Origin of the sequence: Sodalis sp. RH14 (assembly GCF_047324285.1) — a bacterium.
GTDB lineage: Bacteria > Pseudomonadota > Gammaproteobacteria > Enterobacterales > Enterobacteriaceae > Acerihabitans.
The window spans coordinates 863,860-1,325,232 of sequence record NZ_CP178739.1; the positions used below are offsets into that span (position 1 = coordinate 863,860).

General features: G+C 57.0%; 395 protein-coding genes, 15 tRNA genes, 3 rRNA genes, 1 other RNA gene, 5 pseudogenes, 1 riboswitch and 1 other annotated feature (1 of these 421 only partly in view). Of the genes and pseudogenes, 232 read left to right on the forward strand and 187 right to left on the reverse strand.

The window, feature by feature from the left end; all coding sequences use genetic code 11:
* Positions 1 to 153 precede the first annotated feature (153 nt).
* On the forward strand, positions 154 to 1,197 hold the full coding sequence (locus ACL2XQ_RS03805; protein ID WP_410016405.1) for a GMP reductase: 1,044 nt from the start codon (positions 154 to 156) through the stop codon (positions 1,195 to 1,197).
* 135 nt (positions 1,198 to 1,332) lie between these two features.
* On the opposite strand, the gene hofC is transcribed toward ACL2XQ_RS03805, so the two are convergent.
* The 4 genes from hofC to nadC all read right to left on the reverse strand — a co-directional run bounded on the left by hofC (position 1,333) and on the right by nadC (position 5,305).
* Complete coding sequence (hofC, locus tag ACL2XQ_RS03810) at positions 1,333 to 2,538, reverse strand: protein transport protein HofC (protein WP_410016404.1); 1,206 nt, start codon at positions 2,536 to 2,538, stop codon at positions 1,333 to 1,335.
* The gene (locus tag ACL2XQ_RS03815; RefSeq protein WP_413740072.1) at positions 2,535 to 3,758 is read right to left on the reverse strand and encodes a GspE/PulE family protein; all 1,224 of its coding nucleotides are present in this window, start codon (positions 3,756 to 3,758) and stop codon (positions 2,535 to 2,537) included. The genes hofC and ACL2XQ_RS03815 overlap by 4 nt, the downstream gene beginning before the upstream one ends.
* Before the next feature lie 3 nt (positions 3,759 to 3,761).
* The gene (gene ppdD, locus ACL2XQ_RS03820; RefSeq protein WP_410016402.1) at positions 3,762 to 4,202 is read right to left on the reverse strand and encodes a prepilin peptidase-dependent pilin; all 441 of its coding nucleotides are present in this window, start codon (positions 4,200 to 4,202) and stop codon (positions 3,762 to 3,764) included.
* A gap of 212 nt (positions 4,203 to 4,414) precedes the next feature.
* Positions 4,415 to 5,305, reverse strand: coding sequence for a carboxylating nicotinate-nucleotide diphosphorylase (nadC, locus tag ACL2XQ_RS03825; protein ID WP_413722145.1), 891 nt, complete (start codon positions 5,303 to 5,305; stop codon positions 4,415 to 4,417).
* 93 nt (positions 5,306 to 5,398) lie between these two features.
* On the opposite strand from nadC, the gene ampD reads away from it, so the two are divergent.
* Both ampD and ampE read left to right on the forward strand, forming a co-directional pair.
* Entirely contained in the window at positions 5,399 to 5,977 is a 579-nt protein-coding gene (gene ampD, locus ACL2XQ_RS03830; protein ID WP_413722146.1) for a 1,6-anhydro-N-acetylmuramyl-L-alanine amidase AmpD, read from the forward strand.
* Entirely contained in the window at positions 5,974 to 6,828 is an 855-nt protein-coding gene (gene ampE / locus ACL2XQ_RS03835; protein WP_410016399.1) for a beta-lactamase regulator AmpE, read from the forward strand. Before ampD ends, ampE begins: the two co-directional genes overlap by 4 nt.
* A 39-nt stretch (positions 6,829 to 6,867) precedes the next feature.
* Here the strand turns inward: ampE and ACL2XQ_RS03840 are convergent, their stop codons facing one another.
* The 3 genes from ACL2XQ_RS03840 to ACL2XQ_RS03850 all read right to left on the reverse strand — a co-directional run bounded on the left by ACL2XQ_RS03840 (position 6,868) and on the right by ACL2XQ_RS03850 (position 10,833).
* Positions 6,868 to 7,827, reverse strand: coding sequence for a family 43 glycosylhydrolase (locus ACL2XQ_RS03840; protein ID WP_410016398.1), 960 nt, complete (start codon positions 7,825 to 7,827; stop codon positions 6,868 to 6,870).
* Between the two features lie 27 nt (positions 7,828 to 7,854).
* Positions 7,855 to 9,258: a glycoside-pentoside-hexuronide (GPH):cation symporter gene (locus tag ACL2XQ_RS03845; protein WP_410016397.1), complete on the reverse strand. Its 1,404-nt coding sequence runs from the start codon at positions 9,256 to 9,258 to the stop codon at positions 7,855 to 7,857.
* A gap of 198 nt (positions 9,259 to 9,456) precedes the next feature.
* Positions 9,457 to 10,833, reverse strand: coding sequence for an amino acid permease (locus ACL2XQ_RS03850; protein WP_410016396.1), 1,377 nt, complete (start codon positions 10,831 to 10,833; stop codon positions 9,457 to 9,459).
* A gap of 580 nt (positions 10,834 to 11,413) precedes the next feature.
* Between ACL2XQ_RS03850 and pdhR the strand changes: the two genes are divergently transcribed.
* The 9 genes from pdhR (at position 11,414) to ACL2XQ_RS03895 (ending at position 29,588) form a co-directional block, all read left to right on the forward strand.
* The gene (gene pdhR / locus ACL2XQ_RS03855; RefSeq protein WP_162363949.1) at positions 11,414 to 12,178 is read left to right on the forward strand and encodes a pyruvate dehydrogenase complex transcriptional repressor PdhR; all 765 of its coding nucleotides are present in this window, start codon (positions 11,414 to 11,416) and stop codon (positions 12,176 to 12,178) included.
* 262 nt (positions 12,179 to 12,440) lie between these two features.
* Complete coding sequence (aceE, locus tag ACL2XQ_RS03860; protein WP_410016395.1) at positions 12,441 to 15,110, forward strand: pyruvate dehydrogenase (acetyl-transferring), homodimeric type; 2,670 nt, start codon at positions 12,441 to 12,443, stop codon at positions 15,108 to 15,110.
* Between the two features lie 15 nt (positions 15,111 to 15,125).
* Positions 15,126 to 17,042 (forward strand): pyruvate dehydrogenase complex dihydrolipoyllysine-residue acetyltransferase, encoded by a 1,917-nt coding sequence (gene aceF, locus ACL2XQ_RS03865; protein ID WP_413722147.1) that lies wholly within the window; start codon positions 15,126 to 15,128, stop codon positions 17,040 to 17,042.
* Between the two features lie 232 nt (positions 17,043 to 17,274).
* Positions 17,275 to 18,702: a dihydrolipoyl dehydrogenase gene (gene lpdA / locus ACL2XQ_RS03870; protein WP_413723545.1), complete on the forward strand. Its 1,428-nt coding sequence runs from the start codon at positions 17,275 to 17,277 to the stop codon at positions 18,700 to 18,702.
* Positions 18,703 to 19,422: 720 nt separating this feature from the next.
* A complete protein-coding gene (locus tag ACL2XQ_RS03875) occupies positions 19,423 to 22,293 on the forward strand; it encodes a M66 family metalloprotease (protein ID WP_413722148.1) in 2,871 nt (956 codons plus the stop codon).
* 375 nt (positions 22,294 to 22,668) lie between these two features.
* Positions 22,669 to 25,266: a bifunctional aconitate hydratase 2/2-methylisocitrate dehydratase gene (gene acnB / locus ACL2XQ_RS03880; RefSeq protein ID WP_410016392.1), complete on the forward strand. Its 2,598-nt coding sequence runs from the start codon at positions 22,669 to 22,671 to the stop codon at positions 25,264 to 25,266.
* Between the two features lie 451 nt (positions 25,267 to 25,717).
* Complete coding sequence (locus ACL2XQ_RS03885) at positions 25,718 to 27,019, forward strand: ankyrin repeat domain-containing protein (protein ID WP_413722149.1); 1,302 nt, start codon at positions 25,718 to 25,720, stop codon at positions 27,017 to 27,019.
* Between the two features lie 250 nt (positions 27,020 to 27,269).
* Positions 27,270 to 27,632, forward strand: a complete 363-nt coding sequence (locus ACL2XQ_RS03890; protein WP_410016390.1) for a YacL family protein — start codon at positions 27,270 to 27,272, stop codon at positions 27,630 to 27,632.
* A 171-nt stretch (positions 27,633 to 27,803) separates the two neighbouring features.
* Positions 27,804 to 29,588, forward strand: a complete 1,785-nt coding sequence (locus tag ACL2XQ_RS03895; RefSeq protein ID WP_413727141.1) for an ankyrin repeat domain-containing protein — start codon at positions 27,804 to 27,806, stop codon at positions 29,586 to 29,588.
* A gap of 25 nt (positions 29,589 to 29,613) precedes the next feature.
* Here ACL2XQ_RS03895 and speD read toward each other — a convergent pair whose 3' ends face one another.
* The 3 genes from speD to ACL2XQ_RS03910 form a co-directional block, all read right to left on the reverse strand.
* Positions 29,614 to 30,408, reverse strand: coding sequence for an adenosylmethionine decarboxylase (speD, locus tag ACL2XQ_RS03900; protein WP_413722151.1), 795 nt, complete (start codon positions 30,406 to 30,408; stop codon positions 29,614 to 29,616).
* Positions 30,409 to 30,436: 28 nt separating this feature from the next.
* Positions 30,437 to 31,300 carry a polyamine aminopropyltransferase gene (gene speE / locus ACL2XQ_RS03905; RefSeq protein ID WP_410016622.1) on the reverse strand — a complete coding sequence of 288 codons (864 nt, stop codon included), beginning with the start codon at positions 31,298 to 31,300 and terminating at the stop codon, positions 30,437 to 30,439.
* 124 nt (positions 31,301 to 31,424) lie between these two features.
* On the reverse strand, positions 31,425 to 31,772 hold the full coding sequence (locus tag ACL2XQ_RS03910; RefSeq protein WP_410016387.1) for a YacC family pilotin-like protein: 348 nt from the start codon (positions 31,770 to 31,772) through the stop codon (positions 31,425 to 31,427).
* Between the two features lie 300 nt (positions 31,773 to 32,072).
* On the opposite strand from ACL2XQ_RS03910, the gene hpt reads away from it, so the two are divergent.
* On the forward strand, positions 32,073 to 32,606 hold the full coding sequence (hpt, locus tag ACL2XQ_RS03915) for a hypoxanthine phosphoribosyltransferase (protein WP_410016386.1): 534 nt from the start codon (positions 32,073 to 32,075) through the stop codon (positions 32,604 to 32,606).
* Positions 32,607 to 32,657: 51 nt separating this feature from the next.
* Here the strand turns inward: hpt and can are convergent, their stop codons facing one another.
* On the reverse strand, positions 32,658 to 33,314 hold the full coding sequence (gene can / locus ACL2XQ_RS03920; protein WP_410016385.1) for a carbonate dehydratase: 657 nt from the start codon (positions 33,312 to 33,314) through the stop codon (positions 32,658 to 32,660).
* Positions 33,315 to 33,423: 109 nt separating this feature from the next.
* Here can and ACL2XQ_RS03925 point away from each other — a divergent pair, with 109 nt between their 5' ends.
* Both ACL2XQ_RS03925 and ACL2XQ_RS03930 read left to right on the forward strand, forming a co-directional pair.
* The gene (locus ACL2XQ_RS03925; protein WP_413722152.1) at positions 33,424 to 34,359 is read left to right on the forward strand and encodes an ABC transporter ATP-binding protein; all 936 of its coding nucleotides are present in this window, start codon (positions 33,424 to 33,426) and stop codon (positions 34,357 to 34,359) included.
* On the forward strand, positions 34,359 to 35,126 hold the full coding sequence (locus ACL2XQ_RS03930; RefSeq protein ID WP_410016621.1) for an ABC transporter permease: 768 nt from the start codon (positions 34,359 to 34,361) through the stop codon (positions 35,124 to 35,126). The genes ACL2XQ_RS03925 and ACL2XQ_RS03930 overlap by 1 nt, the downstream gene beginning before the upstream one ends.
* Before the next feature lie 49 nt (positions 35,127 to 35,175).
* On the opposite strand, the gene panD is transcribed toward ACL2XQ_RS03930, so the two are convergent.
* The 9 genes from panD to thpR form a co-directional block, all read right to left on the reverse strand.
* Complete coding sequence (gene panD / locus ACL2XQ_RS03935; RefSeq protein ID WP_410016383.1) at positions 35,176 to 35,556, reverse strand: aspartate 1-decarboxylase; 381 nt, start codon at positions 35,554 to 35,556, stop codon at positions 35,176 to 35,178.
* Between the two features lie 117 nt (positions 35,557 to 35,673).
* Entirely contained in the window at positions 35,674 to 36,528 is an 855-nt protein-coding gene (gene panC / locus ACL2XQ_RS03940; RefSeq protein WP_410016382.1) for a pantoate--beta-alanine ligase, read from the reverse strand.
* Between the two features lie 15 nt (positions 36,529 to 36,543).
* Positions 36,544 to 37,338, reverse strand: coding sequence for a 3-methyl-2-oxobutanoate hydroxymethyltransferase (gene panB / locus ACL2XQ_RS03945; protein WP_410016620.1), 795 nt, complete (start codon positions 37,336 to 37,338; stop codon positions 36,544 to 36,546).
* 132 nt (positions 37,339 to 37,470) lie between these two features.
* Positions 37,471 to 37,977 carry a 2-amino-4-hydroxy-6-hydroxymethyldihydropteridine diphosphokinase gene (gene folK, locus ACL2XQ_RS03950; RefSeq protein WP_410016619.1) on the reverse strand — a complete coding sequence of 169 codons (507 nt, stop codon included), beginning with the start codon at positions 37,975 to 37,977 and terminating at the stop codon, positions 37,471 to 37,473.
* A 35-nt stretch (positions 37,978 to 38,012) separates the two neighbouring features.
* A complete protein-coding gene (gene pcnB / locus ACL2XQ_RS03955) occupies positions 38,013 to 39,434 on the reverse strand; it encodes a polynucleotide adenylyltransferase PcnB (RefSeq protein WP_410016618.1) in 1,422 nt (473 codons plus the stop codon).
* A 48-nt stretch (positions 39,435 to 39,482) separates the two neighbouring features.
* Positions 39,483 to 40,403, reverse strand: coding sequence for a tRNA glutamyl-Q(34) synthetase GluQRS (gluQRS, locus tag ACL2XQ_RS03960; RefSeq protein WP_413740073.1), 921 nt, complete (start codon positions 40,401 to 40,403; stop codon positions 39,483 to 39,485).
* An 82-nt stretch (positions 40,404 to 40,485) separates the two neighbouring features.
* Positions 40,486 to 40,941 carry an RNA polymerase-binding protein DksA gene (gene dksA / locus ACL2XQ_RS03965; RefSeq protein ID WP_162363932.1) on the reverse strand — a complete coding sequence of 152 codons (456 nt, stop codon included), beginning with the start codon at positions 40,939 to 40,941 and terminating at the stop codon, positions 40,486 to 40,488.
* A 197-nt stretch (positions 40,942 to 41,138) separates the two neighbouring features.
* Positions 41,139 to 41,846 (reverse strand): DNA/RNA nuclease SfsA, encoded by a 708-nt coding sequence (sfsA, locus tag ACL2XQ_RS03970; protein ID WP_410016380.1) that lies wholly within the window; start codon positions 41,844 to 41,846, stop codon positions 41,139 to 41,141.
* A gap of 44 nt (positions 41,847 to 41,890) precedes the next feature.
* Positions 41,891 to 42,418 (reverse strand): RNA 2',3'-cyclic phosphodiesterase, encoded by a 528-nt coding sequence (gene thpR / locus ACL2XQ_RS03975; RefSeq protein WP_413730922.1) that lies wholly within the window; start codon positions 42,416 to 42,418, stop codon positions 41,891 to 41,893.
* 125 nt (positions 42,419 to 42,543) lie between these two features.
* Between thpR and hrpB the strand changes: the two genes are divergently transcribed.
* The 5 genes from hrpB (at position 42,544) to fhuB (ending at position 51,644) form a co-directional block, all read left to right on the forward strand.
* Positions 42,544 to 45,009 carry an ATP-dependent helicase HrpB gene (gene hrpB, locus ACL2XQ_RS03980; protein WP_413740074.1) on the forward strand — a complete coding sequence of 822 codons (2,466 nt, stop codon included), beginning with the start codon at positions 42,544 to 42,546 and terminating at the stop codon, positions 45,007 to 45,009.
* An 83-nt stretch (positions 45,010 to 45,092) separates the two neighbouring features.
* Positions 45,093 to 47,642 carry a bifunctional glycosyl transferase/transpeptidase gene (gene mrcB, locus ACL2XQ_RS03985; RefSeq protein ID WP_413740075.1) on the forward strand — a complete coding sequence of 850 codons (2,550 nt, stop codon included), beginning with the start codon at positions 45,093 to 45,095 and terminating at the stop codon, positions 47,640 to 47,642.
* A 186-nt stretch (positions 47,643 to 47,828) separates the two neighbouring features.
* Positions 47,829 to 48,647, forward strand: coding sequence for a Fe3+-hydroxamate ABC transporter ATP-binding protein FhuC (gene fhuC / locus ACL2XQ_RS03990; RefSeq protein ID WP_413730919.1), 819 nt, complete (start codon positions 47,829 to 47,831; stop codon positions 48,645 to 48,647).
* On the forward strand, positions 48,647 to 49,651 hold the full coding sequence (fhuD, locus tag ACL2XQ_RS03995) for a Fe(3+)-hydroxamate ABC transporter substrate-binding protein FhuD (RefSeq protein ID WP_413740076.1): 1,005 nt from the start codon (positions 48,647 to 48,649) through the stop codon (positions 49,649 to 49,651). Before fhuC ends, fhuD begins: the two co-directional genes overlap by 1 nt.
* A gap of 4 nt (positions 49,652 to 49,655) precedes the next feature.
* Complete coding sequence (fhuB, locus tag ACL2XQ_RS04000) at positions 49,656 to 51,644, forward strand: Fe(3+)-hydroxamate ABC transporter permease FhuB (protein ID WP_413740077.1); 1,989 nt, start codon at positions 49,656 to 49,658, stop codon at positions 51,642 to 51,644.
* Between the two features lie 11 nt (positions 51,645 to 51,655).
* Here fhuB and hemL read toward each other — a convergent pair whose 3' ends face one another.
* Positions 51,656 to 52,936, reverse strand: coding sequence for a glutamate-1-semialdehyde 2,1-aminomutase (gene hemL / locus ACL2XQ_RS04005; RefSeq protein WP_413740078.1), 1,281 nt, complete (start codon positions 52,934 to 52,936; stop codon positions 51,656 to 51,658).
* Between the two features lie 274 nt (positions 52,937 to 53,210).
* Here hemL and clcA point away from each other — a divergent pair, with 274 nt between their 5' ends.
* Together clcA and erpA are read left to right on the forward strand one after the other, a co-directional pair.
* Positions 53,211 to 54,575, forward strand: coding sequence for a H(+)/Cl(-) exchange transporter ClcA (clcA, locus tag ACL2XQ_RS04010; protein WP_413740499.1), 1,365 nt, complete (start codon positions 53,211 to 53,213; stop codon positions 54,573 to 54,575).
* A 107-nt stretch (positions 54,576 to 54,682) separates the two neighbouring features.
* Entirely contained in the window at positions 54,683 to 55,027 is a 345-nt protein-coding gene (gene erpA / locus ACL2XQ_RS04015; RefSeq protein ID WP_162363924.1) for an iron-sulfur cluster insertion protein ErpA, read from the forward strand.
* Positions 55,028 to 55,115: 88 nt separating this feature from the next.
* Here erpA and ACL2XQ_RS04020 read toward each other — a convergent pair whose 3' ends face one another.
* The 3 genes from ACL2XQ_RS04020 to mtnN are packed head-to-tail and all read right to left on the reverse strand — an operon-like array spanning position 55,116 to position 57,420.
* A complete protein-coding gene (locus ACL2XQ_RS04020) occupies positions 55,116 to 55,733 on the reverse strand; it encodes a TRIC cation channel family protein (RefSeq protein ID WP_410016372.1) in 618 nt (205 codons plus the stop codon).
* Positions 55,733 to 56,716 carry a vitamin B12 ABC transporter substrate-binding protein BtuF gene (btuF, locus tag ACL2XQ_RS04025; protein WP_413740079.1) on the reverse strand — a complete coding sequence of 328 codons (984 nt, stop codon included), beginning with the start codon at positions 56,714 to 56,716 and terminating at the stop codon, positions 55,733 to 55,735. Before btuF ends, ACL2XQ_RS04020 begins: the two co-directional genes overlap by 1 nt.
* Positions 56,716 to 57,420 carry a 5'-methylthioadenosine/S-adenosylhomocysteine nucleosidase gene (gene mtnN, locus ACL2XQ_RS04030; RefSeq protein ID WP_413740080.1) on the reverse strand — a complete coding sequence of 235 codons (705 nt, stop codon included), beginning with the start codon at positions 57,418 to 57,420 and terminating at the stop codon, positions 56,716 to 56,718. The genes btuF and mtnN overlap by 1 nt, the downstream gene beginning before the upstream one ends.
* A 173-nt stretch (positions 57,421 to 57,593) precedes the next feature.
* Here mtnN and dgt point away from each other — a divergent pair, with 173 nt between their 5' ends.
* The 3 genes from dgt to ACL2XQ_RS04045 all read left to right on the forward strand — a co-directional run bounded on the left by dgt (position 57,594) and on the right by ACL2XQ_RS04045 (position 62,052).
* The gene (gene dgt / locus ACL2XQ_RS04035; RefSeq protein ID WP_413723547.1) at positions 57,594 to 59,108 is read left to right on the forward strand and encodes a dGTPase; all 1,515 of its coding nucleotides are present in this window, start codon (positions 57,594 to 57,596) and stop codon (positions 59,106 to 59,108) included.
* A 157-nt stretch (positions 59,109 to 59,265) separates the two neighbouring features.
* Entirely contained in the window at positions 59,266 to 60,711 is a 1,446-nt protein-coding gene (degP, locus tag ACL2XQ_RS04040) for a serine endoprotease DegP (RefSeq protein ID WP_410016369.1), read from the forward strand.
* A gap of 183 nt (positions 60,712 to 60,894) precedes the next feature.
* On the forward strand, positions 60,895 to 62,052 hold the full coding sequence (locus ACL2XQ_RS04045; protein WP_410016368.1) for a CdaR family transcriptional regulator: 1,158 nt from the start codon (positions 60,895 to 60,897) through the stop codon (positions 62,050 to 62,052).
* A gap of 69 nt (positions 62,053 to 62,121) precedes the next feature.
* On the opposite strand, the gene ACL2XQ_RS04050 is transcribed toward ACL2XQ_RS04045, so the two are convergent.
* Positions 62,122 to 63,468 (reverse strand): enolase C-terminal domain-like protein, encoded by a 1,347-nt coding sequence (locus tag ACL2XQ_RS04050; RefSeq protein WP_410016367.1) that lies wholly within the window; start codon positions 63,466 to 63,468, stop codon positions 62,122 to 62,124.
* Between the two features lie 42 nt (positions 63,469 to 63,510).
* Positions 63,511 to 64,848 carry an MFS transporter gene (locus ACL2XQ_RS04055; protein WP_413740081.1) on the reverse strand — a complete coding sequence of 446 codons (1,338 nt, stop codon included), beginning with the start codon at positions 64,846 to 64,848 and terminating at the stop codon, positions 63,511 to 63,513.
* A 558-nt stretch (positions 64,849 to 65,406) separates the two neighbouring features.
* Between ACL2XQ_RS04055 and gudD the strand changes: the two genes are divergently transcribed.
* The gene (gene gudD, locus ACL2XQ_RS04060; RefSeq protein WP_410016365.1) at positions 65,407 to 66,732 is read left to right on the forward strand and encodes a glucarate dehydratase; all 1,326 of its coding nucleotides are present in this window, start codon (positions 65,407 to 65,409) and stop codon (positions 66,730 to 66,732) included.
* Positions 66,733 to 66,888: 156 nt separating this feature from the next.
* Here the strand turns inward: gudD and garD are convergent, their stop codons facing one another.
* Complete coding sequence (gene garD / locus ACL2XQ_RS04065; protein ID WP_410016364.1) at positions 66,889 to 68,463, reverse strand: galactarate dehydratase; 1,575 nt, start codon at positions 68,461 to 68,463, stop codon at positions 66,889 to 66,891.
* 487 nt (positions 68,464 to 68,950) lie between these two features.
* Between garD and ACL2XQ_RS04070 the strand changes: the two genes are divergently transcribed.
* From ACL2XQ_RS04070 to ACL2XQ_RS04085, 4 genes are all read left to right on the forward strand, one after another.
* The gene (locus ACL2XQ_RS04070; protein ID WP_410016363.1) at positions 68,951 to 70,282 is read left to right on the forward strand and encodes an MFS transporter; all 1,332 of its coding nucleotides are present in this window, start codon (positions 68,951 to 68,953) and stop codon (positions 70,280 to 70,282) included.
* Positions 70,283 to 70,342: 60 nt separating this feature from the next.
* A complete protein-coding gene (garL, locus tag ACL2XQ_RS04075) occupies positions 70,343 to 71,113 on the forward strand; it encodes a 2-dehydro-3-deoxyglucarate aldolase (protein WP_410016362.1) in 771 nt (256 codons plus the stop codon).
* Between the two features lie 55 nt (positions 71,114 to 71,168).
* Positions 71,169 to 72,062 (forward strand): 2-hydroxy-3-oxopropionate reductase, encoded by an 894-nt coding sequence (gene garR, locus ACL2XQ_RS04080; RefSeq protein ID WP_410016615.1) that lies wholly within the window; start codon positions 71,169 to 71,171, stop codon positions 72,060 to 72,062.
* An 83-nt stretch (positions 72,063 to 72,145) separates the two neighbouring features.
* On the forward strand, positions 72,146 to 73,288 hold the full coding sequence (locus tag ACL2XQ_RS04085) for a glycerate kinase (protein ID WP_410016361.1): 1,143 nt from the start codon (positions 72,146 to 72,148) through the stop codon (positions 73,286 to 73,288).
* Between the two features lie 90 nt (positions 73,289 to 73,378).
* Here ACL2XQ_RS04085 and barA read toward each other — a convergent pair whose 3' ends face one another.
* Positions 73,379 to 76,126: a two-component sensor histidine kinase BarA gene (gene barA / locus ACL2XQ_RS04090; protein ID WP_413740082.1), complete on the reverse strand. Its 2,748-nt coding sequence runs from the start codon at positions 76,124 to 76,126 to the stop codon at positions 73,379 to 73,381.
* Positions 76,127 to 76,185: 59 nt separating this feature from the next.
* On the opposite strand from barA, the gene rlmD reads away from it, so the two are divergent.
* The 5 genes from rlmD (at position 76,186) to eno (ending at position 83,831) form a co-directional block, all read left to right on the forward strand.
* The gene (rlmD, locus tag ACL2XQ_RS04095; protein ID WP_413740083.1) at positions 76,186 to 77,520 is read left to right on the forward strand and encodes a 23S rRNA (uracil(1939)-C(5))-methyltransferase RlmD; all 1,335 of its coding nucleotides are present in this window, start codon (positions 76,186 to 76,188) and stop codon (positions 77,518 to 77,520) included.
* 9 nt (positions 77,521 to 77,529) lie between these two features.
* Positions 77,530 to 79,764, forward strand: a complete 2,235-nt coding sequence (relA, locus tag ACL2XQ_RS04100; protein WP_410016358.1) for a GTP diphosphokinase — start codon at positions 77,530 to 77,532, stop codon at positions 79,762 to 79,764.
* Between the two features lies 1 nt (position 79,765).
* Positions 79,766 to 80,584 carry a nucleoside triphosphate pyrophosphohydrolase gene (gene mazG, locus ACL2XQ_RS04105; protein ID WP_410016357.1) on the forward strand — a complete coding sequence of 273 codons (819 nt, stop codon included), beginning with the start codon at positions 79,766 to 79,768 and terminating at the stop codon, positions 80,582 to 80,584.
* A gap of 221 nt (positions 80,585 to 80,805) precedes the next feature.
* On the forward strand, positions 80,806 to 82,443 hold the full coding sequence (pyrG, locus tag ACL2XQ_RS04110) for a glutamine hydrolyzing CTP synthase (RefSeq protein ID WP_410016356.1): 1,638 nt from the start codon (positions 80,806 to 80,808) through the stop codon (positions 82,441 to 82,443).
* 86 nt (positions 82,444 to 82,529) lie between these two features.
* Positions 82,530 to 83,831, forward strand: a complete 1,302-nt coding sequence (eno, locus tag ACL2XQ_RS04115; RefSeq protein ID WP_410016355.1) for a phosphopyruvate hydratase — start codon at positions 82,530 to 82,532, stop codon at positions 83,829 to 83,831.
* Positions 83,832 to 83,963: 132 nt separating this feature from the next.
* Here the strand turns inward: eno and ACL2XQ_RS04120 are convergent, their stop codons facing one another.
* From ACL2XQ_RS04120 to ACL2XQ_RS04140, 5 genes are all read right to left on the reverse strand, one after another.
* Positions 83,964 to 84,758 (reverse strand): lytic polysaccharide monooxygenase, encoded by a 795-nt coding sequence (locus ACL2XQ_RS04120; protein WP_410016354.1) that lies wholly within the window; start codon positions 84,756 to 84,758, stop codon positions 83,964 to 83,966.
* A gap of 190 nt (positions 84,759 to 84,948) precedes the next feature.
* Positions 84,949 to 85,764 (reverse strand): lytic polysaccharide monooxygenase, encoded by an 816-nt coding sequence (locus ACL2XQ_RS04125; protein ID WP_410016353.1) that lies wholly within the window; start codon positions 85,762 to 85,764, stop codon positions 84,949 to 84,951.
* 205 nt (positions 85,765 to 85,969) lie between these two features.
* Entirely contained in the window at positions 85,970 to 86,695 is a 726-nt protein-coding gene (locus tag ACL2XQ_RS04130; protein WP_413740084.1) for a lytic polysaccharide monooxygenase auxiliary activity family 9 protein, read from the reverse strand.
* A gap of 53 nt (positions 86,696 to 86,748) precedes the next feature.
* Complete coding sequence (locus tag ACL2XQ_RS04135; RefSeq protein ID WP_413722167.1) at positions 86,749 to 87,537, reverse strand: lytic polysaccharide monooxygenase auxiliary activity family 9 protein; 789 nt, start codon at positions 87,535 to 87,537, stop codon at positions 86,749 to 86,751.
* A 433-nt stretch (positions 87,538 to 87,970) separates the two neighbouring features.
* Positions 87,971 to 88,825, reverse strand: a complete 855-nt coding sequence (locus ACL2XQ_RS04140; RefSeq protein WP_413722168.1) for a lytic polysaccharide monooxygenase auxiliary activity family 9 protein — start codon at positions 88,823 to 88,825, stop codon at positions 87,971 to 87,973.
* 262 nt (positions 88,826 to 89,087) lie between these two features.
* Between ACL2XQ_RS04140 and queE the strand changes: the two genes are divergently transcribed.
* Positions 89,088 to 89,759: a 7-carboxy-7-deazaguanine synthase QueE gene (gene queE / locus ACL2XQ_RS04145; RefSeq protein WP_410016349.1), complete on the forward strand. Its 672-nt coding sequence runs from the start codon at positions 89,088 to 89,090 to the stop codon at positions 89,757 to 89,759.
* 100 nt (positions 89,760 to 89,859) lie between these two features.
* Here the strand turns inward: queE and queD are convergent, their stop codons facing one another.
* Complete coding sequence (gene queD / locus ACL2XQ_RS04150) at positions 89,860 to 90,228, reverse strand: 6-carboxytetrahydropterin synthase QueD (protein WP_410016614.1); 369 nt, start codon at positions 90,226 to 90,228, stop codon at positions 89,860 to 89,862.
* A gap of 108 nt (positions 90,229 to 90,336) precedes the next feature.
* Between queD and ACL2XQ_RS04155 the strand changes: the two genes are divergently transcribed.
* The 4 genes from ACL2XQ_RS04155 (at position 90,337) to ACL2XQ_RS04170 (ending at position 95,645) form a co-directional block, all read left to right on the forward strand.
* Positions 90,337 to 91,233 (forward strand): hypothetical protein, encoded by an 897-nt coding sequence (locus tag ACL2XQ_RS04155; protein WP_413722169.1) that lies wholly within the window; start codon positions 90,337 to 90,339, stop codon positions 91,231 to 91,233.
* Between the two features lie 156 nt (positions 91,234 to 91,389).
* Positions 91,390 to 93,195 (forward strand): NADPH-dependent assimilatory sulfite reductase flavoprotein subunit, encoded by a 1,806-nt coding sequence (gene cysJ / locus ACL2XQ_RS04160; RefSeq protein WP_413722170.1) that lies wholly within the window; start codon positions 91,390 to 91,392, stop codon positions 93,193 to 93,195.
* Entirely contained in the window at positions 93,195 to 94,895 is a 1,701-nt protein-coding gene (gene cysI / locus ACL2XQ_RS04165) for an assimilatory sulfite reductase (NADPH) hemoprotein subunit (RefSeq protein WP_410016346.1), read from the forward strand. Before cysJ ends, cysI begins: the two co-directional genes overlap by 1 nt.
* A 15-nt stretch (positions 94,896 to 94,910) precedes the next feature.
* On the forward strand, positions 94,911 to 95,645 hold the full coding sequence (locus ACL2XQ_RS04170; RefSeq protein ID WP_410016345.1) for a phosphoadenylyl-sulfate reductase: 735 nt from the start codon (positions 94,911 to 94,913) through the stop codon (positions 95,643 to 95,645).
* 60 nt (positions 95,646 to 95,705) lie between these two features.
* On the opposite strand, the gene agaR is transcribed toward ACL2XQ_RS04170, so the two are convergent.
* The gene (gene agaR / locus ACL2XQ_RS04175) at positions 95,706 to 96,503 is read right to left on the reverse strand and encodes a transcriptional repressor AgaR (protein WP_410016344.1); all 798 of its coding nucleotides are present in this window, start codon (positions 96,501 to 96,503) and stop codon (positions 95,706 to 95,708) included.
* Positions 96,504 to 96,886: 383 nt separating this feature from the next.
* Between agaR and kbaZ the strand changes: the two genes are divergently transcribed.
* From kbaZ to ACL2XQ_RS04200, 5 genes are all read left to right on the forward strand, one after another.
* Positions 96,887 to 98,173 carry a tagatose-bisphosphate aldolase subunit KbaZ gene (gene kbaZ, locus ACL2XQ_RS04180; RefSeq protein WP_413722171.1) on the forward strand — a complete coding sequence of 429 codons (1,287 nt, stop codon included), beginning with the start codon at positions 96,887 to 96,889 and terminating at the stop codon, positions 98,171 to 98,173.
* 16 nt (positions 98,174 to 98,189) lie between these two features.
* The gene (locus tag ACL2XQ_RS04185) at positions 98,190 to 99,347 is read left to right on the forward strand and encodes an SIS domain-containing protein (RefSeq protein ID WP_413722172.1); all 1,158 of its coding nucleotides are present in this window, start codon (positions 98,190 to 98,192) and stop codon (positions 99,345 to 99,347) included.
* Between the two features lie 71 nt (positions 99,348 to 99,418).
* Positions 99,419 to 100,291: a tagatose bisphosphate family class II aldolase gene (locus ACL2XQ_RS04190; RefSeq protein WP_410016341.1), complete on the forward strand. Its 873-nt coding sequence runs from the start codon at positions 99,419 to 99,421 to the stop codon at positions 100,289 to 100,291.
* Positions 100,288 to 101,256, forward strand: a complete 969-nt coding sequence (locus tag ACL2XQ_RS04195) for an N-acetylglucosamine kinase (RefSeq protein ID WP_410016340.1) — start codon at positions 100,288 to 100,290, stop codon at positions 101,254 to 101,256. The genes ACL2XQ_RS04190 and ACL2XQ_RS04195 overlap by 4 nt, the downstream gene beginning before the upstream one ends.
* A gap of 1 nt (position 101,257) precedes the next feature.
* Positions 101,258 to 102,163, forward strand: coding sequence for a DMT family transporter (locus ACL2XQ_RS04200; protein WP_410016339.1), 906 nt, complete (start codon positions 101,258 to 101,260; stop codon positions 102,161 to 102,163).
* A 306-nt stretch (positions 102,164 to 102,469) separates the two neighbouring features.
* On the opposite strand, the gene ACL2XQ_RS04205 is transcribed toward ACL2XQ_RS04200, so the two are convergent.
* Positions 102,470 to 103,495, reverse strand: coding sequence for an aminopeptidase (locus tag ACL2XQ_RS04205; RefSeq protein ID WP_413722174.1), 1,026 nt, complete (start codon positions 103,493 to 103,495; stop codon positions 102,470 to 102,472).
* A 271-nt stretch (positions 103,496 to 103,766) separates the two neighbouring features.
* Here ACL2XQ_RS04205 and cysG point away from each other — a divergent pair, with 271 nt between their 5' ends.
* The 13 genes from cysG (at position 103,767) to rpoS (ending at position 115,405) form a co-directional block, all read left to right on the forward strand.
* Positions 103,767 to 105,182, forward strand: a complete 1,416-nt coding sequence (cysG, locus tag ACL2XQ_RS04210; RefSeq protein ID WP_410016337.1) for a siroheme synthase CysG — start codon at positions 103,767 to 103,769, stop codon at positions 105,180 to 105,182.
* A gap of 10 nt (positions 105,183 to 105,192) precedes the next feature.
* Positions 105,193 to 106,101: a sulfate adenylyltransferase subunit CysD gene (gene cysD, locus ACL2XQ_RS04215; protein WP_410016336.1), complete on the forward strand. Its 909-nt coding sequence runs from the start codon at positions 105,193 to 105,195 to the stop codon at positions 106,099 to 106,101.
* A 12-nt stretch (positions 106,102 to 106,113) separates the two neighbouring features.
* Positions 106,114 to 107,541 carry a sulfate adenylyltransferase subunit CysN gene (cysN, locus tag ACL2XQ_RS04220; protein WP_410016335.1) on the forward strand — a complete coding sequence of 476 codons (1,428 nt, stop codon included), beginning with the start codon at positions 106,114 to 106,116 and terminating at the stop codon, positions 107,539 to 107,541.
* 2 nt (positions 107,542 to 107,543) lie between these two features.
* On the forward strand, positions 107,544 to 108,173 hold the full coding sequence (cysC, locus tag ACL2XQ_RS04225) for an adenylyl-sulfate kinase (protein WP_410016334.1): 630 nt from the start codon (positions 107,544 to 107,546) through the stop codon (positions 108,171 to 108,173).
* 91 nt (positions 108,174 to 108,264) lie between these two features.
* Complete coding sequence (locus ACL2XQ_RS04230) at positions 108,265 to 108,582, forward strand: DUF3561 family protein (protein WP_413740500.1); 318 nt, start codon at positions 108,265 to 108,267, stop codon at positions 108,580 to 108,582.
* Between the two features lie 159 nt (positions 108,583 to 108,741).
* Entirely contained in the window at positions 108,742 to 109,059 is a 318-nt protein-coding gene (gene ftsB, locus ACL2XQ_RS04235; protein WP_331122399.1) for a cell division protein FtsB, read from the forward strand.
* Entirely contained in the window at positions 109,059 to 109,784 is a 726-nt protein-coding gene (gene ispD / locus ACL2XQ_RS04240; RefSeq protein ID WP_410016333.1) for a 2-C-methyl-D-erythritol 4-phosphate cytidylyltransferase, read from the forward strand. Before ftsB ends, ispD begins: the two co-directional genes overlap by 1 nt.
* A 30-nt stretch (positions 109,785 to 109,814) precedes the next feature.
* Entirely contained in the window at positions 109,815 to 110,291 is a 477-nt protein-coding gene (gene ispF, locus ACL2XQ_RS04245; RefSeq protein WP_410016612.1) for a 2-C-methyl-D-erythritol 2,4-cyclodiphosphate synthase, read from the forward strand.
* Positions 110,288 to 111,337, forward strand: coding sequence for a tRNA pseudouridine(13) synthase TruD (truD, locus tag ACL2XQ_RS04250; RefSeq protein WP_413727116.1), 1,050 nt, complete (start codon positions 110,288 to 110,290; stop codon positions 111,335 to 111,337). Before ispF ends, truD begins: the two co-directional genes overlap by 4 nt.
* 205 nt (positions 111,338 to 111,542) lie before the next feature.
* Complete coding sequence (gene surE / locus ACL2XQ_RS04255; RefSeq protein WP_410016331.1) at positions 111,543 to 112,313, forward strand: 5'/3'-nucleotidase SurE; 771 nt, start codon at positions 111,543 to 111,545, stop codon at positions 112,311 to 112,313.
* Positions 112,307 to 112,933, forward strand: coding sequence for a protein-L-isoaspartate(D-aspartate) O-methyltransferase (locus ACL2XQ_RS04260; RefSeq protein ID WP_410016330.1), 627 nt, complete (start codon positions 112,307 to 112,309; stop codon positions 112,931 to 112,933). Before surE ends, ACL2XQ_RS04260 begins: the two co-directional genes overlap by 7 nt.
* Positions 112,934 to 113,176: 243 nt before the next feature.
* On the forward strand, positions 113,177 to 114,361 hold the full coding sequence (gene nlpD, locus ACL2XQ_RS04265) for a murein hydrolase activator NlpD (RefSeq protein WP_413730971.1): 1,185 nt from the start codon (positions 113,177 to 113,179) through the stop codon (positions 114,359 to 114,361).
* A gap of 54 nt (positions 114,362 to 114,415) precedes the next feature.
* Complete coding sequence (gene rpoS, locus ACL2XQ_RS04270; protein WP_410016329.1) at positions 114,416 to 115,405, forward strand: RNA polymerase sigma factor RpoS; 990 nt, start codon at positions 114,416 to 114,418, stop codon at positions 115,403 to 115,405.
* Between the two features lie 83 nt (positions 115,406 to 115,488).
* Here the strand turns inward: rpoS and mutS are convergent, their stop codons facing one another.
* Positions 115,489 to 118,053 (reverse strand): DNA mismatch repair protein MutS, encoded by a 2,565-nt coding sequence (gene mutS / locus ACL2XQ_RS04275; RefSeq protein WP_413740085.1) that lies wholly within the window; start codon positions 118,051 to 118,053, stop codon positions 115,489 to 115,491.
* 113 nt (positions 118,054 to 118,166) lie between these two features.
* Here mutS and ACL2XQ_RS04280 point away from each other — a divergent pair.
* The 4 genes and pseudogenes from ACL2XQ_RS04280 to ACL2XQ_RS04295 all read left to right on the forward strand — a co-directional run.
* Positions 118,167 to 118,328 (forward strand): annotated as a pseudogene (locus ACL2XQ_RS04280) (integrase); the annotation flags it as partial.
* A 2-nt stretch (positions 118,329 to 118,330) separates the two neighbouring features.
* A protein-coding gene (locus ACL2XQ_RS04285; RefSeq protein WP_413723549.1) for an IS3 family transposase occupies positions 118,331 to 119,502 on the forward strand; the annotation gives its coding sequence in 2 pieces (ribosomal slippage) (positions 118,331 to 118,610 and positions 118,610 to 119,502; 1,173 coding nt in all).
* Positions 119,503 to 119,577: 75 nt separating this feature from the next.
* Positions 119,578 to 119,937, forward strand: a complete 360-nt coding sequence (locus ACL2XQ_RS04290) for a hypothetical protein (protein ID WP_413722178.1) — start codon at positions 119,578 to 119,580, stop codon at positions 119,935 to 119,937.
* Between the two features lie 2 nt (positions 119,938 to 119,939).
* A complete protein-coding gene (locus ACL2XQ_RS04295; RefSeq protein WP_413722179.1) occupies positions 119,940 to 120,290 on the forward strand; it encodes a hypothetical protein in 351 nt (116 codons plus the stop codon).
* 66 nt (positions 120,291 to 120,356) lie between these two features.
* Here the strand turns inward: ACL2XQ_RS04295 and ACL2XQ_RS04300 are convergent.
* Positions 120,357 to 120,999: pseudogene (locus ACL2XQ_RS04300) on the reverse strand (transposase); the annotation flags it as partial.
* A 459-nt stretch (positions 121,000 to 121,458) separates the two neighbouring features.
* Positions 121,459 to 121,947, reverse strand: coding sequence for a MarR family winged helix-turn-helix transcriptional regulator (locus ACL2XQ_RS04305; protein WP_413722180.1), 489 nt, complete (start codon positions 121,945 to 121,947; stop codon positions 121,459 to 121,461).
* A gap of 147 nt (positions 121,948 to 122,094) precedes the next feature.
* On the opposite strand from ACL2XQ_RS04305, the gene ACL2XQ_RS04310 reads away from it, so the two are divergent.
* From ACL2XQ_RS04310 to ACL2XQ_RS04325, 4 genes are all read left to right on the forward strand, one after another.
* A complete protein-coding gene (locus ACL2XQ_RS04310; protein WP_413730899.1) occupies positions 122,095 to 122,853 on the forward strand; it encodes an alpha/beta hydrolase in 759 nt (252 codons plus the stop codon).
* 230 nt (positions 122,854 to 123,083) lie between these two features.
* Positions 123,084 to 123,425 carry a zinc ribbon domain-containing protein YjdM gene (locus tag ACL2XQ_RS04315; RefSeq protein ID WP_410016325.1) on the forward strand — a complete coding sequence of 114 codons (342 nt, stop codon included), beginning with the start codon at positions 123,084 to 123,086 and terminating at the stop codon, positions 123,423 to 123,425.
* 550 nt (positions 123,426 to 123,975) lie between these two features.
* A complete protein-coding gene (locus tag ACL2XQ_RS04320) occupies positions 123,976 to 125,352 on the forward strand; it encodes a hypothetical protein (protein ID WP_413740086.1) in 1,377 nt (458 codons plus the stop codon).
* Positions 125,353 to 126,172: 820 nt separating this feature from the next.
* On the forward strand, positions 126,173 to 127,186 hold the full coding sequence (locus tag ACL2XQ_RS04325) for a hypothetical protein (RefSeq protein WP_413722182.1): 1,014 nt from the start codon (positions 126,173 to 126,175) through the stop codon (positions 127,184 to 127,186).
* A gap of 70 nt (positions 127,187 to 127,256) precedes the next feature.
* Here ACL2XQ_RS04325 and ACL2XQ_RS04330 read toward each other — a convergent pair whose 3' ends face one another.
* Positions 127,257 to 127,916: an amino acid ABC transporter permease gene (locus tag ACL2XQ_RS04330; protein WP_410016322.1), complete on the reverse strand. Its 660-nt coding sequence runs from the start codon at positions 127,914 to 127,916 to the stop codon at positions 127,257 to 127,259.
* 26 nt (positions 127,917 to 127,942) lie between these two features.
* Complete coding sequence (locus tag ACL2XQ_RS04335; protein WP_410016321.1) at positions 127,943 to 128,713, reverse strand: amino acid ABC transporter substrate-binding protein; 771 nt, start codon at positions 128,711 to 128,713, stop codon at positions 127,943 to 127,945.
* Between the two features lie 288 nt (positions 128,714 to 129,001).
* Between ACL2XQ_RS04335 and pncC the strand changes: the two genes are divergently transcribed.
* The 12 genes from pncC (at position 129,002) to luxS (ending at position 138,473) form a co-directional block, all read left to right on the forward strand.
* Complete coding sequence (gene pncC / locus ACL2XQ_RS04340) at positions 129,002 to 129,490, forward strand: nicotinamide-nucleotide amidase (protein WP_413727112.1); 489 nt, start codon at positions 129,002 to 129,004, stop codon at positions 129,488 to 129,490.
* Between the two features lie 109 nt (positions 129,491 to 129,599).
* Complete coding sequence (gene recA, locus ACL2XQ_RS04345) at positions 129,600 to 130,670, forward strand: recombinase RecA (RefSeq protein WP_410016319.1); 1,071 nt, start codon at positions 129,600 to 129,602, stop codon at positions 130,668 to 130,670.
* Between the two features lie 51 nt (positions 130,671 to 130,721).
* Positions 130,722 to 131,213, forward strand: coding sequence for a regulatory protein RecX (locus ACL2XQ_RS04350; protein WP_410016318.1), 492 nt, complete (start codon positions 130,722 to 130,724; stop codon positions 131,211 to 131,213).
* Positions 131,214 to 131,355: 142 nt separating this feature from the next.
* Complete coding sequence (gene alaS, locus ACL2XQ_RS04355) at positions 131,356 to 133,983, forward strand: alanine--tRNA ligase (protein WP_413727111.1); 2,628 nt, start codon at positions 131,356 to 131,358, stop codon at positions 133,981 to 133,983.
* A gap of 250 nt (positions 133,984 to 134,233) precedes the next feature.
* Complete coding sequence (gene csrA, locus ACL2XQ_RS04360) at positions 134,234 to 134,419, forward strand: carbon storage regulator CsrA (protein WP_132926210.1); 186 nt, start codon at positions 134,234 to 134,236, stop codon at positions 134,417 to 134,419.
* A gap of 275 nt (positions 134,420 to 134,694) precedes the next feature.
* A tRNA-Ser gene (locus ACL2XQ_RS04365) sits at positions 134,695 to 134,787 on the forward strand.
* Between the two features lie 12 nt (positions 134,788 to 134,799).
* Positions 134,800 to 134,876, forward strand: a tRNA-Arg gene (locus ACL2XQ_RS04370).
* 49 nt (positions 134,877 to 134,925) lie between these two features.
* A tRNA-Arg gene (locus ACL2XQ_RS04375) sits at positions 134,926 to 135,002 on the forward strand.
* Between the two features lie 42 nt (positions 135,003 to 135,044).
* A tRNA-Arg gene (locus tag ACL2XQ_RS04380) sits at positions 135,045 to 135,121 on the forward strand.
* Between the two features lie 248 nt (positions 135,122 to 135,369).
* Positions 135,370 to 135,936, forward strand: coding sequence for a fructose-1-phosphate/6-phosphogluconate phosphatase (gene yqaB / locus ACL2XQ_RS04385; protein WP_410016316.1), 567 nt, complete (start codon positions 135,370 to 135,372; stop codon positions 135,934 to 135,936).
* Between the two features lie 299 nt (positions 135,937 to 136,235).
* A complete protein-coding gene (gshA, locus tag ACL2XQ_RS04390) occupies positions 136,236 to 137,798 on the forward strand; it encodes a glutamate--cysteine ligase (RefSeq protein WP_410016315.1) in 1,563 nt (520 codons plus the stop codon).
* Positions 137,799 to 137,957: 159 nt separating this feature from the next.
* Positions 137,958 to 138,473: an S-ribosylhomocysteine lyase gene (luxS, locus tag ACL2XQ_RS04395; protein WP_410016314.1), complete on the forward strand. Its 516-nt coding sequence runs from the start codon at positions 137,958 to 137,960 to the stop codon at positions 138,471 to 138,473.
* A gap of 94 nt (positions 138,474 to 138,567) precedes the next feature.
* On the opposite strand, the gene ACL2XQ_RS04400 is transcribed toward luxS, so the two are convergent.
* Positions 138,568 to 139,857, reverse strand: a complete 1,290-nt coding sequence (locus ACL2XQ_RS04400) for an HlyC/CorC family transporter (RefSeq protein WP_410016313.1) — start codon at positions 139,855 to 139,857, stop codon at positions 138,568 to 138,570.
* Between the two features lie 71 nt (positions 139,858 to 139,928).
* Positions 139,929 to 140,720 (reverse strand): inner membrane protein YpjD, encoded by a 792-nt coding sequence (locus ACL2XQ_RS04405; protein ID WP_410016312.1) that lies wholly within the window; start codon positions 140,718 to 140,720, stop codon positions 139,929 to 139,931.
* Positions 140,721 to 140,886: 166 nt separating this feature from the next.
* Between ACL2XQ_RS04405 and ffh the strand changes: the two genes are divergently transcribed.
* From ffh to tyrA, 7 genes are all read left to right on the forward strand, one after another.
* On the forward strand, positions 140,887 to 142,248 hold the full coding sequence (ffh, locus tag ACL2XQ_RS04410) for a signal recognition particle protein (protein ID WP_410016311.1): 1,362 nt from the start codon (positions 140,887 to 140,889) through the stop codon (positions 142,246 to 142,248).
* Between the two features lie 124 nt (positions 142,249 to 142,372).
* Complete coding sequence (rpsP, locus tag ACL2XQ_RS04415; protein ID WP_162363866.1) at positions 142,373 to 142,621, forward strand: 30S ribosomal protein S16; 249 nt, start codon at positions 142,373 to 142,375, stop codon at positions 142,619 to 142,621.
* Positions 142,622 to 142,639: 18 nt separating this feature from the next.
* Entirely contained in the window at positions 142,640 to 143,188 is a 549-nt protein-coding gene (rimM, locus tag ACL2XQ_RS04420; RefSeq protein WP_331123112.1) for a ribosome maturation factor RimM, read from the forward strand.
* Positions 143,189 to 143,228: 40 nt separating this feature from the next.
* The gene (trmD, locus tag ACL2XQ_RS04425) at positions 143,229 to 143,981 is read left to right on the forward strand and encodes a tRNA (guanosine(37)-N1)-methyltransferase TrmD (protein ID WP_410016309.1); all 753 of its coding nucleotides are present in this window, start codon (positions 143,229 to 143,231) and stop codon (positions 143,979 to 143,981) included.
* A gap of 66 nt (positions 143,982 to 144,047) precedes the next feature.
* Complete coding sequence (gene rplS / locus ACL2XQ_RS04430; RefSeq protein ID WP_331123114.1) at positions 144,048 to 144,398, forward strand: 50S ribosomal protein L19; 351 nt, start codon at positions 144,048 to 144,050, stop codon at positions 144,396 to 144,398.
* A gap of 690 nt (positions 144,399 to 145,088) precedes the next feature.
* A complete protein-coding gene (locus ACL2XQ_RS04435) occupies positions 145,089 to 146,165 on the forward strand; it encodes a 3-deoxy-7-phosphoheptulonate synthase (protein ID WP_413740087.1) in 1,077 nt (358 codons plus the stop codon).
* Positions 146,166 to 146,171: 6 nt separating this feature from the next.
* On the forward strand, positions 146,172 to 147,293 hold the full coding sequence (gene tyrA / locus ACL2XQ_RS04440; RefSeq protein WP_410016307.1) for a bifunctional chorismate mutase/prephenate dehydrogenase: 1,122 nt from the start codon (positions 146,172 to 146,174) through the stop codon (positions 147,291 to 147,293).
* 67 nt (positions 147,294 to 147,360) lie between these two features.
* Here tyrA and pheA read toward each other — a convergent pair whose 3' ends face one another.
* The 4 genes from pheA to bamD all read right to left on the reverse strand — a co-directional run bounded on the left by pheA (position 147,361) and on the right by bamD (position 150,204).
* The gene (pheA, locus tag ACL2XQ_RS04445) at positions 147,361 to 148,518 is read right to left on the reverse strand and encodes a bifunctional chorismate mutase/prephenate dehydratase (protein WP_413722188.1); all 1,158 of its coding nucleotides are present in this window, start codon (positions 148,516 to 148,518) and stop codon (positions 147,361 to 147,363) included.
* A 25-nt stretch (positions 148,519 to 148,543) separates the two neighbouring features.
* Positions 148,544 to 148,669: a sequence feature (Phe leader region), on the reverse strand.
* Positions 148,621 to 148,668, reverse strand: a complete 48-nt coding sequence (locus ACL2XQ_RS04450) for a hypothetical protein (RefSeq protein ID WP_218586196.1) — start codon at positions 148,666 to 148,668, stop codon at positions 148,621 to 148,623. Its footprint overlaps the feature before it by 48 nt.
* A 154-nt stretch (positions 148,670 to 148,823) precedes the next feature.
* Entirely contained in the window at positions 148,824 to 149,159 is a 336-nt protein-coding gene (raiA, locus tag ACL2XQ_RS04455) for a ribosome-associated translation inhibitor RaiA (protein WP_410016305.1), read from the reverse strand.
* Positions 149,160 to 149,472: 313 nt separating this feature from the next.
* Positions 149,473 to 150,204, reverse strand: coding sequence for an outer membrane protein assembly factor BamD (gene bamD, locus ACL2XQ_RS04460; RefSeq protein ID WP_410016304.1), 732 nt, complete (start codon positions 150,202 to 150,204; stop codon positions 149,473 to 149,475).
* A 130-nt stretch (positions 150,205 to 150,334) separates the two neighbouring features.
* On the opposite strand from bamD, the gene rluD reads away from it, so the two are divergent.
* From rluD to ACL2XQ_RS04485, 5 genes are all read left to right on the forward strand, one after another.
* On the forward strand, positions 150,335 to 151,309 hold the full coding sequence (gene rluD, locus ACL2XQ_RS04465; RefSeq protein ID WP_410016303.1) for a 23S rRNA pseudouridine(1911/1915/1917) synthase RluD: 975 nt from the start codon (positions 150,335 to 150,337) through the stop codon (positions 151,307 to 151,309).
* Between the two features lie 2 nt (positions 151,310 to 151,311).
* A complete protein-coding gene (gene yfiH / locus ACL2XQ_RS04470) occupies positions 151,312 to 152,043 on the forward strand; it encodes a purine nucleoside phosphorylase YfiH (RefSeq protein ID WP_413722189.1) in 732 nt (243 codons plus the stop codon).
* A 129-nt stretch (positions 152,044 to 152,172) separates the two neighbouring features.
* Positions 152,173 to 154,746, forward strand: coding sequence for an ATP-dependent chaperone ClpB (gene clpB, locus ACL2XQ_RS04475; RefSeq protein ID WP_413740088.1), 2,574 nt, complete (start codon positions 152,173 to 152,175; stop codon positions 154,744 to 154,746).
* Between the two features lie 561 nt (positions 154,747 to 155,307).
* Positions 155,308 to 156,850, forward strand: a 16S ribosomal RNA gene (locus ACL2XQ_RS04480).
* 114 nt (positions 156,851 to 156,964) lie between these two features.
* Positions 156,965 to 157,040: transfer RNA gene (locus tag ACL2XQ_RS04485), tRNA-Glu, on the forward strand.
* A gap of 29 nt (positions 157,041 to 157,069) precedes the next feature.
* Here ACL2XQ_RS04485 and ACL2XQ_RS04490 read toward each other — a convergent pair.
* The gene (locus ACL2XQ_RS04490) at positions 157,070 to 157,288 is read right to left on the reverse strand and encodes a hypothetical protein (protein WP_413740089.1); all 219 of its coding nucleotides are present in this window, start codon (positions 157,286 to 157,288) and stop codon (positions 157,070 to 157,072) included.
* Positions 157,289 to 157,354: 66 nt separating this feature from the next.
* Between ACL2XQ_RS04490 and ACL2XQ_RS04495 the strand changes: the two genes are divergently transcribed.
* The 4 genes from ACL2XQ_RS04495 (at position 157,355) to ACL2XQ_RS04510 (ending at position 162,434) form a co-directional block, all read left to right on the forward strand.
* Positions 157,355 to 160,268, forward strand: a 23S ribosomal RNA gene (locus ACL2XQ_RS04495).
* Between the two features lie 126 nt (positions 160,269 to 160,394).
* Positions 160,395 to 160,510: ribosomal RNA gene (gene rrf, locus ACL2XQ_RS04500) — 5S ribosomal RNA — on the forward strand.
* The 16S, 23S and 5S rRNA genes sit together here with 1 tRNA gene alongside, the layout of an rRNA operon.
* A 596-nt stretch (positions 160,511 to 161,106) precedes the next feature.
* Positions 161,107 to 161,183 (forward strand) — tRNA-Asp (locus tag ACL2XQ_RS04505).
* A gap of 405 nt (positions 161,184 to 161,588) precedes the next feature.
* Complete coding sequence (locus ACL2XQ_RS04510) at positions 161,589 to 162,434, forward strand: endonuclease/exonuclease/phosphatase family protein (protein WP_410016300.1); 846 nt, start codon at positions 161,589 to 161,591, stop codon at positions 162,432 to 162,434.
* A gap of 72 nt (positions 162,435 to 162,506) precedes the next feature.
* Here the strand turns inward: ACL2XQ_RS04510 and mltD are convergent, their stop codons facing one another.
* The gene (gene mltD / locus ACL2XQ_RS04515; RefSeq protein WP_410016299.1) at positions 162,507 to 163,910 is read right to left on the reverse strand and encodes a murein transglycosylase D; all 1,404 of its coding nucleotides are present in this window, start codon (positions 163,908 to 163,910) and stop codon (positions 162,507 to 162,509) included.
* A 71-nt stretch (positions 163,911 to 163,981) separates the two neighbouring features.
* Positions 163,982 to 164,734 (reverse strand): hydroxyacylglutathione hydrolase, encoded by a 753-nt coding sequence (gloB, locus tag ACL2XQ_RS04520; protein WP_410016298.1) that lies wholly within the window; start codon positions 164,732 to 164,734, stop codon positions 163,982 to 163,984.
* Positions 164,735 to 164,783: 49 nt separating this feature from the next.
* Here gloB and ACL2XQ_RS04525 point away from each other — a divergent pair, with 49 nt between their 5' ends.
* A complete protein-coding gene (locus tag ACL2XQ_RS04525; RefSeq protein ID WP_410016297.1) occupies positions 164,784 to 165,494 on the forward strand; it encodes a class I SAM-dependent methyltransferase in 711 nt (236 codons plus the stop codon).
* 8 nt (positions 165,495 to 165,502) lie between these two features.
* Here the strand turns inward: ACL2XQ_RS04525 and rnhA are convergent.
* Positions 165,503 to 166,071 (reverse strand): annotated as a pseudogene (gene rnhA, locus ACL2XQ_RS04530) (ribonuclease HI).
* Here rnhA and dnaQ point away from each other — a divergent pair.
* On the forward strand, positions 166,016 to 166,783 hold the full coding sequence (gene dnaQ / locus ACL2XQ_RS04535) for a DNA polymerase III subunit epsilon (RefSeq protein WP_410016296.1): 768 nt from the start codon (positions 166,016 to 166,018) through the stop codon (positions 166,781 to 166,783). The pseudogene rnhA and the gene dnaQ sit on opposite strands and share 56 nt — an antisense overlap.
* A 135-nt stretch (positions 166,784 to 166,918) precedes the next feature.
* Positions 166,919 to 166,995, forward strand: a tRNA-Asp gene (locus ACL2XQ_RS04540).
* Between the two features lie 155 nt (positions 166,996 to 167,150).
* Here the strand turns inward: ACL2XQ_RS04540 and ACL2XQ_RS04545 are convergent.
* The gene (locus ACL2XQ_RS04545; protein WP_410016295.1) at positions 167,151 to 167,534 is read right to left on the reverse strand and encodes a tautomerase family protein; all 384 of its coding nucleotides are present in this window, start codon (positions 167,532 to 167,534) and stop codon (positions 167,151 to 167,153) included.
* A gap of 238 nt (positions 167,535 to 167,772) precedes the next feature.
* Between ACL2XQ_RS04545 and puuE the strand changes: the two genes are divergently transcribed.
* Positions 167,773 to 168,759 carry an allantoinase PuuE gene (gene puuE, locus ACL2XQ_RS04550; protein ID WP_413722192.1) on the forward strand — a complete coding sequence of 329 codons (987 nt, stop codon included), beginning with the start codon at positions 167,773 to 167,775 and terminating at the stop codon, positions 168,757 to 168,759.
* 47 nt (positions 168,760 to 168,806) lie between these two features.
* Here puuE and hpxZ read toward each other — a convergent pair whose 3' ends face one another.
* Positions 168,807 to 169,190 (reverse strand): oxalurate catabolism protein HpxZ, encoded by a 384-nt coding sequence (gene hpxZ, locus ACL2XQ_RS04555; protein WP_410016293.1) that lies wholly within the window; start codon positions 169,188 to 169,190, stop codon positions 168,807 to 168,809.
* A 594-nt stretch (positions 169,191 to 169,784) separates the two neighbouring features.
* Here hpxZ and uraD point away from each other — a divergent pair.
* Both uraD and uraH read left to right on the forward strand, forming a co-directional pair.
* The gene (gene uraD / locus ACL2XQ_RS04560) at positions 169,785 to 170,285 is read left to right on the forward strand and encodes a 2-oxo-4-hydroxy-4-carboxy-5-ureidoimidazoline decarboxylase (RefSeq protein WP_413740090.1); all 501 of its coding nucleotides are present in this window, start codon (positions 169,785 to 169,787) and stop codon (positions 170,283 to 170,285) included.
* On the forward strand, positions 170,285 to 170,626 hold the full coding sequence (gene uraH / locus ACL2XQ_RS04565; RefSeq protein ID WP_413722194.1) for a hydroxyisourate hydrolase: 342 nt from the start codon (positions 170,285 to 170,287) through the stop codon (positions 170,624 to 170,626). The genes uraD and uraH overlap by 1 nt, the downstream gene beginning before the upstream one ends.
* Here the strand turns inward: uraH and ACL2XQ_RS04570 are convergent.
* A complete protein-coding gene (locus tag ACL2XQ_RS04570; protein WP_413730894.1) occupies positions 170,623 to 171,423 on the reverse strand; it encodes an amidohydrolase in 801 nt (266 codons plus the stop codon). The genes uraH and ACL2XQ_RS04570 overlap by 4 nt on opposite strands.
* Entirely contained in the window at positions 171,411 to 172,568 is a 1,158-nt protein-coding gene (locus ACL2XQ_RS04575; RefSeq protein WP_413727103.1) for a pyridoxal phosphate-dependent aminotransferase, read from the reverse strand. Before ACL2XQ_RS04575 ends, ACL2XQ_RS04570 begins: the two co-directional genes overlap by 13 nt.
* 294 nt (positions 172,569 to 172,862) lie before the next feature.
* Between ACL2XQ_RS04575 and ACL2XQ_RS04580 the strand changes: the two genes are divergently transcribed.
* From ACL2XQ_RS04580 to ACL2XQ_RS04590, 3 genes are all read left to right on the forward strand, one after another.
* Positions 172,863 to 173,447, forward strand: a complete 585-nt coding sequence (locus ACL2XQ_RS04580) for a YceI family protein (RefSeq protein WP_413722196.1) — start codon at positions 172,863 to 172,865, stop codon at positions 173,445 to 173,447.
* A gap of 270 nt (positions 173,448 to 173,717) precedes the next feature.
* Complete coding sequence (gene lpcA, locus ACL2XQ_RS04585) at positions 173,718 to 174,302, forward strand: D-sedoheptulose 7-phosphate isomerase (protein ID WP_413722197.1); 585 nt, start codon at positions 173,718 to 173,720, stop codon at positions 174,300 to 174,302.
* Positions 174,303 to 174,339: 37 nt separating this feature from the next.
* Positions 174,340 to 175,107, forward strand: coding sequence for a class II glutamine amidotransferase (locus ACL2XQ_RS04590; protein WP_410016286.1), 768 nt, complete (start codon positions 174,340 to 174,342; stop codon positions 175,105 to 175,107).
* Here the strand turns inward: ACL2XQ_RS04590 and dpaA are convergent.
* Complete coding sequence (dpaA, locus tag ACL2XQ_RS04595; protein ID WP_410016285.1) at positions 175,078 to 175,815, reverse strand: peptidoglycan meso-diaminopimelic acid protein amidase; 738 nt, start codon at positions 175,813 to 175,815, stop codon at positions 175,078 to 175,080. The two genes, ACL2XQ_RS04590 and dpaA, sit on opposite strands and share 30 nt — an antisense overlap.
* 185 nt (positions 175,816 to 176,000) lie before the next feature.
* On the opposite strand from dpaA, the gene dinB reads away from it, so the two are divergent.
* Complete coding sequence (gene dinB / locus ACL2XQ_RS04600) at positions 176,001 to 177,086, forward strand: DNA polymerase IV (RefSeq protein WP_413722198.1); 1,086 nt, start codon at positions 176,001 to 176,003, stop codon at positions 177,084 to 177,086.
* Between the two features lie 19 nt (positions 177,087 to 177,105).
* Here dinB and pepD read toward each other — a convergent pair whose 3' ends face one another.
* Complete coding sequence (gene pepD / locus ACL2XQ_RS04605) at positions 177,106 to 178,566, reverse strand: beta-Ala-His dipeptidase (protein WP_410016283.1); 1,461 nt, start codon at positions 178,564 to 178,566, stop codon at positions 177,106 to 177,108.
* Between the two features lie 233 nt (positions 178,567 to 178,799).
* On the opposite strand from pepD, the gene gpt reads away from it, so the two are divergent.
* The 5 genes from gpt to proA all read left to right on the forward strand — a co-directional run bounded on the left by gpt (position 178,800) and on the right by proA (position 183,645).
* Positions 178,800 to 179,258, forward strand: coding sequence for a xanthine phosphoribosyltransferase (gene gpt / locus ACL2XQ_RS04610; RefSeq protein ID WP_162367625.1), 459 nt, complete (start codon positions 178,800 to 178,802; stop codon positions 179,256 to 179,258).
* Between the two features lie 182 nt (positions 179,259 to 179,440).
* Positions 179,441 to 180,688, forward strand: a complete 1,248-nt coding sequence (frsA, locus tag ACL2XQ_RS04615; RefSeq protein WP_413722199.1) for an esterase FrsA — start codon at positions 179,441 to 179,443, stop codon at positions 180,686 to 180,688.
* A gap of 75 nt (positions 180,689 to 180,763) precedes the next feature.
* The gene (gene crl / locus ACL2XQ_RS04620; RefSeq protein ID WP_410016281.1) at positions 180,764 to 181,165 is read left to right on the forward strand and encodes a sigma factor-binding protein Crl; all 402 of its coding nucleotides are present in this window, start codon (positions 180,764 to 180,766) and stop codon (positions 181,163 to 181,165) included.
* Positions 181,166 to 181,278: 113 nt separating this feature from the next.
* Positions 181,279 to 182,382 (forward strand): glutamate 5-kinase, encoded by a 1,104-nt coding sequence (gene proB, locus ACL2XQ_RS04625; RefSeq protein WP_410016280.1) that lies wholly within the window; start codon positions 181,279 to 181,281, stop codon positions 182,380 to 182,382.
* Positions 182,383 to 182,391: 9 nt separating this feature from the next.
* Complete coding sequence (proA, locus tag ACL2XQ_RS04630; RefSeq protein ID WP_413722200.1) at positions 182,392 to 183,645, forward strand: glutamate-5-semialdehyde dehydrogenase; 1,254 nt, start codon at positions 182,392 to 182,394, stop codon at positions 183,643 to 183,645.
* Positions 183,646 to 183,885: 240 nt separating this feature from the next.
* On the opposite strand, the gene ACL2XQ_RS04635 is transcribed toward proA, so the two are convergent.
* The gene (locus ACL2XQ_RS04635) at positions 183,886 to 184,308 is read right to left on the reverse strand and encodes a VOC family protein (protein WP_413722201.1); all 423 of its coding nucleotides are present in this window, start codon (positions 184,306 to 184,308) and stop codon (positions 183,886 to 183,888) included.
* Between the two features lie 255 nt (positions 184,309 to 184,563).
* Here ACL2XQ_RS04635 and ACL2XQ_RS04640 point away from each other — a divergent pair.
* Both ACL2XQ_RS04640 and ACL2XQ_RS04645 read left to right on the forward strand, forming a co-directional pair.
* Positions 184,564 to 184,639: transfer RNA gene (locus tag ACL2XQ_RS04640), tRNA-Thr, on the forward strand.
* A gap of 176 nt (positions 184,640 to 184,815) precedes the next feature.
* A protein-coding gene (locus ACL2XQ_RS04645) for an IS3 family transposase (RefSeq protein ID WP_413740091.1) occupies positions 184,816 to 185,957 on the forward strand; the annotation gives its coding sequence in 2 pieces (ribosomal slippage) (positions 184,816 to 185,068 and positions 185,068 to 185,957; 1,143 coding nt in all).
* Positions 185,958 to 186,036: 79 nt separating this feature from the next.
* Here ACL2XQ_RS04645 and ACL2XQ_RS04650 read toward each other — a convergent pair.
* Positions 186,037 to 187,857 carry a DUF4365 domain-containing protein gene (locus ACL2XQ_RS04650; protein ID WP_413740092.1) on the reverse strand — a complete coding sequence of 607 codons (1,821 nt, stop codon included), beginning with the start codon at positions 187,855 to 187,857 and terminating at the stop codon, positions 186,037 to 186,039.
* Between the two features lie 1,005 nt (positions 187,858 to 188,862).
* Between ACL2XQ_RS04650 and ACL2XQ_RS04655 the strand changes: the two genes are divergently transcribed.
* A complete protein-coding gene (locus ACL2XQ_RS04655) occupies positions 188,863 to 190,524 on the forward strand; it encodes a methyl-accepting chemotaxis protein (protein WP_413730891.1) in 1,662 nt (553 codons plus the stop codon).
* A gap of 123 nt (positions 190,525 to 190,647) precedes the next feature.
* Here the strand turns inward: ACL2XQ_RS04655 and ACL2XQ_RS04660 are convergent, their stop codons facing one another.
* Positions 190,648 to 192,093: a DASS family sodium-coupled anion symporter gene (locus ACL2XQ_RS04660; RefSeq protein WP_413722204.1), complete on the reverse strand. Its 1,446-nt coding sequence runs from the start codon at positions 192,091 to 192,093 to the stop codon at positions 190,648 to 190,650.
* Between the two features lie 119 nt (positions 192,094 to 192,212).
* Positions 192,213 to 193,157: a 2-hydroxyacid dehydrogenase gene (locus ACL2XQ_RS04665; protein ID WP_410016274.1), complete on the reverse strand. Its 945-nt coding sequence runs from the start codon at positions 193,155 to 193,157 to the stop codon at positions 192,213 to 192,215.
* A gap of 1,093 nt (positions 193,158 to 194,250) precedes the next feature.
* On the opposite strand from ACL2XQ_RS04665, the gene ACL2XQ_RS04670 reads away from it, so the two are divergent.
* From ACL2XQ_RS04670 to ACL2XQ_RS04680, 3 genes are all read left to right on the forward strand, one after another.
* Positions 194,251 to 194,724, forward strand: coding sequence for a YhcH/YjgK/YiaL family protein (locus ACL2XQ_RS04670; RefSeq protein ID WP_410016273.1), 474 nt, complete (start codon positions 194,251 to 194,253; stop codon positions 194,722 to 194,724).
* A 30-nt stretch (positions 194,725 to 194,754) separates the two neighbouring features.
* Positions 194,755 to 195,531, forward strand: a complete 777-nt coding sequence (locus tag ACL2XQ_RS04675; protein ID WP_413722207.1) for an SDR family oxidoreductase — start codon at positions 194,755 to 194,757, stop codon at positions 195,529 to 195,531.
* A gap of 374 nt (positions 195,532 to 195,905) precedes the next feature.
* Positions 195,906 to 197,027: a JmjC domain-containing protein gene (locus ACL2XQ_RS04680; RefSeq protein WP_413722208.1), complete on the forward strand. Its 1,122-nt coding sequence runs from the start codon at positions 195,906 to 195,908 to the stop codon at positions 197,025 to 197,027.
* A gap of 188 nt (positions 197,028 to 197,215) precedes the next feature.
* On the opposite strand, the gene ACL2XQ_RS04685 is transcribed toward ACL2XQ_RS04680, so the two are convergent.
* Positions 197,216 to 197,509, reverse strand: coding sequence for a CsbD family protein (locus ACL2XQ_RS04685; RefSeq protein WP_410016270.1), 294 nt, complete (start codon positions 197,507 to 197,509; stop codon positions 197,216 to 197,218).
* Positions 197,510 to 198,422: 913 nt separating this feature from the next.
* Here ACL2XQ_RS04685 and ACL2XQ_RS04690 point away from each other — a divergent pair.
* On the forward strand, positions 198,423 to 202,247 hold the full coding sequence (locus ACL2XQ_RS04690; protein WP_413740093.1) for an NAD(P)-binding protein: 3,825 nt from the start codon (positions 198,423 to 198,425) through the stop codon (positions 202,245 to 202,247).
* Positions 202,248 to 202,365: 118 nt separating this feature from the next.
* A complete protein-coding gene (locus ACL2XQ_RS04695; protein ID WP_413722210.1) occupies positions 202,366 to 202,998 on the forward strand; it encodes an aspartate/glutamate racemase family protein in 633 nt (210 codons plus the stop codon).
* A gap of 128 nt (positions 202,999 to 203,126) precedes the next feature.
* On the opposite strand, the gene ACL2XQ_RS04700 is transcribed toward ACL2XQ_RS04695, so the two are convergent.
* The 5 genes from ACL2XQ_RS04700 to ACL2XQ_RS04720 form a co-directional block, all read right to left on the reverse strand.
* Positions 203,127 to 204,143, reverse strand: coding sequence for an ABC transporter permease (locus ACL2XQ_RS04700; protein WP_413727095.1), 1,017 nt, complete (start codon positions 204,141 to 204,143; stop codon positions 203,127 to 203,129).
* Positions 204,136 to 205,692 (reverse strand): sugar ABC transporter ATP-binding protein, encoded by a 1,557-nt coding sequence (locus ACL2XQ_RS04705; RefSeq protein WP_413722212.1) that lies wholly within the window; start codon positions 205,690 to 205,692, stop codon positions 204,136 to 204,138. The genes ACL2XQ_RS04700 and ACL2XQ_RS04705 overlap by 8 nt, the downstream gene beginning before the upstream one ends.
* 182 nt (positions 205,693 to 205,874) lie before the next feature.
* Positions 205,875 to 206,837, reverse strand: a complete 963-nt coding sequence (locus ACL2XQ_RS04710; protein WP_413722213.1) for a sugar ABC transporter substrate-binding protein — start codon at positions 206,835 to 206,837, stop codon at positions 205,875 to 205,877.
* Positions 206,838 to 206,990: 153 nt separating this feature from the next.
* On the reverse strand, positions 206,991 to 208,196 hold the full coding sequence (locus ACL2XQ_RS04715) for a PfkB family carbohydrate kinase (protein WP_413722214.1): 1,206 nt from the start codon (positions 208,194 to 208,196) through the stop codon (positions 206,991 to 206,993).
* A 360-nt stretch (positions 208,197 to 208,556) separates the two neighbouring features.
* Positions 208,557 to 209,033 (reverse strand): carboxymuconolactone decarboxylase family protein, encoded by a 477-nt coding sequence (locus ACL2XQ_RS04720; protein WP_410016263.1) that lies wholly within the window; start codon positions 209,031 to 209,033, stop codon positions 208,557 to 208,559.
* A gap of 134 nt (positions 209,034 to 209,167) precedes the next feature.
* Here ACL2XQ_RS04720 and ACL2XQ_RS04725 point away from each other — a divergent pair, with 134 nt between their 5' ends.
* Positions 209,168 to 210,067, forward strand: a complete 900-nt coding sequence (locus tag ACL2XQ_RS04725; RefSeq protein ID WP_413740094.1) for a LysR family transcriptional regulator — start codon at positions 209,168 to 209,170, stop codon at positions 210,065 to 210,067.
* A gap of 42 nt (positions 210,068 to 210,109) precedes the next feature.
* On the opposite strand, the gene ACL2XQ_RS04730 is transcribed toward ACL2XQ_RS04725, so the two are convergent.
* On the reverse strand, positions 210,110 to 210,598 hold the full coding sequence (locus ACL2XQ_RS04730) for an RrF2 family transcriptional regulator (RefSeq protein WP_410016261.1): 489 nt from the start codon (positions 210,596 to 210,598) through the stop codon (positions 210,110 to 210,112).
* Positions 210,599 to 210,750: 152 nt separating this feature from the next.
* Between ACL2XQ_RS04730 and ACL2XQ_RS04735 the strand changes: the two genes are divergently transcribed.
* Positions 210,751 to 211,248, forward strand: a complete 498-nt coding sequence (locus tag ACL2XQ_RS04735; RefSeq protein WP_413740095.1) for a cupin domain-containing protein — start codon at positions 210,751 to 210,753, stop codon at positions 211,246 to 211,248.
* Positions 211,249 to 211,374: 126 nt separating this feature from the next.
* Here the strand turns inward: ACL2XQ_RS04735 and ACL2XQ_RS04740 are convergent, their stop codons facing one another.
* Both ACL2XQ_RS04740 and ACL2XQ_RS04745 read right to left on the reverse strand, forming a co-directional pair.
* Positions 211,375 to 212,346, reverse strand: coding sequence for an alpha/beta hydrolase (locus ACL2XQ_RS04740; RefSeq protein ID WP_413740096.1), 972 nt, complete (start codon positions 212,344 to 212,346; stop codon positions 211,375 to 211,377).
* Positions 212,347 to 212,433: 87 nt separating this feature from the next.
* A pseudogene (locus tag ACL2XQ_RS04745) lies at positions 212,434 to 212,591 on the reverse strand (GMC oxidoreductase); the annotation flags it as partial.
* A 352-nt stretch (positions 212,592 to 212,943) separates the two neighbouring features.
* Between ACL2XQ_RS04745 and ACL2XQ_RS04750 the strand changes: the two are divergent.
* The 8 genes from ACL2XQ_RS04750 (at position 212,944) to ACL2XQ_RS04785 (ending at position 222,649) form a co-directional block, all read left to right on the forward strand.
* Positions 212,944 to 214,077, forward strand: coding sequence for a transporter substrate-binding protein (locus ACL2XQ_RS04750; RefSeq protein WP_413722218.1), 1,134 nt, complete (start codon positions 212,944 to 212,946; stop codon positions 214,075 to 214,077).
* Positions 214,074 to 214,667 (forward strand): ANTAR domain-containing response regulator, encoded by a 594-nt coding sequence (locus ACL2XQ_RS04755; protein ID WP_413727092.1) that lies wholly within the window; start codon positions 214,074 to 214,076, stop codon positions 214,665 to 214,667. Before ACL2XQ_RS04750 ends, ACL2XQ_RS04755 begins: the two co-directional genes overlap by 4 nt.
* A gap of 2 nt (positions 214,668 to 214,669) precedes the next feature.
* A complete protein-coding gene (locus ACL2XQ_RS04760; protein ID WP_413722220.1) occupies positions 214,670 to 215,512 on the forward strand; it encodes an ABC transporter permease in 843 nt (280 codons plus the stop codon).
* A complete protein-coding gene (locus tag ACL2XQ_RS04765; protein WP_413727090.1) occupies positions 215,512 to 216,447 on the forward strand; it encodes an ABC transporter permease in 936 nt (311 codons plus the stop codon). Before ACL2XQ_RS04760 ends, ACL2XQ_RS04765 begins: the two co-directional genes overlap by 1 nt.
* Positions 216,444 to 218,051: an ABC transporter substrate-binding protein gene (locus ACL2XQ_RS04770; RefSeq protein ID WP_413740097.1), complete on the forward strand. Its 1,608-nt coding sequence runs from the start codon at positions 216,444 to 216,446 to the stop codon at positions 218,049 to 218,051. The genes ACL2XQ_RS04765 and ACL2XQ_RS04770 overlap by 4 nt, the downstream gene beginning before the upstream one ends.
* 53 nt (positions 218,052 to 218,104) lie before the next feature.
* The gene (locus ACL2XQ_RS04775; RefSeq protein WP_413740098.1) at positions 218,105 to 219,052 is read left to right on the forward strand and encodes an acetamidase/formamidase family protein; all 948 of its coding nucleotides are present in this window, start codon (positions 218,105 to 218,107) and stop codon (positions 219,050 to 219,052) included.
* Positions 219,053 to 219,062: 10 nt separating this feature from the next.
* Positions 219,063 to 220,781 carry an ABC transporter ATP-binding protein gene (locus ACL2XQ_RS04780; RefSeq protein ID WP_413740099.1) on the forward strand — a complete coding sequence of 573 codons (1,719 nt, stop codon included), beginning with the start codon at positions 219,063 to 219,065 and terminating at the stop codon, positions 220,779 to 220,781.
* Between the two features lie 146 nt (positions 220,782 to 220,927).
* Positions 220,928 to 222,649 (forward strand): lysophospholipid acyltransferase family protein, encoded by a 1,722-nt coding sequence (locus ACL2XQ_RS04785; protein ID WP_413722225.1) that lies wholly within the window; start codon positions 220,928 to 220,930, stop codon positions 222,647 to 222,649.
* Here ACL2XQ_RS04785 and ACL2XQ_RS04790 read toward each other — a convergent pair.
* Positions 222,646 to 223,728: an MBL fold metallo-hydrolase gene (locus ACL2XQ_RS04790; RefSeq protein WP_410016255.1), complete on the reverse strand. Its 1,083-nt coding sequence runs from the start codon at positions 223,726 to 223,728 to the stop codon at positions 222,646 to 222,648. The genes ACL2XQ_RS04785 and ACL2XQ_RS04790 overlap by 4 nt on opposite strands.
* Positions 223,729 to 223,948: 220 nt before the next feature.
* Here ACL2XQ_RS04790 and ACL2XQ_RS04795 point away from each other — a divergent pair, with 220 nt between their 5' ends.
* Both ACL2XQ_RS04795 and ACL2XQ_RS04800 read left to right on the forward strand, forming a co-directional pair.
* Positions 223,949 to 224,524 (forward strand): TetR/AcrR family transcriptional regulator, encoded by a 576-nt coding sequence (locus ACL2XQ_RS04795; protein WP_413722227.1) that lies wholly within the window; start codon positions 223,949 to 223,951, stop codon positions 224,522 to 224,524.
* A gap of 635 nt (positions 224,525 to 225,159) precedes the next feature.
* Complete coding sequence (locus tag ACL2XQ_RS04800) at positions 225,160 to 225,924, forward strand: SDR family NAD(P)-dependent oxidoreductase (RefSeq protein WP_410016253.1); 765 nt, start codon at positions 225,160 to 225,162, stop codon at positions 225,922 to 225,924.
* Between the two features lie 96 nt (positions 225,925 to 226,020).
* Here the strand turns inward: ACL2XQ_RS04800 and ACL2XQ_RS04805 are convergent, their stop codons facing one another.
* Positions 226,021 to 226,677, reverse strand: coding sequence for a LexA family protein (locus ACL2XQ_RS04805; RefSeq protein WP_410016252.1), 657 nt, complete (start codon positions 226,675 to 226,677; stop codon positions 226,021 to 226,023).
* A 213-nt stretch (positions 226,678 to 226,890) separates the two neighbouring features.
* On the opposite strand from ACL2XQ_RS04805, the gene ACL2XQ_RS04810 reads away from it, so the two are divergent.
* On the forward strand, positions 226,891 to 227,115 hold the full coding sequence (locus ACL2XQ_RS04810) for a PerC family transcriptional regulator (RefSeq protein WP_410016251.1): 225 nt from the start codon (positions 226,891 to 226,893) through the stop codon (positions 227,113 to 227,115).
* A gap of 63 nt (positions 227,116 to 227,178) precedes the next feature.
* Positions 227,179 to 227,409 carry a phage holin gene (locus ACL2XQ_RS04815; RefSeq protein ID WP_413722228.1) on the forward strand — a complete coding sequence of 77 codons (231 nt, stop codon included), beginning with the start codon at positions 227,179 to 227,181 and terminating at the stop codon, positions 227,407 to 227,409.
* 157 nt (positions 227,410 to 227,566) lie between these two features.
* On the opposite strand, the gene ACL2XQ_RS04820 is transcribed toward ACL2XQ_RS04815, so the two are convergent.
* Complete coding sequence (locus tag ACL2XQ_RS04820; RefSeq protein ID WP_410016249.1) at positions 227,567 to 227,809, reverse strand: DinI-like family protein; 243 nt, start codon at positions 227,807 to 227,809, stop codon at positions 227,567 to 227,569.
* Positions 227,810 to 228,060: 251 nt separating this feature from the next.
* Here ACL2XQ_RS04820 and ACL2XQ_RS04825 point away from each other — a divergent pair, with 251 nt between their 5' ends.
* Together ACL2XQ_RS04825 and ACL2XQ_RS04830 are read left to right on the forward strand one after the other, a co-directional pair.
* The gene (locus ACL2XQ_RS04825) at positions 228,061 to 228,912 is read left to right on the forward strand and encodes a hypothetical protein (protein ID WP_413722229.1); all 852 of its coding nucleotides are present in this window, start codon (positions 228,061 to 228,063) and stop codon (positions 228,910 to 228,912) included.
* 217 nt (positions 228,913 to 229,129) lie between these two features.
* Positions 229,130 to 229,951 (forward strand): alpha/beta fold hydrolase, encoded by an 822-nt coding sequence (locus ACL2XQ_RS04830; RefSeq protein WP_413740100.1) that lies wholly within the window; start codon positions 229,130 to 229,132, stop codon positions 229,949 to 229,951.
* Positions 229,952 to 230,015: 64 nt separating this feature from the next.
* Here the strand turns inward: ACL2XQ_RS04830 and azuC are convergent, their stop codons facing one another.
* From azuC to ACL2XQ_RS04865, 7 genes are all read right to left on the reverse strand, one after another.
* Positions 230,016 to 230,099 carry a stress response protein AzuC gene (gene azuC / locus ACL2XQ_RS04835; RefSeq protein WP_162367771.1) on the reverse strand — a complete coding sequence of 28 codons (84 nt, stop codon included), beginning with the start codon at positions 230,097 to 230,099 and terminating at the stop codon, positions 230,016 to 230,018.
* Positions 230,100 to 230,272: 173 nt separating this feature from the next.
* Entirely contained in the window at positions 230,273 to 230,674 is a 402-nt protein-coding gene (locus tag ACL2XQ_RS04840; RefSeq protein WP_410016246.1) for an acyl-CoA thioesterase, read from the reverse strand.
* A gap of 100 nt (positions 230,675 to 230,774) precedes the next feature.
* Positions 230,775 to 231,569 (reverse strand): SDR family NAD(P)-dependent oxidoreductase, encoded by a 795-nt coding sequence (locus ACL2XQ_RS04845; protein WP_413730880.1) that lies wholly within the window; start codon positions 231,567 to 231,569, stop codon positions 230,775 to 230,777.
* A 244-nt stretch (positions 231,570 to 231,813) separates the two neighbouring features.
* Complete coding sequence (locus ACL2XQ_RS04850) at positions 231,814 to 232,701, reverse strand: LysR family transcriptional regulator (protein ID WP_413740101.1); 888 nt, start codon at positions 232,699 to 232,701, stop codon at positions 231,814 to 231,816.
* Between the two features lie 126 nt (positions 232,702 to 232,827).
* Complete coding sequence (locus tag ACL2XQ_RS04855) at positions 232,828 to 233,310, reverse strand: hypothetical protein (protein ID WP_413740102.1); 483 nt, start codon at positions 233,308 to 233,310, stop codon at positions 232,828 to 232,830.
* A gap of 21 nt (positions 233,311 to 233,331) precedes the next feature.
* Positions 233,332 to 234,165 (reverse strand): hypothetical protein, encoded by an 834-nt coding sequence (locus ACL2XQ_RS04860; RefSeq protein WP_410016242.1) that lies wholly within the window; start codon positions 234,163 to 234,165, stop codon positions 233,332 to 233,334.
* Positions 234,166 to 234,344: 179 nt separating this feature from the next.
* Positions 234,345 to 235,265 carry a hypothetical protein gene (locus tag ACL2XQ_RS04865; RefSeq protein ID WP_413740103.1) on the reverse strand — a complete coding sequence of 307 codons (921 nt, stop codon included), beginning with the start codon at positions 235,263 to 235,265 and terminating at the stop codon, positions 234,345 to 234,347.
* A 359-nt stretch (positions 235,266 to 235,624) separates the two neighbouring features.
* Between ACL2XQ_RS04865 and ACL2XQ_RS04870 the strand changes: the two genes are divergently transcribed.
* From ACL2XQ_RS04870 to fusA, 3 genes are all read left to right on the forward strand, one after another.
* Positions 235,625 to 236,698, forward strand: a complete 1,074-nt coding sequence (locus ACL2XQ_RS04870; protein ID WP_413740104.1) for a fatty acid desaturase — start codon at positions 235,625 to 235,627, stop codon at positions 236,696 to 236,698.
* Positions 236,699 to 237,252: 554 nt separating this feature from the next.
* On the forward strand, positions 237,253 to 237,951 hold the full coding sequence (locus ACL2XQ_RS04875; RefSeq protein ID WP_410016239.1) for an extensin family protein: 699 nt from the start codon (positions 237,253 to 237,255) through the stop codon (positions 237,949 to 237,951).
* A 262-nt stretch (positions 237,952 to 238,213) separates the two neighbouring features.
* Positions 238,214 to 240,313: an elongation factor G gene (fusA, locus tag ACL2XQ_RS04880; protein WP_410016238.1), complete on the forward strand. Its 2,100-nt coding sequence runs from the start codon at positions 238,214 to 238,216 to the stop codon at positions 240,311 to 240,313.
* 1,224 nt (positions 240,314 to 241,537) lie between these two features.
* Here fusA and ACL2XQ_RS04885 read toward each other — a convergent pair.
* Positions 241,538 to 243,436 carry an autotransporter outer membrane beta-barrel domain-containing protein gene (locus ACL2XQ_RS04885; RefSeq protein ID WP_413740105.1) on the reverse strand — a complete coding sequence of 633 codons (1,899 nt, stop codon included), beginning with the start codon at positions 243,434 to 243,436 and terminating at the stop codon, positions 241,538 to 241,540.
* 298 nt (positions 243,437 to 243,734) lie between these two features.
* Between ACL2XQ_RS04885 and ACL2XQ_RS04890 the strand changes: the two genes are divergently transcribed.
* A complete protein-coding gene (locus tag ACL2XQ_RS04890) occupies positions 243,735 to 244,136 on the forward strand; it encodes a hypothetical protein (protein ID WP_413740106.1) in 402 nt (133 codons plus the stop codon).
* A gap of 536 nt (positions 244,137 to 244,672) precedes the next feature.
* Here ACL2XQ_RS04890 and ACL2XQ_RS04895 read toward each other — a convergent pair.
* The gene (locus ACL2XQ_RS04895) at positions 244,673 to 245,497 is read right to left on the reverse strand and encodes a DUF2076 domain-containing protein (protein WP_410016235.1); all 825 of its coding nucleotides are present in this window, start codon (positions 245,495 to 245,497) and stop codon (positions 244,673 to 244,675) included.
* Between the two features lie 303 nt (positions 245,498 to 245,800).
* On the opposite strand from ACL2XQ_RS04895, the gene ACL2XQ_RS04900 reads away from it, so the two are divergent.
* The 7 genes from ACL2XQ_RS04900 (at position 245,801) to ppnP (ending at position 251,647) form a co-directional block, all read left to right on the forward strand.
* Positions 245,801 to 246,466, forward strand: coding sequence for an epoxyqueuosine reductase QueH (locus ACL2XQ_RS04900; protein WP_410016234.1), 666 nt, complete (start codon positions 245,801 to 245,803; stop codon positions 246,464 to 246,466).
* A gap of 364 nt (positions 246,467 to 246,830) precedes the next feature.
* Complete coding sequence (locus ACL2XQ_RS04905; RefSeq protein ID WP_413740107.1) at positions 246,831 to 248,039, forward strand: OFA family MFS transporter; 1,209 nt, start codon at positions 246,831 to 246,833, stop codon at positions 248,037 to 248,039.
* Between the two features lie 222 nt (positions 248,040 to 248,261).
* Positions 248,262 to 248,399, forward strand: a complete 138-nt coding sequence (locus ACL2XQ_RS04910) for a hypothetical protein (RefSeq protein ID WP_413727078.1) — start codon at positions 248,262 to 248,264, stop codon at positions 248,397 to 248,399.
* A 123-nt stretch (positions 248,400 to 248,522) separates the two neighbouring features.
* Positions 248,523 to 250,064, forward strand: a complete 1,542-nt coding sequence (locus ACL2XQ_RS04915) for an FAD-dependent oxidoreductase (protein WP_410016231.1) — start codon at positions 248,523 to 248,525, stop codon at positions 250,062 to 250,064.
* A gap of 287 nt (positions 250,065 to 250,351) precedes the next feature.
* Positions 250,352 to 250,876, forward strand: coding sequence for a shikimate kinase AroL (gene aroL, locus ACL2XQ_RS04920; protein ID WP_410016230.1), 525 nt, complete (start codon positions 250,352 to 250,354; stop codon positions 250,874 to 250,876).
* 71 nt (positions 250,877 to 250,947) lie between these two features.
* Entirely contained in the window at positions 250,948 to 251,139 is a 192-nt protein-coding gene (locus ACL2XQ_RS04925; RefSeq protein ID WP_410016229.1) for a hypothetical protein, read from the forward strand.
* Positions 251,140 to 251,356: 217 nt separating this feature from the next.
* Positions 251,357 to 251,647 carry a pyrimidine/purine nucleoside phosphorylase gene (gene ppnP / locus ACL2XQ_RS04930; protein ID WP_410016228.1) on the forward strand — a complete coding sequence of 97 codons (291 nt, stop codon included), beginning with the start codon at positions 251,357 to 251,359 and terminating at the stop codon, positions 251,645 to 251,647.
* 280 nt (positions 251,648 to 251,927) lie between these two features.
* Here the strand turns inward: ppnP and rdgC are convergent, their stop codons facing one another.
* Entirely contained in the window at positions 251,928 to 252,839 is a 912-nt protein-coding gene (gene rdgC / locus ACL2XQ_RS04935) for a recombination-associated protein RdgC (protein ID WP_413722239.1), read from the reverse strand.
* 113 nt (positions 252,840 to 252,952) lie between these two features.
* A complete protein-coding gene (locus ACL2XQ_RS04940) occupies positions 252,953 to 253,843 on the reverse strand; it encodes a LysR substrate-binding domain-containing protein (protein ID WP_413727077.1) in 891 nt (296 codons plus the stop codon).
* Between the two features lie 111 nt (positions 253,844 to 253,954).
* On the opposite strand from ACL2XQ_RS04940, the gene ACL2XQ_RS04945 reads away from it, so the two are divergent.
* Positions 253,955 to 255,037, forward strand: coding sequence for an SDR family oxidoreductase (locus ACL2XQ_RS04945; protein WP_413727076.1), 1,083 nt, complete (start codon positions 253,955 to 253,957; stop codon positions 255,035 to 255,037).
* Here the strand turns inward: ACL2XQ_RS04945 and ACL2XQ_RS04950 are convergent.
* The gene (locus ACL2XQ_RS04950; protein WP_413740108.1) at positions 254,997 to 258,671 is read right to left on the reverse strand and encodes an AAA family ATPase; all 3,675 of its coding nucleotides are present in this window, start codon (positions 258,669 to 258,671) and stop codon (positions 254,997 to 254,999) included. The genes ACL2XQ_RS04945 and ACL2XQ_RS04950 overlap by 41 nt on opposite strands.
* Positions 258,668 to 259,981 (reverse strand): exonuclease subunit SbcD, encoded by a 1,314-nt coding sequence (sbcD, locus tag ACL2XQ_RS04955; protein ID WP_413722243.1) that lies wholly within the window; start codon positions 259,979 to 259,981, stop codon positions 258,668 to 258,670. The genes ACL2XQ_RS04950 and sbcD overlap by 4 nt, the downstream gene beginning before the upstream one ends.
* Positions 259,982 to 260,192: 211 nt before the next feature.
* Here sbcD and phoB point away from each other — a divergent pair, with 211 nt between their 5' ends.
* The 6 genes from phoB to proY all read left to right on the forward strand — a co-directional run bounded on the left by phoB (position 260,193) and on the right by proY (position 267,735).
* Positions 260,193 to 260,882, forward strand: a complete 690-nt coding sequence (gene phoB / locus ACL2XQ_RS04960) for a phosphate response regulator transcription factor PhoB (protein WP_162367673.1) — start codon at positions 260,193 to 260,195, stop codon at positions 260,880 to 260,882.
* 24 nt (positions 260,883 to 260,906) lie between these two features.
* Complete coding sequence (gene phoR, locus ACL2XQ_RS04965; RefSeq protein WP_410016222.1) at positions 260,907 to 262,244, forward strand: phosphate regulon sensor histidine kinase PhoR; 1,338 nt, start codon at positions 260,907 to 260,909, stop codon at positions 262,242 to 262,244.
* Positions 262,241 to 263,179: a PstS family phosphate ABC transporter substrate-binding protein gene (locus tag ACL2XQ_RS04970; RefSeq protein ID WP_413722244.1), complete on the forward strand. Its 939-nt coding sequence runs from the start codon at positions 262,241 to 262,243 to the stop codon at positions 263,177 to 263,179. Before phoR ends, ACL2XQ_RS04970 begins: the two co-directional genes overlap by 4 nt.
* A gap of 250 nt (positions 263,180 to 263,429) precedes the next feature.
* Complete coding sequence (locus ACL2XQ_RS04975) at positions 263,430 to 264,533, forward strand: cobalamin-independent methionine synthase II family protein (RefSeq protein WP_413727075.1); 1,104 nt, start codon at positions 263,430 to 263,432, stop codon at positions 264,531 to 264,533.
* Between the two features lie 431 nt (positions 264,534 to 264,964).
* Entirely contained in the window at positions 264,965 to 266,284 is a 1,320-nt protein-coding gene (brnQ, locus tag ACL2XQ_RS04980; protein WP_413722246.1) for a branched-chain amino acid transport system II carrier protein, read from the forward strand.
* A 71-nt stretch (positions 266,285 to 266,355) separates the two neighbouring features.
* The gene (proY, locus tag ACL2XQ_RS04985; protein ID WP_413730866.1) at positions 266,356 to 267,735 is read left to right on the forward strand and encodes a proline-specific permease ProY; all 1,380 of its coding nucleotides are present in this window, start codon (positions 266,356 to 266,358) and stop codon (positions 267,733 to 267,735) included.
* 1,190 nt (positions 267,736 to 268,925) lie between these two features.
* Here proY and ACL2XQ_RS04990 read toward each other — a convergent pair.
* Together ACL2XQ_RS04990 and ACL2XQ_RS04995 are read right to left on the reverse strand one after the other, a co-directional pair.
* Positions 268,926 to 269,528, reverse strand: a complete 603-nt coding sequence (locus ACL2XQ_RS04990; protein WP_331122721.1) for a peroxiredoxin C — start codon at positions 269,526 to 269,528, stop codon at positions 268,926 to 268,928.
* Positions 269,529 to 269,741: 213 nt separating this feature from the next.
* Entirely contained in the window at positions 269,742 to 270,329 is a 588-nt protein-coding gene (locus ACL2XQ_RS04995; RefSeq protein WP_413730865.1) for an ACP phosphodiesterase, read from the reverse strand.
* Between the two features lie 104 nt (positions 270,330 to 270,433).
* On the opposite strand from ACL2XQ_RS04995, the gene queA reads away from it, so the two are divergent.
* The 5 genes from queA (at position 270,434) to secF (ending at position 275,939) form a co-directional block, all read left to right on the forward strand.
* A complete protein-coding gene (gene queA, locus ACL2XQ_RS05000) occupies positions 270,434 to 271,507 on the forward strand; it encodes a tRNA preQ1(34) S-adenosylmethionine ribosyltransferase-isomerase QueA (RefSeq protein ID WP_410016216.1) in 1,074 nt (357 codons plus the stop codon).
* A gap of 97 nt (positions 271,508 to 271,604) precedes the next feature.
* Positions 271,605 to 272,753, forward strand: a complete 1,149-nt coding sequence (tgt, locus tag ACL2XQ_RS05005) for a tRNA guanosine(34) transglycosylase Tgt (RefSeq protein ID WP_410016215.1) — start codon at positions 271,605 to 271,607, stop codon at positions 272,751 to 272,753.
* On the forward strand, positions 272,754 to 273,086 hold the full coding sequence (yajC, locus tag ACL2XQ_RS05010; RefSeq protein ID WP_162367683.1) for a preprotein translocase subunit YajC: 333 nt from the start codon (positions 272,754 to 272,756) through the stop codon (positions 273,084 to 273,086).
* 27 nt (positions 273,087 to 273,113) lie between these two features.
* Positions 273,114 to 274,961, forward strand: a complete 1,848-nt coding sequence (gene secD, locus ACL2XQ_RS05015; protein ID WP_410016214.1) for a protein translocase subunit SecD — start codon at positions 273,114 to 273,116, stop codon at positions 274,959 to 274,961.
* Positions 274,962 to 274,970: 9 nt separating this feature from the next.
* The gene (secF, locus tag ACL2XQ_RS05020; protein ID WP_410016213.1) at positions 274,971 to 275,939 is read left to right on the forward strand and encodes a protein translocase subunit SecF; all 969 of its coding nucleotides are present in this window, start codon (positions 274,971 to 274,973) and stop codon (positions 275,937 to 275,939) included.
* A gap of 79 nt (positions 275,940 to 276,018) precedes the next feature.
* Here secF and ACL2XQ_RS05025 read toward each other — a convergent pair whose 3' ends face one another.
* On the reverse strand, positions 276,019 to 276,609 hold the full coding sequence (locus ACL2XQ_RS05025) for a DUF3251 domain-containing protein (RefSeq protein WP_410016212.1): 591 nt from the start codon (positions 276,607 to 276,609) through the stop codon (positions 276,019 to 276,021).
* Between the two features lie 176 nt (positions 276,610 to 276,785).
* Between ACL2XQ_RS05025 and nrdR the strand changes: the two genes are divergently transcribed.
* The 6 genes from nrdR to pgpA all read left to right on the forward strand — a co-directional run bounded on the left by nrdR (position 276,786) and on the right by pgpA (position 280,928).
* Positions 276,786 to 277,235 carry a transcriptional regulator NrdR gene (gene nrdR, locus ACL2XQ_RS05030; RefSeq protein WP_410016211.1) on the forward strand — a complete coding sequence of 150 codons (450 nt, stop codon included), beginning with the start codon at positions 276,786 to 276,788 and terminating at the stop codon, positions 277,233 to 277,235.
* A gap of 10 nt (positions 277,236 to 277,245) precedes the next feature.
* Positions 277,246 to 278,379 carry a bifunctional diaminohydroxyphosphoribosylaminopyrimidine deaminase/5-amino-6-(5-phosphoribosylamino)uracil reductase RibD gene (ribD, locus tag ACL2XQ_RS05035; RefSeq protein WP_413731197.1) on the forward strand — a complete coding sequence of 378 codons (1,134 nt, stop codon included), beginning with the start codon at positions 277,246 to 277,248 and terminating at the stop codon, positions 278,377 to 278,379.
* Between the two features lie 84 nt (positions 278,380 to 278,463).
* Complete coding sequence (gene ribE / locus ACL2XQ_RS05040) at positions 278,464 to 278,934, forward strand: 6,7-dimethyl-8-ribityllumazine synthase (RefSeq protein WP_413730863.1); 471 nt, start codon at positions 278,464 to 278,466, stop codon at positions 278,932 to 278,934.
* 15 nt (positions 278,935 to 278,949) lie between these two features.
* Positions 278,950 to 279,369 carry a transcription antitermination factor NusB gene (nusB, locus tag ACL2XQ_RS05045; RefSeq protein WP_162367690.1) on the forward strand — a complete coding sequence of 140 codons (420 nt, stop codon included), beginning with the start codon at positions 278,950 to 278,952 and terminating at the stop codon, positions 279,367 to 279,369.
* 71 nt (positions 279,370 to 279,440) lie between these two features.
* On the forward strand, positions 279,441 to 280,418 hold the full coding sequence (gene thiL, locus ACL2XQ_RS05050; RefSeq protein ID WP_413722249.1) for a thiamine-phosphate kinase: 978 nt from the start codon (positions 279,441 to 279,443) through the stop codon (positions 280,416 to 280,418).
* A 15-nt stretch (positions 280,419 to 280,433) separates the two neighbouring features.
* Positions 280,434 to 280,928, forward strand: coding sequence for a phosphatidylglycerophosphatase A (gene pgpA, locus ACL2XQ_RS05055; protein ID WP_410016608.1), 495 nt, complete (start codon positions 280,434 to 280,436; stop codon positions 280,926 to 280,928).
* 145 nt (positions 280,929 to 281,073) lie between these two features.
* On the opposite strand, the gene ACL2XQ_RS05060 is transcribed toward pgpA, so the two are convergent.
* Positions 281,074 to 282,048 carry an aldo/keto reductase gene (locus tag ACL2XQ_RS05060; protein ID WP_413722250.1) on the reverse strand — a complete coding sequence of 325 codons (975 nt, stop codon included), beginning with the start codon at positions 282,046 to 282,048 and terminating at the stop codon, positions 281,074 to 281,076.
* Positions 282,049 to 282,264: 216 nt separating this feature from the next.
* Here ACL2XQ_RS05060 and ACL2XQ_RS05065 point away from each other — a divergent pair, with 216 nt between their 5' ends.
* On the forward strand, positions 282,265 to 283,521 hold the full coding sequence (locus tag ACL2XQ_RS05065; protein ID WP_413722251.1) for a dicarboxylate/amino acid:cation symporter: 1,257 nt from the start codon (positions 282,265 to 282,267) through the stop codon (positions 283,519 to 283,521).
* Positions 283,522 to 284,211: 690 nt separating this feature from the next.
* Here ACL2XQ_RS05065 and dxs read toward each other — a convergent pair.
* Genes dxs through xseB form a run of 3 tightly spaced genes read right to left on the reverse strand, consistent with a single transcriptional unit; the run spans position 284,212 to position 287,255 of the window.
* Positions 284,212 to 286,074 (reverse strand): 1-deoxy-D-xylulose-5-phosphate synthase, encoded by a 1,863-nt coding sequence (gene dxs / locus ACL2XQ_RS05070; protein ID WP_413740109.1) that lies wholly within the window; start codon positions 286,072 to 286,074, stop codon positions 284,212 to 284,214.
* Between the two features lie 38 nt (positions 286,075 to 286,112).
* Positions 286,113 to 287,009 (reverse strand): (2E,6E)-farnesyl diphosphate synthase, encoded by an 897-nt coding sequence (gene ispA, locus ACL2XQ_RS05075; RefSeq protein ID WP_413722252.1) that lies wholly within the window; start codon positions 287,007 to 287,009, stop codon positions 286,113 to 286,115.
* 3 nt (positions 287,010 to 287,012) lie between these two features.
* Complete coding sequence (gene xseB / locus ACL2XQ_RS05080) at positions 287,013 to 287,255, reverse strand: exodeoxyribonuclease VII small subunit (RefSeq protein ID WP_410016203.1); 243 nt, start codon at positions 287,253 to 287,255, stop codon at positions 287,013 to 287,015.
* 229 nt (positions 287,256 to 287,484) lie between these two features.
* On the opposite strand from xseB, the gene thiI reads away from it, so the two are divergent.
* Positions 287,485 to 288,933: a tRNA uracil 4-sulfurtransferase ThiI gene (thiI, locus tag ACL2XQ_RS05085; protein ID WP_413722254.1), complete on the forward strand. Its 1,449-nt coding sequence runs from the start codon at positions 287,485 to 287,487 to the stop codon at positions 288,931 to 288,933.
* Between the two features lie 84 nt (positions 288,934 to 289,017).
* On the opposite strand, the gene yajL is transcribed toward thiI, so the two are convergent.
* A complete protein-coding gene (gene yajL / locus ACL2XQ_RS05090; protein WP_413740110.1) occupies positions 289,018 to 289,605 on the reverse strand; it encodes a protein deglycase YajL in 588 nt (195 codons plus the stop codon).
* On the reverse strand, positions 289,565 to 290,482 hold the full coding sequence (panE, locus tag ACL2XQ_RS05095) for a 2-dehydropantoate 2-reductase (RefSeq protein WP_410016200.1): 918 nt from the start codon (positions 290,480 to 290,482) through the stop codon (positions 289,565 to 289,567). Before panE ends, yajL begins: the two co-directional genes overlap by 41 nt.
* A gap of 196 nt (positions 290,483 to 290,678) precedes the next feature.
* Between panE and ACL2XQ_RS05100 the strand changes: the two genes are divergently transcribed.
* Positions 290,679 to 291,170 carry a YajQ family cyclic di-GMP-binding protein gene (locus ACL2XQ_RS05100; RefSeq protein ID WP_331122703.1) on the forward strand — a complete coding sequence of 164 codons (492 nt, stop codon included), beginning with the start codon at positions 290,679 to 290,681 and terminating at the stop codon, positions 291,168 to 291,170.
* Between the two features lie 598 nt (positions 291,171 to 291,768).
* Positions 291,769 to 296,814, forward strand: coding sequence for an RHS repeat-associated core domain-containing protein (locus ACL2XQ_RS05105; protein ID WP_413740111.1), 5,046 nt, complete (start codon positions 291,769 to 291,771; stop codon positions 296,812 to 296,814).
* 79 nt (positions 296,815 to 296,893) lie between these two features.
* Here the strand turns inward: ACL2XQ_RS05105 and ACL2XQ_RS05110 are convergent, their stop codons facing one another.
* From ACL2XQ_RS05110 to ACL2XQ_RS05145, 8 genes are all read right to left on the reverse strand, one after another.
* Positions 296,894 to 298,258 (reverse strand): MFS transporter, encoded by a 1,365-nt coding sequence (locus tag ACL2XQ_RS05110; protein ID WP_413740112.1) that lies wholly within the window; start codon positions 298,256 to 298,258, stop codon positions 296,894 to 296,896.
* Between the two features lie 162 nt (positions 298,259 to 298,420).
* Complete coding sequence (gene cyoE, locus ACL2XQ_RS05115) at positions 298,421 to 299,311, reverse strand: heme o synthase (protein WP_410016197.1); 891 nt, start codon at positions 299,309 to 299,311, stop codon at positions 298,421 to 298,423.
* Between the two features lie 15 nt (positions 299,312 to 299,326).
* A complete protein-coding gene (locus ACL2XQ_RS05120) occupies positions 299,327 to 299,662 on the reverse strand; it encodes a cytochrome o ubiquinol oxidase subunit IV (protein WP_410016196.1) in 336 nt (111 codons plus the stop codon).
* Positions 299,662 to 300,282: a cytochrome o ubiquinol oxidase subunit III gene (locus tag ACL2XQ_RS05125; protein ID WP_410016195.1), complete on the reverse strand. Its 621-nt coding sequence runs from the start codon at positions 300,280 to 300,282 to the stop codon at positions 299,662 to 299,664. The genes ACL2XQ_RS05120 and ACL2XQ_RS05125 overlap by 1 nt, the downstream gene beginning before the upstream one ends.
* A complete protein-coding gene (gene cyoB, locus ACL2XQ_RS05130) occupies positions 300,272 to 302,266 on the reverse strand; it encodes a cytochrome o ubiquinol oxidase subunit I (RefSeq protein ID WP_410016194.1) in 1,995 nt (664 codons plus the stop codon). The genes ACL2XQ_RS05125 and cyoB overlap by 11 nt, the downstream gene beginning before the upstream one ends.
* A gap of 5 nt (positions 302,267 to 302,271) precedes the next feature.
* Positions 302,272 to 303,204 carry a cytochrome o ubiquinol oxidase subunit II gene (cyoA, locus tag ACL2XQ_RS05135; protein ID WP_410016192.1) on the reverse strand — a complete coding sequence of 311 codons (933 nt, stop codon included), beginning with the start codon at positions 303,202 to 303,204 and terminating at the stop codon, positions 302,272 to 302,274.
* Between the two features lie 450 nt (positions 303,205 to 303,654).
* Positions 303,655 to 305,142 carry a muropeptide MFS transporter AmpG gene (gene ampG / locus ACL2XQ_RS05140; protein ID WP_413740113.1) on the reverse strand — a complete coding sequence of 496 codons (1,488 nt, stop codon included), beginning with the start codon at positions 305,140 to 305,142 and terminating at the stop codon, positions 303,655 to 303,657.
* Between the two features lie 77 nt (positions 305,143 to 305,219).
* Positions 305,220 to 305,798 carry a lipoprotein gene (locus ACL2XQ_RS05145; protein ID WP_410016190.1) on the reverse strand — a complete coding sequence of 193 codons (579 nt, stop codon included), beginning with the start codon at positions 305,796 to 305,798 and terminating at the stop codon, positions 305,220 to 305,222.
* Positions 305,799 to 306,107: 309 nt separating this feature from the next.
* Here ACL2XQ_RS05145 and bolA point away from each other — a divergent pair, with 309 nt between their 5' ends.
* From bolA to ACL2XQ_RS05190, 9 genes are all read left to right on the forward strand, one after another.
* Positions 306,108 to 306,422 (forward strand): transcriptional regulator BolA, encoded by a 315-nt coding sequence (gene bolA, locus ACL2XQ_RS05150; RefSeq protein WP_413740114.1) that lies wholly within the window; start codon positions 306,108 to 306,110, stop codon positions 306,420 to 306,422.
* Positions 306,423 to 307,221: 799 nt separating this feature from the next.
* Positions 307,222 to 308,526, forward strand: coding sequence for a trigger factor (gene tig / locus ACL2XQ_RS05155; protein WP_410016188.1), 1,305 nt, complete (start codon positions 307,222 to 307,224; stop codon positions 308,524 to 308,526).
* A gap of 412 nt (positions 308,527 to 308,938) precedes the next feature.
* The gene (gene clpP / locus ACL2XQ_RS05160) at positions 308,939 to 309,571 is read left to right on the forward strand and encodes an ATP-dependent Clp endopeptidase proteolytic subunit ClpP (RefSeq protein ID WP_413722258.1); all 633 of its coding nucleotides are present in this window, start codon (positions 308,939 to 308,941) and stop codon (positions 309,569 to 309,571) included.
* 141 nt (positions 309,572 to 309,712) lie between these two features.
* Positions 309,713 to 310,987 (forward strand): ATP-dependent protease ATP-binding subunit ClpX, encoded by a 1,275-nt coding sequence (gene clpX, locus ACL2XQ_RS05165; RefSeq protein WP_410016186.1) that lies wholly within the window; start codon positions 309,713 to 309,715, stop codon positions 310,985 to 310,987.
* A 199-nt stretch (positions 310,988 to 311,186) separates the two neighbouring features.
* The gene (gene lon, locus ACL2XQ_RS05170; protein WP_410016185.1) at positions 311,187 to 313,547 is read left to right on the forward strand and encodes an endopeptidase La; all 2,361 of its coding nucleotides are present in this window, start codon (positions 311,187 to 311,189) and stop codon (positions 313,545 to 313,547) included.
* 212 nt (positions 313,548 to 313,759) lie between these two features.
* Entirely contained in the window at positions 313,760 to 314,032 is a 273-nt protein-coding gene (gene hupB, locus ACL2XQ_RS05175; RefSeq protein WP_162367713.1) for a nucleoid-associated protein HU-beta, read from the forward strand.
* Between the two features lie 242 nt (positions 314,033 to 314,274).
* Positions 314,275 to 316,155 (forward strand): peptidylprolyl isomerase, encoded by a 1,881-nt coding sequence (gene ppiD, locus ACL2XQ_RS05180; RefSeq protein ID WP_410016184.1) that lies wholly within the window; start codon positions 314,275 to 314,277, stop codon positions 316,153 to 316,155.
* 196 nt (positions 316,156 to 316,351) lie between these two features.
* Positions 316,352 to 316,942 (forward strand): ComEA family DNA-binding protein, encoded by a 591-nt coding sequence (locus ACL2XQ_RS05185; protein ID WP_413722259.1) that lies wholly within the window; start codon positions 316,352 to 316,354, stop codon positions 316,940 to 316,942.
* Between the two features lie 171 nt (positions 316,943 to 317,113).
* Positions 317,114 to 317,443 carry an Arc family DNA-binding protein gene (locus ACL2XQ_RS05190; RefSeq protein ID WP_413740115.1) on the forward strand — a complete coding sequence of 110 codons (330 nt, stop codon included), beginning with the start codon at positions 317,114 to 317,116 and terminating at the stop codon, positions 317,441 to 317,443.
* Positions 317,444 to 317,637: 194 nt separating this feature from the next.
* Here the strand turns inward: ACL2XQ_RS05190 and queC are convergent, their stop codons facing one another.
* Positions 317,638 to 318,339 (reverse strand): 7-cyano-7-deazaguanine synthase QueC, encoded by a 702-nt coding sequence (gene queC / locus ACL2XQ_RS05195; RefSeq protein WP_410016181.1) that lies wholly within the window; start codon positions 318,337 to 318,339, stop codon positions 317,638 to 317,640.
* A gap of 72 nt (positions 318,340 to 318,411) precedes the next feature.
* On the reverse strand, positions 318,412 to 319,452 hold the full coding sequence (locus tag ACL2XQ_RS05200) for a PLP-dependent cysteine synthase family protein (protein ID WP_413731189.1): 1,041 nt from the start codon (positions 319,450 to 319,452) through the stop codon (positions 318,412 to 318,414).
* A 120-nt stretch (positions 319,453 to 319,572) separates the two neighbouring features.
* On the opposite strand from ACL2XQ_RS05200, the gene ACL2XQ_RS05205 reads away from it, so the two are divergent.
* From ACL2XQ_RS05205 to amtB, 5 genes are all read left to right on the forward strand, one after another.
* Entirely contained in the window at positions 319,573 to 320,028 is a 456-nt protein-coding gene (locus tag ACL2XQ_RS05205) for an Lrp/AsnC family transcriptional regulator (RefSeq protein WP_413722261.1), read from the forward strand.
* A gap of 51 nt (positions 320,029 to 320,079) precedes the next feature.
* Positions 320,080 to 321,849, forward strand: coding sequence for a SmdA family multidrug ABC transporter permease/ATP-binding protein (locus ACL2XQ_RS05210; protein ID WP_413722262.1), 1,770 nt, complete (start codon positions 320,080 to 320,082; stop codon positions 321,847 to 321,849).
* Complete coding sequence (locus ACL2XQ_RS05215) at positions 321,842 to 323,623, forward strand: SmdB family multidrug efflux ABC transporter permease/ATP-binding protein (RefSeq protein ID WP_413730861.1); 1,782 nt, start codon at positions 321,842 to 321,844, stop codon at positions 323,621 to 323,623. The genes ACL2XQ_RS05210 and ACL2XQ_RS05215 overlap by 8 nt, the downstream gene beginning before the upstream one ends.
* Before the next feature lie 320 nt (positions 323,624 to 323,943).
* Positions 323,944 to 324,282, forward strand: a complete 339-nt coding sequence (glnK, locus tag ACL2XQ_RS05220) for a P-II family nitrogen regulator (protein ID WP_009639071.1) — start codon at positions 323,944 to 323,946, stop codon at positions 324,280 to 324,282.
* 41 nt (positions 324,283 to 324,323) lie between these two features.
* Positions 324,324 to 325,610: an ammonium transporter AmtB gene (gene amtB / locus ACL2XQ_RS05225; RefSeq protein ID WP_410016176.1), complete on the forward strand. Its 1,287-nt coding sequence runs from the start codon at positions 324,324 to 324,326 to the stop codon at positions 325,608 to 325,610.
* Between the two features lie 106 nt (positions 325,611 to 325,716).
* Here the strand turns inward: amtB and tesB are convergent, their stop codons facing one another.
* Positions 325,717 to 326,580: an acyl-CoA thioesterase II gene (gene tesB / locus ACL2XQ_RS05230; protein WP_410016175.1), complete on the reverse strand. Its 864-nt coding sequence runs from the start codon at positions 326,578 to 326,580 to the stop codon at positions 325,717 to 325,719.
* Between the two features lie 267 nt (positions 326,581 to 326,847).
* Between tesB and ACL2XQ_RS05235 the strand changes: the two genes are divergently transcribed.
* Positions 326,848 to 327,408, forward strand: coding sequence for a YbaY family lipoprotein (locus tag ACL2XQ_RS05235; protein WP_410016174.1), 561 nt, complete (start codon positions 326,848 to 326,850; stop codon positions 327,406 to 327,408).
* Positions 327,409 to 327,676: 268 nt separating this feature from the next.
* On the opposite strand, the gene ACL2XQ_RS05240 is transcribed toward ACL2XQ_RS05235, so the two are convergent.
* On the reverse strand, positions 327,677 to 327,991 hold the full coding sequence (locus tag ACL2XQ_RS05240; RefSeq protein WP_413722264.1) for an MGMT family protein: 315 nt from the start codon (positions 327,989 to 327,991) through the stop codon (positions 327,677 to 327,679).
* 203 nt (positions 327,992 to 328,194) lie between these two features.
* On the opposite strand from ACL2XQ_RS05240, the gene ffs reads away from it, so the two are divergent.
* Positions 328,195 to 328,291: signal recognition particle sRNA small type (ffs, locus tag ACL2XQ_RS05245), an RNA gene on the forward strand.
* A gap of 468 nt (positions 328,292 to 328,759) precedes the next feature.
* On the opposite strand, the gene ACL2XQ_RS05250 is transcribed toward ffs, so the two are convergent.
* Positions 328,760 to 328,963 carry an HHA domain-containing protein gene (locus ACL2XQ_RS05250; protein ID WP_162367725.1) on the reverse strand — a complete coding sequence of 68 codons (204 nt, stop codon included), beginning with the start codon at positions 328,961 to 328,963 and terminating at the stop codon, positions 328,760 to 328,762.
* 46 nt (positions 328,964 to 329,009) lie between these two features.
* Positions 329,010 to 329,369 (reverse strand): Hha toxicity modulator TomB, encoded by a 360-nt coding sequence (tomB, locus tag ACL2XQ_RS05255; RefSeq protein ID WP_162367726.1) that lies wholly within the window; start codon positions 329,367 to 329,369, stop codon positions 329,010 to 329,012.
* Positions 329,370 to 329,988: 619 nt separating this feature from the next.
* Between tomB and ACL2XQ_RS05260 the strand changes: the two genes are divergently transcribed.
* Together ACL2XQ_RS05260 and ACL2XQ_RS05265 are read left to right on the forward strand one after the other, a co-directional pair.
* Positions 329,989 to 330,705: a metal ABC transporter ATP-binding protein gene (locus ACL2XQ_RS05260; RefSeq protein WP_413722265.1), complete on the forward strand. Its 717-nt coding sequence runs from the start codon at positions 329,989 to 329,991 to the stop codon at positions 330,703 to 330,705.
* Positions 330,699 to 331,586, forward strand: a complete 888-nt coding sequence (locus ACL2XQ_RS05265) for a metal ABC transporter permease (RefSeq protein ID WP_410016607.1) — start codon at positions 330,699 to 330,701, stop codon at positions 331,584 to 331,586. Before ACL2XQ_RS05260 ends, ACL2XQ_RS05265 begins: the two co-directional genes overlap by 7 nt.
* Before the next feature lie 86 nt (positions 331,587 to 331,672).
* Here the strand turns inward: ACL2XQ_RS05265 and ykgO are convergent, their stop codons facing one another.
* From ykgO to ACL2XQ_RS05285, 4 genes are all read right to left on the reverse strand, one after another.
* Positions 331,673 to 331,813 carry a type B 50S ribosomal protein L36 gene (ykgO, locus tag ACL2XQ_RS05270; RefSeq protein ID WP_410016171.1) on the reverse strand — a complete coding sequence of 47 codons (141 nt, stop codon included), beginning with the start codon at positions 331,811 to 331,813 and terminating at the stop codon, positions 331,673 to 331,675.
* Between the two features lie 26 nt (positions 331,814 to 331,839).
* The gene (locus ACL2XQ_RS05275) at positions 331,840 to 332,091 is read right to left on the reverse strand and encodes a type B 50S ribosomal protein L31 (protein ID WP_410016170.1); all 252 of its coding nucleotides are present in this window, start codon (positions 332,089 to 332,091) and stop codon (positions 331,840 to 331,842) included.
* Between the two features lie 170 nt (positions 332,092 to 332,261).
* Positions 332,262 to 335,432, reverse strand: a complete 3,171-nt coding sequence (locus ACL2XQ_RS05280; protein WP_410016169.1) for an efflux RND transporter permease subunit — start codon at positions 335,430 to 335,432, stop codon at positions 332,262 to 332,264.
* 18 nt (positions 335,433 to 335,450) lie between these two features.
* Complete coding sequence (locus ACL2XQ_RS05285; RefSeq protein WP_410016168.1) at positions 335,451 to 336,638, reverse strand: efflux RND transporter periplasmic adaptor subunit; 1,188 nt, start codon at positions 336,636 to 336,638, stop codon at positions 335,451 to 335,453.
* A gap of 144 nt (positions 336,639 to 336,782) precedes the next feature.
* Here ACL2XQ_RS05285 and acrR point away from each other — a divergent pair, with 144 nt between their 5' ends.
* Complete coding sequence (gene acrR / locus ACL2XQ_RS05290; protein ID WP_410016167.1) at positions 336,783 to 337,436, forward strand: multidrug efflux transporter transcriptional repressor AcrR; 654 nt, start codon at positions 336,783 to 336,785, stop codon at positions 337,434 to 337,436.
* Between the two features lie 19 nt (positions 337,437 to 337,455).
* Here the strand turns inward: acrR and ACL2XQ_RS05295 are convergent, their stop codons facing one another.
* Complete coding sequence (locus tag ACL2XQ_RS05295; protein WP_410016166.1) at positions 337,456 to 337,608, reverse strand: DUF2496 domain-containing protein; 153 nt, start codon at positions 337,606 to 337,608, stop codon at positions 337,456 to 337,458.
* A 106-nt stretch (positions 337,609 to 337,714) separates the two neighbouring features.
* Complete coding sequence (priC, locus tag ACL2XQ_RS05300; RefSeq protein WP_410016165.1) at positions 337,715 to 338,257, reverse strand: primosomal replication protein PriC; 543 nt, start codon at positions 338,255 to 338,257, stop codon at positions 337,715 to 337,717.
* 380 nt (positions 338,258 to 338,637) lie between these two features.
* On the opposite strand from priC, the gene apt reads away from it, so the two are divergent.
* The 7 genes from apt (at position 338,638) to hemH (ending at position 347,405) form a co-directional block, all read left to right on the forward strand.
* The gene (apt, locus tag ACL2XQ_RS05305; RefSeq protein ID WP_410016164.1) at positions 338,638 to 339,189 is read left to right on the forward strand and encodes an adenine phosphoribosyltransferase; all 552 of its coding nucleotides are present in this window, start codon (positions 338,638 to 338,640) and stop codon (positions 339,187 to 339,189) included.
* Between the two features lie 74 nt (positions 339,190 to 339,263).
* Positions 339,264 to 341,651, forward strand: coding sequence for a DNA polymerase III subunit gamma/tau (gene dnaX, locus ACL2XQ_RS05310; RefSeq protein ID WP_413722266.1), 2,388 nt, complete (start codon positions 339,264 to 339,266; stop codon positions 341,649 to 341,651).
* 61 nt (positions 341,652 to 341,712) lie between these two features.
* Positions 341,713 to 342,042, forward strand: a complete 330-nt coding sequence (locus ACL2XQ_RS05315; RefSeq protein ID WP_410016162.1) for a YbaB/EbfC family nucleoid-associated protein — start codon at positions 341,713 to 341,715, stop codon at positions 342,040 to 342,042.
* Complete coding sequence (gene recR / locus ACL2XQ_RS05320; RefSeq protein WP_410016161.1) at positions 342,042 to 342,647, forward strand: recombination mediator RecR; 606 nt, start codon at positions 342,042 to 342,044, stop codon at positions 342,645 to 342,647. Before ACL2XQ_RS05315 ends, recR begins: the two co-directional genes overlap by 1 nt.
* A gap of 144 nt (positions 342,648 to 342,791) precedes the next feature.
* Positions 342,792 to 344,714 (forward strand): molecular chaperone HtpG, encoded by a 1,923-nt coding sequence (gene htpG, locus ACL2XQ_RS05325; protein ID WP_410016160.1) that lies wholly within the window; start codon positions 342,792 to 342,794, stop codon positions 344,712 to 344,714.
* An 840-nt stretch (positions 344,715 to 345,554) separates the two neighbouring features.
* Positions 345,555 to 346,199 carry an adenylate kinase gene (gene adk, locus ACL2XQ_RS05330; RefSeq protein WP_413722267.1) on the forward strand — a complete coding sequence of 215 codons (645 nt, stop codon included), beginning with the start codon at positions 345,555 to 345,557 and terminating at the stop codon, positions 346,197 to 346,199.
* Between the two features lie 240 nt (positions 346,200 to 346,439).
* The gene (gene hemH, locus ACL2XQ_RS05335; protein WP_410016158.1) at positions 346,440 to 347,405 is read left to right on the forward strand and encodes a ferrochelatase; all 966 of its coding nucleotides are present in this window, start codon (positions 346,440 to 346,442) and stop codon (positions 347,403 to 347,405) included.
* A gap of 3 nt (positions 347,406 to 347,408) precedes the next feature.
* Here hemH and ybaL read toward each other — a convergent pair whose 3' ends face one another.
* The 5 genes and pseudogenes from ybaL to copA all read right to left on the reverse strand — a co-directional run bounded on the left by ybaL (position 347,409) and on the right by copA (position 354,689).
* The gene (gene ybaL / locus ACL2XQ_RS05340) at positions 347,409 to 349,079 is read right to left on the reverse strand and encodes a YbaL family putative K(+) efflux transporter (protein ID WP_413722268.1); all 1,671 of its coding nucleotides are present in this window, start codon (positions 349,077 to 349,079) and stop codon (positions 347,409 to 347,411) included.
* Positions 349,080 to 349,303: 224 nt separating this feature from the next.
* A pseudogene (locus tag ACL2XQ_RS05345) lies at positions 349,304 to 350,449 on the reverse strand (MFS transporter); the annotation flags it as partial.
* Between the two features lie 53 nt (positions 350,450 to 350,502).
* Positions 350,503 to 351,009 carry a Cys-tRNA(Pro)/Cys-tRNA(Cys) deacylase YbaK gene (ybaK, locus tag ACL2XQ_RS05350; protein WP_410016156.1) on the reverse strand — a complete coding sequence of 169 codons (507 nt, stop codon included), beginning with the start codon at positions 351,007 to 351,009 and terminating at the stop codon, positions 350,503 to 350,505.
* Between the two features lie 97 nt (positions 351,010 to 351,106).
* Positions 351,107 to 351,907, reverse strand: a complete 801-nt coding sequence (locus ACL2XQ_RS05355) for a TraB/GumN family protein (protein WP_413730858.1) — start codon at positions 351,905 to 351,907, stop codon at positions 351,107 to 351,109.
* 61 nt (positions 351,908 to 351,968) lie between these two features.
* The gene (gene copA / locus ACL2XQ_RS05360) at positions 351,969 to 354,689 is read right to left on the reverse strand and encodes a copper-exporting P-type ATPase CopA (protein WP_413740116.1); all 2,721 of its coding nucleotides are present in this window, start codon (positions 354,687 to 354,689) and stop codon (positions 351,969 to 351,971) included.
* Between the two features lie 135 nt (positions 354,690 to 354,824).
* On the opposite strand from copA, the gene cueR reads away from it, so the two are divergent.
* Complete coding sequence (gene cueR, locus ACL2XQ_RS05365; RefSeq protein WP_410016153.1) at positions 354,825 to 355,238, forward strand: Cu(I)-responsive transcriptional regulator; 414 nt, start codon at positions 354,825 to 354,827, stop codon at positions 355,236 to 355,238.
* Between the two features lie 37 nt (positions 355,239 to 355,275).
* On the opposite strand, the gene ACL2XQ_RS05370 is transcribed toward cueR, so the two are convergent.
* The 5 genes from ACL2XQ_RS05370 to tesA all read right to left on the reverse strand — a co-directional run bounded on the left by ACL2XQ_RS05370 (position 355,276) and on the right by tesA (position 359,250).
* On the reverse strand, positions 355,276 to 355,734 hold the full coding sequence (locus ACL2XQ_RS05370; protein WP_410016152.1) for an NfeD family protein: 459 nt from the start codon (positions 355,732 to 355,734) through the stop codon (positions 355,276 to 355,278).
* A 2-nt stretch (positions 355,735 to 355,736) separates the two neighbouring features.
* Positions 355,737 to 356,651, reverse strand: coding sequence for an SPFH domain-containing protein (locus ACL2XQ_RS05375; RefSeq protein ID WP_410016606.1), 915 nt, complete (start codon positions 356,649 to 356,651; stop codon positions 355,737 to 355,739).
* Between the two features lie 248 nt (positions 356,652 to 356,899).
* A complete protein-coding gene (locus tag ACL2XQ_RS05380) occupies positions 356,900 to 357,757 on the reverse strand; it encodes a tetratricopeptide repeat protein (RefSeq protein WP_410016151.1) in 858 nt (285 codons plus the stop codon).
* Between the two features lie 49 nt (positions 357,758 to 357,806).
* On the reverse strand, positions 357,807 to 358,583 hold the full coding sequence (locus ACL2XQ_RS05385; protein ID WP_410016605.1) for an SDR family oxidoreductase: 777 nt from the start codon (positions 358,581 to 358,583) through the stop codon (positions 357,807 to 357,809).
* Between the two features lie 4 nt (positions 358,584 to 358,587).
* Positions 358,588 to 359,250 carry a multifunctional acyl-CoA thioesterase I/protease I/lysophospholipase L1 gene (gene tesA, locus ACL2XQ_RS05390; RefSeq protein ID WP_410016150.1) on the reverse strand — a complete coding sequence of 221 codons (663 nt, stop codon included), beginning with the start codon at positions 359,248 to 359,250 and terminating at the stop codon, positions 358,588 to 358,590.
* Between tesA and ybbA the strand changes: the two genes are divergently transcribed.
* From ybbA to ACL2XQ_RS05405, 3 genes are all read left to right on the forward strand, one after another.
* Entirely contained in the window at positions 359,218 to 359,904 is a 687-nt protein-coding gene (gene ybbA, locus ACL2XQ_RS05395) for a putative ABC transporter ATP-binding protein YbbA (RefSeq protein ID WP_410016149.1), read from the forward strand. The genes tesA and ybbA overlap by 33 nt on opposite strands.
* Positions 359,901 to 362,333 (forward strand): putative ABC transporter permease subunit YbbP, encoded by a 2,433-nt coding sequence (ybbP, locus tag ACL2XQ_RS05400; RefSeq protein WP_413740117.1) that lies wholly within the window; start codon positions 359,901 to 359,903, stop codon positions 362,331 to 362,333. The genes ybbA and ybbP overlap by 4 nt, the downstream gene beginning before the upstream one ends.
* 268 nt (positions 362,334 to 362,601) lie before the next feature.
* Positions 362,602 to 364,833, forward strand: coding sequence for an NADP-dependent isocitrate dehydrogenase (locus ACL2XQ_RS05405; RefSeq protein WP_410016147.1), 2,232 nt, complete (start codon positions 362,602 to 362,604; stop codon positions 364,831 to 364,833).
* Between the two features lie 220 nt (positions 364,834 to 365,053).
* Here ACL2XQ_RS05405 and purK read toward each other — a convergent pair whose 3' ends face one another.
* From purK to ppiB, 4 genes are all read right to left on the reverse strand, one after another.
* Positions 365,054 to 366,130: a 5-(carboxyamino)imidazole ribonucleotide synthase gene (purK, locus tag ACL2XQ_RS05410; protein WP_413740118.1), complete on the reverse strand. Its 1,077-nt coding sequence runs from the start codon at positions 366,128 to 366,130 to the stop codon at positions 365,054 to 365,056.
* A complete protein-coding gene (gene purE / locus ACL2XQ_RS05415) occupies positions 366,127 to 366,636 on the reverse strand; it encodes a 5-(carboxyamino)imidazole ribonucleotide mutase (protein ID WP_413722273.1) in 510 nt (169 codons plus the stop codon). The genes purK and purE overlap by 4 nt, the downstream gene beginning before the upstream one ends.
* Before the next feature lie 157 nt (positions 366,637 to 366,793).
* Complete coding sequence (locus ACL2XQ_RS05420; protein WP_413740119.1) at positions 366,794 to 367,519, reverse strand: UDP-2,3-diacylglucosamine diphosphatase; 726 nt, start codon at positions 367,517 to 367,519, stop codon at positions 366,794 to 366,796.
* A gap of 9 nt (positions 367,520 to 367,528) precedes the next feature.
* Positions 367,529 to 368,023: a peptidylprolyl isomerase B gene (ppiB, locus tag ACL2XQ_RS05425; protein ID WP_410016143.1), complete on the reverse strand. Its 495-nt coding sequence runs from the start codon at positions 368,021 to 368,023 to the stop codon at positions 367,529 to 367,531.
* Positions 368,024 to 368,313: 290 nt separating this feature from the next.
* On the opposite strand from ppiB, the gene cysS reads away from it, so the two are divergent.
* Positions 368,314 to 369,699, forward strand: a complete 1,386-nt coding sequence (cysS, locus tag ACL2XQ_RS05430; protein ID WP_413727066.1) for a cysteine--tRNA ligase — start codon at positions 368,314 to 368,316, stop codon at positions 369,697 to 369,699.
* Between the two features lie 174 nt (positions 369,700 to 369,873).
* Here the strand turns inward: cysS and ybcJ are convergent, their stop codons facing one another.
* Positions 369,874 to 370,086, reverse strand: a complete 213-nt coding sequence (ybcJ, locus tag ACL2XQ_RS05435; protein ID WP_410016141.1) for a ribosome-associated protein YbcJ — start codon at positions 370,084 to 370,086, stop codon at positions 369,874 to 369,876.
* A gap of 12 nt (positions 370,087 to 370,098) precedes the next feature.
* On the reverse strand, positions 370,099 to 370,962 hold the full coding sequence (gene folD, locus ACL2XQ_RS05440; protein WP_410016140.1) for a bifunctional methylenetetrahydrofolate dehydrogenase/methenyltetrahydrofolate cyclohydrolase FolD: 864 nt from the start codon (positions 370,960 to 370,962) through the stop codon (positions 370,099 to 370,101).
* Positions 370,963 to 371,147: 185 nt separating this feature from the next.
* On the opposite strand from folD, the gene ACL2XQ_RS05445 reads away from it, so the two are divergent.
* A tRNA-Arg gene (locus ACL2XQ_RS05445) sits at positions 371,148 to 371,224 on the forward strand.
* A gap of 272 nt (positions 371,225 to 371,496) precedes the next feature.
* Here ACL2XQ_RS05445 and ACL2XQ_RS05450 read toward each other — a convergent pair.
* A complete protein-coding gene (locus ACL2XQ_RS05450; protein WP_413740120.1) occupies positions 371,497 to 371,679 on the reverse strand; it encodes a hypothetical protein in 183 nt (60 codons plus the stop codon).
* 185 nt (positions 371,680 to 371,864) lie between these two features.
* Between ACL2XQ_RS05450 and ACL2XQ_RS05455 the strand changes: the two genes are divergently transcribed.
* Both ACL2XQ_RS05455 and ACL2XQ_RS05460 read left to right on the forward strand, forming a co-directional pair.
* Positions 371,865 to 372,386, forward strand: a complete 522-nt coding sequence (locus ACL2XQ_RS05455; RefSeq protein ID WP_413722275.1) for a hypothetical protein — start codon at positions 371,865 to 371,867, stop codon at positions 372,384 to 372,386.
* 747 nt (positions 372,387 to 373,133) lie between these two features.
* A complete protein-coding gene (locus ACL2XQ_RS05460) occupies positions 373,134 to 373,712 on the forward strand; it encodes a hypothetical protein (RefSeq protein ID WP_413722276.1) in 579 nt (192 codons plus the stop codon).
* 23 nt (positions 373,713 to 373,735) lie between these two features.
* Here ACL2XQ_RS05460 and ACL2XQ_RS05465 read toward each other — a convergent pair whose 3' ends face one another.
* The 4 genes from ACL2XQ_RS05465 to ACL2XQ_RS05480 form a co-directional block, all read right to left on the reverse strand.
* Positions 373,736 to 376,828, reverse strand: a complete 3,093-nt coding sequence (locus ACL2XQ_RS05465; protein WP_413722277.1) for an efflux RND transporter permease subunit — start codon at positions 376,826 to 376,828, stop codon at positions 373,736 to 373,738.
* 10 nt (positions 376,829 to 376,838) lie between these two features.
* Positions 376,839 to 377,915: an efflux RND transporter periplasmic adaptor subunit gene (locus ACL2XQ_RS05470; protein WP_413740501.1), complete on the reverse strand. Its 1,077-nt coding sequence runs from the start codon at positions 377,913 to 377,915 to the stop codon at positions 376,839 to 376,841.
* Between the two features lie 261 nt (positions 377,916 to 378,176).
* Entirely contained in the window at positions 378,177 to 379,610 is a 1,434-nt protein-coding gene (locus ACL2XQ_RS05475) for an alpha/beta hydrolase (RefSeq protein ID WP_413723407.1), read from the reverse strand.
* 80 nt (positions 379,611 to 379,690) lie between these two features.
* A complete protein-coding gene (locus tag ACL2XQ_RS05480) occupies positions 379,691 to 380,158 on the reverse strand; it encodes a glycine zipper 2TM domain-containing protein (RefSeq protein ID WP_413727064.1) in 468 nt (155 codons plus the stop codon).
* Between the two features lie 495 nt (positions 380,159 to 380,653).
* Here ACL2XQ_RS05480 and ACL2XQ_RS05485 point away from each other — a divergent pair, with 495 nt between their 5' ends.
* Positions 380,654 to 381,283: a TetR/AcrR family transcriptional regulator gene (locus tag ACL2XQ_RS05485; RefSeq protein ID WP_410016122.1), complete on the forward strand. Its 630-nt coding sequence runs from the start codon at positions 380,654 to 380,656 to the stop codon at positions 381,281 to 381,283.
* 781 nt (positions 381,284 to 382,064) lie between these two features.
* Here the strand turns inward: ACL2XQ_RS05485 and ACL2XQ_RS05490 are convergent.
* Positions 382,065 to 382,814, reverse strand: coding sequence for an SDR family oxidoreductase (locus ACL2XQ_RS05490; RefSeq protein ID WP_413722279.1), 750 nt, complete (start codon positions 382,812 to 382,814; stop codon positions 382,065 to 382,067).
* 282 nt (positions 382,815 to 383,096) lie between these two features.
* Positions 383,097 to 383,681, reverse strand: coding sequence for a trypsin-like peptidase domain-containing protein (locus ACL2XQ_RS05495; RefSeq protein ID WP_413722280.1), 585 nt, complete (start codon positions 383,679 to 383,681; stop codon positions 383,097 to 383,099).
* 737 nt (positions 383,682 to 384,418) lie between these two features.
* Between ACL2XQ_RS05495 and ACL2XQ_RS05500 the strand changes: the two genes are divergently transcribed.
* The 4 genes from ACL2XQ_RS05500 to ACL2XQ_RS05515 all read left to right on the forward strand — a co-directional run bounded on the left by ACL2XQ_RS05500 (position 384,419) and on the right by ACL2XQ_RS05515 (position 387,114).
* The gene (locus ACL2XQ_RS05500; RefSeq protein ID WP_413723408.1) at positions 384,419 to 385,213 is read left to right on the forward strand and encodes an N-acetylmuramoyl-L-alanine amidase; all 795 of its coding nucleotides are present in this window, start codon (positions 384,419 to 384,421) and stop codon (positions 385,211 to 385,213) included.
* A 228-nt stretch (positions 385,214 to 385,441) separates the two neighbouring features.
* Positions 385,442 to 385,741, forward strand: coding sequence for a hypothetical protein (locus ACL2XQ_RS05505; RefSeq protein ID WP_410016119.1), 300 nt, complete (start codon positions 385,442 to 385,444; stop codon positions 385,739 to 385,741).
* Positions 385,742 to 386,238: 497 nt separating this feature from the next.
* A complete protein-coding gene (gene cspA, locus ACL2XQ_RS05510; protein WP_131864725.1) occupies positions 386,239 to 386,451 on the forward strand; it encodes an RNA chaperone/antiterminator CspA in 213 nt (70 codons plus the stop codon).
* A gap of 174 nt (positions 386,452 to 386,625) precedes the next feature.
* Positions 386,626 to 387,114 carry a hypothetical protein gene (locus tag ACL2XQ_RS05515; protein WP_410016118.1) on the forward strand — a complete coding sequence of 163 codons (489 nt, stop codon included), beginning with the start codon at positions 386,626 to 386,628 and terminating at the stop codon, positions 387,112 to 387,114.
* Between the two features lie 166 nt (positions 387,115 to 387,280).
* Here ACL2XQ_RS05515 and ACL2XQ_RS05520 read toward each other — a convergent pair whose 3' ends face one another.
* Entirely contained in the window at positions 387,281 to 388,186 is a 906-nt protein-coding gene (locus ACL2XQ_RS05520) for an NADP-dependent oxidoreductase (protein WP_413722281.1), read from the reverse strand.
* A gap of 412 nt (positions 388,187 to 388,598) precedes the next feature.
* On the opposite strand from ACL2XQ_RS05520, the gene hpxO reads away from it, so the two are divergent.
* Together hpxO and lpxP are read left to right on the forward strand one after the other, a co-directional pair.
* On the forward strand, positions 388,599 to 389,753 hold the full coding sequence (gene hpxO / locus ACL2XQ_RS05525) for an FAD-dependent urate hydroxylase HpxO (protein WP_413722282.1): 1,155 nt from the start codon (positions 388,599 to 388,601) through the stop codon (positions 389,751 to 389,753).
* A gap of 437 nt (positions 389,754 to 390,190) precedes the next feature.
* Positions 390,191 to 391,114 carry a kdo(2)-lipid IV(A) palmitoleoyltransferase gene (lpxP, locus tag ACL2XQ_RS05530; RefSeq protein WP_410016115.1) on the forward strand — a complete coding sequence of 308 codons (924 nt, stop codon included), beginning with the start codon at positions 390,191 to 390,193 and terminating at the stop codon, positions 391,112 to 391,114.
* A gap of 211 nt (positions 391,115 to 391,325) precedes the next feature.
* Here the strand turns inward: lpxP and ACL2XQ_RS05535 are convergent, their stop codons facing one another.
* Entirely contained in the window at positions 391,326 to 391,493 is a 168-nt protein-coding gene (locus ACL2XQ_RS05535) for a hypothetical protein (protein ID WP_413731178.1), read from the reverse strand.
* A 253-nt stretch (positions 391,494 to 391,746) separates the two neighbouring features.
* Here ACL2XQ_RS05535 and ACL2XQ_RS05540 point away from each other — a divergent pair, with 253 nt between their 5' ends.
* A complete protein-coding gene (locus ACL2XQ_RS05540; protein ID WP_410016114.1) occupies positions 391,747 to 392,514 on the forward strand; it encodes a YdiY family protein in 768 nt (255 codons plus the stop codon).
* 141 nt (positions 392,515 to 392,655) lie between these two features.
* Entirely contained in the window at positions 392,656 to 392,865 is a 210-nt protein-coding gene (cspE, locus tag ACL2XQ_RS05545; RefSeq protein ID WP_331118480.1) for a transcription antiterminator/RNA stability regulator CspE, read from the forward strand.
* Positions 392,866 to 393,564: 699 nt separating this feature from the next.
* Here the strand turns inward: cspE and crcB are convergent.
* Positions 393,565 to 393,957: a fluoride efflux transporter CrcB gene (gene crcB, locus ACL2XQ_RS05550; protein WP_410016113.1), complete on the reverse strand. Its 393-nt coding sequence runs from the start codon at positions 393,955 to 393,957 to the stop codon at positions 393,565 to 393,567.
* Positions 393,958 to 394,035: 78 nt separating this feature from the next.
* Positions 394,036 to 394,099, reverse strand: a riboswitch (Fluoride riboswitch).
* Between the two features lie 16 nt (positions 394,100 to 394,115).
* A complete protein-coding gene (locus ACL2XQ_RS05555; protein WP_413740121.1) occupies positions 394,116 to 395,468 on the reverse strand; it encodes an aminotransferase class I/II-fold pyridoxal phosphate-dependent enzyme in 1,353 nt (450 codons plus the stop codon).
* Between the two features lie 143 nt (positions 395,469 to 395,611).
* Between ACL2XQ_RS05555 and ACL2XQ_RS05560 the strand changes: the two genes are divergently transcribed.
* The 6 genes from ACL2XQ_RS05560 (at position 395,612) to tatE (ending at position 400,389) form a co-directional block, all read left to right on the forward strand.
* Positions 395,612 to 396,568: a nitrate ABC transporter substrate-binding protein gene (locus tag ACL2XQ_RS05560; RefSeq protein ID WP_413740122.1), complete on the forward strand. Its 957-nt coding sequence runs from the start codon at positions 395,612 to 395,614 to the stop codon at positions 396,566 to 396,568.
* An 18-nt stretch (positions 396,569 to 396,586) separates the two neighbouring features.
* The gene (locus ACL2XQ_RS05565) at positions 396,587 to 397,381 is read left to right on the forward strand and encodes a deaminated glutathione amidase (RefSeq protein ID WP_413740123.1); all 795 of its coding nucleotides are present in this window, start codon (positions 396,587 to 396,589) and stop codon (positions 397,379 to 397,381) included.
* Between the two features lie 57 nt (positions 397,382 to 397,438).
* Positions 397,439 to 398,326, forward strand: coding sequence for an ABC transporter substrate-binding protein (locus ACL2XQ_RS05570; protein ID WP_413740502.1), 888 nt, complete (start codon positions 397,439 to 397,441; stop codon positions 398,324 to 398,326).
* The gene (locus ACL2XQ_RS05575) at positions 398,323 to 399,261 is read left to right on the forward strand and encodes an amino acid ABC transporter permease (RefSeq protein ID WP_410016109.1); all 939 of its coding nucleotides are present in this window, start codon (positions 398,323 to 398,325) and stop codon (positions 399,259 to 399,261) included. The genes ACL2XQ_RS05570 and ACL2XQ_RS05575 overlap by 4 nt, the downstream gene beginning before the upstream one ends.
* On the forward strand, positions 399,261 to 400,037 hold the full coding sequence (locus ACL2XQ_RS05580; RefSeq protein WP_413730765.1) for an amino acid ABC transporter ATP-binding protein: 777 nt from the start codon (positions 399,261 to 399,263) through the stop codon (positions 400,035 to 400,037). Before ACL2XQ_RS05575 ends, ACL2XQ_RS05580 begins: the two co-directional genes overlap by 1 nt.
* 145 nt (positions 400,038 to 400,182) lie before the next feature.
* Entirely contained in the window at positions 400,183 to 400,389 is a 207-nt protein-coding gene (tatE, locus tag ACL2XQ_RS05585) for a twin-arginine translocase subunit TatE (protein ID WP_413722288.1), read from the forward strand.
* An 80-nt stretch (positions 400,390 to 400,469) separates the two neighbouring features.
* Here the strand turns inward: tatE and lipA are convergent, their stop codons facing one another.
* The 13 genes from lipA to leuS form a co-directional block, all read right to left on the reverse strand.
* Positions 400,470 to 401,435: a lipoyl synthase gene (lipA, locus tag ACL2XQ_RS05590; protein WP_413722289.1), complete on the reverse strand. Its 966-nt coding sequence runs from the start codon at positions 401,433 to 401,435 to the stop codon at positions 400,470 to 400,472.
* Positions 401,436 to 401,571: 136 nt separating this feature from the next.
* On the reverse strand, positions 401,572 to 402,255 hold the full coding sequence (lipB, locus tag ACL2XQ_RS05595; protein WP_413722290.1) for a lipoyl(octanoyl) transferase LipB: 684 nt from the start codon (positions 402,253 to 402,255) through the stop codon (positions 401,572 to 401,574).
* Positions 402,256 to 402,269: 14 nt separating this feature from the next.
* Complete coding sequence (gene ybeD, locus ACL2XQ_RS05600) at positions 402,270 to 402,533, reverse strand: DUF493 family protein YbeD (protein ID WP_410016104.1); 264 nt, start codon at positions 402,531 to 402,533, stop codon at positions 402,270 to 402,272.
* 227 nt (positions 402,534 to 402,760) lie between these two features.
* Positions 402,761 to 403,972, reverse strand: coding sequence for a D-alanyl-D-alanine carboxypeptidase DacA (gene dacA, locus ACL2XQ_RS05605; protein WP_410016103.1), 1,212 nt, complete (start codon positions 403,970 to 403,972; stop codon positions 402,761 to 402,763).
* A gap of 136 nt (positions 403,973 to 404,108) precedes the next feature.
* On the reverse strand, positions 404,109 to 405,326 hold the full coding sequence (gene rlpA, locus ACL2XQ_RS05610; protein WP_413722291.1) for an endolytic peptidoglycan transglycosylase RlpA: 1,218 nt from the start codon (positions 405,324 to 405,326) through the stop codon (positions 404,109 to 404,111).
* Between the two features lie 9 nt (positions 405,327 to 405,335).
* Positions 405,336 to 406,448, reverse strand: a complete 1,113-nt coding sequence (gene mrdB, locus ACL2XQ_RS05615) for a peptidoglycan glycosyltransferase MrdB (RefSeq protein WP_410016101.1) — start codon at positions 406,446 to 406,448, stop codon at positions 405,336 to 405,338.
* 2 nt (positions 406,449 to 406,450) lie between these two features.
* Positions 406,451 to 408,355: a peptidoglycan DD-transpeptidase MrdA gene (gene mrdA, locus ACL2XQ_RS05620; protein ID WP_410016100.1), complete on the reverse strand. Its 1,905-nt coding sequence runs from the start codon at positions 408,353 to 408,355 to the stop codon at positions 406,451 to 406,453.
* 37 nt (positions 408,356 to 408,392) lie between these two features.
* Entirely contained in the window at positions 408,393 to 408,863 is a 471-nt protein-coding gene (rlmH, locus tag ACL2XQ_RS05625; protein WP_410016099.1) for a 23S rRNA (pseudouridine(1915)-N(3))-methyltransferase RlmH, read from the reverse strand.
* 3 nt (positions 408,864 to 408,866) lie between these two features.
* Positions 408,867 to 409,184 carry a ribosome silencing factor gene (gene rsfS / locus ACL2XQ_RS05630; protein WP_410016098.1) on the reverse strand — a complete coding sequence of 106 codons (318 nt, stop codon included), beginning with the start codon at positions 409,182 to 409,184 and terminating at the stop codon, positions 408,867 to 408,869.
* Between the two features lie 197 nt (positions 409,185 to 409,381).
* Positions 409,382 to 410,071, reverse strand: coding sequence for a nicotinate-nucleotide adenylyltransferase (nadD, locus tag ACL2XQ_RS05635; protein ID WP_410016097.1), 690 nt, complete (start codon positions 410,069 to 410,071; stop codon positions 409,382 to 409,384).
* Positions 410,064 to 411,095, reverse strand: a complete 1,032-nt coding sequence (gene holA, locus ACL2XQ_RS05640) for a DNA polymerase III subunit delta (RefSeq protein WP_410016096.1) — start codon at positions 411,093 to 411,095, stop codon at positions 410,064 to 410,066. Before holA ends, nadD begins: the two co-directional genes overlap by 8 nt.
* Positions 411,092 to 411,745, reverse strand: coding sequence for an LPS assembly lipoprotein LptE (lptE, locus tag ACL2XQ_RS05645; protein ID WP_413740124.1), 654 nt, complete (start codon positions 411,743 to 411,745; stop codon positions 411,092 to 411,094). The genes holA and lptE overlap by 4 nt, the downstream gene beginning before the upstream one ends.
* Positions 411,746 to 411,759: 14 nt before the next feature.
* On the reverse strand, positions 411,760 to 414,342 hold the full coding sequence (gene leuS / locus ACL2XQ_RS05650) for a leucine--tRNA ligase (protein ID WP_413740125.1): 2,583 nt from the start codon (positions 414,340 to 414,342) through the stop codon (positions 411,760 to 411,762).
* Between the two features lie 291 nt (positions 414,343 to 414,633).
* On the opposite strand from leuS, the gene ACL2XQ_RS05655 reads away from it, so the two are divergent.
* Positions 414,634 to 415,113 (forward strand): zinc ribbon-containing protein, encoded by a 480-nt coding sequence (locus ACL2XQ_RS05655; RefSeq protein ID WP_413722293.1) that lies wholly within the window; start codon positions 414,634 to 414,636, stop codon positions 415,111 to 415,113.
* A gap of 44 nt (positions 415,114 to 415,157) precedes the next feature.
* Here ACL2XQ_RS05655 and ACL2XQ_RS05660 read toward each other — a convergent pair whose 3' ends face one another.
* The 10 genes from ACL2XQ_RS05660 to miaB all read right to left on the reverse strand — a co-directional run bounded on the left by ACL2XQ_RS05660 (position 415,158) and on the right by miaB (position 426,360).
* Positions 415,158 to 415,883 carry an amino acid ABC transporter ATP-binding protein gene (locus ACL2XQ_RS05660; protein ID WP_410016092.1) on the reverse strand — a complete coding sequence of 242 codons (726 nt, stop codon included), beginning with the start codon at positions 415,881 to 415,883 and terminating at the stop codon, positions 415,158 to 415,160.
* On the reverse strand, positions 415,883 to 416,557 hold the full coding sequence (gene gltK, locus ACL2XQ_RS05665) for a glutamate/aspartate ABC transporter permease GltK (RefSeq protein ID WP_410016600.1): 675 nt from the start codon (positions 416,555 to 416,557) through the stop codon (positions 415,883 to 415,885). Before gltK ends, ACL2XQ_RS05660 begins: the two co-directional genes overlap by 1 nt.
* Positions 416,557 to 417,297 (reverse strand): amino acid ABC transporter permease, encoded by a 741-nt coding sequence (locus ACL2XQ_RS05670; protein ID WP_410016091.1) that lies wholly within the window; start codon positions 417,295 to 417,297, stop codon positions 416,557 to 416,559. The genes gltK and ACL2XQ_RS05670 overlap by 1 nt, the downstream gene beginning before the upstream one ends.
* Positions 417,298 to 417,448: 151 nt before the next feature.
* Positions 417,449 to 418,345 carry an amino acid ABC transporter substrate-binding protein gene (locus tag ACL2XQ_RS05675; protein WP_410016090.1) on the reverse strand — a complete coding sequence of 299 codons (897 nt, stop codon included), beginning with the start codon at positions 418,343 to 418,345 and terminating at the stop codon, positions 417,449 to 417,451.
* A gap of 354 nt (positions 418,346 to 418,699) precedes the next feature.
* Positions 418,700 to 419,290, reverse strand: coding sequence for an MSMEG_1061 family FMN-dependent PPOX-type flavoprotein (locus ACL2XQ_RS05680; protein WP_410016089.1), 591 nt, complete (start codon positions 419,288 to 419,290; stop codon positions 418,700 to 418,702).
* Positions 419,291 to 420,688: 1,398 nt separating this feature from the next.
* Positions 420,689 to 422,218: an apolipoprotein N-acyltransferase gene (gene lnt / locus ACL2XQ_RS05685; protein WP_413740126.1), complete on the reverse strand. Its 1,530-nt coding sequence runs from the start codon at positions 422,216 to 422,218 to the stop codon at positions 420,689 to 420,691.
* A gap of 7 nt (positions 422,219 to 422,225) precedes the next feature.
* Positions 422,226 to 423,104, reverse strand: coding sequence for a CNNM family magnesium/cobalt transport protein CorC (gene corC / locus ACL2XQ_RS05690; protein WP_410016087.1), 879 nt, complete (start codon positions 423,102 to 423,104; stop codon positions 422,226 to 422,228).
* A gap of 76 nt (positions 423,105 to 423,180) precedes the next feature.
* Positions 423,181 to 423,651, reverse strand: coding sequence for an rRNA maturation RNase YbeY (gene ybeY, locus ACL2XQ_RS05695; protein ID WP_410016086.1), 471 nt, complete (start codon positions 423,649 to 423,651; stop codon positions 423,181 to 423,183).
* Positions 423,648 to 424,736, reverse strand: coding sequence for a PhoH family protein (locus ACL2XQ_RS05700; RefSeq protein ID WP_413722295.1), 1,089 nt, complete (start codon positions 424,734 to 424,736; stop codon positions 423,648 to 423,650). Before ACL2XQ_RS05700 ends, ybeY begins: the two co-directional genes overlap by 4 nt.
* Before the next feature lie 199 nt (positions 424,737 to 424,935).
* Entirely contained in the window at positions 424,936 to 426,360 is a 1,425-nt protein-coding gene (miaB, locus tag ACL2XQ_RS05705; protein WP_410016084.1) for a tRNA (N6-isopentenyl adenosine(37)-C2)-methylthiotransferase MiaB, read from the reverse strand.
* Positions 426,361 to 426,542: 182 nt separating this feature from the next.
* On the opposite strand from miaB, the gene ubiF reads away from it, so the two are divergent.
* From ubiF to ACL2XQ_RS05720, 3 genes are all read left to right on the forward strand, one after another.
* Entirely contained in the window at positions 426,543 to 427,724 is a 1,182-nt protein-coding gene (gene ubiF / locus ACL2XQ_RS05710) for a 3-demethoxyubiquinol 3-hydroxylase (RefSeq protein ID WP_410016083.1), read from the forward strand.
* 144 nt (positions 427,725 to 427,868) lie between these two features.
* Positions 427,869 to 428,096 carry a hypothetical protein gene (locus ACL2XQ_RS05715; protein WP_413740127.1) on the forward strand — a complete coding sequence of 76 codons (228 nt, stop codon included), beginning with the start codon at positions 427,869 to 427,871 and terminating at the stop codon, positions 428,094 to 428,096.
* A gap of 40 nt (positions 428,097 to 428,136) precedes the next feature.
* The gene (locus tag ACL2XQ_RS05720) at positions 428,137 to 428,379 is read left to right on the forward strand and encodes a hypothetical protein (protein WP_413740128.1); all 243 of its coding nucleotides are present in this window, start codon (positions 428,137 to 428,139) and stop codon (positions 428,377 to 428,379) included.
* A 317-nt stretch (positions 428,380 to 428,696) separates the two neighbouring features.
* Here the strand turns inward: ACL2XQ_RS05720 and ACL2XQ_RS05725 are convergent, their stop codons facing one another.
* The 11 genes from ACL2XQ_RS05725 to nagB form a co-directional block, all read right to left on the reverse strand.
* Positions 428,697 to 429,260 carry a PH domain-containing protein gene (locus ACL2XQ_RS05725; RefSeq protein WP_410016080.1) on the reverse strand — a complete coding sequence of 188 codons (564 nt, stop codon included), beginning with the start codon at positions 429,258 to 429,260 and terminating at the stop codon, positions 428,697 to 428,699.
* A 400-nt stretch (positions 429,261 to 429,660) separates the two neighbouring features.
* Positions 429,661 to 429,734: transfer RNA gene (locus tag ACL2XQ_RS05730), tRNA-Gln, on the reverse strand.
* Between the two features lie 6 nt (positions 429,735 to 429,740).
* Positions 429,741 to 429,817: transfer RNA gene (locus ACL2XQ_RS05735), tRNA-Met, on the reverse strand.
* 60 nt (positions 429,818 to 429,877) lie between these two features.
* Positions 429,878 to 429,952: transfer RNA gene (locus tag ACL2XQ_RS05740), tRNA-Gln, on the reverse strand.
* Positions 429,953 to 430,009: 57 nt separating this feature from the next.
* Positions 430,010 to 430,084 (reverse strand) — tRNA-Gln (locus ACL2XQ_RS05745).
* A gap of 21 nt (positions 430,085 to 430,105) precedes the next feature.
* Positions 430,106 to 430,190, reverse strand: a tRNA-Leu gene (locus tag ACL2XQ_RS05750).
* 6 nt (positions 430,191 to 430,196) lie between these two features.
* Positions 430,197 to 430,273: transfer RNA gene (locus ACL2XQ_RS05755), tRNA-Met, on the reverse strand.
* Positions 430,274 to 431,345: 1,072 nt separating this feature from the next.
* A complete protein-coding gene (asnB, locus tag ACL2XQ_RS05760; RefSeq protein WP_410016079.1) occupies positions 431,346 to 433,007 on the reverse strand; it encodes an asparagine synthase B in 1,662 nt (553 codons plus the stop codon).
* Between the two features lie 220 nt (positions 433,008 to 433,227).
* Positions 433,228 to 434,451 (reverse strand): DNA-binding transcriptional regulator NagC, encoded by a 1,224-nt coding sequence (nagC, locus tag ACL2XQ_RS05765; protein WP_410016078.1) that lies wholly within the window; start codon positions 434,449 to 434,451, stop codon positions 433,228 to 433,230.
* Between the two features lie 18 nt (positions 434,452 to 434,469).
* The gene (gene nagA / locus ACL2XQ_RS05770; RefSeq protein ID WP_413740129.1) at positions 434,470 to 435,618 is read right to left on the reverse strand and encodes an N-acetylglucosamine-6-phosphate deacetylase; all 1,149 of its coding nucleotides are present in this window, start codon (positions 435,616 to 435,618) and stop codon (positions 434,470 to 434,472) included.
* Between the two features lie 20 nt (positions 435,619 to 435,638).
* Positions 435,639 to 436,448, reverse strand: coding sequence for a glucosamine-6-phosphate deaminase (gene nagB / locus ACL2XQ_RS05775; RefSeq protein ID WP_413722299.1), 810 nt, complete (start codon positions 436,446 to 436,448; stop codon positions 435,639 to 435,641).
* Positions 436,449 to 436,792: 344 nt separating this feature from the next.
* On the opposite strand from nagB, the gene nagE reads away from it, so the two are divergent.
* Together nagE and glnS are read left to right on the forward strand one after the other, a co-directional pair.
* A complete protein-coding gene (nagE, locus tag ACL2XQ_RS05780) occupies positions 436,793 to 438,835 on the forward strand; it encodes an N-acetylglucosamine-specific PTS transporter subunit IIBC (protein ID WP_413730759.1) in 2,043 nt (680 codons plus the stop codon).
* Positions 438,836 to 439,162: 327 nt separating this feature from the next.
* On the forward strand, positions 439,163 to 440,830 hold the full coding sequence (gene glnS, locus ACL2XQ_RS05785; protein ID WP_410016074.1) for a glutamine--tRNA ligase: 1,668 nt from the start codon (positions 439,163 to 439,165) through the stop codon (positions 440,828 to 440,830).
* 51 nt (positions 440,831 to 440,881) lie between these two features.
* Here glnS and alsK read toward each other — a convergent pair whose 3' ends face one another.
* The 10 genes from alsK to ACL2XQ_RS05835 all read right to left on the reverse strand — a co-directional run bounded on the left by alsK (position 440,882) and on the right by ACL2XQ_RS05835 (position 450,247).
* Positions 440,882 to 441,805, reverse strand: a complete 924-nt coding sequence (gene alsK, locus ACL2XQ_RS05790; RefSeq protein ID WP_413730758.1) for an allose kinase — start codon at positions 441,803 to 441,805, stop codon at positions 440,882 to 440,884.
* 1 nt (position 441,806) lies between these two features.
* Positions 441,807 to 442,484: a D-allulose 6-phosphate 3-epimerase gene (gene alsE / locus ACL2XQ_RS05795; protein ID WP_410016072.1), complete on the reverse strand. Its 678-nt coding sequence runs from the start codon at positions 442,482 to 442,484 to the stop codon at positions 441,807 to 441,809.
* Positions 442,485 to 442,493: 9 nt separating this feature from the next.
* Positions 442,494 to 443,474, reverse strand: a complete 981-nt coding sequence (gene alsC / locus ACL2XQ_RS05800) for a D-allose ABC transporter permease (RefSeq protein ID WP_413740130.1) — start codon at positions 443,472 to 443,474, stop codon at positions 442,494 to 442,496.
* The gene (gene alsA / locus ACL2XQ_RS05805) at positions 443,453 to 444,991 is read right to left on the reverse strand and encodes a D-allose ABC transporter ATP-binding protein AlsA (protein ID WP_413740131.1); all 1,539 of its coding nucleotides are present in this window, start codon (positions 444,989 to 444,991) and stop codon (positions 443,453 to 443,455) included. Before alsA ends, alsC begins: the two co-directional genes overlap by 22 nt.
* Before the next feature lie 57 nt (positions 444,992 to 445,048).
* Positions 445,049 to 445,984, reverse strand: a complete 936-nt coding sequence (gene alsB / locus ACL2XQ_RS05810) for a D-allose transporter substrate-binding protein (protein ID WP_410016069.1) — start codon at positions 445,982 to 445,984, stop codon at positions 445,049 to 445,051.
* A gap of 21 nt (positions 445,985 to 446,005) precedes the next feature.
* Positions 446,006 to 446,893: a transcriptional repressor AlsR gene (gene alsR, locus ACL2XQ_RS05815; RefSeq protein ID WP_413740132.1), complete on the reverse strand. Its 888-nt coding sequence runs from the start codon at positions 446,891 to 446,893 to the stop codon at positions 446,006 to 446,008.
* 562 nt (positions 446,894 to 447,455) lie between these two features.
* Positions 447,456 to 447,926, reverse strand: coding sequence for a ferric iron uptake transcriptional regulator (fur, locus tag ACL2XQ_RS05820; protein WP_410016067.1), 471 nt, complete (start codon positions 447,924 to 447,926; stop codon positions 447,456 to 447,458).
* 355 nt (positions 447,927 to 448,281) lie between these two features.
* The gene (gene fldA, locus ACL2XQ_RS05825) at positions 448,282 to 448,797 is read right to left on the reverse strand and encodes a flavodoxin FldA (protein WP_410016066.1); all 516 of its coding nucleotides are present in this window, start codon (positions 448,795 to 448,797) and stop codon (positions 448,282 to 448,284) included.
* 178 nt (positions 448,798 to 448,975) lie between these two features.
* Entirely contained in the window at positions 448,976 to 449,275 is a 300-nt protein-coding gene (ybfE, locus tag ACL2XQ_RS05830; protein WP_410016065.1) for a LexA regulated protein, read from the reverse strand.
* Positions 449,276 to 449,482: 207 nt separating this feature from the next.
* A complete protein-coding gene (locus ACL2XQ_RS05835; protein ID WP_410016064.1) occupies positions 449,483 to 450,247 on the reverse strand; it encodes an alpha/beta fold hydrolase in 765 nt (254 codons plus the stop codon).
* Positions 450,248 to 450,450: 203 nt separating this feature from the next.
* Here ACL2XQ_RS05835 and seqA point away from each other — a divergent pair, with 203 nt between their 5' ends.
* From seqA to ACL2XQ_RS05855, 4 genes are all read left to right on the forward strand, one after another.
* Positions 450,451 to 450,984, forward strand: coding sequence for a replication initiation negative regulator SeqA (gene seqA / locus ACL2XQ_RS05840; protein ID WP_410016063.1), 534 nt, complete (start codon positions 450,451 to 450,453; stop codon positions 450,982 to 450,984).
* Between the two features lie 27 nt (positions 450,985 to 451,011).
* Positions 451,012 to 452,655, forward strand: coding sequence for a phosphoglucomutase (alpha-D-glucose-1,6-bisphosphate-dependent) (gene pgm / locus ACL2XQ_RS05845; protein ID WP_413740133.1), 1,644 nt, complete (start codon positions 451,012 to 451,014; stop codon positions 452,653 to 452,655).
* A 230-nt stretch (positions 452,656 to 452,885) separates the two neighbouring features.
* Complete coding sequence (locus tag ACL2XQ_RS05850; protein WP_410016061.1) at positions 452,886 to 453,485, forward strand: PadR family transcriptional regulator; 600 nt, start codon at positions 452,886 to 452,888, stop codon at positions 453,483 to 453,485.
* On the forward strand, positions 453,472 to 453,777 hold the full coding sequence (locus ACL2XQ_RS05855) for a DUF3861 domain-containing protein (RefSeq protein WP_413740135.1): 306 nt from the start codon (positions 453,472 to 453,474) through the stop codon (positions 453,775 to 453,777). Before ACL2XQ_RS05850 ends, ACL2XQ_RS05855 begins: the two co-directional genes overlap by 14 nt.
* A gap of 20 nt (positions 453,778 to 453,797) precedes the next feature.
* Here the strand turns inward: ACL2XQ_RS05855 and kdpE are convergent, their stop codons facing one another.
* Positions 453,798 to 454,478: a two-component system response regulator KdpE gene (kdpE, locus tag ACL2XQ_RS05860; RefSeq protein WP_410016599.1), complete on the reverse strand. Its 681-nt coding sequence runs from the start codon at positions 454,476 to 454,478 to the stop codon at positions 453,798 to 453,800.
* 361 nt (positions 454,479 to 454,839) lie between these two features.
* Between kdpE and ACL2XQ_RS05865 the strand changes: the two genes are divergently transcribed.
* The 7 genes from ACL2XQ_RS05865 to ACL2XQ_RS05895 form a co-directional block, all read left to right on the forward strand.
* A complete protein-coding gene (locus ACL2XQ_RS05865) occupies positions 454,840 to 455,793 on the forward strand; it encodes a YbgA family protein (RefSeq protein WP_413740136.1) in 954 nt (317 codons plus the stop codon).
* 30 nt (positions 455,794 to 455,823) lie between these two features.
* Positions 455,824 to 457,269, forward strand: coding sequence for a deoxyribodipyrimidine photo-lyase (phrB, locus tag ACL2XQ_RS05870; protein WP_413740137.1), 1,446 nt, complete (start codon positions 455,824 to 455,826; stop codon positions 457,267 to 457,269).
* Between the two features lie 35 nt (positions 457,270 to 457,304).
* Positions 457,305 to 458,048, forward strand: a complete 744-nt coding sequence (locus ACL2XQ_RS05875) for a type 2 GTP cyclohydrolase I (protein WP_413740138.1) — start codon at positions 457,305 to 457,307, stop codon at positions 458,046 to 458,048.
* 137 nt (positions 458,049 to 458,185) lie between these two features.
* Complete coding sequence (pxpB, locus tag ACL2XQ_RS05880) at positions 458,186 to 458,842, forward strand: 5-oxoprolinase subunit PxpB (RefSeq protein ID WP_410016056.1); 657 nt, start codon at positions 458,186 to 458,188, stop codon at positions 458,840 to 458,842.
* Positions 458,836 to 459,819, forward strand: coding sequence for a 5-oxoprolinase subunit PxpC (gene pxpC / locus ACL2XQ_RS05885; RefSeq protein ID WP_413722307.1), 984 nt, complete (start codon positions 458,836 to 458,838; stop codon positions 459,817 to 459,819). The genes pxpB and pxpC overlap by 7 nt, the downstream gene beginning before the upstream one ends.
* Positions 459,819 to 460,550, forward strand: a complete 732-nt coding sequence (gene pxpA, locus ACL2XQ_RS05890; protein ID WP_413722308.1) for a 5-oxoprolinase subunit PxpA — start codon at positions 459,819 to 459,821, stop codon at positions 460,548 to 460,550. Before pxpC ends, pxpA begins: the two co-directional genes overlap by 1 nt.
* Positions 460,551 to 460,724: 174 nt before the next feature.
* On the forward strand, positions 460,725 to 461,373 hold the 5' portion of the coding sequence (locus tag ACL2XQ_RS05895) for a DUF969 domain-containing protein (protein ID WP_413731171.1). The gene runs 83 nt beyond the window's last position; 649 of the gene's 732 nt are visible here — the first part of the coding sequence; the start codon lies at positions 460,725 to 460,727; its stop codon lies off the right edge, out of view.

A 461,373-nucleotide genomic window follows, 5' to 3' on the forward strand; every position in this document is an offset into this window, starting at 1 on the left:
TTTGCAGGTAAATTGCTACGATTGTAGCGTATATCGGGCGGTTTTCGCAGTCTTGCCGTAAGAATAATCCGGCGTATGATACCGTCACTGGAATTGGCATTCTGTACCCGAAACTTATAAGCGACCCGTCGCCATTGACCAGGAAAAACCGTTATGCGTATTGAAGAAGATATCAAGTTAGGTTTTAAAGACGTCTTGATCCGCCCCAAGCGTTCTACCCTCAAGAGCCGCTCCGACGTCGAACTGCAGCGTGACTTTACCTTTAAGCACCCCGGGTGCTCCTGGTCGGGCGTGCCCATCATCGCCGCCAATATGGACACCGTCGGCACCTTTCGCATGGCGGAAGCCCTGGCATCCTTTGATGTCGTGACCGCGGTGCATAAACATTATAGCGTGGAGCAATGGCGCGCTTTTGTTGCGCGGGCCCCTGAATCGGTATTGCGGCATGTCATGGTCTCGACCGGCACCTCGGAAGCGGACTTCGTGAAAATGAAGCATATCCTGGCCCTGTCGCCGTTATTGACCTTTATCTGCATCGACGTGGCGAACGGCTATTCCGAGCATTTCGTTAATTTTGTGCAAAAAGCGCGCGCGGCCTGTCCCAATAATGTCATCTGCGCCGGCAACGTGGTCACCGGTGAAATGGTGGAGGAATTGATCCTGTCTGGCGCCGATATCGTCAAGGTGGGTATAGGACCGGGCTCGGTATGCACCACCCGCGTCAAGACCGGCGTAGGGTACCCGCAATTGTCGGCGGTGATTGAATGCGCGGACGCCGCCCATGGCTTAAGCGGCCAGATTGTCAGCGACGGCGGCTGCTCGGTGCCGGGCGACGTGGCGAAAGCCTTCGGCGGCGGGGCGGACTTTGTCATGCTGGGCGGCATGCTGGCCGGCCATGACGAATGCGAGGGCACGCTGGTGGAGGAAAACGGCGAAAAATTCATGCTGTTTTACGGCATGAGCTCCGAGTCGGCCATGAACCGCCATGTGGGCGGCGTGGCGCAGTACCGGGCGGCGGAAGGTAAAACCGTCAAGCTGCCGCTGCGCGGGCCGGTCGAACACTCCATACGCGATATCCTGGGCGGATTGCGCTCGGCCTGTACCTATGTCGGCGCGTCCCGCTTGAAAGAACTGACCAAACGCACCACCTTTATCCGCGTGGCCGAGCAGGAAAACCAGGTGTTTACCCAGCTGTAGCCTGTTGCGGTCCTATAGATGGCTATCATGCGAATGATAGCCATCCTGCGGCCCCACGCCTTAAGTCTGCATCCGCCTGCCTCAGATCCGGTCCGGCGTGTTCCTGCGTATTACCATCCCATCACCGGGACGGCGTCAGCCGTGGCCAAACAGATCGCCCATTTGCAGCAGCGGCAGATAAAGCGCCATCACCAGTGCGCACACCAGAGCGCCCATGATCAACAGCAGCAGGGGTTCGGCCAGCTGCGCCAGCGCGTCGGCGCGCCGTTGCGCCTGTTCCTCATGCATGCTGGCCAGCCGGCGGAATACCTCGTCCAGCGTGCCGGAAAACTCGCCGGTCTTGATAAGCTGGTGGCAATGGCGCGGGAACAGGCGATGGCGATAAAACGCCTGATGCAGCGCATATCCCCGCTGTATATGCCGCCGTAATTGCAGCGCCGCCTCGCGGTACAAGGGATGGCCGAGGGTGCGCGCGGCAATCTCCAGGCCATTATCCAGCGGCACGCCGGCAGGGTGGGTCATGGCCAATGTCTGGAACAACTGGTAGAGCGCGTGATGACGCAGCAGCGTCCCCACCGCGGGCAAATATAACACCCCCGCCTGGAGGCGCCGCCGCCATCGGTCATGGTAATGGCAGAACCGCCGGTAAACCAGGGACAGCAGCGCTACTCCGGTAAACAATGCCGGCGCATGCTCTTCCACGCCTGCCGCCGCGGCCAGCAGGCAGCGGGTCGGCCAGGGCAGGGGCAGATTGATGGCGGCATAGAGCCGGGAGAATTCCGGCAGAATCCATGCCAGGAGCAACCCCATGACCATCGTTGCCATCAGCAGGATAAACGCCGGATAGCGCAGCGCGCCCGTCACTTTTTTTGTTAACCTGCCGAGCCGTTCCTCATGGTCGGCGAGCGCCAGGCAGCAGCGATCCAGCCGGCCGGTCAGCTCGCCGAGCGCCATCATGGCGCAATAAACCGGTGGGAAGACCTGGGGAAAGTCGGCCAGGGCCTGGGACAGGGTGTGGCCCTGCTCGATCTTTTCGCCCAGCAGGCGCAGCAGGCACCGCCAGCCGGCGCGCGGGTGATCTTCCGCCAGCAGCTCCAGACTCTCGCGCAGCGGCAGCCCCGCGCCGAGCAGCGTCGCCAATTGGGCGGTGAGCGCGGCAAGCTGATGCCTGCGCCAATAGCCGGCCCCCAGATAGCCGGCGGTACGCAGGTGAAACGGTTGCAGATCCCGGCGGATCAACTGCCGGCGCGCCGAGGTTTTATCCCGCCCGAGGATCTGCCCGGCACAGGCTTCCCCGGCGGAGGTAACGCCGCGCCAGGAGTAAAGCCAGAAGCCGGTCATGCCGGTTCACCCAGTACCCGCGCCAGCTCATCAAGGGAGGTCACTCCCCGCGCCGCCAATACCAGGCCCGCGCGCCAAAGTCCCGAGGGACCTGGCCGGCCTTTGCGGTTGAACGCCGCGTCGTTCATGGCGCGCCCTGCCGCCTGTGCGGCATTGCATGGGCCGCTTTGGCGACTTTCCCCGGGGTACGCACCGTCATGGGGGGAGGGCTGCGCCGGCAACAAATGAAAAATGCCGCGCCGGCCGGCATAACCCTGGTGGCACTGTTCGCAACCCACGGCATGCCATTGACGGCGAGGCGCCCAGCCCGGCGGCAGCCGCAGCGCCGTTTGTTCCGGCGCGCCTGCCTCGCGGCGGCATAGCGGGCAGAGCTGCCTGACCAGCCGCTGCGCCATCACCAGTAGCAGGGCGGAGCGCACCAGCTCGGCGTCCAGCCCGAACTGGCTAAGACGGGCCACGGCATCCGCGGCGGAGCGGGTATGCAGGGTTGCCAGCACCAAATGACCGGTCTGGGCGGCGTTAACCGCCATGGCGGCGGTCGCGCGATCGCGGATTTCACCCACCATGACCACATCGGGATCCTGGCGGAGCAGGGCGCGCAGCAACGCCGGAAAATCCAGCCTGGCCTTGGCGTTGACCTGGCATTGGGTCATGCCCGGCAGCGACATTTCCACCGGATCCTCCACGCTGCAAATATTCAGCCTGTCGCGCGCCAGGGTATTCAGCGCGCTGTAAAGCGTCATGGTTTTACCGCTGCCGGTCGGCCCCGTGAGCAGAATCAATCCCTGGGGACGGTGCAGCAGGCGCAGGAACCTCCGGCGCAGGGCCGCCGGCATGCCCAGTCGCTCCAGGGCGAGATCTTCCGGCGCCCCGCGCAACAGACGCAGCACCAGCTTCTCGCCGCGCAGTGTCGGCAGTGTGGAGAGCCGGCACGAGCAGTGCCTGTCAGGCGGTCCGAAGACAAATTGCCCGTCCTGGGGCAGGCGCCGCTCGGCGATATCCAGCCGGGCCATCATCTTTAAGCACACCAGCAGGCGCGCAGCAAGTATTGGCATGCAATGGGCGCTTTCCCGCAGCAGGCCGTCTACGCGCAACCGGATGCGATACTCGGCCGCGCCCGTGGGTTCGATATGGATATCCGACGCCTTGAGCGCTTGTGCCTGGTTGAGCAGCGCGTCGATATAATCCCGCAGCGCCGTGTCATCGTAGGTTGCCGTCACCCGCTACTCCTCCGCGCCATCCATGTGAAACAGCGCCTGGCAAGGCCCGAGCAGATGCCGGGCGTTCTCCATGGCGCGGCAGTCGCTGCCCCAGCGCAGCCCGTCGCCGTGCCGTTTGGGCGTCAAGGCCAGGGTCAGGCCCTTCAGCGCCTGTCTGCCGGTCAGGCTGATGACGCCGTCCTGCACCGTGACCCGGTCGACATAACGCGAGGCCATGCCCTCGGGTATGCCGTCCTGGCCCGCCTGGCACTCCCGGACCTCGCCGCGCTGCAACGCGCACAGCTCCACCGCCGATTTATAGGGGGCCAGCATCTGCAGCATATCCGTCATGGCGGCTTTATCCAGATAGCGCTGGTAGCCGGGCAGGCCGATAGCGCTGAGCATGGCGATAATGGCGATTACCACCATTAATTCCACCAAGGTAAATCCCTGTTGATTAAACATGCGTTTCCCTCGCAGCCGATCCTGCCCCGACCTTACCGGCAACGCCTTCGGCCGGCCAGCGGCGGGTCGCCATACGGGATAATGGTTGGCAAAAAAAACGCGATGAGTGACCTGATGTTTAGGAATTTTGCGTAGGATGCCGCAAAATCAAGGATAAGGAGGGGGGAAAGGCCTTCGGAGATGACCGAAGGCCTGTGGTATGGGATGCCCGGCTACTGGAACCGCATCGACAAGTCCAGCGCGCGGATATGTTTGGTCAGCGCGCCCACGGAGATATAGTCCACCCCGGTTTGGGCAAATTCACGGAGCGTGTCCAGCGTGACATTGCCCGAGACTTCCAGCAGGGCGCGCTTTTGTGTGGCCGCCACCGCCCGCTGCATATCGGCCGGCGTAAAATTATCCAGCATGATGATATCGGCGCCGGCGTCCAGCGCCTGGCGCAACTCGTCCAGGGTTTCCACTTCCACCTCCACCGGCACATCGTCGCGCAGGGCCAGTGCGTTGGCCACCGCGTTGGCGATAGAGCCGGCGGCGATGATATGGTTTTCCTTGATCAGGAAGGCGTCCGCCAGCCCCAGGCGGTGATTGCCGCCGCCGCCGCACAGCACGGCGTATTTCAGCGCGGTGCGCAGGCCGGGCAGCGTCTTGCGGGTATCGAGCAGTTGGGTCCCGGTGCCGGCCAGAAGATCAACGTAACGTTTGACCTCGCTGGCCACCCCGGACAGCGTCTGCACAAAATTCAGCGCGGTGCGCTCGCCGGTGAGCAGCAGATGCGCGGGGCCGCTTAAACGGCACAGCGGCTGGTTGACGCGGATCGCATCGCCGTCCTGTACCTGCCACGCGACGGAAACACCGCCGCCGAGCTGGGCAAAGACTTCCTCCAACCAGCGCTGGCCGCAGAAAATACCGTTTTCCCGGGTGATGATAACCGCGCTGGCCTCGCTCTCCTGCCCAAGCAAACGGGCGGTGATATCGGCTTTGGCGTCGGTGGTGCCGCCCAGGTCTTCGCGCAGGGCCTGGGTGACGGATAAGGGGATATCATGCTGAATACGCTCAAGCAATTCGGCCCGGCGGCGTTCGACGTTATAACGGCGTGTCGGCATAAAAAACTCCGAAATAGCGGATAAAGGGAATCGGAGAAACATGCTACTCTGTTGCTGGGATAAGTACCACCGCCGGTCTGCGCGAGGTGAATAATGCGGTTGGAAAATGGCTGGGTGCCGGGGGTCAGGCACGTGTTGTCGCCGCATTGCGATGAGCGGCCCGCGCACGAGGCGCCATCGCTATTGGTCGTGCATAATATCAGCCTGCCGCCGGGCCGCTTCGGCGGCGGGGATATCGACCGGCTCTTTACCGGCACGCTCGATCCCGCGGCGCATCCCTTTTTCCGCCAGGTTTATCAGTTGCGGGTTTCCGCGCACTGCCTGATTCGCCGCGACGGCGAAATTGTCCAGTACGTGCCGTTTGATAAACGCGCCTGGCATGCGGGCGTATCGACGTTCGACGGCCGGGAACGCTGCAATGATTTTTCCATTGGTATCGAGCTTGAAGGCACCGATAATATCCCTTACACCGACGCGCAGTACCACCGGCTGGCCGCGCTGACCGCCTTGTTGATGCGGCATTATCCGATTACGCCGGCGCGCATTACCGGCCATAGCGCTATCGCGCCGGCGCGTAAAACCGATCCCGGGCCGTCGTTTCGGTGGCAACATTACCTGCGGCTGGTTGCTGCGCGCTGCGGGGACATAAAGAAGGAGAGTCAGGGTTCATGACGCTGTTTACGCTACTATTGGTTTTGGCCTGGGAACGCCTGTTCAAGCAGGGCGAGCACTGGCAGCTGGATCACCATCTGGAACGGGTGTTTGTCCGCATCCGTCATGCCTCCCTGGCCCTGACCGTTTTAATGGCCCTGGGCTGGATGATTATCGTGGCGCTGTGCCTGCGGCTGCTGGCTAACTGGTTTTTTGGCGTGCCGTTGCTGGTGCTGTGGATCATCATTTCCCTGTTATGCATCGGCGCCGGCGGCATCCGTAAGCACTATCGGGCCTATTTGCGGGCCGCGGCCGCCAGCGACGGCCACGCCTGCGACGCCATGAGCGAAGAACTGGCCCTGATCCACGGCCTGCCGGTGGATTGCGATAAAGAGGAGCGTCTGCGCGAACTGCAGAACGCCCTGTTGTGGATAAACTTCCGTTTTTACCTGGCGCCGCTGTTCTGGCTGGTGGTCGGCGGCCCGTACGGTCCGGTGGCGCTGGCCGGCTATGCTTTCCTGCGCGCGTACCAAACCTGGATGGCGCGCCGCTCCACGCCACTCAAGCGCGCGCGTTCCGGCATCGATATGCTGTTGCACTGGCTGGACTGGATTCCGGTGCGTCTGGCGGGGGTGGCCTACGCGCTGCTGGGACACGGTGAAAAAGCGCTGCCCGCATGGTTTGCGTCCCTGGCGGATGTGCATACCGGCCAATATCAGGTATTAACCCGGCTGGCACAGTTCTCGCTGGCGCGGGAACCGCATCTGGACGACGTGCTGACGCCGCGCGCGGCGGTATCGCTGGCGAAAAAAATCACCCAGGTGATTGTGGTGGTGGTGGCGCTGCTGACCATCTACGGCGCGCTGGTTTAACGCCGTCAGCGCCACCGCCCGGCGTGGTTATCCGCCCGGCTAACCCGCGGTGTCCGCCGGTGGTTCGCCAAAGCGGGGCATGCCGTCCTCATCCCAGTCAAAGGCTTTAACCCGGGTATGCCGGTTGGGGTCGTACAACGGATCGCCGGTAATTTCCGTATACGGGCGGGCGTGATAGACCAGCACATCCTCGCCCCGTTCCCCAATGGTAAAGCTGTTATGGCCCGGCCCGAACTGCCGGTGTCGCCTATGGGTGCGGAACACCGGCTGCGGCAGCTTATGCCACTGCGCCGGGTCGGTAATATCGGCGTCGGCGTCGGCCCACAGCAAACCGATACAATAATTCTCGTCGGTAGCGCTGGCCGAATAGGTAATAAACAGCCGTCGCCCGTGGCGGATAAACGCCGGCCCCTCGTTAACCCAAAAACCGATGGTTTCCCACGGCAGTTCAGGACGGCTAATCATCACCGGCGCGGTGTTAAGCGAGGTGGGCGTCGCCAGTTCGGCCAGGTAAAGATTGGAGTTGCCCCGAATAGCCGGATCTTTCTGCGCCCACAGGTAATAATGCTTGTCCCGGTGGACAAAATGCGTCGCATCCAGCGAAAAGGTATCGAGCGGCGTTATGATGCGGCCTTTTTCACGCCATCGCCCGGTTAATGGATTGTCATCGGCGCACTCCAGCGCAAACATACGATGCTGGAACAGCCCGTCGACAATGTCAGGCGTTTTGGCGGCGGCAAAATAAATAATCCATTTCCCGTCGATAACATGCAGTTCAGGCGCCCAGATCAGCGCGCTCATTTCGCCGGTGGCCGGCTTGCGCCATATCACCGCCGGCTCGGCCCGCGCCAGGCCGGCAAGCGTGGTCGCGCGGCGGATCTCCAGCCGGTCGTATTCCGGCACCGAGGCGATAAAATAGTAGTACCCGTCGTGATGGCGGTAGATAAAGGGGTCGGCGCGCTGCTCTATCAGTGGGTTCGGCCAATGTCCTTCGGTCATGATAGCGTCTCCTGTTTATTCCGCGGTTTACGGATGTTTGGTTTCCAGCAGGGAGTCCTCGCGCCAGGCGCCCAGTTCATGATAATTCTCCCGGCGTTTTTCCAGATCGTCCTGGATTTGCCGCATCAGTTGCCGATCCACTTTCAGCAGCCTGACCACGCCCGCGGTGATAAGATAACCGACGCCCGGGATCACGGTAAACAGCAGCACGATGCCCTGGACGGCGCCGGGACTTTGCGTGATGGCGTCACCGCGATAGCCATAGGCGGACAGGATAAAACCGACAAAGGCGCCGGCCACCGCCAGTCCGACCTTCAGGAAAAACAAATTGCCGGAAAAGCTGATGCCGGTAATGCGTTTGCCGGTTTTCCACTCGCCGTAGTCATCGACGTCCGCCATGAGCGACCAGTGCAACGGCGAGGGGATCTGGTGCAGGATATTGAGCAGGAAATACATCACCAGGATAAGCGTGGTCAGATGCGGATCAAGGAAATAGAAACCGCAGGAAAACAGCGCCAGGATAATATTGGTCCAGAAAAATACCTTCAGCTTGCAAAAGCGGTCGGTCAACGGTTTGGCCAGCCAACTGCCGATCATCATGCCCACGACCCCCAGGCTGATAAACATACTGGCGAACCCGGAGGTTTTATCCATGGCATAGGTCACGTAGTACATGGTGGCCGCCATGCGGATAAAACCGGGACAAACGTTAAAGAAGGTCAGCAGCAGAATGCGTACCCATTGGTCGTTTTTCCAGATATCGCGCAGATCGGCCTTCAGCGCGTCATGGGTCGGGATCGCCGGTTTAACGCGTTCGCGCACGGTGGCGAAGCAGAATAAAAACATCAGGCAACCGATAATCGATAACACCGTCATCGCCCATTGAAACCCCTTGGCCCGGTTGCCGCCGCCAAACCAATCCACCATCGGCAGCAGGGTGAGCGAAATAATCAACGTCGCCACGCCGACCAGGATAAAACGCCAGGACTGGCAGGAGACCCGCTCCTGCGGATCGCTGGAAATCACCCCCCCGAGTGAACAGTAGGGAATATTAATGGCGGTGTAAATCAGCGACATCAGGAAATAGGTGGCGAAGGCATACACCACTTTGGCGCCGTAGCTCCAGTCCGGCGTGGTGTACATTAAAATGCTGAACACCGCGAACGGCACCGACAGCCACAGCAGATAAGGCCGGAACCGGCCCCATTTGGAGCGCGTGCGATCGGCGATGGCGCCCATGATCGGGTCGGTGACCGCGTCGATAATGCGCACCGACAGCAGCAATACGCCCACCAGGGCCGGCGCCAGGCCGAAAACGTCGGTGTAAAAATAGGCCAGGAACATGGTAATGGAACCCCATACCATATTGCAGCCGGCATCTCCCATGCCGAAACCAATTTTTTCCGTTAATGACAAAGCCTGTGTTTTCATGGATCTACTCTCCGTTGTAAACAAGACATGAAGTACAACAGGCAGTATTGGCCTATTCGGCGTGAAAGGATCGGCAGGATCGGGTTGATGAAATGGACAAACGGGTCATAACGGGAAATTTGTGAAGGCGCCGGCATTTTGTCGCGCAGGCCGGCGGAAAGAACTTTGCGCGGCCAGCCAGGCCGCGCAGAAGGCGGCTTAACGGCTCAGTTCGCCGGACGCGCGCTGATTTTTCTGTTTAAAATAAAAGCCGATGCCGAGCAGGCAAAGCCACACCGGGATCAGGTAGACCGAAATTTCCATGCCGGGGGTCATCAGCATCACCACCAGGATCGCCGCCATAAACAGCAGGCACAGATAGTTGCCGAACGGGTACCACAGCGCCTGGAATTTCGTCACCCTGGCCTGGCGGGCCATGGCGCGGCGAAACTTCAGGTGCGCCAGGCTTATCATGCCCCAGTTGATGACCAGGGCGGAAACCACCAGCGCCATCAACAGGCCGAAGGCTTTTCCGGGCATCAGATAGTTGATCAGCACGCAAACGGCGGTCGCCAGGGCCGACACGCCGATCGCCATGACCGGTACGCCACGACGATCGACCGCCGCCAGCAGCCTTGGGCCGTTGCCCTGGCGCGCCAGGCCGTACAGCATACGGCTGTTGCTGTAGACGCAGCTGTTGTATACCGATAGCGCAGCGGTCAGCACCACCAGGTTAAGGATGGTCGCCACCCAGTCGCTGTTGAGCGCATGGAAAATCAGCACAAAGGGACTGCCGCCTTCCACCACTTTGCTCCAGGGATACAACGACAGCAGAATAGCCAGCGAGCCGATATAAAACAGCAGGATGCGATAGATGACCTGGTTGGTGGCTTTGGGTATGCTTTGCTCCGGGTTATCGGCTTCGGCGGCGGTAATGCCCACCAGCTCCAGGCCGCCGAACGAAAACATGATGACCGCCATCGCCATAATCAGGCCGCTGACGCCATTGGGGAAGAACCCGCCCTGGGCCCAGAGGTTGGTCACGCTGGCGTCCGGGCCGCCGTGGCCGCTTATCAGCAACCAGGCGCCAAACACAATCATCGCGATAATGGCGACGACTTTGATAATGGCAAACCAAAATTCCATCTCGCCGTACACCTTGACGTTGGCGAGGTTGATGACGTTAATGACGATAAAAAATAGTGCCGCTGAGATCCAGGTCGGCAGGCCCGGCCACCAGTAATTCATATAAATGCCCACGGCGGTCAGTTCCGCCATGGCGACCAGTACGTACAGCACCCAGTAATTCCAGCCGGAAGCAAAGCCGGCAAAATCGCCCCAGTATTTATAGGCAAAATGGCTGAACGAACCGGCTACCGGTTCCTCGACCACCATTTCCCCTAATTGACGCATAATGAGAAAGGCGATAAAGCCGCCGATGGCATAGCCCAGGATCACCGACGGACCGGCCATTTTAATCGTTTGGGCAATCCCCAGGAACAAGCCCGTGCCGATCGCGCCACCTAAGGCAATAAGCTGAATATGGCGGTTTTTTAGCCCGCGTTTCAGCGTCTCTCCGCGCTGTTTACCATCCATCGAAAATCCTCTTTTAGTACGGTCTGCGGACCATCCCAGTGTAAAATTGCGGTCTGTAATCCCTGCATTACGTTTTATGTACGTTATATTTTACGTTAGCCGTCGAGCTATTTTTTGTCGCGGGCTGTCGTTGGCACAAGAATAGTGGTATGCAAAAAAGTTTGCACCTGATTTATGGGGTCGGACGGGAAAATACAAAACCCGCATGATCTGACGCATTTTCCAGGAGAGGCGGTAAAAAAAGGATGTTGTAAAAAAAGATGTAGCAACAATGTTATTGTTACACTTTGCCAGGCAATATTTGCTTATTATTTAATCTAAAATATTGGCTCAAACGGTTCAGCTTGGAGGATTGAACGTTGCAAAATGGTTAAATATGTCATTTCTCAAATTCAGTGGATGGAACTGGATAGTTATCAAATTGCAGCACAAGCTTAGTGCAATTGTTTAAATGTGCGGTGTTTCATGATTTAGGTCAAAGCCGTCATGGACAGGAGGTGAATACTTTGTTACTTTAGCGTCACGTTTATGAAATTGGTATTACCAATTGACTCCGCGCCAATCGCAAAGATGATTATAAATGGCCTATAGTAAAATCCGCCAGGCAAAACTTTCGGATGTCATCGAGCAGCAACTGGAATATTTGATTCTGGAAGGGACGTTGCGTCCCGGTGAAAAGCTGCCGCCGGAGCGCGAACTCGCCAAACAGTTCGACGTTTCCCGTCCCTCCCTAAGGGAAGCCATCCAGCGTCTCGAAGGCAAAGGCCTGCTCCTGCGCCGCCAGGGCGGCGGGACATTTGTTCAAAGCAATCTTTGGCAAAGCTTCAGCGACCCACTGGCTGAACTGCTGGCCGAACACCCGGAATCACAATACGATCTGCTGGAAACGCGCCATGCCCTCGAGGGGATTGCCGCTTATTACGCCGCGCTGCGCGGTACGGAAGAGGACCTCGACCGCATTCGCGATTGCCACCAGATTATCCAGCAGGCCCAGGAAAACGGCGATCTCGACGCCGAAGCCGATGCCGTACTGCAGTATCAAATCGCCGTCACCGAAGCCGCCCATAATGCGGTTTTATTGCATTTGGTGCGCTGTATGGGGCCGATGCTGGAAAAAAACGTACGTCAGAATTTTGAATTGCTCTACTCGCGCCGGGAAATGCTGGCGCAGGTGAGCAGTCACCGCGCCGGGATCTTCGCGGCGATAGTGGCACGCGAGCCGGAAAAAGCGCGCGAAGCTTCTCACCGCCATCTGGCGTTTATTGAGGAAATTTTGCTGGACCTCAGTCGGGAACACAGCAGGCGCGAACGATCGCTGCGCCGGCTCCAGCAACGCAAGGACTAAGCCTCCGGCGACGGGAGCTATGCCCTAAATAATTCGAGTTGCAGGAAGGCGGCGACACAGCGAATCCCCGGGAGCTTACTCAAGTAAGCGACCGGGGTGAGTGAGGAATGCCAACGCACCTGCAACTTGAAGTATGACGGGGATAAAACGGCAACGAAATAATGAGCCTGTCTTCGTGTGTTCTAACGCATCGGCGCCAACGAGCACAGGAAGACAGGCTCCAACTAAATCAATTTAATAGCGATAGATAAGGAACACCACCATGTCAGAACGTTTATACAATGACGTGGATCCGATCGAAACACGCGACTGGCTACAGGCGATCGAATCGGTTATCCGTGAAGAGGGTATTGAGCGCGCACAGTTCCTGATTGATCAGGTACTTGATGGCGCGCGTAAAGGTGGCGTCAGCATCGCTGCCGGTGCCTCGGGCCGTAATTATATCAACAGCATTCCGGTTGAAGACGAGCCTGAGTATCCCGGCAATCTGGAATTGGAGCGCCGCATTCGCTCCGCTATCCGCTGGAACGCCGTTATGGCGGTACTGCACGCATCGAAGAAAGATTTGGATTTGGGCGGCCACATGGCGTCGTTCCAGTCGTCCGCCACCATTTATGAAGTCTGCTTCAACCACTTCTTCCGTGCGCGCAACGATCAGGACGGCGGCGATCTGGTGTACTTCCAGGGCCATATTTCCCCCGGGATCTACGCCCGCGCCTTTATCGAAGGCCGCCTGACCGAAGACCAGATGAATAATTTCCGCCAGGAAGTCCACGGCAAAGGCCTGCCTTCCTATCCGCATCCCAAGCTGCTGCCTGAGTTCTGGCAGTTCCCGACCGTTTCCATGGGCCTGGGGCCGATCAGCGCCATCTATCAGGCTAAATTCCTCAAATACCTCAACCACCGCGGCCTGAAAAACACCACCGCGCAGACGGTATACGCTTTCCTGGGCGACGGTGAAATGGACGAACCGGAATCCAAGGGCGCGATCACCATCGCCACCCGCGAAAAGCTGGACAACCTGGTCTTTATCATCAACTGTAACCTGCAGCGCCTGGACGGCCCGGTTACCGGCAACGGCAAAATCATCAACGAGCTGGAAGGTATCTTCGGCGGCGCCGGCTGGGAAGTCATTAAGGTCATCTGGGGCAGCCGTTGGGATGAACTGTTGCGCAAGGATACCAGCGGCAAGCTTATCCAACTGATGAACGAAACCGTCGACGGCGACTACCAGACCTTTAAATCGAAGAACGGCGCCTATGTGCGCGAGCATTTCTTTGGTAAGTATCCGGAAACCGCCGCGCTGGTCAAGGATATGAGCGACGACGAAGTCTGGGCATTGAACCGCGGCGGACACGATCCGAAAAAAGTTTTCGCCGCGCTGCAAAAAGCGCAGAAGACCACCGGCAAGCCTATCGTCATCCTGGCCCATACCATTAAAGGCTACGGCATGGGCGAGACCGCGGAAGGCATGAACATTGCCCACCAGGTCAAGAAAATGAACATCGACGGCGTGCGCTATTTCCGCGATCGTTTCAATCTGTCCCCGGTGGTGTCCGATGAGACCATCGAGCAACTGCCCTATATCACCTTCAAGGAAGGTTCGGAAGAGTATGAATACCTGCATGCCCGCCGCAAGGCGCTGCACGGTTACCTGCCGACCCGCCTGAAGAACTTTACCAAGCCGCTGGAGCTGCCGACCCTGGCGGACTTCGGCGCGCTGCTGGAAGAACAGAAAAAAGAAATCTCCACCACCATCGCTTTTGTCCGTGTACTGAACGTGATGCTGAAGAACCCGTCGATCAAGGATCGCCTGGTGCCGATTATCGCCGATGAAGCGCGTACCTTCGGTATGGAAGGGTTGTTCCGCCAGATCGGCATCTACAGCCCGAACGGCCAGCAGTACACCCCGCAGGACCGTGAGCAGGTCGCTTATTACCGTGAAGACGAGAAAGGCCAGATCCTGCAGGAAGGGATTAATGAACTGGGCGCGGCGTCGTCCTGGCTGGCGGCGGCAACGTCCTACAGCACCAACGACCTGCCGATGATCCCGTTTTATATCTACTACTCCATGTTCGGCTTCCAGCGTATCGGCGATTTGTGCTGGGCGGCGGGCGACCAGCAGGCGCGCGGCTTCCTGATCGGCGGCACGTCGGGGCGCACCACCCTGAACGGCGAAGGTCTGCAGCACGAGGACGGCCATAGCCATATCCAGTCGCTGACCATCCCGAACTGTATCTCCTACGATCCGGCGTACGCCTATGAAGTGGCGGTCATCATGCATGACGGCCTGACCCGTATGTACGGCGAGGCGCAGGAAAACGTCTATTACTACCTGACCACGCTGAACGAAAACTACCATATGCCGGCCATGCCCGAAGGCGCGGAAGAGGGGATCCGCAAGGGTATCTATAAACTGGAAACCCTTGACGGCGCCAAAGGCAAGGTTCAGCTGATGGGCTCCGGCGCCATCCTGCGCCACGTGCGCGAAGCCGCCGGGATCCTTTCCCGGGACTACGGCGTCGGCTCCGATGTCTATAGCGTGACCTCCTTTACCGAACTGGCGCGCGACGGGCAGGATTGTGAACGCTGGAACATGCTGCACCCGGCTGAAAAACCGCGTGTGCCTTATGTCGCCCAGATCATGAGCGATGCGCCGGCGGTGGCCTCCACCGACTATATGAAACTGTTTGCCGAACAAATCCGCAACTTTATCCCGGCCAGCGAATTCCGGGTATTGGGTACGGATGGCTTCGGTCGTTCCGACAGCCGCGAAAACCTGCGTCATCATTTTGAAGTGGATGCGTCTTACGTGGTCGTGGCGGCGCTGGGCGAACTGGCCAAGCGTGGCGAAATCGACGCCGATGTGGTCGCCAAGGCGATCGCCAAGTTCGGCATCGACGCGGACAAAGTTAACCCGCGTTTGGCATAAGAGGTAGAGAAATCAATGGCTATTGAAATTAACGTACCGGATATCGGTACCGATGAAGTTGAAGTCACCGAAGTGCTGGTCAGCGTGGGCGACAAGGTTGACGCCGAACAATCGCTTATCACCGTCGAAGGCGACAAGGCCTCTATGGAAGTACCCTCGCCGCAGGCGGGGGTGGTCAAAGAGCTGAAAGTGGCGGTGGGCGATAAAGTCACCACCGGCAAGCTTATCATGGTCTTTGAAGACCAGGGCGGCGCGACGGAAGACAGCGCGCCGGCCAAGGCCGAGGCGTCAAACGATGCCAAGCCCGCCGAGGCGAAACCGCAGTCGGGCGGCGCAGCGGAAAGTAAAAATGTCGAGGTGCCGGATATCGGCGGCGACGAAGTGGAAGTGACCGAAGTGCTGGTCAAGGTCGGCGATACCGTGGCGGCCGAACAGTCGCTGATCACTGTCGAAGGCGACAAAGCCTCGATGGAAGTCCCGGCGCCGTTTGCCGGTAAAGTCACTGAAATCAAGGTCAATACCGGCGATAAAGTCAGCACCGGTTCGTTGATTATGGTGTTTGAAGTGGCGGGCGCGGGTGGCGCATCCGCCGCGCCGGCCCAGGACAGCAAGCCGGCCGCTGCCGCGCCGGCTCAATCCGGCGGCACGAAAGACGTCAATGTGCCGGATATCGGCGGCGACGAAGTGGAAGTGACCGAAGTGATGGTTAAGGTCGGCGACAAGGTCAGCGCCGAGCAGTCGCTGATTACCGTTGAAGGCGATAAAGCCTCGATGGAAGTCCCGGCGCCGTTCGCCGGCACGGTTAAAGAGATCAAAATCAGCACCGGCGACAAGGTTAGCACCGGTACCCTGATCATGGTCTTTGAGGTGGAAGGCGCGGCTCCGGCCGCGGAGAAGACCGAGACCGCCGCCGCCGCGGCGCCGGCGCCCGCATCGCAGGCCAATAAAAACGCGGCGGCGGCGGCCCAGCCTAAAACCGAGGGCAAGAGCGAGTTTGCCGAAAACGACGCCTATGTGCACGCCACGCCGGTTATCCGTCGTTTGGCGCGTGAGTTCGGCGTTAATCTCGGCAAGGTGAAGGGGACCGGACGTAAAGGCCGTATCCTGCGCGAAGATATCCAGGCCTACGTCAAGGATGCGGTAAAACGCGCCGAGGCCGCTCCCGCAGCCGGCGCCGGCGGCTCTCTGCCGGGCCTGCTGCCGTGGCCGAAGGTGGATTTCAGCAAATTCGGCGATACGGAAGAAGTCGAACTGGGCCGCATCCAGAAAATTTCCGGCGCCAACCTGCATCGCAACTGGGTCATGATCCCGCACGTCACGCAATTCGACGAGGCGGATATCACTGAAGTGGAAAACTTCCGTAAACAGCAGAACGCCGAAGCGGAAAAGAAAAAGCTGGATGTGAAAATCACCCCGCTGGTGTTTATCATGAAGGCCGTGGCCAAGGCGCTGGAGGAACTGCCGCGCTTTAACAGCTCGCTGTCCGAGGATGCGCAGAAGCTGACGCTGAAGAAATACATCAATATCGGCGTGGCGGTGGATACGCCGAATGGCCTGGTGGTGCCGGTGTTCCGCGACGTGAATAAGAAGGGTATCTTTGAGCTGTCGCGCGAACTGGCGGAGATCTCGAAAAAGGCGCGTGACGGTAAACTGACGTCCTCCGATATGCAGGGCGGATGTTTCACCATCTCAAGCCTTGGCGGCATCGGCGGCACGGCGTTTACGCCTATCGTCAACGCGCCGGAAGTAGCGATCCTCGGCGTGTCCAAATCGGCGATGAAACCGGTATGGAACGGTAAGGAATTTACGCCGCGCCTGATGCTGCCGCTGTCCCTGTCCTATGACCATCGCGTCATCGACGGCGCGGCGGGTGCCCGGTTTATCAGTTTCATCAACAACGTAATGTCCGATATTCGTCGTCTGGTGATGTAAGCCCGAGGCCGGCCCCAGGGCCGGCCTGATTGTTTAATGTGACGCTGCCGGTTGGGCGCATTTTCCCCCGGCAGGGCAAACAGGTCACGCGCCGTCCGAACCCGCTTTGCAGATTATTAACATTTCTGTAAACTGGTTTTGATGGAGGCGTCCCGGTGGTATCGGCGCGTTATGCCTTTAATTCGTCAGAAAATTAACGCCTTACCGCTGGTCAAACAACTAAGAGGTCATGATGAGTACTGAAATCAAAACCCAGGTCGTGGTACTTGGGGCGGGCCCGGGGGGATATTCCGCCGCCTTCCGTTGCGCCGATTTAGGTCTGGAGACCGTGCTGGTCGAACGTTACGCGACACTGGGCGGTGTTTGCCTGAACGTGGGCTGTATTCCTTCCAAGGCGCTGCTGCATGTCGCCAAGGTGATTGAAGAAGCAAAAGCGCTAAGCGAAAACGGCATCACCTTTGGTGAACCGAAAACCGATATCGATAAAGTACGTACCTGGAAAGAACGGGTTGTCAACCAGTTGACCGGCGGACTGACCGGTATGGCCAAAGCCCGTAAAGTGAATGTCGTGCACGGAGTGGGTAAATTTACCGGCGCCAACACCCTGGTGGTGGAGGGCGAAAAAGGCACCACCACCATCAATTTCGACAATGCGATCATCGCCGCCGGCTCGCGGCCGATCACCTTGCCGTTTATTCCCCATGACGACCCGCGCGTATGGGATTCCACCGACGCGCTGGCGCTGCGCACCGTGCCGGAAAAGCTGCTGGTCATGGGCGGCGGCATTATCGGCCTGGAAATGGCCACGGTGTATTATGCGCTCGGCTCCAAAATCGACGTGGTCGAAATGTTCGATCAGGTGATCCCGGTGGCGGATAAGGATATCGTCAAGGTCTACACCAAACGCATCAGCAAGCAGTTCAACCTGATGCTGGAAACCAAGGTGACCACGGTGGAAGCCAAGGAAGACGGCATTTACGTCACCATGGAAGGCAAGAAGGCGCCCGCCGAGCCGCAGCGCTACGATGCGGTGCTGGTGGCTATCGGCCGCGTGCCGAACGGCAAGCTGCTTGACGCCGGCAAGGCCGGGGTGGAAGTGGACGATCGCGGTTTTATCCGCGTCGATAAACAGCTGCGCACCAATGTGCCGCATATCTATGCCATCGGCGATATCGTCGGCCAGCCGATGCTGGCGCACAAAGGCACTCACGAGGGCCACGTGGCGGCGGAAGTTATCGCCGGCAAGAAACATTACTTCGATCCCAAGGTCATCCCCTCGATTGCCTATACCGAGCCGGAAGTGGCCTGGGTCGGCGTGACCGAGAAAGAAGCGAAGGAAAAAGGCATCAGCTACGAAGTGGCCACCTTCCCCTGGGCGGCGTCCGGCCGCGCCATCGCTTCCGACTGCCAGGACGGCGTCACCAAGCTGATATTCGATAAAGAAAGCCATCGGGTGATCGGCGGCGCGGTGGTCGGCGTCAACGGCGGCGAGCTGCTGGGCGAAATCGGCCTGGCCATCGAGATGGGTTGCGACGCTGAGGATATTGCGCTGACCATCCATGCCCATCCGACGCTGCACGAATCGGTCGGCCTGGCGGCGGAAGTGTATGAAGGCAGCATTACCGACCTGCCGAACGCCAAGGCCAAGAAAAAGAAATAATCAAGTCTGATTAAGATTGGCTGATGGCTCCCTCAGCTCAGGAGCCGCGCCGGAAATCTAGAAAAATTTTTATACTGTGCAAAAATCCGGGAAAGTTTGCGTTCCTGGATTTTTTTACGCCTATTTTGCCTGGTCCTGCTCTTATCCCCCTTGGAAGCTACCCGAAATCCTCTCTTTGATTAAAGGTTTTCAAGATTATTAAAGATCGGGCAGCGGGCCTTGGAACATACATTTCAATAAACCAGGCATCCGTGGCATAACAGCACATCACGCCCGGCAAGCGTGGCCTGACATTGCATGACATAGCCATGCAGGTTTTACCACCACCCGACGCATCTGCAAATACTGTTATTTTTCAGTGGAATCGCAGCGCAGATATATTAAGAGAAGTCGAAATCCATAATCAGGCTGGATGCCGGTTATACTTGGCCTCCGGGTAATAAAGGTCCGAGCGCCACTAATTTAGCTAACGCATTCCGGAGAAGCGTCCAATCTGAATACAGAATAGTTTTGTCTCTGATCACAAATTTAAGCATGATCGTCTCGAATTGCATATATTAGCAGAGGATAACATAGAGATACTAAATTTTGAAATTGATTAGAATGCAACCAAATGCCATACTCACTGAATATAAACACTTAATATAGCCATGGAATATAAGCATTGTCATATGCCTTTATCCATCTATTTAATTAGAGATGTTATATGAGGTAAGCATAATGGAAATATTAAATAACTTTGCATTTGATGAATTACCGGCAACAAGTGATCTCACTGGTAATTTTGAAGCCAGAATATGTTATGCGCAAAATATTACGTTGTATCAAAGAGCAACCCCGCATGATATCCGTCCGCGTTTGGTGGCCCAACGAGATACCCTATTACTGGTACAGCCCCGAGTAACGCTTCCGCCATCGATTTCCGTAACTGGAACGCGTGCTGATGGCGTTAGACTCGGTGTTTTGGACCTGGTACCCCCTGCTCAGTTGCCGACGGTTGATTCACCTGCTATCACAAATATAATTTATGCTCGCAATATGTGGTCGGTTATATTACCCGCGACTTGGATAAACCCTGGTCTAAGGCTTTTATTTGAAGCCGGCAATCAATCTGGTAGTCTAAATAATATTGTTATTGGTGCTCCCAATGAAGTGATTATCCAAACAATCGATATCGGAATGTTGGTAACCCCCCGCGATCGTTTTGATTTTGCTAATCAGCCCAGTTTACATCGAGATTATTATCAAAAAATTCCCGTTAGCCGTCTTATTGTTGGAGAATACGAACCCATCCATCTTACACGTGTAGTCATGCCAAATGGTGTCATCTATACAAGCCAATCGGCGGACAATGGTAGTTGGCATACAGGGGATATGCGTGAATATATTGGTAAGTTTCTGATATCCCAAGGTATCAATTGCGCAAATTATGGTATTAATAGCTCTGATGGGTCTATTGAAATACCGGATAATTATGTTGCATTTCAAATTACTGCGCATAATTCACGTGGGCGCTATCAGAATGGAATTATAGTACATGGTGGAAGCGGTGGAAATGGAATGCTTACTATCGAAGATTCTTCAGGAGAAGAATGGAGTCATGAAGCAGGCCACGCATATAGCCTCGGTCATTATCCTGGACAATGGCGAGGTTCATCCCATCAACGCCCTAGTGTTAATGGTGTTAACGCCGCATGGGGTTGGGATCGCGATCTTAACCGATTTATCGCCAACTTTTTCTGGGATAAAGGAGGAAACCAAAATTGTTGCGGCGGTAGTATTCCCCCCTTCCAAGGCAACCGTTTTAATACTGATGTGATGGCATCAGGACATGCAAGTTCTCCTTTATCTTATTATGCGTTACATACGCCATATGTCCTTAATGTCATACAAAATTTTATTGAGCGGCACGCTGTTTTCTCAAGCAGTTCACCGACTGGTTTTAAAATTTGGGATCCACAAAGTCTGAGATATATTAATTACGTTAACTATGTCAGGCCACCTAGTGTTATTATTTCCCATCAAGCGCAGTTTAATGCTATAGCCAATGATACCAGTGGCAACTTTATCAGAACACAGCTTATACGCATGGGCATTGTGCAACTAATACCCAGTAACGGTAATTGGATTCGTAATGTTCATCTCCCTACGGCAGACGCACAACTCGAGGGTAGCATCGTTTGGGTAGATAGTGATGCACAATCAGATATGTTTATTATTATTGGTAATCAATCTCATCGAGTCTCATACAGGAATAGTAGTATTTTTATAGTAAGAAATAGGAATTGGATAATACTCGCTGACAATTTACCCTTTAACTCGAATACTCTTGAGATTATTTTACAACAAGAAGAAAAGAGAGCGTGCCCCCATCGTAATAAAAATAATTGTGAAGATAAATGCGATTGTGAACGTGGCTGCGGTTCAGTGTCAAATAAAAATGAAGGAGATTTTGAAAATGCCAATTGTGGCGTTAAAACTGTAAATGGCTTAATTGATCCAAATGTCATGTTGCCCTTTTATCCACCTATTTACACAGATGATACTATTTATCGCATCGACACTCAACAACAATTGACGCGGCTGGGGAATGATCCTTCTGGTGCTGAACTAAGCACTATTTTACAAAGATTTCAAGAAGTTGAAATTATAGTTCGTGATGGTGCATGGACCAGTAATATTAGCTTTCCTGCTGCAAGAGCGATTAGCCTTGGTCGGATTATTTCTTTCACTAACCGGGCAACATGGGACGTGACGGTGATGGTTAATAATACTCCCATTATCTATAGAACTGGGGATTCGACACGCTATGTGGCTGAAAATAATCTTTGGCACTCGCGTGAAAAAAATGATGCGTTAGGAACGCGGGTACCTCGCCAATTTGGCGTTCCGGTAACGACGGTAGTGGGTTATTATGACCCCGAGAGAATTCTACCTACAACTATTTATCCTGCATTGCATGGTGGTTATGGTTTTATTTATTCTTCCTCCCAAAATGTCAGTCCGCTTGAATGCTATTTGCGGGTGACTACGTCAACAGATATTATTCATTATCAATTAGCAAGAGGCCGTATTAACCCTGCTGGAATGAATAAATTCCATATCAATATCAGGCAGATAGACCGGGCCGCCAGAGCGGATATTATTATAAGAAATGTTATTGTTACCTCGTTAACGCTCAACCCTCCAACAACCAGATTGGGTTACACAGTCAATGGATTATCCTCTCGTTCAATGAAGTTTATAAATGGCAAGGCTAATATTAATGAATTAAATAATTTCCCGGAGAAATTATTTGGTTACTTAGCGGAAAATTTTACTGTCAATATTCAGCTCACTAAGACCGATCGGTTGGATATGTTGAAATTGCCTCCTTTCGCGTACAATGGTCAACGTGTGGAGATCGCAGGAAATTCGGGTTCTCCAACAAACGTGATTTTAGACGATAAACAGCAATATATTATTGCGCGTGGTGAAGTCGCAAAATTTATTTTTATAGAGGATGCCTGGCAAAAGGAGATAGATAGCCCAATGAGTTCTCAGGAAAACGCCGCTCTGAATACTGAAAATGATTTATCGTCAGATACCTAAAATCGGCACTCATAGCCGACAACTTCGGGTATATTGGCTGCGATGAGTGCATTTTAATTCAGGTCAAGACTTTTTAAAAACTAACTGAGGTAAATTTTGAATTAACGCACTTATCCATTTTTTGTGGCATCCAAAAATTCGATGCTGCCTATGTCGCTTTCGGGTAGGCGTCCACATCGTATTTTTGGCAACGGTCTGTAGTTGTAACTATAAAATAGTGTTAATTTAACACAGTAAAATCAGCGCCATAGCCTTAACGTTTCAGCTAAAAATTATGTTGCTTAGTTGTAAACAAATTAACAGTACGGTCAAATTCTGTTAGACTGCCGAGAGCAATAAAAGTGAGCAATGACTTATTAAAGCGAGGAGATCGTCGTGCTAGAAGACTACCGTAAGCACGTGGCCGAACGTGCTGCCCAGGGGATTGTGCCAAAACCTCTTGACGCTGCGCAAATGGCGGCGCTGGTGACACTGCTGAAAAATCCGCCGACCGGCGAAGAAAATTTTTTACTGGATCTGTTAACTAACCGTGTTCCCCCAGGCGTAGACGAAGCGGCCTATGTCAAGGCCGGTTTCCTGGCCGCCGTCGCCAAAGGCGACGCGCACTCTCCGCTGCTTACGCCCGCCCGGGCGGTTGAATTGCTCGGCACCATGCAGGGCGGATACAATATCCAGCCGTTGGTTGACGCGCTGGATAGCGAGACCCTGGCGCCGATTGCTGCCGATGCGTTGAAACACATGCTGCTGATGTTTGACAGCTTTTTTGATGTTGAAGCCAAGGCCAGGGCCGGCAATGTCCACGCTCAGCGGGTGATGCGGGCCTGGGCCGACGCCGAATGGTTCCTGTCGCGCCCTGCGCTCGCGGAAAAAATCACCGTGACGGTATTTAAAGTCACCGGTGAAACCAATACCGATGACCTGTCGCCGGCGCCCGATGCCTGGTCCCGGCCGGATATTCCGCTGCATGCCCTGGCGATGCTGAAAAATGCCCGCGACGGTATCGATCCCGATCAGCCCGGCAGCGTCGGACCTATCAAACAAATTGAAGCGCTGAACCAGAAAGGCTTCCCGCTGGCCTATGTGGGCGATGTGGTCGGCACCGGCTCCTCGCGCAAATCCGCCACCAACTCGGTGCTGTGGTATATGGGCGACGACCTGCCTTACGTGCCGAATAAGCGGGGCGGCGGCGTGGTGCTGGGCAGCAAGATTGCGCCGATTTTCTTTAATACCATGGAAGACTCGGGCGCGCTGCCCATCGAGGTTGATGTCTCCGAGCTGAATATGGGCGACGTGATTGATATCTATCCGTTCAAGGGGGAGATTCGCGCCCATGATACCGACCGGCTGCTGGCCACCTTCGCGCTCAATACCGAGGTGCTGGTGGACGAAGTGCGCGCCGGCGGCCGCATTCCGCTTATCATCGGCCGTGGATTGACCGCGCGCGCCCGTGAATCCCTGGGCCTGCCGCCCAGCGAAATATTCCGCCATGCCCGGGCCGTGGTCGCCAGCGACAAGGGATTTACCCTGGCGCAGAAAATGGTCGGCCGCGCCTGCGGCGTGGAGGGCATCCGCCCCGGCCAGTATTGCGAGCCTAAAATGACCTCCGTCGGCTCGCAGGATACCACCGGCCCGATGACCCGCGATGAGCTGAAGGATCTGGCCTGCCTGGGCTTCTCCGCCGATCTGGTTATGCAGTCGTTTTGCCATACCGCCGCCTATCCGAAACCGGTGGATGTGGAGACCCACCATACCCTGCCGGACTTTATCATGAACCGCGGCGGCGTTTCGCTGCGCCCCGGCGACGGTATTATCCACTCCTGGCTGAACCGTATGCTATTGCCCGACACCGTCGGCACCGGCGGCGATTCCCATACCCGCTTCCCCATCGGCATTTCGTTCCCGGCGGGTTCCGGCCTGGTGGCGTTTGCCGCCGCCACCGGCGTCATGCCGCTGGATATGCCGGAATCGGTCCTGGTGCGTTTCAAGGGGAAGATGCAGCCCGGCATCACGCTGCGCGATCTGGTGCACGCCATTCCGTATTATGCCATCCAGCAGGGACTGCTGACGGTGGAAAAGAAGGGTAAGAAGAACATCTTCTCCGGCCGTATTTTGGAAATCGAGGGCCTGCCGGAGCTGAAGGTGGAACAGGCGTTTGAACTGGCGGACGCCTCGGCGGAACGTTCGGCGGCGGGTTGTACCATCAAATTGGATCAGGCGCCGATCGTCGAATACCTCAGTTCCAATATTGTGCTGCTGAAGTGGATGATAACCGAAGGCTACGGCGATCGCCGCACCCTGGAGCGCCGCATCAAGGGCATGGAAAGCTGGCTGGCCGATCCTCATCTGCTGGCGGCGGATGCCGACGCGGAATATGCCGCCGTGATTGAAATCGATCTGGCGGATATCAACCAACCGATCCTGTGCGCGCCGAACGACCCGGACGATGCCCGTCTGCTTTCCGAGGTGGCCGGCAATAAAATCGACGAAGTGTTTATCGGCTCCTGCATGACCAACATCGGCCACTTCCGCGCGGCGGGTAAATTGCTTGACCAGCACAAAGGCCAGCTGCCGACCCGTCTGTGGGTGGCGCCGCCGACCAAAATGGATGCCGCCCAGTTAACGGAAGAAGGCTATTACAGCATCTTCGGTAAAAGCGGGGCGCGCGTCGAGATCCCCGGCTGCTCATTGTGCATGGGCAACCAGGCGCGTGTGGCCGAAGGCGCGACGGTGGTTTCCACCTCTACCCGCAACTTCCCCAACCGATTGGGCAACGGCGCGGATGTCTACCTGGCTTCGGCGGAACTGGCGGCGGTAACCGCGCTGCTGGGACGTTTACCAACGGTGGAGGAATATTTGCAGGCCATTGCTCTGGTGGATAAAACCGCTGCCGATACGTATCGCTACCTGAACTTTGACCGGTTGACGGAGTATACCGACAAAGCCGACGAGGTGATTTTCCAGACGGCGGTGTAACTGGGTAATGCCTGGGATACGCAAACGTAACCCCCGGCGCTTCGATCCCACGGCCAGCCATTGCGGCTGGCCGTTTTTTTAGGGTTGAAAAGCAAAAGCGACTTTAAATTTTCAACGTAAGCTATGTGAAACAACCACCGCAATTCTAAAGTGGGCAAATAGGGTTTATATTTTATGTCACTTTTGATTTACCCGATAAAGTGCAAGGCACGGAGGTCTCTCTATGAATGCAGGCGTTTATCCTTGTTTATTAGCGAACGGCGCAAATTGCGCGCCGGGCGATAATTCCGCACAAAGTTATACCGGCGTTAATCGAATAGGGAATATTTTGAAAAATGTTTCCCATTCTGCAATTTCCTTGCAAAACCTGCCGGTCTCTTTTCCTTTTACTCTGCCGGACGCGCCACCTTGCGCGACGCCCGGAAATGATCACCATGAAGCGACCTCCGCTATGCCGCTGGATCCTGACGCGATGGCGGAAATAGTATTAGCCCGCAAAGATAAAATTATGTATGCCGGGCATTATGCCGCAAGAGGGCGTAAGCAGAAAAGAGAAACCGAGTTGGAAGCAGCCCTGGCGCTCGCCAATAATAATCCGTACGGAGAAGTACCGTTAATTTATGCGGCCAGCGTGGGCATGGGCGAAGTGGTCAAAACGTTTATATCGCAAGGGGTAAGCGTTGAAATAGCCGCAATCAGATGGCCGCATAAAGGGATGTTGCCGATACATGTCGCCACGGTTAATAACCAAAGTGCAGTGGTGGAAATATTACTGGATGCCGGCGCTCAGATCAATGCATGCTGGGTGGGGATGACGGCGTTAATGCTTTCTGAAGAATTCGCCGAGAGTGATATTTCAGTCACCCGGCTGCTTCTGGACAGAGGCATCGATTATGACGCCAGGGATTTTAAGGGCAACACCGCCCTGATGTATGCCGCGCGCTTGAATCTTTATGATCATTTTATGGCGATATTCGCTGCAGGCGCGGACCTTTGGTTGCTGAATAACCGTGGCGAGAGCGTATTTTTGGTGGCTTCACGCGCCTGTGATATGCGCATTGCCGCTTTTTTGCTGGCGCAAGGCGCGGATGTCAATGAAACCGACAATACCGGTTCGACGGCCATGGATTCCGCAAGGGCCATGCATCAGCTGGATATGATTACGCTATTGACGCAAGCGTATCAGAGTAATGACGCGGCGCCGGCGACGGCCGCTGTCGAGACCACCCGTCGCAAGCCGCCGACCACCAGCGCGCCTGCGCCGCCGCAGACTATCCTGCGCCCGCGCGGACGCTCCCCCGGCATTGTACCGCAAACCGGGCTGCCCCATACCCCGGCCAGGCCCGGCATAAGCGACGATATTCCAGACCGGCCCGCGGAACCGCTGACCCCTTTTATGATGGCGGCGAAAAAAGACGATTTGAAATTGATCGATGCCCTGCTGGCAAACCGGACGGATATTAACGAAGTTAACGCCATTGGCCGTACGGCGCTGATGCAAAGCGCCGAACGCGGCGCCAAGGTGACGGTCAATGCGCTATTGCTACGCGGCGCGAACGCTACGCTCGTTGATAATAACGGCCGGGACGCACTATTTTACGCCGCGCGGCGCGGTCATACGCCGGTTATGGCGTTGCTGCAACATCATAGTGCCGCGACGTCCGGCGCCGCGGGTCCCTCCGGCATTAACGGCATAAGGTTTGCTAATTTAATCAATAAAATAAAGCGTTTGAGCCAGTTATTTTTCCAGTAGCTGTGGCTTTTTTCAGGGATAGGTTTTTGTTCGCGGCCAAACGGGTTATACCAATGGTTTATACCTGGCGATGTGGCTGAAGGGCGGGCCGGCGCGTCATTCTCCCCCCCTTTAACGCTCACGAGCGCGGTAAAACACAACATAGCTAACGATCTTATGCCGGTAAACGGGTAAAATAACCGTTACTGTACGGGCCTGCGCAGAAATTATCTGCCATCTCCCGCAATTGGCTGAGTATGGGCGGACGGCTATGGATTACGCGTTTCAACGGGATATCACCGGTCAGGTAAGAGTGACCTTTTCCATGGGGCATGAAGCCGTGGGACATTGGCTTAACGAAGAGGTCAAGGGCAATCTCGTGTTATTGGACGAGGTGGAGGGGCATATCAAGCGGTTGGCCGGCGGCCAGGACAGTTGGCAATGCGTCGGGCATGAGTACACTTTCTGGACCGATGGCGATGAGGTGATAATCCGCGCCAATGAACTTGCCTTTGTGAACGACGAACTGGAGGAAGGCATGAATTATTATGATGAAGAAAGCCTGTCGTTATGCGGGACCGATGATTTTTTGCAGGTTTTACGGCATTATCGCGATTTTAGTCTGTCCCGCTAACCCGCTGGGTATCATCCGATCCGGCTGCGACGTCGTTTGTTTTATTTCTAAATAAGAACGTAACGATAAAAGTTATTCCCAGATTATCCGCCATGGCAACGAGTAGTGAAATTCAAAAAATAGTGTGCCTATGACATGATGGCGATGAAAAAATGATCATCAGGTGTCGCTATGAATTCTAACTCAATTAATTCAGGTGAAATTAATCAAGCTCACTTGGAAGGAACATATCATTCTGCTGATGGCGAAAAGCCAGAAAAAGCATATTGGACAAAATTAAAGAAGCTTTCCGCCTGTGTTAATTTGTCTGTCAACGTACACACAGTAACAAACCCTCCTGCCGGTAATGATGGCGCACATCCGCTTAACCTTTGCCACGACGGCGGTCTAAAACGTCCCGCCGTCGTGGCGCCGGCGGCGCCCGCCGTTTCTTGCGCCGTGACGGCGCAAACGCCATGCGTGCCTGACCACTCGCCCGCCAAAAAAAACAGGCTTGGCCAACCCACGGCGCCGCCCGGTGTGCAGCACCGCGGCCAACAGGTCAATATTGCCCGCATAACGCCGTTGACCGGCCAACCCTCTCCCCTATTCCCGCCTGTGGAGGGGACCTTGCCGGCCTTGAGGGGGGAGCATCGCCAGGAAAAAAGCCTGAGTGTGCTCGTGGCGGCGGCCTATCTGGGCAGGGCGGATATTATCGCGGACATGGATAACCATGGCGTCAACCCCGAGATTTGGCATGGTCTGTTAAGGCGGGCGTTGTGTCATGCCTGCCTCTGCGGCGATGAGGCCTTGGTCCGCTTGTTCCTGAGTCATGCCGGTGCGGAAATCATCAATAGACCTGACTGCGAGGGTATAACGCCGCTGATGTATGCGATTTCTCACAATCAAATACCGGTGGTACGCCTGTTGCTGGCAAACGGGGCTAATCCAGATGCTAAAACCAAACAGGGGTTGACGGCCATGATGTTGGCCACCATGACCGGCAACGATAAGATAGTAGGTTATTTATTGGATTATCACGCCGACATCAACGCCGTTAATTTGATGGGCGCCTCGGCGCTGATGATATCTATTCAATATAATACTGAGCAACTTTTTTATTTATTACTGTCACAGGGTGCCGACCCTTTGCAAAGCGATTACCTGGGCCACGACGCTATGATATATGCCGCCATTTATGGTCGGCCAAGCATAATGATTCATTTGCTTAATAAAAATATCCGCCCTGACATGACGGATAGGAGGGGGTTTACACCTTTAATGCATGCCATTGGTCAGCATCAGGAAACAATAGTAAAAATATTGATAAGCAATGGCGCCAATGTGAATGCGCAGGATATTTTAGGCACCACGCCTTTGATGTTGGCGGCTCATGCCTCCTGTGAAGATATCATCAAAAGACTTATCGAACACCAGGCCGATGTTTCCCTGACGGATTGTCTAAATCGCACGGCGCTGATGTATGCCGCCGTCAATGTCAATGACGTCATTTTAGCTACCCTTTCGCGTCAACCCTGCAATATCAATGCCGGCGATATCTATGGTGACACGGCGCTGGCATTTGCTTTGCAGCGCGGCGATGCCGCGATCATTAATGTCTTGTTGGAACGCGGCGCCGACCCCTTTATCAAAAACGCTTTCGGCTATACCAGCCTGATGTATGCGGCGCGCTATGGTGATAGCGACATTGTCAGGTCACTGCTGGACCGGAATCTTAACGTCAATGATATCGGCTGTGATGGCAGGACGGCGCTTAGCATTGCCGCTGCGCGGGGACATGTCGATATTGTCCGGCTGCTGATTGCGCACGGCGCCAACGGCGCAATAGCCGATAGCCATTGCCAGACCGCCATGGATTATGCCCGCTGTTATGGCCATAGGGCGGTGATTAAATTGCTGGCGGCAGGGGCTCCGGAGAGCGCAGGAAGGGAGGAATATTCCGGCTACGAAGCCTGAGCCGGTCCGAACACCTACCGGCGGGTCATACCACCGGCAGGTTGCGTCCGTAATAAATTTCCCGCATTTCTTTATACAGCAGGTCCGTGATCTCCTTGCGTTCGCTGGGGCTCAGATCTTCCGGCCTGGCATTGAACAGATAATGCTTTAAATCAAAATCCTTCAGCATCATCTTGGTATGGAAAATATTTTCCTGATAGATATTGACGTCCATCATGTGATACTGCGCCTTCATATCTTTCGATAGAAAGTTCTGTATTGAATTGATTTCATGATCAATATAATGTTTTATGCCATTGATATCCCGGGTAAAGCCTCTCACCCGATAATCCATGGTAACGATATCCGATTCTAATTGATGTATCAGGTAATTGAGCGCCTTCAACGGCGAAATCACGCCACAGGTTGAAACTTCAATATCGGCGCGGAACGTGCAAAGGCCGCCTTCCGGATGGCTTTCCGGATAGGTATGCACGCAGATATGGCTTTTATCCAGGTGCGCCACCACCGATTCCGGCAACGGCCCCGGGTGCTCCGATTTATCGATGCTGAGCGGATCGATAGGATCTTCGCTGACCAAAATGGTGACGCTTGCGCCTTGGGGTTCATAGTCCTGCCGCGCGATGTGCAGGATGTTGGCGCCGATCATCGCGCAGGTATCGCTCAGGATCTCAGTCAGGCGATTGGCATTATATTGTTCGTCAATGTAAGCGATATATCCATCACGGTCGTCCGCCGTTTTGGCATAACAAATATCGTAAATACAAAAACCCAGGCTCTTGGTTAAATTATTAAAGCCGTGTAGTTTTAACTTCTGCAATTGAGTTCACCCCCTTATGGCTTGCGTCTCAGCGTGCTGACGACAAGGCATTGAGTAAATACTGCGGCAGGGCAAAGCTGCCGTGATGAATAGCTGCATTATAATAGCGGCATTCCAATTTCGCAGCGGAGAAGCGCGCCTTCAGCGTGGCGGCGTCCAGCTGGCGCAGCGCCGGGTCCTGACTGGCCCAGGCGAAGGTCATCAAACCGCCGTAGTAGGTCGGTATCGCCGCCTGGTAGAAGCTGACATCGCTGAAGTAATGGCTGAGTTTGCGGTGGCTGTGTACCGCCTCGTCCTGCTGTAAAAAACACACCCCGTTTTGGGCGACAAAAATGCCGCCTTCGTTCAGGCAGCGCGCGCAGCCCTGATAAAAATCAGACGTAAACAGGCTCGATCCCGGCCCGATAGGATCGGTGCAGTCGGAGATGATCACATCAAAGGTATCGTCGGTGGCGCCGACAAAATTCACGCCGTCGTCGATAACCAGATGAAAACGCGGATCGTCGAACGAGCCGGCGTTATGCCCCGGCAGATATTGCCGGCAGAAGGTGACGACGCCGGCGTCGATTTCCACCATGGTCACGCTTTCTACGCCGGGGTGCCGGCAGACTTCACGCAGCATGCCGCCGTCGCCGCCGCCAATAATCAGCACCTTGCGGGCGTTGCCGTGGGCGATAAGCGGTACGTGGGCCATCATTTCGTGATAGATAAATTCATCGCGTTCGGTGGTTTGCACCACGCCGTCCAGCGCCATAACGCGGCCAAACGCGGCGTTGGCGAAAATCACCAGATCCTGATGCGCGGTTTTTTCCCGGTACAGGATAGCGTCCACGTGAAAATACTGCCCGAAATTATCATGCAGCGTTTCGTACCAGATGTCGTGTTGTGGCATGTTGGGATGTGACATGTTGAGCTAACCCTCGGCGAAATCCGCCATGAGAAAACGGCGCAACATAATAGCTAACTCCGCCCCACCTTGCACGGATGATTTTCACACAAACAGGATTTAAAACTCTTTATTTTGCGTAGGCGAGCAAACTAAGGGAATTTGTCGCCAGGCTTTCGCATTTCTTCGGCGTGGGAATGGCGATGCCGCTAAGATCGCGATAGCTGTCTTCTCCCAGGGCGCGCATGTCGAAACTGGCATAGTTGCTGAGGTCCCAACGGTTTTGTTGGGCGAAAATCAAGATGGCACGCCGGATTTGTTCATTGGGCATGTCGGTATAACCACAGTTGTTCTTCAGATAAACAAACACGGCGGTTAAATCGGCCATGTCTTCGGCTTCGGGTTCGGATAAGGCTTGTGACGCGGTTGAAAAACCCAGCAGCCCGAGCAACAGCGTCACCAATAGGGTGTATTTCATGTGAAAACCTGAATCATTCGTTATAGGTTGACGTTATCATATTTAATGATTTTCGCCCTAAGTTTTATTCTGCAGCCGCATTTTTGGCGGTGAAAACCGCTTGATGAAAGTATGGAGCAAACCTGGCGGATTGTCCCGCGCGCGGTGGGTAAAACCGCTAAGATTGCTGATACGCGCGGTGGGCTTGAGCGGGTAGGGCGGGCACGAAGAGCCGTGCAAACCTTGTGTCCGCGCATCGCATGCGCCTGGCGGTTATGCTAAAATTCGCCTCTTTTCAACTTTCTGTAATGTGATCCCGCTATGAAACACACCGTGGACGTCATGATTTCCGCCGGGGAAATCGCTGACCGGGTCGCGCAGCTTGGCCATGATATCAGCCTGCATTACCGCGACAGCGGCAGTGAGATGGTCCTGGTCGGCCTGTTGCGCGGCTCTTTTATGTTTATGGCCGACCTTTGCCGCGCCGTGACGGTGCCGCATGAAGTGGATTTCATGACCGCCTCCAGCTATGGCAGCGGCATGAGCAGCACGCGCGACGTTAAGATTTTGAAGGATCTTGATGAGGATATCCGCGGCAAGGATGTGCTGATCGTGGAAGATATCATTGATTCCGGCAACACGCTAAGTAAAGTGCGCGAGATCCTGCAACTGCGCCAGCCGAAATCCCTGGCTATCTGCACCTTGCTTGATAAGCCGGATCGCCGCGAGGTGCAGGTGCCGGTGGAGTGGGTGGGCTTTGCCATCCCCGACGAGTTCGTGGTGGGATACGGTATCGATTACGCGCAGCGCTACCGGCATTTGCCTTTTGTCGGCAAGGTCGTGCGTCAGGATTGACCGCCAGGGGGCGGTCCTTGGCGGTCTCAGGGATGACGCACGGGTAGCCGGCTATTTGCCGTGCTGTTGCAAAAGCGTGGCGATGCCCTGGCGGTAGCGCTGTTCCAGCGTCTCCCGGCTGGTGGCGGAGACGTCCATATTACGCAGCAGGCCGTCGTGTATGCTGTATACCCAGCCGTGCAGCTGCACCTTCTGGCCGCGTTTCCAGGCCGAGCGCATAATGGTGGAGTGCCCCAGGTTGTAGACCTGCTCGATAACGTTGATTTCACATAAGGTGTTGAGGCGATCCTCGGGATGAAGCTCCCCCAGCATTGAGCTATGCTTGTACCACAAATCGCGGATATGCAGCAGCCAGTTGTCGATCAACCCCAGTTCCGGATTGTCGATGGCGGCCTGTACGCCGCCGCATCCGTAATGGCCGCAGATAATAATATGCTCGACTTCCAGTACGTCCACGGCGTACTGCACCACCGACAGGCAGTTGAGATCGGTATGGATAACCAGGTTGGCCACGTTGCGGTGCACAAACAGCTCCCCCGGCTCCAGGCCGGTCAGCCTCTCCGCCGGCACCCGGCTATCGGAACAGCCTATCCAAAGGAATCGCGGCTTCTGGGCCAGCGCCAGACGCTCGAAGAAACCCGGGTCTTCTTCTTTGAGATGCTTAGACCAGGTTTGGTTGTTGCTGATAAGGTCCGTGATGTCTTTCATTGTGGTTTTTAGCCCGTAACGACGTAGTGCGATGCGTTAATATAGGTCAACCGTGCGTTTTTTTAAATCAGTTCGTCACATCCATTGAGAATAAGGTAAGTCGTTATCTATGACATATGCATTGGAGTTGGAGAAGTTGACCAAGACCTACGCAGGAGGCGTACAGGCGCTAAAAGGGATAGACCTTAATGTGGAAGCGGGGGACTTTTATGCGTTGCTGGGACCCAATGGCGCGGGTAAGTCCACCACCATCGGCATCATCAGCGCGCTGGTCAATAAAACCTCCGGCAAGGCGCGCGTATTCGGCTACGACATCGATAAAGATATTGTGAATGCCAAACGCCAGCTGGGCCTGGTACCGCAGGAATTTAATTTTAATCCGTTTGAAACCGTCTGGCAGATTGTGGTTCACCAGGCCGGTTATTACGGCGTGGAACGCAAAGTGGCGGAGAAGCGCGCCGAGAAATACCTCAACCAGCTGGATTTATGGACCAAGCGCGACGAGCGCGCGCGCATGCTTTCCGGCGGGATGAAACGCCGCCTGATGATCGCCCGCGCCCTGATGCACGAGCCTAAGCTGCTCATCCTCGATGAACCCACCGCCGGCGTGGATATCGAGCTCAGGCGTTCGATGTGGGGTTTCCTGCGCGATTTGAACGGCAGCGGCACCACCATCATCCTGACCACCCATTATCTGGAAGAAGCGGAAATGCTGTGTCGCAATATCGGCATTATCCAAAGCGGCGAACTGGTGGAAAATACGTCTATGCGGCTGCTGCTGTCCAAGCTGAAATCAGAAACCTTTATTCTCGATCTGGCGGCCAAGAGCCCGTTGCCGCAATTACAGGGGTATCGCCATCAGCTGCTGGACACCAGCACCCTGGAAGTGGAGGTGATGCGGGAACAGGGGCTGAACAGTTTGTTCGGCCAGCTCAGCTCCCAGGGGGTGCAGGTGTTGAGTATGCGTAATAAAGCCAACCGGCTGGAAGAGCTGTTTGTCACGCTGGTAAAAGACGACCGGGCCAGCAGGAGGGCCAAATTATGATGCATCTTTATTGGATCGCCTTAAAGAGTATCTGGCGTAAGGAAATAAACCGCTTCGGCCGGATCTGGATCCAGACGCTGGTGCCGCCGGTGATTACCATGGCATTGTATTTTATTATTTTCGGCAATCTTATCGGATCGCGCATCGGCGAAATGCATGGCTTTTCGTATATGCAATTTATCGTGCCGGGCCTGATTATGATGGCGGTGATTACCAATGCCTATACCAATGTCGCCTCCTCGTTCTTCAGCGCCAAGTTCCAGCGCAATATCGAGGAACTGCTGGTGGCGCCGGTGCCCACCCATATCATCATCGCCGGCTATGTGGGCGGCGGGGTGGCGCGCGGTATTTGCGTCGGCATTTTGGTTACCGCGATTTCGTTGTTTTTCGTGCCTTTCCATGTGCATTCATGGTGGGTGGTGGCGGTGACGCTTATTTTGACGGCGGTGCTGTTCTCGCTGGCCGGCCTGCTGAACGCGGTGTTTGCCAAAAGCTTTGACGATATCAGCCTGATCCCGACCTTTGTGCTGACGCCGCTGACCTACCTGGGCGGGGTGTTTTATTCCCTGACGCTGTTGCCGCCCATATGGCAGGCCATATCCAAGCTCAACCCCGTCGTCTATATGATAAGCGGCTTTCGTTTCGGTTTTCTGGGCATCAGCGACGTGCCGCTGGCGTTTACGCTGTCGGTGCTGGTGGTGTTTATCGTGGTGTTTTATGCCTGGTGCTGGTATTTGATCCAGCGCGGCAGCGGGCTGCGGACATAGGTAAAGGACGGCGGCGCATTTTTGCCAGAGGATGCGCCGCCGGGCGGCGTCAGGCCACCTGTACCGGTACCGCCTTGGCGGTGCGTTTCAGCTGGTTCTGGTCGTCGAAATAGGCCACCAGAGGCCGATGGCCGCGCGCCTCTTCATCCGGCATCTGCACGTAGGCGCAAATGATCAGCAAATCGCCGACGCAGGCGCAGCGGGCGGCCGCGCCGTTGACGGAAATAATGCGCGAGCCGCGCTCGGCGGCGATGGCGTAGGTGGAAAACCGCTGGCCGTTGTCGACGTTGTAGATATCGATAGCCTCATACTCCAGGATACCCGCCGCTTCCAGAAAGTCCTGATCGATGGCGCAGGAGCCTTCATAGTGCAAATCCGCCTGGGTCACGTGGACCCGGTGCAGCTTACCTCTTAGCATGGTGCGTTGCATAACGTTAAACCTTTGTACTTTCCCCGCCGGGGAGTGAAAACGCAAAATCGCCTTGGGACATCCACGCCAGTATTGACGATAGCCTCCCGGCTGTCCACAGGCCTGAGTGCTGCCCCATTACAACGTTAAATCCACCTGGGCGTTGTCAATTAAACGCGCCTTGCCCAGCCAGGCGGAAAACAGCACCACCGCGCGCGCGCTGTCCACCGTGAGCGGCTGCAAGGTATCGGCGTCGCGAATATCCAGGGCATCCGGCTGCAGGCCGGCCTGGCGCAGCCGTTCCGCCGCCTGTTGCAGCAGGGTATCGGTTTGGCGTTCGCCGTTTTTCATCTGCCCGATAAGCTGTTCCAGCACGCTGTGCAACCGGGGCGCTATCTGGCGCTCCCCGGCGGTGAGATAGCCGTTGCGCGAGCTTAGCGCCAGGCCGTCGGCGGCGCGCACCGTCGGTACGCCGACTATCTCGATGTCATAGCCCATATCCTTCACCATTTGGCGTATCAGCGCCAGCTGCTGGTAATCCTTCTGGCCGAAACAGGCGATATCCGGCTGCACCAGGTTAAACAGCTTACTGACAATGGTGGCTACGCCGCGGAAATGGCCCGGGCGGATGGCGCCTTCCAGAATGGCGGAAAAACGCGGCACATCCACAAACGTCTGGCTGGCGAGTCCGTCCGGATATATAACCGCCGCCGCCGGCGCAAACACCGTATCAACGCCGCGCCGGGTCAGCTTTTCGCAATCTTCCTGCAGCGTGCGCGGGTACGCCGTGAGATCTTCGGGGCGATCGAATTGCATCGGGTTGACGAAGATACTGACGATAACAATATCGGCACGGGCGCGGGCTTCATCCACCAGGGACATATGCCCATCGTGCAGATTCCCCATGGTCGGCACCAACGCAATACGTTTACCTTCCTGCCGCCACTGCTTAACAGCCTGACGCAGTTTCGGCGGGGTTTCGATAATCAACACGCCTATCTCCTGTCGTTATTGAAAACTGTGTTCCAGGCCGGGGAAAATACCCTGCTCGACCTCTTCGATATATAAACGCACCGCCGGGCGGATATCACCTGCCTGGGCCAGGAAATTCTTGACGAATTTTGGCGTCCCTTGGCCGGTAATGCCCAACGCGTCCTGCATCACCAGGATTTGCCCGTCGGTGACATTGCCCGCGCCGATGCCGATCACCGGTATGGCCAGCGCCTCGGTGACCCGCTGCGCGAGCGCCACGGGCACGCATTCCAGCACCAGCAGCTGCGCGCCGGCCTGCTCAAGCGTCAGCGCGTCCTGTAATAACCGTTCCGCGCTGTCGCTGTCGCGGCCCTGCACTTTATACCCGCCGAAGATATTCACCGATTGCGGCGTCAATCCCAGGTGGCCGCACACCGGCACCGCCCGTTCGGTCAAACCGCGCACGGCGTCGGCCAGCCAGCCGCCGCCCTCCAGCTTGACCATATTGGCGCCGGCACGCATCAGCACGGCGGCGCTGTCAAAGGCCTGCGCCGCCGTCGCATAGGACATGAACGGCAAATCCGCGAGCAGCAGGCACTGGGGCGCGCCGCGGCGCACGCACCGGGTATGGTAGGCAATCTCTTCCACCGTCACCGGCAGCGTGGAAGTCTGGCCCTGCATGGTCATGCCCAGAGAGTCGCCCACCAGCATTACCTGAATGCCTTCTTGCTCAAACAGGCGGGCAAAGCTGGCGTCATAGGCGGTCAGGGTGGCGAACTTGCGTTGCTGCTGTTTCCAGGCGCGCAGATGCGAAATGGTGGTCGGTTTCATCATAACCTCGGTCAGGCCGGTAACGCATAATTGAAATGAAGTGGCGCGTTATTCTAAATGAAGGCGGGGACAGGAGATAGTATTGTCTGAGCAAAACGTGCGGCAATGGGGGGATGCGCGGAGAATGGGAGCTTACCAGCGGCGCGCCCGGTGTTCATTATCCCAGAATTCCAGGCCGTTGCGCCCGGTGCGCGCCAGCAGGTCCGCCAGCGCCTCGCCGTCGGGCAATACCAGGTCGGGGGCGAGCTCCGCCAGGGGATAAAGCACGAATTCACGGTGTTTCATATCATAGTGCGGCACCGTCAGCCGGGCGGTATGAAGCCGCAGGCCGCCGAACAGCAGGATATCGAGATCGAGCGTGCGCGGCCCCCAGCGGTCGGCTTTGCGCACCCGCCCCTGCCGCCGCTCGATGCGCTGGGTGTGATCGAGCAGCTGTTCCGGCGTGAGCGCGGTGTCAAGGGCGACGACGGCGTTGAGGTAATCGGGCTGGTCCTGCGGTCCCAGAGGCCGGCTGCGGTAAAAAGAGGAGCAGGCGTTCAGCCGGGTTTGCGGCAATTGGGCGAGGGCGTCCAGCGCGGCGTTAACCTGGTCAAGCGGATCCGCCAGGTTGCTGCCGATAGCCAGCCAGACTCGCGTCATCGGCACGCCGGACAGCGGCGCTGCGCCAGCCATGGTTAAGCCGGATCGCGATGCGGCGTGCGGCGGCGCGGACGGCGCGGACGCGGACGGGCGGTGGCGTCGTCGTCAAGGGTGGTGAGCAGGGACTTCTGCCGCGGCGGCGCGGCTTCCTGGAACTCGCGCCACCATTGGGTCAGCCGTTGCAATTCGGCGCTGTTTTCGACGTCGGCGCGCAGCGCCAGCAGATCGAAGGCCGCGCGGAATTTTGGATGCTCCATCAGCTTGAAGGCGCGTTTGCCCTGGCGGCGCGACAGGCGCAGCTGCAGCTGCCAGATATCGCGCATCAGCGTGGTCAGGCGTTTGGGAATGGCGAGCGAGCGGCACTGTTCGTCAAGAATATCGTTCAGCGCCAGCGAAAACGCGTCGAAATAGGCCAGGCCGCCTTCCTGCGTCAGCTTCTGCGCCTGTTCGAGCAGGGGATACCACAGCATGGCGGAGAACAGGAATGCCGGATTGACCCGCATGTCGTTCTGAATGCGATGATCGGTGTTTTTCAGTACCTGGGTGACCATCTGCTCCATAAAACTGTCACCCTGTTCGGTGAAGTTGCGGCTGATGAGCGGAAACATGGGCTGGAACAGCTGATATTCGCACAGCAGGCGGTAGGTCGGTTCGCCGTAACCGGCCTGCAGCAGTTTAAGCGATTCCTCGAACAGCCTGGCCGCCGGGATATCGCGCAGCAACGACGCCAGGCGCGGGATCGGCTCGGCGGTGGCCGCATCGACGGTCATGTTCAGCTTGGCGGCAAAACGCACCGCCCGCAGCATGCGCACCGGATCCTCGCGGTAGCGGGTTTCCGGATCGCCAATCAGGCGCACCACGCCTTCCTGCAAATCGCGCAGGCCGCCGGTATAGTCGCGCAGCGTAAAGTCGGCCACGCTGTAATAGAGGCTGTTGATGGTGAAATCGCGGCGCTGGGCGTCCTCCTCGATGGAGCCGAAGATATTGTCGCGCAGCAGCATGCCGTTTTGTCCTTGCAGCGCGGCGGCGGGGGCCTGCACCGCCGACCCGGCATCAACGTCATCGGGCACGTGGGTCAGATGATGGCCGCGAAAGGTCGCCACTTCGATGATTTCCGGTCCGAACATGACATGGGCGAGGCGAAAACGCCGGCCCACCAGACGGCAGTTGCGAAATAACTTGCGCATCTGCTCGGGGGTGGCATCGGTGGTAATGTCGAAATCCTTCGGTTTTCTACCCAACAGCAGGTCGCGCACGCCGCCGCCGACCAGATAGGCCTCGTATCCCGCTTTATTCAAGCGGTAAAGCACTTTCAGTGCATTTTCACTGATCTCTTTACGGGAGATGGTGTGCTGATCGCGCGGGATAATCGTCAAAGGGCGTCTATCCTCTGGTGCCGCCGCCACGGTTTCCCGGCTCAGCACCTTACGGCAGAAGTTGGCTACTCGGGTAAAAATAGTACACCTCAATAGTAACAAATAAACGGGAGCAACAAAAAACAGCGGCTAATCATAGCTCACCCCGGGTGTTTTGAGAACGTCTGGGGCGCATGTCGTGCCCGATGGCGAAATCGGTATGGATGCCAGGGACCAATGCATAATAGCCCAGTCTAACATACTCTCAAGGGTCAAATCCCGCCACCCTTGCGCTACCGGTTGATTTAAAAAAACTAATGCGTCGGCAAGCGTTGGCCGGGGGTCCCCCTGCGGCAACGGCGGCGCATGATTCTGCTTGGATAATTTGGCGCCCATGGGCGTCAACGCCAGCGGTAAATGAATATATTCCGGTTCTTTATAACCTAATTGACGGTAGAGTGCCAATTGCCGCACGGTAGGCTCGATTAAATCGGCCCCGCGCACGATTTCGGTCACGCCGAGCGCCGCGTCGTCCACCACGACCGCCAGATTGTAGGCAAACAGACCGTCGCGACGGCGGATAATAAAATCTTCCCGGGCCAGATCGGGGTCGGCGTAGATATCACCGCGCAAACGGTCATGGAAATGTGACACGGGGGCTATCTGGCGCAGGCGGATGGCGGCATTTTGCGCCGGCAGGCCGAGCGTGCGGCAATGACCGTCGTAAATGCCGCCCAGTTCCTGAATGCGGGCGCGGGTGCAGCGGCAATGATAGCTTAGCCCGCGCGCGCGCAAATCCGCCAGGACGTCAAGGTAAGCCGCGTGGCGTTGGGATTGGAAGCATACGTTTCCGTCCCAGTGCAGGCCGTAATGGGCCAACTGGCGTAAAATGGTATCGGCGGCGCCGGGGACTTCGCGGGGAGGATCGATATCTTCGATACGCACTCGCCACTGCCCATGCGAGGCGCGGGCCTGGAGAAAACTCCCCAGGGCCGCGACAAGCGAGCCAAAATGCAAGGCGCCTGAAGGCGAGGGGGCAAAACGCCCCATGTAGGTGCTGTGCGCAGCCATAACTCAGGAAAGGCGAATCCGTACAGTTACCGCGATGCCGTGGTCCGTTCCATGGGCGACATCGCGGCAATCTGGATTGATTTTACCCTGCCATCTGCTTTTCGCGGATTTCAGCCAAGGTCTTGCAATCAATGCATAAATCAGCGGTCGGCCGCGCTTCCAGGCGGCGAATGCCGATTTCCACGCCGCATGAGTCGCAGAAGCCGAAATCTTTGTCTTCTACTTTCTTCAGCGTTTTTTCGATCTTCTTGATCAATTTTCGTTCCCGATCGCGGTTACGCAGTTCAAGGCTGAATTCCTCTTCCTGCGCGGCGCGGTCCACGGGATCCGGGAAGTTGGCCGCTTCATCCTGCATATGCGAAACGGTACGACCCACTTCATCTCTGAGCTGGTTGCGCCATGCGTCGAGGATGCGCTTGAAATGCAGCAACTGGGCCGCATTCATATACTCCTCGCCCGGTTTCTGCTGGTACGGTTCCACCCCGGCGATGGCGAGAATGCTCAAGGAGGATGTCTTACGGTCTTGCCCTTCTTGCATGTTGCTTCTCCTTCATAACACGCACTATCGATCCCCAACGTGGGGAAAAAAACAGGCCGCTATAAATAACAGATGACGTTGAGGTTGGCAATTATTCCTGACGCCTACTTGACAAGAGTGTGAAGAAAGGCGTATCTGGCGGGCGGTTAAACTAAGGAAAAACGGGATGATTTATCCTTTTTTTCCAGAAAAGCCGCCTACGAAATAAATAACGGTAAAGCATTTTTCAGCACAATACCGTCCGGGGATAACTGCGCGCCATAGCAAAATACTTCCACGCCATGTTGCTGCGCCTGCAATACTAAATCGGCATAATGGGGGTCGATGTGCCGGGCGGGCGCCACCCGGGTGATTCCGGAGTGCAACACCGCAAAAAACAGTACGGCACGGTGACCCATTTCTGCCATTGCTTGTAGTTCTCGTAAATGTTTTTGTCCGCGTATCGTTACCGCATCGGGAAAATACCCCCACTCCTGTTGCAGTAATGTGACGGATTTCACCTCAATATAGCAGTTTGCGCGATTTTCCGCTGCTAATAACCAATCAATCCGACTATTTTCTACGCCATAACGCACTTCGGCAGTAAGTGTAGTATAGCCCGACAATTCGGGAACGGCGTCGGCGCGCACCGCCTCCGCCAGCAGGGCGTTGGCGCGCAGAGTATTCACTCCTATCCATTGACCACCGGCGGTTTCAGTTAGTTCCCAGCTATGCGGATATTGACGTTTACGGTTGTCCGAAGTCGAATACCACACTGTATCCCCGGGCACGGCGCAGCCGGTCATGGCGCCGGTGTTGGCGCAATGGATAGTCAGCTCCTCGCCCTCCGGGGTGACCACGTCCGCCAGGAAACGTTTATAGCGCCGCACCAGGCGGGCGGATTTTAATTCTGGACTGAATCGCATGACATTTCCGTATAAGAGTTTTGCCGTCTCCCCCTCTCGCCAGGTCAGGCGAGCGGCCAGCTATCGAGCAGCATATAGCGGGCGCGCCCGTTGTCAAATAGCGAGGCGTACAGGCCGAAACTCCCGACCGCCATTTCCCATCCCGGCGTGCCGGACGGCAGCGCCACCGCCTGATGGGCCTGGCGCAGCAGCGTGACATGGGGATGGTACGGCAGCGGGCTTTGATAGCAGCCGTTGCGGGCCGCCTGCGCGCGCAGCCACTGCGCCAACTGCAATAACCCGCGCGGCGCGCGCTTCATGCCGAGCCACACCACGCCGGAGCCGGGCCAATGTCCGCAATCGTCCAGGGTCAGGGTAAAGGGCTTTTGTTGCAATCTCATGGCGGCGGCGCGCAGGGCCTGTTCTTTGCCGGCGCCCACCTCGCCCAGGAACGCCAGGGTGATATGCAGGTTGGCCGCCGCCACCGGCCTGCCGGCCTCATAGGGAAAACGGGCGGCGCGCCAGTCGATAACCGCCTGGCGGACGCTATCGGGCAGGGCAATGGCAAAAAACAGGCGACGGGTGGAGGTCATGGCGGTCCCGGCTGGTGTCGTGGATGATTGACCGTTTCCCCTGGCCGGCCTCGGTCGCCGATACCAGGGAAACGCGGCGAAGATTCTGTTCTTCAATCAAGCGATGCTACAATGCCCGGCCCAGAATGTTAATCTTTAACGGAGATGTCGTGACGTTATTACCGGTCGCCGCCGTAGTCGATGAGTTGCTGCAAGCGTTGCAAGGCGCCGCGCAGGTTCTGCTGCACGCGCCCACCGGCGCCGGCAAATCCACCTGGCTGCCGCTGGAAATCCTGCGGCGCGCCGGCCTGCCGGGGCGTATCCTGATGCTGGAGCCCCGGCGGCTGGCCGCCAAAAACGTGGCGCTGCGCCTGGCCGAACAACTGGGCGAAACGCCCGGCCAGACCGTCGGCTACCGTATGCGCGCTGAAAGCCGCGTGGGGCCTCATACCCGGCTGGAGGTGGTGACCGAAGGCATCCTGACGCGCATGTTGCAGCAGGATCCGGAGCTGTCCGGCGTCGCCCTGGTTATCCTGGATGAATTCCATGAACGCAGCCTGCAGGCCGATCTGGCGCTGGCGCTGCTGCTGGATGTGCAGCAGGGACTGCGCGCCGATCTGCGGCTGCTTATCATGTCCGCCACCCTGGATGACCGGCGCCTGCTGGCGCTTCTGCCCGCCGCGCCGGTTATCCGTTCCGTCGGCCGCAGTTTTCCGGTGGAGCGGGTTTTTCATCCGCTGCCCTCACAGTCCGTCCCCGTCCAGGCGATTGCCGCGGCGGTCAGCGAGATGCTGTCATCCCATACCGGCTCGCTGCTGTTGTTTTTACCCGGCGTGGGGGAGATTAACCGCGTGCAGGCTTTGCTGTCTCCCCGGGTCGGGGCGGAGGTCGATCTTTGCCCGCTGTATGGCGCCCTGACCCTGGACGAACAGCAGCGGGCCATCCGGCCGGCCCCGGCGGGGCGGCGCAAGGTGGTGCTGGCCACCAATATCGCCGAGACCAGCCTGACGATCGAGGGCATTCGCCTGGTGGTGGACAGCGGGCTGGAGCGGGTCAGCGAATCCGATGCCAGAAACGGGCTCAGCCGCCTGGTCACCCAGCGCGTCAGCCAGGCATCCATGGTGCAGCGCGCCGGCCGTGCCGGCCGCCTGTCCCCCGGCGTGTGCTGGCACCTCTTTAGTCAATCGCAGGCGGAACGCGCGCCGGAACACGGCCGGCCGGAAATCCTGCAAAGCGATCTCAGCGGTTTTTATCTCGAATTACTGCAATGGGGCTGTACCGACCTGCTGACGCTCTACTGGCTCGACCTGCCGCCGGAACCCAGCCTGGCCGCGGCCCGCCGCACCCTGCGCCAGCTGGATGCCGTCGATGGGGCGGAACGCCTGACGTCCCTGGGGCGCAAAATGGCGCAAGCAGGCTGCGAACCGCGCCTGGCGGCCATGCTGTGCCATGCGCGCGACGATGACGATAGCCTGGCGACGGCCGCGCTGCTGGCGGCCATTATCGAGGAACCGCCGCGCGCGGGGTCGCCCGATATGCGCGATGCGCTCGCGCGCCCGCAGTCCCACTGGCTGCGACGCGCCAGGCAACTGGCCAAACGGCTGTCGCCCCGCTGGGGCCGGCCGGACGCGGCGCTGGCGCCCGCGCTGCTGGCCTGGGGATTTCGCGATCGCATCGCCCGCCGGCGCGACGCCACCGGCCGGTATCAACTGGCCAACGGCCTGGGGGCGGCGCTGGCTCCCGACGAGGCGCTGTCGGCGATTGAATGGCTGATCGTGCCGGGGCTGATGCAACTGGGGCAAAATGCCGACGCGGCCATCCGGCTGGCGCTGCCGGTGGATATCGCCGCGCTGGTGGCCGCCCGTCCCGACTGGCTGACGGTCACCACCGCCATGCGCTGGGATGAGGAAAAGGGCAGCCTGCGCGTGCTCAGGCGTGAACAGCTCGGACAATTGATGTTACGCGAGCAGCCGCAGGCCAGGCCTTCCGGCGAGGTGATGCAGCAGGCGCTGCTCAACTGGATTGGCGAGCAGGGCCTGCCGGTGCTCAACTGGGACGGCCCGGCGCAGCAGCTGCGCCAGCGCCTGCTGTGCGCCCGCGACTGGCTGCCGGAGGCGGACTGGCCTGTGGTGGACGACGACGCGCTGCTGGCGGCCCTGCCGCTATGGCTGCAGCCGTCCCTGGAGGGCGTGCATGACGTGCGCGCCCTGCGCCAGGTGAATCTCGGCGAGGCGTTATTGCGCCTGCTGGACTGGCGATTGCGTCAACGACTGGATACTGCGCTGCCCAGCCACTACACTGTGCCCACCGGCAGCCGGCTGCCGGTGCGTTACCAGCACGGCGAGCCGCCGGTGCTGGCCGTAAGGATGCAGGAAATGTTCGGCGAGCAGGCCAGTCCGCTGCTGGCCGAAGGCCGCGTGGCGCTGGTGCTGGAGTTGTTATCGCCCGCCGGGCATCCGTTGCAGATTACCCGCGATCTGGCGGCGTTCTGGCAGGGGGCCTACCGCGAGGTGCAAAAAGAAATGAAGGGGCGTTACCCCAAGCATGTCTGGCCGGATAATCCGGCCATTGCGGTACCCACCCGGCGCACCAAAAAGTATCAGCAGGGTTGATTTCAGAGGTTTCCTCTTCCGGATAAGATGGCGGAGGAACAGAGTAGGCGGGGAATCCGTCGGAAGTATGGAGAATCATAACGATGTCTGGGGATGATCGCGAACCTATTGGACGTCATGGAAGACCGTCCGGCCGTAAAGTGACAAATAAACCGCCAGTGCGACGTCACCGGGACGACGACTACGAAGAAAATGACGATGCTCAGGACGACTATGACGATCAAGAGGAATACGTAATGCCGCCGCGCAAGCCGCCGGCGAAAGGCAAAGCACGCCCGCCGCGCAAAAGCGGCAAGCGGCGCCTGCTGGGATTGCTTATCAAGATTTTCCTGGTGGTGGCGATTTTACTGGTGATCTACGGCGTCTACCTGGATGCGCAGATCCGCAGCCGCATCGACGGCAAGGTCTGGCAACTGCCGGCGGCGGTCTATGGCCGCATGGTGAACCTGGAGCCGGGCATGCCCTACAGCAAAAGCGAGATGGTCAACCTGCTGGAAGGGATGCAGTACCGCCAGGTGACCCGCATAACCCGCCCGGGCGAATTCAGCGTGCGCGCCAACAGCATCGATATGCTGCGCCGTCCCTTTGATTTCCCCGACAGCAAGGAAGGGCAGATCCATGCGGTGCTGACGTTTGATCGCGATCATCTGCTGCAAATTCAAAACCAGGATACGCAGCGGAACTTCGGCTTTTTCCGCCTCGATCCGCGCCTGATCACCATGCTGCAATCGCCCAACGGCGAGCAGCGGTTGTTTGTGCCCCGCGCCGGATTCCCCGATCTGCTGGTGGATACCCTGATAGCCACCGAAGACCGCCATTTTTACCAGCATGACGGCATCAGCATCAGCTCCATCGGCCGCGCCTTCCTGGCGAATATTACCGCCGGGCGCGCGGTGCAGGGGGGCAGTACGCTGACCCAGCAGTTGGTCAAGAATTTGTTCCTGACCAATGAGCGTTCCCTGTGGCGCAAGATCAACGAAGCCTATATGGCCGTGATCCTCGATTACCGCTACAGCAAGGATCGCATCCTTGAGCTGTATCTGAACGAAGTCTACCTCGGCCAGAGCGGCAGCGAACAGATCCGCGGATTCCCGTTGGCAAGCCTTTATTATTTCGGCCGGCCGGTGGATGAACTCAGCCTGGATCAGCAGGCCATGCTGGTGGGCATGGTCAAGGGCGCATCGCTGTACAATCCCTGGCGTAATCCGCAAATGGCGCTGGAGCGGCGTAACCTGGTGCTGAAGCTATTGCAAAACCAGCAGGTCATCGACGAGGATTTGTATAATATGCTGAGCGCGCGTCCGCTGGGGGTGCAGCCGCGCGGCGGGGTGATTACGCCGCAGCCGGCCTTTATGCAAATGGTGCGTCAGGAGCTGCAGGCGAAGCTGGGCGACAAGATTAACGATTTGTCCGGCGTGAAAATATTCACCACCCTGGATCCGATTTCGCAGGACGCGGCGGAAAGAGCGGTGGAGGCCGGTGTGCCGGCCCTGCGCGCCGGGCGCGGCGTCAGCGACCTTGAGAGCGCTATGGTGGTGGTGGACCGCTTTAGCGGCGAAGTGCGCGCCATGGTCGGCGGTTCCCAGCCGCAATTCGCCGGATTTAACCGCGCCATGCAGGCGCGGCGTCCGGTAGGGTCGCTGGCAAAACCGGCCACCTACCTGACCGCGCTGAGCCAGCCGGATAAGTACCGCCTGAACACCTGGATCGCCGATGAGCCCATTTCACTCAAGCAGCCGAACGGGCAGCTGTGGGCGCCGAAAAACTACGATCGCCAGTTTCGCGGCAAGGTGATGCTGGTAGACGCGCTGGCCAATTCGCTTAACGTGCCGACGGTCAACCTGGGGCTGGCGGTGGGCCTGCCGGATATCGTCGCCACCCTGCAAAAACTGGGCATCCCGAAAGAGGTGATTAACCCGGTGCCGGCCATGCTGCTGGGGGCCATCAGCCTCACGCCGATGGAAGTGGCGCAGGAATACCAGACCATTGCCAGCGGCGGCAATCGTGCGCCGCTGTCGGCGGTGCGCTCGGTGATAAGCGAGGACGGCAAGGTGCTTTACCAGAGCTTCCCGCAGGCGGAGCGCGTGGTGCCGGCCCAGGCGGCGTATCTGACGTTATACGGTATGCAGCAGGTGGTGGCGCGCGGCACGTCGCGTTCGCTGGCGGTGAAATTCCCCAATTTCCATCTGGCCGGGAAAACCGGTACCACCAACGATTTGCGCGATAGCTGGTTTGCCGGCGTGGACGGTAAAGAGGTGACCATCAGCTGGGTAGGGCGCGACAACAACGGCCCGGCCAAGCTGACCGGCGCCAACGGCGCGCTGACGATTTACCGCCGCTATCTGGAAAACCAGCCGCCGCTGACGCTTAACGTGATACCGCCCGAGGAGATCAACCAGATGTCCATCGACTATGCCGGCAATTTCGTCTGCAACAGCGACAGCAGCATGCGCGTGATCCCGGTCTGGACCGACAGTCCGCAGGCGCTGTGCCAGGCCAGCCAGGCGGTGGCCCAGCAGCCGGCGCAAACGCCGCCTGACCAGCAGCAGTCGGGCCAGCAGCCGCCGCAACAGGAGCAGCAGGAGGGCAGCGACGGCGTCGCCGGCTGGATCAAGGATATGTTCGGCAAATAGCTCGCCACCCCGGCTTGCCGGGGTGGGTTTGTTGACCAGGCGAAGGAACGCCGGCGATAGGTATTCTGTCGCCGCGCGATGCCTGGCGGCGACCTGCGAGGAAAAATCAGTTGCGATACTGCTAATTATTGAAGGAAACTGCTATTATTGCTTCTTTGAATAATTATCATTTGCTTTATTGGGCTTATGCAAGATATCGCCACACCTCTAGCCAACGCCGCCGCCGCCAGGAACGCTACTTTTGCCCTGGATCAGGTGAGTTTCTCGGTACCCGGACGGGTATTACTCCAGCCGCTGTCGTTCACTTTTCCCCAGGGCAAGGTCTGTGGCCTGATAGGTCATAACGGCTCCGGTAAATCCACCCTGCTGAAGATCCTGGGCCGTCATCATGAGGCCAGCGGCGGCGTGGCGCGCCTGAATGATAAACCGCTGGCGGACTGGGAAAGCAAGGCTTTCGCCCGGCAGGTGGCGTATCTGCCGCAGCAACTGCCGGCGGCGGAAGGCATGACGGTGCGCGAGCTGGTGGCCCTGGGGCGTTATCCCTGGCACGGCGCGCTCGGCCGCTTCGGCAGCGCCGATCGCCGGCATGTGGAGGACGCCATCGAGGTGGTCGGCCTGCCCTCGCTTGCCCACCGTCTGGTGGACAGCCTTTCCGGCGGCGAGCGTCAGCGCGCCTGGCTGGCGATGACCCTGGCGCAGGATAGCCGCTGCCTGCTGCTGGATGAACCCACCTCGGCCCTGGATATCGCCCATCAGGTGGACGTACTGGCCTTGATTAAGCGCATGAGCCAGGAGCGCGGCCTGACGGTTATCGCGGTATTGCATGATATCAATATGGCGGCGCGCTACTGCGATTACCTGACGGCGCTGCGCGGCGGCGCAATGATTGCCCAGGGATCGCCGCTGGAGCTGATGCGCGGCGACGTGCTGGAAACCATTTACGGTATTCCTATGGGCATCCTGCCACATCCGGGCGGCGGCGCGCCGGTGAGTTTCGTGTTTTAATGCGCCGGCGTGATCAGACCCTGGGACGTCTGCGCCCCCAGCGCGCGCCCGGCGCCATTGCGACGGATGAGAGTCCGGGTATTGACGGCGGCCGCCGACGGCTGCTGGCCGCCCTGCTGCTGTCGCCCTTGTGCTGCGGTCTCGCGTCCTGGGGGACCGCGGCCCGGGGTGCGACCGATCGGACGGCAACGGGCGGATCCGTCCCGTCGCTGCCCTATCAGCGCATTATCGCCCTTGAATGGCTGCCGGTGGAGCTGCTGTTCGCCCTCGGCGTTACGCCGCTGGCCGTCGCCGGCACCCGGGATTACCGCTTATGGGTACAGGAGCCGGTGCTTCCGGCCTCGATTGTCGATGTCGGCCAGCGCACCGAACCTAATTTCGAACTGATCACCGCCCTCAAGCCGGACTTGATCCTGTATTCCCAGGGCTACGGGCCGCGCCCGGAACAATTGCGCGCCATTGCCCCCGCCATGGGGTTTAGTTTCACCGACGGGCAGGGACGGCCGCTGACCACCGCGCGCGCCGGGCTGCTGGCCCTGGCGCAGCGCCTGGACAGGATGCCCGCCGCCCTGGCCCATCTGGCGTCCTTCGATCGCGAACTGGCCGAAGCCTGGCCGCGGCTGGCGTCATATCGCCGCCAGCCCCTGCTGATATTTTCCCTGATGGACGATCGTCACGCCCTGATCATCGGCGGCACCAGTTTATTCGGCCAGGTCATGGACCAACTGGCGCTGGCCAACGTCTGGCAGGGAGAGAATAATTTCTGGGGCACGGCAGTGGTGGGAATTGAACAACTGGCGACGCTGCCCCTGGCGCGGGCCATATGCCTGGATCACGGCGACGCCGCGCTGACGGCGCGCGTGGCCGCCACGCCGCTGTGGCAGGCCATGCCGTTTGTGCGCCGGAATATGTTGCGCACCGTGCCGGCCATCTGGATTTATGGCGCCACCCTTGCGGCCCTGCGTTTTTGCCGCATGCTGCAGCAGATGGAAAAACAATGGTGAGGCCATGAACCGTCGTAGCGCGCTTTTCCCGTTTTGTCTGCTGACGCTGCTGGCCCTGGGCGCGCTGGCGCTCAGCGCCTATAACGCCCAGCAGGTGCTGCCGGGCCAGCTATGGGCCGGGGCGCTGTGGCGGCCCGATATGCTGGATATCCGCCAGGTTATCTTCCACTACAGCACCTTGCCGCGCCTGGCGGTAGCGCCGCTGGTGGGCGCCGGCCTGGCGCTGGCCGGCGTGCTGTTCCAGCAGGTGCTGCGCAATCCGCTGGCCGAACCCTCGACCCTGGGCGTCGCCAGCGGCGCGCAATTGGGGGTCACCGTCACCACGCTGTGGCTGCTGCCCGGCGGAGCGCTGACCCAGCAGCTGGCGGCCCTGCTCGGCGCGCTGGTCATCGGCGCGTTGGTTTTCGGCGTGGCCTGGGGGAAACGCATGTCGCCGGTGACCCTGATCCTGGCGGGCCTGGTGCTGAGCCTGTACTGCAGCGCCGTTAACAGCCTGCTGGCCATCTTCCATTACCAGCAGCTGGAAAATCTGTTTTTATGGAGCAGCGGGGCGCTTAACCAGCAGGACTGGGGCCAGGTAAGGTTCCTGCTGCCGCGTCTGGGGCTGGGGCTGCTGCTGGCCCTGCTGCTGATTCGCCCCATGACCTTGCTGGGCGTGGACGACGCCGTGGCGCGCAATCTCGGCCTGGGGCTGTCAACCGCCCGGCTGGCGGCGCTGGTACTGGCTATTGTGCTCAGCGCGTTGTTGGTGAACGCGGTGGGCGTGGTGGGGTTTATCGGCCTGTTCGCGCCGCTGCTGGCGAAGCTGCTCGGCGCCCGGCGCCTGCTGCCGCGCCTGCTGCTGGCGCCGCTTATCGGCGCGCTGCTGCTGTGGTTTACCGATCAGGTCATGGTCTGGCTGGCGCGCGCGTGGCGTGACGTGCCCACCGGCGCGGCCACCGCGCTGATTGGCGCGCCGATCCTGCTCTGGCTGCTGCCCCGGCTGCGCCATGCCGTGGCGCCGGCGCAGCCGGGGCATGACGACGCGCCCCGCCCGGAGCGCGCCAATCCCGCGCTGTGGGCCGCGGGCGGATTGGCGTTGCTGCTGGCGCTGTTGTGCGTGGCGCTGATGCTGGGCCGTAACAGCCTGGGATGGAACTGGGCCGGCGGCGGCGAGCTGCTGCGCCTGCTGCCCTGGCGCTGGCCGCGTACGCTGGCGGCATTAAGCGCCGGTGTGATGCTGGCCGCCGCCGGCACCCTGATCCAGAAACTGACCGCCAATCCCATGGGCAGCCCGGAAGTACTGGGTATCAGCGCCGGCGCCGCGTCGGCGGTGGTGTTGATGATGTTTTGGCTGCCCGGCGATGTCTTTATTTGGTTATTGCCTGCGGGTAGCCTGGGCGCCGCGCTGACGTTGGCGGCCATTTTGCTGGTGGCGGGACGGCGGCATTTTTCCACCCAGCGCATGCTGCTGGCGGGCATAGCCCTGGGCACCGCGTTCACCACGCTGGTGACCCTGCTGCTGGCCAGCGGCGATCCCCGCCTCGGCGGCCTGCTGACCTGGATTTCCGGATCGACCTATGGCGTGCAGGCGCCGCAGGCGGTAACCAGCGCAGTGACGGCGCTGGTACTGTTGCTGCTGGCGCCCTGCTGCCGCCGCTGGCTTAACGTGCTGCCGCTGGGCAGCGCAACCGCCCGGGCCCTGGGCCTGCCGCTGGCGCGCGCCAGGCTGGCTATCCTGTTGCTGGCGGCGGTGCTGACCGCCGGCGCCACGCTGACCGTCGGTCCCTTGAGTTTTATCGGTTTGATGGCGCCGCATATGGCGCGGATGCTCGGCTTTCGCCGGGCGATGCCGCAGCTGGTTATGGCCGCGCTGCTGGGCGCGATGCTGATGCTGCTGGCCGACTGGGCCGGGCGCATGGCGATGTTTCCCGACCAGATCCCGGCGGGCCTGCTGGCGACCTTTATCGGCGCGCCGTATTTTATCTTTCTGCTGCGCCGCCAGGGTCGCTGATGGGAGGGGGCTTACAGCCGGGCAAAACTGCGGCGGGCGGCGCCGATGGTCTGCGTCAGATCCCCGTCGCTGTGCGCCAGCGACATAAAACCGGCTTCAAACGCCGACGGCGCCAGGTAAACCCCTTCCTCCAGCATCATATGGAAAAAGCGTTTAAACCGTTCCACATCGCAGGCCATGACATCCTGATAGCCGGTCACCGCGGGCGCGTCGGTAAAGAAGATACCGAACATGCCGCCGACGTGGTTTACCACCAGGGGAATGTTTTCCGCCCGCGCCGCCTCCAGCAATCCCCGCGCCAGGCGATCGGTCAGATCGGTCAGCGCCGGATAAATGCCGGGGCGTGAAATCTCGGTCAGGCAGGCATAGCCCGCGGCCATGGCAATCGGATTGCCCGACAGCGTGCCGGCCTGGTAAACCGGGCCGGTGGGCGCCAGCGCCTGCATCACCTCGCGCCGGCCGCCAAACGCCCCCACCGGCATGCCGCCGCCGATGATTTTACCCAGGCAGGTCAGGTCCGGCACCACGCCGTAATAGGACTGCGCGCCCGCCAGGGCCACCCGAAAACCGGTCATGACCTCGTCGATAATCAGCAGCGCGCCGAATTCATCGCACAGGGCGCGCAGGCCGGGCAGGAACGCCGGCAGCGGCGGTACGCAGTTCATATTGCCAGCCACCGGCTCGACGATAATGCAGGCGATCTCGCGCGGATAGAGTTCAAATACCTGCCGCACCGAATCCAGATCGTTAAAGGCGCAGGTGAGGGTGTGTTTGGCGAAATCCGCCGGCACGCCGGGAGAACTGGGCTGGCCGAGGGTCAGCGCGCCGGAGCCGGCCTTGACCAGCAGGCCGTCGGCATGGCCGTGATAACAGCCTTCGAATTTGATGATTTTATCGCGGCCGGTATAGCCGCGCGCCAGGCGAATGGCGCTCATGGTGGCCTCGGTGCCGGAGTTCACCATGCGCACCATATCCATGGACGGCACCAGTTCGGTCACCAGGGCGGCCATTTTGACCTCGATTTCGGTGGGCGCGCCGAAGCTCAGGCCGCGCCCGGCCGCCTCGATAACCGCCTCGCGTATCGCCGGATGGTTATGGCCCAATACCATCGGCCCCCAGGAACCGACATAATCGATATAGTCCTTTCCGTCCACATCATACAGCCTGGCGCCGTCCGCCCGCGCGATGAACAGCGGCGTGCCGCCGACGCCGTTAAACGCGCGCACCGGTGAATTAACCCCGCCGGGGATTAGCTTTTGCGCCTGGGCGTACAGATTTTCGGAATGGCTCATGAAACGGCTCCTGAAGAAAGAATAAAACGTTAACCCCGATAGTGTAATAAACTGGCCGGCAATAAGACATCTTTGTTGGGTGCAAAAACGCAAAACCGCCAGCGGCCTTGTCAGCACGGATTGACAAGCATTTTTGTAATACAATTATGCCTGACAGACAGTGTGATAGCGTAAAGTCCGTCGAATACTATGCCAAATAAGGTAGATTGCTCCGATGCCAGAACCCTTTCCTGCCGCGACCTCAGTGCCGGCCGGACGCCTTGCCCGCGTCCAGATGTTCAGCCGGCTCCTGTATCAAGATAAAACCCCGGTAACCGTACTCGCCATGGCCGCTCTCGTCGGTACCCTGGTGGGCGGGGTGGGCGTGGCATTTGAAAAAACGGTTGACTGGATGCTTGCCTGCCGTATCGCCGCCCTGGCCGACTTGCCGCAGCGCTGGCTGGTGCTGGTGCCGGCTGCGTTTTTTGCCTCAGGGGCGTTGGCCATGATCGGCTATTACCTGGTGCGTAAATATGCGCCCGAGGCGGGAGGCTCAGGTATTCCGGAAATTGAAGGCGCGCTGGAGGAACTGCGTCCGGTGCGGTGGTGGCGGGTGATCCCGGTTAAGTTTTTCGGCGGCATGGGTACGCTCGGCGCGGGCATGGTGCTGGGGCGCGAGGGACCGACGGTCCAATTGGGGGGAAATATCGGTCGCATGGTGCTGGATATGGTTGGCATGCGCAGCGCCGAGGCCCGGCATTCCCTGCTGGCAGCCGGCGCGGCGGCGGGATTAACGGCGGCGTTTAACGCGCCCCTGGCGGGGATCCTGTTTATCCTGGAAGAGATGCGGCCGCAGTTTCGCTATAACCTGATTTCAGTCAAGGCGGTATTTATCGGCGTTATCATGTCGAGCATCGTATTTCGCCTGTGCAACGGCGATCGTTCGGTCATCGACGTCGGCAGGCTGGCCGGCGCGCCGGTCGGTACTCTCTGGCTTTACCTGGTGCTGGGAATGCTGTTCGGCGTGGTGGGCGTGGTATTCAATACATTGATATTCCGCGCGCAAGATATGTTTTTACGCCTGCATGGCGGCAAATGCGTCAGATTTGTGATCATCGGCGGCATACTCGGCGGCCTGTGCGGTATTTTGGGTCTGATGCATCCCGAGGCCGCCGGCGGTGGTTTTGCCCTGATTCCCCTGGCAGCGGCGGGGCATTTTACCGCCGGCACCTTGTTGTTTATCTTTCTGGCCCGTATGTTGACGACCCTGTTGTGTTTCGGTTCCGGTGCGCCGGGCGGCATTTTTGCGCCCATGCTGGCGCTGGGAACCTTATTGGGCACGGCTTTCGGCATGATCGGCTGCCAATTATTTCCTGAGTATGCCTTGCAGCCCGGCACTTTTGCGATTGCGGGCATGGGAGCCTTATTTGCCGCCTCGGTGCGCGCGCCCTTGACCGGGATCGTGCTGGTGCTGGAAATGACCGACAATTATCAATTAATATTGCCGATGATTATCACCTGTCTGGGCGCAACGCTGCTGGCTCAGTTTTTAGGCGGCAAACCGCTCTATTCAGCAATCCTTGCCCGTACCTTGCAACGACAAACGCCCCCGCTGCCGGCGGATGCGCGATCGCACGCAGCGATAAACAAAATATCCTAAATGCGCAATACTTGAACGTAATTGACAGGTAGCGGATAATGAACATCCACATCGGGTTGTTATGCCTTCAGCCTGATGATTCTGGTTGGCGCGTTGGGAGTAGAGTAATGAGTGAAACTGCGGTACTGCCTTTACAATTTACCGATTCAGCGGCGAAAAAAGTGAAGCATCTGATAGCGGATGAAGAGAACCCGAACCTGAAATTGCGGGTTTATATCACCGGCGGTGGCTGTAGCGGCTTCCAGTATGGTTTTACTTTTGACGATAAAATCAACGAAGACGATTTGACCATTGAAAAACAAGGCGTTGCGCTGGTGGTAGACCCCATGAGCCTGCAATACCTGATCGGCGGTTCGGTGGATTATACCGAAGGGCTGGAAGGATCACGTTTTATCGTGACCAACCCGAACGCCAAGACCACCTGCGGCTGCGGATCGTCGTTCAGTATCTAAACCCCCGTCGGCACGCGTTCGATGATACCGGTACGGCGCGCCGCACCGGTTTTTTATGTCCGCGTTTCGAGCGCGCGGGTCGGGCCGTTTATTTCCGGTCCTCAAGCGCAAAGGTCGGCAGCTTGAGATGCCAGCGGATCGCCGCCAGCCGGATGCCGAGCGTTATCGCCATGCCCAATACCGACGCGTGCTGGGCGCTGAGGTGGAAAACATGGAAAGCGGTGGTGTGGGCGATGCCGCCGATAATGCAGGCGGTGGCGTAAACCTCGGTACGCAGTATCATCGGGATTTCCCGCGCCAGCACATCCCGGATAATGCCGCCGCCCACGCCGGTGATAACGCCCATGCATACCGCGATCAGCGGGCCGGTGCCGCTGGCGAACGCCTTGTTGACGCCGATGCCGACAAATACCGCCAGGCCGATGGCGTCCAGCACCGGCAGGATCCATGTCGGCAGTTGGCGGGGTTGCCTTATCACCAGTATGGCGACAAAACAGGTGACCATCGCCACCACCAGATCGGTGGGATCCCGCACCCAAAACACCGGGCCATTATTCAGCGCCATATCCCGGATGGTGCCGCCGCCCACCGCGGTGACCACCCCCAGCACCAGCACCCCGAACGGGTCCATGCGCAGTTTGCCGGCCAGCAGCACCCCGGACACGGCGAATACCGCCGTGCCGAGCACATCAAGAAAACCGAGCATCAGCGCGCTCCCGTGGCGGCGGCATCCGCCAGTTGCCGGCACAGCGCCTGCGCCGCCAGCAAAATGCGCGGCCCGCTGCGGTTAAACCAATCCTCGTTCAGCGCTATCACCGGCACGTCCAGCTGCGGCTGCCAAAAGTTCCTGATGGCGGTGACGCGCTCCTCGCCGCCGGCGACGACAATCACCTGCGGTTTACGGCCCAAGACCTGTTCGCGGCCCACCTGCGGCCAGGGAACCGGGCTGTCGGCAAAGATATTGCGCGCGCCGCACAGCGCCAGAATCTGGCTTTGCAGCGTCTGCTTGCCGGCGGTAAACAACGGCTGGGTGCCGAACTGCATGAACACCCGCGCCGGCGGATTGCCGGCGTAGCGGCGTTTCAGGTCCGCCGCCTGCTGGCGCACGGCGCGGGCGGCCTGGTGAGCCTGTTCGGGATGGGGGCTGTAGCGCGCCAGGCCATCAAGCGCGCGCGCCATATCTTCCACGCTCAGCGGATCGAGATAGACAATCGGGATACCGAAGGCGGCCAATTGATCCAGTTCACGCTGCGGATTGCCGCCGCGCCAGGCCAGGATAAGATCCGGCTTTAGCGCCAGCACCCGCTCCACGTTGATGCCCTGCCAGGAGGCGACCTGCTCGAGCTTTTGCGCGGCGGGAGGATAATCGGACCAACTGCTTACCGCCACCAGGACTTCTCCCATGCCGGCGGCATACGCCATTTCGGTGGCGTGGGGCGCCAGGCTGACGACCCGATGCGCCGCCCAGGCCGGCGGGGCGGCCAACAGCGCCAGCAGCAACGCGGCCAGGCCGCGCGCGCGGCTATCGCGCCGGGCCCGCGATCCCAGGGCCGATGCGTGCTTACGGATAGCAAACCAGGCCGGCAGCAGCATGGCCAGCGCATGCCTGTGGATAATAAACCAAGTCGGCGCCGGCATGGCCAGCGCGCGCGTAGGGATAGCCGGGCGCGTCACCCGGATGGGCGACATTACTGCCGCTGTCCGGCCAGGGTCTGCAGCATGGCCGCCACCAGGCGGCTGGACTGTTTGGCCGCCACCGCCAGGAATTCGTCAAAGCTCAGGTGGGACGCCTTGTCCGCCACATCGGAAATGGCGCGCACCACCACGAACGGCACCGCGAACTGGTGGCATACGTGGGCAATGGCCGTGGCTTCCATTTCCACCGCGATAGCCTGGGGAAAAGTGGCGCGGATACGGCTCAGGGGCTCGGCGCCGTTGATAAACGCGTCGCCGCTGACCACCAGGCCGCGCACGGCGTGCTGATCCAGCCGGGCGATGCAGCTCTCCGCCAGCGCGATCAGCGACGCGTCCGCGGCGAAGGCCGCCGGGCACTGCGCCATTTGCCCCGGTGCGTAACCAAAGGCGGTGACATCCACATCGTGGTAACGCACCTCGTCGGACACGACGATGTCCCCGACATTCAGGGATGGGTCCAGACCGCCGGCGGAGCCGGTGTTGATAACATAATCCGGCTGGAAATGATCCAGCAGCAGCGTGGTGCCGAGCGCGGCCGAGACCTTGCCGATACCGGATTTCACCAAGGCCACGTCGACGCCATGGAGCCGGCCGCTGTAAATATCGCATCCCGCCTGCTGCCAGGTGGTGCGGCCTTCTATCTGGTCGCGCAGCAGGGCCACTTCCTGTTCCATCGCGCCGATAATGCCTACTCTCATCTGGTTGTCCTTCTGGTTAAGAAACAGTGGATAATAAATAGTGAATAGTAACGTAGCCGTTTAATTGCCGCCGCCATTCTATCACGGCCGCGGCCGGGAAATAATTGTCGCCGCTGTTGCATTTAGCGGCGGGTATGGGTATCACGGTATAAGAAATCATCCCGGGGAACATGATGTCCGCAATCGACTTTAGCAAGAAACTCAGTTTTCAGCGCCCGTTCAGCCATCCCATCGTCGCCGAGGATGAATATAGCGTCATCCGCCAGTTTGAAAGCGATCGGGGGCGGATTATCAATTCCGCCGCCATTCGCCGCCTGCAGCAGAAAACCCAGGTCTTTCCCCTGGAACGCAACGCGGCGGTGCGCTCCCGGCTGACCCATTCCATGGAGGTGCAACAGGTCGGACGGCATATCGTCAAAGAAATCTTCCACCAGCTCAAACGCGAGCGGCGCATCGCGCCGCTGGGGCTGGAGCAGTTGGAGGCGCCGTTTGAAAGCATCGTGGAAATGGCGTGCCTGATGCATGATATCGGCAATCCCCCGTTCGGTCATTTCGGCGAGGCGGCCATCAACGACTGGTTCAGCCAGCGCCTGGACATCGCCGGCCTGGGCAACGAGGCCCAGGGTAACGATCGTTGCCGGGTCGAGGTATTGCGCCTGCGCGCCGGCGAGGATGACGACAACGCGCTGCGCAGCCGTATCCGGCTCGATTTGTGTCATTTCGAAGGCAATGCCCAGGCCATCCGCATGGTGCACAGCCTGCTGAAGCTGAACCTGACCTATGCCCAGGTGGGCTGTATTTTAAAATATACCCGTCCGGCCTATTGGCGCGGCGCGATACCGGCCGAATTCAGCTATCTGATGAAAAAACCGGGCTACTATCTTGCCGAGGAAGAGTATGTCAAAGCGTTGCGCGAACAGCTGGGGCTGGGGGAATTTCATCGCTTCCCGCTGACGTATATCATGGAAGCCGCCGACGATATTTCTTATTGCATCGCCGATCTCGAAGATGCGGTGGAAAAAAAGATCTTTACCGTCGAACAGCTTTATAACTACCTGCAACAAGAATGGGGCGGCGTGGAGAAAGGCGATTTATTTGAAAAGGTGGTCGGCCAGGCATTCGATAAGATAATGCGCAACCAGGGGCTGCGCAGCGGCGATCAGTTTTTTATGTATTTGCGGGTAAATACCGTGGCACGGCTGGTGCCCCATGCGGCAAAACGGTTTCTCGATAATCTGTCGCCGATATTCGACGGATGCTTTAACCAGGCGCTGCTGGAAGATTCCAGTCCGGCTTACCGCTTATTGAAAATATTCAAAGGCGTGGCCTTCAAACATGTGTTCAACCATCCGGAAGTAGAACAGCTGGAATTACAGGGCTACCGGGTTATCAGCGGCCTGCTGGAAATCTACAACCCCCTGCTGGATATGCCGCTGGCGGCGTTTCGCGAGCTGGCGGCGCAGGATGACCACCGGGACTACATGATCCCCACCCGCCTGTTTCATAAATTATCCACCAAACATCGTCTGGCTTATGGTGAAGCGGTAGCCGGGTTAAATCGCTACCCGTCGCGCCAGCAGCCCATGATGGAATTTTATTATCGGGCGCGTTTAATTCAGGACTATATTAGCGGCATGACCGATCTTTATGCCTGGGATGAATACCGCCGCTTAATGGCCGCGGAGTAAGTCAGGGTTAGCGCAGTATTTGTAAATACGCCCAATACTTTTTTACCATTATGGTTTTTTTGCTACTGAACTTCGGGTTATTTGATTAATCTCACAGATACGACCACAGCAATGGGTCCGCATCATTACCTGATACTTACAGTTGAGACAATGTTAAATGAAAAAAACTTCTTTGGTCCTGAGTGCGCTGGCATTGTGTCTGGGTGTGGCGCTGGCGCCTGTTTCATTGTATGCGGCGGAAACCGCCTCGACCAATCAGCAGCTCCCAAGCCTGGCGCCGATGCTGGAAAAAGTCATGCCATCGGTGGTCAGCATCAGCGTCGAAGGCAGCACCGCCGTCAGTTCGGCGCGCGTGCCCGAGCAGTTCCAGCAGTTCTTTGGCCAGGATTCCCCGCTGTGCCAGGAAGGGTCGCCTTTCCAGGCGTCGCCCCTGTGCCAGGGCGGCGATGAGGACGGCGGCGGCGACGGCGAGGGCAATACCCCGCCGGCCAAGGAAAAATTCATGGCGCTGGGCGCGGGTGTGATTATCGATGCCCAGAAAGGCTACGTGGTGACCAACAATCATGTGGTCAACGACGCCACTAAAATCCAGGTGCAGCTGTATGACGGCCGCCGGTTCGACGCCAAGATCATCGGCCGCGATCCCCGTTCCGATCTGGCGCTGGTGCAGCTGATCGACTTTAAAAACCTCACCGCCATCAAGATGGCCGATTCGGACCAACTGCGGGTCGGCGATTATACCGTGGCCATCGGCAACCCTTACGGCCTGGGGGAAACCGCCACCTCGGGTATTGTGTCCGCGCTGGGGCGCAGCGGGCTGAATATTGAAAACTATGAAAACTTTATCCAGACCGATGCCGCCATCAACCGGGGCAACTCGGGCGGGGCGCTGGTTAACCTCAACGGTGAGCTTATCGGCATCAATACCGCCATACTGGCGCCGGACGGCGGCAATATCGGTATCGGCTTCGCCATTCCCAGCAACATGGTGAAAAACCTGACGGCGCAGCTGGTGGCCTATGGCCAGGTCAGGCGCGGCGAAATCGGCATTCTCGGCACCGAGCTCAATCCGGAGCTGGCCAAGGCGATGAAAGTCGACGCCCAGCGCGGCGCGTTTGTCAGCCAGGTGATGCCTAAATCCGCCGCCGAAAAGGCCGGGGTGAAAGCCGGCGATGTCATCGTCACCATGAACGGCCGGCCCATCAACAGCTTTGCCGCGTTCCGGGCGGATGTCAGCTCGCAGCCGGTCGGCACCAAGGTCCAGCTCGGCCTGCTGCGCGACGGCAAGCCGGTAACCGTCGATGTGATCCTGGAGCAGAGCACCCAGCCGCAGCTTGATTCGGGCAATGTCTTTACCGGCATCGAAGGCGCGGAATTGAGCAACATGGATACCGGCGATCAGCAGGGCGTCAAGGTGGACAATGTCAAGGCGGGCAGCACCGCGGCGAAAGTCGGCCTGAAGAAGGGCGATATCATCCTGGGCGTCAACCAGCAGCCGGTGCAGAATATCGGCGAACTGCGTAAAATCCTGGATGCCAAGCCGCCGATACTGGCGTTAAACGTCAAACGCGGCGATACCACGCTTTACCTGCTGGCGCAGTAATTCCCCGCGTCCGGCTCTCGCCACCAAGACGGCGTCATCACGACGCCGTCTTTTTTTGCCCGAAAGAATGTGATATCCCGCACAAAATAAGCGAGCAAGATCACGCTTTGTGCTTCTGCACAATGTATGAGCGCCAACACCCGGGTATAATAGGGCAAAGGGCTTAACAGAACCGAGGCGGGGATGGCAACGTATCATCTTGATGCGAAATTGGCGCAAGAAATTGTGGCAAGAACGATGCAGATTATCGACAGCAATATCAACGTGATGGATGCGCGCGGCCGCATTATCGGCAGCGGCGATGAAGAGCGGGTCGGTGAACTGCACGAAGGCGCGTTATTGGCCCTGTCGCAGGCCCGGGTCGTGGATATCGACGACGGCGTGGCCCGGCATTTGCACGGGGTACGGCCCGGTATCAACCTCCCGCTGAAAATCGACGGCAATATCGTCGGCGTTATCGGCCTGACCGGCAATCCCAGTCAACTGCGGCAGTATGGCGAGCTGGTCTGCATGACGGCGGAAATGATGCTGGAGCAGGCGCGCTTGCTGCATATGCTGGCGCAGGACAGCCGGCTGCGCGAGGAACTGGTGCTGAATTTAATCCGCGCCGAGGAAGTCACGCCGGCGCTGATCGAATGGGCCCAGCGGCTGGGCATCGATATCAACCAGCCCAGGGTGGCGGCGGTGGTGGAGGTGGACAGCGGGCAGTTCGGCGTCGACAGCGCCATGGCGGAGCTGCAGCAGTTGCAAACGCTGCTCACCACGCCGGAGCGCGATAATTTGATCGCCATCGTATCGCTGACGGAAATGGTGGTGCTGAAACCCGCGCTGAACAGCCACGGGCGCTGGGATGCCGAAGAGCATCGCCGGCGGGTGGATACGCTGTTTTCGCGCATGACCGAAAGCAGCCGCCTGCGGGTACGTATCGCCCTGGGCAATTTTTTCCCCGGCGCCGGCGGTATTGCGCGCTCCTGGCGTACCGCGCGCACCACCATGTCGGTGGGCAAGCAGCGGCTGCCCGAGCAGCGCCGTTATTTTTATCCCGACCTGATGCTGCCGGTACTGCTCGACAGCCTGCGCGGCGGCTGGCAGGCCAGCGAGCTGGTGCGCCCGCTGGCAAAACTCAAGGCCATGGATAACAACGGCCTGCTGCGCCGCACGTTGATTGCCTGGTTCCGCCATAACGTTCAGCCCACGCCTACCTCCAAGGCGCTGTTTATCCACCGCAACACCCTGGAGTACCGCCTCAACCGCATTTCGGAAATGACCGGCCTGGATCTGGCCAATTTTGACGATCGGCTGCTGCTCTACGTGGCGCTGCAGCTGGATGACGAAGCCTGATCCCATCGTCCGCGGCCCACCCCATGTTGCCGGCAAACTCAGGGTACGGCCGGCCGTACCCTTGATGTGTTAACGCAGCATCGCCGGCCGTTTCCGGTCAAAGGTCCAGCCGGGAATCAGATACTGCATCGCCTGCGCGTCATTGCGCGCGCCGGACGGCATGCGCTTGTAAAGCTCATGCTGCCGTTCGATTTGCGCCATATCGATTTCCACGCCGAGCCCCGGTTTCCCGTTGAGTGTGATCGCGCCGTCGACGATTTGCAGCGGTTCTTTGGTCAGATGCTCGCCTTCCTGCCAAATCCAGTGGGTATCCAGCGCGGTGGGCTTACCGGGCGCGGCCGCGCCGACATGGATAAACATCGCCAGCGAAATATCAAAATGGTTATTGGAATGACAGCCCCAGGTCAGGCCCCATTCATCGCACAGCTGCGCCACGCGTATCGCGCCCTGCAGGGTCCAGAAATGCGGGTCGGCCAGCGGAATGTCGATGGCGTTAAGCTGTACCGCGTGGTTTAGCTCGCGCCAGTTGGTGGCAATCATATTGGTCGCCACCGGCAGCCCGGTGGCCCGTTTGAATTCCGCCATCACCTCGCGCCCGGAAAAGCCCTGCTCGGCGCCGCAGGGGTCCTCGGCATAGGCCAGCACGCCGCGCATATCCTGGCACAAATCGATGGCTTCCCTAAGCGACCAGGCGCCGTTGGGGTCGATGGTAATACGCGCGTCCGGAAACCGCCTGGCCAGCGCCGTCACGGTCTCTATTTCGCTGGCGCCGGCCAGCACGCCGCCCTTGAGTTTGAAATCCTTGAAGCCATAACGATCCTGCGCGGCTTCCGCCTGGCGCACCAGGGCGTCGGTGGTCATGGCCGTCTCGCGGCGCAGCCGGTACCAGTCATGGGACGGCCGGCTGGGCCCGGCCTGATAGGGCAGGTCGGTCAGGCTCCTGTCGCCGACATAAAACAAATACCCCAGCACAGGCACGCTGTCGCGCTGCTTACCAGGACCGAGCAGCTCCGCCACCGGCACGCCGAGATGTTGGCCCATTAGATCCAGCAGCGCGGCCTCGAGAGCGGCCACCGCGTTTACCCGCAGTTCAAAGGTCCAGGCGCCCTGGGCGAAAGAATCAAAATCGTTGCTGACATGCCCCTGGTGCACGTCGTGCACGATGCGGTTAAGCGTCGCCAGCGGCTGGCCCACCACCCGTTGCCGGGCGGCCAGCAGCGTGTTTAAAATCACCTCGCCGCCCGGGGCCTCGCCGACGCCGGTATGCCCGGCATTGTCGGTAAGGATGACAATATTGCGGGTAAAATAGGCGCCGTGGGCGCCGCCGATATTCATCAGCATGCTGTCATGGCCCGCGACCGGGATAACCTGCATGGCGGTCACCGTCGGCGCACCGTTAAAATCGCTGTGATCCATTCCCTACTCCTGCGGTTGCAAACTGCTATGTCAAAAAAAACCTTACGCCGTCAGCGGCTTAAGCACCAGGCGTTGAATCTTGCCCACGATAAACAGATAACTCAAAATCACCACCAGGCCGTTGGCGGCGACATAAATCAGGGCGCCGTCAAAGGATCCGGTTTTATTCAGGATATAACCGATGACAATCGGCGTGGTGATGGCGCCGATTTGCGTCACCAGGTTCAGTACGCCGCCGCTCAGGCCGACGATTTCTTTCGGCGCGGTGTCCGCGTTGACCGTCCAGCCCAGCGCGCCGATGCCTTTGCCGAAGAACGCCAGCGACATGGCCGCCACCACCACCACGTCGGAAGTGGTGTAGTTGCAAATCACCATACTGGTGCACATCAGCATGCCGATAATGATCGGCGTCTTGCGCGCCACCGACAGCGAAAATCCTTTGTTAAGCAGATAATCGGAGAAAATACCGCCGAGCACGCCGCCGATACAGCCGCAGATCGCCGGCAGCGCGGCGACAAAACCGGCCTGCAGGATGGACATGCCGCGTCCCTTCACCAGATAGATGGGGAACCAGGACAAGAAGAACCAGGTGATGGCGTTAACGCAATAGTTGGCCAGGTAAATACCCAGCAGCATCCGGCTGGAAAGCAGCTGCTTGATATACCCTATCTGCGGTCCGGCCTCGGTTTTCTGGTGGGCCGCCGCGTTATCCATATCCACCAGGCCGCCGCCGGCGCGGATATACTCCAGCTCCTGCTTGCTGACCTTCGGGTGGTCGAGCGGGCTGTACATGGTCTTGAACCAGACCAGGGACAGCACCACGCCCACCACGCCCATGACGATAAATACGTATTCCCAGCTTACTTCCTGGGTAATCCATCCCAACAGCGGATTGAAGATCACCAGCGCGGCATACTGGGAAATATTAAATATCGCCGAGGCGGTGCCGCGTTCCCTGACCGGGAACCAGGCGGAGACGATGCGGCTGTTGGCCGGCATCACCGGCGCCTCGGCGAACCCGACCATAAAGCGCAGGATAAACAGCATCATCGCCGCGGAGGCGAAGAAGTGCACAAACCCCTGCATAAAGGTAAATATCGACCAGATCAGAATGGCGGCGCCATAGATGATTTTTGAACCAAACCGATCCAGCAGCCAGCCGCCCGGCAGCTGCGCCAGGGTATAAGCCCAGCCGAACGCCGAGAAGATATAGCCCATTTGCAGCGGGTCGAGCCCCAGGTCGGCGGCGACGTGTGGACCGGCAATGGACAGGGTGGAACGGTCGGCGTAATTAACCGTACTGATGATAAACAGGATTGCCAGGATCCAAAACCTGGAGCGGGTTTTGTGGGTGGCGACGGAAATTGAGTTTTCGGCCATGATTCCTCTTCCCGGTAGGGGAATGTGATCGGGATATCGGGTACGTGGGTAGGGCGTCCCGCGTTGCTTTATAGCTATTATCGTCTTATGGTAGCGCTGACATTTTTGTGGCCGATAACTTCCGGCACGGGTAAGCAAGAGCTGAGTATAAGGGGAAGGGGTTGGCCGTACATTGTGCTGATGACTGAATGAAAAGTGGCAAAACAAGGGGTTTTAAGGCGAACGAACAGGGCGGTGTGACCTGGGTCGAAGATCCAGGGAAACTTGTGATCGGTATAACATATCAGTGCAATCGACTGTCGGCCATTTTTTAAAATGGTGTTTCATTTCAAGAAGTTATTATTTTTGCCGTTTCAGGATCGGGGTCACATAAAAGAATCCCGATTAGTGAGATGGCTCACGGCAGGTCATTAAAACGGCAATTTCAGTCCAGATTCTTCGTCAAGGCTTATGCATCTGCATAATGTCAGGGGCTTGCCATGACGTTATAGTCATGCCAGCGTTTCCGTTTGCGACGGTTTTCCGTCTCCGTATTGTGCCCTTTGCCAAGGAAAAAATATGACTCCTGTTATCACCACGATGCAAGTCATCCCGGTTGCCGGCCATGACAGCATGTTGCTTAACCTCAGCGGCGCCCATGGCCCGTTTTTCACCCGCAATATCGTTATTCTTACCGACAACGCCGGGCATACCGGCGTGGGAGAAATCCCAGGCGGAGAAAAAATACGCCAGACCCTGGAGGACGCCGCCGCGCTGGTGGTCGGCCAGCCCCTGGGCGAATATAAAAATGTCATGAGCGCCGTGCGCCGGCAATACGCCGATCGGGATGTCGCCGGCCGGGGCCTGCAGACGTTCGATTTGCGCATTACCATTCATGTCGTCACCGGCATCGAGGCGGCGATGCTTGACCTGCTGGGCCAGTTCCTGGAAGTGCCGGTGGCGGCGCTGCTGGGCGAGGGGCAACAGCGCGACGAGGTGGAAATGCTCGGCTACCTATTTTATATCGGCGATCGCCTGCGTACCGATTTACCTTACCGCAGCCAGGCGGATGAGACCTGCGATTGGTATCGGCTGCGGCATGAACAGGCGCTGACGCCGGCGGCGGTGGTGCGCCTGGCCGAATCCGCCTATGAAAAATACGGTTTTAATGATTTCAAGCTCAAGGGCGGGGTGCTGGCCGGGCAGGAGGAAGCCGCGGCGGTTACCGCCCTTGCGGCGCGTTTTCCCCAGGCGCGCATCACCCTGGACCCCAACGGCGCCTGGTCGCTCGCCGAGGCCATCGCCCTGGGCAAACAACTGCGCGGGGTGCTGGCCTATGCCGAGGATCCCTGCGGCGCCGAGCAGGGCTTTTCCGGCCGCGAGGTGATGGCGGAGTTCAAGCGCGCCACCGGCCTGCCCACCGCCACCAATATGATCGCCACCGACTGGCGGCAAATGGGGCATACCCTGGCGCTGCAATCGGTGGACATTCCCTTAGCCGATCCGCACTTCTGGACAATGCAGGGGTCGGTACGGGTTGCGCAGCTGTGCCACGAATGGGGACTGACCTGGGGCTCGCATTCCAACAATCATTTCGATATTTCGCTGGCGATGTTCACCCACGTGGCGGCCGCCGCGCCGGGAAACATCACCGCCATCGATACCCACTGGATCTGGCAGGAAGGGGACCAGCGCCTGACCAGGGAGCCGCTGCAAATCGTCGGCGGTAAAGTCAAGGTGCCGGAAAAACCGGGGCTCGGTATTGAACTGGATAGGGATCAGCTGATGAAGGGCAATGCGCTCTATCAGCAACATGGCCTTGGCGCGCGTGACGACGGCATCGCCATGCAATACCTGATCCCCAATTGGCGCTTCGATAATAAACGTCCGGCGCTGGTGCGCTAGCGCTGGGCGGCGCCCCGGTCCGCCTTGGGCGTGGGCGCCGTGGCGACAGCCGCAGGCTAATCCTGGGGTAAAAAAAAAGGCCGGGAGCGATTCCCGGCCAACCTATCAAAGTTCATTCACACATAGCAAAGGGTGGTTCAGTGGTGGTAAGGGTAATCAGGTCACCGGCGCCGGGTTGAATACCGACAGGGCGTTATGAATGCCCCATTGATCGGACCAGGTTTTTTTGCGGCCGCTGGCGATATCCAGGATCAGTTCAAACAATTGCCAGCCCACGTCTTCAATGGTTGCCCTGCCGGTGGCGATGGAACCGGCGCTGATATCCATCAAATCAAACCAGCGGTCGGCCAGCGCGTCGCGCGTCGCCATCTTGATCACCGGCACGGCCACCAAACCATAGGGCGTGCCGCGCCCGGTGGTAAATACCTGTATGGTGATGCCGGAGGCAAGCTGCTGGGTACCGCAAATAAAATCACTGGCGGGGGTGGCGGCGAAAATCAGCCCCTTTTTTGTCGGACGCTGGCCGGGGGAGAGCACCTCCACAATGGCGCTGGTGCCTGATTTGGCGATGGAACCGAGCGATTTCTCAACAATATTGGCCAAACCGCCTTTTTTATTGCCCGGGGTGGTATTGGCGCTGCGATCGCTTTTACCATCGTCAAGATAATTATCATACCAGGCCATTTCCTCCAACAACCGGCGTCCCACCTGTTCGTCAGCCGCCCGCGGCGTCAGCAGGTGGATGGCGTCGCGCACTTCGGTCACTTCCGAAAACATCACCGTCGCGCCGCAGCGCACCAGCAGATCGGAGGCAAAGCCCACCGCCGGATTGGCGGTTACGCCGGAGAACGCATCGCTGCCGCCGCACTGCGTGCCCACCACCAGATCGGATACCGGGCAGGTTTGGCGCTGGCGGGTGTTCAGACGCTGCAGATGATCTTCCGCTACCTGCAGAATATCATCCACCATGGACTTGAAGCCCACGTGTTTTTCGTCCTGGAGACGGGTGATGCTCACCCCCGGGCGTTCCACCGCGATGGGAATTTGATCCTCGGTGCCGGCCAGCAGGCGTTCGGGCGGCAATTTTTCGCAGCCCAGGCCAATCACCATGATTTCGCCGCCGAAATTCGGGTTGAGGGAGATATTATGGATGGTGCGAATCGGCACCACCGCGGCGGGCGCATTAATGGCCACGCCGCAGCCGTACAGATGGCTTAGCCCGACCACGCCGTCGACGTTGGGGTATTTTGGCAACAGATCGCGTTCAATCAGTTTCACCACGTATTCAACCACGCCGGCCACGCATTGTACGCTGGTGGTAATGCCCAGCAGGTTTTTAGTGCCGACGCTGCCATCGGCATTCCGGTACCCTTCGAAGGTATAGCCTTCCAGCGGCGGCAACGTCGGCGGGACCTTGGTGGCCAGAGGCAGGGTTTCCAGCGCCGGGGCCTTGGGCATCTCGACCAGCGATTCATCAATCCAGCTGCCCTGTTTGATTTCACGCAAGGCATAGCCAATCACTTCGCCATAACGGACGATATCGCCGCCGATGGCGATATCGCGCAGGGCGACTTTATGCCCTTGCGGAACATGCTCGATTAATTTCAAGCCGTCCGCGAATTGAGTGCCGGCCGGCAAACCATTATTGTTCACGATAATCGCGACGTTATCGTCGACGTGAACTTTGATATACAATGCCTTTTCCGCATTGGTCATTATTGTTGATGACATAAACGTCTCCGCAAATACTAATCTGTTGTTATAACCCGAACCAGCGTTCAGCCAGGATAACAATACGGGTGATGAGGATATTATATGCGGAATAGGGGCACTTCTCATTGTGCAAATGCACGATTTTATAGCGGCTATACCCGGGATTTATTTGTCATATGTTCAGTATAATGTGATAAAGGTCACCCTTCATTCGCGGCAGAATCCACGCCAAAAAATAACGTGACGACCGTCGTGCTTTCACGTGCTCATGTCCAAAAAATCGGTTATTTTAGGCTTAATTGTTGTGCTTATGCACAGTGCCATTTTTCACGATGGTTTTTATACTATGCAGGTCAGTTAAATAAGACACCAACCGGCCTACCGGTGAAATAAAAAGACTCTTACGAGAAAATATTAACTCACGATAAAAAAGCGCAACGCAAAAAATAGTGTGGTAATGATTTTTTGTGTTCCCGAAGTTTATCGCCTGATTAGAGCGTATTCAATGAGCACGACACCTCTGGTTTCAAGTAGAACAAAAACACATGTCCGTTATGTGATTTTATTAATTATCTTCCTGGTCACCGCGGTTAACTACGCCGATCGGGCAACCCTGTCCATTGCCGGTTCCGATGTCGCCAAGACGCTGGGGCTGGACGCCGGGCAAATGGGGCAGATATTCGCCGCGTTTGGCTGGGCCTACCTTATTATGCAAATTCCCGGCGGCTGGCTGCTGGACCGTTTCGGGTCCAAACGCGTTTATACCTACAGCCTGTTTTTCTGGTCGCTGTTTACGCTGCTGCAGGGATTCGTCGGCTTTTTCCCGGTGGCTTACGCGGCGATGACGCTGTTTATCCTGCGGTTTATGCTGGGTTTCTCCGAGGCGCCGTCTTTCCCGGCCAATGCGCGCATCGTCGCCGCCTGGTTCCCCACCATTGAACGCGGCACCGCGTCGGCGATTTTTAACTCGGCGCAGTATTTCGCCCTGGCGATATTTTCTCCTATCCTGGGCTGGCTGACCTATGCCTGGGGATGGGAACATGTCTTCACCGTCATGGGCGTGCTGGGTTTCATCATGACGATGGTGTGGATCAAATATATTCAAAACCCGAATAAACACCCCCGCGTTTCGCAGCAGGAGCTGGATTACATCGCCGCCGGCGGCGCCATGGTCGATATGGACACGCCGAGAGACGGTAAAAAAGACGGCCCGCGCTGGGATTATGTCAAACAGATGCTGACCAACCGCATGATGCTCGGCGTATTTTTCGGCCAGTATTTCATCAACAGTATTACTTGGTTCTTCCTGACCTGGTTCCCGATTTACCTGGTGCAGGATAAGGGCATGTCCATCCTGAAAGTGGGCCTGATTGCCTCGATCCCGGCGTTGTTCGGTTTTGCCGGCGGCGTCCTGGGCGGCGTGGTTTCCGATATTCTGATCAAGCGCGGCCACTCGCTGACCGTGGCACGTAAGATACCGATCGTCGTGGGCATGCTGCTGGCCACCAGCATTATCCTGTGCAACTACACCAACAATACGGTCATCGTGGTGGCGCTGATGGCGCTGGCGTTCTTCGGCAAAGGCTTCGGCGCCCTGGGCTGGCCGGTGATTTCCGATACTGCGCCGAAAGAAGTGATCGGCCTGTGCGGCGGCATATTCAATGTGTTCGGCAACGTGGCTTCCATCGTTACGCCGCTGGCTATCGGTTATATGGTCAAGGAATTGCATTCATTCAACGCCGCGCTGATCTTTGTCGGCTGTTCCGCCCTGGCGGCCATGCTGTGCTACCTGGTGGTGGTCGGCGAAATCAAGCGACTGGTGCTGGTTAAATCCTGATATCGCGGGCCCGGCGTTTTGGGGCCCGCTACTTTCTGTTTCATTGCATAGAGGTAAATTATGAACACTCCACTACTGCCTAACCGTTTTCGCCAGGGGTTACTTCAGGGGGAAACCCAGATTGGGTGCTGGTGCGCGCTGGCAAATCCCATTACCACGGAAGTGTTGGGCCTGGCGGGATTCGACTGGCTGGTACTGGACGGTGAGCACGCACCTAATGACGTCGGCACGTTTGTTCCGCAGTTGATGGCGCTTAAGGGCAGCCACAGCGCGCCGGTGGTGCGTCCGCCAACCAATGAGCCGGTGATTATCAAACGCCTGCTGGATATTGGTTTTTATAATTTCCTGATCCCGTTTGTCGAAACCGAAGAGCAGGCCCTGCGCGCGGTATCCTCCACCCGGTATCCACCCGCCGGCATCCGCGGCGTGTCGGTTTCCCATCGTTCCAATATGTTTGGCACCGTGCCGGACTATAACGCCACCATCAATGACAATATCACCGTGCTGGTGCAGATCGAAAGCCAGGAAGGCGTGGACAATATCGACGCCATCGCCGCTGTGGACGGCGTCGACGGTATCTTTGTCGGCCCGGGCGATTTGTCCGCGGCGCTGGGTTACCTGGGACAGCCGGGCCATGAAGCGGTGCAAAGCGTCATCCGCCATATTTTTGCCCGCGCCAAGGCCCATGGCAAGCCGAGCGGCATCCTGGCGCCGGTGGAAGCCGACGCCCGCCGTTATCTGGAGTGGGGCGCCACCTTCGTTGCGGTCGGCAGCGATCTCGGCGTATTCCGCGGCGGCACCCAGGCGCTGGCCGACAAATTTAAAAAATAACTGACATGGCGCGTCTGACGCGCCCTACACTTTTTATAGCAAGCGTTAAGAGGTAATAGTAATGAAAATTGGATTTATTGGCTTGGGCATCATGGGAAAACCAATGAGCAAAAACCTGCTGAAAGCGGGTTACTCATTAGTGGTACTGGATCGCAATACCGAAGCGGTAGCGGAAGTGGTTGCGGCCGGAGCCACCTCAGCCGACACGGCGAAGGCCGTGGCCGAACAAACCGATATCATTATCACCATGCTGCCGAACTCTCCGCATGTTAAAGAAGTGGTGCTGGGTGAAAACGGCGTGGTAGAAGGCGCCAAAGCCGGTACCCTGGTCATTGATATGAGCTCCATCGCGCCGTTGGCCAGCCGCGAAATCGCCGCCGCCCTGGCGGAAAAAGGCATCGACATGCTTGATGCCCCGGTCAGCGGCGGCGAGCCCAAAGCCATCGAAGGCACCCTGTCCGTGATGGTCGGCGGTGATAAGGCTTTATTCGACAAGAGCTTTGAACTGCTGAAGGCCATGGCGGCTTCCGTGGTGCATACCGGTGATATCGGCGCCGGTAACGTCACTAAACTGGCCAACCAGGTGATCGTGGCGCTGAATATCGCCGCCATGTCGGAAGCGCTGGTGCTGGCAACCAAGGCCGGCGTCGACCCGGAAAAAGTATTCCAGGCCATTCGCGGCGGACTGGCGGGCAGCACGGTGCTGGAAGCCAAGGCGCCGATGGTATTGGATCGCAACTTCAAGCCGGGTTTCCGCATTGACTTGCATATCAAGGATCTGGCCAATGCCCTGGATACGTCGCATGGCGTCGGCGCGCAACTGCCGTTAACCGCGGTGGTAATGGAAATGATGCAGGCCCTGAAGCAAGACGATTTGGGCAATGCGGATCACAGCGCCCTGGCTTGTTATTATGAAAAATTGGCCAAGATTGAAGTTAAGCGGCAATAAATTGGTCGGGCGCCGGACCGGCGCCCTGCGAGGCGGCAAAATAGCTATTTTGCCGGCTTCAGCTCAACAGGCGCAGGTAGTCTATGAAGATAGTAATCGCACCGGATTCTTACAAAGAAAGTTTGTCTGCCTTGGAGGTCGCAACGCAGATCGAACAGGGATTTCGTGACGTGTTTCCCGATGCCCATTACGTCAAATTGCCGGTGGCGGATGGCGGTGAGGGCACCGTGGAGGCCATGGTGGCGGCCACCGGGGGAGAAATCGTCAAGGTCAGGGTCACCGGCCCCCTTGGCGACCAGGTGGACGGCTTTTTCGGCCTGTCCGGCGATAAACAAACCGCGTTTATCGAAATGGCCGCCGCCAGCGGGCTGGAATTGGTGCGCGCCTGCGACCGCAATCCGCTGTTAACCACCTCTTTCGGCACCGGCGAGCTGATCCGCTGCGCACTGGATCACGGCGTTAAACATTGCATTATCGGCATCGGCGGCAGCGCCACCAACGACGGCGGCGCCGGCATGGTGCAGGCGCTGGGCGGCGGGCTGCTCGACGCGCAGGGTCAACAGATCGGTTACGGCGGCGGCGAGCTGGATAAGCTGGCGCGTATCGATATTACCCATCTGGATCCGCGCATCAGGGAATGCCGTTTCGAGGTGGCCTGCGACGTCACCAATCCCCTGACCGGCGATGAGGGCGCCACGGCGATATTCGGCCCGCAGAAAGGCGCGACGCCTGCCATGATCCGGCAACTTGACGCCTCGCTTGGGCATTATGCCGCCATTATCAAACGCGATTTGGATAAAGATGTCGAACATATCCCCGGCGCGGGCGCGGCCGGCGGCATGGGCGCCGGTTTACAGGCGTTTTGCGGCGCGGAGCTGCGCAAAGGTATCGAAATCGTTACCGAGGCGCTGGGACTGGATGCCCTGGTCAGGGACGCTACCCTGGTGATCACCGGGGAAGGGCGCATCGACAGCCAGACCATCCACGGTAAAGTGCCGATTGGGGTGGCGCTGGTCGCCAAACGCTATAACAAGCCGGTGATCGGCATCGCCGGCAGCCTGACCGCCGACGTGGGGGTGGTGCATCAGCACGGCCTGGACGCGGTGTTCAGCGTGTTATATGAAATCTGCACGCTGGAGGACGCGCTGGAAAACGCCGCCGCCAATGTGCGCATGACCGCGCGCAATATCGCGGCTACCATCAAGCTGGCCCGCGAGATGGCCTGATTTACAAGACGCCGGCTAAACGCCGGGGTAAAGGGTGGCGCAGCTTCACGGCGGCCACTCTTTTTTTTTGCGCGGCCTGGCCGGCGGTGCCTAAGCCGTAAGAAAAGGCGCGGACGCCAGGGTGACATTTTCAATTTCATCCAGCATTTCCAGCCACTCCGGCTCCAGCGCCGCCAGCGGCGCGCCCGCGCGCAGTTGGCGTTCGATATCGGCGCAGAGCCGCCTGAGCCTGGGCACGCCGCTGTAGCTGCAACTGCCGTGCAGTTTGTGCACCAGCTCACCGATATGCGGGTCCTCGACGCCGTTTACCACGGCGGTCACCCGTTGTTTTACCTCGATTAAAAAGCTGACCAGCATCCCCAGCAGGTCTTGGGCCAAATCCGGTTTGTCGGCGGCCTGGCGCAGCGCCAACTGCCAATCCAGGGTGGCGTCCTGATTGTCCTGCTCCGCGGTCGCGTCCGCCGTTTGCGCGTGCGGCGAGCGGCGTACCTCTTCGGCGCCATAACGCGCCAGCAGCCGCTGCAATCTGTTTTCGTCGATGGGTTTGGCCAGGTAATCATCCATGCCGGCCTCAAGCAGTTTTTCCCGCTCATTGCCCAGCGTATGGGCGGTAACCGCCACGATGGGCGTTTGCGCGTGGCGCGGCAACTGCCGCATCAGCTCGGCCGCGCGCAGGCCGTCAATTTCCGGCATCTGGATATCCATCAGGATCAGATCCAGCGGATGCCCGTCGGCGTAGGCCAGCGCTTCGCGGGCGTTTTGGCATAAAATGGTGTGTTCCACCTGCTCTTGCAGCAGCGCGCCGATAAGCTTCAGGTTGGCCGGATTGTCATCCACCGCCATGACGGTCAGCGGCAGGCGCGCGGCGCGGGGCGGCGTGACTTGGCTTACCACGGGCCGCGGCCGCGCGCGCAGCAAGGGTAAAAACCGGTTGGCGGAGACCGGCTTCGCCAGGCAGGCACAGGCGCCCATGCGTTTGATCTGCTCAGCCTCCACCATGGCGGGGCTGGGCAAGGCCAGGATCACGCAGCCGGCAATCCCGGCGGCTTCAGTCAGCTCGCGCTTGATATCGATTAACGAGAGGCGCTGCGTCACCGGTTTGCCGATAAGCAAAATATCATAGTGCCCCGCCGGCAGTTGCGTCAGCGTCGGACTGAAACTGACCGTCAGCGGCGTGGCGCGCAGCATATCCAGCGTCGCCTGGGCGGCGGCGGGGTTGGCTTCGACAAACGCCAGGCTTTTATCGCGCAGATGGGCATAATCCGGCGCGCCGTCGGCCCCGCTCAACTGCAGGGGGATATGAAACCAAAAGGACGAGCCGCGGTCGACCTGGCTGTGGAAATTGATATCGCCGCCCATTTCCTTGATCAGTTTCTGGGTAATCACCAGCCCCAGGCCGGTGCCGCCGTGGCGGCGGGTAATGCTGGCGTCCGCCTGGCGAAACGCCTGGAACAGCTGCGACTGCTGACGTTCGGCGATGCCGATCCCGGTATCGTGGATCTGCACCTCCAGCTCCATTTGATGATTCCCGGTGCCGTGTTTTTCAATGCGGATATCGATATTGCCCTGTTCGGTAAACTTGATGGCGTTGCCCAACAGGTTGGTAATGACCTGCTGCAGGCGCAGGGGATCGCCCACCACGCCGTCCGGCACATCCTGCTGCACGTTCAGAGTAATCTCCAGTCCCTTCTCATGGGCGGTCTGCGCCAGCAGGACAATCACCTCATCCAGGGTGGCGCGCAGCGCGAACGGAATGGCCTCCAGCAGCAGCTTGCCGGCTTCCAGTTTGGAAAAATCCAGCACATCGTTAATAATGCTAAGCAGGTTATTGCCCGAACGTTCTATGGTCTGCAGGTAATCCCGCTGCGTCGGCGACAGCGGCGTTTTTAACGTCTGCCGGGTAAAACCGATGACGCCGTTAAGCGGGGTGCGCAGTTCGTGGGACATATTGGCCAGGAATTCCGATTTGATGCGCACCGCCTCCTGGGCGCGTTTTTTAGCCAGATCCAGCTCGACGTTCTGGATCTCCATCTGCTCCAGGGTTTCGCGCAGGTCCGAGGTGGCCTGATCGATATTCTGCTGCATTTCCTCATGATATGCCGTCAGCGACATGGCCATTGAGTTGATGCCGTTTTTCAGCATATCCAGCTCACCGAGCATATACCCCTCCACCCGGCTGTCGAGCTGGCCGCGCCGGATGCGATCGACCGTGCTGACCATATTGCGGATGGGGCCGGTAACATCGCGCATCAGGCGATAGGCGAACAGCATGGCGATACACAGACACAGCAGCAGCAGCAGCGTCGAGACAAAGGCTTCTTTATATTGCTGCAACCGTACCGAATCCAGGTCCAGCTCAATGGTAATATAGCCCAGCGGCGCGATGCGGGCGTCGGCCTGGTTTGCCGGGTCGGGCAAATCATCCTCCGACCAGATGGGCGCGCGCATGATAAGCGTACCGCCCAGGCGCGCCAGGGTCAGTTCGCCGGGCGGCGGACTGCCCGGCGGCAACTGCTGTTGGTTGATATTCTGGTGGTAGTTGGAGGTGGCGAAAAGTTTATTATTGGCATCGAACACGCTTATCGAGCGTACAATATCGGAGTGATGGCGATGCAGCAGGTTGACGAGATGGCGCACCGAGTCGCGGTCATGAAGGGTCATGCCGTAGACGGTTGATACCGCCAGCGGTTCGATAATGCTCGTGCCGGCAGCCACCAACTGATTCTGCAATTCGTTATAACGATGAACGACAAAAAATGCGCTTAGCAGCAAACCGATCAATAACGTCGGCGCCAGAATCAGTATCATCATCCGCGCGCGCAAGCTGTATTTGGTCATAGCGTTCCAATATGGGAGAATGATAACCCGGCTATTCAGGAAACCTGTAACAAGCAATTATGGCGCAATTCTACTCTGCAAACCGTCGCGTGGCGACACAGCAAACCCTGACCGTGACCTGTGACGATCTGGATGGTTTCGGCCAGGGCGTGGCGCGCCACCAGGGGAAAACGATTTTTATCCCCGGTCTGTTGCCGGGTGAGCAGGCCGAGGTGCGCATCACCGAGGACAAACGCCAGTTTAGCCGGGGCCGGGTGACCAAAAGGTTAAACGACAGCCCGGAGCGGGTCGCGCCGCGCTGCCCGCATTTCGGCGTTTGCGGCGGATGCCAGCAGCAGCACATCAGCCAGGCGTTGCAACAGCAAAGCAAGGCCGCCACGCTGCGCACGCTGCTGACGCGGGAAATCGGCGCGATTCCGGGCGCTATCATTTGCGTGGGCGCGGACGCCTACGGCTACCGGCGGCGCGCGCGCCTGGGGCTGGAATACCGCCAAAAGTCCCGCTCCCTGGCCATGGGCTATCGCCAGGCGAAGTCCAGTGATGTGGTGGACATTACCCATTGCCCCATCCTGATCCCGGGCCTGGAGCAACTGCTGGCGCCGTTGAAAGCGGCGCTGGCGCAGCTAAAGGCGGCCAGGCGCCTGGGGCATGTGGAACTGGTGATGGCGGACAACGGGCCGCTGGTGGTGTTGCGCCATCTTGATGTGCTTGACGACGGCGACCGGCGGCGGCTGCTGGACTTCGCCGCGCGCCATCAGGTGATGATGTGGCTGGCAGCGGACAGCGAGTCGCTGGAATGCCTGCATGGCGAGCCGCCGATATACCACATTGACGATTTGCGTCTACAGTTCAGCCCAAGGGATTTCATTCAGGTCAACGCCGAGGTTAACCGCCGCATGGTGGCGCTGGCGCTGGAATGGCTGGCGCCCGGGGCGGATGAGCGGGTGCTGGATTTGTTCTGCGGCATGGGCAACTTTACCCTGCCGCTGGCCAAACGCTGCGCCGAGGTTATCGGCGTGGAAGGGGTTGCGGCGCTAGTGGCGAATGGGCAATATAATGCACAACAGAATTTATTGAATAACGTCACCTTCTTTCATGACAATCTGGAAGAGGACGTGACCACACGGCCCTGGGCCAACCGGGGATTTGATAAAATATTGCTCGACCCGGCACGTGCCGGCGCCCTGGGCGTCATGTCCCATATTGCCGCCTGGGCGCCCCGGCGTATCGTCTATGTGTCTTGTAACCCCACAACACTTGCGCGGGATAGCACTGTGTTGATGGCGTCGGGGTATGTCCCGGCGCGCGTGGCTATGCTGGATATGTTTCCGCATAGCGGACATCTTGAATCGATGACGTTGTTTGTAAAAGATGCCGGCGTCTGTGCAAAGTAGGGAGTGGATATGGTTGCGGTAAGAAGTGCGCATTTGAATACAGCGGGCGAGTTTGTCCCCGAAGACTGGGTTGCCAGTCTGGGTCTTTCCAACCCGCAGTCAAGTGAGCGGCTGGCCGAAACCTGGCGTTATTGCGAGCAGCAATGTAAAGAGCACCCCGAGGCGGCGCTGATCCTCTGGCGCGGCATCGAGATGGTGGAGATCCTGTCCATGCTCAGCATGGACAGCGACAGCCTGTGCGCGGCGCTGCTGTTCCCCCTTGCCGACAGCGAGGTGGTCGAAGAATCGGTGCTCGAGACGCAGTTCGGCAAGAAAATCGTCGATCTGGTGCACGGCGTGCGCGATATGGACGCCATCCGCCAGTTAAAAGCCACCACTAACGACTCCATGGCGCCGGAGCAGGTGGATAACGTCCGGCGCATGCTGCTGGCCATCGTCGAAGATTTCCGCTGCGTGGTCATCAAGCTTGCCGAGCGTATCGCCCATTTGCGCGAACTGAAGGACGCCCCTGAGGACGAGCGGGTGCTGGCGGCGAAAGAAAGTTCCAATATCTACGCGCCGCTGGCAAACCGGCTGGGGATCGGCCAGCTCAAGTGGGAACTGGAGGATTTCTGCTTCCGTTACCTGCATCCGGACGAGTACAAGCGCATTGCGCAGCTGCTGCATGAGCGGCGCATCGATCGTGAGCAGTATATCGATGATTTTGTCGCCTCGCTGCGCGATGCGATGAAAGAGGAAGGGCTGAAAGCGGATATCTACGGGCGGCCCAAGCATATCTACAGCATCTGGCGCAAGATGCAGAAAAAATCGCTGGAGTTCGACGAGCTGTTTGACGTGCGCGCCGTGCGGGTGGTGGTGGAGCGGCTGCAGGATTGTTATGCCGCGCTCGGCATCGTCCATACGCATTTTCGCCATTTGCCCGATGAGTTCGACGATTACGTCGCCAACCCCAAACCCAACGGCTACCAGTCCATTCACACCGTGGTGCTGGGGCCGCGCGGCAAAACGTTGGAAATCCAGATCCGTACCCGACAGATGCATGAAGACGCCGAACTGGGCGTGGCGGCGCACTGGAAGTACAAGGAAGGCGCCACCGCCACCGGCGGCGTGCGCTCCGGTTACGAAGAACGCATCGCCTGGCTGCGCAAGCTGCTGGCCTGGCAGGAAGAAATGGCGGATTCGGGGGAAATCCTCGACGAAGTGCGCAGCCAGGTGTTCGACGATCGGGTCTATGTCTTTACCCCGAAAGGCGACGTGATCGATTTGCCCGCCGGCTCCACGCCGCTGGATTTCGCCTACCATATCCACAGCGATGTCGGACACCGCTGCATCGGCGCCAAGATAAGCGGGCGCATCGTGCCCTTTACCTACCAGCTGCGCATGGGCGACCAGGTGGAGATCATCACCCAGAAGCAGCCGAACCCCAGCCGCGACTGGCTGAATCCCAACCTGGGATATGTCACCACCAGCCGCGGGCGCTCGAAGATCCATAACTGGTTCCGTAAACAGGACCGGGACAAGAATATCCTGGCCGGCCGCCAGCTGCTGGACGATGAACTGGAGCATTTGGGCCTGAGCATCAAGGAAGCCGAAAAGCTGCTGCTGCCGCGCTATAACGTCAATACCCTCGACGAGCTGCTGGCGTCCATCGGCGGCGGCGACGTGCGCATCAACCAGATGATTAACTTCCTGCAGGGCAAGCTGAACAAGCCCAGCCCGGAAGAGCAGGATCGCGCGGCGCTCAAGCAACTGACGCAAAAGCCGTCCGCGGTGCCGCGCTCGAAGGATAACGGCCGGGTGGTGGTGGAAGGGGTCGGCAACCTGATGCACCATATCGCCCGCTGCTGCCAGCCGATCCCCGGCGATGAGATTACCGGTTTCATTACCCGCGGCCGCGGCATCTCCATTCACCGCGCGGACTGCGAGCAATTGGCGGATTTACAGGCCAACGCCCCCGAACGCATTGTCGACGCCGTCTGGGGCGAGAGTTATTCCAGCGGCTACTCGCTGGTGGTGCGGGTGGTGGCCAACGATCGCAGCGGCCTGCTGCGCGATATCACCACTATCCTGGCCAATGAAAAGGTCAACGTGCTGGGCGTGGCCAGCCGCAGCGACATCAAACAGCAGCTGGCGACCATCGATATGGATATTGAAATCTATAACCTGCAGGTACTTGGCCGGGTATTGTCCAAACTTAATCAACTGCCGGACGTGATCGACGCGCGCCGGCTGCACGGAGAATAATATGACCGCGAACGCCATCGATGCCTCGGCCGCCGCCCAGGCCAGGTTGCTGGCCATCATGACCCGCCTGCGCGACCCGCGCACGGGCTGTCCGTGGGACAAGCGCCAGACGTTCGACACCATCGTCCCCTACACCCTGGAGGAGACCTACGAGGTGCTGGACGCCATTGCCCGGCGCGATTATGACGATTTGCGCGACGAATTGGGCGATTTGCTGTTCCAGGTGGTGTTTTACGCTGAAATAGCGCGCGAGCAGGGACTGTTCGATTTTGCCGGCGTCTGCGACGCCATCAGCGATAAACTCGAGCGCCGCCATCCGCATATTTTTGCCCGGCAGCCCGGCGAGGACGGCGCGGCGCCTCCCGGCCAGTGGGAACAGCTCAAGGCGCGGGAACGGGCGGAAAAAGAACGCCTGTCGCCGCTCGACGATATTCCCGACGCCCTGCCGGCGTTGATGAAGGCGCAGAAAATCCAGCAGCGCTGCGCCACGGTGGGTTTTGACTGGACCACGCTCGGCCCGGTGGTGGACAAGGTCTACGAAGAAATCAACGAGGTGATGCACGAAGCCCGCCAGGCGGTGGTGGATGAAGATAAGCTTGAGGAAGAACTAGGCGATCTGCTGTTCGCCACCGTCAACCTGACCCGCCATTTGGGCAAGAAAGCGGAAACCGCTTTGCAAAAAGCCAACCGTAAATTCGAGCGCCGGTTTCGCCAGGTGGAAGAGATTATCCAGGCCCAGGGGCAAACCCTGCCCCAGGCCAGTCTCGAGCAGATGGAAGCCGCCTGGCGGCAAATAAAAAAACGGGAAATCGCCGGGTAAACTCATCATTGCCGCTATGTTAACGATAACGCCGTTTTCGTAGCTAATATACTATAAAATAAGGTATTTATGGCAAGCGGTCATCGACTGGGCCCGCTGATGCGGCCGTTATGCCGCCTGCGCGATTTGCAAAACGAACGTTTGTGGCCGATTCGCGCTTCAGGTATACTGTTTTCCCGTCTTGGTTATTCCGTCTTTACACCTAAATTCTCAGGTTCAGCATGACAACAAATTATATTTTTGTAACCGGCGGGGTCGTTTCCTCATTGGGTAAAGGCATTGCCGCGGCCTCCCTGGCGGCTATTCTCGAAGCCCGGGGACTCAACGTTACCATCATGAAGCTGGACCCCTACATCAATGTGGATCCGGGCACCATGAGCCCTATCCAGCACGGCGAAGTGTTTGTCACCGAGGACGGAGCGGAAACCGATCTGGATCTGGGTCACTACGAGCGCTTTATCCGCACCAAAATGTCGCGTCGTAATAATTTCACCACCGGCCGCATATACTCCGACGTGCTGCGCAAAGAGCGCCGTGGCGATTATCTCGGCGCTACCATCCAGGTCATTCCGCATATCACCAACAACATCAAGGAACGCATCCTTGAAGGCGGCGAAGGCCACGACGTGGTGCTGGTGGAAATCGGCGGCACCGTGGGCGATATCGAATCCCTGCCGTTCCTCGAGGCCATCCGCCAGATGGCGGTGGACGTGGGCCGCGAACACACCATCTACATGCACCTTACCCTGGTGCCCTATATGGCCGCGTCGGGCGAGGTGAAAACCAAGCCGACCCAACATTCGGTCAAGGAACTGCTTTCCATCGGCATCCAGCCGGACGTGCTGATTTGCCGCTCCGATCGCTCGGTGCCCAACAACGAGCGGGCTAAAATCGCTTTATTCTGCAATGTGCCGGAAAAAGCGGTAATTTCCCTGAAAGATGTTGATTCCATTTATAAAATCCCGGCTCTCTTGAAATCCCAAGGCCTGGACGATTATATTTGTAAACGATTCAGCCTGAACTGTCCCGAGGCTAACCTGTCTGAATGGGAACAGGTGGTGTACGAGGAAGCCAATCCGGGCGGCGAAGTCACCATCGGCATGGTCGGTAAATATGTCGAACTGCCGGACGCGTATAAATCGGTTATCGAGGCGCTGAAGCACGCCGGGCTGAAAAACCGCCTGACGGTGAATATCAAGCTTATCGATTCGCAGGATGTGGAAACCCGCGGCGTGGAGATCCTGAAAAACCTCGATGCCATCCTGATTCCCGGCGGTTTCGGTTATCGCGGCGTCGAAGGCAAGATCCTGACCGCGCAGTACGCGCGTGAAAAGAAAATTCCCTACCTGGGCATCTGCCTGGGGTTGCAGGTGGCGTTAATCGAATTTGCCCGGCACGTGGCGGGCATGGAAAACGCAAACTCCACCGAATTTGTGCCAGACTGTAAGTATCCGGTGGTCGCGTTGATTACCGAGTGGCGCGACGAAAACGGCGTCGTGGAAACGCGCACCGAGCAAAGCGATCTGGGCGGCACCATGCGCCTGGGCAGCCAGGCTTGCCAGTTAACCGACGGCAGCCTGGTGCGCAGCATGTACGGCGAGCAGACCATCGTCGAGCGTCACCGCCACCGCTATGAAGTCAACAATATGCTGTTAAAGCCGATCGAAGCCGCCGGCCTGCGCGTTGCGGGGCTGTCGGGGGATAACCGCCTGGTGGAGATTATTGAATACCCGGATCATCCGTGGTTCGTGGCGTGCCAGTTCCATCCCGAGTTTACCTCGACGCCCCGTGACGGCCATCCGTTGTTCACCGGCTTCGTCAAGGCGGCCGGCGAGTACCAGAAGCGTCAGCTGAAATAAATTTGAACAGGCGGGCGGCGCGCGGTCAGGGTATCGCGGGCGGGTCGTCAGGAATTTTGTTTTAACTTGTACTGAGGAAATACTAAATGTCCAAAATTGTTAAAGTCATCGGCCGTGAAATCATCGATTCACGCGGCAATCCGACTGTAGAAGCAGAAGTGCATCTGGAAGGTGGTTTTGTAGGTTTGGCCGCTGCGCCGTCAGGTGCTTCCACCGGTTCGCGCGAAGCGCTTGAACTGCGTGACGGCGACAAATCGCGTTTTCTGGGTAAAGGCGTGACCAAGGCGGTTGCCGCGGTTAACGGTCCCATCGCTGAAGCGGTGCTGGGCAAAGACGCGAAAGACCAGGCCAATATCGACAAGATCATGATCGATCTGGACGGCACGGAAAACAAATCCAAATTTGGCGCCAACGCCATCCTGGCCGTTTCCCTGGCCGCAGCGAAAGCCGCCGCCGCGTCCAAAGGCATGCCTTTGTACGAACACATCGCTGAACTGAACGGCACCGCCGGCAAGTTCTCCATGCCGTTGCCGATGATGAACATCATCAACGGCGGCGAACATGCCGACAACAACGTCGACATCCAGGAATTCATGATCCAGCCGGTTGGCGCTAAAACCGTCAAGGAAGCGATTCGCATGGGTTCTGAAGTGTTCCATAACCTGGCGAAAGTGCTGAAGGCCAAGGGCCTGAATACCGCCGTTGGCGACGAAGGCGGCTACGCGCCGAACCTGGAATCCAACTCCGCCGCCCTGGCCGCCATCAAGGAAGCCGTGGAAAAAGCCGGTTATGTGCTGGGTAAAGATATCACCCTGGCCATGGACTGCGCCGCGTCTGAATTCTACAGCAAGGAAACCGGTAAATACGAACTGAAAGGCGAAGGCAAATCCTTCACCTCCGAAGAGTTCACCCACTACCTGGAAGGCCTGACCAAGACCTACCCGATCGTCTCCATCGAAGATGGCCTGGACGAATCGGATTGGGACGGCTTTGCCTACCAGACCAAAGTGCTGGGCGACAAAATCCAGCTGGTCGGTGATGACCTGTTCGTGACCAATACCAAGATCCTGAAAGAAGGTATCGATAAAGGCATCGCCAACTCCATCCTGATCAAATTCAACCAGATCGGTTCGTTGACCGAAACCCTGGCGGCGATCAAAATGGCGAAAGATGCCGGTTACACCACCATCATCTCTCACCGTTCCGGCGAAACCGAAGACGCCACCATTGCCGATCTGGCCGTGGGCACCGCCGCGGGTCAAATCAAGACCGGTTCCATGAGCCGTTCCGACCGCGTTGCCAAGTACAACCAGCTGATTCGCATCGAAGAAGCCCTGGGCGCACGCGCACCGTTCAACGGTCTGAAAGAAGTGAAAGGCCAGGCATAATTGCCCATTCCCGACTCAGTGCGTCGTTTGCCGGCATGCTGACAGGAAATGCGGATGATGTTTTTATCACTTTTCGCATCTTCAAAAGCCCCATCGTAAAGATGGGGCTTTTTCTTGTCGTTTAATAGGGATTCAGCCGAAATCCACATCTAGCGCCTGATAGACGGCATAGTATGTGTCAGTAGTTAGCCATAATAAAAGAATGACATGGTAACCGCTTTTATTCCATGGCAGTGGAATAAGCATGTTATCTCTTGGTTTTAATGCCGCCGCGTGCTGCCAGTAGGGGGTTTGCGGGTTCAGCATTTCCCAGAACGGCACCGGTTCAAACTGGTCGCGAGAATAAGGCCATCGTTGCGACCAATCATCCTTGGTGATAAACGCCCGATAGCCCCTGGTGGCGCGCAGGACGTAATATAACCATTCTACATATAATTCCTGACCGCGGTTTACCCTGATCCTGGGCCAGGTAAAGGGAATGCCTAAATAGAAAGTCATATCCTGGTCGTCCAAAGACACCAGGCCCCGCCTATCCTGGTGACCACCGCTAAGGATGTAAAAGTCAGAGGGTGGCGTTGAGCTTTCTACATCATCCTGAAATGGTTGGCGAACAGGCCCCGGGAACCGGTCGGGAAAATTTTTTCCCCCGGTTATGGCTTCGGCAAACCAGACTTCAAGATATCCCTGATTGGCAAGAAACTGGGCACGTGAGGGTGGGACCGTCAAGCGGCCAAGGCGGGCCCCATAATCAACGTTTGATTCGCCGGAACATAGCGGGCACTCGGCGCGCTGGATTTTATCTCGCTGACAATGGGCATAGGGTGGGTTAAAGAGACGATGGCCATTACCGATATGATTCACCCTATAAAAACATTTAATATTTGAATTTTTTTTAGGTGGGTCAACTGTTTTTGCTTTATGGTACATAAGCGTCTCCAGATTTACTCGCAACGGAAAATCTTATTATTAGTGTAAGCGTCAGCGAAATGAATGATCTTTACATTAAGTTGAAAAATCTGATAGCACAAATTTCTATAGTTATCTGTATAATTAATTTACTTTTATATGTATGATTTAACCCGGTAATTGTTTTTAAATTGCAGGGCTTATTTCCATGTTAATATACAGTGTTTGAATCAATATCAATATCGAAAGCCTGATAAACGGCATCTTCAAAATCAGCTATAAGCCATAATAAGACGATGACATGATGCCCTCTTTTATTGAAGGGAATGGGAATTGAATGATGCGTTCTTGGTTGTAACTGCGCCGGGAACTGCCAAAAGGGGAACTCTTGGTTAATATTCTCCCAAAACGGACGCAGCTCCAACTGAGCTCGCGTAATACGGGCATTGGGATTCCAGTCGTCGCGGGTAATAAACGCCCGATAGCCTCTGGTGAGCCGTCGCCTATCGTAAAGCCATTCTATGTTTAATATCTGACCGGCGCTCAACCGTATCCTGGGCCATTGACGAATAGCGAACAAGGTGAAGATGGCGATTTGATTATCGGTAAAATTAACTGCACTAATCTCCCCACTTTGGCCGCCACTGAGAATAAAGCCATCCTCGGGCGGAGTTGCACTCCAGACATCATCCTGGAAAGGCCAAAAAACAGCTCCGCCATTGAGATCTGGGAAATTTTTTCCGCCGGTTGCTGTATTGACTTGCAGGGGGCTAAGCCTGCCTAAATCGACCAGGGTTTGCGCACGCGAAGCCGGAGTAACGATAGGCAAGGGTGGCACTGGCGTATCGTCGACGGTCGAGTTTATACAACAGCCTCTGTTGTTATAGCGAATATTATTGGACTGATCCCAATAAGGTGATAAAGAATAACCATCGCGCCAGTTACAACTGTTGCGATAGTCCCTTGAGTAATTGTCGTTAGGATTAACTTTCGATAAATGATCTTTAAGGGTATAATTTTTATTCATGATTTACTCCTGATAAAGCGGAACCGGTATAAATATATGTTGTTTTGATATTTAAGAATTTTGCTGCCAGTTTAAATATCATCGAATAGGCAGTGAACAAAATCTTTTAAAAATATGGGATATAACAGGGTCAATGAGCAAAAGTTCCGGCCCAGCTATAGGCAGATATGTCCGCAGCTGGACCTTTGTTCCAGTAATGGATAACCTAACCGAAATCGACGTCAAACGCCTGATAGATAGCAATAGGCTGATTGGCTACCAGCCAGAGTAAAATAATGACATGATGACCCCTTTTGTTAAAGGGGAGCACTAAAGGCAACGTTATTCGAGGTTGTAAATCGCCTAGGTGCTCCTGCCAGGGAACTCCCTGATTGAGCGTATTGAAGAACGGAACGGGCTCCAGCTGATTACGCGCAATGCGAACTCTGGAATCCCAATTATCACGTGTGATAAACGCGCGATACCCCCTGGTGACTCTGGGTATGGTGTTCACCCACTGAATGGTCAAGGATTGCGCCGGGTTAACCCGTAATCTGGGCCATTGGTTGAAATTGCCGCCAGTCAGGACACGTAATTCCTCATCTGTGGCATTGGCGATATCGCGTGCGTCCCCATTACCGCCGCTGACGATCCGTCCATCAGGCGGGGGATTTGAACTTTCTATATCTGTGTGGAAAGGGAAAAGTACCGGGCCGGCAAATAAGTCAGGGAAATTTTTGCCCCCGGTCATTTCATCAACCAGGAACGGTGGTAAATACCCATTATTGAGCATAATCACCGCGCGCGAAGCCGGTGATACCACGCGACCGCTTTGCGGATCGATTGGCTCGTAAAAAGGGTAGGGAGGAGGATAGCCATAATTCTGCCGGTAATCTCCACCCTGACAGTGATCAGGCCGGTAGGGAAGTTGATTATTGTCTATATAACTCATGATGGGTTCCTTGTTATCAGGTAATTGGGGGAAAATGTAATAAGCCGGTTACATTAGCCAAAATCAACATCAAATGCCTGATAAAAGGCAAAGGGTTGATCGGCAACGAGCCAAAGCAATAGGATGACGTGATGGCCTCGTTTGTTAAAAGGTAACGGCATATCAAATGTTAAACGTGGCGGTAGACTACCCTGATGAGCAAACCAGGGGCTCGCCTGATTTATTTCATCAAAGAATGGGGCGGGTTCAATCTGCGCTCGCGTTAAGCGAACATTTTGCACCCAGTTATCTCTGGTAATAAAAGCACGGTAACCACGAGTAATTCGAGGGGCATCTATCAGCCATTGGATGCGCAATACCTCAGCGGGATTTACCCGCAGTCTTGGCCATTCCGTAAACTGAGGGCGAAAATTAGCAAATTCCGCATCGGTGAAATTAATTCTACCGCGCTGATCAAGATGACCGCCACTAAGTATAAAATTATCCGGGGGAGGCGTTGCGCTTTCAACATCCTCCTGAAACGGAAAGGGTACTTGCCCACCAAATAAGTTGGGAAAATTTTTGCCACCGGTGGTTTGATTTACCGTAAAGAATTCCAAGCCGTTCACATTCAGAAGAATTTGGGCGCGTGAAGCCGGCGACACTACGCGACCGGTTAGCGGGTCGAGCGGCTGGTAAAAAGGGTAGGGCTCCGGATAAATACCGCCACAGGGCGGTTTGACGGGATAAGGATGAGGCGGCTGTTGCGGACAGTCAGGGCGGTAATTTTCAACCGAATTGTGATCGGCGTTGCGATAGGCATCAGGGCGATTGGGATCTTGATTATAATCTATATGGCTCATAGTTAACTCCTGAAATGAAAAGTAATATATTTAGAAATAGTAGGGCCGTACCATTTTCAAAATTATTACACGGTCATTGTGATTGACGGTTCATGATTAATATGTGATTGCAATCATGAATGTTTTTTGTTGCCAAATGCCTTTTATGCTTGATAACCCTCTCGGCTCAACATTGGAATGAGCGTAAATAACGTTAATCCCGCGCCCGGTTGATATAGACGGCGGCAGGACATAATTTCGTTGCGCATTTAATTTGATTAATATCCACATCAAAGGCCTGATAAAAGCCATTATCAATATCCATACGCGGTCGGTTTGGGATTATAGCCTGTATAATTAATTGCAGAGTTGCTGCGATCCTGGTGCTGATCTGATTGGTAATATTAATATGCCGCCGCAGCGCCATCGGCCAGCGGCGGAGTGTTTATTTGGCTTAACCTATATCCACATCAAAACCCTGATAGAATCCGTTCGGCGAATCGGCAGTTACCCACACCATGACAATAATGTGATGACCTCTTTTGTTAAGTGGTATCGGGGCGCTATGAAAAACCCGCGGGATCAACTGGTCACGAAAATTATTGAAGGGAACCAGCGGACTGATATCCTCATAGAAGGGTCTTGATTCGAGCTGCTCGCGGGTAATACGCTGATTGGGGTTCCAGCCGTCACGGGTGATAAACCAGCGATAGCCCCGGGTGACATGCGCCTGTTGATAAAACCATTCCACATTAAATCGCTGGCCCGGCGCTACCCGTAGCCTGGGCCAGCCGGCAAACCGGGGCGCCAGTTGGTTTAGCTCGGCATCGGTAAAATTGACCCTATTACGGTTACCGGTCCTGCCGCCGCTGATGATAAAGCCATCAGGCGGCGGCGCGGCGCCCCAGGCATCGGTTTGAAACGGTGGGGGAGGTGTTCCGCCTGTGGTGGCGGGAAAGTTTTTGCCCCCTTCCATTTCATTGGCTTCCCAGGCCGCCAACAAACCCTCATTGACCAGAAACTGGGCGCGTGATGGCGGGTTTATCACGCGTCCGTGGCGCGCCTCGACTTCCCGGTAATAGTTTTTATCAATGTAGCTGTAACAGTTATCGCGCGGGAAATCCTGCTGGCAAAGCGGAGGCGGATAGTCATGACAGCCGCTTCCTCCCCGGTGAGGGACGTGGCCGCCGTGCCCATAATGATGGGGATCCCGGTAACCGTCCTCATTCCGAGGGTAATTGGCGTAGTCATTCTCATGCTCGCGTTGATCAGGATAATTATCTGGTCTTTCGTTATCATAAGTGCCCATATCTGGCTCCTGTTAGGTCTCAAAAAGAAAAGCGGAATGGCATCCGCGGACTTACCTCTGATACAGGGCAGTATCGTTGAACGCGCGCGAGCGGGGTGTGATGACGCCGGGGAATGGTTTTTATTGCCAGTTGCCTTTTGTGGGGGTAACGCGGCAGTGAGGCAACATTAGGTATTGTGCCGCCGGCAAGAGAAATTTGGTCTGCTTCAGCTAAAATGTAATAATCACCGCCCTTATAGCTAGGCAATTAATCGAGAACATCATGCAGTACCCGCTTAACGAGATTTTCCAGACGCTTCAGGGCGAAGGCTATTTTACCGGCGTGCCGGCGATATTTATCCGCCTGCAGGGTTGCCCTGTGGGCTGCAGCTGGTGCGATACCAAACATACCTGGGAAATGGACCCGCTTCGGGAGGCCCCTCTGGGGGACATTACGTTAAAAACCGCCGACAGCGACCGCTGGGCCACGGTTACGCCGGAGGAACTGCTGGCGATGATTGAACAACAGGGCTATACCGCGCGGCATGTGGTGATTACCGGCGGCGAGCCGTGCATCCACGACCTGTATACGCTGACGCAGGTGCTGGAACAGCAGGGGTTCAGCTGCCAGATTGAAACCAGCGGTACCCACGAGGTGCGTTGCACCAGCCAGACCTGGGTAACGGTGTCGCCTAAAGTGGGCATGCGCGGCGGTATGGCGATTCTGCCCCAGGCGCTGGAACGCGCTGATGAGATTAAACATCCGGTGGCGCGGGAGCGGGATATCGAACAGCTTGATGCGCTGCTGGCCACACTTGAAGACGATAAACCGCGTATTATCGCCCTGCAGCCTGTCAGCCGGCAGGACGCCGCCACGAAATTGTGCATCGCCACCTGCATCGCCCGCAACTGGCGCCTGTCCATGCAAACCCACAAATACCTGAATATCGCCTGATCCGGCGAAACGACAGGCCCGGGCCGGCACCGCCGGGGGCTAAGCCGTTATCCGGCGCGCCGCCGATAGCGCGACTTTGCCAGGCGGATGCCGGAGCCTGTTATTGATCGCCGCGATAGATGCAGCCGGCGGTACAGGTTTCTTTCACCATGATGCCGCTCAGCAGGGGCAGGCGGGGTTTAAGCTGTTGCCAAATCCAGTGGGCCAGTACTTCGCTGGTGGGGTTTTCCAGGCCGGGGATATCATTAAGATAATAATGGTCAAGCTGGTCGAGGATCGGCCGAAACAGCGCCTTGAGCTCGGCGAAGTCGATCACCCAGCCGGTGAACGGATCCACTTCACCGGTGATTTCCACGCGCACCATAAACGAATGGCCGTGCAAACGCCCGCATTTATGACCGTCGGGCACATGCGGCAAACGGTGCGCCGCCTCAAAAGTAAATTCTTTAAATAACGTGGTTACCACTATAGGGCCTCTTGTCAAAACAAACGCTGCATGGTACCGAAATGCGGCTTATGATTCTATGTTATGTGCCGCCAACCCGTAATAAGTTGGCTAAGGGGCCATCAAAACACCATGAACGCGGTCCAATCCTTGCTTTTATTGCTCTCGCCGCGGCGAACCGCCGGGCTGTGGCTGTTATGCGCCCTGACGGCGTGCGCGTGCCGCGTCAGCGCCGCCGGGGGAGAAACGCTCGCCATACCCACGGCCGACGGCGCGATGAGGGTCTATCTCTATCGTCCGATGGCCGATGCGCGCGATATGCCGGTGGTCATGGTGCTGCACGGGGTCAAACGCGACGGCGCCCAGGCGCGGGATCAATGGATCGCCGCGGCCAATCATTACCATTTCCTGATTATAGCGCCCGAATTCCCCGGCACGCGTTATCCCGGCGCGCGGGGCTATATGTTGGGCAATACCGCGGCGGGTCCTGCGGTCCTCCCGGCAGCGCAATGGTCCTATTCCCGTATTGGCGATGTTTTCAACGCGCTGCGGCGCGAGGGCATTACGCGCCGCAGCGACTATCTGTTGTACGGCCATAGCGCCGGCTGCCAGTTTGTCCACCGGATGCTGATGGCGCTGCCGGATATGCCGGCCAGGGCGGTGGTCTGCGCCTCGGCCGGCTGGTGGACGCCGCCGGATCCGCGCCGGTCCTGGCCCTACGGGCTGGCGCGCGCGCCTTTTACCCTGGATGCCGCCCAGGAAGCCCGCTTCTTTGCCCGGCCGACGCTTATCATGGTCGGAGAGCAGGATAGGCGCACCCGGCGCACCGCGATGCGCAGCACCCCGCAGGCCCAGGCGCAGGGAAAGAACCGGCTTGAACGCGCCGGCTGGTATTTCCGGCGTGCGCAATCCCTGGCGGAACAGCAGAAGATGCCGTTTCACTGGCAATTTATCAGCGTATCCGGCGCCGGGCATCAAAGTCCGCTGCTGGTGGATGAGGCGGCCCGCTTTCTTAACCAGTTTAAGTGATAAGTTTTACCGAAATAACTCTTTAGGCTATTTAGTTATTTATTATTGCCATCGCATCCTTTATTGATTGCGTCGCACTGAGTAACCTTACAAACTCTGGTGATCCCTTAATACACGCCCGGCCCTACTGGTACGCACAAGGAAATTCGAACAGCAATGACGACTCAGGCCCCACCAACTTCTTTGCTCCCGCTGAATCCGGAACAACTCGCCCGCCTGCAGGCTGCAACCGGTGATTTTTCGCCGCTGCAGATGGCCTGGGTATCCGGTTATTTTTGGGGGCAGGTCAACCAGACGCCCGTCGCCGGTACCCCTCCGGCGCCCGCGCCGACGCAGGCGCACGCCATTACGCTGCTGTCCGCGTCGCAAACCGGCAACGCCCGGCGGGTGGCGGAACAGCTGCGCGACGATTTGATCGCCGCCAAACTGGATGTCACCCTGGTAAACGCCGGCGATTATAAATTTAAACACATCGCCCAGGAAAAGCTGCTGGTGATCGTCGCCTCCACCCAGGGCGAGGGCGATCCGCCGGAAGAGGCGGTGGCGCTGTATAAATACTTGTTTTCGAAAAAAGCCCCCCGGCTTGCCGATACGCGCTTTGCGGTATTGGGCCTCGGCGATACGTCCTATGAGCACTTTGCCAAGATAGGCAAGGATTTTGACGCGCGTCTGGCCGAGCTCGGCGCCCAGCGGCTGCTGGACAGGGTTGACGCCGATGTTGAATATCAGCCGGTGGCGCAAGCCTGGCGCCGGGATATCGTGGCGCTATTGCAAGCGCGGGTGCCGCAGGAAAGCGCGGCCCGGCACGAGATAACCCTCAGCGGCGCGGTAGATGAAGTCGATTCCACGCCTTATACCAAAGAACAGCCGCTGGTGGCCGCCATTGCGGCGTCGCAAAAAATTACCAGCCGCAGCTCGCTGAAAGACGTGCGCCATATCGAAATCGATCTCGGCGACTCCGGCCTGCGTTACCAGCCGGGAGACGCCCTGGGCGTCTGGTATGAAAACGACCCGGCGCTGGTGGACGAACTCTTGACGCTGCTATGGCTGGACGGCGGACAAACGGTGACGGTGGAAGGACAAACCTTATCCCTCGCCGATGCGCTGCGCGCTCATTACGAACTGACCCAGAACACTACCCTTATCGTCGGGGAGTATGCCGCCATGGCCCGCGACGAGGCGCTGCTGGCGCTGACGGCGGACAAGGAACGCCTGCAGCGGTACGCCCAATCGACGCCGATCGTGGATATGGTGCGCCAGGCGCCGGTGGAACTGGGCGCGGATCAGCTGCTGGCGCTGTTGCGTCCGCTAACGCCGCGGCTGTATTCCATCGCCTCGTCGCAGGCGGAGGTCAGCGACGAGGTGCATATCACGGTGGGCGTGGTGCGTTATGAGGTGGATGGCAGGCCGCGCACCGGCGGCGCCACCGGCTATCTGGCCGACCGGCTGGCCGAGGACGATCGGGTACGCATTTTTATCGAGCACAATAACAATTTCCGCCTGCCGGCCGATACCGACGCGCCGGTCATCATGATTGGACCCGGAACCGGCATCGCGCCGTTCCGCGCGTTTATGCAACAGCGGGAAGCGGATGGCGCCGCTGGCAAGAACTGGCTGTTTTTCGGCAATCCGCATTTTACCGACGATTTTCTCTACCAGGTGGAATGGCAGCGCTACAAAAAAGAGGGCCTGCTGACCGCGATTGATTTAGCCTGGTCGCGGGATCAGCCGGAGAAAATCTATGTACAGGACCGGCTGCGGCAAAAAGGCGCTGAAGTCTGGCGCTGGATCGAGCAGGGGGCGCATATTTATGTTTGCGGCGATGCCAACCATATGGCCAAAGACGTAGAGCAGGCATTACTGGACGTGGTAGCCGAGCACGGTGGCATGGACACCGAGCAGGCCGATGAATTTTTAAGCGAGCTGCGCATCGAGCGCCGCTATCAGCGGGACGTCTACTGATGAGTGAAAAACAACCTACTCCCCCCTTATCCGATAATGAACGGCTGAAAGGGGCAAGCAATTTTCTGCGCGGCACCATCGCCGAAGATTTGCACGACGGGCTGACCGGCGGCTTTAACGGCGATAATTTCCAGCTGATCCGTTTTCACGGCATGTATCAGCAAGACGATCGCGATTTGCGCGCCGAACGCACGGAACAAAAGCTGGAGCCGCTGATTAATATGATGCTGCGCTGCCGCCTGCCGGGGGGGATCATAACGCCGCGGCAGTGGCTGGGCATCGAGGCGTTTGCCGCCGAGCATACCCTGTACGGCAGCGTGCGCCTGACCACCCGCCAGACTTTTCAGTTCCACGGCGTGCTCAAACCCGACCTGAAGCAAATGCATCAACTGCTGCACAGCCTGGGGCTGGACTCCATCGCCACGGCGGGGGATGTCAATCGTAACGTGCTGTGCAGCGCCAATCCGGTGGAATCGGTGTTGCATCAGCAGGCCTATGAGTGGGCGAAAAAAATCTCCGAACATTTACTTCCCAAGACCCGCGCCTACGCCGAGATCTGGCTGGACGGCGAGAAAAGCGAAACCACCGACCAGGAGCCGATCCTGGGGCCTACCTATCTGCCGCGTAAGTTCAAGACCACGGTTGTGGTGCCGCCGCTAAACGACGTCGACGTGCATGCCAACGATCTGAACTTCGTCGCCGTCAGCGACAACGGACAACTGGTCGGGTTTAACGTGCTGGTGGGCGGCGGCCTGGCGATGACTCACGGTGATAATACCACCTATCCGCGCAAGGCCAGCGAATTTGGTTATATCGCGCTTGAACATACCCTGACCATCGCCGAGGCGGTGGTGGGCACCCAGCGCGACTGGGGTAATCGTTCCAACCGTAAAAACGCCAAGACCAAATACACCCTGGAGCGGGTCGGGGTCGACACCTTCAAAGCGGAGGTGGAACGGCGCGCCGGCATATCCTTCGCGCCGATCCGGCCTTATCACTTTACCGAGCGAGGCGATCGTTTCGGCTGGGTGAAAGGCGTGGAAAACCTCTGGCATTTAACCCTGTTTATCGAAAACGGCCGTATCCTGGATTATCCGGATCGGCTGCTTAAAACCGGCATGGCGGAGATTGCCCGCATCCATAAAGGGGATTTCCGGCTCACCGCCAACCAGAACCTGATCGTGGCCGGCGTGCCCGCGCGGGACAAGGCCAAAATCGAAGCCCTGGCGCGCAAGTACGGCCTGATTAACGACAGCGTCACCCCGCAGCGTAAAGCGTCCATGGCCTGCGTGGCGTTTCCCACCTGCCCGCTGGCGATGGCCGAGGCCGAGCGCTTCCTACCGCAGTTTGTCACCAAGGTGGAGGATATCATGTCCGCCCACGGCCTGGGCAACGACGAAATCATCCTGCGGGTGACCGGTTGTCCAAACGGCTGCGGCCGCGCGATGCTGGCGGAAATCGGCCTGGTCGGCAAAGCCATCGGCCGCTACAACCTGTATCTGGGCGGCGATCGCGCCGGTGAGCGTATTCCGCGCATGTACCGGGAAAACATCACCGAAGACGAGATCCTGGCCATTATCGACCAGACTGCCGGACGCTGGGCGGCCGAACGCCATCCGCAGGAAGCCTATGGTGATTTTGTTATCCGCGCCGGTATCGTCAAGCCGGTGGTTAACTCAGCCCAGGATTTTTATGACTAACCCGAGGGGCCACCTATGAGCAGCCTGAACCTGACCGAACTGAACCTGTTGCCGAAAGAAGAACAAACGGCGGCGCTCGCTGATACGAACCGTCAGCTTGAAACCCTGACAGCGCAAGAGCGGGTGGGCTGGGCGCTGGCAAACCTGCCCGGCGAAACGGTATTGTCATCAAGCTTCGGCATCCAGGCCGCGTTATGCCTGCATCTGGTGACCCGCCAGCGGCCGGATATCCCGGTGATCCTGACCGATACCGGCTATCTGTTCCCGGAAACCTATCAGTTTATTGATGAGCTGACCGACAAGCTGGGCCTCAATCTGCGGGTATTCCGCGCGGAACTTTCCCCCGCCTGGCAGGAGGCCCGTTACGGCAAACTGTGGGAGCAAGGGGTGGAGGGGATCGAAAAATACAACCAGATCAATAAAGTCGAACCGATGAACCGCGCTTTAAGCACGCTGAAAGCGCAAAGCTGGCTGGCGGGGCTGCGCCGCGAGCAGTCCGGCAGCCGCGCCCATCTGCCGGTGCTGGCCATCCAGCGCGGGGTATTTAAACTGCTGCCGATCATCGATTGGGACAATAAGCAGGTGTACCAGTATCTCAAAGCCCACGATCTTGGCTACCATCCCTTGTGGGAGCAGGGCTACCTGTCGGTGGGCGACACCCACACCACCCGCAAATGGGAACCGGGCATGAGCGAGGAAGAAACGCGCTTTTTCGGCCTCAAGCGCGAGTGCGGGCTGCACGAAGGTTAACAGCGGCTTCGCCGATAACCAACAACGCCGCCGGAGGCTTAACGTTTCCGGCGGCGTTGGCTATTCGGCATCGACGAGGAGGACGTCAATACCTTTATCGGCGAAAAAATCCAGCAGGGAGGACGGAATGTTATTGTCGGTGATGATTTTATCCACCCGTTCGATACTGATAATCTTATGCAGGCTAATGCGATGGAATTTCGAAGAGTCGGTAACGACGATGATTTTTTTCGAGGCATCGCACATACAGCGGTTCAGCCTGGCTTCGTCTTCATTATGCGTTGTCACTCCCATCAGGGGGTCCAGCCCATCCACGCCTAAAAACAGCATATCGAAATGATAGTTTTGCAACGCGATTTCGGCCTGGCCGCCAAAAAATGATAAGGAGTGCCGCCTGAGCCGCCCGCCGGTCACTAATAAATCCACCCCGGGGGCATCAATCAACGCTTCCGCCACATTCATGCCGTTGGTCATCACGATGACCTCCTCATGATTATGCAGTTGCCGCGCAATTTCATACGTGGTGGTGCCGGAGTCCAGGATAATGGTGCTTCCCGGCGTGATGAGCGACGCGGCCAGTTTGCCGATGCGCTCCTTGATGGTGGCATTTTCCGAACGCTTGGCTTCGATTGACCGCTCCGCTTCCGCCGGGGACGCGGGAGACAGCATCGCCCCGCCATAAGCGCGGGTGGCGACGCCCTGTTTTTCGAGAAAAGACAGATCGTTACGGATGGTCACCGTCGACACATTAAAATCCGCCGCCAACACATTCACCTGCACGCTTCCCTGCGCCTTAAGTTGACTGACAATCCGCTCGCGCCGCGCGCTGGTCGTCATCGTTCTATTGCCAGGGCTCATCACATCGCATCCCTCATCACCACCTCCACTGCCGAAATTTGCCCCGTTGCGCTATAGAACCGCAAAGGAATCCGCCTAATTTCATCACCGCCAAACCTTTCATTCCCTTATGTCTTTCTTATTAACGCTATTGTAGCCACCCCCCAAGATGATGTCGACTGTTTAACCTTTCTTCATCCCCGCGGTGAAACGACGGAATCCAGACCCGACGCCGGCCTTATCCATCCGGCGGCACGTTACCTCCAGGAAAGGGAGGGTAAAGCTATCCATTTCGTTTTCTTATTTTTTGATCTTTATCACAGAGATTGATCTTTCATTTTCTTTCTTTATGGTCATGATGTAATCTTTTTACAACACAACGAAAGATATAAAAGGCAATACTCATGGAAACACAAAGCGCGGCGCTGCAAACGCTGCTGGCCCGGCATAAAGCAGGCCATCCGGTCGGGATCTATGCGGTTTGTTCGGCGCATCCCCTGGTGATTGAAGCCGCCCTGCGGCATGCGCAGGCGGAAAATACGCTGCTGCTGGTGGAAGCGACGTCCAACCAGGTCGACCAATATGGCGGTTATACCGGCATGACGCCGGCCGATTTTTATCACGCCATCATGGACCAGGCCGCGGCGATAGGTTTTGACGCCGGCCGGCTGATTCTGGGCGGCGATCATCTGGGACCCAACCGTTGGCAGGGACTGCCGGCCGCGCAGGCCATGAGCAAAGCGGAAGTGCTGATCGCCGCCTATGTGGCGGCGGGATTTAAAAAAATCCATCTTGATTGCAGCATGGCCTGTCAGGATGACGCCGTACCCCTGAGCGATGAGATTGTCGCAACGCGTTCGGCGCAATTAGCGCAAGTGGCTGAAATCACCTGCCATGACACCTTCGGCTGCCAGGATATTGTCTACATTATCGGCACGGAAGTGCCGATTCCGGGCGGCGCCCAGGAGAATCTGCGGCAGCTGGACGTCACTGCGCCGCAGGCCGCGGCGCGCACAATTACCGCCCATCGCGACGCCTTTGCGCGGCAGGGTCTGGCGGACATCTGGCCCCGGGTCATAGGGCTGGTGGTGCAGCCCGGCGTGGAATTTGATCATACCCAGGTGATCGATTACCAACCCGGGCCTGCCGCCGCGTTAAGCCGGATGATTGATGACTATCCCTATCTGGTCTATGAAGCCCATTCCACCGATTACCAACGGCCCCAGGCTTACCGGCAACTGGTGCGGGATCATTTCGCCATTCTTAAGGTGGGCCCCGCGCTAACCTTCGCTTTGCGCGAAGCGTTGTTTGCCCTGGAGTGCATCGAGGAAGAAATTATCAGCCAGGACCGCTCTGAATTACGCGCCACCCTTGAACAGGTGATGCAAGAGCAGCCCGGGTATTGGCAGCAACATTATCACGGCGATGAAGAGGCTAAGCGATTATCGCGCCGGTATAGTTATTCGGATCGCATCAGGTACTACTGGCCGCATGACAGGGTGCAGCGCAGTTGCCAAAAGCTCATGCAAAACTTGGGGAATCAGGTCATTCCGCTGCCGTTGTTAAATCAGTATTTGCCGGAACAATACGCCAAAGTAAGGGATGGGAAATTAGTTCTCAATCCGAAAGATATTATTATCGATAAAATTATCGATGTGATTAAAGCATATTCATCAGCCTGTCATGAATAATCAAAGGCACGAAAAAATGACTGATTCTGTAAAAGCACCTTATCACCCGGAGCACGCCACGGCGCAGGAAATTATGCAGCAGCCGGCGACCTGGCGCAAAACCCTATTACTGATTGAACAGCAACGGGACCGCATCAATACCTTTTTAACGCCCTTATTGGCCCGTACGGATCTGCGGATTATCCTCACCGGCGCCGGAACTTCGGCTTTTATCGGTAAAATCCTGGTACCGGCGCTGCTGCCAAAATTAAACCTGCGCGTAGAGGCCATCGCCACCACCGACCTGGTCAGTAATCCCCGTGAATACCTGTCCGCTCACTGCCCCACGCTGCTGGTCTCCTTCGGGCGCTCGGGCAACAGCCCGGAAAGCGTGGCGGCAATAGAGCTTGCTAACCAGATGCTGGGGCAATGTTTCCATCTCATCATCACCTGTAATGAACGCGGCCGGTTACACCAGAATTTTGCTCAAAGCGCTAATACCTTGTCATTACTGACGCCGCCCGAAACGCACGATCGCGGCTTTGCCATGACCAGCAGCGTCAGTAACATGATGCTGGCCTGCCTGGCGGTATTTGCGCCCAGGCAGTATAACCTTGCCAGCTTTTTGCCCATTATCGAAAATAGCCAAAATATTATTGAGCAATATCTGCAACGGCCGACCTCATTATTTGGCCAAGATGAATATCATCGCGTGGTATACCTCGGCAGCGGTGGATTGCAAGGTATCGCGCAGGAATCGGCGCTCAAGATTCTTGAGCTTACCGCCGGAAAGATCAGCACCTTTTTTGATAGTCCCACCGGTTTCCGCCATGGACCGAAATCTATCGTGGACGGAAATACCCTGGTCGTGGTGTTTATTTCTAACTCGCCCTACACCAGAAAATACGATCTGGATCTGTTAGCCGAATTAAGGAATGACAACGTGGCGCGCCGGGTGGTTGCCATCGCCGACAGTCCTGTCCCGGGAATAGGCAAGGGCGAATATCTGTATTTGCCAAAGACCACTCATGCCGATGACGCCCATATTGGGTTTTGTTATTTACTCTATGCGCAAATATATGCCTATTTGACATCGCTGCAATCAGGCGCCTCGCCGGATAATCCTTCTCCCAGCGGCGTGGTAAACAGAGTCGTCGAAGGTGTGGTTATTCATAGGCTGGAAATAGAGAAATAAGCTAACCCGCTGCCGCGGTGACCGAATAATACAGCACATGACAGATAATGTCGTTAATCAGGGTATAAATCATGCGTATGGTATCCACAAAATATTTATTGGCACGGGCAAAAACTGAGAATTTTGCCGTGCCCGCGTTTAATATCCATAATGCCGAAACGATACAGGCGGTGCTCGAAGCCTGTCACGAACGTCAATCGCCGGTGATCCTGGCCGGCACGCCCAGTACTTTCAGACATATCTCTTTTAAGGATTTGCACGCCCTTTGCCAATCCTTTGCCGGTACCTTTGATATCCCCATTGCGCTGCATCTGGATCATCATGAGGCCCTTAGCGATATCCGCGATAAAGTTTTTGCCGGCGCCCGCAGCGCAATGATTGACGCCAGTCATTTGAATTTTGCCGACAATGTCGCCTTGGTGCAGGAGGTGACGACGTTTTGCCATAAATATGACTGTAGCGTGGAAGCGGAGCTGGGCAGGCTGGGCGGCATTGAAGATGATAAAAATGTCAGCGCCGGCGCGAGCTTTCTTACCGACCCGGATGAGGCGGTGGACTTTGTTAATCTTACCGGTATCGACAGCCTGGCCATCGCTATCGGCACGGCGCACGGTCTGTATAAAGACACGCCGAAAATAGATTTTGAGCGGCTGGCCATCATCAACGGCAGGATTGACATCCCGCTGGTATTACACGGCGGCAGCGATGTGCCCGATGACTATATTATCCGCGCCGTCAAGCTGGGTATCTGCAAAGTGAATGTCGGGACTGAATTGAAAATTGCCTTTGCCGGCGCGGTAAAAAAATACTTCGCCGCGAATCCGCAGGCGAACGATCCCCGCTTTTACATGCGGGAAGGCATGGATGCCATGAAAGAGGTGGTTTACAGTAAAATCCGCATTTGCGGTTCTGCCGGAAAATTGGCTATCGGGAGTGAATCATGATCTTTCTCGGGGTTGATGGGGGAGGCACCAAAACAGCCTTCGTGCTGATAAACTCGGATGGCGAGATATTGGCGCAGCATGAAGCTTCCACTTGCTACTATTTAAACGTCGGCCGCGAAAACAGCAAAACCATTATCGTCAACGGTATCGCGGAAGTCTGCCGGCGCGCCGAGATCGCGCCGGACATGATTGATTATTCTTTTTTCGGCCTGCCGGCCTACGGCGAAGTCTCGGCGGATGTGCCTTTTCTGGATCAGATTCCCGCCGTGTTGCTTAGCCCGGAAAAATATCGCTGCGATAACGATATGGTTTGCGGCTGGGCGGCAAGCCTTGGCTGCCGGGACGGCATCAATATCGTTTCCGGCACGGGCTCGATCGCCTATGGCGAGCATAATGGAAAAACCTCCCGCTGCGGCGGTTGGGGGGAGCTGTTCAGCGATGAGGGCAGCGCCTATTGGATCGGCTGTAATGCCCTCAATTTGTTTTCAAAAATGTCCGATCATCGGCTGAAAATGGATATTCTCTATGATCTGATTAAAAGCAAATACCACATTGATGTTGATCTTGATATCAATGATCTGGTGTTTAATAAATGGCAAGGAGACCGGACAAAAATCGCGTCGGTTGCCAGGGTCGCCTATGAAGCGGCGGTCGAGGGCGATAAAGAAAGCTATAAACTTTTTTGTACCGCAGCCCGTGAACTCGCCATGATGGTGGATTCGGTGCGCAAAGATCTGGCGTACTCACCCGATGAGACCACCCTGGTTTCGTTTACCGGCGGTGTTTTTAACTGCGGGGATATCATCCTTGATCCTTTTATGCATGAGCTGGCAAATCTCAGCGGTAGCTATTTAGTATGCCAACCAAAATATAATCCCTCAATGGGGGCCGCTATTTATGCCGCAAAGATAAGCGGTAATCCCCTGGCGAACGCTGTTCTCAATAAGCTTAAAATTGGAGAATAAAATGAAAAGCAACTCGTGGATAATCTATACCTTGATGGTGGTATTAACCTGGGGTGTGTGGGGCGGTGTGAGCGCATATCCGACCCAAAAATACAGTTTTCCTGATCAGTGGGTTTATATCATATGGTCAATTACCATGCTTATCCCCTGCTACTTTACGCTAAAAGGAAAAAAGATTGATTTTTCCCCGCAGGCGGTACTTTATGGGCTGGCGATCGGGTTTACCGGTGCGGGCGGGCAGTTATTGCTGTTTAAAACCCTCGGCATGGGTGCTCCGGCTTATCTGGTATTCCCCATTATCTCGATTTCACCCGCAATCACGGTGATAATGTCGCTGGTGCTGTTGAAAGAAAGAATTAATTTTCTCGGTACTATCGGTATTATCCTGGCGCTATTGTCGATACTCGCCTTCAGCATAAGCCAGGGCGATGGTACGACAGTAAGCGGCTCATTGTGGCTGGTGTTTTCAGTTATTATTTGCCTGGCGTGGGGGTTGCAAGCGTTTTTTATGAAAAGGGCGTCCAACAATCACATTGAGGATAGCGCTATCTTCTTTTATATGACGCTAACGGGCCTGATCCTGGCGCCCATCGCCTATGCCATGATTCCTGATAAAAGCGGCAGTTATCCGGCGGCCGCCTATCTTATTACCGCCGCCACCCAGGTATTGAATGCCGTCGGCGCCTTATTCCTGGTGATGGCATTGTCCAGGGGGAAGGCTATCATCGTGGCGCCTTGCACCAATGCGCTGGCCCCGGTCCTTACGGCGGTAATATCATTATTATTGTACCAAACCCTGCCAACCGCTTATGCATTGATAGGCATTATCCTAGCCATTACAGGTTCCACTATCATGGTCTATTCTGAGGAGAAAAGCAGTACCGCGACAATACAGCCCACGCTTTAATAAAAAGCATGGTTTCATTTTATTATTAATTTGCGGACAGTATTGATACCGATTATCTCCGTTGCCACTCAGATCTGATATATGCAAAGGGTAACTGTTTAAAATCAGCCGTTTTACTTTATTATTATGCGCTTTAGGGTAATTGAACCTATTCTTATGGTTGGTTACTGTCATTAATTATAATTTGCTTTCGCTGTAATTCCCGCCATAGAACTGTATTGAATTATGGCGGCCCGGGTATGGGCCTCACCTCGCTGTGATACCGGCATGCGGTTTTCTTACCGCATGCTCCTTATTTCCATCGGGCTAGGATTTAGCCCCCTGCGTCAGTCCTTGCAACAGCGGCCACAACAGTTTCATGCTGTCGCGCGCGCGTTTACCGATTTGTCCGGTCAGGTGGGTATCAAGATACTGGATATTATCGCGCTGGCTCTGGTAACGCGCCATGCCCTGGGGAAAGTTACGACTGGGCTTGCGCTGCAGGCAACTGTCGCCGTTTGTGCCCGAACCCACATCCAGCACCGCGAATCCCGCCTTGGCAAACGGCAGCGCGTCGCTGGCGCAAGCGGCCGAGGTCCTGATGCCGGGGCTTAAGAGCAGCGGGATACCCGCCTGGCGCGCCTGGGCGCCCAGGTTTTTAACCAGTTCCTGCAGGCGGGCGTCGCCGCTGTCCGGGCTGTAATTGACCCGCAGCTTTTCGCCGGCCACCAGGCTGTCGAGGTTGATCACCAGCAGCGTATTGCGTTTTTCCTGCGCGGACATGCGTTGCAGATAATCATCCACGCCCAGGGTTTCCGGCTCCCCGGCGCTGAGCGCCACAAAACGCACGCCCACCGCCAACGTGCCGCGCCCCAACTGCTGCGCCAGACCCAGCATCACGCCGAGGCCGGACGCGTTATCGTCTACCCCCTGTAGCGTCAGGCCGCCCAAATTGTCATTCAGGTCCTTATCGCTGCGCGGCATAAAGGTATCGGCGTGGGCCACTATCAGCACTTCGCCGGGCGCCGCGCCGGCACGGGCGGCGATAACCGAGGTGGCGGTAATTCTGCGCCAGTCGGCTTTGCCGGCGCTGCCGTGGAACAGATAACGGGTATTGAAGGCGCGCAGATCGCTGTGGAAGCCCAGCTCGGTGAACCGACGCTGAAGATAATCCGCCGCCATCAGTTCCGCCGGGCTGCCCGCCATGCGGCCGGGAAAATAGGTAGCGATATAACGAATCTGCTCTTGCGCGTATTGGCTTGGAGTGAAGGCGGCGGCGGGGGCGGAAAACGCCAGCAGGGCGCCGAGGCACAGCGTTAAACGGGCGCGCTTGCTGCGACCGGGGTGAAACATAAAACAGTATCCTTAATAGACGGGAACGGCATCGGTTTTCGCCGCTCAACCCAGCGCTATAGTATGGTACCGCCCCGCGGGCAATACAATTTGTACCCATGGCCGCGACCGGCTGATCGCACGATTCGTTGCCCGCAATCCTCTTGGCGCGCGCGCATGAAAGGCGCCGTTATTCCATTAAAGCAATTGTAATTCCAATTAACTATTTCATAGAACCTAATCGCAAGACGTATAGTCACATTATTGCTAAGCCAAATCATAAAAGGTAGCTGTGGATTATTTACCTCTTTTTGCCGATCTCAGGCAGCGTCCGGTACTGGTGGTCGGCGGGGGCGAGGTTGCCGCACGCAAGATCCTGCTACTGCAGCGCGCCGGCGCACAGGTCAGGGTGGTTGCGCGCCGGCTTTCCCCCGATCTCGGTCGTCAGGCGCAAGCGGGCTATCTCCAATGGCTCGGGGAGAGTTTTGCCGCCGACATGCTGGACGGCGTGTTCCTGGTGATCGCCGCCACCAACGATCGGGCGCTGAACGCCGAGGTTTATGCCGCCGCCGACCAGCGGCATATCCTGGTCAATGTGGTGGACGATCAGCCCCAGTGTTCGTTTATCTTCCCCTCCATCGTCGATCGTTCGCCCATCATGGTGGCGATTTCCTCCGGGGGAAAGGCGCCGGTGCTGGCGCGCATACTGCGCGAAAAACTGGAATCCCTGCTGCCGGCCTTTCTTGGCCCGATGGCGGAGATGGCCGGCGCTTTTCGCGAGCGGGTAAAACAGCATTTTCCGGTCATGGACGCGCGGCGGCGTTTTTGGGAGCGGGCGTTTAACGGGCGTTTCGCCGGCCTGGCGGCGCAGGGGCGGCATGACGACGCCCAGGCGGCGCTGGAGCGGGAGCTTGACGCGCCGGCCGGACAGGCCGGCGACGTGGCACTGGTGGGCGCCGGCCCGGGCGACGCGGGCCTGTTGACGCTGCGCGCCCTGCAACTGATGCAGCAGGCGGACGTGGTGCTCCACGATTACCTGGTCAGCGCCGAGGTGCTGGAACTGGTGCGGCGGGATGCCGAGCTGATTTGCGTCGGTAAACGCGCCGGCGACTTTTGCATGCCGCAGGAAGAGATTAACCGGCAACTGGTCGAACACGCGCGGCAGGGCAAACGCGTGGTACGCCTGAAAGGCGGGGATCCGTTTATCTTCGGGCGCGGCGGCGAAGAGCTACAGGCGGTGGCCGCCGCCGGCATCCCTTTCCAGGTGGTGCCGGGGGTCACCGCCGCCGCGGGCGCCACCGCCTACGCCGGCATTCCTCTCACCCACCGCGACCATGCGCAAAGCGTGACCTTTATTACCGGCCACGCGCGCCGCGGCGGCGGCGATCTCGATTGGCCGGCGCTGGCGGCGGGCCGCCAGACCCTGGCTATCTATATGGGATTGATGAAAGCAGGGGACATCAGCCGGCAGCTTATCCTGCACGGCCGTTCGCCCTTGACGCCGGTGGCGGTGATAAGCCACGGCACCCTGGCCTCCCAGCAGGTGCTGACCGGTACCCTGGGACAACTCGACACCCTGGCGCAACAGGCGTCCACCCCGGCTTTGCTGGTCATCGGCGAAGTTGTCACCCTTCATGATGAAATTGCCTGGTTTGGCGTCCAACAATCGGCGGCGCAACAGCGCGCGACGTTGGTTAACCTGGCTTAAGGATGTAAAAATGGATCAACAACGACATACTCATTTGCGGCAACTGGAGGCGGAAAGCATCCATATTATCCGCGAGGTGGCGGCCGAATTCGCCAATCCGGTCATGATGTACTCCATCGGCAAGGATTCCTCGGTGATGCTGCATCTGGCCCGCAAGGCGTTTTTCCCGGGCACGCTGCCGTTTCCGCTGCTGCATGTGGATACCGGCTGGAAATTCCGCGAAATGTATGAATTTCGCGATCGCACCGCCAAGGCCTATGGCTTCGAGCTGCTGGTGCACCGTAATCCGGACGGGGTGGCGATGGGCATTAATCCCTTTATCCACGGCAGCGCCAAACATACCGATATCATGAAAACCGAAGGCCTTAAGCAGGCGCTGAATAAATACGGTTTCGACGCCGCGTTCGGCGGCGCCCGGCGCGACGAGGAAAAGTCCCGCGCCAAGGAGCGCATCTACTCCTTTCGCGATCGGTTGCACCGCTGGGACCCGAAAAACCAGCGGCCGGAGCTGTGGCATAACTATAACGGCCAGATCAACAAAGGCGAAAGCATCCGCGTCTTCCCGTTGTCCAACTGGACCGAGCTGGATATCTGGCAATATATCTACCTGGAAAACATAGAAATTGTGCCGCTTTACCTCGCCAAACCGCGCCCGGTGCTGGAGCGCGACGGCATGCTGCTGATGGTGGATGACGACCGTATCGATCTGCAGCCGGGAGAAGTGATCAGCCAGCGCATGGTGCGGTTTCGCACCCTTGGCTGCTGGCCGCTTACCGGCGCGGTGGATTCCACGGCGCAGACCCTGCCCGAGATTATCGAGGAAATGCTGGTGTCCACCACCAGCGAAAGGCAGGGCCGGGTTATCGACCGCGATCAGTCCGGATCGATGGAACTGAAAAAGCGTCAGGGTTATTTTTAAGGAGCGATCGACATGAACACGACCATAGCTAAACAGATCGCCGAACAGGGCGGCGTGGAAGCCTACCTGCATGCGCAACAGTATAAAAGCCTGCTGCGCTTTCTCACCTGCGGCAGCGTGGACGACGGCAAAAGCACCCTGATTGGCCGCCTGCTGCACGATACCCGTCAAATTTATGAAGATCAGCTGACCACCCTGCACTCCGACAGCAAGCGCCTGGGCACCCAGGGCGAGAAGCTGGACCTCGCGCTGCTGGTGGACGGCCTGCAGGCGGAGCGGGAGCAGGGCATCACCATTGACGTGGCTTACCGCTATTTCTCCACGGAAAAGCGTAAATTCATTATTGCCGATACGCCGGGGCATGAACAGTACACGCGCAACATGGCCACCGGCGCGTCCACCTGCGATCTGGCGATCTTGTTAATCGACGCGCGCAAAGGCGTGCTGGACCAGACCCGCCGCCATAGTTTTATCAGTACGCTGCTGGGCATTCGTCATCTGGTGGTGGCGGTCAACAAGATGGATTTGGTGGACTACCGGCAGACTGTCTTTGAACAGTTCAAGCAGGATTACCTGCACTTCGCCGAGGAACTGCCGGTGGATCTGAGCATTACGTTTGTGCCGATTTCCGCCCTTGACGGCGATAACGTCGTCACGCCCAGCGTCGCCATGCCCTGGTATAACGGCCCGACGCTGCTGCAGGTGCTGGAAACGGTCGAAGTCATCAATCTTAATGAACAGCAGCCGATGCGTTTTCCCGTGCAGTACGTTAACCGGCCCAACCTGGATTTCCGTGGTTACGCCGGTACCGTGGCGGCGGGCGTGCTGCGGGTGGGACAGCAGATAAAAGTGCTGCCTTCGGGCGTCACGTCCTCCATCGCCCGTATCGTGACCTTCGACGGCGACGTGGCCGAAGCCTGGGCAGGCGAGGCGGTGACGCTGGTCCTGGCGGATGAAATCGATATCAGCCGGGGCGATCTGGTGGTGGATGGCGCTGAAACGCTGCGCCCGGTGCGCAACGCCCTGGTGGATGTGGTCTGGATGACCGACAACCCGCTGGTGGCCGGCCAAAGCTTCGACATTAAAATCGGCGGTAAAAAGACCCGCGCCCGGATAGAAAATATCCAGTATCAGGTGGAGATCAACAGCCTGACCCAGCGCGTGGTCGACAGCCTGCCGCTCAATGGCATCGGTCTGGTGGAGCTGGCGTTCGACGAGCCGATGGCGGTGGATAAATACCCGCATAACGCCGTGACCGGCGGCATGATTTTTATCGACCGCCTGAGCAACGTGACCGTCGGCGCGGGCATGGTGCGCGAACCCTTGGCGGAGGTCTTTACCGAGCCCCGGCGCCACAGCGAATTCGAGCTGGAATTGAACGCGCTGGTGCGCCGCCACTTCCCGCACTGGGGCGCGCGTGATTTGCTGGGTGGTAAATAACCATGGCCGATCGGCATACCCCATCCCCCGCGGCGCCCGACAGCAATATTGTCTGGCACGAACACCCGATAACCCGGGAGGATCGCGAACAGTTGCACCGGCATCAGGGAACGGTGGTCTGGTTTACCGGCCTTTCCGGCTCGGGCAAATCCACCCTGGCGGGCGCCCTTGAACAGGCTCTGCATCCGCTGGGCATCAGCACCTACCTGCTGGACGGCGATAACGTGCGCCATGGTTTATGCAGCGATTTGGGGTTCAGCGAAACGGATCGCCGGGAAAATATCCGCCGGGTGGGTGAAGTCGCCCGCCTGATGGTGGATGCCGGACTGGTGGTGCTGACCGCCTTTATTTCCCCGCATCGCGCAGAGCGCCGGATGGTGCGCGATCTGCTGCCCGCCGGACGCTTTATCGAAGTGTATGTGGACACGCCGCTGGACATTTGTGAAGCCCGCGATCCCAAAGGCCTGTATAAAAAAGCCCGCGCGGGGCGGTTGCCTAATTTTACCGGCATCGACGCGGTTTACGAGGCTCCCGAGCAGGCGGAAATTCATCTTGACGGCCAACAATTGGTAACACATTTGACCGGGCAATTGTTAGACCTGCTGCGTGGCCGCGTTATCATCAGTTCCTGAGAAGCCGCATCGGTATACCGGCCGTCCGGCCGCGTTACCACCAGCCCAGGAAGTGAGAGGTATGCTGAACGTCACCCAGACCAAGCGCGTCATGCCGGCCAAGGTTATCCCCGCCCCGGTAGCCGAACGCGCCGCCGAAGAGCCCGCTTATGGCTTTTGGGGGGCGATGGCGGGGTTTATCTTCTACTGGCTGGCCTTTGCCATTCCCATTCTTACCTATGGCGCCAATGCGCTATTCTTCCTGCTCTACACCTGGCCTTTTTTCCTGGCGTTAATCCCGGTATCGGTGCTGATCGGCCTGGTGTTCAGCGTTCTGCTGACCGGCCGGCTGATCCTGATGATCACCTGCACCGGCCTGGCGGTTTTTTGCCTGTTCTGGCTGGTGTTCGCCTCGCTCACCGGCTGGTAAAGCGTAAGAATGGGGTTACGACGGGTAACAAACCGTAAAAAAGCATTGGAAATGCGCGTAAAAAAGCAGCTTCAGCGTCTTTTCCCCGTCATTTTGGCGCCCGGTGTGGAGTCCTGGCCCAAGTTATGGGATGATTGGGCTGTCTTTTAGGGGGCGGGGATGGGAAAACTTACGCTGTTATTACTGGTATTGCTTGGCTGGCTGCAATATTCCTTGTGGCTGGGTAAAAATGGCGTGCACGATTTAGTCCGGGTCGAGGACGACGTGTCGGTCCAACAGGCCGGTAATGCAAAGCTTAAAGCGCGCAACGATCAATTATTCGCGGAAATCGATGATCTCAACGATGGACAAGAAGCCATCGAGGAACGATCACGCAATGAACTCGGCATGATTAAGCCGGGAGAGAGTTTCTATCGCCTGGTGCCGGATCAGTCTAAACGTCGGACGGCGGCGCCTGCTTCACAAGACAATCAATAATGACCACGTCGGCCGGGGCATTCCCCGCAACCATTGCTATTCTGCCGGCCGCCGGCATCGGCAGCCGCATGGGCACGGATTGTCCCAAGCAATACCTCGCCATTGGTGGTAAAACCCTGCTGGAGCATGCCATCGACGCGCTGCTGCGCCAGTCCTGCGTGCGCCATGTTATTGTCGCCATCAGTGCGGATGACCCTTATTTCACCTCCCTGCCGATCGGCCGCGACGCGCGCGTCAGTCATGTTATCGGCGGGCGGGAGCGCGCCGATTCAGTGATGGCGGGCCTGCGCGCGGCGCGCGGGCGGGCGGGCGACGAAAAATGGGTACTGGTGCATGACGCCGCGCGTCCCTGCCTGCATCAGGACGACCTGGCCCGCCTGCTGGCGATCACCGCCCATACCGCCATCGGCGGCATCCTGGCGACGCCGGTGCGCGATACCATGAAGCGGGCCGGCGGCGATGCCATCGACCATACGGTGGATCGCAACCATCTCTGGCATGCCATGACCCCCCAACTTTTCCCCCTGGCCCTGCTGGAATCCTGCCTGGCCCGGGCGCTGGCGGACGGCGCGCGCGTTACCGACGAAGCCTCGGCGCTGGAGCACTGCGGCTACCGGCCGCTGCTGGTGGCGGGCCGCGCGGATAATATTAAAGTCACCTGCCCGGAGGATTTAGCCCTGGCAGCATTCTATTTGACCCAATTGCAAAACAGCGCCATTGCATAAGCATAATAATAAGGAGAGCCGGTGAAACGTATCCGTATCGGTCATGGTTTTGATGTCCACAAGTTCGGCGGCGAAGGCCCGTTGATTATCGGCGGCGTGCGTATTCCCTACACCCAGGGACTGCTCGCCCACTCCGACGGCGACGTGGCGCTGCATGCGGTGACCGACGCGCTGCTCGGCGCCGCCGCGCTCGGCGATATCGGCAAGCTGTTTCCGGATACCGATGCGGCTTACAAGGGCGCGGACAGCCGTGCGCTGCTGCGCGAAGCCTGGCGGCGCATACGGGAAAAAGGCTACCTCTTGGGCAATATCGATATCACCATTATCGCCCAGGCGCCGAAGATGGCCCCGCATATTCCGCAAATGCGGATTCATCTGGCGGAAGATCTGGCGTGCCATATGGATGATGTCAACGTCAAGGCCACCACCACCGAACAGTTGGGTTTTACCGGGCGCGGCGAAGGCATCGCCTGCGAGGCGGTGGCGTTGCTGCTAAAAGACGCATGATCGCCGACCTCAACCCCCTGAATTTATTCTGGCTGCACGGCAAGCCCGAAGCCACCGGTATCATCAAGGCGCAGCCCGCGGATTTCCAGGTGCTGGAAGATCTCGGGTTCGAGCCTGACGGCGCGGGCGAGCACGTGCTGGTACGGTTGCGTAAAAGCGGCGCCAATACGGTATTCGTCGCCGAAGAGCTGGCCAAATTCGCCGCCATCCCCGCCCGGTCGGTAAGTTATGCCGGGCTCAAGGATCGCCATGCGGTGACCGAACAGTGGTTCTGCCTCCATCTGCCGGGCAAGGAAACCCCGGATTTCTCCGCCTTCAGTCTTGAGGGGTGTGAGGTGGTGCGCAGTACGCGCCATGGCCGCAAGCTGCGCATCGGCACATTGAAAGGTAATGCTTTTGACTTGGTATTGCGTGAGATAAATGATCGGGACGCCGTGGAAGATCGCCTGAATATCATTGCCCGCGAAGGCGTGCCCAACTATTTCGGCAGCCAGCGTTTCGGCCATCAGGGCAACAATCTCGATCGGGCGCTGCGCTGGGCGCGTGGCGAAATCAAGGTCAAGGAACGCGGCAAACGCAGTTTCTACCTCTCAAGCGCCCGCAGCGCGCTGTTCAATCTGGTGGCCAGCCAGCGTCTCGAGCGTCTTGGCCGCCGGCAGGTGCTGGCCGGCGACGCCCTGCAGCTTACCGGCCGGGGCAGTTGGTTTGTCGCCACCGATGAGGATATGCCGGACGCCCCCGCGCGCGTGGCCAGCGGCGAACTGAGCCTGACCGCGCCGCTGCCCGGGGACGGTTTGCCGGGCAGCGAGCGCGAGGCGCTGGCGTTTGAACAGCAGTGCCTGTCCGGCCAGCCGGAATTACTCGGATTATTGGCCCGGGAACGGCTGGAACCGGCGCGCCGCGCCCTGATGCTCAGGCCCGCCGATATGCGTTGGCACTGGCGCGACGACGCCACGCTTGCGTTGTCGTTCGCCCTGCCGGCGGGCAGCTTCGCCACCAGCGTTATCCGCGAACTGCTCGACGCGCCGGCGGACGTTGTCCTGTAAGCCCCCGTTGCCCGGGGCCATCCCGGCCACGGGTATTTTGCGGACCGGCCGGCACGGCAGGCTTCACCGCCGTAGCGTTTCATGCCATTATTACGGTTATTCCCGGCCTGCATCGCTGCCGTTCGTTTTGATGCGCAGGCCGATTTTGCCCAATGGGTGGGCGGCGCGTTAAAAACAATCAATAATTAATAAAGCTAATAATGATATGCGCATACTATTAAGTAATGATGATGGCATTCATGCGCCCGGCATCCAAGCGCTGGCGGCCGCCCTGCGCCAGTCTGCCGATGTGGACAGCGTGCAAATCGTGGCGCCCGATCGCAACCGCAGCGGAGCGTCGAACTCGCTGACCCTCGACCGGCCGCTGCGGGCGCTGAAAGAGGGCAACGGTGATATCGCGGTGCAATCCGGCACGCCCACCGACTGCGTCTATCTCGGCGTCACCGCCCTGATGCGCCCCGGTCCCGATATCGTGGTGTCCGGCATTAACACCGGTCCCAACCTGGGGGACGACGTTATTTATTCCGGCACGGTGGCCGCGGCCATGGAAGGACGGCACCTCGGCTTCCCGGCGCTGGCTATTTCACTGAACGGCGATACCTTTTATGATACCGCCGCGGTCATTGCATGCAGGCTTATCCGGGCGTTGACCCTTGAGCCGCTGCGTACCGGCAGGATCCTGAACGTCAATGTCCCCGACCTGCCAATGTCTGCCATCAAGGGTATCAAGGTCACCCGTTGCGGCAGCCGGCATCCCGCCGCCCATGCCATCCGGCAGCTGGACCCGCGCGGCCGTGAAATATTCTGGATCGGCCCGCCCGGTGAAACGTTCGACAAAGGGCCCGATACTGATTTTGCCGCCATTGAGCAGGGGTATGTTTCCATTACGCCATTGCAGGTGGATTTAACCGCCTATTCCGCTCAATCGGTACTCACGTCGTGGTTGGCCAATGCGGAGGTCAGTTGGACATGGTAAACCGTCGCACCCAGGCCCTGCTCGAACAGCTTCGCCAGCAGGGAATAAGAGATGAACGGCTGTTGCAAGCCATCGAATCGGTACCGCGCGAGCGATTTATCGACGAAGCTTTCGAACATAAGGCATACGACAATACCGCCTTGCCCATCGGCTCGGGCCAGACCATTTCCCAACCCTATATCGTGGCGCGCATGACGGAGCTGCTCAGGCTCCAGCCGACATCGCGCGTGCTGGAAATCGGCACCGGCTCCGGCTACCAGACGGCGATTCTCGCGCACTTGGTGCAGCATGTCTGTTCGGTCGAGCGCATCAAGAAACTGCAGTGGCAGGCCAAACGCCGCCTGAAGCAGCTGGATTTGCATAATGTGTCCACCCGCCATGGCGACGGTTGGCTGGGCTGGCCGTCGCGCGGTCCTTTCGATGCCATTATCGTCACCGCCGCGCCGCCGGAGATACCCTCGGCACTGATGGCCCAATTGGATGAAGGCGGCATTATGGTATTGCCGGTCGGCGAGGATACGCAGGATTTGACCACCGTCACGCGTCAGGATGGCGAGTTTAGGGTGGAAACCGTCGAAGCGGTGCGTTTTGTACCCCTGATCAGGGGAGAACTGGCATAATCGGCAGCATGTTTTTTACCCCTTCATCATTCCCATACGCCCGCGCGATGCCACCTGATATTTCTATACAACTGTTTTATGGCGCCTTCCCCCGGATGTTGCTAGCATTAACAGCATAAAATTAACTTTTCGGAAATAGCTGAAAATACTCTCATTCATGAAGTAATGAGAGAAAATAGGATGTATAACGATAATGTCTGGCATGTTTGGAACGATGATTGGCTTTGCTGCCATAGGGGAGAGATGAGCATGGGAAGCCCGAAATGCTATTGGCGCCGCGTTGCGGTATGTTCAATGGCAAGTTTATGGTTGGCGGGTTGCGCCAGTGATGAGACAGCGGCACCAATCAGTAGCGTGGGCGGCGATAATAACAGCGGTATGACGACATCCGCCCCCGTCCAGAGACCACGGCTGCAACAGCAGCCATCGCAACCGCTGCCGACGCGGCAGCTGCAACCGGTACAGCCGGTACAGCCAGCCCAGCCGAACGTGGTTGGAAGCGTAAGTGCCGTTAACCAATCGTCTGAAGGTAATATTGTTTATAACCGCAGCTACACCTCTATTCCAAAAGGTTCCTATGGCGGTACTACCTATCAGGTCAAGCGCGGTGATACATTGTTTTATATCGCCTGGATTACCGGGAATGACTATCGTGATTTGGCAAAAAGGAATAATATTCCGGAACCTTATGGATTGAATGTAGGTCAAACCTTACAAGTGGGTAACGGAACGGCACCCCTAACCGGGAGCGGAACCGTGGCAGGCGGCGAAGTAAGCGGCGGAGGCATGCTGGCAAATCATAGCAGCGCTACCGTGGCTTCAGGCGCCACTGTCGCTCCAAATGCCGCTACGAATACGAAAATGATGAGCTCGGGTATTGATTCTCAAGCAAACAATGAGTATTCTGAAAATTCAGGTAAACAGAATGTAGGGAAAATGTTGCCATCTAACGGCGGCAAAATGTTACCCACATCGGGAGCAGTTGTTGCAACAACCGCCCCTGTTACCGCACCCGCTTCAACGTCCGGCACTATGATGTCGGGCGGCAGTACGGCGATAACCGGTTGGCGTTGGCCGACGGACGGAAAGATTATTGATAACTTCTCCGCTGCGGAAGGCGGCAATAAGGGTATCGATATTTCCGGTTCACGCGGACAATCCATCCTGGCCACCTCCGGCGGACGAGTCGTCTATGCCGGTAACGCTTTGCGAGGGTACGGTAATCTGATAATCATCAAACATAATGATGATTACCTGAGCGCCTATGCCCATAACGACACGATGCTGGTACGGGAACAACAAGAAGTGAGCGCCGGGCAGAAAATCGCTACCATGGGTAGCACGGGTACCAGCTCGGTTAGATTGCATTTTGAAATTCGTTACAAGGGGAAATCCGTAAACCCGCTGCGTTATCTCCCGCAGCGATAAATTGGTCGGAATATCCAGATATTCTGTCCTGGGATCACGGGTAGGAGCCATAGAATGAGCGAAAACACGCTGAAAGTAACCGAGTTACATGAAGAAGCCGAATTCGACGAGAACGGAGCCGAAACATTTGACGAGAAAGCGTTAATCGATGAGCCCGCTGATAATGATTTGGCGGAAGAAGAGTTGCTGTCTCAGGCGGCCAGCCAACGTGTGCTGGATGCCACGCAACTCTATTTGGGTGAGATCGGATACTCCCCATTGCTTACAGCTGAAGAAGAAGTGTATTTTGCCCGGCGTGCGCTTCGGGGTGATGTTGCCTCACGACGCCGTATGATTGAAAGCAACCTGCGGCTGGTGGTTAAAATCGCCCGCCGTTATGGCAACCGCGGACTGGCGCTGCTGGATTTGATCGAGGAAGGTAACCTGGGTCTTATCCGCGCGGTAGAGAAATTTGACCCGGAAAGAGGGTTCCGTTTCTCCACATACGCTACCTGGTGGATCCGCCAGACCATTGAACGGGCGATCATGAATCAAACCCGTACCATACGTCTGCCGATCCATATCGTAAAAGAATTGAATGTCTATTTACGCACCGCCAGGGAGTTGTCCCACAAGCTCGACCATGAGCCAAGCGCGGAGGAAATTGCCGAGCAGCTTGATAAACCGGTCGATGACGTCAGCCGTATGCTGCGCCTTAACGAACGTATTACTTCAGTGGATACTCCGCTCGGCGGGGATTCTGAAAAAGCCCTGTTGGACATTTTGTCCGATGACAAAGACAGCGGGCCGGAAGATACCACGCAAGACGATGATATGAAGCAAAGTATCGTTAAGTGGTTATTTGAACTGAACGCCAAGCAGCGTGAAGTGCTGGCCCGGCGTTTTGGTTTGTTAGGGTATGAAGCCGCCACGCTTGAGGATGTAGGCCGTGAGATCGGATTGACGCGTGAACGCGTCCGCCAGATCCAGGTTGAAGGTCTGCGCCGCCTGCGTGAAATCCTGCAAGGGCAGGGGCTGAACCTTGAGGCTCTGTTCCGGGAATAACCGCCCGGAAATAAAAAACGGTGAAGGGTAAACCTTCACCGTTTTTTTTTGTTTTATGGTAACCCCTGCGGATCGCGGTGGACCTAAAGCATTCCCTTCAGGCGATAAATCCACTCCAGCGCCGCCCTGGGCGTCAGCGTATCCGGATCAATCCCCTCAAGCGCGGCAACCGCCGGCGGCGTTTCTTCCTCCACCGGCGCCAGCAGCGACAGCTGCGAACCGTCCACCTTGCTGGCCGTGGCGCTGGTGGACAGGTTTTCCAGTTCCTTCAGTTTTTGCCGCGCCCGTTTAATCACCTCGCGCGGCACTCCGGCCAGCGCCGCCACCGACAGTCCATAGCTCTTGCTGGCGGCGCCATCCTGCACGGTATGCATAAAAGCAATGGTCTCGCCTTGTTCAAGCGCGTCCAGGTGGACATTCACCACCCCCTCCATCTTTTCCGGCAGGGTGGTCAGTTCAAAATAGTGGGTGGCGAACAAGGTCATGGCTTTAATCCGCCCGGCCAGGCTCTCAGCGCAGGCCCAGGCCAGCGATAAACCGTCGTAGGTGGAGGTGCCGCGGCCGATTTCGTCCATCAGCACCAGGCTTTGCGGCGTGGCGTTGTGCAGGATATTGGCCGTCTCGGTCATCTCCACCATAAAAGTGGATCGTCCGGAGGCCAGATCGTCCGCCGCTCCCACCCGGGTAAAAATACGATCCACCGGTCCTATTACCGCCTGTGCGGCGGGGACAAAGCTACCGATATAAGCCATCAGCACGATCAGCGCATTTTGCCGCATATAGGTGCTTTTGCCGCCCATGTTCGGGCCGGTAATGATCAGCATGCGCCGCTGGGCGGACAGCGCGAGCGGATTGGCGATAAACGGCTCGCTTAACACCCGCTCCACCACCGGGTGGCGTCCCGCCGAAATTCGGATCCCCGGCTGGTCGGTAAGCGTCGGACACACATAATTCAGCGTTTCGGCCCGTTCGGCCAGGTTGCTGAGCACGTCCAGCTCGGACAGCGCCGCCGCGCATTGCTGCAAGGGGCCGAGATGGGGCAATAGCAGATCAAATAACTGATCATAGAGCGCCTTTTCCAACGCCAGCGCTTTACCTTTGGAGGTCAGCACCTTGTCCTCGTACTCTTTGAGTTCCGGAATAATATAGCGTTCGGCGTTTTTCAGCGTCTGGCGGCGGACATAGTGCATCGGCGCCTGATGGCTTTGTCCCCGGCTGAGCTGGATATAATAGCCGTGCACAGCGTTAAAGCCGACTTTCAGGGTCTCAAGGCCGGTTTTTTCGCGCTCGCGGATTTCCAGGCGGTCGAGATAATCGGTGGCGCCGTCGGCCAGCGCCCGCCATTCATCCAGTTCCTCATGATAACCCGGCGCAATCACGCCGCCGTCGCGCACCAGCACCGGCGGCGCATCGACTACCGCCCGCTCGAGCAAGGTCCTTAATTCGTCAAACAGCCCCACCTGCGCGAGCAGATGGCGAATGTGCTCCGTCGGCTGCGGCGCCAGCAACGCATGGATAGCCGGAAACTGCTGGAAGGCATGGCGCATGCGCGCCAGATCGCGCGGGCGTGCCGAGCGCAGCGCCAGGCGCGCCAGGATACGCTCCAGGTCCCCAACCTGACGCAGCAGCGGCTGCAGCTCGGCGCAGGTCTCCTGCAGGCTGCTGATGGCCTGCTGGCGATGGGTCAGTACGGCGGTATCGCGGGTAGGCATATGCAGCCAGCGTTTCAGCATCCGGCTGCCCATCGCCGTCACGGTATGATCCAGTATTTCCGCCAGGGTATTGTCAAACCCGCCGCTAAGGTTTTGCGTTAACTCCAGATTGCGGCGCGTGGCGGCGTCCATCACGATGCCGTCCTGCTGGCGTTCAAGCGTGATGGCGCGGATATGGGGCAGCGAGGTGCGCTGGGTGTCCTTGACATACTGCAGCAGGCAGCCGGCGGCGCGCAGCGCGGCGCTGGCGCGCTCGATGCCGAAGCCATGCAAATCCCGGGTGCCGAACTGCAGATTAAGCTGCTGGCGGGCGGTATCGAGCTCAAACTCCCAGATCGGCCGGCGGCGCAGTCCACGGCGATGCTCAATCAGCCCCATTTCCTGCAATGTCTCGGGAAACAGCAGTTCAGCGGGGTTGGTGCGCTGCAATTCAGCGGCCATGGCCTCGCGATCGGCCGGTTCGCACACCAGAAAACGCCCGGAGCTGAGATCAAGGGTGGCATAACCGAACCCGGACGCTTCCTGCCACACGGCCGCCAGCAGATTATCCTGGCGTTCGTTTAACAGCGCTTCATCGCTCAGGGTTCCCGGCGTGACGATGCGCACCACCCTCCGCTCCACGGGGCCTTTGGTGGTGGCCGGATCGCCGATTTGCTCGCAAATGGCCACCGACTCGCCCAGCTGTACCAGCTTGGCCAGGTAGGTCTCCACCGCATGGTAAGGCACCCCGGCCATGGGGATCGGTTCGCCGGCGGATTGGCCGCGCCGGGTCAGCGAAATATCCATCAGCTGCGAGGCGCGCCGGGCGTCGTCAAAGAACAGCTCGTAGAAATCGCCCATCCGATAAAACAGCAAGATGTCAGGATGCTGCGCCTTGAGGCGCAGGTACTGCTGCATCATTGGGGTGTGTGCGTCGAAATTCTCTAGTGTACTCATCAGTTTATGATGTCCATTTTATTAAATTTTAAAGAGTTAGTGATATTTGTTGTTCTCATTGAGTTTCACTTTGTCTCATTGGATCTCATGAAATCCTACATTTCGTTTCATAAATGCGTAGGGAGCATGATAACGGAGTCTTTAGGGCAGGAAAACAAGAGGCAAAGCCACTGTCGTTTAAAGCGATAGAAATGATGAAGCCAGGTGACAAAGATAAAGCTGATATTGGCGAAAATCGTGGTTTACGTGTCTCCTGTGGTGCAACCGGGGTTAAGTGATCCTACCCAGATTTGACGGACATGCTGTTAAAAATAAGCTGCGCAATCAATACACGCCCGAGTTTCGCGAGCAAGCGTTGGCACTGGCCGACACCGTCGGCGTGGCTCAAGGTGCCCGAGAACTTAATCTCTATGAATCACAACTTTATACGTGGCGTTCTAAAACCCGCCGGCAGAACAACAACGGTGAGCGGGAACAACAGCAACTCGCCGTGATCGCCCGCCTTAAGCGCCAACTCGCCGAGAAAGATGAGGAATTGGCTATATTCCAAAAGGCGACCATATACTTCGCCAATCGCCTGAAATGAAGTATGTGTTTATGGAAAATCATCAGGCAATATTTAGGGTAAAAAGCATGGCGCGTGTGTTGCATGCTTCTCGCAGTGGTTTCTATGCTTGGCTGGCTCGTCAAAGAGTACCGTCATCTCGCCAGCAGGCCAGGCAAACCCGCGATACCCGAGTCCTTGCTGCATTTAATCAAGCCAAACAGCGTTATGGCGCACCGAGACTCACCCTGGACTTACGCGAAGCCGGTTTTGGCTGGAATCGCAAAACAGTGGCGGACAGTCTACGTCGCCAGGGGCTGAAGGCGCGTGCAGCACGGCGTTTTAAAGCCACGACGAATAGCAATCAGAGTCTGCCGGTGGCCCCCCACCTGTTGAATCAATGCCTTAACGCTGACATTCCGAATCAGAAATGGGTGGGTGACATTACGTACTTGTGGACAGAAGAAGGTTGGTTATATCTTTCTGTTATTATAGATCTTTATTCGCGCGCGGTAGTGGGTTGGTCCATGTCTGAACGGATGACGGCAAAACTGGCCTGCGATGCAATGAAAATGGCGTTACAGAGAAGAAAAAAACCTCGTGGTATCATTGTCCACACTGACAGAGGCAGCCAGCATTGTTCCCGAGATTACAGTAATATCTTAAAAGACAATAAGTTAAAGCCAAGTATGAGCGCTAAAGGTTGTTGTTATGATAATGCCTGCGCTGAAAGCTTTTTCCATAGCCTGAAGGTTGAGCTAAGCCATGGAGAATATTTTGCCAGCAGACAGGAAATAAAAGACGCGGTGTTCAGTTACATTGAAATTGACTATAACCGCTACCGTCGGCACAGTGCCAATGGTAGGCTAAGCCCGGAACAATATGAACGAAAGAATCTCGCTTAGGGCTGTGTCCGTTATTGCTGGGTAGGATCAGAATTACTGGAACTCATTTTTGCGACAAGCACATAAGGAATTGTCATGCTCAAGAAACTCGCGGTTATCGTCTGCATGTTTAGCTTAACGGGTTGTGTGGTCGCCGATATGGATTCCAGCAATTATACAAGCGTCCCTTATGTGCAGATCTTTCAGAAAAAAGGGCAGCACGGTCATACCGATCGTGCGCAGCGAACTCGGGATCTTCATGCCTGTGGCGTGCCTGAAAACGAAAACCCTGACTCGCCTCGCTGGCAACGTGTTGGCGTCGCGCCGGGGCAAACCGTGGATCAGGCATTAGCCCGAGCGCATAAACTTGAACAATGTATGCGCGATAAAGGGTATGACACGCTTGAATTTTCAGAGTGCGGTCCGCTAAAGGCCCCGACAGGAAAATGTAATTAACCATGCTGAATAAAGCCGTACTGTTTTTCTGCACTCTGCTCACTGGTTGCGTGGTCGCCGATATGGATTCCAGCAATTACACCTATTTCCCGTATGCACATACCATTCAGAAACCGGGCCAGCTCGGGCATACAGACGTTGCGCAGCGTACACGGGATCTCTACAGCTGCGGGCTGGATAAAAATATTGCGCCGGATTATTTTAGCCGGAATTATGTTCATCCTGGAGAAAGTCTTGAGCAGCATAAAAATCGTATCGGGAAAATAGAAAGTTGTATGCAGAGAAAAGGTTACATATTGCTTGACTACGGTGAATGCGGTCCGCTGAAAGCCCCGACAGGAAAATGTAATTAACGCTTCGTCTCTATTGATCGCGCTTTTCTGGCCCAACTCCACCGTTGGGCCAGATTATCAGCCTATCGCCTTCGTGAGGATATCCCGTTCCAGCTGTAACCGCTGTACTTGCTGTTTAAGCTGAGTAATTTCATCGAACAGAGCATCGCGCGTATCCTCAGGCGAAGCCACGTTACGTTTGCGCATGGATTGATATGCCTCGTCACCAAGCATTTCATCCTTCCATTTGTACAATACCTGCCGGCTGACGCCAAGCTTCTGTGCGATGACCCGCGCCGGGATGCGGCGCATGCACAGGTCCCTGACCGCCTGCCGCCTCTGTTCGGGCTCAAAAGTAATGTTATGCTTTTTGGTACTCGTGATCATCCGGAGCCTGCCGGGATGCAACTCGTCAATCCGGCGCACCAGAAGCTCACTGCAAGGGTATCCCAGTGTCCTGCAAGTAAAGGGTATCCCAGTGTCCTGCAAGTAAATGCTAAACAACAAGCGTGGGTCAGATAGTGCTCTACAGCAGCCTGTTTTTGCTCGGTCGTATAGCGGGACACCCGCCACTTTTTCCAGTTAATTCTCCTGAGAATTCCCATGCACGAACCCAGCGAATAAGGTTTTTACGAAACGGATACCCCAGCTCGCGAACAACCGGCGACGCTTTTCTGCCATATTTGACATAGAGTTCAACAGCACGGATACGCTCTTCGAACGAATACATGGACTACCTCCAAAGCAGTCCAAGTTTTCGTCCGCACTCCCGGTGGTCATAATTACATCGGTAGCGACACATAGAAATCCCCTCTGTATTCAGATTAGGATAAAATTCTACTTAGGCATGCACTGGTTTTTCGGGGGGATTACCATGGTTGTTCTCATGAATTATCACTCTATCGCAAGGACAATCGCTACATCTTACATTCAGGTCCAGCGCCCATGATAACGGAGTCTCCATGGCAGGGAAACCAGCGGGAATGCCCTATCGTCAAAACCGGCAACGTCCCGCACGTCACCCGACCGTGGTGTGCATCCAGCCCGGTGAGTTGCGACAGCGTCGCCGGCAGGGGCGCTGTGCCGCCGCCGGGCTGAAACCGAAAAACAGCCCAGGTAAATAGCCCGTGCTTTAAGCGACGGCGTCCCAGGGAGGCGATGGCACCCCCTACGCCGGATAGCGCGCCGTTCAGGCCGGTTTTTTCGCGCCGTGCCGGCTGACGATATTTTCCCGCAGCCTATTAATTTCCTGATTGAGCCTCTGCAACTGGGCAAGCTCCATATCGGCGTTGCAAAACAGCGCCTCGGACAGGCACGATGACGGCTCTTCCAGCCGTTGTCCTTTGTCGGTGATGGAGATCATGACCTGCCGCTCGTCCTCGGGATTGCGCACGCGTTCGATAAATCCCTCCGTTTCCAGCCGTTTTAGCAGCGGCGTCAGTGTACTGGTTTCCAGCCCCAGCGCGTCGCCGATGCTGCCGATCGATTGTTTGCCCTGTTCCCACAAGACATTCAGCACCAGATACTGCGGATAGGTCACGCCCATGGCGTCAAGCATCGGTTTATAAAGCCGCTTGATGGCGATGGAGGTGGAGTAAATGGCATAGCAAAGCTGCTCCGCCAGACGGGGACGATGTACCACGGCATGCTCCTTAAGCACCAGTCTGAACAGTATCATACCACCGTTAATCGCTTATTAGCTATCGCGATAACAAATAGCTTGACATCAAAGGGTGTGCTGCTAATGTTAATAGCATATTACTTATCGCGATAATTGTTATTGAGATAATTAATATCCACACCAACTATCAACGAGGAAAACTTTATGCTGAAGAAAACGCTGACACGTCTGGCCGCCGTCATGGCATTGTCTTTCGCCGCCCTGGGCACCGCGCTGGCAAGTCCCGTTAAAAATATTGTCCTGGTCCATGGTGCTTTTGCCGATGGTTCCGGTTGGCAAGAGGTGACCCGCATCCTGGACAAGGCCGGCTATCATGTTGCCATTGTGCAGGAGCCGCAAACGTCTTTGGCCGACGACGTCGCGGCCACCCGCCGGATTCTCGGCCAGCAACAGGGCAAATCGCTGCTGGTCGGGCACAGCTATGGCGGCTTTATTATCAGCGAAGCCGGCCAGGATCCTTCCGTTGCCGGTCTGGTGTACATTGCCGCTCTACAGCCTGAAAAAGGGGAAACGCTTGCCGGTCTGTCAGGCAAAATCCCTCCGGCCACGAAAGGCATCGCCGAAACCGCCGACCATTTCCTCTACCTGAAACCCGAGCTTTATCACGCCGATTTCGCAGCCGATCTGCCGGTGGGCCAGGCCAGCTTTATGGCACGCTCCCAGGTCATGCCCGCCGCCGCTATTTTCACCACGCCTGCGGCGGAACCGGCCTGGAAAACCAAACCCAGCTGGGCGTTGGTCGCGACGCAGGACCGGGCCATTAATCCGGATCTGGAGCGGTTCATGGCCAAACGCGCGCAAAGCCATGTCGTTGAAGTCAAGGCCAGCCATGCGGTCTTCGCCTCACAACCGCGGCAGGTCGCGGCGCTGATTGAGAAGGCCGCGCAAAGCCTGTCCGAGTAACGCCGGCCGATAACGTCACCGCAAATCCAAGCCATTATCCCGGCGGTAAACGGGAAATGGCTTCAACCCCACTGAGTGAAATGCCAAGGCAACACGGATAACCACCGTCGCCATCCGCCAGGCCATGCTGTTCTCCGGCCCGGTAAACAAGGTAGAATCCCCGCGTGCCGTCATGGTGACGGCTCATCAGCAAGAGTTTGTCTCGTTATTGTTCTTATTAAGGAGTTAAAGTGAATCAATTACCCCATTGCCCCCAATGCGGATCCGCCTTCACCTGGCAGGACGCGGAGCACTACAACTGTCCGGAATGCGGGCATGAATGGTCGGCAACGGCGGATGCGACTGCCGCCGGGGAAGGGTTGATCGTTAAGGATGCCAACGGCAACCTGCTGGCGGACGGCGACACGGTTACGGTTATAAAAGATTTAAAGGTGAAAGGCAGCGCCTCGTCGCTGAAAATCGGCACAAAAGTAAAAGGCATTCGACTGGTTGAAGGCGATCATAATATTGATTGCAAAATCGACGGCTTCGGTGCGATGAAGCTGAAATCGGAATTTGTCAAAAAAAGCTGAACGGCAACCGTCGGTTATCCCTGGTTTGCGCCAGTATCAGGGATGGACGGGACCTTGATGGTAAACGAGACGATACCTGGGCGGCGGCTCGGGTGGTTGCCCGTGCCCCCACATCGCGGGTAAAGATTGCCTGCACGTACCCTGTGCAGTGCATGCTCTATCTTAAGATTAATTATTATTTATTTTAAATTACATTCATACCAACTGAAATATATATCTCTGTTCAGGTACATAAGTTATTTCAAGGCAAAAAAGTTTAATTGCATGACAAAAATTAAATCCCACGCCATGATACGCATCGCCCAGACGGGCATGGCCGATATATAATTTCAGGATCTGCCTTTTGCGGACATGATATGTGGAATAAAATAGTATGTTACCTTGCTATCAGATAAATACAGCAGGTTATGGCGCACTGCCTATAAAAGAAGACACGGATGAGGATAAGGTTGATAGCCGGTTTCAGGACAATTCCCATGCGTCACATGCGCTAGAACAATCCCTAAAGTTACAGCAAGACCTCGCCGGTATAGAGGTTGCCACCGAACCATTGATAAAACATGCAACCAGTATTTGCCGCCAGCTGGATGCATTGGCGGGCGATTTATTAGCGACGCTGAAGGCCGATGAATTACCGGACGCGGAACGTATGCAGGATAGCGTAACGACTCTGCTTGAAAAGGGAGGAGACATTACGTTATCCACCTGCCCGGGCACGGCGGAGCATCAACTGGCGTTGCATCTTCGCCATGAGCTGCGTCAGCATCCCGGGGCGACGTTTTATGACCGCGGGCGTGTAATGGTTGATTTTATCGGCGCCGTCATGAGCAATGATTATACCATTGTGACCGGTACCGGTGCGCGTCGCATCGCTAATGTTATTACCGTGGCGACGCGCACCGGCACTATTGTTGCTTTTACTACCCTGCTGCGGCAAATGGTCGGTTTTGCTGTGGAAAAGAATTTCCTCTTGCTGGGCGCGACAGCCTCGTTACCGCCACGCCTGGTCGCGGGCATTGTCTCGATGTTGTTGGGACCCGCGCTTAACCTGGCCGGCGCGGTGCGTGATGAAAGGAACGGCACCGCCACCGTCGTCTCGCGCGCCTCCCGCATTGCCATGGGATTATTAAGCTCCGGCGCGCTGATGCTGGTGGCAAGCCACCGGCCAGGTTTTACTCTTGGAACGCTGATGGGATCCGTGGGGGCGCAGACGCTGACCTATACCTTGATGCGGGATCTGCTTCAACTGTTTTTTCCCTTGCACGATAATGGCGGTCTGAATGCCGGCGGCCTTATCTGTTCCAGCCTGTTTTACGGCCTGGCGCAGGGGGTGCTGGGCGTCGCCATGACGGGGCTCGCGCCGCATTCGGGCGCCGGCTATGTCATGGATGAAGCCGAACGGATCACCAAACAGATGATGGATTGGGCTTCCGCCGCCAGTGCGGCCGCGGTGGTTATACAGCCGAATATTGTCCATGACCTCCTGCGCGGCGCGTTGAATGCCCTAACCGAGGTATTTGACGATCTGCAGCGCCCGGCGCTGATGCGCTGGTTCGCCGCTACGCCGGCAACGCCACTGCTTCGTCGTCGCACCGGCCATTCTTGCGCCCCCAATACACCGACGTCGCGCCGGGAAGGGGTACGCATCGGGCTAAGCCGGCCGCGCATCGGCAACGGCCACTGGCCGACCGCCGGGCAGGCCGCAGAACAATTTCTCACCACCAATGCCATGCGTACCTCCTTCTTTACCGCCGTGACCAGCATCGCCCTGACGGCGGCCTCGGTATTGGGTACCACCCGTTTGACCAATACCGATCAGCTTTTGGTGGTCAATACGCTTATCGCCGCCGTGGTGATGGTGGGCTATCCGGCTTTTATCGCGGCCCATGATAAGCCAGAGGCAACACCTGTCGCCGCGAAGGTGTGAGCAAGGCTAATGTGTTCTTTTGAAAGACGTCGATGTCTGCCCATTCGCTGGCACAGGCCAATCGGCTTCCTCTCGCGGTTGCGACGCGCTGGCTTTCAGCGACGATAGCGCTAATGGTTAGAAAAAAAGCATAAATCTTAACAGTTATAACGTCTCTGCCGGTACAGGACGGGCTGCTATGGTAAATGAACAGTCCGTTCCCCTTCGACCTGGCGCCGCTTGGTTAAAATACTATAATTTTTTTCAATAAACTGATATTAAAAGACTTAATGTAAGTTACTTGCATAGCCATTTGATTAAATTTATTCATCATTTTTTTGATGGAAAAGTTTGAATGGTCCGTTTATGGTTATCTGACAACCTCCGGAAAATAATGACCGGCCCTATTTTTTGATATTCACTGTCCGCTGGAGAATGCCATGGGGTAATATTAATACAGATACAGGCATCCAGCTTGATGCGGCGCGCTGATTAGCCACAAAAGCAAGTTGCATTAATTGATACACCATAATATGTCGCAGCAGCGTGAGAGGCAATCATCCCTGGATTTTTTTGCCAGTCACACCTGTGCCATCGGATAATATCGATCGCGGAAATGTGATGTGAACAGACGTTTTGCCGCCCGGTGGAGTCGATATGCCCATGGCGAAAGTAGTGCGAGTAAAAATTGATGCGCCCTTTGTTATATATTTTCTGATTTGGCAAAATACGCATTTGACAGGCACGCGAAGACTATAATACAACCTATAAATATTGTTGATTTATCATCAGAAAGGGATGATCGGTCATGGCTATTTATTAACTGTTGCTGGGGTGGGGCATGGACGGATCATTGATTTTCTGTCAAGACGCTATTTTGAGATTTCGTTCGGATTATGATGATTTGACGGCTATCCCATTGTTGTCTTTACAGTCGTGCCTGGAGGAAAATGATCCCTTTTTCTTGCTAAAATTTTTTCGTCATCCGGTTATCATTGAGCAAGATACCACTTTATCCCATATGATGCTGGCTATTGAGCCTTGGGCGATAATGTTAGGCATCTATCTTGATATAGACGTTATGGCCTATATTGATGAAGTGAGAAAACCCTCCCAGGCGCAATCCATATTTGACTGGATCGGCCTGCAAAAAGTGACATCGATTCATCGCGCTTATCAGCACCAGGACAGTAAGCCCGGTGACGTTTTTCCAACCTATTCAAACCGCGAACGCATTCCAACCAAGCGGTTTGATATTGAAGTCAACTACAGCGCCAATGGTTATAAAAATAATGATAAAGAACATTATAGTATCAGCGGCGATATCCATACCATCAAAAACGTACCTGTGGTGGTAAGCGACAGACAAGTCTTGGCCAGCTATGGTTATGAAAATGACAATCTCATGAATCGGGAATATGCAGGAGTGTCGGTTAATAATAAAATAAGATATATCCAGGGAGAAATGAATTTTTGTTTTTATGAGGTGATGGAAGCATTATTCAGTGATGGACTATTCTATTCATCCCCGCAGGCCGCAAATGCTAATCTGGCGATGATAAAAAAAATGGCGGAAATGCTGGACAGTAACGAACCCGATGGCCTGGAAGAACATGCCGATGAGAATTCAGATAATACTGACAACGTCTATACCGATAAAAAAATAGCCATCTCTATTGCGGAAGGCGTGCTGGATCCGCTGATCGACCATATCGAAGCAGAAAAAATGTATTGGCGCTACATAAAATCATTGTGTGATTCCAATAGCGAGCGGCCGGTAAGAATCGGCCGTATTGAGGAAGCCAGATTGCCGGAATATCGCTTTTCCAACTTTATCATGGAGGATGTCGATTGAGGCTATCGCGGCGTTGCGTATTCCAGCTAAAAAATATTGACGCCAGTGACGGCGTCAATACACAACAACTTTATTCGTAACGTCGGAAATAGACTTCCAGCCTGGCCTGTAGTTTGCTGAGCACGGTGCTGAACATGAGGTAAATAAATGCTGCCTCAATATACAGTATCAGGGGTTCATAAGTGACGGACACGATACGCTGCGCCGCCAGGAACATTTCCGGCACGGTGATCACCGCCGCCAATGAAGTATCCTTGATCAGCGAAATAAAGGAGTTGGCCAGCGGCGGCAGCGACACAAATACCGACTGCGGCAAGATTACGCGGCGCATGGCCTGGTTGCTGCTCATGCCGATGGCGTAGGCCGCTTCCCATTGTACCTTGGGGACCGACAGTATGGCGCCGCGGATAATTTCCGAGCTATAGGCGCCGACGCTGAGGATAAACCCTATCAGCGCAGCCGGAAAAGCGTCCAGGGTGATGCCGGCGCTGGGCAAACCATAAAAAATCAGGAATAACTGCACCAACAGCGGCGTACCGCGTATCACCCAGACATAAAAGTCCATTATCCCTTTTAGCGGCTGCGGACCGTACAGGCGGATCAGCGCCACCACGAAACCCACCGCCAGCCCGCCGATAAAGGAAAGTATCGCCAGCGGCAAGGTAAACATGACTCCAGCGGCGAACAATCGCCAGAAGGAGTCCAACATCAGTTGTAGCCACGGCGGCATCTGCTAGAACTCCTGCTGCAAAAACATTATTGAGAAATGTCCTGACCGAAGTAACGAATGGCGATGGTTTTATAGGTGCCGTCCGCTTTGACTTCATCCAGCGCGGTATTCAGCGCTTTCACCAGATCGGGCTGATTTTTGCGGATCAGGATGCCTGAAGGGGCGTTGGCGTCCTGGGTGGCGACGATTTTCAGCGGCGCGTCCGGTTTGTGTTTTTTGAAGTCCAGGAAGGACAGGTTATCGTTAAGCGTTGCGGTCGCGCGGCGGCTCAATACCAAATCCAGCGACTGGTTAAAACCGTCGGTGGGCACCAGCTCGGCACCGTACTTGGTGGCCACCTGGGAATAATTACTGGTCAGGCTTTGGGCGGCTTTCTGGCCTTTGAGGTCGTCGAAACTCTTGATGGTCGTATTGTCGTCACGCACGATCAGCACGACTTTCGAATCGATATAGGGCTTAGAAAAATCATATTTCGCCTGGCGTTCAGGCGTAATGCCCACCTGGTTTATCACGGCGTCATAACGCTTGGCGTCCAGGCCGGCGATCAGGCCGTCCCAGCGTCCTTCGATAAACTTCGCCTTAACGCCGAGTTTCGCGGCGACCGCCCGGCCGAGATCAACGTCAAATCCCACCAGCTTATCGCTGCTATCATGGTAGGTATAAGGCGCATAGGTACCTTCGGTGCCGAAGGTGATGGTGCCGGCGGCTTTAATCGCCGCGAGGCCGTCTTCCGCCTGCGCCTGTACTGCGGTGACAAGCAGCGAACCGGCTAAAAGTGCTAATGTCGTTTTTTTCATCGTTATTCCTGAAGTGACAAGGTAAAGGGCGCGCAACGCGCGCATGCCTGAAGATGTCGGGAATGCTAATCCACTTTGGATCTTCCAATAAATGTTATTAAGTAATTAGAAAGTACATAAAATTATAACAGATAGTTTAATAAGAACTTTAGTGCATCAATACAGTGGTTACAAGCGAAAAATGCGGCCTCCGTAACCCGGCCGGTTCAGGTTATACTCAATGGCAACGATAGCCGCGACAGGGGACCTTTTCCCGTTTGACACCCCTGTTATCAGGATGGGAGTATCATGAACGACAGCGATCTTTTAATGCTCAGCACCCGGATTGGGGCGGCGCTGAAACAGACCGGCAGTGTTATCACCTGTGCCGAGTCCTGCACCGGCGGGTGGGTGGCCAAGGTCCTCACCGACGTCGCCGGCAGTTCAGGCTGGTTCGAGCGCGGGTTTGTCACTTACAGTAACCAGGCCAAATCCGAGATGCTGGGCGTCAAGGCCAGTACCCTCGAACAGCATGGCGCGGTCAGCGATCCGGTGGTATTGGAAATGGCCCGTGGCGCGCTGGCGGCGGCGGGGGCGGATTACGCCGTAGCCATTAGCGGTATCGCGGGGCCGGACGGCGGAACGCTGGAGAAGCCGGTCGGCACCGTGTGGTTTGGTTTTGCCGGCCGGCACCGGACGGTGTTCTCGCAGTTGATGCATTTTGACGGTGATCGGGATGCGGTGCGGCGTCAGGCGGTACATTTCGCGTTAAAAACCGTCATAGACACATTTCTCTGAAAATGTACTTGATACTGTATGATTGTACAGTATAATTAGCATCAGTATCGGCATAGATGTTTGGCGAAAAGAGGGTAGCGATGTCGCTCCCTGCTTGATAGGAGTTGAAATGGCTATTGATGAGAATAAACAAAAGGCGTTAGCAGCAGCGTTAAGCCAGATTGAAAAACAGTTTGGCAAGGGCTCTATCATGCGCCTGGGTGAAGATCGTTCAATGGATGTTGAAACAATCTCCACTGGTTCTCTTTCCCTTGATATTGCACTGGGCGCCGGCGGCTTGCCCATGGGACGCATCGTTGAAATCTATGGGCCGGAATCGTCGGGTAAAACCACCCTGACCCTGCAGGTGATTGCCTCCGCGCAGCGTGAAGGTAAAACCTGCGCGTTTATCGATGCCGAGCACGCCCTTGATCCTATCTACGCAAAAAAACTTGGCGTGGATATCGACAACCTGCTGTGTTCGCAGCCCGACACCGGCGAACAGGCCCTGGAAATCTGCGACGCCCTGACCCGTTCCGGCGCGGTTGACGTTATCATCGTCGACTCCGTGGCGGCGCTGACCCCGAAAGCTGAAATCGAAGGCGAAATCGGCGACTCGCACATGGGGCTGGCGGCACGTATGATGAGCCAGGCCATGCGTAAACTGGCGGGTAACCTGAAAAACGCCAATACGCTGTTGATATTTATCAACCAGATTCGCATGAAGATCGGCGTCATGTTCGGTAACCCGGAAACCACCACCGGCGGTAACGCGCTGAAATTCTACGCTTCGGTACGTCTAGACATACGCCGCATCGGCTCCGTCAAAGAAGGCGAAGTGGTGGTGGGCAGCGAAACACGCGTTAAAGTGGTGAAGAACAAAGTCGCCGCGCCGTTTAAGCAGGCTGAATTCCAAATCCTCTATGGCGAGGGTATCAATATCCGCGGTGAACTGGTGGACTTGGGCGTTAAGCACAAACTCATCGAAAAAGCCGGGGCATGGTATAGCTACAACGGTGAAAAAATCGGTCAGGGCAAGGCCAATGCCTGCGTGTTCCTGAAGGAGCGCCCGGAAATTGCGGCGGAGCTGGATAAAAAACTGCGTGATATGCTGTTAAACAGCCCTGAAACGACCAGTTTTGCCGGCGAAAGCGACGATATTGATGAAAGCGCGGCCCGTGAGAGCAGTGAAGAGGCATAATACCGCCCGGGCAGGGGACCGGGGGCGGTTTGTCCCCTGGGTCGCCGGCCTATGAGCACATTGCTCGATCGCGCCTTACGTTTGCTCACGCTGCGCGATCACAGCGAAGCGGAGCTGCGTCGTAAACTGGCGACGCAGCCGGCCGCCAGGCAGAGATTCAAAGCAAGAGCGGTCGTTAAGGCGGCGGATGCGCTGGAGATCACAGAAGACGATATTCAGGAAGTTATTGACTATTGCCTGCAAAATGACTGGCTGGACGATGCCCGTTTCGCCCTGCGTTATGTGAACAGTCGCAGCAAAAGAGGCTATGGCGAACAAAAGATCCGCATGGAACTGTTGCAAAAGGGAATAGACAGGGAAATCATAGATAACGCCTTTACCGAAGCACAAATCGATCGGTCGGCGCAGGCGCAGGATGTTGCCTGGAAAAAATTCGGCCAACCGCTTCCCCCCGATCGGGAGGCCCGGGCCAAAGTGCAGCGTTACCTTCTTTCCCGCGGTTTTTCCTACGATGAGATTCGATCAATTTATATAAATTTTTAATTTGATGGCCTGTGGGATTTTACTTCCCCTCCAAGAAAATTTATCTTATTCCCACTTTTGAGTTCGTGAACGCTACTGTAGCGCCCCAATACTGCGCTATTCTGTTTCCGATCCGTTCGTTTAGCTTGATTCCAGGACAACTATGAGCAAGAGCACCGCTGAGATCCGTCAAGCGTTTCTCGATTTTTTCCATAGCAAAGGCCACCAGGTAGTTGCAAGTAGCTCCCTGGTGCCAGATAACGATCCGACATTGCTTTTTACCAATGCCGGCATGAACCAATTCAAGGATGTTTTCCTCGGGCTGGATAAACGCCAATACCGGCGTGCCACCACATCCCAGCGCTGCGTGCGCGCGGGCGGTAAACATAACGACCTGGAAAATGTCGGGTATACCGCGCGCCACCATACCTTTTTTGAGATGCTGGGTAATTTCAGCTTCGGCGACTACTTCAAGCAGGACGCCATCAACTTTGCGTGGGAACTCCTTACCGGCGCCGCCTGGTTCAACCTGCCGAAGGAAAAGCTCTGGGTGACCGTCTATGCCACCGACGACGAGGCCTATAACATTTGGGCGCGGGACGTCGGCGTGCCAGAAGAACGCATTATCCGCATTGGCGACAATAAAGGCGGCGCCTATGCGTCGGATAACTTCTGGCAGATGGGCGATACCGGTCCCTGCGGCCCGTGCTCGGAAATTTTCTACGATCATGGCGATCATATCTGGGGCGGTCCTCCGGGAAGCCCGGAGGAAGACGGCGATCGGTACATTGAAATCTGGAATTTAGTGTTTATGCAGTTTAACCGTCAATCAGACGGTACCATGCTGCCGCTGCCCAAGCCCTCGGTGGATACCGGCATGGGACTGGAGCGCATATCCGCGGTGCTGCAACACGTTAACTCGAATTATGACATCGACCTGTTCCGTACGCTTATCGAGGCGGTGGCGCAGGTGACCGGTTGCGCCGACCTGGGCAGCAAATCGTTACGCGTGATCGCCGACCATATCCGCTCCTGCGCCTTCCTGATTGCTGACGGCGTGGTGCCGTCCAACGAAGGCCGCGGCTATGTCCTGCGGCGCATCATCCGCCGCGCCGTACGGCATGGCAACATGCTGGGCGCCGGGGATGCCTTCTTCCATCGGCTGGTTGCGCCGCTGATTGACGTGATGGGTCCGGCCGCCGCGGAGTTGAAACAGCAGCAGGCAAGGGTTGAGCAGGTGCTGCAAACCGAGGAAGAACAATTCGCCCGTACGCTGGAGCGCGGCCTGGCCTTGCTGGACGAGGAACTGGGCAAGCTTAAGGGCGATACCCTGGACGGTGAAACCGCCTTTCGCCTGTATGATACCTATGGTTTCCCGCTGGACCTGACCGCCGATGTCTGCCGTGAGCGGCAACTGAAGGTGGACGAAGAGGGCTTTGAGCGGGCCATGGATGCGCAGCGCCGCCGCGCCCGCGAGTCCAGCGGTTTCGGCGCCGACTACAACAGCATGCTGCGCGTGGATAAAGCCACCCGGTTCTTCGGTTATGACGAAGCGCAGCATACCGGCACCGTGGTCGCGTTGTTTCGCAACGGTGAGCCGGTGCAGTCCATACGCCAGGGTGACGACGCCGTCGTGGTCCTGGACGAAACGCCGTTTTATGGCGAATCCGGCGGCCAGGTGGGCGACAAGGGCGAGCTTAAGGCCACGCAGGGGCTGTTTACGGTCGACGATACGCAAAAGTACGGCCAGGCGTTCGGGCACGTCGGCCGGCTGGCCATGGGCGAACTCAAGGTCGGGGATGCGGTGAGCGCCAGCGTGGACGAAGCGCGCCGCTCCCGTATTCGCCTTAACCATTCCGCCACCCACTTGTTGCACGCGGCGCTACGGCAGGTGCTGGGCTCCCATGTGGCGCAAAAAGGCTCTCTGGTCAACGATCAATACCTGCGTTTCGATTTCTCCCACTTTGAAGCGATGAAACCCCAGCAGATCCGTGCCGTGGAGGATATCGTCAACCAGCAAATCCGCCGGAACCTGCCCATCGAGACCGAGATCATGGATCTGGAGGCCGCGCGCGGCACCGGGGCCATGGCGCTTTTCGGCGAGAAGTACGACGCCAAGGTACGGGTGCTGCGCATGGGTGATTTCTCCACCGAACTGTGCGGCGGTATCCATGCCAGCCGCACCGGGGATATCGGCCTGTTCCGCATCATCTCCGAATCCGGCACCGCGGCCGGCATCCGCCGCATTGAAGCCGTGACCGGCGAAGGGGCTTTAGCCAGCCTGCATCAGCAAAGCGATTTGATTCATGGCATCGCCCAGTTGGTCAAAGGGGATAACCAAAGTCTGGCGGATAAGGTAAAAGCCCTGATCGAGCGCTCCCGGCAGTTGGAGAAAGAGATCCAGCAGCTCAAAAGCCAGCAGGCGGCGCAGGAAAGTTCGGCGCTGTCCGGCAACGTTAAGCTGGTTAACGGCGTGAAGCTGCTGGTCAGCAAACTGGATAACGTTGAACCCAAGATGCTGCGCACCATGGTGGATGATCTGAAAAACCAGCTGGGGTCGGCGGTGATTGTGCTGGCGACCGTCGCCGATGATAAAGTCAGCCTGATCGCGGGCGTCACCAAAGATTTAACCGACCGCGTTAAGGCCGGCGACCTTATCGGCCAACTGGCCCAGCAGGTGGGCGGCAAAGGCGGCGGCCGGCCTGATATGGCCCAGGCCGGCGGTACCGACGTCAAGGCGCTGCCCGCGGCATTGGCCGGCGTAGAGGCCTGGCTGGCGACTAAAATCTAAAGCGGATAAGAATACGTTATGATAAACGCCATAGCTTTCTGTTAAGTTATGGCGTTTGGATTCGTATTATCCGCTGAGTCAAAAGTTAGGCGCGAAGCTGGTCATATCGACTAAACTTATACCAGATGTTGAAAGTCGTCAGCCTGCTGGCATTTTATGTCGCTTACATGACTTACGTTTTCACGGTATATGATGGATAATGGCGGGAAACTGAGAGACCCGACTCTTTTAATCTTTCAAGGAGCAAAGAATGCTTATTCTGACTCGTCGAGTTGGTGAAACCCTCATGATTGGCGATGAGGTAACGGTTACGGTTTTAGGAGTCAAGGGCAACCAGGTACGTATCGGTGTCAATGCGCCTAAAGAAGTCTCTGTTCACCGTGAAGAAATATACCAGCGTATCCAGGCTGAAAAATCACAACAGAATCCCTTCTGATCTTTTCAGGCGCCTTGCTTGCGCGGGGCGCTAATCTCTCCTTTCCTGCTGTAAAATCATTTAATTTTTACTGATTATTTCTACATAAAATCTTTACCAACAGCTTGCATTTTCCCGGATAAGGGCGGTGCCGGGCGTTATTGTGCTGTCAATCTGGTCAAGTTGCATGGCTTTTGCGCAAACGCTCGCCAGACGGGAAAAATTGTTTGACTTATCAGGCCGGGAAAGTAATATGTGCGCCACGCAGTGCCGATGAGCTTTAACATCGGCGCGTAGGTGAGGTGGCCGAGAGGCTGAAGGCGCTCCCCTGCTAAGGGAGTATACGGTCAAAAGCTGTATCGAGGGTTCGAATCCCTCCCTCACCGCCATTATTTAAGAATGCATCCATAGCTCAGCTGGATAGAGTACTCGGCTACGAACCGAGCGGTCGGAGGTTCGAATCCTCCTGGATGCACCATTAATTGACCTGTTGCACGGTCAGGAAAAAGCAGTTCTATTACTACAATGCATCCATAGCTCAGCTGGATAGAGTACTCGGCTACGAACCGAGCGGTCGGAGGTTCGAATCCTCCTGGATGCACCATTTTTTATATTTAGACCCTCTGCTTTACGGCTTATCTTATTTGCATCCATAGCTCAGCTGGATAGAGTACTCGGCTACGAACCGAGCGGTCGGAGGTTCGAATCCTCCTGGATGCACCATGTCGGTGCTTCTGTTGTTCCCAGCGCTGCTCGCGCATTGTCTACGGCCTCGACGTTTCCCCCCTCTCTATGTTATTTGCCTGGCTTGCTTTCCCTGCGGCGTATCGGTGATATTCCTAATTTAACGCGTGCCACTCTTTCCCCCTACGGCATTCGCCCCCGGTCCGGCTCGCCGCAATACAGAAAAAGCGACAATTTTATGACTTTGCGTTACAGTAAAGGCTTATTTTTAGCATCAGGAAACGACGATGTACGATCGGTACGCAGGGTTGATCTTCGATATGGACGGCACGTTGCTCGATACTGAGCCGACCCATCATAAAGCCTGGCACCAGGTGCTTGGTAAACACGATATGCATTATGATGGTGCAGCCATGGCCGGCTTAAATGGATCGCCAACCTGGCGTATTGCCAAAACCATTATCGACAACCATGGATCCAGTATGGATCCTTACCTGCTGGCGCTTGAAAAAACCGCGGCGGTGGAATTGATGCTGCTGGACAATGTCCGGCCGTTGCCGTTAATCGAGGTGGTGAAAGCCTACCATGGCAAGCGTCCCATGGCGGTGGGCACGGGCAGCGAGCATCGCATGGCCGTGTCGCTGCTGGAACACCTCGGGCTATTACACTATTTCGACGCCATCGTCGGCGCCGATGATGTGACCCGGCATAAACCCTTTCCTGATACTTTTTTGCGTTGCGCCGAGCTGATGGGCGTGGCGCCAGGAAAATGCGTCGTCTTCGAAGACGCTGATTTTGGCATTCAGGCTGCCCGCGCGGCCGGCATGGCATTTGTCGATGTGCGGATGCCATAAAAAAACCTTGACGCCATGGTGGCCGGCTTGCCATTGTCATCGCCTGGCGTGCGGCGCCGGCATAAACCATGCTGCTGCCTTCTTATCGCCGCCGCCGTGGCGGCCTGGCGTCCGGTTAAGCGCAAAGCCCGTAATGATCTCTTTATAGTTGGGAAAAGCATTACATTAGGACCTATCAATCCGGTTAACATTTCCGGGACTCACCTGATGATGAATGCGTAAATGATAACGATAGATAGCGATAAACGAGCAGATTCAATTATGCTTACCCAATACAAAATTAACTGCGGGAGGTCAATTTGATCCCGGACGTATCTGAAGCACTTTCATGGCTGGAAGCCAATCCTCATGCGTTGGAGGGGATTCGCCGGGGTGTGGAGCGCGAAACCTTGCGCATCACCGCCAATGGCCGTTTGGCGCAAACCCCGCATCCGGAATCACTGGGCGCGGCGTTGACGCATAAATGGATTACGACGGATTTTGCCGAAGCATTGCTCGAATTTATCACGCCCGTGGACGAAGATATCGATCACCTGCTGGCCTTCTTGCGCGACATCCATCGTCATGTGGCGCGCAATCTTGGCGAAGAACGCATGTGGCCGATGAGCATGCCGTGTTTTATCGATCATAGCCAGCCGATCGAACTGGCTCAATACGGCTCGTCCAATATCGGGTGTTTCAAGACCCTGTACCGCGAAGGCCTGAAGAACCGTTATGGCGCGCTGATGCAGATCATCTCCGGGGTACATTATAATTTTTCGCTACCCCTGGCGTTCTGGCAGGCACGGCTGGGCGTCACGGATGAGCTCAGCGGCAAAGCGGCGATTTCCGACGGGTATCTGCGCCTAATCCGCAACTATTATCGCTTCGGCTGGATAATACCCTATCTGTTCGGGGCGTCGCCGGCGGTCTGTTCTTCATTCCTTGACGGCCGCGAAACCGATTTGCCGTTTGAACGCTCGACATCCGGCATGATTTACCTGCCGTTCGCAACGTCGCTGCGACTGAGCGATCTGGGTTATACCAATAAGTCCCAAAGCCAGCTGGGGATTACCTTCAACCGGATTGACGAGTATATCGCCGCCCTGAAGCGGGCCATCAAGACGCCCTCGGCCGATTACCAGCGTATCGGGTTGGAAAAGAACGGCAAGCGGCTGCAAATCAACACCAACGTACTGCAGATCGAAAACGAACTCTATGCGCCGGTACGCCCCAAGCGTGTGACCCAAAAAGGCGAATCACCTTCCGACGCGTTAGAGCGCGGAGGCATCGAATATATCGAAGTGCGGTCGCTTGATATCAATCCCTTCTCGCCGATCGGCATTGACGAACAACAGGCGCGCTTTCTGGATCTTTTCCTGATTTGGTGTACGCTGGCTGAGGCACCGGAAATGAGCGCGGAGGAGGTGCTGTGCACCCGCACCAACTGGAATAAAGTCATTCTGGAAGGACGCAAACCCGGCCTGACTCTGGGGGTAGACTGTGGTTCACAGCAGGAGCCGCTGGCCGAGATCGGCAAGGCGCTGTTCCGTGATTTGCGCCGTGTGGCGGTCATTCTTGATGGCAATAACCATAATTATCACTACCGCCAGGCCTGCGATAACCTGGTGGCCGGTTTTGACGATCCGGCCCTGACCTTCTCGGCGCGCATTCTTGCGGCGATGAAGGAACATGGCATTGGCGGCCTGGGCTTGATTCTGGCGAATAATTATCGTCAGACCCTGTGCGATGAGCCGTTGGAAATACTGAATGAAGAGCTGTTGGCAAAGGAGCAGGCGCGTTCCTGGCAACGGCAGCGCGAGATTGAAGCGGGTGATAGCGTAAGTTTTGAGCAGTTTGTTGCGCAGCATAACGCCGGCTGAAAAAGAAAAGGCCACAGAGGACTGTGGCCAAATAAACATCTCTGAATACAGGGATGATGATAACAAATGCGCGTCTTTCACTAATTCAGACTCGCGCCAAGGAAAAAAGTTTCCTTACAATGGTAAAAAAAATTAATTTTTTCTAAGAGGAGGTGACGTATGCCACTACTGGATAGCTTTACCGTAGACCACACCCGCATGGCAGCCCCAGCGGTTCGTGTTGCGAAGACCATGAAAACTCCCCATGGCGATACCATCACCGTCTTTGATTTGCGTTTTTGCCGGCCTAACCTGGAAGTGATGCCTGAGCGCGGCATTCACACCCTGGAACATTTATTCGCCGGTTTTATGCGTAATCACCTGAATGGCGACGGTGTGGAAATCGTCGATATTTCCCCCATGGGCTGCCGTACCGGCTTTTATATGAGCCTTATCGGCGCGCCGGATGAAGTGCGTGTCGCCAACGCGTGGAAAGCCGCCATGGCCGATGTGCTGAAAGTCACCGACCAGAACAAAATCCCCGAGTTGAATGAATATCAATGCGGCACCTATCATATGCATTCCCTACCGGAAGCGCAGGAGATTGCCCAGCATATTCTGGACAACGATATCCGGGTGAACCATAACGAGGAACTGGCGCTGCCGAAAGAAAAGCTGGCAGAGCTGCATATCTAAACCCGAGCAGTGCCCGCGGGTGTGATGGGCAAGACAGCTACGCTTCACCCTCCTTGCCCATGATACCCGCCCCCGGCCTGTGGGCCGGTTTAAGCTAGGCTTCGTCCACGCCCTTTTTAAAGGCCTTCAGCGGCGTAATGCGCACCTGCTTGATCATATTGTCCTGCACCGCCATGATTTCAATCTTGTAGCTATCTATCTGGGTATGCGTGCCCACCGGCGGGATATCCTGCAGCGCTTCGAGCAGCATGCCGTTAACCGTGCGCGCCTCGGCTTCCGGCAGCGTCCAGTTAAAGGCTTTATTCAGTTCGCGGATATTGGCGCCGCCGTCGATCAAGACCGACCCGTCGCTTTGCGGTATCACTTCCTCCGCCAGGGTGGGGGACATGGACGTGGTAAAGTCGCCGACAATCTCCTCCAGTATGTCCTCGACCGTCACCAGTCCCTGGATATCCCCGTATTCATCGACGATAAGACCGACCTTTTCCTTGTTCCGCTGGAATTTCACCAACTGGATATTCAGCGGCGTGCCCTCGGGAATGTAGTAGATCTCATCGGCGGCGCGCAGCAGGTTTTCCTTGGTGAATTCCTGCTTCTCCGTCATCAGGCGGTAGGCTTCGCGCACCCGCAGCATGCCGATGGCATCGTCGAGATTATCGCGGTACAGCACGATGCGTCCGTGGGGCGAGTGGGTCAGCTGGCGGATGATATTGCGCCATTCATCGTTGACGTTGATACCGACAATTTCATTGCGCGGCACCATAATGTCGCCGACGCTCACCTTTTCCAAATCCAGTACCGAGAGCAGCATGTCCTGGTTGCGCCGCGAAATCAGCGAGCGGGACTCATTGAAGATGGATCGCAGTTCATCCTTGCTCAGGGCGTCGTTCAGATTAGACGGGACTTTAATGCCCATGATGCGCATCAGGAGGCGGGTAATGATATTCAGCAGCCAGACCAGCGGCATCATGATTTTTTGCAGCGGCGCCAGCAGCAGGCTGCTGGGCAGGGCAATATGCTCTGGGTACAGCGCCGCCACCGTTTTTGGCAGCACTTCGGCGAACAGCAGGATGACAAAAGTCAGGATGCCGGTGGCGATCGCCACGCCGATATCGCCGTACAGGCGCATGCCGACGATGGTGGCCAGCGCCGAGGCCAGGATATTCACCAGGTTATTGCCAATCAATACCAGGCTCAACAGTCGGTCGGTACGGCGCAGTAACTTCTCGACGCGCCGGGCGGCGCGGTTGCCCTGTTTGGCCAGGTGTCGCAGGCGGTAACGGTTGAGCGTCATCATGCCGGTTTCAGAGGCCGAAAAATAGGCGGACACCAGTACCATAATCACCAGGATAATTATCAGCGTACTGGTTGAAACATGTTCCAACGTGGGCATTCCTTGTAGGGGTGAATAAAGCGGTTAACGACCAGCCGTAACGGGTGGTCGTTGACTTCTCGCTAGCCGGCCAGAATATTCTGCCAAATGCGGCTGCCGAAATAGGCCAGGGTCAGCAACAGCACGCCGACCAAACTCAGCCATACCACGCGGCGCCCGCGCCAGCCTTTACGATAATGGCCCCACAATAAAACAATATAGACCAACCAGGCGACGAAGGAGAGCACTGCTTTATGCAGATTCTCACCGCTGAACATATTTTGCATATACAGCAGGCCGGTGCTCAGGGTCAGCGTAAGCAGCACCACCCCGACCTGGGTAATATGGAACATCTTGCGCTCAATGCCCATCAGCGGCGGCATATCGGCGCTGAATGTCAGCCGTTTTGTCTTGAGCAGATGATCCAGCCAGGCCAGTTGGAAGGCGTATAAAGCGGCGATGATCAGCACCGCATAAGAAAACAGCGCCAGGCCGATATGGATCAGCAGCCCCGGAGTGGCCTCGAGATGGGTGATAAATTCGCCGGGCATCAGGGTGGAGGCGGCCAAATGAATCATGGCGAAAATATACACCACCGGCAGCAGAAACCAGCCGCGGTTACGCGCGGCGACGATGGTCATGACAATGGCTATCAGCAGGCTCACCAGGGAGCCGATATTCAGCAGGCTCAGGTTCTGGCCGGCATGAACGCCGAATATACGCAAATACAACGTGCAGGCGTGGCAAATCAGCGCCACCGCGGCGGACAGCAGCGCCAGGCGGCGATAGGCGTCGTTCCTGCGCAAAACGGTGGGCAGGATCAGGCCGAGACTTACGGCGTAGGCAACAAAAGCCAGTAGGGCAATCCAGGACATATCGCAAATAGGCTTTGGCAAGGAATAAAGAGGCGACCAGTATAGCCTCAGCGGCGTCCCGCACCAAACGTTCTCGTCGCGGGGCAGCGATCTGCCGCTGCTTCGTGTTATACTCGCCGGCAATAATGTCGCACAAGCGGCCGGACTCCAGGTTGAGTAAAGAACGATGTTTGAAAATTTATCCGACAGATTATCGCGCTCGTTGCGCAATATCAGCGGCCGGGGCCGCCTGACAGAAGAGAACATTAAAGATACCCTGCGCGAGGTGCGCCTGGCGCTGCTCGAAGCCGACGTGGCTCTGCCCGTGGTGCGTGATTTTATCAATCGGGTAAAAGAGCGCGCGGTCGGGCAGGAAGTCAATAAAAGCCTGACGCCGGGCCAGGAATTCGTCAAAATCGTGCGTACCGAGCTGGTCAGCGCGATGGGCGAGGAAAACAGCGAACTCAACCTGGCGGCTCAACCGCCGGCGGTGGTGCTGATGGCGGGCCTGCAAGGGGCCGGTAAAACCACAAGCGTCGCCAAGCTTGGCAAATACCTGCGCGAAAAGCATAAGAAAAAAGTGCTGGTGGTGTCCGCCGACGTTTATCGGCCGGCGGCCATCAAACAGCTGGAAACCCTGGCTGAGACGGTGGGCGTGGATTTTTTCCCGTCCGATGCCGGCCAACGGCCCATTGATATCGTCAAGCAGGCGTTGCAGCAGGCAAAGCTGAAATTCTACGACGTGTTGCTGGTGGATACCGCCGGCCGTTTGCACGTCGATGAAGCCATGATGGACGAGATCAAGCAGATCCACGCGGCCGTGGTGCCGGTGGAGACGCTGTTCGTCGTCGACGCCATGACCGGCCAGGACGCCGCCAATACCGCCAAGGCGTTTAACGAGGCGCTGCCCCTCACCGGCGTGATTCTGACCAAGGTCGACGGCGACGCGCGCGGCGGGGCGGCGTTGTCCATTCGCCATATCACCGGCAAACCGATTAAATTCATGGGCGTGGGGGAAAAAACCGACGCCCTGGAGCCATTCTACCCGGAACGCATCGCCGGACGGATCCTGGGCATGGGCGACGTACTGTCGTTAATCGAGGATATCGAAAGCAAGGTCGACCGCGTCCAGGCTGAAAAGCTGGCTAATAAGCTGAAAAAGGGCGATGGTTTCGATTTAACCGATTTTCTCGACCAGCTTAAGCAAATGCGTAGTATGGGCGGCATGGCCAGCATGATGAGCAAGCTGCCCGGCGCCGGCCAACTGCCGGCCAATGTTAAATCGCAAATGGACGACAGCGTCCTGGTGCGCATGGAGGCTATCATCAATTCCATGACGTTCAAGGAGCGCGCGCAGCCTGAGATTATCAAAGGGTCGCGTAAACGCCGTATCGCCACCGGCTGTGGTTTGCAGGTGCAGGACGTAAACCGTATGCTCAAGCAGTTCGACGATATGCAGCGTATGATGAAAAAGATGAAGAAGGGCGGAATGGCGAAAATGCTGCGCGGCATGAAAGGCATGATGCCGCCCGGATTCACCGGGCGTTAACTATCGATTGCTTTTTGCCCCAAAACGCGTAGAATTTCGGAGCTTTTTATACTACTGCTTTAAATGGCAACTGGGCCCCGTTCCTCGATGGGGCCCGGTTGTTTTATTAACTAAAGAGGATGTTATGGTAACAATTCGTTTGGCACGTGGCGGCGCAAAAAAACGCCCGTTTTATCAAATCGTCGTGACTGACAGCCGCAATGCGCGTGATGGTCGCTTTATTGAACGTATTGGCTTCTACAACCCGATCGCTTCCGGTCAGGCTGAAGGCCTGCGTTTAGACCTGGATCGCATCGAGCATTGGGTCGGCCAGGGCGCCACCGTTTCAGAACGCGTTTCTGGTCTTATCAAAGACGCGAAGAAAGCGGCTTAAAGGATCTCGGTGGCGGCTATGAGCAAACAAATCCGTACCGCAATTCCCACCAACCCCATTATCGTGGGCAAAATGGGATCGACGTATGGCATTCGCGGTTGGCTCAGAGTGTTTTCTTCCACTGAAGAATCCGAAAGCATTTTTGATTACCAGCCCTGGTTTATCAAACGGGCGGGTGAGTGGCAGTGTATCGAGCTGGAAGGCTGGAAGCGCCACAGTCAGGATTTGATCATCAAGGTCAAAGGCATGGAAGACCGGGAAGCGGCGGCTCTGCTGACGAACTGTGAAATCGTCGTGGATTCAACGCAGCTGCCGGCTCTGGACGCGGGTGATTATTACTGGAAAGACCTTACGGGTTGCCGGGTAGTAACCACTGCGGGCTACGAGCTGGGCGGCGTCATTGATATGATGGAAACCGGCTCTAACGATGTCATGGTGGTAAAAGCCAACCTGAAAGATGCCTTCGGTATCCAGGAGCGGTTGATTCCGTTCCTCGACGGACAGGTTATCAAAAAGGTGGATCTCGGCGCTCATGTGATTGAGGTCGATTGGGATCCAAGTTTTTGAGCCCCGGTGGTAAAACAGTGATAATGGGTGGAACGGCGTTATGTGGATTGGTGTTATCAGCCTGTTTCCCGAAATGTTTCGCGCCATCACTGATTACGGGGTAACTGGCCGGGCAGTGAAAAACGGCCTGCTGAGTATGCAGTGCTGGAGTCCGCGTGATTTCACGCACGACAGGCATCGTACCGTGGACGAACGCCCGTATGGCGGCGGACCGGGCATGCTGATGATGGTGCAGCCCTTGCGGGACGCGATTCACGAGGCAAAAAAACAAGCAGGCGCCGGGGCGAAGGTTATTTATCTTTCCCCGCAGGGACGTAAGCTCGATCAGCAAGGTGTGAGCGAGCTGGCCGCCAACCCGAAGATGATTCTGGTGTGCGGCCGTTATGAAGGTATAGACGAGCGGCTGATAGCCACCGAAATTGATGAAGAATGGTCAATCGGTGATTATGTGCTCAGCGGCGGTGAATTGGCGGCCATGGCGCTGATTGATTCCGTCTCCCGGTTTATTCCGGGGGTATTGGGTCATGAGGCCTCGGCGGCGGAGGACTCCTTCGCCGAGGGCTTGCTGGACTGTCCGCACTATACCCGTCCCGAAGAGTTGGCAGGCATGGAGGTTCCGCCGGTGTTACTGTCGGGCAACCATGCGCAGATACGCCGCTGGCGTTTGAAACAGTCACTGGGCCGTACCTGGCTTAGAAGACCTGAACTTCTGGAAAGCCTAGCTCTGACTGACGAGCAAGCAAAGTTGCTGGCTGAGTTCCAACGGGAATATCAGCCCGAGCGACAAAACTAATAGGGGTATGCCAGCCTTGTTGCTGACAGCCCGAACACTCAGTTTACCTAGGGTAAGAGACCTATTATGAGCAACATTATTAAACAGATTGAAGAAGAACAGATGAAGCAGGACGTACCTGCATTCCGTCCGGGTGATTCCGTGGAAGTGAAGGTATGGGTTGTTGAAGGCAGCAAAAAACGTCTGCAGGCATTCGAGGGCGTGGTTATCGCTATTCGTAACCGCGGTCTGCATTCTGCATTCACTGTTCGCAAAATTTCCAATGGCGAAGGTGTTGAGCGTGTGTTCCAGACTCATTCACCGGTTATCGACAGCATCACGGTTAAACGCCGTGGCGCCGTGCGTCAGGCCAAACTGTATTACCTGCGTGAACGTACTGGTAAGTCTGCGCGTATCAAAGAACGTCTTAACGCCTAGTACGCTTTCGCAACATCCGAAAGCATTTAGTTATCAAAGGCCGGCCGGTAGGCCGGCCTTTTTTCTCTTTTTTACCTTACCCTGCAAAAAATTTCTGTATTGGTTTATTACGTGATCCAGCGACCTGTAATCCTCGTCTGTGCTGTTTTCACTGTCCCGCGCTAAGGCCTCTCAGGCAATCGACAGGGTCGATTTGCGCGCTGCCGGACCCTCACCCCGCCATATCGTTAGCGCACGATAGACATTCCTTCGGCGCTATCGGGAATACTCCTGTTTTGCAGCGGATGGCGAAAGCTGATTAAAGGGAGTGGCCGAAGGTGATCACCGATTCCGATCTGACTTTGCGGCGTGCGCGGCGGCACGTTGTTCAATGGGTTTATCGTAAATATATATTTACAGTAAAATGATTTTAGCCTGAAGTTTACGTCCACATAGAGGATGGGTAAAATCAGCCTATGCGGTAAATTTGTTATAATATATTGTAAATAAAGGTTTTTTGTTTGATGGGGTAGGGCGGTGTTCGCGCGGTGTCGCCCCGTTTACGCGGATGCTAAAAAGGAATACGATTGGTACCATAATATTTACACATATGGATTGAAAACTTTACGGAGCATGGTATGGTATAGCCCATACGCAGCGGGAATACGCTTTTGCGACCCGCGGCAATAACCTCTGGTCAGGACTTCTCTCATGCAAAAAGACGCGCTCAATAATGTTCATATCCTTGATGAACAAGTGATGATAACGCCGGAAGAACTAAAACGGCAGTTCCCTTTAACCGATGCCGAGCAGCAGGCTATCGCCACGGCGCGGCAAACCATTGCCGATATTATCCACGGCCGCGATCCCCGGCTGCTGGTGGTATGCGGCCCCTGTTCCATCCATGACCTGGATTCGGCGCTTGACTATGCCCGGCGGCTGACGGAACTGTCGGCGGAGCTGAGCGATCAGCTGTATATCGTTATGCGCGTCTATTTTGAAAAACCCCGCACCACCGTGGGCTGGAAGGGCCTGATTAACGACCCGTACATGGACAACTCCTTCGACGTGGAGGCCGGCCTGAAAATTGCCCGCGGCCTGCTGCTGGATTTGGTGCGCATGGGCCTGCCGCTGGCCACCGAGGCGCTGGATCCGAACAGCCCGCAGTATCTTGGCGATCTGTTCAGCTGGTCCGCCATCGGCGCGCGCACCACCGAGTCCCAGACCCATCGTGAAATGGCCTCCGGCCTGTCGATGCCGGTCGGTTTTAAAAACGGCACCGACGGCAGCCTGGCGACCGCCATCAATGCCATGCGCGCCGCCGCCATGCCGCACCGCTTTGTGGGCATCAACCAGGCGGGGCAGGTAGCGCTACTGCAAACCCGCGGTAATCCTGACGGGCACGTCATTCTACGCGGCGGCAAGCAGCCCAATTACCATGCCGCCGACATTGCCGACTGTGAACAGCAGATGGCCAAGGCCGGTCTTAACGCGGCGCTGATGATTGATTGCAGCCATGGCAATTCCAATAAAGATTATCGTCGCCAGGGCGAGGTGGCGCAATCGGCGCTGGCGCAAATCAAGGCGGGAAACCGTTCCATTATCGGCCTGATGCTGGAAAGCCATATACACGAAGGCAACCAGTCCTCCGAGCAGCCCCGAGCCGCTATGCGCTATGGCGTATCGGTAACGGACGCCTGTATCAATTGGCAAAGTACCGATACACTGTTACGACAACTGCACAATGAACTGCGCGGCGTCCTGGCGGGACGGCTGGCGGGAGAATAAGAGCGTATGGTAGCGGAGCTTAACGCGTTACGGGATCAGATTGATGAAGTGGATAAGTCCTTATTAGCTTTGCTGGCCCGGCGGCTGCAGCTGGTGGCCGAGGTGGGCGAGGTGAAAAGCCGTTACGGTCTGCCGATTTATGCCCCCGATCGCGAGGCGGCCATGCTGGCGTCGCGCCGGCAAGAGGCGGCGGCGCAGGGTGTGCCGCCTGATTTGATCGAGGATGTGCTAAGACGCGTGATGCGCGAATCCTATTCCAGCGAAAACGATAAGGGTTTCAAATCGCTTTGTCCGCAGCTGCGACCGGTGGTGATTGTCGGCGGCGGCGGCCAGATGGGCGGGCTGTTTAAAAAAATGCTGCAGCTCTCCGGTTACCAGGTCAGGATCCTGGAACAGGATGACTGGGCGCGGGCATCGGAACTGTTGGCGGACGCGGGCATGGTGATCGTCAGTGTGCCCATCCACCTGACGGTCGAGGTCATTGAGCGCCTGCCGCCGTTGCCGGAGGACTGTATCCTGCTGGATCTGGCGTCGATAAAAAACGCACCGCTACAAGCGATGCTGGCCGCCCATAACGGGCCGGTTTTGGGACTGCATCCCATGTTCGGTCCCGACAGCGGCAGCCTGGCCAAGCAGGTGGTAGTCTATTGCGATGGCCGGCAGCCTGAGGCCTATCAATGGCTGCTGGAACAAATCCAGGTATGGGGCGCCCGGCTGCACCGCACCAGCGCCGTGGAGCACGACCAGAATATGGCGTTTATCCAGGCGCTGCGCCATTTCGCCACCTTTGCTTATGGCATGCACCTGGCGGAAGAGAATGTCGAGCTGGAACAGCTGCTGGCCTTGTCGTCGCCGATATACCGCCTGGAGCTGGCGATGATCGGACGCTTATTTGCCCAGGATCCGCAATTGTATGCGGACATTATTATGTCCTCGGAAAGTAACCTGGCGCTGATTAAGCGTTATTACCAGCGCTTCGGCGAGGCCATTTCCTTGCTGGAGCAAGGGGATAAACAGGCGTTTATCGCCCGCTTTAAAAAGATAGAGCATTGGTTCGGCCGCTACGCCCAAAGCTTTCTGGAGGAAAGTCGCTTGCTGCTGCGCCAGGCCAATGATATCCGCAAATAGCCGGGTTCAACCAACGCAGGGCCATGTGATATGGCCCGTTTCATGTCAGCGCCAGTGAGCGCGCGATTTATTGTGGATCGACCGGCACCACGTTTTCCGACGGGTAGCAACCCAGCACTTTCAGCGACCGGGTGATGGCCTGTAGCCCGATCAACGCCTTTTGCATCGCCGCGCCGCGTAAATTAGCCTGTACGTCGATATAAAACATCTCTTCGCGCGGATTGCCGTGAATGGGCCGCGACTCCAGCCGCGTCATCACAATACCCTGATCGCGCAGCACCAGCAGCGCCTCCACCAGCGCGCCGGACTGCTGGCCGGTGGCCATAATCAGGGTGGTCTTGGCCGGTACCTGCTCGGACACGTCAATCGCCTTGCGCGCCAGCACAATAAAGCGGGTGAAATTTTGCTGTTGATTGGCCAGATTGTGTTCCAGCACCTGCAGGCCGTACAACGCGCCGCCAGGGCCGCTGCCGAGCGCCGCCGCATGCGGGGAGCGCAGCGCCGCCACTTTTTCCATGGCGGCGGCGGTGCTTTCGCAATACTCAATCTTCCACTGCGGATAGCGGCTGATAAACTGGCTGCACTGCTGGAACGGCTGCGGATGGCTATACACCACCTCTATTTGGTCGAGACTGCTCTCGCCGGTGACCAGCATACAGTGATCGATGGGATTGGTCAGTTCCCCCACCAAGGAGAGATGGGTATGTTGCAGCAGGTCGTAGACGTCGTTAATGGATCCTGAGCTGCTGTTTTCAATGGGCAGCACGCCATAATCGGCCTGGCCGGTCTCCACCATCTGGATGATGTCGGGAAACTTCTGGCAACCGCATTCCACCACCTGATCAAAATAGCGTGCGCCGTATTGCCGCGCGGCCAGATGTGAATAAGAGCCTTTCGGCCCCAAAAAAGCGATGCGTGCCGAGCGCTCCAGGGTTTGGTTCAGGTTGGATTGCAACAGTGCCTGCTGGGTCAGCACGGAATCTTCGATAATCAGCTGAAACAGCCGCGTAATATAAAATCCGTCGAGATTGAGTTTTTTGCCTTCCGTGACCAGGTGTTCCAGCAGCATCCGTTCACGTTCCTTATCGCGGATGGGACGGTGGGTGGTTAATTTGCTGCGCGCCACGTCGAGCGCCAGCCCGCGTCTTTCCGCCAGCAGTGATAACAGCTTTAAATCCAGTGCGCTGATGCGTTCGCGCAGTGCCAATAATGGGTTGTCGCTCATGTTGTTAGCTACCTTTCAATCGGTCATAAAAAAAGCCTCCTGTTTTCAGGAGGCTTTTTTGTTCGTCTTCGTATTCTTTCTCATAGGACGACGGCCTCCCGTTCAGGGGAAGATAAAAAAGAAGGCGAAGAAAAACGGTGTGGTATGCATGGTATCGACTTTGTAATTATCCGGAGGCTTACAGTAACCGCTGGCTTTTCATTCTGTCAATATAAAACGCGCCATTAAGGCGCGTTATGATCGTTGTATCGGCTATCCAGGCCTGCCCGCTGCCGGGATGGGATCATCGCCCGGCCGGCATGCGGTTATTCTTCGACAATGTTTGTCGCGGCGGTCTTGACGCATTCCGCGGCGCGGCGGGCTTCGCCCTTATGCTGTACCTTATTGAGCTGGCGTTCCAGCTTGGTAATCAGTTCGTTGATGGCAGCATACATGTCCTGGTTGCTGGCGCTGGCGACTAATTGCCCGTTAGGCGTATTGAGGGTGGCATCGGCCACAAATCCCTGAGGTTGCTTGGAGAGGATTATATGAGGATTTATCAGTTGGGTCTGCCATTTAGCCAGTTTAGCCAGGCGTTCTTCCGCATGTTGACGAATGGCCGGAGTAATATCCATTTGCTTACTGGTAATATTGATAATCATATCACTACCTCTCTACCTATTTCCGTCTACGTAATTTAAGCATACCCCCAGAATGACGGGAAAGTGTGATTTATGTCACTTATTTTTCGGGGTTGAGCGGGCGATCACAGGTTTTGTGACACCCTCGCGCTAAAGCGGGCGCGAGGCTTGAGTGTTGCGGATGAATGGGGCATTATCGAATGGATAAGTCAGGTGGCGTCCTGTCGATTTATCCCGCCCAAGCCCTCCCCAATTTCCTTTTTAATGCCCCGTCCTGACCAAAAAAAACGGTAGCCGAAGCTACCGGGATTTCGTTGTCGGCGTGCGCCGGTAATCAGGCTGGATTGGCGCTGATGACTTTTGCCACTTTGTCGGCCTGTCCCTGAAGCTGCAACTGCCGGTAAGCATTTTGCATCAAAGGCAGCGCGTCGCGTGTGGCCTGGGCGTCGGGGAAATCACGCAGCATCTGCTCGACCCGGTTGACCACCGCGACATAGGCGCCGCGTTTGGTGTAAAACTGTACGACGGCCAGCTCATACTTAGCCAGGCGATCCTTCAGATAAACCAGACGTTTGCCGGCATCCGTGGCATACTGACTGTTCGGATAGCCGCGAACCAGTTGCGTAAAATCACGATAGGCCGCGCGGGCATGCTCCGGGTCGCGGTCGGAACGATCCACGCCGAAGAACCCTTGCAATGCGCTGTCGTCCAGCGCCATATCTGTCAGGCCACGCATGTAGAGGACATAGTCGACGTTTGGATGCGTCGGATTCAGGCGCAGAAAACGATCGATCGAGGCTTGGGCTAAAGTGAGATCCGCCGATTTATAATAGGCATAAATCAAGTCAAGCTGAACCTGCTGCGCATAGGGACCGAACGGATAGCGGTTATCCAGTGCTTCCAGTTCCCTGATGGCTCCCTTATAGTTGCCGTCCTGCAATTTGAGCTGTGCGGAAGCATAAATCTCGGCGGGCGGATTATCCGGAACGGGATCCTTGGAACTGGAGCAACCGACCAGCATCAGGCTCAATGTGGCTGCTGCCACCAGATATTTCATACGCATCATGACGTTTTGCTTATCCTCGAGTGTTATTCCGGGAGACTGTCCGTTAAGCTCCCGAATGAGACCAGCTACAATAGCATATTATTCTAAACGGCATTGCCGTGAAAACCCTTTGATAACGAAGAAGCTGCATATGGCACAACAACTACTACTCACCGGTGTGGTGAATGAATCACAACTCGGGCAACGATTAGATCAGGCTTTGGCCGAAATGTTCCCTGATTATTCCCGATCGCGCATAAAAGTCTGGATTCTGGATGGACTGGTTCAGGTTAACGGGATCGTGCTCCCAACGCCGAAAGAAAAGGTGCTGGGAGGAGAAAACATTGAAATCAATGCGGTTCTTGAAGAGGACACGCGCTGGGCGGCCCAGGATATCGCCCTGAATATCGTCTATGAAGACGACGATATCATGGTGCTGAATAAACCCCGCGATTTGGTGGTGCATCCCGGCGCCGGCAATGCCGACGGCACTATCCTGAACGCGTTGCTGCATTATTTTCCGCCGATTGCCGAAGTTCCCCGGGCCGGCATCGTCCATCGCCTGGATAAGGATACCACCGGGCTGATGGTGGTCGCCAAGACGGTTCCGGCGCAGACCCGGCTGGTGGAATCCCTGCAGGCGCGGGAAATTACCCGTGAATATGAAGCGGTGGCCATCGGCAATATGACCGCCGGCGGCACGGTGGAGCAGCCGATTTCCCGCCATCCCAGCAAGCGTACCCATATGGCGGTGAGCCCGATGGGCAAACCCGCGGTCACCCATTATCGCATCATGGAGCATTTCCGTGTGCATACCCGTCTGCGGCTGCGGCTGGAAACCGGCCGCACCCATCAGATCCGGGTGCATATGGCGCATATCAACCATCCTCTGGTGGGCGACCCTTTATACGGCGGCCGGCCGCGTCCGCCCAAAGGCGCCTCCGACGCCTTTGTCGCACTGTTGCGCGGCTTCGATCGCCAGGCGCTCCATGCCACCATGTTGCGCCTGTATCATCCCATCACCTCCATTGAAATGGAATGGCATGCGCCGCTGCCGCAGGATATGGTGGATTTGATCGCTGCGATGCAGGCGGACGTCGCGATGGCCAACGAGCAGATGGAATAACCATGAGCCGGCCGATCGTCCCCGACTGGCCCGCGCCCGCCAACGTGCGCGCCTGTTCCACCACCCGCCGTGGCGGGGTAAGCCATCCGCCCTACGACTCGCTTAACCTGGGCGATCATGTCGGCGACGATGCGGACGCGGTGGCGGAAAACCGGCAACGGCTGATTGCGCTGGCGGGACTGCCCGCCGCGCCGCGCTGGCTGCAACAGGTCCATGGCACCGACGTCGCTACGCTGACCGGGGACGCGCCGGCGCTTAACCAGGCCGATGCGGCCTATACCCGCGAGATCGGGCAGGTCTGTGCGATCATGACCGCCGATTGTCTGCCGGTGCTGTTCTGCGATCGCGCCGGCACGGAGGTGGCGGCCGCCCATGCGGGCTGGCGGGGTTTATGCGCCGGCATCCTGGAAAATACGCTGGCGGGATTCCATGCCGACGCCGGTTCGATCATGGCCTGGCTTGGACCGGCCATCGGCCCGGCCTCGTTTGAGGTCGGCGCTGAGGTTAAGGCGGCGTTTGTTGACCGGGATCCGCAGGCTGCGGACGCTTTTCTTCCCCATGGCGATAAATATCTCGCCGATATCTATCACCTGGCCCGATTGCGGCTGCGCGCCGCCGGCGTTGGCCAGATCTATGGCGGGGATCGCTGTACTGTGACCCAGGCAGCATCATATTTCTCCTATCGGCGCGATGGTGTCACTGGACGTATGGCAACTTTGGTCTGGCTGATATAATCTCTTTCACCAAGACGGTCCATGGCGGATAAGCGGTATCTCCCACTTATTTGGCGAAATATCCTTGAATTTTAAATAAACGACCTTATTTAATCTCCAGTAGCAATTTTGACCAATATGGGAGGAGTTATGCGCTTGGATCGTCTTACCAATAAATTCCAGCTTGCCCTCGCCGACGCTCAATCACTAGCGCTTGGGCGCGACAATCAATTTATCGAACCGCTTCACGTCATGCAGGCCTTGCTTAACCAGGAGGGCGGCACGGTGCGTCCGTTGCTGCAATCCGCGGGCATCAACCCCGGGCCGTTGCGCACCGAGATTGAAAAAGCCATCGAGCGCCTGCCCCAGGTGGAAGGCACCGGCGGCGACGTGCAGCCTTCCCAGGATCTGGTGCGGGTACTGAACCTGTGCGACAAACTGGCGCAAAAACGCGCCGATAGTTTTATTTCGTCCGAACTGTTCGTGCTGGCGGCGCTTGATTCGCGCGGGACCCTGGCGGATTTGCTCAAATCAGCCGGCGCGAGCACGGAAAAAATCACCCAGGCTATCGAGCAAATGCGGGGCGGGGACAACGTGAACGATCAAGGTGCCGAAGATCAACGGCAGGCATTAAAAAAATATACCATCGATCTGACCGAGCGGGCGGAGCTCGGCAAACTGGACCCGGTTATCGGCCGTGACGAGGAAATCCGGCGCACGATCCAGGTCCTGCAGCGCCGCACCAAGAATAATCCGGTGTTAATCGGCGAGCCGGGGGTGGGTAAAACCGCCATCGTCGAAGGACTGGCGCAGCGTATCATTAACGGCGAAGTGCCCGAAGGCATGAAAAACAGCCGGGTGCTGTCATTGGATATGGGCTCGCTGGTGGCCGGGGCAAAATATCGCGGGGAGTTCGAGGAACGCCTGAAAGGGGTGCTGAGCGATCTGTCGAAACAGGAAGGCCACATTATCCTGTTTATCGATGAGCTGCACACCATGGTCGGCGCCGGTAAAGCCGACGGGGCGATGGATGCCGGCAATATGCTTAAACCCGCGCTGGCGCGCGGCGAGCTGCATTGCGTCGGCGCCACTACGCTCAATGAGTACCGGCAGTATATCGAGAAGGACGCCGCGCTGGAGCGCCGGTTCCAGAAAGTATTTGTCGCCGAACCGAGCGTGGAGGATACCATCGCCATCCTGCGCGGCCTGAAAGAACGCTATGAGCTGCATCACCATGTGCAGATCACCGACCCGGCCATCGTGGCCGCGGCGACGCTGTCCCATCGCTATATTTCCGATCGGCAACTGCCGGATAAGGCTATCGACCTGATAGACGAAGCGGCCTCCAGCATCCGTATTCAAATGGATTCCAAACCGGAGGCGCTGGACCGTCTTGAACGGCGTATTATCCAGCTTAAGCTTGAGCAACAGGCGCTGAAGAAGGAATCCGACGACGCCAGCATCAAACGGCTGGAGATGCTGGAAGCCGAACTGTCGCAGAAGGAACGGGAGTATTCCGAACTGGAAGAAGAGTGGAAAGCCGAAAAAGCCTCGCTTTCCGGTACCCAGTCCCTGAAAGCGGAGCTGGAGCAGGCGAAGCTTTCCATTGAGCAGGCCAGGCGGGTAGGGGATTTGGCGCGCATGTCCGAATTACAGTACGGTAAGATCCCCGAACTGGAAAAACAGTTGGCGGCGGCGGCCCAGGCGGAAGGCAAAACCATGCGCCTGCTGCGCAACCGGGTCACCGATGTCGAGATTGCCGAAGTCCTGGCGCGCTGGACCGGTATTCCGGTCTCGCGCATGCTGGAAAGCGAACGTGACAAACTGGTGCGCATGGAACAGGAACTGCACCATCGGGTCATCGGCCAGAACGAGGCGGTGGAGGCCGTGTCCAACGCCATCAGGCGCAGCCGCGCCGGATTGGCGGACCCCAACCGGCCCATCGGTTCGTTTATGTTCCTCGGTCCGACCGGGGTGGGTAAAACCGAGCTGTGCAAAGCGTTGGCGACCTTCTTGTTTAGCAGCGACGACGCCATGGTACGTATCGACATGTCGGAATTTATGGAGAAGCACTCTGTTTCGCGGCTGGTGGGCGCGCCTCCGGGATATGTCGGTTATGAGGAAGGCGGTTATCTGACGGAAGCCGTTCGCCGCCGCCCTTATTCGGTTATCCTGCTCGATGAAATCGAAAAGGCGCATCCCGATGTGTTCAATATCCTGCTGCAGGTGCTGGACGACGGGCGCTTAACCGACGGTCAGGGGCGTACGGTGGATTTCCGCAATACGGTGGTGATCATGACCTCCAACCTGGGGTCCGATATTATCCAGGAGCGGTTTGGCCAGATGAACTATCAGGAAATGAAAGATATGGTGCTGGGTGTGGTCAGCCATCATTTCCGTCCGGAATTCATTAACCGGGTCGATGAAGTGGTGGTCTTCCATCCCCTGGGTCGCGAGCATATCGCTGACATCGCGCAAATCCAGCTGCAGCGTCTGTACAAACGGTTGGAAGATCGCGGCTACAGCATGACGCTGAGCGCCGAGGCGCTGGCGCTGCTCAGCGAGGAGGGGTTCGATCCGGTATACGGCGCGCGGCCGCTGAAACGCGCTATCCAGCAGGAAATAGAAAACCCGCTGTCGCAGCAGATGTTGTCAGGTACGCTTATCCCGGGCGTCCCCATCCGGCTGGAAGTGGAAAACGGCCATATCGTGGCCAGGCAATAACCGCATATCGCAATAACCTGGCAAAAAAGCCCCGCCGTGTTCTGTTCACGGCGGGGCTTTTTTACTATGTCCGGCCTGCTGTTTGGTCGCACCGGGCATTCATATCCGTATCGATCGCCACCGTCCCCGTGATGCTTGGCTTGACCCCGGCCGCTTGACCGCGCCTTCTGCGGGCTGGATAAAACGCCGTTTACCCACGTTTTGCGCTAATATTGAGCACTTGAAATTTTTTTTCGAAATAGCCCTTGTCACCTGCGAGAAAGTCCCTATAATGCGCCTCCACTGACCGGGAACAAACGCTAACGCGATGCCGGGTCGGGAAGGGAAAAGCGCCCGGTTCGGGCAAATAAAAGCTTGACTCTTCAGCGGGAAAACGTAATATACGCAACCCGCGCCAGGTGAGATTGATGCACGCTGGCCATGCTCTTTAACAATTTATCAGACAATCTGTGTGGGCACTCACAAGACCGTATCGAAACACAAAAATACCAAGTCTTGAAGAGTGAACAAACAGTTAATTCATAAGATTAACAGTATGACAATCTTTGAGCATCAAGCTTTTAATTGAAGAGTTTGATCATGGCTCAGATTGAACGCTGGCGGCAGGCCTAACACATGCAAGTCGAGCGGCAGCGGGAAGTAGCTTGCTACTTTGCCGGCGAGCGGCGGACGGGTGAGTAATGTCTGGGGATCTGCCTGATGGTGGGGGATAACTACTGGAAACGGTAGCTAATACCGCATAACGTCGCAAGACCAAAGTGGGGGACCTTCGGGCCTCACGCCATCGGATGAACCCAGATGGGATTAGCTAGTAGGTGAGGTAATGGCTCACCTAGGCGACGATCCCTAGCTGGTCTGAGAGGATGACCAGCCACACTGGAACTGAGACACGGTCCAGACTCCTACGGGAGGCAGCAGTGGGGAATATTGCACAATGGGCGCAAGCCTGATGCAGCCATGCCGCGTGTGTGAAGAAGGCCTTCGGGTTGTAAAGCACTTTCAGCGGGGAGGAAGGCGATAAGGTTAATAACCTTGTTGATTGACGTTACCCGCAGAAGAAGCACCGGCTAACTCCGTGCCAGCAGCCGCGGTAATACGGAGGGTGCGAGCGTTAATCGGAATTACTGGGCGTAAAGCGTACGCAGGCGGTCTGTTAAGTCAGATGTGAAATCCCCGGGCTTAACCCGGGAACTGCATTTGAAACTGGCAGGCTAGAGTCTCGTAGAGGGGGGTAGAATTCCAGGTGTAGCGGTGAAATGCGTAGAGATCTGGAGGAATACCGGTGGCGAAGGCGGCCCCCTGGACGAAGACTGACGCTCAGGTACGAAAGCGTGGGGAGCAAACAGGATTAGATACCCTGGTAGTCCACGCTGTAAACGATGTCGATTTGAAGGTTGTGGCCTTGAGCCGTGGCTTTCGGAGCTAACGCGTTAAATCGACCGCCTGGGGAGTACGGCCGCAAGGTTAAAACTCAAATGAATTGACGGGGGCCCGCACAAGCGGTGGAGCATGTGGTTTAATTCGATGCAACGCGAAGAACCTTACCTACTCTTGACATCCAGAGAAGTTTGCAGAGATGCGAACGTGCCTTCGGGAACTCTGAGACAGGTGCTGCATGGCTGTCGTCAGCTCGTGTTGTGAAATGTTGGGTTAAGTCCCGCAACGAGCGCAACCCTTATCCTTTGTTGCCAGCACGTAATGGTGGGAACTCAAAGGAGACTGCCGGTGACAAACCGGAGGAAGGTGGGGATGACGTCAAGTCATCATGGCCCTTACGAGTAGGGCTACACACGTGCTACAATGGCGCATACAAAGAGAAGCGAACTCGCGAGAGTAAGCGGACCTCACAAAGTGCGTCGTAGTCCGGATTGGAGTCTGCAACTCGACTCCATGAAGTCGGAATCGCTAGTAATCGTGGATCAGAATGCCACGGTGAATACGTTCCCGGGCCTTGTACACACCGCCCGTCACACCATGGGAGTGGGTTGCAAAAGAAGTAGGTAGCTTAACCTTCGGGAGGGCGCTTACCACTTTGTGATTCATGACTGGGGTGAAGTCGTAACAAGGTAACCGTAGGGGAACCTGCGGTTGGATCACCTCCTTACCGAAATAGATACTAGATTGTGTAGTGTCCACACAGATTGTCTGATAACTGTAATGAGCAAACAGCTCGTATGGTTTTTTTTGCGAAGCAGCACTGCTTCGTGATCCTATCTTTGTCCCCTTCGTCTAGTGGCCTAGGACACTGCCCTTTCACGGCGGTAACAGGGGTTCGAACCCCCTAGGGGACGCCATATCCCGCTGTCTATTTCAGAGCACACTCTTATGAGTATGCTGCGAAATACATGCTCTTTAACAATCCGGAACAAGCTGAAAATTTGAAAAAAACATGCTGAGCAAAATCAGTATGCGATTCTCTCAAAGCAAGCAAACCTAATAAGGTCGCCGTGTCGATGGTGGCCTTGTTGAGGGATGAGCGAGAAAGTCCCGGCCAAGGCGCACGGCGCGCAGCCAGCGGAGTGGACTGTATGTCCATGAGCATGGCGAGCACCGCGCAACACCGGCAGGGGCCTTTCGCAGCCATTCCGAAGACACTTTAGGGTTGTGAGGTTAAGTGAATAAGCGTACACGGTGGATGCCTAGGCAGTCAGAGGCGATGAAGGACGTGCTAATCCGCGAAATGCGCCGGTGAGCTGATATGAAGCGCTATCAGCCGGCGATGTCCGAATGGGGAAACCCAGTGCAATTCGTTGCACTATCATTACGTGAATCCATAGCGTATTGAGGCGAACCGGGGGAACTGAAACATCTCAGTACCCCGAGGAAAAGAAATCAACCGAGATTCCCCTAGTAGCGGCGAGCGAACGGGGAACAGCCCAGAGTCACCATCAGCATTTGCATCAGGAGAACGGTCTGGAAAGTCCGGCAACACAGGGTGATAGCCCCGTATCCGAAGGTGCAAGTGCTGTGAGCTCGATGAGTAGGGCGGGACACGTGATATCCTGTCTGAAGATGGGGGGACCATCCTCCAAGGCTAAATACTCCTGACTGACCGATAGTGAACCAGTACCGTGAGGGAAAGGCGAAAAGAACCCCGGCGAGGGGAGTGAAATAGAACCTGAAACCGTGTACGTACAAGCAGTGGGAGCCTTGATTTATCAGGGTGACTGCGTACCTTTTGTATAATGGGTCAGCGACTTATATTCTGTAGCAAGGTTAACCGAATAGGGGAGCCGTAGGGAAACCGAGTCTTAACTGGGCGTTAAGTTGCAGGGTATAGACCCGAAACCCGGTGATCTAGCCATGGGCAGGTTGAAGGTTGGGTAACACTAACTGGAGGACCGAACCGACTAATGTTGAAAAATTAGCGGATGACTTGTGGCTGGGGGTGAAAGGCCAATCAAACCGGGAGATAGCTGGTTCTCCCCGAAAGCTATTTAGGTAGCGCCTCGTGAATTCATCTTCGGGGGTAGAGCACTGTTTCGGCTAGGGGTCCACCCCGGATTACCAACCCGATGCAAACTGCGAATACCGAAGAATGTTACCACGGGAGACACACGGCGGGTGCTAACGTCCGTCGTGAAGAGGGAAACAACCCAGACCGCCAGCTAAGGTCCCAAAGTCATGGTTAAGTGGGAAACGATGTGGGAAGGCACAGACAGCCAGGATGTTGGCTTAGAAGCAGCCATCATTTAAAGAAAGCGTAATAGCTCACTGGTCGAGTCGGCCTGCGCGGAAGATGTAACGGGGCTAAACCATGCACCGAAGCTGCGGCAGCGATACCTTCGGGTATTGTTGGGTAGGGGAGCGTTCTGTAAGCCTGCGAAGGTGGCCTGTGAGGGCTGCTGGAGGTATCAGAAGTGCGAATGCTGACATAAGTAACGATAAAGCGGGTGAAAAGCCCGCTCGCCGGAAGACCAAGGGTTCCTGTCCAACGTTAATCGGGGCAGGGTGAGTCGACCCCTAAGGCGAGGCCGAAAGGCGTAGTCGATGGGAAACAGGTTAATATTCCTGTACTGGGTGTGACTGCGAAGGGGGGACGGAGAAAGCTAGGTTCGCCGGGCGACGGTTGTCCCGGTTTAAGCGTGAAGGTGGAAAAGGCAGGTAAATCCGCTTTTTTATTCAACACTGAGGCGTGATAACGAGCCACTACGGTGGTGAAGGAATTGATGCTACGCTTCCAGGAAAAGCCTCTAAGCTCCAGGTCACATCGAATCGTACCCCAAACCGACACAGGTGGTCAGGTAGAGAATACCAAGGCGCTTGAGAGAACTCGGGTGAAGGAACTAGGCAAAATGGTGCCGTAACTTCGGGAGAAGGCACGCTGGCATTAGGTGGAGGGACTTGCTCCCCGAGCTGAAGCCAGTCGCAGATACCAGCTGGCTGCAACTGTTTATTAAAAACACAGCACTGTGCAAACACGAAAGTGGACGTATACGGTGTGACGCCTGCCCGGTGCCGGAAGGTTAATTGATGGGGTTATCCGCAAGGAGAAGCTCTTGATCGAAGCCCCGGTAAACGGCGGCCGTAACTATAACGGTCCTAAGGTAGCGAAATTCCTTGTCGGGTAAGTTCCGACCTGCACGAATGGCGTAATGATGGCCAGGCTGTCTCCACCCGAGACTCAGTGAAATTGAACTCGCTGTGAAGATGCAGTGTACCCGCGGCAAGACGGAAAGACCCCGTGAACCTTTACTATAGCTTGACACTGAACATTGAGCCTTGATGTGTAGGATAGGTGGGAGGCTTTGAAGTGTGGACGCCAGTCTGCATGGAGCCAACCTTGAAATACCACCCTTTAATGTTTGATGTTCTAACTCCGGCCCATAATCTGGGTCGAGGACAGTGTCTGGTGGGTAGTTTGACTGGGGCGGTCTCCTCCTAAAGAGTAACGGAGGAGCACGAAGGTTAGCTAATCACGGTCGGACATCGTGAGGTTAGTGCAAAGGCATAAGCTAGCTTGACTGCGAGAGTGACGGCTCGAGCAGGTGCGAAAGCAGGTCTTAGTGATCCGGTGGTTCTGAATGGAAGGGCCATCGCTCAACGGATAAAAGGTACTCCGGGGATAACAGGCTGATACCGCCCAAGAGTTCATATCGACGGCGGTGTTTGGCACCTCGATGTCGGCTCATCACATCCTGGGGCTGAAGTAGGTCCCAAGGGTATGGCTGTTCGCCATTTAAAGTGGTACGCGAGCTGGGTTTAGAACGTCGTGAGACAGTTCGGTCCCTATCTGCCGTGGGCGTTGGAAGATTGAGAGGGGCTGCTCCTAGTACGAGAGGACCGGAGTGGACGCACCACTGGTGTTCGGGTTGTCATGCCAATGGCATTGCCCGGTAGCTACGTGCGGAAGAGATAACCGCTGAAAGCATCTAAGCGGGAAACTTGCCTCGAGATGAGTCTTCCCTGTGGCTTTAAGTCACCTGAAGGGACGTTAAAGACGATGACGTTGATAGGTCGGGTGTGTAAGCGCAGCGATGCGTTGAGCTAACCGATACTAATGACCCGTGAGGCTTAACCTTACAACACCTAAAGTGTTTGACGCGAAGAGAGCGTCGCCCCCAGGGGCGGCGAGAGAATTTTCAGCGAAGTTCCGGATAAAGGCCGATGGTCATCAGTAGCAGGATGACGGTTGGTAAACGAATTTGCCTGGCGGCACTAGCGCGGTGGTCCCACCTGACCCCATGCCGAACTCAGCAGTGAAACGCCGTAGCGCCGATGGTAGTGTGGGGTCTCCCCATGCGAGAGTAGGGAACTGCCAGGCATCCATTAAGACCAATACCTTGAGCGAAGCGAAAGGCGTTGTGAAGTAACCCTGGCAGTTCGCTACTCGAGTAAGAGAGTAGGACAACAGGCGGAGCCTGTTGAACGCCGCTTGCGGCGGCCCGAAGGGGGCCTGACGCAGTCAGGCATCAACTGCCAGGCATCCATTAAGACCAATACCTTGAGCGAAGCGAGAGGCGTTGTGAAGTAACCCTGGCAGTTCGCTACTCGAGTCAGAGAGCAGGACAACAGGCGGAGCCTGTTGAACGCCGCTTGCGGCGGCCCGAAGGGGGCCTGACGCAGTCAGGCATCAACTGCCAGGCATCCATTAAGACCAATACCTTGAGCGAAGCGAGAGGCGTTGTGAAGTAACCCTGGCAGTTCGCTACTCGAGTCAGAGAGCAGGACAACAGGCGGAGCCTGTTGAACGCCGCTTGCGGCGGCCCGAAGGGGGCCTGACGCAGTCAGGCATCAACTGCCAGGCATCCATTAAGACCAATACCTTGAGCGAAGCGAAAGGCGTTGGTCAAGCACCGCAAACGGTTTTAACAGGCGTTGACCCCGCAAATGTTATGTTTGGGTGTAGTACCGAATCGTGGTGCGGTAGTTCAGTCGGTTAGAATACCGGCCTGTCACGCCGGGGGTCGCGGGTTCGAGTCCCGTCCGCACCGCCACCCTAAATAAGGCCCTGAACATATGTTCAGGGTTTTTTTTATGCCTGATGTTACCCCTGCTATCTCACGACAAATATTTTCCCTTCCTCACGCACCATCCCCGCTGGGCAAACTCCAGGGTAAAATCATTATTTATCATAGATCTTTGACTAATTAATGCGGCCCATTAATAACAGGCAAATCGTTAGGCGGCGGGGCAAACAGGCGCATGGCCCCGGTTAAAACAAATTTTATGGTACAATGAGTGAAACCGATGCCGTATTGTGCTTCGGCGTTGAATTTAAAAATTAAACATTCTATAAAAGATCATGATCGTAACAATGTCTGTGGATAAAAAATAGCTGTCCAAATGAATCCATTAATCATGACACAGACGCAAAAGAAACAGTTAAATAGGCGGTAACCGTGGCAAAAAAAACATATTCAGTCAGGTATGTTGCGGGACAGCCGGTTGAGCGTATTTTCCCCCCACTTGCCTTCAGTCGCCTTGGTCAAGCGTTGCCTCCCGGCGAGCCGTTGCCGGGATCCAAGCTATTGCGGGTAATGGTCTGGAACATCTACAAACAGCAGCGTGCTGATTGGCTCTCCGTGCTGCAAGGGTTCGGCAAGGATGCCCAACTGGTATTATTGCAGGAGGCACAAACCACGCCGGAGCTGGTGAGGTTTGCTACATCAAATTATCTGGCGACCGACCAGGTGCCGGCACTGATATTTCCGCAGCATCCGTCGGGTGTCATGACATTGTCCGCGGCACATCCGGTTTATTGTTGCCCGCTGCGCGAGCGGGAACCGCTGCTGCGTTTGGCGAAATCCGCCCTGGTCACCGTTTATCCCCTGTATGACGGGCAACTGATGATGGTGGTCAATATCCATGCGGTTAACTTCAGCCTGGGCGTGGACGTCTACAGCAAGCAGCTGGGGCCGATTGGCGAGCAAATCCTGAATCATCAGGGACCGGTGATCATGGCGGGTGATTTTAATGCCTGGAGCCGGCAGCGGATTACAGCTTTATATCGTTTTGCCGATCGGATGACGTTGCGCGAAGTGAAGTTTATCGACGATCAGCGCCGCCGCGCTTTTGGCCGTCCGCTGGATTTTGTGTTTTACCGGGGGCTGAAAGTCACCGAGGCATCGGTACTGGTCACGCAGGCCTCGGATCATAATCCGCTGCTGGTTGAGTTTGAACCCCATAAGCGCACCGATAAATCGGTGCCGGAAACCAAAATCGTCGGAATACCGAATGCCGGTTAGGTGAGCGGGGCATGATCCAGGCATAAAAAAAACAAGCACCGCGGTGCTTGTTTTTTTATGTGCCGTAACCCGTCAGGAGTCGGTGGCTTTGCCGTTGACAAACAACGTCAGCTTCAGGCCTGGCTGCAAGGTGCCGGCATTATCCAGCGCGCCGTTCCAGCGCTTGACGTCCTGTATATCGACACCGTGCCGTTTGGCAATGCTGGACAAGGAATCACCCTTACGTACCCGGTAGGTGATGCTGCCGCCGTTATTGGCCACCGGCAGCGCCTGTCCGGCTTTGCCGCCGAGGCTATTGTCCGCCACCTGCAATGTTTGCCCGACTTTCAGGCTGCTGCTGGTACGCAGGTTGTTCCATTTCAACAAGTCGCTCGCCTTCACATTCAGACGTTTGGCAATGCCCGACAAGGTATCTCCGGAACGTACCTGGTATTTCGCGCCGCTGACTGCCGTATCCGCCAACTGGGTGGATTGCTGCACCGCTGCGATGTCGCCTACCGCCAGCGAATCCCTCAGCTGTGTGGCGTGGGCTTTGGGCAACATAATGTAATGCGGGCCGTTTGGCGCGGTTACATTACGCTTGTAGCCGGTATTGAAGCTTTTCAGCTTCGTTAACGACAAACCCGACATTTCCGCCGCCTGGCTCAAACCTATTTGCTGACCCACTTCCACGCGCGCTAAAGCGCGGTCGTCATTGCTTTTCGGCAGGGCGACGCCGTATTGTTTGCTATTCTTAATAATATTACTAAGCGCAAGCATTTTCGGCACATAGATAGTGGTCTCGCGCGGCAATGACAGTGCCCAAAAATCGGTGGGTTTCCCCTTCGCTTTATTGGATTTCATCGCCTGAATGACCCGTCCTTCACCGCTGTTATAAGCAGCAATCGTCAACAACCAATCGCCGTCGAACATGCGATTGAGACGTTGCATCATATCGAGTGCAGCGGTGGTGGACGCGACGACATCGCGACGACCGTCATACCATTGGTTTTGCTTTAGGCCATAATTCCTGCCAGTTGTGGGCACAATCTGCCAAAGGCCAGCCGCGTTTGAGGCGGATGTTGCCTTAGGGTCAAAAGCGCTCTCCACTATGGGTAGCAGTACCAGTTCCATCGGCATTTTTCGTTGCTTAATCTGCTCGACAATCCAGTACATGTACGGCTCTGCCCGTAATGTTACATCGTGGAGATAGCTCTTATTACTTAAATAACGCTTTTTTTGCTCGCGGATCCGGGCGTTTTCCGGTATCTGCATCTTCAGCTCGTCGCTAATGAAGTTCCACAAATCAGGCTGCGCGAGGCTTGAATCTCCAAGCCATCGCGCCGAGATCGCTCGGCCGTCTGTGTACTTTCCTGCTTCACCTTGACCTGCCGAAGAAACACTCTGTGCATGCTGTTCGGGAGGTGAGTCGGCCGACCTGGACGACTGACAACCCACGAGCAAGACCGAGGCGATTAAGATCGCATGAGTCTTCATTCTGTATGTCAATAGTTGCTTAAAAGACAAGCAATAATACTTTGAACATTCCGACATTACAACCTAAACCTTCAGAAATGATCCTTCTTCTCCCGTAATAAGGCAAAAATACGCCATTCCTCGTGCAGTGCATGATGTGGGTCTAACTTTCTTTGTAAATCAATGTCATGGCAACGTAAGAATAGGTTAATTTTACCCTCTAAATGTAGTTTTGAGGGCAGGCTGGCTTGGTTTTTTGCCCGTAACTGCTTAATTTCACGCTCATAAGCGGCGATCGTTGTATCTTCGGGTAATATCGACCGCGCAAAGGCCAGATTGGCTAAAGTATACTCATGCGCGGCGCAGAGCAATGTCTCGGGTGGTAGTTGTTTAACTTTTTGAAAAGACTCATACATTTGCTTTGGCGTGCCTTCGAATAAACGCCCGCAGCCGGCGGAAAATACCGTGTCGCCACAAAATAAATAGGGCGCGCTATAAAATCCGATATGTCCTAATGTGTGGCCGGGCAAGGCCAGCACGGAAAAGGACATATTAAGCGCTTCCACCCGATCGTTTTCCCCGACAATATGGTCGGCGCCCTTGGCGGCGGTCTCCTGCGGTCCATAGACCGGGACATCGAAATGCCGGCGCAGCTCCGGCACGCCGCCCACATGATCCTGGTGGTGATGGGTTAAAAAGATAGCTTTCAGCGTCAGGCGCCTGGCGGTCAGTTCAGCGATGACCTGCGCCGACTCGCCGGGGTCGACGATAATGCATTCCTGGGCGTCGTTATGCAAAAGCCAAATGTAATTATCCGCAAACGCGGGAATACTGATAAGATTCATTGATCACCTCTGTTCATTTTTTCTTATGGCACTTAGAAGATAGTCAAACATGAAACCAGCGCAAATTACGCAGCCTATCATCGCGCCAACCTCATGGGATGACCTCCCATACGGAGCTAACTACCGTCGGGCGCTGGAGACCAGCCTGTTGCCCTGGTGGCCCAAATTATTCGGTTTTCATCTCATTAAAATAGGCGCGCTCAGCGGGGACATCGATACCAGTGAATGCGCTATTTCACATCAGGTCAATGTCGGCATCAAAGGTGATAACCTGGACGTCATCGCCGATCCCTTTCAATTGCCGTTCGCCAACAAATCCACCGACGCCTGCCTGCTGGCCCACACGCTGTCCTACACCTCGGATCCGCACCGTCTGCTGCGGGAAATCGACCGGGTGTTGATTGATGACGGCTGGCTGATTATTACCACGTTCAACCCGGTGAGTCTGCTGGGCATCGGCAAACTCTGCCCAATCGTGCAGCGCCGGCAGCCCTATCGCAGCCGGATGTATACCCAGATGCGGTTACTGGACTGGCTTAGCGTGCTGAATTTTGAAGTGATGCACCGTTCGCGTTTCCAGGTGCTGCCGTGGCGTCGCCGGGGCGGGCGTCTGTTGAGCGAGCATCTGCCCGCTATTGGATGCCTGAGCATGATTGTCGCGCGCAAACGTACCTTCCCGCTCACGCTCAATCCCCTGAAAAGCAAAACCCTCAAGGCGTCGCTCCGGCGCACGGTAGGCGCCGCCAGCCGGAGCAACTGATGCGCCCGCTATTTTTCCGGCTGGTAACCGATATCGTCGAACGCCGGATTGCACGCCGCGCTGCGGGCAAGCTCGTCGCAGCGTTCGTTTTCCGGATGGCCGGCATGGCCCTTTACCCAATCCCAGCGCAGGACATGGGTTTGGATAGCTAAATCCAGCCGCTGCCACAGATCAACATTTTTGACCGGTTTCTTTTCGGCAGTTTTCCAGCCGCGCTTTTTCCAGTTATGAATCCATTGGGTAATGCCCTGGCGTACATACTGGCTATCGGTGCTGATAACCACTTCGCAGGGGTCTTTAAGCGCCTCCAGCGCGACAATGGCCGCCATGAGTTCCATGCGGTTGTTGGTGGTAAGCCGGTAACCGGCGCTGAATATTTTTTCATGCTGCTTATAGCGCAGTATGGCACCGTATCCGCCCGGGCCGGGATTGCCCAGACAAGATCCATCGGTGAAAATTTCTACCTGTTTCTGCATCTCTGGTAGACTACCTTCATGTTAAAAAAACCAAGTCTGACATAAATGAACGCAACGGGCACTGGAATTACGCGCCAGATTGTTCTGGATACTGAAACCACCGGTATGAACAAACTGGGGGTTCATTACGAAGGTCATAAGATCATCGAGATCGGCGCGGTCGAGGTCATCAACCGTCGGCTTACCGGCAGGCACTTCCATGTTTACCTGAAGCCGGATCGGCTGGTCGACCCGGAAGCCTATAATATCCATGGCATCAGCGATGAATTCCTGGCGGATAAACCCACGTTTGAGCAGGTGGCGGACGAATTTATCGAGTTTATCCGCGGCGGCGAGCTGGTCATCCATAACGCGCCCTTCGATATCGGCTTTATGGATTACGAGTTCGGCAAGCTTAACCGCGGCATTGGCAAAACCGATACCTTCTGTAAAGTCACCGATAGCCTGTTCCTGGCGCGTAAACTCTTCCCGGGCAAACGCAACAGCCTGGATGCGCTTTGCGATCGTTATTTGATCGATAATACCAAGCGTACCCTGCACGGCGCCTTGCTTGACGCCGAAATCCTGGCGGAAGTGTACCTGGCCATGACCGGTGGGCAGACGTCGATGCGTTTTTCCATGGAAGGGGAGAGCGGGCGACGCAACGCTGACGGCGGCGAGAATATTCAGCGGGTGGTGCGCGCGCAGTCGCAGCTAAAGGTTATTTATGCCAGCGAGGAAGAAATGGCAGCCCATGAATCACGGCTCGACCTGGTGAAGAAAAAGGGCGGCAGCTGTTTGTGGCGACCGGAAAGCGAAGAGCAAACACACTGATATCCCCTATTCCGGCTGAATAAACAACGTTATGTCCAAATAATCGCCAAACAACATATTGCCGGGTGAAAAGCATTGACGGCGACCGGCGCTGACCGTACTATTCGCCTCGCTTTCCCGACAAAGCACATGTGCGGTGTGGTAGTTCAGTCGGTTAGAATACCGGCCTGTCACGCCGGGGGTCGCGGGTTCGAGTCCCGTCCACACCGCCAACTAATTCCCAATGGGCTGCTGCGTTTACGCTGCGGCCCATGTTGTTTTTTAACACCCTTGGCGAGCGCGCGGCGTGTTTCTGGTTAACCTCTTTTGCGATAGCGCGGCGTGTTTCAGGCGCCGCGCGATGTCACGATAATAGTCCAGGCGCCCGTCAGCCTGCGTATTGGGCAATGCCGTTGCCAAACGACCAATTCTCTTTCTTTACTTCGATAAGATTAATAAACACATCCTCGGGCGATACGCCCAGCGCCTCGCGCAGTCCACCGGCAATGGTTTTGTAGAGCGATTTTTTCTGCTCGATGCTGCGGCCCTCATTCAGGGTAATCTGGATGATGACCAGCTTATCCGTACGGTTAATGCCGAGGTAACCGGCATCATAAATAAAATGATCGCCGTCGTGCTCGCCGAGAATCTGGAAATTATCATGTTCGGGCACATTGATGGCGCTTTTCATCGCCTGATAAACGACTTTACCCACCCGGCCAATATAGGTCGGGTCGGGATTTTTCTTGATATCGATACGAACCAGCGGCATAACGTTCACTCCACGGCAAAATTGAAGAATATCCGGCCATCCGACTATCCATGGCCGCGAATGCAGCAATAGTAGGGTATGACCCCACGCCATGCAAGAGCACGTTCCCCGGAGGGTATACCGGCAGTGCCGTAGCGGATGGCGGGTGGGCAGGCGGCGGTATTTCTGCGGGTGAGAGAACTATCAGCGCCTTTTTGCAGACTAAACTTAGACACCGGATCTTTAAAAGGAACTGATCATGAGTGAAGCGACCGACAAAAAAAGTTTTTCGTTTAATAAAAACTATCCGCGCGACCTGATCGGTTATGCCGGCAAGCCACCTCACGCCGCCTGGCCGGAACAGGCCCGCATAGCAGTGCAGTTCGTGCTGAATTACGAAGAAGGTTCCGAAAACAGCGTATTGCACGGCGATACGGGATCCGAGCAGTTTCTGTCGGATATTATCGGCGCGGCAAGCTACCCCGAGCGCCATATGTCCATGGAATCTTTATATGAGTACGGATCCCGTGCCGGTTTCTGGCGCATCCAGCAGGAGTTTGAACGGCGCGGGTTGCCGCTGACCGTGTTCGGCGTAGCTATGGCGTTGGCGCGTAATCCCGCGGTGGTCGAGGCCATCAAAGGCGCGGGTTACGATGTGGTCAGCCATGGCTGGCGCTGGCTGCATTATCAGGGGATGGACGCCAAAACCGAGCGCCAGCATATGCAGCAGGCGATAGACACGTTAACCGAACTGTTCGGCAAGACGCCGCTGGGCTGGTATACCGGCCGTGATAGTCCCAATACCCGCAGGCTGGTGGTGGAACATGGCGGCATTCTCTACGACAGCGATTATTATGGCGACGACTTGCCCTTTTGGACTCAGGTGGCCTGTACGGACGGCTCGGTAAAACCGCATCTGATCATCCCTTATACCCTCGAGGCGAACGATATGCGGTTTAACACGCCGCAGGGATTTAACAGCGGCGAGCAATTTTTCACTTATCTTAAAGACAGCTTTGACGTGTTGTACGCGGAAGGGGAAACGTCGCCGAAAATGATGTCGGTGGGGATGCATTGCCGGATACTCGGGCGGCCAGGACGTTTCCGCGCCCTGCAGCGTTTCCTGGATTATGTGCAGCAGCATGAGCGGGTCTGGATTTGCCGCCGGCAGGACATCGCCGATCACTGGATAACCCATCATCCTTTCGCGGCCGGGCATACCACGCCGGAAGATAAACCGGCCTGAAATCCCTCCCGCGCGCTCTCGGCCGGCCAAGCGCGGGGAGGGCCGTTTCAGCTCATCTGGCTGATATGCGCGGCGACAATGCGCCAGCCGCAGGCCAGTTTGACCCAGGTCTGGGTTTGACGACCGATCTTATCGTTGCCAGAGCGGGTAAATTCGGTGCAGGCCACCGCCAAATCATCGCCAAAGGTGGTGATGGCCGTATTTTGCAACACCCGATCCAGGCCCGCCGGCGACCGCGCCGCCCGGAAAGCCTGGATGGCCTCGATACCGTACAGGTTTTCACCGGCGCCGTACCTGACGGTGCGGGGATCGTGCCAGAACAGCTCGTCGAGCGTGGCGACATCATTCGTGATCAGCGCTTGTTCATATTGGTAAAAGGCGGCGTTAACTTCCGCCAGGATGGCCGGACGATCGATATATTCACTTTTCATGCTGCGTTTACTCTTGCTATGGTCACGTTGACAATGCCGCGCTGCTCCGGTGCCCAGGGGTAGCGGCTAGAGTAACATTGCCGGGGTCCGCCGGTATCATTATCTTTACTCAATGCTGGATTAAGCAAGAGACGTTCCAATATAACCGCGGGGCACGGCCCGGGCGGGCGCAGACGCACGCCAATGGTGCGCCGGTGAATGAGGTTTTTTGGTGCGCGGGTGAGTGATGTTGCGCTGTAATGGTGCGTTGCCTGCCGGAGAGTATGCCGTTGCGTCGCCGCCCCATAGATATTGCGCGCATCTTGCCCGGCGCATTATGCAGGCTATGGCGCGCAAATGCCGGCAATCCACCGTGGCCGCACCATGGCACGGCAGTTGCACAGGGCAGTTGCATAAGGCAGTTGCAGTAGTTATCGCCATCCAGGCAAGCGTTACGGTTCAGGCGCATTCTTTATGCCGCTCATCCGCCCCGGCGCGGTGCGCCGGCCTGCGAAGCGGCGGGCTGTGCCGGACGGCGATCATCTCTTTATTGTTCCGCGTCGATACAGGGTCGCGGCCCAGCGTGGGACTGACAACCGGCAGAGGAGACGGCCTATGACGCTCGATGAATTTAATCAGGCCCCGCAGTCGGCGGTGGCGGAGCTCCTGCTCGCCTGCGCGGCTATCCCCGCCTGGGCCGGGAAAATCGTGGCGGCCAGGCCGTTTACCTGCGTGGATCAGCTGCTGGCGTTTGCCGGTGAGCTGGCGCTGGCCTGGCGCGCGGAACAGGTGGACCTTGCCCTGGCGCATCATCCCCGCATCGGTGAACGCCCCGGCGGCGATAGTGCCGGCGCCGGACATTCCCTGCGCGAGCAGGCGGGGGTCGATCCTGCCGACGCGCGTCTGGCCGCCGATTTGCGGGAGGGCAACCGGCGCTACGAACAACGCTTCGGGCAGGTGTTCCTGATCCGCGCCGCCGGGCGCAGCGGTCATGAAATCCTGGCGAACCTGCGCCGCCGCCTGGATAATAGCCCCGAAGAGGAAACGCGCGAAACCGCGCTGCAGTTAAGGGAAATCGCCCTGCTACGTTTGCGCAAGGAGCTGGAGGAATGTTGATGACCGGTTGCAAGATTACCACCCATATCCTGGATACCTCACGGGGCACGCCGGCGGTACAGGTGAAGGTGAAACTGGAAAGGGAAAAGTATTTCACATGGGAGGCGATCGCGCGGGGATTAACCGACAGCGACGGCCGGCTCACCACGCTAACGCCCGACGGCATACCGCCGGGACATTACCGGCTTAGCGCGGCATTCGGCGCCTGGTTTGCCCAACAGGGCATCAGCGCCTTATACGGCTCGGCAATAATCGATTTTTTTGTGCGCGAAGAGCAGGACCATCTGCATTTACCCCTGCTGATCAATCCCTACGGCTGGTCCACCTACCAGGGCAGTTAAGCCAGGCCGGCGGCACCGGGCGCGGGCGCATCAAGCGTAAAGCTATCGGCGTCGAGCCAGGCGGGAAACGCCGCGCGATACTCGCGCAGGCTGGCGAGGGACAGAGTGGCATCCAGGCGCTCGGCCCGCCCCGGCCCGCCCTGGGCCAGCACGTTACCCGCCGGGTCAATAATCATGCTGTCGCCGCTGTACTGATGACCGTTGCCGTCGGTGCCGACGCGGTTGCAGCCCGCGACATAGGCCTGGTTCTCGATGGCGCGGGCCGCCAGCAGGGTTTGCCAGTGAGACGCGCGCGGCGCCGGCCAGTTGGCGACATACAGCGCCAGATCGTAATCCTGGCGGTTGCGCGACCATGCCGGAAAGCGCAGGTCATAACAAACCTGCGGCAGGATGCGCCAGCCGCGCCAGTCCACCACCACCCGCTTTTGTCCGGCCTGGTAGTGATGATGCTCATCCGCCATGCGAAACAGATGGCGTTTATCATAAAGATGAACCCGACCCTGCGGTGCCACCAGCAAAAAGCGGTTCACCGCGCCCTCCGGCGTGCCGATGGCCGCGCTGCCGCCGATCATGGCGCCGGTGGCGTCGGCCCATTGTTGCAGCCACGCCACCACCCGGCCCTGCGGCAGCGCGCGGCCGGCCGCTTCCATGGCGAAGCCGGTGGTGAACATTTCCGGCAGGATAATCAGATCGCGTCCCTGGGCGTCGGCCAGCAGGCCGTCGAAATGAGCCAGGTTAGCCTCGCCGTCCATCCAGGCCAGAGGCTGTTGCAACAGGCTGATATTCAAAGTTGACATAAACGCTCCGCGGCGGCATCAAGGGTGGCATCCTGTTTGGCAAAACACAGCCGGATCAGTTTGTGGGCAAAGGGATCGGCGCAGAACACCGACAAGGGAATGGCGGCAACGCCGACGTTCACGGTGAGCCACCGGCAGAACGCCACATCATCCATATCCGAGACCGCGCTATAGTCGGCCAGCAGGAAATAGGTGCCCTCGCAGGGCAACAACTCCAGCCGGCTCGGCGCCAGCGCCTGCACCAGGTGATCGCGCCGGTCGCGGTAAAACGCGGGCAACTGTCGCCAATGTTGCGGCTCGTCGCGCAGCATATCGGCCAGCGCCAGCTGCGCCGGGGTATTGACGGCAAAGGTCAGGTACTGATGAATCTTACGTACTTCGGCGCTGAGCGCCGCCGGAGCCACGCAATAACCTACCTTCCAGCCGGTCATATGGTAGGTTTTACCGAATGACGAGACGGCAATGGCGCGCTGGCGCAGCTCGGGGTGCGTCAGCACGCTGGCATGGCCGCCGGCGGCAAAACAGATATGTTCATACACCTCGTCGCTGAGCACATAGATTTCCCGCCCGGCGATGGCCTGCCAAAGCGCAGCGAAATCGTCGTCCCGCCATACAGTGGCGGAGGGATTATGCGGCGTGTTCAGGATCACCAGGCGGGTGCGATCGTTAAGCTGCGCGCCAAACGCCGCCCAGTCGACGCGAAACGACGGCGGCGTCAGCGCAATGTGCCGGGTCACGCCGCCGGCCAGGGTGACCGCCGGGGCGTAGCTGTCATAGCTGGGATCAAAGCAGATCACTTCATCACCGGCGCGCACCAGGGCGCTGATGGCGGCGAACAGGGCTTCCGTGGCCCCGGCAGTGACCGTAACCTCCTGATCCTGGTCTGGCCGCCAGCCGTACAGTTGTTCGGTTTTATCGGCAATCGCCGCACGCAGCGCAGGTACGCCGGTCATCGGCGCATATTGATTAGACCCTTGGGCCACATGGTACGCCAGCCGCGCCTTAAGATGTTCCGGGCCGTCAAAATCCGGGAACCCCTGCGAGAGGTTGATGGCCTGGTGCTGCTGCGCCAGCGCGCTCATCTGGGTGAAAATAGTGGTGCCCAAGGCGGGGAGTTTGCTTTGCGGAACGTAGATGCTGCTCATGGCTAATTACCACTCTTAAAAGCCGGTTTTTACCTCAATATAACACGCTCAGCATAATTAACAATCGGGACGTTTAGATGGTTAAACGGCTAAATCCGCCGTTGGGCGAGTTTTATATCGCAGCACCTAAACGGCGCAAAAGCGATAACATACTCTCACTCTTCTGTTTTTGGCCCGATGACATTTCAGTCGGTCAAAACGACTGAATTAATAGGACAAATTTTTTCGGCAGCATGCGGTGCTTAAAAAGGCCACTATAATTGCTTCTTTGAACCGCAACGGAATGAGAGACAGATGATTAACGCAAAAAGAATCGCAGCACCCCTGGTTATCGGCTTTGGGCTGCTTTCCGGTTTTGCCCAGGCGGCGACCCAGACCTATGCCATGGATCCCGCGCACACCTCAGTGGTGTTCTCCTGGAACCATTTTGGCTTTTCCAATCCGACCGCTGATTTTTCAAACGTTACCGGTAATATTCATCTGGATGATGCCGACATCGCCCGTTCGACGGTGGATGTATCTATTCCGGTTGCCACGGTGGATACCCACGTCAAGGCGCTGACGGACGATTTCAAGGGTAAGGACTATTTCGATCTGGCCGCTTACCCCCTGGCCACGTTCCGCAGCACAAAAATCGTCAGCGAGGGCGCCAATAAATATAAAGTTTACGGTGAACTGAAAATTAAAAATATCACCAAACCGGTGATCCTGGACGCGGTGCTGAACAAAAAAGGCGAGCATCCGATGGCGAAAAAACAGGCGGTCGGGTTTAATGCCACCACCACCATCAAGCGCTCTGATTTTGCCATGGACAAATATGTGCCTATGGTCAGCGACGCCGTGGCTATCAGCATTTCCACCGAGGCCCTGGTGAAGTAACGGTCATGGCGTGAATGCAACCCCACCGGCCGGCGCCAGGCCCGCCGGTGCAAGCGCCGCCGTTGGGCGCAGCGCCGGCGGGCATAGTCTTCGCCGTCGTTGCTTCGCCGTTGCTTTTTGCGGCATCACCATTCCATCCTGGCTCTAAACTGCAAATTCCATGTGGTAACGCAAGGGCACGGGATTAACTTCGCTTCTCGTGGTTTAGCCGATCCGGTAAACTGATGGCTGGGATAACGATTAAATTAGCCAGCCTATACCGAGGGAACCATGTATCAGGACTTGATTCGTAGTGAACTTAACGAAGCGGCGGCAACGCTTGCCAAATTTCTCAGCGACGATCGCCATCTGCAGTCGATAGAAGACGCCGCCATTATGATTGCCGATTCTTTTAAAGCCGGCGGCAAGGTGCTCTCCTGCGGCAACGGCGGTTCCCATTGCGACGCCATGCATTTCGCCGAGGAACTGACCGGCCGTTATCGCGATAACCGCCCGGCGTATCCGGCCATCGCCATTTCCGATCCCAGCCACCTGTCCTGCGTCAGCAATGATTTTGGCTACGACTTTGTCTTTTCACGTTACGTGGAAGCGCTGGGTAATAAAGGCGATGTCCTGCTGGGCATCTCCACGTCCGGCAATTCGGCCAATATCATCCGCGCCGTGGCGGCGGCCCGCGCCAAAGGCATGAAAGTCATCGTGCTCACCGGCAAGGACGGCGGCAAGATGGCCGGCACCGCCGACGTGGAAATCCGTGTGCCGCATTTCGGTTATGCCGATCGTATTCAGGAAATCCATATCAAGGCGATCCATATCCTGATCCAACTGATTGAAAAAGAGATGGCGGCGGGCGCGTAATTACGGCGTTCAGACGCCCTGGCATAGGAGACGGGTCATGTGCGAACTGCTCGGGATGAGTGCCAATGTACCGACGGACATTTGCTTCAGCTTTACCGGGTTAGTACAACGCGGCGGCCGTACGGGGCCGCACAAGGATGGCTGGGGTATCACCTTTTACGAGGGCATGGGCTGCCGGACCTTCAAGGATCCGTTGCCGAGTTTCAATTCGCCTATCGCCCGGCTGGTGCAGGATTATCCGATTAAATCCTGCGCGGTGGTGTCGCATATCCGCCAGGCCAACCGCGGCAAGGTGTCGTTGGAAAATACCCATCCGTTTACCCGCGAGCTGTGGGGACGCAACTGGACCTTCGCCCATAACGGCCAGCTGCGGGGGTTTCGCCAGTTGGATACCGGCTGTTATCGCCCGGTGGGGAAAACCGACAGCGAATATGCCTTTTGCTGGCTGCTGGCCAGGCTGGCGGCGCGCTATCCGCGCACCCCGGCTAACTGGCCGGCGGTATTTCGCTATATTGCGGTGCTTGCCGGCGAGCTGCGGCAAAAGGGCATCTTCAATATGTTGCTGTCGGACGGCCGTTTTGTGATGGGGTATTGTTCCACGAATCTGTATTGGATCACCCGGCGGGCGCCGTTTGGCAAGGCGACATTGCTTGACCAGGATGTGGAGATCGATTTCCAGCAGCAGACCACGCCAAACGACGTGGTCACCGTTATCGCCACGCAGCCGCTGACGGGGAATGAAACCTGGCACAAGATTGCGCCAGGGGAGAGCGTATTATTTCGTTTCGGAGAGCGCGAACTGTGAAATCACCGGGGTGCCGCTGTTTAACTGCAGCGGCGCGTTGATGGTGTATTGACCGTTGACGACCGCCACCGCCGGCGGCTGGTGGTAGCGGGCAAAATAGGCATAACCCGGTTCAAGAGAACGCCAGAAAGGATAATACGTCGAAAAACGGTGGCGCTGCAGGTTTGCCTCGGTCATCCGGAACGGGAAAATATGGATATTGACCTGGGCCTGTCCGTTTTGCAACGCGGCTTCCACATAATGATAAATTTCGGCGATATATCCATCGGTCATGGCATAACAGCCAATAGAGCGGCAGTCGCCATGGATCATCAGCATCGCGCCGGAATAGCCTTGCGATTGATCGTAGGCGTTGGGAAAACCGATATTTATCGCCCGATAATAATGACTGTTCGGATTTAGGTTACGGTTGGTAATTGAATAAAACCCTTCCGGGCTTTTAAAATCCCCTTCCCGGCGTTTCGGACCCAGGCCGCCGGAGAAATTACAAATGCGGTAGCTGCCCAGCATGCGGTATTCATTACCCATTTTGGCATACAGTTCAAGCGTTCGTTCTTCTTTGAAGATCTGAATAAAAACCGGTGAGCCTAATAGTTGTGCTTTTAATTCTTTCGATACCTGCGTCTGCGCCTGCTCACTGGCATAACTGACGGACGTCATGGCCGGTATACAAAACAATATCGCAAACAACAGTGCGATTTTGCCCATTATCATTCCTGCGTAGTCAAAATAATAAAGATGCCGGGCAACGGGGCGTTGTCGGCGGACCCTTTAAAAAACGGCAAGTAAAACAACTAAAACAGCGACAAGATATCACTGCCTGTATATTTATCAAGATACGTTTTGTATAAATTCGTCGCCTTACTGTATACTTGTACAGTTAAGGGGGATAAATGCGTAAAATCATACATGTCGATATGGATTGCTTCTTCGCGGCGGTGGAAATGCGCGACGATCCGACTTTACGCGATATCCCCATCGCCATCGGCGGCCGGGCGGACCGGCGCGGGGTCATCAGCACCGCTAATTATCCGGCCCGGGTATTCGGCGTGCATAGCGCCATGTCGACCGCCATGGCGCTGAAACTCTGCCCGCATTTAAAACTGCTGCCCGGGCGCATGGCGGCCTACAAAGAAGCCTCGGAACATATCCGGCATATATTCAGCCAGTATACGCCGCTGATTGAACCGCTGTCGCTGGACGAAGCTTTCCTGGATGTGACGGACAGCCATCATCACAGCGGGTCGGCTACGCTGATGGCCCAGGCCATCCGCCGCCAGATTGCCGACGAGCTGAACCTTACCGCCTCGGCGGGCGTGGCGCCGGTAAAATTCTTAGCCAAGATTGCTTCGGACCTGAATAAGCCCAACGGACAGTATGTGATTACTCCCGGGGACGTGCCGGCTTTTCTGGCGCAGTTGCCGTTAGGCAAAATACCCGGCGTGGGTAAAGTCACCGCCAAAAAACTCGCCGACATGGGCTTAACGACCTGCCTGGATGTACAACGCTGTGACCTGGCGACGCTGCTGCGGCAGTTTGGTAAATTCGGCCGGGTGATCTGGGAGCGTTCACAGGGTATCGACGAACGGGAGGTCTCGTCCGATCGCCTGCGCAAATCCGTCGGCGTCGAGCGCACGCTGGCGGAAGATATCGTCGCCTGGGTGGAGTGCGAGGCCATTATCGAACAGCTTTATCCGGAACTGGAGCGACGCCTTGGCCGGGTCAGGCCGGATCTGCATATCGCCCGGCAGGGCATTAAGCTGAAGTTCGCCGATTTCCAGCAGACCACCCAGGAGCATGTCTGGCCGAAGTTGAACAAAGAGGATTTGCTGCATATTGCGCGGCAGGCCTGGGAGCAGCGGCGCGGCGATCGCGGCGTGCGGCTGGTGGGGCTGCATGTGACGTTATTGGATCCGCAAATCGAGCGTCAGCTCATGCTTAATTGGGAAGACGATTTGCGCCACCGGCCTCTTCCCTGAGGCGCGGGGGCGTTACGCTTTAGTGCTTTTCAGGAATGGCTTTCAGCAGCGCGGTAAGCAATATCCAGTATTGGCCGACGCTTTTAATATGCACCTGTTCATCCGGGGAGTGCGGTCCTGTAATGGTCGGCCCGATGGACACCATATCCATGCGCGGATAGGGTTTTTTAAACAGACCGCATTCAAGACCGGCGTGGATCACCTGGATATTGGGGGTTTTGTTAAACAGCTTCTGGTAGGTCTCGCGCACCAGATGCATCACCGGCGAATTGGCGTCCGGTTTCCAGCCCGGGTAGCTGCCCTTGGCGGCTGTTTCGGCGCCGGCCAACTGGCCCAGGGCGGTGAGCGTGCCCACCACCTCTTCCTTGCCGCTGTCGATAAGCGAGCGGATCAGGCAGCGAATCATCGCTTGATCCGTCGCCATCGAGACCACGCCGACGTTCAGCGAGGTTTCCACCACGCCTTTGACGTCGTCGCTCATGCGGATCACGCCGTTGGGCGTGGCGTTAAGCAGGGCGATAAACCGATCGCCGCAGGCTTTGGTCAGCGCCTGCGCGTCCGACGTCGCCGGCTCAATCTCAATCGCCAGTTTCTTTTCAACCGCCGCCAGTTCGGCCTTGATGACCGCAAGGTATTCCTGCGCCAGGGCGTTCAGGCTCTCGGCGTTTTCCTGCGGCAGGGCGAGGGTGGCAAAGGCCTCGCGCGGAATGGCGTTACGCAGCGTGCCGCCGTTAAGATCCAGCAGGCGGATATCCAGCTTTTGCGCGTGCCGGGACAGGAAACGGGCCAGCAGTTTATTGGCGTTGCCCAGTCCCAGGTGGATATCGCCGCCGGAATGGCCGCCTTTCAGTCCTTTAACGGTCAGCTTGAGGATCTGGTAGCCGGCCGGCACCGCCTCGCGCTCAAGGGGCAGGACGGTTTTAAAATCAACCCCGCCGGCGCAGCCCATATAGATTTCGCCTTCTTCCTCGGAATCGGTATTGATCAGGATCTCGGCCTGCAGCCAGCCCGGCTGTAAACCAAAGGCGCCCGCCATGCCGGTTTCCTCGGTCATGGTCAGCAACACTTCCAGCGGGCCGTGCTGCACACTGTCGTCGGCCAGCACCGCCAGCGCGGAGGCCATGCCGATACCGTTATCGGCGCCGAGCGTGGTGCCGCGCGCCTTGACCCAGTCGCCGTCGACATAAGGCTGGATGGGATCGGTGGTAAAATCATGGATGGTATCGCTGTTTTTCTGCGGCACCATATCCAGATGCGCCTGCAGCACCACCGGCTGGCGTTTCTCATACCCCGGCGTGGCGGGCTTGCGCAGCAGGACATTGCCGACCGCGTCGCGCTCCCCATGCAAGCCTTTTTCCTGCGCCCAGCGCAGGATATGGGTAGCCAGCGCTTCTTCATGATAAGAGGGATGGGGAATCGAGCAGATCTTGGCGAATATCTGCCATAACGGCTGAGGTGAAAGTTGAGTCAGTTCAGACACGATAAAAACTCCTGTTACAACGTAAGACCCGGTCTGGTCATTAATAAACAGCCCGCAGACGGTCGGATGGTTACCAAAGAGAAATAAAGAATACCACTTTACTTTGCCCGGGTGGGAAACCGCGGTTAAAAAGGGAGGTAGCGCTGGTATTTCGGCGGTGGCGTCTTTATAATCTCGCGCAACCTTTTTTCCCTGTACTTTTAAGCCGACCCAATCCGGCTGGGACAGCATTTATGAGCGAAAAATACGTCGTAACCTGGGACATGTTGCAAATTCAGGCGCGGAAACTGGCCCAACGGCTACTCCCCGCAGAACAGTGGAAGGGCATTATCGCGGTCAGCCGCGGCGGCCTGGTCCCGGGATCGCTGCTGGCGCGCGAGCTGAATATCCGCCACGTGGACACCGTTTGCATCTCCAGCTATGACCATAACAACCAGCGCGAACTCAAGGTGCTTAAACGCGCCGAGGGCGACGGCGAAGGCTTTATCGTCATTGACGACCTGGTGGATACCGGCGGCACCGCCAAAGCCATCCGCGATATGTACCCCAAAGCCCATTTCGTGACGATTTTCGCTAAGCCCGCCGGCCGGCCGCTGGTGGATGACTATATGGTCGATATTCCTCAGGACACCTGGATCGAACAGCCATGGGATATGGGCGTGGTGTTTATTCCCCCGTTAGTCGGTAAATAAACAGCGGGGAAATAGTCCGTCGCACCCTCGCCCCGGGTTGGCTTCACGGCCGTTAATCCGGGGATGATTCCCGACCGCACGCCCGGCACCATGCCGGGCGTTGGTTTATTTGTCGCGCAATGAGCAATCTTGCTAATATAACCCCTCATTCATAGATTTTGGCTGATGGAGGCAATAGCTCAATGAGCGGCACCAATCTGAGCGAAGTACTGTTTAAACCCACGTTCAAGCAACAGGAAACCTCGACACTGGTCACCCGGCCGCGCCATATCGGCAGGCAAGCCGCCATCCTCGCCGCCCTCGAGGGCACCAACCCCGGTAATTGGTATCGCATGATCAACCGCCTGCTGTGGATTTGGCGCGGTATCGATCCCTGGGAGATTGAAGAGGTGCTGGCCCGTATCGCCGCCAGCAAAAGCGAAAGGACCGACGATCGCCTGCTGGATACCGTGATCGGCTACCGGCCCGGCAACTGGATTTATGAGTGGTCCCATCAGGGCATGGCGTGGCAACAGCGCGGCATGGATGAGCCGGATGCCGCGCTTGCCGGGCGGCATTGGCTGCAGGCGGCCAATTTCTACAGCGTGGCCGCGTATCCCCATTTGTGCGGCGACCTGTTGGCGGAACAGGCGCAAACCCTGGCCAACCGCGCCTGGGAGGAAGCCGCCTCCCGGCTCAGCTATGAGCTGAAAGCGCTGACCTTCCCCGTTGCCGGCGGCGGCAGCGTGACGGGATTTTTGCATTTGCCGGCGCAGGGAAAAGGCCCGTTTCCCACCGTACTGGTGTGCGGTGGCCTGGATATGCTGCAAAACGACACCTACCGCCTGTTCCATGACTATTTTGCCCCGGCGGGCCTGGCAATGTTGACCATTGATATGCCGTCCATCGGTTTTTCGTCGAAATGGACCCTGAACCAGGATTCCAGCTTTCTCCACCAGCAGGTGTTAAAAGGCCTGGCGGATATTCCGTGGGTCGACCCCAGGCGCGTCATGGCTTTCGGGTTTCGTTTCGGCGCCAATATCGCCGTCCGGCTGGCGTATCTGGAGTCCCGGCGCCTGCGCGGCGTCGCCTGCCTCGGACCGGTGGTGCACGCGCTGCTTACCGATCCGGCGCGCCAGGATCAGGCGCCGGATATGTATATGGACGTGCTGGCCAGCCGCATGGGCATGGCCAACGCCTCGGATGCGGCGCTGAAAATCGAGCTGAGCCGTTATTCGCTCAAGATCCAGGGACTGCTGGGCAGGCGCTGCCCAACGCCGATGCTGTCCGGCTTTTGGGATAACGATCCCTTTAGCCCGAAGGAAGAGGCCGCGCTTATCGCGTCGTCATCGTTGTCCGGCACCTTATTTCGCATAAAATCGGCGCCGGTGTATCAGAATTTTCATCGGGCGCTGCTCGAAATCCGCGACTGGCTGGCAAAATGTGACTAAGTAAGTTTGCTTAATCCTATAGATTTGCTACATAAAGAAGTCAGTATTCATTTTGAGGCATTTGAGGTTATCAGCATGGCGTTAGTAAGTGGACATCCGAAAAGCAGGTTGATGAAAGGATTTACCGCGCTCGGCCCCTATATCCGCGAAGGGCAGTGCAGCGACAATCATTTTTTCTTTGATTGCCTGGCGGTATGCATCAATATGCAGCCCTCGCCGGAAAAACGTGAATTCTGGGGATGGTGGATCGATCTGGAAGCTGAAGAGAACCGTTATACCTATGCCTATCATCTGGGCATGTTCGATAAAGCGGGTCGCTGGAATGAGGAAAAAATCAGCGATCCGGCGGTAATCGATAAGCTGGAAAGTTCGCTGCGCGCTTTTCATACCCGCCTGCGCGCTTATATCCTGTCGCTTGAGATGACGCTGGAACCGGCGGATAACTTCAAAGAAGAGCCCTTTGTCCTGAAAGACTAACGCCATCACGCACCTGCTTTTTATCTTATTTCGCGTTATGCTGGCGGGCATAACGCTTTTTCTTTTTATAAAGACCAGGCACGCCTTTTTAACTTTATTACGGTAGATATGTTATGGATGGCAGCCAGACATTGGTTGTGAAGTTGGGCACCAGCGTTTTGACCGGCGGATCGCGCCGGCTTAACCGCGCCCATATCGTCGAGCTGGTGCGCCAGTGCGCGCAGTTGCACGCCGCCGGCCACAGGATTGTGATTGTCACTTCCGGCGCCATTGCCGCCGGTCGCGAGCACCTGGGCTATCCGGAATTGCCCGCGACCATTGCGTCAAAACAGCTGTTGGCCGCCGTCGGCCAAAGCAGCCTGATCCAGCTCTGGGAACAGCTGTTTTCCATTTACGGCATCCATATCGGCCAGATGCTGCTCACCCGCGCGGATATGGAAGATCGCGAGCGTTTCCTCAACGCCCGCGACACGCTGCGCGCGCTGCTGGATAACCGCATCGTGCCGGTTATCAATGAAAACGACGCGGTGGCCACCGCTGAAATAAAGGTGGGCGATAACGATAATCTCTCGGCGCTGGTGGCCATTCTGGCCGACGCCGATAAACTGCTGCTGCTGACCGACCAGGCCGGGCTGTATACCGCCGACCCGCGCACCAACCCCGACGCTACGCTTATCACCGAGGTCACGGCCATTAACGACGCCCTGCGCGCCATTGCCGGCGACAGCGTCTCGGGCCTGGGCACCGGCGGCATGGCGACCAAAATCCAGGCGGCGGACGTCGCCAGCCGGGCCGGCGTCGATGTGGTCATCGCCGCCGGCAGCAAGCCGGGCGTGATTGGCGATATGATGGCGGATCGGCCGGTGGGCACCCGTTTCCATGCGCAGCAAATGCCGCTGGAAACGCGCAAGCGCTGGCTGTTCGGGCCGCCGCCGGCAGGGGATATCACCGTCGATAACGGCGCGCTGGCGGCGATCCGCGAGCGGGGCAGCTCGTTATTGCCCAAGGGCATCCGCTCGGTGGACGGCGATTTCTCCCGTGGCGTGGTGGTGCGTATCCGCGGTCTTGACGGCCAGGATCTGGCCCATGGCGTCAGCCGTTACAACAGCGACGCGCTGCGCATGATCGCCGGCCGCCATTCGCAGGACATCAGCGCCATCCTCGGCTACGAGTACGGGCCGGTCGCCATCCATCGCGACGATATGATTATTTATTAAGGAGTAGCTATGCTTGAGCAAATGGGCAAAGACGCCAAAGCGGCATCCTGGCAACTGGCCGTGCTGAGCAGCGCCGACAAAGACCGGGCCCTGCTGGCCATCGCCGATCGCCTGGAAGCGCAAAGCGGGGATATCCTGGCGGCCAATGCGCTGGATATGGCCGACGCGCGGCAAAACGGCCTGAGCGATGCCTTGCAGGACCGTCTGCTGCTTACCCCGGCGCGTTTATCCGCCATCGCCGCCGACGTGCGCCAGGTTTGCCGCCTGACGGATCCGGTCGGCCAGGTGATCGACGGCCGCCAACTGGACAACGGCCTGAAGCTGGAACGACGCCGCGTACCTTTGGGCGTGGTGGCTGTGATTTATGAAGCGCGCCCCAACGTCACGGTGGACGTGGCGGCTTTATGCCTGAAAACCGGCAACGCGGTGATCCTGCGCGGCGGCAAAGAGACCCACCGCACCAATGCCGCCACCGTCAAGGCTATTCAGCAGGCGCTGGTGGACTGCCAGTTGCCGCCTGGCGCGGTACAGGCCATCGATAATCCCGATCGCGCCCTGGTGAACGAACTGCTGAGGCTCGATCGCTACGTGGATATGCTGATCCCGCGCGGCGGGGCGGGGCTGCATAAGTTATGTCGCGAAAATTCCACGATCCCGGTGATTACCGGCGGTATCGGCGTATGTCATATCTATGCCGATGAGACCGTCGATATTGAGCCGGCGCTCAAGGTTATCGAGAACGCCAAAATCCAGCGTCCCAGCGCCTGCAACTCCCTGGAGACTCTGCTGGTGCACGAGGCTGTCGCGCCGGCCTTCCTGAGCCGTTTAAGCAGGCATATGCACAGCCTAGGCGTGACGCTGCATGCCGACCACGGCGCGCGGCCGTTTTTGGCCGACGGTCCGGCGGCCTGCGTGCCGGTGGAGGAGGCCAATTATCAGGATGAATGGCTGTCTCTGGATTTGAACGTCAAGGTGGTGAAAGGCTTTGACGAGGCGGTCGATCATATCCGCAGATACGGCACCCAGCATTCGGATGCCATTCTCACCCAGTCGCTGGCTAACGCGGAACGCTTTGTGCGCGAGGTGGATTCGTCGGCGGTATATGTCAATGCGAGCACTCGCTTCACCGACGGCGGCCAGTTCGGCCTGGGCGCGGAAGTGGCGGTAAGCACCCAAAAGCTTCATGCGCGCGGCCCGATGGGTTTGGAAGCGCTAACTACCTATAAATGGGTTGGGTATGGGGATAATCTCAGCCGGGCGTGACAGCGCTCAGGTGTTGATGGCCTTAGCGCCCGCCAGGACCGGACGGGGACGGGCGCCGGTGGCGGCAATCGCTCCTGTGGCGCGGATACCGGCCAGGCCCCTAGTGCGTTAAGACGCTTATCGTGATAGCAGGCGCTTACTTCTATCATTACCGTCAGGCGCCGCAACTATTCTCGGCGGCGCCTGACGATGCGCAGGCGGCCGGGCCTGTTTTTTGGCAACGCCATCGCGTCCGTTCTTTTATTCCAACCCATCATCATACGCGCTGAATATTCCCCGGCCCCGTTCTATAAACTCCAGGGTATTGCCCTCCGGGTCATCCAGGAAAAGCGTGCCGATACCGTTATCCAGCTGGCCGGCGCCGTCGGTGAGATAATACACTTCCATCGTGACGGACATCTGGTATGGCTGGAGTCCTTGTGCAAGCAGAAAGCCGGCGCAGCGGTTAAGGTCACCCACCTGGAAGGCGATATGCCGAGATGGATCGCGTGGCGCCAGCGTGCCGTTCGACGGCATCAGGTGCAGGCAAAAGCCCCGGCCGGCGTTCAGCCAGTTACGTTTAATGGGGTGAGGCCGCATGCCGAGCGCGTCGCGATAATATGCCAGCATAAGATCCATATCGCTCACCGCCAGTGCGGCATGATGGATGCCTTGCAGTTGCATTGATTCCTCCGGGCAGCGCTGACAGAGTCCATCAGACTTATGGGAAAATAATAGTTAGTACTTACTATAGAGCATCCTGTCAGCGATGACGCGGCGCGGTATGGCAGGATAAGTGGCGATAATGTAGGCGCGGGTTGATCTTAAACGGCTATTTGCTGTTTTTATCGGCATACGCGCGCCCGCCTATTGACTCTTTGACCGCTTTTGCATAACGTGTCCCACCGAGATTCATCCCGCATGACACAGCTTCATCATGCCGATATAGCTCAGTTGGTAGAGCAGCGCATTCGTAATGCGAAGGTCGTAGGTTCGACTCCTATTATCGGCACCATCTTTCTCCATAAAATCATTAAGTTACCATTACGATGTTTTGCTTTATTAAACACTATTGTGCAGTTTTGCGCGTTATAGGTGTGGCAAAATTGTGTGATCTCTTCCCATTAAACAGGACCAGGCTAAACTGGAGTTTTCTGCCACACTTCTCATACTAAAAGGGGGGATCCGGGCATGAAAAAATCCAAGTTTACCGAGGAACAGATAGCGTTTGCCTTGAAACAGGCGGAAGGCGGCACCCGCGTGGCGGAAGTGTGTCGCAAGATGGGCATTTCTGAAGCGACCTTTTTCAACTGGAAGAAAAAATTTGGCGGCATGGGCGTGGCTGAACTGCGGCGCTTGCGCCAGCTGGAAGATGAAAATCAGCGGCTAAAACGCTTGGTGGCGGATCTGAGCCTGGACAAAGAGATGCTGCAGGATGTGCTAAAACGAAAGTTTTAAAGCCTGCCCGTAAGCGTGAAATTGTCCATTTTTTGCTTGACGCTTACCGGGTAGGCATTCGTCGCGCCTGCCAGACGATCCCCATGAGCCGCTCGGTTTATCACTACCGTTCTTGCCGTGATGACCGGGTGCTGACCATGCGGATCAGGGAGATTGCTGAAACCCGGTTCCGTTATGGCTGCGAGCGAATACATGTACAGCTCAGGCGCGAAGGCTGGCGAGTGAACCACAAAAAAACGCACCGCATATACTGCCAGGAGGGGTTAAATTTGCGGTGCAAACGGCCCCGGCGCCATGTGACGGCGGCCCACCGGCGTGAGAGGCCGCTGCTGTCAAATCCAGATCAATGCTGGAGCATGGATTTCGTTGCTGATAATCTGTTTAATGGGTGCCGGTTTCGGGCGTTAACTGTGGTCGATAATTTTAGTCGGGAATGCCTGGCGATCCATGCCGGCCAGTCGCTCAGGGGCAAGGATGTGGTGGCGGTACTGGAGCATCTGAGGTTGATGCACAATCGTGTGCCGTTAAGGATCCAGGCCGACAACGGCAGCGAATTTATCTCAAAAGTGCTGGATAGATGGGCGTACGAAAATAAGGTCACCATGGACTTCTCACGCCCCGGCACGCCGACGGATAACCCGTTTATCGAATCGTTTAATGGCAGCCTGAGGGATGAATGCCTAAATATCCACTGGTTCCTGTCGATGGAAGATGTGCAGGAAAAGCTTGATCGCTGGCGGGAGGAATATAACCATGACAGGACACATTCTTCATTAAATGATCTGACTCCGGCGGAATTTATCCGAAGTCACCAAAAACGGCAAATCCTCTCATTTAGCCATGATCAGGATATGGGGGGAGGTCAATTTTTATGAGTATTAGAGGAGGCAGATGCATTTTAAGTGGCCTATATCAGACAGCCACTTAATCTGAAATCTAAACAACGGTAGGTAATTAAAATCTATACTTCTTAAGAAGATCTTTATGACGTTCGACTTCTTTTGAATACCATTTGAGACTCCATGACCAGCTATCCTCTCTGGGTTTACAATCCGTGCATTTATCACAATTTGATTGTTTGAAGCTATTACCGAAATCATAGCTGCCAGTACTATCATATAATTGACTTAATAAATTTCCGGTTCCTTGTGCATGTCTGTGCTTTAAGCAGATCAAAAGATGCATGCCACCTAGAGAGTGCATTCTCAATGATTGGGCAAATATTCCTCCGGGACGATAATGAACAAATAAATGCTCACAATTTTTCATTATATTTGTGGGGTCATAATTGGCAAATCCAATTTTAAGGAATTCATGATGTTCTCCTTGTGGGTCATCCGGATCCATTCCTAGATTTTTGGCCATGCTTAAGAAGTATTCTTTTTGCTCTTCCGTTGTAAGATCATAAAAATTTTTTTGATTGTCAAGACTGATAACATGATTTTCTATTTCTGACAAAGCTTTATCAAAATCAGGAAATGTTGAAAGAATCATCTCTCTATGAGGTTGGGTCGCTTTAGGATTTTGTTTAAGCAATGTGGCAGTAAGTAAGTATAGTTTTTCAATTTTTTCAATATCTTTTGAAATTATACAATATGTCATTACTAATAATGACATTCTTTCATTCCAATCATCTAGAAAATCAATTGTTTCCTTCGAGCCTCGTGCTTCATGGATTCCTTTGAATATTAAAATCGACGCATAGATATCAACAAAAAAATCTGCAAGTATGTGATACTGCTCGTTTCTTGTCATTCGATTACATAACTCAATGATCTTTTGTAGGGATATGCAGCAATCTCTATACATTATTTGAGTTTGATCATTGAAAATATAACGCTCCAAAGATTTTTCTTCAAAGTGATTGACTGAATGATGGGTCGCATGGAGTTGATCCAGCTGAGCCTTAAATTTTGCTCTCCGTGATTTACCTAAAGCAATTAATCTGTGAGTCCGGCTTCTTTGCTCTCTGGCTAATAGTATTAAATGCTGGCAAATATAAAAATTTTCTCTGTAAACTTCTCTTTTAATATTAGTATAAGGAGAGACTTGGAATGCTTGTAAGTAATATAAAACTGCGATAAATCTATCTTTTGCTGGAACTATTGGTGAATGACTTATTTCGTTAGAGCGTTCAAAAACAGCATCATATTTTCTTTCAGATAAAAGATTATCCAGCTGCTGGTGATACGCTTTATATAATGCTTCACCTATATCTTCAATTTTCTTATCGAGAGTTGAAGGACTAATGATTGGATATCTGACAACAGAATCTTTAAGCCCCTTAATGTTCAAGTAATCCCAACAATCTATGGCAGCGTCTAATATTTTATTTGCTGATGCTATGCCTTTTCTGACCAGTGTATTTTCAATTGGGATATGAACTTGAACTGTATCATTTTGATTAGATTTTGATGCCTTTTCTCTCAACGTCTTATTGTTTGTTATGGGGAGCCAAAATATTTTCTCTGATGTAATTTCTACTACAACTAAAATAACAGGCACTTTGAATTCAAAGTAATATCTCAAACGCTCTGTTTTCAGTGTAAATGATAATAAGCTATTATCATGAATAAAGGTTGAGTTCTCTTCACCCTTAATCTGAACTTTGAAAACACTCTCTTTCCCAAGAGCTTTGCCACTACCATCTTTGAGTTCAATTTCTCCATCAATACCAAAATCATTTTGATCCTCTTGACTTCGGAAAATCCAATGGCTTGGTAAGTTGTATTCAAAAATACGCCCGGCTTCAGTTCCAATCTCTCCTGCGTTCATCAGGCCCCTCAATCTTGTTTTTTTCTTGTGGTTTTATAATACCATGCTCATGCAATAAAACAGTAACTCACCTGCAGCTATTGCTCTTACCTCCACTAAGACAATGCGGATGGTAGCAATATCAATCTTCACTCAAGCAGCGTTAGGCTCATGCTTCTGGTGGGCACGCCACTGCTAGACAGCATCCGCTATTGTGCGGCATGTTCAAAAGGAACTCCCGGTAAGTAATAATCTCACATTACGAACACAAAAAATCTATTGGGGGTATTTTTGGGGGTATGACCAAAGACGCAACAGGTTATTTGTGTTAATAATCAATAATATAATTGATAGATTTTGTTCCTATTATCCCTTCAAACTCTTCCCAAGTCTACCGAAATAAATTAACAGCCCGTATACTACGCAGTGTAGCCCGTTTCTTATCTCCCATTATCTACCAGACTGATCTTCCCCGCAGTAATCAGGACCAGGCTAAACGGGAATTTTCTGTCCCCCTTTTCTTTAAAAAAAACAATCCAGACATGAAAAAGATCCGCTGTACCGAAGAGCACATTGCTTTTGCCCTGAAGCAGGCTGAAACCGGCCCTCGCGCGGGCTATTTCATGCCTGTCATCCAGCCGTCACCTTCCTCACCTATTCTCACCCTGTCATTATTTAATTGCCCCATTTCGTTTTCGCCCGCCATCTGGTGGGCTTTTTTATGCGGGCAATGTCAAATGTCAAAGCCTACGCTCAATGCTATCTATGACGCTGACAGTCCAGGGGCCGTATCTGGCTGGATTGATTAGAATGTCTGTGCCCGTCTTCAATCATTACCTCTTCTTCGGGGAGGGTTTAGCCTGCCGGAATTCTGCTTTTAACGGGAGAAAAAATCGGTCTTGGGTCAATCTCGGGATAATGGCAAGTTTAATTAACTATTTTCTGTCTGACGCCGATAGTTAAGGGCTGCTGAATGGTTTACGACATGCAGCCCTTCTATCCGGCACATCTCAGGTGAAAATAAATATGACAATTACACAGCGTCTGTTCTTGGTCTTTTCTCTGCTGTCAGCCTCACTTATTGCCCTGGTGATTGTGGCCGTTCTGGTAGTAACAGGATTTCAGGCACGTTTTCAGTATGTCCAGAGCAATACTGTTCCTTCCATTATCGACTTAAGCAAAATGGTGGATGGCAGCAACCAGCTGATTATCTGGATGTACCGGCATCAGAGCGTAACCGACCCGGCCAGACAAGCCAAAGTTGAGAAAAAACTCAGCGAGCTGGTAAGTAATCTGAAGTCTCTCAATCAGTTCTATCTGGATAACGAAATTTCCAACGACAGCGACCGGCAAATGACGGAGGCTGGCCTGGCCAGCATACAAGATATCCAGAACAAACTGCCGGCCTTCCTGAAAGGCTCCCGTGAGCAGAATAACGCGGTCTCCCTCGGTGAGCTCCAGGGCGACGCCGGTGTAGGTGAAGCCGCCCGCGGCCTCATCGCCGGCTACATGAAGCAGTTGCAGTTGAACGTAGACGTCGGTGAAACGCTCAAAAATCAGAATACCCAAATCTATCAGTTGACGTTACGGGGCATGATTGGCGGGTCGGCACTGGTGATCCTTATCCTCGGCTTATTCAGTGTGAAGACGATAACCGGTATCCGCAGAAACCTTAACGCCATGCGTTCCACCATGGAGAATGCCAGTTCCCGCTTGGACCTGACCCTGCGGGCGGATGATTCACGTAAAGACGAAATTGGCCTGACGGCAAAAGCATTCAATGCCCTGGTGGAAAATGTTGCCGCCTCGCTGTTGTCCGTGAGCGCGTCCTCCCAATCCGTCACTACGGCCTCGACGCAGATATCGGCAGGCAACGAGAACCTTTCGTCCCGTACCGAAGAGCAGGCTGCCTCCCTGGAGCAGACGGCGGCCAGCATGTCAGAGTTGAGTGAAACGGTACGGCAGACTGCCGAAAATACCGGTATGGCAAGCCAGCTTTCACAGAATGCCCGCCGGCTCTCGGAAGACAGCTCAGCTAAGGTCAGCACCATGCTGGGCACAATGTCCGATATCAGGAACAGTTCTGCAAAAATTACCGATATCATCTCGCTTATTGAAGGTATTGCTTTCCAGACCAATATTCTGGCGCTGAATGCCGCAGTTGAAGCGGCGCGGGCCGGGGAACAGGGGCGCGGATTTGCAGTCGTTGCCGGTGAAGTCCGTAGTCTGGCACAGCGCTCATCGTCTTCAGCCCGTGAGATCAAAGTGCTGATTGAGTCTTCCATGAGTTTCGTGGAGAAAGGGGCGGGTCAGGCGGAAGAAGTCGGGCAGAATATGGCCGGTATGAAGGACGCAATCAGTCAGGTCGCAGACCTGGTGAATGAAATCGCGGCCGCCGCTAAAGAGCAGATGCTGGGTATTGGCCAGGTCCACCAGGCGGTTAACCAGATGGACGACGTGACGCAGCAGAATGCGGCACTCGTACAGGAAGCCTCGGCCGCCTCGCACTCGCTAATGGAGCAGGCCACCGTCCTCAATCAGCTGGTAGCCACGTTTGTTATCGAATCACCGTCAACGGGAAAATTCCCCTCCGCGCTAAGCCCGGCAGGAGTGGCGAAATCGTCACCTTACGGACTGACAACGAAGAAAAAGACAGCGGAGACGGAAGAAGGCTGGCAAAGTTTCTGACCCGTGTAAAAAAGTCAAGATGAGGCGGCGGGATTCAGAACCCTGCCTCATGCAACTCCGTGGATGATCACCGATAAAAAAAGCCCAGCATGACGGCTGGGCCTGATGCTCAATATTGCCATGTTACCAAAGTCCGATGATCTTCCACCAGAAAGCGCCCAGTATTGACCATACCAACACATTAAATAAGGTCACGATAAAACCTAACTTCCACCACTCCCTTTGTCCTATATATCCTCCAGCAAAAAATATTGCCGCCGGGCCAGACGAATAATGCGTAATGGCCTGATATAAAGAAGAGCAAAAGGCTAATAATAAGCATACCAGCATCGGCGGTGCGCCCACAGCAATGCCTACGGTTATAAATGCTGGATACATGACGAGAATATGCGGGATCCCCCCCGCAAAGAAATACGCAGAAAAAACATAGATGCTGACCAGTATGATCAATACGGGCAGAACCGGCATACCCGATAAGCTGACCTGTACCCAATCCGCAAATACCTTAAAGAAACCTGATTTTGATAAATTTTCCGCCAAGCCGTACATACCGCCCAACCACACCAGCGTGTCCCAAGCGCCACTTTCATTGATCACGTCCTTCCAGTCGATGACTTCCGCCAGCAACATAAGACAGACGCCGGCCAGGGCAATAACGGTCGCGGAGATTTTAGTCATTCCGCTGGTGCCCCAACCGATAATGGTCAATACCAGGATTATGCAAAGTAAAATTTCTTTAAAAGACATTTTGCCCATGGCCTGAAGCGACGATTTGGCAATCTGTTTGGTTTCCGGAGTCTGGTTCGATTCAGGTGGGTAAATCTTGTGCAGCAAATACGGCATGATCAACAGACAAAACAGCGCCGGCACAAACGCCGCCATTGCCCATATGCTCCAGGAAATTTCTATGCCCGCGATTTTGGAAGCAAACGCCACCATTAACAGATTGCCGGCTTGCCCCGTTAGGGTCAGGCAGGCGGCAACGCTGTCGACTTGTACCACCGTCTGCACGAGGTACGCCCCCAGTTTCCTGGCGGAGCTGCCGGGTTTAGAGCCGCTGACCTCCGCTACGCTTCGGACAATGGGAAACATGATGCCCCCACAGCGCGCGGTCGCCGAGGGAACGCAAAAGCTTATCAGGACATCGCTGAATGCCAGGGTATAGCCAAGCTTAAGGGAACTGCTGCCAAAGCGCTGCAACAAGGCATAAGCAATCCGGTTGCCCAGGCCGGTTTTAATCAAGCCGCGTGAAAAGAGAAACGCAGCGACGATAAGCCACACCACATCGGCACTGTAGCCGACCAGCACCCCTTTGACATCCAAAACGCCAAACATCGCCGCGACAACCAGGGATGCAATGGTAATAACCCCCAACGTCAGGGGCTGCAGCATAAAACCGAAAGCGGTGGAAAAAAATATTGCAAATAAATGCCAATTTTGAGGCGTAAACCCAATCGGGATGGGAATATTCCAAATGATGGCGCCAAACAAAACGCAAATGCCGATCCTGGCCCATTTTTTCTTAAGGGCAGAATGGTCAGGCATTTTTTCAAGCATGACAGCGCTCATAGAGAGTTCCTTGTAAGTATATCTATGTGCAAAAATATCCCTTCATAAAAAATGAATAATATAAAAGCAAATAGACATGAGAAGCTTTAGGCGAAAATAACAGTCACCATAGAGATGAATTATTTTACCGGCGTAATAGCCTGCCCTTCTTCGAAATAGCTTCTGATATTACGCACCGCTAAGTTTGCCATATCAGTACGGGTCTCAACGGTGTTGCTTGCCAGGTGGGGGGTAAGGACAACGTTGTCAAATTGGAACAGCTCACGCGGGATAACGGGCTCGTCTTCAAATACGTCTAGCCCCGCACCCAAGATGTCCTTATTATTTAATGCCTCGATCAATGCCGCAGTGTCGACAACAGTGCCGCGGGCGATATTTACCAAGATCCCGGATTTACCCAAGGCTTGTAATACCTCTTTGTTTATCGCATGGAAAGTTTCAGCACCACCCGGTAGGGTCAATACTAAAAAATCACAGGATTCCGCCAGCGCCACCAGGGTATCGAAACGTTTGAAGTTTTGTTCTTTGGAATAGGGGTCATAAAAATGTATTGGCATGCCAAAACCCTGCGCCCTGGTTGCTACCGCCTGCCCGACATTGCCCAGGCCGGCAATACCGCATATTTTGCCGTGCATCCGCGAGGCGGAAGGAAATTGTCCATTCAACCAGGCTTTAGAACGGGAAAACCGATCGGCCTCGCAAATACGGCGAGAGACGCTTAACATCAGCGCCAAACCGGTATCCGCCACACATTCACTGAGTACCTTCGGTGTATTCGTCACCACCAAGTTACGCGCACGCGCCGCATCCAGATCGACGGCATCCAGGCCAACGCCAAAAATCGACACCATCTCCAGCTGAGGCAAGGCATTGATAATTCTTCTATTTATTCCAAGATGGGATCGGGTCACCACCCCGCGTATCCGCGTGGCGGTTTGGCTTAATAATTCTTCTTTGTCTTCCGTCAACCAATAATTATGTATGGTAAATGTCTCTGCCAGTTCGTCCAGCATAACCGGGGGAAGAGGCGAAATAACCATTACTTCTATTTTTTTAGTGTCCATGACATATCCCGTTTAAAGTTTAAAGCGACATAACGTGACGGCTAATCCGGCGCAGCGAATTATCCTAATCCCATGATGATATAAATTAACATTTGCAGGCAATGTGACTAATAACACCCCAAGCAATTAACATAAGGATGGGTAACATCGACATTTTGATACCAGAAACAGCCGTTGTTTATAATCGATCAGCATCCATATTATCTTTTCATTATTTAATTGCAGTCACTATGCAAAGATATGTAAACAACAGCATTGGGCAAAAGCTCAAAGATAAATTATAAAATTGGTACATAAGCCAAGATAATTTGATGCAAATCCCAAATTTGAACAATAAATTTGAATTTACGTTATATTGGAAAAATATGCGTAATATGTCGCATCATTTTTAAAATAAATGATATTTTGAAAATTTATATCAATTATATGATAGTCATCACATATAAATGTTAATTGATTTATGGTTTACTTGTGTCCATGTGTTTACCGTCTCATTTTGTTATAACCGTATCGCGTTACCCTGGTTAAAAAGAAATAGTGCCGATGCGCTTGCTCAAGCGCGATGATAAAGGCTGCACGGGGCCAATGAGGGTACCTGCGCGAGGTTTACGGATTTTAACAGTCAACCCGCGGCGGGCTGTTTCGCTCAGAGTGTAATAGAGAGTCGCAATGGGTTTGTTTTCGTGATATCGGTCACTGATAAGCGGTCAATTGCCTAGATTGTCGCGCTGATCAATTTTTAAAAATGTGCATTTGCATAACCGTTGGGCCAGCAATTTGATTTATACTTAATATACTTCAGCATTATCGCAGTAACATTGGCAAAAAAAAGTGCACGGTAAATACCCGGCAGAGGGAATAATCTCCTGCGGAGCTTGTTTCTGACGATCTTCCGTTTTAGGTGCGATTTATATGGGATGCCGCGGCAAAAAACGTCTTAGTGTAAATGTAATGTTGCATTTGTTTTGCGGTGGTTTAACGCCATGGCACAAACGAGGGTTGTGGGTGTAATAACATCTGTTATGTCTTGCGGATTGTTTATGCTTACTGCCGGTTGATGACGACGTCATGATTCATTCTGAAGGGATACGCAATGATATTCAGTAAACTGGCCGACTGGAATAAAGAACAAAGCGCATTTCATCCGGTGTTCAATACAATAATAGATTATATACGCAACAATGATTTAGCCGGTCTTATGGTGGGTAAACACATCATAATTCCTGATAAGCTCTTCTTTTTTATGCAATCGTACGACACCATTGACCTGAGTGAATGTAAACCGGAATCCCATGTGGAATATGTTGACTTTCAGTATTTGTTGTCTGGGGAGGAAAAGATTGGCTTTTCTCGCGTGGATGATGGCGTAAAGATAACAGAAGACAAAACGCCAGGTAGCGATATGATTTATTACGACCTCAACACTCGGCAAGATGTTTTAACCATGGGGCCGGGGGAGTTTGGTATTTTTTTTCCTGATGATATCCATCGGACCCGAGGCCGTAGCGGTAATGATACATCCATACTAAAAGCGGTTTTCAAAATCCACTTGAGCATGTTGGTATAATTCAGGTAATGCAATTTACAGGAGATAGGTATGTCCGAGTCAATACAGCAAGTAGAAAACGCCAGGATAGCGCTCGTCACGGGCGCCGGTAGCGGTATAGGCCGAGCCGTTGCTTTGGGATTGCTCCAGGACGGATTTACCGTTGTTCTCACCGGGCGGCGCATTGAGCCCCTGCTTGAAGTCCAGGATGCGGCAAAGGCGGCGGGACAGCAGGCGATTGCCATAACCGCAGATGTTCGCGACCCTGAAAGCGTGGAAGCGTTATTTGCCCAAATCGCGGCACGGTATGGCCGCCTTGATGTGTTGTTTAATAACGCGGGCGTCAATGCGCCCGCCGTTCCAATGGATGAATTGCCCTTGGACAAATGGCTCAATGCCATCAATACCAATGTCACCGGTGTATTTCTTTGCGCCCGCGCGGCCTTCGGTTTAATGAGGAAACAAACGCCCCAGGGCGGACGTATCATCAACAACGGTTCGATCTCCGCACATACTCCCCGGCCCTTCACCGCGCCCTATACTGCCAGTAAACATGCCGTCTCGGGTTTGACGAAAAGCATTGCTCTGGACGGGCGCGCGTTTAATATCGTTTGCGGCCAGATTGATATCGGCAACGCGTTGACCACGTTGTCGGAACGGATGACCAGAGGCGTTTTGCAAGCGGATGGACGCACGGCGGCGGAACCGATGGTCGACGTTAAATATATTGCTGACGCGGTGCGCCACATGGCGGCTTTACCTTTATCTGCAAATATTCTCACTATGACGGTAATGGCCAGCAATATGCCCTTTGTCGGGCGCGGATAAACCGGCGCTCAGTCTTAATCATTATTGCCTGGGACCCCGGCGCTATCAGGGACGATGAGGCTGTACCATAGCGCGCTTATCAACGGGGTTCTCAATCACTGCACCTATTGTCGCAGGCCCGGCATCCTCCTCCGGGCCTGCAAGCGTCAGTCGTTCAGCTTTACCTCACTGATGTCTTGAATAAATATGGTAAAATATCAGTCAATTACTCCAGATGGCGTCACGCATTACTAGCGTGGGAAAACGCGCAGGACATCTTTTGACGGCGGCGGTTATTTTGCTTTGCTGAACGCCCAGGTTGACCCATGACAAGGCGGCACCCGCGTGCGGCCCTTTATAATCAGGCCCGTTTGTTTTCTTATTGGCGTGCAAGCATGGCTTATCAACTTAATCTCAATTGGCCCGAGTTTTTAGAGAAATATTGGCAAAAACAACCCGTTATATTAAAAAACGCCTTCCCGGATTTTGTCGATCCCATTACGCCGGACGAATTGGCCGGCCTGGCGATGGAGGCAGAGGTTGACAGCCGGCTGGTCAGCCATGCAAATGGCCAGTGGCAGGCCAGCAATGGGCCGTTCGAGCATTTTGATAATCTGGGAGAAACCGGCTGGTCGCTTTTGGCCCAAGCCGTTAACCACTGGCATGCCCCGTCTGCCGAGCTGGTGCGTCCGTTTCGCGTGCTGCCGGACTGGCGTTTAGACGACCTGATGATTTCTTTTTCCGTGCCGGGCGGCGGCGTCGGACCGCATATCGATCAGTACGATGTCTTTATCATCCAGGGGATGGGACGCCGCCGCTGGCGTGTCGGCGCTAAACTGCCCCTGAAGCAGTTTTGCCCGCATCCGGCGCTGCTGCACGTCGAGCCGTTTATGCCCATCATTGATGAAGACCTTGCGCCCGGCGATATTTTATACATTCCGCCCGGTTTTCCGCACGACGGTTTCACTCACGAAACCGCCCTTAACTATTCCGTAGGCTTTCGCGGACCAAACGGCAGGGATTTAATCAGCAGCTTCGCCGACTATGCGCTGGAAAACGATCTGGGCGGCGAGCACTACAGCGATCCTGATTTAACGTGCCGGGAACATCCGGGCCGTGTCGAAAATGCTGAATTGGACCGTCTGCGCGCGATGATGATCGAGATGATCAATCAGCCGGAAGATTTTGCCCAGTGGTTTGGCCGCTTCGCGACGACCCCGCGCCACGAGCTGGATATCGCGCCCGCACAGCCGCTCTACAAGGAAGATGAGATTGTCGGCGCCCTTATGGCGGGCAAGGTTCTGACGCGCTTGGGCGGCTTGCGGGTCCTGCAGGTCGGCGAGAGCTTTTTCGTCAACAGCGAACGGCTGGAAACGGCCGATCCCGCAGGCGCCGACGCCCTGTGCCGCCACACCCTTATCGGTAAGGAAGCGCTGGGCAAGGCGCTGGACAACCCGGCTTTCGTTACGGCGTTAACCGCGCTGGTTAATCAGGGTTATTGGTTCCTTGACGAATAGATTACAGGCGCCGTGAATGGCATTTTCAGGGATGTCCGCGCACCAACGCATCGACGCGACAGGGCATTGCCGGCGGAGAAACAGCGGTAATGATTACCAAGGCTGCTTGGAGCGGGCCCGGCAACGATCGTCACGGGCAGTGTGGGTGAATCCAGGAAGGAAAGGGGCGCTGGACACGCCCCATGATCTTATTTGCTGCGGCCCAGGATAAAGCCGAGCAGCAGTCCGATGGTGCCGATGGCGGCAAGTCCCACCAGCGGGTTTTCACGGACATGTTCCCTAACACCGGCAGCCGCATCGTTTAATGCTTCGGAGACTTTCGCCGTGGCCTGCCTGGCGGCGCCTTTAGCTTCTTGTTCGGGGGAATCTACGGCCTCGCCGAATTTTTTCTGGGCAGCCCCAGCGAATTGTTCTGCTTTGTTCTTTGCCTTGTCGGCAACATCACCGATGGTATCATTATTGGTTTTTGTGATCTCAGACATAACTTTCCCTCCTTTAATTATCGACAAGAATAAGCGTAGTTAAGTTTTGCTAATAGACATAATCGCAGGCCAGCTTTCGGACTATTGGAATATTGCAAAGCCCATCCCGGGTCGGCGGCATGGCCGCTACGCTGAAAAGGCCTTGTCCAGGCGAGCATACCGGCAGTCAGAACCGCGGCTGGAAACGGGCAAAAGAAATGTGGGCGATAGCCCAGGCTTGTCCCTGGCCGGATGGCGGGTTCTGCTGACGATTCCACGGTGGCGTAACTGGCGTTACTAAGGCAATAACCGGCCACCGCTTTGCGCCTGCGCAGCGTCAGGCGACTGGGGTCATCGCCAGGGGGATCTGCGAAAACGCTGATCATGGCGGTATTCAGCGGATAATGCCTTATCCTTAACGGCATCGATAAGCTGCTGTAAAAATTAATATAATCCACCGCGGTGCATCTATAATGCACTATCGCAATGCACTATCGCGAACAATACTCTGGTACTGTTTAACGCCACTTAAGATAAATAGTTATATCTTCTAAGGTGTTAATCTTATTTAAGCGCAGCGGTAATATTTAATTTTTATTAAAAACAGATAGCTAGTTAATAATTGTAAAAAATAATACATGACGGGTTAGCGAAAATTTCGCCATGTTCTATAGTATGGTAAAAGAAAGGTAAGCTTTGTTTAAGTCTCTCCCGCCATTTTGCCGCGAGACGCGTTATTCATGGATATGCTTTGTTAGTGACAGGCATTCGGCGTCTGTATTTCTGTTTTAAATAAAAAATATCAATTATTTGAATTTTGTTATCCGGCAAGTCAGCGGGGTCTTCATGCCCCATGCCTGAATATTAGTTAGAACGCATAATTTCCACGGCCGATTAACAAAGAGATAAAGTTTTAATATCTAGAGGCGGCGGCATGACTATTTTCAGCAGTTTTTGGCAGGCGGGATTTGAAGCTGCGGATCATCGCAACCGGCTGGGTGAAACACTGGCATTAAACGAGGCAACCGGGCACATAGAACGCGTTCTGCAGGATTATAACGCGTTAAAAGCATTTAATATTACAACGGTTCGAGAAAGTGTCGGCTGGCGCCTGGTTGAAAGTAAGGAGGGTTATGATTTTTCTTCCCTGGCGGTCCGGATGGCAGCGGCAAATAAATCAGGGATGCAACTATGCTGGACGATATGCCATTACGGTTGGCCGGAAGATATTGATGTGTTTTCGCCAGACTTTGTTTCCCGCTTCGCCCGTTTATGCGGCGCCGTGGCCGCGTTTTTACGGCCTTATTATTCCCATGCCCCCGTCTATTCGCCGATAAATGAAATCTCTTTTACCAGTTGGGGTATTTCGGTGGGGTTATTTCCATGTTCCGCGCCGCCCGGCGTGGAGATAGGAAAATCAAGTAAACGCCAATTGGTTCGGGCAAGTCTTGCCGCATGTGATGCTATTTGGGCAGCGGATCCCCGGGCGCGGATTCTACATTGTGACCCGATTATTTTTACCGTGGCTTCGGATAGCCGCCCTGAGGGGATGCGGCAGGCCGCTGATTGGCAAGCCGCCCAGTTTGAATCCTGGGACATGCTGTCAGGCGTTAGCGCGCCTGAATTGGGCGGCGCGCCGCGCTATCTGGATATCATTGGAGCCAATTATTATCATGATAACCAATGGGAAAGCGAAAATAACCAACGGCTCTTCTGGCATTTGGGCGACCCGCGGCGCCGTCCCCTGCACGATATGTTACAAGAGCTCTACCATCGCTACAAACGACCCCTACTCCTGGCGGAAACCAGTCACGTGGGCAGCGGACGCGGAGCCTGGATAGGCCAGATTGCCGCCGATATCGCCCAGGCGCAAATAGCGGGAGTCGAGCTGCTGGGCATTTGTCTTTATCCCATTATCGACCGACCTGACTGGGAAAATAAGAACGTCTGGCACCATAGCGGATTATGGGACCTCGACCGTGAGGGGCCGGACCCGCTGGCTCGGATACTGGATGCTGTTTATGCCTCTGCTCTCCTGCGAGCCCAGCATATGCTGGCGCTTTTCCAAAGACAATTAGGCGTATTAGCAAGCGCCGGAGAAAATACTTATATTATGAAAAATATATACGTTTTTAGCCATCTGCGGTGGGATTTCGTTTTTCAACGCCCTCAGCATCTCATGACGCGCCTGGCGCAACATTATCGCATCTTTTTTATAGAAGAACCTATTTTCTCTCTGCTGGAACCAGGCCTGAATATAACGACCCCGGCGCCGAATATCACTGTTGTCCAGCCGCATACGCCTATACAGGCTGCAGGTTTCCATGATAGCCAGATTCCCTATATTCAACAGCTTCTTGCTGAGTTAATGCCAGAAAACGAGATGCCCATCGTCTGGTTTTATACGCCTATGGCGTTGCCGTTACTGGCTGTCTTTACTCCTGCGCTGGTTATTTATGATTGCATGGATGAGCTGTCTGCATTTGAAAAAGCGCCCAGACAACTTATGCAACGCGAATCCGCCTTGCTGGCGCGTGCCGATATCGTTTTTACCGGCGGTCCCAGTTTATATGCCGCCAAGGCGGGGCGACATCCTAATGTGCACTGTTTTGCCAGCAGCGTGGATACCATTCATTTTGAACAAGCCCGGGACAGGACAAATCATCATCCGCTCCAGGATCAACTGCCCCATCCGCGGCTGGGGTATTTCGGCGTGATTGATGAACGCATGGATCTGGCTTTGCTTGCGGCCCTGGCGGATGCGCATCCGCAATGGCAGTTGATAATGGTTGGGCCGGTAGTCAAAATAGATCCTGCTTTCCTTCCCCAGCGGCCTAATATTCATTACTTTGGCATGCAGCCTTATCAGGCATTGCCCCAGTTTCTTGCCGGGTGGGATGTCTGCTTAATGCCTTTTGCCCTGAACGCATCAACGCGTTTTATCAGCCCGACCAAGGTGCTTGAATATATGGCGGCGTTATTGCCGGTGGTGAGCAGCGCCATTACCGATGTTGAGGAACCTTATGGTCATGTCGTCGCTATCGGACAGGATCACGCAGGCTTTATTCGCGCTTGTGAAGACGCGCTGGCGATACCGCCGGCATCCCGGGCAATGCAACAGCAGCAAATGAAAGCCATTGTTGATGCGACCTCCTGGGACAAAACAGCGCAGGCGATGCATGAGTTAATAGAAAATGAGCTGACCGTTTCGCCATCTCGTCCTACAGCGGACACGCCTGTCGCGCAGGCGGAGCAAGGATTGCCGGTAACGCCGGCTTTACGGCTGACGCCGCCCCACCCGGCAAGCGCATCGCCGGTCCGCTGTCTTATCCTCGGCGCGGGGCCGACGGGGCTGAGCGCTGCATATCATTATGGTTCGGGGGCCCTGCTGCTTGAACGCAACAAGACGGTAGGCGGATGGTGCCGTTCCGTCGAAGATCGCGGCTTCACCTTTGATTATGCAGGGCATATCATGTTTTCCAATGATCCCTATGTCCTCGCCATGTATGACATGCTGTTGGGCGATAATATCCATTGGCAAGAGCGTGAGGCATGGATTTACACCGACGGTATTTACACCCGTTATCCCTTTCAGGGCGCGTTGCATGGACTGCCGGCCGCTATCATAAAGGAATGTATCCTTGGGGCGATAGCGGCGCGTTATGAACCGCCCGGCGGCGGCGCGCCGATGCTAAAAGAACGCTGCGTTACCCATGGCGTGGAGGAGCATGGCACGCATACGGACTGCTGCGCCGATGGCGCGGTACCGGATTTTGTTCTTGGCCGCGCCACCGACCGGCATGGACGGAAAGAAGATTTTGAGCAGTTTATCTACCGGACCTGGGGTGCGGGCATCGCCAGGCATTTCGCCATTCCTTACAATAAGAAATTATGGACGGTTCCGCTCGCGGATATGGAAACCTCCTGGCTGGGCGGGCGTGTGCCGCTGCCTGACCTGGCGCAAATCATTGAAGGCGCCCTGGGGTCGACAGCCAAGCCCATGGGACCTAATGCGCGCTTCGGGTATCCGCTGCGTGGCGGCTTTCAGGCGTTGATGTCGGGTTTCCTGCCGCATATCGGCGGTACGGTTGAAACCGGCGCCGAGGTGAAGCAAATCCTGGCGCACCAGCATATCGCCGTCCTGGCCGACGGCAGGCAATACAGTTATGAGCAGTTGATCAGCACCATGCCGCTGCCGGAATTGATACGCATCATCGGAGACGAGGTTCCTGTAGACGTCAGGGCGGCGGCGGCCGGGTTACGCCATGTGTCGGTCCGCTGCGTCAACCTGGGTATCGGTCGCGCAAATTTGACCGATAAACATTGGATTTATTTTGCCGGCAATACCGTTTTTCATCGGATTTTCGTCCAGGGCAACGCCAGTCCCTTATGCAACCCTCCCGGCGGGTGCGGATTGACCTGCGAAATAAGCTATTCACCGCTCAAACCGCTCCCCGCAGAAGGAAAACAGCTTATCGACAGGTGCATCGCCGAGTGTATTGCCGTGGGGATGTTTAGCGCGGAGGATACTGTTATCACGGCTAACCAAATTGACATTCCTTATGCCTACGTGATTTACGATCATGCCCGTGAACAGAATATTGCCACGGTGCGTCAGTGGCTATTGCTTCACGATATCGTGCTGTCAGGGCGCTACAGTGAATGGGAGTATTATAATTCCGACCATGCTTTCATCGCCGGGAAAACAGCGGCTGAAAAGGTGAAAAGCCGTGCCTATCGGCAGGGCGCGGGATCCTAGGAACGGATGATGCTAAGGTTAAACATATCACTGCCGGCCGGCGTTATCGTTTACGGGCGCTACCCTGTATGCTGACGTTCTGGCCGCGGGCTATTGTGGTGTTTAACAGGAGTTTTTTATGCTGGGCATTATCAGAGTTTTAACCCATGACGATCGGGCCTTTGTGGAAGAGCATGGCCGTCTGATCCAACAGCAATATGGGACGATATCCCTGAGTCGTTGCATCCCCGACCAACGCCAAGGTATTTATGACGATGCCAGCCAGTCCTTGGCAATACCGAAAATTATCGCGCTGGGACAGGCGCTGCAGGCGGAAGGCTGTAATGCCTTATTCCTGAGCTGTGCGGCCGATCCGGGACTGGCGGAACTGCGCCGGGCGGTGACCATTCCCGTCATCGGCGCCGGCAGCGCGTCCGCAAGCGTGGCCGCCATGCTTAAACGTCCTGTGGCGGTGATGGGGATAGGGGCCGGCGCGCCGGCGCCGTTTAAACAACTGCTTGGCGAAGCGGTGGTTTATGCGCGGCCGGAAGGGGTTTTCAACACGACGGATCTTCTCAGCGCGCAGGGGCGGGAAAGCGCGCTGGCTTGCGCCGATACGCTTTATCGCCAGGGCGCGGAAGTCATTGCTTTTTCCTGTACGGGGTTTTCCACCATCGCCCTGGCCGACAGCATCCGCCGTCATTTAGGCAAGATAGCCATTGATGCGGTCAGCGCGGCGGGGTTGTTTATCAGCCAACTGACGCCGCGTTAAAATCACCTGTCGCCGGCTCCTGGCGCTAGGTTAAAGAGGGGGGGGGCCGCTGTTTTCATCAGGGCATAGCTCAACAGAGCCGATGTCTATGCCCTCGGATGTGCCGTGCGCGGCACCGGGTCGGGGCGTTATTTTTTTTGCCGCTGGCTGCGGTAGGTGTCCAGCACCACGGCCACAATGATGACCGCGCCGGTAATGACCCGTTTCGTCGGTTCGCTTGCGCCTATTTGCGCCAGTCCCGCCGCCAGCACTGAAATAATCAAAGCGCCCAGGAAGGTGCAAATGACGGAACCGCGTCCGCCCATCAGGCTGGTGCCGCCGATGACGACGGCGGCTATCACCTGCAGTTCCATACCCACGCCGCCGTTGGGGTCCGCCGCTTCGAGACGGGCGACCTGGAACAGCGACGCCAGGCCGGATAATCCCCCCATCAGGGCAAATACCGCGATTTTATAGGGACCGGGATTGATTCCCGCCAGGCGTACGGCTTCCTCATTGGTGCCGATGCCAATAAGATGGCGGCCGAAAATGGTACGGGTTAATGCCAGGTGCCCTAATAAAATCACCAGGGCGGCGATCACAAACGATGGCGAGATCCCAAGGACAATCGGATCGGCCAGATAATCAAAAATTGAACCGATATAGGCCGTCCGGGAATCGGTTAATTGATAGGCCGCTCCCCGCGCCATTTCCAGCATGCCCAACGACACGATAAACGAAGGGATACGCCAGAAGACCGTGATAAATCCGGTAAGCGAGCCCACGAGCGTCGCCAGCGCCACGCCCGACAGCGCGGCAAGCCAGGGATTCCAGTGCAGATTGAGGTAGGTGACGCTGACAACGGCGGCGGCTAATGCCAGCAGCGAGCCCACGGAAAGATCGATGCCCGCGATGATCAACACAAAGGTCATCCCTACCGACATCACCATTAAATCCGGGATCTGATTGGCAATGGTGCTGAAGGTATTCATGCTTAAAAAATGATCGCTGAGAAAGGAAAACAGCACGATCATCGCCAGCAGCGCGCCGATCAGTCCCAGATAACTGCTCAGGCCCCGCCAGGTAGAGGGCGATAACCTTTTTTCCGCCTGTAGTGATTCCCTATTCAGCGGCCCGGTGTGATGAGATAATGGTGTTTTACGCATCGAGTGGTTTCCCTGGGCCGGCCTGGGTGGCGGCAACCTTTTCTGTTTGTTGATAGCCGGAAAATGCCGCGGCCAGAATACCGTCCTGCGTCCAGGCGCCGCGTGTAAACAGGCCTGCTAATTTCCCGGCGGAAAGGACGGCGATACGGTCGCAAATCAGCATTAATTCGCGCAGGTCGCTGGACACGACGATCAGGCCTTTGCCGTCCTGGGTTAGCTCATTCATGAGTAAATAGATATCCCGTTTGGCCCCCACGTCTATCCCGCGCGTTGGTTCGTCAAATAAAATGACGTCGCAGTTGCGCTCCAGCCAGCGGCTGATCAGCACCTTCTGCTGGTTGCCTCCGGACAAGCTTTCGACCGGCTGGCCGCTGCCCGTGGCGCGAATGCCCAGGTTGTCGATGTGTTTTTGCGCCAAACGCTGTTCATGGCGCGCGTTGACCACGGAGAAGCGGCTTATTTTATCGCGGTTTCCCAGGGAGATATTGGCGGCGATAGACTGCGGCAATAGCAACCCCTCGCCTTTGCGATCTTCGGTAACCAGCGCAATCCGGTGGCGGATCGCGTCGGCGGGGGAGCGAAGGGTGACCGGCAGCAGCGGATCGCCCACGGATAATTGCCCGTGCTCCACCGGGTCCGCACCAAATATGGCGCGCAATAATTCGGTCCGTCCCGCGCCAACCAATCCACCGATCCCCAGGACTTCGCCACGATGCAGGGTCAATGAAACGTCCTGGATAATATGACCCCGCCTGAAGTGCTCTACTTTTAAAATGGGCGCGCCCTGCCGGCGCGCGCTGATATCCAGGGTACTTTCCAGATCGCGACCCACCATTAACGACACCAGTTGGTCGCTGCTGTAGCGTCTGATATCGTCTGTGCACACGACATGGCCATCCCGTAAGACGGTAACATCGTCGGCAATCATCGCCAGTTCATCCAGACGATGGGAAATATAGATAAGCGAGACGCCGCGCTGCTTAAAGCGCTTAATTTGGCTGAACAATAATTCGACTTCGCGACTGGTCAGCATCGCTGTCGGTTCGTCTAAAATAAGGATGCGGCTTTCACCGATTAAGTTACGGGCAATCTCAATCATTTGCTGATGGCCCAGGCCAAGTTCACCGACCAGCGTATCCGGGTCAATCATTTGCAGGCCCACCAGCGCCATTACCGGCCGGGCCATGTCGCGCAGGCGTTTGCGATTGATCCAGCCCGCGCGGTGAGGTAATTGATCGATAAATAAGTTTTCCGCCACCGAAAGGGTTGGCAGCAGGTTGAGCTCTTGCATCACCATGCGGATACCTCTTTTTTCCGCGTCTTTTCTGCTCGCCGGCGTATAAGGCTGGCCCTGGTACAGCATAGTGCCCGTGGTGGGTATGACCAGGCCGCCGATTATTTTGGATAACGTGCTTTTACCCGCGCCGTTTTCACCCGTCAGCGCCAGGACTTTTCCCGGGTATAATTTCAGGTTCACATCCGTCAGCACCGGCTCGCTATAGGTTTTGCCGATACCCTTTATTGCTAGAATTTCATGCCGGTCTGTCATATTCAGGGTTATCCGGTGATGGCAGCATAACTGCGTTAACGGGCGGGTCAAAATACCGGGAACAGGTGCGCTTTGTTTGGCGCTAACCCTTGGCGTTTAACGCTGCCGCGGCGTGAGCGGCAACGTTAAACCACAGGGATATTCCGGTCCCAGGCATCAGCACCGCTCAGCGGCCCGGGTGTTTATTGCTTGACGATCAGTTTGACCGGCGTTTCTACGCTGCTGGCCAGTTCGCTTTGCTTTTTCCCGTTTTCCAGGGCGGTTAACGCGGCATTGATACCAAAAACCGCCTGCTGAGAGGCAAACTGATCGGCGGTCGCCAATACCCGCCCATCGGCCAGCATCGGTTTGATCGCCGCGATATTGTCATAGCCCACCACCTGGACCTGGCCCTTTTTCCCGGCTGCGCGAACCGCGGAAACCGCGCCCAGCGCCATATTATCGTTATCCGCCAATAACGCCTTGATATTGGGGTATTCGCTTAACATCGCCGCGGCAATGGCATTGGCATTATTAATCTCCCACTGTCCGGACTGTACCGACACGACTTTTATGCCTGCCTGCGCCATGGCATCCTGGTAGCCCTGCGTGCGCTGCTGGGAATTGGTCGAGGTAGGGATGCCTTCAATAATGCCCACCTGATCGCCGGCCTTAAGATGTTTTGCTAAATAATCCCCGATGCTTTTAGCGCCTTTACGGTTATCCGGGCCGACAAAGGGCACATTTAAGCCTTTGTCCTTCAGAACGGCGGCATCAAACTGATTATCGATATTGATAACAATAATGCCGGCATCAATCGCTTTTTTAACCACGGGTACCAGGGCTTTGGAGTCCGACGGGGCAATAATAATGGCGTCCGCCTTTGACACAATCATCTGTTCCACAATTTGAATCTGATTAGCTGTGTCGGTTTCATTTTTAATGCCGTTGGAAATAAGATCGAATTTATCGGCATGTTGTTTCTGGTAATCTTTCGCACCCGTTTCCATCGTCAGGAAAAATTCATTTGCCAGTGATTTCATGACCAGCGCGATCTTGGGTTTGTGATGCTGCGTGTCAGCGGCGGAAACCGGCAACGCAGCGGCGGCGGAAAACACCAGTACCGCAACGGCACCTATAACTTTAAGAAATGGTACATTTTTCATGAAATTATCCTTTCTAGAGAGACACTATAAAGACAACAGCGTTGCGGTTGCCACAGCCCTGTTGTGCGTATACCCCGTTCCGCCGGCAACGGTACGCAAAACGTGGGTATAAATGAAAAGACCTCCTTTATCGGTGAAACAGCCAATAAGAATCTATTGTTGCATTCGATGATAAACCAGCGAGCTGTTCGGCATATTTGATGCCCCTTTACGCTCGACTTTCAGGGAGGCGAACGCGCAGGCATATCGCACGGCATCGGTTAATTTTTTACCATTGGCTATGCATCCGGCCAATGCGCCGGTAAAAGCATCTCCCGCGCCGCTGGTATCCATTACCGCTGATTTATAGGCGGGAACATAGGTAAAAATATCGCCGTCAAATAATAAACAACCCCGCTCGCCGAGCGTGATGATGACACATTTAGCCCCTTGGTTATGGATGCTTTTCGCCGCGGTTTTTGCTGAATGAATATCGGTGATTGCGATGCCGGACAGCGCTTCCGCCTCGATTTTATTCGGCGTGATAATATCAATTAAATGCAATATTTCCTTCACTTCCGAGACGTAGGGCGCAGGATTCACTACTATTACGCACTGAAATGATTTAGCTTGCATAATGGCAAAGCGGGTAATGGGAAAATTATTCTCCAGCTGGGTTAAAAATACTTTACAGCTCTGGATGATATTTAAATCGAATAAAATATCTTCTTGTGTAAAGGTTTCGTTGGCGCCAAGGTCGATGCTGATCATGTTATCGCCAGTGGTATTGGAAACCCAGACAATGGCGATCCCCGTGGCAGCTATTTCATTTTCAAAAATAGTGAACGAGGAAATTTCAGTATTGGTAATGTATTTTCTCGCTTTCTCTGAAAATTCATCCATTCCCAATTTTATTGCCAGATGAACGTTATTATTTATTTTCGCTGCCGCCACCGCCTGATTGGTTCCTTTGCCGCCGGCATAAAAATGAGTGGACGATGACCGGATGGTTTGACCTATTTGCGGCAACATCATTGTTTCCGATACTATATCGACATTGAACGAGCCGAGAATATAGATGCCGTCGTCGAGAAGCTTTTCTTGTTGATCGGATTCCGTATAAGAATCCATGCTGCTGTCACCCAGGCCTTTGAGAATGGTATTGATGACGGATTTCTCAAAGAGTGATTCATCAGCGACCTCAGCTAACTTAGCGCCGCCGTGAAATAGCATGCAGTTGGCATGTGAACTCAATTCTTTCAGATCATTGCGAATGGTGCGCGTAGTGACGCTTAACTCTTTCGCCAGCTCTGCGACATAGACATTTTTATCCCTCACCAGCTTAACTCGAATCGCTTTTTGTCTTTCGCTTTTGTTCATCAAGTCTTACCCCGGAACCCATAATATGAAATGAGGAACGGTGTTTATCACGCAAAGCTCATAAAAAAGCCTAAAAAAGGGAAAATTTTTTTCCGATTACCGTTTAAACGGCAAGATCAGGAGATGCGTCACATAATAGCATTGGCGCAAGGAGCGACTGGGTTTGGAATAACCCGGGCGCAATACTGGCGTGTCATTGGGACGAGGGCAAACCGTTTTTATTGTGCCCGGGAAAGGGTGACGCAGGGAGCGCCGATCTGGCCGGTACCGCCATTGATAACGATTTTCATCATTGCCTACCTCGCGCCCCGGCCACGGGGCGCTTTGTCGTGATATGACGAAAGCCGCGAATCGGCCGCCTTAACGCAAACCCGCCTTGTCGAGACCGAATACCTTGTCGGCCGAACCCGGTACGGCCCGGAAAGCCACGCCGGCGCGATTCCAGGCGTTAATCGCCATGACGGCGAAAGTCAGATCGGAAATTTCCTTTTCGGAAAATTGGCCGCGCACGTGTTCATAGAGCTCATCCGGCACATCGCCCGACAGTTTGGTGAGGGATTCGGCCCACGCCAACGCCGCGCGCTCGCGCGGTTGGAATAGGGGGGATTCGCGCCAGATTGCCACGTGATGCAGGCGCAGCGCGGACTCTCCGCGGATGGTCGCCTGTTTGATATGCATATCGAGACAGAAACCGCAGCCGTTAAGCTGGGAGGCGCGCACCTCGATCAAATCGATAATTCCCTCCTCGATGACGCCGTTTCGCACGGCGGCCGAGAACGCGATCAATTGCTGATACTGCTCGGGGGACAACTGGGCATAATTGAGACGTTGGGTCATTTGTCATTTCTCCGGGTTATTAAGGATATTTGTTATCCTTATGGATATATAATATCCTTAATTAAGCGCCTGTAAAGCTGCGCCGCAGCGAGACGGCGGCATAGGGGCTATAACCAAAAGTATGGAGCGACCTTATGGACATAGTATCCGCCTTGCGCAGCTTTCTGCGCGTCGCCGAAACCGGCTCGTTTTCCGCCGCCGCCGCCGATCTGGGCGTCACCCAGCCAGCCGTTTCCCGGCAGGTTTCGGCGCTTGAAAGCCATTTAACGATCCGGCTGCTGCACCGGACCACGAGCGGTCTGGCGCTGACGGCCGAGGGGGAACGGGCTATTCCTTTTGCGCTAAGGGTACTGGCGGCCGTCGACGAACTGGGCGACGCGGCCGGCCTGGGCTGCGCCGCCGCCTCGGGCAAGGTGCGCCTGAGCGTGCCGGGGCCGCTGGGGATGTATCTGGGCGGGCTGCTGGCGCCGTTTCTGGCGGCCTATCCCGGTTTGTCCGTTGAACTGGTGCTGCGGGAAAACCCGTCTGACCTGCTGGAAGAGGGGATTGATCTCGAGGTCCGGCTGGGGCCGGTGTTGGCGAATGGGCTGATCTGCCGGCATATCGGGTGGACTACGGCGTTTCTTGTGGCGGCGCCATCCTATCTGTCCCGGAGCGCCGCGCCAAGCGCGCCGGCGGAGTTACAACACCATGAGTGTCTTTACTACAACCGCGGCGGGGAGGGCATGACCTGGTCTTTCTCCGACGGTTCGGCGGAGACGGCCGTGCGGGTGGCGCCAAGGCTGATTTCCAATAATGCGCTTGCGGTGTACCGCGCGGCGCTCTCGGGTGCGAGGCTGGCGATCCTGTCCCATCTCGTTGCCGGCCCCGATATCGCGACGGGCCGGCTTATCGCCGTGATGCCAGGCTTTCCGCCGTCCCGGTTGCCTATGCATGTGGTCTATCTCTCGCGCCGCAATATCCCGCTGCGCGTCAAGGCGGTGCTGGATTTCCTGATGACGGCGGTAGGGGCCGATCCGGCGATGTCCCGGTAGCATGGTGAAAGGACAGCGGCGCGGGATATGGCGTACGCGGTGTCAGCCGGAGTGTTCCAGCAGCCAGTCCATGGTGCGTTTGAGCAGGTCGTCCGGGACATCCTCGGCCAGGGTCAACGCGAGGGAAGCCAGGCTTACGCCCGCGAGGGAATGGCGCCAGGCCGCATCGGCATCCCACATGATGCGCGCTATCGGACAGGGTTTGCTGTCGCAGGTTCCCTTTGCCCGGCAGGGGTTGTTGCCCCGTATTTCATTGCAAATAAACGTCTGGCGTTTACCCTCGACGGCTTCGACGATATCCAGGAAGGTGATCTCAGACGGCGCCCTGGCCAGCCGGTAGCCGCCGCCCGGGCCGAGCGTGGTCGCGACCAGGCCGGCTTGGGAGAGACTTTGCAGCGCTTTCGACAGATATTCCTTCGGCAGGCCGTGAAATTCCGCCAGGGTTTTCGTGGACAAATAGCGTTCCGCCGGCATACCGGCGAGCAGGGCGCAGCAATGGAGGGCCCACTCGACCTGACTCTTGAGGATCATGATTTTATCCGTTACAACACAACGACGGTTACGGATATATAATATCCGTAACTGAGACGTTTTGTAAATATGCCGCCCAAGTAAACCTATTCTGAGCTATTTTTTTGAATAATGGTTCTAACGATACAATCAGCGTAAGGGAGGATCACAATATGCGTCCGGAATTTATCAGGCATTGGCGTGAGCTGGAGGGTGACGACGTGGCGGCCTATGAAGATAGCGGCGAGCGCATGTCGATTGGCGCGCCGTTGGGCCGAATGCTTGGCCTTAGCCGGATTGGTATTCATCACGAACGGCTGCCGCCGGGGCGCCGGACCACCTATCCCCATGCTGAAAGCGCGGAGGAGGAGTTTATCTATGTGCTGGAAGGGCATCCGCATGCCTGGATAAACGGCGTTATGCATCAGCTCTCGCCGGGTGAAGCGGTGGGATTCCCAGCCGGCACAGGCATCTGCCATACCTTTATCAATAACAGCGAACGGGAAGTCCGGCTATTGGTGGTCGGCGAGGCGTCCAAACCCGATAACAGGATCCATTACCCAAAAAACCAGCAATATGAATTGACGCGCAAAGACCGCTGGGTGTCACCGCCAGAGCAGGAATTTGGCGCACATGAGGGCATGCCGGACCGGCCGGAGGGCCAGTCGTAATCAAGATACGATTTGAGTCAGCCGGGGGCCGGATTCAGATAAGCGATGCAGGGCCATTCCCTCTGGTCAAAAAAGGGGCTCCAGGGCAAGAGCGGTCGCATGGGCATGCGTTTGGGATTGCCTGTATCATAAGGCCCCCGGTTGTGCCGGGTTAAAGCGGCTTAAAGAAAGCTGCCGGTCTTTGCGGGCGCGGCGGGCGATATCCGCGTTGGGATCGCCGTTAAAACCATGGAACCCGCCGGGGTAAACGTTCAACGCTACCGGCACGCCCGCGCGGATTAACCTGCGGGCATACTCCAGATTTTCGTCGAGAAACAAATCCAGCGTGCCCACCCCAATCCAGGCTGGCGGCAAACCGCCCAGGTAATTCGCTCTCGCCGCCGCCGCATACATGCAAATATCCTCGCCGCCCGGCTCGGCGCCCAAATACGACTGCCAGCCGAAACGGTTGCTTTCCCGCGTCCAGATAAATTCGCCGGTTACCGGATTAGGATCGGTCTCCACCACCGTGCGATCATCAAGCATCGGGTACATCAGGTTCTGAAAAGCCAGCGCCGGTGCGCCACGGTCCCTGGCGAGCAGCGCCAGCCCGGCGGCCAGTCCCGCGCCGGCGCTGTCGCCCATCACGCCGATATGCCGGGGATCGACGCCCAGTTCACCAGCGTATTGCGCCATCCAGGCCAGCGCGGTAAAACAATCTTCCAGCGGACCGGGGAAGCGCGTCTCGGGCGACAGCCGGTAATCAACCGAGACAACGACGCAATCCTGCCGGCTTGCGGTGAGGCGGGTAAGCGGCAGCGATTGTTCCGGGCTACCCATCAGAAATCCGCCGCCGTGGATATGCAGGATGCCCATCCGGCCTTTTTTCACCGCGAGCGGAGCGATAACCATCACCCGCACCGGCGGCGCGCCGTCCTGCCCGGGGATTGAATGTTCGGTCATGGACAGCGCCAGCCCATCGTCGCGCGCGGCGTTGTCCAGCGCGGCCGCCTGCCGTTGGGCGCGCATCGCCGGCAGGACCTGGGCATCAAGCGCGGGATGTTCCAGTTGTGATAAGAATGGCTGCAGTTCGGGATCGACTAAATGGTAAGTACTCATCCGTGAAGGTCCTTCGGGCGGGTTTACGCTAAAAAATAACACCGCGGCTCGCCGGGAAGCAAGCCGCGGCAGAATTTAACGCTTAACTTATACCTTTACCACCTTCAGCAGATGATCCGCCAAACGCAGGCTTGATGCCGCGCCGGTAAGCGTGGGGTTCATGCAGGAGGTGGAGGCATCACGCTGGTACCGGCAATAAACAGATTAGGGTGATCGTGAGAGTGGCAATGACTGTTTACGACGGAGTGATTGATTATGTTCACGCTGGAAAAAGACAGCTTCGGGCAAACGCCCAAACCTAAGGCCTTCGGTATCCGATAACCCTGGCGATAAGAGGGGGTATTGCGCCTCACGCGGCCGGCGCTGAATGTTCTATTATGGTGTATCACTGCCCCGTTATGGGGCATCGTCCGCCGGTACATTTGATTAACGCCTTGTTATTGCTATTTATTGCAAATTGGCACGTTTCTTTCATATTCCTTCGTGTCAAGCCGGGGCACGGTCCCATAAGTCTTGTGAAAATTTAACCTTTACAGGTAATGAAGCCTGATCCCCTTTGCGGGTGGTCAGGCTTTTTTTTTGCGAGGAAGGCAGCAGATGCGCGCAGTGATTGAGGTCGGTATCTTACTTTCCACCGAAGGCACCTACCGCCATATGGCGGAAAGCGCGCTGGCCGGGATGCGTCACGCATTGGCGGAAACCAATGCCGATCCCTGTTTCCCGTATATCCTGAACGCCACCCATATCAACCCGGCGGGTAATCTTAGCGCCTATAGCGCGGGGGTCGAACGGCTGATAAGCGCCGGCGCGCGGCATATCTTCGGCACTATCACGTCCGCCAGCCGTAAAGAAATCATTCCCGATCTGGAGCAACATAATGCCCTGCTGTGGTACGGCTGTCCGTATGAAGGATATGAGAGCAGCGAGCAGGTTATCTATCTGGGCGGCTGTCCCAACCAGACATTATTGCCGCTATTGCGCCTGGCGCTGGGGGAATTCGGCAAACGCGCCTGGCTGACGGGATCAAACTATGTCTGGGGCTGGGAAAGCAACCGCATCGCCCGGGAAGCGATCGAGATTGCCGGCGGCGAGGTGCTGGCGGAGAAATACCTGCATCTCGGTCATACCGCGGTGGAGGAACTGGCGGAGCAGACCCTGCGGGCCGCGCCGGATTTTGTACTCAATAACCTGGTTGGCGAGTCTTCTTATGCCTTTTTACGCCGGCTGGATCGGCTCTGCGCCCAGGCCGGCCGGATGTTGCCGGTATTAAGCTGCAACCTGACCGAAGCGGAAACCAGCCAGTTGGGGGAAATACGCGCGCTGCGGCTGCTCTCCTGCGGTCCGTTTTTTGCCGCCACCAATACCGCCTTCTGTCATCGGCAACAATTGCTGCATGGCTGGACCCGTTTTTCCCACTATTACACCGGGGCCTGGCTGGCGGTAAAACTGTTCGCCAACGCCCTGCAACAGTCCATGGACAGCGATCCGGACGCCATCCGCCGAGCGCTGTATCTTAACGGGCAACAAACTGCCCTCGGCGCCCTGTCTGTCTCGTCACGCAATAACCACACGTTTTTGCCCTGCCATATCGCGGAACTGCGCCACGGCGCGTTTCACCTGCTGTACAGCGAGTCGCACCCGGTCGCGCCCGACCCGTATTTAACGGCGACGGATCTCCAGGCTGCTTTTGCCCCGGCATCGACGCGGCCCGTATTGAGGATCGTAAAATGAAGACACTCTCCCCTCCGGATTTTGACACGCGGCCGCTGTTATTAGTGGATTGCGACCCCCGCACGCTGGCGACGTTGGAAAAATGCCTGCCGCGCATGGGCGGGCGCTGGGTTACGCTTTGCGCCGACGGCCCGCTGCCGCCTGGCCCTGTTTGCGCCGCGCTGGTGGAGCTGGAATATTTCGCCAGTCCCAGGACCCTGGAGATGCTGCGACAACGCGCGGTGCCCATCGTGGTGCTGACGTCCCATGAGGCTTTATCGCAAATCCAACGGGCGCTGGTGCTCGGCGCGACCGCGCTACTGCCGAAACCGATTAATCAACGCGCCATCTATACCACCCTGATGATGGCTATCGGCCTGCGCCACCAGCTTACGACGCAGGAGGAACAACTGATGCAGCTACGCCTGCGCGTCAGCGCCATGCCCGTGGTGAGCCGGGCCGTCGCGGCGCTGATGGTGGACGGTAACTGCGATGAACAGCAGGCATGGGCCGGGCTGCGCGGCGAAGCCATGCGCCACAACCTGCGTATGGAAGAGGCGGCGGAAAAATACCTCGCTTTCCGGCAACAACAACGGTTGGGAGAAGGTTAACCATGTTATTGCGTTTATACCGCCGTCCGATGCTGTTGCTGTCCGTGCTGTTTATTGTGCTGGTGATACTGGCGGCGCTGTTCGCCCCCTGGCTGGCCCCGTTCGACCCGGATGAGCAGTTTGTCGAGGGCCTGAGCCTGGACGGCGCGCCGCTGCCGCCGGATCGCGGCTTCTGGCTCGGCACTGATTTGCTGGGCCGAGATCTGCTCTCAAGGCTTATCTGGGGGGCGCGCACCTCCCTGCTGGTGGGCGTGGTCGCCAATGGCATGGCGGTGCTGATTGGCGTGGTGGTCGGTCTATGCGCCGGCTATATCCAGGGGCGCATCGGCAATCTGCTGATGCGTATCACCGATTTGATGATGGCGTTTCCGGCGCTGCTGCTGGCTATCGCCCTCGCCGCGATTTTCCAGCCCAGCGTGTGGATCGTCGCGTTGGTCATCGCCATGGTGAACTGGGTCCAGATTGCGCGGGTGATCTATGCCGAAACCGTCGCACTCAGCGCGCGTGATTTTGTCGCCGTGGAGCGCACCATAGGCGCCGGACCGTGGCGAATCCTCATCGTGCATCTGATTCCCCACCTGGTGCCCACCATTCTGGTCTGGGCCACCCTCGGCATCTCCACCACCGTATTGCTGGAAGCCACGCTCTCCTTCCTGGGGGTCGGGGTACAACCGCCGATGGCGAGCTGGGGCAATATCATTTTTGAAAGCCAGACCTATTTTACGTCGGCGCCCTGGCTGGTATTCCTGCCTGGCGCGGCAATCGTATTGCTGTCGCTGGCGTTTAATATCGTCGGCGACGCCCTGCGCGATGCGCTGGATCCCACCCTGAAACGAGGTCTGTGATGCCGTTTATAAGCCGTCGTTTGCTGCACGCCGCCCTGATTTTATTAGGTGTGACCTTTATCAGCTATATGCTGCTGTTTTTACTGCCCGCGGACCCGGTGCGCCAGATTGCCGGGCGCAGCGCCACCCCGGAAGTGATCGCCAGCATCCGCCATCAACTGGAGCTGGACCTGCCGTTCTGGCAGCAATATACCCACTATCTGCTGCGGTTGCTGCATGGCGATCTCGGCCGTTCATTTATCCAGCGCAGCGAGGTGAGCGCGCTGATTTCCGCGCGCATCGGCCCGTCCCTGGAACTGATGGCGGCGGGGATCCTGTGCGAACTTTTACTTGGCATTACCCTCGGCACCCTGGCGGCGGTCAAACGCAATACCCTGCTCGACAAACTGCTGATGGCCTTCTCGTTTATTGGCGTTTCCGCACCGCAATTTATCGCCGCGATGCTGTTTCTGTATCTGTTTTCGGCGGTGCTTGACTGGTTTCCGATGGGTGGCTACGGCGGTTTTAGCCACCTGGCGCTACCGGCGCTGACGCTTGGCGTGCTGGGCAGCGGCTGGTATTCGCGCATGCTGCGCTCAATGATGATTGACGTCCTGCATGAGGATTTTGTCCGTACCGCCCGGGCCAAAGGATTAAGCCGGGCGCGGGTGCTGTTCCGTCATGTGCTGCCCAACGCCGTATTGCCGCTGATCCCGATGATTGGCATTGATATCGGCATCTTCCTGGGCGGGCTGGTGGTGGTGGAGTCGGTGTTTGGCTGGCCGGGGATCGGGCAATTGGCCTGGCAGGCGATCCAGCAGGTCGATATTCCGGTGATTGTCGGCGTTACCACGGTATCTGCGGTGGCGATTGTCGGCGGCAACCTTATTGCGGATCTGCTGCTGCCATGGGTGGATCCGCGCATTGATATCAAGAACTCGAGGGGAAGACCATGAAAAAGCGCTTAGTGATGATGGCGGTGGCGGCGGCATGTTTCGCCGGGGCGGCCCATGCGGAGGAGGCGACGCAGGGCGGCAATGCGGTGGTCACGTATCAGAATGACGTGGCGACGCTTGATCCGGCGATTGGTTATGACTGGCAAAACTGGTCGATGATCAAAAGCCTGTTTGACGGCCTGATGGATTATAAACCGGGCACCACCGACCTGGTCAACGACCTGGCGGAAAATTACACCGTCTCTGATGACGGGCTGGTCTATACGTTTACGCTGCGCAAAGGCGTGAAGTTCCATAACGGCCGCGAGATGAAGGCTGCCGACGTGAAATACTCGCTGGAGCGCACCGTTAATCCGAAAACCCAAAGCCCGGGGGCCGGGTTCTTCAGCTCCATTGCCGGCTACGATGATATGGCGTCCGGTAAAGCGGAACACCTTGCCGGTATTGAAACGCCGGACGATTATACCGTCAAGATCACCCTCAAGGCGCCGAATGCCACCTTCCTGCATGTGATGGCGCTGAATTTCGCTTCTGTCGTTCCCCATGAAGCGGTGGAACAATGGGGCGCGGATTTCGGCAAACATCCGGTTGGCACCGGGGCCTTTGCGTTGAGCACATGGAAGCTTGGCCAGGAGCTGGTGTTCAAGAAGAATCCCAACTACTTCCGCAGTGGTCTGCCGCACCTTGATACCATCACCTTTGAAGTGGGGCAGGATCCCTCGGTGGCCCTGCTGCGCCTTGAGCGCGGGGAAGTGGATATCGCTGGTGACGGCGTGCCGCCGGCCCGGTTCCTGCAATTTAAGCAAGACCCCAAATATAAGGGGCTGCTGGTGACCGGCGATCAGCTCCAGACCGGTTACCTGACCATGAAAACCACCCTAAAGCCGTTCGATAACCTGAAGGTGCGTCAGGCGGTCAATATGGCCATCAACAAAGATCGTATCGTGCGCATTATCAACGGCCGCGCCGTTGCGGCCAACCAGCCGCTACCCCCGGCGATGCCCGGCTATGACACCGCCTATAAAGGGCTGGGTTATGACGTGGCGAAGGCCAAACAGCTGCTTGGCGAGGCAGGGTTTGCCAATGGTTTCAGCACCGAACTGTATGTGATGAATACCGATCCGCAGCCGCGCATCGCCCAGTCTATCCAGCAGGATCTGGCCAAGGTGGGTATTCGCGCCAGCATTAAATCTCTGGCCCAGGCCAACGTCATTGCCGCAGGCGGTTCAGCCGATCAGGCGCCGATGGTCTGGTCCGGCGGCATGGCGTGGATTGCCGACTTCCCGGATCCATCCAACTTCTGGGGACCGATCCTCGGCTGCGGCGGCGCGGTGGATGGCGGCTGGAACTGGGCGCGCTACTGTAATAAAACCCTGGACGCCGAAGCCGAAAAAGCCGACAGCATGGCCAAACCCGATCAGCAGGACGCGCGTATCGCCGCCTGGCGCAAAATTTTCATCAGCGCCATGGATGATGCGCCCTGGGTGCCCATTTTTAACGAAAAACGTTTCACGGTACGTTCCGCCAATATGGGCGGGGAGGACGCGCTGTACGTCGACCCGGTGCATGTTCCGGTCAACTATGACTATATCTGGAAAAAATAATCCGCCTGGCGGGCCGGCCGGCACCGGTTCGCCGCTATTGAAGGAGAGATGGCATGTGTCAAAACTGCCTGGTTAAAACCATTCATCACGCGCAGCACCATTTCGGCTGGGATAACAGCCTTGTCCCCGAGGCCCGCGTCGCGTCCGGCACCACGCTTGAGTTTCACTGTCTTGACTCGTCCAACGGTTTTTTCACGCCGCAATCCACCGCCGCCGATGTCGGCGCCATGCCGTTTGACAAAATCAATCCGGTTAACGGTCCTGTATACGTGGAAGGCGCCTTGCCTGGTGATGTGCTGAAAGTGACTATCGACGCCTTCCGCCCCTCCGGTTTCGGCTGGACGGCCAATATCCCCGGCTTCGGGCTGCTGGCGGATCAGTTCACCACGCCGGCGCTGGCCTTATGGCATTACGATAAAACCACGCTGGCGCCCTGCGCGTTTGGCCGCCATGGACGGGTGCCGCTGAAGCCTTTTGCCGGCACCATCGGCGTGGCGCCGGCCGAGGCGGGCCTGCATTCCGTCGTGCCGCCCAGGCGGGTGGGCGGCAACCTGGATATTCGCGATCTCAACGCGGGTTGTACCCTTTACCTGCCGGTGGAAGTGGAGGGCGCGCTGTTTTCGATCGGCGATACCCATGCCGCGCAGGGCGACGGCGAGGTGTGCGGTACGGCGATTGAAAGCGCCATGGACGCGGTGGTGAAACTGGAGGTGGTAAAAAACATGCCGTTGGCCACGCCGCGTTTTTCCACCCCAGGGCCGGTGACCGATCATCTCGACAAGGCGGGATACGAGGTATTTACCGGCGTAGGTCCGGATCTGATGACCGCCGCCCGTGACGCGCTGCGCTACTGTATCGACGCCCTGTGCCGGGAGCAGCATATGAGCCCGGAGGATGCCTATATGCTGTGCTCGGTCTGCGGCGATCTCCGCATCAGTGAAATTGTCGACATGCCGAACTGGGTGGTGTCGTTCTACTTTCCGAAACTGGTTTTACAGTGAGGTACTTGCGATGCAGCCAGCCCTGATTTCAGTGGAGCGTCTGTCAATTGAATTCGGCTCCCGCCGGGTGGTGGATGATGTCGGCTTTGCATTATTGCCGGGCAAAACGTTGTGCATCGCCGGGGAATCGGGCAGCGGCAAATCCCTGGCGTCCCTGGCCATTATGGGGCTGCTGCCCAATGAGGCGAGCGTGCCCGGCGGGGCCATTGTATTTGACGGCCGCGATCTGCTGAGCCTGTCGGATCCTGAGATGCAGCCGCTGCGCGGCAAGCAGATCGGCATGATTTTCCAGGAGCCGATGACCTCCCTTAACCCGCTGATGACCGTCGGGCAACAACTGGAGGAAACGCTGCAACGCCATGAACCCTTCGATCGCCGTGCCCGGCGTATGCGGGTCGTGGAGATGCTGGACGCGGTAAAATTCACCCAGGTGGAAAAGCGTCTTAAACAGTACCCGCACGAACTGTCCGGCGGGATGCGCCAGCGGGTGATGATTGCCATGGCGATGCTGTGCAAACCCCGGGTGCTGATTGCCGATGAGCCGACCACCGCGCTGGATGTCACCATCCAGGCGCAAATCCTGCAGTTAATGCGCGAGCTGCAGCGGGAGTTCAATACCAGCGTATTGCTGATCACCCATGATATGGGGGTGGTGGCGGAAATGGCGGATGACGTGGTGGTCATGAACCAGGGACGCATCGAGGAGCGCGCCCCGGCGGCGCAGCTGTTCCACGCGCCGCGGGCAGCCTATACCCGCAAGCTGCTGGCGGCGGTGCCGGTGCTGGGCAGCGCGCCGCCGATTGCCCCGGTGGAGCATGCCGAGCCGCTGCTGTCGGTAAACCGCCTGACGGTACGTTTCCCGGTGCGCCGGGAGGGCTTTAGCCCGCGCCGCCAGGTCTTTGCGGTGGATAACGTCACGTTTGATCTCTGGCCGGGAGAGACCTTAGGCATTGTGGGCGAAAGCGGTTGCGGTAAGTCCAGCCTCGGCAAGGCGCTGATGAATATGGTGCCGTTCGAGGGCAGCGCGCGGCTGGCCGGGCAGGAACTTAACGGCCTGCGAGGGGACGCGCTCAACGCTGTGCGCCAGGAGATCCAGATGGTGTTCCAGGACCCGTACGCCGCGCTTAATCCACGCCAATCGGTTTTTGAACTGGTGGGGGAGCCGATGCTTATCCATCAGCGCATGCGCGGGGAGGAAAGACGCGCGCGCGTGGGCCAGCTGCTGGAACAGGTCGGGTTGCCGGCCGGTGTCATGGATCGCTATCCGCACCAGTTCTCCGGCGGCCAGCGGCAGCGTATTTGCATTGCCCGGGCGCTGGCGCTGAACCCCCGGCTTATCATCGCCGATGAATCGGTATCGGCGCTGGACGTGTCGGTGCAGGCGCAGGTGCTGGCGTTGCTGGAGGCGTTGCGCGGGGAGTACCGGCTCAGCTATGTCTTTATTTCCCATGACATGGCGGTGGTTGAGCGCATTTGCCATCGGGTCGCGGTCCTGTTCGCCGGCCGGATTGTCGAGATTGGCCCACGGGATCAGGTATTGCATCATCCGCGTCATCCCTACACCCGCCGGCTGCTGAGCGCGGTGCCCATGCCGGACGTCAGCCAAAAACGGGATTTCCACAGTCTGCTGACCGATATGGCCCGCCCGGACCCCATCAAGCCGCTTGGCTGGCAAAGTCCGCCGCAGCAGTTTACCGACTACGGCAACGGACACCTGGCTGCCTGTTAAGCATGACATGGCCGCGAGCGGCTGTGTCGTTCGCGAAGCAGCGGTCCTGAGCCGCAGATGAGGGATTACCCAATCTGTCATCTGCCCGCCATGTCGTTGTCATCGATGCTGTTTATGGTCGGAGGAACGCATTTGGAGGTGTTCCTATGTTTAGCATGGAAACGGTGCTTCAGGATCTGAACCCACGGCATAAAACCGCGCCCTGGCAGCTCAGGCTGCTGAAATGGCTATTTCGCGAAAAAGAGTTTCATCAGTTAGCCGATAATTACCGGCATCTGAAGGGACTGGACATGGTGGAGCAGATCCTTGAATTTTTAAATATCCAGTGCGAACTGACCGAGCGCGATCTTGAGCAAATCCCCAGCTACGGTCCGGTCGTGGTGGTGGCCAACCATCCGATCGGCACCATCGACGGGCTGGTGTTGCTGCGCGCGGTCGCGTCGGTGCGCAGCGATGTCAAGGTGGTGGCGAACCGGCTGCTGTCGCGCGTGGAATCGTTAAGCAGCCTGATGATCCCGGTGGATAATATGGGCAACCGCACGCGCCGTACGCAGGTGGCGCTGATGCAGGAACACCTCGATAACCAGGGCGTGCTGATCGTGTTCCCGGCGGGAGAAGTCTCGCGTCTTGGCAGCAAAGGCGTACGTGACGGCTGCTGGCGCACCGGTTTTATCCGTCTGGCCGCCAAAAGCCGTGCGCCCGTCGTGCCGGTGCATATCGGCGGCGGCAACAGCGCGTGGTTTTATCTGTGTTCGCTGCTTTACCGCCCGCTGTCCTCGCTGTTATTGGTGCGGGAGATGTTCCGCCAGCGCGGCAACCGCCTTAAATTACATATCGGCGCGCGCATACCCTACGCCAACTGGCATGATGGCCATACCGACGTCAATGTCCTGGCCGGACGCTTTCGCCGTCATGTTTACCGCATCGGGCTGGGTAAAGACGGTTTGTTCGCCACCGAGTCGGCCATTGCCCGCGCCGAAGATCGCGCCGTCCTGAAGCGCGCGCTGTCCGCCAGCGAAACGCTGGGCCGGACGCCTGATGGCAAAATCATCTATTTATACCGGCGCGCCGGCGAAGAGTACGTGCCGATATTGCGCGAATTGGGCCGTCTGCGGGAAATCGCCTTTCGCGCCGTCGGGGAAGGCAGCGGCCGCCGCCGCGATCTCGATAGCTATGACGACGATTATTATCACCTGGTGCTCTGGGATCCGCAGGAGCTGGAGATCATCGGCGCCTACCGCTTTATTCCCACCGCCGGGCACATTAAGCAAAAAGGCATTGCGGGTCTCTACAGCCAGAGCCTGTTCCATTATGGCCATGAAATGGATCCCATTCTCGATCAGGGTATCGAGCTGGGGCGGAGTTTTATCCAGCCCCGGTATTGGGGCAAGCGCGGCCTGGATTACCTGTGGCTGGGGATTGGCGCGTATCTGGCTACCTATCCGCAATACCGCTATCTGTTCGGCCCGGTGTCGATTTCCGGCGGCCTGCCGCTGGCGGCGCGGGATATACTGGTCGCGTTTTACCGACTCTATTTTGCCCCGGCGCTGCCGCTGGCGACATCGCGGCGGCCCTATCCGGCGTCGCTGCCCGAGGTGCTGGCGCAATTTACCGGGGATGATTATCAGGCGGATTTGCAAAAGCTGAAGCAGCTGTTAAGTCATTTTGGCTGCAGTATCCCGCCGCTGTACAAACAGTATTCTGAACTGTGCGCCACCGGCGGCGTGCAATTTATCGACTTCGGCAGCGACCCCGCGTTCAACAACTGTATAGACGGACTGGTGCTGGTTGACCTGACCCAACTCAAACCCGCGCGTTATGCCCGCTATATTGGCTTCCATAACGCCGCGCTTAAGCAGCCCGCTTAACCGTCAGTCTTTTCCCACCACCGGGTGAATGCCTGCCCCGGGCGGTCCAGCAACACGGCTTCGCCAATCACCGGCGTCAAGAGTCTGTAGGTTTTATCCCGGCTGGCGGCGGACAGGCGGATGTACGGATCGTCCCAGGCATGGTTGGACATGCAAAACCGCCCGGAGTGACCGGCTAACAGCGCGCCGGCGCGCACGTCCGTCGCCGCCAGGGCAACTTGCTCAGGCATCATATGAATGTACTTCCAGCTCTTGTCGTATTGCCCATTCTCCATAATGGCCAGGTCGACCGCGCCAAAGCGGTCGCCTATAGCGGCAAAATGCGGCCCGTAGCCGCTGTCGCCGCTGTAGAAAACCCTGCGGGCCGGTGTTTCCAGCATAAAGCTGGCCCACAACGTTTTGTTGCGGGCCAGGCCACGGCCGGAAAAATGACGGGCCGGCAGGACATGGACGGTAAAATCGGCGGCAAAAACCCATTCCTGGTCCCAATCCGATTCATGGATAATCTCCGGTGAGAACCCCCAATATTCCAAATGCGCGCCGACGCCCAGCGGGCAAAGGATGGTTTTTATTTTTGTCCTCAGGGCGGTCAGGGTGGGATAATCCAGATGATCCCAATGATCGTGGGAAATAATCAGGTAATCGATCTCGGGCATATCCGCGGCGGAATACGGATAGTCGCCCTTAAAAGCCCGGTTAAAAACAGAAAAGGGCGCGGCGTAGGCGCTGAATACCGGGTCTATCAGGATCCTATGGCCGCCAAGCTGCATAAAATAAGACGAATGCCCCAGCCATAGCACTGTATCCTGGCCGGCATCAAGCGCTTTCAGGTCTGTTTTCACCATCGGCAGGGCACCCGCGGGTTTCACCCGTTGACGGCTACCGAAAATAAATTCCCATAACAGCGCCACATATCCGGCGCCTTCTGTCAGCTGGGGCGTGGGCAGTGGGTTACGAAACTCGCCGTCGGTGAAGTTAACGGAGGCGCTGATACGCTCCAAACGCTTTCCCGCAGGCAATTTACCGAATGCCGGCAGAGAAAAAAAAGAGGAAAAACCGCTGGATCTGTCTGATAACATGGTGATCACGACCGTTGGGCTAACGTTCTATTGGCGGAGTATGCCTTGGCGCTACGGGCGGGCATGGTAAAATGGCTTGAATATGAGTGATTACATACTCATTATAGGGGGAACGGATTTACCGTCAATATGATCTTGCCCGTTGCGGCAAAAACCGTTGATTGCCGGACGATAAGGCGGCAGGGGTCTATCTTTTGATGACGAAAAAGGAGGGTGCCGCGTGGCTCGCCCGAAAAGTGAAGAGAAAAGGCTTGCCCTGCTTGAGGCCGCGACGGTGACGGTCGCGGAGTTTGGGTTGGGCGCGTCCACCGCGCGCATAGCCGTAAGGGCGGGTGTCGCCGAAGGCACGCTGTTCCGGTATTTCGCTACCAAAGACGACTTGCTGAATGCACTCTACCTGCACCTCAAGCAAAACCTGTGCGGAGCGATGATGCTGGATTATAACCGCGCCGGGCCGATTAAGGAGCGCGCGCGCGCTGTATGGAACAGTTATATCGAGTGGGGCTTGGTTAACCCAGCCGCTAATAAAGCGATGCGCCAGCTGGCCGTGTCTGAAAAGATAAGTCCCGCCACTCTCGCCAGCGTGGCCGAACTGTTTCCGGATTTAAAGGCGCTGTCCGATGCCTGTTTTTTCAATCATGTTTTTATAACAGGGCAGTCGGCTTTTGCCGAGGCGATATTTATGGCGCTGGCGCAAACCACGATGGAATTTGCAGCGCGCGGAACGGATGAAATCGCGGCCTACAAGGCGGCAGGATTCGATGCCATGTGGCGGGCTTGCGCCAACGAGCAATGAACCGCGCCGCGCGCCAGGCAAAGAGATTCATCAGGGCGGATAAACCCCGGCACGGCGTCAGGGCGTGTATTCATCCAACGCTTTGCCAATAGGATATTGATATTATGTTAGCACGCTGGTATAGCTTTATAGGATGCGAACGGCGGCAATAACACGTCGTGCAGCGGCAGTCGTGCGCATGTCCCGGTTTTTAGGGCCGTGGAAAGGCGGAGGTCAAGGCGATGGTATGGGCATGTTTTATTAGCGAGGAAAAATATGACCGAAAATAAATGCGAATTAACTTACTCCCAGGTAACAACGCTGTGCTTTATGGCTTTTTTTATCCTGGCCGCGGGCATCTGCTGGATTCACGTCTGGCCATAAGCTGATCGCGTATCAGCGTCGCCTGTTCGGTTAGCCCGGCGGTGGCCTTGTCTCAGGATGCTGCATCCGCCCGGATGTAGCCAATGCCTTGCGTCCTTAATTTGTCGTCATTCCCCCTCTTTGTTCACCGCGCAAAAATAACGCCGGCCGTCGTTGACATAATAGATGTCGATCAACATATAATCGAAATTAGATGTCAGTCATCATCTAAATAACGTGGCAACGCATTATCCGCTCCGCTAAATCATAACAACAGAGACAGGGGAACAACCATGGGTTTACTGCAAGGTAAGGTGGCATTGGTTACCGGCGGCACGTCGGGCATCGGCAGGGCCAGCGCTATCCTGTTCGCCCGCGAAGGCGCGCGGGTGGTGTTAACCGGGCGGCAGGAAGACGCCGGGCGCGCCGTGGTGGCCGAGATTGTCAAGGCGGGCGGCAGCGCATTATTTATTGCGGCGGACCTGACGCGCACAGAGACTATCGCCGCGGTCATTGAGCAGGCGGCGGCGCATTACGGCAGGCTGGACTGCGCGTTCAATAATGCCGGCGTGTCCGGCGGCGGTCCGATAGACTCTCTCGACGAAGCGCTGTGGGATCGCGTTCTTGACACCAACCTGAAAGCGGCGTTCTTTTGCCTGCAGGCGGAAGTCGCTCAGATGAAGCGTCAGGGAGGCGGCGGCGCGATTGTCTTTAACGGTTCGGTACTGGCGAACATCGCCCAGCCCGGGACGACGGTTTACAGCGCCAGCAAAGGCGGCATAGTCTCGCTCGCCCGCGCGGCGGCCGTGGAGTTTGGGCCGGCCGGTATCCGGGTGAATTCCATTAATCCGTCCATCACCCGCACGCCGATGACGCAGGGCCGTATTACCACCGATGAACAAGGCAACGCCTCGCATCCCTATGCCGTGGGCATCCCGCTGGGACGCATGGCGGAACCGGAAGAAATGGCGCAGGTCGCGTTGTTCCTGCTATCGGATCGCGCCTCCTATGTGACGGGACAGGCGCTGGTGGTGGATGGCGGCCAAAGCGCGATGTAACAAAAGGGAAGAAGGCCGGCGCGATGTCGCAAAACTGACGCCGGCAGATAAAGCCGTTCAGGTTTGAAAACCGACCTGCCGGTGATACGGCAAGGCTTACAAATCCATAATGATTTGTTTGACGACGCCGATGATCCGGCAGTTGCCGTTTACTTCGAGCATTTTATAGTTGGGATTGAGCGGTACCAGATATTTAAACGGGCCGTCGGTGGTGAATTTTTTCAGGGTGGCTTCGTTGCTGCCTTCCAGTTGGGCGACCACGATCTTACCGTTGGCTTCATCACTGCCGCCAAAATCGGGATCGACCACGACCACCGAACCGTCGGGGATACTGGGCGCGCCATGGGGATTGGTCATGGAATCCCCCCTGACCTTAAGGGCAAAAGCGAACTCCGACACCGAGGCCGTGGTATAAATCCAATCCCTGGCATCATCGAGGGTGACGGGTTTTTCCGATTCGGTCCAAATACCGGCCTGCACCCAGGATAACAACGGGATTTCCTTAATGCCGAAACGCGCGGTTGGCGGCAGGGGCGGATGCCCGGCGCCGGCTTCCCCTTTACCGTCCACAAGCCAGGCGGGGCGACACTGCAAGGCTGCGGCCAGCGCCTGGAGATTGGCGCCGCCGGGCTGGTAATCTCCCGACTCCCATCCCGTCACCGTGACGCGGCTGACCCCCACCAGGTTGGCCAGGACCTGCTGGGTGATGTTTAACTCTTTGCGCCTGGCACGAATGCGATTGCTCATTTCCATGTCGGTTATCCTACCATTATCTGATGTAAGTTTTATTGACTTTTTTATGTCAGATATCCTACTATTTAAAGGTCAGTATATCTGACATCAAGGTCTTTATGAAGCAAAAAGACAACATATCCTACGCATGATGTCGGGGGTGCGGCCTCCGGACATAAAAAAGCACCCCGGCAACCCTCGCCCGGCGCGGTGCTGGAGAAGGAGGTACCCACGATGACGGAACTAATAACAGCAATCACCCTGGCCAAGCGGCTGGAGAGCCGCCGGTTATGGCGGCGCGCCGCGCGCCAGTGGCTGGCGGTAATCGATATTACGCCGGATACGCATGAACGCCTGCGCGAAGGATTTATCGCCCGTAGGGAAAAATGCATTACGAACGGCAACTGTTTTTGCGGCGATTACGGCGGCATCAGCGAGGCAAGGATCATTGAGCAATGAACGTCCGCCGGGGATTGTCCCTGAACGGGGGGCAAGCTCTGCGCGACAGGTGGAGAACAGCGTATGCCCGGGAAATTGACTACCGCAGGAGCCTATTCTATGTCCGGTTTTCTTATCGCTATCGGCAACATCGGTACCTGGCTATGCCATCTGGACTGGGACAAAATCGCCATCATCCTCGGGGTGGTGATTGGCATAGCCACTTATTTCACCAATCTGTATTTCCAGCGGCGGCAGACCAAAGCCATTGAGCGGGCCGCGCAGAAAGGCAATACCCTTATTCCGCCGTTGTAACGCCGGGGCGCCGGGCGATACCGGCACCCAGGCTTGATTAACCGGGGGAGGGCGCGGGACTACCCGCATTGTCCGGGCTGGACCTATGGGATTTCATCGGAGAGGGGACATGATAACGTAGCCCCGGCGGGCGCCGGGGCATGCGGTTGACTCCCTGTTATTCTGCAAGGGTAAGCCATTCCGCCGAGTCATCGAACATTTCCTCAACGATGCGGGCCAGGATGGCTTTATCGCTTTTGCTGGCATCCGTATCCAGGCCGTTGCGCTGCATCGGCTTGATGTTGACCTCGGCGTCAGGGAAAACCTGCTGTACGCGTTTGGTCAGCTCGGCCAGGATAAGACCGCCGGCGTCGGGCAAGGCGGTAAAATTTCTTTTGTCGTAAATCAGTTCAACATGCATGGTCTATCCTTTTATTTATACTGGGTAAATATACAGTTTTTTCCGGAGCGAATGCAAGTTGCTTTGACGGTTTCTCGCGGTAAAAACGGCGCCGCGTCGATCGGGGCGGCATTGAGCCGCCGTGTTCGGGCGTAATCATGGCGCCGGCCTGCCTGGCGGGGTATACTTTTACGGTGCGCTAAATCCTGTTCGCCGCTGTAATTACCTGATTTTTGATGGTAACCGAATCGCAGGTATGCCTGGGAAAACATATGATTAATCCAATTTACCGATTGCCGGTGTTGATCCTGCTGGCCGGCCTGGCCGTCAATGCGGCCGCGGCTGAAAAAGAATGCCCCGCGGCAAAAAAAAATATCAATGACAGTAATAACCTCATCATGCTGAGCGGCACCGCCAAAGGCGACATCCGGCTGGTGGTGGCGGGGATGGTGGGAAAAGATCTGGATGAACAGGCCCGCTCAAGCATCAGTTTCGACACCTGCGGCGCCCTTATCGAGGAAGCGTACGATTACCACAAAACGGAGGGCCGCATGACCCTGCGCATGTCCAATCACACGGTAAAATCCGCTGATGGCTGGGAGAGCGAGTACGATATCGCCATCATTCTCGATCAAGACGGCAAGCCAACGCTGGTTAACCATAAGCAGGGCAAAAGCCGGTTTTTTACCGGTAAAAACGGCGTGATCACCTCCTCGACCGATGCCTTTACTATTAACGAGCGGCCCGGATTTACCACCGGGACCTATGACTACGATAATAATTTGCGTCTGGTCAAAAGCACGGCGCGGGGCACCGACGCGTTCAGCAACGATGAATATATTTACGCCTATGATAAAAAAGGTTATTTCATCTCGATGCGTTCGAACCATGGTCAAACCCGTTATCAGTATGATGCCGACGGCAGGGAGGCGGGTTCTTTCTCGGTGTCACGGACGCCGGTAAGCCAGCTCACCAAAGTGGAGCAGTGCCAGCGCAACGACGACGTGGGCAACTGCATCCTGAGTTATGGCAGCGACACGGAAATTTTACCGCAGTCGATTATCAGACGACACCGCAGCACGGCCACGCAATACCAGTATTGGGACAGCGCGGAATCACATTGATTTTCCTGTGACCTTAGGCCTGCATATTCTTTTTGCCGGCATCGAGCCGCCATTATCTTTTGGCGGCGGATGGCGGCTTACTCTTTTCGTTCCTAATCTTGATAGGTTGACCCGGAAATTGATGGCGCCCGCCAGGCGTTCTCATGCCCCGTATGCAATGCTGACGATAGCGTCGGCGGCTCTTATCCCAACTCACCCGAAAAAAGGATCAGACAACATGAGCACTATCACAACCGATGACGGGACGCAGATATTCTATAAGGACTGGGGCACCGGCCAGCCGGTGGTTTTTTCCCACGGCTGGCCGCTGACCGCCGATGCCTGGGACAGCCAGATGATGTTCCTTGCCGACAAGGGCTATCGGGTTATCGCCCATGACCGGCGCAGCCATGGCCGGTCGGCCCAGACGTGGGACGGGAATGATATGGATACCTATGCCGATGATCTCGCGGCCCTTATCGCCAGCCTGGATCTGCAGGACGCCATCCTTATCGGCCATTCCACCGGCGGCGGGGAAGTGGCGCGCTATATCGGTCGCCATGGTACCGGACGCGTGGCCAAAGCGGTGCTGATAAGCGCGGTGCCGCCGCTGATGCTGCAAACGGCGGCGAATCCCGGGGGCGTGCCGATAACGGTTTTCGACGGTATCCGGGCCGGCGTGTCGGCGGATCGATCGCAATTTTATCAAGATCTCGCCGTCTCGTTTTATGGTTATAACCGCGACGGCGCCAAACTCTCCCAGGGGGTGATAGATGCTTTCTGGCTGCAGGGGATGGCGGGCGGCATCGCCGGGCAATATGCCTGCATCAAGCAGTTCTCGCAGACGGATTTCACCGAGGATCTGAAAAAATTCGACGTGCCGACCCTGGTGCTGCAGGGCGATGACGATCAAATCGTGCCGCTAGAGGTTTCGGGCCGTAAATCAGCCAAGATCATTCCCGACGCCACGTTAAAAGTATTGGCCGGCGCGTCCCACGGTATGTGTACCGTGGATGCCGATAAGGTGAACGCCGCGCTGCTTGAATTTCTCCAGGCCTGATTTCATCAGCGTTTTTTTGCCAAAAAAAAAAGCTGCCGCGGCAGCTTTTTTGACGTCATGGAAATTAATACATGGCACCGGGCGGTACGTCTTTCACGGTATTAACGTATGACAGCAGAATTTTTTTCAGGAATTTACGGAATTTCATATGCTTTCCCTCACCAGGTTTGTTCGCCTGTAACGTGTTTGCGTTTGATGAGGTAATAATATGACCTCCGTCACATAAATGCAAATATTTGTGATGCGCATCACATAAAAAAGAGCATTTTTTTACAATCCCGGCGACGTGTTTTAACACATCGCGTCAATCCGGGGCGGGGATTATAACAGCGGGGTCGCTTTGTCATTTTCATCCACCGCGACAAAATTAAACTGCCCCCGCACCACTTCCTCCCGGCCCGCCGCGTACATATCTTCAAGGAAAATGGCGACATCCACGGTGATGCTGGTCCTGCCCACCCGGCTTACCCTGCCCACCAGCTCGATAATGGTGCCGGAAGGAATGGGCCGGCTGAAGGTGATTTTTTCCGTGGATACCGTTACCAGCCGTTTGCGGCAGAAGCGGGTGGCGGTGATAAAGGAAACCTCATCCATCCATGCCAGGGCGGTGCCGCCGAACAGGGTCGAATGATGGTTTATGGTGGTGGGAAACACCACCTTGGCGACGGTGGTGGTGGATTGCAGGATTTTTTGCTTTATTTCTGCGCTTAACTCATCGTGCATAGCAATACCTTCACATCTTTTTAACAAGTTAGTGAAGTGATTATGCCTGATATCGCGCGCGCATCCCAGAGGTGCGGCAGGGCCGGAGTTCAGTTCGCCGCTAGACGATACTGTTGATAACCCCGCCGTCCACCCGCAGCGCCGCGCCGGTGGTGGCCGATGCTTGCCGGGAGCAGGTATATACCACCAGATTGGCCACTTCCTCGGGGGTCGCCAGCCGTTGGATAATAGAGGTTGACCGGTGGGTGCGCACAAAATCGGTTCCCGCCTGTTCAATACTCACGCCCGCATCCCGGGCGGAATCCTTCAGCATCTCGCGCACGCCTTCGGACAGCGTTGGGCCGGGCAGTACCGAGTTTACCGTGACCCCGGTGCCGGCGGCGAGTTTGGCCAACCCGCCCGCGACGGCCAGCTGCGCCGTTTTGGTCACCCCGTAATGGATCATTTCCGGAGGGATATTAAGCGCCGACTCCGATGAAATAAACACGATGCGCCCCCAGTCGCGTTCCAGCATGCCTTGCAGGTAAAAACGCGCCAGTCGTATGCCGGACATAACGTTGGTCTGGAAATAACGCTCCCACTCATCGTCATCCACGTCGAAAAAAGGCTTAGGGCCGTAAATGCCGGCGTTATTGACGATAATATCGGCGGCGGGTACGGCGCCGGTAAGCGTAGCCACGCCCGCCGCATCGGACAAATCAGCCGCCACGCCTTCAACCGCCGCCTGCGGCACCGTGTGTCGCAACTGGCCCAGCGCCTTATCTACCGTGGCCTGGCTGCGGCCGTTAATCACCACTGACGCGCCGGCGCGCGCCAGCCCAGTGGCGATGGCAAAACCGATGCCGCCGGTGGAGGCGGTGACGATGGCGCGTTTTCCCGATAAATCAATATGCATAATACTCTCCAGAAAAAAATGCGAGGACATGGCGCGGGACAACCTGTTCACCAGCTTATCTCCGCCGGCCGTAAGACGCGACAATAAGTTCGCTTCTGATGATGCTGAAGGTGCGCGTCTGAATGAATGATAGGTCATGATGGTTGCGGCGTTAAGCGGGGCAAGGCGAACCCGTGCGTCTTTGTGACGCGGTCCTCACGCGGCGCCGGCGATATCGGGCAGGCAAACTGCCGTCGGCCTGCGGTTATGCCAGGTTTTCAGCCAGGAAGTGCAGTAGCCGTTTGATGCGGGGCGGCTGGAATTTATTCCGATTATACAGGGCGACAAGGGGCGCCGGTTCGATAAAATACTGATCCAATACCGTCACCAGCCGGCCCGCGGCCAGGTCTTCACTGATATCCAGGATCGACTTATAAGCGAATCCGTATCCCATGACGGCCCATTTGCGGCTGATGTCGTCGTCATTGGTGGTGTAGGCGGGGGTCATGGTCAGCTGCCGCGGCATTTTTGCTTCATCGCGATACACCCATGGCTCCTGATTGCCTAAGGTATTAATCAGGGCAATGGACGGCAATGCCTGCAGATGGGGGGGCGCCAGCAGTGGATCCAATTGCGCCAGCAGCGCCGGAGCAACGCATACCACCCGATGACTGTCGGCCAGTTTATAGGCCGTCATGCCGGCGTCGTCGTGCTGTCCATAGCGGATGGCGATGTCAATGTCGTCGCCGATCGGGGCGGTCGTGGCATCGGCCAGAGAGAGAATAAAGTGTATTGCGGGAAAGTCTTGGCGAAAGCGCTCCAATAAGCCAATCAGACGATTGCGGCCAACGTCGGAGGGGGCGGTAATGCGTATCGCGCCCTTGATGTCATCCTTGCCCGAACGCAACAGCTCGGTGACGTCATTAAGCTGTTCCACGGCGCGCTGGCTATAGCTTAGGAACAGCTTGCCCTCGTCGGTCAGCCTGAGCTGGCGGGTGGTCCGTTCAAACAGGCGCACCTTGAGACCGGTCTCCAGACGCACGATGCAGGCGCTCGCCGCCGCCGGAGAACAACCGAGCTTACGTCCCGCCGCCGAAAAACTGCCCAACATCGCCGCTTCGATAAAAAGTCGCAAATCACTTAAACGTTCCACTCATTATCCTTAATCTCATCTCTTTTACATTAGCATCCTTTATTATGCTGGATGACGGCGGAATTCGCCTCATTCCGCCGTTGCGTTAATTCCCCATCCCAACATAAGGTATTGACAACGGCTAATCTAGCGTATAAGGCCAGCGTCTTGACGCGCGCGCTCGGCCGCCAGCCGCGCCCTGAAATCATTCAGCGCGCTAATCTCTCGCCGCAGCGCGTTTGCCCGCGCCGTCTGCCCGCGCCGGACCGGGCTTATGTCGGTACCGGGAATCAGCCTGGCCAACGCCGCCAGCAGCTCAGGCAGGGGCTGGTTTTTGTTCTGCCTGACAAAATGGCTAAGCGCGACATAAGTCAGCGGAATATAAGCTGATTCATTATGCACAATCATGCGTGGATGACGGCGGTAGAAGCCCAACAGCTGGATTTTCGCATCCGCGACAATCTCATTTTCCCGGCAAGTGCCTTCACGGGCCAGCGCCTGCGCCGGCCTGAAACGACGGTCCTTCGCCCGAACTCCCGCGGCCGGCGGCAGGCCGCTTAGCCGCCCGGCGCCGATATCCGCGAAAACGCCCAGGGCGGCACTGACAAAAGAAATATCTGACCATCGCATATCAACTTCCTCTGAAATGAGTCACAGTGGTTGGTTCTGGGTTATCCGCTGATGCAGCAGGTCATCGACGATAAGCAGGTCCTGCCGCCAAAGCGCGCATGCCTGGTCCAGGTCATCATTAATGCCGGTTAACCTTTGTTCGCGCCTTGTTATCGCCCGGCCGACAAAATAATCCAGTGAATCCAGCAGGGCGGCGGCGGCGCGGGCGCGGGCGGCGGCGAGCCCCCCGGGATAGCACGCGATCAAATCATCCAACTGCCGTCGTACTTCCCCGCGCAGCGCGTTGTTTCTGTCGCCGTCCATAAGATGATCTTCCAGGGACAGCGTAATAAGGCGGGGAGGATGGGGCAGCAGCGGCGCCAGGCTGTTTTCCAATGCGCAACGGGTTGTCTCGCGCGGTTTCCCCTCCTCGTCATGCAGTATCATTATCAGCCGTCGCCCGAGATCGGGAAAACGGTGCTGCAAGGCGGCCAGAAAACGGATTTCCGGCTGAGCCAGCCCCGGCTGGCCCGCGCCGTGGACATACAGGATCCAGTCCGCGCCGATAGCGCCGGCCAGCGCGCCGGCGGGGGAGTCGTTGATATCGTCGATAAAGAGACAGCGGCGGGAGGGGTGATCAACGCCGCTTTTTTCTGGCGAATGGCGGTCGCTCAGGGCCGTGCGCGCATTACCGCTGATGGCGGCAGGCAATACCTTCTCCAGGACGCGTTTGCCCGTACCGCGTAAACCGCACAGCGCGATACGGTGTTCGGATAACGGACGAGCATGATTTGTCCGAAATTCCCGATAAAAAATGGCAAATTCAGGATCTTCTTTGCATAAGTAGTGCAAATTATCGCGCTCAGTCCTGTTCATTCTTCATGATTTCCCATGACATACTTAAGTTCCGCTAAGGTTATCGGCAGACCTTGCCTGATGTTTAACCTTCTGTTGCCCGGGGATGGCAGGAATGGTTCGATAATGCCGGGTCGAAAGCCCGCCGACCCTCATGAGCCATGAGGTTTTTGCTTATCAATACGGCGAGATATAAAACTTCAGGCAAGAAATAATTTTACTGAGCGGCTAATAAGGTTGATGTCTTCTCCCATTTGTATTATGGCACTGATATTATTAGTTTCTCTTGGCGTTGACATGTGCTCATTGCGTGCCTGTAGCAATCTTTCATGCAAGTATTGCCCAAGCGCTGTTTCAGCAGGGAGATCCGTAATAAATGTCTCTTCCGACAGGCTATGGGCCAGGGCCAGATATTTACTCATAAAAGGCACGACGAGATATTTTAGCAGATGGTTGCCTGGACTAAATACGTTGGCAAACATTTTGTCTAGACATTCCCGCAGACGTTCGGAGATGCTCTCCAGTTTATCCTGCAGGCGGCGGGTTTTCCCGGTGTTAAAATGCGAACGTTGATCATAGATGTCCGTTGCAAAGATAACACCCATTTCTTTCATGATACTAAAATAAATAGGCGCGGTTATTATGGTTTTTTCAGGGTTGTTCTTAATGTAATCTTGCACCAGATAATGTAATTCAGCATAGCTTTTAATAAAATATAAATAATTTTTATCCCTTCGGTTATGGTATTTTTTTTTAACCTTGTGCGCCGACTTTCCCGCCAGGGCAAAAAAAAGGGCTAGACTGCGCTGCGAATATTCCTGCTCGAAACTGTCTGTTCCCATTCCCTTGGCGGCAAGGAGGGCGCGGACATCGCCTTGCGGCGCGTTTGTTCCGCGGTCACCCGGTGTATCAACGGCGGCGACTGGTGCGGCGCCGCTATCAGCGCGCGATTCATCGCCGGCCATAGTGACGTGGCGGGTAAAAAGGGGAACAGGAGCGGGTCTTGCCAGGACCAACGCGTTCCGATAGTTATTCTGCCGTGGCTGTGTTTCCCTGCCGCACAGGTTGGCGCCATAAGAAAACGTGCAGGCAATACTCGTTTGCGAAATAATGTTACCCATTATGCTCCGATGGCGTTTAAGCGAACCACTATCAATAAAATAATATGATTGTAGTTTAAAAATAACCGTTATTGTATTTTGCCATGCCTGTTGTCAGGTCCTGCATGGGATATTAACAGAGGGAAATAACTTCGTAAACGCCGGTAATGACAAGAATATTGCGCGGACGATCATCCTACGTAATGAATTATAGATGATTATTATATTTTTTATAAAATCAGGATGGTATTTTTTTAATGCCTCCAGCGCCGGCGGTACACCTATAACCTGATCTTTTGTCGTGGTGCTTGCTGAGGCCCCTTATCTCATTTCCCGCCATTCTATTGCCGTTTTAATTCGTTGGTTGCGCCGCCGGGGTGATGAATACTGACAAAAAAACCATCGGGGTAGACGCCATGTCAGAGCCAGGAAGAAAAACCGCGCACTATTTGCATGACGGCCAGCGCGATCGCATCAGGCAACTGGCGTCCACCCGATTGTGGCGCTGGGAACTGCCGACCTGGGGCCTGATCGCGCTTATTTATGCCGGGTGGTTCGGCACGGTGCATTACTGGACGGCGCTGGGGCCGTGGGTCGGCACGCCGCTGCTTATCTGGTTCACTACCTGGTATCTGTCGCTGCAACATGAGCTGATTCACGGTCATCCTACGCGCCTGCCGTGGCTGAACCAACTGTTTGGCCTGCTGCCGCTGGCGGTATGGTATCCCTATGGCCTGTACCGCGATTCACATTTGCGCCATCACCGCGACGATCATTTGACCGATCCGGCGGAGGATCCCGAGGGCTATTATTTCAGCGGCGAGAGCTGGCAGGGATTTTCCGCGTTCCGGCGGCGTCTGGTCCGGGTACGTAACACCTTGGCCGGACGTGTGCTTATCGGGCCGGCGCTGGATATCTACCGCGCGCTGCGCGGCATGGTGGCGGCCGTGGCCGGCGGCAATCGCCGCGCTGTCGGGATGTGGCTTATGCATGGCCTGCTGCTGCTGGCCCTGCTGCACTGGGTGGCGTCATCGGGTTTGCCGGTAGGGTATTTTCTGCTGGCCATAAGCTATCCGGCCCTGGCCATCACCAAAATCCGCTCGTTTATGGAGCATCGCGCCGCCCGCGATCCCCAGGCCCGCTCTGTTATCAACGAGGCGGCGTGGCCCTGGCGGTTGCTATTTCTTAACCTGAACTATCATTTAGTCCATCATGATTTACCCGCCGTGCCCTGGTATGCGCTGCGCCGGGTCTATCTGGCCGATCGGGCCGCCTATCAACGGCGCAACGGCGGCTTTGTCGTGCAGGGTTATGCTGAATGGCTGGGCGAGTACGCCTTCAGGCCGGCCGAGGTCGAAGTACATCCGTCATCGTTGGGCGACACCAGGCTTTCCGGGATGCCGGAACCTGTAAAGGACGCTTTTATTGCCGGAGCGGGATATCCACCGCAATGATGCCGGGATGGTCTGCAGCGCGTTGATTTACCATTGGATAAAGTATGCTGTGGCGAGGAGTAAGCCGGGAAAAGGGTTGGGAAAAACAGGATGATGAAGCGGGTAGGATGCCCCGAACCGAAGTTCGAGGCGTAAAGTCTAGCTCATTGCTACATGAAACCGACGCAAGTATGGACCTAAATACCGGATCCGTAAATACGCATAGCGACAATTTTCGCATCCCGGCGGGTGATTGCTCAGCAACTGTTCAATACAGGCGGTAATGACGGACATGAAGAGCGGGCCTGGCCGCCGGCGGGCGTAAAAAAAGCCCGCACAGAGGGGCGGGCAAAGACTTCACAGCAAATCAAACAGCTTAGTTGATGGATGAGTTCGATGGCGTAAAGCTGGGTATCGCCTTCATTTTAATCATAGCCAGTACAAATAAACATCAGTACAACCACTTTCAAAATTACTAATTGAATCATGTGGCAATAACTTAATTACTTCTACGTCTATACTGATTAACAACGTCGGCGATGGGCCGGTTTTAACGCTATAGGGGTGAAGTAAAGGTGCGACTGCTGACCTGCCTGTTGGTTCTGGTGGTGTTGTTAACGGCATTAGCCCCCCGTATCCGGCCCCTGCTGCCGCCCGGCTATGACCCTTTTTTGCCTTTGTCGGTCAGCGATCCGCCGACGTTTATCACCCGCTACAAACTTAAACGGCTGGCTGCCGATCCTCCGGCCTGCCTGGCGGCGCTTGAAAGGGCAAGCGCCGCCGGACGCCTTTCTTTCAGCAAGGTCGCCGATACCACCGGACCTTGCCCGCTATTGTCGCCCGTGAGGGTGCGCGGGTTCGGCCCGGTCGGGCTTAGCTCCAGTTTTCTCGCCAGCTGTCCGCTGGCGCTGAGCAGCGCCATGTTTGTCGGCCAGGCGGCGGCGCCCCTGGCGGCGGCAGGTCTTGCGTCTCCTTTAGCTCGGATTGATCATCTTGGCAGCTATGCGTGTCGTAACATCTATCACCGCAGCGAGGGGCGGCTTAGCGAACATGCAGGCGCGCAGGCGCTGGATGTGTCAGGCTTTATCCTCGCCGACGGACGGCGCATTACGGTGTCGCAACAGTGGCGGCGCCAGGATCCGGCCGGTGATTATTTACGTGACGTGTTTATGCAAAGCTGCGCTTTTTTCGGCAATTCGCTCGGTCCCGATTACAACGCCGCCCACGCCAATCATTTCCATTTCGGCATGCGCGGTTTTGGCGTCTGCCGCTAGACGCGGCATTTTGATTAACGGCCGTCCGGCAGCCCGCGCGCAGAGCGGGCGGCGACGGTAATGGCAATAAAGCCGTGGCTGACATTGAAGACAGGGCGCAAAAGGAGCATTCTGGCAAAGCGCGCCGGCATTTTTTAACCCTATTGCCGGAAAGCCTGGGATTGCGTTAATAAGACTTTTTATTACATATGCCCCGTCGCCATAGGCCGGCGGGGACGGTTAAACAGCAGGTTTTGTCCTGTAGGGCATTTAAGGTAATTGTATGGTCCGTAAAACTCCCATAGAGCGATATCGCAACATCGGCATCAGTGCGCATATAGATGCCGGCAAGACCACCACCACCGAGCGTATTTTGTTTTACACGGGCGTCAGCCATAAAATCGGTGAAGTGCATGATGGCGCCGCGACGATGGATTGGATGGAGCAGGAACAGGAGCGCGGCATTACCATTACCTCAGCTGCCACGACAACCTTCTGGAAAGGGATGGCCGGTAATTATCCGGAACATCACATTAATATCATCGATACTCCCGGGCATGTGGATTTTACCATCGAAGTGGAACGTTCGATGCGGGTGCTCGACGGCGCCGTGATGGTCTACGACTCGGTGGGCGGGGTGCAGCCGCAATCGGAAACCGTGTGGCGCCAGGCCAATAAATATAAAGTGCCGCGCATCGCGTTCGTCAACAAAATGGATCGCACCGGAGCGGATTTCTTCCGGGTCCAGACCCAGATTGCCAAACGCCTGAAAGGCGTGGCGGTGCCGATCCAGATTCCCGTGGGTGCGGAAGAGGGTTTCCAGGGCGTGGTCGATCTGGTCAAAATGAAAATCATTGTCTGGGACGATACTACCCAGGGGGTTAAGTTTACCTATCAGGATATTCCTGAAGATTTGCTGGCCCCGGCCCAGGAATGGCGCAACCATATGATGGAAGCGGCGGCGGAAGCCAGCGAGGAACTGCTGAATAAATACCTCAATGGCGAAACGCTTACCGAAGACGAAATCAAGGGCGCCATTCGTAAACGGACCATCGCCAATGAAATTGTGCCGATGCTGTGCGGCAGTGCGTTCAAAAATAAAGGCGTTCAGGCGCTGCTGGATGCGGTGGTTGATTATCTGCCGTCGCCCATTGATGTGCCGGCAATAAGCGGGCATGACGAGGACGATAAGGAGGCGGAACGTCATTCCAGCGATACCGAACCGTTCTCCGCGCTGGCGTTTAAGATCATGACCGACCCCTTTGTCGGCCAGCTGATCTTTTTCCGGGTTTATTCCGGCGTGATTGCCACCGGCGACTCGGTTTACAATCCGGTCAAGGGAAAGAAAGAGCGTTTGGGCCGGCTGCTGCAAATGCATGCCAATGAACGTAAAGACATTAAGGAAGTGCATGCCGGCGATATCGCCGCCACCGTGGGCATGAAGGATGTGACCACCGGCGATACCCTGTGCGATCCGGATCATCCGATTATCCTTGAACGTATGGTTTTCCCCGATCCGGTCATTTCACAGGCCATCGAGCCTAAAACCAAGGTCGATCAGGAAAAAATGGGTATTGCCCTGGGGCGTTTGATGCAGGAAGACCCGTCGTTTCGCGTCAAGACCGACGAGGAGTCCGGACAGACCATTATCTCCGGCATGGGCGAGCTGCATCTGGAAATCCTGATGGAGCGTATGCGGCGTGAGTTCGGCGTGGCGGTGACGGTGGGTAAACCGCAGGTGGCCTATCGTGAAACCATCAAAAAGACCGTGGAAGAAGTGGAAGGCAAGTACGTTAAGCAGACCGGCGGCCGTGGGCAGTATGGGCATGTGGTGTTGAAAATCGAACCGCAGCCGGCGGGGAAAGGGTATGAATTCGTCGATGCCATCAAGGGTGGGGTGGTGCCGCGCGAGTATATTTCCTCTATCGATAAGGGTATTCAGGATACCTTGACCTCCGGCGTTTTGGGCGGTTATCCGGTGGTGGATGTGAAAGCTACGCTGTTTTTCGGTTCCTATCATGAGGTCGATTCCAACGAAAATGCGTTTCGTATGGCGGCGTCGATGGCGTTTAAAGATGGGATGCGCCAGGCGCAGCCAATTCTGCTGGAGCCAATGATGGCGGTGGAAGTGGAAACGCCGGAAGATTTCATGGGCAACGTGATGGGTGATTTGTCGTCACGGCGCGGTATGGTGCAGGGGATGGAAGATATTCTCGGCAGCAAGCTTATTCGTGCCGAAGTGCCGTTGGCGGAAATGTTCGGTTATTCCACCACGCTGCGGTCTATGTCGCAGGGGCGCGCCACTTATACCATGGAGTTTAAGCACTATTCGGAAGCGCCAAAAGCGGTGGCCGAGGCAGTGATCAAAACCCGCGGTAAGTAACGCTATATATGCCCGGTGATGGCGGGCTTATCGTGCCATGGGGCCTCGGTCGGGCGGGAAAAGCACGCCCGATTCGGCCCCATCGGCACGCTCTCCCTTTGACACGCTCGTTGCAGGATTTGTGTTAGCGGGCCTACCGCGCCATGGGGCCTCGGTCGGGCGGGAAAAGCACGCCCGATTCGACCCCATCGGCACGCTCTCCCTTTGACACGCTCGTTGCAGGATTTGTGTTAGCGGGCCTACCGCGCCATGGGGCCTCGGTCGGGCGTGAACACCACGCCCGATTCAACCCCATCGGCACGCTCTCCCTTTGACACGCTCGTTGCAGGATTTGTGTTAGCGGGCCTACCGTGCCATGGGGCCTCGGTCGGGCGGGAAAAGCACGCCCGATTCGACCCCATTGGCACGCTCTCCCTTTGACACGCTCGTTGCACGATTTGTGTTAGCGGGCCTACCGCGCCATGGGGCCTCGGTCGGGCGTGAACACCACGCCCGATTCAACCCCATCGGCACGTTCTCCCTTTGACACGCTCGTTGCAGGATTTGTGTTAGCGGGCTTATCGTGCCATGGGGCCTCGGTCGGGCGGGAAAAGCACGCCCGATTCGGCCCCATTGGCACGCTCTCCCTTTGACACGCTCGTTGCAGGATTTGTGTTAGCGGGCCTACCGCGCCATGGGGCCTCGGTCGGGCGGGAAAAGCACGCCCGATTCGGCCCCATTGGCACGCTCTCCCTTTGACACGCCTGCATTGAGATCGGGGTTGGCGGGCATACCGTGCCATGGGGCCTCGGTCGGGCGGGAAAAGCACGCCCGATTCGACCCCATCGGCACGCTCTCCCTTTGACACGCTCGTTGCAGGATTTGTGTTAGCGGGCCTACCGCGCCATGGGGCCTCGGTCGGGCGGGAAAAGCACGCCCGATTCGACCCCATCGGCACGGTCTCCCTTTGACACGCTCGTTGCAGGATTTGTGTTAGCGGGCCTACCGCGCCATGGGGCCTCGGTCGGGCGGGAAAACCACGCCCGATTCAACCCCATCGGCACGCTCTCCCTTTGACACGTTCGTTGCAGGATTTGTGTTAGCGGGCCTACCGCGCCATGGGGCCTCGGTCGGGCGGGAAAAGCACGCCCGATTCGGCCCCATTGGCACGGTCTCCCTTTGACACGACTGCGTTGAGATCGGGGTTGGCGGGCATATCGTGCTTATCTTGAGCCGGGTTTCGTGTCAGAACCGGTATTTCACGCCCACTATGCCGGTGGTGTCGCTGTAGCCTTTATTGCCAACCTGTTGTGCAACGTTGCCCCAAAGATTAACATTGCGGTTAATTTGTCCTTCCACCCCGAGCTTAAGTTCTGCGATATTGGCCGCGCCGTCTTGGCTGACTGTTATCCCATCCATGCTGACGCCAAAATCATCCGAATTGTGGATCCAGTTAGCCTCGACATAGGGCTGAAAGGCCCGATCCTTGTCGTTGTCCCGCTCACTGTAAGTGTGCATATAGGCTTTAACGCCCAAACGGGTCTGGATATTGCCGTCACCTTCTCCCGATACCCTGGTGCCGTTGGCTTCGGTATGATCGTCGGCTTTGACGCCCATCCAGATGGCCTGGGCCTGGGGCTGGACATAATAGGTGGTGTTTTTAGCGGCGTTTTCGCCAACCTTAACGGTATAACCGCTTTCAAGCGAGGCGCTGGCTCCTTTGGACTTATACTCTTCATCGTTTAAATCCTGGCCCGACACCCTATTGTTAAACCAGCCATATTGTGTCCAGCCGTCGATATATAAACCCGTTTTGTCCATCGCATTGGCGTACCAGGTCGCGTAGATACCCAGGCTATACCCGTCGACAGCACTGTTTGCACTGTAGCCGGATACGCGTGACCCGGTATTACTTTTAGCATTGCCGTAGCCGGCCATAACACCTAATCGAATACTATCGAGGCTGCTGCTGCTCCACTGGCCGATATCGCCGCCCAGTTGCAGTACATAACGATTGCTCTGGGTCCTGAGCTGGCCGCCGTCATCACGGGAACGGTTATGACCGCCTTCATTGATTAGCCACAGACTGGTGGACTTGTCCTCGCCCGTCAGCGCGTCGGTATAGTGAGCCATGCCCTGACGATTATCCAAACGGGTGGCGAATAGGGTATTGGCGGCGGCCAGATTGGCGGTATAGCTCCCTGCCTCCGGACGTTCAACCCGTCCCGGTTCTGGGGTGGGGACGGGTTCTGGCGATGGGCCGGGCCCCGGATTCGGATCCTCGACCGAGCTATGCAAATACCAGTTCGCGGCATCAGTTCCGGCGCCGCGCGTCAGGGTATAATCATAGGCGCCCGCCACAATACGGCCTGATTGCAAGAATTCACCGTCCGAGACGCCGTTGACCGAGATCAGTTCAATACCGTCCACGGTGGCGCCGCCGCCGCCGCCGGCATTATTGACGCTGACCAGGGTCGTGCCGGACGTATTACCGCCGATAATCAGTCTTTCAGTCTTTGTCGCATCATCAGATAACCGGGCATTAAAATTAAGACGACCGTTATTGCCGGCATAATCACCCGTCACGTTAAGTACGGTTCCGCCATCACCGTTAAGGTTAATGGTACCCGCATTGTTCATGCTGGCGATAGTTTGGTTAAAACCCTGTAAATTCATCGTCCCGGCCGGGGCGACGGTATAGGCCGACCGGCTGCTGAAGGCATTAGCGCCTCCGGCGACTAACGTTGCGCCGTGAATAACGGTATCGCCGGTGTAGGTGTTTTCGCCGGTGAGAGTCAATATGCCGTTATTAACATTGACTATTAACGGCGCCGCAGACCCGGTGTTTTTAATATTGCCCGTTAACCGCCACTCCCCATCGCCATTTTTGGTCAGGGTTTGAAAATCGGTGATATCGCCCGACAGCAGATCCGCGGCGGGCGGCGATCCGGCCACGCTATTGAGCACCAGGGCATTGGCGCCTTCACCGCCGCTGATATTACCTGTAAGCGTCGATCCTCCTTCAAGGGTTAAACGGTCATTACCGGGACCGAAGGCGATATTGCCGATAATTACCCCGCCGGTATGGTTGGTCAAGGACACCGCGGTGCCGGAGCTGCCGATAACCGTATTTGCCGGGTCCATGGCTCTGAGGGTACCGTAGTTGTCAATAACATTGCTGCCGATGTCGGGATCGGCGGATGCAAACCAGATTGCCGATCTGCCCGCGCCTTGAATTAAACCGCGGTTGGTAATGCTATTTCCGCTGCCCATGACAGTAATTGCGTCATTTGTGGGTGACGTCCCGAGGCCCAAGACCTGGGCGCCGGTTTCTACGTTTAAGTTGTTATTATTGTTAAACTCAATGGTATTGTGACCCAGCCCCCACGCACCGGCGCCGGATAGGCCATCCGTGTCGTTTTGCACCGTCGCGCGTGCCTGAATGGCAATCGTGGCGCCCGTGTCAAACGTGATGGCGGTGACTGTACCGGTTTCAATCCTGGCGGCAGGCAGCACCAGAAGATTCACATCATTCATCCCCGGGCCGTTGCCGACGGTGTCGGTTTGTACCGACAAGTTGGTACAGGTGGTGGTTTTGCCATTCGTCGGCGGGGGGGTACACGCCGCCCAGGTGTTGCCCGGAGCGGTAAAAAAAAACCATATAGCGGCCATCATTATTATATTAAATTTATTTATTATTTTTAATTCAAATTGTCTTGTTATAGTAATAAATAAAGCTAAAGCATCACTGGTAAATCGCATCGCTACAGTTGTTTTGCGCATCATTACCGGTCCTTTCAGAGATAGGGTAAAGAGGGTTCGTGCGCCAGGCGAAAATATTTGACCCTGTGTTCTGGCTTAATTCACGACCCGTCCGGCTGCCGGTGCGCTCGACCAAATAACATCTAATGCGCGCGTAAATATCCGGCATTATATATTTAAATAAATAAAATCCACTTATGATTGCTATCCCTGCGATAAAGTAAAATTACTGACACGAGACAGGCCGAAAGAAATAGAATAGCCAAAGAGTATGGTTTCAATAATTAGAATTATTTTTCAGGGGCTAAATATAAATAGATAAAGTTAGTGTAGGCGCTGGAGGTTTTTTTTCCAAGAATTTATATGGCGGAATAATTTGCCGTGGCATGAACATAAATAACCGGCGTGAGTGTTGATTACCAGCGCGGTACGATGCCATGTCGGTCTTGATTGCGCGTTGTCAATAAAGAAGCCCACGCTAAGCGTGGGCCCAGACTGCTGACAACGATGCGCATACCCTGAACGCGGGTATGCCGGGCAGGGAACGTAACGCGGCGACCCGGCCACCCTGCTTATCGGCCAGGCTACAGCCGGCCTCTTCCCCGCGGTCGGCGGCGATCAGACAAAATCATCGTCGTCGCTGAAGCCATCGTCCACGCCGAAGCTGTCATCCGTGCCAAAACCGTCATCTGTACCGAAGCCGTTGTCCGCGCCGAAACCGTTATCGGCATTGGTATCGTTGCCATAATCATTATTGGCGAACGTATCATCAGTGCCGCTGGCGCCAGGGAAAGGGTTGCCAGAGACATCATTGAAGGTATCGAGATTGTCGCTGGAGAAATCCTGGTTGGTCAGGGGATCGGTGGCGGCATCCAGGGGCTGATCGATAACATTGACTATCTCCTGCGGCTGGCTGTTATGGAACATGCCGGTAAGCATGTTGCCCAGCACCACACCGCCGGCGACCCCGGCGGCGGTTTGCAGCGCGCCGGCCAGAAAGCCCCCTCCGCGCGGCGCCGCCTGCGGCTGGTTATATCCCTGAGCATAACCGTTGTATCCGGGCGGCGGCGCGGCCTGGCCGCCATAGCCGGGAGCCGGTGGCTGCTGCTGGTTATTCCAGGCGGGGGCGGGCTGCTGCGCACGGGCGTTCCGGGCCGCTCCGCCGCCAAACAGGTTGCTGAGAAATCCTCCCTGGCTTGGCTGCGGCGCGTTTTTCAAGGCGGTAAGCTCGGATTCCAGCTGCTGTACCTGCTGGTGCAGGCGCTTAAGCGCGGCTTCCTGGATCAATATCGACTGCGCCATATAATAAGGGGCTGCGGGCTGCTGGCGGATAAATTCCTGGATTTGCCGATCCGCTTCGGCGTCGCGGGGGCCGGCTTTCTGCTCCGCCTGTTTCAGACGCTGAAAAAGGCCCTCGATAATACGTTGCTCTTCTGATTGCATGGTAATGACCCTATAACCTTGTTCACATGCGCAACGGGCTGCGCTTTCTTTAAATCTAGTCTCATATTGGCGAATCATAAAGGCGCCATGCGTAAAGGTTTTTAGAAATGTGTTACCAGTCCACACACCGGGCGGGGGGATGCCGGGAAAGTGTGCCGGGCCGGCCGCGTTTTTTTTGTGGTCGACAGACCGGCGGTTAATAACTATTTGATACTCCTTGTTAAACCCCGCGCCGCCAACCCGCCCGGGATATGTGCTATATTGGCCAGCCAGACTCTTTATCTGACCTTAGAGAAAGCGCCCATGGCCGACTTCATCCGACCGCTACTGAAACTGCCGCAGGGCGCCGACAAACTGCTGCTGCATTCCTGCTGCGCGCCCTGCTCGGGGGAAGTGATGGAAGCGCTTAGCGCTTCCGGTATCGACTACACCCTCTTTTTTTACAATCCCAATATCCATCCCCAGCGTGAATACCTGATCCGCAAGGAAGAAAATATCCGCTTTGCCGACCAGCACCAGGTGCCCTTCATCGATGCCGATTATGATACCGACAACTGGTTCGCCCGGGCGAAGGGTATGGAGCGGGAACCGGAGCGCGGGATCCGCTGCACCATGTGTTTTGATATGCGTTTTGAACGCACCGCGCTGTATGCCTATGAACAGGGTTTTAGCGTCATCTCCAGTTCGCTGGGCATTTCCCGCTGGAAGAATATGCAGCAGATCAATAACTGCGGCCAGCGCGCCGCCAGCCACTACCCCGGCATGCGCTATTGGGATTACAACTGGCGCAAGCAGGGCGGGGCGGCGCGCATGATCGATATCAGCAAGCGCGAGCAGTTTTACCAGCAGGAGTACTGCGGGTGCATTTATTCGCTGCGCGACAGTAACCGGCACCGCAAATCGCAGGGGCGCGATATTATCCGTATTGGCGTCAACTATTATCATTACCAAACGCCGGAGAGCGAATGAGGGGAGGAATAGCCGCCCGCCATACCGCCGGCGCGCGCCGGCGAATAATATTATTATTTTTTTGGGTTGCCGTTCCAGGGTTAAATTTACCATAGAGTAAAATGTGTTAATTAAAGGATCGTTATTGCCCATGGCGTTTAATAATTGCCTATTTTTCGCAACCGATAAACAGCAATATTGCCCTGCTTGCCACCGCCGTAACATGTAATTATGCCGTTCATACCCCAAGGCGTGCATTTCATTCCTTATTAACGGTATCTCATGCCGCATTTAGACCGTCTCGTTAACCGCGCCTTTATAGTAAAGCCAGTTAACCCGTTTTACGGGCATCGATTCTAAAAGAATTGTTAATGCGAGGCAGAATATGAATACGCAATATGCGACCCACCTGCGGTGGCTTACATTGTTCGGGACCATTATGACCCAGTTCGCCCTGGGGTCGGTTTATACCTGGAGCCTGTTCAACGGTCCGTTGGCCGATAAGCTGCATCAGCCTGTCAGCCAGGTGGCGTTTGCGTTCGGACTGCTCAGCCTGGCGCTGGCGCTGGCGTCGTCGGTGGCCGGCAGGTTTCAGGACCGCTTTGGCGTGCGTAACGTTACGCTGGGCGCTGGTGTTTTGCTGGGCGCGGGGTTTTGCCTGACCGCGTATGCCGGCAACCTGACGATGTTGTGGCTTTCCGCCGGTCTGCTGGTGGGGTTTGCCGACGGCATCGGTTATCTGATGACGTTATCCAATTGCGTAAAATGGTTTCCGGAGCGTAAAGGGGTGATTTCCGCCTGCGCCATCGGCGCTTATGGTTTGGGCAGCCTGGGATTTAAATATATCAACAGCCGCCTGCTGGCCCAATACAGCCTGGAAACCACCTTTATGCTTTGGGGACTGATTGCCATGTTGCTGGTCATCGCCGGTGCCTTATTAATGAAGGATGCGCCGCAACAAAGCGTGAACAAGACCCGGGCAACACGCGATTTTTCCCTGGCGCAGTGCGTACGCATCCCGCAATACTGGTTATTGGCCCTGATGTTTTTAACCGCCTGCATGAGCGGGCTGTATGTGATCGGCGTAGCGAAAGATATTGGCGAGAATCTGGTGCATTTAACCCCGGCGGTTGCGGCCAATGCCGTGACGATTATCGCAGCGGCCAACCTGGGCGGACGCCTGGTGCTCGGCGTGCTGTCGGACCGGATGTCGCGTATGCAGGTCGTCTCGCTGGCGCAGGGAATTTCACTGCTCGGCATGGCGCTGTTATTGTTTGTGCATCTCAGCCCGGTCTTGTTTTTTATGGCGATTGCCTGCGTGGCCTTCAGCTTCGGCGGCACCATTACGGTATACCCGTCGCTGGTCAGTGATTTCTTCGGCCTGAACAATCTGACCAAAAACTATGGCGTGATTTACCTGGGCTTCGGCATCGGCAGTATTATCGGCTCAATCGTGGCCTCGCTGTTCGGGGGATTTATCGTCACCTTCCAACTGATCCTGGTGCTGCTGGTTATTTCGCTTATCATCTCCTTAACCTTGCATCAGCCCGGTGAAAAAATACGCTTACGGCTGAATGAAGTAACGGGTAAATAACTATATCCGGAATAATTATCTATTATCTGTAAGCCGACAGTCCGCCTGGCACGGTCTGTCGGCTTTTTTTGAAAGTATTCTTAATCAAATTACGTTTTAATCCTTTTTCATTATTACCGGCGCGTGAACAAATAATAAGAATGATTATCCTCAACCGCCTTGCTGGAAATAAAGGTTACAGGATAATTCTCATTCCCTTTATAGGTAAAGGAAGGATTAACCATGATGAAAGAACCCGCCGCCGGTGGAGGCATCTTGGCCGGCATGGCGCGGCAAAACGGTGGCGGTGATATCGGCGCCCTGGGCCGGGCGCTGAAAAAAATCATTGCCTGGCTGCGCGATCTCTTCAATAGCGACTAGCCGGCGGCGCTGCGCTTACCCGCTTCATCATCTCCCTTCGCCGGACTTCACAGCCGGCGTTTAGCTGCTAGGCTTAATCATAGCACTCCAGACTGTATGGTCTTTAACAAGAAGGAGCCTATCGTGGCCTATCAAGAAGTGATGTCGTTAACCGCATTGCCGGAATTGGCACCCAAAAAAATCAGCCTGGGCGATACCGATATTCTGTTGATAAAAAAAGGAGATCGGGTTTTCGCCCTCGAAGCCACCTGTCCCCATTCCGGCGCTCCGCTGGAAAAAGGCGCGCTTTGCGAAGGCAAGATTATATGCCCCTGGCATAAGTCGGTATTCACCATTGAGGAAGGCGCGCTGTGCGAACCTCCCTCCCTGCGCGATTTAAAGCGTTATCCGGTCAAAATTGAACAGGGCAAGCTCTGGGTCGACCCGCAGGCGGAACCGGGCGCGGGGCCGCTGGATAAGGTGACGACCCAGGATGCGCTGGTGGTCCTGGGCGTCGGCGCCGGCGGTAGCGCCGCCATTAAGGCGCTGCGCGAAAAGGGTTATCACGGTCGCCTGGTGGTTATCGAACGTGAAAAACAGGCGCCTTACGATCGCACCACCTTGTCCAAATTTGTTCCGCAGGGAGATATGGATATCGACGAGGTGCCGTCGCTCCTGGACGATGATTTTTATCAACAGCAAAAAATCGAGCGTATTAACGGCAACGTCGAAAAACTGAGCGCCGCCAAGCATCAGCTGCGGCTGGAAGACGGCACGATGATTCCTTATCGCCAGCTGTTGCTGGCCACCGGCGGCATCCCGCAGCGCCCCGATTTGCCCGGCAAGGCGCTGTTCGGCATCCAGGTCCTGCGAAGCTGGGAGCAGGCCGCCGTGCTGGTAGACACCGTCGAGAAGGAAAAACGCCTGGTGATTATCGGCAACAGCTTTATCGGCATGGAAGTCGCCGCGGCGTTCCGTAAGCAGGATGTGGATGTGACGGTGATAGCCGAGCATCCGCTGCCGTTCGAGAAACAGTTCGGCAAAGAGCTGGCGAGTTTCTTCCGGCGGCGTCACGAGCAGAAAGGCGTGAAATTTGTCGAAGGCCTGCCCGCGGAGTTTACCGGCGAGCGTCAGGTGGAGGCGGTAGTGTTGAAAGACGGTACGCGCATCGAGGCCGATTTGGTGCTACTGGCCACCGGTGTGGCGCCGGCGACCGGGTTTATTGACGATCTGCCGCTGAATAAAGACGGTAGCCTTAATGTGGACGCCTCCATGTCGGCGGGCCAGGATATTTTTGCCATCGGCGATATCGCCACGTTTCCGCTTAACGGCAAACCCACGCGCATTGAACATTGGCGTGTGGCCCAGCAGCATGGCCGCGTGGCCGCAAGCGTGATGGCGGGTCAGGATGAGATCTATGATTCCGTACCGTTTTTCTGGACCCAGCATTATGGCGTGCGCTATGAGTATCTTGGCCATGCCGGGAAATGGGATACCATCGACATGACCGGCTCGCCCGATAACGATGATTTTGTGGCGCTGTATGCCCTCAACGATGAACTGGTGGCGGTGGTCGGCACCGGTCGTATGCGCACCACGGGTACCTTGCTTATCAAGATGAGGGAGAAACTGACGCTGCAGCAGGCGAAACGCATCGTGGCGGAAGTGGTGGAGCCGGAAAGCTAACCGAGGCCGCCGGCCCGGGCGTGCCCGTCTGGGAGGGCCTTCCTGAAAAACTGTCCGTTGCGCGGGCGCGATCGCCGGTCTTTTTTTGCCGGTTCCGGCCGACGTAAGGGACAATCCTGTAATTAATATGGTATGTAATAAGCTGGCATGCGGCGGCCGCGGGGCGTCGCATGCCCGGCCCGCGACTTTTCGCCCAAAGGCCGTTCGCCGGTTAGTGCGCGTGCGAAGTCAATGCTATGATGCGCAGCTGGACTGAAAAAGTCGTTGGATAAAAGGATATGCGGTTAATGACACAGCCCATTTATTTGGTTGGCGCTAGGGGATGCGGTAAAACCACGGTTGGCCTCGCGCTGGCCGGGGTGTTGGGATTTGAGTTTATGGATACCGACCAGCTGTTGCTGAGCACCACCGGCCGCAGCGTGGCGCAGATCGTCAAGAGCGAGGGCTGGGCGGGATTCCGGGCAAGGGAAAGCGCTATCCTGCGCGCGATTGCCGGCGGGCGCAAAGTGATCGCCACCGGCGGCGGCATTGTGCTGGCGGAGGCCAATCGCCGGTTTATGCGGGCGAACGGCACGGTCATTTACCTCCATGCCCGGCCTGAGGTCCTGGCGCGGCGCCTGGAGGCGTTTCCCGAGGAAGACCAGCGGCCAAGCCTGACCGGGCGGCCGATTGCCGAGGAGATCGCTGAAATCCTGCTGGCCCGGGAAGCGTTATACCAGGATGCGGCCCACCATGTGCTGGATGCGTCCTCTTCCCCGGAAGCCGTGGTGTCGGCGATATTGCAGCAGCTCCACCCCTGCGCCGCCGGATAACGCGGCGCCATGCGCAACCCCGGGGATTGACCTATACTTACCCGACCAAATCATAAAATAAGGAAGTGATTATGGCGAGTAAACCCCCTTATCCCCGCGAAGCCCATATCGTTAAAAAAGAGAAGGGGCCGCCGGGTAAAACCAAGACGGTGTTTGAGCTGCGGGCCGATCATCCCAAGCCCGACACGCTTATCAGCGAGCATGATTCCGAACACGAGGCGCTGGACGCGAAAGCGCGCTACCAGGGCGAAGACAAGACCTGAATTCCCTGCCAGCCGGATCGGAACACTGCTTCCCGGTCCGGCTAATTATCTTCCCCTAAGACGGTTATTTTCTTTTTTCTCGCCGGTGAATCCGCCGCGCTTATCCGCGGGTATTTTTTTGCACGCCGGCCGGCATTTCCCGGTAATAAGGCGTGACAAATCAACGATCGTGCTTTTACTATGAAGTACTGAAAATATTATCGAAAGGAATGGATCTATGCTGAATGTAAATGAGTATTTTGCCGGGAAGGTAAAGTCCATTGGTTTTGATTCCGCCAGCATCGGCCGCGCCAGCGTGGGGGTGATGGAAACCGGCGAATACACATTCACCACGGCACAGCCCGAGGAAATGACCGTCATTAACGGCGCGTTGCGGGCATTGTTACCGGGCTCCCACGATTGGCAGGTCTTTATGCCCGGCGAAAAATTCTTTGTTCCGGCGCAAAGTGAATTTATTGTCCAGGTGGCGGAAGCCAGCGCGTATTTATGTAAATATATGAGCAAATAATGGGGCAAAACCGCGGGCAGGCTATGGTTTGCCCCGCAATGCCGGCAAACCGGCGCATAAGTCGCCGGGCAGGGAGAACGGAAAGCATAACGCGTCATGGACTCATCCGCCGGTAGCGTAGTGGTCCTGGTCCAAGGCCACAGGCGTTGGACCGCACAATGGCGCGCACGGATGGGCGCCATCGCTGCGTGTCCGGGCGCGGCCCCGCTAAAAACAGCACGGCTTCACGGTGTTGTTACCCGTCTGATCCTGGCCTCGTCACTCCCGCCAGCAACCTTTTTCAGCGCTGGGCTTCGCCGCCCAGGGCAACGGTCAATTCTTCAATAAGCGTCGCCAGTTCGCCGGTCATCAGGATAAAATCCGCGTCAAAACGCTGGGCAAAATCCTCGCGATCGATATCGTCGTTCTGTTCGCGTAAGGTATCGGAAAACTTAAGGCGCTTGATTGTGGCGTCGTCGGCCAGGATAAACTGCACCCGTTCCCGCCAGTCCAGCGCCAGTTTGGTCACCACCTTGCCGGCCTCGATATGGGCGGCAATTTCGTCGCTGGCCAAATCCTGCTTTTTACAGCGAATGATGCCACCGTCCTCCAGCAGCGCCTTGAGTTCGGCCTCGTCCTGCACCAGGAATCCGGCCGGCGGTTCACCGCCGCGCACCCACTGCGTCAGGGTCAGCTCAATGGGGTTTTCCAGTGTCAGGGGCACCACCGGCAGCGAGCCGAGGGATTTACGCAACAGCGCCAGGGCATCCTCGGCTTTCTTGGCGCTGGCGGCGTCGACAATCACCAGGCCTTTGACGGTGTCCAGCCAGATGAACGTCTGGCTGAAGCGGCTGAACGCGCGCGGCATCAGGCTGAATAACACCTCATCCTTCAGCGCGTCTTTTTCCGTTTTGCGCAGCTTACGGCTTTGCTCGGTTTCCAGCTTATCGATCTTGCCGTTCAGCTCTTGCTTGACCACGGAAGACGGCAGGATTTTTTCTTCTTTGCGCACGCAAATCAATATCTGGTCATTAACGGCATGGGTTAACGCGTCGCTTTTGTCGCCCAGCGGAGATACCCAACCCGACTTGGCCATATCCTGGCTGCCGCAGGGGGTAAATGATGAGGCCGCCAACTGTTTTTCCATCTCTTGCGCCGACAGCGTAATATCGCGGTTCAGGCGGTAAATCATGATATTTTTAAACCAAAACATAAAGTGAGATCCCTGATCCGGCACGTCGGTAAGCGTGCGGGTTAATCAAACGCAGCGCGCATGATAGCGCATCCCGGCGCTAAAATCGGCAAAAATCAACCTGGCCGCGGCGTCTACAGAATGTCCGCCAGGGCGGCGGCAAGATACTCCACCCAGGCCCGGACCTTGCCGGGAATAAAGCGCGCGGCGGGATACACCGCATGTACCGCCATCGGCGGAAAATAATAGTCGGGCAATACGCGTACGAGGGTTTTGGCGGTTAACTGCCGGCGGATCAGCGGTAACTGGACGCCGCCTATCCCGAGTCCCGCTTCTATGGCCTGGATAAGCGTAAAGGTATTATTGGCCAGGAACACCGGCCGGACGGTCAACATCTCCGCGCCCCTGGGGCCCAGCAGGGTGAGTCCGGCGCCGTCGCCACGGCCGCTGTAGCGAATGTAAGGACGATCGGCTAATTCCGCCAGGGTTTGCGGCGCGCCCTGCCTGGCAAGATAGCCGGGCGCCGCGGCCAGGACGCGCTGCAGGGTGCCGAGCCTGCGCGCCACCGTGCCGGCGGTGCGCAGTTCCCCGAGACGTAGCGCGACATCAATTCCCTCGCTGATCACATCCGCCACCCGATCGTCCAGCAGCAGTTCGATAACGATATCCGGATGGCGCTGCTGAAAATCAAGCGCCAGCCGGGCGATATACTGCTGGCCGAGGCCCGTCGGCGCATGGATGCGCAAATGACCCTCCAGCCTCTGGTTCAGCCCCCGCAGCGTCTCTTCCGTTTCATTTACCGCCGCCAGGATCTGCCTGGCCTGCAGATAATAACGGCTGCCGCTTTCCGTCAGGGTGACGGAGCGGGTAGTGCGATAGAGCAATAATGTGCCCAGCAGTTTTTCCAGGGCGGCCACCTGCTGGCTTACGGCGGGCTGCGTCAGGCCCAGATCGCGCGCTGCCGCGGACAGGCTGCCCAGCTCGGCCACGCGCGCGAAGGTATGCATCGCGGTGAGTTTATCCATGGTGTTCCGTTTATTAGTTTTACTTATAACTGATAGTGGTTATGGTCCTATTATCACTTTTTTGCTTATCAATTATAGTGACGCATCGTCTTTTTTCAGCGGAGAAAACACATGCAAAATAATCGGATTGCCCTGGTGGTGGGCGCCAACGGCGTTATCGGCGGCCGGCTCGTCGCGGAACTGGAATCCCGGCGGTGGCAGGTTATCGGCCTGTCGCGCCGCGGCGGCCGCGACCGGCCCGGCGTCAGCTACCTGGCGGTGGATTTGCTGGACGCGCAGGCGACGGGCCGGGCGCTGCGCCCGCTGACCGGCATTACCCATATTTTCTACGCCGCCTACCAGGATGCGTCCGACTGGGCGGGACTGGTTGTTCCCAATATGATGATGCTGAAAAACGTCGTTGAGGCAATCGAGCCGGTTGCCGGGAAACTGGAGCATGTCAGCCTGATGCAGGGCTATAAAGTCTATGGCGCGCACCTGGGGCCGTTTAAGACACCGGCGCGGGAAACCGATGCGGGACATATGCCGCCGGAATTCAACGTGGCGCAACAAACCTGGCTGGAGCAACGCCAGCGCAATAAACGCTGGACCTGGTCCGCCATCCGGCCGGGGGTGGTGGGCGGTTTTTCCCTGGGCAATCCGATGAACCTGGCCATGAGCATTGCCGTCTATGCCTCCATCTGCAAGGCGCTGGGGTTGCCGCTGCGTTTTCCCGGCAAACCGGGCGCTTACCACGCGCTGATGGAAATGACCGATGCGGGGCTGCTGGCGAGGGCCACGCTCTGGGCCGCCACCGAGCCCCGTGCGGGCAACCAGGCGTTTAACATCAATAACGGCGATCTGTTCCGCTGGAGTGAGCTGTGGCCGAAAATTGCCGGCTATTTTGAATTGGATCTGGCGCCGCCATTGCCCATGCCGCTAAAGGAAGTCATGGCGGATAAAACGGAACTCTGGCGGGAATTAACCCGCCGGCACCGTTTATCCGCACCGGATTATCAGGCGGTGTCGGGCTGGCCGTTCGCCGATTTCGTGTTCTCCTGGGATTACGATATGTTTGCCGACGGCAGTAAGGCGCGCCGCTTCGGTTTTCATGATTTTGTCGACACCGAAGCGATGTTCTACGCCTTGTTCGATGAATTCCGCCGGCGCCGCGTTATTCCGGGCGCACCGCATAACGCGCCTCCAGCCTGCTGATGCCCAGACCGTTGATCTTTTTCACTTTGATTTGCACCGGGATGCGTTCCTTCATGGCGTCCACATGGCTGATGACGCCTATCATCTTGCCGGTGGCGTTAAGCGAATCGAGCGCATCCAGGGCAATATCCAGCGTTTGGGCGTCCAGCGTGCCGAAGCCCTCGTCGAGAAACAGCGAATCAATCTGGGTTTTGTGGCTGACCAGGTCCGACAGGGCCAGCGCCAGCGCCAGGCTCACCAGAAAGCTTTCGCCCCCGGAAAGGGTGCGGGTGTCGCGCACGGCATCCGCCTGCCAGGTATCCACCACTTCAAGCTCCAGCTCCGCCTCGGTTTTGCGCTGCAGCTGATAGCGGCCGTGCAGGCGGGACAACTGCTGGTTCGCCAGATAAATCAGGTGCTCAAGCGTCAGACCCTGGGCGAACTTACGGAACTTGTCGCCCTCTTTGGAGCCAATCAGCTCGTTGAGATAGCTCCAGTCGGCGTAGCGGCCTTCGCCCGCGCTGATTTCCGCCATCAGGCTCTGCTGATCGCGCTGGCGCTGGCGGTGGCTTGCCAGTTGCTGCTGTAGCTGGCCTTGCCGCCGCGCCAGCTCCCATAATAATGCCTTAATATCGGCCAACGTTCGCTCCACGGCGGCAGAGTCGGCAGCCTCGTCTAGGGTGGCGGGACGATCGTCATGGTGTTGCCGCAGCGCCAGCTCCGCCTGCTGCCACATCACCTCCGCGCGCTGCCGCTCTTCCTTTATTTTCTCGCGCAGCTCACGCAGCCGGTCCCGCTCCTGCCCGGGCAACAGGGCCGCCTGCAGCTCGGCCAGCCCGGCGTACGGGCTGTTTGCCAGCGCCTGCCGCAGCGCCGTCGCCGCCTGCTGCGCTTGTTGAGTCAGTTCCTCAAGCCGCCGCCGCTGCGAGCGGATTTCACCGGCCAGCAGATGCAGCTTTTCCTGCGCCTGCTGTACACTGAGTTCGGACTGCCGCCGGTCCCGCTCCACTTCCCCGGCCCGTGTGCTCAGTTGGGCGTTGAGCTGCGCCACGCTGTCATCGCCGGCCAGTTTGCGGCGTTCTTCACGCGCCAGGCGCAGCGCGTTGCCGGTTGTCTGCTGCCGCTGCGCGAGGTCGGCCAACTGTTGCGCCAGTTCGGCCTGGGCTTCCCGGTGGCCGCGCAGTTCGCCTTCCAGCGCGATAAGGTCGTTTTTCAGCGTCTGTTCGCGCTCTTGCTGGTACTGCCACTGCCGCCACTCCTCCTGGCGTTCGGCCAGCCAGGCGTCAACCGCGGAATCCGCCGGCAGGGTCAGTCCCAGTTGGGCGAGAGCCTCGCTGCTTTGCGCCGCCAGTTCGTCCATCCGTTGCTGTTGTTCCTGACGGCGCTGCTGCGTTTGCCGCAGACGTTGGGTCACCGCATCCTTCTGCTGGGCATTCAGCGCCAGACGGGCGTCGAGCCGTTGCCATTCGCCGTCGGCCTGGGCAAGGGCGTCGCGGGCCGCCTGCAGCCCCTGGTTGTCCTGTTCACGCGCCTCCAACTGCCGGGCCAATGCCTGCTCATGCGCGTCCTGCTCAGCCAGCCAGGCGGCGGCGTGTTCGCCGGGCGCCAGATCCAGCCCGGCGGCGGCCTGTCGCCAGGCGTCGTCCAGCAACGCCAGTTCCTCTTGCAGGCGTACCTGTTGCGCCGTCGCCTGGCGCTGCTCCTGCTGCAGCATCTCGAGACGGGTAAACGCCGCCACCACTTCGGCCTTGAGCCGCTCCACCTCCGGCAGCAGTTCCTGCCGCCGCCGATCGGTGTGTTGCGGCTGCAGGTCCTGGTATAGGGCGATGCCGGGATGCTCGGTGGCGCCGCATAGGGGGCAGGGATCCCCCGGTCGCAACGCTCCGCGCAGTTCCCCGAGCGAGACGATATGCATTTCCAGGCGATGGCGCGCGGTCATTTCGTCCAGCAGGGCGGACTTATCCGCCTCGGCGCGCCGCAGCGCCGCCAGCGCGGCGGTAATATCGTCGCAGTCGCGTCGCAGTTGATCTTCCCGCGTGCGGTTGGCCGCCAGATCGCGGCTTACACGCTCCATTTGCGGCAGCAGGGACGACATCAGGGCGCGCCGGCCGCGCTGCTGCTGGCTGTGCTGCCAGTCGGCGCGCAGCGCGGCCAACGGGAACCGGGATTCCTGCTCATCGTGCAGGCCCTGACGTTCCGCCAACTGCGCCGTGAAGGTCATTACCCGTTGCCGGCAGGCCTGCGACGCGCTGAGTTCCTTCTGGCGCGCAATATCGAGTTGTTCAAGTTCCTGCGTGATTTGCGCGCCTTGCCGGGCCAGTTCGTCGATGTCGCGCTGTTCGCGCCGGCGGCGGGCAAACAGCTCGCGCCAGAGGGGGAGCTGCCCGCCCCATTGCCGGCAGGCGGCATGCTCAAGCAGATAGCGGGCGACAAGCTGCGCCTGTTGCCCGGCCTCCTGATGTTGTTGTTGTTTCAGCGCCTGCAGCGCCTGTCGTTTCCGCTGCTGTTCCGTTTGGGCTAACCGCTGTTCCTCCTGTTGCGCGGCCTGTTGTTCCAGCCCGGCGATTTTCTGGTCCAGCGGCACGAGATGGTCGTTTATCAACTGCTGTTGCGCCAACTGATGCCGGGCGTGCTGCTCCCAGCGCCGCCGGGCGGTATCCGCCTGCTCCCGCAGCGGTTGTAGCGCCTGCTGACTTTGCAGCTCCAGCGCGCACGCGCGGGCGAGCTCCTGCTCAGCCCGTTCCAGGTCCACGGCGCTGCGTTGCCGATCGTCGAGCAGGGGGCGCAGGGATTCCGCCGGTTCGCCGCGCGCCAGTCGCGCCAGCGGCGCCTGTGCTTCCTGCGCCGCCGCCTGCGCGGCCTGGCGCTGGGCCTGCGCCTGCGCCAGGGCGCCGGTCAACTGGCGCTGCCGCTCCAGCCAGGCGTGATGCCGTTGCGACTGCGATTGTTCGGCGTTCAGCCGGGCCTGCTCCAGGCGCAGGCTATCCAGCTCGGCGTCAAGTTCCCGCAGTTGGGGTTCGCTCAATAGTTCGATGGCGGCGGCGCGCGTACGCAGTGCCTCCAGTTCCCCGCGCACCGTTTTATGGCGTTCGAAAATTTCAGCGGAAATGCGGCCGTAGATATCGGTGCCGGTCAGTTCCTCCAGCAGTTCGGCGCGATTTTTCGCATCGGCGTTTAAAAATGCGGCGAAATCCCCCTGCGCCAGCAGCACCGATTTGGTAAAACGCGCGAAATCCAGGCCGGTCAGTTCGGTGGTCAGGCGCAGCTTATCGCTGATTTTATCCGCCAGGATGGCGCCGTCGGCCAAACGCGCCAGTTCGACCCTGGCGTTTTGCAGTTTGCCCTGCGGGCTGTTTTTCGCCCGGCGCTGGCTCCAGAAGGCGCGATAGCCCACGCCCTTGACCGAAAACTCGACTTCCGCCAGCGATTCGGCGGTCAGCCGGGTCATCAATTCCTGGCCGGGCAACGCGTCCAGGCGGGGCGTGCGGTGATACAGCGCCAGGCAGATGGCGTCAAGAATAGTGGTCTTGCCGGCGCCGGTGGGACCGGTAATGGCAAACAGGCTGGCGCGGTCGAAGGGGTCGGCGGTAAAATCAATTTTCCACTCGCCCCTGAGCGCATTGATGTTTTTCAGCCGCAGCGTCAGGATTTTCACCGGGCGTCTCCTTTGGTTGCGGCATCCGGCGCCGGCGGGTTTTCCGCCGCGGCGCCTTGCTGTACGTCCGCCGTTACCTGGCGATAGAGCAAGCGTATGGCGTCCAGGTTCTCCGGCGCGGGGGAGGGGATCAGCGCCAGGCGCCGCTCAAACACGTCCCCGGCGCTCAGTTCGACCAGCGTTTCCCGTTGCCGGCGCGCCAGTGCCGACAGCCGCTGCTCGCGGTTACGGCGCAACAGCACGATTTCCACCGGCAAATCGGCCGCCAACTGCTGGATACGCTGCTGGATATCATTCAGCCAGGCGTCTGTCACCACCTCGATATCCAGCCAGACGGGCGTGGGCCCCGGGTAATCGCTAAACGAGCGCAACTGCGCCTCGATGTCCGCCAGGTCGCCTTTTATCAGGCGCAGGGCCTGGGTTTCCGGGATCAAAACCGGGGAAATGTCCGCCACGCCCCCGGCGTCGAAACTGACTATATTGATCTGCTTGGGCTGCCCGGTCTCATCAAAACTCAAGGCGATGGGCGAACCGCAATAGCGGATATGCTGCTGTCCGCCCACGCACTGCGGGCGGTGGATATGGCCGAGGGCGATATAATCCGCCGGAGGAAACAGCTGGGCGGGAAACGCGTCCAGGCTGCCGATATAAATATCGCGTACCGAATCGGTGGTGGCGGCGCCCACCGTGGTCAGGTGTCCGGTGGCGATAATCGGCAGCCGGCCGGGCAACCGGGCGCGCAGGGCCAGCGCCCGGTCATATAGCGCCTGGTAATGTGCGGCGATGGCGTCCATCAGCGCCCGCTGTTTATCATCCCCCGATTCTCCGGCGCGGCTGGTCAGCACATCCCGCGGGCGTAAAAAGGGGATGGCGCACAGTATCGCCCCCGGCTTTCCACTACGATCGTTAAGTACAAAAACCGGTTGCCCGCCGCTGTCTTCGCGGTCGCCGTCGGCGTTGTCGTCATCGTCCCGGGCGCCGAACCCGCCGCCGGCGATAACCCGGGTATGCATGCAGGCCAGCAGCGCCCGGGATTCGTTCAATGTCGCCACCGCGTCATGATTGCCCGCCAGTATGATCAGCTGGCAACCGGTCGGCTGCAACGCCACCACGAAACGGTTGAACAGTTCGCGGGCATAGCTGGGCGGGGTGCCGGTATCAAAGATATCGCCGGCCACGATCACCGCGTCGATATCCCGCTCTGCCACCTGCGCCACCAGCCATTGCAGGAAGGCGCGATGCTCCCGGGCGCGGTTTTTGGTGAAAAACGACTGACCCAGGTGCCAGTCAGAAGTGTGAATGATCCGCATGACGCTCCAGCCAGAGTGCAAAAGTCAGGGCGAGAGTATAAACCTTACCCCGGGCGATGCCGACGTAAAGCTGTTAATTTGGCAACCCGGGACGAAAAAAAACCGCCATCCGCTATGCTTCTGGCACGATGGGCTGATTTTAATAAATCTGTCATAAAAGTGACGCATAATGCCCGGGCACGTTAACCGCAGAGATTAATGGCAGGAAAAAATGGCAAAACGCATATTAGTCGTGGAAGACGAAGCGCCGATTCGTGAAATGGTGTGCTTCGTACTTGAACAGAATGGCTTCCAGCCCATCGAAGCCGAAGACTACGGCACGGCGGTCAGCCGTATGGCGGAGCCTTATCCGGATCTGGTATTGCTCGACTGGATGTTGCCAGGCGGTTCGGGAATACAATTTATCAAACATATGAAACGCGAGGTATTGACCCGCGATATTCCGGTCATGATGCTGACCGCGCGCGGCGAGGAGGAAGACCGGGTGCGGGGGCTGGAAGTGGGCGCCGATGATTATATCACCAAACCGTTCTCGCCCAAGGAGCTGCTGGCCAGGATCAAGGCGGTGATGCGCCGTATTTCGCCGATGGCGGTGGAAGATAAGATTGAACTGCAGGGCCTAAGCCTGGATCCGTCGTCGCACCGGGTAACCTCCAACGAACTGGCCCTGGAGATGGGACCGACCGAATTTAAACTGCTGCACTTTTTCATGACCCATCCCGAGCGGGTATATAGCCGGGAACAGTTGTTAAATCATGTCTGGGGCACTAATGTGTATGTTGAGGACCGGACGGTTGATGTGCATATTCGCCGCCTGCGCAAAGCGCTGGAAACCGGCGGTCACGATCGGATGGTGCAGACGGTCCGCGGCACCGGCTATCGTTTTTCCGCGCGCTATTAGCGCGGTATAAGGGGAGCTCTGCCGGTGCTGGAACGTTTATCCTGGCGTAAGATTTTGCTGGAACTGGGGCTGTTTTGCCTGCCGGCCCTGCTGTTGTCGCTTTTTGTCGGCCACCTGGCCTGGCTGTTGGTGGCGGCGCTGCTGGCCGCGCTGGTGCGCAACTATTATTACCAACTGCGGCTGTCCCGCTGGTTATGGGTCGATCTCCGGCATACGCCGCCGGAAGGGCGGGGAAGCTGGGAACCGCTGTTCTATGGCCTGCATCAGATGCAGTTGCGCCACCGGCGGCGGCGGCGTGAACTGGCGACATTGTTCAAACGCTTTCGCAGCGGCGCGGAAACCTTGCCTGATGCGCTGGTGATGTTGACCGACGACGGCCATATTTTCTGGTGCAACGGCCTGGCGCAGCAGCTGCTCGGGTTTCGCTGGCCGGAAGACAACGGCCAGCATATCCTTAACCTGCTGCGCTATCCTGAATTCAACAGCTATATCCAGGGCCAGTCGTTCGAGCGCCCCTTGACCCTGCTGCTCAATAAGCAACGTTACGTTGAATTCCGCGTGATGCCCTATACCGACGACCAGCTGTTAATGGTGGCCCGCGACGTGACCCAGATGCGCCAGCTGGAAGGCGCCAGGCGCAACTTTTTCGCCAATGCCAGCCATGAACTGCGTACGCCGCTGACGGTGTTGCAGGGATATCTGGAAATGATGAACGACCAGGATATGGATGAAGCCATGCGCGCCAAGGCCATCCACACTATGCAGGATCAGACGCAGCGCATGGAGCGCCTGGTCAAGCAGTTGCTGGTGTTATCCCGTATCGAGGCCGCGCCCCAGGGCGAGGTCAATGAACGCGTCGATATTCCGGCCATTCTCAAGCGCCTGCAGCAAAGCGCCGGGGCGCTCAGCCAGGAACGGCATGAGATCGTGTTCCGGGTTAATGAACAGTTGCTGGTGCGCGGCAATGAGGATCAGCTGCGCAGCGCGATGTCGAACCTGATATACAATGCGGTCATCCATACGCCGCCGGGCACCCGCATCGAGGTGTGCTGGCAGCGTACCGCTGAGGGCGCGCAGTTTCAGGTCAGCGATAACGGGCCGGGCATCGCCCCGGAGCATTTACCGCGCCTGACCGAGCGTTTTTACCGGGTTGACAAAGCCCGTTCGCGCCAGACCGGCGGCAGCGGCCTTGGGCTTGCCATCGTTAAGCACGCGCTCGGCAATCATGACGCCCATCTTGATGTTATCAGCGAGCCGGGCGCGGGTACCCGCTTCTTTTTTACCTTGCCCAACCGGTTGATTGTCCTCCCCGTCCTGGCCGAAAATAACCCCACTTCTCCTTCACGTGTCAAATCCCGATGATAAAAGCAGTAAAAACCCTGGGCTGGCTGCTCTGCCTGCTGTTGACCCTGCCGGCGGCGGCGCGGCCGCTGTCGGTGCTGTCGGGTAGCCTCACCAGCAGCGGTTCCGATACGCTGGCGAATATGATGGCCCTGTGGGCGGCGGATTTCAGGCATGACTATCCGGATGTCGGCGTGCAGATCCAGGCGGGCGGATCGGCGACGGCGGCGACGGCGCTGGCCGCGGGAACGGCGCAAATCGGGCCGATGAGCCGCATGATGAACGCGACTGAAATCGCCGCGTTCCAGCGCCATTACGGCTACCCGCCCCTGGCGGTGCCGGTGGCCTTGGATGCGCTGGTGATTATAGTCAACCAGGATAACCCCCTGCCCAGGTTGCGCCTGCGCCAGTTGGACGCCATTTTTTCCATCACCCGCAGCTGCGGCGACGCCCCTGCCGTCACCCGCTGGGGGGAGCTCGGCCTAACCGGGCGGTGGGCCGATATGGCCCTGCTGCGCTATGGCCGCAATTCCGCCTCCGGTACCTATGGCTTTTTCCGCCAGCGCGTGCTGTGCGGCGGTGACCTGCTGGCATCGGTCAATGAACTGCCCGGGTCGGCTTCGGTGGCGCAGGCGGTAAGCGCGTCGCGCAACGCCATTGGTTACGCCGGCATGGGGTTTCATACCGCCGGCGTGCGGATCCTGCCGTTAACCGACGAGGCCGGCCGCCAGGTGACGCCGGACGAGTCGGCCTTGCTTAACGGCGACTATCCGCTGGTGCGCTATCTCTATATTTATCTGAATAAGCCCCCTGATACCCCATTGGCGCCGGTCACCGCCGCCTTTATGGACCGTATTTTGTCGCCCCAGGGCCAAAGCCTCGCCCGCCAGGGCGGCTACCAGCCCTTGCCTGAACCCATAAGGCTACAGGCGCGCCGGGATATCGGGCTGCAATGAGGTGTGTCGGCAGGGTGGGCCGTCGCCCGCGGGTGATCATGAATAATGTTCAACACGGGTGAATTTTCTTCGCCATGGCGATGCGCCGCCGCGTGCTAGTATGGATGCGGGCATTATAGACGTCCGGATGTCTATATGTCACCGACGGAAACTATTGCCCACCGGGAATGTTTACATCCTGAACTATTCACTAAATCTTATTATCTTGCGGGCCTTGTCCAGGCCGGCAAAATAACGCCGGAGTTCAAACATGCAAAGAAATACGCCTCCCTTTCGCGCTGATGTGGTGGGCAGCTTATTACGCCCCGAGGCGATTAAGCAGGCCCGCAAGCAGTTGCAGCAAGGGGCCATTACTCCCGCGCAGCTGCGTGCCGTCGAGGATACCGAGATCCGCCGGGTGGTGGAACTGCAGCGCGGTCTGGGGCTGCAGGTGGTCACCGACGGCGAGTTTCGCCGCGCCTGGTGGCATTTCGATTTTTTTGAGGGGCTGGACGGGGTGGAAGGCTACGACGTCGACCAGGGTATCCAGTTTTCCGGGGTGCAGACCAAGGCGCGCAGCATTAAGGTCACCGGCAAGGTGGCGTTCCGCCAGCATCCGATGCTGGCGGATTTCCGCTATCTGCGCAGCGTGGCCGGCGATGCGGTGGCTAAAATGACCATACCCAGCCCGAGCGTGATGCATTTTCGCGGCGGGCGCGGTGCCATCGACGCCGGCGTCTACCCTGATCTGGCGGCGTATTTCGCCGATCTTGCCCAGGCCTGGCATGACGCTATCCGCGCCTTTTACGATGCCGGCTGCCGTTACCTGCAGCTTGACGATACCGTGTGGGCCTATCTGTGCTCGACGGACCAGCAGCGCCAGATCCGCGAGCGCGGCGAGGATCCGCGGCAATTGGCGCGCATTTATGCGGATGTGCTCAATCAAGCGCTGGCGGGCAAACCGGACGATCTGGTGGTTAGCCTGCATGTTTGCCGCGGCAATTTCCGCTCCACCTGGATTTCCGAGGGCGGTTATGAGCCGGTGGCGCCTATCCTGTTCGGCGAGGTCAAGGTCGACGCCTTTTTCCTGGAATATGACACCGAGCGCGCCGGCGGTTTTGAACCGCTGCGGTTTATCAAACCCGGCCGCCAGCAGGCGGTGCTGGGCCTTATCACCTCCAAAACCGGTGAATTGGAAGATCCTGAGGCGGTGCTGGCGCGCTTGCGCGAGGCCACCCGTTATATCAGCCTGGACCAGCTGTGCCTGAGCCCGCAGTGCGGCTTCGCCTCGACGGAAGAAGGCAATAGCCTGACCGAAGCCCAGCAATGGGACAAACTGCGGCTAGTGCTGGATGTTGCGGGCCGCGCCTGGTAACGCCAGCGCCCGGCTATCCCGCCCGCGGCAAAATACCGCGGGCGGGCATGGTCGCCGCGGGTTAAGGGGCGGCCCGGGGGTGCCACCGGTATCCATGCCTTTCTGTTATAGTTAAAAGCGCGTCCCTTCAACTATCTTGTAGCAGAAATTACCCAGGCTATGAAAGTATTCACTGCTTTTAGGGTATTTTTTTGGCTTATCATTCTGCTTTTATCTTCAACTATTGCCTTACCGCGCTTTAAACGTTTAAATTGCGCCGGTTATTGCATGCTTCACGCCGTTTTGCACCCTTTTAGCGCTCCGGTCCCGGCAAACAGGCCATTACGCCATGGCCCGCGAGATATCCCGCTGCTGTTGGTGATGTCATAACCGGCATGAGTCGTCATAGGTTTTACTTATTTTTCGCATCCAGACAGGCATTACATTATTCCATGAGCCAGCGTTTAAGCATCAGAGATATCCTTGCCCTGGGTTTTATGACCTTCGCCTTGTTTGTCGGCGCGGGCAATATCATTTTCCCGCCGATGGTGGGATTGCAGTCGGGCCCTTATGTCTGGTGGGCCGCGGCGGGGTTCCTGATTAGCGCGGTTGGGCTGCCGGTACTGACGGTGATTGCCCTGGCCCGGGTGGGGGGCGGCATTGACGCCCTCAGTTCCCCCATCGGCAGAAAAGCGGGACTGCTGCTGGCCGTGGTATGTTATCTGGCGGTGGGGCCGCTGTTCGCCACGCCGCGCACCGCGACGGTATCCTTCGCCGTGGGGCTGGCGCCGTTTACCGGCCAGGGGGATCTGCCGCTGTTTCTTTACAGCCTGGTCTATTTTGCGCTGGTCATCGCCATCTCGCTCTATCCCGGCCGCTTATTGGATACGGTCGGGCACATCCTGGCGCCGCTGAAAATGATTGCCCTGGCGGTCCTGGGCATCGCCGCGCTGCTGTGGCCGGCGGGCAATCCCATTCCGGCGACCGACGCTTATGCCCATATGCCGTTCTCCAACGGTTTTGTCAACGGCTACCTGACCATGGATACCCTGGGCGCCATGGTATTCGGCATCGTGATTGTCAATGCGGCCCGCTCGCGCGGCGTGAACGACGCCGCGCTGCTGACCCGCTACACCATACTGGCCGGGCTGATAGCCGGCGTCGGGCTGACGGCGGTCTATATCACGCTGTTTAAACTGGGTTCGGGCAGCAGCGTGCTGCTGCCGTCGGCGCAAAACGGCGCCGAAATCCTGCACGCCTACGTCCAGTATACCTTTGGCAATGCGGGCAGCGGCTTTCTCGCCATCCTGATTTTCGTCGCCTGCATGGTGACGGCGGTGGGGCTGACCTGCGCCTGCGCCGAGTTTTTCAGCGAACATCTGCCGCTCTCCTACCGCACGCTGGTGTTTATACTCGGTCTGTTTTCCATGCTGGTGTCCAACCTTGGGCTGAGCCATCTGATCCAATTCTCCATTCCGGTGCTGACCGCGATTTATCCGCCGTGCATCGTGCTTATCCTGCTCAGCTTCACGCTGCGCTGGTGGCGCAGCAGCACCCGGATTATCGCGCCGGCGATGCTGATAAGCCTGGTCTTCGGCTGCGTCGATGCCGTCAAGCTCTCGTCATTCCAGGTCTGGCTGCCCGCGTGGATACAGCACCTGCCGCTGTCGGCCCAAGGCCTGGCCTGGCTGCCGCCCACGCTTACCATCGGTATCCTGGTTGCGTTCTATGATAAATACGCCGCGCATCATAAGGCCACCGTCCGGTTATAACCTTTGCGCGCATTATTCACCGCGGGTCGTCCCGCGGCTATTTTTGACTGAAAAAACAGGGTAAATGGGTCATGCAACAACAACCCTCCGCATTAAAACGGGGTCTTACCACCCGCCATATCCGATTTATGGCCTTAGGTTCCGCCATCGGCACCGGGCTGTTTTACGGCTCCGCCGACGCCATTAAAATGGCCGGCCCCAGCGTACTGCTGGCGTATATGATTGGCGGCGTGGTGGCGTATATCATCATGCGCGCACTTGGCGAAATGTCGGTACACAGTCCCCATGCCGGGTCCTTCTCCCGTTACGCCCAGGATAACCTTGGCGGGCTTGCCGGCTATATTACCGGCTGGACCTACTGCTTTGAAATCCTCATCGTCGCCATCGCCGACGTCACCGCCTTCGGCATCTATATGGGCGTCTGGTTTCCGTCGGTGCCGCACTGGGTCTGGGTGCTGAGCGTGGTACTGATAATCGGCGCCATCAACCTGCTCAATGTCAAGGCCTTCGGCGAAATGGAATTCTGGTTCTCGTTCTTCAAGGTGGCCACCATCATCCTGATGATCGTGGCCGGGTTCGCCATCATTATCTGGGGGCTGGGCAACGGCGGACAGCCCACCGGTATCCACAATCTCTGGTCCAACGGCGGTTTTTTCAGCCATGGGATAATGGGCATGATCCTGTCGCTGCAAATGGTGATGTTCGCTTATGGCGGCATTGAAATTATCGGCATCACGGCGGGCGAAGCCAATGAACCGGAAAAATCGATCCCTAAGGCAATCAACTCCGTGCCCTGGCGCATCCTGGTCTTTTATGTCGGCACGCTGTTCGTCATCATGTCCATCTATCCCTGGGACCAGGTGGGCACCGAAGGCAGCCCCTTTGTGCTCACTTTCCAGAAGCTGGGGATCCATACCGCCGCCGGCATTCTGAATTTTGTGGTGCTGACCGCCTCGCTGTCGGCCATTAACAGCGACGTATTCGGCGTCGGGCGCATGCTGCACGGCATGGCCGGCCAGGGACACGCGCCCAAGATGTTCGCCCGCGTATCGCGTAACGGCATCCCCTGGGTCACGGTGCTGGTGATGATGTTCGCGCTGCTGCTGGCGGTTTACCTGAATTACATCATGCCGGAAAATATTTTCCTGGTGATCGCGTCGCTGGCCACCTTTGCCACCGTCTGGGTGTGGATCATGATCCTATGCTCGCAAATCGGCTTTCGGCGCAGACTCGGCCCACAGCAGGCCAAGGCGCTGGCATTCCCCCTGCCGGGCGGCGCGCTGACCTCGGCGGCGGGTGTATTGTTCCTGCTGTTTATCATCGGCTTGATCGGCTATTTCCCGGTGACGCGTATTTCGTTATATGTCGGCGGGATCTGGATTGTGCTGCTGCTTGCCAGCTACGCCCTGATGCAACGCCATAAAAACCGCCGCCTGGCAACCGCCCGCTAGGCCCGCCCACACCGATCTCAACGCAGACGTGTTCAAGGGAGACCGTGCCAATGGTGTCGAATCGGGCGTGGTATTCCCGCCCGACCGAGCGCCCCATGGCATGGTATGCCCGCCAACACCGAGCTCAACGCAGGCGTGTTCAAGGGAGAGCGTGCCAATGGGGTCGAATCGGGCGCGGTGTTCCCGCCCGACCGAGCGCCCCATGGCACGGTATGCCCGCCAACACCGCGCTCAAAGCAGACGTGTTAAGGGAGACCGTGCCAATGGTGTCGAATCGGGCGTGGTATTCCCGCCCGACCGAGCGCCCCATGGCGCGGTATGCCCGCCAACACCGAGCTTAAAGCAGGCGTGTTCAAGGGAGAGCGTGCCAATGGGGTCGAATCGGGCGTGGTGTTCCCGCCCGACCGAGCGCCCCATGGCGCGGTATGCCCGCCCACACCGAGCTTAAAGCAGGCGTGTTCAAGGGAGACCGCGCCAATGGGGTCGAATCGGGCGTGGTGTTCCCGCCCGACCGAGCGCCCCATGGCGCGGTATGCCCGCCAACACCGTTCCTAAAGCAGACGTGTTCAAGGTAGACCGTGCCAATGGGGTCGAATCGGGCGTGTTATTCCGCCCGACCGAGCGCCCCATGGCACGGTATGCCCGCCAACACCGCGCTCAAAGCAGACGTGTTAAGGGAGACCGCGCCAATGGGGTCGAATCGGGCGTGGTATTCCCGCCCGACCGAGCGCCCCATGGCACGGTATGCCCGCCAACACCGCGCTCAAAGCAGACGTGTTAAGGGAGACCGTGCCAATGGGGTCGAATCGGGCGTGGTATTCCCGCCCGACCGAGCGCTCATGGCATGGTATGCCCGCCAACACCGAGCTCAACGCAGACGTGTTCAAGGGAGACCGTGCCAATGGGGTCGAATCGGGCGTGTTATTCCGCCCGACCGAGCGCCCCATGGCACGGTATGCCCGCCAATACCGATCTCAACGCAGACGTGTTAAGGGAGACCGTGCCAATGGGGTCGAATCGGACGTGGTATTCCCGCCCGACCGAGCGCCCCATGGCGCGGTATGCCCGCCAACACCGAACCCAAAGCAGAGCGTGCCGATACATCAATTGTATTCAGGCATAAAAAAACCGCCGGTTATCCGACGGTATTTATCGCTCGCGCACTTTAAGCGCGCAAAATCAACAGACTATTACAAACGGCTGGCGTTTTCCGACAGATACTTCGCCACGCCTTCCGGCGACGCGCCCATACCTTCCTGGCCTTTTTCCCATTGGGCCGGGCACACTTCGCCATGTTCCTCATGGAACTGCAACGCGTCAACCATACGCATCATTTCATCAATGTTACGGCCAAGCGGCAAATCGTTGACCACCTGATGACGCACCACGCCCTCTTTATCGATCAGGAACGAACCGCGCAACGCAACGCCGGCTTCCGGATGTTCGATACCATAGGCCCGGATGATTTCATGCTTAACGTCGGCCACCATCGGATACTGCACTTCGCCGATGCCGCCTTCGTTCACCGGGGTTTTACGCCAGGCGTTATGAACGAACTCGGAGTCAAAGGACACGCCGATGATTTCCACGCCGCGTTTCTGGAATTCAGCATAACGCTTGTCAAAAGCGATCAGCTCGGACGGACACACGAACGTAAAATCCATCGGCCAAAAGAAGATAACGGCGGGTTTGCCTTTGATATGGCTTTTCAGATTGAAATTTTCAACGATTTCACCGCTGCCCAATACAGCTGCGGCGGTAAAGTCTGGGGCTTGACGGGTTACCAGTACCATGAGTACTCCTGTAAAAAGCGGTTAAGTGAGTTGCTAACAAAAGAAACAAAACGAGGGCCAGTATAAGGTCTCGCGCCCGGGTGTAAAAGGCCATGGCGCCAATCGGTGAGATAGCTTTGACCAATTGAAGCGCTTATAATTCAACATTTATAATACAAAATAACCCCTTCCGGTGAAAGGGCAAAATCGCTAACGATGAAGCACAAACGAAACTTACAAACTCCCGGCTCCCCGGCCCGCCATTTGCATTAAATCCGGATATAAACGCCAGAAGCAGGCTTCCAGCGCCGTGTAATGCAGTTCGATTTCAGGAAAGATGCCGCTTAGCGCCACAAGCCTGGGGCGACGGCTGGCCATACCGTTAAAGACCGGCGCCAGAAAACCCAGCTCGGCATAACGCTCCAGCCAGCGCTCGCGCCACAAATAGTCATTCAGCGCTTGAAAGGACTCCGGCGTCCCCGGCAGGGCGGGCTTTATTTCACCTTCAACCCGCTGCACGAAACGCCGCAGCGACACTTCAGGCTCGACCCGCCGCCAATGACGCGCCAGGAAATGATCCCACACCACATCCAGCGCAATCGGCGCCACCCGCCGGTAATCGGCGCTGAACAATGCCTTGGCGGCCTTCACTTCGGGATGGCTATCGGTAATGACATCAATCCTGCGATGCATACGAATGCCAGCCGCCACAGGCTCCGGAAACTGGCCGTCGGGATTGCCGCGGACAAAGTCCGCCATCAGGTTGCCCAGTAATGAGCTTTGCGCCAGGGAGGCGAGATGAAGATGGGCAAGAAAATTCATGCCATGAGTATAGGTTAAAAAAGGTTGGCATCCGCTTATTTCTTGCAGGCGCCGCCGCATAGCCCTAGACTAAGCCGCCTGTTTTTTGCGTAAAGTGAACCGAAATGCGAGTGGCCGATTTCTCATTTGATCTTCCTGAAAACCTGATTGCCCATTATCCCCAGCCGGAGCGCAGCGCCTGCCGCCTGCTCTCCCTCGACGGACCGACGGGCGGGATAAGCCATGGCGTATTTACCGATCTGCTGGATAAGCTGCGCCCCGGCGATTTGCTGGTATTCAACAATACGCGGGTGATTCCGGCGCGGCTGTTCGGCCGCAAGGCCAGCGGCGGCAAGATCGAAGTGCTGGTGGAACGGGTGCTGGACGAACACCGCGTACTGGCCCATGTGCGCGCCTCCAAGGCGCCCAAGCCCGGAAGCGCGCTGCTGCTGGGCGACGATGAGAGCATCAGCGCCACCATGGTGGCCCGCCACGATACCCTGTTCGAGCTGCGTTTCAACGAAGAACGGGACGTCTTGACGCTGTTGAACGATGCCGGGCATATCCCCCTGCCGCCCTACATCGACCGCCCGGACGAAGCCGCCGATCGCGAGCTGTACCAGACGGTCTACAGCGCACGTCCCGGCGCGGTGGCGGCGCCCACCGCCGGCCTGCATTTCGATGCGCCCCTGCTGGACGCGCTGCGCGGCAAAGGCGTCGAAATGGCATTTGTCACGCTCCATATCGGTGCCGGCACCTTCCAGCCGGTGCGCGTCGCCCAGCTTGAAGAACACGTCATGCACACTGAATACGCCGAAGTGCCGCAGCAGGTGGTGGACGCGGTACTGGCCTGCAAAGCGCGCGGCAACCGGGTGGTGGCGGTGGGCACCACCTCGGTGCGATCGCTGGAAAGCGCCGCCAGGGCCGCCGGCGATGGACCCCTGGCGCCATTTTTCGGCGACACCGATATCTTTATTTACCCCGGTTACCGCTTTCGCGTTATCGACGTGCTGGTAACCAATTTTCATTTACCTGAGTCAACCCTGATTATGTTGGTATCCGCTTTCGCCGGTTACCGGCATACTATGGCGGCTTACCAGGCGGCGGTTAACGAACGCTACCGTTTCTTCAGCTATGGCGACGCCATGTTCATCACCGCCAATCCCCGGGCGGCGCAGGAAAGCATCGGGGAAGCATAACCGGCCGGGCGGGGCTATCCGCCGGGCTTTTTTTTGCCGGGACAATAGGGTGCCGGCAATGACCGCATCGGACTGTTTATCCGGTGCCGGAGGACGAGTGAAGTATCAATTAATCAACACTGACGGCCTGGCGCGCCGCGGGCGCCTGACATTCGAGCGCGGCACGGTGGAAACCCCGGCGTTCATGCCCGTGGGCACCTACGGCACGGTAAAAGGCATGACGCCTGAGGAAGTGGCCGAAACCGGCGCGCAGATCCTGCTGGGCAATACCTTTCATCTCTGGCTGCGGCCGGGGCAGGAAATTATGAAACTGCACGGCGACCTGCATGATTTTATGCAGTGGCACGGCCCGATCCTAACCGATTCCGGCGGCTTCCAGGTCTTCAGCCTGGGGGATATCCGCAAGATTACCGAAGAGGGCGTGCATTTTCGCAATCCGATTAACGGCGACGCGATTTTCCTGAGTCCGGAAAAATCGATGGAGATCCAATACGATCTCGGCTCCGATATCGTCATGATCTTCGATGAATGCACGCCTTTCCCGGCCGAGCACGACTACGCGAAAAAATCGATGGAAATGTCGCTGCGCTGGGCGGCCCGCTCGCGCGAGCGTTTTGATCAACTGCAAAACAAAAATGCGCTGTTCGGCATAATCCAGGGCGGTATTTACGAAGATTTACGAGATGTATCGGTAAAAAGACTGGTAGAGATAGGCTTTGATGGTTACGCTGTGGGCGGCCTGGCTGTGGGCGAGCCGAAAGCGGACATGCATCGCATCCTGGAGCACGTCTGCCCGCAGCTCCCGGCGGATAAACCGCGTTACCTGATGGGCGTGGGCAAACCGGAGGATCTGGTGGAAGGGGTGCGGCGCGGTATCGACATGTTCGATTGCGTCATGCCTACCCGCAACGCGCGCAACGGCCACTTATTCGTCACCGGCGGCGTGGTGAAGATCCGCAACGCCAGCCATAAAAGCGATACATCGGTCCTGGATGAGCATTGTGATTGCTACACCTGTCGCAATTATAGCCGCGCGTACTTGCATCATCTCGACCGTTGCAACGAAATACTGGGTGCCCGTCTGAACACCATCCACAACCTGCGGTATTATCAGCGTCTGATGGCAGGTTTACGCCAGGCCATCGATGAGAGTAAATTAGGGCGTTTCGTGGAAGAATTTTATGGTCGGAGGGGGTTACCCGTTCCGCCGTTAGCCGTTGAGTTATATAACAATGAGGGAATTTAAATGAGCTTTTTCAGTTCTGACGCCGCCGGCGCAGCCACCGGCCCGTCCCAGGGAAGTCCTTACTCTCTGGTGATCATGCTGGTGGTGTTTGGTTTGATTTTCTATTTTATGATCCTGCGTCCGCAGCAAAAACGCGCCAAAGATCATAAAAAGCTGATGGATTCCATCGGCAAGGGTGATGAAGTGCTGACCACCGGCGGCCTGGTCGGACGCGTGACCAAAGTCGCGGACACGGGCTATATCGCCATCGCGCTCAACGATACCAACGAAGTGGTCATCAAACGTGATTTCGTGGCCGCCGTTCTGCCGAAAGGTACGATGAAAGCGCTGTAATTAACGATTTTCCCGAAGGGAACTGCCGTGTTAAACCGTTATCCTTTATGGAAGTACATCATGCTGATCCTGGCGCTGGTCGTCGGGCTGCTGTATGCGCTTCCAAACCTATATGGTGAGGATCCGGCCGTACAAATCACTGGCGCGCGCGGTGCCGCCGCCAGTGAGACGACGCTGGTCCAGATCCAGAATGTGTTAAAAGAACAAAATATCACCAGCAAGTCTATTGCGTTGGAAAATGGCGCCATCCTGGCGCGCTTCAGCAATCCGGACGTGCAGTTGCGCGCCCGCGAGGCGTTGTTAAACGCGCTTGGCGAAAATTATATCGTTGCGCTTAACCTGGCCCCGGCCACCCCGCCGTGGTTATCGGTGCTGGGCGCCGAACCGATGAAACTGGGCCTGGATCTGCGTGGCGGCGTCCATTTCCTGATGGAAGTGGATATGGATACTGCCCTGGGCAAACTCCAGGAGCAGACCATGGATACCCTGCGCACCGATTTGCGTGAAAAAGGGATCCCCTACGCCACCGTGCGTAAAACCGACAACAATGGCACCGAAGTGGGCTTTCGCGACGCGGCGGCCCGCGACCAGGCGGTTTCCTACCTGACCCCGCGCCATCGCGATCTGGTGTTCAGCAGCGTCGGCGACACCGGCCTGCGCGCCGTCATGGCGGATACCCGCCTGCGCGAGGCGCGGGAATACGCGGTACAGCAGAACATCACCATCCTGCGTAACCGCGTCAACCAGCTCGGCGTGGCCGAACCGCTGGTGCAGCGCCAGGGCGCCGACCGTATCGTGGTTGAACTGCCGGGCATCCAGGACACCGCGCGCGCCAAGGAAATCCTCGGCGCCACCGCCACCCTGGAGTTCCGCCTGGTCAATAGCACGGTAGACCGCACCGCGGCCGCCAGCGGCCGGGTACCGGGGGATTCCGAAGTGAAATCCACCCGTGACGGCCAGCCGGTCGTCCTCTACAAACGCGTTATCCTCACCGGCGATCATATTACCGACTCCACCTCCAGCGCCGATGAATATAACCGCCCGCAGGTCAATATCTCGCTGGACAGCACCGGCGGCACCAATATGTCCAACTTCACCAAGGACAATATCGGCAAGCCGATGGCGACGCTGTTCGTGGAATATAAGGACAGTGGTAAAAAAGACGCCAACGGCCGCTCGATCCTGGTGAAACAGGAAGAGGTTATCAACGTCGCGACCATCCAGTCGCGCCTGGGCAACAGCTTCCGCATTACCGGCATCGATAATCCGAATGAAGCGCGCCAGCTCTCGCTGCTGCTGCGCGCCGGGGCTTTGATTGCGCCGATCCAGATTGTCGAGGAGCGTACCATCGGTCCGACCCTCGGCATGCAGAATATTACCCAGGGGCTGCAAGCCTGCCTGTGGGGACTGGTGGCGTCCATTGTCTTTATGGTGGTGTGGTATCGTAAATTCGGCCTGATTGCCACCACCGCGCTGGTGGCCAACCTGGTGATGATCGTGGGCATCATGTCCCTGCTGCCGGGGGCGACGCTGACCATGCCGGGTATCGCCGGGATCGTGCTGACGCTTGCGGTGGCGGTGGATGCCAACGTGCTGATCAACGAGCGCATCAAGGAAGAGCTGAAAAACGGACGATCGGTCCAGCAGGCAATCCATGAAGGCTATCGCGGCGCATTCTCCAGCATCGTTGACGCCAACGTCACCACGCTGATTACCGCCATTATCCTGTATGCGGTCGGCACCGGCTCTATCAAGGGCTTTGCCATTACCACAGCGATTGGGGTTGCCACCTCGATGTTTACGGCGATTGTCGGCACGCGTGCCATCGTTAACCTGCTTTACGGCGGTAAACGCATCAACAAGCTGTCAATTTAGGAGTGGGCTGTGGCTCAGCAACATAGTGTTGAAGATTTGAATTACGGCCGTAGAGTCTATGACTTTATGCGCTGGGATTATGTGGCGTTCAGTATCTCGATTACGCTGCTGGTCATCTCGATCGCCATCATGTCGGTCAGGGGGTTTAACTGGGGCCTGGATTTCACCGGCGGTACGGTGATTGAACTGAACCTGGAGAAAACCGTCGATCTGGACGCCATGCGCGACGCGCTGGAGAAAGCCGGTTTCAAGGAGCCGCTGATCCAAAACTTCGGCAGCAGCCGCGATGTGATGGTGCGCATGCCGCCGGTGCAGGATGGCGCGGGTCAGGAACTGGGCAATAAAGTGCTCGGCGTGATCAACCAGACCTTCGAGCAGAACGCCGTAGTCAAACGCATCGAATTCGTCGGGCCGAGCGTGGGCAACGATCTGGCGCAGGCCGGCGGCATGGCGCTGCTGGTGGCGCTGATCTCCATCCTGATTTACGTCGGCATCCGCTTCGAATGGCGCCTGGCGCTGGGGGCGGTGCTGGCGCTGGCCCATGACGTGGTGATCACCATGGGGGTGCTGTCGCTGTTCCACGTGGAAATCGACCTGACCATTATCGCCTCGCTGATGTCGGTCATCGGTTATTCGCTTAACGACAGCATCGTGGTCTCGGATCGTATTCGTGAAAACTTCCGCAAGATCCGCCGCGGCAGTTCTTATGAAATCATCAACGTGTCCCTGACCCAGACCTTAAGCCGGACCATCATGACGTCGGCCACCACGCTGATGGTGGTGCTGATGCTGTTTATCTTTGGCGGTCCGATATTGGAAGGCTTCTCGCTGACCATGCTTATCGGCGTTTCCATCGGTACGGTTTCCTCCATCTATGTGGCTTCCGCCCTGGCGCTGAAGCTGGGAATGAAGCGCGAACACATGATGCAGCAGAAAGTCGAGAAAGAGGGCGCCGATCAGCCTTCGCTGCTGCCATAAAAGGCGCTGCCGGCATGACATTCAGGAACCCCGCAGCAGCGGGGTTTTTTTATGGCCGTTTACCGGCGGGCGGGCGCGGCTACTGCCGCGACAGTGGTTTTACCGCATCGGGGGCGGGCGGTGTCTCGGGGGCGTTGCGGATGATATCGCGCAGGCGGACAAAGCCCACCTGTTCCGGCGTCAGGCCGCTGAGCCGCAGCTCAAGCGTGGCTTCCGGTTTCGGCAGCAGGGAAGCCGGCACCACGATCGGCTGGCTAAGCGTATCGGCGGTCAGCGGCTTGCCGGAGGCGGGATCCACCTGGCCCCAATCGACCACCGCATGGAACGGGGGCAGCGCCGAACCGTCCGCGGTGCGGATGCTCAGCAGCGCCCGCGACCCGTTGGCCTCGGTTTCCACCGCGCCCAGGCTGACCTGCAGCCTGCCGATAGCGCTGTCCACCTGCGCCGCGGCCTGCGCCGCCGGATAGAGATAAACGCCGCTGGTGGACTGCTCATTGAGCGCGTTTTGCTGCATCAGCGCCGAGGCCTGATCGTTGAGGTATTGCAGGCGCTGGTTAAGCTGGCCGATTTCCTTTTTCAATTCGGGGATTTTAGGGTTCGGTTGTTGCGCGCAACCCGCAAGGGACAGCAGGGCGAGGGTGGCGTAAAGCGAACGATAACTGATTGTCATAGCAACAGTTTCCTTTTTCTGTCAGTTAAATACAGCTTAGCCCGGAACACGCGGAAAGTCATGAAATGTTAGCAGGCGGGGATACCGAATCCCGCGGTTACCGGCGGCGGCCCTCTTTGTTGTCGGCGCGGTTCGCGCTAAACTACCTTATCCGTTTCAGCCGCGCAGGACGCCTTATGCATTGTCCCTTTTGTTCCGCAGTCGATACCAAGGTCATTGATTCCCGCCTGGTGGGTGAAGGCTCCCAGGTCCGGCGCCGGCGCCAGTGCCTGGTCTGCAATGAGCGCTTTACCACCTTTGAGGTGGCGGAGCTGGTCCTGCCCCGGGTTATCAAGAGTAACGAGATCCGCGAGCCCTTTAATGAAGACAAGCTGCGCGGCGGATTCCTGAAAGCGTTGGAAAAGAGGCCGGTAAATTCCGACGACGTCGAAATGGCTATCAACCATATCAAATCCCAGCTGCGCGCGACCGGGGAACGGGAAGTCCCGAGTAAAATGGTCGGCAACCTGGTGATGGACGCCCTGAAAAAACTCGACAAAGTGGCGTATATCCGTTTTGCCTCGGTATACCGCAGTTTTGAGGATGTACGCGAATTTGGCGAAGAAATCGCCCGCCTCCAGGATTAAGGACCACGCTATGCCGCTTGATGAACTCTACATGGCGCGCGCGCTGGAGCTGGCGCGGCGCGGCCGCTTTACCACCGCGCCCAATCCCAACGTCGGCTGCGTCATTGCGCGCGACGGGCATATTGTCGGCGAGGGCTACCATCTGCGCGCCGGCGAGCCCCATGCCGAAGTCCATGCCCTGCGCATGGCGGGCGACGCGGCGCGCGGCGCCACCGCCTACGTTACCCTTGAGCCCTGCAGCCATCACGGCCGCACGCCGCCTTGCGCCGACGCGCTGGTGGCGGCCGGGGTGGCGCGGGTGGTGGTGGCGATGCAAGATCCCAATCCCCAGGTTGCCGGGCGCGGCATGTATCTCCTGCGCCAGGCCGGCGTATCGGTTGAGCACGGTCTGATGATGAAGGATGCCGAGGCGCTGAATCCGGGGTTTCTCAAACGCATGCGCACCGGTTTTCCCTATGTGCAGCTCAAGCTTGCCGCCTCCCTTGACGGCCGTACCGCCATGGCCTCGGGTGAAAGCCAGTGGATAACCTCGCCCCAGGCCCGCCGGGATGTGCAGGTTTTCCGCGCCCAGGCCGGCGCCATTTTATCCAGCGCCGCCACGGTATTGGCAGACGATCCCGCCCTCACGGTGCGTTGGGACTCACTGCCGCCGAGCATTCGCGAGATGTATCCCCAGGCATCGCTGCGCCAGCCGTTACGGGTGGTTATCGATAGCCGGAATCGGGTTACGCCCCGGCATCGTCTGGTGGCCCAGGCCGGACAGACCGTGCTCGCCCGTCTGCGGCCCGATTCGCAGCCATGGCCACAGGACGTCGAACAGCTGACGGTGCCCGCCGCCGCAGGCGCGCCGGGCGGAACGGCGCATATCGATATCGTGGCGCTGCTGATGTTGCTGGCCCGGCGCCAGGTAAACAGCCTGTGGGTCGAGGCCGGCGCTTCGCTTGCCGGCGCCTTGCTTGACGCCGGGGTGGTGGATGAACTGATCGTCTACCTGGCGCCCAGGCTGCTCGGCGCCGGCGCGCGCGGGTTATGCGACCTGCCGGGACTGGAGACATTGGCGCAGGCGCCGGCGTTTGACTTTACCGACCTGTGCCAGGTCGGGCCGGATATCCGCCTGCGGCTTAAACCGCGCCACGGGCAGTAATTGGCCCGAGCAGCGGGCAAAAGAATATGTTAGAATCCGCCCCCTTGTGGGCAATTACCGCCATTTGTCAATTGAAGGAAAGCCATGAACGTTATTGAAGGTGTTGTCGCCACTCCGGATGCCCGCATAGCGATTGCGATTGCGCGCTTTAACCACTTCATCAATGACAGCCTGCTGGAAGGCGCTATTGATGCCCTCAAGCGTATCGGCCAGGTGAAAGACGACAATATCACCGTAGTCTGGGTACCGGGCGCCTACGAGCTGCCGCTGGCAACCCGCGCATTGGCCAATAGTAAAAAATTTGACGCCGTGGTGGCGCTTGGCACGGTAATCCGTGGCGGCACCGCGCATTTTGAATATGTCGCCGGCGAGTGCAGCTCCGGTTTATCAGACGTCGCCATGAGCAGTGAGCTGCCCGTGGCCTTCGGCGTGCTGACGACGGAAAGCATTGAACAGGCAATAGAACGGGCCGGCACCAAAGCCGGCAACAAAGGTGCGGAAGCAGCGTTGACCGCACTGGAAATGATTAACGTACTGAAAGCTATCAAAGCGTAAGTAAAGGGGAAATTCGTGAAACCTGCTGCTCGTCGCCGTGCCCGTGAATGTGTCGTTCAGGCGCTTTACTCATGGCAGTTATCTCATAACGATATCGCGGATATTGAAGTCCAGTTCCTCGCGGAGCAGGATGTCAAGGATGTGGATATCGCTTATTTTCGCGAGCTGTATACCGGTACGGCGACGCATGCAGCGGAGCTGGATCAGCTTATGGCACCCTACCTTTCACGTCAGCTTGACGAGTTGGGCCATGTGGAGCGCGCCATTTTGCGCCTGGCGCTGTATGAATTAAGCAAGCGCCTGGACGTGCCGTATAAAGTGGCCATCAATGAGGCGATTGAGCTGGCCAAGACCTTCGGCGCGGAAGAAAGCCATAAGTTTGTCAACGGCGTGCTGGACAAAGCGGCCCCGCATATCCGTCCCAACAGGAAGTAACGTTTTTCCGGCCGGTTCTCCGGCCGCGGCCCTTTTCCGCAATAACATAGACAACACTATTTGGATAGGTTATGGCCTGTGGCGAATTTGACCTTATTGCCCGCTATTTCAATCGCGTAAGAAGCGTTCGGCGCGATGTGGTACTGGGCATCGGCGATGATTGTGCACTGCTGTCGGTTGATGAAAAACGACTGATAGCGGTCAGCACCGATACCCTGGTGGCGGGTATTCACTTTTTGCCGGATATCTCTCCCGCCGACCTAGGTTATAAATCCCTGGCGGTAAATCTCAGCGACCTGGCCGCCATGGGCGCCGATCCCGCCTGGCTGTCGCTCGCCCTCACCTTGCCCGACGTTGATGAATCCTGGCTGGCCGCCTATAGCGACAGCCTGTATGAACAGCTGGATTATTACGGCATGCAGCTGATCGGCGGCGATACCACGCGCGGTCCGCTCAGCCTGACGCTGACCATCCATGGGCTGATCCCCGCGGGGCGCGCCATCACCCGTTCGGGCGCGCGCATCGGCGATTGGATCTACGTCACCGGTACCCTGGGCGACAGCGCCGCCGGCCTGGCTATCCTGCAAAACCGGCTTGATGTCGATTCGCCGCGGGACCGCCAATACCTGCTGGGGCGCCACCTGCGTCCCCAGCCGCGCATCCTGCAAGGGCAGGCGCTGCGCGATCTGGCCAGTTCGGCGATCGATATCTCCGACGGCCTCGTCTCCGACCTGCGGCATATCCTCGACAGGAGCGAATGCGGCGCGCGCATCCATTTGGACGATCTGCCTTATTCCACCGCCCTGCGACGCCACGCCACGCCGGAGCAGGCGTTGCGCTGGGCCCTGGGCGGCGGCGAAGATTACGAACTCTGCTTTACCGTGCCCGAAATAAACCGCGGCGCGCTCGATGTCGCCTTAGGCCATACCGGCGCCGATTTTACCTGCATCGGCCAGATTGGGCCGCGTAGCGAAGGCCTGCAATTATTGCGCGATAATCAGCCGGTCACGTTCGATTGGCAAGGTTTTGACCATTTTAATCAGGAGTAAGCCATGACCATGGAAATGGCCCTTGCCAAAGGGCGGGTAAGGCTGCGCAATCCCTGGCACCTGCTGGCCACCGGATTCGGCAGCGGATTGTTTCCCTGGATGCCCGGCACCGCCGGCTCCCTGGCGGCAATCCCCTTATGGTGCCTGATAATCCAGCTTCCCTGGCAGCTCTACTCCCTGGTGGTCATGTTAAGCATCTGCCTGGGCGTTTATGCCTGTCACCAGACCGCCAGGGATATGCGCGTGCACGATCACGGCTGCCTGGTCTGGGATGAATTCGTCGGCATGTGGATTACGCTGATGGCCTTGCCGGTCAACGACTGGCGTTGGGTAGCGGCGGCCTTTGTGCTGTTTCGCGTGCTGGACATCTGGAAACCCTGGCCGATCCGCTGGTTCGATCGGGAGGTGCATGGCGGCATGGGGATCATGATTGATGACATCGTGGCCGGTATTATCGGCGCCGGCATAATTTTCGCCGTGGGCCATTACTGGCCGCTGTTCCTGACCTGATGTATCGGTACGCCTGGCGCCGGCATGAACCCGATACGTCGGTGGAGGCTACCGGCATGGGGCGGCGAATCCGCCGGGCGGCATCAGGACGGTACCCCGCCCATGGCGGGCGGGGTTGGCCGCCGGTTAGCCCACCGGCGGCGGATCATTGAAAACCGACCGGATAATGCGGGGCGTAGGCGGTTTCCAGCTCGGCAATGTCCTGCTCATCCAGGATAACGTCCAGGGCGCCGACCAGGTCGTCAAGCTGTTCGGCGCGTGACGCGCCGACGATCGGCGCGGTAACCGCCGGTTTGCTCAGCACCCACGCCAGCGCCACCTGCGCCCGCGACACGCCCTTGCTGTCGGCGATGGCCGCCACGCGTTCGGCTATGCGGGCGTCGGCGTCGGCGCTGTTATCATAGAGCGCCTTGCTGACCAGGTCCGACGCTTCCCGCGCGGTGGTTTCGCCCCAGGGGCGGGTCAGCCTGCCGCGCGCCAGGGGGCTCCAGGGTAGCACCGCGATCCCCTCGGCCCGGCACAGGGGGTGCATTTCACGCTCCTCCTCGCGCTGGATCAGGTTGTATTGATCCTGCATGCTGACAAAACGGGTCCAGCCATGCAAATCGGCGGTATACAAGGCGCGGGCAAACTGCCAGGCGTACATCGACGACGCGCCGATAAACCGCGCCTTGCCGGATTGCACCACGTCGTGCAGCGCCTCCAGCGTCTCCTCCAGCGGCGTGTCGTAGTCCCAACGGTGGATCTGCAGCAGATCGACATAGTCGGTGCCGAGGCGGGAGAGACTGTCGTCGATGGATTGCAGGATATTGGCGCGCGACAGGCCGCCCGACAGATTGCTCATGGGGAAAAAGACCTTGGTGGCGAGAACGATGTCCTCGCGCCGCGCGAAATCGTTTAACGCCCGCCCGACGATTTCCTCGCTGCTGCCGTCCGAATAGCTGTTGGCGGTATCGAAGAAATTAATACCCAGCTCCAGCGCCTGCTTTATCAACAGCCGTGAGCTTTCCTCGGGCAGGGTCCAGGCATGCTTGCCCCTTGTGGGTTCGCCAAAGGTCATACAACCCAGGCACAGGCGGGATACGCGAAGATCGGTCTTGCCAAGCGTGGTAAACTGCATGTTTTTCTCCTGAGGGTGATGTTAATCATTACATTATAGTCAGATTGTTATGGGCGGCGGGGTGATTGCCATCCAGCCCCCGGGCCGGCAAACCCATTAATGCGGTTTTCCTTGACCCATTGCATGGAATCTTACCTCTTCATTAAGGATGATTGTGCGACTTACTCTCAACCCCTCGTCACTATAAACGCGTAGTACATTGAACACCGGGAAATTATGTCTAAATCTAATAAGTTAACAACCTTTATCCTGGCCTTTATGCTGCTGGGCATCGTCATGGGCGCCCTGGTGCACCAGTTTGCCAGCGCGGAGAATGCGCACGCCTATGCGGACAATATTGCATTATTAACCGACATCTTTCTGCGCCTGATTAAGATGGTCATTGCGCCGCTGGTATTTACCACGCTGACGGTAGGCATCATGAATATGGGCGATACTTCGGCCATCGGCGCCCTGGGCGGCAAAGCCTTTCTCTGGTTTATCTCGTCCTCCGTGGTGTCCATTTTGCTCGGGCTGACGGTGGTCACCCTCATGCAGCCCGGCGCCGGCCTTAACCTGCAAATCCCCGCCCAGGCGGTGGATACCGGCCTTGCCGCCAGCGGCATGTCGTTCAAGACCTTTATTGCCCATACCTTCCCCACCAGCATCGTTGACGCCATGGGGCATAACGAAATTCTGCAAATCGTGGTGTTTTCGTTATTCTTCGGCATCGCCGGGGCGTCGCTGGGGGAGAAATTCAATAAACCGCTGGCGGACGGACTGAACGTGGTCTCCCATATCATGCTGAAGGTGACGGGCTATGTGATGTATATGGCGCCGCTCGCCATCTTTGCCGCCGTGTCGTCGGTTATCGCCAACGAAGGGTTGGGCATCCTGAAAAGCTACGCGTCGTTTATCGGCGGCTATTACCTGGCCATCGCGCTGTGCTGCGTGCTGATGATAGGGTTCTGTTACCTGGTGTTGAAATCCGCCACGTTTCGCCTGCTGAGCATGCTGAAAGAGCCGGTGATCCTGGCGTTCACCACCAGCAGCTCCGAGGCCGCCTATCCCAAGACCCTCGAGCAGCTGCGGCGTTTCGGCTGCCCGAACAATATCGCCTCGTTTGTGCTGCCGCTGGGGTATTCGTTTAATCTGGTGGGGTCGATGATCTACTGCTCGTTTGCCGCCATGTTTATCGCCCAAGCCTATAACATCCGGCTCACCGGCGCGGAAATCACCATGCTGATGCTGACCCTGATGCTGGCGTCCAAAGGCATTGCCGGCGTGCCGCGCTCGGCGCTGGTGGTGCTGGCGGCCACCATTCCAAGTTTTAATATCCCGGTGGCGGGTATCCTGCTGTTGATGGGTATCGACCATGTGCTGGATATGGGACGCTCAGGCATCAACGTCCTGGGCAACGGTATCGCCACCGCCATGCTGTCGCGTCCGGAAACGGAGCCTGAAGCATCGGGCGAATGGCAGGAAAATCACTGAAAAATAGCCCGCCACCACCGCGCTTAAAGCAGACGTGTTCAAGGGAGAGCGTGCCAATGGGGTCGAATCGGGCGTGATTTTCCCGCCCGACCGAGCGCCCCATGGCGCGGTATGCCCGCCACCACCGCGCTTAAAGCAGACGTGTTCAAGGGAGAGCGCGCCGATGGGGTCGAATCGGGCGTAATTTTCCCGCCCGACCGAGCGCCCCATGGCGCGGTATGCCCGCCACCACCGCGCTTAAAGCAGACGTGTTCAAGGGAGAGCATGCCGATGGGGTCGAATCGGGCGTGGTTTTTTCGCCCGACCGAGCGCCCCATGGCGCGGTATGCCCGCCGGCACCGCGCTTAAAGCAGACGTGTTCAAGGGAGAGCGTGCCAATGGGGTCGAATCGGGCGTGGTTTTTTCGCCCGACCGAGCGCCCCATGGCGCGGTATGCCCGCCACCACCGCGCTTAAAGCAGACGTGTTCAAGGGAGAGCATGCCGATGGGGTCGAATCGGGCGTGGTTTTTTCGCCCGACCGAGCGCCCCATGGCGCGGTATGCCCGCCACCACCGCGCTTAAAGCAGACGTGTTCAAGGGAGAGCATGCCGATGGGGTCGAATCGGGCGTGGTTTTTTCGCCCGACCGAGCGCCCCATGGCACGGTAGGCCCGCCGGCACCGGGCTTACCTAAGGCGCCGCGCCAAACCCTCAGGCCAGCCAGCGCTCAATCCGGGCTTGGATCCCGGCGCTGTCCAGCCCGAGCGCGGCGCGCATTTCCTCCTGGCTGCCCTGCGGGATAAACCGATCGGGCAGGCCGATATTCAAGACCGGCACCAGCAGCCGCTGGTGCATCAGGAATTCATTCACGCCGCTGCCGGCGCCGCCCATGACGGCGTTCTCCTCCAGCGTCACCAGCGCTTCGTGGCTGGCGGCCAGTTCCTCGATAAGACTTTCATCCAGCGGTTTAACAAAACGCATGTCCACCAGGGTGGCGTTTAGCGCGTCGGCGACGACGCGCGCGTCGGCCAGCAGGGTGCCGAAGTTAAGGATGGCGATCTTTTCGCCCTGGCGGCGGATGATCCCCTTGCCGATGGCCAGCGGCGCCAGCGGCGCCAGCGCCGCGCCGGTACCGCTGCCGCGTGGATAACGCACCGCCGACGGCCCGTCCTGATAGTGATAACCGGTATGCAGCATCAGCCGGCATTCGTTTTCATCGCTCGGCGTCATGATAACCATGTGGGGCACGCAGCGCAGGAAGGATAAATCAAACGCGCCCTGGTGGGTCGGCCCGTCGGCGCCGACGATGCCGCAGCGATCGATGGCGAACAATACCGGCAAACGCTGGATGGCCACGTCATGGATCAGCTGATCGTAGGCGCGCTGCAAAAAGGTGGAGTAAATGGCCACTACCGGTTTATAACCGCCGATGGCCAGGCCCGCGGCGAAGGTCACGGCATGTTGTTCCGCGATGGCCACGTCGAAATACTGGCCGGGGTACTGCCGCGAAAAGCGCACCATGCCCGAGCCTTCGCGCATGGCGGGGGTGATTGCCATCAGTTTATCGTCAGCCGCCGCCGTCTCGCACAGCCAGTTGCCGAAAATCGCCGAATAAGTGGGCAGCCCGCCGGCGCTTTTGGGCAGGGTACCGGTCTCGGGATCAAATTTCGGCACCGCATGCCAGCTGATGGGATCTTTCTCCGCCGGGGCGTACCCCTTGCCTTTTTTGGTCATGATATGCAGGAACTGGGGGCCTTTCATGGCGCGCATGTTTTTCAGCGTATGCACCAGTCCCAGTACATCGTGCCCGTCCACCGGGCCGATATAGTTGAATCCCAGTTCCTCGAACAGCGTACCGGGCACCACCATGCCCTTGATATGTTCCTCGGTGCGCTTGACCAGCTCCTTAATGGGCGGAATGCCGGACAGCACCCGCTTGCCTCCCTCGCGCAGGGTAGAGTACAGCTTGCCGGAAAGAATCTGCGCCAGATGGTTGTTCAGCGCGCCGACGTTTTCGGAGATCGACATTTCGTTATCATTGAGGATCACCAGCAGGTCCGACTTGATATCCCCCGCATGGTTCATCGCCTCGAACGCCATGCCGGCGGTAATGGCGCCGTCGCCGATGACGCACACGGTACGGCGCCCTTTGCCTTCATGTCCGGCGGCCACCGCCATGCCGAGCCCGGCGCTGATGGAGGTGGAGGAGTGGCCGACCGACAGCACGTCATAGTCGCTTTCGCCGCGCCAGGGAAAAGGATGCAGGCCGTCTTTCTGGCGAATGGTGCCGATCTGGTCGCGGCGTCCGGTCAGGATTTTGTGCGGATAGGCCTGGTGGCCGACATCCCACACCACATGATCAAACGGGGTGTTATAGACATAATGCAGCGCAACGGTAAGTTCCACGGTACCCAGACCCGAGGCGAAATGGCCGCTTGAGCGGCTGACGCTGTCCAGCAGGAACCGCCTCAGCTCGTCGCAGAGCCTCACTAAACTCTCTTTCGGCAGCAGCCGCAGCTCGGCGGGTACTTCGGCTAAGGCCAACGTCGGGTACTTCGTCAGATCAATACTCATCGGATACTCATATCTGGGATGGAAAAAGACGCTTTTTTTTACTTATCGCGTTCAATGACAAACCGTGCCAGCGCGTTCAGGGCCGACGTATCATAACCCAGGCTTTCGACATGCGTTAAAGCCGCCAATGACTCCTGGATCAGATCATGTGCCTTGGCGCGCGCGTTATCAAGCCCCAGCAGCGCCGGGTAGGTGCTTTTGCCCAGCTGTTGATCCGCGCCCTGGCGTTTACCAAGCGTCGCGGTATCGCCCACCACGTCGAGAATATCGTCCTGGACCTGGAACGCCAGGCCGATGGCGGCGGCATAACGATCGAGGAAGGACAGGGCCGCACGGCCCGGTTCCCCGGCCGCCAGCGCGCCCATGGTTACCGCCGAGCGGATCAGCGCGCCGGTCTTATAACGGTGAATGGTCTCGAGATCCGCCAGGTTGACCGGCGTCACTTCCGCCGCCAAATCCTGCGCCTGGCCGAGGCACATGCCGGCCGCGCCGCTGGCCTGGGCCAGCGCCGAGATCATCGCCAGGCGATCCCGCGTCGCCACCGACGGCATCGGCGCGTCGGCCAGAATGGAAAACGCCAGGGCTTGCAGCGCGTCCCCGGCCAGGATGGCGGTGGTTTCACCAAATTTAATATGGCAGGTCGGTTGACCGCGCCGCAGGTCGTCGTCGTCCATTGCCGGCAGGTCGTCATGGATGAGGGAATACGCGTGGATGCATTCCACCGCCGCCGCCGGCGCGTCCAGGTCCGCCAAAGGCAGGCCGAACAGCTGGCCGGTACGGTAAACCAGGAACGGCCGCAGGCGCTTGCCGCCCAGTAACGCGCCGTGGCGCATGGCCTGGGTCAGCGGTTCCCGGGGATCCAGGGAAGCGAAAAACCGGTCCAGCGCCCCGTCGACCCGCAGATGGCAGGCCTTTAGCTGCAGCGCGAACTCCATGGTTTATTCCGCGTCCGGGGTAAACGGCGTCAGCGGCGCAGTGTTCTCGTCGCTAAGCAATATCTGCACCCGCTGCTCCGCCTGCTGCAAGGTCTGCTGGCCGTGGCGCGCCAGCTGCACGCCCTGTTCAAATGCGTTCAGCGCCTCTTCCAGCGGAAGCTCGCCTGATTCCAGGCGGGTGACAATCTGTTCCAATTCTTTTAGTGCAGTTTCAAAACTGGCGGGCTGTTCGGTTTTTTTCGGCATAACGATTTTTTCACCAACGTAAAGGGCATGGCATATGAAAACAGACAACGTTAGCCCAGAGTGCGATGATAAGCAAATTGGGCTCAATGCCGCGGCGTAAAGTGATATACTGCGCGCCTCGGATGCTAAGGGTAATATCCAGGCGTACTGCGCCGGATTATCCCTATCTTATTATATGACGTGTTCCGCTACGTTACCTTTTTCTTCTGATCACATAACGACTATCGCCATGAAGTTTATCATCAAACTGTTTCCGGAAATTACGATAAAAAGCCAGTCGGTACGGTTGCGCTTTATTAAAATTCTCGCCAGCAATATCCGCAACGTCATGAAACATTATGACGAGTCCCTGACGGTGGTGCGTCATTGGGATCATATCATCGTACGCGCCAAGGACGAGAGCAAGCGCCCGGTTATCTGCGAGGCGCTGACCCGTATTCCCGGCATCCATCATATCCTGGCGGTGGAAGAACACACCTATACGGATATGCACGACATTTATGTGCAGACGCTGGCGCAGTACCACGACCGGCTGGTGGATAAAACATTTTGCGTGCGCGTAAAACGCCGCGGCACCCATGAATTTACTTCGCAGGATGTGGAACGCTACGTCGGCGGCGGCCTGAACCAGAACGTGTCCGGCACCCGCGTGCGGCTCAACCATCCCGAAGAAACCATCCACCTGGAAATCGAAGACGATCGCCTGCTGCTTATCACCGCGCGCTATGAAGGCATTGGCGGATTCCCTATCGGTACCCAGGAAGATGTGCTGTCGCTGATTTCCGGCGGTTTCGATTCCGGCGTTTCCAGCTATATGCTGATGCGCCGCGGCTGCCGGGTGCATTACTGCTTCTTTAACCTGGGCGGCGCGGCGCATGAAATCGGCGTGCGCCAGGTGGCGCATCATCTCTGGAACCGCTACGGCAGTTCCCACCGGGTGCGGTTTATCGCCATTGATTTTGCCGCCGTGGTGGGCGAAATCCTGGAAAAAGTCGATGACGGCCAAATGGGCGTGGTGCTCAAGCGCATGATGATCCGCGCGGCATCGGAAATGGCGGAACGCTTCGGCATCCAGGCGCTGGTGACCGGTGAAGCCCTGGGGCAGGTCTCCAGCCAGACCCTCACCAACCTGCGCCTGATCGATAACGTCTCCGATACGCTGGTGCTGCGGCCGCTGATTTCCCATGATAAAGAGCAGATCATCAATACGGCGCGCGCCATCGGCACCGAGGAATTCGCCAAAACCATGCCGGAATATTGCGGCGTAATTTCTAAAAGTCCGACGGTCAGGGCCGTAAAGCATCGTATCGAGCAGGAAGAAGCGCATTTTGACTTCAGCGTGCTCGAACGGGCGGTGGCGGAGGCCAGCAGCATCGATATCCGCGAAATCATCGAGCAGACCCGCCAGGATGTGGAGGAAGTGGAAACCGCGGCCGACGTCGGCGGCAATGATATCGTGCTGGATATCCGTCCGGTGGACGAGCAGGAAAGCCAGCCGCTGCTGATGGACAACATCGTGGTCCAGGCGCTGCCGTTCTATAAGCTCGGCACCCAGTTCGGCACGCTTGACCAGAGCAAGTCCTATCTCCTGTACTGCGAGCGGGGCGTCATGAGCCGGCTGCAGGCGCTGTACCTGCGCGAGCAGGGCTTTCACAACGTCAAGGTTTACCGGCCTTAAAGCCGCGTCCCGGCCGTTTGCCGTACGCTAAATACGGCAAACGGCAAGCGTGTTCGCCATCGCCGTCCGGGATCCCGGCGTGAGTTACCCGGCGAAATCCCGTATGCCCGCAGGCAGCACCAGCTGCGCCGCCACTTCCGCCGCTTTGCTGCCGCCCAGTAGCAGCCCGATAATATGCAAGGCAAACTCCATCGCCGTACCCGGACCCTGGCTGGTCAGCAGGTTCGCCGTTTTATCGTAAACGACCCGCTCGTCCCGCCATTGCGACGCCGGGATCCGGTCTTTCAACGCCGGGAACCCCGTTAACGCGGCATCAGGAAACAGGCGATGATGTACCAGCACCAACGCCGGCGCCGCGCAGATGGCGGCAATCAGTCTGCCGGCGCGACTTGCCAGGCGCAGGCAATCAATCAGCGCCGCGCTGTCGCGCAGGGCCTCGGCGCCCTTGACTCCGCCCGGCAGGACGATAACGTCGAACGCCCGGCCGGCCACCGTCGCCAGCGGGGCATCGGCCAGCAGCCGTACCCCGCGCGAGCAGACAATCCCATGGCTCGCGTTGCCCACGCCCGCCACCGTTACCTCAATGCCGGCCCTGACCAGGAGATCGATCACGGTCACCGCTTCGGTTTCTTCACTCCCAGTCGCCAGACATACCATCGCCGAGACGCCCATAGTGGTCCTCCTTCTGTTTGATCAGCTCATACAAGCGCTGGTTTTCCGGTACGCTCAGGCCATGTACCCGCGCCCGCCGCACCAGGTAACCATTAATATAGTCAATCTCGGTATGACGCTGGGCGCGAATATCCTGCAGCATCGACGACGTATTGCCCGCGGTGCTTTTAATGGTTTGCCCAACGTAAAACAGCAGGCTTTCATAAGAAGTATGGTATCCCTCGCGATCCATGACCATCGCCACTTCGCGGCACAGCGCTTCGATCTGATCGATATACTGTTCTATCTCGCCGTTACGGCACTCATAGGCCGCCGTCAGCGGGTTGATGACACAGTTGGCGGCCAGTTTAAGCCAGCAGGAAGCGGCGATATTGTTATGCCAGGCCACATCCGGCAACGCCTCGTGCAGCTTTTCCGCCAGGTGGCTGATGGACTGCGCGTTTTCCGTCAGCGGGCCGATACGGGTGGTACCGTTATAGACATGGATAATGCTGCCGCTCTCGCTGCGATAAGCCGCGTGGGTGGTGATGCCCTGCAACAACGGCTGGGTAAGCGCAGGCAGCTCTTCGCGGGTGCCCAGGCCGTTATGCAGCAATAAAATGGCGCAGTCCGCCCTGAGCTGCGGCAACAGCGTGCGGATGGCGCCGGAAACCTGCCAGGCTTTCAGCGTCACCAGCAAGAGATCACTCCCGGACAAAAGCGCGGCGTTGTTGGCGGGCAACTGATGCCGCACGTTCTCCCCCAGGGGCGTCACCACATCCACCGTACAAGACGACTGCGGCACGCGCAGCCATCCCTGGACGTTGTGCCCCTGGCTCACCAGTCCGGCCAGCCACAACTGGCCGATGGCGCCACACCCGAGAACGGTAATATTCATGTTTTAACCTTTGCTATGCATTAAGCCAACCAGCGCCTGCCTGCGCGTAGATTGCTCTGATTATAGACATATTCGCTGCCTATCAAGGGCCGTTTTAGGCCTATTCATTTTTTTGCCGACGCCGCGGACAGTATTTTGTATCTGGCAAACCAAGCGGGTATGATGCTAACCAAAGAATGGCAGCCGGAGACACATTATGCCCTCATTTGACATCGTTTCAGAAATAGATATGCAGGAAGTTCGCAACGCGGTGGAGAATGCCAGCCGCGAGCTCACCACCCGCTGGGATTTTCGCAACGTACCGGCAAGTTTTGAGCTCAATGAAAAAAACCAAAGCATCACCGCCACCAGCGAATCCGATTTCCAGGTGCAGCAACTGGTCGAGATCCTGCGGGAAAAATTGGCCAAACGCGGTATTGAGGGCGGGGCGATAGAGCTGCCGGACGAGATGGCGCGCAGCGGCAAAACCTATAGCGTCGAGGCCAAGCTCAAGCAAGGCATCGAATCCACCCTGGCCAAGAAGCTGGTGAAACTGATCAAAGACAGCAAGCTGAAGGTACAGGTGCAAATCCAGGGCGAGCAGGTACGGGTTACCGGCAAATCCCGCGATGATTTGCAGGGCGCCATGGCGCTGGTCAAAGGCGGAGAGCTGGGCCAGCCGTTTCAGTTTACTAATTTTCGCGATTAAGTGCTGGGCTGACGGCAGGGCGACTTGCCCATTTTAATCTATATAACTTAATAAGATAGGCGTCTGTTATTAAATAGAGCGGGCGCGGTTTTTAGTTTTAGCGTATCAAAAAATGCCGCCTGAATACCCTTTTTTGCATAATCAATGCATGCCTATTGAAATGAATCCCTCTGTTTGCTATCACTATGGGGAATAGATATCTTTGTAGAGGAACGAGTAATATTAATTAAAAAGTCACTCTATGTAAAATTTATAACATATCTGTTTATATAACATAAATGTATGCATTGATTTTACAGTGATCTTCTTTAGCGTTTTTAACTTAACAGAAAATTATTTAAACGATTGGTGGCATTAATGTGTGAAGTCTAACGCCAAGGCTTAATGTCGTTTTGGCGTGGGCATCACAATGCTTTCCCCAAGAGTTAGCGAGTCGACAGTATTTATATGCTTTAAGCCTTATTTCTTAATTTCTATAAATTTTTTCACGCGGGAATAAATGATTATACCTTTCTCACATTACGCGAAAAGTACTTATACCGTTTGTTACTCACTGTGAAAAATTTGTCATAATAGCAACAGTAGGTGAGGTGTCATCATGAGTAGACAATTTTCATCCCAGGCATTTAATTATAGCGATGCCAATCAAACCACGGTCAATCCGCGTACCGGCATGTTTAATGTTTATTTGCCCTTAGTGAACTTGGTGGGCAATGCGGGATTAGGGCCCGTTTTCCAGGTCGCGCTCAGCTATAATGGGTTTGGTAGCTTTAATTATGGTTTTGGCTTAGGATTTCATCTTGGCTATTCTTATTATGATACTGCCTATGGGATTTTAGTACTGAGTTCAGGTGAACAATATAGTGTCATCGAAACCCCACAAGGCATTGAGGTGATACAAAAAAAACTGACTAACTTCCATTTTGTTAGAACAGAAAACGGTTATCGGATTATATGGAAAAATGGCATAGTGGAAGAATTAGGCAGCCCGCAAAAGATGGACACGTTCAAAGTTGTCCTGAGGATTTACAACCCTTTTGGTTTAATGTTGATGTTTCAATGGGATATTGTCGACTCCAATACGATGCCTAAGTTGACTTCCATAGTCGACAATGATTTTGGGACCTTAAGAATTGATTATTTCAATCAAAGTGGTCTCCCCGAAGATCGGCTTACTTTAATAACTGCCTGGCCGGGCACCCAAGAATCTATTTCGTTCGCATTACGATTTGATGACCATAATAGTCTTAGCGAAGTGTTGACCTTAAGCGAAAACGAAATATTGGCGAGTTCCGAATTTGAATATACTAATTTTCTTCATTACCGCTTACTTACAAAAATGCATGCCGATCCTGATATTACGTATGAAATAACCTATGAAGATAGCGCAACGGTCTTCCCTACTAGCGCGTATTTACCGGCATTACCGAGAGTATCGAAAAAGGTAACAAGCATCGGCGGTAAAACTCCCCTCATCACCAGCAACTACACCTACTCTTTATCCAATTTTCTTGGCGGTCACTCCCCTGAACAATTTTGGGTACACTATCGTGACTATCTGCTTGAGCATAGTCAGTATCTTTTTGATTATCAATACTATCAACATGAAGAATATACAAACGGTGCTGATACCATTAGTATTCGATATGTATTTGATGTATTGCATAATGATATAGAAGTGATAAAAACGGTAACGCGTGACTCAAAAAGCTATGTCACTAAAAAAGAAACTGTGTTTAATTCTAATTTGACAGAGCCTTTTGATGCCCAGCCCAGTCAATATCAGCTGGCGTCCACTCAAAAAATAACCTACATATCTCCGGATAAAATCACCAGGGTGGAAACTACCGAAACGCGCTACGACGAAGGCGGCAACCTAGTTTGGCAGCAAAATCCCGATGGTATGATTATCGAAAATGAATATTATCAGAATAATAAGGAGCATCCAGAGACATTAGATCCCTGGGGGTTTGTACGCTATTTATATAAACAAACCATCAAACCTTCTAGTCGGGAATTTATTACTGAATATACAGTGACAGTACATGAATATGAAAGTTTTCCCTCAATAGATAATGCACCGGCCGCCTGGTCCATTGTTCCGAAAAAAAGCCACTTTTATGCCCATGAATCGGTGAAATCAGAAGAGGTACTTATCACCAGCGAGGAACTATTCTATATAAGCAGCCCTCTTAACAACAACCCAATGCATGGCAGGCTAGAACGGAGGGTCAAAACGTTTATCGATGGCGATCACAGCTATCCCGCCACCACACAATTTACCTATTTCTTGTCGGGTGTTATTTTAGTCATATCCAGGGATGACACCGGCTATGATGGCCTAGCCTATGCCACCGCCAGCAGAACCTCTTCTTGCACCGGACGCGTGCTGTCAGAAGTCGATGCGCAAAACAGTCAACACAATTATGACTATGATTTGTTGGGCCGTTTAATCCGGCACACGCAAAATCCCGGCACCGCCTATCAACGTATAAGCACACTAGATTACTACATAGAGAGAAACTGTGACGGTAATTTTGGGGTGACAACCACCACCGATGCTTCCGGCAATAAGATACGCAGCTGGTTTGATGGTCTAGGAAGGCCAGTTAAAAAGGCATCCAATAATATTGATCGCGCCGAAAGCGATGAATGGTTTGAGATCGAAAGTAAGGAATATAATGCTATTAGCCAGGTTTTATCTAATACCCTGACTGACCACTTTGTTCCCACACCTGATGAAATAGAAGAAAGCGTAAGTATTACAGCTACCATGGAATATGAACCTTGGGGAAATGTCAGCGTGATAAGACGCAGTGACGGAACCCATGAGGAAATACAGTTTGATCCGATTAAACTTCAGGCAACCTTGAAAAAATACAGTTCCACCGATCCTAATAAAAAACTTGGCGATATCAGGATCGATTTTAATATAGGGATGCAACCGCTAAAAAAATCATGTATTAGTCTTGATGGCAGCGTTTATTCTGAAACTAGCTCAAGATATGATGGCTACGGCTTGCTGCGTGAGTACAAAGACGAAAAAGGCTATGTCACCCATTACGAATATGATGCGTTTCATAGGCAAGTTATGGTAGGTTTGCCTGATAAAAATGCAACTTTACGAAAGTATGCCGTCCATACTGATAAACCCTGCGTAACCGAAGTTAGTGTACAAGATATACAGGAAAACGTGACGATATTAGGCACTCAGGCATTCGATAGTTTGGGACGTTTGAAGGAGTCCGTTTCTGGCGGGCGCAGATATACTTATGAATATATTGGTGCTAATCCTAAACCTAGCGTAGTAACCACCCCGGCGGGACAATCACTTGAATATCAATATATTCCAGAATTGGGCAATGTGGTCAGTTTAGTAGCCGATCGAAGTCTATACAAAGTATATTCCTGGAATACCCTGGCCGGGAAAATACAAGCTTCGACAAGTGAAAATGTTGACTATCCGGTAGGCCGGGGGCGGATTATGCAACGCTGGTTTTATTCACCTTCTGGGCAACTTGGGCAAGAAGATTTTTCTTCTGACATCAACGCTAGTATTAGATTCGATTGGACATTGTTGGGCGCTGAAAAAAAAGGTAGTCTGTCAGGGGATAATCCATCATTCACTTATGAACGTTCTTTTTGGTACTCTAAACAAACAGGTCAACAAATATTAGGTCAAAATATTAATTCTTACACTAAAACGGATTACGATGATTTTGGCCGCGTGGCCGAGTTAAACCATACCGATGGTTATGTTGATTTTTACGTTAATACCAAATTTTCCTATGATGAGTTCAGTCGTGAGTATAAACGTGAAATTGTTATGGGAGCGGATTTTCAAACCAATTTCAAGGAAACGAAACTAACAATAGAATATTTTTATGAACGAAATGGGAATATTCTTGATAAAAAGATCACTTTGGATGAAAAACTTGTAAACCATGAATTATACGAATATGACGAGTGTAACCGGCTTATTCATATGAAAAGTGAAAGCCAGGAGTTTGCCACGGATGCTTATGGTCAACAATTTGATGAACAGAATTTTTCCTACGATGCATTGAATAATATGACCCGCTGTCACACGCATTTTTTTTATGGAGATGATTATGCGGAGTTTCATTATGACAATCCGGATGATCCTACTCAATTGACCTCGGTCTCACACAGTGCTCCAGTCTATCCCCCGTTAATTTCACTCCACTATGATGCTAATGGGAGAATGGATGTGGACGAGGCGGGGCGTACATTGCAGTACGATATTCTCGGGCGGCTAGTAAAAGCCCATTCACCTGAGCATTCAGGTAATTATGATTATGATGGCATGGATCGCCTGGCAAAAGAAGAAATTGATCATCAGCCGGTGAGTAACATTATATACGAGCATAATACACCACAGTTGAAACGTGATGCTGATGCCAATGATACTGCCTGGGTTGCTAAATGGTTAAAGATATCAAGAGCCAACGGCTTTTTTGAAGACATGGCAGAAATGGCGAGAGATAGATTGCTAAATGTAGTTTTAACCGGCCGCGTAAGTTTTGACGTTACTGCCACCTTTAATACCGAACTCCATTTGTACACCCCATGGGGTTACCGTCAAACGGAGGATCCAGCCTTGCCGGGATTTAAGGGTGAGCTGCGCGATGCTATTACCGGCGCTTACCCATTGGGCAATGGCTACCGTTCATACAACCCGATTTTAATGCGCTTTAACAGCCCCGACAGCCTCAGCCCATTTGGTGCGGGGGGCATAAACCCCTACGTCTATTGCAACAATGATCCAATAAACGGCATTGATTTGGATGGTCACTTAAGCAGAAGATTAGCATTTACCGTTTTATTTAGTGTGATAGGGTTAGTGTTAGCCATACCTACCTTCGGCTACTCATTGGCGGCAGCCACCGCGGGCGTGATGGCCTTATATGGGGTGGCAGGTTTACTTGAGCTCACCTCCGCCGCGACCGGAATTGCTTCGGCTGCTTTAGAAGGATCGAATCCGCGTACATCAGCTATTCTCGGTTGGGTTTCATTAGGGACAGGCCTCGGTGGATTCGGGACATTGGCCGGTGCGGCGACGGCAGGTGCGAAGTTGTCGGTACTCGCTACTCAAAGGGCGGCATTGGCTGCTGGTGGGGAAATGTTAGGCGAAGATTTTATTATATTCAGAGGGTCGCAAAATTCCGAAAGATTAATCATTGACGCCCATGGGGCTCAACCTTTTTTTAGTAAAGATTACTTAGAAATTCCTGAAGGTACAGCTATAAGGTTTTATGGTCGAGAAGGTAGATCGCTCAGTGATCCTGGCTTAAGCAGCATCATAGATGACATGTTTTTACCACAGGATATTGCCCTTGCAGACTCAAAAGTGTTTAATTATAATATTATGCATTATCCAATCGAAGAAAGTCTGGGTATTAAAAATGATGCTTATGAGATATTATTTGAGCTTGTTCAACGAGAGAAGGTGGACGTTGCTTTCCCCATACAAAGATCTAGTCTCTTTCCACCAAATTTAAATGGTCTTTTCACTGAGCTGGAAAAGGCTGGGCTGCGCTATAAATATGTTGATGGCATCTTTTGCAGAATTAATCCATGGAATCGTTTTTTTGCGGGCACAGATTTTGCTATAAGTCGCTAAGCCTGATTTTTTGCTAACTTGAATGATCAGCACCTATATTATATTTCGTCTAGCGCACCATAGATCAAAGTAAATGTGGTCACACCATTTCTATCAGCCGCTCAAGCTCGCCGCGGCTGATTTTTTTGGTATCAATTTTGATATAAGCGCTCCGTTCGCCTTGAACCACCACCACTTCGGTTACCCCAGGCTGCGCTTTCAGTCTTTCCGCCAGCGCGCCATCTTTAACCGCCAGTTCCGACAAGGTAATCCGCAGGCTGCTGACATAAGGCGGTTCCTTAAGCGAAATGCTGATAACCCACCACATCGCCGCCAGCGCCGCGCCAAAGGTAAATACCAGCCACGCCCCATGCCATTGATACAATAATCCCCCCAGGCTGCCGCCGGCCGCCACGCCAAGAAACTGGCTGGTGGAATAGACCCCCATGGCGGTGCCCTTGTAACCCGCCGGCGCTTCTTTACTGATAAGCGAGGGCAGGATGGCCTCCATCACATTAAACGCCAGAAAAAAAATCTGGATGCCGGCAAATATCGTCCACAAATGCTGCCCCGCGGCCAGCAGCACGATTTCCGCCAGCAGCAACAGGGTAATGCAGATCATAAATACCCGCTTCATCCGCCGCTTAACCTCGGCGTAGATGATAAATGGCACTACCGCGGCAAAGGATACCAGCATGGTAATAAGATAGACTTTCCAATGATCGGCGGGCGCCAGGCCGGCCTTGGCCATCATCGGCGGCAGGGCGACGAAACTCGACATCAGCAGCGCATGCAGGCAAAAAATGCCGATATTGAGCTTAACCAGCTGGCCGTTGGCCAGCACCTTGCTAAAGCTTCCTCTGACGATGCCGGACTCGCGGTTAAGCATATGGCTATCCGCCGCCGGTACGATGGCCAGGGTGATGATGATACCCGCCAGCGCCAGCAGGGTGATTCCCCAAAACAGCGCATGCAGGCCCAGGGCATGGGTGATTATCGGCCCCAGCACCATGGCGATGGCAAAGGTGACGCCGAAGCTGACGCCGATAAACGCCATGGCTTTGGTGCGGTTCTGCTCGCGGGTTAGATCGGACAGCAGCGCCATAACGGCGGCGGCGATGGCCCCCGATCCCTGCAGCGCACGCCCTAAAATGACGCCCCAGATCGAATCGGTGAGGGCGGCGATAACGCTGCCCAGGGCAAACACCAGCAGCCCGCCGATAATCAGCGGCTTGCGGCCGACCCGGTCGGAGATCAGGCCGAAGGGTACCTGGAATAGCGCCTGCGCCAGGCCATAGATGCCGATGGCCAGCCCAATCAGGGCTTCGCTGGCGCCTTGTAATGCCATACCGTAAGTGGTCAGTACCGGTAGCACCATAAACATGCCCAGCATGCGTAACGAGAACACCGTACCCAAGCCCCAGGTGGCGCGCAGTTCGCTGCCGGTCATTTTAGTATCGTTCATTACTACCTCAAGAGAGCTACCCACATCATTTTAATGCGCCGTGCGAACCGGGTAAACGGAACGTCTTTTAACAGATGTAACAGATGGCGGCGAAAGGGTGTCGATGGCGGGGCAGGGGGCTGGCAAAACCGGGGCTTTGCCAGCCATAGGTCAATGCGGATTTTACCAGACGTACGATAACAGGCTGTTGCTGGCCGGGACCATAAAGTCCACGGACATCATCACGCTCAATGAGGTGATCGCCACGATGGAGAAAATAAACAGCTTGCGCGCCCAGACCTTGTCGTCGTTGGCCGATTTATAGCCCTGCAACGCCATGCCCAGCCACCAGACGCTGACCGCGGCCGCGACGATAAAATATTTATAGCCGGCGTAACCGCCCAGGGTCAGCATCAGCGTCGCCACCATAAACCCGATAATATACAGGGTAATATGGTTTTTGGTCACCGATATGCCGCGTTTTACCGGCAGCACCGGGATTGACGCCGCCTGGTAGTCCTTGAAACGGTAAATGGCGATGGCGTAAGAATGCGGCATTTGCCAGAGACTGAAAATCAGCAGCAGAATCAACGCGCCCATATCGAACCGGCCGCTGACGGCGCAGTAGCCGATAACCGGCGGCGCCGCGCCGGACAAACTGCCGATAAGGGTGCCATAAACTGACTTGCGCTTCATATACAGGCTATAAACGCCCACATAGACAATAAAGCCCGCCACCGCCAGCCACATGGCCAGCGGGTTGGCCGCCACGTACAGCAGCACAAAACCGGCGATACCCAACACAGTCGCGTAAACCAGGGTCACTTGCGGGGAGATAAGTCCTTTCACCAGGACCCGGTTCTTGGTCCTTTCCATTTTCTTATCAATGTCCCGGTCGATAAAGTTGTTGAAAACACAACCCGAGGCGACCACCAGCGAGACACCGATTAAGGTGGCGAAAAATAAGGCATGGTCAATTTGGCCTTTGGAGGCCAGCAAAAATCCGCCGATGACAGAAATTAAATTACCGAAAATAATTCCTGGTTTTGTTACTTGCAGGTATTGCTTAATCATCAGGATTACGCTCGGTTAATGGCTCATCAGGTTGTAGTTCAGATGCAGCATGACCCACAGGGAACCGACAACCAGAATGGCGATGATGAGTACGGCGAAGACCAGCGCCACCACGTTCCACCGCTGCTCGGAGGAGCGATCCAGATGCAGGAAATACACCAGGTGGACCATGATCTGCACCACGGCGCACAGCGCCAGTACGGCAATCAGCGTGGTCTTGGTCGCCGAGCCGTTCATCACCATGACAAAAGGAATGACGGTCAGGATAATCGACAGGACAAAACCGATGAGATACGACTTCAGGCTGCCGTGGCTGGCGCCGCCGTGCCCGGTTGTTGCATGACTACTCATTACATGGCCCCCATCAAGTACACCACGGTAAAGACGCATATCCAGATTACGTCAAGGAAATGCCAAAACAGGCTCAGGCACATCAACCGGGTCTGGTTGGTGGCGGTGAGGCCGCGTTTCGCCACCTGTACCATCATTACCGCCATCCAGATCAGTCCCGAGGTCACGTGCAGACCGTGCGTCGCCACCAGGGTAAAGAACCCCGAGAGGAAGCCGCTGCGGTCCGGGCCGTTGCCTTCGGCAATCAGGTGATGGAATTCATACAGCTCCATGCCGATAAACGCCAGTCCGAACAGGAACGTCAGGCCCAGCCAGGCGTTAACCCGGCTTTTATTGCCCTGGTTCATGGCAAGTATCGCCATGCCGTAGGTAATGCTGCTGAACAGCAGGCAGAAGGTTTCCACCAGCACAAACGGCAGTTCAAAGATTTCCTTACCCGACGGACCGCCCGCGGTGCTGTTAACCAGTACGGCATAGGTGGCGAACAGCGTGGCGAATAAAATACAGTCGCTCATCAGGTAAATCCAGAAGCCGAAGACCTTAATCGCCCCGGCGTCGTGGTGCCCATGGCCGGCATGGGCGTCTACATGATCGTGATTATGTAAGATCTCAGTTGACATTATTCAGGCCCGCTTCGCTGATTTGTTCAAAATGACGGTTTTCGATGCGTTCCACTTCCGCGACGGGCACGTAGTAGTCCACGTCTTCCTTGAAGCTGTGCACAATCCAGGTAACGATCATGCCGGCGAAGCCGATAATCGCCAGCCACCAGATATGCCAGATCATGGCAAACCCGAAGAACAGGCTGAACGCCGCGATCACCACGCCCGCGCCGGTGTTTTTCGGCATATGGATCGGCTCGTAGGACGCCGGTTTCTGGTAAGCGGTGCCGTCTTCCTTCATCTGCCAGAAGGCGTCGCGGTGATCCTGGACATCCGGCACCACGGCAAAGTTATAGAACGGCGGCGGCGAGGAGGTGGACCATTCCAGGGTGCGTCCGCCCCACGGGTCGCCGGTCAAATCGCGGTTCTGATCGCGCTGGATAACGCTCAGCACAATCTGGATGACCTGGCACAGGATACCGAGCGCGATTAACGCCGCCCCGCCGGCGGCAACCAGCAGCAAGGCATGGAACTGCGGGTCAATCTGCTGGCTCAGGCGACGGGTCATGCCCATGAAGCCCAGGGCGTACAGCGGCATAAAGGCGACATAGAAGCCGACGATCCAAAACCAGAACGCGCGTTTACCCCATTTTTCATTCAGGGTGTAGCCGAAGGCCTTCGGCCACCAGTAGGTCATGCCGGCAAAGCAGCCGAACACCACGCCGCCGATGATGACGTTATGAAAGTGGGCAATCAGGAACAGGCTGTTGTGCAGCACGAAGTCGGCGCCCGGCACCGCCAGCAGCACCCCGGTCATGCCGCCGATGGAGAAGGTGATGATAAAGCCGACGGTCCAGAGCATGGCCGAGTTAAAGACGATACGGCCCTGGTACATGGTAAACAGCCAGTTGAAGATTTTAACCCCGGTCGGAATGGCGATAATCATCGTCATGATGCCGAAGAAAGCGTTGACGTTGGCCCCGGAGCCCATGGTGAAGAAGTGATGCAGCCACACGCAGAACGACAGGATGGTAATGGCGATGGTGGCCCATACCAGGGACGTATACCCGAACAACCGCTTTTTGGAGAAGGTGGCCACCACTTCCGAGAACACGCCGAACACCGGCAGCACCAGGATATACACTTCCGGATGGCCCCAGGCCCAGAACAGGTTGACATACATCATCATGTTGCCCCCCATGTCGTTGGTAAAGAAGTGGGTGCCGAGGTAGCGGTCCAGGGTCAGCAGCACGATGGTCACGGTCAGGATCGGGAAGGCGGCGATGATCAGCACGTTGGTGCACAACGAGGCCCAGGTAAAGACCGGCATTTTCATCATCGGCATGTTCGGCGCGCGCATCCGCATGATGGTGGCGAAGAAGTTAACGCCGGTGAGGGTGGTGCCGATACCGGCTATCTGGATACTCCAGATCCAGTAGTCGACCCCGACGCCGGGACTGTACTCCTTGCCGGCCAGCGGCGGATAGGCGACCCAGCCGGTCTGGGCGAATTCGCCGATGCCCAGCGAGACGTTAATCAAGATCACGCCCACCACGAAGAACCAGAAGCTCAGCGAGTTCAGGAACGGGAAGGCCACGTCGCGCGCGCCGATTTGCAGCGGCACCGCCAGGTTCATCAGGCCGACCACGAACGGGGTGGCCATGAAGATGATCATGATGACGCCGTGGGCGGTCACCACCTGGTCGTAATGGTGCGGCGGCAGGAAGCCGGCCTCGCCGGCCGAGGCCAGCGCCTGCTGCGAACGCATCATGATGGCGTCGGCGAAGCCGCGCAGCAGCATGACGAACGCTACGATCATATACATGACGCCGATTTTTTTATGATCGACGGTGGTGAACCACTCTTTCCAGAGATATTCCCATTTACCGAAATACGTAATGCCTGCCACCAGCGCCGCGCCGATGACGATAATGGCGGCGACAGTGATCATAATGATCGGTTCGTGGTACGGAACCGAATCCAGCGTTAATTTTCCCAACATCGTAGTTATTCCTCGGTTCCCGCGTGAGAGTGCTCACTCATGCTCATGTCCATGTCCTTGTCCTGGGTCATGTCCATGCTCTTGCCCTTGCCCATGAATTTATCAATCACCGCATGGTACAAGTCAGGCTTAACGCTGGAGAAATACTCAACCGGATTGAATTCGCTGGGCGCGGCCAACTGTTCGTAGGCATCCATGGTGGTGAGCGTTTCCGGCGAGGCTTTAACTTTGGCCACCCAATCATCAAACCCTTGCTGGTCCGGCGTGGCAATGGCCTTGAATTTCATGCCGGAGAACCCCCTGCCGCTGAAGTTCGACGAGATGCCGTCATAGGAGCCGGATTCGTTGGCAATCAGATGCAGCGTGGCGTTCATGCCCGCCATGGCGTAGATCTGGCCGCCCAGGCGCGGGATAAAGAACGAATTCATCACCGAGTTGGAGGTGATTTCGAACCTGACCGGCACGTTGGTGGGGAAGGCTATCTGGTTGACGGTGGCGATGCCCTGCTCAGGATAAATGAACAGCCACTTCCAGTCCATGGCGACCACCTGGATGGTGATGGGCTTGGCGTCGGAGGCAATCGGCTTGCTGGGGTCCAGCGCATGGGTTGATTTCCAGGTAAGGAGCGCCAGGAAAATAATGATCAGGATCGGGACAGTCCACACCACCAGTTCCACTTTGCTGGAGTGGGACCAGTTGGGGCTGTACGTCGCCTGGGTATTGGACGCGCGATATTTGATGGCAAAAACCACTGCCATGACGATTGCAGGTACAACCACTAATAACATCAGCCCAAGGGCGGTGAGTATGAGTGAACGTTGCTCCAGTCCAATCTGTCCTTTGGGATTCATTAACGCCATATCGCAACCGCTCAGCAGGGCGGAGGCGCAAAACAATGACAGAATCCCTAAACTTTTATTGTATTTCCTGAGTCTCATCTAACGACCTCAATAAAAAAAAGGGCTTTAATGTCGTTTCTTGTGTGTGGGCATTTTACGGGAAGGTTGCAGTACTGTAAACACGCTTAAGCTTTTGTCAGAAACATGTTTCCGCTTTTTGCAAATGAAATCTTTGGCAACCGAAATTATAACAAAACATGAATACCCACAAAGGCTTAGAGAGAAATAAACCAAACCGCCGCTTTATCCGCCTTAGAAAGAATAACACCGCAGTTTTAGTATCATTGCATTAACAATGCGGTAGCATTTTTAGACAAATAAACTACAAGCCGGCAAATATGACCGCTTGAAAATAGTAGATTGACTAAATTGTCACATTACTGGCATAAAAAAATATCGTATTCCGATACAAAAAATATGTCCCCGCTATCCGGGCTATTTTTTCGCCAGTTATTGCGTCGGCAACACAACGCTTATTTTTTAATCGACTCAAACGGCGTTTTTGGCGCGCCGCATTGATATAAAATCGCACCAGCACCCGCTTAGTATACCCAAAGCCAGCAACATCGCCCCTGATTCCCACAAAAAACCTGTAATGGACCCGGACGCCAGCCATCCCAGGGCCTGCAGCGCCAGCAGCAGCAGGCTTATGACCAGCAGCGCCGCGCCCAGCATCAGCAGCCGCAGCGCCCAGCGATAGGGACCGATAAAACCGTCGCGCCGCAGGAAACTGTCGGTTTCCTGGGTAAACCGCAGGGTTTCACGGCATAACAGCAGCAGGAGCAGGCCGGGAAACGCGGCGATGATGGAAAAGACATAGAACCAGGCCCAGCCATGGAGCTCCACGAACCAGCCGGCGATGGGGCCGACATAGACCCGGCCCACCGCCGACAGCGCGGACAGCAGGGCAAACTGCGTGGCGGAAAAGGACTTGTTGCATAAAGTCATCAACAACGCCACGAAGGCTGCGGTTCCCATGCCGCCGCAAAGATTCTCGACAAAAATGGCCGCGCCCATGGTCAGGATATGCCGATCCGTAACCGCCAGCAGCCAGTAACCGGCGTTGGAGACCGCCTGCAGCAGGCCGAACAGCATCAGGGCGCGAAACAGCGACAGGCGCTGCATCAGCAGGCCGCCCGCCAGGGTGCCCACCACGGTGGCCAGCAGGCCGAGGGTTTTGTTGACCACCCCCACTTCCCCGGCGGCAAAACCGACGCCGCGAATAAGGAACGTGGTGCTAAGGCTGCCGGCAAAGGCGTCGCCAAGCTTATAAAAGACAATCAGCATCAGGATAAGCCACGCGTTATTGCGGCCGAAAAAATCCTTCAGCGGCGCCACCACCGCCTGTTCAAGGGTCGGCGGCGCGGGAACCGCGTCGTCCGGCTCCGGCGCCAGCAGGGCGACGATCACGCCGATCAGCATCAGTCCGGCCATCAGCCAGTAGGTGGCCTGCCAGCCCAGCAGCCGATCCGCCAGCCACAGGGCCAGCCCGCCGGATACCAGCATGCCGACGCGATAGCCCAGCACCGACACCGCCGCGCCGGTGCCGCGATCCTGCGGCGCCAGGAGATCGGTTTTATAGGCATCGAACACGATATCCTGCGAGGCGGAGCAAAACGCCACCCATACCGCCAGCAGGGCCATTAGCATCAGATCGCGCGACGGATCCCGGGTGCCCATGGCGATAAGCCCGGCCATCAGCAACAGTTGGGTTATCACCAGCCAGCCGCGCCGCCGGCCCAGCAGCGGCGGCTGGTATCTGTCCATCAGCGGCGACCAGAGAAACTTAAACACGTACGCCTGCCCCACCAGCGAAAAGAATCCGATGGTCTTTAAATCGACATCGGCCACCGTCATCCAGGCCTGGAGCGTGCCTGATGTGAGCGCGAGCGGCAGCCCCGAGGCGAAGCCCAGGCACAATAACATGAGGGATCGCGGCTGGGCGAGGGTGGCGAGGCTGAGCTGGTGATTAGGCATGGGCGGCTTTCTGCTGTCTCATTGGCGTTGCGGGACCGGCGGCTGCCCGCCTGAACGCGGGCAGGATAAGGCAAAAATTACTGGGCGTTTTGTTTAATAAAGTTGGTGATACTGGTGTCCTGCGCCATATCGCTGATGACATCCCCCAGCACGCTGTTCACCGCATTGGTGATTTTTTGATTGCTGGCGACAAACGCGCCCTGGACATTGTAGGTGGACTGGTAATGTTTTATCTGTTTATTGCCGTTTTTCGCCTGGGCAATTATCGAGATATCCGCGCTGGTGGTGATGTTATAGCGCACATTGCCTTGGGATACATCCGCATACAGTTTGTTGACGATAATTTGCAGGTCGACGCCGCCGTTCGGTCCAACCATATAGCCGCGGGCGGTCATCTGTTTTTCCAGCACTTCCTGCAGCAGGAAGCGCAGGTCGCGCGACGGGGTGAGGACGACCAGTTCGCCGTCGCGGTTCACCTTGGCCAGCGCCTGGTCGGTGCGCTGATCGGCGCCGTTGACGCTGACGGTGGCGCCGCGAATCATCGGATCCTGTTGCGGCAACTCGATTTTAGGCGTGATGTCGAGGGTGTTGCTCTTGCCGGCGCAGCCGGCGAGCAACAGCGCGGCCAATAAGGGGAAAAACAATTTTTTAAGCATAATCGCCTTCTCAATCATTAAGATGCATTAGGGGTGAGAGATATTGCTCTCATCATATCATCGCCGCTGGCCGGGGGAAGATCTGAATCACGCTAAATTGCGTCATGGTCAGATCTTCCCGCTGTGGCGGGGGCTCGGCAAAAAAATGTCTTTTTAACCGTTTCGTCACTCCATATACTGTTAAATCCGACTGAAGTTTCGGCTTTTTAAGACAAAAATTTATGATAATAGTGCTATGAGTTAATAAAAAGTCAGCTAAAGTTTAATTGACGGTGCAGGGCACGCGGCCTACGCAGTAAGGAGAATGAAATGTTTCGCGAGCAGATTGAAGCAAAAATAAGGGCGGCGTTTGATCCGATTTTCCTGGAAGTCGTGGACGAGAGCTACCGGCATAATGTGCCGGCGGGTGCGGAAAGCCATTTTAAAGTGATCGTGGTGAGCGAAAACTTCATTGGCGAGCGCATCTTAACCCGCCATCGTTCCCTGTATGCCGTGTTGGCGGAAGAACTGGCCGGCCCGGTTCATGCGCTTGCGCTGCATGCCTATACCCTGAAAGAGTGGACCAGCCTGCAGAACGCGGTTCCCGCGTCGCCGCCGTGCCGGGGCACCCGGCTTATCGCCTGAACTGATTACCTTTTATTTGCGTCCGCCGTTGGCGGGCATGCTCTCCCTTAAACACGCCGTGATTCGCTGCGGTGTCGGCGGGCCTAGCATGCCGTGGGGCACTCGGTCGGGCGGGAACACCACGCCCGATTCGACCCCATCGGCATGCTCTCCCTTAAACACGCCGTGATTCGCTGCGGTGTTGGCGGGCCTGGCATGCCATGGGGCGCTCGGTCGGGCGGGAAAATCACGCCCGATTCAACCCCATTGGCACGCTCTCCCTTTAACACGATTGCTTTAGGTTTGGTGTTGGCGGGCATACCGCGCCATGGGGCGCTCGGTCGGGCGGGAACACCACGCCCGATTCGACCCCATTGGCACGGTCTCCCTTGAACACGTCTGCTTTAGGAACGGTGTTGGCGGGCATACCGCGCCATGGGGCGCTCGGTCGGGCGGGAACACCACGCCCGATTCGACCCCATCGGCATGCTCTCCCTTAAACACGCCGTGATTCGCTGCGGTGTCGGCGGGCCTGGCATGCCGCGACACCCGGTTTTTTTGAATTTTGTGCGCCATGGCGCTCTGTATGCGGCAATTTTCGCACTGTTCTCGACTCATAAACTCTATGCCGCTATAATGCCGCGTCTTATATTTCCGGAATGTATTCGGGATGCTTCTGACGACGACGGGGAACAGGTATCTGTTCACTCAGACCTCCCGGTTCTCAGAGGCCATTTTCACGTCAGTGGACCTGGATGACCGCTTCTTTGAAAACGGGTTCTGGCGTTGACCGAGCACTGTGATTTTTTGAGGTAACAAGATGCAAGTTTCTGTTGAGACCACTGAAGGCCTGGGGCGTCGTGTAACAATTACCGTTGCCGCCGACAGCATAGAGCAAGCGGTAAAAAGCGAATTGGTGAATGTCGCCAAGAAAGTTCGCATCGACGGCTTCCGTAAAGGTAAAGTCCCCATGAACATCGTTGCGCAGCGTTACGGCATGTCGGTACGTCAGGACGTACTCGGCGATGTTATGCAGCGCAACTTCGTCGATGCCATTATCCAGGAAAAGATCAATCCGGTTGGCGCGCCCAGCTATATACCCGGCGAGTACAAGGCCGGCGAAGATTTCACCTTCAGCGTAGAGTTTGAAGTCTATCCGGAAGTGGAGCTGAAAGGCCTGGACGCCATTGAAGTCGAAAAGCCGATCGTGGAAGTTAACGACGCCGACGTCGATCAGATGCTGGAAACCCTGCGCAAGCAGCAGGCGGACTGGAAAGAAAGCGATGCCGCCGCGACAGCGGAAGATCGCGTCACCGTTGATTTCTCCGGTACCATCGACGGTGAGGAATTCGACGGCGGCAAGGCCAGCGATTTTGTCCTGGCAATGGGACAGGGCCGCATGATTCCCGGCTTTGAAGAGGGCGTTGTCGGCCATAAAGCCGGCGAGTCTTTTGATATCGACGTCAATTTCCCGGAAGATTACCACGCGGAAAATCTGAAAGGCAAAGCGGCCAAATTCTCGATAGTGTTGAAAAAAGTCGAAGTGCGCGAGCTGCCTGAACTGACCGAAGAATTTATTAAACGTTTCGGCGTAGCCGACGGTTCCATCGAAGGCCTGCGCGCGGAAGTGCGTAAGAACATGGAACGCGAACTGAAAAACGCCGTGCGCAACCGCGTGAAGAACCAGGTGATCGACGGCCTGATCAACGCTAACGAAATCGATGTGCCGGCCAAGCTTATCGACGGCGAAATCGACGTGCTGCGCCGCCAGGCGGCACAGCGCTTCGGCGGTAATGAAAAGCAGGCGCTGGAGCTGCCGCGCGAATTGTTTGAAGAACAGGCGAAACGCCGCGTGCGCGTAGGCTTGCTGTTGGGCGAGGTTATCCAGACCAATGAGCTGAAGGCGGACGATTCACGGGTGAAAACCCTGATAGAGGAAATGGCCTCCGCTTATGAAGACCCGCGCGAAGTGATTGAGTTTTACGCAAAAAATCAGGAAATGATGAATAATATGCGTAACGTCGCTTTGGAAGAACAGGCGGTTGAAGCCCTGCTGGCCAAGGCCAAAGTGGTTGAAAAACCCACCACGTTCACCGAACTGATGAATCAGCCGACCGCGGCCTGATAAACGACCGGCCCAACGTATTCCCGGCCGGTCGATGTGTTTGTCATTAAAAGCCCGCCATCAACCGATGGCGGGCTTTTTGTTGGTTTGTGCTTCACGATGATAACTTTCAGTAATTAACGCTATATTAAAAGAGGATGCGATGCTAAAACTGGATTGGCGCCGCGCCGCGCCGGCAAGACAATAACGAAAACCGTTAAAGAAAATGCGGCGGGCGCTTGAAAAGGGACGTTTCATACCCCAATTAGCTATATAGATGGGATTATAAAGCCCAGACAATGATACGTCCCTGGCTGATTACATCCGTCCGACACCAAGGCGGCCCGACGGCTTGAGCATGGCGATCGCGCTTCATCTCAAGTAGAATCGGAAAATATAAAGACGCCGAGCGAATTTTATCTAGGAGACGATAATGTCATACAGTGGCGAAATAGAACAACAAGCACCCCATATGGCCCTGGTGCCGATGGTGGTTGAGCAGACTTCACGCGGTGAGCGTTCATACGATATCTTTTCCCGCCTGCTGAAAGAACGCATCATTTTCATGACCGGCCAGGTTGAAGATCATATGGCCAATCTGATCGTGGCGCAGATGCTGTTCCTGGAAGCGGAAAACCCGGAAAAAGACATTTATCTGTATATCAATTCACCGGGCGGCGTGATTACCGCCGGCATGTCGATTTACGACACCATGCAGTTTATCAAACCGGACGTCAGCACGTTCTGTATGGGACAGGCCGCGTCCATGGGCGCGTTTTTGCTGACCGCTGGCGCCAAGGGCAAACGTTTCTGCATGCCGAACTCGCGGGTGATGATCCATCAGCCGTTGGGCGGTTTCCAGGGCCAGGCCACGGATATCGAGATTCATGCCCGGGAGATCCTCAAGGTCAAGGCGCGCATGAACGAACTGATGGCCAAACATACCGGCCGCTCTCTTGAATCGATAGAAAAAGATACGGAACGCGATCGTTTCCTCTCCGCCGAAGAGGCGGTAGACTACGGTTTGGTTGATTCCATATTAAGCAAACGCGATTTGACGGCGTAATTCTGAATACCGATAGACTATAGTTACAGTATTGAGTCATTCGAGTAGACTAACACCACTCAAACGCCGGTTTTACGTTAAGCAGTCGCGTTGCCGCCGTGGTTGGCCTGCGGGACAAAGACTAGAGAAAGAGGTTTACTGATGACAGATAAGCGCAAAGACGGTTCAGGAAAGCTGCTGTATTGCTCTTTCTGCGGTAAAAGCCAGCATGAGGTGCGTAAGCTGATCGCAGGGCCGTCAGTGTATATCTGCGACGAATGTGTCGATTTATGCAATGACATTATTCGCGAAGAGATCAAAGAGGTGGCTCCGCATCGCGAACGCAGCGCTCTGCCGACGCCCCATGAAATTCGCCATCACCTGGACGATTACGTTATCGGCCAGGAAAAAGCCAAAAAAGTGTTGGCGGTGGCGGTGTACAACCACTACAAACGCCTGCGTAACGGTGATACCACTAATGGCATTGAGCTCGGCAAGAGCAATATCCTGCTGATAGGCCCCACCGGCAGCGGTAAAACGCTGCTGGCGGAGACGCTGGCGCGCTTCCTGGATGTGCCCTTTACCATGGCGGATGCCACCACCCTGACCGAAGCGGGTTATGTCGGCGAGGACGTGGAGAACATCATCCAGAAACTGCTGCAAAAATGCGATTACGATGTGCAGAAGGCGCAGCGCGGTATCGTCTATATTGATGAAATCGATAAGATCTCACGCAAATCGGACAATCCGTCGATTACGCGCGACGTGTCCGGCGAGGGCGTGCAACAGGCGCTGCTGAAACTGATCGAAGGCACCATCGCCGCCGTTCCGCCCCAGGGCGGACGCAAGCATCCGCAGCAGGAATTCCTGCAGGTGGATACGTCCAAGATCCTGTTTATCTGCGGCGGCGCGTTCGCCGGCCTGGACAAGGTGATTGAGCAGCGTGTGGATACCGGGCGCGGCATTGGTTTTAGCGCCACGGTTAAAGGCAGCGCCCAGAAGGCGTCCGAAGGCCAGTTGTTGACGAAGGTCGAGCCGGAAGATCTGATTAAATTCGGTTTGATTCCTGAGTTTATCGGCCGTCTGCCGGTGCTGGCCACGCTGAATGAACTGAGCGAGGACGCGCTGATCCAAATCCTGAAAGAGCCGAAGAACGCCCTGACCAAGCAATACCAGGCGTTGTTCAATCTGGAAGGCGTGGAGCTGGAATTCCGCGACGAAGCCCTAACGGCTATCGCCAGGAAAGCCATGGCGCGCAAAACCGGCGCCCGCGGCCTGCGTTCCATCGTGGAAGGCGCGCTGCTTGAAACGATGTATGAACTGCCTTCGCAGGACAGCGTCGAGAAAGTGGTGATCGACGAAGCGGTAATTGAAGGCCAGTCGGAACCCTTGCTGATTTATGGTAAACATGAAACCCAGCAGGCGTCCGGTGAATAATCCATCAGTTGAATGATGATATTCGGCAAAAAGTAAAAAAGTGGGGGATTCCGTCCCCCATTTGTTTTTCCGTTATCCCGGCTGTTGAATGTAAAAGATTCGCCCCCATATACTCAATTACCTATTTGTTGAAACTGGGCAACGGCCGAGTTTTGCGAATCCCCTAAACCTGGCGGAAGCTAAACTAAGAGAGAGCTCTATGAATGCTGAGCGTTCCGAACGCATAGAAATCCCCGTATTGCCTCTGCGCGATGTGGTGGTCTATCCGCATATGGTCATCCCGTTGTTTGTCGGGCGGGAGAAATCGATTCGGTGCCTTGAAGCAGCCATGGATAGCGACAAAAAAATCATGCTGGTGGCGCAGAAGGAAGCCTCTACGGATGAACCGGGTATCAACGATCTCTTTTCAGTCGGGACCGTCTCTTCGATTCTCCAGATGCTGAAGCTACCCGACGGTACGGTTAAAGTACTGGTCGAGGGGTTGCAGCGCGCCCGCATAACCACTTTGTCCGATAGCGGCGAGCATTTTGCCGCCCAGGCTGAATATTTTGCCACGCCCGAAATCGATGAGCGCGAACAGGAAGTCCTGGTGCGCACCGCGATTAATCAGTTTGAAGGCTATATCAAGCTGAATAAAAAAATTCCGCCCGAGGTGCTGACGTCATTGAACAGCATCGACGACGCCGCGCGCTTGGCCGATACCATCGCCGCCCATATGCCGCTCAAATTAAGCGACAAGCAGTCGGTGCTGGAAATGGCGGACGTTACCGAGCGGCTGGAATACCTGATGGCGATGATGGAATCGGAAATCGATCTCCTGCAGGTCGAAAAACGTATCCGCAATCGCGTCAAGAAACAGATGGAAAAAAGCCAGCGCGAGTACTATCTGAATGAGCAAATGAAAGCCATCCAGAAAGAGCTGGGCGAAATGGACGACGCGCCGGATGAAAACGAAGCGCTGAAACGCAAGATTGAAGCGGCAAAAATGCCGAAAGAGGCGCGGGAAAAAACCGAAGCCGAGCTGCAAAAATTGAAAATGATGTCGCCGATGTCCGCCGAGGCCACGGTGGTGCGCGGTTATATCGACTGGATGCTGTCGGTGCCCTGGCATACCCGCACCAAGGTCAAGAAAGATCTGGTCAAGGCACAGGAAGTGCTGGATAAGGATCATTATGGCCTTGAACGGGTCAAGGACCGCATTCTCGAATATTTGGCGGTGCAAAGCCGGGTCAGCAAGATAAAAGGGCCGATCCTGTGCCTGGTAGGACCGCCGGGGGTGGGTAAGACCTCGCTCGGACAGTCGATTGCCAAGGCCACCGGGCGCGAGTACGTGCGCATGGCATTGGGCGGCGTGCGCGATGAAGCGGAAATTCGCGGTCACCGTCGCACCTATATCGGCTCCATGCCCGGTAAGCTTATCCAGAAAATGTCCAAGGTCGGCGTAAAAAATCCGCTGTTCCTGCTCGACGAAATCGACAAGATGTCGTCGGATATGCGCGGCGATCCGGCTTCCGCCCTGCTGGAGGTGCTGGATCCCGAGCAAAACGTGGCGTTCAACGATCACTATCTGGAAGTGGATTACGATCTCTCCGATGTGATGTTCGTCGCGACGTCCAACTCGATGAATATCCCGGCGCCGCTGCTCGATCGTATGGAAGTGATCCGGCTGTCAGGCTATACCGAGGATGAAAAGCTGAATATCGCCCGCGAACACCTGCTGCAAAAACAGCTCGATCGCAACGCGTTGAAGGCAGGCGAATTAACCATCGACGACAGCGCCCTGGTGGGCATTATCCGTTATTACACCCGTGAAGCGGGCGTGCGTAACCTGGAACGTGAAATCTCCAAGTTATGCCGTAAAGCGGTTAAGACGCTGTTAATGGATAAAAGCGTCAAGCATATCCATATCGACGGCGACAACCTTAAGGATTACCTGGGCGTCCAACGCTTCGACTACGGCCGCGCCGAGGGCGAGAATCGGGTGGGACAGGTTACCGGCCTGGCCTGGACCGAAGTGGGCGGCGAACTGCTGACCATAGAAACCGCGTGCGTGCCGGGAAAGGGGAAATTAACCTATACCGGATCGCTTGGCGAAGTGATGCAGGAGTCCATCCAGGCGGCGCTGACCGTGGTGCGCTCAAGGGCGGATAAGCTGGGCATTAATAACGATTTCTACGAGAAACGCGATATTCATGTCCATGTGCCGGAAGGCGCAACGCCGAAAGACGGCCCCAGCGCCGGTATCGCCATGTGTACCGCCCTGGTGTCCTGCCTGACCGGCAATCCGGTGAAAGCCAATGTGGCCATGACCGGCGAAATCACCCTGCGCGGGCTGGTATTGCCGATCGGCGGATTGAAGGAAAAACTGCTGGCGGCGCATCGCGGCGGCATCAAGACCGTGTTAATCCCTTACGAGAATAAACGCGATCTGGAAGATATGCCGGCAAATGTGATCAACGATATGGATATCCACCCCGTGCAACGGATTGACGAGGTCTTGACCCTGGCCTTGCAGAATGCGCCTTTTGGCATGGAAATCGCCACCGCGGCGGCAAAATAAGCGCGTAAAGTAACATATACCGCTAAAAAACGGGCTGGCAGGTGAAATCCCACTTGCCAGCCTTTTTTTGTACCGTTAAGTTAGGTAGCTGGCGGCTCTGGTCGGTATCCGGCTTTGGCTTGCCATGCTATAACAGGCTTGATATAACAGCTGCGCTGTCGCGTTTAAGGAAAATTCCGCCGCGACGAGAGAATTCAAGAGGGGATGAAAGAGTGAATAAGTCACAACTGATCGACAAGATTGCCGCAGGTGCTGATATTTCCAAAGCGGCTGCCGGACGTGCATTGGATGCCATTATTGGTTCCGTTACCGAAACGCTGCAACAGGGAGATGATGTTGCGCTGGTGGGTTTCGGCACCTTTACGGTGCGAGCGCGTGCCGCCCGTACCGGCCGTAATCCTCAAACCGGTAAAGAAATAAGTATCCCGGCTGCCAAAGTACCCGGTTTCCGTGCCGGCAAAGGATTGAAAGACGCTGTCAACTGATTGTTGCACCGCTGTTTTTCGCGTCAAACTATTACCTGACGCAGGGGAACGGGTAGGGTAGAATACAAGGCGCATCTTTTTTGATGTGCCTTTTTTGTTTTTATTTTTCCCTGACAGTTGCGCATTTCGGTTGTCAGAGGAATAGCTTTAGCGCGCAGCAGCTCTCGGAGCTACGGCATGAAGGCGGATCTTACTGCCGGCGCAAAGGTTTCATTCATATTACAGCGGAGTGTTGTCACACTATGATGGACAATTTACGCGCGGCCGCCAATCACGTCGTGCTCAAAATTATTCTGGCCATTGTCGCCATTTCATTCGTGCTGACCGGGGTAGGCAACTATCTGATTGGCGGCGGCGGGGATTACGCCGCGAAGGTGAACGGCCAGCAAATCAGCCGTGCCCAGCTGGAACAGGCGGTGCAAAACGAGCGCAACCGCCAGCAGGAGTCGCTGGGGGACAGTTTCTCGGCCCTGGCCGCCAACGAAGGCTACATGCTTCAGATGCGCCGCCAGGTGCTGTCGCAGCTGATTGATGAGACCCTGCTGGACCAATATGCGCAAACCCTGGGGCTTGCCGTTAGCGATCAACAGGTCAAGGAGGCGATTTTCGCCATCCCGGCGTTTCGCACCAACAACAATTTCGACAATGAAAAATACCGCTCAATCATCGCCAGCATGGGATTGACGCCGGATCAGTATGCGCAGCTGATGCGCAAGCAGTTATTGACGCAGCAGCTGATCCAGGGGCTCGGCGGCACCGGTTTCCTGCTGCCGGAAGAGACCAACCGGCTGATGGCGCTGGCCATCCAGGAGCGTCAGGCGCGCCTGGCGACGCTCGATATCAACGCGCTGCTCGCCGGGCAAACCGCTTCCCCGGAAGAGATCCAGAACCACTATAACCTGAATAAAAACACCTATGTCCAGCCCGAGTCGTTCAAAGTGTCCTATATCGCCCTGGATGCCGCCTCGATGCAGGCGAAAACCACGGTGAGCGAACCGGAAATCCAGGCCTACTACGACCAGCATAAAGACCAGTTCTCACAGCCGGCGCGTAAACGTTACGCCATAATCCAGAGCAAAACCGATGCCGACGCCCAGGCTATCCTGGCGCAACTGCAAAAAGGCGCCGATTTCGCCGCCCTGGCCAAACAACGCTCCACCGACATTATTTCCGCGAAAAACGGCGGTGATATCGGCTGGATGGACGCTGACGCCACGGTGGACGAGCTCAAACAGGCCAACCTGACCGATAAGGGCCAATTGTCCGGCGTGATCACCTCCTCGGTGGGCTTCCTGGTGGCGAAACTGACCGATATCCAGCCGGAGCAGGTGAAGCCGCTGGCCGAGGTGCACGACGGCGTAGCGGCGAAAGTGAAACAGGAAAAAGCCATCGACGCGTATTACGCCTTGCAGCAAAAGGTCAGCGACGCGGCCAGCAACGATAACGAATCCCTGGCGTCGGCCGAAACGGCCGCGGGCGTCAAGGCGGTGCAGACCGACTGGTTTACCCGCGACAGCGTACCGGAAGCGTTGAACGCCGATGCCGTGAAACAGGTGCTTTTCGGCGGTTCGCTGCTGGGCGTCAACGGCGCTCCCGGCAACAATTCCGATGTGATCACCGTCGACGGCGACCGGGCTTTCGTTCTGCGCCTGGCCGAGCATAAACCGGAAAGCACCAAGCCTCTGGACGCGGTGCGCGCCCAGGTGGAAAACCAGGTGAAACGCCAAAAGGCGCTGCAACAGGCCCGCATCGACGCCGAAAAAATTCTGGCGGCGCTCAAGCAGGGTAAGGGCGCCGAGGCGATGAAAGCCGCCGGCCTGAGCTTCGGCGAGGTGAAAACCTTTGACTCGACGCGGCAGAACGATCGTTTGACCCAGGCTATCTTCACGTTGCCGCATCCGCAGCCGAACGCCTCCTCCTACGGCATGTCGGAGGATGAACAGGGCAATATCGTCCTGGTGGCGCTCGATAAGGTCGCGCCGCGCCAGCTTGATGAGCAGCAGCGCGGCCAGGTGGTCAGCCAGCTTAGCCAGGGCATGACCGGCGTGACGTTCGACGCGCTGCTCAATAACCTGCGTACCGAAGCCAAGATCAAGATGGGCACCGGCGCGCAAATGCAATAACGCTCATAAAAATACTGAACATAGTGTAATGACCAAAGGCCGCTTTCGCGGCCTTTTGCATGGTTCAATTTCCCTGGTTGCCGTGGTAATACCCTTAAGGCAACCTGCCTGCCGTGCCGGTATCTCACGGCATAACGTGTGGTTATCCACGACTCAAGGCAAGCAATCACAAGGACGTCATGTTATGAAAACTCCAATGAAACGTACTCTGAGCCTGGTGTTACTGACCAGCCTGTTCGCCCTTTCGGGCATCGCCTGGTGTTCGGTGGCGGACGGGGATAAATCCGGCGATGCCGTTGTCGTCAGCCATGACGGCGCAGGGGAAAAAGCCGCTAAGGTTCCGGCGGACGGCGGCGGTGCCAGCGACGGCATCATCAAGGTCATCGGCGCCACGGAGCACGGCGACACCAGCGACAGCGGCAGTGAGGGCGACAGCGCGGCCACCACCCTGTCCGCAGCGGCGACCACGCCGCCCGTATCCGGCGAAGCGGCCAAAGAAGACGCCGCCGAACCGGCCGCAGGCCAGGACGCGACGCAAACGGCGTCGGATACCGAAGATAAAAGCACCCAAACGGATGACTTCGGCGATGAAAAAATCAATATCAATACCGCGTCGGCTGAGGACATGGTGAGCGCGCTGAAAGGCATCGGGCCTAAAAAGGCGCAGGCCATTATCGACTACCGCGAGGCTAAGGGACCCTTTACCCATACCGACCAGTTGAAAGAAGTCAAAGGCATCGGCCCATCCACATTCTCGCAAATCAAAGAGTTAATCATCGTGGAATAAAACAGGGGATCAATACTGACATGCCGGCCGGGTTTCAGCGCCAGGGGAAAATGTTTTCCAGCGCCGACCCCCGGCCACAGGCGATGCGCCAATATTAAATTTTTATGACAGTGTGGACATCGGGCCGTATCTTTCCTAAGTTAGTGACTCTTCTATCAATAGGAAAGCACTATGAGTGAGACAGCTAATTTAACGATTAAATTGCCTCTCGAGCTAAAGGAAAAATTGAAGTCCTTGGCCGCGAGTAAAAGCGTTTCCATGAGTGCGGAAATCAGCGCAAGGCTAGAGCGCAGCCTGGACGGCACGATTGAGGATGACGTTGAAGGCGGGGTCGAGGCAAAGCGCCACGCTAAAAACGCGGTACACAAAGAGCATGTCGCCGCCGATGTTGATAATCAACATACCGAAGAACTTACCGAGCAGCCTTTTACCACCGGTGAAGTAAAAAAGCTGCGCGCGTTACTGAATGCCAACACTAAAAAAAAATCAAAGAAAAAATAGCCAGAGGCCATTTGACCGGGCCGTCGAGTTAACTGCGGTCATAACATAACGTTATTTGTGAATCAGAGGGGAAGATATACCCTCTGATACCAACGCCTGTCTTCAATCCATCAGTCTGCCCACCTCACCTTGTTCCCGCACCATGGCGCCACAGCCGCTAACGACGGCAAAGACTGGGCGCGCGGGTAGCATGATTATGGCAGCGACGTTTTGGCTTTCATCGCCGCCATGACCCTTTCCCGATGCTGCTGATAGTCCGCCAGGCCCTTGGCGCGCAGATGGCACGCCGCGCAGGTGCCGCAACCATCCCCTTTGATGCCGTTATAGCAGGTCAGCGTTTCCTGACGCACCAAATCCAATTGCCGGTAATAATCGGCCAGCGCCCAGGTTTCGGCTTTATTCAGCCACATCAGCGGGGTGGCGAAGCGGATGTCGCGGGCCATGCCCAGGATGACGGCATTGTTCAGCGCCTTGACGAACTCATCGCGGCAGTCGGGATAACCGGAAAAATCCGTTTCACACACGCCGGTAATGACCGTTTGCGCCCCCACCTGATAGGCATAAATGGCCGCCAGGGTGAGGAACAGAATATTACGGCCCGGTACAAAGGTACTGGGCAAAGCGTCGCCGCCGGCGCCAGGGTCAAACGCGGGCACCGGAATATTCTCCCGGGTCAGGCTGCTGACCGCCAGATCATTTAACAAACCGGCGTCGATGACTTTGTGCGCGCGGGCGCCCAGCTTGAGCGCCAGGGCGCGCGCTATGTCGATTTCAGCCCGGTGCCGCTGGCCGTAATCAAACGTAACGCAGTGCACCTCGTCATAGTGCGTTAAGGCCTGGATCAGGCAGGTGGTTGAATCCTGCCCGCCGCTAAAAACCACCACCGCTTGTGTCATTGTATTACTCAATTTAAGGGGCCACGGCCCTTATGGTAACGCCTCCGTGGCCATTTGGCATCTTTCCCGCACCTAGAGGGCCGTCAATGTATCCTGCCAGGGACTCAGATCGCCGATATGTTCACGCACCCACTCCATCTGATAATAGGTGTCATGGTAGCGTTCCCCGCCGTCGCACAATATCGTAACGATGGCGCCTTGCCTTCCTTCGGCGCGCATCCTGACGGCCAGTTGCAGCGCGCCCCACATATTGGTACCGGTGGACGCCCCCACCCGGCGGCCGAGGATAGGCTCGAGCCAGTAAAGGGTGGCGATGGTGGCGGCGTCGGGTACCTGGATCATTTCATCAATCACATCGGCAATAAACGACGGCTCCACGCGCGGCCGGCCGATGCCTTCGATCCGGCTGGCTATGCTTGCGGTGAGCGCGGCGTCCCGGTGATGAAAATATTCAGCAAAGACGGAATTCTCCGGATCGACCACCACCAGCCGGGTGTTATGACCCTGGTAGCGAATATAGCGCCCGAGGGTGGCCGACGTGCCGCCGGTGCCGGCGCTCATAACGATATAATCGGGTTCGGCGCAGGGCTCCTGCGCCATCTGGCGAAAAATGCTTTCCGCAATATTATTGTTGCCGCGCCAGTCGGTGGCGCGCTCCGCGTAGGTAAACTGATCCATATAATGGCCGTTTAACTCGTGGGCCAGGGCTTTGGCTTCGTCATAGATCATGGCGCTATGCCCGACAAAATGGCAGCGGCCGCCGTAAAAAGTAATCTGTTCAATTTTACGTTTAGCCGTGCATTCCGGCATGACGGCAATAAAAGGCAAGCCGAGCAGCCGGGCAAAATAGGCCTCCGAAACCGCCGTGCTGCCTGACGATGCCTCGATAATGGTGGTGCCCTGCTTTATCCAGCCGTTGCACAAGCCGTATAAAAACAGCGAGCGGGCCAGCCGATGTTTCAGGCTGCCCGAGGGATGGGTGCTTTCATCTTTCAGATAGAAAAAAATGCCCGGAAACGCCGGCAACTGAAACCGTATTAAATGCGTATCGGCGGAGCGCTGGAAATCAGACTGGATTTCGCTGATGGCCTGTTTCACCCAGGGCGCGGTCATAATAATTATCCTTAAAGCGGAAGGAGGGGTTCACAGCATAGCGGGGATGAAGAAAAAATAAGTTGCCTTTTTCACTCGATTAACGTGTGATAAGAGAAATATTTTCTCCAAAAGATACTTATGCTAGATAAAACTGACCGCACATTACTCTCATTGCTGCAGCAAGACTGTACGCTTTCGCTTCAGACGCTGGCGGATGCGGTCAACCTGACCTCCACACCATGCTGGAAACGTCTTAAACGTCTCGAGGAAACCGGTATCGTGCGCGCTAAGGTGGCGCTGCTGGATAATGAAAAGCTGGGGTTGGCCTTGACCGCCTTTGTGCTGATTAAAACACAGCAGCATAATAGCGACTGGTATCAGGCCTTTGTGGCGCAGGTTAAAGGAATGCCGGAAGTGCTGGCCTTTTATCGCATGGCCGGCGAGTATGATTACCTGATGCAGGTGGTGGCGAGCGATATGAAGAGCTACGACAACTTTTATAAGCGGCTGGTGAACGGCGTGCCTGGCCTCATCGATGTGACCTCGAGTTTTGCCATGGAACAAATCAAAAATACCACCGTATTGCCGTTATAATTTATCTTTCGCTGCGGCGGGTCACTTTCAATAGGTCTGGAATAAAACTGCGTGAGATTATTTGCACAATTAGGTTGGTATTTTCGCCGCGAATGGCGACGTTATCTGGGGTCGGTCTTACTGTTGATCATTATCGCCATACTGCAACTGATCCCGCCCAGACTGGTCGGGGTTATCGTGGACGGCGTGACGGAGCATCGGGCCTCCACGCGGATGATCATGATGTGGCTGGGCGTCATGGCGTTTACCGCCGTGCTGGTATACCTGCTGCGCTACGTATGGCGAGTGCTGCTGTTCGGCGCCTCTTATAAGCTGGCGGTGGAGCTGCGCGCCCGGTTTTATCATTTGCTCAGCCATCAACTGCCGGGTTTTTATCTGCGCCACCGCACCGGCGATCTGATGGCGCGCGCCACCAACGACGTGGACCGGGTGGTATTCGCCGCCGGGGAAGGGGTGCTGACCCTGGTGGACTCGCTGGTGATGGGCCTGTCGGTGCTGGTGGTGATGAGCGTGCAGATAAGCTGGCAGCTTACCCTGCTGTCGCTGCTGCCGATGCCGGTCATGGCGCTGCTGATTAAACACAACGGCGATGAGCTGCACCGGCGGTTTAAAACCGCCCAGGCGGCGTTTTCGTCGCTCAATAACCAAACGCAGGAAAGCCTTACCGGCATCCGCATGATCAAGGCCTTCGGTCTGGAGGGATACCAGTCGGAGCGGTTTGTGCAGGTGGCCGCCGACGCCGGCGCAAAAAATATGCGCGTGGCGCGCATTGACGCGCGTTTCGATCCCACCATTTACCTGACCGTCGGCTTTTCTAACCTGCTGGCCATCGGGGGCGGCAGTTGGATGGTGATGAACGATCTGCTGACGCTTGGGCAGTTAACCAGCTTTATTATGTATCTGGGCCTGATGATTTGGCCGATGCTGGCATTAGCCTGGATGTTTAATATTGTCGAGCGGGGCAGCGCCGCCTATAGCCGGATCCGCCAAACGCTGGACGAGGCTCCTCAGGTCAGGGACGGTAAGGAAATGCTTCCCCCCGGACGCGGCGTCCTTGAGGTTGACGTCGACAGCTTCAGCTATCCGCACACGCCGCAGCCGACATTGAATAATATCCATTTGCGGCTGGCGCCGGGACGGGTGCTGGGTATCTGCGGCCCGACCGGCGCCGGTAAAAGCACGCTGTTATCGCTGCTGCAGCGGCATTTTGACGTGACCCGGGGCGAGATCCGTTTCCACGGTATGTCCCTTGCCGATGTCTCCCTTGATCAGTGGCATAGCCGCCTGGCGGTGGTCAGCCAGACGCCGTTTTTATTTTCCGATAGCGTGGCGCGTAATATCGCCCTCGGCCGGCCGGACGCCACCCGGGAGCAAATCGAGCGGGCGGCGACCCTTGCCTGCGTGCATGAGGATATCCTGCGGCTGCCGCAGGGCTATGAAACCGAAGTGGGCGAGCGGGGCGTGATGCTGTCCGGCGGGCAAAAACAGCGTCTGTCCATTGCCCGCGCCCTGCTGCTGGAGGCGGAAATCCTGATATTCGACGACGCGCTCTCCGCCGTGGACGGGCGTACCGAACATACCATCTTGCGCAATCTCAGGCAGTGGGGCGAGGGACGTACCCTGATCATTACCGCCCACCGGCTGTCGGCGCTGAATGCGGCCGATGAAATCGTCGTGCTGCGCCACGGCACCCTTGCCCAGCGGGGCGAACATCAGCATCTGCTGCAGGAAGAGGGCTGGTATCGGGATATGTTCCGCTACCAGCAGTTGGAAGCAGCGCTCAGCGCCGATCCGGACGGGCAGGAGGCGGCCGATGCGTAAATGGCAAACCCTGTGGCCGACGCTGAAACGGCTGCTGGCCTACAGCCGGCCTTACCGCAAACCGCTGACGCTGGCGGTGGTCATGCTGTGGCTGGCGGCCGGCGCGGAAGTCGCCGGCCCGGTGGTGATCAGCTTTTTTATCGACCGGGTCGTACCGCTGAAAACCTTTCCGCCGCTGCTGGTGACCGGGCTGGCACTGGGTTATATCGCCCTGCAGATGGTGTCCGCGTCCCTGCGCTACTACCAGGCGCTGTTGTTCAACCAAACGGCGCTCGACGTGGTGCAGCAACTGCGCACCGAGGTCATGGATGCCGCGCTGCGCCAGCCGCTGAGCGCGTTTGATACCCAGCCGGTGGGCCAGCTTATCTCGCGGGTGACCAATGATACCGAGGTGGTCAAGGATCTTTACGTCACGGTGATGGCGACGGTGCTGCGCTGTATCGCCCTGGTGGGCGCCATGCTTATTGCGATGTTTATGCTGGACTGGCGCATGGCCGCCATTTCGATGGTGATCTTCCCCGTGGTGGCGCTGGTAATGACGGTGTATCAGCATTTCAGCACCCCGATCGTGCGTCGCCTGCGCGCCTATCTGGCGGATATCAACAATGGCTTTAATGAAGCGATAAGCGGCATGAGCGTCATCCAGCAGTTTCGCCAGCAGGGGCGTTTCGGCCAACGGCTGGCGCAAGCCAGCCACGCCCATTACCTGGCGCGGATGCAGACCCTGAGGCTTGAGGGCTTTTTGCTGCGCCCGCTCCTGAGCCTGCTGTCGGCGTTGGTATTATGCGGCCTGCTGATGCTGTTTAGCTTCAGCCCGGCGGGCACCGTCGGGGTCGGGGTACTGTATGCCTTTATCAATTATCTCGGCCGCTTAAATGAGCCGCTGATTGAACTGACCACCCAGCAATCGATGCTGCAACAGGCCGTGGTGGCGGGCGAGCGCATCTTTGAACTGATGGACGGCGACCGGCAGCAGTACGGCGACGACGACCGGCCCTTGAGCAGCGGACGTATTGATATTCGCGACCTCAGCTTTTCCTACCGCGATGCCACGCCGGTATTGCGGCATATTTCCCTGTCGGTGCCATCCCGGCGCTTTATCGCGCTGGTGGGGCATACCGGCAGCGGTAAAAGCACCCTGGCCAATTTAATGATGGGCTATTATCCCATCAGCGAGGGTGCGCTATTGCTTGACGGCCGGCCCATCGCCAGCCTGTCGCACCGGGTGCTCAGACAAGGCGTCGCCATCGTCCAGCAGGACCCGGTGGTCATGGCGGACACTGTATTCACCAATATTACCCTGGGGCGTGATATCAGCGAATCCAGGGCCTGGCATGCCCTGGAACAGGTGCAACTGGCGGAACTGGTCAGATCCATGCCGGGCGGCATCCACGCCGGCCTCGGCGAGCAGGGCAATACCCTGTCGGTCGGGCAAAAACAGCTGCTGGCCATGGCCAGGGTTCTGGTCCTCACTCCGCAAATCCTGATCCTCGACGAGGCCACCGCCAATATCGACTCCGGCACCGAGCAGGCGATCCAGCGGGCGTTGGCGGCTATCCGCCACCAGACCACCCTGGTGGTTATCGCGCACCGCTTATCCACCATTGTCGAGGCTGACGAAATTCTGGTGCTCCACCGTGGCGAAGCGGTGGAGCGGGGCTCCCACGAGGCGTTGTTAACGCAGCGGGGCCGCTATTTCCAGATGTATCAACTGCAGCAGGCCGGCAGGGCGCTCGCCGCCGACGTCAGGGTGGCCGGCGCGGGGCACGGCTGACGATGTGCGACGGATGTGCCGCCCGTGGGTAGCCGCGGATAAGCATGCTGGGCGCTTAAGCGCAGCGCGCACCGGGATTGAGCATCCCGGCGCCGATATTCCCCCTTCTGCACCGTAATCTGGCGTAGCGCACTAATACAGTGCGCCTCGCTGGTGTATTTTTGCGCGTCGTCGGAGCCAATGCTGCGCCTGAGGCGGGTTTTGCTGTATCGGCGGGCGTCCAACGGTAAATTTCTATTTCAAAACATTTGTGGCACATGCTTTGCTTTACTCAGGCGTAGCGATCGCGAGTTCAGATCCAAATTCTTGAGGGGGAACATATGAAGCTGGTAACCGTGGTGATTAAACCATTTAAATTAGAAGACGTGCGAGAAGCGCTTTCTGCTGTGGGCATTCAAGGGCTGACGGTCACCGAGGTCAAAGGCTTTGGACGGCAAAAGGGCCATGCAGAGCTGTATCGCGGGGCCGAATACAGCGTTAATTTCCTGCCCAAGGTAAAAATTGATATCGCCATTGCCGACGATCAGCTAGATGAAGTTATCGATGTCATCAGTAAAGCGGCGTATACCGGAAAGATCGGCGACGGCAAGATTTTTGTTGCTGAGCTACAACGGGTCATCCGGATTCGTACCGGAGAGACCGACGAAGCAGCACTTTAACGACACACACGCGCGAATTTTGTGGATAGGGATGAATGAAAATGAAGAAACTTGTCTCATTGACCAGCCTCGGCGCAGTAGCATTGTTGCCGACATGGGCCATGGCCGCAGCGCCTGTTGCTGACAAGGCCGATAACGCTTTTATGATGATAAGCACCGCTTTGGTGCTGTTTATGACTTTACCGGGGATTGCCTTGTTTTACGGCGGCCTGCTGCGCGCCAAAAACGTGCTGTCGATGTTGACCCAGGTTGCGGTCACCTTCGCCATGGTCTGCGTGCTGTGGCTGATTTACGGTTACTCCCTGGCCTTTAGCGAGGGCAATCCGTTTTTCGGCGGGTTCGGTTGGACCATGTTGAAGAATATTGAGCTGACGGCGCTGACCGGTACGTTCTATCAACTGATCCACGTCGCGTTTCAATGTTCGTTTGCCTGTATTACCGTCGGTCTGATTGTCGGCGCCCTGGCGGAACGTATTCGTTTCTCCGCGGTGCTGATTTTTGTGCTGGTATGGCTGACCTTTTCCTACCTGCCGATGGCGCATATGGTTTGGGCAGGCGGTTATCTGGCGGCGCAGGGCGCGCTGGACTTCGCCGGGGGTACTGTCGTTCATATCAATGCGGCGAGTGCCGGTTTGGTGGGTGCCTATATGCTGGGCAAACGCTCAGGTTTCGGCAAGGAAGCGTTTAAGCCGCATAACCTGCCGATGGTCTTTACCGGTACCGCGATCCTGTATGTCGGCTGGTTCGGCTTCAACGCCGGTTCCGCCAGCGCTGCCAACGAAATTGCCGCACTGGCTTTCCTCAATACCGTCATGGCTACCGCCGGCGCCATCCTGTCCTGGGTGTTTGTTGAGTGGATGCTGCGCGGCAAGCCTTCCTTGCTGGGCGCCTGCTCCGGTTGTATCGCCGGTCTGGTCGCCATCACTCCTGCCGCCGGCACCGTCGGCGTCGGTGGCGCACTGGTCATTGGCCTGGTGGGCGGCGTAGCCGGGCTTTGGGGTGTGGTTGCCCTGAAAAAATGGCTGCGGGTGGATGATGTCTGCGACGTATTCGGCGTGCACGGCGTGTGCGGTATCGTAGGCTGCCTGCTGACCGGCGTATTCACTTCCGCCTCGCTCGGCGGCGTGGGTTACGCTCAGGGTGTTACCATGGGGCACCAGCTCTGGGTTCAGCTGTTCAGCGTGATCGTCTGTCTGGTCTGGTCCGGCGTCGTGGCCTTTATCGGCTTCAAGATTGCCGATATGGTGGTGGGGCTGCGTGTGTCCGAAGAACAGGAACGCGAAGGCCTGGACGTCAACAGCCATGGCGAAAATGCCTATAACGAATAATTTTCTATGCAGCGCCGGGGCACGATAACCGGCCATGGAAAATCAGCAGGGGCGATTTATCGCCCCTGTTTTCATTTGCGCAAAGCGCCGGGCGGGCCGGGTGGGTTCACACCCCATGGTGCCGCATCACGCCTTCCTGCGCCGTCGAGGCTACCAGCACCCCGTCGCGGCGGAAAATCTGTCCGCGCACAAATCCCCGCGCGCCGGACGCCGAAGGGCTTTCTATCGCATATAACAGCCAATCGTCAAAACGAAAAGGGCGATGGAACCACATCGAATGATCAATGGTGGCGATTTGCACCCCGGGCTCAAGAAACCCCACGCCATGCGGCTGGAGCGCTGTGGGCAGGAAGTTAAAATCGGACGCGTAGCCCAGCAGGAATTGATGGCATTCACGGTCATCCGGCAGTGTGCCCGCAGCCCGCAGCCAAACATAACGCACGGGTTTTTCCACGGCGCCTTTAAACGGGTTATGGAAAACAACCGGACGCATTTCTATCGGCTTTTCACCGGTCAGTTTTCGCCGCAGCGGCTCGGGCAGGCCGGCGGCCAGAGGCAGCGCGATATCCCGCTCCGAGGGCAACCCCTCGGGGGCGGGCACCTGGGGCATCGGGCTTTGGTGCTCAAAGCCCGTTTCTTCCGCCTGAAACGAGGCCGTCAGGTAAAATATCGGCAGGCCCTGCTGAATGGCGCTGACATGACGGGCGCTGAAACTGTTGCCGTCGCGCAGCTCGGCCACCTGATAGACAATGGGCAAGCTGACGTCGCCTGGGCGTAAAAAATAGCTGTGAAAGGAATGGACATGCCGCGCCGGGGGGACCGTCTGCCGCGCGGCGTACAAAGCCTGGGCCACCACCTGCCCGCCGAAGACCCGCGGCAGGCCCAAATCCTCGCTTTGACCGCGAAAAAGGCCTTCCTCCAGCTTTTCCAGGGTGATCAGATTCAATAGATGATCGATTTTACGGGTCATAACTACGCTCCAGTAACCAGGGTCTTCACTGCGGGTAAACGCATGACGGGTGCCGGCATAGCGTCGGGGCACCGAACCTCCCAGGCCGGCCATGACAGCCCGCTTTAATGAGCATAACCGCAAACGTGTCCGGTGCGAATGCAACCGACAGGAAAATATCAGGATTCTGTGCCATGATTAAATCATTAGGTGGTTCAGCCACCAAGACTTCACCGCCGCTTGGTATCGGTGAAATGATGAGCTAATAATAAGAAGGAGAGATAAATCATGAAACTCTGGCAAGTAGTAGGTGGCGCTGCGCTAGCGGTCACCTTGGCGGGATGCGCTGATAAAGGCCATCAGGTGGCTACCCCGGCGTTCAAAACCCCGGGCACCGCTGAACAAGCCGAAGCGTTAAGGCAACCCAGCGTTTCCGGCACCGTTTGGATCAGGCAACGGATCGCATTGCCTCCCGACGCGGTATTGACCGTAACGCTGTCCGATGCCTCGATAAGCGATACGCCGTCTACCGTCATTGCGCAACGTGTGGTACGCACGGAAGGTAAGCAGGCGCCGTTCAGCTTTGTGTTGCCGTTTAATCCGGCGCAAATACAGCCCAATGCGCGCATCCTGCTAAGCGCGGCGATTACCGTCGATGGCCGGTTAATGTTTATTACCGAGCAGGTGAAGACGGTTATCAACAACGGCGGCACCAAACAGGATCTGACGCTGGTGCCGGTGGAAGCCGTGGCCATGCCGACACGCGCCGCGGCGGCATCTACCGTGCCGCTGACCTCTCCCACCCAGGTGGCGCCGGCCAGCAGTGTTCCCGCGCCTAACCAGTTGTAAGGTCTCTTGGGATGGTGCTAAACGCCGCGGTGTTGGCGGCGTTTATGCCGGCTAAAGCGTCGCGTGCCTGGGCACAACGGCTTGAGACGTTACTGAACAACACTGAACAACGCCTCTGGTGGCGATAGGTTGAGTGTCTCACAGGGAGGTGAGACGCGCTCACGCCCTAGCGCCATGGCGACAAATCATCATCCCCGCCAAGACTAAGGTATTTAACGTGTCGCGGCCTCTCCTCTCCCTGGCCCGCTGTTCCAGCCTGGCCGGCGTTTTACAAGACCCAGCGATAGCGGGACAAGTCGATATTACCGCCGCGCCCGAATTCCACGCCCTCCGCTTCCAGGGCGGTTCTCTGCCGTTCATAACCCTCGCCTGGCAGTGAAATGCCGCCGTGCCGGTTAACCACCCGATGCCATGGCAGGCGGCTACCCGCGGGCAACCGGCTCAGTATGCCCCCGACCTGCCTGGCGGCGCGCGGAGATCCCGCCAGCCGGGCCACATCGCCATAGGTGGCAATGTGGCCGGAAGGAATGGCGGCGACAATCTGGAATACCCGCTGGCGAAACGTATCAATTGGTTCATTCATCGTATGGCACAGAATTCATTAAGCCCAAGGCAGCATATTGGCATAACCCGGCAGGGTCAAAAAGGATTTAAAATAGGGCAGGGCCACGGCGCGGATGGCGATTGCCCAAGAAAACAGCGCTTGGCGCGTATCGGCTTGCAATTGCGCGGGGCATCATTGATAATGCCCCGCGCTCGGGAAAAACGAGCCGTCAATGGAGGCCCCGTTGGTGCTCCCGCAACACTAACTTGTGAACTCGGTCAGGTCCGGAAGGAAGCAGCCGTAGCAGGCGACGTGTGTGCCGGGATGTTGCTGGCGGGGCCTCCACCCAATCAAACGCCCCACCATTATTCTCCCATTTTTCATCAATGCTTCTTTATGGATGCCAGGTCCGCTGTTTTTTCAACCAGCCGCCGTTATTAATTAGTCGATAGCCCGGGCCAATAGGATGTTCTATGGCGCTTGTCGATGAAATAACGTCCGTTGATATATTGCCGGGAAAAATTAAAGGATGGAATACCTTGCATAATAGCGTCTATTAAAATAAAGCACTGGCTATCCGGCATTACGCCGTGATAGCTGCTATGGCATATTTATTCGTGTTTTTATTACCAATCCAGGACATGCCCGGGGCGCGTCAACACGCATAAGAGCGCACGTTTACACTTGGGGAGCGCGATAATCTGCGTCACAACACGGAATAGCCGGTGATAAAAAAGGAGTGATAAATACACCTATATGAACATAAATTTTTATTAATGTTGATATTAAGTATCACTTAATGGCTGTTTAACGAACATACTTCCAGACCGACACCGGAACTTTATCATAGAGTTTGTCCATGGTCAGTTCCGCGAGACGATGGTCGGCCGCAGAGTTGAATATCTCCAGTTCGTCGTCGGACAGTTCATATTTGTTTTTCTCTATCACCCGCTCCAGCGTCTCCAGGGTTCTGCATTTGCGTAACCGCATTAAATAATCGATCTTGTTCATATTGGCCTTTTGGGTTCTCTCATATGTTAAAATATCATTTACTATTTCAGGAAATACAGAGTTCAGTCTCTGAGAAAGTTCCGAATAGCCGTGAACGGCTTTTGCGCCACCGTTGCACATCCAGATTATTGATACCGTAGCTGCTAAATAAGGTAAAAGTATCGTCTAGGAAGGTTTCTACATGATCGACCAAATCGCTTTCATTATGATGTTTAAGCTTAAAAATGACCACATAAGATGCAATATGGTCGATTAATTCATTCATCTGTAAATTAATCGCCGATGCCGGGTCATTAACCCACCCATGGTAGCTATCGCCCAAACTGGCAATGCCCTCATCATACAGATTGCCACAGAGGTATTTAAGCTGTGCTATATCATGTCGTTTGGGTGAATACTCATCCATATCAGCCCTCCTAACGCTAAACAAATTACCGTCATCTTTAAGATGGGATTGAGGCACGCCCACGTATCATCGGCGTTCCCGCGCCCTATTTAAAGATAGAAGATTTTATGCAGTTTGGCACTATCAGCTTACATTATCTTACCGTCATATCCTATTGCAATTTCATTAACACTAATTGCACAAACGGTGAAAGCCTGTGGGCGACGATGGTTACCAGCAGTCAACGTGGTGGTGATAAAGCAGCTATTTGCACACAGCAAGCAACGGGTAAACACTCATTTCCGCCGCTATGGTATTTATTATATTTATTTTTACCATTTCTTGTCGCAATACTCATCCCTTATTGCCATAAAATTATGACAATACGTTGCTAAACCGTTCAAACCCGGCGGTTCCTTAACAGTTAAACGCCGGAGGGATGTTGGCAAGCCTCCCAGTACGTGATATGTTATATTATAACATTTTATGAAAGGCATGTTTTCATGCGATCCTCTATCAGCAAAACCACCGACCCCACGCCTGACAATCTGATGTGCGCCTCCGGGTTACGGCGCATAGGATTTGGTCTGGCCCTGCTGTGTGTCCTCTGGCTGGGTATCTTTTGGGCATCCTTATTGCCATGATGACATTTGAACAGTTATGTATCGGCTACCACGGGCACGCTATTATCGACGCCCTGGACGGCAAATTCGAGGCCGGCAGCCTGACCGCGGTTATCGGCGCCAACGGCACCGGTAAATCGACCCTGTTGAAAACCATTGCCGGACTTTTGCCGGCTATCGGCGGCAGCCTTTCGTTCTCGGCAGGGCAAAAACCCCGTATCGCCTATTTACCACAGCAGTCAGAGCTGGACCGTCAGTTTCCGTTGCGGGTGTTTGAAGTGGTCGCTATGGGCTGTTGGCCGGCCATCGGATTGCTGCGGCGTATTAACAAGACGGCCATGGCGCGCATCCATGACGCCCTGGATCGCGTCGGTCTGGGATCAATGGCAACGAGCCCGATTGAAATACTATCAGGCGGCCAGTTCCAGCGTATGCTGTTCGCCCGCCTTCTGGTGCAGCAGGCGCCGCTGATATTGCTGGATGAGCCTTTCAGCGGGATTGACAGTCCAACCTGCGCATTATTGATGGATGTCATCGACCAGCTTCATAAGGCCGGCCACACCATTATCGTGGTACTGCACGACGACGCCCTGGTGGTCCGTCGTTTTCCACAAACCCTGCTGCTGTCCGGCCGGCACACGCGCTGGGGGGCGACAGACGCGATCCTCGCGGACGCGTTTTCTCCCCGGGCCGCCTGGTCCACCGATCGTTGCTTCCATCAGGCCGCATCATGATCCTTCACCTCTTATTCGACCCCTTTCTCTCGCTTGGATTTATGCGGCGTGCGCTGGTGGCCTGTTTTGCCCTTTCGCTCAGTTCCACTCCGCTGGGGGTTTTCCTGTCGCTACGCAGGATGAGCCTGGTGGGGGATGCCTTATCACACGCGATATTGCCCGGCGTCGCCATCGGTTATCTGCTGTCGGGCATGTCGCTGATGGCCATGGGCATCGGCGGATTTATCGCCGGATTACTGGTCGCGGTGCTGTCCGGCTGGGTGACCTCGCTCACCGTCCTGAAGGAAGACGCCAGCTTTGCCGGTTTTTATCTGGGATCGCTGGCCCTGGGCGTGACCTTGGTATCCCTGCGCGGGTCCAGCGTCGATTTGCTTCATCTGTTATTTGGCACCGTACTGGCGGTCGATAGCCAGGCCATTCTGTTTGTCGGCCTGATTGCCACCGTTACGCTGCTTTGCCTGGCGCTGATGTATCGCGCGCTGATTATTGAGGCCTTCGACGCGGCGTTCCTGCGCATAAACGTTCGCGGTTATCCCCGCCTGATCCATGCCTTATTCCTGGCGCTGGTGGTGCTTAACCTGGTGGCGGGTTTTCAAATTCTCGGCACCCTGATGTCGGTGGGACTCATGATGCTGCCGGCGGTGGCCGCCCGCTGTTGGTCCGGGCATCTGCCGGGCACGCTGCTGATAGCGTTGTTGATTGGCCTGCTTAGCGCCTGGGTAGGGCTGCTGTGGTCGTTCTACGCCTCGATTCCGGCGGGCCCGGCCATTGTGCTTACCGCCAGCCTGATCTTTTTTATTTCGGTACTGTTAGGACCGCGCGGCAGTTTCACCATGATTTTGCGCCGGCATTATTTCACTGCCGGCAAGGCAAAAAAATAACCTGCGTGCCGCCATCGCCGGCCGCGCCGGCGGCAAACAAAAGGCCTCCAGCGGAGGCCTTTGACCGACTGAGTAACCGGCGCCGGTTATTTTTTCTTTTTCCCGCCCTGGACCGCCTTGAAGCGGGGATTGGATTTGCAGATGACGTAAATGCGGCCGCGACGGCGAACGACTTTACAATCCGGATGACGCGTCTTGGCGGAACGCAACGAGCTTAATACCTGCATGATAACCACGCCTCTTCTAATAATGACTACTTGGTGAAAAAACGGCCGAAGCGTTGGTTAAAGCGCGCGGTGCTGCCTTCTTTATCCACGATCCGCTGCTTGCCGGTGTAATAGGGATGGGATTCGGATGACACCTCCACCGTGATGTAGGGGAATGTTTTCCCGTCCAGCTCCACGGTACGGTCGGTCTTGATGGTCGAACCCACTTTAAAATAAGCATCCGCGCTGGTGTCGTGAAACACCACGGTACGGTAGTCGGGATGGATGCCAGGTTTCATATCTCACCTCATTTAGTTATGTTATATCATAACTATTATCCTCTTTTTCGCCATCGGGTCAAGCCCCCTCAAGCCGTCGGCCTAAGCCAGGCATAAAAAAAGCCGCTTGCGCGGCTCGGGACTTGACTGAACCATCAGGCCGCGTCAACGGCCCGATGGTTAAACGGTGCTTAACGGTGCGGATTATCCAACTGAGGATTATTCACCGGGCGATCCTGTTCCCGCTGTTCGTCGCTTTTGTTACCGAAGCGGCGGCGAACCACGACAAAAAACACCGGTACGAAAAATATTGCCAGCAAGGTGGCGGTGATCATACCGCCGATTACCCCGGTGCCGACGGCGTTCTGCGAGCCCGACCCCGCGCCGGTGCTGATGGCCAGCGGCAATACGCCGAGGATAAAGGCCAGCGATGTCATCAGGATGGGACGCAAACGCATGCGCACCGCCTCTAATGTCGCCTCAACCAATCCCTTGCCTTCCTTGTCCATCAAGTCCTTGGCGAACTCGACGATAAGAATGGCGTTTTTCGCCGACAGCCCGATGGTGGTCAGCAGCCCCACCACAAAATAGACGTCGTTATTCATACCGCGGAAAGTGGCGGCCAGCAGCGCCCCGACCACGCCCAACGGCACCACCAGCATCACCGCGAAGGGGATGGACCAGCTTTCATACAACGCCGCCAGGCACAGGAACACCACGATCAGCGAGATGGCGTACAGCGCCGGGGCCTGGTTGCCGGATAGCCGTTCCTGATAGGACATCCCCGTCCAATCGTAGCCTACGCCGGCGGGCAGCTTAGCCACCAGTTCCTCCATCAGCGCCATGGCTTCACCGGTACTCTTGCCCGGCGCCGCCTCACCCTGGATTTCCATCGAGGGCAAGCCGTTATAACGCTCCAGGCGCGGCGAGCCATACTGCCAGTGCGAGGTGGACACCGCCGATAACGGCACCATCTGTCCATTGGTGCCGCGCACAAACCAGTTGCCTATGTCCTGCGGCAGCATACGGTACTGCGCGTCGCCCTGGACATAGACCTTTTTGGTTCGGCCGCGATCGGTAAAGTCATTGATATAGTTACCGCCCAGGGCCGCGCCCAGAGTGGTGTTGATATCATCCAGCGAGACGCCCAACGCCGAAGCCTTCTCCTGATCCACATCCAGCTTGAACTGCGGCGTATCCTCCAGGCCATTTGGCCGCACGCCCACTAAGGTATCGGGATGCTGCGCAATCATACCGAACAGCTGGTTACGCGCCTCGGTAAGCTTGGCATGCCCCAGGTTGTTCTCATCGATTAACTCGAAGTCGAAGCCGGTAGCATTACCCAGCTCAACGATGGCCGGCAGGTTAAACGCCAGGGCGATACCGTCCTTTATCTGAGAGAATTCCCCATTGGCCCGGGCAATGATCGCCGGGACCTTATTTTCCGCCCCTTTGCGCTCATCCCAGCTTTTCAGGCTGACGAACGCGATGCCGGAGTTCTGGCCGCGCCCGGCAAAACCGAAGCCGTTAACGGTAAAGACCGAGTTGACGTTATCCTTTTCTTTCGTCAGGTAATACTGGGTCATCTGGTCCAGTACTTTCTGGGTGCGCTCCTGGGTGGCCCCGGCCGGCAACTGCGCCATATTCAGGAAAACCCCCTGATCCTCCGACGGCAGGAAGGAGGAGGGCAGGCGAATAAACAGCAGCGCCATGCCGACCACAATCAGCAGATAGATGATCAGGTAGCGTCCGGTGCTGTTAAGGATATGGCCGATACTGTCGGTATAATGATTGGTGCTTTGATCGAACTTTTTATTAAACCAGCCGAAGAAGCCTTTGGTGGTGCCGTGATCGCCTTTTTTGACCGGTTTTAATATGGTGGCGCACAGCGCCGGGGTCAGGATCATGGCCACCAGCACCGACAGTACCATCGCCGAGACGATGGTAATGGAGAACTGGCGGTAGATGGCGCCGGTCGACCCGCCGAAGAAGGCCATCGGCACAAATACCGCCGACAATACCAGCGCGATGCCCACCAGGGCGCCCTGGATCTGGCCCATGGATTTGCGCGTCGCCTCCTTGGGACTAAGGCCTTCCTCGCCCATGACGCGTTCGACGTTTTCCACCACCACGATAGCGTCATCCACCAGGAGCCCTATCGCCAGCACCATGGCGAACATGGTCAGGGTATTAATGGTATAGCCGAACGCGCTCAGTATGGCGAAGGTGCCCAGCAAGACGACCGGCACCGCAATGGTCGGGATAAGCGTAGCGCGGAAGTTCTGCAGGAACAGATACATGACCAGGAACACCAGGATGATCGCTTCCACCAAGGTCTTCACCACTTCCTGGATGGAGATTTTCACAAACGGGGTGGTGTCGTACGGATAAACGACTTTTAATCCCGTCGGGAAATCCGCCTGCAGCCGGGCCAGCTCCGCTTTAACCGCGTCGGCGGTATCAAGGGCGTTGGCGCCGGTGGCCAGTTTAACCCCGAGCCCGGCGGCCGGTTGGCCGTTGAAGCGCGCGATAACGTCGTAGTTTTCCCCGGCCAGTTCAACCTTGGCCACGTCCTTCAGGCGTACCTGCGAGCCGTCGGCGTTGACCTTGAGCAGGATTTTGCCGAACTCCTCGGCGTTGGTCAGGCGGCTTTGCACAATGATCGAGGCGTTCAACTGCTGGCCTTTAATCGCCGGCGCTCCGCCTAGCTGTCCGGCGGCAATCTGGTTGTTCTGAACCGTCAATGCGCTAACCACATCCACCGGGGTAAGCTGGAAGTTGTTCAGTTTATTGGGGTCCATCCAAACACGCATGGCATATTGGGCGCCGAATAGCTGCACTTCGCCCACGCCCTGCGTACGGCTTATCGGATCCTTGATTTTGGAGCCGACATAATCGCCGATATCCTGCTGGGTGGCATTTTTATCGTCGCTGATAAACCCGGCCACCATCAGGAAGCTGGCGCTGGACTTCTGTACCTGCACCCCCTGGCTCTGCACGGCCTGGGGCAGCAGCGGCATGGCCAACTGCAGTTTGTTCTGCACCTGCACCTGGGCGATATCCGGATTGGCGCTGGAATCGAATGTCAGCGATATGGTGGCGGTACCGGATGAATCGCTGCTGGACGACATATACAGCAGATGATCGATACCGTTCATATTCTGTTCGATAATCTGGGTTACGCTGTCCTGCAGGGTCGTCGCGTCGGCGCCCGGATAGGTAGCGGTGACCCGGATGGTCGGCGGCGCGATGGCCGGATACTGCTCGATGGGCAGCTGCAAGATAGACAGCAGGCCCGCGAGCATAATAATGATGGCAATCACCCATGCAAAAATGGGGCGATCGATAAAAAACTTAGCCATATCGTTTACCCGTTCCTATTAAGACTTTTTGGCGGCGTCAGGCTGCGGTTGTGCCGGTTCATCAGTCGCTTCCTTGGCCGTGACCTGCACACCCGGCTTGACTTTCTGCAGGCCGCTGACAATCACGCGGTCGCCTTCCTGTAAGCCGGCGGTGACCAGCCATTTATCGCCGATCGCCTGTTGGGCGGTGATTTGGCGTACGGCAACCTTATTGTCAGGACCCACCACCATTGCGGTCGCTTCGCCTCGGGGATTGCGGGTTATGCCCTGCTGCGGCACCAGTAACGCATTGTCGTTGGTCCCTTCTTCCAGACGGGCGCGGACAAACATACCGGGCAGCAGGCTATGCTGCGGGTTGGGGAAAATGGCGCGCAGGGTGATGGAGCCGGTGGTTTCATCCACGCTGACATCGGAGAATTCCAGGGTGCCGGGCTGCGGGTATTCGCTGCCGTCTTCCATCAGCAGCCGCACGGCCGCTTTTCCGTCCTTCTGTTTGAGGGCGCCGCTGTCGAGTTCCTGTTTTAAGCGCAGGAAATCGTTGCTGGACTGGGTTACGTCCACATAGAGCGGATCCAACTGCTGAACGGTGGCCATGGCGGTGGTCTGGCCATTGGTGACCAGGGCGCCTTCGGTATAGGCGGATTTACCGATGCGGCCGCTGATAGGCGAGGTGACCTTGGTGTAAGCCAGGTTGATGCGCGCGCTTTCCAGCGACGCTTTGGCGGCAAGCACCGCGGCGTCGTTCTGCTGCATGGTGGCGACCGCCGTATCGTAGTCCTGACGGCTGACAAAGTTGGTGGCGATCAGTTTTTTATAACGGTTGACGGTGACACGGGCGATATTGGCATTGGCCTGCGCCTGGGCTAAGTCGCCGTTGGCGCTGTCATACGCCGCTTTATAGGTTGCCGGATCAATTTGATAGAGGGAGACGCCGGCCTGCACGTCGCTGCCTTCGACAAAATTGCGTTTTAAGATAATGCCATTAACCTGGGGCCGGACTTCGGCAACACGGAAAGCGGCGGTACGACCAGGCAGATCAGTTGTGACATTCAATGATTGTTTTTTTACCGTCACCACACTAACTTCCGGGGCCTGTTGCTGATTTCCTGCCTGTTTAGCGTCTTTATTGTCACATCCAATGAGAATAAAGCTGCCTGAAAGCATCAGAACGGCTGCCAGAGGCAAAATCCCTCTGTTTTTGTTCATAGATAAACCTCAAGAGTCCGATTTGAAAAAATTGATCAATTGATCACAAGCCTACAAACCCATTGCTGCGTAACAATTAGCCTTATGCTATGGTACATACATTCGCGAATGTATGTAAATCTAAAGACAACCAAAAAAAGCGCTATGGCACGAAAAACCAAACAGCAGGCCCAGGAAACGCGCCAGCATATTCTGGATGCCGCAGTCCAGGAATTCTCAATGCGCGGGGTTTCCGCAACGTCGCTCACCGATATCGCAACGGTGGCAGGGGTAACCCGTGGTGCTATTTATTGGCATTTCAAGAATAAAGTCGAGTTATTTAATGAGATCTGGCATGCCGCTGAAGCTAGGATATTGGCATTAGAGCTAGAGTATCAGGCAAAATTTCCCGACGATCCACTACATGTCTTAACCGAGACATTGATTTACATTCTGCAGTCCACCGTATCCAATACCGAATGGCGCGCCTTAATGGAAATTGTTTTTCATAAATGTGAATTTGTCGGAGAAATGGAACTGTTCCAGGAAGTCCGCAAAGGATTATACGCCGAATGTTATGAACGCATTGAAGAGACGCTCAACCGGTGCATAGAATGCGGTCAACTGCCGGCCGGTCTGCACTGCCGCCGCGCCGCCATCCTGCTGCGCGCCTATATGACCGGGTTGATGGAAAACTGGCTGTTCGTGCCCGGCACCTTTGATCTGGCCGGCGGCTCCCGCATCCTGATCGCCGCCTTTATGGATATGCTGCGGCTAAGCCCTAACCTGCGTCACGACCCGGCGGCGCTGCCGCAGTAGCCGCCCGGCTGGGGCAGGGTTATTCTTCCCCGCGGCGCGCCTTGATGACATAATCGTTTTTCACAATTTCCAGGGCCGCCAACACCAGCTCCGGCTCCATATCGTTACTCTCCAGCAGCATAATCAAATCGACCGCCAGTTTAATCTCGGGGGATTCATCTTCCAGCGCCACAGGTCTCTCCTGAATGCGTTGTCGAGTAGACGAAAACTACCAGTATAGATGAAAACATGAAGCAATTTATAATGAGCGAATAAACAAAATGTGACAGCACGTGCTATCAACCCTTTTCCAGTCCATTCTCCCTGCGCTCGATCAGACGCTCAATGCGCGCCAACGCCTGCCGGCAGCGGGCCAGCCGGCCTTCAAGGGCGGCGATTTCCTGTTGCAACTGCTGGGTACGGGCATAATCGCCCGTGCTTTGCCGCAGGCTGTCCCGGTCGCGGATCATGGACAGCAGCCGGCGCTCATAGTCCTGATGTTCATTCAGCCGGGCGTAATAATCCACCGGCGCGGCCTTGGCAGGCTGGCCGCGCCGCAAGTCCTGTGTGGCCAGTTCCCGCGCCAGGGCGGTCATTTGATCGATAAGCCGCTGCGCCAGCCAGGCCACCCGCTCGGTGTAACCCTGCTCGACGGTCAGCGTCAGGCGCTGCAATGTCTGGCGGCTTTCGGCCAGATAGTCGTCAAGGCGGGTTCCCCGGCTCTGGAAAAGCTGGTGGTCAAAGCGGGACTGGGACACCGTCTCCTGTCCGGCCGCCTCGATCCGCCCGGCCAGCGTGTTGAACTGGTCGCTTAACGTGACGAGGAGCTTGGATGAATGCACGCCCTTCTCCTGAGTAAAAACCGCGAAAAAAAAGATATTAACCTGTCGCCGCCATGATACCGCGTTCGCGCCTGTCCTGAACAGCGCGCCGGCGGGCAAAGAAAGATGAAAATATTCCGGGGCCGCGGTATGTTAACAGGGATGCAAAACCGGTACGGAATAGGCCGGAAATCACGCCGTGCGTCCATGGTTGACTTTACGCAACAAAAGGCTAAATGAGTCGCCCTCGGTGGTTGCATTTTTCCGCCAGTTTGCATAGATTTGAGCGCTTTCGTGCGCGGTCGGTCCTGCCAGCCCATGTTAAAACGCGATGTACCGTGGTTGTTCAGGATAACGCGTCCGCGCGGATTATGATTTCTTTCGTTTCAGGCGCATACATTATGACCGCGATGGCCGAACAGCTAGCATTGATCAAAAACAGTATCAAAACGATTCCCGATTACCCCAAACCGGGTATTTTTTTCCGGGATATCACCAGCCTGCTGGAAAATCCCCAGGCCTATGCCGCCAGTATCGAACTGCTGGTGAATCACTATCGCGGCCACGGCTTGACCAAGGTGGTGGGCACCGAAGCGCGCGGTTTCCTGTTCGGCGCGCCGGTGGCGCTGGCGCTGGGGCTGGGATTCGTGCCGGTGCGCAAGCCTGGCAAGCTGCCGCGCGCGGTGCTGAGCGAAAGCTACGAGCTGGAATACGGCGTCGATAAGCTGGAAATCCATCAGGACGCCATCGCGCCAGGGGATCGGGTACTGGTGGTCGACGACCTGCTTGCCACCGGCGGTACTATCGAGGCTACGATAAAATTAATCCGCCGGCTGGGCGGTGAGGTCAAGGACGCGGCGTTTATTATCAACCTGGCCGATCTCGGCGGCGAAGCGCGCCTGCAGCGCCTGGCCGTCAATAGTTACAGCCTGGTGGGTTTCGCCGGGCACTGATCATATCAGCCTCGCGCTCCGGTGCGAGGCTGTGTTAGCATGACCTCCCTGTCCACCGACATATTTCGCGACCCATGAGCTATCAGGTTCTTGCCCGTAAATGGCGTCCGCAGACGTTTTCAGATGTAGTAGGTCAGGAACATGTTCTGACGGCGCTGACCAATGGCCTTTCACTGGGCAGGGTCCATCACGCCTACTTGTTTTCTGGTACCCGCGGCGTCGGCAAGACCACTATCGCCCGCCTGCTGGCCAAGGGGCTTAATTGCGAAACCGGCATCACCGCCAGCCCTTGCGGTCAATGCGCCAACTGTCGTGAAATCGAGCAGGGCAGGTTTGTCGATCTGATTGAAATCGACGCCGCCTCGCGCACCAAGGTGGAGGACACCCGGGATCTGCTGGACAATGTGCAATATGCGCCGGCGCGCGGCCGCTTCAAGGTCTATTTGATCGATGAAGTGCACATGCTCTCCCGGCATAGCTTCAACGCGTTGCTGAAAACGCTGGAAGAACCGCCGTCCCATGTGAAATTCCTGCTGGCGACCACCGACCCGCAAAAGCTGCCGGTAACCATCCTGTCCCGCTGCCTGCAGTTTCATCTCAAGGCGCTGGATATCGGCCAGATTCGCGCGCAGTTAGAGCATATCCTGCGTGAAGAGAATATCGACAGCGAGCCGCGCGCCCTCCAGCTACTGGCCCGCGCCGCCGACGGCAGCCTGCGCGACGCCCTGAGCCTGACCGATCAGGCAATCGCCATGGGTATGGGGCAGGTCACCACCCAGACCGTGGGCGACATGCTGGGTACCCTTAACACTGAACAACCCCTGGCGCTGATAGAGGCTCTGGCGGCGGCGGACGGCAACGCCATGATGGCGCAGCTGGCCCAGTGCGCCTCCCGCGGCGTGGACTGGGAAACCCTGCTGGTGGATATGCTCCAGCTGCTGCACCATATCGCCATGGGTCAACTGGTTGCGGATGCCCTGGATGACGAGGATGACGCCGCCATCGCGCCCCGGCTGCGTGAGCTGGCGCGGATCGTTCCCCCGGCGGATTTGCAGCTTTATTACCAAACGCTGCTGGTGGGACGCAAAGAGCTGCCGTTTGCCCCCGATCGCCGCATGGGGGTCGAAATGACCCTGCTGCGCGCGCTGGCGTTCCACCCGCGCATCATTGATCTCACCCCGCAGGCGGGGGAGAACACGGAAAAAAAAACGGCTGAATCCGTCGCTCTAGCTCCGGAACGTACAAATAACCGGCAGCCGGCGCCCGATAACGCGGTTCCCGCGCCTGGTCGTGGCCGGCAAATGACGCCGCATAACGACGCGCCGCCGTCGGATCAGGTCAGGCCGACCCCTGAGGTACACACCGCGCCGCCGTCGGATCACGCCAGGCCGACCCCTCAGGTCAACGCCGCGCCGCCGTCGGATCAGGCCAGACCGACCCCTCAGGTAAACGCCGCGCCACCGTCGGATCAGGCCAGGCCGCCGCGCCTGGAACATGGCGCGCCGTCGCCGGGCCATGCCGGGCAGGCGGTTTCCATCCCCACGCCCCAAATGCGGGACGATGCCGGCGCCGATATGCCGGATGACTGGGTCAGCGCCGCCGAGCAGTACGCGAATATGGCCGGCGACCCGGCATCCGACGATGCCGGTGATGATAGGTACGCTTATCAGGCGGATGACGCGGCCGGGCATGTTCCCGCGCCGGCCTCCGCGGATCGGCCTGCGGCGCCGGCGTCGCTGCCGGACAGTACCGCGCAATTGCTATTGGCGCGCACCGCGTTATTACAACGCCACGGCAACCAAAACGTAAAAAAGAACGATACATCGCCGGCCAGGCCACGGCCCGCGAACAGCGCCCTGGAGCGCCTGGCCACGGTCAGCGAACAGGCCCAGCAGCGGCAGGCCGCCGGCGGCAAGGAGCCAGGGACCGCCAAAGCCGTCAAACCGGAGGCCTATCGCTGGAAGGCCAGTATTCAGACCACGCAGGACAGCGATCCGGTGGCGACGCCCAAGGCCCTGCGCACGGCGCTGGAGCATGAAAAAACGCCTGAGCTGGCGGCCCGCCTGGCCGAGGAATCCATCGTGCGCGATCCTTGGGCGGCGCTGGTGGACAGGCTAAAGATCCCCAAGCTGGTACAGCAACTGGCGTTAAACGCCTTCCGGGAAGATCTGGCGCCGGGCAAGGTCTGCCTGCACCTGCGTTCCGCGCAGCAGCACCTTAATTCCCCCATTTCCCAGGGAACGCTGGCCGAGGCCCTAAGCACAGAACTCGGCGCTCCGGTTGAATTAACCGTGGTGACAGATGATAATCCGGCGATACGTACCCCGCTGGAATGGCGACAGGCCATATATGAAGAAAAATTGATGCAGGCGCGCCAGGCGATTATCGCGGATAATAATATCCAGACGCTTCAGCGTTTTTTTGATGCCGAATTGGATGAAGATAGCATCCGTCCTGTTTAACTGCCGCACGGCGCGTAGAGAGATGCCGCCTGCGGTTCGACGCTACGAGAGAGGGAAATGTATGTTTGGTAAAGGCGGAATGGGCAATCTGATGAAGCAGGCCCAGCAGATGCAGGAAAAAATGCAGCAGATGCAGGAAGAGATCGCCCAACTGGAAGTTACCGGCGAATCTGGGGCAGGCCTGGTCAAGGTTACCATCAACGGCGCGCATAACTGCCGTCGTGTTGAAGTCGATCCCAGCCTGCTGGACGACGACAAGGATATGCTCGAGGATCTGATCGCGGCGGCTTTTAACGACGCGGCGCGCCGTATTGCCGAAACCCAGAAGGAAAAGATGGCTACCGTCTCCAGCGGCATGCAGCTTCCTCCTGGTTTTAAAATGCCGTTCTGATGCAAACCAGTCCATTGCTAGAGGCGTTAACCGAAGCCTTGCGCTGCTTGCCCGGCGTCGGGCCGAAATCGGCCCAGCGCATGGTCTTCCAGCTTCTGCAGCGGGATCGCAGCGGCGGTATGCGTCTGGCGCAGGCGCTCACCCGCGCCATGTCTGAGATCGGCCACTGCGCCGATTGCCGGACGTTTACCGAGCAGGACATCTGCACCATCTGCGCCAATCCCAGGCGCAGGCAAACCCGGCAGATCTGCGTAGTGGAAAGCCCGGCGGATATTCATGCCATCGAGCAGACCGGGCAATTCGCCGGCCGCTACTTTGTGCTGATGGGGCATCTGTCCCCGCTGGACGGCATCGGTCCGGACGATATCGGCCTGGATCGCCTGCAGGAGCGCCTGGAAAGCGAGGATATCGCCGAGGTGATCCTGGCCACTAATCCCACGGTGGAAGGCGACGCCACCGCCAATTACATTGCCGAGATGTGCGCCCATTTTGAGGTCCTGGCTACCCGTATCGCCCACGGCGTGCCGGTGGGCGGTGAGCTGGAAATGGTCGACGGTACCACGCTGTCCCATTCGCTGGCGGGACGCCACCCGATTAAATTTTAAATCGGCGGCGCGTCCGCGCCGTCTTTTCCGCCCCTTTTTTTACCTTTTGTGCTTGAATTCCTGCGCCGCAATCCCCATCTGTTCATCATTGCAGTATCTACACCCGCCTGATTGATAGCTATTTGGATTGAGGTAAGTATAAATATGAAAGGACAAGAAACCCGCGGATTCCAATCTGAAGTTAAACAATTGCTTCAGCTGATGATCCACTCACTTTATTCCAATAAAGAAATTTTTATACGCGAACTGATCTCCAACGCTTCGGATGCGGCGGATAAACTGCGTTTTCGCGCTTTATCCCAGCCGGAGCTCTATGAGGGGGACGGCGAGCTACGGGTACGCCTGTCAAGCAACAAAGAAGCACGCACCCTGACTCTGAGCGACAACGGCATCGGCATGACGCGCGAAGAGGTTATCGACAATCTGGGTACGATCGCCAAATCCGGCACCAAGGCTTTCCTTGAGTCCATGGGTTCGGATCAGGTCAAGGACAGCCAGCTGATCGGCCAGTTCGGCGTCGGGTTCTATTCCGCTTTTATCGTGGCCGATAAAGTCACGGTGCGCACCCGCGCCGCCGGCGCTTCCGCCGATGAAGGGGTTTTCTGGGAATCAGCCGGTGAAGGCGATTACACCATTGCCGATATCACCAAACCCGAACGCGGCACCGAAATCACCCTGCATCTGCGCGAAGGCGAAGACGAATTCCTCGATGACTGGCGTTTACGCAGCATCATCAGCAAATATTCGGATCATATCGCCCTGCCTGTCGAGATCGAAACCCGCGCCCAGGCGGAGGCCGTGGACGATGAAGCCGCCGATGCCGATGCCGCTAAAGAAGAAAAAGAAGCCACCGTCACCTGGGAAAAGATTAATAAAGCCCAGGCGCTGTGGACGCGCAGCAAGGGCGAAATCAGCGACGAGGAATACAAAGAATTCTACAAACACCTCTCCCACGACTTCAGCGATCCCCTGATCTGGAGCCATAATCGCGTCGAAGGCAAGCAGGAATATACCAGCCTGCTGTATATACCGGGCCAGGCGCCGTGGGATATGTGGAACCGCGATCATAAACATGGCCTGAAGCTCTATGTCCAGCGCGTCTTTATCATGGACGACGCCGAGCAGTTTATGCCTAACTACCTGCGCTTCGTCAAAGGCCTGATCGACTCCAACGATCTGCCGCTGAACGTCTCCCGTGAAATCCTCCAGGATAACCGCGTTACCCAGAACCTGAAAAGCGCGCTGACCAAGCGCGTGCTGCAGATGCTGGATAAGCTGTCCAAGGACGATGCCGAAAGCTACCAGAAATTCTGGCAGCAGTTCGGCCTGGTGCTGAAAGAAGGCCCGGGCGAGGATACCGCCAACGCCGAAAGCATCGCCAAGCTGCTGCGCTTTGCGTCCACCCATACCGACAGCTCGGCGCAAACCGTATCGCTGCAGGATTATCTGGGACGCATGGTGGAAGGCCAGGAAAAGATCTATTACATCACCGCCGACAGTTACGCGGCCGCCAAGAGCAGCCCTCATCTGGAACTGCTGCGCAAAAAGGGCATCGAAGTCCTGCTGCTTTCCGACCGCATTGACGAATGGATGATGAGCTACCTGACCGAGTTTGAAGGTAAACCATTCCAGTCGGTAAGCAAAACCGACGCCACGCTCGACAAGCTGGCCGACGAAGAGACCGCCGAGGAACAAAAAGACGCGGAAAAAGCGCTTGAGCCGTTTGTCACGCGCGTCAAGACTTTCCTGGGCGATCGCGTCAAGGACGTGCGTCTCACGCACCGCCTGACCGATACCCCGGCCATCGTCACCACCGCGGCCGACGATATGACCACCCAAATGGCGAAGCTGTTTGCCGCCGCCGGCCAGGCCGCGCCCGAGATCAAATACATATTTGAACTCAATCCGGATCATGCGCTGGTCAAACGCGCCGCCGACATTAACGAAGAGAGCCACTTCAACGAATGGATTGAGCTGCTGTTCGATCAGGCGCTGCTGGCGGAACGCGGCACCCTGGACGATCCTAACCAGTTTATCCGCCGCATGAACCAACTGCTGAGCGCATAACGCCGCGCGGGTATATTTACCAGCACACTAAGGGCCAGGTTAACCTGGCCCTTATACTATGGAAAAACATGCGCCAAACCGAACTCAACGCAGATCTGTTCAAGGGAGGGCGTGCCGATGGGGTCGAATCGGGCGTGTGTTCCCGCCCGACCGAGCGCGCCATGGCGCGGTATGCCCGCCAACACCGAGCTTACAGCAGACGTGTTCAAGGGAGACCGTGCCAATGGGGTCGAATCGGGCGTGGTGTTCCCGCCCGACCGAGGCCCCATGGCGCGGTATGCCCGCCAACACCGGGCTTAAAGCAGACGTGTTCAAGGGAGAGCGTGCCAATGGGGTCGCATCGGGCGTGGTGTTACCGCCCGACCGAGCGCCCCATGGCGCGGTATGCCCGCCAACACCGGGCTTAAAGCAGACGTGTTCAAGGGAGACCGTGCCAATGGGGTCGAATCGGGCGTGGTGTTACCGCCCGACCGAGCGCCCCATGGCGCGATATGCCCGCCAACACCGGGCTTAAAGCAGACGTGTTGAAGGGAGAGCGTGCCAATGGGGTCGAATCGGGCGTGGTGTTCCCGCCCGACCGAGGCCCCATGGCGCGATATGCCCGCCAACACCGGGTTTAAAGCAGACGTGTTCAAGGGAAAGCGCCCCATGGCGCAGTATGCCCGCCAACACTGCGGTTAATGCAGACGTGTTCAAGGGAGAGCGTGCCAATGGGGTGGATTCTGAAAGCGCCGTTAAACCGTCTCTCCCTGCGCCCTTTCCTTGAGGAAACATACCCAGTAGTGGTAAGGTTTAGCGTTTTCTTATTTTTTTACATTTGTTAGCAAGGGGATTTACGCAATGCGTATCATTCTGCTGGGCGCTCCGGGCGCTGGTAAGGGCACTCAAGCACAATTCATTATGGAAAAGTACGGCATACCGCAGATTTCCACCGGCGACATGCTGCGCGCCGCGGTAAAAGCGCAATCCGAACTGGGTAAAAAAGCCAAAGCTATCATGGACGCCGGCAAACTGGTCACCGACGAACTGGTGATTGCGCTGGTCAAAGAACGCATCAAACAGGACGACTGTCGCAACGGCTTCCTGCTCGACGGTTTTCCGCGCACCATTCCGCAGGCGGACGCCATGAAGGACGCCGGCATCAACGTCGACTATGTCCTGGAATTCGCCGTGCCGGATGAACTGATTATCGATCGCATCGTCGGCCGCCGTGTCCATGCGCCGTCGGGGCGCGTCTATCACGTCAAATTTAATCCGCCAAAACACGAAGGCAAGGATGACGTCACCGGCGAGCCGCTCACCACCCGCAAAGACGATCAGGAAGAAACCGTGCGCAAACGCCTGGTGGAATACCATCAGCAAACCGCGCCGCTGATTGGCTATTACCTGAAAGAAGCTGAAGCCGGCCACACCCAGTACCGTAAAATCGACGGCACCCAACCGGTCGCCGCCGTCAGCAAAGAACTGGCCGCGATCCTGGGCTGATTACCGCGCATTATACGCCAGGCGGTATCTACGCCTGGCGCCTCTTGTCCGCCGCGCCTCCGCCAATGCCCCTCTCCCCACGATCATCGCCCTGCCGCCTATCGTAATGATTTGCATCCCCGGCGCCGATAACAATTTCCGGCCGCCACTTTTGCGCTACAATAACTTGGCGATAACCGCCGGTTAATCCCTTTTAAATACAGGGAATTGGCTTATTGACCATATAAGGAAGGGCAGGGAATGAAACAGGAAAAATATGGCGTGCTGATGGTAAACCTGGGCACGCCGGAGGCGCCGACACCCCAGGCCGTAAGGCGTTACCTGGCCGAATTTCTCAGCGACCGGCGCGTGGTGGATACCCCGCGTATCCTGTGGTGGCCGTTGCTGCGCGGCGTCATACTGCCGCTGCGCTCACCCCGGGTAGCCAAATTGTATAAAAGCATCTGGATGGAACAAGGATCGCCGCTGATGGTATTTTGCCGGCGCCAGCAGGCGGCACTGGCCGCCGTATTGCCGGACGCGCAGGTGGAGCTGGCGATGAGTTATGGCAGTCCATCGCTGCCGGCGGCGCTCGAACGCCTGCTGGGGGCCGGTATCACCAAACTGGTGATCCTGCCGCTCTACCCGCAGTACTCCAGTTCCACCAGTGCGTCCATCTGGGATGCAGTGGCGCGCATCCTTGGCCGCTACCGGTCCCTGCCGTCCATCAGCTTTATCCGCGACTACGCCGAGCATCCGGCCTATATCGCCGCGCTGGCGCAAAGCGTCCGCCGGTCTTTCGCCGAACACGGCGAACCGGATCGCCTGGTGATCTCGTTTCACGGCATCCCGCAACGCTACGCCCGCGAAGGGGACGACTACCCGCTGCGCTGCGAGGACACCCGCCGCGCGCTGGTGGCCGCGCTCGATTTTCCGCCGGAAAAGGTGATGATGACCTTCCAATCGCGCTTTGGCCGCGATCCCTGGCTGACGCCGGCGACCGATTTGACACTCAAAGACCTGCCGGCGCAGGGCATCCGGCATATCCAAGTGATATGCCCGGGATTCTCCTCCGACTGCCTTGAGACGCTGGAAGAAATCAAGGAACAGAATCGTGAAATTTTCACCCACGCCGGCGGCGACGCCTTCCACTATATCCCGGCGCTGAATGACGACCCCGCCCACATCGACATGATGCGCCAACTGGTCAGCGAGCAGTTGCGCTAAGGATCAGTAGGGGATTTTGGCGGCGTCCAACTGGAGCAGGGCAATCATGCTGGATGCGATTTCCCGCTCGCCCATCACCACCCGGGTGGCGCCGCGTTCGGTAATATACGCCACCTCGTCGTCATAATGCGCGCGCACGATAATGCGCAGATCAGGGCGTTTTTCCCGCGCCAGGGCGACGATTTCCCCGGCCTCGAACCCATTTGGGATGGTCAGCAACAGCCAGCTGGCGCAGTCCAGGCGCGCGAGGGACAGTATTTCCGGCTTGGCGGCATTGCCCAGCACGACATTGATTCCCTGGCCGCGCAGCGTATCCACACGCGCCCGGTTATGTTCAATCACCACCATCGGCATGCCCGCCTCGGCCAGTTTCGCCCCGATCAGGCTGCCGACCCGGCCGTAACCGACCAGCAGCGCGTGATGACACACTTCCATCGGCTGCTGGATCTCCTCCCCGGCCTGCCTTTCGGCGGTTTTTTCGTCCTCGCTATCATGCCGTGCCAGATAGCGCTCAAGCAGGGCAAACATCAGCGGGTTGATCATAATCGACAAAATCGCCCCGGCCAGCACCAGGTTCTGCCCCTGCGGCGATAACATGCCAAGTGAAATGCCGAGTCCCGCCAGAATAAAAGCGAACTCGCCTATTTGCGCCAGGCTGACTGAAATGGTCATGGCGGTACGACTGGAGTGACCAAAGATTTTTACCAGCGCAAACGCCGCCGCCGATTTCCCGACCAGGATAATGGCCAGGGTGGCCAGCACCGCCAGCGGCTCGTGGATAACGATCAGCGGGTCGAACAGCATACCCACCGAGACAAAAAACAACACGGCAAACGCGTCCCGCAGCGGCAATGTGTCATGGGCGGCGCGATGGCTTAGCTCCGATTCATTCAACACCACGCCGGCGAAAAACGCGCCCAGCGCAAACGAGACGCCGAACAATTCCACCGCGCCGAAGGCGATGCCCAGCGCCATGGCCAGCACCGACAGCGTGAACAGCTCACGGGAGCCGGTACTGGCGCTTTTCGCCAGTACCCACGGCACAATCCGCCGCCCCACCACGATCATCAAAGTAATAAAGGCCGCCACTTTGCCAAGCGTCAGCGCGAGATCCAGCCACACCTGCCGCATCGTTTCGCTTTCGCCGCCGAGCAGCTTGCCATAGGCCGGCAGCAAGACCAGCGTCAGCACCATGACCAGATCTTCGACAATCAGCCAGCCGATGGCGATTTGGCCACGCCGGCTATCGATAAGCTGCCGCTCCTCCAGCGCGCGCAGCAGCACCACGGTGCTGGCGGTGGACAGGCATAGCCCGAACACCAGCCCATTGGCCAGGGTCCAGTCCATGACCAGGGAAAAGGTCATGCCCAGGAGCGTTGCCACCGCAATTTGGGCGATGGCGCCGGGAATGGCGATGGATTTCACCGCCATCAGGTCTTTCAGCGAAAAATGCAGCCCCACGCCGAACATCAGCAAAATCACGCCCAGCTCGGCCAGTTCGGGGGCCAGCGACGTATCGGCGACGAAACCGGGGGTATGCGGACCGACCAGCACGCCGGCCGCCAGGTAGCCTACCAGGGGTGAAATGCGAAAGCGGTTAGCCAGGATGCCCAGCAGGAAAGCCAGGACCAGTCCTCCCACGATGGTATTAATGAGCGGTGTGGCATGATGCATCCCAACTCCTTCATTAAGGGGGGTTAGAAACAAAGTTTTACATATTGAGTTTATGGTATTCGATGGGGCTTTGTGTAGGAATTTATAGCAAAGAGGCGAAAAAAAGCTTTTGCGACGAAAAAAGGGTCAAGACGAAAGTTTCATCACTTTTTTACGCTATTACCGTGCGGGGCAAGGCCTGTGGTTTCCCAGCGAAACAGTTTCGTGGGAAACAAAAAACACTTTTAGCTATTATCAGGCAGAAAAGCGGTCAGAATGCCTAATAAAGGCAAATACGAGCAGATTTGGTAGACATATTCAATGCTGGTGCTATCGGCGATATGGCCAAGCACCGCAGCGCCAAGCCCGCCCATGCCGAAGGCGAAGCCGAAAAACAGCCCCGATACCATGCCGATCCTGCCCGGCAGCAGTTCCTGGGCATACACCAGTATGGCGGAAAAGGCCGAGGCGATGATGACGCCGATAAACAGGGTCAGCACGCCGGTTACCGCCAGGGAGGCATAAGGCAGCATCAGGGTAAACGGCGTGACGCCGAGGATCGAACCCCAAATCACGTATTTCCGGCCGATGCGATCGCCCACCGGCCCGCCGATAACGGTGCCGACCGCCACCGCAAACAGAAACGCGAACAGATGCATCTGCGCCGCCTGTACCGACAGGCCGAACTTATGGATCAGGTAGAAAGTGTAATAACTGCTGATGCTGGTGAGATAAAAATATTTGGAGAAGATCAGCACCAGCAGCACGGCAATGGCGCAGGCTACCCGCCGGGACGGCAGCGGCGATGCGCTGGCCGCCTGGGCGCGTTGCGGCGCGGGCGTCCTGATGGCGCCGCGGTACCATTTGCCCACCTGCAGCAAGATGATGGTGCCCAACAGCGACGCCAGCGCAAACCAGGCCAGATGCCCCTTACCATAAGGCGCTATAAATACCGCCGCCAGCAGCGGACCGAGCGAGGCGCCGAAATTGCCGCCGACCTGGAACAGCGACTGGGCCAGGCCATGGCGCCCACCGGACGCCATGCGCGCCACCCGGGACGATTCCGGATGAAAAACCGACGAGCCGGTGCCGACCAGGGCCGAGGCGACCAGCACCATTGGAAAGCTGGTCGCCGCCGCCATCATCAGGATGCCGCATAAGCTAAAACCCATGCCGATGGGCAGCGAGTAGGGCTGCGGATATTTATCGGTAAAGCCGCCGATAAGCGGCTGCAGCAGCGAGGCGGTAATCTGGTAGGTGAGGGTAATCATACCGACCTGGGTAAAACTGAGCGCAAACGACGCCTGCAGCAGCGGGTAAATCGCCAGGATCAGCGATTGCACCATATCGTTGAGCAGATGGGCGACGCTGATGGCAGCCAGGACCGGGAACAGCGTGCGCCGTCCCCCCGTATGCGCAGACAGCGAATCGGTGGCGCGTAACGTCATGCGAGTGGCGCACCCTTATCCTGGCCGTCGCGTTTAGCGATATCGGCAAATGTCGCCGACAGCAGCTGGCGCAAATCAGCCGGGCTGAGTTCAATATCCAGGCCGCGTTTGCCGCCTGAGACGAATATCGTGGCAAATGCCTGCGCCGGCGCGTCAATGACCGTCGGCAGGCGTTTCTTCTGTCCCAGCGGGCTGATGCCGCCGACCAGATAGCCGGTGGTCTTTTGCGCCAGCAGGGGGTCGGCCATTTCGGCTTTTTTCGCGCCCAGCGCTTTGGCGACTTTTTTCAAATCCAGCTGCAGCGCCACCGGCGTCACCGCCACCGCCAACTGCCTGGCCTCGCCGTTCAGGGCCACCAACAGGGTTTTATAAACCTGGGCCGCGTCAAGTCCCAGCTTGCTGACCGCTTCCGCGCCAAAATGGGTTTCATCGCTATCATGCTGGTAAGGATGGAGCGTGAATGCAATATGGTTTTTTTCCAATATATTAACCGCAGGCGTCATAACATCGTCCCGAATACCAATAAGATACTTAATGAATAAATAATAATTCAGGTTAACGTAGTCGCGGCAAGGGGTAAATGCCCCGCCGGACAAAAACTCAACGCCGCAGCAGCGAGGGCAGGCTTTGGGCGCCGTACAAATGCAGGGCGCCCACCGCCACCACATAGCCGCCGGCGGGAAGGTCCTGCAACTGCTGTTTCCAGCGCAGGTTGCGTTCGGTCATCAGATAATGATACAGATCCGCGCTGAAGGTGGCGGGAAAGGCTTTATCCAGGTTGACCGGCCTGCTGTCGAGCCACCAGCCGATCATGGTCTGCAACAGGCGCGCATTGGTATGCCAATGGCGCAGGGTATCCTCCAGCAGGGCGTTCCCCTGATCCGGAAGCTGCAGCAGCAGGTCCAGCTGTTCCTGCGGCCCTTCCAGTTCAATGACCGGCTTGCCCATGTCCCTGGCCGCCTGGATCAGCTGATAATCGATGCCGTAGTCCGCGCGCAGCCCCAGCCGCTCGGCCTGGCGCGCCTGCAGCATCAGGGCGATCTGCCAGGCGGGCAACGCCGACAGCGCCTCCCCGTCCAGCTGATATTCGGCGCACAGGTCGCTGAAAATGCGATAGTGGTCTGCGGACAGACGATCCCTGAGCGGGGTAGCCACCGGCGGCACCGACGTCAACGGCGAGCCGGCGGTGATATCCGCTTCCACCACCAGCGCCGTGGCCTGGCGCAGTAGGGATAGCAGGCGCGCGGGCAGCGGCGCCATATCACGGGTGCCCATATGGATGCTGCCCACCATATGCAGCCGGCGGTGATCGGACAGGCTGACGTCCATGCCGGGCCAGGCGTACTGCTCCGCGGGCAAAAAACCCAGCAGGGTCGCCATGCGCCGTAATAAGCTCCTCATTGCATACCACTCCCGTTGCGTGACAAGTCCTTAACGTTAACATCATCGCCCGTGTAAGGCGTTACGCTTTGGGCTTAAAGCGTATCAGGCGGTTGGCGTTGCTGACCACGGTAATGGACGATAAGGCCATGGCCGCGCCGGCCACCACCGGGCTGAGCAACGTGCCGGTAAAGGGATAGAGGACGCCGGCGGCGATGGGAATACCCAGGGCATTATAGATAAATGCGCCAAGCAGGTTTTGCTTCATATTGCGCAGCGTGGCGTTGGCTATCGCCAGCGCATCGGCTACCCCGTGCAGGCTATGGCGCATCAGGGTAATGGCAGCGGTTTCAATCGCCACGTCGCTGCCGCCGCCCATGGCGATGCCGACTTCCGCCTGCGCCAGCGCCGGGGCGTCATTGATGCCGTCGCCAATCATGGCCACCCGGTGTCCGTGGCGTTGCAGCGTTTTAATCGCCTCCGCCTTGCCGTCCGGCAGGACGCCGGCGATCACCCGGTCGATGCCGGCTTCCCTGGCCACCGCGCCGGCGGTAGCCGGGTTATCGCCGGTCAGCATCACCAGGGAATAACCCAGGCCATGCAGCCGGCGCAGCGCGGCCACGCTGTCGTCGCGCAGCGGATCGCGGATGGCGAACAGCGCCGCCGCCTTGCCGTCCAGCGCCAGCAATACCGGCGTGGCGCCCTGCTCAGACCAAAAGGCGACCCGCGCGGCAAGGCCGGCGATATCGACCTGCTGTTGTTGCAGCAGCGCGCTGTTGCCAAGCAACGCCCGCTTCCCCGCGACGTCGCCGCTGACGCCCAGGCCGCGCAGGGTGCGGAAATCACCAACCCCGGCCAGCGCCCGCGCGCCGGCATAGGCCACCAGGGCGTGCGCCAGGGGATGGCTGGAGCCTTGCTCCAGCGCGGCGGCGATCGCCACAACATCCTCCAGGACAAAACCGGCCGCCGGTTCGGCCGCCACCACCCGCGGCCGCCCCTCCGTCAGCGTGCCGGTTTTATCGAATACGAGGGTATCAAGGGTGGTGGCATGCTGCAGCGCGTCGGCGTCGCGCACCAGCACGCCGAACTCCGCCGCGCGACCGATCCCCGCGATAATAGACATGGGCGTGGCCAGCCCCAGGGCGCAGGGACAGGCGATAATCAGCACCGTGGTGGCGATCACTAGGGTGTAGACCATCTGCGGCTGCGGGCCCACCAGATACCAAATGGCCGCGCTGATCACGGCTATCGCCACCACGGCGGGAACAAAGATGGCCGAAATGCGATCCGCCAATTGGCCGATGGCCGGTTTGCTGCTCTGCGCCTGGCGTACTAAACGGATAATCCGCGCCAGCGTCGTCTGGCTGCCGATGGCGTCGGCCCGGAACAGCACGCTGCCGTCCTGCGCCACGGTACCGGCATGGATCTTTTCGCCGGCGGATTTATGCCGTGCCGCCGGTTCGCCGGTCAGCATGGACTCATCCAGCCAGATCTCGCCCTGGGTAATCTCGCCGTCCACCGGCACCCGGTCGCCGGTGGTCAGGCGCAGGATCATGCCAAGGCGCACCTCGGCCAGCGGCAGGGCGCGTTCGCCGTCGGCCTCGACCACCCGGGCCATGGGCGGCGTCAGATCCAGCAGGCGTTCCAGCGCCTGGGACGAGCGCTGGCGCGCGCGCTGCTCCAGGGCGTGGCCCAGGTTAATCAGCCCGATGATCATCGCGCTGGCCTCGAAATAGAGGTGCCGCGCCATCATCGGAAACACGTCCGGCCACAGCGCGACGCTGATGGAATAAAGCCAGGCGGCGCCGGTGCCCAACGCCACCAGGGTATCCATGGTGGCGCTGCCGGTTCGCAGGCTCTTCCAGGCGCTGCGGTAAAAATGACCGCCGGCGATCGCCATCACCACAAGCGTAGCAACGCCGATGACCAGCCACAGCGGACGGCTTTCCGGCGTCAGCGTCATACTGCCGCCGAACAGTCCCCACGCCATCAGCGGCACGCCCAGCGCCAGGGCCAGCGCCGATTGCCAGCGGAAACGACGCGTCGCCTGGAGCGCCGTCTGCTGCTGGCGCTCCCGCCGCAGGGCGTCATCCTGGATAATTTCCGCGCCGTAGCCGGCGCGCGCCACGGCGGCAATCAACGCGTCGCCGTCGGGCGCTCCCAGCACCAGGGCGCTACGCTCCGCCAGGTTGACCCGCGCCTGCCCAACGCCAGGCACCTGCTGTAAGGCCCGTTCAACGCGCAGGACGCAGCTGGCGCAGCTCATGCCGCTGATAAGCAGATGCAGGCTGTCATCGGTATCGGTACTTACCGGAGCCGTTGCCGGAGGTAATGTCGCCGCTGCCAGAATATCCGGCGCTGAAGTGTTGCCTGTCAGCGGCTCAGTTTTTGGGTGGGCGATATTCCCCGCAAGGATAGCCTGATAGCCAGCCTGCTCCACCGCCCGGATAAGCGCCGCCGGATCGGCCGCGCCATAAACGCCGGCGTGATCCAACGTGACCTCGGCGGCGTTGACGCCCGGCACGGCGGCCAGCGCTTTACGGGTAGTGGCTACACAATGGCCGCAGCTCAGGCCGGAAAGCTGGAGTTCGGTATCGGGCCGGCCCGCGGGCGCGGCCTCGTAGCCGGCTTGTTTGACGCTGGCGATAAGCTCCGCCGCCGTCGCGGCGCCGGTGACCGTGGCATAATCCAGCGCCACCTGGGCGCTTTCCACGTCATCGCGTGATTCCAGGGCTTCCCGGACCCGTTTGATACAATGTTCGCAGGAGAGTCCCTGCAGGGCGAGCACAATGGTCTGTGACATTGAAAACTCCTTGGTGGAAAAGGCGGCGGGTCGTTACCGGCGGTAATAAGGGTGCCGAACTGATTGACTGCGCCGTGGAAAAGTCGTTGTAATAGAGCTTAAACCTTGCCGCAAGGGGAAGGTCAAGGGGGAACCATGAATATCAGCGATGTGGCGAAAAAAACCGGTTTAACCCGTAAAGCGATCCGTTTTTATGAGGATAAGGCGCTGGTAACGCCGCCGGTGCGCCGGGATAACGGTTATCGCAGCTATAACGCGCGCCATGTGGAGGAGCTAACGCTGCTGCGCCAGGCGCGGCTGGTGGGATTTAACCTGGATGAGTGCCGCGAGCTGGTGGCGTTGTTTAACGACCCGCTGCGCCACAGCGCCGATGTCAAGGAACGCACCCTGCGTAAGGTCAAAGACATCGAGCACCACATTGAGGAACTGGAGGCCATGCGCCGTCATTTATTGATCCTGGCGGAAAGTTGTCCCGGCGACGATAGCGCCGAATGCCCGATTATCAATAACCTGTCGGGTTGCTGCGCCGCCGGCGCCCGCCGGGAATAACGACCCTGCTACCTGCCGCGGGCCACGGCGGGCGGCCTCATGCGTGTTCATGATAAGGACGCACCCGCAGGGTAATGCCTTCCACCGCGATCACCTCGACCGTGGCGCCCATGGCCAGATCCGTATCGCAGCGCGCGCGCCAGGTGCTGTCGCCAATGCGTACCCGGCCCACCCCGTTCACCAGGGGTTCCGCAAGGGTGGTCTTGACGCCGACCAGCTGTTCTCCGCGCCGGTTCAGCAGCGATGCCGGATACGCTTTGGTGCGCGAGCGCAGCCAGTACCACCATCCCAGCGCCGCGCAGATAGTCAGCAATGCGAAGGCCACGCCCTGCCACTCCCAGCCTAGCGGCACGGCCCATACCACCAGCCCCACCAGTACGGCGGCGACGCCGCTCCACAATAAATATCCGCTGGCGCCCAACATTTCCGCGGCCAGCAGCAGGCCGCCGAGCGAAATCCAAAACCAGTGCGGATGGACGACCAGCGCGGCAAGCATGGTTATTTACCCCGGCCGGTTTTGCTCTCGCCAAGCAGTTCGGCGATGCCGCCGATGGCGCCCATCAGATTGCTGGCCTCAAGCGGCATCATGATAACCTTGCTGTTGTTGGCGGAGCCGATATGCTTTAGGGCATCGGTGTATTTCTGCGCCACAAAGTAGTTAATGGCCTGGATGTTGCCCGCGGCGATGGCCTCGGACACCATTTTAGTGGCCCTGGCTTCCGCCTCGGCGGCGCGTTCGCGGGCTTCCGCCTGCAAAAATGCCGCCTGCCGTTCGCCTTCGGCGTTGAGGATCTGGGACTGTTTTTCACCCTCGGCGCGTAAAATGGCCGCCTGGCGCACGCCTTCCGCTTCCAGGATATTGGCGCGTTTGGTTCGCTCGGCCCTCATCTGGGCGTTCATCGCGGCGATCATCTCGACGGGCGGGCGCACATCGCGGATTTCGATACGGGTGACCTTAATCCCCCAGGGACTGGTGGCTTCATCGACAATATGCAGCAGACGGGTATTGATGCCGTCGCGCTGCGACAGCATTTCGTCCAGCTCCATGGAACCGAGCACCGTACGGATGTTGGTCATGGTCAGGTTAAGGATGGCCTGCTCGAGGTTGCTGACTTCATAGGCCGCGCGCGCCGGATCGACCACCTGGATAAAACACACGGCGTCGATGGTCACGTTGGCGTTATCCTTGGAGATGATTTCCTGCGAGGGAATATCCAGCACCTGTTCCATCATATTAATCTTGCGGCCTACCCGGTCCATAAACGGCACCACCAGGTTCAGCCCGGGTTTTAAGGTAAGGGTATAGCGGCCGAAACGCTCAACCGTCCATTGGTATCCCTGAGGGACAATTTTTATCCCCGCCCAGACGATGATCAGGGCCAGGACAATAATAATTGGGATTACCGTCAGCATGGGTGAAATCTCCATGGTGAAATCTCCATTTCATGAGAGAAAATAATAACGCCATCTAGCGCGGCCGGTGCGACATCTTCTTCACACGTATTTAGCATGACACACTCTTTTCAACACTAATGTAATAGTACGCTTTTGCCGGGGCAAAGACGCGCCAAGCGGGGGGAATCAGTGACGCAGGCACGCATTTCATGCGCGCCCGGCGGCATAAGCAGAGTGTAGCCGGGCGCCATTGGCCCGGGGAACCCTTAGTAGAGCAGGGAATAAAGCTGGCGGCGGTATTTGGCGGCTAAGGCATCGCCGGTGCCGAGCGCGGCCAGGATATCCATCAGGGTCTTGCGCGCATCGCCGTTGGCGGCGGCAAGATCTTTACGCAAATGGCCGATGAGCAGTTCCAGCGCTTCTTCATTGCGGCCGACCTGGTGTAATTGCAGCGCCAGTTGCACCGCCAGCCCCGCGTCCGCCGGGGCGTTTTGCACCTGCTGTTGCAGCAACTGTATTTCCGGCGTATCCGCCGCCTGCTTCATCAGTTCGATTTGCGCCATCAGGCCCTGGTAGCGCGTGTCCTTATCCTGCAGCGGAAAAACCGCCAACACGGCTTCGGCATCCTCGGTGCGCTTGAGCTGAATATAGGTTTCCGCCAACAGCAGGCCCGCCTCGCTGGATTTGTCACTCAGCTGCCAGGCTTCCTTGAGCAGGGGCAGCGCTTCGGCATACTGTCCTTGCTGCATCAGATCGCTGGCCTCGGTCATTTTCAGCTGCGCCGGATCGGGCAGGGCGCGAAGCAGCAGTTCGCGAATCGCCTCTTCGGGCTGCGGTCCCTGAAAACCATCCAGCGGCTGCCCGTCTTTGAACAGATAGAGCGTCGGGATGGCGCGCAAGCCGAACTGGGCGGCGAGCGCCTGCTGGGCGTCGCAATCCACTTTGGCCAGGACGAACTGCCCGGCGAATTCCTGCGCCAGTTTATCGATAACCGGGGTCATCTGCTGGCAATGCGGGCTGCGTTCCGACCAGAAATAGAACAGCACCGGCTGCGACATGGACAGTTCGAGCGTCTGCTGTAGGTTTGCTTCGTTAATATCAATAATGGTGGCTTGAGCTAACATGAAATTCTCTCTCCCGTTTTAGCACTATATTGGGGCATCTTTCCCCGCCTCAATGGCTGGCGCGTAAAATCATATCCAGGCAACGGCCCGGCAGCCAACGGCGCAGCAGGGACAAACCGCTGGCGACCAGGGTCACCGGATAACGCAATCGGGGGCGTGGATGCTCCAAAGCATGACGTAGTTTGGGCAGTATAGCCTCTGGCGGCAATGTAAATCGTGAGGCGATGCCGGGATTGGTCACCGGTTTATCCGCCTGCGACTGGTTTACATTGCGGGTAAAGGCGGTGCTGAGCGGCCCCGGCTCAATCAGGCTCACGCACAGACCGGTGCCGTGCAGTTCCATGCGCAGCGTATCCGACCAGGCTTCCAGGGCAAATTTACTGGCGGCGTAGGCGCCCCGTCCCGGGGTGCTTACCAGCCCCATTACCGAACTGGTCTGGATGATGCGCCCCTCGCCGTGGGGCAGCATGGCCGGCAATAGCCGCTGCGTCAACTGATGGGTGCCGAAAAGATTGCTGGCGAACTGCTGTTCCAACTGGCGGCGGGAAAGGCTTGCCAGCGGTCCGTATACCCCGCATCCGGCATTGTTGAATAAACCGTACAGCCGCTTGCCGCAGAGGTCCAGGATGCGCGCCGACGCGTCGTCGACGCTGCGCTCGTCGTCAAGATCAAGCGCCAGCGTTTCAAACCCGGCGGCGGCCAGGCGGGCGACATCCGCCGGTTTACGGCAGGTCGCCAGCACCCGATAGCCGCGCCGGCGCAGGTCCTGCGCCGCCACCCAGCCGATGCCGCTGGAACAGCCGGTGATAACGACGGTTTTTTGCATAACTTTACCCATTGGCCGCTCCGCCGGAGGCGAAATCATGTTTAAGTAGGGGCAGCAGCCTGGCGGACATCCATTCGGCAATAAAAGGCTGCGCATCCGCGTTGGGATGAATGGCGTCATCCTGCATCCATTGTGGCTTCAGGTACACCTGTTCCATAAAAAAAGGCAATAACGGCACGTTATATTGCTGCGCCAGCGCCGGATAGATGGCGCTGAACGACTCGGTATAGCGCCGGCCGTAATTGGATGGCAGCCGGATTTGCATCAGCAGGGGCTGCGCGCCCGCCGATTTAACCTGTGATATGGCCTTGGCGAGATCGCCGGCGATTGACGGCGGCGGGAAGCCGCGCAGGCCATCGTTACCGCCCAGCTCAATCACGACCCAGCGCGGCTTGTGCAGCGCCAGCAGGCCCGGCAGGCGCGCCAGTCCTTGTGTCGCGGTGTCGCCGCTGATGCTGCCGTTGACGACGCGGATATTGTCCGACTCCTTGCGCCAGCGATCGTTAAGCAGGGACGGCCAGGCCTGCGTCGCCGGCATCCGGTAGCCGGCACTAAGACTATCGCCCAAAATCAATAAGGTGTCTGCGGCGTTTGCACGTACACTCAATAACGCCATCAGGAAAAGGAAGAGAAAATGCCCGCGGAAAACGTTCTTGAAGTTCATCATCTTAATAAACACGTCGGTCAGGGAGAAAACCAGATCTCCATCCTTACCGGAGTTGAGCTGCTTGTCAAACCCGCCCAGACAATTGCCCTGATCGGCGAATCCGGATCCGGCAAGTCGACCTTGCTCGGCATTCTGGCCGGCTTGGACGACGGCAGTGAAGGGGAGGTGCGTTTATTGGGGCAACCACTGGCGTCGCTCGACGAAGAGGCACGCGCCAGGCTACGGGCCAAAAGCATCGGTTTTGTCTTCCAGTCGTTTATGCTGGTGCCCACCCTGACCGCGTTGGAAAATGTGCAACTGCCCGCCCTGCTGCGCGGCGAAAACGAACGTCAAAGCCGGGAGCAAGCGCTGGAACTGTTGGATAAGCTTGGCCTGGCGCGGCGCCTGGGACACCTGCCCGCCCAGCTTTCCGGCGGCGAGCAGCAGCGCGTGGCGCTGGCCCGCGCGTTCAGCGGCCGCCCGCAGGTGCTGTTTGCCGATGAGCCGACGGGCAACCTGGATCGTAAAACCGGCGATCGTATTGCCGATCTGCTGTTCTCGCTTAACCGGGACAACGCCACCACGCTTATCCTGGTCACGCATGATACGCAGCTGGCGGCGCGCTGTGAACGACGCCTGCGCCTGCAGGACGGTCAATTGCTGGAGGTGGCATGATCGGTCGCTGGTTCTGGCGTGAATGGCGTTCACCGTCGCTGCTGATTGTCTGGCTGGCCATGACGTTGTCCGTTGCCTGCGTGCTGGCGCTGGGCAATATCAGCGACCGCATGCAAAAAGGGCTCGGCGAGCAAAGCCGCGAATTCCTGGCCGCCGACCGGGTATTACGCGCGTCGGGTCCGGTGGCCGAGGGCTGGCTGCAGCAGGCCGCGAATGACGGCCTGGCCGTAAGCCGGCAGATCCGCTTTATGACCATGACTTTCGCCGGCGATAATGCGCAACTGGCCGATGTCACGGCCACCGACGCCCTCTATCCGCTGTACGGCACGCTGACGACCCGCCCGGCCGGCCTGCGTTCGCAACCGGGGACCGTCCTGGTGGCGCCGCGGCTGATGGCCCTGCTGGGGCTGAAAATCGGCGATCCGCTCGATGTGGGCGATGCGACGTTGCGCATCGCCGGCGAGCTTATCCAGCAGCCGGACAGCGGTTTTAATCCCTTCCAGACCGCGCCGGCCATCGTCATCAACCTGGCGGATGTGGCCGCCACCGGCGCGGTACAGCCGGGCGGGCGGGTCAGTTGGCGCTATCTGTTTGCCGGCGATCCGCCCGCGCTTGAGCGTTTCGAACGCTACCTGACGCCGAAGCTCGACGCTTCCCAGCGCTGGTACAGCATGGATGATTCCAGCGGCGCGCTGAATTCATCCCTGGAACGGTCGCGGTCCTTCCTGGTGCTGTCGGCGCTGCTGACGCTGTTGCTGTCGGTGGCGGCGGTGGCGGTGGCCATGGGGCATTACTGCCGCAGCCGCGGCGATCTGGTGGCGGTGCTGAAAACCCTGGGCGCCGGCAGGCGCGCGCTGATGAAACTGGTGGTCGGCCAATGGCTCTCGCTGCTGGTCTTCGCCGGCGTCAGCGGCAGTATGATCGGTTTATTATTTGAAGCGGCCCTGATGCGGATGCTGGCGCCGGTCCTGCCTGCCGAACTGCCGCCCGCCGGCGGCTGGCCGTGGTTATGGTCCCTGGGGGCGCTGGTGGTGATTTCTCTGCTGGTGGGGCTGCGTCCTTATCGTCAGTTGCTGGCAACCCGCCCCCTGCGCGTGCTCAGGCGCGACGCTACCCAAACCTTCTGGCCGCTGCGTATCTATCTGCCGGTAATGCTGATTATCGTGCTGGCCCTGCTGCTGCTCACCGTCGGCGCCAACGGCCTGTTATGGTCGCTGGCCGGCGGCATGGGCGTCCTGTCCCTGCTGCTGGCAGCGGTGGGATGGGGCGCGTTATGGCTGTTGCGTCGCCTGGTGGTCCGGCGTTTGGCGCTGCGCCTGGCGCTGAATCGCCTGCTGCGCCAGCCCTGGATAACGCTGACCCAACTGGCGGCGTTCTCGCTGTCGTTTATGCTGCTGGCGCTGCTGCTGGTGATGCGCGGAGATTTGCTCGATCGCTGGCGGCAGCAGTTGCCGCCGGAAAGCCCTAATTACTTTTTGCTGAACATGACCGGCGATCAGGTGCCGCAGGTCAGGGACTTTCTGCAGCGCAACGGGGTAGCGCCAGGCACCTTTTACCCGATCATCCGCGCCCGGCTGACGGAAATTAATCACCAAAAAGCCACCGACCTGATCCATGAGAACGATGCGGGCGGACGGACGGTAAACCGCGAGCTGAACCTGACCTGGCTGGAGCAAAAGCCCGATCACAACCTGCTGGTGGCGGGCGTTTGGCCGCCGGGGCCGGGGGAAGTCTCCATGGAACAGCAGGTAGCCGACCAGCTCAAGCTCAAGCTTGGCGATACGCTCACCTTTACCGGCGATACCCAATCCTTCAGCGCCCGGATCACCAGCCTGCGCAAGGTGGACTGGGAAAGCCTGCGGCCGAATTTTTTCTTTATTTTTCCTCCGGGCGCCCTGGACGGCCAGCCGCAAACCTGGCTGACCAGTTTCCGTTATCAGGGCCCCGCGGCTTTTCCGGCACAGCTAAACCGCCAGTTTCCCACGCTCAGCCTGCTGGATATCGGTGCCATTCTGGGACAGATCGGCCAGGTTCTGCAACAGGTCAGCCGGGCGCTGGAAATCATGGTGATACTGGTATTACTGTGCGGCGGGCTGCTGCTGCTGGCGCAGGTACAGGTCGGCATGCGCCAGCGCCAGCAGGAATTGGTGGTCTATCGCACGCTTGGCGCCGGGAAAACGCTGCTGCGGGCCACGCTGTGGTATGAGTTTGCATTATTGGGACTGGTATCCGGCGTGGTGGCGGCGGCGGGCGCGGAGGTGGCCCTGGGGCTGTTGCAGCGTAAAGTGTTCGATTTTCCCTGGGAGCCGGATTATCGCCTGTGGTGGATGGTTCCGCTGTGCGGCGCGCTCTTGCTTTCCGCCTGCGGCACCGTGCTGGGGCAGCGCCTGCTGGGGAAAAAAGGCGCTCACCGGCAATATCAGGGCTAATTTTTACAATATGTGAACATTAATGAAACAATTGATGTTCAACAGAGTGACAACCCGGTTGACAGTTACCGGCCGTCTACTGCACAGTAACGGCCTGGTACACCATCATTCCGCAGACCCACTCTGCCCAACTGAAGCACCTGGAAGTGTTTCCCGGAAATCGTTTTTTTCCGCCTATGCTCCCGGATGGTGCCGACGGTGAACGCAACGGTCCCGCACTCTTCAAGATAGTTGCAATCGCTATGATATAGAGGAGTTAACGTAATAAATGTCCACAACCTCGAAGATCGTCTATACGCTTACTGATGAAGCCCCGGCCCTGGCCACCTATTCCCTGCTGCCGATCATCAGGGCGTTCACCCAATCCCTGGGCATCGCGGTGGAAACGCGCGATATCTCGCTGGCCGGGCGCATCATCGCCAACTTCCCGGAATACCTTAACGAAAATCAAAAAATCGCCGATCACCTGGCCGAGCTTGGCCAACTGGCCGTCACCCCCGAAGCCAATATTATAAAATTACCCAATATCAGCGCTTCGCTGCCGCAGCTGAAAGCGGCCATCAAGGAACTGCAACAGCAGGGCTACAAGGTGCCGGACTATGTGGATGAACCCGCCACGGACGCCGAAAAAGAAGCCAATGCCCGTTACGATAAAATCAAAGGCAGCGCGGTAAACCCAGTGCTGCGCGAAGGTAACTCCGATCGCCGCGCGCCGCTGTCGGTGAAAAATTATGCCCGCAAGCATCCGCACCGGATGGGCGCCTGGTCCGCCGACTCAAAATCCCACGTTGCCCATATGAGCGACGGCGATTTTTACGGCAGCGAAAAATCCGCACTGATTGCCGATAACGGCAGCGTAAAAATCGAGCTGGTGGGCAAAGACGGCGCGGTACAGGTACTGAAAGCCAAAACCGCCGTGAATGCCGGTGAGATTATCGACGCGTCGGTGATGAGTAAAAAGGCGCTGCGCCGCTTTATCGCCGAACAGCTTGAGGATGCCAAAAAACAGGGCGTGCTGCTGTCGGTGCATCTGAAAGCCACCATGATGAAAGTCTCCGACCCCATCATCTTCGGCCAGTTTGTCGCTGAGTATTACCAGGATGTGCTGGAGCGCTACGCGGACGAACTCAAACCGCTGGGCATTGATGTCAATAACGGCATCGGCGATCTGTACGCCAAGATCAAGGCGCTGCCCGCCGACCGCCAGCAGGAAATCGAACAGGCCATCCAGGCGTTGTACCAGGTGCGGCCGCAGTTGGCCATGGTCAATTCCGACAAAGGCATCACCAATCTGCATGTGCCGAGCGATGTCATTGTCGACGCCTCGATGCCGGCGATGATCCGCGACTCCGGCAAGATGTGGGGCGCCGACGGCAAGCTGCATGATACCAAGGCGGTGATCCCGGATCGCTGCTACGCAGGCGTATACCAGGTGGTGATCGACGATTGCAAACGGCACGGCGCCTTCGATCCGACCACCATGGGCAGCGTGCCCAACGTGGGCCTGATGGCGCAAAAGGCCGAGGAATACGGCTCGCATGATAAAACTTTCCAGATCAAACAGGACGGTGTAGTCAAGGTTACCGACGAGCAGGGCAACGTGCTGCTGGAACAATCCGTCGAGGCCGGCGATATCTGGCGCATGTGCCAGGCCAAGGATCTGCCTATCCAGGATTGGGTGAAACTGGCGGTTAACCGCGCCCGTGAATCCAATACTCCGGCCATCTTCTGGCTCGACCCGGCCCGCGCCCATGACGCGCAAATGATCCGCAAGGTGGAGCGTTACCTGAAGGATCACGATGTCAGCGGGCTGGATATTCGCATTATGTCGCCGGAAGAAGCGACCCAGTTCTCCATCGATCGCATCCGCCAGGGCAAGGACACCATCTCGGTGACCGGCAACGTGCTGCGCGACTACCTGACCGATCTGTTCCCGATCATGGAATTGGGCACCAGCGCCAAGATGCTGTCCATCGTGCCGCTGATGAGCGGCGGCGGCCTGTTTGAAACCGGCGCCGGCGGCTCGGCGCCAAAACATGTCCAGCAGTTCCTGCAGGAAAACCACCTGCGCTGGGATTCCCTGGGCGAGTTCCTGGCGCTGGCGGCGTCCCTGGACCATGTGGGCAGCACCCGCGCCAACGCCAAGGCGAAAATTTTGGCGAAAACGCTCGATCAGGCCAACGGTAAATTCCTGGATACCAACAAATCGCCTTCGCGTAAAACCGGCGAGCTGGACAATCGCGGCAGCCATTTCTACCTGGCGCTGTATTGGGCGCAGGCGCTGGCGGGGCAGGATGAGGATGCCGAGCTGCGCGATCAGTTTGCCCCCTTGGCGAAAACCCTTGCCGAACACGAAGGCCAGATTGTCGCCGAGTTAAACCAGGTGCAGGGCAAGGCGGTTGATATCGGCGGGTATTATCATCCGTCGCCGGAATTGGCCAGCCGGGCCATGTGCCCAAGCGCCACGCTTAATGGCGCGCTGAAAGATTTTATGGTCTGATGCGCAAAGCGTGATGTTATTTGGGGGACAATTTTGCCGGCGGTGTGATGCATGCCGCCTGGGCAACTATTTCATGTGCAAGGCTTAGGTGTATTCCTGTATTGCCTGCGCCGGGCAATACAGGGGGCGCTCGATGCATGGCCGGCGGAAACCCCACCGGCCTGGCATGAACTTCACCGCCCCCGCCGGGGCCTTTTTAAGTGAGTCTCTCCGCGATCTTTCAGCCCAATTCGGCCAGTTTTTGCCGCGCCCATTCCAGCCCGCTGTAATACTCCACTGGTAGCATTGGAGCGAGATGTTCCAACGCCAGGCTCAGCGCGGCGGGATCGCTATGGTTAAGATTCAGGTGGCCGACCTTACGCCCCGGGCGCACCTCTTTTTCATACCAATGCAGATGGACCAGCGGCTCGGCCAGCCATTCGGCGTTGCAGTCGGTGCCGATAAGATTAACCATCACCGACGGTGCCGTGACGGCGGGTTTAGGCATCGGCAGGCCGAGGATGGCGCGCAGGTGCAGCTCGAACTGGCTGATGGACGCGCCGTTTTGCGTCCAGTGCCCACTGTTGTGCACCCGTGGCGCCAGCTCGTTAATCAACAGATCATCGCCGTCGATAAAACATTCCATCGCCATCACGCCGACATATTTTAGTTCATGCATTATTGCCGAGAGCATGCTCTCGGCCCGGCGCTGCAATCTGTCGTCCGGCCGGGCAAAAACCACGCTGGTGCGCAGGATGCCGTCCTGATGCAGGTTATGCGTCAGCGGATAAAATACCCTGTCGCCGTTATGGCCGCGGGCGCCGATCAGCGAAACTTCGCCGGAAAAGGCGATACCGCGCTCAACGATACAACTGCCGTAGCACTCCTGGGGCAGCGCCGCCTCTTCGCCGGGTACGAGACGCCATTGGCCGCGCCCGTCATAGCCGCCCACGCGCCGCTTGACGATGGCCAGGTCGCCAAAGGAGGCAAACACCTGCGGCCATTGCGCCGCCGCGGTCAGTTCTTCCCAGGGCGCGGTGGCAAGCCTCAGGCTGTCCAGCAGCTGTTTTTGCGTCAGCCGGTCGGCAAGCCGCGGGAAAATATCGCGGTTAACAAAGGCATTATGCTGGGCCAGCTCGCGGGTAAGGGGGGTCTGCGGCCAGCGCTCGATCTCGGCGGTAATCACGCTTTGCGCCACCGGCACCGAGCCGGGATCGGCGTCAAGCCCCACCGGGAAGACTGCAATGCCCAGCGGCTCGCCGGCCTGGCGCAGCATGCGCCCAAGCTGGCCGTTGCCCAGGATACAAACCGGTTTCATGCTTCCTCCCGCGGATCGGGATGCGCCAGCACCTCGTCAGTCTGCGCCACACGCCAGGCCGCCAGCCGGGCGGATAATTCCCGATCGTGCAACGCCAGGATCTGCGCCGCCAGCAGTGCGGCGTTGGCCGCGCCGGCCTTGCCGATCGCCAGGGTACCCACCGGCACGCCGCGCGGCATCTGGACAATGGAATAGAGGCTGTCGACGCCGCTTAATGCCGCGCTCTGCACCGGCACGCCAAGTACCGGCACCAGCGTTTTTGCCGCCAGCATGCCGGGCAGATGGGCGGCACCGCCCGCGCCGGCGATAATCACTTCAAACCCGGCGGCGGATGCCTGTTCAGCAAAGCGGAAGAGCTTGTCGGGGGTGCGATGCGCCGAGACGATCTCCACATGACAGGCAAGCTGCAGCGTGGCGAGAATGTCAGCGGCGAATTGCATCGTGGCCCAGTCGCTTTTGGACCCCATGACGATGGCGATTTTTGCCGGGGCAAGATTGGATTGCATGCGCGTGGTGCTCCTGTAAATGTTGCCGACCGCTCTCCCACAGCCTGCGCCGCAATGCGTCCGCGCAGGCTATCAGAAAGAAGAGGGCGTAGAGCATATCATGTGCGCCTGGAGAGGAAAACGGTTGCGTAGCCGCCGGCGCTATAAATTGCGCCGCTTAATCGAAGGGGAACTCAATCAACTCGACGCTGGCCCCGGTAACCCGGATCATCGACCCCTGAAGATGCCAGGCGCCCAGTACCGCGCGATGGGCGATGCCCGCCGCGGTCTGCACGGCATGGATCGCCGGCCGGTGGGTATGGCCATGGATCATCCAATCGGTCCCATGACGCACAAGCGCGGCGGTAACCGCCTCTTGGCTGACGTCCATAATCGTCTGGGATTTCGTCATATTGGCGCGCTGGCTGCTGGCCCGCATCCGTCCGGCAATGCGCAGGCGCCATCTCAGCGGCAGCGCCAGGAACAGGCGCTGCAGCCAACGTTGATTGATCCGCCGGCGGTAGCGTTGATAAGCCTGATCATCGGTACACAGCGTATCGCCGTGCAGGACCAGCACCGACCGGCCGTACAGGGTAAGCAGTTGTTCTTCCGGCAGCAGCGTCATGCCGCTGGCGGCGGCAAAATCCCGGCCCAGCAGGAAATCCCGGTTGCCGTGGATAAAAAAACAGGGTATTCCCCGAAGCGCCAGCGCATTCAGCGCCGCGGCTATCTCGCCGTGCAGCGGGGAAGGGTCGTCATCGCCAATCCAGGCTTCGAACAAATCGCCCAGGATATAGAGCGCGTCGGCGTGGACGGCCTGCCGTTGCAAAAAATGCAGAAAACCGGCGGTAATCGCCGGTTCCTGGACGCTAAGATGAATATCCGCAACAAACAGGGTTGCCATGGCAACGATTTATTCGTCTACGGTCACGCCGGTTATGATCACATCTTCTTTCGGTACATCCTGATGCGGGCCGCTGTTGCCGGTCGCCACGTTTTTAATCTTATCGACTACATCCATACCGTCGGTTACTTCGGCGAAAACGCAATATCCCCAACCGTCCGGGCGTTCGGAACGGAAGTTCAGGAAGTCGTTATCCACCAGGTTAATAAAGAATTGCGCGGTGGCGGAATGCGGATCGTTGGTGCGGGCCATGGCCAGGGTGCCGCGATTGTTCTTCAGGCCATTGTTGGCTTCGTTTTTCACGGTGGCGCGGGTTTTTTTCTGCGTCATGCCGGGTTCAAAACCGCCGCCCTGGATCATGAAACCATTAATAACGCGATGGAAAATGGTATTATCATAAAAGCCGTCACGGCAATAGGTCAGGAAGTTCTCAACGGTTAACGGCGCTTTGTCGGCGAAGGTCTTAATAACGATATCGCCGTGATTGGTATGAAGAGTGACCATAAATAGTTGTCCTACGAGTCGGTAAAAGAGTTGCTCACACGAAGTGATCAAGCAGACTGGATTTATAACATAAGTCTGCCATGGAGTCAGCATTCACCGCAGCGGATGACCATTTCTGTTATTCTGGCAAGCCAGGCCGTGCTGTTGGCCGGGGATAACCCGCCGTTTGAAAACCAGGGCCCCGTCCTTGCATTACCGACGCCTTCAGGGTTCAATACGCTGTTGGAAAATACCCTGTCTCAACTTGTCGCTATACACACGTACCCGTTAACACCATGGAATGAATGTCGATGCTGAAGATTTATAATACCCTGACACGTCAAAAAGAGGATTTCCAACCCATTCATGCCGGTAAAGTCGGTATGTACGTGTGCGGCATCACCGTTTATGACCTTTGTCATATCGGCCACGGCCGGACGTTTGTCGCCTTCGACGTCGTTACCCGGTACCTGCGTTTTAAAGGTTATGAGGTGAAGTATGTGCGTAACATCACCGATATTGACGACAAGATCATCAAACGGGCCCATGCCAACGATGAAAGCATCGATACGCTTACCGGCCGTATGATCGCTGAAATGCACCGGGACTTCGACAGCCTGAATATTCTGCGTCCGGATGAAGAACCACGCGCGACCTTGCACATGGCCGATATCATCGACATCGTGGCGGTCTTGCTGCAAAAAAACCATGCCTACCAGGCCGCCAACGGCGATGTCATGTTCGCTGTGGACTCCGACCCCACCTATGGCGTGTTATCGCGTCAGGATCTCGAGCAGTTGCAGGCCGGCGCCCGGGTGGATATCGACGATGTCAAACGCAACCCGATGGATTTCGTCTTGTGGAAAATGTCCAAGGAAGGCGAGCCCAGCTGGCCGTCGCCATGGGGACCGGGGCGTCCGGGCTGGCATGTGGAATGCTCGGCCATGAACTGCAAGCATTTGGGCAATCATTTCGATATTCACGGCGGCGGTTCGGACCTGATGTTTCCCCACCACGAAAACGAAATCGCCCAGTCGAGCTGCGCCCACGAAGGGCCTTATGTCAATTATTGGATGCATTCCGGCATGGTGATGGTCGATCGGGAAAAAATGTCCAAATCGCTGGATAACTTTTTTACCGTGCGCGACGTGCTGAAATATTACGATGCGGAAACGGTGCGGTATTTCCTGATGTCCGGCCATTACCGCAGCCAACTGAATTACAGTGAAGATAATCTCAAACAGGCCAGATCCTCCCTTGAGCGGCTTTACATCGCCCTGCGCGGTACTGATGCAGCGGCCGTGCCCGCCGGCGGCGAGTCGTTTGTCGACCAGTTTACCGCCGCCATGGATGATGATTTTAATACGCCGGAAGCGTATTCGGTGTTGTTCGAGATGGCCCGCGAAATCAACCGCCTGAAGGTGGAAAACCCGCCTGCGTCGCTCGGGCTGGCAGCGGCGCTGCGCCGGTTGGCGAATGTCCTGGGCTTGCTGGAACAGGATCCCGAGCAGTTCCTGCAAAACGGCGCCCGGGTGGATATCAGTGAAACCGAACAGATCGAGGCGCTGATCAAGCAACGTAACGATGCGCGCAACAATAAACAGTGGCAACTGGCGGACGAGGCCCGCGCAAAACTGACCGAACTGGGCATCGTATTGGAAGACGGCGCCGGCGGCACCATCTGGCGGCGTGGATAATAGCGCCGCGTTGCCGGGGCTGAAGGCGGGTTTGCGCCGCGGCATGCGCCAGCAATAAGCGTTGTTTCTTACGGCTGCGGATACGGCAAGGGCGCGGTTTTTCCGCGCCCTTGTTGTTTATAGCGCTTCACGCCCCGGCGGCATACGGATATCCTGCGCCGGGCCGATAGCGGTTCATTCGACGACTTTCACCACCTGTCCTAAAAATTCCACCTGCTGCCCGGTGACGATCTTGCATCGCTTGCGGGTTTCCATCGCACCGTTGACCTTGACCTGCTGACCATAAATGGCGGTTTTAGCCGCCGCGCCGCTGTGACACCAACCCTGAATCTTCAGTAAATCGCACAGTTCAATGTACGGATGGCCGTCAAGTGAGAAAGTTTCCATCGTGTTCCGCCGTTAAGATGCTGTATCGTGAAAGTCTTCACATGCCTGCAAAGTGTTTTGAATAAGGGTCGCGACCGTCATAGGACCGACGCCGCCGGGTACCGGCGTAATATAGGATGCGCGCTGCGAAGCCGCCTCGAAGGCCACGTCGCCCGCCACCTTGCCGTTGGCAAGACGGCTGATGCCGACATCCAGCACCACGGCACCGGGTTTAATCCATTCGCCGGGAATAAATCCGGGTTTGCCCACCGCCACCACCAGCAGGTCGGCATATTCGATATGACGCTGGAGGTCCCTGGTAAACCGGTGGGTGACGGTGACGGTGCAGCCGGCCAGCAGCAGTTCCAGGCTCATCGGCCGCCCGACGATGTTGGATGCGCCCACCACTACGGCATTCACCCCGAAGGTCTCGATCTGATAACGTTCCAGCAGGGTGATGATGCCGCGTGGGGTGCAGGGCCGCAGCAATGGCGCCCGCTGGCACAGGCGGCCGACATTATAAGGGTGGAATCCGTCCACATCCTTATCCGGCGCAATGCGCTCCAGCACGTTGATATTATCCATGCCCGGAGGCAGCGGCAGTTGCACCAGGATACCATCAATCGTCTTATCGGCATTAAGCGTATCGATAAGCGCCAGCAGTTCGGCCTCGCTGACCGTGCTCGGCAATTCATAGGAGCGGGAGACAAAACCGACATCCTCGCAGGCTTTGCGCTTATTGGCGACGTAGATCTGCGATGCCGGATTTTCCCCGACCAATACCACCGCCAGTCCCGGCGCGCGTTTCCCGACGCTCAGGCGTTGCCGCACCCGCACGGCCACTTCATCCCTGACCTGCTGAGCAATAGTTTTACCATCAATAAGTTTAGCGACCATCAGAATCGGCAATCCATCAGTGTAATCATGCTGAGATGGGGGGTATTTTGGCAGAAGCGCGGCCCGCTGTCAGGCACTGAATGAAATCCTTTTGTCCAGCGAACCACCCGTTGTCATAAAAGCCATTGACTCGACCGGTCCGCTCCGTATAATCCAATCCGCGTTATCCAGCAACTTCCCGCAGTGCGCCCTTAGCTCAGTCGGATAGAGCAACGGCCTTCTAAGCCGTAGGTCACTGGTTCGAATCCAGTAGGGCGTACCATTCGGATTCAAATTATCCGCTGTGATACTGAACACGCTGCGAATCAATGGACGATATAGGTGTGTAGCCGCCGCCATAAATTTTGCTTTATACCTGGTAGCGGTTGACTCTTATAGGTTTCCGCATCCCCGCGAGTCACCCACGATACTGCCCCGCGGTTCAATGAAATCACAGTGCCAGAACCCGTACCGCTATTTTGCGCCATTGATTCCCCCCATTAATAACGGCAAGACTAAATCCAGCCAATGCCACACCGTGGCAATGTATAAAAATTACAGGCAGTCAGCCCACATCAAACTTTCAGCTTCTTGCATGATATCGGGATTATCCCGTCCTGCCGCTAAAGTAACGCTTATGCTTGAAGCCTGCATTCCGATGGCTTGATTTTTTTGTAAAAAACATCTAAAAACATCTAAAAACATCATGTTGTAATATGTTATTAAACAAAAAGACATGAGTGTTATCCATTTATAGGTGAGCTTATGGATATAAGTATTTGATATAAATGTATTTTTATGTCAGCGGTACTGCGTTTAGGGACGGGTTTTCTTCGGCGCAGAAACTAAAAAATGGGGTATCAACGCGGGTTTGTTAGGAACAGTAAAAGCAATATGCCAGTCTCTGGAATAGGGAGGTAAAATTGTCTGGTAAATCCCGGTGGATAAAATTCATATGTTTTATGTGCCTGATGTCTTGCTTTTCACAAGCATTTGCGAACGATTTGGATCTCTATTCATTAGATACCGCCTCCTTTGCGTATCACATTTATGCCCCGAAGGAGGGGGATAACCAGTACTTTAAGAACCAACTGGTTGCCATAGAAAGAAAAGTGCATAAAAATTCGGATTACAGTTTTTTTGCCGGTACTTTTATCAATAGTGAAAGTAATAGATGCGTATTGCTGGGTATGGGAAAAAACTGGGTAAGGCGCAACCAGTGGAGCTTTGAAGGGCTATACGCCTACGCGGGGGAGTTTGTATTTACGCCCTTTGAGCGTTGTGGCGATGATGGGTTCTACCAGGATATTAAACGGGCAACGGGTATAGGCTTCGCTCCCTATATATATCATGGCGTTAAGTATGATGTGAATAGCCATGTCAGTGTAAGGTCGGGGATTCTTCTGCCTGGTATTGTTATCATGAGCCTACAGCTAAGATTTTAATCGTGAGGTTAATCGCGCAGGTCTGGTCGACATCTCCGCGTCATTCAAAATGATGCGGAGGTGTTCATGCGCTGTCCATCGTATCCCAAGATGTTTAATAACCAGGGCTCCCGCCTGAGGTCCGTTTTTTCCGGCGACAACGGCCAAGGCAGGCGGGTTCACCTGCTTTGTCTTGTGCAGGGTGTCCATTCCAGCGACTATTATGACTGGCGGCTACAGCCGCGTTTTTTATTGGAAAATGTCGATGCGACGGAATAGCCTAATTAAGAAAGGCAAAAGCGTCTCTACGGAAATAACGTAGCGGAAGAGGCTGAATAAGATCCTTTACAATAAATAGGCGACAATGTTAAGCCAAAGAATAAGGCGTTTGCCGTGCTCGAGGCAGACGCTGTCTCCTTTCACCACCCACATAGGTTTTCCTCTTTGCCCATCGGGTTGCCGAGTTCAAAACGCATCCTATACGCAACGGCAACATCACGTTTGCAATAGGTTAACCTTCTACAGAAAACTGCGTTGCCGGTAACGTCTGGCGGCAGATGCACCATCGCGTGCCGCCGGCGAAGACATCGTCTATAATGCCATGGTTTTGATGGTAGGCAGTACAGGATTTTGTGGGTAATATCGTCGGATGTTGCTTGATAATACTGAAAAACCTTTAGGCTTTTAGCCCGTTTGGCGAAACCACTGCGCAGGGCTGTGGCGGCTGTGCTTCACTACCGGCCATAGGTTTTTAACGGCGGTCTGTAAATGATTTTCGGCATGCCAGCCAGCCAGCGGTGCAGCGACAATAAAGATGATTATACTGGTAGCACGACTCTTTTTACTTTGGACACAGCCATGAACAATTATGCACTAATACAAAAGGCCTATGAAGACTATATCATTTCGCGCACACATTATTGGGACCATCTCCATGGCGCTTTACGCGGTTTTGTCCCGGGATTCCTCGACTATTTAGGTATTGAAACAAACCTTTTTTATCTTCCTGATGGGTCTGAAGGAAGTTATATCGCCATCGGCGAGGGGATAAACAAGGAGTTCTTAGTCAAGGACGCCCAAGAATTAAACAAGTCGAAAGAGTTGTCTATCGCTTTTACCATACGCATCGCATTAGAAGACACCAATGATAAAAGCAACAACTCTTATTATTATTTTGCTTGCAAGTTTTTGAAGCGAAATGATAAGTTTTTTTTCTTTTTCACCGATCAAACCATTGGTGAAGTGAATGTGGATGTGAGGGAGGATGAGACCGGGGAGTTTAATCCGGTTTATAAAAAAATAGTAGATAACCTTTTGGATAAGCTGCATACAAGCACCTTAGTATAAAGAAGCGCGTGCCGGAGACTGCGTTATCTTTTCACCCACTCGCGCAGCCGTTGGATGTGCCAATAGAGCGCGGGGATGATAATGATGCCGAGGGCGGTGGCCAACAGCATGCCGCTAAAAACCGTTACCCCGATAATGCGCCGGCTCATCGCGCCGGCGCCGGTTGCCAGCACCAACGGCATGACGCCGAATATAAATGAAATGGCCGTCATCATTACCGCGCGAAAACGTTGGCGGGCGCCGTCCAGGGCCGCGTCGGAAATGCTGGCGCCTTCTTCCCGCCGGGCTTTGGAAAACTCAACGATCAGTATGGCGTTTTTCGCCGCCAGCCCGATCAAAAGCACCAGACCGATCTGGGCGTAGACATCGTTGGCGAAGCCCATGGCAAAAAGCCCCGCCACCGCGCCGGCCATGGCAAACAGCACTGATAACATCACTACCAGCGGAATACTCCAACTTTCATACTGCGCCACCAAGAATAGATAGGCAAAAACCAGTGCGGCGGCGTAGATAAATACCGCCTGCCCGCCGGCATACTGTTCCTGCCAGGACATGCCGCTCCAGGCATAGCCATAACCCGCGGGCAGCGTTTGCCGCACAATCTTTTCCATGACGTTCATCGCCTGGCCCGAGCTTATGCCCTGCGCGGCCGAGCCGTTGACCGTCACCGCCGGAAACTGGTTAAAATTGGCGATAAACGGCGCGCCCAGTACCGGACTCAGACGGACCAGATTTGCCAGCCTCACTAAGGCGCCGCTATCGCTGCGCACGCTGATCTGCCCGATTTGTTCCTGCCGCTGGCGAAAATCCATGTCGTTTTGCAACTGTACGTTAAACATACGGCCGTTATGGGGAAAATCGCCTACGTTCACTCCGCCCATCGCGCTTTGCAGCGTGGTGAAAATGCGGCTCACCGGCACTTGCAGCAGGGCGGCCCGCTCGCGGTCTATACTCAGGCCTACCTCAGGCACCGAGGCGCTGAAGGTGGTAAATACCCGGCTTAGCCGGGGATCCTCGTTGGCGGCCAGGATCACGGCGCCGGCCACCTGTGCCAGCGCCTGCGGTGATTGGCCTTCCAGCGCCTGGATGCGCAAATCGAAGCCGGAGGCGCTGCCCAGGCCGCTGATGGCCGGCGGATTAAACGCCATGATCATCGCCTGGGGTAGGGTGGATAGCTGGGCCTGGATTGTCGGCAACACCTGGTCGACATGCGCGCGTTCGCCCCAGGGTTTCAGCAAGACGAAGGCGAAAGCGGTATTGGGCGCGCCGCCGCCGCTAAGCAGGCTGTAGCCGGTAATTTTAATGACATCCGCGACGGCGGGATTCGCTCGTATCAATTGATATGCCTGGTCCATGACCCGCTGCGTACGGGACAACGAGGCCCCGTCCGGAAGCTGTACGTTAACAAAGAAAAATCCCTGGTCTTCATCAGGCAGGAAAGCGCTGGGCAAGCGGCTATAGCCGAACCAGGTGAGCGCGCCCACCGTCAGTAATATCACCACGCTGATCGCGGCGTGTCGCCCGGTCATCCGGGCGAGGCGGACATAACCGTCGCGAATGGCGTTCAGGCCGCGATTAAAACCGCCAAATATGCCGGTTACCGGCGGTTCGCGCCGTGATAGCAAGACGGCGCACAGTGCCGGGGTGAGGGTGAGGGCGTTGATGCTCGACAAGATGACTGCAGCGGACAGCGTAATGGCGAATTGCCGGTATAGCTCCCCGGTAATGCCGGGCAGGACGGCGATAGGCACAAATACCGCCAGCAGTACCAACGTGGTGGCGATGATGGGACCGGCGATTTGTATCATTGCCTGGCCGGTTGCCGTCGACGGCGTCAGCGTTTCATCCTGCGACATCAGGCGCTCCACGTTTTCCACCACCACAATAGCGTCATCCACCACTACCGTCAGCGCCAGGATAATGGCGAACAAACTGAGGGTGTTGGCGGAGTAACCGAAGATAAACAGCACGGCAAAAGTGCCCAGCAAGGACACCGGTATCGTCAGCGCCACGATAAAGGTCGCACGCAGGCTTTGCAGGAATAAAAAAACCACCGCCAGCACCACCACCAGCGTCAGTCCTAGCGAGATCACGATTTCATCGAGGGTGGCGGTGACCGTGACGGTGGAGTCATATTTAATTTCATAGACCAGGTCCGGCGGGAAGGTGTGCGCCAGCCGCGCCATTTCCGTCCTGACCGCATTGGCCACATTCAGCGCGTTGGAGCCCGGCGCGGCGTACACGCCCATAAAGGCCGCGTCCGTTGAGTTCAGCGCTGAGTTAACCTGGTAATTCTGCGCGCCCAGGTCCACCCGCGCCACATCGCTAAGCCGCACCATGCCGCCTTGGGAATTGGTGCGGATAATGACCTGGGCAAACTGCGCCGCGCCCAGCAGACGTCCCTGGCCGCTGATGGTCAGGGTACGCTGCTGGCCGGAGCTGATGGGCGGCGAGCCGATTTGACCCGCGGCGGCCTGGATATTCTGATCGCGCAAGGCCTGGATGATATCCTGTACGCTGACGTTAAGCGCCTCCATGCGCTGCGGATCCAGCCAGATGCGCATACTGTAATCGCGAGCGCCGAAGATTTGCACGTCGCCGACGCCGTTGATACGGGCGATGGCATCACGGATACGCAGGCTGGTAAAATTACTGACGAACAGATTGTCATGGCTATGCTTAGGCGAAAATACGTTCACGCCCAGCAAAATATTCGAGGAGCGCTTACGTACCGTCACGCCGTTATTATTCACTTCGGCGGGCAGCTGCGCGCTGACCTGGGCAATGCGGTTTTGCACCTCCACCGCCGCCATGTCGGGATCGGTGCCGGTGGCGAAAGTGATATTGAGCTGGTAGCCGCCGCTATTCGCGCTGTTGGATTCCATATAGAGCATATGGCTGACGCCATTGACCTGGGCCTCGATGGGGGAGGCCACGGCTTCGGCCACATCCCGGGCGCTGGCGCCGGGATAAGTGGCGCTGACCGAGACCACCGGCGGCGCGATAGTGGGAAATTGTTCTACCGGTATGACGGTTAAGGCGGTTAGCCCGACAATTGCGGTCACCACCGCGATAACAATAGCGAACTTCGGTCGCCGGATGAAAAAATGCAGCATGGCGCGTCCCTTACCTTGAGGTATCGATTGATGGGGCGGCAAGGGTGGCGTCGACCTCCATGCCAGGCCGTACGCGCTGCAAGCCGTCGACGATAACCCGTTCACCGGCGGTCAATCCTTCTTTAATCTCATATTCCTGCTCAAACTGGCTGCCGGTAACCACCCTGCGCACTTCCACCCGCTGGCGGCCGTCGACCACCAGGACAAAAAAACCCTCCCGGTCCTGCTGTAGCGCGGCGATAGGCGCCATGACCACCGGCTGCGCGGGGCCGGCCACCAGCGCGACGTTGACCACGCCCCCGGGCAGCAGCAGATGACGGGGATTGGCAAAACGCGCCCGCACGGTGATGGTGCCGGTCTGGCTGTCAATCTGGTTATCCACCGATTCAAAAACCCCGGGTTCCGCATACTCCTGGCCATTGGCCAATTGCAGGCGGGGGGTATAACCGCTGGCGGACAGATCTTCGGCGTCGCCGGTATGCCGGTAGGCAACGGTGATATAGTCACGTTCATTGATGGCCACCGCCACCCGAATGGGGTCAAGCTGGACGATATGCGCCAGCGCACCGCTCGCCGGGTTGATGAGGCTGCCGGTATTGAAATGACTGTGGCCGATGCGCCCGCCGATGGGCGCAAGGATGCGGGTAAAACCGAGCTGCAGTTCCTGCAGGCGCAGGGTAGCCTGCGCCTGTGACAGCGCCGCGTTGGCGGTGTCCCGCTGCGCCACCGCCGTATCAACATCCGCGCGGCTTACGGATCGCTGTTCCCCCAGGCGCTGTATCCGCGTCAGATTGACCTGGGCGTGCCGCGCGCCGGCATTGGCGCTGTCCACTTGGGCCTGGGCCTGCGCGACCGAGGCCTGGTGCAGGGCGGGATCGATCTCGAATAAGACTTCGCCAGCCGTGACCAATTGTCCGTCGGCGAACTCCCTGCGGGCGATAAACCCTTCGGTGCGGGTCAACACATCCACCGCTTGGATGGCCTCGATGCGCCCCAGGTAATAATGGACGCGCTGCGGCGCCCGTTGCTCAATCATCGCGATGGTAACAGCCGGAGGCGGCGCGGCCGATAACGGCAATATCGTCATGGCGGTGGACAGAAACGCAGCGATATTAAACAACACCACATATTGTTTATTTGACATTATTTCTACACTCATTAATTCATAAGTTATATTTTTGGAAATCGAGATGCTATTCACACTTCACTATTTCATTACACTGGTTATAAAGAGAACGTTAAACTTACCGATAGATAAACGCTGGCTTGCGGTTATTACCAATAAAAACTGTTCGCCTGCCGCGGGCGCCGATCAGGTAAAAGGGAATAAGCTTCGCGCTAATCGGTTTTATTGCGCGTCCATAACAATTTTGGCGTTAATCCTTTTCAACATATAGGGATAAAAGGGATTGGACGCGAGCCGCATTAAGGAGTCCAAACCTACTACCAGCACCGCCCTTTCGCCGCGGGCGGCAAACGCGCCCAGACTGATGCCATATTGATCCTTCGGCTGCGGAAAGCGCCCGTAGAGCGAATCGTTCATCGGGAAGGGCAGCGCCACGTGCGAGAGGGAAAAAATATCCGCCGGATACTGAATGCCCAACAGCTCGGTCGACTCTTCCGTCTGGCCGGCGAGCGTAGTGCGTGCCAGCGTATCAAGGCTATCGGAGGAGACATTGGTGACAATGGTGGTGGTATAGCGGCGCGGCGGCGGCGGTAACAGGCGCGACAGCGCCAGGTAGGAGGAGGTGCGCAGCAAGGGACCGAAGCTTTCTGCCTGGTTCAAATCGAACAGCACCACTTCACTGCCGTTCGCCGGCAGATGCTCAAACAGCGCGGTAATCACGGCGCGGGTGCTGACGGTAGAATCCATTACCGACTGGAAAGCCAAGATAGGCGGCAAGGCGTCCAGGCGGTTATTCGCGGCGTCCTGGGTGATCTGCTGCTGTAGCGCGCGTGTCAGCTCAAAGGATTGCCGGCCGCCATTGACCGGAAAAGAGTTATATTTAAACGGGTTAAATTCGGGCACGATACCCAGCCAGGCCGCCTTGGCGAACGCGGGGAACAGGGCCGGCCACCCCGCCACGCCGGCGAAGCGGGCAAAACGGGTTACGCCTATCATGGGCGATAGCAAAATGATCCGTGTTGGTTTCGTCAGGTGCGGATTCTCCAGCGCGTCGAGCGCGTATTTCATGGCCAGCGCTCCGCCGTTGGAAAACCCGACGATATGTAACGGCGCATCGCCGCCTAGCACCCTGGCCTGGCGTACCGCCAGGCGGGTAGCCGCCATCCAGTCTTCCCATCGCACATCGGTCAGCGCGCCGGGCACCGTGCCGTGCGCGGGCATACGGATGCCGATGGCCACAAAACCCTGCCGGCGGTAGCTTTCCGCGATATGGCGCAGGCTATAAGGCGTGTCGGTCAGGCCGTGCAGCAATACCACCGCCCCCTTGGGCGTTCCCTCCGGCATCAATATATAAGAACGGTTCCAGTTAGTGGCAAACCGATCGGGGAAAATCGGGCTGCCGGAAAAATAGCGGTTTAAGGGTGTCTGCTGGCTGATATCCAGTTTATCCGTTACATTTTCCCGCACGGACTGGAAGAGTTTATTCTCGGCGGCGATATAATCGGCCCAGGTCGCCTTATCAATCTCATCGGCGTGCATATCCTGTGGCACGTACGTGTGCCACAGCTGGAGTTCCGGACCGCGTTCGGTCTCATAGATCCTGATGGCAAACGCAGCGAGACCGAGAATAACCGCAACCATGAGCAAACGGACCATCCATCGGCGGAACATGCGCAAAAGCATAATGATAACTCCCTATAAAACGACATCGCCCCGGCAGTGGGGCAGTGGCCGGGTTAGCGTGGTGAAACCGTGACCCTGCCGCCGCCCGAGGCAATGGCGACACGCTGTCCGACAAAAAACTGGCTGGGGCCCTGTGCCTGGGCGACAATAATCGTCGAACCGTCGTCGCGGCGGATTTCAAGCTCTACGCCCGCGCTGCGATTGGCGGCGCTTTGTATCCCCGAGCCTGCCGCCGCTCCGCCTACGGCACCCGCGGCGGTGGCCAGGCCGCGGCCCGATCCGCCGCCGATGGTGTTGCCTAAAAAGCCGCCGATAACGCCGCCGCCGATGGTGCCGGCAGCGTTTTCGCCATTACCGCCCTGTATCGTGATGGGGCGTACGGAAATTAATGTGCCGTAGGTGACGGTATGGATCTGCCTGGCCTGCGCGGCGGTGAAGGTATCGCCGGATGAGGTGCGGTTGGCGGCGCATCCGCTCAGGACCGCCAGGGAGACGGCAATGATGAGTGATATTCTGGTCATTATGCACCTCTGTTATTTTTGACTTTATACGGCATAGGCGAAATTATGCGTAGGGTTATATTCATATTAAATAGTTTTAATAAAGCACGCGTCGTATAGGTTATCCATAATAGACGTTGGCTTTAGTCATGATGGCCAGGCGCCTGCGGTGCTATCCCTAATATAAAATGTTCCGGCAACGGCGAAAAAAGCCAGCCCCCCGCCCATGACAAAGGATGATAATATGGCTGTGTATGCATCAGATTAATTAATAAATAGGATTATGTAATTATTGTTGCCGGCGAGTAATACTCGCGCTTGCCACTATATAAGCATTATTTATTACACGGTTGTGAGATATTGATCATAATAGCGGGTGAGATGCCGCACTATTTTGCCTCGGTCGGCGCCGGGGAGCCGGGCGGCGAATATGCCGCTGTCCGTAGCGTTTAAACGCGGGGCCGGGTGTTATCTGTCGCTTGCCGTGGCGGCGGCGATAATTTAGAATCGATCGTTATGAAAACCTTAAAACCCTCTGCAGGCAAGCCGCGCGGCCGGCCGCGCTCTTTTGATCGCGAGGCGGTATTGGATCGGGCGATGCGTCTGTTCTGGCTGCGCGGATATGAGTCCACTTCCATGGCCGAGCTGCTGAAGGTCATGCAGGTTACCACGCCCAGTGTTTATAGTGCTTTCGGCGATAAAGAGCATCTGTTCCTGGAGGCTATCGCACGTTATATCGATGGTCCGGCCCGGTATCAGGCCGAGGCGTTGAAGGAAAAGACCGCGCGGGCGGCGGTTGAACGCATATTGAGCCAGGCGGTTGAGAGTATTGCCGATACCAGTACGCCGCCGGGATGCATGCTGGCCCTCTCGGTTATCAACTGTTCCGCTGCGTCGGAGCCGGTGCGGAAAATCGTTAACGAGGCCCGGCAGGAGACGGAGCGCGCGCTGTGCCGGCGCATCGCGCAGGGTATCGCCGAGGGCGACGTCCCGGCGCAGACAGATGCCGGCGCATTGGCCGGCTTTTTTGCCACGGTGCTGTATGGTTTGTCCATTAAGGCCAAGGAGGGTATTTCGGCGCATGAAGCTCGCGCCGTGGTGGATACCGCCATGCGGGCATGGCCGGCAAACCCGCGCTCCCTTTAACACGTTTGCATTGCGTTCGGCGTTGGCGGGCCTAGCGCGCCACGGGGCGCTCGGTCGGGCGAAAACCCCACGCCCGATTCGACCCCATCGGCACGCTCTCCCTTTAACACGTTTGCATTGCGTTCGGCGTTGGCGGGCCTAGCGCGCCATGGGGCGCTCGGTCGGGCGAAAACCCCACGCCCGATTCGACCCCATCGGCACGCTCTCCCTTGAACACGTTTGCATTGCGTTCGGCGTTGGCGGGCCTAGCGCGCCATGGGGCGCTCGGTCGGGCGAAAACCCCACGCCCGATTCGACCCCATCGGCACGCTCTCCCTTTAACACGTTTGCATTGCGTTCGGCGTTGGCGGGCCTAGCGCGCCATGGGGCGCTCGGTCGGGCGAAAACCCCGCGCCCGATTCGACCCCATCGGCACGCTCTCCCTTTAACACGTTTGCATTGCGTTCGGCGTTGGCGGGCCTAGCGCGCCATGGGGCGCTCAGTCGGGCGAAAACCCCACGCCCGATTCGACCCCATCGGCACGCTCTCCCTTGAACACGTCTGAGTTGAGTTCGGTGTTGGCGGGCCTAGCGCGCCATGGGGCGCTCGGTCGGGCGAAAACCCCACGCCCAATTCGACCCCATCGGCACGCTCTCCCTTGAACACGTCTGAGTTTAGTTCGGTGTTGGCGGGCCTAGCGCGCCATGGGACGCTCGGTCGGGCGAAAACCCCACGCCCGATTCGACCCCATCGGCACGCTCTCCCTTTAACACGTTTGCATTGCGTTCGGTGTTGGCGGGTGTCAGATTTGCGCCTGGCCGCCGTCGACGAACAGTTCGGCGCCATTGACGAAACTTGCCGCATCCGAGGCGAGGAATACTGCCGCCTTGCCGATTTCATCCGGATGGCCCACTCTTCCCAGGGGCACCAGCGCCGCGAAGCTGTCCACCAGGGCCTGCTGCTGATCGGACTCCACCAGGCCCAGCAATCCCGGTGTTTTGACCGGACCGGGACTTAAGACGTTAACGCGGATATCCTGTCCTTCCAGATCCTGTATCCAGCTGCGGGCAAAATTACGGATGGCGGCTTTTGTCGCGCTATAGACGCTAAAGTTTTTCCCACCGATAGCAGAGGTGGTTGAGCCGGTAAGGATCACCGACGCGCCTTTTGCCAGCAGGGGCAACGATTTTTGTACGGTAAATAGCACGCCTTTCACGTTGATATTGAACGTGCGATCGTAGTGTTCTTCGGTAATATCGGCCAGCCCGAGTAGCTCACCGCCGCCGGCGTTAGCGACCACGATATCCAAGTGTCCCTTGTGTTCCTTGATGCGGGCGAAAAGGTTATCAAGCGCGCCGAGGTCGGCGACGTCGGCCTGGATGCCGAAGGCGTTAGAACCCAGTTCGGCCAAGGCGTCATCCAGCTGCGCCTGGCGGCGCGCGGTGATAAAGACAAACGCGCCTTCATTGATAAACTGCCTGGCAATGCCCAGTCCGATTCCGGTGCTGCCGCCCGTGACCAACGCTATCTTACCTTGGAGTGATTGACTCATGCTGTCACCTTGGTTGTAAGTTAAGGGAAAATCCCGGTTGTGGTTCCGTATAAGGAGATACTTTAATTTCGTAATTAACGTTACGAAATTAAAGGGTGGGAATGTGCACGTCAAGGCTTTTCATATCAAATGTTATGAAATTAGTGAGAATGCTTTGTTAAATAATGAGCAACCCTTCCCGGCCATAACGGCGGTAGGCGCTAACGAGGAAAGGGCGTCAGACGGCGGGAGAATGATGGGGCGCCGCCTGTGTCAGTACGGTGGCGCAATCGATGATAGCCGTTAACTTTTGGTTTCCCGGGTGACCCAGCCGGCAATTTCCTGGTAGGGAACGAACATCGTCTGATTCCGCTTGGGATGCGTCGCGGTGAACACCCCGACTATCGCGCCATCCTGCGCATAAACCGGACCGCCGCTCATTCCCGGCACGCCGCCGGCGTCGCTCAGGCCGACCAGGCAACTGGTGCCGGGTTTATCCCACCAGCCGAACTCCTTTAACACACCGCTTGAAGAGGTTGGCATCGCGGTATAGGCGTTGTACCCATACAGTCTGAGCTTATCGCCTTTGCCCGCCGTCTCAAGCTTGGGCAAGGCGCGTCCGGTATTATCGTGGTAGATAATGGCCACATCGCACAGAGGGTTGTAAGCCTTTACCTTGACCATCATCATCTTCGCTACATGTCCGGCGGTCAGGCTGTACTTCGCGGTGAGGGGAAAGCTGGAGCCGATGGCCCCCGCCAGGACGGGAATGCCGATAAAATGGAAGTCCGCTTTATTTTCCGCGGTCTGATCAACTTTGTAATGGCCGACACCGGTACATGCCGATAACAACAAAGGAAATAAAGTAAAAAGAATGTTAATTTTCATCGTTGCCGCTTCATCATTGTTCTGGTGATAAAATTGATCGGCGAATTGATCAAGCCTGGCTAATATGTCTTGCCAGTAGGATTAACGGCTTAAGGTGAGAATTCTTTAGCCTGAAAATCGTAATTATTATTTTTTTATATTGGCGTCATAAAAAATGATGGCGATAGCGTATAAAGAATAAATAAAAAAATTAACTTAAGTCAAATAATCAAATCATAAAGTCCTGTCGCGCCGTCTTATCGCTGCCATGGGGAATTCAATCTATGAAACTGAGTGTAACATTATGATTTAAATGATTTTTAAGTAAAGGTATCAATGATGAAAATCATTCAGTGCTGGAATAATAAAGACGTTGCCATCGCGGGTTACGGATAGTGCGAAAAAACATGCCGGGGATAACGTTAATAACATTTCACAGGAAAAGGCGGCAAGGTGAAAATTAATATTCCCGTAGTGGATAGGTTAAATCGGCAGTGGCTAATGCTGAATAAAGTCAAATTTTTTCTCTATCTGCGGGAGTTTATTCCCAATTGGTTATCACAATGATAATCGCTTCACCCTTCTTTTTTATCGGGTGGAGACTTCAGTAACAAGGGGATTGGCAACGGGATTAACCGGCAATATCAAATAGTGTTTAGGCGGAGTTAATGACGGGAACGCTAAGATTTTTGTTTCACTAGGAGATCAAGGTGATAAATAAAAAATCTTTCGCGGGCCTGTCCCTCGCGGTGGCGTTGATGCTGGCCGGCTGCGCCGACAGGGTGGGGATAACCGATCGCGGCGGCTATGGGGTCGATACGTCTATAGCGTCGTTAAACCAGGATGAGAGAGTGCGCTATCTGGTTATGCATTATACCGCCGTTGATGATCAGGCGTCGCTGGCTTTGCTGACACGGGGCACGGCAAGCGCGCATTATCTGGTATCGTCCGCTCCCCCGCTGATCAACGGCAAGGCGGTGGCGCAGCAGCTGGTGCCCGAGGACAAGCGCGCCTGGCATGCAGGGATAAGCGAATGGAACGGGCGTAGCAATCTTAACGATACCTCTATCGGTATCGAAATCGTCAATCCGGGTTTCACCGAATCGGCCGCGGGGAAGCGTTGGTATCCCTACGCCCCCGAACAGGTCGAGCTGGTGGCGCGTTTGGCTGAAGATATTATCCGGCGCTACCAGATACGCCCCGATAACGTGGTGGGGCATAGCGATATCGCACCGCTGAGGAAAACCGATCCCGGCCCGCTGTTCCCCTGGGCCCAACTGGCCGAGCGCGGCATCGGCGCCTGGCCAGATAAACACGTAGTGGATAAATATCTGGCGGGCAGGGCGCCGGAAGCTGACGCGCCGGTGGCTAACATCCAGCGCGCCTTGGTTAAATACGGTTACAGCCTGCCGCTCCATGGCAAGGCCGATGAGGAAACCATCCGGGTTATCAGCGCATTCCAGATGCATTTTCGCCCCGCAAATTTTTCCGGTCGGGCGGACGCTGAAACCGAGGCCATTGCCCTGGCCTTACTGGAAAAATACCGTGCATAATTATCCTGCCCCGTCCGTTCGTCCAGCCCGGGCGGGGATACAGCATGCGCAGGCACAGTGCAGGCGACGGGTAAATGCTTTCATCTTGTCCCCTGCAGCGGCGGATCAGCCGCCTTATCGGCATAATTCTGCGCGATACTTACACAATCACTCACACAAACGGTGTGTAATCAGGTAAAATAGAATGTCGTTTCAGGCGAAAAATGAAAATGCGGAGGTATACCTGTCATGAATTCGAGTAATCAGCAACCTATCGAAACCAACACCAAACCCATCACCACAACGTTGTCAGGCGTCATTACCAAGTCCCCGAGCCGTATCAAAGGCAACACCGGCCGCCCTATGGTAAAAGCGACCATCCTGGCGGAAAGCGATAAGCGCAGCTCGTATCCCCTCACCGTGGTCGGCTTCGACATCATGGCGCTGGAACTGATGGCGCATTTACGTGGGGAACGTCTGACCATTACCGGACGCATGGAGTGGAACGGCGGTTATTCCATCGTCGCGGATCAAATTATCGCCGTCTGATGAACTACCCCTTCGGGGGCACTTCTTCAGGTCTGGTAGTCAGTGCTGTTGTCCCTACTGCGTTTGTTTATCCTGCAGCAACCTTCAGGCTTCCAACTAAAAAAAGTGTTCACCGCCACAGCGAAAGAGGCCGTTTGGCCACGAGCCTTCTGTTATCCCGTGGCGTGCGATAAATTATTTTTAGCTTGCTTATTAATGATTTGCACGGCTCCGTTTCGATGTATTTAGCATATATGTTCATTTATGCAACATTTAGTGGTTGAAAAATTAATAATAGAAAAAGTGCTTGCTATCACCATCGCACTATGTGTAAATAGCGTCATCGGTTTGTAGTACAGACCTATTTATGAATGTCATTTTAGTAAAGTTGTTCCGGTAAAGACGATATTTCAATATACCGTATCTCCGAGGAATTTCCTTCTCTAGTGCTCCCATAAGTAAATCCTGACAAGCAGACCACAATCGCCTTATGGCGGCCCTATTAAAAGGAAACAACAATGTCTAATAAAATGACCGGTTCAGTAAAATGGTTTGATGCTGGTAAAGGTTTTGGTTTCATCACCCCTGCTGACGGTAGCAAAGATGTGTTCGTTCACTTCTCTGCAATCCAGAGCAATGATTTCAAAACCCTGGACGAAGGCCAACAGGTCGAGTTCAACATCGAACAAGGCCAGAAAGGCCCGTCTGCAACTAACGTCGTTGCGCTGTAATATACAGCTGAGGCTGTGGTAAGGTTCTTGCGATAGCGATGATGGCCCAGGCCGGAGCAGTCAAGTAACCCTAACCCAACCCAAAGATTCCGAACCCCGACTCTGTCGGGGTTTTTTTATGTCTTCGCGAATTTTAATGCTAAAATTCCGCTTCGACTTAATAAGGATATGGGTATGACGAAAAATTGTGTCTGGGGTCTGCTGGCATTGACCCTGAGCGGGTGCGCCGGTTATACCGACTATCCCTCTGCGGCCAAAACCGCCGCGCCTGCGGACGTGGCCGGCGTGTGGATGACCACCGGGCCGCAAAAGGAGCTGGCCGATCCGGCCGCCATCGCCACTTTTATCGTGACCCGGTCGGGCGACACCCTTGATTGCCGTCAATGGCAGCGCACCATCGCGCGGCGGGGCAAGCTGACCTGGCGCGGCGACAATCTGTACAACGTCAATGTCAAGAACGAGTACAGTACGGTGACCGTAAACGACGGCGTCATGAAATTCAGCCGCTTAACGCTGCATCGCGTGCAAAAGCCGACCGTCGAATGCCAGGCCTTTGTGGTCTATCACGATGGCGACTATGCCTTTGCCGATGAGGCCGTCGCCAAGCCGCAGCCGGCTAAGACCCATAAGAAGGCCAGCGGCGTGGAAAGACGGCAAAAATAGTCATCGGCGGCTATGGCTTCCCATAGCGCCGATGCGGGCGTTATGGCGCGCTAATGCTGCAGCCGGCGTGCGGGTTCTTAACCCGCACGCCCTAATGCCACTGCTTCAACACCCCGGCGCGCCGCCGGTTCCGGCCCTTTTTGCATCCCATCTTCATTAAGGTCATTCAACCAAGGGTGATCACCAGCTTGCCCGCGGCATGTCCTGCGGCGCTGCGTTTATATGCCTCTGCGGCTTGTTCAAGCGGGAATGTCTTATCCAGAGGCATGTGGAACACGCCTTCCGTATACAGCCGCGCCGCTTCGGACAAGACCCGTTCAGGATGGTTCTGTGGCGCGAAAGATCCCTGCGCCCCGTGCAGCGGCGCGGTGGCATCAACAATGGAAAGAACGCGGGAAGGATCGCCGACCAGCGCGATAAGCGTGGGAAGGATGCCCGGGCCGGCCAGATCGAGTGCGGCATTGACGCCGGCCGGCGCGATGTGGCCGATTCTTTCAACCAGGCCCGGGCCATAGGTTGTCGGGACGGCGCCGAGCCCGCGCAGGTATTCATGCTTCGGGGCGCTCGCGGTGCCAATGACGATGATCCCGCGGTAACGTGCGAATTGGATTACCGCGGAACCAACGCCACCGGCCGCCCCGTTCACCAGCAGCGTTTCGCCGGCCTTCACGCCAACCTGCGCAAGAATGCGCGTCGCGGTTTCGACCACCACCGGGAAACCACCCGCCTGCGCGAACGGCAGGCCGTCGGGCTTGCGGGCCCAATGGGTCAGAACCGCGTATTGCGCCGCCGTGTTAATGCCGTAGCCGAAGACGGCATCGCCAAGGCTAACGTCGGTACTGCCTTCGCCGACTTCATCCACCACGCCCGCGCCCTCGACACCGATGCCCGAAGGCAGCGCAATAGGCCGGCCGCGCCAGCAGCCGGCCCGAAGCTTCATGCCGTCCGAAGGGTTGACGCCGGCGGCCCGGACGGCAATCCGCACCTGGCCGGGACCGGCGTGGGGTTCGTTAATATCCGCCACCTGCAGGACTTCGGGACCGCCGTATGCGCTGAATTGCACTGCTTTCATAAAAAACTCCCCTGGAAAAACGCAAGGCGAGCGGCCTTGGTTATGCGTTGACGGTAAAAAAAACTGGCGGCACCAGACGGATTTGCGCACGCAGGTCTGCGGCGCTTTTGGCAATGTGCGGTCGCCTGGCGTGCGCGCGATTCCCTGGCGGACGCGCGGGTTACACCTCTCTGTCGGTATTTTATATACTCAGTATAAATAAATACTGAGTATATATAAAGGCCTGTGCAAAAATCAGCCCGGCCGGGGTTTCTGGCCAGCAACCGTAAACGGTCTCCCATAGTGCAAACCAGGGCCGTGTCGAGGTGGCTAAAATTTAAATTTGAATAAAATTATTTAAAATCAATAAATTATAATAATGGCATTCAAATTGCTTCCACGAAGGAGGGCTTGCCAATAAAAGGACATTACGATGAAAGCGATTATCATTGGTGCGGGGATGGGGGGCGCCAGCGCGGGCATCGCGCTGCGCAATGTCGGCTATCAAACCGAAATCTATGAAGCGGTCACGGATATCAAGCCGGTGGGGGCGGCCATTTCCATTTGGCCTAATGGTGTTAAATGTCTGAATTTTTTGGGTCTTGGCCCACAGATAAAAGCCCTTGGCGGCGATATGGCCACTATGGCATACGCGGATTATCGTACCGGGCGAATCCTGACCCGTTTTCCCCTGCGCCCGCTGGTGGAGCGCGTCGGTGAGTTCCCGTATCCCACCGCCCGCGCCGAGCTGCAAGCCATGTTATTGGATGAATTCGGCCGCGAGCGCGTCTTTCTCAATAAACGCCTGACGCGCATTGAGGATAATGGCTCCCAGGTAACGGCATGGTTTGCGGACGGCAGCGCCGCTACCGGCGATCTGCTTATCGGTGCTGATGGCACCCACTCTCTGGCGCGGGATTATGTGCTGGGCCACCGGGTGGCGCGGCGCTATGCGGGCTACGTCAACTGGAACGGCCTGGTAGCCGTCGACGAGGACATCGCGCCGGCTAACCAGTGGACCACGTTTGTCGGCCAGGGCAAGCGGGTATCGCTGATGCCGGTGGCGGGCCGGCGCTTTTATTATTTTTTTGACGTGCCGCTGCCAAAAGGGCTGGAACAGGAGCGCGGCCGGGCGCGGGAAGCTTTACGGGAGTATTTTTCCGGCTGGTGCGCGCCGGTGCAGCGGTTGATAACGCAGCTGGATCCCTTGGGCGTCAATCGGGTGGAAATCCATGATATCGAGCCGTTCAGCACCTTTACGCGCGGTCGGGTGGCCCTGCTGGGCGACGCGGCCCATAGCACCACGCCTGACATCGGGCAGGGAGGCTGCGCGGCGATGGAAGACGCCGTGGTACTGGCGCTGGCGCTGCGCACGCATTCTCTCGGCATTGAAGATGCCCTGCTGCGCTACCAGGAAAAGCGGGTGGAGCGGGTCAGGTCGCTGGTGCTGAAAGCCCGCAAGCGGTGCGATATTACCCATGGCAAAGATCCCCAGGCCACCCGCCGCTGGTATCAAGATCTGGAAAATGAAACCGGGGAAAATATTCTTACCGGCCTGGCCGACACCATCTTAGGCGGACCGCTGTAGGGGCAGGGGGCTTGCCGTGACGGTCTGAGGCGGAAAACCGTGGCGCCTGAATGTCGGTTTTTCGCCTGTAATCGTTATCAACTATGTCCGGCCAGGCGGGACGGGAAGATAACCTATTGTCATTTTTGGTAAATCCGCCGCCGGCGTATGGTAATATATCTGCAGAATCGCTAGGCTGGGCAGCCTAAGAAAATAAGCGCCTTTTATCGTTACCTCCTGTGCGGATGTCTGATGACTGAGAATACCTGTTTTGGTTTGCCCGCGCGCTTGTTGGGATGCTTGAGGTCGCCGTCAATGCCGCTCTTCGCCTCCTTTAGCAATAAACCATGAGATCTTCGCGCTGATAGCATCCGGCGATTATTGGCTTAACGATCAGGACCAGGATTGATGGAGCGCCTTGAATGGTGTTCCCAACAACTTTATGAAGAATCAATGAAATGGCATACCCGCAAAAATTTTCGCTTTCGCTCCTCCACCCGCGTTACTGGCTGACCTGGTTCGGCCTGGGAGTGCTTTTCCTGTTGGTGCAACTGCCTTATCCGGTGTTGCATACCCTGGGCGGCTGGCTTGGCCGTTTATCGATGCCATTCCTGAAACGCCGGGCCGCGATTACGCGCCGTAACCTGGAACTCTGTTTTCCCAATATGGATAAGCAGAAGCTCGAGCGGACTATCATCAATAATTTCACCTCCGCCGGCATGGGCTTAATGGAAACCGGCATGGCCTGGTTCTGGTCGGATGCCCGCGTTAAACGCTGGTTTGACGTCTTCGGCCTGCACAATCTGCAGCGGGCGAACGAACATAACCAGGGGGTTATGGTCATCGGCATCCATTTTATGTCCCTTGAGCTGGGCGGACGCGCCATGGGGCTGTGCCAGCCGATGATGGCCATGTACCGTCCCCATAATAATAAAGCCATGGAACTGGTACAAACCTGGGGCAGGATGCGGTCCAACAAGGCGATGCTGGACCGCAAGGATTTACGCGGCATGGTCCATTCGCTCAAGCAGGGCGAAACGGTCTGGTTTGCTCCCGATCAGGATTATGGCCCGCGCGGCAGTATTTTTGCCCCTTTCTTCGCGGTTGACCAGGCGGCTACAACCCGCGGCACCTATACGCTGGCCCGGCTGGCACAGCCGAAGCTGGTGCCGGTGGTGCTGATCCGTAAAAAGAACGGCAAGGGGTACCGTCTGCTGATCCAGCCGCAGCTGGAAAATTATCCGCTGGACGATGAAATGGCCGCAACCTGCTATATGAATAAAATCGTCGAACAGGAAATCATGCGCGCGCCTGACCAATACCTCTGGATGCACCGTCGCTTTAAGACGCGTCCGTTGGGCGAATTGTCCCTCTATATATAAGTGCGGCGTGGCCGGGCACGGCGTCAGTTTTGCCTCCCGGCCGGTGACGCAGGCCGATCGTTTGAAATAACGCCAATTCACCTCTTTTATCCTGCCATCGCGCCCTGCGGATGTTCTTATACTAGCGGCTTTAATATCATGAGTTCATGGATCCGCGAAAATGCATATTACGCACTATAGGGCCTGGGCAATGGTTTTCCTATTCAGCGCGCTATTCTGGATGACGATGATAAGCGCAATTTATTTGTTGCTTAAAAGTTAATTTTTGTAGAGCAAAAGCGATAATTGTTGCCGAGAAGGCGGTGTTGACGACAATATGCTGCGGCGACAGTGAGATGGCTTCTTTTAGGATTAATCCTAAAATATAGTCCGGATCCATTGTAAGCGCCAAGAGTGCGAAATCAGTGCCAAAATACTAAAATTTATTTTATAAGTACGCTGAAAAGACTCGTTTTTTTGTGTTTATCCCGGCTGGGGACCCGTAGGCGGGTGATAAGAAAACCGCGGTGTATTAATTTTTGTTACCAATATTACAAAAAATTACCAGTACACCTGCCGTGTCGATTCGTTACACTATCAGCCTTTCGTTACTCGCTGGTTTAAAAACCTCAAAATCATTTGATAGGTAAATTATGTTACGCAATGGCCGCTCTCGGGCAGTATGGCTTCTGACTATCCTGGGAATGTCCCTGGCTAGTTTTTCGACTTTTGCTGATACGGATATCTTTACCGCACTGGACGATCCTTCCACTGCGAAAAAAAGTTTCGACGGCAATCTTCAAGCCGGCTACAACGCGCAGTCCGGCAACTCCACCAGCTCTTCACTGGCGGCAAGCAGCACCATGACCTGGTTCCAGCCGACCAATGCCTACAGTATCTGGGCCGAAGCGGCAAATAACTCAACCGATGATGAACGCTCTTCGGAAAAGTATCAGGCCGGTGCGCGTGCGCGTCATAATTTGGATGATGATAATTTCCTGTTTACGCAGGGCAGCTGGTTAAGCGATCGTTTCAACGGTTATCGCTCGCGTTCAACCCTGACCGCGGGTTACGGCCGGCAGGTCTTGAACGGACCGGTCAGCCACCTGCGGTTGGAAGCGGGTCCCGGCGTAAGGCACGATGAATTCCAGGGCGGCGGTCGCCAGACCAAGGCATTGGCCTACGGTGCGGCATCTTATGCTTATCAGCTGACCGACAGCACGCAATTTATCCAGGGCGTTTCCATTCTTGGTAACGAGGATATCACGGCGAATTCCGAAACCGGGCTGAGCGTGGCCATCAATAGCCATTTTGCGTTGAAGATGACCTATGATGTCACTTATAACAGCACCACGCCGGATAGCGCGCCGAAACACACCGATACCAAGACGGCGGTTTCCCTGGTCTATAATATGCAATAGCAGGCTGATGCCTGGTTAAAATCTTATTTTACTATTTCTTGTCACGTTTTAGCGATCTTAAGCTGGACAAAGGGCTTGCCACTTGCTGTACTACTACCCGACACAGAGTTTGTGTCTATCATTTATTGAAAGGTAAGTTTGATGTCTAAGATTAAAGGTAGCGTTAAGTGGTTCAATGAATCTAAAGGATTCGGTTTCATTACTCCTGAAGATGGCAGTAAAGATGTGTTTGTTCATTTCTCCGCCATCCAGAGTAATGGTTTCAAAACGCTGGCCGAAGGCCAACGCGTTGAATTTGAAATCACTAACGGCGCCAAAGGCCCATCGGCTGCTGACGTTACAGCTATTTAAGATAGCCAGTATTCTGAAAAACCCGCTTAATGCGGGTTTTTTTTATGCCTGAAATCCCGTAATCGCCGAACTGAGCGACAAGGTGTTAAAGGGAAAGCGGCCCATGGCACGGTAGGCCCGCCAACACCGAACGCAATGCAGGCGTGTTCAAGGGAGAGCGTGCCGATGGGGCCGAATCGGGCGTGGGGTTTTCGCCCGACCGAGCGCCCCATGGCACGGTATGCCCGCCAACACAGAACGCAATGCAGGCGTGTTCAAGGGAGAGCGTGCCAATGGGGTTGAATCGGGCGTGTTTTTTCGCCCGACCGAGCGCCCCATGGCACGGTATGCCCGCCAACACCGAGCTCAAAGCAGACGTGTTCAAGGGAGAGCGTGCCAATGGGGTCGAATCGGGCGTGTTTTTTCGCCCGACCGAGGCCCCATGGCGCGGTAGGCCCGCTAACACAAATCCTGCAACGAGCGTGTCAAAGGGAGAGCGTGCCGATGGGGTCGAATCGGGCGTGGGGTTTTCGCCCGACCGAGCGCCCCATGGCACGGTATGCCCGCTAACACAAATCCTGCAACGAGCGTGTCAAAGGGAGAGCGTGCCGATGGGGTCGAATCGGGCGTGGGGTTTTCCCCCGACCGAGCGCCCCATGGCACGGTATGCCCGCTAACACAAATCCTGCAACGAGCGTGTCAAAGGGAGAGTGTGCCACCTTATAACGGCACCGGCGGGCCGAACAGATTCACCAATCCCACCGCCAACAACGTCATGGCAAGCGAACCGACCAGATTCAGCAGAATATTCACCCCCGCCCAAAGCATCTGCCCGGTCATCATCAGGGTAACCACTTCCGCCGAAAAGGTAGAAAAAGTGGTCAGGCCGCCGCAAAAACCGGTGGTGATAAACAGTTTCCAGAACGGGTCGATATGAGTGAGACGGAGAAACAACGCCATAAACAGGCCGATGATAAAGGCGCCGACCAGGTTAACCGCCAGGGTGCCGACAGGAATGGCAAAACCGCTGCCGCTGAGCTTCAGGCTGAGCCACCAGCGCAATACGCTGCCGATCCCCCCACCAATAAACACGGCTGATAAAAGGGTAAACATAAGAACCTTTTTAATTAATTTAAGGAATGAAAAACTCAGCAGGGCGAACACAATGACTACGTCCCCCAACCCGAGCAGGTAAACGTAGACATCATCAGCCAAAAACGGCGGTTAAAGGAGGAATGTCATCTCCTGGCGCGATTATACATTACTTTCCTTTACTGAACAGTATTGTCGTCGCCATGGCGGCAGGCCAACTGGATGGCATCGGCCACCAGCTCGACCCGATCGGCTTCCAGCAGGGACGTCGATACCCGGATAAAGCGGCTGGGTCCGATACTATGCCGTTTGCCGGGCATCACCGCGATACCGTGAGCCGCCAGTGTCACCAGGGCATATTGCTCCGACGGCACCGGGATCTGGATGCTCAGCCCGTCCCGATCCGGCAACACCACCCCACGCTGCGCCAGCGCGCGCAACAGCGCCCGGCGGCGCTGGGCATAACAATGCCGGGCGGCGGCAAGCGTCTGCTGGGTAATGCCATCGGTCATCATCCAGGCCACCGCTTCCTGCAATATCCTGCTGGTCCAGCTGGCGCCGAAGTTACGTACCGACTGAATACGCCGGATGATATCACTGGAAGCGGAGATCACCGCCAGCCGCAAATCCGGGCCATAGGCTTTGGAAAATGAACGTACATGCACGGTACGCTGCGGGTAAATATTGCCCAGGCTGTGGACCGGATGCGCGGACAGCTCGCCGATGCCGTCATCCTCAATTATCAGCGTCGCGCAGGCGCGCAGTAAATGCGCCATATCGTCGGCGCGCTGCCGGCTAACCGTATGGCCGGTTGTGGAATGGGTGCGCGGTTGGTAGATAAAAGCTACCGGACTACGCCTGAGCGCCGCCTCAAGCCCCGCGGGGGTAGGGCCTTGCCCATCGCAGGGGACGGCGATAATGTCCGCGCCCACATTATCCAGCATATCCAGCAACCGCGTGGCGGTGGGATCTTCAATCGCCACCGTGGCGCCGGGCATAATCAGGGTTTGCAATGTTTGGTACATGGCGTCAAAACCGCCGTCCGCCGCGAGGTAGGCCTCGGCGGGATAGGGCCAGCGCGGCGCGATGGCCTGTTGCAATACCTGGCTTATCGGTTCGCGCCGGTAGCTGTTGAGGTTTATCGCCCTCCCGCCGCGCAGCAGCGCCTCGCGCAGATCCGGCAAATAGGCCGGATCGGGCGCGGCCAGGGTCAGGTCGGCCATGATATTGTCGCCGAAATTGCCGATGGCCTCGAACCGCACCGGCCGCGGCGTGACGATATTGCCGCACACCCATACGCCGTTGCGCCCGGCGCCGGCGATGACTTTTTGCCGCCGCAGCTGCCCCCAGGCGGCGGATACGGTTGCCGGGCTGACATCCAGCAGGCCGGCCAGTTCGCGCACCGCCGGCAGCTGTACGCCTACGGCAATGGCGCCGCTGCCGATAAGCGCCGCGGTCGCCAGCGCAATACCTTTAATCGTCCGATCCTGGATGCGTTCGGCCAGCCAGCCGGCCTCAAGAGCATTATCCATAAGAATAAACTTTGTACAGTAACAAAGTTAACATTGTACATTGAACAAAGTGGTTTTAGTATCGAAATTAATCAATCGAAACCAAAATGGTCTACAACTGTTAATGTCCGGTAAAAGAAAGCACGCCGGCATGGGGGAACAACGTGGCATACACTATCAGGCTGGCGGTCAGGGATTGGGATTATTTTACTCCCCTGGCATTGGGCGATCTCAGGCCGCAAGGTTTTTCCCTGGAAATCCATCGCGTGGGCACGCTGGTGGACTCCATCGCCACCAGCGCCGACTTTGACGCCGGCGAAGTCTCGTTCAGCCGGTATGCCCAGGCGGTCGCCCGCGGCGATAACTCCCTGCTGGCGCTGCCGCACTTCCTGATGCGCGGGTTCCGGCAACGCTGCATCATCACCACCAAGACCAGCCCGCTGACCACCCTCGGGCAACTGCGCGGCAAACGTATCGGGCTGACCGGCTGGCAGGATTCCGGCAATACCTGGACCCGTACCCTGCTGAAGCGCGAAGGGGTGGGTATCGATGACGCCACCTGGTATGTGGGCCGTTTGACAGACGATCATCCGGTGGTCGACCGCCTGGCCGGCTTCGGCCGCGCGGGGCGTATCGAGGCCGCGCCCGGGGAGCGGCCGCTGCTGACCTTATTACGGGCGGGGGAGCTGGACGCGGTATTCACTCCCTTTATGCCGAACGGATTTTTTTCCCCCGCCTCGGATCTGCGCCAGTTGCAGAAGGATTTTCGCCAGGCGGAACTCGATTATTTTAACGCGGTGGGGTATATCCCGGGAATCCATGTGCTGGGCATCAAGCCGGCGCTGGCGCAAGCCCATCCGGAGCTGCCCCAGGCGCTGAGCGATATCATTACGCAGTCGGCCCGTCTGTGGCACGACAAGCGGGTCAAGTATGCCGATACCACGCCCTGGCTGATGGACGATCTGGCGCGTACCGCACGCGACCTGCCGGCGGACTGGAATCGAAACGGTTTTGACGCCAACCAGCGGATGGTGGCGGACTTTGCCGCTGAGCTTTTTGAGCAGGGACTGACGTCACGTTGCCTTACGCCGACGGAACTCTTTCCTTACCCATTATCATAATCTGCAGGAGGACGGACAATGAAAGTCGCATTAGGACAATTTGCAGTGAGCCGGGAATGGGAAACCAATTTAGCAACCTGCCTCGACCTGATGGACCGCGCCCTGGCGGGGGGCGCGGATTTGCTGGTGCTGCCCGAGGGCATCCTGGCGCGGGATATCGCCGACCCGGATTTAGTGCTTAAGTCGGCCCAGCCGCTGGACGGGCCGTTTGTCAGCACGTTGTGCGCCGCCAGCCGGGGCACCCAGCTTACCACCATGATGAGCGTGCACACGCCCACCGGCGACGGCCATGCGTTTAATGTACTGATCGCTATTCGCCACGGCGAAATTATCGCCCGCTATCGCAAACTGCATCTTTACGACGCGTTTGCCGTGCAGGAATCGAAAAACGTCACGCCCGGCAGCGAGGTGCCGCCGCTGGTGGATGTGGCGGGCATGAAAGTAGGGCTGATGACCTGCTATGACGTGCGTTTCCCCGAACTGGCGCGCCGGCTGGCGCTGGATGGCGCCCAGGTGCTGGTGCTGCCTGCCGCCTGGGTCAAGGGGCCGCTGAAGGAAATGCACTGGGAGGTGCTGGTCACCGCGCGGGCATTGGAGAACACCTGTTATATGGTGGCGGTGGGAGAATGCGGCGAGCGCAATATCGGCAACAGCATGGTTGTCGATCCGCTGGGCGTTGCCATTGCCCATGCCGCCGAAGCGCCGGCGCTGGTGTTCACCGAGCTGGACGCCGAGCGGGTCGCCCATGCGCGGCGGGTATTGCCGGTGCTGGAAAACCGCTGTTTTGCCGCGCCGCAGCTGCGTGAGCGCTAAGACGCGAGCTGCAATCATCACTAGGTTATCGACATCAGGGGAAATGTAATGAATGTAATGAAAAAACGGCTGGTTGCCCTGTTCTGCCTGGCGCTGTCGGGCGGCGCGCTGGCGGATGACGCGCTGCCGGTGCAGGCGCTGGATACCGCGCTGCACGCTAAGTTACCCCAGGATATCCAGCAGTCGGGCCGGATTATATCCGTTAATAACGGATCGTTCCCTCCTTATGAGATTGCCACCAGCACCCATTCCCTGGACGGCGCCAGCGCCGATTTAGCCCAGGCGCTGGGGCAGCTGCTGGGCGTTAAGATCGAACACGCGTCGGTCAGCGGTCTGTCCGGCGTGTTGAGCGGCATTAATTCCGGCCGCTACCAGATGGCTATCGGTCCGATCGGCGATTTTCCCGACCGGGAACAGAAAAATGATTTTATCGATTTTGTGCAGGAATTCGTGGTGTTCGCCGTGCCTAAGGGCAATCCGGCCGCCATCAACAGCCTGATTGATACCTGCGGCAAGCGCATCGCGGTCATGGCGGCCGGTTCAGCCGAGCAGGTCATCCGCAAACAGTCCGCCACCTGCGTCGCTGCGGGCAAGGCGCCGGTGACCGTCGCCTCCTTTACCGATCAGCCCACGTCGGTGCTGGCGGTGCGTTCCGGCCGGGTCGACGCCTTTTTCTCCTCCCAGGCGCCCCTGACCTATTTTGTGGCGCAAACCAACGGGCAGTTGGAATTAAGCGGACAGGGTAAAGCCAATGGCTTTGGCGATCTGTTCCAGGGGTCGGTAGTGCCGAAGGATTCGCCGTTCGGCGCGGTGGTGCTGGAAGCCTATCAAAAATTGTTTGCCAACGGCACCTATGCCGCCATCATGAAAAAATGGCATCTGCAGGACAATATGCTCAAGGCGCCGGGCCGTAACCTGGCCAGCAATCCAGGTGCGAAACCATGACCGGACGTGCTACCGATGCCACGCCGACGCCCGCGGACACCGAGCGCGACGTGCGTTATGCGCGTCCGCCGGGGCGGCTGGGCCATATAGTGTTATGGGTAGTGGTGTTGTTGATTGCCGCCGATGTGGTCTGGGTGGTCGCCAACAACAAAAACTTTGAATGGCACGTGGTCAGGGCCTGGTTTACCGAGGCGTCGGTGCTGCGCGGTCTGGGCGTAACGCTGGGCCTGACGGTGATCTCCATGGTGCTCGGGGTGCTGCTCGGGTTGCTGCTGGCGGTGGCCCGTCTGTCCGATCACCGGCTGTTGCGCGGGCTGGCGGGCCTGTATATTTGGTTCTTCCGCGGCACGCCGCTGCTGGTGCAACTGATTTTTTGGTACAACATGTCGACGCTGTTCCCGCATGTGACCCTCGGGTTGCCGTTTGTCGGCCCGGTATACGCCAGTTGGAACACCAACGATCTCATTACTCCCCTTACCGCCGCCATTGCCGGCCTGGCGCTCAACGAGGCCGCCTATATGGCGGAGATTATTCGCGCCGGGCTGCTGTCGGTGGATACCGGCCAGGTGGAAACCACCCAGGCGTTCGGCATGAGCCGCAGCCGGGCGTTGCGGCGCATTATTATCCCCCAGGCCATGCGGTCGATTATTCCCCCCACCGGCAACCAGCTGATCAGCATGATTAAAGCCACGTCGCTGGTGAGTGTCATCGCCATGGGCGATTTGCTCTATTCGGTACAGTCGGTCTATAACCGCACCTTTGAAGTGGTGCCGATGCTGATGGTGGCGGTGATCTGGTATCTGATCATTACCTCGGTGCTGAACGTGGCGCAGTCCGCCATCGAGCGTTATTACGCCCGCGGCACCCGCCGCAGCGAGACGGTGACCCGGCGGCGCCAGGCCGCGCCGGCGGATAGCGTGGCAGGAGAAAAATAATGGTTCAGCAAACTTCCGTTCCGCTGGTACGCGCCCGGGACGTGCACAAGAGTTATGGCGATCATGAGGTGCTTAAGGGTATCAGCCTGGACGTGTTGCCGGGCGAGGTGGTGGTGATCCTGGGACCGTCCGGATCGGGGAAATCCACCTTTTTGCGCTGTATTAACCATCTGGAAGATATGAACCAGGGCTCGATTATCGTCGGCGATCACCAGGTGGGCTACGAGCTGCGCAAAGGCGTGTTGCATAAATTGTCCCCGCGGGCCATTGCACGCCAGCGCCAGGAAATCGGTATGGTTTTCCAGCAGTTTAATCTTTATCCCCACATGACGGTGCTGCAAAATATTATCGAAGCGCCGATCGGCGTACATAAACAGAGCCGCCGCGACGCCGTGCGTTACGCGCGCGAGCTGTTGCAAACGGTGGGACTGAGTGAAAAGGCCGACGCCTATCCCCGCCATCTTTCCGGCGGCCAGCAACAGCGGGTGGCTATCGCCCGGGCGCTGGCCATCCGGCCTAAGCTGATGCTGTTTGATGAGCCGACTTCGGCGCTGGATCCGGAGCTGGTGGGCGAGGTGCTGGCCACCATGCGCAGCCTGGCGGATCAGGGATTGACGATGATTGTGGTCACCCATGAGATTGGCTTTGCCCGCGAGGCGGCGGATCGGGTGGTGTTTATGGATCAGGGCGTGGTGGTGGAGGCGGGGCCGCCACAGGATGTGCTGGTCAATCCGCAGCATCCGCGCACCCGCGCTTTTCTCAGCCGGTTCTTGTAACCGGGCCGGGGCGTAGCGGGAATAACGCCCCGGTATGTAAATCTGTTACAGATATCTCTTGTAATGCAGGGGCAATAGCGGTAAAAAGCGATTAACATGTATCAATCGCTGGTTTTATCAGCAAGCGTTAAGCAAGAAGGTGAGTATGGAAGGTTTAAGTATTACCAAATTATTAGTCATCGGCGCCTTGATTGTGCTGCTGTTCGGCACCAATAAGCTGCGCAGCCTGGGCGGCGACCTGGGCGCGGCTATCAAAGGTTTCAAGAAAGCGATGGGTAGCGATGATGCGGTCGCGCCGAAAACGCAGGCTGATGATACCGTGGCGCCCCAGGTTACAGAACGTAAAGAGTAAACCTGGCGCGGAAAAGGATGGTTATCGCAACCATCCTTTTTTATTGGCCGCAGTCAGAATGTAACCGGATATGTCGCCGGTTATTTTACCTCAATGCCCTTGGCCTGCAGGTCCGCATGGTAGGACGAGCGCACGAACGGACCGCACGCCGCATGGGTAAAGCCCATGGCCATGGCTTCCGCTTTCATCTCGTCGAATTCCTGCGGACTGACGTAACGCTTCACCGCCAGGTGATGACGGCTGGGCTGCAGATACTGGCCCAGGGTCAACATGGTCACGCCGTGGCGGCGCAGATCGCGCATGACGTCAACGATTTCCGCGTTGGTTTCGCCCAGCCCCACCATCAGTCCGGATTTGGTCGGCAGGTCGGGGTTGGCTTCCTTGAAACGCTCGAGCAGTTTCAGCGACCAGTTATAGTCGGCGCCCGGGCGCACCTGGCGGTATAGCCGGGGCACATTTTCCAGATTGTGGTTAAACACATCCGGCGGCGCCGCGTTGAGAATTTCCAGCGCCCGATCCATCCGGCCGCGGAAATCCGGCACCAGCGTTTCAATCTTGATGGAGGGGTTTTTCGCCCGGATGGCGGTGATGCAATCGGCAAAATGCTGGGCGCCGCCGTCGCGCAGGTCGTCGCGGTCCACCGAGGTGACGACGACGTAGCGCAGCCCCATATCGGCGATGGTCTGGCCCAGTTTTTCCGGCTCATTGGCGTCGGGCTGGGTTGGACGGCCATGGGCGACGTCGCAGAACGGGCAGCGGCGGGTGCAGATGGCGCCGAGGATCATAAAGGTGGCGGTGCCATGGTTAAAACACTCGGACAGGTTGGGGCACGACGCTTCCTCGCAGACGGAGTGCAGGCCGTTTTTGCGCATGGCGGCTTTAATACCCTGGATACGCGTGGAGTCCGACGGCAGTTTAATCTTCATCCATTCCGGTTTGCGCAGCATCTCCTGACGCTCGACCGCCACGGTTTTAATCGGGATTAAGGCCATTTTATCGGCGTCGCGGTATTTAACGCCGCGTTCCATCTGTATCGGTTTACTCATAATCTCGCAGGTCCCGTCCCGAATGTGCCAGCATGCAGGTTATCACACACGCTGTTACGTGATTGTTCAACTAAATTTGATAAAACATCAAAAATTATAACATGGTTAACCGTTCGCTTTCAGCCCAAAAAAGCGATTATTGCTGGATTGCGTCCGCAAGGGGAGGGTAATCCTCCAGATACCAGGGCAGCATGCGGGCCGGCGGATTGCCGAGCCGTTGCAGGAAGACCCCGGTCAGCACCGGCGCCACGTCGTCCACGCGGGTGCCCGGCGCCAGATCGCTTACCTGGGTCATGCGCAGTCCGGCGTAGCCGCAGGGATTGATTCGCAGGAAGGGCGAGAGATCCATGGCGATATTCAGCGCCAGTCCGTGAAACGAACAGCCTTTGCGGATGCGTAATCCCAGCGAGCAGATTTTATCATCATTCACATAGACGCCCGGCGCGTCCGCGCGCGCGCGCGCCGCGATGGCAAAACGCCCCAGGGTCTCCACCACCGTTTCTTCCAGCAGGGTCACCAACTGGCGCACGCCCAGCCTGCGGCGTTTAAGGTTAAGCAGGACGTAGAGGATTTGCTGGCCGGGGCCGTGAAACGTGACCTGGCCGCCGCGATCGCTCTGGATAACCGGAATGGCGCCCGGCGCCAGGATATGTTCTGCCTTGCCGGCCTGCCCCTGGGTAAATACCTGCGGATGCTGGACCAGCCAGATTTCATCCGGCGTGGATTCGTCGCGGCGATCGGTGAAGACGTGCATGGCCTGCGACACCACGTCATAGGGCTGCAGGCCAAGCTGGCGGATTATGATGGTTTCCTGTGGCACAGGCGACTCCCGGTTTACAAGACCATGCGGACCTGTTCGATATTGCCCAACTCCTCATAGAGCGCTTCGACCTGCTCGATATGGGTGGCGGTAATGGTAATGGACACCGCATGGTAATTGCCTTTGCTGCTCGGCTTGACCTGGGGGGTATAATCGCCCGGCGCGTGGCGCTGTACCACTTCGACCACGCGATCGACCAGTTCCGGACGCGCGGTGCCCATCACTTTATAGGTAAAGGAGCAGGGGAACTCAAGCAGTTCATTCAGTTTGGTTTTCATTGGGACTCCGGTAGCGTGACTGCCACTGCATCTGGCGGATATTTGCGGCGGGTAGGATGGGTAAGAAGAATAACGCGCAGCGCCGGGAAGGGATTTACGGCGTCTTTACGATCCTGCCCATCGTGCCCGTGGGCACGGCCTGGCCATCAAACTCACTCCCGCCGGGGCGGGAGCGCTCTATTACTATTATATGGGGGCTGATTTGCCGCTGACAAGCCGTGGCGGCATTAAGCGAACCAATGATGGAACATCAGCTTGATATAATCCACGATGCGGCTGAAAATATTGCCTTCCTGCACCTGGTTCAGGACCACCAGCGGATGCTGATCGATGGTCTTGCCGTCCAGCTGGAAGTTGATGGTGCCTACCTGCTGGCCTTTGGCAAGCGGTGCATGCAATTCCTTCTGGCTTAGAGTATAGCTGGCTTTCAGATCTTTCATGCGGCCGCGGGGAATGGTCAGGTAAGCATCGCTATCCACGCCCAGCTTGACGCTGTCGGTATCGCCGAACCACACCGGCTCGGCGGCAAATTCCTTGCCCGCCTTCAGCGGCGCCACGGTTTCAAAGAAACGGAAGCCCCAGGTCAGCAGCTTGCGGGTTTCGCTTTCGCGGCCCTTGGGCGAATGGCCGCCCATCACCGCTGAAATCAGCCGCATCGGACCGTCGGTGGCCGAGGCGACCAGGTTAAAACCGGCGGAGTCGGTGTGGCCGGTTTTGATGCCGTCTACGTTCAACCCGGTATCCCACAGCAGGCCGTTACGGTTCATCTGCCTGATATTATTGAAGGTAAATTCTTTTTCTTTATAAGTGGCGTATTCTTCCGGCACATCGCGGATCAGGGCCTTGCCGATCAGCGCCATATCGCGGGCGGAGCTGTACTGGCCCGGGGCATCGAGGCCGTGTACGGTTTCGAACTGGGTATTTTGCAAGCCCAGCGCTTTCACGTAGTTATTCATCAGGCCGACAAACGCGTCCTGGCTGCCGGCGACGTAATCGGCCATGGCCACGCAGGCATCGTTGCCTGACTGGAGGATAATGCCGCGGTTAAGCTGCGATACCGGCACGCGATCGCCGGGTTTAAGGAACATCAGCGACGAACCCTTGAATACCGGATTGCCGGTCGCCCAGGCGTCCTTATTGACGGTGATGATATCGTTAGGGGTGATCTTTCCCGATTTTATCGCCTGGCCGATGACGTAGCTGGTCATCATTTTTGTCAGGCTGGCCGGATCGCGACGGGTGTCGGCATTTTGCTCCGCCAGTACCTTGCCGGAGTTGTAATCGATCAGGATATAGGTTTCGGCATCAATTTGCGGCACGCCGGGAATCATGGTCTTCAGATTCACATCGTCGGCGTAGCTATTGGAAAGAGGGATCAGCGCAATAAGGGTGCTTAAGGCTAAGCGCCTGAATAAAAGATGGCTCATTACTTTATTCATGTCAGGACAACAGCATCCGTGGGAGTAAGTTAAAATCGTGCCACACTATAGCAGAAGTAAAAAAGGCCGGCATCAGGCAATCCGTAACCTGGCGGGGAGAACCTTTTAAGAATGTTTCAGCCGGCCCGCGCCCCGGCTATTCCGTCGCCGTAGTGATAAACGATTGCTGCTGCGCTTCGCTGACCAGGCGCTGCTGCAACCCGGCGGCCTGCTGCCGGGAGCTGAACGGCCCCAGTTGCACACGGTACAGCGCGCCGTTGGCGGTGACCTTGCCCGGCACGCCGAATTTCTGGCTCAGGCTTTGCTGCCAGCTGATTGCGCGCTGGCGGTCGCCAATAGCGCCGACCTGGATCACGTAGCGGCCGGAAGACGCGGCCGGCGACGCCACCGGCGCGACGACGGCCGTGGTATGCGTCGTAGCGCCCGCTGAAACGGGCGGCGGCTGCGTGACGTACGGCGGGGCGACGACGGCCGTGCTATGCGTCGAGGCGCCCGCGGAATAGGATGACGGCTGCGACGCCACCGGCGCGGCGGCGGTGGGTTCGGGCTGGCTGGATTCAATCACGCCGGGCGGCAGTGCCGACGGGGCGCCGAGAAAACCGTGACCGCCGCCACCGCCGGCGGCTACCGGGGCGCCGGTGGCGTCATCGTCCGCCGGCGCGTTTGCCGGCACCGGATCGGCAACCGGGCGGACCGCGCCGCTATCGGCTTCGGGCGTGGACGATTGCATGACCGGGGTACCCATCGCGCCGGTGCCCAGATCGGGCCGCGGCGGCAGCGCGTAGTTCTGTTTAGCCACCACGGTGCCGACGGTGCCGGGTCCGGACAGCGTGCCGTCCGGCGCAACCTGGATAAAGTCGACGCGTACCTTGCTGTTATTGGAGATGTTCAGCCGATCGCCCGCCGCGCGCGACAAATCGATAATGCGGCCGGGCGTGTAGGGACCCCGATCGTTGACCCGCACCACCAGCTGGCGGCCGTTGCTGATATTGGTCACCCGCACATAGCTTGGGATGGGCAGGGTCGGATGCGCGGCGGTCAGGGCGCCGGCATCGAACTGTTCGCCGGTGGCGGTGACGTTGCTGCCGCTGGATTCCGCGTCATACCAGGCGGCCAGGCCGGTTTCGCTGTAATTCTGCGGGTTTTTGATAATATGGTAAGTCTTGCCGTTGACGTCATAGTCCTGGTTGGTGGCCGGGTTATACGGCTCATAGCGCGGCTCCACGCCGCTTATCTCCACCACCGGCCCGTTGTAGGCCGCGGCGGGCGCCTGCTGCTGCTGCGTCGTCTCTGTCGAGCTACAGGCCGTGAGCAATAACCCCATCACGCCGATCCAGTGCCATTCCTTCCGCATTGCTCACCTCTATAAGTTTTTAGACAACATTTTCCGATGAGTATGTATCGACATGACGATACCAAACCCCGCCATCAGCACGATTAATGCCGAGCCGCCGTAGCTCACCAGCGGCAGCGGAACGCCGACCACCGGTAAGATACCACTTACCATGCCGATATTCACGAATACATAAACGAACAAAATCAGCATCAAACCCCCGGCCATCACCCGGCCGAAGGTGGTCTGCGCCTTGGCGGCGATCACCAGTCCGCGCATGATTACGCACAGGTATAACGCTAAAAGCACCAGAACGCCAATCAGGCCCAGTTCCTCGCCCAATACGGCGAAAATAAAATCGGTATGGCGCTCCGGCAGGAATTCCAGCTGGGACTGCGTGCCGTGCAGCCAGCCCTTGCCGCTCAGCCCGCCGGAGCCAATGGCGATTTTGGACTGGATAATATGGTAACCGGCGCCCAGCGGGTCGGTTTCCGGATCGAGCAGCATCATGACGCGATCGCGCTGGTAGTCATGCATCAGGAAGAACCACAGGATCGGAATAAAGGCCGCCACCAGCAGCGCCGCCACCCCGATCAGCTTCCAGCTCATGCCGGACAGGAACAGCACGAACAGCCCCGAGGCGGCGATAAGGATGGCGGTGCCGAGGTCGGGCTGCGCCGCCACCAGCAGCGTGGGCAGGAATATCAGCACCAGCGCGATGGCGGTATTTTTCAGCGAAGGCGGACAGCTGTCGCGGTTGATAAAGCGCGCCACCATCAGCGGCACCGCGATCTTGGCGATTTCCGAAGGCTGGAAACGCACAAATCCCAAATCCAGCCAGCGCTGGGCGCCTTTACTGATCTGGCCGAAGGCGTCCACCGCCACCAGCAGGATCACGCTGATAATGTAAAGGTAGGGCGCCCAGGCCTCATAGACCCGGGGCGGCACCTGCGCCAATACCAGCATCACGAGCAGGCCCATGAAAATCTGGCCGATTTTGCGCTCCATCATGCCGACATCCTGGCCGCTGGCGCTCCACATGACCATGGCGCTGTACGCCAGCAACAGCGTGATCAGGAATAGAAAAGGCACATCGATATGGAGCTTATTCCAGAACGCCCCGTTTTGCTGGTTATCGGTCATGGCTAATCACCTTCAGTGCCGGGCGGAGCAGGCTGCTCGGCCGGTAAATCCGTCGTATTGTCGCCCAGCATGATATGGTCCAGAATCTGGCGGGTAATGGTGCCCACCGCCGGACCGATACCGCCGTTCTCCAGGATCACCACCACCGCCACTGTCGGCTTGTCATAGGGGGCGAACGCGGTCATCAGCTTATGATCGCGCAGATGCTCGGCGATCTTGTGGGCGTTATACACTTCGTTGGCCTTCAGGCCATACACCTGCGCGGTACCCGATTTGGCGGCTATTTTATACGGCGCGTCGGCAAAGCTTTTGCGCGCGGTGCCGTTGGGCCGGTTGGCGACGCCGTACATGCCGTCCTTGGCCACTTCCCAATAACCGGAATGCGGGTCGCCGATCTGGGTATGTTCCGGCTGTTTATAGGGGACCAGCTGGCCGTTTTCCCGGGTACTGTACAGCAAATGCGGGATACGCACCGCGCCGTCGTTAATCAGCGACATCAGGGCCTTGGACATCTGCACCGGCGTGGCGGTCCAGTATCCCTGGCCGATGCCGACCGGAATGGTATCGCCCAGGTACCAGGGCTTCTTGAAGCGTTTCAGTTTCCATTCACGGGTCGGCATCACGCCGGAGCGTTCCTCGGACAGGTCGATGCCGGTATAGGAGCCGTAGCCGAACTTCGACATCCACTCCGACAGCCGGTCGATGCCCAAATCATAGGCCACCTGGTAGAAAAAGGTATCCGCCGATTCCTCCAGCGCCTTGGTGACGTTAAGCCGGCCGTGCCCCCATTTTTTCCAGTCGCGATAGCGTTTATCCGAGCCGGGCAATTGCCACCAGCCCGGATCGAACAGGGAATAGCTGCGGTTAATGGTGCCCAGGGTCAGGGCGGAGACCGCGATATAGGGCTTGACGGTGGAGGCCGGCGGGTAGACCCCCTGGGTGGCGCGGTTGATCAGCGGACGATTTTCATCCTGCAGCAGGTTGCGGTAATCCTTGCTGGTGATACCGTCGACAAACAGGTTGGGATCGTAGCTGGGATTGGATACCAGCGCGCGGATGCCGCCGTCGCGCGGGTCGGCCACCACGACCGCCGCGCGGCTGCCCGCCAGCAGTTTTTCAATATAAGTTTGCAGGTGCAGGTCCAGGGTCAGGTAGATATCCTTCCCGGCCTGGGGCGGCTGTTCATGCAATTGGCGGATAACCCGGCCGCGGTTGTTGACTTCCACCTCTTCGTAACCGGTCTTGCCGTGCAGGGTATTCTCGTAAAAGCGCTCGATGCCCAGCTTGCCGATATCGTTGGTGGCGGCATAGTTGGCCAGGATGCCGTCCTTGTCCAGCCGTTCCACATCTTTATCATTGATTTTGGAAACATAGCCGATGACATGGGTCAGCGCCGAGCCGTAAGGATAATAGCGCCGCTGGTAGCCTTTGACTTCCACGCCCGGAAAATTAAACTGGTTTACCGCAAAGCGCGCCTGCTGCACCTCGGTCAGGCCGACTTTCAGCGGCAGGGAGGTAAAGCGGTGGGAACGGCTGCGCTCTTTTTTGAAATTGGCGATATCGTCGTCGGTCAGATCGACGATCGGCCTGAGCGCATCAATGGTCCCCTGCAGGTCATCCATTTTTTCCGGCATCAGCTCCAACTGATAAATGGTACGGTTCAGCGCCAGCGGGATGCCGTTGCGATCGTAAATGATGCCGCGGCTGGGGGCGATAGGCACCAGCTTGATGCGGTTTTCATTGGAGCGGGTGCGGTAGTCTTCAAAACGGGTGATTTGCAGGTGATAGAGATTGGCGATCAATATCCCGCTTAACGCCAGGATACCGAGAAATGCCACCAGCGCCCGGCGGACAAACAGTGCCGACTCAGCTGAATAGTCGCGAAAGGGGTTATGATCTATTTTCATTCCGCGGGGTTATTTCACTCTATACATCTTCACCGGTTTATTCCCGGTGATATGGATGGTTGGTGGTAATGCTCCAGGCACGATACAGGCTCTCCGCGACTAACACCCGAACTAACGGATGAGGCAAGGTTAACGGCGATAACGACCAGCTTTGCTCCGCAGCCGCCTTGCACGCCGGCGCCAGCCCCTCGGGACCGCCGATCAGCAGGCTGACGTCACGGCCGTCCTGTTTCCAGCGTTCCAGTTGTTGCGCCAGCAGCGGCGTTTCCCACGGGACGCCCGGGATATCCAGCGTCACGATGCGGTTTCCTTTGCCCACGGCCGCCAGCATCAGTTCGCCTTCTTTTTCCAGGATGCGGCCGATATCCGCATTCTTGCCCCGCTTGCCGGCCGGAATTTCATTCAGCTCGAACGGCATGTCCTTGGGGAAGCGGCGCATGTAATCGGTAAAGCCGGTTTGTACCCAATCCGGCATTTTGGTGCCTACCGCGATCAGCTGGAGTCTCACCGGTCAGCTCCAGAGCTTTTCCAGTTCATAAAGACTGCGGCTTTCCGCCTGCATGACATGGACAATCACGTCGCCCAGGTCGACCACGATCCAATCGGCGACCTTTTCGCCTTCGACGCCCAGGGGCATCAGGCCGGCGGTGCGGGACTCCTGTACGACATGATCGGCAATGGACATCACGTGACGGCTGGACGTGCCCGTGCAGATCACCATACAGTCGGTAATACTGGATTTACCGCGTACGTCGATGGAAATAATATCCTGGCCTTTCAAATCATCAATTTTATCAATGACGAAATCTTTGAGCGTGTTACCTTGCAAAGGTTCCCCCTTCGGTGTGCTTTGCATGCGTTGTCGCGATGGACACCGCAAATGTAGAGGTTGGCTGCCTGGCGGATATGCCAGAACTGACTGACCGGGATCTTACGGCCGGGACCGGCACGCCATAGGCGGCGGGCGGGAGAAAGCCTAAGCTTCAGCCGAAGAATTAAGCCGCGCAGTATAGCATGGGCCGCTCACTAGCGATATAAGCCCTGTTCATCAATATAACGTTGCACCGATGGCGAGAGCATATCGTTACAGCGCAATCCGGCGTGGCGGCGTTCGCGAATCAATGAGGCGGAAATCGACAGCTCCGGCGTCGGCGCCAGATAGATAAGCCCGGCGGCCTGCCGGTGCAATCGGCTGATATCCTCGGTTAACCGGGACTCGAGCCAGGCTTGCAATGCCGGTGTCGCCATCTTACCGCCATATCCCGGCCGGGCGCAAACCAGCAGATGACAGGTATCGAGCAGTTCGAGGCCCCGGTGCCATTGCGGCAGGGTCAGCAGGGAATCCTGGCCGATGATAAAACCCAGCGGCGCGTCGGCGCCGCGCTCGCGGCGCAGGGTTTCGAAGGTTTCCACCGTCCAGGACGGATTGTCGCGCCGCAGCTCGCGGTCGTCGATATCAAACAGCGAGCCTGCGGTGTCGGCTATCGCCAACTGCACCATGGTCAGGCGCTGCTGCGCGCTGGCCTCAGGCTGCGGGCGGTGGGGCGGCACGTTATTGGGCAGCAGGGTGATGCGCTCAAGACCCACCAGCCTGGCGAGCGCGATGGCCGGTTTGATATGGCCGTAATGAATCGGGTCAAAAGTGCCGCCGAAAATAGCGGTCAGTCGTCCGGCCTGCGCTGCGGCGCGGGGCGTGGTGTCGGCGATATCAGACATTTATCAGGGTCTCGGGCAGTGATTTGCCGCACAGCAGCAGGGAAAGAGCTTCCAGATCGGTCCAGACCGGATAGCCGTAATCCTGCTTCAGGGCGATTTCCATACTGGCCATCAGGCCGACCGCCTGATGCAGCTGGCGGGATGACAGGCGCTGCAGTGCCTGGGTCAGCAGCGCCCGGCGATTTTGCCAGACTTTATGCTGATCAAACAGGGCGCGCAGCGGCATGCGTTGCATATCACGATGCAATGCCAGCAGCGTTAATACCTCCCGTTGCAGGCTGCGCAATAGGATTACCGGCTCGCTGGCTTCCTGGCGTAACTGCCGCAGGATGTGCGCCGCCCGTTTGCTCTTGCCGCCCAACAGCGCGTCCACCCAATGGAAGGGGGTAAAATGCGCCGCGTCGTTAACCGCCGTTTCCACCCGCGGCAGGGTAAGGCTGCCGTCGGGATAGACCAGCGATAAACGCTCCAGGGCCTGAGACAGCGCCAGCAGGTTGCCTTCATAGCAGTAGCACAGTAGCTGGCTGGCCGCATCGTCCAGCGTCAGGTTCATGGTTTTGGCGCGCGTCGCCACCCAGCGGGGCAACTGCGCCTGCTCGGGCGTGGCGCACGTGATGAATACCGCATCCTTGCTCAGCGCCTTGAACCAGGCGCTGTTTTCCTGCGCGCGCGTCAGGCGGGCGCCGCGCAGCATCAGTAACAAATCCGGGTGGAGCAGGGTGGAAAGCAGTAATAATTTTTCGCCGATAGGAGCGCTGGCGCCGTTTTCCGGCAGGATTAACAGCAGGGTCTGGCGGCTGGCGAACAGGCTCATCGCCTGGCAAAGACTGAAAATGTCATCCCAGTCGGTGGCGGCGTCGAGCGTAATGCTGAAATGCTCACTGAACTGATGCGATTGCGCCTGGCGGCGAATCGCATCCTGACTTTCCTGCAGCAGCAACGGATCGTTCCCGAACAGCAAATAGCAGGGGCGCAGCGTTTCCTTCAGCTGCGCGCCCAGCTGTTCCGGGTAAAGCCTGATCATTGCTCTTCCGTGGCCGAGGTCGGCGTTTGAATGACTTCAATGCCCGCGGCGCCGTCCGTGTTGGTAGCGGTGGTTCCCTTGGCGCCGGTGACGGCATTGGCCCGCGCCGTTTTTTGCAGCGTGGCGTCCACGGCGCCGTTGGCTTCAACCGCGGCATGGACCGCCAGCAGTTTGCGCACTAACTGCTGCGCCGCCTGTTCACGCAGTTCCTGGCGGATAATGTCGTTTTCATTGTCCTTGGCAAGCGCGGTGAGCGGGTTGTCAAAGAACGAACGGAATACCCGGATGCGGATGGGGAAAATATCCTTACCCGGCGTCAGCACCTGGGCCTCCACCTCAAGCACCAGCTGGTATTCGGCGGCTTTACCATCCTGGAACACCGATACCGTAGAACGGTCTTCCATCGAGCTGGTAAGGCGCAACGACGGCAGGGTTTTGGCCCGCGGATCCTTGTCCTTGACGATGGTGACGTCGCTGAGCCGCAACTGGGCGCGTACGGCCCGGGTCAGCGGTCCGTAGGGATCGTAGCTGCTAAAGGTTAAGGTCTTTAATTCATTTGGCACTTTTGTGGTGCCGCGCAGATGAAAACCGCAGCCCGCGGTAACCAGCACCGCGAGCCCCAGCAACAACGCTATAGTACGATGTCGCACAACGCCTCCTTGTCTTAACCCACAACCAGGTTAAGCAGTTTGCCAGGCACGTAAATCACTTTACGCACCGTGAACCCTTCCAGGTGTTTCGCCACCAGGTGTTCCTGGACGGCGCGTTCACGCACCAGCGCTTCGTCGGCGTCGGCGGGAACGGTAATTCTTCCGCGCAGTTTACCATTGACCTGGATAACCACCAGCTTCGCTTCCTCTACCATAGCCGTTTCATCGGCAACCGGCCATGGGGCGCTGTCAATATCGCCTTCGCCGCCAAGCGCCTGCCACAGCGCAAAGCTGGCGTGAGGGGTAAACGGATACAGCATGCGCACCACCGCCAGCAGCGCTTCCTGCAGCAGGGCGCGATCCTGCGCGGTGTCCTGCGGCGCCCGCGCCAGCTTGTTCATCAGTTCCATAATAGCGGCGATGGCGGTATTGAACGTCTGGCGGCGGCCGATATCGTCGTTGACCTTGGCAATGGTTTTATGCAGTTCGCGGCGCAAATATTTCTGCGCCTCGTCAAGGGCGGCCACATCCGGCCGGCCGGCGGCGCCAAGCTGCGTATGATCGTAGACCAGTTTCCACACGCGCTTCAAAAAGCGGTTGGCCCCTTCGACGCCGGACTCTTGCCATTCCAGCGTCATTTCCGCCGGCGAGGCGAACATCATAAACAAACGCACGGTATCGGCGCCGTATTTTTCCACCATGATCTGGGGATCGATGCCGTTGTTTTTCGATTTGGACATCTTGCTCATGCCGGCATAGACCAGCTCGCGGCCATCCTTATCGGTGGCTTTGACGATACGGCCTTTTTCATCGCGTTCCACCTCGACATCCGCCGGCGAGATCCAGATCTGTTCGCCGCCGCTACCCAGGTAATAGAACGCGTCCGCCAGCACCATGCCCTGGCACAGCAGGCGTTTGGCCGGTTCGTCGGAACTCACCAGGCCGGCGTCGCGCAGCAGCTTATGATAAAAGCGGAAATACATCAGATGCATGATGGCATGCTCGATGCCGCCGACATATTGATCCACCGGCAGCCAGTAATTGGCGGCGGCGGGGTCCAGCATGCCGCTGTCGAAGTGCGGGCAGGTATAACGCGCGTAGTACCAGCTCGATTCCATAAAAGTATCGAAGGTATCGGTTTCGCGCAGCGCCGGCCGGCCGTTGACGGTGGTTTTCGCCCATTCGGGGTCGGCTTTTATCGGACTGGATATCCCGTCCATGACCACATCTTCCGGTAGCAGCACCGGCAGCTGATCGTCCGGGGTCGGGATGACGGTGCCGTCTTCCAGGGTGACCATCGGAATAGGCGCGCCCCAGTAGCGCTGGCGCGAAACGCCCCAGTCGCGCAGGCGGTAATTGACTTTACGCTCGCCGACGCCGGCCGCCACCAGCTTATCGGCGACGGCGTTAAAGCCCGCGGTATGGTCGAGACCGTCGAATTCGCCGGAATTGAACAGCACGCCTTTTTCAGTCATGGCCTGCTGGCTTAAATCCGGCTCGGCGCCGCCGGCGTCCAGGATCACCGCTTTAATCGGCAAGTGGTATTTCGTGGCGAATTCCCAGTCGCGCTGATCGTGGCCGGGCACCGCCATGACCGCGCCGGTGCCGTATTCCATCAGGACAAAGTTGGCCACCCATACCGGCACGGATTCGCCGCTTAGCGGATGAATGGCGAACAGGCCGGTCGCCATGCCTTTTTTCTCCATGGTCGCCATGTCGGCTTCGGCCACTTTGGTATTGCGGCATTCGGCGATGAAGTCGGCCAGAGCCGGGTTGGCGGCCGCGGCCGCCAGCGACAGCGGATGCCCGGCGGCGACGGCCAGGTAGGTCACGCCCATAAAGGTATCGGGACGGGTGGTGTAGACCGACAGCGTTTCCTCGCTGTGCGCCACCTGGAAGCGGATTTCCACCCCTTCGGAGCGGCCGATCCAGTTGCGCTGCATGGTTTTCACCTGCTCGGGCCAGCTTTCCAGGTTGTCCAGGCCATACAGCAGCTCATCGGCGTAGGCGGTGATTTTCACGAACCACTGCGGTATTTCCTTACGTTCGACCTTGGTGCCGCAGCGCCAGCAGCCGCCGTCGATCACCTGCTCGTTGGCCAACACCGTCTGGTCATGGGGACACCAGTTGACCGCCGAGGTCTTTTTATAGACCAGGCCCTTTTCGTACAGACGGGCAAAGAACCACTGCTCCCAGCGATAATATTCCGGCCGGCAGGTGGTGACCTCCCGGTCCCAGTCATAACCGAAGCCCAGCAGTTTTAGCTGGGTTTTCATATACGCGATATTGTCGTAGGTCCAGGGCGCCGGCGCCGTATTGTTCTTGACCGCCGCGCCTTCCGCCGGCAGGCCGAAGGCGTCCCAGCCGATGGGCTGCAGCACGTTCTTGCCCTGCATGCGCTGATAACGCGCGATAACATCGCCAATGGTGTAGTTGCGCACATGGCCCATATGCAGGCGGCCGGAGGGATAGGGCAGCATGGAAAGACAGTAATATTTTTCCTTGCCCGTATCCTCGGTAACCTTGAAGGTGTGGTGTTCATGCCAGTGAAGCTGGACGTGGGATTCTATCTCTTCCGGGCGATATTGCTCTTGCATGGCAGCCAGTGGTCCTATAGTGAAAATACAGCTACGCTCGCGTTGTCTACCGAGCGTTGATAACAAAAGATCCGCATAGCATAGCTGATAAGCAACGGCGGCAACAACACCCAGCGCCGCCCGGATGCGTATTTCTGCCACATAAGCCCGGATCCGGCCGAATTATTGCGTTGCGCCATGCTTTATACCGAATGAGTTTACCGTTATAGGCTAAAATTATCAGCATGATACCAATTTAGTCCCGGCCAGAAGGCCATTTCGGGTGATGCTGGCGGAAATCAGGAGAAGACGATGGATAAGGTGGCGCAATATTACCGCGAATTGCTGGCCTCGCTGAGTCAACAGCTTGAGCAGGGCGAAAGGAATATCGATACGCTGGTCGAGGATGCGCGCCTGCGTTTGCAGGCCACCGGCGATTTGACGCCGGCGGAAGTGGAGAACGTTACCCGGGCGGTGCGCCGCGATCTGGAAGAGTTCGCCCGCAGCTATGATGAGAGCCGCACGCAGGATGACGACAGCGTGTTTACGCGGGTCATCAAGGAGAGCCTGTGGCAGGAACTGGCGGACATCACCGATAAAACCCAGCTGGAGTGGCAGGAAGTGTTTAAAGACGTCAGCCATCACGGCGTCTACAACAGCGGGGAAGTGGTGGGGCTGGGCAACCTGGTGTGCGAACGTTGCCATCATTCGCTGGCGTTTTACACGCCGGAAACGTTGCCGCTTTGCCCGGAATGCGGGTTTGATCAATTCCACCGCCGTCCGTTCCAATAGCGGCGCGGCCTGCCCGCAGCGTGGCGACAGGCCGCCGCGGGCGGCTAGTGCAGTATTTTCGCCAGGAAGTCGCGGGCGCGATCGGTTTGCGGATGCTGGAAGAACGCTTCTTTGTGCGTATCCTCGACGATTTTACCTTCGTCCATAAAAATCACCCGGTTGGCCACTTTGCGGGCAAAGCCCATTTCATGGGTCACCACCATCATGGTCATGCCTTCCTGCGCCAGCTCCACCATCACGTCCAGCACTTCATTGATCATTTCCGGGTCCAGCGCCGACGTCGGCTCGTCAAACAGCATCGCCACCGGATCCATGCACAGGGCGCGGGCAATGGCCACCCGCTGCTGCTGGCCGCCGGAAAGCTGGCCGGGGAATTTATTGGCCTGCACGGACAATCCCACCCGCTCCAGGAGTTTCAGGCCTTTTTCGCGCGCGGCGTCCTTGTTGCGCTTAAGCACCTTCACCTGCGCCAGGGTAAGATTGTCGATGATCGACAGGTGCGGAAACAGTTCAAAATGCTGGAACACCATGCCCACCTTGGCGCGCAGTTGGGCCAGGTTGGTGCGCTTATCGTTGACGGCGATATCGTTGACCATAATCTGGCCGCGCTGGATTGGCTCCAGCCCGTTGACGGTTTTGATCAGCGTCGATTTACCCGACCCGGACGGACCGCAGACCACGACGACCTCGCCGGTTTGCACTTCGGTTGAGCAATCGTTCAGAACCTGAAAATGACCGTACCATTTAGAAATATTTTTCAGGGAAATCATCAAACCGTCCTTTTCTTCAAATAATTCACCAGCAGGGAAGCGCTGAGGCTGATTACAAAATAAACCGCGCCGGCAAACAGGATCATTTCCACCTGCGTGCCGTCGCGCTCGCCCACCGACGACGCGGTGCGGAAAAAGTCCGCCAGGCTTAGCACATACACCAGCGACGTATCCTGGAACAGGACAATGCCCTGGGTCAGCAGCAGCGGCACCATGGCGCGAAACGCCTGGGGCAGCACCACCAATTGCATGGACTGCCAGGGCGTCATGCCCAGCGCCAGCGCCGCGGAGGCCTGGCCGCGTGAAATACTGATAATGCCGGCGCGGATAATCTCCGAGTAATAGGCGGCTTCAAACAGCGAAAAGGCCACCATGGCTGAAATCAGCCGGATATCGGTTTGCGGCGACAGTCCCAGCACCTTTTGCAAAAAGCTCGGCACAACGAGATAAAACCACAACAGCACCATCAACAGCGGTACCGATCGAAACAGATTAACGTAAAGTTTGGCGAACCAGCTGACCGGCCACAGCGGCGACAGGCGCATGACCGCCAGCACGGTGCCCCAGATAATGCCGAAGAACACGGCGGTAAAGGTGATTTTCAGCGTCAGCGCCATGCCCTGCAGCATATACGGCAGGCTGGGGACAATGGTACTCCAGTCAAATTGGTACATCATTTACCTCCTATATGACCGGGCAGACGTACTTTTTTCTCCACCAGATGCATGGCAAACATGATCACCGCGTTAATAATCAGGTAGCCGAGGGTTATCGCGGTAAAAGACTCGTACGCATGGGCGGAATAATCCAGCAGCTTGCCCGCCTGCGCCGCCATATCCACCAGACCGATGGTGGAGGCCACGGCGGAGTTTTTCACCAGGTTAAGCATTTCCGAGGTCATCGGCGGCACAATCACGCGATAAGCGTTCGGCAGCAGCACGTAACGATAGGTTTGCGGTAGGGTCAGGCCCATCGCCAGCCCGGCGGCCATCTGTCCGGAGGCCAGCGACTGGATGCCGGCGCGTACCTGTTCGCACACGCGGGCGGCGGTAAACAATCCCAGGCACACCATGGAGGAGACAAAAAACTGGACATTCGGGTCCAGGCCCGACTTAAACCACGTGCCGATATTGACCGGCAACAGCTCGGGAACCACCAGATACCAAATGAAGAACTGCACGATCAAAGGAATGTTACGGAATAACTCGACGTAACAGGTTCCTAAAGCGGAAAGAAAACGATTTGGAACGGTACGCAGGATGCCGAACAGCGAACCGACCAGCAACGCGATAATCCAGGCGCAAAACGAGACGGCGATGGTGACTTTAAATCCCGCCCACAGCCAGCCGAGGTAGGTGGTGTTGCCAAAAGGGGCCGCTTCAAAAAAAATGCCCCAGTTCCAATCTATTGACATAAAAAACTCCGGTAAAAAAGGGTAGCACCGCTACCCTGAAGATTGACGAAGACCTTGATATCCGCAGCGCGGGGAACGACCGCGCTGCGTCTGTCTGTCCTGGCCTCCTGCAATCGAGAGGGCGGGGAGTCACCCGCCCTTATTGTCGTTATTAGTTTACGGCTTTATCGTTAGGGGCTTTGAACAGCGCTTTGACGTCATCGGACATATCGAAATTCATATTCAGGTTTTTCGGCGGAATCGGCTGTTTAAACCAGGTGTCATACCATTTTGCCGCTTGGCCGGAGGTCTGGATGGAAACAATAGTGTCGTCCACCAGCTTTTTAAACTGCGGGTCGTCTTTGCGCATCATGCAGCCATAGGCTTCTTTGGACTGCGGGGTACCGACGATATCCCATTGATCCGGGTTCTTGGACTTGGCGCGTTCGCCCGCCAGCAGGGCGTCATCCAGCATAAAGGCTTCCGCGCGCCCCGTTTCCAGGGTACGGAACGAATCGCCGTGATCCTTGGTGGAAATGATGCGCATCTTCATTTGTTTTTCGTCGTTCAGCTTGTTGAGCAGCATTTCGGACGTGGTGCCCGCGGTGACCACCACGGTCTTGCCGGCGAGGTCGGGGAAGTCTTTAATGGCGCTGCCCTTTTTCACCGCGATACGGGTGCCGATCACAAACAGGGTATTGGAGAAATCCACCTGCTTTTGACGTTCCAGGTTATTGGTGGTTGAACCGCATTCGAAATCGTAGGTACCGTTTTGCAGCAACGGAATACGGTTTTGCGAGGAAATAGGCAGGTACTTCACCTGCAGGGAAGGTGCGTCAATTTTCTTTTTAATCGCGTCCACGATGGCATCGGAATAAGCCTGGGAGTAACCCACCACTTTTTGCTGGTTGTCGTAATAGGAAAAAGGAACGGACGATTCCCGATGGCCCACCACGATCACGCCGTTATCTTTGATTTTCTTCAGGGTGCCCGTCAGGTCTTCCGCATGGGCCATACTGCCGGCCATGCCCAGTACCAGTAATGATAAAGCCAATTTGCGCATTTGCATTTTCCAACTCCTTTGCTGTCACTACGGCGCTCAAGGGGTAAGCGCGCCGCAATCATGAGTATCACGTTAAGCTTTGGAACCAGCCTAAAGCGTAAAATCAAAACGGATTACCGTTAAAAAATAGCCGAATGTAAATGTTTTGAAATGAAAAAGTTTTCGTTTTGTGAGTTCAGACGCACCAAAGCGTGGCGCATGACGCCTCATTGCACAATCTAAGTGCGATAAGCGCACCATTGCAGCGCACGGATGGCAAAAATCACTCATAAAAAAACAGTTTTTAACGACATTCGCAACGTTATACAGCAAAATCCATGCCAGACAAATTATTTGCCCCCGAACGGAGCAGCGGCGGAATCAGGCCGGCTGCGCGCCGGCGGCCGACAGGGCGACATGGGCTTTAAAGATTTCCAGCGCGCCGGGCAGCAGAGCGGGGTCGACATGTTTCGCGTTGTCCCACAGTCCGGCGAAGCTGATTGCCCGACCGCAGTGAATAAAGACCTCTTCCACCCTGATAATAATCACGCTTTTCGCCGGCTGGCCGTTGTGGGCAAAACGCAGGCAAAGCGCCGGGTCGACGGAAATCCGCGCGCGGCCGTTGACCCGGAATCCCTCCAGCCAGCCGGGGATGAGAAACAGCATGCCGACAAAGGGATTGTGCAGGATATTGCTAAGGCCATCGAGGCGATTGTTGCCGGAACGATCCGGCAGCAGCAGCGTTTTATCATCCTCTACCTGGACAAACCCTGGTTCGCCTCCTTTCGGCGAGCAGTCAATGCCGCGTGCGCCCTGCGTGCCGAGGATCATGAACGGCGACAGGGCAATCAGCCGGCGGGCGTAGGCATCAAGATGATCGATCTGTTTTTGCACCACCGCTTTGTTGGGTTGGGCATAATGCTCGCGCAGCTGGGCGGGATCGGTTAGCAGATAACGGGAATCGGGATTCATTCAGAGGCTCTTTGGTCAATATGTCACGAGGATGTTACAAGTGGCACGATAACAGCAATGAGTTTGATTAACAATAATTAGCACGCGCATTAGGGCTGCGGCGCCGGACCCAAGGCAGACGCGCTAAAGAGGGCGCGGGCCACATTTTTGATATAGGGCTGCCGCGAATGTAGCACGCCATAACAGAGAAAGATGAACCTTTGCTCCTGAATTTAAATATGAAGCAGCCAGCCGTGGTGGGGCTTTGCTTGGTTTCGGGGAGGCTGATGTTGCCGTGGTGATGGTTTCGCTGGGCGTATGTTGCCACGGTGCGGGTTTCGCTTGCCGTGCGTTAGGTGTTCATATGTCTTGCCGGGTGCCGGCAAGCGACAAAGAGGCCGTACCGCGACGGCCTCCTTGACCTCCGCGCGTCCGGCAGATCGTGCGCCGCTGCGCGGTCCCCGGCATCGCCCATCCCGGCTTTGGGACCGCACGGGACGCGCTCCCGGCGCGGCCCTTAGCTTTCGCCGCTCCCGGCGGCTCATCCAGCCAAGATGCGCGCTGCCGGCGCACTCTATGCCGGCACAACGTCAACACCATCGCCTGTGAGCAATGTAGCGTTTTGGGGTTCATCGCGGTATGTGATTACCGGGAAAAATAGCAGTATTTATTTTGGGCTGAAGTCTGCAGTATAACGGCTGATGGCTGATGGCTGATGGCTGATGGCTGAAAGCGTAATGCGTACTGTTAAAACTTAAAGCGTAAGGTTTAAGTTGCATGAATGATGAACGCCTTATTGCATGACCGCATGACCGCATGACCGCATGTCCAACTTTTCGTCGTGCCAGCTGCATCCCATACCTGTTGCATCCCATCACGGTCGATCCTAAGCCGACGCCAGTCCCATCCTAAGCAACAGCGCCGCTATCGCTTCATAACATGCAGTACGAACAGCGACATGTTGACCGGCATAAAGCGCGCTGACGGCGCCTGTGCCCCCGGCATGAGCCGCCGGGAGCGGCGAAAGGCCCGTTTGCGCCGGGAGCGCATAACGGGCCGGTGCATAACGGGGGCACAGGCGGCGGAAGGTATCGCGCAGCGACGCGCGACCTGCCGGGCGCGCGGAGGTCAAGGAGGCCGTCGCGGTACGGCCTCATTGTCGCTTGCCGGCACCCGGCAAGACATATGAACACCTAACGCACGGCAAGCGAAACCCGCACCGCGGCAACATAAGCCTCCCCGCAAGCGCCAGCGAAACTCTCACCGCGGCAACATAAGCCTCCCCGCAAGCGCCAGCGAAACTCTCACCATGGCAACATAAGCCTCCCCGCAAGCGCCGGCGAAACTCTCACCATGGCAACATACGCTTCCCCGCAAGCGCCAGCGAAACTCCCACCATGGCGACCTAAATCATGGCTACTAACGCGCCCGGCGGCCAAAGACCACGGCGGCAAACCCCAGCAGCAGCGTCAGCACCCACAACGGCCAGTCGCCAAAGCGTGCATAAGGCGTCAGTCCGGTTGTCGGCGTTACGCGCGTGCTTAACACGTCGCGGGTAAACTGCGGCAGCATCGCTTCGATGGCGCCATCGGCGCCGATCACCGCGGTAATACCGTTATTGGTACTGCGCAACAATGGCCGCCCCAGTTCCAGCGCGCGCATGCGCGCCATCTGGAAATGCTGCCAGGGGCCGATGGAATGACCGAACCACGCGTCATTGGAAATGGTCAGCAGGAAATCGGTATCCGGCCGGAAGTTATCCCGCACCTGCGAGCCGAGCACGATTTCATAACAAATGGCCGCAGTCAGCTTCATGCCGGCAACGCTCAGCTGCGGCTGGATATAATTGCCGCGGCTGAATGACGACATCGGCAGATTGAACAGCGGCGCCAGGGGACGCAGCAGGGTTTCCAGCGGCACAAATTCACCGAACGGCACCAGATGATGCTTGGCATAACGATTCGGGCTGGGGTAGCGGTAAGGCGTTTGCTCCCCCAGTACCAGGATACTGTTAAAATAATTATAGCCCGACGCTGTCCTGCGGGTGTCGATAATGCCGGTGACCAGGCTGGTCCGCTCTTCACGCAACAGCGCATCCAACTCGGTCAGGAACGGCCCCTGGGCGGTTTCGTCATCCGGTATGGCCGATTCCGGCCAAATCACCATCTGCGCCTTGCCCAGGAACGGACGGGTATGGCTTAGGTACACGTCAAGCGTCGGCCGTACCTGGTCGGGTTCCCATTTCAGCGATTGGGCAATGTTACCTTGCACCATGGCCACAGTCACCGTCCTGGCATCCTGCGGGGCATACCAGTGCAGTCCGCGCAGCGGCCAGGGCAGCAACAGCACCGCCAGCGCGCAAATGCCGGCCAGGGGGGCGCGCAGCGCCACGGCGGCCACCGCCAGGCCGCTCGCGGCCATCAGGAAAAAGGTCATGGACTCGACGCCGAACAGCGGCGCCAGCCCCTTCAGGGGACCGTCGATTTGCGTATAGCCGAACTGCAGCCACGGCAGGCCGGTCATCACCCAGCCGCGCAGGAATTCCGTCACCTGCCACAGCACCGGGGCGCCAACCGCCAGCCGCCACAGCGAGGTGCGCGGCCAGATGCGCGCCAGCACGCCGCTAAACAGCATCGGATACAGCGCCAGGTACGCCGCCAGCAGGGCCACCAGGCCGATATTCACCGGGACGGGCAGCCCGCCGAACTGGTCGATACTGACATAAATCCAGCGCATGCCGGTGCCGAACAGCCCAAAGCCCCAGAAAAAACCGAGCCAGGCGGACTGCCGCACCGTGCGGTTAAGGGTCACCGCCAGCAACCCGGCCAGCGAGACTAACGCCGCCGGCCAAAAGTCATAAGGTGAAAACGCCAGGGTACCGCAGGCGCCGGTCAATAACGCCAGCAACGCACGTACCCACTGGCGCTCAAGTCGCAATGCGCTCGCCATGTAAGGTTTATTCTTCCATTATCGGTTGGGGTGAGTCGTCGGGGATTTTAACATGAACCTGGATGATACGCCGACTGTCGGCCATGGCGACCTTAAAAATATAACCATCTATTTCAATGGTTTCACCACGGGCCGGCAGATGGCCGAAGGCTTGCATCACCAGTCCGCCGATGGTGTCCACTTCTTCGTCGCTGAAGTGGGTGCCGAAGGTTTCGTTAAAATCCTCAATCGGCGTCAGCGCGCGGATGGTGAAGGTATGGCGGTTAAGCTGGCGGATATCCCGGTCTTCCTCGTCATCATATTCATCCTCGATTTCGCCGACGATCAGCTCCAGGATGTCTTCAATGGTGACCAGGCCGGAAACGCCGCCGAACTCGTCAATCACAATGGCCATATGGTAGCGCTGGGACCGGAACTCCTTCAGCATGCGATCGACGCGTTTACTTTCCGGCACCACCACGGCGGGGCGCAACACTTTATCCATACTGAACGGCTGCGAATCGCTGAGCATAAACGGCAGCAGATCCTTGGCCATCAGGATCCCCTCGATGTGATCCTTGTCTTCGCTTATCACCGGGAAACGGGAATGCGCGGATTCAATGATCACATCCAGGCACTCTTCCAGCGACTGGTTGTTTTTCAGGGTCACGATTTGGGAACGCGGGATCATGATATCGCGTACGCGCTGCTCGGCGATATCCATAACGCCTTCGAGCATATCGCGGGTATCGGGATCAATCAGCTCGTTTTGTTCGGAATCACGGATAAGCTCCAGTAAATCATTGCGATTTTTTGGCTCGCCGTGAAACAGCTGATTAAGGATAAGGGTAAAAAAGCCCTTTTTGGGACTGGGGCTGTCGTTGCTTTGCGAATGGTCGTCGCTCATGGCGTTTAGTTAATTTCACTCGTAGTGGATAAATGGATCGTATAAACCGGCCCCGCTCCGGGGCCGGCGTCGTTTATCAGTCGTCTTTTTCGTTCAGATAGGGATCGGGATAACCTAACGCCTGCATGATGTCGGCCTCCAACGCCTCCATTTCCTCGGCTTCCTCATCCTGGATATGATCATACCCTAGCAGATGCAGACAGCCGTGGACAACCATATGCGCCCAGTGCGCCTCCAGCGGCACGTCCTGTTCGCCGGCTTCCCGTTCCACCACCTGGCGGCAGATGATCAGGTCGCCGAGCAGGGGAAGCTCCACCTGTGGCGGGGCTTCAAAGGGAAACGACAGTACATTGGTCGGCTTGTCCATGCCGCGGTAGGTCAGGTTCAGCTCGTGGCTTTCCGCGTCGTCCACCAGGCGGATGGTGACCTCGGCCTCGTCCTGGAACTGCGGCAGCACGCCTTCCAGCCAGCGCATAAAGGTTGCTTCATCGGGCAAACCGGCCGGATCGGCGCAGGCGACCTGTAAATCAAGGATGACGCCGCTCATTTGGCCGGCTCCTGGTTATCGCCGGCGGCCGGCGGGATATTCCCGTGGTAAGCGGCCTGCGCTTCACGCCGGCGCTGTTCGCCCAACGCGTCTTTACGCTTTTGATCGGCCGCTTCCCAGGCTTCATACGCCACCACGATGCGCGCCACCACGGGATGGCGCACCACGTCCTCGCTATGGAAGAAGTTGAAGCTGATTTCCTTTACGTCGGCCAGCACTTCGATGGCGTGCCGCAGGCCTGATTTCGCATTGCGCGGCAGGTCGATCTGGGTGATATCGCCGGTAATGACCGCTTTGGAATTAAAACCGATGCGCGTCAGGAACATCTTCATCTGCTCGATGGTGGTGTTCTGGCTTTCATCCAGGATGATAAAGGCGTCATTCAGGGTACGACCGCGCATATAGGCCAGCGGAGCGACTTCAATCACGTTGCGTTCAATCAGTTTCTCAACCCGCTCGAAGCCCAGCATTTCGAACAGCGCGTCATACAGCGGACGCAGGTACGGGTCGACCTTCTGGCTGAGATCGCCGGGCAGGAAACCGAGTTTTTCACCGGCCTCCACCGCCGGGCGGGTCAGCATGATGCGGCGTATTTCCTGGCGCTCCAGCGCATCCACCGCCGCGGCCACCGCCAGGTAGGTTTTACCCGTACCGGCCGGACCGACGCCAAAGGTAATATCATGATCGAGTATATGGGCGATATACTGCGCCTGGTTCGGCGTACGGGGTTTGATAACGCCCCGCTTGGTCTGGATATGCACCGCTTTGCCGAAGTCCGGCACGCTTTCGGCGGTTTGCTCCAGCACCCGGCTCTCTTTGATGGCCAGGTGGATTTTTTCCGGCTCGATATCGGCGACAACACCGCGCACCGGAGCCGTGTCCACGTACAGCGTCAGCAGGATATTGGCGGCGGCTTCCACGCACAGCGGTTTGCCGACCAGTTTGAAAACGTTGTCGCGACGATTGATTTCAATGCCCAACCGGCGCTCAAGTTGTTTGATATTGTCATCGAACGGCCCGCAGAGGCTCATTAAGCGCTTATTGTCCGCAGGCTCCAGCATGATTTCTTTAGTGTCGACGTTCAAACTTTTCCTCTGGGCCTTTCAGGCCATGTTAGGGAGTAGATTATGGCTGACCATGTTCATAAATGAAGGAAACCGTCACCAGCGTCAAGGACGCGGATCATTAAATTAATATTGGGGCACGATAAGTGAAAAGCAACCGGGGGTGAAAAGGCAGAACCGGGCGGCGGGGGAGGCCGCCCGTTAACGGGCAGGGAGGGTATCACGGCTGGAAGGTCCCGACGCCGAGTTCATTCTCTTTGCGGGTGCGCGCAATCACCGAGGCCGGGCTTTCGCTCACGCGCAGGCCCATTTGATCTTCGGTGCGCACGACCACGCCGCGCAGCGAGTTCGGATTGACATCGACGATCTCGACATCGACAAACTTGCCGATCATGTCCGGCGTGCCTTCAAAGTTCACCACGCGGTTATTTTCAGTACGGCCGGCCAACTCCATCACGCTTTTGCGCGAGGTGCCCTCCACCAGGATGCGCTGGACCGTGCCCATCATCTGGCGACTGAACTGCATCGCCTGCTGAATGATGCGTTGCTGCAGTATATGCAGCCGCTGCTTTTTCTCGTCTTCGCCGACATCGTCCACCATATCCGCCGCCGGCGTGCCGGGACGCGCGGAGTAGATAAAACTGTAGCTGGTATCGAAATTAACATCGGCGATAAGCTTCATGGTCTGCTCGAAGTCGGCCTGGGTTTCCCCAGGGAAACCGATGATAAAATCGGAACTCACCTGGATGCCGGGACGCGCTTTGTGCAGTTTGCGGATGATGGATTTATATTCCAGCGCCGTATGGGCGCGTTTCATCATGGTCAGGATGCGATCGGAACCGCTTTGCACCGGCAAATGCACAAAGCTGACCAGCTCCGGCGTGTCGCGGTAGACGTCGATGATATCGTCGGTGAATTCAATCGGGTGGCTGGTGGTGAAACGCACGCGATCGATGCCGTCGATGGCCGCCACCAGGCGCAGCAGTTCGGCAAAGGTGCAGATATCGCCCTCGAAGCTGGCGCCGCGGTAGGCGTTGACGTTCTGCCCCAGCAGGTTGACCTCGCGCACGCCCTGGGACGCCAGTTGGGCTATCTCGAACAGGATATCGTCGCAGGGACGGCTGACTTCCTCGCCGCGGGTATAGGGCACCACGCAAAACGAGCAGTACTTGTTGCAGCCTTCCATGATGGAGACAAACGCGGTGGGGCCCTCGGCGCGCGGTTCCGGCAGCCGGTCGAATTTTTCGATTTCGGGGAAGCTGATATCCACCACCGGGCTGCGCGTGCCGCGCACGTGGTTGATCATTTCCGGCAAGCGGTGCAGGGTCTGCGGCCCGAAGATAATATCGACATAATGGGCGCGCTCGCGGATATGCGCGCCTTCCTGGGAGGCCACGCAGCCGCCGACGCCGATGATCAAATCCGGATTGGCTTCTTTCAGCGCCCGCCAGCGGCCCAGTTGATGGAATACCTTCTCCTGCGCCTTTTCACGAATGGAACAGGTGTTGAGCAGCAACACGTCCGCTTCTTCGGCGTTATCCGTCAACTGGTAGCCGTGGGTGCTATCCAGCAAGTCGGCCATCTTCGATGAATCGTACTCGTTCATCTGACAGCCCCAGGTTTTGATATGCAGTTTTTTTGTCATCGGCTTGCCATTACTTGATGCATTATTTTAGGGTGCGAAAAAGCCCTTCGGCTCATGCAGGGCGCGTATTGTAATCCTTTGGCGTGGTTGTGACCAGAGGGCTGAGCCTTCGCTCCTCTTTCATAATGAAAAATTGCGGTACACTAAGCAAATGTTTAATCACAGACACAAGCATAGCCGAGATGAACACAAACGAAATAGCCTATGATGCGGTGGTGGCGGGGGGCGGCATGGTCGGCGCCCTGGCGGCGTTAATGCTGGCGCAGGGCGGTATACGGGTGCTGGTGCTGGACCATGCCCGGCTGGCGGAGCCCCGGCCGGATGCCCCGCCTGATTTGCGCGTTTCGGCTATCAGCTGCGCGTCGGCGGCGTTGTTGCGCCGCGTGGGCGCGTGGGACCGTATCGATTCCCATGTCCGCGTACCCTACCGCCGCCTGGAAACCTGGGAATGGGCGCAGTCCCAGGTCACCTTCGACGCCGCGGCGCTGCATTTGCCGGAACTCGGCTTTATGGTGGAAAACATCCGGCTGCAGCGGGCGCTGTGGCAGGCCTGCGCCGACTGCGGCAATCTGACGCTGCGCGCGCCGGCCGCCCTGGCGAAAATGCGTTATGACGGCGGCAACTGGCGCCTGACGCTTGATAACGGCGAAACGGTTGGCGCCCGGCTCCTGATCGGCGCCGACGGCGCCCGGTCCAACGTACGGCAATGGGCTGGCATCGGCACCGTCGGTTGGCAATATCGCCAGTCGTGTATGCTGATAACCGTCGCATGCCCGTACGGCCAGCAGGATGTCACCTGGCAGGAATTTACCCCCGACGGTCCCCGGGCGTTTTTACCGCTCTACGATAACTGGGCGTCGCTGGTGTGGTATGACAGCGCGGCGCGTATCCGCCAGCTGCAGGCCCTGCCGCCGGCGGCCCTGGAGCGCGAGGTGCTGGCCGCCTTTCCCACCCGCCTGGGCGCGGTGAAGGTGCACGCCGCGGGCGCTTTTGCGCTGGTGCGCAGCCATGCCAGGGACTATGTCCGGCCGGGCCTGGCGCTGATCGGCGATGCGGCGCATACCATAAATCCGCTGGCGGGGCAGGGCGTAAACCTGGGCTTTCGCGACGCTGAAGCGCTGGCCGCGGTGGTGATTGGCGCGCGCGATCATGATGAACCCTGGGACGAGCTGCGCATCTTAAAGCGCTATCAGCATCGCCGTTACGGCGACAACCTGCTGATGCAAAGCGGCATGGATCTCTTCTATAGCGCCTTCAGCAACCGGCTGCCGCCGGTCCGGCTGGCGCGCAACCTCGGCCTGTTCCTGGCTCAGCGCGCCGGCCCGCTGAAAGTCCGGGCGCTGAAATATGCCCTGGGTCTCTGACTGGCGGTAGCGTCGGGCGTTGTCAGCAAAAAATGAGCAATATATTGCTCATTTTTTTTCATTTAAGATTTTTTTGAGCAAAATAATTGCCATTTTAAAAACGTTAGCGCTAAAAGAGCAAAACATTGCTCATTGAAGGTGTCCATGAAATTGACTATTGAAATTTTTGTCGAAGGAAGATGGCAGGACGCCGCGTCTATCACATTTTCCGAACCTGACCAAGGACGCGCGAGTTTAACGTTACTCGGTTACGCGTTTGATTATGCGCTGGAATTCATGGAACGGGATGATGAGCATGCCTGTAGTAGCAATTTGCCTGCGGTACTCATGGAAAACTACCGATCAAGGCCTGCAGTCAACCTAACAAGATAGCGCTCGGTTGCGGTCAGGCGTTATTGCTCCCGTGGGAAATATGCGCATTAAGGAATCCTTAACCGATTTACCCGCGGTTAAACAAATTAATCAAATTCGGTTTACCGTACAGGATGTGGCCGAGCGGAATACTGATTTTTTAGAATACGCACAACAGATGGGCGCGGCGGGCGGTGGCGCCACTGGCGCTGGTGAGGAGGCGCCAAAACTATTATTACGTTGCTCCGCCAACGACGAAATCTGGATCGATACTTTTCAGGATGACGACCAAAATCCAGATTAACATCAGCCGTCGTACTCTATCCGATATCGAACGAGACCAGGGCAGCCAGTCGTTGTCGATATTAAACCGGGTATTTAAGCCACTTGGCCTTAAGATAGGCTTATTGCCGCGCAGTCAGCATTTGATGCGCGCGCTGCTGCCAGGCGGACCAAAGGACGCTTAGGCGATCTTATCCGGCGGGCTTTTCATGCCGGACGGCACGGAAAACACCGCCTGCGCCTGCGCTTAAGCGATAATAGAGGCGTGGACAATCAGCCGGGATGGCGCTTTCCCCCGCATGTCCCGCTAAGCGCCGGGCCGGCCGGCGCAGGTGGGCGTTACATCGCCAGGATTTTCTCTTTTTGCACGCTGAATTCCTGATCGCTTAAAATGCCGCGTTCTTTCAGCGCCGCCAGTTTTTCCAACTGGGTGATCACGTCATATTGCGCACGGGTGCCCGCCGCCTGCCGCATCTGCGGCTGCTGGCTGAGCGTTTCCCGTGCGATATTCACCATATTGGTAAACGGGGTGACCGCGCCTTTCATCACATTCTCGATGGTATAGTTTTGACCTGTGGTGCTCAGGGTAATGCTGCCGGTCATCATCTTGGTGCGCCCGCTTACGGAAACCACGCTCGCCAGATCGACGAAAACCTGCTTCAGACCGTAAACCATGCCTTTATCCAGGAAAATAATCCGGTAGTTGGTCAGGGTAATCAGCCAGGTATTGCCGCCCATCAGGCCCGTTGCCACCGCCAGCGGTTTTTCATCGTCGGCCAGGATCGCCGGAAGATGGTAAAACTCTTTTTTGGTGCCGAAGGGCATATCGCCCACCAGCTTGGCCAGGCGCTTATATTCTATTTTCAACTCTTCAATACTTGCTGTTTTAAAGTTAATCATCATTGAGTCCCAATGAATAATGGTCAATTTATCATTTGATCGTGCTTGAATTTACCTTATGTAGCGCACCACCAAAGACGAGAACAGCTCCCTGAAACCTGCTTAATTAAACGACTAGCTCGGGCAACGATCTTTTTGTGAAAGGCCACATGCCGTTTCCCGCGCGAAATCGTCGGTGATTGTGCCCTTAACAATATGGCCGATACCATGATCTGGGATTACTTGCGCCGCGTTTAGTTGCAAAATAATTAGGATAATCCTGATTTTTTTGCTAACGCGCGGCGACGGGCTGATACCCTTTGCAAGGATGATCTGAAAGGAAGGGCAGAAGGCACGCATAAAAAAAGCGGGGCGATGTCTTTCGACAATCGCCCCGCTTTTCGCTGCTTGCGCAGTCTTTGTATGGCTGGGGTACCAGGATTCGAACCTGGGGTGGCGGAATCAGAATCCGCTGCCTTACCGCTTGGCGATACCCCAAAAATGTGGTGGCTACGACGGGAATCGAACCTGTGACCCCAGCATTATGAGTGCTGTGCTCTAACCAGCTGAGCTACGTAGCCGAATTATACTTAAAAATTCGGGACTTACAATACTTTTTAAAAACTTTTTCAACTTTTTTTTGGCTGGGATACCAGGATTCGAACCTGGGGGTGGCGGGATCAAAACCCGCTGCCTTACCGCTTGGCTATATCCCAATCATCCAAACGTTTTTGCAACTTTTCCCGCTTGCAACCTCGCCCGGGCGAGGTTAATGGCTGGGGTACCAGGATTCGAACCTGGGAGTGGCGGGATCAAAACCCGCTGCCTTACCGCTTGGCTATACCCCATCCGCTGCGTAACCGAAATCATGGTGCGGGAGGCGAGACTTGAACTCGCACACCTTGCGGCGCCAGAACCTAAATCTGGTGCGTCTACCAATTTCGCCACTCCCGCAAAGTATGGTGGCTACGACGGGATTCGAACCTGTGACCCCAGCATTATGAGTGCTGTGCTCTAACCAGCTGAGCTACGTAGCCATCTTTCCGCGTGACCTTCATTCGGCGTTGCGGGGCGCATTATGCGTAGTTGCAGAAATCCAGTCAACACCTTTTTTCGGTAATCAGGCTTTGCGCATGCTGTTTGTCTGGCTTATGAGCAACCTGATGATAAAAACCGCATAAGGCCTGATTTTCCTATTCAAACAAATAAAAACCGGGCCGTAAAGGCCCGGTGAGTTTGATAATAACCCTAAGCTCAAAGCAGACATGTTAAAGGGCGCGCGACCCATGGCGCGCCAGGCCCGCCAACGCTGAACTCAACCCGGACGTGTTCAAGGGAGAGCGTGCCAATGGGGTCGAATCGGGCGTGGTGTTCCCGCCCGACCGAGTGCCTCATGGCATGCCAGGCCCGCCAACGCTGAACTCAACCCAGACGAGTTCAAGGGAGAGCGTGCCAATGGGGTCGAATCGGGCGTGGTTTTCCCGCCCGACCGAGCGCCCCATGGTGCGCTAGGCCCGCCAACACCGAACTCAACCCGGACGAGTTCAAGGGAGAGCGTGCCAATGGGGTCCAATCGGGCGTGGTGTTCCCGCCCGACCGAGTGCCTCATGGCATGCCAGGTCCGCCAACGCTGAACTCAACCCAGACGAGTTCAAGGGAGAGCGTGCCAATGGGGTCGAATCGGGCGTGGTTTTCCCGCCCGACCGAGTGCCTCATGGCATGCCAGGTCCGCCAACGCTGAACTCAACCCGGACGTGTTCAAGGGAGAGCGTGCCAATGGGGTCGAATCGGGCGTGGTTTTCCCGCCCGACCGAGTGCCTCATGGCATGCCAGGCCCGCCAACGCTGAACTCAACCCGGACGTGTTCAAGGGAGAGCGTGCCAATGGGGTCGAATCGGGCGTCGTGGTGTTCCCGCCCGACCGAGCGCCCCATGGTGCGCTAGGCCCGCCAACGCCGAACTCAACACAAACGTGTTAAGGGAGAGAGAGCATGCCAATGGGATCGAATCGGGCGTAGTTTTCCCGCCCGACCGAGTGCCTCATGGCATGCCAGGCCCGCCAACACCGGACCTAACGCAGACAAGTTAAAGGGAGAGCGTGCCGATAGCTTTAGTACGCGGACTGATGCACACCCACCGCCCGTCCCGACGGATCGTCCATATTTTTAAACGACTCATCCCATTCGATGGCCTTCGCCGAGGAACAGGCCACCGACGGACCTCCCGGCACACACTCCGCCGCGCTTGGCAACGGGAACAGCTCCGCGAAAATTTCCCGGTAAAAATAAGCCTCTTTAGACGTCGGCGTATTGTACGGGAAACGGAAATGCGCGTTAGCCAATTGCTGATCGGTAATCTGCTTGCCGGCCATTTCCTTCAGCGTGTCGATCCAGCTATAGCCCACACCGTCGGAAAACTGCTCTTTCTGCCGCCAGGCAATGCTTTCCGGCAGGTAGGACGCAAAACATTCGCGCAGTACATGCTTTTCAATTTTGCCGTGTCCGCACATTTTATCCTGCGGGTTAATACGCATCGCCACGTCAAGGAAGTTTTTATCCAGGAACGGCACGCGCGCCTCCACGCCCCAGGCGGACATCGCCTTATTGGCGCGCGCGCAGTCATACATATGCAGCGCCTGCAGCTTGCGCACCAGCTCTTCATGAAACTCTTTGGCGTTCGGCGCCTTATGGAAATAGAGATAACCGCCGAAAACCTCGTCGGCTCCCTCGCCAGACAACACCATCTTGATGCCCATCGCCTTAATTTTCCTCGACATCAGGTACATCGGCGTCGAGGCGCGGATGGTGGTGACATCATAGGTCTCGATATGGTAAATCACGTCGCGGATGGCATCCAGGCCTTCCTGCACGGTGAAATGCACTTCATGATGCACGGTACCCAGATGGGTAGCCACTTCCTTGGCGGCGCGCAGATCGGGCGAGCCTTCCAGGCCGACGGCAAAAGAGTGCAGCTGCGGCCACCAGGCCTCGCTGCGCGCGCCGTCTTCCACCCGCCGGGCGGCATACTTCTTGGTGATGGCGGAAATAACCGATGAATCCAGCCCGCCGGATAACAGCACGCCGTAAGGCACATCCGACATCAAATGACTTTTGACCGACTCTTCCAGCGCGTCGCGCAGCGCCGCTTTATCGGTAGTGTTGTCCTTCACGTTGTCATAAGAGAACCAATCGCGGGTGTAATATTCGCGGATTTCTCCGTCCTGGCTCCACAGATAACTTCCCGGGGGAAATTCCTTAATGCTCAGGCATACCGGCACCAGCGCCTTCATTTCCGACGCCACATACAGCGTGCCGTTTTCATCATGCCCCATATATAGCGGGATAATGCCCATATGGTCGCGGCCGATCAGGTAGGCGTCTTTCTCGGTATCATACAAAATGAAGGCGAACATACCGCGCAGATCGTCGAGGAAGGCCGGTCCTTTTTCCTGGTACAGGGCCAGGATCACTTCGCAGTCGGAACCGGTCTGGAACGCATAGCGGTCCCCCAGCTCCTGGCGCAGCGCCTGATGGTTATAAATTTCGCCATTCACCGCCAGCACATGGGTATGCGCGGCGTTATATAAGGGTTGCGCGCCGGTATTGACGTCGACGATGGACAGGCGTTCATGGGCCAGGATGGCCTGGTCGCTGGCAAACACTCCCGACCAGTCGGGACCGCGATGACGCATCAGGCGCGACATTTCCAGCGCGGTTTTACGCAGTTCGCTCGGATCCGATTGCAAATCCAGTACACCAAAAATAGAACACATTCTCTTTTCCTTAGGCCGGTCTCGGGGCTAATGCTTTGCTGTTGACATCGATTTAGCACTAAAATGACACCATTATTCAAGATCAATCAATGAAAAAAGCCATGCTGCTGGTGATAATTCATTTTTAAGCGGCTAATTATCAATAATCATCAATAAAAGAAGGGAAAACACCGGCAAATTTGACCGATCGTAAATGCCATAAAACCCGATGACCCGGCAATCAGCTGTTTTCCAGCAGGCGCTGGAGCAATACGCCGTTAAGCATCGCGCGCTTGACCAGCGCAAAGGCGCCGATGGCGGAGCCGTGATCCAGCGCGGAAATCACCACCGGCAGATTTTGGCGAAAACCGTTCAGCACCTGATTATCGATACAGCGCTGCACCGCCGGCAGCAACACCTTATGGGCTTCGGTAATCTCACCGGCCAGCACCACTTTTTGCGGATTGAACAGGTTAATGGCGATGGCCACCGCTTTGCCCAGGTGATGACCCACCTGCTCGATAACCTCGCAGGCCAGCGTATCGCCGCGATTGGCGGCTTTGCAAATGGCGCCGATCTGGCAATTATCCAGCGTCAGCCTGCTGGGGTAGCCCTGGTCGAGCAGGTGGCGCACCCGCTTTTCAATGGCGCCGTTGGCGGCGATGGTTTCCAGGCAGCCGAAATTGCCGCAATGGCAGCGCTCGCCCAGCGGGTCGACCTGGATATGGCCGATTTCCCCCACGTTACCGTTGCTGCCGAGAAAAATCTGGCCGTTGACCAGGATCCCGGCGCCGGTGCCGCGGTGCAAACGAACCAAAATGGAATCCGCGCAGTCCTGTGTTGCACCAAAATAGTGCTCCGCCAGCGCCAGACTGCGAATATCGTGGCCGACAAAAGCGGTAAGATGAAAGCGTTTTTGCAAATTTTCCACCAGCGGCCAGGCGCTCACGCTGATATGCGGCATATAACGCACCACCCCGGAATACGGATCCACCAGGCCCGGCAGGATCACCGAAATGGCGATGAGCTCCCGGGATTTACGCTGGATCTGCTCCAGGAAACGCGCGATGGCGCTGAACAGCGCCGCTTCCAGCGCCTGCTGCGTGGTTTCCGGCAGCGGGGTGAATTCTTCATACAGTGATTTGCCGGTCAGATCGTAGAGGGTGATGGTGGTGTCATGGCGACCGAGACGCACGCCAATCGCCTGGAAGGCGCGGGTTTCGGCGACGATGGAGATGGCGCGCCGGCCGCCGGTGGAAGCCTGCTGGTCCACCTCGCGGATCAGTCCCCGCTCCAGCAGCTGACGGGTGATTTTGGTGATGCTGGCCGGCGCCAGCTGGCTTTGTTCGGCAATCTGGATGCGCGAAATCGGCCCCGACATATCGATCAGGCGGTACACCGCAGCGCTGTTGAGCTGTTTGACCAGGTCAACGTTTCCTATCGGGGCGTGTCCGCCTGGGGTCATCGGTTTATTACTCGCTCATCAGAGAACTTCGTCGCCATTAACGATAGTCCTGGTTATCCGGTAATCGCGGGTGAACGCCGTCAGGTTAGCCACCTTGCCTGCCTGCAAGGTACCCAACTGCGCCGCCACGCCCAGGGCCTGGGCCGGGTAAAGGGTCGCCATGCGCAATGCTTCATCCAGCGCGATACCGGCGAATTCCACGCTGTTGCGCACCGCTTCAATCATCGTCAGCGCCGAACCGCTCAGGGTGCCGTTTTCATCCAGACACAGGCCGTCCCGGTAGTATATTGTTTTACCGGCAAAAATGAACCGATCAATCTGGTTATCGGCGCCGGCGGGCGCGGTGGCGTCGGTGACCAGCACCAGTTTATCGCCCTTGATGCGTTTGGTGTTGCGAATATTGGCGTAGTTGACGTGCAGTCCGTCGGCGATGATGCCGCAATAGAGCGACGGCGTGTCGTAAATTGCGCCGATAAGCCCGGGCTCGCGTCCGGTAAGGGGCGGCATGGCGTTGAACAGATGGGTGGCGAAGCCGATGCCGGCGGCAAAACCCGCTTTCGCCTCATCATAGGTGGCGTTGGAATGACCGGCCGACACCATGATGCCCGCCCGGCTCAACCGGCGGATAATCCCGGCGTCGACCTGTTCCGGCGCCAGGGTCAACTGGGCGATGACATCGGCGTTGGCGCACAGGTAATCCACCATTTCCGGCGAGGGCTTGCGCATCAGCGCCGGATCGTGCGTGCCTTTTTTTATCGGATTCAGGTAAGGCCCTTCCAGGTGCAGGCCCAATGCCTGGTGCTTATGCTGCGCCAGGAATGCGCGCATCACCTCGACGGCGCGGCGCATAAACGCATCGGTGCTGGTAATCAGGGTGGGCAAAAAGCTGGTGCAGCCCGATTTGACATTGGCGCGCTGCATGATTTCCAGCGTTTCCACCGTCAGGGCGTCCAGGGAATCATTGAACTGCACGCCGCCGCAGCCGTTAAGCTGCAGGTCGATAAATCCCGGGGCCAGGATGGCGCCGTCGAGATCGCGCCGCTCAATATCCGCCGGCAGCGAATCCAGCGGGCAGACCGCGTCGATTGCCCCGTCATTGATGATTACCGCATGATGTTCAAGGACTTGGAGACCGGTAAAGATCCGGCCGTTGGTAAATGCGTACATCGTTCGCTCCCGGTTATCAATCAGCTGTTTTTCAGGCTCAGGGTACTGGCGGCTTCCAGTTCGCGGAAATATTTTACCGTCTTCACTTTCAGCTCCATGGTGGAGGGTTCGTCGCACACCATCACCGCTTTAGCATGAAGCTGCAGGCAACTTATTGTCCACATATGATTCACGTTGCCTTCCACCGCCGCCTGCAGCGCCAGCGCTTTGTTGTGGCCGATGACCAGGATCATCACTTCTTCGGCGTCCAGCAGCGTGCCGACGCCGACGGTCAGGGCAAAACGCGGCACCTGCTCGATATCATTGTCAAAGAAACGGGAATTGGCCCGGCGGGTTTCCAGCGTCAGGGTCTTGACGCGGGTGCGCGACGCCAGGGAGGAGGCGGGTTCGTTAAAGGCGATATGCCCGTCATTGCCGACGCCGCCCATAAACAGATGGATCTTGCCGTACGACTTGATTTTTTCTTCATAGCGGCGACATTCCGCGTCGATATCATCGGCGTTGCCGTTGAGCAGATTGATGTTTTCCCGCGGAATATTCACGTGATCGAAGAAATTGCGATGCATAAAGGTGTAATAGCTTTCCGGATGGGCGGCGGGCAGGCCGACGTACTCATCCATGTTAAACGTCACCACGTGCTCGAAGCTGACCTGGCCCGCTTTATGCATCTGAATAAGATATTTGTAGGCTTCCAACGGCGTGCTGCCGGTGGGCAGTCCGAGAATAAAAGGGCGTGCGGCGGTGGGTTTGAAGGCATTGATGCGCTCGACGATATGACGAGCGGCCCATTTGCCGACGTCGGCGGCGGTTTCTAACGGAATAAGTCTCATGACTGACCTCTTTAATAGATAAAAACGGGTGTCCGCAGCGGTGTTAACAGTATAACGTTAGCGCGCAGGCATTACATAGCGGGAGCCAGGGCGCTCTGACCGCACTGCAAAAGTATAAGCTGATTATTCGCGATGCAAAATAAGTTTGACATATTTAGTAGAATAAGTCACAAATCTTACCGGTTCAAGGTGATTCTAATCACATAATACCGGTAATTAATTTGCGTTGAAAATTAAACTTTCTACACTGCGTATGAGCAGCTTCGTCAGGCGCGGTTTTTCGCAGGCAAGGGTTAGACAGCCTACATTGTGGGTTGATCGATAAGGTCAAAAGGGGAATCAAGGTGAATATACTCAGTTATCTTCAAAAAATAGGCCGCGCGTTGATGGTGCCGGTGGCAACGTTGCCCGCCGCCGCCATCCTGATGGGCGTCGGTTACTGGATCGACCCGGTGGGCTGGGGCGGCGGCAGCGCCTGGGCGGCCTTCTTTATCAAGGCCGGATCGGCGATTATAGAAAATATGTCGGTGTTGTTCGCCGTCGGCGTGGCCTACGGCATGTCCAAGGACAAAGACGGCGCGGCGGCCTTATCCGGCCTGGTCGGCTTTCTGGTGGTCACCACGCTGTGCGCGCCGGCTTCCGTGTCGATGATCCAGCATATTCCCCTGGCCGATGTGCCCGCGGCCTTCGGTAAAATCAATAACCAGTTTGTCGGCATCCTGGTGGGGATTATCTCCGCCGAGCTGTACAACCGCTTCAGCCATGTCGAGCTGACCAAGGCGCTGTCGTTCTTCAGCGGACGGCGGCTGGTGCCGATCCTGGTGTCCTTCGTCATGATCCTGGTGGCCTTTATCCTGATGTACGTTTGGCCGCTGGTGTTTAACGCCCTGGTATCGTTCGGCGAGCATATCCAGCAGCTCGGTTCGGTGGGGGCCGGTATCTACGCCTTCTTTAACCGGCTGTTAATCCCGGTGGGATTACACCACGCGCTGAACTCGGTGTTCTGGTTCGACGTGGCCGGCATCAACGACATACCCAAATTTTTCGGCGGCCAGCAGTCCATTGACGCGGGCACCGCCATCGTCGGTATTACCGGGCGTTACCAGGCCGGATTCTTCCCGATCATGATGTTCGGCCTGCCGGGCGCCGCCCTGGCCATTTATCAATGCGCCCGTCCGGAAAACAAAAGCAAGGTGGCCGGGATCATGATTGCCGGCGCGTTTGCCGCCTTTTTTACCGGGATCACCGAACCGCTGGAATTTTCCTTTATGTTCGTGGCGCCGGTACTGTATTTCCTGCATGCCCTGTTAACCGGGCTGTCGGTATTCATCGCCGCGCAAATGCATTGGATGGCGGGGTTTGGTTTCAGCGCCGGCCTGGTGGATATGGTGCTTTCCTCGCGCAATCCGCTGGCGGTCCATTGGTATATGCTGATCCCGCAGGGACTGGTGTTCTTTGTTATTTACTACCTGGTGTTCCGTTTTACCATCAAACGCTTCAACCTGCTGACTCCTGGGCGTGAACTGGCGGTCGCCGGCGACGAAAGCGACGGCTATAACGTCGACGTCGAACCGGCCATGGCCACCACCAGGTCCGGTGAAACCCAGGCGCTGGCCCGCCGTTACATCAGCGCGGTGGGCGGCTCGGAAAACCTGACCGGCATTGACGCCTGTATCACTCGTCTGCGGCTGAACGTGAAGGATTCGTCGCTGGTCAACGATTCCCTGGCAAAAAATCTCGGCGCCCAGGGCGTTATCCGTCTTAATAAGGAAAGCGTGCAGGTGATTGTCGGCACCCGAGCCGAAATTATCGCCGGCGCCATGCGTACCGTGCTGGCCGAAGGGCCGGTCGCGGCGTCGCGCTCCGTTTCCCAACCCGCGGCGGTGCAGCCGGCCGCGGTGGTTCATGAGCCGGTGGCGCGGCCGGTGGTGGTTAGCCTGACGTCGCCGATAACCGGTGATATCGTACCCTTGGATCAGGTGCCGGACGAAGCCTTCGCCAGCAAAGCGGTGGGTGACGGCGTCGCCATCCGCCCGACCGGGAAACTGGTGCTGTCGCCGGCTAACGGCACCTTGGTCAAGGTCTTCGGCACCCATCACGCGTTCTGCCTGGAAACCGACGCCGGCGCCGAAGTGATTGTGCATATCGGCATTGATACCGTCGGACTGCAGGGCCAGGGTTTTACGTCCCTGGTGGAAGAGGGCAGCAAGGTCACCCAGGGGCAGCCGATACTGGAGCTGGATCTGGACTATCTCAATGCCAATGCCCGCTCGATGATAAGCCCGGTGGTGATAAGCAATATGGATGAGTTTGGCGCCATTACCGCTATCGCCAGCGGCGCGGTGGTCGCAGGGGTAACACCGCTGCTGGATGTTACCGCCAAATAAGGCCGCCCTCGTTACCCGGCTCCGGCGCGGTTCGCGCGCCGGAGTCCGTTTCTCCCCGACACGGCGTTATTCCCCCGATTCTGTTCCCGGTTATCCTCCGGCGCAGTTGCGCCTATGCTAATATAGCCTCCCGGTTACCCTCCGGCGCAGTTGCGCCTATGCTAATATAGCCTCCCGGTTACCCAGCCTGTCCGTCAGGGCGACAGGACGGCCGCGGCACCGCGCCCGGCGCCATAAGAATTTCTGCAACTAACGGTTGTGTCGGGACGTGGCTTGTTGGAACATAAGCATAATGAATGTCGTGCGTTCGCGTAGAGGAAATGCAATATGAGTGAGGCAGAAGCCCGCCCAACTAATTTTATTCGTCAAATAATTGACGAAGATTTGGCAACCGGTAAGCACCATTCGGTGCATACCCGTTTTCCGCCGGAGCCTAACGGCTATCTGCATATCGGCCATGCCAAGGCCATTTGCCTGAATTTCGGCATCGCCCAGGATTACCAGGGCCAATGCAATCTGCGCTTCGACGATACCAACCCGGTGAAAGAAGATATCGAATTCGTCGATTCAATCAAAGAAGACGTGCAGTGGCTTGGTTTTAAATGGAGCGGCAATATCCATTACTCCTCCGATTATTTCGATCAGCTGCATGCCTATGCCATCGAGCTTATCAATAAAGGGTTGGCTTATGTGGATGAGCTTTCACCCGACGCCATTCGCGAATACCGCGGCAACCTCACCACGCCCGGCCGGAACAGTCCGTTTCGCGATCGCTCGGTCGAGGACAACCTGGCGCTGTTTACCATTATGCGCAACGGCGGTTTCCCCGAGGGCAGCGCCTGCCTGCGGGCTAAAATCGATATGGCCTCGCCGTTTATGGTGATGCGCGATCCGGTGCTGTACCGCATTAAATTTGCCGAACACCACCAGACCGGTTCGAAGTGGTGCATCTATCCGATGTATGACTTCACCCACTGTATTTCCGACGCCCTCGAAGGCATCACCCATTCGCTGTGTACCCTGGAATTCCAGGATAACCGCCGTTTATATGACTGGGTGCTGGACAATATCACTATCGATTGTCATCCCCGTCAGTATGAATTTTCGCGCCTCAATCTTGAATACGCCATTATGTCCAAGCGCAAGCTGACCCAACTGGTGGCGGAGAATATTGTCGAGGGCTGGGACGACCCGCGCATGCCGACCATCTCCGGCCTGCGGCGCCGTGGTTATACCGCCGCGTCCATTCGTGAATTCTGCCGGCGCATCGGCGTCACCAAACAGGAAAACAACGTGGAAATCGCCGCGCTGGAAGCCTGTATCCGTGAAGATCTCAATGAAACCGCGCCGCGCGCCATGGCGGTGATCGATCCGGTAAAACTGGTGATAGAAAACCTGCCGGCCGGGCACGAGGAAACCGTGACCATGCCGACGCATCCCAATAAACCCGAGATGGGCGAGCGCCAGGTGGCTTTTAGCCGCGAGATTTATATCGATCGGGCGGATTTTCGCGAGGAAGCCAACAAACAGTACAAGCGCCTGGTGTTGGGCAAGGAAGTGCGCCTGCGCAACGCCTATGTGATCAAGGCGGAGCGTATCGACAAGGATGAGCAGGGCGAGATCAGCGTCATTTACTGCACCTACGATCCGGAGACCCTGAGCAAGGACCCGGCGGATGGGCGCAAGGTTAAAGGGGTGATTCATTGGGTCTCGGCGACCCACGGCGTCCCCGCCGAGTTTCGTTTATACGATCGCCTGTTCAGCGACCCTAACCCCGCCTCGGCGGATGATTTCCTCGCGACGCTGAACCCGGAGTCGCTGGTCATCAAACAAGGCTTTGTGGAGGCCAGCGCGCTTGAGGCGCTGCCGGGCAAGCCCTACCAGTTTGAACGCGAAGGGTATTTCTGCGCCGACAGCCGCTATTTCAGCGTGGAAAAACCGGTGTTTAACCGCACCGTAGGCCTGCGCGATACCTGGACCAAAACCGCCGTTTGACGCCGCGCCGGCGCCGCGGTATCGACCGCGGCGCTGCGTGCGACGCGTAGCCTAACCGGCGGCGCACGCCGCCTGCGCGACCCGCAGTCCCAGCCTGGCGGCGCCGATGGCGCCGTTAAACGCCGACGAGGACGCTTTGGCAAAAATGATTTCCTCATAGGGCAACGGCTTGCGAATAAAGTCGCCGGCCCTGGCAATCAGCCGATCGTAGGGGAAATCCACCATATCCATCACGCCGCCCCCCAGCAGGATATGATCGGGATCAAACAGGTTTACGCCGGTGGCAATCGCCTTGGCCGCCGTGTCGATAAAGCCGGTAATATAGCTATCGCCATGGGCGCAGGTGAAAATATCGGACAGCGCGTAGTCATGCGCCGCGCCGTGATACCATCGCGCCAGCGCCACGCCTGAACAGGCGGTTTCCAGGCAGCCTGTATTACCGCAGCCGCAGCGCGCGCCGTCATCGCCCAGGGGAATGTGCCCCAGTTCGCCGGCCACGCCATGCGCGCCGACATAAGGCGCGCCGTTGAGCCAAATGGCAAACCCGAACCCGGTGCCAAGATAACATCCCAGCACCAGCTTATCCCCCAGGCGCTGCTCGCTCACGTCATAAAACAGCTGCAGGTTTACGTCACGCTCAAAGGCCACCGGGCATTGCAGGCGCCGCTCCAGTTCTGCCGCCAGATCCACAAATTCGCGGGTGGCGCAGGGCAGGTTGGGCGTGGACATGATGGTTTTCCTATCCCGGGCTATGGACGCGGGAAAGCCAATCATCACTGCGGCGACCCCGGCGCCGCGCTGGACGAGAAAGCGGCCGATAAAAGCCGACAATCCTTCCGCCAGGCCGCTTTCCACTACCGGCAGAGTGCGCTCTTTCGCCGTGACCAGTACCTGGCCATCGGGCGATAACAAACAGATGCGGATATGGGTGGCGCCCATATCCACGCCGACTATCACCAACCGCCTGTTTTTCATCTTAGCTGGCCTCTTTCCGCGCGTCCTGGATTTGGTCGGTCATCATTTTCCACGCCTGGTGGATATCCGGCGCATTATTAAACAGGCCGGAAGAACCGACGATAAAGACATCCGCGCCCGCCGCGATCAGCGAACGGTAGGTGCGCTGGTTGCATGAACCGTCAATTTCAATTTCATACCGCAAACCGTGGCTCTCGCGGTATGCCTTGAGCTGGCCTATTTTTTCCAGCATTTCGGTGATAAACGGCTGGCCGGCAAAACCGGGATCGACGGTCATGACGGTAATTTTGTCCGCCAGATGGATATAATATTTCATCATCTCCACCGACGATTCAGGATTGAGTATCAATCCCACGCCCAATCCCAGGGACCTGATCTTCTCAATAAGCCGAAAGGCCTGGCCGGACAAGGTTTCCGGATGAAGGGTAATCATGCCGGCGCCCGCCTTCGCCAGGCTGTCGATATAATCTTCCGGATGGGTGACCATTAAATGGCAATCCAGGGGCTTACTGGCGAGGCGCTTGACCTGCTCGACAAAAAACGGCGACAGCGTCAGATTGGGCACAAAATGCCCGTCCATGATATCGATATGGATATAATCCGCATGACGATCGATAAATTCAATTTGCTCTTTAAACTTTAATAAATCCATGCACATTAAAGAAGGGGATATCTTCATATCGGTTACCTATTTACTGATAAGTCGATCTAAAGCCACGGCGGCGATAATCAATCCCCCCATGACAACTAATTGGTAATACGTTTGCACCTGAAGAATATTAAGGCCATTGTTAATCGTGCCAATAATTAAACCACCAATTACCACCGAGAATATTCGTCCCTTGCCGCCAAAAAAACTGGTGCCGCCGATAATGGCGCTGGCGATGGCATAGGTCTCAAAGCCAATGCCGGCCAAAGGCTCGGCCGCGCCCAAGCGCGCGGTGGATACCACGCCGGCGAGCCCGGCGCAGATGCCGGAAATAATAAACACTACCAGCATATGGAATTTAACGTCGATACCGGAAAAAAATGCCGAATTTTTGTTGCCGCCCAGGGCGTAAATATTTCTGCCAAGCCGGGTGCGCGCGGTAATAAACCACAGGATAACCGCAATGATCAAAGCAAAAATCACCGGTACCGGAATACCCAGTACGCTGCCGGCAAAGAAGTTAACAAAGCCGAATGAGAAGCCGTACACCGAGTTGGCATCGGAAATGACCAGGGTGATGCCGCGAAAAATAGCGTTGGTGCCGAGGGTAATAATAAAGGGATGCAGGCCGGTCCAGTTAACCAGGCAACCGTTGATGGCGCCCAATAGCCCGCCGACCACCACCCCGCCAATCAGCGCGGCGGAGACCGGGTCAAGACCCGCCAGCATCAGCTTGGCGGTCACCATGCCCGACAAGGCCAGGATAGCCCCCACCGACAGGTCGATGCCCGCCACCAGGATGGCGAAAAACTCGCCCATGCCAATCAAGACCGTTACCGAACTTTGTACCAGGATCTGGGTAATATTGTTGGTTTTCAGAAAATATTCACTGGATATAGAGCCGAATATGGCAACAATAATCGCCAGGATAAAAAACGTGCCGTACTGATCCCAGAATTTCTGGAAGTTAAAGGTGGCCTTCTCCATTTTTATTTCCCTCAGCTTTGTGGCAGAGCCCATGTCATAATATCTTCTTCCCCGATACTCTCATTGTTGTCAAGAATATGGGCTAATGTTCCTTCGCAAAATATTGCGATACGGTCGCATACGGTGATGATTTCCGGCAGTTCGGATGACACCATCAATATGGTTTTTCCCGTGGCGGCCAATGTGCGCATCACCTTATAAATTTCCGCCTTGGCCCCGACATCAATGCCGCGGGTAGGTTCGTCAAAAATAATAACCTCCGGCTCGCAGCAGAGCCATTTTGATATCAATACCTTTTGTTGGTTGCCGCCGGATAACTCAGTGATATTTTGGTCCACCGAGCTGCATTTTAGCGATAGCAGCCGCCGCTGCGTTTCCGCCAACTGCCTTTCCTTATCCGGATTAAATAATCCCAGAGCACCTTTATAGCCGCCATCCTTAAGGCTTTTGCTGATGGCGATATTCTGCGCAATGGAAAAATTATCAAAAAAGCCGTTTTCACGCCGGCTTTCGGTGATATATCCCATGCCCTTCTTCAGGGCGTCCAGCGGCGAAGTGGGCGTGATATCGACATTATGCAGCATCACCTTGCCGCTGCTTTTCGGTTCAACGCCGAAGATGCAGTTCATGAATTCGGTGCGTCCCGACCCCACCAGTCCGGCAAAACCCATGATTTCGCCCTTTTTTACCTGGAAGGAGACGTGCTTGACCCGGCGTTTATCCCGGCTGGTGATATTCTCCACCGCAAAGATGATATCGGCGTCCCCCGTGTCGCCGCCAACCTTCTCCTTAAGGGAGCGAAAGCGGTTTTGCAGCTCGCGCCCGACCATCAGCCGGACAATATCATCGTTGGTCACCTGTCCCATCTGCCCGGACGCGACGCTGCTGCCGTCCTTTAGCACCGTATAGCGGTTGCAGATGCGGCGTATTTCGTTAAGCTTATGCGATATATAGACAATCGCCGTGCCGTCCTGGCGCAGCTGGTTCATGATCAGGAACAGATAATCCACTTCGTTATAGGTCAGGGAAGAGGTCGGCTCGTCCATGATGATCACCCTGGCGTCCAGCATCAGGGTCTTGGCGATTTCCAGCATTTGCTTTTGGCTGATGGACAGGTTGCCCACCTTTTCGTCAAGCCGTATTTTCAGCCCCACGCGCAGCAGCATAATAGCCGCTTTGGTACGCATGTCGTGCCAGTCCACCACGTTTACGCCGAACACTTTTTTTACCGGCAGACGGCCGATAAATAAATTCTCCAACACGGTTAATTCATCGATAACGCTTAATTCCTGGTAAATTATACCAATGCCCAATCTGGCAGCGACTTTATGATCGAGCTTCGCGTACTCGACATCATTAATTATTATTTTCCCCGCCGTCGGTTCATAAATACCGGAAAGTATTTTCATCAAGGTTGATTTGCCGGCGCCGTTTTCACCTAATAAAGCATGTATCTCATTAGGGTATATTTCCAGGTCAACTGATTGCAACGCCTGGACGGGACCAAAGAATTTGGCGATCCCCTCCATTTTAATATATGGAGTGCTCATATTACTCTCCGGATTAATGACAAGACGGCGGGAATAGGCGGTCTTGCGGCACCTGGACTATTTGGTGACTAATATAGAATCGACGGTTTCAATTTTCGGCTGGGCATCAAGCGCAATCAGCTTGCCCGCTTTCACCGTATTCACCAGGATGGCCAGGCCGTTGGCGCCGATTTCCGCCGGATTCTGGGCCACGGTGGCGGTCATCATGCCCTGGGCGACCATCTTGCGCGCCTCGGGAATACCGTCGGTGCCGACCACCAGGATCTTGCCGGTCTGTCCCGCGTTGGCCACCGCCTGCGCCACGCCCATCGCCATGGTATCGTTGGCGCAGTAGAAGGCCTTCAGCTGGGGATGACGTTGCAGCACATTGGTCGCCACGTCCAGCGCCTTGATGCGATCCCAATCCGCCGGCTGGCTGGCCACCAGCTTGATATGGCTGTTGGCCTTGAACTCCGCGGTCGCGCCGTTGCGCCGCGCCTCGCCCGAGGCGTTGCCGGCCTTGCCTTCGATAATGGCCACTTCGCCGCCCTGGGCGCCCAAGCTATCGATAATAAATTTGGCGCCTTTCGCGCCGACCGCGACATTATCGGTGGTGATAAAGGCTTCGACGTTGCCCTTGGCCTTGGCCAGGCTGGCTAAATCGATTTTTTCGTCGAGGTTTACCAGGTGAATCCCTTTCTGATAAGCCTTGGCGACGGGAATCACCAGATTCACCGCCGATAAAGGCGCAAAGGCGATGCCTTTATAATTCTTATTGGTTAAATCCTCGAATAATTGTAATTGCGATTGGAAGTCGCCTTCCGACGGTGACGCGAATATATCCACCGTCACGCCGAGATCCTGGGCCTTTTTCTCAATGCCTTGTTTCATCTCTACCCAGAAAGGGTTGGATAATGTTTTAAGAACAACGGCGTAATCGGCTGCCGCGTGGACCACGGTGGACAACATCAGTCCACAGGCGGCGCCACCGGCCAATTTAAGAAATTTATTCATTATTCTATCTCCAAAAGAGAATTATTTATAATCACGCTTCAGGTACTTGGTAATGGAACTCGTTTTTTCCAGGTTTTTATTCGCCAGCTCGATATCCTGCCGCGCTACCGAGACATAAAACGCATCCAGCAGCGTAAGCTGCAAAATACGGGCCGAAGCGTTTCTGCCTAATAACGGCGTTTCCGGCGCCGGTGAACAAATATTAAAATCAGCCAGCTGGGCTATGGGGGAATTGCTGCTATGGGTAATACAAATGATCTTGGCCCCATTATCCTTGGCAATCGACACCACCCGTTTCAGATCGCTGGTGCGGCCCGAATGGGATACCACTAACGCCACATCGCCCGGTTGCAACAGGGAGGCCGACATCATCATCAAATGCGCGTCCAGGTAGGCATTGCAACGCAAGCCGATTTTCAGGAATTTATGCTGCACGTCCGCGCAAATGGAATTAGAGCCGCCGACGCCGTACAGCTCGCGCTGATGGCCGGCAAAAAAGCATTGGGCCGCCTGCTGGATGACGTTGGCGTCGACTATCGCCTGGCCTTCGACAATGGTGCGCACGGTCAGGTTAAACACCTTGTTGACCACATCCTCCGGGCTGTCGGTGGGCGAGAGTTCGGCGGTGATATCATGGTCGGCATGTTCGAAGTACTCGACGATGGCGCTGCGCAGCTGGCGAAAGCCGCTGAAACCGAGAATTTTCGACACCTTGACAATCATGGCTTCCGACAGGCCCAGACTCAGGGCCACCTCTTTGATCCCCGAGACGTCGGTGAGGTTGCCGGGTGATAAAAACCACTCCACTATCCGGCTTTCGTTTTCAGTCATGCCTTCTTGTTTAATACGAATATAAGGAGCAATGCCTATGCCGCGCGGCATATCGTTTTGCAGTTCCGCATCATTCATCTGGATTATCTCTGGTGATTAACATTGCCTGTCACTATATCACCATGGCGAAAGTTTAAAATCTGCTGCGAACTTCACGTTTTTTATTAATTTATAAATTAACTTTTTGTGTAAAAATCGAGTCACCGATCCGGGTTAATTTCAGGAAGGTATTTTTGGCTATATTAATTCAATAAAATCATATAATTAAAATGTATCTTTTGTTGTCGCTTACTGCTGGCAGCGAAAAATAGCTTTATCATAAGATTCACAGAATAATTTACCCGGTGAAAAAATCGCAATAAAAACGCTGTCGTTTCAATGGATTACGCAAATGAGCCCAAAATAGCGTCCCAGGGCCTCTATTTATTCTTTATTTATTTTTATTTTCTGTGAAGTTTTCTGGAGTTTGCCGGCGGTGAGCACGGCGGTGATTGGCGGATACGACGCTTGTCGACGCGCTTCGGGAAGGAAACGTTACCAGGGAAGGGGACGGGCGGCGTTTAGCCTCATTGAAAAAATCGTTGCAGGGTGAGAAAGCGGCGCGATAACAGCCGCTTTGGAGAAACGGACCGCGCCGCGGTTATTCTTTTACGCCGTTGAGCATATCGGCGTGATCGTGCAGCGTTTCGTCTTCGCGGCAGTTGCCGATTTCACAATGCCCATACAGATATAAGCTATGGTTGGTCAGCTTGATATTGTGCCTTTTGGCAATATCACGCTGGCGCGCTTCGATGAACTCGTCGCGAAATTCGATAACCTTGCCGCAGTCCAGACAGATCAGGTGGTCATGATGATACTGTTGCGTCAGTTCAAAAACGGATTTGCCGCCTTCAAAATTGTGGCGGGTTACGATACCGGCGTCGTCAAATTGGTTTAGCACGCGATATACCGTGGCCAGGCCGATTTCCTCACCCATATCGATCAGTTTTTTGTACAGATCTTCCGCACTGACGTGATGGCATTCCGGATCTTGCAACACTTCCAGAATCTTCAGTCTGGGAAGGGTGACTTTCAGGCCGGCCTTCTTCAATGCAATATTATTGTCAGTCATGCGGGTTTAGTCCTGTTACTTTGATAATCTGATTGTAGGCTAGCTTAGCCTATAACATCGGTCGGCCCGAAAAATGTGACGCCGTCTCATTATAAGACTGCCTGTCCAAAATGAAAACCGCGCCTTGTTAACAACTATAGCCCGTTTCGGGGGGCGAATTCTGCAACATTTTGCTAAAAAGGGTGGAACCGCTGCGCTATTGTACCGCGTTGTGGATAAAAGTTAAAAACTTGTATCTATTAATTTGAAAGGATTTAGTTATCAGTGAGGTTGGCGGCGCCGTCCCGACGCCATGACGGCAACCGATTCTCTTGCCGGGCGCCGCGGCGGCGGCACCCTCCCGCACGGCTTTACTTTAGCTGAGTTGCAATTCAGCGCTGATTTGCTTCACCCAGCCGTCCACGCGTTCATTGGTCAGCTCGGGCTGGCGGTCTTCGTCAATGGCCAGGCCGATGAAGTGATTGTCGTCCGCCAGTCCTTTCGACGCTTCGAAATGATAGCCGGCGGTGGGCCAGTGACCGACGATGGTCGCGCCGTTGGGCTCGATAATGTCGCGAATGGTGCCCATGGCGTCACAGAAATATTCGGCGTAATCCTCTTGATCGCCACAGCCGAACAGCGCCACTTTTTTGCCGGAGAAATCTATTTCTTCCAGGGTGGGGAAAAAATCATCCCAGTCACATTGCGCTTCGCCGTAATACCAGGTCGGGATGCCGAGCAGCAGGGTGTCGAACCGCGCCAGGTCTTCTTTACTGCTTTTGGCAATGTCATGAACTTCGGCAACATCCGCACCCAGTTGCTTCTGAATCATTTTGGCAATATTTTCGGTATTGCCGGTGTCACTGCCAAAAAAAATGCCTACAGTTGCCATGAGTTTGAAAACCTCTTAAATATTATGGATATGTTCCGTAACAGAATCAGCGATGCTCTGCGGCAATCATAGCAGACCCTTATGCGGGGAGAAACTCGCCGGCCGGGTTTTGTCGCAAATTTGCCCCGTCCGCGGCCTTGGGCCCTGGACGGGATGGCGCTTTACCGGGCCGGCAAGTTTATTCCGGATGCGGATCCGCGCCTTGTTGCCGTTCAAGCTCGGCCAGTAAAATCAATTCGATCAGCTCGCTGCGCGACAGGTTTTGCCGGTAGGCCAGCTCATTTAACGCATCCACCGCCTCGGCGTTGATTTTCAGCTCCACCCGGCGCAGGCCGCGCTTTTTATCCCGGCGCAGCTGGTTACGCTTGTTGATGCGCAACTGCTCATCGCGGGACAGGGGGTTCGTCTTCGGTCTTCCCGGGCGCCGCTCATCGATAAATAAATCCAGGGTGGTGCGGTCCGTTTGTTCTTTTGCCATAGGTCATGAAGGGATTGTGCATCAAGAAGCAGGCGGGCAAACCCCGGCCGGCGGCGTGGCTGGCTACGCCGTCGGACGCGCATCGCCCGTAACGTTATGTTTTATGTACGCCGGGGCTGCCATAAAACACAGCGGGCCATGTTACCCCAGCCCGGTAGCAAACGACAATATTAAACTCGCCGGCGCTAATCCCGGCGGCGGCCCGGCCTATTCTTCCAGGAAACGGGCCAGGGCGCGCATGACCGCCGCGGGTTTCTCCGCATGAACCCAATGACCGGCGCCGGCGACCACATGCGCCCGCGCCCGGGGGAACTGGCGTTGGATCGCCTGGCGGTAACCGTCATCCAGATAGGGCGATTTTTCACCGCGGATAAACAGCACCGGCCCTAGCCAGGGCGCCGACTCCCGCCAGCCGATAAGCGCCGGATAGTTATCCCACAGCGCCTCGACGTTAAACCGCCACCGGCCCTGGTGAAAGGATTTCAGCAAAAACTGGATGGTTTCCTCATCAAGGGCGTCATGGCGCATGAGCGCCGCCGCCTCCGTGCGCTGTGTGACGCCCGCCGCCTCGACGCGCCTGAGCGCGGCGAAGACGTTGTCATGGTGGCGGGTGGGGTAGGCCACCGGCGCCATATCGATAACCGCCAGCCGCGCAACGCGGCCGGGCGCCTGGGCGGCGAGGGTCATGGCGACCTTGCCGCCCATGGAATGGCCGATGAGGTGACCGGCGTCGATATGCAACGCATCAAGCAATTCGATCACGTCCCGGCTCATGGCGGCGTAACCGGCATCGTGGTCATGGGGGGACAAGCCGTGATTGCGCAGATCAATCTGCAGGGTGGCGTGGTGTTCCCCAAGCGGCCTGGCCAGCACGCCCAGGTTATCAAGGCTACCGAACAGCCCGTGCAGCAATATCACCGGCAGTGCTTCACCCGGCTGCCGGGCAGGTTGCAGACGATAGTGTAATTTCATCCTGATCCTCATGGCGATAACAGAGCCTGATAGCCTATCATGAGTTATCCGTCCCGCGGCCGTAAAAAAAGCGGCGGCGCCAGGAAGGCCCTCGGGGGAAATTCCGACTTTTTACCGAAGCCGGATACTAGCGCTATTCGCGGGGCAGGTTTAGCTTGTATAATCCTTTTGATTGATTTATGAGAAGAAAGCCCCGGATAAAGATGAAAACAATTGAAGTCGACGAAGACCTTTACCGCTATATCGCCAGCCATACGCAGCATATCGGCGAAAGCGCCTCGGATATTTTACGCCGGATGCTGAAATTTAATGCTCAGGCCAGCGCCGCAGCGCGCAGCGCGCCGCCGCCGGAAACGCCCCTCAAGACGCAGGCCGTGTCTGCGACCCGCGATCGCGTGCGCGCCATGCGTGAGCTCCTCCTTTCCGACAGCTACGCCGAGCAGCGCAAGGCGGTTGATCGTTTTATGCTGGTGCTGTCCACCCTGTATAGCCTGTCGCCCGCCGAATTTACCGAGGCGGCGGATATCCTGCACGGCCGCACCCGTACTTATTTTGCCGCTGATGAGCAGACATTATTGCAAAATGGCAGCCATACTAAACCCAAGCAGGTAGCGCAAACGCCCTACTGGGTTATCACCAACACCAACACCGATCGTAAACGGAGCATGGTGGAACACATTATGCTGGCAATGCAGTTCCCCGTGGAACTGACCGATAAAGTTTGCGGTACCATTTGATCAACAGCAGGCAAGGGAGAAGCACCGATGGCTAATAGCCCCCGCGCCGGGCAGCCCGCCCGGCAAAGCGATTTAATCAATGTCGCGCAGTTAACCTCGCAGTATTATGTGTTGCGTCCGGAGCCGGGCAACACCGCGCATGCGGTAAAATTCGGTACTTCAGGCCATCGCGGCAGCGCGGGGCGCCACAGTTTCAATGAAGCCCATATCCTGGCCATCAGCCAGGCCATTGCCGAAGAGCGCGCCAGGCAGGGCGTTACCGGCCCGTGTTATGTGGGCAAGGACACCCATGCGCTGTCCGAACCGGCGTTTATTTCGGTATTGGAAGTACTCAGCGCCAACGGCGTGGAAATCATCGTCCAGCAGGACAACGGCTTTACCCCGACGCCGGCGGTGTCCAACGCCATCCTGACGCACAATCGCGCCGGCGGCGCCCAGGCCGACGGCATTGTCATCACCCCGTCCCATAATCCGCCGGAAGATGGCGGCATCAAATACAATCCGCCTAACGGCGGACCGGCGGACACGAATCTGACCAAAGTGATCGAAGAGCGCGCCAATGCCCTGCTGGCGGACGATTTGCGGGGCGTTAAGCGCCAGTCGCTGGACGCGGCCTGGAACAGCGGCCATATCCATGCGCAGGATCTGGTGCAGTCCTATGTGGCGGGGCTGGCCGAGGTCGTGGACATGGCGGCCATCAAAAAAGCGGGACTGAAACTGGGCGTCGATCCGCTGGGCGGGTCCGGCATTGCCTATTGGCAGCGCATCGCCGAGCATTACCAACTCGATTTGACGCTGGTGAACGAGCAAATCGACCAGACCTTCCGCTTTATGTATCTCGACCACGACGGCATTATCCGCATGGACTGTTCGTCCCAATGGGCCATGACCGGCCTGCTGTCGCTGCGTGATAAGTTCGACCTGGCCCTGGCCAACGATCCGGATTACGATCGGCACGGCATCGTTACCCCGGCGGGTCTCATGAACCCCAATCATTTCCTGGCGGTGGCGATCAACTACCTGTTCCAGCACCGTCCGCAGTGGGGCGTCGACGTGGCGGTGGGCAAAACCCTGGTCTCCAGTGAAATGATTGACCGGGTGGTGGCCGATCTGGGCCGCCGTCTGGTGGAAGTGCCCGTCGGGTTTAAATGGTTTGTCGACGGCCTGTTCGACGGCACCCTGGGTTTTGGCGGCGAAGAGAGCGCCGGCGCCTCGTTCCTGCGTTTTGACGGCAAGCCCTGGTCCACGGATAAAGACGGTATCATCATGTGCCTGCTGGCGGCGGAAATTACCGCGGTCACCGGTAAAAATCCCCAGCAGCACTATGATGAACTGGCGCAACGTTTCGGCGCGCCCAGCTATAACCGCATCCAGGCGTCGGCCACCCACGCGCAGAAGGCCGTTTTGGCCAAGCTGTCGCCTGAAATGGTCTCTGCCAGCACCCTGGCCGGCGACCCCATCACCGCGCGCTTGACCGAGGCGCCCGGCAACGGCGCGTCCATCGGCGGCCTGAAGGTGATGACCAAAAACGGCTGGTTCGCCGCGCGGCCGTCCGGCACCGAGGAGGCCTACAAAATTTATTGCGAAAGCTTCCTGGGACCTAAGCACCGGGAACAAATCGAACGCGAGGCGGTGGAAATCGTCGGCGAAGTACTGGCCGGGGCACAATAAGGCCCGCCCGGCGGTCGGCGCATCTCGCGCCGCCGCCATACCCGCCGTTACGGGGGAGCTTTCATTATCCAAGGCGCTGATTTATCAGCGCCTTTTTTTGCGTTTCAGCGCCGCCAGGCAGCCGGTGATACTGGCGCGCAGATAAAAAAATCCTCATTTAGATATATCTTTTATTGCTTTTTTTTTGTTATGCGTTAATTTAGATATATCTAAATAACCGGGAGAGAACCATGCTTTATCATCATCATTATGCCTTGCACGACCGTGGCGGTATGCATGGCGGCAGGGGACACCATGAGCGCCACGGGCACCATGACGGCGAACACAGGACGCAGCGTCTGTTCGGCCATGGCGATCTGCGCATGATCCTGCTGGCGCTGGTGGCCCGCAAACCCAGCTACGGCTATGAGCTGATCAAGGAAATCGAGCTGGCTTCTTCCGGGTTGTACATTCCCAGTCCAGGCGTAATTTACCCGACCCTGAGCCTGCTGGTGGATCAGGACTTCCTGATGTCGGTCACCGCCGAAGGCCAGAGCCGTAAGAACTACCAGATTACCCCGGCGGGCGAGGAAGAGCTGGCCGGGCATCAGGCGGCGATTACCGCCCTGTTCGAGCGGCTCGCCCAGGCAGGCAAACGCGGGGAAGGCAGCCTGATCCCGGGCATAACCGACAGCATGCGGCAATTAAAGGGATTGTTACGCGGCAATATGCTGCGCGCCGACCTGACGCCGGCGCAGGTCGAGCGGATAAACACCGCCTTGCTGGAGGCGGTTAACACTATAGCGCAGGTGCTGGCGGCGCCGGCGGAGGAAAATCATGGCGGGATATAAATACAGAATTACCGTGGCGCCCATCGCCGATAAACACGGCCAGCCGCTGGAAATGCCCGCGCTGTCGTTCGAGGTTGAAAACCACGATGAAATCCTGGGCATCGCAACGCGCTTACAGGAGCGGGAGGATCTGGCCTTCGGACCTGAGAAAACCGCGTCTTTCGCCATCGGCCTCAAGCTGTTCTCGGAGGTGATGATGGAATATCGCAAACATCCCTTGTTTGCGCCGCTGCGTGAACCGTTTCGCGATTTTATGCAGTTGTTGAAGAAGGGACCGGGCGCGGCGGGTTAACGCCAGGCTGATACAGCCGCCTAGGGCATAAAACGGTAACCGATGCCGGTCTCGGTCAGCAGGTGGTTGGGCTGGGCCGGATCCCGCTCCAGCTTTTGCCGCAGATGGCCCATGTAAATGCGCAGGTAATGGCTGTGTTCCACCGCGTTGGGCCCCCAGACCTCGCCCAGCAGATAACGTTGGGTGAGGACCTTGCCCTGATGGGCAATCAGGACGGCCAGCAGGCGGAATTCGATGGGCGTTAAATGCAGCAGCTCCCCGTCACGCGTCACCTGGCGATTAGCCAGATCCACGCTGACCGCCGCAAAATTCACCGTCGCGGGCTTTTCATCGCCGCGCAGCGGACGCCGGAGCGCGACGCGTACGCGCGCCAGCAGTTCCCCGATGCCGAAGGGCTTGGTCAGGTAATCCTCCGCGCCGGCGTCCAGAGCATCGATTTTATCCTGTTCGTCGCTTCTGGCCGACAGCACCACGACGCTGATTGAACTCCACAAACGTAAATCGCGGATAAAATCCACGCCGTTGCCGTCCGGCAGCCCCAAATCGAGCATGATGAGATCCGGTTTGCGGCTGGCCGCCTCAAGCAAGCCGCGCTCCATGGTGGCCGCCTCAAATACCCGGTAGCCTTCGCGTTCCAGCGCCTGGCGGACAAAACGGCGGATGGCGTCCTCATCTTCGATTATCAGGATATTGGCGGTCAGGGTGCTCACGTTTCCTCCTGTGGCGTCATAGCGGGCGGGCGCGTCCAGCGGCAGGGTAACATAAAAAAAGCGCCTGCTCGCCTGGGTATTATCCGCGTATATCCCCGCGCGGTGAATCTTTATCTCTATACGATCCCGCGTCGGCCGGGGAACATTGCCGCAACCGCGCAAAGCGTGCGGCGCGGCGCGTAAAATTACGCTAAACAAGACGCTTTATGGGCTAAAAAAGCGCACTCTTCGTGCTACGCCGGCATCGGCGGCCCGCGCTTTAACCTGCGGGACTTTTGTCGCAAACCCGCCGCGGGTCCGGGGATAATCGTCTACGCTTTGCTTAACGATCGATTATATGTGGGAGTCATGCATGGGCAATAAAATCCCCGTCGGCATCAGCGCCTGCCTGATGGGAGAAAAAGTCCGTTTTGACGGCGGACACCGCCGCTTCGCGTTTGCCATGGACGAACTGGCTCCCTACGTGCGTTTTGCGCCCATCTGCCCCGAAATGGCCATCGGTTTGCCCACCCCCCGGCCGGCGCTGCGTTTGGTCAGGGACGAGCAGGGCCGCATCGCCATGCGCACCGGCAAAAACCAAAACGACGACGATCTGACGCAGCCGATGCAGTCGTTTTCCGCGCAGCAGGTGCAAAAGCTGGGCGATCTCTGCGGATACATCGTTTGCGCCAAATCGCCCAGTTGCGGGATGGAACGGGTCAGGGTCTACGATCGCGCCGGCGCGCGCAAAAACGGCGTCGGCCTGTATACCGGGGAACTGATGCGGCAATTGCCTTGGCTGCCGGTGGAGGAAGATGGCCGGCTGCACGACGCGCAACTGCGCGAGAATTTCGTCGCCAGGGTTTATACGCTGTACGAGTTTAATCAACTGCTGCAACAGCCCTTGACGCGCGGCGGGCTCATGGCGTTCCACAGCCGTTATAAATTGCTGCTGCTGGCTCATTCCCAGCCGCAGTACCGGCAGATAGGGCCGTTTGTCGCAGCCATGGATCGCTTTGCTACGCTTGAAAGTTTTGCCCTGGAATACCGTAACCGACTGATGGCGCTGCTGTCGAACAACGCCACACGGCCGAACCATACCAATGTCCTGATGCATGCGCAGGGCTACTTCCATCGTTACCTGACGCAAAAACAGCGCCAGGAGCTGACGTCGCTCATCGACAGCTACCGGCAGGGCATGCAGCCCCTGCTGGCGCCGATTACGCTGCTTAAGCATTATATGGCCGAATATCCTGACGCCTGGCTGGCGCAGCAACGCTATTTTGAACCCTATCCGGAAGCCCTGCGGCTACGTTACGGGCATTGACCGCCCTTTACCGTTATCAAGGAAGAACCCATGAAAACACATCTCGTCTGGCTGCGCGCGGATTTACGCCTCCACGATAACCCGGCGCTCTATGCCGCCTGCCGCGATCCTGACGCCAGGGTGCTGGCGGTCTATATCGCCACGCCGGAGCAATGGCGCCTGCACGGCATGGCGCCGCGCCAGGCGGCTTTCCTGCTGGATAATCTGGCGGCGCTGCGCCATGGCTTGACGGCGCGCGGCATTGCTTTGCATTACCATCAATGTCCCGATTTTAATGCCTCGGTGGCATGGCTCACGGATTTCTGCCGGCGGCAACAGGCCGGCGCGCTGTTCTACAACTATCAGTACGAATTTAACGAGCAGCGGCGCGATCGCGCGCTGGAGCAGGCCCTGGACGGCCAGGTGATATGCCAGGGGTTTGATGACGGCACGCTGCTGCCGCCCGGCAGCGTGCGCACCGGCGACAGCGGCATGTATAAAGTGTTTACCCCGTTTCGCAACGCCTTTCTGCGCAAGCTGGCCGATGTCGATCCGCAATGCCTGCCCGCGCCGTCGCGCCGGATAAACGCGGCGCCTGATACGGCGGACGGCCTGGCCCCGTTTGATTATCCCCGGCAGGCGCCGGGGGAGGCGTATCCCGCGGGCGAGGACGTCGCGCTGTCGCGGCTGCGTACCTTTTGCCATCAGCAAATGCAGGACTACCGCAAGATGCGCGATATTCCCTCCCAGGACGCCACCAGCAGGCTGTCCGCCTATCTGGCGCTGGGCGTACTCTCCCCGCGCCAGTGCTATAATCGCCTGCGCAGTGCTTATCCCCAGGTGCTGGAACATGCCGACAGCGGCGCGTTTACCTGGCTCAATGAGCTGATCTGGCGTGATTTTTATCGTCACCTGATCGTGGCATATCCCGCCCTATGCAAGCACCAGCCGTTTATCGGCTGGACCCGCCATGTGGCGTGGCGCCGGGATGACGTCCTGCTTGCCGCCTGGCAGCAGGGCAATACCGGCTACCCCATCGTCGATGCCGCCATGCGCCAGATGAACCAAACCGGATGGATGCATAACCGGCTGCGCATGATTACCGCCAGCTTCCTGGTAAAAGATCTGCTTATCGACTGGCGCGAAGGCGAGCGGTATTTTATCTCCCGGCTGATTGACGGTGACCTTGCCGCCAATAACGGCGGCTGGCAATGGGCCGCCTCCACCGGCACCGACGCCGCGCCGTATTTTCGTATATTCAATCCCACCACCCAGGGACGCCGCTTCGATGAAAAGGGCGTGTTTATCCGCCGCTGGCTGCCGGAGCTGGCGGCGGTGCCGGACAGCTATGTGCATGAACCTCACCGTTGGCCCGGGGCCGGCCACGCCGGACTGGATTATCCCCGGCCGATAGTTGATCATGGCAGCGCACGCCAAACCACCCTGGCGGCGTATCAAGCCGCCAAAAACCTGGGGCTGAGTTCCGGGACGGGGTAAACGTCGGGGTTCTTGCGACAGAAGGTATTCTCAGTATGCGTAACAATGAATTGGAACAACTTATCCATCGGCATCTCAACAGCGTTTCCTTCCAGGACTATGCGCCCAACGGCCTGCAGGTAGAGGGGCGCGCCGAGGTGCAACGTATCGTCACCGGCGTTACCGCCTGCCAGGCGCTGCTGGACGCGGCGGTGGAACATCATGCCGATGCGATCCTGGTGCATCACGGTTATTTCTGGAAGAACGAGCCACCGGTCGTTACCGGCATGAAACGCCGGCGCCTGAAAACCCTGCTGGCGCACGATATCAATCTGTTTGCCTGGCATCTGCCCCTGGACGCCCATCCTGAGCTGGGCAACAACGCCCAACTGGCCGCCTTGCTGGATATCAGCGTCAAGGGACAGCTGGAGCCGCTGCTGCCGTGGGGTGAGTTGAATCCCGCCGTCAGCGCGCAGGAGCTCCTTCGCCGGTTGGAAATGCGCCTTGAGCGCGAGGTATTGCACTGCGGCGATAACGCGCCGGCGCTGATCGCGCGCCTGGCCTGGTGTACCGGCGGCGGGCAGGGGTTTATCGAACAGGCGGCGCGCGCGGGGATGGATGCGTTTATAACCGGCGAAGTGTCGGAGCAAACCATCCATACCGCCCGGGAAATGGGACTGCATTTTTTTGCCGCCGGCCATCACGCCACCGAACGGGGCGGCATCAAGGCCCTGGGCGACTGGCTGGCGCGAACGCATGGTTTTGACGTGACGTTTATCGATATTCCCAATCCGGCTTGACCGGCGGCTATTACATTTTGCCCGGAAACGCTTTACAGTACCTGCAAATAAACCTTTGGTTAACCGGCTTATAATTTTCTTAAAAAGTACATAGCGAAACCGTAGCCGGCGCCGAAACAGGTCTTCAGGAGGTCTGGTTGCAACGGGCTAGATGTTATTTATTAGGTGAGCGCGCCGTGGTGCTTGAGCTGGAACCCCCGGTTACCCTGGCGAGCCAGCGGCGGATCTGGGGGCTGGCCGCACGTCTGGCGCACCACGACGAGGTGCGCGAGGCCATTCCCGGCATGAATAATCTCACCGTGCTGCTGACCCATCCCCAGCAGTCGGCGCTGGATGCCATCGAGCGTTTGCAAATGTGGTGGGAAGAGAGCGATGCCATCACCCCCGAAGCGCGCGAGGTGGAGATTCCGGTGGTTTACGGTGGCGAAAGCGGCCCGGATTTAGCCTGGGTGGCTGAGCAAACCGGCCTGTCGCCGCGGCAGGTGGTGGAGCGCCATGCGGGTGCGGCGTATATCGTCTATTTTCTGGGTTTCCAGCCGGGATTTCCCTATCTGGGCGAATTGCCGGAGATCCTGGCCGTCCCTCGCCGCGCCGAGCCGCGCTTGTCCGTACCGGCGGGGTCGGTCGGCATCGGTGGTAAACAGACCGGGGTTTATCCGCTGGCCACACCCGGCGGCTGGCAAATTATCGGCCGCACGCCGCTTAAGCTGTTTGACCCGCTGAACACATCGCCGACGCTGCTGCTGCCCGGTGATAATGTGCGCTTCGTGCCGCAAAAGGAGGGCGTATGTTGAAGGTTATACACGCCGGCATGATGACCGCCGTCCAGGACGGGGGGCGCACCGGCTACCGTAACCTTGGCATCAGCCAGGGCGGGGTGCTTGATCTGCCGGCCATGCAAATGGCCAATCTGCTGGTGGGCAATGACGCGCAAGCCGCCGTGCTGGAAATTACCCTTGGCCAATTCAGCGCCGATATTACCGCCGCGGGCTGGGTGGCCCTGACCGGCGCGGATTGCCATGCGCAATTGGATGGCCAACCGGTCTGGACCGGCTGGCGCTTCCAGGTCCAACCTGGCCAGACATTGAAGCTGGGAACGCCGAAACACGGCATGCGCAGCTATCTGGCGGTGTCCGGCGGCTTCGACGTGCCGGTGGTGCTTAACTCACGCAGCACCGATTTGAAAGCGGGATTTGGCGGCCACCAGGGCCGGATGATTGGCGACGGCGATGTACTGCGCGCCGGCCAGCCGCGATATCAGCCGACCCGGCAAATGGGTATCAGGCAACTGCTGTTCGGCAACCGGGTGCGCGCGTTGCCCGGCCCTGAATACCGTGAATTCAGCGCTGATTCCCAGGATGCCTTCTGGCGTTCCAGCTGGCAGCTCAGCCCCCAAAGCAATCGCATGGGGTATCGCCTGCAGGGCCCGACGCTTATCCGCAATACCGATCGCGAGCTGTTTTCGCATGGTTTGCTGCCGGGAGTGGTGCAGGTACCGCACGGCGGCCAGCCTATCGTGCTGATGGCTGACGCCCAGACGACCGGCGGCTACCCCCGTATTGCCTGCGTTATTGCCGCCGATCTGTTCCATCTGGCGCAGATCCGCCTGGGCGAGCCGATCCATTTTATCCAGTGTACGCTGGAAGAGGCCCAGGGGGCCTGGCTCGATCAGCAGCGTTACCTGGAGCAGATCGCCTGGCAGCTTGAACTTACCCGGCAGCAGGAGGTACCGTCTACGCCGCCGGCCGGAACACGCGCAAAGGTGAACTAATGGATCTCAACGCCGATTTGGGTGAAGGCGGCGCGCACGATGAAGCGTTGCTGCAGCTGATAAGCTCGGCCAATATTGCCTGTGGATTTCATGCCGGCGATGCGGACACCATGCGCCAGTCGGTAACCTGGGCGCTGCGCTATGGCGTCGCCATCGGCGCCCACCCAAGCTTTGCGGATCGCGAAAACTTCGGCCGCAGCGCGATGGCGCTGCCGGCGGAAACCGTTTATGCCCAGGTGGTGTATCAACTGGGCGCGCTTGCGGCTATCACCCGTGCGCAGGGAGGGCGTATGGTCCATGTCAAACCGCATGGCATGCTCTATAACCAGGCCGCGCGCGATCCGGCCCTGGCGCAGGCCATCGCCCGCGCGGTCAAAGACGTCGACCCGTCCCTGCGCCTGGTGGGCCTGGCGGGGAGCGAACTGATCAAGGCCGGCGAGCGCCTGGGGCTTACCGTCAGGCACGAGGTCTTCGCCGATCGCCATTACCGCCGGGATGGCAGCCTGGTGCCCCGCGGCGAGCCGGACGCGCTGATTACCGACGCGGACCAGGCCCTGGCGCGTACGCTGGAGATGGTACGCCAGAACCGGGTCCGCACGCCTGCGGGCGAGTGGATCAGGCTGCGGGCGGATACCGTCTGCCTGCATGGCGACGGCCCCCACGCGCTGGCGTTTGCCCGGCGCATACACGCCTGTTTTCTCGACCAGGGCATCCCCATCGCCGCGTCATGACCGCGCGCTTGCCCCGCTGACCAGGCATGGCCGCCGGATCAGCGGCGTCGCGTTATTACCCTCTTGTCTTCTATAGGTATTCCCTATCTCCCGCGCCGCTGATTTATTGGTAATCTGACGCCCATGGGCCCGTTGTGCCACTCATTCTTTTTATTCGTCTTCGAGGATCTCATCATGCAACAGGCGGTAAACCTTTGGCCTTTATTGGGCATCCTGGCGATTATCATAGGATTTTTGCTGCGCGTGAACGCTGTGCTGGTGGTCATTATCGCCGGCGTCATCACCGGCCTTGCGGCGCATATGCCCATCACCGCCATCCTGGAAAAACTCGGTTCGGGATTTTTAGCCACCCGTAACCTGGCGTTTATTTTATTGATCCCCCTGGCGGTAATCGGTTTGCTGGAGCGCCATGGCTTAAAGGAGCATGCGCAGCACTGGATCGCCAAAATCAAGCGCGCCACCGCCGGGCGGCTGCTGATCGTGTATTTACTGGCGCGCGAACTGACGGCGGCCATGGGCCTGACCAGCCTGGGCGGTCATCCGCAAATGGTGCGCCCGCTGCTGGCGCCGATGGCCGAAGGCGCCTGCGAAAACCGCTATGGCGATTTGCCGCAGGACGTACGCTACCGCCTGCGCGCCATGGCGGCCGCCACCGATAACGTCGGGTTATTTTTTGGCGAGGATATTTTTGTCGCCTTCGGCGCCATTATTTTCATGCACAATTTTATGCTGGAATCGGCCGGCATCCAGACCGAACCCTTGCATATCGCCCTGTATGGCATTCCCACCGCCATCTTCGCCTTCCTGATCCACGCGTTTCGCC

Coding starts and splice junctions, on each gene's coding strand:
- degP (WP_410016369.1), top strand. CDS start 59,266: ATGAAAAAAACTTCTTTGGTCCTGAGTGCGCTGGCATTGTGTCTGGGT.
- ACL2XQ_RS05580 (WP_413730765.1), top strand. CDS start 399,261: ATGGTTCAGCAAACTTCCGTTCCGCTGGTACGCGCCCGGGACGTGCAC.
- ACL2XQ_RS05570 (WP_413740502.1), top strand. CDS start 397,439: ATGAAAAAACGGCTGGTTGCCCTGTTCTGCCTGGCGCTGTCGGGCGGC.
- ACL2XQ_RS05465 (WP_413722277.1), bottom strand. CDS start 376,828: ATGCTGCATTTTTTCATCCGGCGACCGAAGTTCGCTATTGTTATCGCG.
- ACL2XQ_RS05285 (WP_410016168.1), bottom strand. CDS start 336,638: ATGAACAAAAACAGAGGGATTTTGCCTCTGGCAGCCGTTCTGATGCTT.
- ACL2XQ_RS05380 (WP_410016151.1), bottom strand. CDS start 357,757: ATGTTAGCTCAAGCCACCATTATTGATATTAACGAAGCAAACCTACAG.
- hemH (WP_410016158.1), top strand. CDS start 346,440: ATGAAACAGGAAAAATATGGCGTGCTGATGGTAAACCTGGGCACGCCG.
- ACL2XQ_RS05450 (WP_413740120.1), bottom strand. CDS start 371,679: ATGTCTTTTTGTTTAATAACATATTACAACATGATGTTTTTAGATGTT.
- pheA (WP_413722188.1), bottom strand. CDS start 148,518: ATGAGCGACAACCCATTATTGGCACTGCGCGAACGCATCAGCGCACTG.
- ACL2XQ_RS05145 (WP_410016190.1), bottom strand. CDS start 305,798: ATGCTTAAAAAATTGTTTTTCCCCTTATTGGCCGCGCTGTTGCTCGCC.
- ACL2XQ_RS04130 (WP_413740084.1), bottom strand. CDS start 86,695: ATGAGTTATATAGACAATAATCAACTTCCCTACCGGCCTGATCACTGT.
- ACL2XQ_RS04840 (WP_410016246.1), bottom strand. CDS start 230,674: ATGCACGATGAGTTAAGCGCAGAAATAAAGCAAAAAATCCTGCAATCC.
- ACL2XQ_RS04330 (WP_410016322.1), bottom strand. CDS start 127,916: ATGCCGCCGTGGCTACAACTGATGTTGGACTCCTTCTGGCGATTGTTC.
- ACL2XQ_RS04120 (WP_410016354.1), bottom strand. CDS start 84,758: ATGTACCATAAAGCAAAAACAGTTGACCCACCTAAAAAAAATTCAAAT.
- ppiB (WP_410016143.1), bottom strand. CDS start 368,023: ATGGTCACTCTTCATACCAATCACGGCGATATCGTTATTAAGACCTTC.
- asnB (WP_410016079.1), bottom strand. CDS start 433,007: ATGTGTTCTATTTTTGGTGTACTGGATTTGCAATCGGATCCGAGCGAA.
- ACL2XQ_RS04750 (WP_413722218.1), top strand. CDS start 212,944: ATGCGCGCAGTGATTGAGGTCGGTATCTTACTTTCCACCGAAGGCACC.
- rlmD (WP_413740083.1), top strand. CDS start 76,186: ATGGCGCAATTCTACTCTGCAAACCGTCGCGTGGCGACACAGCAAACC.
- ACL2XQ_RS04815 (WP_413722228.1), top strand. CDS start 227,179: ATGCCCGGGAAATTGACTACCGCAGGAGCCTATTCTATGTCCGGTTTT.
- recR (WP_410016161.1), top strand. CDS start 342,042: ATGCAAACCAGTCCATTGCTAGAGGCGTTAACCGAAGCCTTGCGCTGC.
- eno (WP_410016355.1), top strand. CDS start 82,530: ATGTCCAAAATTGTTAAAGTCATCGGCCGTGAAATCATCGATTCACGC.
- ACL2XQ_RS03925 (WP_413722152.1), top strand. CDS start 33,424: ATGACATATGCATTGGAGTTGGAGAAGTTGACCAAGACCTACGCAGGA.
- pyrG (WP_410016356.1), top strand. CDS start 80,806: ATGACAACAAATTATATTTTTGTAACCGGCGGGGTCGTTTCCTCATTG.
- ACL2XQ_RS04820 (WP_410016249.1), bottom strand. CDS start 227,809: ATGCATGTTGAACTGATTTACGACAAAAGAAATTTTACCGCCTTGCCC.
- lon (WP_410016185.1), top strand. CDS start 311,187: ATGAATGCTGAGCGTTCCGAACGCATAGAAATCCCCGTATTGCCTCTG.
- ACL2XQ_RS04660 (WP_413722204.1), bottom strand. CDS start 192,093: ATGAGCGCTGTCATGCTTGAAAAAATGCCTGACCATTCTGCCCTTAAG.
- alsR (WP_413740132.1), bottom strand. CDS start 446,893: ATGAATGATGCGGAACTGCAAAACGATATGCCGCGCGGCATAGGCATT.
- ACL2XQ_RS04855 (WP_413740102.1), bottom strand. CDS start 233,310: ATGCGATGGTCAGATATTTCTTTTGTCAGTGCCGCCCTGGGCGTTTTC.
- ACL2XQ_RS04885 (WP_413740105.1), bottom strand. CDS start 243,436: ATGGACCCGGCAAATACGGTTATCGGCAGCTCCGGCACCGCGGTGTCC.
- sfsA (WP_410016380.1), bottom strand. CDS start 41,846: ATGCGATTCAGTCCAGAATTAAAATCCGCCCGCCTGGTGCGGCGCTAT.
- fur (WP_410016067.1), bottom strand. CDS start 447,926: ATGACTGACAATAATATTGCATTGAAGAAGGCCGGCCTGAAAGTCACC.
- barA (WP_413740082.1), bottom strand. CDS start 76,126: ATGACCAAATACAGCTTGCGCGCGCGGATGATGATACTGATTCTGGCG.
- ACL2XQ_RS05850 (WP_410016061.1), top strand. CDS start 452,886: ATGCTTTATCATCATCATTATGCCTTGCACGACCGTGGCGGTATGCAT.
- uraH (WP_413722194.1), top strand. CDS start 170,285: ATGACCGGTTGCAAGATTACCACCCATATCCTGGATACCTCACGGGGC.
- clpX (WP_410016186.1), top strand. CDS start 309,713: ATGACAGATAAGCGCAAAGACGGTTCAGGAAAGCTGCTGTATTGCTCT.
- ACL2XQ_RS05655 (WP_413722293.1), top strand. CDS start 414,634: ATGGATAAGGTGGCGCAATATTACCGCGAATTGCTGGCCTCGCTGAGT.
- ACL2XQ_RS05480 (WP_413727064.1), bottom strand. CDS start 380,158: ATGACCAGAATATCACTCATCATTGCCGTCTCCCTGGCGGTCCTGAGC.
- apt (WP_410016164.1), top strand. CDS start 338,638: ATGACCGCGATGGCCGAACAGCTAGCATTGATCAAAAACAGTATCAAA.
- ACL2XQ_RS04695 (WP_413722210.1), top strand. CDS start 202,366: ATGCTGGGCATTATCAGAGTTTTAACCCATGACGATCGGGCCTTTGTG.
- ACL2XQ_RS05355 (WP_413730858.1), bottom strand. CDS start 351,907: ATGAGGAGCTTATTACGGCGCATGGCGACCCTGCTGGGTTTTTTGCCC.
- cyoB (WP_410016194.1), bottom strand. CDS start 302,266: ATGTTGGGAAAATTAACGCTGGATTCGGTTCCGTACCACGAACCGATC.
- ACL2XQ_RS04765 (WP_413727090.1), top strand. CDS start 215,512: ATGCCGTTTATAAGCCGTCGTTTGCTGCACGCCGCCCTGATTTTATTA.
- ACL2XQ_RS05235 (WP_410016174.1), top strand. CDS start 326,848: ATGAAACTCTGGCAAGTAGTAGGTGGCGCTGCGCTAGCGGTCACCTTG.
- ACL2XQ_RS05460 (WP_413722276.1), top strand. CDS start 373,134: ATGATTTTCGGCATGCCAGCCAGCCAGCGGTGCAGCGACAATAAAGAT.
- dgt (WP_413723547.1), top strand. CDS start 57,594: ATGTCCGCAATCGACTTTAGCAAGAAACTCAGTTTTCAGCGCCCGTTC.
- cysS (WP_413727066.1), top strand. CDS start 368,314: ATGCTGAAGATTTATAATACCCTGACACGTCAAAAAGAGGATTTCCAA.
- xseB (WP_410016203.1), bottom strand. CDS start 287,255: ATGCCGAAAAAAACCGAACAGCCCGCCAGTTTTGAAACTGCACTAAAA.
- holA (WP_410016096.1), bottom strand. CDS start 411,095: ATGATCAGGCTTTACCCGGAACAGCTGGGCGCGCAGCTGAAGGAAACG.
- ACL2XQ_RS05405 (WP_410016147.1), top strand. CDS start 362,602: ATGTCCACAACCTCGAAGATCGTCTATACGCTTACTGATGAAGCCCCG.
- rpoS (WP_410016329.1), top strand. CDS start 114,416: ATGAGCGAAAACACGCTGAAAGTAACCGAGTTACATGAAGAAGCCGAA.
- luxS (WP_410016314.1), top strand. CDS start 137,958: ATGCCACTACTGGATAGCTTTACCGTAGACCACACCCGCATGGCAGCC.
- ACL2XQ_RS05100 (WP_331122703.1), top strand. CDS start 290,679: ATGCCCTCATTTGACATCGTTTCAGAAATAGATATGCAGGAAGTTCGC.
- ACL2XQ_RS04230 (WP_413740500.1), top strand. CDS start 108,265: ATGCCGGCCAAGGTTATCCCCGCCCCGGTAGCCGAACGCGCCGCCGAA.
- ACL2XQ_RS05535 (WP_413731178.1), bottom strand. CDS start 391,493: ATGGATCCGGACTATATTTTAGGATTAATCCTAAAAGAAGCCATCTCA.
- ACL2XQ_RS04045 (WP_410016368.1), top strand. CDS start 60,895: ATGGCAACGTATCATCTTGATGCGAAATTGGCGCAAGAAATTGTGGCA.
- hpxO (WP_413722282.1), top strand. CDS start 388,599: ATGAAAGCGATTATCATTGGTGCGGGGATGGGGGGCGCCAGCGCGGGC.
- mtnN (WP_413740080.1), bottom strand. CDS start 57,420: ATGAGAGTAGGCATTATCGGCGCGATGGAACAGGAAGTGGCCCTGCTG.
- panE (WP_410016200.1), bottom strand. CDS start 290,482: ATGAATATTACCGTTCTCGGGTGTGGCGCCATCGGCCAGTTGTGGCTG.
- speE (WP_410016622.1), bottom strand. CDS start 31,300: ATGCCACAACACGACATCTGGTACGAAACGCTGCATGATAATTTCGGG.
- ACL2XQ_RS05500 (WP_413723408.1), top strand. CDS start 384,419: ATGCTGGCCGGCTGCGCCGACAGGGTGGGGATAACCGATCGCGGCGGC.
- mrdB (WP_410016101.1), bottom strand. CDS start 406,448: ATGACCGATAACCAGCAAAACGGGGCGTTCTGGAATAAGCTCCATATC.
- ACL2XQ_RS05555 (WP_413740121.1), bottom strand. CDS start 395,468: ATGGATAATGCTCTTGAGGCCGGCTGGCTGGCCGAACGCATCCAGGAT.
- ppnP (WP_410016228.1), top strand. CDS start 251,357: ATGCTGAATGTAAATGAGTATTTTGCCGGGAAGGTAAAGTCCATTGGT.
- ftsB (WP_331122399.1), top strand. CDS start 108,742: ATGGGAAAACTTACGCTGTTATTACTGGTATTGCTTGGCTGGCTGCAA.
- ACL2XQ_RS04140 (WP_413722168.1), bottom strand. CDS start 88,825: ATGGGCACTTATGATAACGAAAGACCAGATAATTATCCTGATCAACGC.
- pgm (WP_413740133.1), top strand. CDS start 451,012: ATGGCTAATAGCCCCCGCGCCGGGCAGCCCGCCCGGCAAAGCGATTTA.
- ACL2XQ_RS05855 (WP_413740135.1), top strand. CDS start 453,472: ATGGCGGGATATAAATACAGAATTACCGTGGCGCCCATCGCCGATAAA.
- ACL2XQ_RS04905 (WP_413740107.1), top strand. CDS start 246,831: ATGAATACGCAATATGCGACCCACCTGCGGTGGCTTACATTGTTCGGG.
- aroL (WP_410016230.1), top strand. CDS start 250,352: ATGACACAGCCCATTTATTTGGTTGGCGCTAGGGGATGCGGTAAAACC.
- nadD (WP_410016097.1), bottom strand. CDS start 410,071: ATGTCTGATATCGCCGACACCACGCCCCGCGCCGCAGCGCAGGCCGGA.
- ybcJ (WP_410016141.1), bottom strand. CDS start 370,086: ATGGAAACTTTCTCACTTGACGGCCATCCGTACATTGAACTGTGCGAT.
- hemL (WP_413740078.1), bottom strand. CDS start 52,936: ATGAGCCATTCCGAAAATCTGTACGCCCAGGCGCAAAAGCTAATCCCC.
- dnaX (WP_413722266.1), top strand. CDS start 339,264: ATGAGCTATCAGGTTCTTGCCCGTAAATGGCGTCCGCAGACGTTTTCA.
- rpsP (WP_162363866.1), top strand. CDS start 142,373: ATGGTAACAATTCGTTTGGCACGTGGCGGCGCAAAAAAACGCCCGTTT.
- amtB (WP_410016176.1), top strand. CDS start 324,324: ATGAAGAAACTTGTCTCATTGACCAGCCTCGGCGCAGTAGCATTGTTG.
- ACL2XQ_RS04705 (WP_413722212.1), bottom strand. CDS start 205,692: ATGACAGACCGGCATGAAATTCTAGCAATAAAGGGTATCGGCAAAACC.
- crl (WP_410016281.1), top strand. CDS start 180,764: ATGGCGTTAGTAAGTGGACATCCGAAAAGCAGGTTGATGAAAGGATTT.
- hrpB (WP_413740074.1), top strand. CDS start 42,544: ATGTTAATCTTTAACGGAGATGTCGTGACGTTATTACCGGTCGCCGCC.
- ybbA (WP_410016149.1), top strand. CDS start 359,218: ATGCCCGCGGAAAACGTTCTTGAAGTTCATCATCTTAATAAACACGTC.
- ACL2XQ_RS04775 (WP_413740098.1), top strand. CDS start 218,105: ATGTGTCAAAACTGCCTGGTTAAAACCATTCATCACGCGCAGCACCAT.
- seqA (WP_410016063.1), top strand. CDS start 450,451: ATGAAAACAATTGAAGTCGACGAAGACCTTTACCGCTATATCGCCAGC.
- gluQRS (WP_413740073.1), bottom strand. CDS start 40,403: ATGGCTGCGCACAGCACCTACATGGGGCGTTTTGCCCCCTCGCCTTCA.
- ACL2XQ_RS05250 (WP_162367725.1), bottom strand. CDS start 328,963: ATGAACAAGATCGATTATTTAATGCGGTTACGCAAATGCAGAACCCTG.
- folD (WP_410016140.1), bottom strand. CDS start 370,962: ATGGTCGCTAAACTTATTGATGGTAAAACTATTGCTCAGCAGGTCAGG.
- hofC (WP_410016404.1), bottom strand. CDS start 2,538: ATGACCGGCTTCTGGCTTTACTCCTGGCGCGGCGTTACCTCCGCCGGG.
- ACL2XQ_RS04975 (WP_413727075.1), top strand. CDS start 263,430: ATGCAAAGAAATACGCCTCCCTTTCGCGCTGATGTGGTGGGCAGCTTA.
- ACL2XQ_RS05575 (WP_410016109.1), top strand. CDS start 398,323: ATGACCGGACGTGCTACCGATGCCACGCCGACGCCCGCGGACACCGAG.
- ACL2XQ_RS04990 (WP_331122721.1), bottom strand. CDS start 269,528: ATGGTACTGGTAACCCGTCAAGCCCCAGACTTTACCGCCGCAGCTGTA.
- thiI (WP_413722254.1), top strand. CDS start 287,485: ATGAAGTTTATCATCAAACTGTTTCCGGAAATTACGATAAAAAGCCAG.
- ACL2XQ_RS04940 (WP_413727077.1), bottom strand. CDS start 253,843: ATGGATAAACTCACCGCGATGCATACCTTCGCGCGCGTGGCCGAGCTG.
- ACL2XQ_RS05660 (WP_410016092.1), bottom strand. CDS start 415,883: ATGATTTCCCTGAAAAATATTTCTAAATGGTACGGTCATTTTCAGGTT.
- mltD (WP_410016299.1), bottom strand. CDS start 163,910: ATGAAGACTCATGCGATCTTAATCGCCTCGGTCTTGCTCGTGGGTTGT.
- ACL2XQ_RS04310 (WP_413730899.1), top strand. CDS start 122,095: ATGCTGAAGAAAACGCTGACACGTCTGGCCGCCGTCATGGCATTGTCT.
- ACL2XQ_RS04295 (WP_413722179.1), top strand. CDS start 119,940: ATGCTGAATAAAGCCGTACTGTTTTTCTGCACTCTGCTCACTGGTTGC.
- ACL2XQ_RS04190 (WP_410016341.1), top strand. CDS start 99,419: ATGCGTATGGTATCCACAAAATATTTATTGGCACGGGCAAAAACTGAG.
- dnaQ (WP_410016296.1), top strand. CDS start 166,016: ATGAACGCAACGGGCACTGGAATTACGCGCCAGATTGTTCTGGATACT.
- ACL2XQ_RS04830 (WP_413740100.1), top strand. CDS start 229,130: ATGAGCACTATCACAACCGATGACGGGACGCAGATATTCTATAAGGAC.
- lpcA (WP_413722197.1), top strand. CDS start 173,718: ATGTATCAGGACTTGATTCGTAGTGAACTTAACGAAGCGGCGGCAACG.
- ACL2XQ_RS04545 (WP_410016295.1), bottom strand. CDS start 167,534: ATGCCGCTGGTTCGTATCGATATCAAGAAAAATCCCGACCCGACCTAT.
- ACL2XQ_RS03895 (WP_413727141.1), top strand. CDS start 27,804: ATGAATTCTAACTCAATTAATTCAGGTGAAATTAATCAAGCTCACTTG.
- ACL2XQ_RS04490 (WP_413740089.1), bottom strand. CDS start 157,288: ATGCTCATGGACATACAGTCCACTCCGCTGGCTGCGCGCCGTGCGCCT.
- garD (WP_410016364.1), bottom strand. CDS start 68,463: ATGTCATCAACAATAATGACCAATGCGGAAAAGGCATTGTATATCAAA.
- ACL2XQ_RS03805 (WP_410016405.1), top strand. CDS start 154: ATGCGTATTGAAGAAGATATCAAGTTAGGTTTTAAAGACGTCTTGATC.
- ACL2XQ_RS05205 (WP_413722261.1), top strand. CDS start 319,573: ATGCTAGATAAAACTGACCGCACATTACTCTCATTGCTGCAGCAAGAC.
- dacA (WP_410016103.1), bottom strand. CDS start 403,972: ATGAATAAAGTAATGAGCCATCTTTTATTCAGGCGCTTAGCCTTAAGC.
- ACL2XQ_RS04995 (WP_413730865.1), bottom strand. CDS start 270,329: ATGAATTTTCTTGCCCATCTTCATCTCGCCTCCCTGGCGCAAAGCTCA.
- ACL2XQ_RS05475 (WP_413723407.1), bottom strand. CDS start 379,610: ATGGTCCGTTTGCTCATGGTTGCGGTTATTCTCGGTCTCGCTGCGTTT.
- ACL2XQ_RS04665 (WP_410016274.1), bottom strand. CDS start 193,157: ATGGACACTAAAAAAATAGAAGTAATGGTTATTTCGCCTCTTCCCCCG.
- azuC (WP_162367771.1), bottom strand. CDS start 230,099: ATGAAATTCCGTAAATTCCTGAAAAAAATTCTGCTGTCATACGTTAAT.
- thpR (WP_413730922.1), bottom strand. CDS start 42,418: ATGACCTCCACCCGTCGCCTGTTTTTTGCCATTGCCCTGCCCGATAGC.
- garL (WP_410016362.1), top strand. CDS start 70,343: ATGAACACTCCACTACTGCCTAACCGTTTTCGCCAGGGGTTACTTCAG.
- ACL2XQ_RS05385 (WP_410016605.1), bottom strand. CDS start 358,583: ATGCAAAAAACCGTCGTTATCACCGGCTGTTCCAGCGGCATCGGCTGG.
- fhuB (WP_413740077.1), top strand. CDS start 49,656: ATGAACCGTCGTAGCGCGCTTTTCCCGTTTTGTCTGCTGACGCTGCTG.
- pxpA (WP_413722308.1), top strand. CDS start 459,819: ATGGATCTCAACGCCGATTTGGGTGAAGGCGGCGCGCACGATGAAGCG.
- ACL2XQ_RS04825 (WP_413722229.1), top strand. CDS start 228,061: ATGATTAATCCAATTTACCGATTGCCGGTGTTGATCCTGCTGGCCGGC.
- ispD (WP_410016333.1), top strand. CDS start 109,059: ATGACCACGTCGGCCGGGGCATTCCCCGCAACCATTGCTATTCTGCCG.
- ACL2XQ_RS05725 (WP_410016080.1), bottom strand. CDS start 429,260: ATGATGATTAACTTTAAAACAGCAAGTATTGAAGAGTTGAAAATAGAA.
- glnK (WP_009639071.1), top strand. CDS start 323,944: ATGAAGCTGGTAACCGTGGTGATTAAACCATTTAAATTAGAAGACGTG.
- ACL2XQ_RS04700 (WP_413727095.1), bottom strand. CDS start 204,143: ATGCGTAAAACACCATTATCTCATCACACCGGGCCGCTGAATAGGGAA.
- ACL2XQ_RS05670 (WP_410016091.1), bottom strand. CDS start 417,297: ATGTCAATAGATTGGAACTGGGGCATTTTTTTTGAAGCGGCCCCTTTT.
- recA (WP_410016319.1), top strand. CDS start 129,600: ATGGCTATTGATGAGAATAAACAAAAGGCGTTAGCAGCAGCGTTAAGC.
- surE (WP_410016331.1), top strand. CDS start 111,543: ATGCGCATACTATTAAGTAATGATGATGGCATTCATGCGCCCGGCATC.
- alsK (WP_413730758.1), bottom strand. CDS start 441,805: ATGAAAAACAGGCGGTTGGTGATAGTCGGCGTGGATATGGGCGCCACC.
- fusA (WP_410016238.1), top strand. CDS start 238,214: ATGGTCCGTAAAACTCCCATAGAGCGATATCGCAACATCGGCATCAGT.
- ACL2XQ_RS04670 (WP_410016273.1), top strand. CDS start 194,251: ATGATATTCAGTAAACTGGCCGACTGGAATAAAGAACAAAGCGCATTT.
- ACL2XQ_RS04805 (WP_410016252.1), bottom strand. CDS start 226,677: ATGGAAATGAGCAATCGCATTCGTGCCAGGCGCAAAGAGTTAAACATC.
- ACL2XQ_RS05275 (WP_410016170.1), bottom strand. CDS start 332,091: ATGAAACCTGGCATCCATCCCGACTACCGTACCGTGGTGTTTCACGAC.
- ACL2XQ_RS04070 (WP_410016363.1), top strand. CDS start 68,951: ATGAGCACGACACCTCTGGTTTCAAGTAGAACAAAAACACATGTCCGT.
- lpdA (WP_413723545.1), top strand. CDS start 17,275: ATGAGTACTGAAATCAAAACCCAGGTCGTGGTACTTGGGGCGGGCCCG.
- ACL2XQ_RS04730 (WP_410016261.1), bottom strand. CDS start 210,598: ATGATCCTCAAGAGTCAGGTCGAGTGGGCCCTCCATTGCTGCGCCCTG.
- ACL2XQ_RS04780 (WP_413740099.1), top strand. CDS start 219,063: ATGCAGCCAGCCCTGATTTCAGTGGAGCGTCTGTCAATTGAATTCGGC.
- agaR (WP_410016344.1), bottom strand. CDS start 96,503: ATGAGCCCTGGCAATAGAACGATGACGACCAGCGCGCGGCGCGAGCGG.
- ACL2XQ_RS04290 (WP_413722178.1), top strand. CDS start 119,578: ATGCTCAAGAAACTCGCGGTTATCGTCTGCATGTTTAGCTTAACGGGT.
- cspE (WP_331118480.1), top strand. CDS start 392,656: ATGTCTAAGATTAAAGGTAGCGTTAAGTGGTTCAATGAATCTAAAGGA.
- ACL2XQ_RS04260 (WP_410016330.1), top strand. CDS start 112,307: ATGGTAAACCGTCGCACCCAGGCCCTGCTCGAACAGCTTCGCCAGCAG.
- ACL2XQ_RS05260 (WP_413722265.1), top strand. CDS start 329,989: ATGATGACATTTGAACAGTTATGTATCGGCTACCACGGGCACGCTATT.
- ACL2XQ_RS03875 (WP_413722148.1), top strand. CDS start 19,423: ATGGAAATATTAAATAACTTTGCATTTGATGAATTACCGGCAACAAGT.
- yajC (WP_162367683.1), top strand. CDS start 272,754: ATGAGCTTTTTCAGTTCTGACGCCGCCGGCGCAGCCACCGGCCCGTCC.
- ybbP (WP_413740117.1), top strand. CDS start 359,901: ATGATCGGTCGCTGGTTCTGGCGTGAATGGCGTTCACCGTCGCTGCTG.
- nagC (WP_410016078.1), bottom strand. CDS start 434,451: ATGACCCCAGGCGGACACGCCCCGATAGGAAACGTTGACCTGGTCAAA.
- leuS (WP_413740125.1), bottom strand. CDS start 414,342: ATGCAAGAGCAATATCGCCCGGAAGAGATAGAATCCCACGTCCAGCTT.
- ACL2XQ_RS05515 (WP_410016118.1), top strand. CDS start 386,626: ATGACGAAAAATTGTGTCTGGGGTCTGCTGGCATTGACCCTGAGCGGG.
- frsA (WP_413722199.1), top strand. CDS start 179,441: ATGAGCGGCACCAATCTGAGCGAAGTACTGTTTAAACCCACGTTCAAG.
- fldA (WP_410016066.1), bottom strand. CDS start 448,797: ATGGCAACTGTAGGCATTTTTTTTGGCAGTGACACCGGCAATACCGAA.
- ampD (WP_413722146.1), top strand. CDS start 5,399: ATGCGGTTGGAAAATGGCTGGGTGCCGGGGGTCAGGCACGTGTTGTCG.
- ACL2XQ_RS05025 (WP_410016212.1), bottom strand. CDS start 276,609: ATGACAATCAGTTATCGTTCGCTTTACGCCACCCTCGCCCTGCTGTCC.
- ACL2XQ_RS04055 (WP_413740081.1), bottom strand. CDS start 64,848: ATGGCCGAAAACTCAATTTCCGTCGCCACCCACAAAACCCGCTCCAGG.
- aceE (WP_410016395.1), top strand. CDS start 12,441: ATGTCAGAACGTTTATACAATGACGTGGATCCGATCGAAACACGCGAC.
- ACL2XQ_RS04895 (WP_410016235.1), bottom strand. CDS start 245,497: ATGCAATCAGAAGAGCAACGTATTATCGAGGGCCTTTTTCAGCGTCTG.
- ACL2XQ_RS05420 (WP_413740119.1), bottom strand. CDS start 367,519: ATGGCAACCCTGTTTGTTGCGGATATTCATCTTAGCGTCCAGGAACCG.
- ACL2XQ_RS04710 (WP_413722213.1), bottom strand. CDS start 206,837: ATGAAAAATGTACCATTTCTTAAAGTTATAGGTGCCGTTGCGGTACTG.
- ACL2XQ_RS05315 (WP_410016162.1), top strand. CDS start 341,713: ATGTTTGGTAAAGGCGGAATGGGCAATCTGATGAAGCAGGCCCAGCAG.
- ACL2XQ_RS04890 (WP_413740106.1), top strand. CDS start 243,735: ATGGCAATCGTGGCGCCCGTGTCAAACGTGATGGCGGTGACTGTACCG.
- lipA (WP_413722289.1), bottom strand. CDS start 401,435: ATGAGTAAACCGATACAGATGGAACGCGGCGTTAAATACCGCGACGCC.
- ACL2XQ_RS05370 (WP_410016152.1), bottom strand. CDS start 355,734: ATGCTTGCCGCGCTGGTCGTCCATCCGCACTGGTTTTGGATTTCGCTC.
- btuF (WP_413740079.1), bottom strand. CDS start 56,716: ATGTCGCCCATCCGGGTGACGCGCCCGGCTATCCCTACGCGCGCGCTG.
- yqaB (WP_410016316.1), top strand. CDS start 135,370: ATGTACGATCGGTACGCAGGGTTGATCTTCGATATGGACGGCACGTTG.
- ACL2XQ_RS03850 (WP_410016396.1), bottom strand. CDS start 10,833: ATGGATGGTAAACAGCGCGGAGAGACGCTGAAACGCGGGCTAAAAAAC.
- ACL2XQ_RS03930 (WP_410016621.1), top strand. CDS start 34,359: ATGCATCTTTATTGGATCGCCTTAAAGAGTATCTGGCGTAAGGAAATA.
- ACL2XQ_RS03910 (WP_410016387.1), bottom strand. CDS start 31,772: ATGAAATACACCCTATTGGTGACGCTGTTGCTCGGGCTGCTGGGTTTT.
- mazG (WP_410016357.1), top strand. CDS start 79,766: ATGACCGCGAACGCCATCGATGCCTCGGCCGCCGCCCAGGCCAGGTTG.
- gltK (WP_410016600.1), bottom strand. CDS start 416,557: ATGTACCAATTTGACTGGAGTACCATTGTCCCCAGCCTGCCGTATATG.
- sbcD (WP_413722243.1), bottom strand. CDS start 259,981: ATGCGGATCATTCACACTTCTGACTGGCACCTGGGTCAGTCGTTTTTC.
- ACL2XQ_RS05215 (WP_413730861.1), top strand. CDS start 321,842: ATGCGTAAATGGCAAACCCTGTGGCCGACGCTGAAACGGCTGCTGGCC.
- ACL2XQ_RS05470 (WP_413740501.1), bottom strand. CDS start 377,915: ATGACGATATTGCCGTTATCGGCCGCGCCGCCTCCGGCTGTTACCATC.
- ACL2XQ_RS04325 (WP_413722182.1), top strand. CDS start 126,173: ATGGACGGATCATTGATTTTCTGTCAAGACGCTATTTTGAGATTTCGT.
- trmD (WP_410016309.1), top strand. CDS start 143,229: ATGTGGATTGGTGTTATCAGCCTGTTTCCCGAAATGTTTCGCGCCATC.
- ACL2XQ_RS04590 (WP_410016286.1), top strand. CDS start 174,340: ATGTGCGAACTGCTCGGGATGAGTGCCAATGTACCGACGGACATTTGC.
- ACL2XQ_RS05565 (WP_413740123.1), top strand. CDS start 396,587: ATGAAAGTCGCATTAGGACAATTTGCAGTGAGCCGGGAATGGGAAACC.
- aceF (WP_413722147.1), top strand. CDS start 15,126: ATGGCTATTGAAATTAACGTACCGGATATCGGTACCGATGAAGTTGAA.
- ACL2XQ_RS04020 (WP_410016372.1), bottom strand. CDS start 55,733: ATGCTCGGTTTTCTTGATGTGCTCGGCACGGCGGTATTCGCCGTGTCC.
- ACL2XQ_RS04925 (WP_410016229.1), top strand. CDS start 250,948: ATGGCGAGTAAACCCCCTTATCCCCGCGAAGCCCATATCGTTAAAAAA.
- cueR (WP_410016153.1), top strand. CDS start 354,825: ATGAATATCAGCGATGTGGCGAAAAAAACCGGTTTAACCCGTAAAGCG.
- ACL2XQ_RS05280 (WP_410016169.1), bottom strand. CDS start 335,432: ATGGCTAAGTTTTTTATCGATCGCCCCATTTTTGCATGGGTGATTGCC.
- proY (WP_413730866.1), top strand. CDS start 266,356: ATGCAACAACAACCCTCCGCATTAAAACGGGGTCTTACCACCCGCCAT.
- ACL2XQ_RS05520 (WP_413722281.1), bottom strand. CDS start 388,186: ATGAAAGCAGTGCAATTCAGCGCATACGGCGGTCCCGAAGTCCTGCAG.
- dpaA (WP_410016285.1), bottom strand. CDS start 175,815: ATGGGCAAAATCGCACTGTTGTTTGCGATATTGTTTTGTATACCGGCC.
- rimM (WP_331123112.1), top strand. CDS start 142,640: ATGAGCAAACAAATCCGTACCGCAATTCCCACCAACCCCATTATCGTG.
- cspA (WP_131864725.1), top strand. CDS start 386,239: ATGTCTAATAAAATGACCGGTTCAGTAAAATGGTTTGATGCTGGTAAA.
- nlpD (WP_413730971.1), top strand. CDS start 113,177: ATGAGCATGGGAAGCCCGAAATGCTATTGGCGCCGCGTTGCGGTATGT.
- dksA (WP_162363932.1), bottom strand. CDS start 40,941: ATGCAAGAAGGGCAAGACCGTAAGACATCCTCCTTGAGCATTCTCGCC.
- ACL2XQ_RS05185 (WP_413722259.1), top strand. CDS start 316,352: ATGAAACGTACTCTGAGCCTGGTGTTACTGACCAGCCTGTTCGCCCTT.
- cysD (WP_410016336.1), top strand. CDS start 105,193: ATGGATCAACAACGACATACTCATTTGCGGCAACTGGAGGCGGAAAGC.
- ACL2XQ_RS04680 (WP_413722208.1), top strand. CDS start 195,906: ATGGCTTATCAACTTAATCTCAATTGGCCCGAGTTTTTAGAGAAATAT.
- fhuC (WP_413730919.1), top strand. CDS start 47,829: ATGCAAGATATCGCCACACCTCTAGCCAACGCCGCCGCCGCCAGGAAC.
- ACL2XQ_RS04970 (WP_413722244.1), top strand. CDS start 262,241: ATGATAAAAGCAGTAAAAACCCTGGGCTGGCTGCTCTGCCTGCTGTTG.
- ACL2XQ_RS04570 (WP_413730894.1), bottom strand. CDS start 171,423: ATGTCAACTTTGAATATCAGCCTGTTGCAACAGCCTCTGGCCTGGATG.
- cysC (WP_410016334.1), top strand. CDS start 107,544: ATGGCCGATCGGCATACCCCATCCCCCGCGGCGCCCGACAGCAATATT.
- ACL2XQ_RS04635 (WP_413722201.1), bottom strand. CDS start 184,308: ATGCAACTGCAAGGCATCCATCATGCCGCACTGGCGGTGAGCGATATG.
- ybfE (WP_410016065.1), bottom strand. CDS start 449,275: ATGGCAAAAGAACAAACGGACCGCACCACCCTGGATTTATTTATCGAT.
- ACL2XQ_RS04170 (WP_410016345.1), top strand. CDS start 94,911: ATGAGCAGCCTGAACCTGACCGAACTGAACCTGTTGCCGAAAGAAGAA.
- nadC (WP_413722145.1), bottom strand. CDS start 5,305: ATGCCGACACGCCGTTATAACGTCGAACGCCGCCGGGCCGAATTGCTT.
- purE (WP_413722273.1), bottom strand. CDS start 366,636: ATGCAATCCAATCTTGCCCCGGCAAAAATCGCCATCGTCATGGGGTCC.
- ACL2XQ_RS04800 (WP_410016253.1), top strand. CDS start 225,160: ATGGGTTTACTGCAAGGTAAGGTGGCATTGGTTACCGGCGGCACGTCG.
- gudD (WP_410016365.1), top strand. CDS start 65,407: ATGACTCCTGTTATCACCACGATGCAAGTCATCCCGGTTGCCGGCCAT.
- ispA (WP_413722252.1), bottom strand. CDS start 287,009: ATGGAGTTCGCGCTGCAGCTAAAGGCCTGCCATCTGCGGGTCGACGGG.
- ACL2XQ_RS04740 (WP_413740096.1), bottom strand. CDS start 212,346: ATGAGTACTTACCATTTAGTCGATCCCGAACTGCAGCCATTCTTATCA.
- ACL2XQ_RS05375 (WP_410016606.1), bottom strand. CDS start 356,651: ATGCTGACGGTAATCCCAATTATTATTGTCCTGGCCCTGATCATCGTC.
- ACL2XQ_RS05060 (WP_413722250.1), bottom strand. CDS start 282,048: ATGCAGTTTACCACGCTTGGCAAGACCGATCTTCGCGTATCCCGCCTG.
- ACL2XQ_RS04735 (WP_413740095.1), top strand. CDS start 210,751: ATGCGTCCGGAATTTATCAGGCATTGGCGTGAGCTGGAGGGTGACGAC.
- ybeY (WP_410016086.1), bottom strand. CDS start 423,651: ATGAGCGGCGTCATCCTTGATTTACAGGTCGCCTGCGCCGATCCGGCC.
- tomB (WP_162367726.1), bottom strand. CDS start 329,369: ATGGATGAGTATTCACCCAAACGACATGATATAGCACAGCTTAAATAC.
- tesB (WP_410016175.1), bottom strand. CDS start 326,580: ATGACCCGTAAAATCGATCATCTATTGAATCTGATCACCCTGGAAAAG.
- clpP (WP_413722258.1), top strand. CDS start 308,939: ATGTCATACAGTGGCGAAATAGAACAACAAGCACCCCATATGGCCCTG.
- ACL2XQ_RS03840 (WP_410016398.1), bottom strand. CDS start 7,827: ATGACCGAAGGACATTGGCCGAACCCACTGATAGAGCAGCGCGCCGAC.
- ACL2XQ_RS04755 (WP_413727092.1), top strand. CDS start 214,074: ATGAAGACACTCTCCCCTCCGGATTTTGACACGCGGCCGCTGTTATTA.
- nagA (WP_413740129.1), bottom strand. CDS start 435,618: ATGTACGCATTTACCAACGGCCGGATCTTTACCGGTCTCCAAGTCCTT.
- ACL2XQ_RS05125 (WP_410016195.1), bottom strand. CDS start 300,282: ATGTCAACTGAGATCTTACATAATCACGATCATGTAGACGCCCATGCC.
- rlpA (WP_413722291.1), bottom strand. CDS start 405,326: ATGCGGAAGGAATGGCACTGGATCGGCGTGATGGGGTTATTGCTCACG.
- ACL2XQ_RS04575 (WP_413727103.1), bottom strand. CDS start 172,568: ATGAGCAGCATCTACGTTCCGCAAAGCAAACTCCCCGCCTTGGGCACC.
- ribE (WP_413730863.1), top strand. CDS start 278,464: ATGAACGTTATTGAAGGTGTTGTCGCCACTCCGGATGCCCGCATAGCG.
- bolA (WP_413740114.1), top strand. CDS start 306,108: ATGTTTCGCGAGCAGATTGAAGCAAAAATAAGGGCGGCGTTTGATCCG.
- ACL2XQ_RS04525 (WP_410016297.1), top strand. CDS start 164,784: ATGAAACCAGCGCAAATTACGCAGCCTATCATCGCGCCAACCTCATGG.
- pgpA (WP_410016608.1), top strand. CDS start 280,434: ATGGCCCTTGCCAAAGGGCGGGTAAGGCTGCGCAATCCCTGGCACCTG.
- ACL2XQ_RS05495 (WP_413722280.1), bottom strand. CDS start 383,681: ATGAAAATTAACATTCTTTTTACTTTATTTCCTTTGTTGTTATCGGCA.
- panB (WP_410016620.1), bottom strand. CDS start 37,338: ATGAAACCGACCACCATTTCGCATCTGCGCGCCTGGAAACAGCAGCAA.
- folK (WP_410016619.1), bottom strand. CDS start 37,977: ATGACGCGAGTCTGGCTGGCTATCGGCAGCAACCTGGCGGATCCGCTT.
- yfiH (WP_413722189.1), top strand. CDS start 151,312: ATGAGCCGGCCGATCGTCCCCGACTGGCCCGCGCCCGCCAACGTGCGC.
- cyoA (WP_410016192.1), bottom strand. CDS start 303,204: ATGAGACTCAGGAAATACAATAAAAGTTTAGGGATTCTGTCATTGTTT.
- alaS (WP_413727111.1), top strand. CDS start 131,356: ATGAGCAAGAGCACCGCTGAGATCCGTCAAGCGTTTCTCGATTTTTTC.
- ACL2XQ_RS05065 (WP_413722251.1), top strand. CDS start 282,265: ATGTCTAAATCTAATAAGTTAACAACCTTTATCCTGGCCTTTATGCTG.
- cyoE (WP_410016197.1), bottom strand. CDS start 299,311: ATGATTAAGCAATACCTGCAAGTAACAAAACCAGGAATTATTTTCGGT.
- ACL2XQ_RS04945 (WP_413727076.1), top strand. CDS start 253,955: ATGCAAAATAATCGGATTGCCCTGGTGGTGGGCGCCAACGGCGTTATC.
- ribD (WP_413731197.1), top strand. CDS start 277,246: ATGCCGCTTGATGAACTCTACATGGCGCGCGCGCTGGAGCTGGCGCGG.
- adk (WP_413722267.1), top strand. CDS start 345,555: ATGCGTATCATTCTGCTGGGCGCTCCGGGCGCTGGTAAGGGCACTCAA.
- ampG (WP_413740113.1), bottom strand. CDS start 305,142: ATGCCTAATCACCAGCTCAGCCTCGCCACCCTCGCCCAGCCGCGATCC.
- truD (WP_413727116.1), top strand. CDS start 110,288: ATGATCGCCGACCTCAACCCCCTGAATTTATTCTGGCTGCACGGCAAG.
- alsA (WP_413740131.1), bottom strand. CDS start 444,991: ATGAGCACTCCATATATTAAAATGGAGGGGATCGCCAAATTCTTTGGT.
- pxpC (WP_413722307.1), top strand. CDS start 458,836: ATGTTGAAGGTTATACACGCCGGCATGATGACCGCCGTCCAGGACGGG.
- ACL2XQ_RS04155 (WP_413722169.1), top strand. CDS start 90,337: ATGAACGCGGTCCAATCCTTGCTTTTATTGCTCTCGCCGCGGCGAACC.
- tig (WP_410016188.1), top strand. CDS start 307,222: ATGCAAGTTTCTGTTGAGACCACTGAAGGCCTGGGGCGTCGTGTAACA.
- proA (WP_413722200.1), top strand. CDS start 182,392: ATGCTTGAGCAAATGGGCAAAGACGCCAAAGCGGCATCCTGGCAACTG.
- queA (WP_410016216.1), top strand. CDS start 270,434: ATGCGAGTGGCCGATTTCTCATTTGATCTTCCTGAAAACCTGATTGCC.
- miaB (WP_410016084.1), bottom strand. CDS start 426,360: ATGACAAAAAAACTGCATATCAAAACCTGGGGCTGTCAGATGAACGAG.
- tyrA (WP_410016307.1), top strand. CDS start 146,172: ATGGTAGCGGAGCTTAACGCGTTACGGGATCAGATTGATGAAGTGGAT.
- ACL2XQ_RS04335 (WP_410016321.1), bottom strand. CDS start 128,713: ATGAAAAAAACGACATTAGCACTTTTAGCCGGTTCGCTGCTTGTCACC.
- brnQ (WP_413722246.1), top strand. CDS start 264,965: ATGAGCCAGCGTTTAAGCATCAGAGATATCCTTGCCCTGGGTTTTATG.
- clcA (WP_413740499.1), top strand. CDS start 53,211: ATGTTCAGCCGGCTCCTGTATCAAGATAAAACCCCGGTAACCGTACTC.
- nagB (WP_413722299.1), bottom strand. CDS start 436,448: ATGAGACTTATTCCGTTAGAAACCGCCGCCGACGTCGGCAAATGGGCC.
- ACL2XQ_RS05200 (WP_413731189.1), bottom strand. CDS start 319,452: ATGACCGCGCCCTGGGTGAAACAGGCCATCAGCGAAATCCAGTCTGAT.
- ubiF (WP_410016083.1), top strand. CDS start 426,543: ATGAACACAAACGAAATAGCCTATGATGCGGTGGTGGCGGGGGGCGGC.
- ykgO (WP_410016171.1), bottom strand. CDS start 331,813: ATGCAGGTATTAAGCTCGTTGCGTTCCGCCAAGACGCGTCATCCGGAT.
- puuE (WP_413722192.1), top strand. CDS start 167,773: ATGAGTGAAGCGACCGACAAAAAAAGTTTTTCGTTTAATAAAAACTAT.
- dxs (WP_413740109.1), bottom strand. CDS start 286,074: ATGAGTATTGATCTGACGAAGTACCCGACGTTGGCCTTAGCCGAAGTA.
- glnS (WP_410016074.1), top strand. CDS start 439,163: ATGAGTGAGGCAGAAGCCCGCCCAACTAATTTTATTCGTCAAATAATT.
- pdhR (WP_162363949.1), top strand. CDS start 11,414: ATGGCCTATAGTAAAATCCGCCAGGCAAAACTTTCGGATGTCATCGAG.
- mrcB (WP_413740075.1), top strand. CDS start 45,093: ATGTCTGGGGATGATCGCGAACCTATTGGACGTCATGGAAGACCGTCC.
- hpt (WP_410016386.1), top strand. CDS start 32,073: ATGAAACACACCGTGGACGTCATGATTTCCGCCGGGGAAATCGCTGAC.
- ppdD (WP_410016402.1), bottom strand. CDS start 4,202: ATGTTTAATCAACAGGGATTTACCTTGGTGGAATTAATGGTGGTAATC.
- ACL2XQ_RS04125 (WP_410016353.1), bottom strand. CDS start 85,764: ATGAATAAAAATTATACCCTTAAAGATCATTTATCGAAAGTTAATCCT.
- corC (WP_410016087.1), bottom strand. CDS start 423,104: ATGAGCGACGACCATTCGCAAAGCAACGACAGCCCCAGTCCCAAAAAG.
- ACL2XQ_RS03890 (WP_410016390.1), top strand. CDS start 27,270: ATGGATTACGCGTTTCAACGGGATATCACCGGTCAGGTAAGAGTGACC.
- ACL2XQ_RS04185 (WP_413722172.1), top strand. CDS start 98,190: ATGACTGATTCTGTAAAAGCACCTTATCACCCGGAGCACGCCACGGCG.
- ACL2XQ_RS05105 (WP_413740111.1), top strand. CDS start 291,769: ATGAGTAGACAATTTTCATCCCAGGCATTTAATTATAGCGATGCCAAT.
- thiL (WP_413722249.1), top strand. CDS start 279,441: ATGGCCTGTGGCGAATTTGACCTTATTGCCCGCTATTTCAATCGCGTA.
- ACL2XQ_RS04195 (WP_410016340.1), top strand. CDS start 100,288: ATGATCTTTCTCGGGGTTGATGGGGGAGGCACCAAAACAGCCTTCGTG.
- uraD (WP_413740090.1), top strand. CDS start 169,785: ATGACGCTCGATGAATTTAATCAGGCCCCGCAGTCGGCGGTGGCGGAG.
- ACL2XQ_RS05865 (WP_413740136.1), top strand. CDS start 454,840: ATGGGCAATAAAATCCCCGTCGGCATCAGCGCCTGCCTGATGGGAGAA.
- raiA (WP_410016305.1), bottom strand. CDS start 149,159: ATGATTATCAATATTACCAGTAAGCAAATGGATATTACTCCGGCCATT.
- ACL2XQ_RS04720 (WP_410016263.1), bottom strand. CDS start 209,033: ATGACCCAACGTCTCAATTATGCCCAGTTGTCCCCCGAGCAGTATCAG.
- tatE (WP_413722288.1), top strand. CDS start 400,183: ATGGAAGGTTTAAGTATTACCAAATTATTAGTCATCGGCGCCTTGATT.
- ffh (WP_410016311.1), top strand. CDS start 140,887: ATGTTTGAAAATTTATCCGACAGATTATCGCGCTCGTTGCGCAATATC.
- lpxP (WP_410016115.1), top strand. CDS start 390,191: ATGGCATACCCGCAAAAATTTTCGCTTTCGCTCCTCCACCCGCGTTAC.
- ACL2XQ_RS04845 (WP_413730880.1), bottom strand. CDS start 231,569: ATGCATATTGATTTATCGGGAAAACGCGCCATCGTCACCGCCTCCACC.
- ACL2XQ_RS04860 (WP_410016242.1), bottom strand. CDS start 234,165: ATGAACAGGACTGAGCGCGATAATTTGCACTACTTATGCAAAGAAGAT.
- ACL2XQ_RS05240 (WP_413722264.1), bottom strand. CDS start 327,991: ATGAATGAACCAATTGATACGTTTCGCCAGCGGGTATTCCAGATTGTC.
- ACL2XQ_RS04785 (WP_413722225.1), top strand. CDS start 220,928: ATGTTTAGCATGGAAACGGTGCTTCAGGATCTGAACCCACGGCATAAA.
- ACL2XQ_RS04200 (WP_410016339.1), top strand. CDS start 101,258: ATGAAAAGCAACTCGTGGATAATCTATACCTTGATGGTGGTATTAACC.
- ACL2XQ_RS05190 (WP_413740115.1), top strand. CDS start 317,114: ATGAGTGAGACAGCTAATTTAACGATTAAATTGCCTCTCGAGCTAAAG.
- ACL2XQ_RS04135 (WP_413722167.1), bottom strand. CDS start 87,537: ATGAGCCATATAGATTATAATCAAGATCCCAATCGCCCTGATGCCTAT.
- pncC (WP_413727112.1), top strand. CDS start 129,002: ATGAACGACAGCGATCTTTTAATGCTCAGCACCCGGATTGGGGCGGCG.
- ACL2XQ_RS05490 (WP_413722279.1), bottom strand. CDS start 382,814: ATGAGTCAATCACTCCAAGGTAAGATAGCGTTGGTCACGGGCGGCAGC.
- ACL2XQ_RS04770 (WP_413740097.1), top strand. CDS start 216,444: ATGAAAAAGCGCTTAGTGATGATGGCGGTGGCGGCGGCATGTTTCGCC.
- gpt (WP_162367625.1), top strand. CDS start 178,800: ATGAGCGAAAAATACGTCGTAACCTGGGACATGTTGCAAATTCAGGCG.
- phrB (WP_413740137.1), top strand. CDS start 455,824: ATGAAAACACATCTCGTCTGGCTGCGCGCGGATTTACGCCTCCACGAT.
- alsB (WP_410016069.1), bottom strand. CDS start 445,984: ATGAATAAATTTCTTAAATTGGCCGGTGGCGCCGCCTGTGGACTGATG.
- ACL2XQ_RS05485 (WP_410016122.1), top strand. CDS start 380,654: ATGAAAACCTTAAAACCCTCTGCAGGCAAGCCGCGCGGCCGGCCGCGC.
- fhuD (WP_413740076.1), top strand. CDS start 48,647: ATGCGCCGGCGTGATCAGACCCTGGGACGTCTGCGCCCCCAGCGCGCG.
- copA (WP_413740116.1), bottom strand. CDS start 354,689: ATGTCACAGACCATTGTGCTCGCCCTGCAGGGACTCTCCTGCGAACAT.
- ACL2XQ_RS04305 (WP_413722180.1), bottom strand. CDS start 121,947: ATGATACTGTTCAGACTGGTGCTTAAGGAGCATGCCGTGGTACATCGT.
- ACL2XQ_RS04675 (WP_413722207.1), top strand. CDS start 194,755: ATGTCCGAGTCAATACAGCAAGTAGAAAACGCCAGGATAGCGCTCGTC.
- queE (WP_410016349.1), top strand. CDS start 89,088: ATGCAGTACCCGCTTAACGAGATTTTCCAGACGCTTCAGGGCGAAGGC.
- panD (WP_410016383.1), bottom strand. CDS start 35,556: ATGCAACGCACCATGCTAAGAGGTAAGCTGCACCGGGTCCACGTGACC.
- ACL2XQ_RS04910 (WP_413727078.1), top strand. CDS start 248,262: ATGATGAAAGAACCCGCCGCCGGTGGAGGCATCTTGGCCGGCATGGCG.
- yajL (WP_413740110.1), bottom strand. CDS start 289,605: ATGGGCGTCTCGGCGATGGTATGTCTGGCGACTGGGAGTGAAGAAACC.
- ACL2XQ_RS04085 (WP_410016361.1), top strand. CDS start 72,146: ATGAAGATAGTAATCGCACCGGATTCTTACAAAGAAAGTTTGTCTGCC.
- mutS (WP_413740085.1), bottom strand. CDS start 118,053: ATGAGTACACTAGAGAATTTCGACGCACACACCCCAATGATGCAGCAG.
- ACL2XQ_RS04870 (WP_413740104.1), top strand. CDS start 235,625: ATGAATACTGACAAAAAAACCATCGGGGTAGACGCCATGTCAGAGCCA.
- alsC (WP_413740130.1), bottom strand. CDS start 443,474: ATGGGCTCTGCCACAAAGCTGAGGGAAATAAAAATGGAGAAGGCCACC.
- ACL2XQ_RS05675 (WP_410016090.1), bottom strand. CDS start 418,345: ATGCAAATGCGCAAATTGGCTTTATCATTACTGGTACTGGGCATGGCC.
- htpG (WP_410016160.1), top strand. CDS start 342,792: ATGAAAGGACAAGAAACCCGCGGATTCCAATCTGAAGTTAAACAATTG.
- alsE (WP_410016072.1), bottom strand. CDS start 442,484: ATGAAGATATCCCCTTCTTTAATGTGCATGGATTTATTAAAGTTTAAA.
- ACL2XQ_RS04760 (WP_413722220.1), top strand. CDS start 214,670: ATGTTATTGCGTTTATACCGCCGTCCGATGCTGTTGCTGTCCGTGCTG.
- dinB (WP_413722198.1), top strand. CDS start 176,001: ATGCGTAAAATCATACATGTCGATATGGATTGCTTCTTCGCGGCGGTG.
- ACL2XQ_RS04790 (WP_410016255.1), bottom strand. CDS start 223,728: ATGTTATCAGACAGATCCAGCGGTTTTTCCTCTTTTTTTTCTCTGCCG.
- csrA (WP_132926210.1), top strand. CDS start 134,234: ATGCTTATTCTGACTCGTCGAGTTGGTGAAACCCTCATGATTGGCGAT.
- cysJ (WP_413722170.1), top strand. CDS start 91,390: ATGACGACTCAGGCCCCACCAACTTCTTTGCTCCCGCTGAATCCGGAA.
- rplS (WP_331123114.1), top strand. CDS start 144,048: ATGAGCAACATTATTAAACAGATTGAAGAAGAACAGATGAAGCAGGAC.
- ACL2XQ_RS04650 (WP_413740092.1), bottom strand. CDS start 187,857: ATGAACGCAGGAGAGATTGGAACTGAAGCCGGGCGTATTTTTGAATAC.
- ACL2XQ_RS04715 (WP_413722214.1), bottom strand. CDS start 208,196: ATGAACAAAAGCGAAAGACAAAAAGCGATTCGAGTTAAGCTGGTGAGG.
- ACL2XQ_RS05720 (WP_413740128.1), top strand. CDS start 428,137: ATGCGCATTAAGGAATCCTTAACCGATTTACCCGCGGTTAAACAAATT.
- clpB (WP_413740088.1), top strand. CDS start 152,173: ATGCGCTTGGATCGTCTTACCAATAAATTCCAGCTTGCCCTCGCCGAC.
- can (WP_410016385.1), bottom strand. CDS start 33,314: ATGAAAGACATCACGGACCTTATCAGCAACAACCAAACCTGGTCTAAG.
- phoB (WP_162367673.1), top strand. CDS start 260,193: ATGGCAAAACGCATATTAGTCGTGGAAGACGAAGCGCCGATTCGTGAA.
- ACL2XQ_RS04205 (WP_413722174.1), bottom strand. CDS start 103,495: ATGTTTCACCCCGGTCGCAGCAAGCGCGCCCGTTTAACGCTGTGCCTC.
- ybaL (WP_413722268.1), bottom strand. CDS start 349,079: ATGCATCATGCCACACCGCTCATTAATACCATCGTGGGAGGACTGGTC.
- ACL2XQ_RS05505 (WP_410016119.1), top strand. CDS start 385,442: ATGAATTCGAGTAATCAGCAACCTATCGAAACCAACACCAAACCCATC.
- mrdA (WP_410016100.1), bottom strand. CDS start 408,355: ATGAAAATAGATCATAACCCCTTTCGCGACTATTCAGCTGAGTCGGCA.
- ACL2XQ_RS04405 (WP_410016312.1), bottom strand. CDS start 140,720: ATGTCCTGGATTGCCCTACTGGCTTTTGTTGCCTACGCCGTAAGTCTC.
- ACL2XQ_RS05110 (WP_413740112.1), bottom strand. CDS start 298,258: ATGAACGATACTAAAATGACCGGCAGCGAACTGCGCGCCACCTGGGGC.
- proB (WP_410016280.1), top strand. CDS start 181,279: ATGGATGGCAGCCAGACATTGGTTGTGAAGTTGGGCACCAGCGTTTTG.
- ACL2XQ_RS04580 (WP_413722196.1), top strand. CDS start 172,863: ATGATTAACGCAAAAAGAATCGCAGCACCCCTGGTTATCGGCTTTGGG.
- ACL2XQ_RS05540 (WP_410016114.1), top strand. CDS start 391,747: ATGTTACGCAATGGCCGCTCTCGGGCAGTATGGCTTCTGACTATCCTG.
- ybeD (WP_410016104.1), bottom strand. CDS start 402,533: ATGAAAACCAAACTGAATGAACTGCTTGAGTTCCCCTGCTCCTTTACC.
- ACL2XQ_RS04350 (WP_410016318.1), top strand. CDS start 130,722: ATGAGCACATTGCTCGATCGCGCCTTACGTTTGCTCACGCTGCGCGAT.
- acrR (WP_410016167.1), top strand. CDS start 336,783: ATGGCACGAAAAACCAAACAGCAGGCCCAGGAAACGCGCCAGCATATT.
- nrdR (WP_410016211.1), top strand. CDS start 276,786: ATGCATTGTCCCTTTTGTTCCGCAGTCGATACCAAGGTCATTGATTCC.
- ACL2XQ_RS05120 (WP_410016196.1), bottom strand. CDS start 299,662: ATGAGTAGTCATGCAACAACCGGGCACGGCGGCGCCAGCCACGGCAGC.
- ACL2XQ_RS05680 (WP_410016089.1), bottom strand. CDS start 419,290: ATGAATCCCGATTCCCGTTATCTGCTAACCGATCCCGCCCAGCTGCGC.
- cysI (WP_410016346.1), top strand. CDS start 93,195: ATGAGTGAAAAACAACCTACTCCCCCCTTATCCGATAATGAACGGCTG.
- relA (WP_410016358.1), top strand. CDS start 77,530: ATGGTTGCGGTAAGAAGTGCGCATTTGAATACAGCGGGCGAGTTTGTC.
- ACL2XQ_RS04900 (WP_410016234.1), top strand. CDS start 245,801: ATGGCCGACTTCATCCGACCGCTACTGAAACTGCCGCAGGGCGCCGAC.
- ACL2XQ_RS04690 (WP_413740093.1), top strand. CDS start 198,423: ATGACTATTTTCAGCAGTTTTTGGCAGGCGGGATTTGAAGCTGCGGAT.
- kbaZ (WP_413722171.1), top strand. CDS start 96,887: ATGGAAACACAAAGCGCGGCGCTGCAAACGCTGCTGGCCCGGCATAAA.
- cysN (WP_410016335.1), top strand. CDS start 106,114: ATGAACACGACCATAGCTAAACAGATCGCCGAACAGGGCGGCGTGGAA.
- purK (WP_413740118.1), bottom strand. CDS start 366,130: ATGAAACCGGTTTGTATCCTGGGCAACGGCCAGCTTGGGCGCATGCTG.
- hpxZ (WP_410016293.1), bottom strand. CDS start 169,190: ATGAAAAGTGAATATATCGATCGTCCGGCCATCCTGGCGGAAGTTAAC.
- ACL2XQ_RS04865 (WP_413740103.1), bottom strand. CDS start 235,265: ATGGGTAACATTATTTCGCAAACGAGTATTGCCTGCACGTTTTCTTAT.
- ybaK (WP_410016156.1), bottom strand. CDS start 351,009: ATGACGCCTGCGGTTAATATATTGGAAAAAAACCATATTGCATTCACG.
- erpA (WP_162363924.1), top strand. CDS start 54,683: ATGAGTGAAACTGCGGTACTGCCTTTACAATTTACCGATTCAGCGGCG.
- rluD (WP_410016303.1), top strand. CDS start 150,335: ATGGCACAACAACTACTACTCACCGGTGTGGTGAATGAATCACAACTC.
- ACL2XQ_RS03885 (WP_413722149.1), top strand. CDS start 25,718: ATGCCGCTGGATCCTGACGCGATGGCGGAAATAGTATTAGCCCGCAAA.
- ACL2XQ_RS05715 (WP_413740127.1), top strand. CDS start 427,869: ATGAAATTGACTATTGAAATTTTTGTCGAAGGAAGATGGCAGGACGCC.
- ACL2XQ_RS05875 (WP_413740138.1), top strand. CDS start 457,305: ATGCGTAACAATGAATTGGAACAACTTATCCATCGGCATCTCAACAGC.
- ACL2XQ_RS03845 (WP_410016397.1), bottom strand. CDS start 9,258: ATGAAAACACAGGCTTTGTCATTAACGGAAAAAATTGGTTTCGGCATG.
- tesA (WP_410016150.1), bottom strand. CDS start 359,250: ATGATGAACTTCAAGAACGTTTTCCGCGGGCATTTTCTCTTCCTTTTC.
- bamD (WP_410016304.1), bottom strand. CDS start 150,204: ATGATGCGTATGAAATATCTGGTGGCAGCAGCCACATTGAGCCTGATG.
- lnt (WP_413740126.1), bottom strand. CDS start 422,218: ATGGCGAGCGCATTGCGACTTGAGCGCCAGTGGGTACGTGCGTTGCTG.
- ampE (WP_410016399.1), top strand. CDS start 5,974: ATGACGCTGTTTACGCTACTATTGGTTTTGGCCTGGGAACGCCTGTTC.
- crcB (WP_410016113.1), bottom strand. CDS start 393,957: ATGTTTACCCTTTTATCAGCCGTGTTTATTGGTGGGGGGATCGGCAGC.
- gloB (WP_410016298.1), bottom strand. CDS start 164,734: ATGAATCTTATCAGTATTCCCGCGTTTGCGGATAATTACATTTGGCTT.
- queC (WP_410016181.1), bottom strand. CDS start 318,339: ATGACACAAGCGGTGGTGGTTTTTAGCGGCGGGCAGGATTCAACCACC.
- rdgC (WP_413722239.1), bottom strand. CDS start 252,839: ATGTTTTGGTTTAAAAATATCATGATTTACCGCCTGAACCGCGATATT.
- ppiD (WP_410016184.1), top strand. CDS start 314,275: ATGATGGACAATTTACGCGCGGCCGCCAATCACGTCGTGCTCAAAATT.
- ACL2XQ_RS04435 (WP_413740087.1), top strand. CDS start 145,089: ATGCAAAAAGACGCGCTCAATAATGTTCATATCCTTGATGAACAAGTG.
- ACL2XQ_RS04685 (WP_410016270.1), bottom strand. CDS start 197,509: ATGTCTGAGATCACAAAAACCAATAATGATACCATCGGTGATGTTGCC.
- ACL2XQ_RS04655 (WP_413730891.1), top strand. CDS start 188,863: ATGACAATTACACAGCGTCTGTTCTTGGTCTTTTCTCTGCTGTCAGCC.
- ACL2XQ_RS04810 (WP_410016251.1), top strand. CDS start 226,891: ATGACGGAACTAATAACAGCAATCACCCTGGCCAAGCGGCTGGAGAGC.
- ACL2XQ_RS04050 (WP_410016367.1), bottom strand. CDS start 63,468: ATGGATCACAGCGATTTTAACGGTGCGCCGACGGTGACCGCCATGCAG.
- ACL2XQ_RS05835 (WP_410016064.1), bottom strand. CDS start 450,247: ATGAAATTACACTATCGTCTGCAACCTGCCCGGCAGCCGGGTGAAGCA.
- ACL2XQ_RS04725 (WP_413740094.1), top strand. CDS start 209,168: ATGGACATAGTATCCGCCTTGCGCAGCTTTCTGCGCGTCGCCGAAACC.